Source organism: Jeotgalibacillus sp. R-1-5s-1 (genome assembly GCF_004405105.1).
Taxonomy (GTDB): Bacteria; Bacillota; Bacilli; order Bacillales; family Jeotgalibacillaceae; genus Jeotgalibacillus.
Genome location: NZ_SORW01000002.1, coordinates 1 through 431,024, shown reverse-complemented (window position 1 = coordinate 431,024; position 431,024 = coordinate 1). Strand labels below are relative to the sequence as shown.

The following is a 431,024-nucleotide window of genomic DNA, read 5'->3' as shown; positions in this document are numbered from 1 at the left end:
CGAGGTCATAAGTCAAAGCTGAACGAGGGCGAAGGTCAGCCCTCTTTTCATCTTCGCCTTATGCTTGTCGGGGCTGGACGAGTCGCCTCCGCTTTTCTAGGGTCGCGCGGTGAGCCGGCTAGTGCTCCGCACCCTAGACAAAGGAAAGGGGAGAAGTTCCCCGATCCGGATTTTTAATAAAAACAAAAAAGAAGCTGATATCAGCTTCTTTTTTTATCGTTTATTTTACTTCTTGATATGAGTAATAAGAAGTAGCTTAGTAAACCGAATAATAGGGAAATAATTAATGCGTGGGTCAGGGCCAGGAGCAGGTTCAGTTTTGTTACAACGACCAATGCGCCTGTGATCACCTGTGCGGTTACAAGACCGAAAGCGATCATCCATCCGTAATACATAACCTTCTGGTGCTTATAGTTTTTATAAACGATATAGGCAACGTAAGCAATCCAGACAAAAATCAGTGCCGCAGCCATTCGGTGCCCCATCTGGATCCACTGAAGATAGTTCAGTGAAACAGAGGACCAGCTGTCGTTAACGCAGAATGGCCAGTCAGGACAGGCGAGGCTTGCTTCGGTGTGGCGGACGAATGCGCCTGAATAGACTACAGCGAAAATGTAAATCATTAAGCCGACTGTGTGATAGCGAATTCGTTTATCAATCACGACGGTTGAAGCATCGAATTTTTTATCGACTTCAAAGATTAATAGTGTCAGCAGTAATACAGCTGCAAAAGAAATTAATGAAATACCAAAGTGGGCAGCAAGGATTATATCAGAGTGTCCCCAGACAACCGCTCCTGCACCAAGCAGTGCCTGAAGCATCAGAAAGAAGAAAGCCAGGATTGCCAAAAAGTTCGTTTCCCTGATATGGCCGATTGCGCGCCATGACCAGATTGACAGAGCAAGAACGAGGAATCCTGCACCAGCAGACACAACACGGTGAGCGAGTTCAATGATGGTTTCTAGGGGCAGTTCGTCAGGAATGATCTGCCCGTGACAGAGCGGGAAGGACTGGCCACACCCCTGTCCAGAATCAGTTTTTGTTACAAGTGCTCCGCCTAACAGTACCAGCAGCATGACAACTGTGGTTGTTACGGCTAAAAGCTTCAGCCATTTAGATTGCAAATTTAGTCACCTTCTTACTTATAGTAAAGTCCGTAATGGACCGTCCGTTTCATTGCATTAGTTCTATTATGTTACAGAATGGACGTCACGTGTACCTTTTTTCATAAATAGACACAGATTATTCATTCCGTCATGACATATAAATTTCACATTGATGATTATTGTACAAAAATAATTCATCTTCTCTTTTTTTAAAAAGATGTGAAAGAATTGTTACATTTAAGTACAGGCTGTAAATGGGAAGTTGTCTGAATTTCATTTTAAATATAGAAATCATGTTTGCTATCCTTTATAGTAGATGTAGTATAATGTATTAGCAAGTTTGGAGAGGAGGGGAAAATGTGTCAAATAGTCGAGTTGTGTCGGCTGTAAAAGGGGCAGATTTTTCTGAAACAACTGCTTGGAAAGATTTCCTCGCTCTTATCAAGATTGGGATTGTTAATTCCAATTTTATTACCACATTTACAGGCCTATGGCTGGCATTGTATTTTACTGAAACTGCATTTGTCAGTTCTATAGATGTCATGCTACTCACACTGATCGGTTCTTCTCTGATTGTTGCCGGTTCATGCAGCATTAACAACTACATAGACCGGGATATTGATCCTCTAATGGAACGGACAAAAAACCGTCCGACGGTAACGGGCCGTGTTGCACCTTCACGAGCGCTTGGACTTGGAATCGCATTCATCATACTTGGTGAAATCATGCTGTTTATGACAACAGCCATGGCAGGTCTGATCGGTCTTGCTGGTGTGTTCGCCTATGTTGTGCTGTATACAATGTGGACAAAACGTAAATATGTGAGTAATACGATTGTAGGCAGTGTATCTGGTGCTGTGCCACCGTTAATCGGATGGGCAGCAGTTGACCCGGGACTCGGGGCAATGCCGCTAGCACTGTTTTTAATTATGTTTGTATGGCAGCCGCCTCACTTTTATGCCATTGCTATGAGAAGAGTGGAGGAATACAGAGCGGCTGGAATTCCTATGCTTCCAGTTGTGAAAGGGTTTTCGAGAACAAAGAAATCGATGCTTTTATGGGTCATTGCACTGTTCCCGCTGCCGTTTCTATTGCCTTCGCTTGGCACCATTTTTATCGTGCTTGCAACGGTATTGAATATTGGCTGGCTTGCTCTGGCGTTAGCCGGAAATAAGATGAAAAATGATCATAAGTGGGCAACATTGATGTTTGTTTACTCACTGAATTATTTAACCATTCTGTTTACCGGTATGGTCCTGATCACTTTCATTTAATAAACACCGGGAATTCTTTCTTAATAAGAAATCCATATAGAACAATCTCCATCACTAGAAATATTCAAATGAAAGAGGGGTTTAATTAAGCTATGAAAAATGGACTGAAGAAATGGCGTTTCCTACCGCTTGTAGCGGCGTTAGCGTTTATCTTGTCCGGCTGTGGAGAGCCGTTCCTGTCAACACTTCAGCCTGCTGGTGAAGTGGCTCAGAAACAATTTAATCTGATGATGCTTAGTGTAGCAATCATGGTTCTTGTAATCATTGTTGTCGCAATTGTATATGTAATTGCCATTACTAAGTTCCGTCGCTCTAAGCTGGGCGAGGATTTTATTCCAAAACAGGTTGAAGGAAGTCACCGTCTGGAAGTGATCTGGACAGTTATTCCGATTATCCTTCTGCTGATCCTTGCTGTACCGACTGTTGCTCTTACTTTTGAGCTTGGTGATACACAAGGTATGGAAGCGGTTGATGAAGAAGGCAACCGTGAAGCACTTGTTGTTGACGTGCGTGCGAACCTTTACTGGTGGGAATTCTCTTACCCGGATCAGGGAATCGTAACAGGTCAGGAGCTAGTTGTACCTACAGATGAGAACGTTTATTTTAACGTGATCGCATCTGATGTAAAGCACTCATTCTGGATTCCGGCTGTCGGAGGAAAGATTGATACAAACGTTGATAATATGAACACGTTTTACTTAAGCTTTGATGGAGAAAAAGCACAGGATGCAGATAACCTGTTTTATGGTAAATGTGCTGAGCTTTGTGGTCCATCACACGCTTTGATGGACTTCAAGGTAAAAACGTTAAGTCCTGACGAGTTTGACCAGTGGGTTGCGTCGATGCAGGAAGCTGGAGAGCAGGAAGAGCCTACTTTTGATGATGAAACTGTAGCAAGAGGATACGAAGTGTATCAGGAACAAAGCTGTATCGGTTGTCACGCTGTAAGTCCTACACAGCAGATTGGTACTTCACAAGGGCCAAACATGACAACTTTCGGCGAGCGTTCTTACACTGCAGGTATTCTTGATAACCGTGAGTCAGAAGAAGTGATGGCTGAAAACATTAAAAACTGGATCCGTAACTCTGCTGAACTGAAGCCGGGTAACGAAATGCCGGTTTATAATGAAGATACGCTTTCAGATGAAGATCTGGATGCCTTAACAGAGTACTTAATGAGCTTAAAAGTTTACAGTGAATAATTGATATCATAAGGGAGGTATAACGTGTGAGTACCGTTGCACAAAAAAGAGGTTTTTTAGCAGTCCTATGGGACTACCTCACAACGGTCGACCATAAGAAAATCGCTATTCTTTATCTGATTTCCGGCGGATTTTTCTTTCTGGTTGGCGGATTAGAAGCCATGTTTATCCGTATTCAGCTTGCTGTCCCTGACAATGATTTTGTCAGCGCGGGGCTGTATAACGAATTACTTACGATGCATGGAACCACGATGATTTTCCTGGCAGCCATGCCGCTGCTATTTGCATTTATGAATGCTGTTGTACCACTTCAGATTGGAGCACGTGACGTTGCATTTCCATTTCTGAACTCACTTGGTTTCTGGCTGTTCTTCTTCGGAGGAGTATTCCTTAACCTGTCATGGTTTATGGGTGGAGCACCTGATGCAGGGTGGACATCTTATGCATCTCTATCTATTGCATCACCTGGACACGGGATTGACTTTTACGTGCTGGGGCTGCAGATTTCAGGTGCCGGTACGCTGATTGCCGGGATTAACTTCCTTGTAACCATCATCAACATGCGTGCACCTGGTATGACGTATATGCGTATGCCGCTGTTCACATGGTCAACTTTCGTAGCATCTGCACTTATTCTTTTTGCATTCCCTCCACTGACGGTTGGACTGTTCCTGATGCTGTTTGACCGTATGTTCGGAGCAAACTTCTTTAATGTTTCAATGGGTGGTAACACGATTATCTGGGAGCACTTATTCTGGATTTTTGGTCACCCGGAAGTATACATTCTGATTTTACCGGCTTTCGGTATCTTTTCTGATATTATCTCTACATTCTCTAAAAAGCGCCTGTTCGGATACGCTGCGATGGTATTTGCAACGGTTCTGATCGGTTTCCTTGGATTCATGGTGTGGGCTCACCACATGTTCACAACTGGTCTTGGGCCAACTGCTAACGCAATTTTCGCTGTTGCGACAATGGCCATTGCCGTACCGACAGGGGTTAAGATCTTTAACTGGCTGTTAACGATGTGGGGAGGAAGCATCCGCTTCACGACGCCAATGCTATATGCAGTTGCGTTTATTCCTTCATTCGTAGCCGGTGGGGTTACAGGGGTTATGCTTGCATCAGCTGCAGCTGACTACCAGTACCATGATTCTTACTTTGTTGTTGCTCACTTCCACTATGTAATCATTGGTGGGGTTGTACTTGGACTTCTTGCCGGTACACATTTCTACTGGCCGAAAATGTTCGGTACAATGTTAAATGAAACGCTAGGTAAAGTTACATTCTGGCTATTCCTAATCGGTTTCCACGGTACGTTCTTTGTACAGCACTTCCTTGGTCTGATGGGGATGCCACGCCGTATCTGGAAGTACCTGCCTGGACAAGGTCTTGACCTGTTTAACATGATTTCAACAATTGGTGCTTTCTTTATGGCAATCGCGGTTCTTGTACTTCTTTACAACATCGTGATTACACAGGTGAAAAATGTACGTGTTGGAAACGATCCTTGGGGAGATGGGCGTACACTTGAGTGGGCAATTCCATCACCACCGCCTTATTACAACTTTAAGCAGCTTCCACTTGTCCGTGGACTTGATCCATTATGGATTGAAAAAATGGAAGGCCGTACTGAAATGACACCGGCTGAGCCGCTTGGTGATATTCATATGCCGAATAACTCGTTTATTCCATTCGTGATGTCACTTGGTCTGTTCATTGCTGCATTCGGAGCGATGTATCAGATTGACTGGCGTGAATCAGGCGGGGAAGAATTTGTATGGTCACTGCCTGTATTAATTATTGGTATGCTGATTACACTTGGATCAATGGCTGTGCGTTCATTGAAAGATGATCACGGTTACCATATCCATAAAGAAGAGTTAATGGATGACACGGATAAAGGGGGTAAGGAGTAATGGATGATATGAATCAGAAATTCACGTCCAGAACGTGGCCGGAATCTCCTGAAAAAACAACCCTTGAAGGTAAAAATAAATTTCTAGGCTTCTGGCTCTTCCTTGGCGGAGAGACTGTCCTGTTCGCATCACTATTTGCAACATATTTAGCGCTGAAAGACAGTGTGCCGAGCTCGGATCACTATCTGGCAGCAGATATGTTTGCACTGCCGCTTGTTTTTATCATGACAATGTTGCTTTTAACCTCGTCATTGACAAGCGTTTACGCTATGTACCATATGAAAAATCATAACTACCAAAAAATGCAAACGTGGTTATTGCTAACCGTTCTACTTGGAGCAGCATTTCTTGGCTTTGAAATTTATGAATTTTATCATTATGTACATGATTACAATCACACATTTACCAGTAGTGCTTTCGGATCAGCATTCTACACACTTGTAGGATTCCACGGTGCTCACGTTGTTGTGGGTCTCGGCTGGTTCATTCTGTTACTGGTACGTAATGCCAAGCGTGGTTTGAATCTTTACAATGCGCCAAAGTTCTTTGTAGCTTCACTCTACTGGCACTTTATCGACGTTGTTTGGGTATTCATCTTCACGGTTGTATACTTAATGGGAATGGTGGGATAAACTGATGGCGACACACGAATCAACTTCAGCGAACCCTAAAGTAAACTACGAGTATAGAAGACGTAAAGCGCGCGATGAGATGCGTATGCAGGTGACTTCGTTCGCAACAATGATCTTTATGACGTTTATTGCGTTTATTGTAGTCATCGCGGATTTTGACAAATATTATGCGTTTCCTGTATTGCTTCTGCTGGCAGGAGCGCAGGTTGTTCTTCAGCTTTATTACTTTATGCATATGAGTCATAAAGGGCATGGAACAGCTGCATTGTTCTTATATTCCGGCGCGTTGATCGCCTTTATTACTGTTTTGACTTTCCTTACGATTGTCTGGTGGTAATGTTTAAAAAACCGGCCTTTTTTAGGCCGGTTTTTTGATTTTAAAGGAGCCGGTGCGGATTCACCCTTCGCTTTCCATGGCAGGGCGGTGAACCCGCCTGTGCTTCGCACAGTCGGTTTCACCTGACCCTTTCCGCCACAGGAGTCTACGGGTGAATCCGCCCCTGAGAGAATCATGTCATTTTTATATTAAACTTACGAATCTCCAGGTACTACTGTATTGTTTAAGACAATAACATGCGCTGTGATTTATAAGACCGTTCATGTGGCTAGATCACAGGAGTTTTTTAAAGGAACAAGACTTCAGCTAAATCGGTTTATTTGTATGAACAGAGTCGTACATGGGACTTACTTTGTTTTTTTGACAGTGAAGTGCGGTATATTGATCATTCGGAGTGTGCCGTAATGGGCTTTTGTTCAATAAACCGTCATCTGGTCGCGTTGAAGTTGTTTGCGGGGAGACTTATAATAGGGAAAGAGAGAGTTTACCCGGAAAGGAAGGTGCCTGATGTCGATTAGCATATTTGGGTTCCAGGCGTTATGGAGTCCTTACTTTTTCATCGCATTAACTTTGTTAACAGTGCTGTTCTTTTTAGCTGCAACGAAGTGGCGTCACAAATTCAAAGATTCGCGTCCATTAACAAAAAAGGAAACGATTTTGTTTCTGACTGCTATGATAACGATTTATATCATTAAAGGATCTCCGGTGGATGTCTGGGGACATATTCTGTTTTCTGTTCATATGGTTCAGATGGGTATTTTTTATTTACTCGTACCGCCATTATTAATTGCGGCTATTCCGAATTATATGTGGAAAACGTTTTTAAATATTCCGGTTCTTAAACAGGTATTTAATTTCCTGACAAAACCGCTAGTTGCATTAATTGTTTTTAATGGAGCATTTTCTTTTTATCATATTCCATTAATTTTTGATACGATCAAAGTGGATATGGTTCTTCATTCGGTTGTGACAGGATCTATTTTTATTCTTGCATTTTGTATGTGGTGGCCATTGGTTAACACGCTTGAAGGAGAATATAAGCTGAGCGGACTGAAAAAGGTTGGTTATATATTTGCAGACGGTATTCTTTTGACACCGGCGTGTGCGCTCATCATTTTTGCCAGCAGTCCGATGTATGAAACCTTTTTTAACGGTGGTGCGTGGCTTGAGGCAATGGCACTCTGTGTACCGGCTGGAACTTTGCAGGGGCTTCAGTCAATCGGTGTAACCGGACCTGAACTGTTCAGTAATATGCCACCTCTTGAGGATCAGCAGGTTGGCGGAGTGATCATGAAGATCATTCAGGAGATTATCTATGGTTATATCCTTGCTCAGGTATTCTTTGAATGGTATCGAAAAGAAAAATCAGAAGAGGATGCGCTCAATGCGTCTCTTTATGAGGCTCGAGAGCTGCAAAGCGAATAATACGAAGAGAAAGAGGATTTAGACGATGACGTTACCTATTTTACCAACGTTGAGTACAATCTTTATTGTTTTGAGCGCAGTATTAGTGGCAATCGGCTGGGTGCTGGTTCGAAAACGCAAAATCGAAGCACATAAAAAGACGATGTTTGCTTCGGCGATTGCGGCATTAACTTTTTTTATCATTTACATGAGCAGAACCGTGTTTGTAGGTAATACAGCTTTCGGCGGACCTGATGATATTAAAATTTATTACACAGTGTTTTTAATTTTCCATATCATTCTCGCTACAACGGGTGCGGTGTTCGGCCTTGTGACGATCTGGCTTGGATATAAAGATCGCATTAAAAAGCATCGCAAAATCGGACCGATTACTTCAATTATCTGGTTTTTCACCGCATCTACGGGAGTAATGGTGTATCTGTTATTGTACGTATTCTACAGCGGTGGGGAAACAACTTCAGTTATTAAAGCCATTATTGGTGGATAAGAAAAGTCCGGATTCATTCCGGGCTTTTCTTTTTTAGTTTATACACTGTGTCTGGGCATTCCATCGCTCTCAACAATCAGTGTCAGCAGATTTTTTCCTACAGAGGAGTGCCCCACACTCATGGGTTTCTGTTAAAAATAAATATTTGTTTAAAGTAAATTTAATTAAAAAAAATTGAGTATGATAAAAAAGCATACAAAAAACCGTTCATCTGAAATGAACGGCTTGACGATCAGTTATATTTTAAAGTCCAGCTTGATAATACCTGCTTCTTTCGCAGAGTTGAAAATGATGAGCAGTAGAGGGCCGATAATAAAGCCTAGTATACCAAACAGCTTCAAGCCGATGAACATGGCGATCAGTGTCGCAAGTGGGGAGAGTCCAATGTGACTTCCCATTACTTTTGGTTCAACGGTTCTTCGGATGACAAGTAGTACAACAGCAAGGATGGCGAGCTGGGTACCCTGTTCCACATCTCCTGTGATCAGCTGGAAAGCAGCCCATGGTGCGAGAATGACAATGGATCCGATGATCGGAATGAGATCAATGATCCAGATTATGATTGCCATGACGATCGCGACTTCGGGAGCGATAATAAACAGGCCGATTAAAGCTCCGGCAAGAATTAATAAGCTGACAAGGAATTGAGCTTTGGCAAATCCGAAGATGACCTTAGACAGTCTTGCTGTCATAAACCGGACTTTTTCAGCTGTCTGCTCTTTCAAATGACTATATACGGAATGCTGGATTCTTGGCAGATCGATCATAATTAAAAATAATGCGATCAGAAACACTAAGAAACTGACGAGATAATCAGGGATATTTGTGACGAGTCCTGTGACAGACTCGGCATTGATTGAATTTGTGATACTCGTTCTGAAGTCGTTCAGGAAATTGCTGATTTCATTGTTCGTCTGATCGATCACGTCATCAGGAACCTGAGCAAAACGGTCACTCATATTTTGCTGAACGCCACTCCACCATTCAGTTAATTCATTGATATAATCAGGTGTGTTTTCAACGAAGCTGATCGCCTGACCAACGAGTCTGGTAACTGAAAAGTAAAGGATCATTCCCAGGATACCTAAAAACAGTACAAAAACAATACCAACCGACGCCTGCCTGTTTCCTTTCAGCCGTTTTTCAAGCAGCTTGACTAGAGGTTCCAGAACAAGGGCTGTCACGAGTGCCAAAATTAATGGAACAGATACTGGCAGGATGAAGTACATCAGAATAAGTACAACGAGAATAGCGAAAATGGTCATCAAGTTTTTTTTCGTAAAAAACTTATTCAATTCAGGGCTCCTCTCAAATCTTTTTATGTCCGGAGCCGATTCCGGATGTCATTGGGGATGGATCTTGAATGAAGGTATAAAAAAGAGCCACGGCAACATGGCTCCTCTTAATCTTTACAGTGCTACCTGTGAAAGCTCTGCCTGAAGAGCAACGAGAATCTTTTCACAAGTCTGAACGAGGTGTTCAGGAAACTCCTCGCCTTCGCCATATTCAACACCGTGTGGATAATAGTGCTTACCCAGAAGAGGTGTCATTAATTTAATGTCTGCATCGTGAGCACCTACGTCACCTGTTTCAGTGAAACCGAAAATGCGCAGGTAAAAAGTACCCTCACGAATTTCAAACTTACGGTCATATGTAACTCGTTCCCAATCCCATTGTCCGGCACGGATCATGCCATGTTCTTTCATAATATCGTCTAAACGGTCCAGTTCAACGACTAACGTTTCTAATCCAGTATTTTCAAAACGCATAAGAAAATTCCCTCCTGTCAATGCTTAAGTAAATAAATCATCTCATGCTTAATAATAGTCGAAAAAAAAAGAAGTTGCAATTGTGTCGCGACGTAATTTAAAGTTTTTTGTGGCAAAACCATGACATTGCTTCCGGTACTTTGCGCTATTCATATGGAGAACGGCTATGTATAATAAAGATAATAACGATTTGGGGGGAGAAGTATGAAAGCTGTGATCAGAATAGGAGTAGTCATACTCGTTATCCTCCTCATTGGCTTTTATAGTGGCCCTTCATTTCAGGAGAACGATATTCTTGAAAATGAATCCTTTACAACAGAGACAGGCCGGAACAGTCAGGACGACAATATTCCTGCCTATACAGACAGTCTGACCAGGCCGAAGTCAGGTGTATCCGTCTACGTGGGGCGCTCTGCAGACGAGTTCAAACAGGAGTGGGGCGAACCCGACAGAATTGATCCGGGCAAGTTTGGTCAAAGCTGGATGGTGTACAAGGATGAGGATTATTACCTTCTGGCTGCCATAAAAGATCAAAAAATTTCGGCTATTTTCGCTATGGGTGCTGGAGTAGACAGCTCACCGTATTACTCAGGACAACCCGTGGATGAGATTTACCGGTTTACGATGATTACAACCGAGATATTTGTTGAGGACGGAGATGAATCCTATCAGTTCGAACTGAGTGAACAGGATCTTCATTCCAGGCTCCTTGTACCTTATGACGATTTATATGCACAGCTGTTGATTGATTCGGCTACAAATCGATTAATGGGCGTCTATTATATGGATAAAGAAACCCTTATCAGTCAAAGACCTTATGATGAGGCAGCTGATGATCAGAGTGCATCTGAACCGGAGCCGGATCTGCCTCAAAACCTTGATGAGGTAAACAGGGCAAGTGAAGAGCAGCTTTTTGATATGGTTAACTTTATCAGAAATGAAAATGGGCTTGAGGAGCTTGAACGGAACGAAGAAGCCTCTAACGCTGCACGTGAATACAGCATTTCAATGGATCTGGAAAAGACCAATGCAGAAGCTGAAATCGAAACGGAAGAAAGCAGCTCGCTTGAACAAAGGCTTGCAGAGGTAAACAAGACTTATGAATCGGCAGCTGAAAACACGGCTTATCAGTTTGACATTGCGCCTTCAGTTGTTCACGCATGGATGAATTCTCCTGAGCACCGCAATACGATTCTTGATGAAAAGTATACACACACCGGTTTAGGGGTTTACGGACTTTACTACACGCAAAACTTTCTCGAAATTAAGCCATCTGAAAATGAAGCTGCCTTTGAACCAGATCAGGAAAAAGCCGACTAGGATCGTAAAATCCGGTCGGCTTTTTCGTATGAAATGAAAGATGAAGAACATACTCATGTAAAGTTATACATCATTTTTTGGGTATCAAAAAAAACGAAGCTGTTGCGTGTGCCATTCTTTTCTGGTCTGATCCGGTCAGCCAGCCTTCAAGTACCATCGTTTTTGATCCGCGGTGAATGATACGGGCATGTGCAGTTACTTCCGTTCCGGACACGGGTGCTGTGTAATGAATGGTCAGCTGACTTGTGACGGCACCGAAACCTTCAGGAACAGTTCGGTTTGCAAGCGTACCCATGGCTGTATCGATAGCGGTTGCTGTAACACCACCATGGACAATGCCGAGCGAATTATAAAGCATAGGTGTAACGGGCATATGCAGCGTCAGCAGCTCTTCCCCGTTGTCCGCTTCGAGATTAAATAGCGCACTGACATTGGAAGTAAACCGGCCTTCACGTTTATCTGCAAGGCCTTTCACAACCTGTTCTATAATCTGACGTTCTTCTTCAGATGCGTGTTCGTAAAAAGAAGTAACGGATTTATTATCTGTATGATTCATGTTTATCCTCCTGTCACAAGTACCAATCCTATATTTTCATCATATCATAATTTCATCAAGCTCTGACGGAGGGGATCACAATGAGTCCATTAAGTGCTGAGAAAGCTGCATTTAAAAAATACCTTACCGAAAACCCGCATTTAATTGAAAAGGGTAGAAGACGGGAGGTTTCCTGGCAGGAGTTATATGAAGAGTGGCTTCTCTTTGAAGATCAGAAGCAGGACGCCTCAGAGACATTTTTAAATACATTGAAAAAAAAATTTAAAGAGCTGGATCGTGAACAGATAGAGACTTACACGAGTCAGGTTCAGGATGTGATAGACCTGTTGAACGACGTACTTGGGCATATTCAGCATAATCAGCAATCGAAAAATCAATCATTTATGAGTCAGTGGAGAGAAGAATGATCAATTTCCTGAAAGCTCATTCCATGTTATGATGGAGGTGCTGAGATGCTGGCAACCATGGAAAGTATTCAACTGCTTGATGTATCCGATGAACTGGCTGAAATGATTTTAAAGTCTGAAGAGGCTGCACATTATTTTCATTGCTATCAGGCATTAAAATCATCCCGTGAATCAATGGATAAAATATATAAATTTAATTCTTTAAAAGAGCTGTACGAAGAGGTGCAGCGATTCGGAAGATATCATCCTGATTACTCCAGGGTGATGAAAGAGATCAGGGAGACGAAACGTGATATGGATATGGATGACCATGTGGCGACCTTCAGAGTGGCTGAAAATCAGCTTCAGCAGCTGCTTGATGAAGTAAGCACGATTATCGGGAAATCTGTATCCGAGAGTGTTAAAATTCCGACGGGTAATGCCTTTTTTGATTCCGGCTGCAGTGGTGGCTGCGGTACAGGCGGAGGGTGTTCTTGTTCGGCATAAGCGAGGGTTATATGAATGTCGCTCTAAGGCCCGGACTCATCCGTAGACTCCTGCAACAGAGAAGCGACAGGTGAGACAGTTTATTGCGCAGCAATAGCTGGCTCACCGCGCGGCCTTCAGAAAAGTGGAGGCGACTCGTCCAGCCCCGACAAGCATAAGACGAAGGTGAAAAGAGGGCTGACCTTCGCCCTCGTTCAGCTTTGACTTATGACCTCGAGGGGCTAGTCGCCGGAGCTAGACAAAGGAAAGCGAAGGATGAGTCCGGTCCGGCTCTTAAAGGCATTACATAATTCCTCCTAAATACGAAATAAAAAGGGACAGCTCGAGAGCTGTCCCTTTTTTATGATTGATCAGTCGTTTGATAAAAGTTGCATGGCGATGTCCGGGCGGTCTGTGATGATGCCGTCTGCGCCGTAGCGGATGAGGCGATCCATGGTTTCAACGTCATTGACTGTCCAGTAGTCAATATGGATGTTAAGTGACGTCAAGAATTCAATGAATCCCTGAGAGTCAAGTGGAACGACACCGTACTTTACAGGAATCTGGAGTGCATCAGCTCTTGGGTGATACAGGTGTCCAAAACCGCTTTTATAAAGTGAGAAGGCTTTACGGGCTTCGTTTTCACCTGCCCCGATGGCTACTCTTTCCTGAGCATAAAGAGAGAAGCGGTCGATCTGTTCGTCGTAAAAGCTTGTGACGAGAACGCGATCTTCAACGCCTGATTTTTCGATCAGTCTCCATAATTTTGATGGCATAAGGCTGCCTTCATACGTATCCGGGTCTTCCTTCATATCAATGTTGAACAGGTGATTCGGGAAGGCTTCAAAAAGCTCCTTCAGACTCAGGATTTTTTCTCCTTTGTCGCGGAAGGACTGACTGCCGGACAGGTCTCTGAAGTGGTAGCCAAGATCAAATTCCTTCAATTCTTCAAGCGTATAGTCTGCTACTCTTCCTGCGCCGTTTGTTGTGCGGTCAATAAACTGGTCGTGAAAAACGATCAGCTCCTCATCCTTTGTCATCCGGATATCAATTTCAAACCCGTGCACACCGAGGTCTGCCGCAGCTTGAAATGCTGCCAAAGAACTTTCCGGTGCAAGATCGCTGCCTCCGCGATGGGCAAAGACTCTTGGTTTTTCGCCTTCAAAGAAAGGTTTTGCCGGACGTTTTACCGGTTTTGAAACGGCTTTTGTTCCAGCCCACAGAGCAGCTCCTGAAGCTGCAAGTGCAAGTCCGATCGTTAACTTTTTACCCATATTAAGTCCTCCATTTCGATATGTAATTGCCGGTCATTCTCTAATTAATGGTAGCATGACCGGGCGTTTCTATACAAACGTAAAGCTATTTGAAGCGTATACAGTCTGAGCAGAGGTTTCCACAGCAAAACATTTTTTCAAGCGGAACGTAAAAACGGTGTCTGTATACGTAATTCCCGGAATGACTTCTGACAAAGACAGTTTCTGCATTCAGTCTTTTTCCTCTCATTGCTCTGACAGCACATTTTTTTATGACATACTCAAGTTCTTCCTGTTTTAAAAATGAAGTTGAAAGATAAAGGAAAGGGATTCCTGCTTTTTTTTGCCATTCTGCTTGCTCGATCCGTTCGTTCTTTAACAGTTCCGAAGTAAAGATTGACCAGATTTCATTTAAGTCCATGCCGACTCCTCCACCATTGCCGATTCCTGTTTTATTGTGCTACAATTTACAATAAGAAAAATAGGTGAGGTACTTATTTATGCTAACTGAACGTCAAGGATTAATTGTCTGGCTGCACAGCTTAAAGCATGCAAAAACATTGCGCCGTTTTGGTAATGTTCACTACGTTTCAAGAAAAATGAAATATGTTTTATTATACTGCAATCAAAGTGAAATTGAAAAACTGACAGAAAAACTGTCGAACTATTCTTATGTAAAATCGGTTGAAGTATCTCTCCGGCCATTTATTAAAACAGAATATGAAAATGCAAAGCCGGATAAAGCGAAAGAGTATGATTACAAAATGGGTCTTTGACAATTAAAAAGCGGGAGCTTCCTTTAAGAAGCTGCCCGCTTTTTAGTTTCCCGGTTATGTCAGGGGTGATAGGTAACGGTTCATCCTGAGGATGCCTGTCAGGTATTGATAATATAATTCTTTTTCTGCGAACCGGTCTGATGGTTGAACGGTAAGTGTAATAACAGGAATCCCGTGACTTTCAGCTGCTTCTTCAGTCAGCCTCAGCCTTTCTGATTTCTTTCCATCAAGAATAGGGATTCCTTCCCGGCATAAGTAGATCGCCTGGAAGTTTCCTTCGTCCGTTTTTTTCAGTACGAGAGCAAGTGAAAGCTTTTTCCCTTTTTTACTCTCCGTCTCCAATACGAGCAGTCTTTCTGCCCGGTGACGGTTCGCTTTCATTAATTCTATCAGTTCATAAATATCTGAATACCCTTCTCCGAGTTCTATAAATCGCTGGATCATATTTTGACATCCTTTCAATGCATTCATAAGAAATTAAATCCCATGGGTGAGGTGACTGGAATGTTTATTTTATCATTTATTGTTGTTGCGATTCTACTTGTGCTTTATTTTATTCCCACAAAGGAAACGGAACCTGTATGCGTTGATGACAAATGGCTTGTTCCGGCCATCATATCAGCCTTAGTAGCTTACGGGATTATTGAGGCGGTAAAGGAGGAAGAGTGGGAAGGGATTTCTCTTGAAAACCTGGAGTACGAGCTTGGCCTTCTCGGATATTCTGCACCGTTACATGAGTTGTTGGATCAATATGAAAACACTTATCCTGTTAAATTTGATTTATTTGGTAGTCAATTTGACGGGTGAATGATTAAAATATAGACCTTTAATCCTATCTGTCGTATAATAAAGAAAAAATGGGATGTGATGGGATGAAGTGGTTGCTGTCGTTATTTGTCTTTTTACTTTTGCTGTCGGCAGGAGGGTTAACCTACTGGCAATGGAAAGGTTATCAGGAAGTTCACGCCTCTGAGGGAATAACATCTCTTTCACAATCCATCGATCTGATTAAAAAACCGGATTCACTCATTGTTGAACAGACTTTTCACCGTGTTCCTGATCAATTGTTTACGATCAACTGGCCTGAGACATCCACAGGCAGGACATGTCCGATGGAAAATTGTGAGCGGATCAGTGAAGATCTGTTGCTTTTGTCTGAAGGGAATGCCGGTGATATTACTCTTTCTTACACAATTCCTGTTAATACTGGACAGCCTATTATCCTCGATGACTGGGTGGTTACACTGGAATCAGCAGATATCCATTTCACTACTGTATCCATTACGGATCAGCTGCTGTCAGGGGGACAATGGATATCGAGTCTTCCTTACAAAGGTGCTGAAACACTGGAACTGATTCAGTATACCGCTTTTGAAGGGAGAGGGAATGCAGGTGAATTAGTATGGCTGCAAACTCCTTTACCAATTTACCAGACCCGGAACATGAATATTTATTCCGCACAGGAACCGGAAGTGGAGGAGCGAAGTGATCAGCTGAAGGATGTGTATGTGACCGTTGTTCATTCCAGTGAACTGTCCGGCGCGAAGTTAGACGAAATACTGGTTCTCCAGGATGGTTATGATCCATCATCTGTCACACGATTTCTTTACGAAAAATATGTAATGGATCGCTACAACGTGACACAGGATCAGTCATTTCTTATCGATATGATGATCAGTGGAATATTTGGAGTGGATCCACTTTCTGATAAGGGAGTACAGGCGATTGAAGTAATTCAAGGCGAGTTGTCAGGGGAAGAACAGCTTGAATGGGAAAGCTGGCTGTTGACGATTGAAGAAACGCTGATAGAACCGGCAATATTTGATCAGAAATTTTCAGCGCTTACAGGTGAAGGCACAACATTTTTTACAGACAACAGCTCTTCAGCTGAATTTACTCCTTATTACAGCATAGACAGCCGCGTTATTGAAGTGAATGAAGAACCGGTTGATGGAGCGGTTATGATATACCGGGACGGAACCACCTATTATTTACTGACTCCTTTATTAAATGCGTTAGGGTATGAAACAGAAGTCAATGGGGACTCCGCTGTAAGTGTCATCAAAGATCAGAATACTTACATGTTTTACATGGATCAGCCTTCTTTTACTTATAATAACGAACAGTTAACCCTGAATTCATCCCCGGTTATATCAGTTAAGGGTGATCCTTACATTCAGGAGCGATGGGTGCAGAGGCTGTTTTTAACATCGATTGATAAAAATGAAACGATTTTAATCAGTCAGGATTGAACCAGAGTATCATAAATCAAATCGGATTTTATGAATCTGATTAGAGCGTCATAAGATATTGGATTTTTTGTCAGGCAGACTATACTGTTTAAGCAGAATAGGTGTGCCGGATTAAATTCAGATCTATGACGCTTTTTATCTGGCTCAGTTTGTTGCTCAATACGGACAAGCGCTATGTTGGGACTAGTGTGCCAGAAGTAAATATGGTAGGATTAGGGGCGAAATGATGAATTGTGGTGATATAGATGAGAATTATTTCCGGAAAAAATAAAGGTGTTCATTTAAAGGCTGTGCCCGGAACAGGAACACGTCCAACAACTGATAAAGTAAAAGAAGCCATTTTCAATATGATCGGCCCCTATTTTGAGGGAGGGAAAGCCCTTGATTTATTTGCCGGCAGTGGTGGACTCGGTCTCGAAGGGTTAAGCAGGGGACTAGATTCAGTTATCTTTGTTGACAAAGATAGAATGGCTGTTCAGACCATTAAGCATAATATTGAAAAATGCGGATACCAGGACCGTTCCGAAGTGTACCGTAATGATGCAGAACGGGCATTGAAAGCGGTATCAAAACGCGATATTGCTTTTGAGTGTATCTTCCTTGATCCGCCCTATAAAAAACAGCAGCTTGAAAAACTCCTCGAATGGATCATCCGGGATGATCTGTTAGCTGATTCCGGGGTCGTGATGTGTGAGCATGATGAAAAAGTAATGCTGCCTGAAGAAATTGGCAATCTGATCCTTACAAGGCAGGAGCAGTATGGCGGAACCGTCATATCAATTTTTAAGAAAAAATCGAACAGTGGAGAGGGAGAGCACGATGAAACGTAAGGCAGTATGTCCAGGGAGCTTTGATCCCATCACGCTCGGACATTTAGACATTATTACAAGAGGTGCGAAAAATTTTGATGAGCTGCATGTCGTCGTGTTGAACAACTCCTCAAAAAAACCGGCATTTTCAGTGGAAGAGCGAATGGAACTGATTCGTCAGGTAACAAAGGGAATCCCAAATATTAAAGTGGATTCCTATCAGGGACTTCTCGTTGATTATGCAAGAGAAATTGAAGCAAATGTAATTATCCGGGGACTTCGTGCCGTATCTGATTTCGAATACGAAATGCAGATTACTTCGATGAACCGGGTTTTACATAACGAACTGGAAACGTTTTTTATCATGACGAATAATCAGTATTCCTTCCTGAGCTCAAGCATTGTTAAAGAGGTAGCCAGGTATGGAGGGGATATTTCAGAGCTTGTACCTAAAGAGGTTGAACAGGCATTAAAGGAGAAATACTTAGTAACAAAACGTGAGAATTAGATCATAATAAAAAGGGAGCCAGGATTAGTTTACCGGGCTCCCTTTTATTATGTTTTCTCGCCTGCTTTATGGAGCTGAAGAAGACAATAAACACCCATGCATAAGCCGGTTAAGGTGATCAGAATTGCTGTCGTTGTAAGTAAATCGATCTGCTGCATGTCAGGAAAAAATGCAGGAGTAGCGGATGGTTTTGAAGCAATTGAAGTATAAATGAGATATAGAGCGGGAGATAGAAAAAGATGTGCGATTCTCGACAGGAGATAAACCTTATAGCTGATTGGTGTATGCAGGATAAAGCTCATCACCTGAAAATGTACACATAACCCGCCAAATGAGACAATCGCAAGAATAAGAAGAACGCGATCATCAAATGATAAATGAAGCTCCGACACTAAATCAGCTCCATTTGACATTTCAATTAGACCCGTTACAAAAGCCGAGACGATCTCTTCGGAATAATATGAATCCGGTTTGATCCAGGTGAGGATGCTGTTTAAAGTGTGAAAGAAAAAAGATTGCTCAAGAATGGAGGCAGCTACTGAAAAAAAGATGATTAGTCCCCCGATCATAATCAACTGCTGGACCGAGTTTGAGACAGCTTTTTGAAATTCAGGAATTAAAGGCACTTTTACAGACTGGCGGGACGCCGGTGGTGATAATTGTTCACCCTTAATCAGTCTGCCAGCGGCCATTCCGATTAAAAGATTTCCGGTTATATGACAAATGAAAATCGTTATGCCAGCGGCAGGACTGTGAAGAAAACCGCCTGCAACGGCTCCGATTAGAAACATAGGGCTTGCTCCATTTGTAAAACAGATCAGCTTATTGGCATCGGCTAAGGAAATCTGATTGTTACGGTAAAGCTCTGCCGTCATTTTTGCACCGACCGGGAAACCCGAAAAAACCCCCATTAATAAAACAATAGACCCTTTTCTTGATACATTAAAAACCGGCTTCATGAGAAATGTGAACATTTTGGAAACGTAATCTGTCCAGTGGATATGCGGGATTAAAGCAGATAAGACGAAAAACGGAAAAAGGGCCGGGAATACGACTTCCGCCCATAATTTCATGCCTTCTGCAGAAGCTTTAAGCGTAATATCGGGATGAAGTAATATAAATAGTAAAAAGAAGAAAAAAAGAGCAGACAGTATATGTTCCTTGACCTTCATAACATCCCCCGCGACTCATCATTTCTTTTTAAATTCAGACAATGATAAAATATAAGATAAGTTCCATTTATCGTATGATTCTTTCGGGATCATAGAACGTCAGCCTCTTTGGAAGGGAGAACTGTATGAAACCTAAAATTGGTCTGGCACTCGGATCCGGAGGGTCAAGAGGGTTCGCCCATCTTGGTGTTTTAAAAGTATTGGAACGGGAAGGAATACAGGTTGATTATCTTGCAGGGAGCAGCATGGGCTCTCTCGTTGGGGCGCTTTATTCAGCAGGCCATGATATTGATGACCTTTACCGGCTGGCGGGCACCTTCAGAAACAAATATTTTATGGATCTGACCGTTCCTAGAATGGGGTTTATCCAGGGTGAGAAATTTAAGCAGTTTGTCCGGCTGTTTACTCACAGCAAAAATATAGAAGATTTAAACATTCCACTCTCCATTGTGGCGACGGATATTATTAAAGCCGAAAGAGTTATTTTTACAAAAGGTCCAATCGATACAGCTGTCCGGGCAAGCACTTCCATTCCGGGTATTTTTGTACCTGAAAAGTCTGAGGGAAGGCTGCTCGTTGATGGAGGCGTAATTGATCGGGTACCATCAGCAGTTTGCAGGGATATGGGTGCTGATATCGTAATAGGTGTTGACGTTTCACAGGTGAAAAAGAATGCGGAAATTAATACCATATACGATGTCATTATGCAGAGTATTGATATTCTGCAGACAGAGATTGTCCATTTAAAATCATCCAGCGCAAATATTCTGATCTCACCAAAGGTTGAACAATTCAGTGGAAAAACGTTTCAATACGCAAAAGAAATTATAAAACTCGGTGAAGAATCTGCAGAAGCATCACTGCAGGACATCATAACGGAAATCGAACGTTGGAAGGAGTATCAGGCAGTCAATGAATAATAGAAAATTTACGATCATTATGTTAATACTGCTATTAATCACAGCCTTCGGAAGTTTTTACAGCCTTCCATATTACATTCAGAAGCCGGGAAGTGCATTTGCACTTGATGACATTGTGAATGTTGACAACAAGACAGAAAGTGAAGGTGATTTCTCGCTAATGACCGTTTCACAGGCAGAAGCCAGTATTTTCGGTTATATTTGGGCTCAGTTTAATGATTACCAGGAGATTTTTCCGGTGGAAGAAGTGAGATCGCCGCATGAAAGTGAAGATGAATACAGTGTAAGGCAGCTGTATTTGATGGACAATTCCGCTTCACAGGCAATTGAGGTCGCGTTCAATGAGGCAGATGCACAATATTCCTACGAGTATTTTGGTGTATATATATTAAATGTTTTTCCTGAAATGCCCGCAGATGGAGTGTTAAGAGCGGGAGACCGGATTACGAAGGTGGATGACGTACAGTTTGAATCATCCGAGGAATTTATTGATTATGTTTCGGCTAAAGAGGCAGGAGAAAGTGTTGATATCACTTATGTAAGAGATGAAAATGAAGAAACCGCAACACTTGAGTTGAAAGCCTTTCCTGATAATGAAAATCAGGTCGGGCTTGGCATTTCACTTGTAGATGACCGGGAAATCACAACAGATCCTGACGTGTCCATTAATTCAGATGGAATTGGCGGACCTTCTGCAGGTTTAATGTATGCACTTGAAATTTACGATCAGCTGATTGATGAAGATTTAACTTCCGGGAAGATGATCGCTGGAACCGGAACCATAAACAGCGATGGAGAAGTTGGAAGGATTGGCGGCATTGCTCAAAAAGTAGTAGCGGCTGACAGACAGGATATTGAGGTGTTTTTCGCTCCTGATGATGAGGTGCCGGCAGAAATCCTTGAGCAAAATCCGGGCGTAAAATCGAATTATGAGGAAGCGCTGGAAACGGCCAGGGATATCGGGACTGACATGGAAATTGTGCCGGTGAAGACGTTTGATGATGCGATCAGTTATCTGGATGGTATTTGAATTTTGTAGGGTTGTTAAAAGGGAGAGCATATTTGATATGTTCTCCCTTTCTAGTTTATATGATTGATAAAAGCCGGGGCGTACTCATCCTTCGCTTTCCGTGGCCGGGCGGTGAACCCGCCTGCGCTTCGCACAGTCGGTTTCACCTGACCCTTTCCGCCACAGGAGTCTTCGGATGAGTACGCCCCTTAGTCTTTGTCAAAATCCCTTTGTTTAGGTTGGATAAAGCATTTTTAAAAACCGTTTTTCTGTAGGTCGGGCGGTGAACCCTCTGTGCTACGCACATCGGTTTCACCTGACCCTTTCCACTACAGAAGTCTACGGATGAGTACGCCACTTTCTATTTTCAAAATCTATTTGTGTTGGCAGGACAATGAATTTTAAAAAACTGAATTAACCCTAATGGTTGCCGTTTGTTTTTTTATGGTAAACCGGTGGGCGCAGGAAATCGGATTGGATCAGTTTACTTTTTTCGTTTGTATTTGTATAGCCGGATGCATAGGCACGGCTTGCTTTCAGGTCGGTTGAGAGCATTGGGGCTATTGACTGGTTGACGTTAGCTATAATTGGTATTTCACATGTTTTTTTCAGTGATCGAAGGTGCTCGCGGCCTTTTTCCGTCATGCCGAGCAGTCTCAGGTATGAGGGATCCCGCTGTGAGCGCATTTCTTCTTTCGATGTGTTGGTGATCAGGTGGGTGAGAATACGCTGAATACGTGTCCAGGTATAGCGTTTTGTCTTCACTTTTTCCATAAAATCAGAAAAACTTTCTGCTTCAATCGCTGCATGCATCAGGCGGTGTTCGATTCCTTCTTCCATTTCATAGAGTTGCTGCAGTTCCTCAGCAGATGCTGTCAGTAACCGGTGTTGAAGAACTGGCCAGTAGGCTGCCCAATTCATCAGCTCTCCACCGTTATTGACAAATTGTTTCAGTAAGCTGAAGGTGGATGGCGGAACATGTTCCTCAATGGAATGTATTGACCCGCTGAAAATTTGTTTACGTATACTTGTGGCACTTGAAATTTTACTGGCATGCAGATCAGGGTCGTGATAATCCGACTGTGTCCGTTCAATGGTCAATGGTTGAATGTCTGGTGCGAATTCATGGATGGCTTTTATGTATTGATACCCGAGCATGTTATTAGGTCTGGATAAATCCATTGAAGAGCTTTCTGTAAGCTGATTGTAGCTTTCTGCTGCTGCAGCAGGATAGCTATAGCCTTCTTTCATAAGCTCTTTTATTTTCAGGTTCAAGTCCTTATTATTTGTCTGTTCGAGTTGAAGAAGGTCTGTAAAAGATCGTATATTTCCATCTTCACTCCCGAAACACACATTGTTACACCCGGCGTGCTTGAGGAGGCGGATTGCACCCTCAGCGAATATAGATGCATGCTGTGTAGCAAAAGCATATGGTAATTCAAAAACAAGATCCACACCCGAAGACAGAGCCATTTCTGCACGCAAATGTTTTGGAACAATGGCCGGTTCACCTCTTTGCAGAAATGAACCGCTCATGACTGCAATCAGCAGATCTCCTTCACTTTTTTTCAATGACTCCGAAGCATGAAACAGATGACCATTATGAAACGGGTTATATTCCACTACAATTCCTACTGGATTCAAACAGGATTTCTCCTTTCTGTTACATTTATCTTTAAAGTATAGGTTGTTTAGGTTATAATAGCATTTAGACGTGGCCGGTAAAAGAACCGGTCATTTATTGTGTAAGGCAATATTGATGCGGGATGAATCATTTTTCCGATGTAAAGAAAAAATCTTGACATTCCTTATACTAGGGAATATAATCTACTTTGTGCCTTGAGGTGATGACAGATGAAATGGTCTATCATTCAGCTGCAAAAATTTCGTAATGAAGCTCTGACAATTGATGAAACACGTGAGATGAATGAGCTCGTTGACCGGCACCGTGATATTCGTCATGTTGATCCGGTTCATGTAACCGGTCGTGCTGATATCAGCTCATCCAAAATTACGTTTCACCTTCAGATTGAGACTGTGCTGACTCTCCCATGTGCGAGGACGCTGGTTGATGTCAGGTATCCCGTTTCTCTCGAGACGACTGAAACCTTTATCCTTAACGCTTCTTATGTGAATGAGGAGTTGGAAGAGGAAGTTCACCAGCCGGAAGGCGAAGTGATTAACCTTCAGCCGGTTATTGAGGAAATTTTACTGCTTCAGGTTCCACTTCAGGTTTTCAGTGATAAAGCACTGGAGGATGAAGGAATGGTAAGTGGCAGTGGCTGGGACGTCCTGTCTGAAGAAGAGCTCGAGAAAGCAAGACAAGAACAGGCTGATGAAGAACCCCAGGCTGATCCAAGACTTGCCGATCTTGCGAAGTTTTTTGATGAAAACAAAAAATCGTAAAACATGAACCTCGTGTTCATTTTACAATCACTCTCTTTAAGGAGGTGGGAAACATGGCAGTACCATTTAGAAGAACATCCAAAACAGCAAAAAGAAAGCGTCGTACGCATTTCAAGTTATCTGTACCAGGTATGGTAGAGTGCTCTAACTGTGGAGAAATGAAGCTTTCTCACCGCGTGTGTAAAGCGTGCGGAACTTATAAAGGAAAAGAAGTTGTAGGTAAATAATACAACTGCTGCAGATAACCTGCCCGAGGGACCATGGCCCTTTGGCGGGTTTTTTGTTTGTCCTGATTTAGAGCATATTTCATGAACTTTTGGAAAAAACGGCGTATTCCATCTATTGGGTGCATGATACAATAGAGATCAGGTATTCATATGGGGAGTGGTTAGATGGGATTTATCATAACGAAACTGGATCAGGTACTCGTGTTTAAAATCAGCAGACCTGATAAAAGAAATGCAGTTAACTATGAAGTGATGGATGGTCTTGCAGAAGCGATCCAACTGGCTGAACAGGATGATCATATTAAAGCACTGCTCATAACAGGTGAGGGCGAAAAGGCATTTTGTGCAGGTGGGGACCTGCAATCCTTTCATGCTTTGAAAACACAATCGGAAGCTTACGAGATGCTTTCAAAGATGGGTGATATCCTGTATCGTCTGGCTGTACTGCCAAAGCTGACCGTTGCTTTTATCAACGGAACTGCAATAGGTGGAGGCTGTGAAATCGCAGCGGCTTGTGACTACCGTGTAGCAAAAAAAGGGGCAAAACTGGGTTTCGTTCAGGGAGACCTGGCTATTACAACCGGCTGGGGCGGTGGGACGCTGCTTTATGAACGGCTTGTGCCGAGTCAGGCTTTTCGACTATTAACAGAAGCAAACATTCATACAGCCGAACAGCTTTTTGAAGCAGGATTTATCGATGCTACACTGCAGGATGAAACGCTCGAAGCCGTCATTGCAAGTATAAAACGAAGAATCGATAAATCGCCAGGCGTCCTGTCAGCCTATAAAAATATGCTGATTGAAAAATGGAAGCGTGGAGACCTCGAACAACGCATGAAAAACGAGGTTCATCAGTGCTCCGTCCTATGGGAAAGTGAAGAGCACCACAAAGCAGTCGAACAATTCCTGCAATCAAAATAAAAAGTACATGATTAAGGTTTTCAATAAAAATACTGCGTTGCAAACAATCTATAAAAGTGGAACAACTCTCACAAAAGAGAATTGTTCCACTTTTTTTAGTCTATTTTTCAAAACTCCCGCATAAACTATCAGTAGATTAACAGAAATAGATAGGAGGAAACAATATGAAGCAGCGTCAGGACGGATGGACCGGTAGAGAGGATCAGCTATTAAAGGAAAAAGTATTGCATCACATCAGGAACGGAAGCACACAGCTGAATGCATTTGAAGAGGTGGGGGATCTCGTAAACAGAACAGCCGCTGCATGTGGTTTCAGGTGGAACTCCTGCCTTCGAAAAGAAAATCAGGCGCTTATTTCAGCAGCTAAAAAAGAGAGATACAGTAAGAGAAAAGAAGAAGAACAAAAAAAATCAGTCAGCCAAAAGCCGGCATCGAACTACCCACAGGAAGAGCTCATCAAAAGAATGGAACAATGGATATTGGCGCTATCTAAAAAAACTGAGCTGACAGATCTGGAGAAAAGGTGTGAAGCGGCAGAGCAGCTGGCAATCAGACTAGAAAAAGAAAATGAGCAATTGAACGGTCAGCTGAAAGAGCTTGAAGAAGATTACAGAGTCCTTTTGTTTTTAATAGAGAAAGCCAGAAAACTCGGTACGGATGAACAGGATCAGAATGCTACGGTCTTTAAAATGGAGACGAACGGAAATTTATATAGAATGGACAGAAAAACAGATGAAAATGCAGTAGAATTATAGAAAAAAAGCTTTCTGAGTCCGGGCTCAGAAAGCTTTTTTCTATTTAATGCACCTGTTCGGTTACGCCGGCAGGATACCATACGAGCGGGTTTTCCCCACGGTCACGTTCCATATCATACGTTACCTTTTCGAAGCCCATTTTCATCCAGAATTCATGTGACTGAACCCTCGGGTTTGTCTTGATTGGCAGACCGAAGCTTTTTGCGAACTCGACCATAATGGCGCCGTAGCCTTTTTTCTGATAATCAGGCAGTACTTCAAGCTTCCACAGTTCCAGATAATCCTGTGGCGGCTCAAAATACATATCGAACCGTGCGTCGCGGCGGTACAGACTCATTCTCGCGATCAGTTTATTACCAAGGTAGATGCCGTAAAAAGGAGATTCGCTGTCATTTTCAATCATATTTGTTTCCAGCTCTTCCTTCATTGAAAGCTCCTGAATCCCCACTTCACGGAACTTATTAAATTCTTCAAGTGTTTTGTAATTAATTTTAAGGTTTTCCACTTTAAAAGACATGACTGACACTCCCTGATCAAAATTCCGGCAAGACGGCTTTTATGTAACCGCTTAAAGCCGTTTATGTAAATATTATAACCTAACAAAACAAAAAATTCTGCACATTTGCATAGAAAGCGTTTACAATAGAGTAGGAGATGGGGAAATTTGTTTTGAAAGGGGCATCTTTGTGAAAACGATTTTAATTGCGAACAGAGGAGAAATTGCGTTGCGGGTGATCCGTACGTGTCAGAAATTGAATATCAGGACGGTTGCCATTTATTCAGAAGCCGATGCTGAGCTTCCTTATGTGAAAGCAGCAGATTCGGCACACCTGATTGGTCCGCCTCCGGTTTCTCAGTCATATTTAAATATCGCTAAAATTATTGAGATTGCCAAAAGTGAAAAGGTTGATGCGATTCACCCGGGTTACGGGCTTTTATCTGAAAACAGCAGCTTTGTAAAAGCTGTTGAGGATGCGGGAATCGCTTTTATCGGGCCTGATGCTGACATCATCAGACGAATGGGTGACAAGATTGAAGCGAGAAAAACAATGATTGAAGCGGGTGTTCCAGTTGTACCCGGTCAGGAAAGTGAGGCTGCGGATATCGAAGCTGCCAAAATGTTTGCAAAACAGGCGGGTTATCCTGTGATGTTGAAGGCAAGCAGCGGCGGCGGTGGAGTTGGGATGGTGATGTGTGAAGATGAGCAAGCGCTCACTCAGCATTTTGATTCAACGAAGAAACGTTCAGAAGCTTACTTTGGATCAGGTGAATTATTTATTGAAAAATACATAGCAAACGCACGTCATATTGAGGTACAGATCTTCGGTGATAAAGATGGCACGGTGTATCACCTGTTTGAGCGGAACTGCTCGATGCAACGCAGAAATCAGAAGGTAGTGGAAGAATCACCTTCCCCTGCTTTATCTGAGGAAGCGAGAGAACGTCTGATTTCGATTGCGGTAAAAGCAGCTCAGGCTGTCGGTTATAAAAATGCAGGAACCATCGAGTTGATCGTGGATGAACAGGAGCAGGCTTATTTCCTGGAAATGAATACACGACTTCAGGTAGAGCATCCTGCCACTGAAATGATTACCGGTGTGGATCTCGTGGAGTGGCAGATTAAAACGGCTTTCGGTGAGCCGTTGCCAATTAACGGACAGGCTGATATTAAGAGCAGCGGGCATGCAATAGAATACAGAATTTATGCAGAAGATCCAAAAACTTTTTATCCGGCACCGGGGCTCATTAACAGTCTGGTGTTGCCTGAGGGTGAAGGCATCCGGGTGGATTATGGATATGAAGCTGGAAATAAAGTGACGCCTTTTTACGATCCAATGGTGGCGAAGCTGATTATCCATGCAGATGATAGGCAGGCATGTATTAAAAAGTCACTTCAGGCTTTCGAATCATTCACGATTGAAGGGCTGAAGAGCAATATTCCGCTATTTAAACAAATACTGCATTTTGAAGACTTTGCAGAAGGACATTACCATACCCAATCATTAACAATGATGAATAAAGGAGAAATCAAATCATGAAAAACATTCAATCTACAATGGCAGGAACAGTACTACAAGTATTAGTAAAAGCAGGGGATCAGGTAGAGGCAGGACAAGCTGTCATGATGCTTGAGTCTATGAAGATGGAGATCCCGGTTGAGGCTGAAACATCAGGTACAGTTAATGTAATTAAAGTGAACGCAGGAGATTTTGTAAATGAAGGCGACGACCTTCTGACACTGGAATAAATCTTACAGGAAGGAGTGCGAAACATGACACAGACAACGAATCAAAGCCGTTTTCAAGAAGCGGTAGAATCGATTAAAAAAGGCGGTCAGCAGAAGTATCACGATAAATCGGCTGAGCAGGGTAAAATGTTTGCCCGTACAAGAATCGAGCGGCTTACTGACGAAGGCTCATTTAAAGAGGATGCACTTTTTGCCAACTATTTGGCCGGAGACCTCCCTGCAGATGGCGTCATAACAGGAACCGCTCTCGTGCAGGGACGGCCTGTATGTATTATGGCAAATGATTCGACAATCAAGGCTGGATCATGGGGTGCAAGAACCGTTGAGAAAATTATCAGAATCCAGGAAACGGCTGAAAAACTGAGAGTGCCAATGCTTTATCTGGTGGATTCAGCAGGAGCGCGTATAACGGATCAGCTTGATATGTTTCCAAATCGCAGAGGAGCAGGGCGGATTTTTCACAACCAGGTAAGACTTTCCGGTTTTATTCCACAGGTCTGTCTGCTATTCGGACCTTCAGCCGCGGGTGGTGCCTATATTCCAGCATTTTGCGATATCGTGATTATGGTTGACGGAAACGCCTCTATGTATCTCGGTTCACCACGTATGGCTGAAAAAGTTATTGGTGAAAAAGTGACTCTTGAAGAAATGGGTGGCGCACGCATGCACTGTTCGGTAAGTGGCTGCGGTGACCTTCTTGCGGCTAATGAAGAGGAAGCCATCGATAAAGCAATCGATTATTTAAGCTACTTCCCTTCTAATTTTACTGAAGCAGTTCCGGTGAAAGAAGCGGTAGAGGCTGTCAGTGGGAATGCGATGTCTGAGCTGATTCCTGCCAATCAGAATGCACCGTTTAATATGTATGACGCCATTGATACGTTAATAGACAAAGGAAGTTTCTTTGAGATTAAAAAGCTGTTTGCGCCCGAGCTGATTACCGGACTTGCGAGACTCAACGGGAAACCGGTTGGTATTATTGCCAATCAGCCGAAGGTAAAAGGTGGCGTGCTGTTCGTAGATTCTGCTGATAAAGGCGCGAAATTCATTCAGCTGTGTGATGCATTTGGTATACCGTTACTGTTCCTTGCTGATGTGCCTGGCTTTATGATTGGAACAAAAGTGGAGCGGGCTGGCATTATCAGGCACGGTGCCAAACTGATTTCAGCCATGAGTTCTGCCACGGTTCCAAAAATATCCGTCATCGTCAGAAAAGCTTATGGTGCGGGGTTATACGCCATGGCAGGTCCAGCTTTTGAGCCGGATTGCTGTATTGCGCTTCCTTCAGCACAAATTGCCGTAATGGGTCCGGAGGCTGCAGTTAATGCTGTTTACTCCAACAAAATCCAGGCGATAGAGGATCCGAAGGAGAAAATAGCCTTCGTTCAGCAGAAGCACAAGGAGTATCAGGAGGAAATTGACCTGTACAGACTGGCTTCGGAATTGATTATAGATGATATAGTCGATCCTGATGATCTAAGAAGCACACTGATTCAAAGATTTGACTATTATTCAACGAAACACATCCCTTTGCCACCTAAAAAGCATTCGGTTTATCCGGTATAACATATTCAATCTTTTGTTTGAGACAGCAGGACAGCCCGGGACAATGGGTTGTCCTGTTTTTTTGAAGCATTCGTCGTAATTTGTATTGATAAAAAACGCCTGCGATTCGGAAATTTTGATAAAATGGGTAGAAAGAAGGTGATTATGATGAACTTGGTGATTATTGGCGGGGGAGCAATCGGCTTATTGATTGCAGCAAACCTGGCAAAGGGTGCGAATCAAAATGTAACGGTCATTACGAGAACGGAAGAGCAGGCAGCTGCACTTTCTGAATCGGGTATAGGGGTTTATTCACAGGGTAGAGTGAAAATTGCTTCTTCTACGGCACACCGCTTTGATTTCAATCAGGCTGACGCAGTGATCATAACGGTTAAGCAGTATCATTTGCCTGAGATTGCCTCATTGATCAGGAAAATTAATCTTACCTGCCCTTTGTTTTTTATCCAAAATGGAATGTCTCATTTATCTTTTTTGAGCGGGCTTGATCATCATCATATTTTTGTCGGAACGATTGAGCATGGCGTAAAAAAAATGAAGATAACTGATATACAGCATAATGGTGTTGGTTCATGGAAGATAGCGGCTTACAGAGGGGACCTTACAAAAGCTGCTTTCCTTTCAAAATGGGATTCAGCTGTTTTTCCGATAGAGTTTGCAGAAGATTATAAGTCACTGTTAACAGTAAAACTCATAAAAAATCTTATGATCAATCCCTTTACGACCCTTTATAACGTCCGGAATGGTGAGCTGATTTCGAATCCGTTTCTGCTATTGAATATGCATGCTCTTTATGAAGAACTGGAGATGATTTTCGCAGAAGACATACAGGGGTGTTCATTTGAGGATATCAAAGATCTCTGTAACAAAACGGCGGATAATCAATCTTCGATGCTTTCAGATGTATTGAACGGCAGAAAAACAGAAGTTGAAGCTTTAACCGGCTATGCGATGAAACAGGCAGAGTTGAAAAACGTGAAGGCACCTGTTCTGACATTATTACATAACAGCATCCTGGCCATTCAATATAAGGCGGGGTATCAATGATGACCACGGTAATAAGTGTCCTGCTGAGTATCTTTTTATTTATTCCGGTTCTGGTCTACCTTACAGTATTTATCATCGTGAAAAAATGGAGGAAAGATCACAGAAAAGCTGTAGCATCAGGAATCCACTGGTCCGTTCCTTTTTTTGCCGGAGCGGTCTGCTTAACAGTCGAAACCATATGGTCTTTTTCAGCGCTGTGGGTGGTTCTCCTGTTGTTCGCCGGGATCGGGATTTTGTCCGCCATTTATATCAGAAGTGTACAGACTGAATTCACCTATGCTGAAGTTTTAAAAGGCATGTGGCGCCTGTCTTTTTTGATCTTATTCTTCGTTCATACAGTTCTGATTACGCTTGGAGTAAGTCTGTCTGTTTTTCAGGCGGTAAATTAGCAGGCATTTTCCTTTCGAAAATCGAAAAGCAGGTGGTATACTCAACATGGACTAATGCGGACTAAAGGAGTTTTCAACTATGTTTGTAAAACAAATCAACCTCCCTGCTATTCAGCCGTTTGCTTCTGAATACATAAAAGGAAATCAAACAGCTTTACAGCATTTTCATACAGACTTTCAACATCAGGACGACTTCAGATCTCGTGCGGAAAAAATAAAATCTCACACATATGACCGCAAGGAACTCGTGCGATGTATACGAAAATATATGGAGCGGTTCCCGTCAGGTTCGAAAACGGAGGAATCACTCTCCAGGCTCGAAAAAGATGCGCTCGTTGTCATTGGCGGCCAGCAGGCAGGTTTGCTCACCGGGCCGCTGTATTCTATTCATAAATTGATTTCAATCATTATTCTTGCAAGGCAGCAGGAAGCTAAGCTTGGTGTACCCGTTGTACCCGTATTCTGGATTGCCGGAGAGGATCATGACTTTTTAGAAATCAATCATGTTTACACCGAAAAAGATGGTCAGTTACAAAAAACAGGCTATCCGGACCGTTCGGATAAAAAGATGGCTTCCTCTATTACATTCGATCGGCCAGAAATGAAAAGCTGGATCAAAAAAGTGTTTTCAGGATTCGGAGAAACGAAGCATACATCTGCGCTCATAAAAAGACTTGAACAGACGGTGGACGATTGTGTCTCAATTACTGATTTGTTTGCCTACATGGTGATGGACCTGTTTAAAGAAGAGGGGCTGCTTGTCATTGATGCAGCAGATGAAGGCATGCGGTCTTTAGAGTCAGCATTTTTTCAACAACTCATCAGAAACAGTGAAACCGTCACAGAATCAGTCATTAATCAGCAGGAGCTTTTATCTGATCAGGGCTTTAAGCCGTTGATTGAGCTGGATCCACAAGCGGCTAATCTATTCTTCACGATCAACGATGAAAGACATCTATTATTCAAAAGTGACGGCTTGTTCAGAGATAAAAACAACCAGATTTCTCTCACAGAAGACGAGCTGCTTGAGATTGCGGAAACAGAGCCTGAAAGACTGAGTAACAATGTCGTGACACGTCCGCTTATGCAGGAGCATCTGTTTCCAACACTTGCTTTTATAGCAGGTCCCGGTGAGATTGCTTATTGGGCAGAGCTGAAAAGTGCATTTGAGATAATGGGGATGGAGATGCCGATCGTCATGCCGCGTCTGACGATTACGCTGATGGAACGCAATATCAGTCAGCTGTTGGATGAATTTGAGATTTCTCATGAAGAGGCTGTGAAAACCGGTGCAGTTAAACAAAAAGAAACGTACTGGAATCGGGTGAAAAATGAATCACTCGATCGTGAAGTGCAGGATACGAAAAGGCTTTTAGAGGATCAATACAAAAAAATAACCGGTGCGAGTAAAGAAATGGATCCGAATTTTCATTTGATTATCGAGAAGAATCTTTCCTACCATTTAAAGCAGCTTGATTATCTGAAGCGGAAATCGGATGATTCAATCCGTTTAAGACATAACATCGAATTGAATAAATTTACACGGATTGAGCAGTCGCTCCGGCCATTCGGTGGACCTCAGGAAAGAATATGGAATCTGTATTATTATTTGAATGAATATGGACCGGATTTAATTAAGGAGCTGATGACAGCGGAATATGAATTTAACCACCGTCATCACGTGCTTTATATTTGAATTTAATCATAGCAAACAGTAGAAGAAATGAAGGATTAATCATACAGAAAAGGCTAATCTCTAAAAAAGAGTTTAGCCTTTTCTTTTTTTATTTCAAAAATAAATAATTAGAAAATTCATAATTCAGTATTTGCATTTGTTACAGTTGTGTTATCATACAAGAAAGAAGTGGTTTGAAGTGGGGGATTGTGGTACATTTAGGTGGAGAGGTGGTAAGAGCAATGTTCATGGGGGAATATCAGCACTCGATTGATACAAAAGGGCGAATTATTATTCCCGCTAAATACCGTGAACATGTGCAGGACCTCTTCGTCGTGACACGTGGTCTGGATCAGTGTCTTTTCGGTTATCCGCTTGAAGAGTGGAAGCGGCTTGAAGAGAAGGTGAGATCTCTGCCAGTGACAAAAAAGGATGCCCGAGCCTTTGCCCGCTTCTTCTTTTCAGGAGCTGTTGAATGCGAGATTGACAAGCAGGGAAGAATAAACCTGCCAAAGAATTTACTTGATTACGCTAAAATAGAAAAAGAATGTATGATCATAGGGGTCTCAAGCAGAATTGAGATTTGGGGTAAACCAGTATGGGAAGATTATCTGGAAGAATCTGAAGATTCATTTGCAGAAATCGCTGAAAATTTAATTGACTTTGATTTGTAGAAAGCGTTGAGGTGTATGGAATGTTTGATCACACAACTGTCCTTTTAAAAGAAACGGTTGACGGGTTGGCTGTTAAACCCGATGGCATTTATGTTGACTGCACGCTTGGTGGAGCAGGACACAGTGAATATCTTTTGTCTCAATTATCAAAAGAAGGACACTTATACTGTTTTGATCAGGATCAGACGGCGATCGATTTTGCCAGAGAAAAATTAAAGAACTATGAAGGACAGGTAACCTTTATCCGCTCGAACTTCAGATTTCTGAAGGAAGAACTGAATGCCCGCGGGATTGAACAGGTCGATGGCATTTTATATGACCTTGGTGTTTCATCTCCGCAGCTTGATACACCGGAAAGAGGGTTCAGTTATCACCATGACGCACCACTTGATATGAGAATGGATCAGTCAGCCGGTTTGACAGCGAAAGAAGTCGTGAACGAATGGTCGTTTGAAGATCTTGTCCGCATTTTTTACCGTTACGGGGAAGAAAAGTTTTCAAAACAGATCGCCCGTAAAATCGAGGCGGCTAGAGAGAAAAAAACCATTGAAACAACAGGGGAATTAGTCGAACTAATTAAAGAAGGTATTCCTGCCCCGGCAAGACGAAAGGGCGGACATCCGGCAAAACGGATATTTCAGGCGATCAGAATTGCAGTAAATGATGAGCTTGGCGTAGTAGAGGACTCACTTGAACAGGCTATCGAACTCATAAAGCCGGGTGGGAGAATCAGCGTCATTACCTTCCATTCACTTGAAGACCGCATTTGCAAAACGATCTTTAAGTCTGCTGCGCAAGGTCCGGAATTGCCACACGGATTACCTGTTGTCCCGGATGAATACAAGCCGGTTCTATCTTTAATTACAAGAAAGCCGATCGTTGCAGGAGAAGAGGAGCTCGAAAAAAATAATCGCTCCCGCTCTGCAAAACTACGGATCGTACAAAAGAATTAGTATAAGCTGAATGGGGGAAACGTGAATGGTGAATACTGCAAGGCAGTCTGAGCAAAAGCATCAGACAGGCCAGGTAAAAAAAGTCAAGATCACCAGGAAAAGAAGCTCTGCCTTTACACTGGGTGAAAAAATGATTGCCGTTGTTTTTGCAGCTTTTGTGTGTATTGCCAGCCTGCAAATCATCACGGCTCAAGCTGAAATTTACAGCACCAATAAAGACATTCAGGATCTTGAATCAACCATAGTTGCGCAGGAAAATGTCAACAACGATCTGACGATTCAGGTCAGCCAGATGAGTACATATGAACGTGTCTGGGAAAAGGCCAAGGAACTAGGCTTAACATTAAATGAATCAAATGTGAAGGTTGTCCAGCAGCCATGAGCCGTTATGACAAGTTAAAACAAAATTGGGGAGCGTACCTGCTATTTTTAGTATTTGGTGCTCTCTTTTTTGTTCTTATGACACGGTTTCTGACGCTGCAGATTACGGGTGAAGCAGAAGGCAGGGATCTTGCTGCACAGGCACAGGCCCAGTATGCACGGGAACAGATCCTTGAGGCGGAAAGAGGGAGAATTCTTGATCGTAATGGAGAGGTCATTGCCGCAGATACACAGACATATAAGATTGTGGCGGTGCTCGATGAAGAGCTCACGACGAATGAAGAAAACCCGCGTCATGTTCAGGACCCTGAAAAGACAGCTCAGGTTCTTTCTCAATACCTGGACATGGAGCAGTCGGAGATTCTCGAAATCCTGAAACTGGAGCGTAAACAGGTTGAATTTGGGCCGGAAGGTAAGGATATTCCACTTGAAGTCAAACAGCAAATTGAAAACGAAGAGCTGCCGGGGATTATTTTTCTTCAGGATTTGAAGAGGTTTTATCCTAACGGTATCTTTTCCTCTCATCTGATCGGATTTGCCCAACCTGAAACAACTGAGGATGGTATGGTAAAAACAACCGGACAAATGGGTATCGAACGAAATCTGAATGATTACCTTGAAGGTAAAAACGGCAGTCTGGAATTTGAAATTGACGGCCGGGGTTACCTGCTACCTGACAGTGATGAAGCAATCAAAAAAGCGGAAAACGGTCACGACGTATATTTGACGCTTGATAAAAAAATTCAGACATTCCTGGAAGATGCGATGACAACCGTTGAGCAGGAGCATGCACCTTCAAATATGTTCGGTATAGTAGCGGATGCCAAAACAGGAGAAATTCTTGCGATGGCTCAGCGCCCTACCTTTAATCCGGACACGCGGGAAGGCTTAAGTGACAATTGGTATAACCAGATTGTTGAAAGTACGTATGAGCCTGGCTCTACCTTTAAAACATTTACTTTGGCAGCAGCGATTGAAGAAGGCGTTTTTAATCCTAATGAAACGTATCCATCGGGTACCTATGATATAAATGGCGTTTCGATCCGTGACCATAATGGCGGTCAGGGGTGGGGGACGATCAGCTATCTTGAAGGCTTTGAACGTTCCTCTAACACCGCGGTTGCCTACCTCCTTGAAAAAATGGGACCGGAAGCGTTCAGAAAACATATAGAAAACTTCGGATTTGGTCAGGAGACAGGCATTGATTTGCCAAACGAAGCGCCGGGTAACATTCTTTATAACTACCCGATTGAAAAGGTAACAACCTCTTATGGTCAGGGTACAACTGTTACGCCGCTTCAGATGATTCAGGCTGAAACTGCCATTGCCGGAGACGGTACAATGAAGAGACCTTATGTACTTGATAAAGTGGTAAATCCTGAAACAGGAGAAGCGGTCTATGAAGGTAAGCCTGAGGAAACCGGAAAGCCTGTTTCAGCAGAGACAGCTGAAAAAGTACGGGGATACCTTCAGTCTACTGTTACGAGTGAAACCGGAACGGGTCAGCCGTTCGCTCTTCCTGGATATGAAGTAGCAGGGAAATCCGGAACAGCCCAGATCCCTGACGCATCAAACGGCGGATACATGACCGGACGTGAAAACTATATGTTTTCATTTATCGGTATGGCACCGGCTGATGATCCTGAGCTGATCGTTTATGTAGGCGTGCAGCAGCCAACCATGGCAGAAACTGAAACTGGATCCATGATCGTATCCAAGGTCTGGAATCCTGTCATGCTGAACAGCTTAAAGTATATGAATATTCAGCCAGCTGAAGGTGAGGCGGCGGCTACAATTGAGATTGAAGATTACAGAGGTCAATCAGTTGAATCAGCCAAGAGTGAGCTCGAACAGCAGGGGCTTCGTGTAACCGTGATCGGAAACGGTTCAACCGTTGAAAATCAGTCCATCACAAAAGGTCAGCTTATGGCAGGTGAAAGAATCACGCTGCTTGCGGATGGTGACATGACGGTACCGGACTTTACAGGCTGGTCAGTCCGTGATGTTGTTGAAGCAGCAGCGATCGCAGGCTTAAAGCTGGATATGACGGGTTCGGGTTATGCGGTGCAGCAGAACCTGACACCTGGTTCAGCAATCAACGGACAGGAACCTTTATCCATTCAATTCGAAACACCTTCAGAAACAAGAACCAGAACCCAGCAGGAAACAGAATCCGCTGACAGCGAAACCGAAGACGTGCAGGATTAAAACTGTTAAATTAAATTCAACATGTTACACAAAGAGAAACCTCCAATAGGGGGTTTTTCTTTTTGCGGTTTTCACGATCGATTCATCAACCGGGAGAGTGAAAACCTTCCATATAATTAAAAACTTTTTAGCAGCGGAGAAATCCCCCGCTGCGATTGAAAAACCTCTTCTCCTCAGTTGTCATTTATAGGTACTAAAGTCTTCACCTACAGGACTCGACGTAGATAAAGGAAACACAGAAAAAGGGAAATCCTTCCTGATTTTATATTATTACAGCCAACCCCTTGAAAGATTCCTGTATGTTCCCCACTTTCAAAACATACAATGAATGCATCATGATTTACAGGAGGGATCAGGTGAAATCCCCGGTCAGAACGATCAAAAAACGTTTGGTGATCAGTTTGCTGCTCATTAGTATTGCAGTGCTGGTCATGTGTATCAGGCTATTTTATGTACAAGTATTCATGCATGATGAACTTTATGAAAAAGCGATTGAGAGCTGGAGCAGGGAGCTGCCGATGGAGCCGGAGAGGGGCAGGATCTTTGACCGTCATGGTGAGGAGATCGTGATTAATCAGCTTGCACCAAGTTTATTTATTATTCCGAGACAAATCGAGGATCGGGAAAAAACAGCTCTTTTACTAAGCGACGTGCTCGATATTTCCAAAGATAAGGCGGTTGAGTTTGTCAACCGGAAAAGTTCTATTGAAAAGCTGCACCCGGAAGGCAGAAAACTCAGCTTCCAGCAGGTCAGGGAAATTGAAGAGGCCTCTTTACCAGGGGTCTATATAGCGGACGATTATAAGCGTTTCTATCCGCAGGGGAGGGCGCTTTCACATGTACTCGGGTTTATCGGAGTGGATAACAGAGGATTGTCCGGGCTAGAGCTCATACATGATGAAAAGCTTTACGGTGAGCAGGGAGCGATTGAGTTGTTTACTGATGCAAAAGGTAAAGAAATGAGTGACATGCCCTCGACTTTTCAAAAAGCGTCCCCAGGGAATGATTTACATTTAACCATTGATCTTAGAGTGCAAAAAATTGTGGAGAGAGAATTGAATAATGCGCAGGAAAAATATGATCCGGATCAGATTATTGCCATTGCCATGAGTCCTAAAACCGGAGAGATTCTTGCGATTGCTGGACGTCCTGATTTTCATCCGAATGAATATCAGAAGGTTAAGCCAGAGGTATATAACCGCGTTCTGCCGATCTGGAGTACATATGAGCCGGGTTCAACGTTTAAAATCATTACACTCGCAGCGGCACTGGAAGAAGACAAAGTGGATCTCCTCGATGAACACTTTTTTGACAGCGGGCATGTGGAAATAGGCGGCGTGCATCTTCATTGCTGGCAGAGAGAAGGACACGGTCAGCAGTCGTTCTTAGAAGTAGTTCAGAATTCATGTAACCCCGGGTTTATTGAGCTGGGGAACCGTCTTGGAAAAGATGTGCTTTTTGATTATATTAGAAAATTCGGTTTTGGTAGTAAGACGGGGGTGGATCTGACGGGAGAATCAGATGGAATCCTGTTTAAAGAAGAGAATGTAGGTCCTGTTGAGCTCGCGACAACAGCCTTTGGACAGGGTGTCGCGGTAACGCCGATTCAGCAAATCACAGCTGTTTCAGCTGCTATTAATGGTGGGATTGTACCTGTACCGGGCGTTACAAAAAAATGGACGGATGACGGTGGGGAAACGGTTGAAGAAGTACCGGTCAAAATGAAGCATCGGGTGATCTCGGAGGAAACGTCAAAAAAAGTCAGGGAAGCGCTTGAAACGGTTGTCGCCCAAGGGACTGGGCGTGGTGCATTCGTTGATTCCTATAGAGTGGGTGGTAAAACAGGTACCGCGCAAAAGGTGAAGGATGGAAAGTATCTAAAGGATAATTATATTGTATCTTTTATCGGGTTTGCGCCAGCTGATGATCCTGAAATTATCGTTTATCTTGCTGTGGATCACCCTAAAAACACTGTACAGTTTGGAGGAGTGGTCGCTGCTCCTGTAGTAGGAACGATCCTTGAGGAGTCACTGTCGGTTTTGAATGTTGAACCGAGAAAAGTGCAGGTTGAAAAAGAAATCAGATGGCTCGACCCTGTTACGTATAAAGTGCCGGATCTGAAAGGGAAAACGAAAAAAGAACTAAACAGCATGCTGATGCCATTGAAGGTTGAAATCAGTGGTCAGGGTGATAAGGTGATTGAACAAAGCCCTCAGCCGGGGGTAACATTGCCGGAAGGGTCTATTTTAAGAGTTTATCTTGATTGATAAGATAGCGCTTATGCTTTGTTTCGTGTAAAATATCAGTAATATCGATGGATAAAGGAGCTGAAGAAATGAGACTTTCAGAGCTGGCGGGGTGTTTGCCGTTTTATGAGCGTAAAGGCCCGGTTTCTGATCCGGTCATTGCCTCGATCTGTCATCATCATCGGGAAGTGACAGAAGGTGCTCTGTTTATTGCTCTTAAGGGAGAAAATAAGAACGGCAATGAATTCGCGGAACAGGCTGTTAAGAATGGTGCAGTAGCTGTTTTGACAGATACGGATCTCGGTCTCGAAATCCCTCAGATCATAGTCAGATTTCCAAAACATGCAGCTGCCCAGGTGGCAAATGCCTATTACGGATATCCGAGTTTTTATATGAATATGATTGGCGTGACGGGAACAAACGGTAAAACAACCGTTTCACATATGCTCCAGTCTGTTTTTGATCAGATTAATCAGAAAACGGGTATTATTGGTACCTTGTATATGAAGCAGGGCGATATAGAGAAAACGTCAGTGAATACAACGCCTGATAGTTTACTTTTACAAAAAACGCTCTATGATTTCAGGATGGATGGTGTAAAGACAGTTGTAGTGGAAGCTTCATCACACGGTCTGGTTCAGGGCAGGTTATACGGGTGTGATTTCGATATAGGCGTATTTACAAACCTTACCCAGGATCATCTGGATTACCATAAAACGATGGAACATTATAAATGGTCAAAGACGTTATTGTTTTCCCAACTTGGCCAACAGCATGTGAAGGGGCTGCCCAAATTTGCCGTGATCAATGCGGATGATCCTTACGCAATGGACATGATACAGGCTACTTCTGCCCATATTATTACTTACGGTATGTCTGCTGATGCTGATGTCTATGCTACAGATGTTGTAACGGGGCATAATGAAACATCATTTACCATTCACACCCCTTACGAATCATTTCCCGTCACAATCAAATTCGCAGGTGTGTTTAACGTCTACAATGCACTTGCAGCCGCAGCCGCAGGCTTTGCCAAAAGAGTACCTGGCGCTTTGATCAGGCAGGGGCTTGAGGAGTTAAATGGCGTACCGGGTCGATTTGAACTTGTTCAGGGACGACACCCATTTACCGTGATTATTGATTATGCGCATACACCTGACAGTCTTGAAAATGTCCTTCGTGCGATTATTAAAATGAAGCCGAAAAAAATCTTTACGGTAGTCGGTTGCGGTGGGGACAGGGACCGTGGGAAAAGACCGCTGATGGCCAAAGTGGCATGCGGATATTCTAATGAAGTAATCTTTACTTCTGATAACCCGAGAACCGAAAAAGCGGAAAATATCATCAGGGATATGGAAAAAGGGGTTCCAGGAGAGCGGTATACCTCGATTATTGACCGGAAAATTGCCATTGAACATGCTCTGAGTCTTGCCAATGAAGGTGACGTTGTGCTGATTGCCGGAAAAGGTCATGAGAAGGTGCAAATTATCGGAACTGAAAAAAAGGAATTCGATGATAAAGCGATTGCTGAGGAGATCTTACAGACTATGGTATAGGACGTTGCCACGATGCAGATAAAAAAGCACTTTGCCTTCCTTCTTCAAATAGAAGCAGGCAGGGTGTTTTTTTATGAGCAAATGCATTCTTCGGGTGAGCGCAACAGACAGAGAAGAAAAAACTGTCACTTGTCAGCAAATTGTAAAGAAAAAACCCTTTACCGAAACGGGATGGGCTACTATGATAAGATGGGGGAATCTTGAGCGTATTATTCAGCTATTATTACTGAATACATAAAGTTATGTATATTTAGGAGGAACAGTCATGTCAATATGGGCAGTTATTTTCGCAGCAGTAGCGGCATTTGGATTATCAGCCGTTTCAGCCCCGTTTTTCATTCCTTATTTAAGAAAGCTTAAATTTGGACAAAGTATCCGGGAGGAAGGACCGCAGTCCCACCAGAAAAAATCCGGTACACCAACAATGGGCGGGTTGATCATTTTAACCGCTATGCTAGTTGCGACAGTTGTGATCAGTGCGATTTTTGATGCGCTGACCGTCACAACATTTTTGTTGCTTTTTGTGACGATTACATTTGGTATTTTAGGATTTCTGGATGATTTTATAAAAGTCGTGATGAAGCGAAATCTGGGATTGACGTCATTGCAAAAACTGATCGGCCAGATCGTCATTGCACTTATTTTCTATTTTATCTTCAGGGCAAATGACTTTTCATCGGTGATTACGATTCCATTTACGGAATTCGAACTGAACCTTGGCATTGTGTATGCTGGCTTTGTCATTTTCTGGCTCGTTGGTTTTTCAAATGCAGTCAATCTGACAGATGGTCTCGATGGTCTTGTATCTGGAACGGCTGTCATTGCGTTTAGTGCTTTCACTTTAATTGCATGGCAGCAGGAGCAACTGTCGCTGGCTATTTTCTGTATGGCTGCGGTTGGCGCACTGCTCGGATTTTTACTTTTCAATGCGCATCCTGCAAAAGTATTTATGGGAGACACAGGATCACTTGCCCTGGGGGGAGCAATCGCTACTGTCAGTCTGATTGCAAAACAGGAAGTGCTTCTTCTTCTGATCGGAATCGTATTTGTATTAGAAACATTGTCGGTTATGATTCAGGTAACATCTTTTAAACTGACAGGGAAACGCGTCTTTAAGATGAGCCCTCTTCACCATCACTTCGAGCTTTCAGGATGGTCAGAGTGGAAAGTGGTGACCGTTTTCTGGTCAGTGGGACTGATCGCAGGAATCGCCGGCACCCTGATTGGAGTGTTTGGATAATGAAAACATACAGAGCTTATGAAAACAAAAAAGTACTCGTAGTCGGACTGGCAAAAAGCGGAGTGGCAGCTTCATTGCTGCTGCATAGGCTTGGAGCCTTTGTGACGGTGAATGACTGGAAGCCTTTGAGTGAAAACAAGGATGCGCAGTCCCTATTAGATCAGGGGATCAAAGTAATTTGTGGCAGTCATCCGGTCGAATTGCTCGATGAAGGATTTGAACTGATTGTCAAAAATCCGGGTATTCCTTACACAAACCCGCTCATTCAGGGAGCGATTGAAAAAGGGCTGCCTGTGATTACAGAAGTAGAGCTTGCCTATCATATTAACGAATCGACACTGATCGGTATTACGGGTACAAATGGTAAAACAACGACAACCACACTCGTTCAGAAAATGATCGAACAGGATGGTAAAACGTCCTACGCAGCAGGAAACATCGGAACAGTGGCATGTGAGGTTGCACAGGTCGCAAAGCCGGAAGATTATATGGTTGTTGAATTATCGTCTTTCCAGCTCATGGGTATCCAATCCTTCGCACCTCATATTGCGATCATCACAAATATTTATGAGGCGCACCTTGATTATCACCGTTCTCTTCATGAATACGTATCGGCTAAAGCAGCCATTACGAAAAATCAGACAGAAGCTGACTATCTGATCGTTAATCAGGACCAGCCTGAGCTGATGGAAGCGATCAGGGATACGAAGGCAACCGTTATTCCGTTTTCTGTGACGGAGCCATTGGAGAATGGACTGTCTATTCATCAGGGTGCGATCTGCTATAACCTTGATCCTATTGCAAAGTTAAGTGACATTGTTCTGCCTGGCAGTCACAACCTCGAGAATATTCTTGCAGCTGCAGGTGCATCACTGCTATCAGGGGTTTCAAAAGAAAGTATTCAGCGTGTACTTGCGGAATTTGGAGGCGTTCGCCACCGCACTCAGTTTGTCAGAGAAAACGGCGGAGTGAAATATTACAATGATTCCAAGGCAACGAATACACTTGCCACTAAAAGTGCACTAAGTGCCTTTGCAGCCCCTACCATTTTATTGTGTGGAGGGTTGGACAGAGGAAACGGCTTCGACGATCTCATCCCATACATGAAGAACGTAAAAGCGGCGATTGTATTTGGCGAGACAGCGGATAAAATGAGCGACATGGCGAAAAGGGCCGGAGTTTCGATTATCAGAAATGTGACAGATGTAAAAGAAGCAGCGATTGAGGCTGCTGAGATCGCGCAACAAGGAGATGTCGTTCTTCTTTCGCCGGCATGTGCCAGCTGGGACCAGTATCCAACGTTTGAGGTTCGCGGTGACATATTTATCGAGACAGTGAATACGCTGTAAGGAGAGATAAATAAACCTGAGAGGACCTGAAAATGGATCGTTGGCTGTTGCTGTTGATCGTTATCTGTACGGTTTTTGGTATAGGCTTAATCGATAGTGCAAGTAGTGTGTGGGCATTGGACCGTTTTGGCGATGCCCACTTTTTTTCAAAGAGACAGGGTGTTTTTGCATTTGCAGGATTGTTTTTAATGGTGATGGTTTCCAGAATTGACTACTTTGTATGGCGGAAATACGCGAAATGGATTTATCTGGTTTCTTTTTTGCTGCTCATTCTCGTACTAATCCCTGGTGTAGGCCTTGTCAGGAATGGATCTCAGAGCTGGATTGGTGCAGGACCTTTGTCAATCCAGCCGGCAGAGGTTGCCAAGCTTGGTGTGCTTTTTTTAACTGCGGGACTCATTTCACGCAGCTCGAAAAAGATCACATCTGTCAGGCTGCTTCAGCTGATGGGTGTAATTATCCTTCCTTTCGGAGCTGTTATGCTTCAGCCGGATCTAGGTTCTGGAACCGTCATATTAGGTACCGGGTTTGCCTTGTTGTTTCTCGCAGGTGTTTCCTACAGATTCTTTTTGTTGCTGTTTGCCGCGGGTGCAGCAGGGTTTGCCGCATTAATTATTTCAGCGCCATACCGACTTCAGCGCATTACCTCATTTCTTGACCCCTGGGAGGATCCACTTGGAGCGGGATTTCAAATGATCCAGTCACTTTACGCATCCGGACCTGCAGGTTTGTTTGGATTTGGACTTTCGAACAGCCGTCAGAAGCATTTCTACCTTCCGGAACCTCAAAATGACTTTATCTTTGCAATCGCTGCGGAGGAGTTCGGATTTGCCGGAGGAACGCTCATCATGCTCCTATTTCTTCTGATCATCTGGCGGGGTGTTTTGATTGCCTTACATGCCCCGGATCCTTTCGCCATGTTATGTGCGGGAGGTATCGTGATGATGATTGGGATACAGGTATTTATCAATATATCGGTTGTGATCGGATTAATTCCGGTGACGGGCATTACACTCCCATTCTTCAGTTACGGGGGGTCCTCACTGCTCGTTATATTATTTTCATGCGGTATCCTGCTGAATATCAGCCGGAGCCGTTCGGTATAATCTTTACTAAAACTGTTCTGAGACCTTCTCAAGGGCAGTTTTTTTATTTTAATTTTTTATACAATCTGACTTTAAGTTTAGGAAAGTATTCCGAAATAAAGAGTAGGTACATAAGTCATCATTTATCTGTTGTGCGTCAGTGTATTTAAAAATAATTCATCTATTTTACATTTTGATGACGTTAGGAAAGTATATATATGCTGTTTAAGCACTTTAGTGTAGTATTAAGGGTGAGAAACGTGGGGGAACCTGCGCTCATTTTGACAGGAGTGTGAGTCTGATGGACAGAAAGCCGGTCGTCTCTCTTGAAGACCGCGTCCCGCAATTAAGACAGCGGAGAAGAAAAAGAGCGAATAGGAGAATGTCCGCAGTCGTTCTTGTTTTCGTCCTGATCATCCTGGTTGTATTATATTTTCAGTCTCCTTACAGTAAAATTCAGACCATACAGGTTTCAGGTAATGATATTTTAACTGAACAGCAGATACTGGAGGCAGGAGGATTCGCAGCAGGGGATTCTTTTTGGACAACAGATGAAGAGAGCATTAAAGAAAATCTTCAGGAAAATGAATTGATTAAACTTGCCGAGGTTAAAAAAGATTTTCCAACAACGATGACGATTAACATTGAAGAATTTGAGCAAACGGCATACTTGAGACAGGAACAGGCTTATACCCCGGTTTATGAAAATGGCTTTTTGGGAACACCAGGCCCTTCAGAATTGATCAGAGGATCTGCCCCACTCTTAGTAGGATTTGACGATACCAGTCTTGTTGAAAAGCTGGCAGCGTCCTTATCCGAACTTCCTGATGAGGTGTTAAACTCAATCTCGGAAATTCACCATTCCCCAACAGATGTGGATGATGAACGGATACAGATTTTTATGAATGACGGCTTTGAGGTATCGGCCATTATCCCGACTTTTGCTGATAAAATGGTTCACTACGGCTCCATTGTCAGCCAGCTCGATCCAAACGTTAAAGGCGTCATAGATCTCGAAGTAGGATCTTACTTCAGGGCTTATGAACAGCCGGAAGATACTGAACAAGCAGATGAAACAGAAACGTCAGAAGAGCCTGAAGAAACCGAACCTCAGGGTTGAAATGTCATTTAATACTGAAAAATGAAATTAAATCGGATGTATAGGTCGATTTTGGCTTTTCTGGTGAAGATTATTGATGTAGACTATAATCATTGTCAACGATCTATTAATTAGTTAAACTGACAGTTCCCGGGGCTCCCTGGCAGGAAAGATATAATTGAAAAGAATTAAAGGATTTTTTACATGAAAAATAGAAATGAAATGAAGAACATGAAACGGTCCATTTTTTGATAAGGTCGTGAAGGAGGTGCCACAGGTGAGTAATAATGAGTATTATGTCAGTTTAGACATTGGGACATCAGCTGTTAAGGTAGTCATTGCTGAACTTGTGCATGACTCTATTAACATAATTGGTGTAGGAAATGTTAAATCTGAAGGAATCAGAAAAGGTTCAATTGTAGATATAGATGAGACAGTCAGATCCATTCAAAAAGCAGTAGATCAGGCTGAGAGGATGACAGGGCTATCTATACATAATGTTATAGTTGGAATACCTGCAAATCATATTGCCCTTCAACCATGTCATGGTGTTGTGGCAGTTTCAACAGAGGATAAGGAAATCAGGGATGAAGACATTGCAAGAGTCATTGATGCGGCTCAGGTCATGCCTGTATCACCTGAAAGAGAGATCATTAATATTATACCGAGACAGTTCATCGTAGACGGCCTGGATGAAATTAAAGATCCGCGTGGCATGATTGGTGTCAGACTTGAACTCGAAGGTACGGTTGTAACCGGCTCTAAAACGATGCTGCACAACATTTTACGCTGTGTTGAAAAAGCTGGTCTCGAGGTAGCGGATATTTTCCTTCAGCCACTCGCAGCAGGAACCGTTGCGCTTTCAAAGGACGAGCAGGATCTCGGAACCGCAATCGTGGATATCGGCGGCGGATCAACGAGTATTGCCGTATTTGAACAGGGTCACCTGATTGCTGCCTCAAGTATCCCGGCTGGCGGAGACCATATCACAAAAGATTTATCAATCGGGCTCCGGACTACAACTGATGATGCGGAAACCATTAAGAAAAAGCATGGACATGCATTTTATGATTATGCATCTGAGGATGAAGTGTTCAGTGTACCAATCATCGGCAGTGATCAGCATCAGCAATTTAATCAGCTAGAAATATCTGATATCATCGAGGTTCGGATGGAAGAACTGTTTGATCTCGTTTTACATGAATTGAAGAGATTGAACATTCACGACCTGCCAGGCGGTTTCGTCCTGTCAGGAGGATCAGCCAGTATGCCGGGGGTTCTGGACCTTGCGCAGGCAGTTCTGCAGAACCAGGTCAGAGTGGCAGTGCCAGATTATATCGGGGTCAGAGAGCCTCAATATACAACAGCTGTCGGATTGATCAAATACGCTTATAAACATGCGAAACTGCAAGGTAAGTATGAAAAACAGCCTTCAGCAACCGAGTACGACAACTCGCATGATTATCCTGTTAAAAAACAGAAAAGTCCGGACGCGGGACCAAAGCAGCAAAAGCCGAAGCAAAAGAACGAAGAGGGAAGATTTAAAAAATTATTTGGTTACTTCTTTGAGTAAGAACAGAATCGGGAAGTAATTTGGATGAAATAGGAGGATTTGCGATGTTGGATTTTGATACAAATGTTGATTCCCTGGCAACGATAAAAGTAATCGGTGTAGGCGGCGGCGGGAACAATGCTGTTAACCGGATGATCGAGCACGGCGTACAGGGTGTGGAATTTATCGCTGTGAATACTGATGCTCAGGCATTAAACCTTTCAAAAGCAGAAATTAAAATGCAGATCGGTGGAAAACTGACCAGAGGTCTTGGTGCAGGTGCAAATCCTGAAGTAGGAAAAAAAGCGGCAGAAGAAAGCCGTGAGCAGATTGAAGAAGCGATTAAAGGTGCAGATATGGTATTCGTAACTGCTGGAATGGGTGGCGGTACCGGAACAGGTGCAGCTCCCGTGATTGCCCAAATCGCCAGAGAGCTTGGAAGTTTAACAGTTGGTGTTGTTACGCGTCCATTTATGTTTGAGGGCCGCAAGCGTGCAACGCAGGCTGCAGGCGGAATTTCTGCGATGAAAGAAGCAGTCGACACATTAATTGTCATTCCAAATGACCGTCTGCTTGAAATTGTAGATAAGAGCACACCAATGCTTGAAGCATTCCGTGAAGCGGATAACGTTCTTCGTCAGGGTGTTCAGGGTATTTCCGACCTTATTGCAACGCCTGGTCTAATCAACCTTGACTTTGCCGATGTGAAGACGATTATGTCCAACAAAGGCTCTGCTCTAATGGGAATTGGAGTATCTTCAGGTGAAAATCGTGCTGCAGAAGCTGCCAAAAAGGCGATCTCAAGTCCGCTACTTGAAGCTTCTATTGACGGGGCTCAGGGTGTCCTGATGAACATTACAGGCGGAACGAACCTCAGCCTTTATGAAGTACAGGAAGCTGCTGATATTGTAGCCAGCGCATCTGATCAGGAAGTTAACATGATCTTCGGATCCGTTATTGACGAAGACCTTAAGGATGAAATTCTTGTAACGGTTATTGCGACAGGTTTCAGTGAAGCCGTACAGCAAAAAGCATCACGCCCTCAGCTTGGCGGTCAGATCAGACAACAGCCGCAGCCTCAAAAGCGTGAACGCGAAATGCCACCAAGAGAACGCGAACGTGAAAGAGAAGAAGCACCTCATGTTGAACAGGTTAACCGTGGTTCACAGCAGAATGGAGAAGATACACTCGATATCCCTACATTCCTGCGTAACCGTAACCGCAGAAGAGGCTAATCACATTACAATCAAAAGACCGGATCCCACCGTGGATCCGGTCTTTTTTAAGTATTTTAGTTCACATTATCCCTATTAACATTGGTTTCGTATACATCCCACATTTGAGCTTCATGTTGTAATTATTCGGTATCATCCCTTTGAAACAAAATCTCATAGTAACTCACAGTAAAAGTACCGTCTCAGTCCTCAAGATACGCTACGGTTTTGTTAAAAAATGATAGTTTCCTAAAAATAAAGAGCCGTATTCCTCCCGAAGACTCCTACGGCAGAGAAGTGTCAGGTGAAAACATTGTGCGTAGCACAAGGGGTTCACCGCCCGGCCGTGGAAAGCGTAGGGAGGAATACGGCCCAGCTTATCATATTACATCAAAAAAAGACTGAACCCTCAGCGGATTCAGTCTTTTTTTGATGTAATTTTTCCTGTAAAAAAACAACATTGTGACAAGATTCGTTTGGTCCCTCCCTTATACTGTTCATGAATGGAGGGATCAGCCTGACACTTCACTTTGAATCACTGCTATTGCTGAATCTTATCACAAGTTACATGGTCATCATCACCGCCAGCTTGATTCACAGGCAAAAGATTCACTGGAAAATGTGGACATGGTTCAGCATTGTCGTCACCATTCTCCAGGCAGTTCTGATTTCATTTGACTTCAGCGAACGGATTTTCGTTTTAAGCGGAATCGTCATGTCCATCACCATCATTTCACTTTTCAGCAGAAAAAAGAGCCGTATTTTATTTAAAGCTGCAACATTACTCTTTTGTACACTCGTCTGCGGATCGCTATCCATTTATTTCTCCAACCTGTTTTATGAGGTTACAAATTATTCATTTTTTCTGCACCCGTTAAATTATTTATTCGTTATCACGATTATTTTCCTCTTAGTATATTGCTCCGTGAGGTATGCAAGCTCACATATTACACATCATTCAGTCAGTCACACTTATACCTATAAAGTTTGTATTAAACATAACAACTTTGAATGGCACGGTTCCGGCTATCTGGACTCCGGTAACTGCCTGTCAGCACCCTTTTCCATGAAGCCGGTGATATTTGCAGCCGGTCCGGTTGCCAGACAGCTGTTTTCACAAGAAAGTGCTTCATTTCTTTTAAACGAAACAAAAACATGTCCGAACGATTTAATGAATAGAATACAGTATATTCCATCGAAATCAGTACACCAGGCCAGTCAAATCTTAACTGGCGTTTCATGTGAGACGATCGAAGTTTTTTCTCCAAAAGGAAACTTTATTTTGCACGATTGTCCGGTTGTTTTTCTAAAAGAGAATTATTTTGTACACGATTCGTGTCATTGTTTGTTAAATCCAATGCAGCTGATGAGCTGTTATCAATCCTAAGGAGTGGGTTATATGAATATGGTTCAGGCAACAAAAAAAATTCAGCACTGGTTCGTTCAGTTATCAGGAAAACTTGGTGTAAAGCCAAAAGAAATACATTACATAGGAGGCAGTGAAGCGCTGCCTTCGCCTCTTGAAAGGCCTGAAGAATCAAAAGTGCTTGCACGTCTGGCACAGGGAGATGAGGAAGCGAGATCCATATTAATTGAGAGAAACCTGAGACTCGTTGTATATATATCAAGAAAGTTTGAAAATACCGGTATTAATCTCGAAGACCTCATTAGCATTGGCACAATCGGACTGATCAAGGCGATCAATACATTTAACATTGAAAAAAACATTAAGCTGGCAACCTATGCATCGCGCTGTATTGAAAATGAAATTCTTATGTATTTAAGAAGGACGAGTAAATTACGTTCTGAAGTTTCTTTTGACGAGCCGCTGAATACGGACTGGGATGGTAACGAACTTTTGCTGTCTGATGTTATGGGGACGGAAAATGATCTCATTGCCAAAGACATTGAAGCGAAAATGGATCGCGTTCTGCTTTATCAGGCACTGACTATTCTCAATGACAAGGAAACCTTTATTATTGAATCTAGATTTGGCCTGAATGGCAGAAAAGAGCATACACAAAAAGATGTGGCTGATATGATGGGCATTTCGCAATCTTATATATCGCGTCTTGAAAAGAGAATCATCCGCAGGCTTCAAAAAGAAGTTGGCAGAATGGTGTGAACTGGCAATAAGCACACCGCATATTTTTTCAGTCGGAGGAAATACTGAACGAGAACACACTCCCGACTGGAGGAATAGAAATGGCACGGAAAGTTGAAATCTGCGGTGTGGATACGTCCACTCTGCCCATTTACAAAAATGAAGAAATGAGGCAATACTTTTCTGCTTTTCAAAACGGGGATGCTGATGCGAGAGAAAAACTTGTGTATGGCAATCTTCGGCTCGTGCTGAGCGTGATCCAGCGGTTCAGTCATCGAAATGAGAACCCGGATGATTTATTTCAGGTAGGCTGTATCGGTCTTTTGAAATCAATCGATAACTTTGATTTAGGTCAAAATGTACGTTTTTCCACTTATGCAGTGCCCATGATTATTGGCGAAATCAGGCGTCATCTCAGGGATAATAATCCGATAAGGGTATCACGCTCACTGCGGGATACAGCTTATAAATCTCTTCAGGCAAAAGAAGCACTGCTTGCTGAAACCTCAAAGGAACCGTCTATAGAGGATGTTGCTAAACGGACGGGTATACCGGTAGAGGACATTGTCTTTGCGCTTGATGCGATACAGGATCCAGTTTCACTGTTTGAACCGGTCTATCAGGATGGTGGAGATGCTGTGTTTGTGATGGATCAGATTAAAGATAACAGAGTCAGTGACGAAAAATGGATTGAAGACCTCTCAATTAAAAATGGAATGGATGAGCTTGATGAAAGGGAACGGCTCATTCTGCAAAACCGCTTTTTTAATGGGAAAACCCAGATGGAAGTAGCAGAAGAAATCGGAATTTCACAGGCTCAGGTTTCCAGGCTTGAAAAAGGAGCCATCAGGCAGCTGAATAAGTTTTTTTATTAATTATGAAAGACCGGTTGTCTTTTTGAAGGGGTTAGCAGAAGGTGTATTTTATCTTGTTCCTTATTAGTGATTGAATTCAAAAATTCAACAACTTGACTGGCAGTACTCTGATCAGAGTACTGTCAGTCTTTTTTTCGTTGAATGAACCTAATGAATCGTAAAGGTAAAATGCTCACTTTCTGCATAGGATACAGAAAAGGGGGAGACCGATGAGAATCTCAGAATTACAGACGAAGGATGTCGTGTCCGTTACGGATGGTAAAAAACTTGGTCCGATCTCAGATATTGAACTGAATGTCCAGACAGGAAAAATTGCGGCACTGATTATACAGTCATCAGCCAGCTGGAAAGGGTGGTTCAGTAAAGGTGGGGAATTGCTGATCCCGTGGAAGGATATTGTGAAAATCGGTAATGATGTGATCCTTGTCAGAAGTAAATTGGAGGAGCATCAGTGGGAGGACCACAATTCTTAGTTCTCAAAAGAGTTTTGCGCGCATTTATGATACACTCTCTAAAGAAGAATCATATTGAAATGCCTGCAATGACAGGAAACGGAAGAGAGGTCTGATTGAAGTGGGGATGATTCAGACAGTATCAGAGCGATTTGTAGAGCTCGAGGAATGGAAAAGCTTATTTCCTTCTCTGACAGCTCTTTTTTCCACAAAAAATGGCGGAACAGGCAAAGGTGCTTATCAATCATTAAATACAGGATTGCATGTTCATGATGACGTGCAGACTGTGATTCAAAACCGGAGGCTTCTTGCGGAGGCTGAAGGGACGGATCTGAATTCGTGGATTTTTGCTGATCAGGTTCATGGTAAACGGGTGGTGCGTGTTAACCGCCATCATGCCGGAATGGGAGCAGAATCATATGATAAATCAGTAAGAGCTGCAGATGGACTGTGGACGTTTGATACGGAGATCCGTCTAAGCTTAGGCTTTGCAGACTGTGTACCTATTTATTTCGTTGAACAGGATACAGGTTTTATTGGGCTTGCGCATGCAGGCTGGAAGGGATCTGTGGCAAATATCGGGGCTGAAATGATCAGTCAGGCTCGCGATGCAGGTGTGCGCCCGGAGAAAATCAGCGTATTGATTGGCCCATCCATTGGTGTTTGCTGTTATATTGTGGATGATTATGTCATCAATCATATCACGCAGCCGGGGATGGACCATGTTTACCAAGAGGTATCAGATGGGCAATATAAACTTGACCTTCCTTTGTACAATAAACAGCTGCTTGTTCAGGCAGGAGTAAAGGAAGAGAATATCATTCTCTCTGACCTGTGTACGTCCTGTGAGGATACCATGTTCTTTTCGCACAGACGGGATCAGGGTAAAACAGGAAGAATGTCTGCGGTGATTGGCTGGAAGGAGAGGTAATTGTGTCAGTTGATAAGAATCTTGAACAGGTGATGGATCGGGTCAATAAAGCTTCCGAGACGGTGGGGCGGGACCCGAAAGAGGTTACGATTGTTGCAGTGACAAAATATGTGTCAAATGAACGCGCTGAAGAGGCTGTCAAAGCAGGTCTTTTACATTTAGGAGAAAACCGCCCGGAGGGACTTGAAGAGAAAAAAAAGGCACTTCACGCTGAACAGATAAAGTGGCATTTTATTGGGACACTTCAATCAAGAAAAGTTAAAAAGGTCATTAATGATGTTGATTTTTTGCATTCTCTGGATCGTCTGTCGCTTGCTGAAGAAATTCAGAAGCGTGCGGAGCACCCTATTAAATGTTTTTTACAGGTGAATGTGTCCGGTGAAGAACAAAAACATGGTCTTTCACCAGAAAATGCATCAGAATTTGTCGAACAGCTAGAAAGTTATGATAAGATAGAGGTAATCGGTTTGATGACGATGGCTCCAAACACACAGGATGAGGCCGTTCTCAGGAACTGTTTCAGGAATCTCAGGGAACTGAGAGACCGGATTCAGGAGAAAAAGCTTGCGAATGTTCCTTGCACAGAGCTTTCCATGGGGATGTCCAATGACTTTGAAATTGCCATACAAGAAGGAGCAACCTACATACGAATCGGCTCTTCGCTCGTCGGAGAATAAAGGAGGGAAACCGTGAGATGGGGATGAAAACAAAATTCAAGGATTTTTTCTTCGGTGAAGAAGAAGAATACATGGAAGAAGTAGTGGAGGATCGTCCGGAAGAATCAAATACGCGGTCTTTATCACCTTCAAAAAAATCAAATCAAAAGCAGAATGTGGTCAGCCTTCAGAGCATCCAGCAGTCCTCTAAAATGGTATTAATGGAGCCAAGAATGTATGCTGAAGCTCAGGAGATTGCCGATCATTTGAAAAATCACCGTGCTGTTGTGGTCAATCTTCAGCGCATCAGCAAGGATCAGGCCAAGCGCATTGTTGATTTTCTGAGTGGAACCGTTTATGCAATCGGCGGCGATATTCAGCGTGTTGGAACAGATATTTTTCTTTGTACACCGGATAATATTGAAGTGAGCGGTAATATAACCGATTTAATTCAGGAAGATTAAAGATGGGTGGGTTGTAGCTGAATGGGTACAATTTTTAGTTTGTTAATTACGTTATTACAATTTTACAGCTATGCGCTGATTATTTATATTCTGCTATCCTGGTTCCCTAATGCCAGGGAGAGTTCATTTGGTCAAATTCTCGGCAGAATATGCGAGCCTTATTTAGAGCCTTTCCGTAAGATCATCCCGCCACTCGGCATGATTGATATTTCACCGATTGTGGCGATCATAGCGCTGAACTTTGCGGGAATGGGATTGCAGCAGCTTTATCTATTTATAAGATAAAAGTGTTAGCCTGGTGCCACCTTTTGGGCGGTACCGGGCTTTATTTGTTACAAGGAGTGGAGTGTATGTCTGTCTATCAGCATTTTCGAAAAGAGGAAAAAGATTTTATCGATCAGGTTCTCGACTGGAAAGCAGATACGGAAATGAAGTATGCGCCGAGGCTGACAGATTTTCTGGATCCAAGACAGCAGTTTATTGTGCAGTCACTTGCCGGCCAGCAGGGAGAAGTTCAGGTTGCTTTTGAAGGTGGCGTTGATTCGGAGAGGAAAAGAGCTTTGTTCTATCCTTCATATTTCGAGCCGCAATTTGAAGATTTTGAACTGTCTTTATTGCAGGTCCGCTATCCTGAAAAATTTGTCACAGTTGAACATAGTGATGTACTCGGTTCACTGATGGGGCTTGGCATAAAAAGAGAAAAGCTCGGTGATATTATTTTCCCTGAGCATGGCGTACAGATTATCACGACAAAGGAAATGTCTTCATTTTTATCGATGAATGTCACGCAGATCGGAAAGGCGACTGTCAAAACCGAAGCCATCTCCTGGGACGAAAAAGGGACCCCTTTGGAAAAATGGGTGGAAAAGCAGGCTTTCGTTTCTTCAATGAGACTTGATACAATTACAGCATCTGCGCTGTCGATTTCAAGACAAAAAGCACAGCAGCTTATTCAAAGCGGAAGAGTAAAGGTGAATTTCAGAGTGGAAGAGCGGATTGCCTTTGAGTGTGACCAGGGAGATATGGTGTCTGTCAGGAAGTTTGGACGCTTCCGGATTGGTGAACATCTCGGAACAACTAAAAAAGACAGGATCCGGACAAGCTTTTTCTATTTGGAGTAGGTCCTTTAAAAAGTTCTGATAAAAAGAGGAAATGTCACACAATTCGTCGAATGATCAGTATAATGGAAAGACAACATGAATAATTTTGGAGGTGCAATGATGCCGTTATCGCCATTGGATATACATAATAAAGATTTCAGCAGAGGTTTCAGAGGATATGATGAAGATGAAGTGAACGAATTTCTTGATCACGTGATGAGAGACTTTGAGCTTGTTCTCCGTGAGAAAAAAGAGCTTGAGGAAAAGCTTTCCATGCATACAGAGCGTCTTGGGCATTTCACAACGATTGAGGAAACGCTGAACAAATCCATCGTCGTGGCACAGGAAGCAGCTGAGGAAGTAAAACGTAACGCCAATAAGGAAGCAAAACTTATCGTGAAGGAAGCAGAAAAAAATGCAGACCGGATCGTCAATGAGTCTCTGTCAAAAGCGCGTAAGATCGCAATTGAGATTGAAGAGCTGAAAAAACAGTCCAAAGTATTCCGTACCCGTTTTAAAATGCTGATTGAAGCACAGCTTGAACTGATCAATAACGGAGACTGGGATGAACTGATGGAATACGACCTAGATACGACTGAACTGAAAAGACTTGAGCCGGAACCGCATGAATAATTGAATGATTGACGGATCGTCCGCAGTTTGACTATAATAGGATTGTTGAAAAATGATTAAACTGATGAATACGATATACGTTGATAGGAAGAGTAATCTGATTTGAGCCGACATAAAGCGAACCGGGGAAGGTGAGAGCCCGGTGCGGACAGACAGACGAAGATCATCCTGGAGTTTCAGAGCTGAAAGTAAGTAAGCTCTGACGTGTGGCGGCGTTAACAGCTTCTTGAGTGGAAAAACAGCACTTTGTTTTTCTATAAGGGTGGTACCGCGTGACAGCATAAGGCTCTCTCGTCCCTTTTTGGGATGGGGAGTCTTTTTTGTTTTTTAAAGAAAGAGGACTGAAGGAGGAAATACAATGGAGTACAAAGATACATTACTCATGCCTAAAACAGCTTTTCCAATGAGAGGGAACCTGCCTAACCGCGAGCCTGAAATTCAGGAAAAATGGGCAGAGATGGACATTTATAGCAAGGTGCAGGAAAGAACGGCAGGCAGACCGTTATTTGTGCTGCATGACGGACCTCCGTATGCAAACGGGGACCTTCATATGGGGCACGCGCTGAATAAGGTACTGAAAGACTTTATTGTACGTTATAAATCAATGAGCGGTTTTAACGCACCTTATGTGCCAGGCTGGGATACACACGGTCTGCCGATTGAACAGGCTCTTACAAACAAAGGTGTAAAGCGTAAGGAAATGACGGTTGCTGAATTCCGTGAAAAATGTGCGGAATATGCACTCCAGCAGATTGATAACCAGCGATCACAGTTTAAGCGCATCGGTGTTCGTGGTGATTGGGAAAACCCTTATATTACATTAAACCCTGAGTATGAAGCACAACAGATCCGTGTATTCGGCGATATGGCGAAAAAGGGCTATATCTACAAAGGGAAAAAGCCTGTTTACTGGTCTCCTTCAAGTGAGTCAGCGCTTGCTGAAGCAGAGATTGAATATCAGGATAAGCGTTCACCTTCTATTTATGTTGCATTTGACGTGAAGGATGGAAAGGGTGTATTGGATGCAGGTGTGAAATTTATCATCTGGACAACGACACCTTGGACGATTCCGGCTAACCTTGCGATTGCTCTTCACCCTGAGCTTGAGTATGTGCTCGTAAAAGAAAACGGTGATCAGTATGTTGTAGCCAAAGAGTTACTTGAAGAAGTAACTGAAAAGCTTGAGTGGGTATCACCTCAGATTGTCAGCACTCATAAAGGAGCTGAGCTTGAGCATATTACAGCGCAGCATCCGCTTTATGACCGCGAGAGTCTTGTTATTCTTGGTGAGCACGTCACAACTGATGCAGGTACAGGCTGTGTTCATACTGCTCCTGGCCACGGTGAAGACGACTTTATTGTCGGTAAAAAATATGGACTGGATGTATTGTGTCCGGTTGATGATAAAGGTGTATTTACTTCAGAGGCACCTGGTTTTGAAGGACTGTTTTATGATACGGCGAATAAGCCGATTTCAGAAAAACTTGAAGAAGCCGGCGCTTTGTTAAAGCTGGAATTTTTTACGCACAGCTATCCGCACGACTGGAGAACGAAAAAACCGGTTATTTTCCGTGCCACAGCACAATGGTTTGCTTCGATTGATAATTTCCGTGAAGAGCTGCTTCAGGCAGTCAAGGATACGAAGTGGATTCCTGCATGGGGTGAAACACGTCTCTTCAATATGGTTCGCGACCGGGGTGACTGGTGTATTTCCCGTCAACGTGCATGGGGTGTACCGATTCCTGTTTTTTATGCTGAAAATGGAGATGCGATCATAACGGAAGAAACGATCAGCCATGTGTCAGCGCTATTTGCTGAGCATGGGTCAAATATCTGGTTTGAAAAAGAGGCGAAGGATCTTCTGCCGGAAGGATTTACACATGAGGGCAGTCCGAACGGCCGCTTCACGAAAGAAACAGACATTATGGATGTGTGGTTTGACAGCGGATCATCCCACCAGTCTGTACTTGAGGCAAGAGCAGAGCTTCAAAGACCGGCTGATCTGTATCTTGAAGGCAGTGACCAGTACCGCGGATGGTTTAACTCTTCGCTTACAACCGGTGTTGCTGTAACAGGTAAAGCACCATATAAAGGTGTACTAAGCCACGGCTTTGCACTTGATGGAAATGGCCGCAAAATGAGTAAATCACTTGGAAATGTTGTGCTTCCGTCTAAGGTAATGAATCAGCTCGGTGCTGATATTCTGAGACTATGGGTTGCTTCTGTAGATTATCAGGCTGATGTACGTGTATCTGATCCGATCTTGAAGCAGGTTGCAGAAGTATATAGAAAGATCCGTAATACACTGCGTTTTCTACTGGCAAACCTGGACGATTTCGAACCTGCAAAAAATGCTGTTTCGTTCAATGAGCTAAGAGAAGTGGATCAGTTCATGATGGTCCGTCTGAATCAGGTTGTTAAATCAGTGAACGCTTCTTATGAAAATTATGAGTTTGCGTCCATCTATCACACGATTAATAATTTCTGCACGACAGACCTGAGCTCGTTCTATCTTGATTTTGCGAAGGATATTTTATATATCGAAGCAGCAGATCACAAGGATCGCCGTGCTATGCAGACGGTAATGTACGAGTCACTTGTATCTCTTGTGAAGCTGTTGTCTCCAATTCTTTCTCATACTGCGGATGAGGTATGGGCTTTCATTCCGGGTGTGGAAGAGGAGAGTGTTCAGCTGACGGATATGCCTGTAGCTGAGACGTTTGAAAATGAAAAAGCACTGCTTGATAAGTGGAACACGTTCCTGGATGTGCGTGATGATGTACTGAAGGCACTTGAAGAAGCGAGAAATGCGAAGCTGATCGGTAAATCACTGTCAGCGAAAGTGACGCTGTATGCTGATGATAAGACGCATGCATTGTTGTCATCTGTAAGTGAAGATTTAAAACAGCTGTTTATTGTGTCTGATTTTGAATTGAAGGGTGCTGAAGGTGCTCCTTCAGAAGCGCTTCAATTTGAGGGACATAAAGTGTCTGTTGAGAAGGCGGAAGGAGAAACGTGTGACCGCTGCTGGACGGTTTCAACTGAGGTTGGACAGGACAGCGACCACCCGACACTTTGCCCGCGCTGTGCAGGTGTTGTGAAGGAGCATTATGCTCACTTGACTGCAGAATAATGAACCTGTGAAAAAGCTGCCTGTTGGATCAGGCAGCTTTTTCTTTGCGTGGTTTACAGGACCGTTTTAGGAGAAGGGATGTTTTCTGATCCGATTTTGACTGATCCGGGTCAAACGGACGTTTGACCCGCTTTTCAGGCAGAGCCTGAAAAGTCCCCAAAGTGAAGGGCAGGCGGGAGGGAAGCTAGCTTCCCCTCCGCCTGCCCTTCACTTTGGGGAGATCAGTCAAAATCTTTGTCAGAGTTAGAAATCTTTCTCACGTGGTTATGCCTGCGGCGTTGAATTGTGCTACAATACGTTAAGGGTTTGCAACGAGAATACGGAGGTAAACAAGTGATCTATTATTTGCTGGCTTTATTCATTATCGCAGTGGATCAGCTGACGAAGTATCTGGTGGTCCGCAATATGGAGGTTGGTGAGTCCATTAATGTGGTGGATGGATTCTTTTATTTGACTTCTCACCGTAACACAGGCGCTGCCTGGGGGATGCTTGAGGGACAGATGTGGTTATTTTATATTGTCACCTTAATCGTGATCGGTGGTATTCTTTATTATTTTCACAAGCATGCTAAAGGAAACGTACTGTTCAGTGTCAGTTTAATGATTTTACTTGGTGGAGCAATCGGGAATTTTATTGACCGGATCTTCAGACAGGAAGTTGTCGATTTTCTTCAGCTTACGATCTTTAATTTTATTTTCAACATTGCAGATGCCGCTCTAACAATTGGAGTAGTATTGCTCTTCGTCCAGATGATTATCGAAGAAGTGCAGGAAAAGAGGAAGAAAAATGGAAAGCATTCAACACTTAATACAGGAAAATGAAAAAGGTAAACGTCTTGATGCCGTTCTTGCAGGCCTTGAAGGAGACTGGTCAAGAACGCAGGTTCAGCAATGGATCAAAGAAGGTAACGTAACCGTAAACGGTAATAAAACGAAACCAAATTATAAGGCCGTTCAGGGTGACGAAATTTCAATCAAGATTCCTGATCCGGAACCTTTGGACATTGAAGCGGAAGAAATAAACCTTGATATTTATTATGAGGACAAAGATGTTCTTGTCGTGAATAAGCCGAAAGGGATGGTTGTTCATCCTGCACCTGGTCATCTTTCCGGCACGCTTGTCAATGGACTGATGGCTCACTGTAAAGACCTTTCAGGCATTAATGGCGTTTTGCGTCCGGGGATTGTCCACCGGATTGATAAGGATACTTCAGGTCTTCTAATGGTTGCCAAAAACGATGCCGCTCATGAAAAGCTTGTTCAGCAGCTCGTCGATAAAACCGTTACAAGAAAATATCAGGCAGTCGTGCATGGTTTGATACCACACGAATACGGAACGATTGATGCTCCGATTGGCCGTGATACGAAGGATCGCCAAAGCATGGCAGTTGTGGATCAGGGCAAAAAAGCAGTGACACATTTCAGAGTGCTGGACCGTTTTAAAGAGTTCACACACGTTGAATGTGAGCTTGAAACAGGCAGAACGCATCAGATCCGCGTTCACTTGAAGTATATCGGTTTTCCTCTAGCTGGAGATCCGAAATACGGGCCGAGAAAAACGCCTGATCTGAATGGACAGGCTTTACATGCAGGCGTACTTGGATTTATTCACCCTGCGACGGATGAATACATGGAATTCTCATGCCCGCCTCCGGAAAGCTTCAGTACATTTGTCGACATGCTTAAAAATGATCGTTGACTTTTGCAGGTGATCCCGATACAATGAGAACAACTTAATGAGCGAAACCTTTAATCCGGTCCAGAGAGGCAGGGAAGGACATATTTGACGGCTATGTAAATATCCGTCTACCCTTCCGTGTACTTTGGCGGAAGGGTTTTTTTGTGAAAGGAATGATCAGATGCCGGAAACAGTTGTCATGGACGAGCAGATGATGAAGCGGGCCCTTACGAGAATCGCCCACGAAATCATTGAGCGGAATAAAGGGGTGGAAAACTGCGTGCTGATCGGCATAAAAACGCGTGGCATTCACCTTGCTGAACGACTGAGGGAACGGATCGAAGCGATAGAAAGTGTAACGGTGCCAGTCGGTGAGCTGGACATTACGATGTATCGTGACGATCTTGAAAAGAAGCATGGATCGGGTGAACCGGTTGTTCACAACAAAGATCTGTCACTGCAGGTGACTGACAAAAAAGTCATTGTCGTTGATGATGTGCTTTACACCGGCAGAACAGTAAGGGCAGCAATGGATGCCATTATGGATAACGGCCGTCCGACTCAGATACAGCTGGCGGTACTGATCGACAGAGGTCATCGGGAGCTGCCGATCAGAGCGGATTTTGTCGGAAAGAATATTCCCACATCAAGTGAGGAAAAAATCCGGGTAGAGCTTGCAGAAACCGATGATAATGAACAGGTTACTATTTATAAGTAACATCCTTTAATGCAGTCCAGAGAGGCTGGCAAAGGAGAATACACGAGGACAAGTATGTCTTCCTGTGCCTCTTTGCCATGCCTGGCAAAGAGGTTTTTTAATAGGAGGAATGAATCGTGGAAAACACTGAAAGAGTTAAACCGGTACTTGATGTTGAGGAAAAACCGAAATGGGATCAATGGCTGACATTAAGCCTTCAGCACTTATTCGCTATGTTTGGCGCAACGGTCCTTGTACCGATGCTTGTGGGACTCAGCCCGGCTGTAGCGCTGATCTCAAGCGGACTGGGAACACTTGCTTATCTTCTGATTACAAAAGGACAGATTCCTGCTTATCTTGGATCATCCTTCGCCTTTATTGTACCGATTATTACGGCTACACAGCTTGGAGGTCCCGGAGCGGCGATGCTTGGTGCGTTTTTCGCAGGGCTTGCCTACGGACTTGTCGCACTCTTAATTTATAAATTCGGCGTCAGCTGGTTAATGAGAATCCTTCCGCCGGTTGTGGTAGGTCCGGTCATTATCGTCATCGGGCTCGGACTTGCAGGTACCGCTGTGAATATGGCGATGTATGAAAATCCACTAGCTGAGAATCCAGCTGAGTTCATTTACAGCGGAACGCATATTGCGGTAGCGCTGATTACACTTGCGATAACAGTGATCGCTTCGATTTACTTTAAAAAGATTTTTGGTCTGATTCCGATTCTGATCGGTATAGCAGGTGGATATATCGCAGCACTTTTTGCAGGGCTTGTGGACTTTCAGCAGGTGCTCGACGCGCCATGGTTCGCAGTACCGGATTTATTCATCCCGTTTGTTGATTATACGCCTGCATTTTCATGGACAGGCATCATTATCATGGTACCAATCGCCATCGTGACATTATCCGAGCATACAGGTCATCAGATGGTGGTTAGTAAGGTGGTTGGAAGAAACTTTTTAGAAAAGCCGGGTCTTCACCGTTCGATTCTTGGTGACGGAGTGGCAACAATGATTGCAGCGATGATTGGCGGTCCGCCAAATACGACGTACGGGGAAAATATCGGCGTGCTTGCAATCACGAGAATCTTTAGTGTGTTTGTCATTGGAGGAGCAGCTGTGCTTGCGATCCTGTTCGGTTTTGTCGGTAAAATCTCTGCACTGATCAGCTCCATTCCGACTCCGGTTATGGGCGGGGTATCGATCCTGCTGTTCGGGATCATTGCATCAAGCGGTCTCCGCATGCTGATCGAAGCAAAAGTGGATTTCTCTCATAAAAGAAATCTGATTATCGCATCTGTGATCATGATTATCGGAGTAGGCGGTGCATACGTACAGTTTACAGAAACATTCGTCCTTCCTGGCATGGCGCTTGCTGCCATCATCGGGATCGCGCTTAATCTCATTCTGCCGGGCAGAAGAAAAGAAGAAGAAACATTATTTAACGAAAAGAATAAAGCTGCTTAAATCCTTTTAAATGAAGTCCAGAGAGGCTTTCAAAGGGGTTTTGACGGGATCCGTCTGTCTAAAACCGCCTTCTGGAAGCATAGAAGGCGGTTTTTTCATACTCAAATCAAGAAGGAGAGGATCAGAATGCATTTTTTAACCATGGACGAGCTATCAGTTGAAGATATTTTTGAGGTGATCCAGCAGGCACAGGTGCTGAAACATCAGAAGCCGATTCCAATGCCTGAAAAATATGCAGTGAACCTGTTTTTTGAAAACAGTACGCGAACAAAGTGCAGCTTTGAAATGGCACAAAAAAAGCTTGGAATGAATGTTCTTTCCTTTGACCCGGGGACTGCCTCGGTTCATAAAGGTGAATCCCTCTACGATACAGTCAAAACGCTTGAAGCAATCGGGGTGGATGTAGCGGTCATCCGTCATAGTGAGGAACGGTATTTTGATGCGCTGAAAGATCATGTCTCCATTTCTTTAATCAATGGTGGAGACGGTATGGGGCATCATCCTTCGCAGTGTATGCTAGATCTCCTGACGATCTACCAGGAGTTCGGAACTTTTGAAGGCGTGAAAGTGACCATTGCAGGTGATATCCGGCACAGCCGTGTGGCGAGGTCAAACACTTTTGCTTTAAAAAGGCTTGGAGCTGATGTTAATTTTACAGGACCTGAACAGTGGAGAGATCCTGAGATGCCGGATGTTCCATTTATCCCGATGGATGAAGCCGTAAAAACGAGTGATGCGCTTATGCTGCTCCGGGTTCAGCATGAACGGCATACATTTGGTGAGTCGTTTACAAAAGAGAAGTATCATCAGGAATTCGGTCTGACGGTGGAGCGCGAAAAGAGAATGAAGCATAAAAGCATTATTCTCCATCCGGCACCGGTGAACCGGGGTGTGGAGATTGCTGATGAGCTCGTGGAATGCTCACGCTCCCGTATATTCAAACAGATGGAAAATGGCGTGCCAACGAGAATGGCGATGCTGCAGTACGTAATATTAAAACGGGAGGAATTAAAACATGAGCTTATTAATTAAAGGGGCAAACGTATTTAAAAAAGGCATAACAGATGTCAGGGTCTCAGATGGAACAATTACAGAAACCGGTTCGTTAGCGCCATTACATAATGAACAGGTCATCGACGCAGATGAATTGTATCTTGCACCGGGATTTGTAGATGTTCACGTACATCTCAGAGAGCCTGGTGGGGAGAAAAAAGAAACAATCAAAACAGGGACGCTGGCTGCGGCAAAAGGCGGTTATACAACAGTCTGTGCCATGCCAAATACGCGGCCGGTCCCGGATGACCTTGAAACACTTCAAAACATACAGGAAAAAATCAAGCAAAATGCATGTATCTCGGTGCTGCCTTATGCGGCAATTACGACCAATCAGGCAGGTAAAGAGCTGACGGATATGGAGGCTCTGGCACAAGCGGGCGCCTTTGCTTTCACAGACGACGGGGTAGGGGTACAGAGTGCCGATCAGATGTTAAAGGCGATGCAAAAAGCCGCTTCACTGAATAAAGCAATTGTTGCGCACTGTGAAGATAATACGCTGATTCACGGTGGCTGCATGCATGATGGAGAGAAATCAAAAGAGCTTGGGCTGCCAGGTATCCCATCCGTTTGTGAGTCCGTTCAGATTGCGCGGGATGTGCTGCTGGCTGAAGCAACAGGTTGTCACTACCACGTCTGCCACGTTTCCACAAAGGAATCAGTGCGCGTCATCCGCGATGCCAAGAAGGCAGGCATTCACGTGACGGCAGAAGTCACGCCGCACCACCTTTTATTAAACGAACATGATATCCCGGGTGATCATGCAGACTTTAAGATGAACCCGCCGCTCAGGTCTAAGGAGGACCAGGCAGCGTTAATAGAGGGACTCGAAGATGGAACAATTGATTTTATTGCCACAGATCATGCCCCTCACACAGAAGAAGAGAAGAAAGAAGGTATGCTTCGGGCACCGTTTGGTATTTCAGGAATTGAGACTGCGTTTTCGCTCCTCTATACGGAATTCGTTCAAACGGGAAAATGGACGCTGGAGCAGCTGATTGAGTGGCTCGCAGTAAAGCCTTCTGAAGTGTTCAGCCTCGAGACCGGGCGAATTCAACAGAACAGTGTGGCTGATCTGGTGCTGCTTGATTGCCAGGAAGAGCATGTGATTGAACGCAGCGAATTTCTGTCAAAAGGAAAAAACACACCATTTCATGGAGAAAAGGTAACAGGAAAACCGGTGATGACGATCAAAAGCGGAATAATTGTCTTTCAGGAGGTTAAATAAATGAAAAAGCTGCTTGTACTTGAAGATGGTTCAGTATTTAACGGTAAAGGATTTGGAGCAACAGAAGAAACATCAGGTGAAGTCGTATTTAATACTGGGATGACTGGCTATCAGGAAATTCTATCTGATCCATCGTACTGCGGACAGATGGTGGTGCTTACGTATCCGTTGATTGGCAACTACGGCATCAACCGGGATGACTTTGAATCCATTCATCCATTTATTAAAGCGCTGATCGTAAGAGAGGAATGTGATCTTCCTTCGAATTTCCGCAGTGAAGCAAGCATTGACGAGCTGTTAAAGGAAAAAAAGATTCCCGGACTTTCAGGTGTTGACACGAGAAGGCTGACACGTCTTCTGCGCAGTCACGGAACGATGAAAGGAAAGATCTGTCCGGCTGAAACGGATGTTGAAAAGGTTGTGCAGGAGTTAAAAGCAACATCATTTCCGGTGAATCAGGTGGAACAAGTATCAACGAAGTCACCTTATCCGAGTCCTGGAAGAGGAAACCGCGTCGTGGTGATTGATTATGGAATGAAGCACGGTATTCTTCGTGAACTTAATAAACGTCAATGTGACGTCATTGTCGTTCCTTACCAGACGACGGCAAAAGAGATTTTACACCTTAATCCGGACGGTGTGGTCCTGTCGAATGGACCGGGGGATCCAAAGTCGGTACCTGAATCAACAGAAACGGTGAAAAATCTTATTGGAAAAGTGCCGATATTCGGCATCTGTCTCGGCCATCAGCTGTTAGCACTCGCTGGGGGTGCGGACACATTTAAACTGACATTCGGTCACCGCGGATCCAACCATCCAGTCAAGGAGCTCTCTACAGGGAAAGTCGCCATTACGGCACAGAATCACGGCTATGCAGTTGATGAAAAATCTCTTGAAGGAACCGCATTACAGGTAACACATAAAGCATTAAACGACGGTACTGTTGAAGGGATTGCACACGAAAATGGACTCGCTTTTTCCGTCCAGTATCATCCGGAAGCAGCACCGGGTCCTGAAGATGCGAACGAATTATTTGACCGGTTTCTTAAACTGATGAGTGAAACAGCTAAGGGGGATATGCAGCATGCCTAAACGTACAGATATTAATTCCATTCTTGTGATCGGTTCAGGTCCGATTGTCATTGGTCAGGCAGCAGAATTTGATTACGCAGGGACACAGGCTTGCCTTGCTCTGAAAGAAGAAGGCTACCGGGTAGTTCTTGTTAACTCAAACCCCGCCACCATTATGACCGATACGGAAATCGCGGATAAAGTATACATGGAGCCATTAACGGTTGAGTTTATTTCAAGAATTATCCGCATGGAGCGCCCGGATGCGCTTCTTCCAACGCTTGGAGGACAAACCGCACTTAATCTGGCTGTAGAGCTGTCAGAAAGCGGTATTCTTGAAGAGTGTAATGTTGAAATCCTCGGTACAAAGCTGTCAGCCATTCAGCAGGCTGAAGATCGCGATCTGTTCCGCAATCTCATGAATGAACTGAATGAGCCGGTTCCTCAAAGTGAGATCATTCATAACCTCGAAGAAGCGTTTGCTTTTGTTAATGAGATCGGCTACCCGGTCATCGTCCGTCCTGCTTTTACACTCGGGGGGACAGGAGGCGGAATTTGTCATGATGAAAAAGAACTCATTGAAATCGTTTCATCAGGCCTGAAATACAGCCCGGTTACCCAATGTCTCCTTGAGAAAAGTATCGCAGGCTTCAAGGAAATCGAATATGAAGTGATGCGTGATAAAGATGACCATGCAATCGTTGTCTGTAATATGGAAAACATTGATCCGGTCGGCATTCATACGGGAGATTCAATCGTGGTCGCACCTTCCCAGACACTGAGTGACCGGGAATATCAGATGCTTCGTGACTGCTCACTGAAAATCATCCGCGCACTTGGTATTGAAGGCGGCTGTAACGTTCAGCTTGCACTCGACCCTGACAGTTTTCAATACTACATTATTGAAGTCAATCCGCGTGTCAGCCGCTCATCAGCGCTTGCTTCAAAAGCAACCGGCTATCCGATTGCCAAGCTTGCAGCCAAAATTGCGGTCGGTCTGACGCTTGATGAAATGATTAACCCGGTGACAGGCAGCTCGTACGCATGCTTTGAACCTGCACTTGATTACGTCGTCACTAAAATTCCGAGATGGCCTTTTGATAAATTCGAATCAGCTAAGCGTAATCTTGGCACTCAGATGAAAGCGACTGGTGAAGTGATGGCCATTGGCCGCAGCATTGAGGAATCTCTTTTAAAAGCAGTGCGCTCCCTTGAAAACGATGTATATCATCTTGAAATCGGTACACACGAACCTGCGTGGATTGAAAGACGAATCAGGAAGGCTGGAGATGAACGCCTGTTTTATATTGGTGAAGCACTGAGAATGGGTGTGACCGTGGAAGAGATCCATGACTGGAGCAAAATTGATCTTTTCTTTCTTAATAAAATGAATAAAATCGTTCAATTTGAAAAAGAACTGGCTGCCGGTCAGTCTGATGAAACACTTTATGAAGCAAAGAGAATGGGCTTCAGTGATAAAACGATCGCATCACTCTGGAACACGACAGAGCTTGCCATTTATGAAAGACGCAAGCAGGCGGACATCATCCCTGTTTATAAAATGGTGGACACGTGCGCTGCAGAATTTGAATCTTCCACACCGTATTTTTACGGAACGTATGAGGAGGAAAATGAATCAGTTGTCAGCAACCGCAAAAAGGTGATCGTGCTTGGATCCGGTCCGATCCGTATCGGTCAGGGCGTGGAGTTTGATTATGCAACGGTACACTCAGTGTGGGCGATTAAGGAAGCCGGATATGAAGCAATAGTCATCAATAGTAACCCTGAGACGGTTTCAACTGACTTCTCTATTTCAGACAAGCTGTATTTTGAACCGCTGACGCTTGAGGATGTTATGCATATTATTGACCTTGAAAAGCCAGAAGGGGTTGTCGTTCAGTTCGGAGGACAAACAGCCATTAATCTAGCTGACGGCCTTGCTGAAAGAGGTGTTAAAATCCTCGGAACTTCACTTGAAGATCTTGATCGCGCAGAAAACCGTGATCAGTTTGAAAAGACGCTTAAGAAGCTTGGCATCCCGCAACCGGAAGGACAGACGGCCGTGTCAGAGGAAGAGGCCGTATCGATCGCCAACCGAATCGGTTATCCGGTGCTCGTTCGTCCATCATACGTGCTTGGTGGCAGAGCGATGGAAATCGTCTATCAGGAGCAGGAGCTGCGTCAGTATATGACGAGTGCGGTAAAGGCAAGCCCTGAGCATCCTGTGTTAATTGACCGTTACCTGACAGGAAAAGAAATTGAAGTGGACGCAATCTGTGATGGAGAAAACGTGCTGATCCCGGGTATTATGGAACACATTGAACGTGCCGGTGTTCACTCAGGGGACTCCATTGCCGTGTATCCGCCTCAGACGTTGACAACTGAACACATTTCAACGCTTGAGGATTATACAGTCCGCCTGGCAAAAGGACTCAATATTAAAGGTCTGATCAACATTCAGTACGTTATTTCAAAAGGTGAAGTGTATGTGCTCGAAGTCAATCCAAGATCGAGCCGCACCGTGCCGTTTATGAGTAAAATCACAGGTGTACCGATGGCGAACATTGCGACGAAAGCCATTCTTGGTGAATCAGTCACATCATTCGGGTTTGGAACAGGGCTGCTCGATCCGGTCAATGGAGTTTATGTAAAAGTACCTGTCTTCTCTTTTGCTAAGCTGAAGCGTGTCGATATTACGCTCGGACCTGAAATGAAATCAACCGGAGAAGTCATCGGTAAAGACGAGACGCTTGAAAAAGCACTCTATAAAGGGCTGACGGCAGCGGGCATGAACATCCGTCATTACGGCTCCGTTCTCATGACCGTTGCCAACAAAGATAAAGAAGCTGCGGCAACACTTGGACAACGGTTCCATCAGCTCGGTTATCACATTCTGGCCACAGAAGGAACGGCTGCTGTATTAAATGAGGCAGGTATTCCGAATGAGACGATCAGTAAAATTGGAGAAAGCGGAAAGACACTGATCGACGGCATCCAGTCAGGTGAAATTCAGCTTGTCGTTAACACATTAACGAAAGGCAAGCAGCCGGCACGTGACGGCTTCAGAATTCGCCGTGAATCGGTAGAAAATGGAATTCCCTGCCTGACTTCACTCGATACGGCGGAAGCCATGCTGAGCGTGCTTGAGTCTATGAATTTTACGATGAAGCCAATGAATAAATCAGGGAAAAAGGCGGCATTCGTATGATCAGAGAGCAGATGAAAGTGCTCGGTAATAAAAAGCTCGCTCACCAGATTTATGAAATGACTTTATCGGGGGAGCTGGTGAGCCTGATCCGGACGCCTGGTCAGTTCGTTCACATCAGGACCTCATCAGGTAACGACCCGCTTTTACGTAGGCCGATCAGTATTTCCTCGTACAATCAGGAAGAAAATACGATGACAGTGATTTACCGCGCATCAGGGCTTGGAACAAAACAGATGGCTGAAAGTCCTTATGACACGATTGATGTACTCGGTCCACTCGGATCCGGATACCAGGTAAATGAGGATGTAAAAGGAAAATCGATGCTCCTGATTGGAGGCGGCATCGGGGTTCCGCCACTGTATGAATTGTCTAAGCAGCTCGTTGAAAAAGGAGCCTCAGTTACGCACGTATTGGGCTTTGAATCGGCGCGGGTCGTTTTTTACGAAAAGGAATTCAGTGAGCTTGGTCAAACACTGATCGCCACCGCTGACGGCTCACATGGCTGTAAAGGGTTTGTCACCAATGTCATTGAACAGCAGGGATTGATCCATGCTGATGCCTTTTATGCATGCGGACCGGTGCCAATGCTTGCTGCTGTTGAAGAACAGCTTGCCCATATTCCGGGCTTTGTGTCGATGGAGCAGCGTATGGGATGCGGCGTTGGTGCCTGCCTTGCCTGCGTGTGCGAAGTGAAGGATCCAGATGTTCCGTATAAAAAAGTATGTACAGACGGACCTGTTTTCAGGAAGGGAGAGCTGATTTATGGATAGATTATCCGTATCACTGCCGGGATTATCTTTGAAAAACCCGATCATGCCGGCATCAGGATGCTTTGGGTTTGGTCGGGAATACAGTCAGTTTTATGATCTAAGTGAATTAGGTTCCATCATGATTAAAGCGACGACTCCTCATCCGAGAGCAGGAAATCCGGTGCCGCGCGTAGCTGAGACTTCCTCAGGAATGCTAAATGCCATCGGACTGCAAAATCCCGGGCTTGAAAAAGTCATAGAGACGGAATTACCATGGCTTGAACAGTTTGACCTTCCGATCATTGCGAATATCGCTGGATCTGAAGCAGAGGATTATATTAAAGTGGCTGAAAAAATTTCCGCAGCCAAAAACGTGGCAGCACTTGAATTAAATATTTCCTGTCCGAATGTCAAAGAAGGGGGCATTGCATTTGGAACAGATCCTGAGACTGCCAGGAATCTGACCGCAAAGGTTAAAGAAGTTTCCCAGGTTCCGGTATATGTAAAGCTTTCTCCTAATGTAACGAGTATCACAGAAATGGCCAAAGCATGTGAAGAAGGCGGAGCGGATGGTTTAACGATGATCAATACGCTAGTCGGCATGAGGCTCGATCATAAAACGGGAAAGCCTGTCATTGCCAACAAAACAGGTGGACTGTCAGGACCGGCAATTAAGCCGGTTGCGCTCCGGATGGTTTATGAGGTGAGTCAGCAGACAACCCTTCCGATCATCGCAATGGGCGGTATCAGCTCAGCGTGGGACGTGATTGATTTTATCTCTGCCGGAGCGAGTGCAGCGGCAGTGGGTACGGCTAACTTTGTCAATCCGTTCGTCTGTCAGGAGATTATACAAGAGCTGCCTTCTATCCTGGATGAACTCGGCGCAGACCATATACTTGATTTACGAGGAAGGAGCTGGATGAGACATGGAGAAGCAGCCGGTCATCGCGCTTGATTTTGCTGAATTTCAGGAAGCAGAGCATTTTTTAAACCAATTTGCAGAGCCGTTATATGTAAAAGTTGGAATGGAGCTGTTTTATCAAAACGGCCCTTCCATGCTGTATCAGCTGAAGGAAAAAGGACACCGCATTTTTCTTGATCTTAAGCTCCACGATATCCCGACAACTGTCCGCAAAGCGATGAAAGGGCTTGCTTCTCTTGAAGTGGATCTCGTCAATGTTCATGCTGCAGGGGGTCAGGCAATGATGGAAGCGGCTCGAGAGGGGCTGGCCCAGGGAGCCTCCGGTGTAAAACGGCCTTCGATCATTGCGGTGACACAGCTGACATCAACATCAGAGCACCAGATGAGAAGTGAACAAAACATCCAAACCACGCTGATTGATTCGGTTGTTCATTATGCTTCACTCGCGAAAAAATCGGGAATGGATGGTGTCGTATGTTCACCTAAGGAGTGTAAAGCCATTGAATCAGCGATTGGAGAACCTTTTATCAGGTTAACCCCGGGTATCCGTCCAGCCGGAGGAGATCTTCATGATCAGGTACGAATAGCATCACCAAAAGAAGCGCAACAGTTGGGATCTACAGCCATCGTTGTAGGAAGAGCCATCACACAAAGTGAAGATCCGGTACAAGCGTATTACGACATAAAAAAAGAATGGAGCGGGTTGGAATGAATCAAAAGCTTGCACAAATGTTACTTGAAATCAAAGCAGTAGAGCTTCGCCCAAACGATCCATTTACTTGGGCATCAGGCATCAAATCCCCCATTTACTGCGACAATCGCCTGACCATGTCCTACCCTGAAGTGAGATCTTATGCTGCTGAACTGTTCAAAGAACTGATTGAACAAAAATTTCCTGATGCAGGTGTCATCGCAGGTACCGCAACAGCAGGAATCCCTCATGCAGCCTGGGTCAGTGAAAAAATGGGCCTCCCGATGAACTATATCCGCTCATCTGCCAAAAAACACGGCAAAGGAAATCAGATTGAAGGCAAAGTGCTGACAGCTGAAAAAGCCGTCGTCATTGAAGACCTGATCTCAACAGGTGGAAGCAGCCTCGAAGCTGTGCAGGCACTGAAAGAAGCAGGAGTGGAAGTAGCCGGTGTTGTGAGTCTGTTTACATATGGCTTCAAAAAAGCAAAAGATAACTTTGACACAGCAGGCGTCCCGTATTACTCACTGACGGACTTTGACACACTGATTGAAGAAGCGGTTGAAGGCGGGTACATAGAGAAAAACAGCGCTGAATATTTGAGGGAATGGAAAGATCAGTTTTAGAGGATCGGGTGGTTAGTTGAATACAATGAATCAACCAGTGATCTTAAACAGGATTTGAGTTCGTGGAATTTATTTAATTGCATCGAAATAACTAAGATTACCTTTGATGATAATTCAAAAGGTTATGAAAGTAGCTCCTTCTCTCCTGGTATTAATCGAAAGTGTCAGAACGTTATTATTCCAAATCGCAGATTCATTTCATCGAATGGAAGGAAAAAACTGAATGCATAGGGAACTTATTAATGTACCAGGTGAGATAAGGGAGAGGAAACGATGAGTAAATCATTTATTGATCAAGTGCATTATATTAGAATTCCTGTAAAAGATTTAGAGTGGTCTGCTCAATGGTATGAAGATATACTTGGTTTTCAATTGCTGAATATTACCGGAGAGCGCGCCGTTTTAAAAGTAAATGAAGGACCGTTTTTAGTTATTTTAATTCCATCAGGTGATGAAACATTTGCTCATTTTACAATAGACAATAGACAGGAATTTATCATTGGTTTTACAAGTCCGGAATTATTTCAATTTCATCAACATTTACTTGATCATCAAGTTAAGACTGATGATATAAAAGAAGATCATGGCCATTCTTTTTTCCATTTTTACGACCCTAATGGTAATAAACTGCAAGTACACTGGTGAGTTGAAATACCGCTCTTATGGAGTTAACAGGTGTATTACAGAAATAAGAAAGGGAACGTCTATATCGGACGTTCCCTTTTTTGTCAGGAAAAGTATTACCATTTTAATGATTCGCTGTAAAAAATGGTGCATACTTAGGGTAAGAACAGGATTTCTTCCTGTTTTTACTTTTTCTTTAAACGCCTGATCAGTTCATCTTCAGGCGTTACATAAACGGTTTCCTGCTGCTCATAAATCACATATCCAGGCTTTGACCCGTTCGGTTTTTTTACATGGCGGATTTTCGTGAAATCAACTGGCACGGAGCTTGAGGCGCGTGCTTTGCTGAAGTAAGCTGCGATCGCTGCAGCTTCCAGAATGGTTTTTTCTTCCGGCTCTTTATCGCGGATAACCACATGGGAGCCCGGTATATCTTTTGTATGCAGCCAGATTTCATCTCTGCCTGCCACTTTATTCGTGAGGTAATCATTTTGTTTATTATTTTTTCCGACCAGAATGAGCGTGCCGTCTGAAGACATGTATTCTTCAAGAACCGGTTTAACCGGCTTTTGTTTTTTCTTGTTATTTTTTTTAGCTTTCAGATAGCCTTCTTCTGCAAGTTCTTCGCGCATCTCTTCAAGGTCTGAAGGTGATGCGGAGTCGAGCTGCTGAATGAGCTGGTCAAAGTAAACTATCTCTTTTTCTGCAAGACTGATCTGCTCCTTGACAATATCCACTGAATTTTTAGCCTTCTGGTATTTCGTAAAGTACCGCTGGGCATTTTCAGATGGTGATTTTCGCGGATCGAGTGGAATGGTAATCTGAGGAGCAGCCTCTTCATAATAATTCAGAACCTCTATTTCTTTCATTCCCTTTTTAATCCCGTAAATGTTTGCTGTGACGAGTTCACCAAGCAGCTTGTATTTTTCAGCTTCTGCAGCCTGATCAAGTGTTTTAGCGAGCTTTTTTATTTTCAGCTCATTTTTTTCTTTTTCGTTTTTAATAAACCGCTCAAGGTCATGCCCCTGCTGTCTGACACGGTCGCGTTCAGCTTTGCCGAAATAATACCGGTCGAGGAGCTGACCGAGTGTGTCAAACGAGTCAGATGATTTGTCCTTCAAATGGTTAAGTGGTATCAGATAGAAATAATCTTTTCCATCAGCATGCATGAAAGCAGGATGATATTGATGTGAGCGAAATGCTTCAATGACTTCGCTGAATGCTTTATATAATCCTTCACGTGTCGCAAGACCTGCGCGATGTGTCACTTCTTTTGCAAGTATAGGGGAGAAGCCTGAGAACTGCTGAACAATCTGTTGATCTAGGCGTCCTGAGTTCCAGTCAAGTGCCCGTAGGAACTGATCCTCCGTTACGTCAAACGGATTCAGCTTTCCCTGCCCAGGTGGCCATTGGAGAGGAGATCCTGGCATGATCGTTCTCGCGCGGTTAACGGATGGGTTTAAATGCTTAATGCTGTCTAGAATCATGTTCCGTTCCTTATCAACGAGAATAATGTTGGAGTGACGTCCCATGATCTCGACAATCAGTTGTTTATAGGAGACATCCCCGATTTCGTTCCGTCCTTTTACTTCTATTAGAATAATTCGCTCCATTTCTTTTTGTTCAATCGATTCAATAATCGATCCCTCAAGGTGCTTCCGTAGCAGCATGCAAAACATTGGAGGTGTCGCAGGGTTGTCGTATTGCTCTTCTGTCAGCTGAATACGTGAATAAGAAGGGTGAGCGGATAATAATAATTTATGATTTTTTCCTTTAGCACGAATGACAAATATCAGTTCGTTTTCATACGGCTGATGGATCCGGCTGATTCTTCCTCCATCTAGCTTTTCTTTTAATTCGTGAGCAGTTGCCCTCGTAAACATTCCGTCAAAAGACATTGTAATCCCTCTTTTCACTTTCTCGTGTTTCCGTTTCATCTTATCATCTTTTTCCTGCTGCTGTATGCTATAATGAATAACATCTATTTCGAATAAGCAGGTGAACGGCATTATGGTAACAAGTATGACCGGATTTGGACGCGGAACAGCCGGGCATGACAGCCTGGAAGTAACAGTTGAAATTAAATCAGTCAATCACCGCTTTCAGGAATGTTCTGTAAAGATCCCGCGACTGTATTCGGGAATTGAGGATCGGATTAAAAAAATGATTGGCTCCACCATCAAACGCGGAAAAGTGGACGTCTATGTCTCTTTCGAAGGGTTAAGAAGCGGTAGCCACGAATTGTCGGTAGACTGGGCGCTGTTGGATTCTTTTGCAGCTTTTGCAGAAGAGGCGAAAAAAAGGTACAATCTTCAGGATGAACTTAAGCTCGAGCATTTATTTCAGCAATCGGAGCTGTTTTCAGTTACCGAAAAAAAAGAATCGGTGAATGAAACGGAAGACATTATTCTGCAGGCAGCTGCACAAGCATCTGCAAAGCTTTCTGTGATGAGACAAAATGAGGGAAAAGAACTTGAAAAGGATTTGCGTTTTCAAGTACAATCATTAAGGCAAATTGCAGATGAAGCAAAAAATAAATGTCCTGCTGTTTCCCGGAAGTATAAGGATCGCCTTGAGAAAAAAATGCGTGAATATACGAACGGTGAAATAGACGAAAGTAAGCTGCTTACAGAAGTAGCTGTTTTTTCTGAGAAGGCGGATATGACAGAGGAGTTCACCAGGCTGATCAGTCATCTATCTCAGTTTGAGCAGGCGCTTGAAAAACATGAACCGATTGGCAGACGGCTGGATTTTCTGACCCAGGAAATGAACCGTGAAATCAATACGATCGGATCAAAAGCGAATGATGAAACCATTGCCTCTGCAGTGATAGAAATGAAATCAACGCTTGAGAAAATCCGTGAACAGGTACAAAATATCGAATAACTTTGGATGAAGGCAGAGGGGTGTCATGGATGTCAATTAAACTAATTAATATCGGGTTTGGAAACATCGTATCAGCAAATCGCATCATCACCATTATCAGTCCGGAATCTGCTCCGGTTAAAAGGCTGATTCAGGATGCCCGCGAACGCGGTACGCTGATCGATGCTACGTATGGCAGACGGACAAGAGCGGTTATGATTATGGATAGTGACCACGTGATCCTTGTTGCGGTTCAGCCTGAAACAGTGGCATCCCGGTTTACAGATAAAGATGATAGTCAGGAAGAAGGGTAATACATGATTAGAGAAAAGGGACTCCTGATCGTTTTGTCAGGTCCATCTGGTGTTGGGAAAGGAACGGTTCGCAAAGAATTGTTTTCACAGGAAAATACGGCATATGAATATTCGGTTTCCATGACGACTAGACTTCCAAGAGAAGGCGAAGTCGATGGAAAGGACTACTTCTTTAAATCAAGAGAAGAATTCGAGTTACTTATTGAACAGGATAAGCTCCTCGAATATGCAGAATACGTAGGCAACTACTACGGTACACCGGTTGATTATGTGCGTGAAACGATCAACAATGGTAAAGATGTATTTCTTGAAATTGAAGTGGAAGGTGCAAAGCAGATCCGGGATAAGTTTCCGGAAGGGCTTTTTATCTTTTTAGCTCCGCCAAGTCTTTCAGAATTACAAAATCGTCTTGTTACGAGAGGAACGGAAACGGATGATGTCATTCAAAACCGTGTGGCAGCTGCTAAAAGAGAGCTTGAAATGATGAATCTATATGATTACGTTGTTGAGAATGACAAGGTTGAACTTGCCTGCGAGCGTATTGATGCGATTGTGATGGCAGAGCACCTGAAAAGAGAACGGGTAGAAGCCCGCTATAAAAAAATGCTGGAGGTAGAATAATATGTTGTATCCATCATCTGATGCGTTAAGAAAAAACATTGATTCAAAGTATTCATTAGTAAGTGTGGCGGCAAAACGCGCACGTAACATGCAGGAAAAAGGAGATCAGGGTACGCTTGATTCTTATCATTCTGTAAAGTTTGTCGGTCAGGCACTTGAGGAAATTGCTGCAGGTCATCTTGTCATGAAGACGCCGCAGGAAGGAATTGAATACGAGGACGAAAAATAAAAACAACCACTCCGGTTGTTTTTTTGTTGGACCGGGCAATTTTGAATAAGGAGATGTCACAGCGTGTATTCTTCTGTTGAAAGTTGTCCGTATGAAGTGAAATCTTTTACTGTTTCCTTCATAATGGGTGTATCAGAAAAAATAGGGAGATGGGCACGTTGAATTCGAAAAATATTCTTCTCTGTGTAACAGGTGGAATTGCAGTATATAAAGCAGTAGCGCTGACAAGCAAGTTAAGTCAGGCGGGGTTTAATGTGAAAGTGATCATGACTGATAGTGCCATGGAGTTTGTCACGCCGCTCACGTTTCAGGCCATGTCCCGCAATGATGTGTTTTATGACACCTTCGATGAAAAAGACTCTTCTAAAATCGCCCATATCGACCTTGCAGATTGGGCTGACCTTGTCCTTATTGCACCGGCAACAGCAAATGTCCTTGGAAAGCTTGCAAACGGAATTGCTGATGATATGGTAACGACCACGCTGCTTGCAACTACAGCTGAAGTATGGGCTGCGCCTGCGATGAATGTACATATGTATGATCATCCTGCAGTGAAAAAGAATATCCAGACACTTCATGAGATGGGCGTCCGGTTTATTGAACCGTCAGAAGGCTTTTTAGCATGCGGATACGTTGGAAAAGGGAGACTTGAGGAGCCTGAAAAAATCACCGACTTAGTGATCAGCCGTTTTTCTAAAAGTCAATCCGGGCCGCTTGCAGGGAAAAAAGTAGTCATTACGGCAGGACCAACGAGGGAACAGCTTGACCCCGTCCGGTTTTTTACCAACCATTCATCCGGTAAAATGGGATATGCCATCGCAGCGAAAGCCGCTGAAGCGGGAGCGGATGTTACGCTCGTATCCGGTCCGGTAAACCTGACACCTCCCGCAGGAGTAACAGTTGTGAATGTCATAACAGCACAGGAAATGTATGAAGCGGTTGTCAGCCGTTTTGATGACAGTCATATTGTCATCAAAAGTGCAGCTGTAGCGGATTACCGTCCTGTTTTCACCAGCGACAGGAAAATGAAAAAACAGGATGGAACGCTGACGGTTGAGTTTGAGCGCACAAAAGACATCCTGAAAACACTCGGTGAACGGAAAAAAGATCAGATTTTAATCGGCTTTGCAGCAGAAACGGACAACCTTGAGGAATATGCAAAAAAGAAGCTGACAGTAAAAAATGCTGACCTGATAGTCGGAAACGATATTACAGCAGAAGGTGCAGGCTTCGGGACGGAAACGAATATCGTAACGATCTTTCATCGGAACGGTGAGATGCAGCCACTGCCCCTACAGTCCAAGTCCGATGTTGCAGATGCATTGATCGCAGAAATCACCAGATTGATAAAGGAACATCAGGAATGATCGCATCTGTCATCGTTGATGTACCTGCAAAGCAGACGGACCGCGCGTTTGACTATTTAATTCCTGAACATCTGGAATCTGTTGTCCAAAAAGGAATGCGCGTTGTTGTGCCTTTTGGTCCGAGGAAAATTCAGGGGTTTGTACTGGATGTGAAGGAGAGATCATCGTTCGACCAGTTAAAAAAGATCGAAGAGGCTGTTGACATTATTCCGGTATTAAACGATGAACTGCTTTCTCTATCTGACTGGATGACAAAAGAGACGATGTGCTATAGAATCTCCGCACTTCAGGTTATGCTGCCGGCTGCCATGAAGGCAAAATATGATAAGGTATTTGTCCCGCTGACCGACTTGAATAGTCTTCCGGAGGCATTGCAGTCACACTTCCATAGGGAAAACCCTTTGCCGTGGAAAACGGCTTTAACAAATGGATTATTAAAAGATCTGCAAAAGCTTGTCAGTGAAGGAAAGTCTGAGTTGAAATACCTTGTTAAAAGAAAAGGTACCATTAAAAAAGAACGTATTTTTAAGCTGGCACAAAATAGTGAAGCCATCATTGCAGCTCTTTCCAAAAATGCTGAACGGCAGAGAAAAGTGATTGAATCGCTGCGTGCTGAAGGTGGCACAATGACCTCTGCAGCGCTCCAGGAAGCGTCCGGAGCAACAGCCGCTACGTTAAAATCGCTGGTTGATAAGGGATACCTCCTGGAGGAACACGTGGAAGCCTATCGTGATCCGTTTGAGCACAGGGAATTTGAACGGACCGGTCATTTTCAGCTGACAGATGATCAAAAGCAGGCGATCAAACCGATTCTAGAAACGGTTAACAGCTACCAGCAGCGAACGTTTCTGTTACATGGTGTGACAGGGAGCGGGAAAACTGAAATTTATCTTCAGACGATTGACCAGGTGTTAAAGCAGGGGAGGCAGGCCATTATGCTCGTGCCTGAAATCTCTCTGACACCTCAGATGGTTCAGCGCTTCAAAGGAAGGTTTGGGGACCAGGTTGCCGTGATGCACAGCGGCCTCTCACAAGGTGAAAAGTACGATGAGTGGAGAAAAATACATCGTGGTGAAGTGAACGTGGTCGTAGGTGCTCGGTCTGCTATTTTTGCACCTTTTGAAAAAATCGGTGTCATCATTATTGATGAAGAGCATGAAACGAGCTATAAACAGGAGGATGCGCCGAGATATCATGCAAGGGATGTGGCGATTGAGCGGAGTATACGTCATGATTGCCCGGTTATTTTAGGCAGTGCAACACCTTCTCTTGAAAGCTTTGCCAGAGCACAAAAAGGGAACTATGAGCTGTTAAAGCTTCAATACCGGATGAATAAACAGGAGATGCCTGAGGTACAGGTTGTGGATATGCGTGAAGAGTTGCGTGATGGGAACCGTTCCATGTTTTCAAGAGAGCTCCTCGCTAAAATAGAGGAGAGACTTGAAAAAAAAGAGCAGGTTGTCCTCTTTTTGAACCGCAGAGGACACTCTTCATTTATTATGTGCAGAGATTGCGGAACTGTTATGCAATGTCCGCATTGCGAGGTATCACTGACCTATCACCGGTTTAAGGAATCAATGAAATGTCATTACTGTGGACATGAAGAACATGTGCCGGAGATTTGTCCGGAGTGTACGAGTGAGCATATCCGTTATTTCGGAACAGGTACTCAAAAAGTGGAAGAGGAGCTTGTTAAGCTGCTGCCACAGGCCAGAACGATCCGGATGGACGTGGACACAACCTCACGGAAAGGTTCCCATGAAAAACTGCTTGATGCATTCGGACGCGGAGAGGCGGATATTCTGCTCGGAACCCAAATGATTGCGAAAGGGCTTGATTTTCCAAACATCACGCTTGTTGGCGTTCTCAGCGCGGACACGATGCTTCATTTACCGGATTTCAGAGCTTCCGAAAAAACGTTTCAGCTGCTGACTCAGGTAAGCGGTCGTGCAGGAAGACATGAAAAGCCTGGTGAGGTTGTGATTCAGACGTATACACCTGAGCATTTTTCCATAGAACTTGCCAAATCACAGAATTTTGAATGGTTTTATCAAAAAGAGATGGTGATGCGTAAAATTGCGCAATACCCGCCTTTTTATTACTTATCACTGATTACACTGAGCCATGAAAATGTCAATAAAGTGGCCGCTGTCTGCAGTGAGATTGCGGGAATCTTAGAAAGAAACCTGTCTAACCAGGCAATTGTGCTTGGCCCTGTTGCCTCACCTATTGCCCGGATACAAAACAAATACCGTTATCAATGTATTGTGAAATATAAAAATGAACCGGAGCTGAAACCGCTTTTGAAAAAAATCATGGATCAGTACGCATCATCAGGGAAAGATGCTGTGACGATTCAGATTGATGTTCAGCCATACATGATGATGTAAATGATGGAGGATTTTACTTTGACTGAATTAAAGATTGTTACATCTCCTGATGAGAGACTGGAAACGAAATGTGAAGAAGTAACGGAGTTTAACCAGGAGCTACATGATTTTCTGGATGACCTTTTTGATTTGATGATGGAGCATGACGGGATCGGTATTGCTGCTCCTCAGGCAGGCGTGCTGAAGCAGGCTGCGATCGTCTATCTCGATGATGAATCAGGCATTATTGAAATGATGAATCCGAAAATTGACGTGCTTTCCGGGGAGGAAACGGAAGTTGAGGGATGCTTAAGCTTCCCGGGCATTTTCGGTGAAGTGAAAAGACCGGATAAAATCAGACTGACTGCACAGGACCGTCACGGCAAAGAGTTCACGCTTGAAGCAGATGGCTATTTGTCTCGTGCGATTCAGCACGAAGCAGATCATCTTGAAGGTGTATTATTCACTTCAAAAGTCATTAAATATGTAAAAGAAGAAGAACTGGAAGGATATGAGGAAGAATGACATCAGTTATTTTTATGGGAACGCCTGAATTTTCCGTTCCGGTTTTAGAACAGATTATAAAAGATGGATACCATGTAAAAGCGGTTGTAACACAGCCGGACCGCCCTGTAGGACGCAAAAGAATACTGACTCCACCACCTGTGAAGAAGGCAGCGCTGGAGCACGATATCCCTGTTATTCAGCCTGAAAAGCTGAAGGGATCACAGGAGCTGGCAGATATTATTGCCTTACAGCCGGATTTGATTATAACAGCTGCTTTTGGTCAACTGCTGCCGAATGAACTTCTTGAAGCACCTCCTCTCGGCTGCATCAATGTACATGCATCTCTCTTACCTGATCTCAGAGGTGGTGCGCCGATTCATCATGCGATTATCAGAGGATATAAAGAGACTGGTATTACGATTATGCATATGGCAGAAAAGCTGGATGCGGGAGATATGATCAGTCAGAAGAAAGTTGAAATCACAGACGCAGATCATGTTGGCACGCTGCATGACAAACTGAGTGCGGCGGGCGCGGCGCTTCTTTCGGAAACACTGCCTCTGATCGTGGAAGGAAAAGCGGAAAGAGTGCCACAGGATCATGAAAAAGCAACTTTTGCGTGGAATATTAAAAGAGAAGAAGAACTGATTGACTGGAATCGATCAGGACGTGAAATTTTTAATCAGATTCGCGGACTTTACCCATGGCCTGTTGCCTATACTGTATTTAGAGATAAAACAATGAAAGTGTTGAGTGCAGAGCTTGTTAAAGGAAATGGGAAGCCGGGTGAAGTCATTGCGGTTTCAGCCGAAGGCATCACTTTTGCTTCAGCTAATGAAGAAGCCATTCTGGTCACAGAGCTGCAGCCGTCCGGTAAGAAAAAAATGAGCGCAGCGGATTTTCTGAGAGGATCTGAAGTCAAAATTGGGGAGAAGGCTGGTAAAGATGAGTAAACACGCAACGAGAGAAGCCGCTCTTCATATCCTCGATCAGATTGATAAAAATCAGTCCTACAGTAACCTTCTGCTAAACCACGCGATAAAAAAGTTCGCCATTAATCCGAAAGATACAGGACTGTTAACAGAAGTTACGTACGGTACGATCCAGCGGAAAATGACGCTTGACTATTACCTGGAACCATTTCTTAAGAAGAAAGTGGAGGGGTGGGTACGCAATCTTCTTCGTCTCAGCCTGTATCAGATGCTGTACCTCGACAGGGTGCCTGAGCGGGCGGCCATTCATGAAGCAGTGGAAATCGCTAAGAAAAAAGGACACAAAGGTATTTCCGGAATGGTAAATGGTGTGCTCAGGTCCATTCAGCGTGAAGGGGTCAGAAGCATTGAAGACATTCAAGATCCCCTAGAACGGTTAGCCATTGAAACGAGTCACCCGATATGGCTTGTTGCGCGCTGGACAGAGCAGTTCGGGCATGAAAAAACACGTGCCATGTGTGAAAAAAATCTTCTGGCACCTGTTCAGACTGCGAGAGTAAATTTGACCAGACTGACCCGGGAAGAGGCAATCGAAAACCTCGCAAAAGAAGGAATTGAAGCGGAAAAGAGCGAAATAGCACTTGCAGGCATTCAGGTAAAACGGGGGAATATTGCACATACTGACTCATATAAACGTGGGGAGCTATCCGTTCAGGATGAAAGTTCTATGCTTGTAGCAGAAGCATTGGATCCTGTATCAGGTGAGATAATTCTTGATATGTGTGCTGCTCCCGGCGGGAAATCTGCCCATATTGCTGAAAAGATGAATAATCAGGGTCGTCTCATTTCACTGGACCTTCATGAACATAAAGTCAAACTGATTAATGAGGCGGCTGCAAGATTGGGTCTTTCTATCATTGAAACCCATGCACTTGACGGGCGAAAGCTTCAGGAGAAATTTCCTGATCTTACATTTGACCGGATCCTTGTAGATGCTCCGTGCAGCGGGCTCGGTGTGATGAGAAAGAAACCGGATATCAAATACGCCAAATCAGAACAGGATCTCAATGCGCTTTCAAAAATCCAGCTTGAACTGCTTGATGCTGCTGTCAATAGCCTGAAAAAAGGTGGCACACTTGTCTACAGTACTTGTACGGTTGATCGCTCGGAGAATGAAGGGACTGTTTTGGCGTTTTTGACAAAACATCCTGAAATGGAGCTTGTCATGCCGGAATCTCTGCCGGAAGCAGTACGGAGTCTCGTGACAGATGAAATGCTGCAGATCTTCCCTCAGGACTTTGGAGGAGACGGTTTTTTTATCGCGAAATTCAGGAAAAAAGCAGCGGTTACTGACTGAGTCACTGACTGATGATACGATAATATTAACAATTTAATTGTTTTGGAACCTTGCTATATAGAGACAATGCGGTCGCTGAATCCAAGGCCGTGTAAGATCAGGGACGGGGTGGAAAATGGAAGCGATTTTTAAAAGCGACAGAGGTAAAGTACGACAGTTGAATGAAGACTCCGGTGGCATTTACCGTAAATCAGACGGGGCTTTACTGGCAGTAGTAGCTGATGGAATGGGCGGGCATCGTGCCGGTGATGTGGCCAGTAAAATGACGGTCGAAATCATATCCCGGAAGTGGCGGGCAGCTCCCTCCATACGTCGCGCGGTGGAAGCCGAAGAATGGCTGAAGCAGACCATTGAAGAAATTAACAGCAGTCTCTCAGCGTATTCCGATCTGAATGAGGAATGCAGAGGGATGGGGACAACAATTGTTGCTGCCTTGTGCACGGATGAATTTGTCACGGTAGCAAACGTAGGGGACAGCAGAGGATATCTCATTACAGAAGAGCGGGTATCCCAAATTACTGAGGATGATTCCTTTGTCAATGCGTTAGTGCAATCAGGCGAAATTTCAAAGCAGGATGCTGAACATCATCCAAAAAGAAACGTCCTGTTAAAGGCTCTTGGATCAAAGGGTTTCATCAATCCGGCTTTAAAGACTGTATCTGCAGAGGAAGGCTATACGATTCTGCTCTGCTCTGACGGTCTGTCAAATAAGGTATCGGATCAGGAAATGCTGTATTCCATTAAACAGTCCACATCCCTTGCCAAAACGGCTGAGCAGCTTATTGACCTGGCGAATGACAAGGGCGGGGAAGATAACATTACGCTGGCTGTCATTGCCTATCCGGAAGATGAAGGTGGGGATCTTGTATGATCGGAAAACGGTTAAACGATCGCTATAAAATCATCCGGACTATTGGAAGCGGCGGGATGGCAAATGTCTATCTGGCTCACGATATGATTTTAAACCGTGATGTAGCGGTCAAGATGCTGAGGCTGGATTATGTTGGCGACGGCGATATGCTGAAACGGTTTCAGCGTGAGGCCCAGTCAGCAACAAGTCTGGCGCACCCGAACATTGTCAGTATGTACGATGTCGGGGATGAAGATGACTACTATTATCTCGTCATGGAATATGTTGAAGGCATGACGCTGAAAGAATACATTAAAGAATTTTCTCCGGTTTCTTTAGAGGATGCAGTGAAGATCATGTCGCAGCTCACATCAGCGATCTCACACGCACATCACAATGGTATTATTCACCGTGATATAAAACCGCAGAACATATTGATTGACCGTGACGGTACTGTAAAAATTACGGATTTCGGTATTGCGATGGCGCTGAGCGCAACTGCGATGACTCAGACGAATTCAGTCATGGGAACGGTCCACTACCTTTCTCCGGAACAGGCAAGAGGTGGCACAGCATCGAAAAAGTCAGATATTTATTCACTCGGTATCGTTATGTACGAACTGATTACCGGCCGCCTTCCATTTGAAGGTGAGTCTGCGATTTCAATTGCGCTGAAGCATTTGCAGTCTGAGCTGCCACATCCGTCATCCTATATTACAGATCTTCCTCAGAGTGTGGAGAATGTCATACTGAAATCAACTGCTAAGGATGAATTTTACCGATACCGCAGTGCTGATGAAATGTACGATGATTTGAAAACCGTGCTTGATATCAGCAGGGAAAATGAGCCGATGTTTACGGTAGAGCCCGACCTTGACGCGACAATGGCAATCCCTGCAATTAAAAACAGGCTTCCGCTAGAAGAAATACAGCATACAAAACCGGTAGAAGCCCAGAAAACGGTCGTAAGTCCACCTGTTAAAGATAAAGAAAAGAAGAAACGCAGAAAATGGCCGTGGATCACGGCACTTGTCATCCTGTTTTTACTCGGGACAGCAGGTGTCATGGCCGCGATGGGTATGTTTGGTCCTGAAAGAATTCAGGTACCGGATGTAGTAGGTGAGGCACTGGAAGATGCAGAAACAATTATTGAAGAAAGCGGTCTGACAGTTGGTGAAATCACCTATGAATCAAATGATGAAGTACCTGAGGAAACCGTTTTAAGGAGTTCGCCAAAAGCGACCCGGACACTCGAGTCAGGTGAACCGGTTAATCTTGTAGTGAGCAGCGGAAAAGAATCCGTTGAAGTGGACGGTTATATTGGCAGGAACTTCGATAATACCGAACAACTGATCCGTGATGCAGGCTTTGAAAATATTGTTGAGGAAGAAGAGTATAATGATGCGCCTGCAGGAACGATCATTGATCAGGATCCTGAGGAAGGCGATATGGTTATACCGAGTGAAACAGAGTTTACTGTGACGATCAGCATGGGACCACAAATGTCCGGAGTACCCGACCTGACCGGTTTAACGGAAGAAGAGCTGCAGGCATTTGAAGAAGAAAGCGGTTTAACGGTCTCGGTAACAAGGGAAGAGTACTCTGATGAGATTGCAGCAGGAGGCGTCATTTCACAAAATCCTGAACCGGGAACAGAGCTTGCCGTCGGCGGTCAGGTGACCGTTGTCGTATCACGGGGGGCTGAACCTGCACTTGTAAATAATGTCGTTGTGCCTGTTGTGATCGAGTATGCGCAGCCAGAGGAACCGGCAGAGGGAGAAGATCCTCCAGAGGTGCCTGGTGATCCTGAGCCGCAAACGATTACAATCTACATTGCAGACAGAGATCGTACGATGGACGAGCCTTCAGAAGAGTTTACCATCACAGAGACGGTTGAAAGGTCTTTAAGGCTTGTCATAGAGCAGGGACAGACCGGATCTTACCGGATTGAACGTAATGGTGAAGTGATTTTGGAAGATTCAATTTCCTATGAAGAAAACCAGTAAAAAGGAGCGTGTGTATGCCAGAAGGTAAAATCATGAAAGCGCTGAGCGGCTTTTATTATGTTAAGGATGAAGAAAGGGTCATTCAGTGTAGAGGACGAGGCGTTTTTCGTAAGCAGAAACTGACACCGCTTGTAGGTGATTATGTTGAATATCAGGCTGAAAATGACCAGGAAGGCTATATCCTTGATCTGAAATCGAGAAAAAATGAACTCGTCCGGCCGCCTATTGCAAACATTGATCAGGCAGTTCTCGTATTTTCAGCTATTGAACCTGATTTCAGCACTTCACTGCTTGACCGGTTCCTTGTGCTCGTTGAAAGTCATGACATTGATCCGGTGATTTGTATCTCGAAGATGGATCTGTTAAACGACGAACAGACAGAAAGAATTAACCGGTTTGCAGAGGATTACCGAAAGATCGGCTATCCGGTCATTTTATCCTCAGCTAAATGGGAGGATGGAATGGATCAGTTGAAGCCCTGGCTTGAGGATCAGGTAACGGTTTTTGCGGGTCAGTCAGGTGTCGGAAAATCATCCATTTTGAATGCGCTGAACCCTGCTCTTGAGCTGAAGACAGATGCCATCTCAAATTCTCTTGGAAGAGGAAAACATACGACTAGACACGTAGAATTAATCGGAATCGGAAGCGGGTTTGTAGCGGATACGCCGGGTTTTAGTGCACTTGAATTTACTGAACTCGAAGTAGACCAGCTGCCGCTTTGTTTCCCCGAAATGGTGAAAGCTTCTGATGACTGCAAGTTCAGAGGGTGTCTGCATCTGAATGAACCAAAGTGTGCAGTAAAGGAATACGTGGATAAAGGTGAAATAAAGGAATATCGATATCAGCATTACCAGCAGTTTCATGAGGAAATTAAATCAAGAAAGCCGAGGTACTGAAATTATGGTGAAGATTGCACCTTCCATTCTATCAGCTGATTTTTCAAGACTGGGAGAGGAAGTAAAAGCAGTAGAAAAAGCAGGAGCTGACTACATTCATATTGATGTAATGGATGGCATGTTTGTTCCGAACATTTCCTTTGGATCACTGATCGTAGAGGCTGTCCGTCCGGTTACAGCTATGACACTGGACGTTCATCTGATGATTGAACAGCCAGAACGTTATGTGGAGGAATTTGCACGGGCTGGAGCAGATATTATTTCTGTTCATGTTGAAGCAACAAAACATTTGCATCGCACGCTTCAAATGATTAAAAACGCGGGTGTAAAACCTGGCGTTGTGATTAACCCGCATACGCCGGTTGAATCCATCAGGCATATCCTTGCTGAAGTCGACCTTGTACTTGTCATGACTGTCAATCCCGGCTTTGGTGGACAGGCATTTATACCCGAAGCATTGTCGAAGGTCAGAGAATTAAAGACACTGAGGGAAAACCATCAATTCACATATGAAATTGAAGTAGATGGTGGAATTAACGATCAGACTATCCAGTCAGCCGTTGAAGCAGGTGTGGATGTGGCAGTAGCCGGTTCATACATTTACGGAAGTGAAAACAAAGAAGAGGCCATCAATAAGTTAAAAAGATCAGCAAAATAAATGAAAAGCCGCCTAAGGGCGGCTTTTCGCATAATAGCGAATAACAATATTATTATTATGTTAACCGAGGTGAATCAGATGATCGTTTTAACAGGAGGGTCAGAAATATCCAAAGAGCTTATCCACTCCTTTAGCCATCCAAGGACAAGGTGGGCTGGTATTGATCGGGGCACAGTCAATCTGCTAAATGAAGGAATCACACCGGAAGCAGCATTTGGTGATTTTGACTCTGTCACCCAACAAGAGTGGAACCTGATTGAAAAAACAGTCAATCGGATTGACAGAGCTAATCCTGAGAAAAATATGACGGATATGGAAATGGCCCTGGAATGGGCGCTGGATCAACAGGAGGATATCGTGATGATTGGCGTAACAGGTGGAAGGCTTGATCATTTTTTTGGAAACATTCAGCTCCTTCTTCACGACAAAGTCAGGAAATATCAAAAGTCAGTAAAAATAATGGATGATCAAAATCTGATTTCAATCCATGATCCGGGGGAAATCCTGATTGACAATGACCATGCTTACCGCTACATATCCGTTATTCCATTCAGCGCTTCAATCGAAGGTCTGACATTAATAGGCGTTAAATATCCACTCAAAGACCATAGAGCCGTTTACGGAAGCACCTTAACAATCAGCAACGAAATAATTGAAGATCACGCGTCTATTTCTTTTCAAAGCGGCATATTAATGATCGTAAGAAGTAAAGATCAATGAAGCGGAGGGATCTGCATGCGGTTCTACTCAATTAAGCTGCCACGGATGCTCGGAGGAATGGTAAGAGGTTTCTTAAGCCTCATTAAAAAACAGGCTTAATTTTTTTGAATGATTCAACAGGTTTGAAAAATGTTTGTGCCATCCTTAGGCTGCCTTTTTACAGACAAATGCAAAATGTAGGGTAGCAAAGTCTTAGCAATATAAAAGTGGCGGTCATCGAATAAACATAGGGCCTGATTTTCCCCGAAGACTCCGATGGCGGAAAAGGACAGTTGAACCCGCTGTGCGAAGCACAGCGGGTTCAACGCCCGGCCATAAAAAAGCGGTGACGACTCGTTCAGCTTCGCCTTATGACCTCGAGGGGCTAGTCGTCGTAGCTTGACAATGGAAAGCGAAGGGGGAAATTCCGGCCCGGTTTATAGATAAAACAACTCAAAAAAGACGAGGAGCATCTCCTCGTCTTTTTCATTCCATTTATTAAACGCGTTCTACTTTACCAGACTTCAGCGCGCGAGCTGAAACCCAAACACGCTTAGGCTTACCATCAACAAGAATACGAACCTTCTGAAGGTTTGCGCCCCATGTACGCTTGTTAGCGTTCATCGCGTGGGAACGAGCGTTACCAGTACGTGTTTTACGACCTGTTACAACACATTGTTTTGCCATTCTATTCCCCTCCTCACAAATGAAGCTGAAAACATATTCGTTTCAATCTTTCACTTAGTCAATCACACTTTATCTAATTTATCACATGTGTTTTTATTATGCAATAAAAATTAAATGATCTATCAAGTTTTTTTGCTTTACAGACAAGTAATTGCTTTTTGCTTAAATTGAGTGCCGGGGCATTCCGTAGACTCCTGCGGCAGAGGAGCGACAGGTGAGACAGCGTAATGCGGAGCATTAGCTGGCTCACCGCGCGGCCTTGGAAAAGCGGAGGCGACTCGTCCAGCCCCGACAAGCATAAGGCGAAGATGAAAAGAGGGTCGCCCTATACCCTCGTTCAGCTTTGACTTATGACCTCGAGGGGCTAGTCGCCACAGCTAGACAAAGGAAAGCGAAGGAATGCCCCGGCACGGCTCTTTGATACATATACACATTATTTACTTAGATTCTAATAAAGGGATAAAAAATGAATGAATTTCTTAATAAATGCCTGTAATCGCTGTTTATCTTTTAATCACAGCTATAGTATAGTAAAATATCTGTAGCCAAAACAGTATTTAAAGGGGGAGCAAGGTATGTCGATTGAATTAACGACTAAATATGGACAGATCGATATTTCGAATGAAGTGATCGCAATGGTTGCCGGTGGAGCGGCAATTGAATGTTATGGCATCGTCGGCATGGCGTCCAAACACCAGATCAGGGACGGGCTCACCGATATATTAAGACGTGAAAATTTTACCCGCGGCGTCATTGTGCGTCAGGATGGCGATAAAGTTTCGATTGATATGTATATTATTGTAAGCTATGGAACGAAAATTTCGGAAGTTGCTCACAACGTACAGTCATCTGTAAAATACACACTTGATAAAACTGTTGGGCTTTCAGTTGAAGCAGTCAATATTTTTGTTCAGGGAGTCAGGGTGACGAACCTGTAGAGGAGGAACGTTTTGTGAACATGAAAGAATTGGACGGTAAAAAGTTTGCAGGTATGATTTTTCAGGGGGCTGCAAATTTATCTAATAACGCAGATAAAGTCGACGCGTTAAATGTATTTCCTGTACCGGACGGTGATACAGGAACAAATATGAACTTATCCATGACCTCCGGATCCAAAGAGGTTAAAAACAATGTGGATGAACACATCGGGAAAGTAGCGGGGGCTCTTTCAAAAGGATTGCTGATGGGAGCACGCGGAAATTCAGGCGTAATTCTTTCACAGCTGTTCCGGGGATTTGGAAAATCGATTGAAAATAAAGCAACCCTTAATACAAAAGAATTTGCTGCAGCTCTGGATGCAGGTGTGGTTTCTGCTTATAAAGCGGTGATGAAGCCGGTTGAAGGAACGATCCTGACTGTTGCAAAGGATGCTGCGAAGCAGGCAGTGGAAACAGCTGAAACTGAAGAGGACTTAATCGGGCTGATGGAAGCTGTCGTAAAAGAAGCGAAAGCCTCTTTAAAACGCACACCGGATCTGCTCCCTGTTCTGAAAGAAGTTGGTGTTGTTGACAGTGGCGGCCAGGGACTTGTTCATGTATATGAAGGATTTCTTGCCGAGCTGAAGGGTGAAGAAATTCCAGACGCTCCAGTTGCACCGTCAATGGACGAGCTTGTGAGCGCAGAGCATCATATCGGGGTTCAGGGCTTTATGAACACAGAAGATATTGAATTTGGATATTGTACTGAGTTTATGGTGAAGCTTGAAGAAGATAAGGCTTCTTTTGATGAATTAACTTTCCGTGAAGAGCTAAGCGAGCTTGGTGATTCACTGCTTGTAATTTCTGATGATGAAATGGCGAAAGTACATATTCACACGGAACAGCCTGGGAAAGCACTTTCGCAGGGTCAGTTGTATGGAAGCCTGATTAAGATCAAGATTGAAAATATGCGTGAACAGCATACTGAAATCGTTGGTTCAGATCATCGGGTTGAAAAGAAAAAGCCGGCTGAAAAACAACCGTATGCGATTATTACTGTTTCCATGGGTGAAGGCATTGCCGAGTTATTCAGAAGTATCGGAGCGACAAGCGTTATTGAAGGCGGTCAGACAATGAATCCGAGTACTGAGGATATCGTGAAGGCAATTGAAGAAGCACATGCTGAAAAGGTCATTATCCTGCCTAATAACAAAAATATTATTATGGCGGCGGAACAGGCAGCTGAGGTTGTTGAAATGGATGCTGTTGTCGTGCCGTCAAAATCAGTTCCACAGGGAATGGCTGCAATTCTTGCCTTCAATCCTGCCGGTGAACTGACTGATAATAAAGAGACTATGACCGATGCGCTCGGAACCGTAAAAACCGGACAGGTTACTTTTGCGGTGAGAGACACATCCATTGATGGGATTACAATTAAAAAAGACGATCATATGGGTATTGCAGAAGGTAAAATTGTGACGTCAGGAAGCAGCCGTTTTGATACGGTGAAGGAGCTGCTCGCTCACATGATGGATGAGGACGCTGAAATTGTGACACTTCTTTACGGTGAAGATTCACCGGAGGAAGAAGTAAATGAAGTGACAGCTTACCTTGAAGAGCAATATCCTGATGCTGAAGTAGAAGTACACAATGGAAAGCAGCCGCTTTATTCATACATTGTTTCAATAGAATAGTATTCTGTTATATGCAAAACCAGTTACCGGACATGCTACAAAAGGTGAGTGGTGCATGGCGGCATCCCGCTAATCCTGACGCAGCTGAATTCTCTGTCAGGTGAGGCAGTAAGCTTGCAAGGCGCGGAGCTCACCGGGTTAAAAAAGAGGCTGGAATAACTCCATTCAGAGTGATCCCAGCCTCATTTTTTTGAAAATACCGAGGTCAGATCAGGGAGCGAAATGAGATGAAATATAAAAGCGTTTTTGATATTATCGGTCCAGTTATGATTGGTCCATCATCATCACACACAGCCGGTGCAGCAAGGATCGGGAAAATGGCACGTGAGCTTTTCGGCCGGGAACCTGAGTGGGCAACGATTTCTTTTTACGGTTCATTTGCAAAGACTTATAAAGGTCACGGGACAGATGTGGCGATTATTGGTGGAATCATGGATTTTGAGACAGATGATGAGCGGATTATTCAGGCCAGGGAAATTGCACGTGAAAAGAGAATAAGAATTAAGATACGTGAAGAAGAAGCGCTTACCGATCACCCGAACACTGCCAGAATCAGACTTGGTGATCAGAATGGTGAAATGGAGCTGGTTGGCATATCGATCGGTGGCGGTAAGATTGAAATTACCGAACTGAATGGGTTTGCACTCAGGTTAACTGGACATCATCCGGCAATTCTTGTTGTACATGAGGACCGTTTTGGTGCAGTAGCAGCCGTTTCAAAAGTGCTGGCAGAAAATAAAATTAATATCGGTTCTATGGACGTTTCAAGACAGGATGTTGGTAAAATGGCGCTGATGACGATCGAAGTCGATGAGCCGGTTGAAGACATCGTCCTTGAAAAGCTGAAAATGCTTCCAGAAGTCACGCAGGTAACGAAAATCGCTGATTAAAAAAGTGATAGCGCTTACATAAAAGGAGGGGCAACGATGTTTCGTAATGTAGCAGAATTAGTTGAACTGGCTGAGAGTCAGAATAAAAAAATATCAGATATTATGATCGAACAGGAAGTAAAAGTGACAAACCGGACTAAAGAAGAAGTTCTGGCCCAGATGGAACGCAACCTGAAGGTCATGGAAGAAGCGGTGGAGAGAGGCCTGGCGGGTGTGAAATCCCACTCCGGACTGACAGGAGGAGACGCAGTGCTTCTTCAGAAATATATTGCAACTGGTAAATCATTATCAGGCGATCTATTACTTGATGCTGTCAGTAAAGCAGTGGCAACGAATGAAGTGAATGCTGCCATGGGTACAATTTGTGCGACACCAACGGCAGGATCAGCTGGGGTAGTGCCCGGAACACTGTTTGCTGTTCAGAATAAATTAAACCCTTCACGTGAGGAGAAAATCAGATTTCTGTTTACCTCCGGCGCATTCGGTTTTGTTGTAGCAAACAATGCCTCTATTTCGGGAGCAGCAGGGGGTTGTCAGGCTGAAGTAGGATCAGCATCAGGAATGGCTGCAGCAGCCATTGTGGAAATGGCTGGAGGTACGCCGTCGCAGTGTGCTGAAGCCATGGCGATCACGCTGAAAAACATGCTTGGGCTTGTATGTGACCCTGTAGCAGGTCTGGTGGAAGTTCCGTGCGTAAAAAGAAATGCAATGGGTGCAGCCAATGCAATGGTGGCAGCAGATATGGCCCTTGCGGGGATTACGAGCAGAATTCCTTGTGATGAAGTCATTGATGCGATGTATAAAATAGGACAAACAATGCCGGTAGCTTTACGTGAAACCGCAATGGGAGGACTGGCTGCAACACCAACCGGCAGAGAGCTGGAGGCGAAGATTTTTGGATTCTCTCTTGATAAAAAATCCTGATCATCCACTTCTCCAGCCGGTAACGGTGATAAAAGGGGTCGGAGAGGAAACGGCTTTACAACTTGCCGCACTTGGGATTTTCACGATTGCGGATTTAATGAACTATCTTCCTTTCCGCTATGATGATTTCCGGTTGAAGGATTTGTCAGAAGCAGCACATGAAGAAAGAGTTACGGTAGAGGGGCGGGTTCATAGTGAACCGGCTCTTCAGTTTTACGGAAGAAAAAAATCAAGGCTGACAATGAGACTTTTAACAGGTCCACACAGTGTAAAAGTGACGTTTTTTAATCAGCCATACTTAAAAAAGAAGGTCGGTTTAAATGACCAGATTACCGTAACGGGAAAGTGGGATAGGCAGCGCCAGATGATTACGGCCCAGACTTTTCAGCTTGGACCGGGGGAGCAGCGCGAGCTCTTTGCCCCTGTCTATCCGCTTAAAGGTGATATTACAAATCAGTCACTTCGTAAGTTCATAAAGGCCGCTATTTCCAAGTATGGAGATTTGATGGAGGAGACCCTTCCTTTAGCATATTTAACGAAATATAAGCTGATGGATCGTGCAGCTGCATTAAAAGCCATGCATTTCCCTGAAGACCCTGAAGAAATGAAGCAGGCAAGGCGCCGTTTTGTTTTTGAAGAATTTTTTTATTTCCAGCTGAAAATGCAGGCGCTGAGAAAATATGAGCGTGAGCATGCGGAGGGGATTTCTGTTCATTACGACACGGGTAGCATTAAAACCTTTACAGAAGAACTTCCTTTCCCGCTGACGGGTGCGCAAAAAAGGGTGCTGCGTGAAGTGTTTAATGATTTGAAGTCTCCGTACAGGATGAATCGCCTCCTGCAGGGGGACGTTGGATCAGGTAAAACGGTTGTTGCAGCTATTGCCCTCTATGCTGCCATTACAGACGGCTATCAGGGAGCGCTTATGGTTCCGACAGAGATTCTGGCAGAACAGCATGCTGAATCACTCATCAAGTTGTTTGAGAAAACAGATGTCTCCATTGCACTTTTAACGAGTTCCGTAAAGGGAAAAAAACGCAGACTGCTGCTTGAACAATTAAAAGCCGGTGAAATTGATCTGCTGATTGGCACACACGCCCTTATTCAGGATGAAGTAGACTTTCACCGCCTCGGACTGGTGATTACGGATGAACAGCATCGCTTCGGCGTTAACCAGCGCAGAGTTCTCAGAGAAAAAGGGGAGAATCCGGATGTTCTGTTCATGACGGCTACCCCGATCCCTAGGACGCTTGCGATTACGGTTTTCGGAGAAATGGACGTGTCCATTATTGATGAAATGCCGGCTGGGAGAAAGCCGATTGAAACCTACTGGGTAAAGGACAATATGCTTGGCAGGATCCTGTCTTTTATTGAAAAGGAATTGGCAGCCGGCCGCCAGGCATACGTGATTTGTCCGCTGATTGAGGAGTCAGATAAGCTGGATGTGCAAAATGCGATCGATGTTCATTCTCAGCTTGAACAGTATTTTCATGGGCGTTTTCAGGTTGGTCTTATGCACGGAAGACTGCACTCAGAGGAAAAAGAAGAGGCGATGAAAAAATTTGCCGATAATGACACTCACATCCTCGTGTCAACGACCGTTGTAGAGGTCGGAGTTAACGTACCTAACGCTTCTGTCATGGTCATTTATGATGCAGAACGTTTCGGACTGTCCCAGCTTCATCAGCTGCGAGGACGCGTAGGGCGCGGGCAGGATCAGTCCTACTGTATTCTTCTGGCTGACCCGAAAAATGAGGTCGGTAAAGAGCGGATGAAAATCATGACTGAAACAAATGACGGTTTTGTATTGAGTGAAAAGGACCTGGAACTGAGGGGACCTGGAGACTTTTTCGGAAGAAAACAAAGCGGTCTGCCGGAATTCCGCGTTGCTGACATGGTGCATGATTACCGTGCGCTCGAAACAGCACGTGCCGATGCTCATGACCTTGTGGAACGGGAAGACTTCTGGACTGCAGAAGAATATCGTTTTCTCCGTGACTACCTCGACAGTGAAGGAGTGACCAGCGGAGGTAAGCTTGATTAATCAGACACCTTGTTTGAGCCTTATAAAAGAGGCTTGGACAGGGTGTTTTTCAGTTTTAGACCCAGGGCTGTGCCGTGATTTTCTTTAAAATGACCAGGTGATCAGGTAGTGTATCCAAGTTCAGCATAAATGTGACCGAGTTTACTCTGGAAGTGTCTAAGCCCAACGCCCGTTAATCACCTTTCTTTGTCCAGTTCCGGCGGGCAGGGACTAGCAAATTTCCCGTCCTCTCGTTCGACAAGTCAACATCAGCTCACTGAGGCTCAACGTGTTTCCTTTATCTTAATCGCTTCAGTCCACCGCATACGCCGCTAAACGCGAACCTCCACCTTTCCCAGTTGCATCTATACCTCAATATTTATATACTACTATTAGTACCTAGTGTTAGTATCGGATGGTGAAGGGATGAAACGAACGAAAAGAGAGCGGCAGGCTCTGTTGAAAAATACAATTGCGGATAACCCGTTTATCACGGATGATGAATTGGCGAAGACGTTTGATGTGAGTGTTCAGACAATCCGGCTCGATCGTATGGAGCTTGCCATTCCTGAGCTCAGGGAGCGGATTAAGCATGTGGCTGAGCAGACGTTTGAAGATGAAGTGCGTTCACTTCCAATTGATGAGATTATTGGTGAGATTATCGATGTGGAGCTCGATGAAAGTGCGATTTCCATTTTCGATGTCCGGGAAGAGCATGTGTTTCAGCGTAACCGGATTGCCAGAGGGCATCATTTGTTTGCGCAGGCGAATTCACTAGCTGTTGCATTGATTAATGATGATTTAGCCCTTACCGCACATGCAAACATTCAATTTTGCAGACAGGTCAAAGAGGGTGACCGGGTCGTTGCGAAAGCAAAAGTAAAAAAGAGAGATAACAGGCGGACGTTTGTTGAAGTCAGGTCGTATGTTGAGCAGACGCTCGTGTTCGAAGGGGAATTCGAGATGTACCGCTCTTCAGAAGAAGGAGGACAAGAAGTATGATTATTGCTGTTGACGCAATGGGGGGAGACCATGCCCCAAAAGAAATTGTTCATGGTGTCATGAAAGCTGTGCAGGAGGATGTTACGCTGACGATCAAGCTCTATGGAGATGAAAAACAGATTAACGAGCATTTAACACCTTCTTCACAGATTGAAGTCATTCATACAGAAGAAAAGATTCTGAGCACCGATGAACCGGTTCGTGCGGTGAGACGTAAGAAAAATGCTTCCATGGTGCTGATGGCTCAGGCTGTGAAGGATGGAGAAGCGGACGCATGTGTGTCAGCCGGTAACACAGGTGCACTCATGGCCTCCGGATTATTCGTCGTTGGGCGGATTAAAGGTATTGACCGACCTGCGCTGTCGCCTACACTGCCAACACTTGACGGTCAGGGCTTTGTCATGCTTGACCTCGGTGCCAATGCTGATGCCAAGCCTGAACATCTGCTTCAGTACGCCGTGATGGGCAGCATTTACGCTGAGCAGGTGAGAAACATTTCCAAACCAACCGTTGGCCTGTTAAATATCGGGACTGAAGAGGGTAAAGGGAATGAACTGACTAAGCAGGCCTATGATCTGCTTCAGCAGTCCGGTCTGAACTTTATCGGCAATGTCGAATCACGTGATCTGTTAAACGGAGTGGCTGACGTTGTTGTGACAGACGGTTTCACAGGAAATATGGTGCTAAAAACCATTGAGGGAACGGCACAGGCGCTGTTTGGCATGATCAAGGACACCTTTACTTCATCAGTCAAAAATAAACTGGCTGCAGGCCTCGTGAAAAATGATATGAGACAGCTGAAAAATAAAATGGATTATACAGAATACGGTGGTGCCGGTTTGTTTGGTCTTAATGCGCCAGTTGTGAAAGCGCACGGATCGTCCAATGCCAATGCGCTTTATAACGCCATTAAGCAGGCAAATACGATGGCGAAGCATGATGTCTGCGGGAAAATTTCCGACTCCATCAGTCGTGCGGATCAGGCGAATCAGTAATGGAGCAAAATTGCCGATATTATTTTTAAAAAGGAGTTAGTGATCATGGCTAAAATAGCATTTTTATTCCCGGGACAGGGTTCCCAGACGGTAGGAATGGCAGGTGAAATTGCCGGTACATATGAATCAGCAGCCCGAATTTTCAATCAGGCTGAGTCGATTCTCGGAGAGTCTTTTACAACACTGATGAAAAATGGCCCTCAGGAAGAATTAACAAAAACGTATAATGCTCAGCCGGCTCTTTTAACAAGCAGCGTCGCTATTTTGGAGGCGTTGAAGGAAAAAGGCGTGCATATGGACTATGCAGCGGGACACAGTCTTGGGGAATATTCAGCGCTCGTTGCAGCCAATGCTTTATCTTTTGAAGATGCGCTGAAAGCCGTGCGAAAACGAGGTGAACTAATGGAAGAGGCCGTTCCTGACGGTCAGGGCAGTATGGCGGCAGTACTCGGAATGGAGCGTTCAGCATTAAAGGATGTTACAGATGAAATTACGGATCAGGGCGATGAAGTTCAGCTTGCGAATTTAAATTGCCCGGGACAAATTGTCATCTCAGGATCTGCAGCAGGTGTGGAAAAAGCCTCGTCACTTGCAAAGGAGCGGGGGGCAAAACGTGTGCTTCCGTTGAATGTAAGCGGTCCGTTTCACTCCAGCCTGATGAAGCCTGCTGCAGAAAAGTTCCAGCATGAGCTTGCCAATATCAGTATTTCCAATGCGCAGGTTCCAGTTGTGGCGAATGTCACGGCAGATGCTGTATTTGAAGCTGGAAAAATTGAAAAACTGCTCGTTGCACAGCTCTATTCTCCAGTTTTATGGGAGGATTCAATCGAACAGCTGATCAGCCTTGGGGTGGATACGTTCGTAGAAGCGGGACCGGGGAAAGTGTTATCCGGCCTGGTGAAAAAAATCAACAGAAAAGCAACAGTGTACCCGGTGTATGATCAGGAAACGCTCGAAGCTGCTGTTGCGGCATTGAAAGGGGAATAATCATGAATTTAGATGGAAAAGCAGTATTGGTAACAGGTGCTTCAAGAGGGATAGGCCGTGCCATCGCCATTCATTTGGCAAATCAGGGTGCAGACATTGCAGTTAACTTCAGTGGAAGTGAAGCAAAAGCGAATGAAGTGGCGGAAGAAATCCGTTCCCTGGGCAGAAAAGCGATCGTGATAAAAGCCAATGTATCAGATGCCGAAGAAGTGCAGGCGATGGTGAAAGAAACCGTGAATGAATTCGGGAAAATTGACGTATTAGTTAATAATGCAGGTATCACAAAAGATAATCTCCTGATGAGAATGAAGGAAGAGGAATGGGATCAGGTAATGGATGTGAACCTGAAAGGCGTTTTCTTAACAACAAAAGCGGTGACCCGTCCGATGATGAAACAGCGCGCCGGAAGAATTATTAATGTTTCCTCTATCGTTGGTGTGATGGGGAATCCGGGCCAGGCGAACTACGTTGCATCAAAAGCAGGCGTCATTGGTTTAACGAAAACGGCTGCTAAAGAGCTTGCTTCAAGAGGCATCACTGTTAACGCCATTGCACCAGGTTTTATCGAAACAGATATGACAGGCGAGCTGCCTGAGGATGTTCAGGCAGCCATGAAAAACATGATCCCGCTTGACCGTTTCGGACAGCCTGAAGATATAGCCAAAGCCGTTGCGTTTTTTGCGTCAGAAGATTCGTCTTATATTACAGGACAGACTCTGCATGTAGATGGCGGAATGGTGATGTAACGGTTCGCATTCAAAACCGTTCAATATTGAAAAAACGAAATATAAATGTAATGAGAAAATCCGTGAATCCCTTTAAATCGGGCTTCATTTACTCTATAATACTTGAAGGGAGGTGACGAACATGGCAGAAGTATTAGACCGCGTAACAAAAATCATCGTTGACCGACTAGGAGTCGATGAATCTGAAGTTAAGCTTGAAGCTTCTTTCAAGGAAGATCTTGGTGCTGATTCACTTGATGTAGTAGAATTAGTTATGGAGCTTGAAGATGAATTTGATATGGAAATTTCTGATGAAGATGCAGAAAAGATTGGTACCGTTGGAGATGCAGTTAGTTACATAGAAAGCAAAATGTAATGCAGTCGGCCGAGACGAACCTTTCTATCCGCTTGGCATGAACCTTCATGCCAAGCTTTTATTTTAATTGGCGTTACAGACTGGAGCGCAGTCTCCGGAGCGGTGTCAACAGGTAAGAAATAGATTAATGAATGGCAAGGTGAAGTCCCAGTGGGTAAATATAAAAATGATCAGTTTTCTGCTAAAAGCATGGAACAGAAATTTAAGGAATTCCAGGAAAAGCATGAAATCCAGTTTAATAATAAAAAGCTTTTGATTAAAGCATTTACACATTCATCTTATGTGAATGAGCATCGGAGAAAGCCTTACGAGGATAATGAACGCCTTGAATTTTTAGGTGACGCTGTTCTTGAACTGTCTGTCTCACATTATTTATTCGGGACATATCCTCAAATGAGTGAAGGAGAGATGACAAAACTCAGAGCAGCCATTGTTTGTGAGCCTTCTCTCGTTGTTTTCGCGAATGAAATGAATTTCGGTGACATGATCCTGCTTGGTAAGGGTGAGGAACAGACAGGTGGAAGGATGCGTCCGGCACTTCTTGCGGATGTGTTTGAAGCGTTTGTCGGCGCACTGTATCTCGATCAGGGAATGGATTCTGTAAAGAAAATCCTTGAAAAAGTCGTCTTCCCGAAAATTGAAACCGGTGCTTTTTCGCATGTGATGGATTACAAGAGTCAGCTGCAGGAGTTTATTCAGCGGAACCACTCCGGTACGCTTCAGTATGAAATTTTAAAAGAGAAGGGCCCGGCGCATAATCGTGAATTTATCTCAAGAGTGCTGCTTGGTGAAGAGGAGCTTGGTACAGGAACCGGGCGTTCGAAAAAGGAAGCAGAACAGCATGCAGCGGAAAAGGCACTCATTTATTTAAAGAAAAAGCCTGAACAGCAGGAGAAGGAATAATGTATTTAAAACAACTTGAAGTCGCGGGCTTTAAATCATTTGCAGAAAGAATTCATGTGGATTTTGTGCCCGGTGTGACAGCTGTAGTCGGACCGAACGGCAGCGGAAAAAGTAATATTACAGAAGCCATCCGGTGGGTGCTTGGAGAGCAGTCTGCCAAGTCACTGCGCGGTGGGAAAATGGAGGACGTCATTTTCTCCGGAAGTGACTCAAGGAAACCGCTTAATTTTGCAGAGGTGACGCTTATTCTCGATAACGGGGATGGAGCGTTGCCTCTTGACTATGCAGAAGTAAGTGTGACAAGAAGGGTGTACCGGACAGGTGACAGTGAGTATCTGCTGAATGGCCAGAGCTGCCGTCTGAAGGATATCGTAGAACTATTTATTGATACAGGGTTGGGCAAAGAGGCCTTCTCCATCATCGGGCAGGGACGAGTAGATCAGATTTTAAACAGTAAACCCGAAGACAGAAGAGTAATTCTCGAGGAAGCGGCGGGTGTACTGAAATATAAAAACCGCCGTAAAAAAGCGGATCAGAAATTAACTGAAACACAGGAAAATCTTTATCGGGTACAGGATATTCTGCATGAGCTTGAGGGCCAGGTTGAGCCTTTGAAAATTCAGGCTTCTTTAGCAAGAGAGTATTTAGCCTATAAAGAAGATCTGAAGCATACAGAAGCAGCCCTTTTAGGTTATGAGATCGGATCCATGACGGCTGATTGGGAAAATAAAAAACAGCAGCTGGCTGATATGTCCACGAAAGAAAAGGAAATGAAGCTGGAGCTTGACCGGACAGACAGTATTCTCAATGAAAAGCAGACGATGCGTATCCAATGTGAAAAACAAATTGAAACATCCCAGGCGATTTTACTTAAGCTGACAGAAGAAACGGAGCAGCTTGAAGGCCGCCGTCAGGTACTCGTTGAGCGCAGAAAAAATGCCGATCAAAATGAAGATCAGCTGAATCAAAAGTTGAAGGAAATTGATCAGCAGCTTGTCCGTGTTAACCATAAGATCAAAGAAAACAAAGAAAAAGCAGCTGATTATAAATCAGATACTGCCTTTCTGAAGAAACAGCTTGCAGAGCTGGACCAATTTCTGAATACATCTGTTAATCAGATTGAGGAACAGCTCGAACAGGCAAAAAATGATTATTTTGAATGCTTAAACGACCAGACAGCATTGAAAAATGAGTTGACCTATCTTGAACAGCAGCAAAAGCAGGATTCCGTACGCGCTGATAAACTCACCGGTCAAAACGTGACGTTTATTCAGGAACGTGAGAAGCATCAGCAAAGATATACGGAATTGCAGGGCGTCATACAGAAAAAAACGGAAGAACTTGAAAGGATGTCCGCTGAGTATCGTGAGCTCCAGGAAAGAAGAAGCCAACTCCTCCAGGAGGCAGAGCAGTTTGAAGCAAAACTCTACAAGGCTTATCAGTACGTGAGTGAAGCCAAGTCGAGAAAATCAATGCTCGAATCCATGGAAGAGGAGTTTTCAGGATTTTATCAGGGCGTAAAGGAAATACTGAAAGCCCGGGGTAATGCTCTTTCAGGAATTGAAGGAGCGGTTGCGGAGCTGATTGATGTTGAAAAGGAAACGGAAACAGCGATTGAAACAGCGCTCGGCGGATCGATGCAGAGCATTGTAACCGTTTCGGAAAAAGAAGCGAGAGATGCCATTCAGTTTTTAAAGAAAAACCGGATGGGTCGAGCTACTTTCCTGCCAATGACCGTAATCAAGTCAAGGCTTGTTCCATCATCCGTTCTTCATCAGATCAATGGACACCAGGCATTTATCAATACGGCCTCAGCGCTTGTTTCTTTTGATGAAAAATATCGAAATGTGATTGAAAACCTCCTCGGTAACGTCATTGTTGCGCGGGATTTGAAAGGCGCCAACGAACTGGCAAAACAGCTCGGATACAGATACCGGATTGTGACGCTTGACGGGGACCTGGTGAATCCGGGAGGTTCTATGACGGGAGGAGCTCAGGCGAAAAAAAGCAGCTCGATCTTTTCCCGTAAAAACGAGCTTGATCAGCTGACCGCACAAATACCTGACTTTGAACAGACTGCAGTTAAACTTGAAAAGAAAGTGCAGGAACTTAAAAAACAGGCTGCCGCTGCAGATCATGAGATGGAAACACTCAGAACTGCCGGCGAGCAGATGCGTATCCAGGAGTCTGAAATGAAGGCAGAACTCCGCGAAGCAGAAGCTGCATTAAAGAAAACGGATGAACAGCTTGCCTTGTATGACCTCGAAATTGCTGAATATCAGGATGCAAGTAAATCTGTGACAGCGAGGACTGCTGACATTAAGCAAAAACTTGAAAAGTCCGGTGTTGAGCTTGAACAGCTTGATCTCGCCATTAAAGAGCTGACGAAGCAGAAAAACGTTCAAAGCTCATCAAGAGATGAGAAAATTCAGGTGAAATCTGAGCTTCAATCGAAGCTTGCCGTTTCAGAAGAAAAGCTTTCGCAAAGTAAAAGAGAGGAACGGGAGCTGCAGGAAACCTTATTGGAGCTTGAACAAAACAAAAAAAACACAGCAGAAGATCTCACCTGGCTGTCAAAAGAAATGACATCAGGAGAAGATCAGACAGTGGTTCTTCAAAGACAAATTGCTGATAAACAGGCTGAACGCCAATCATTGATGAACGGGCTCGGTGCGAAAAAAGAAGAGCGTGAAGAGCTTGAGGAAACAATTCAAAAGCTGACTGCCTCCTATAAAGAACTCAGCAGGCTGCATCAGGGTCTGTCTGAAGGTATTAACGACCTCAGAGTGAAAAACGGACGTTTAGAGTCAGATATTGATTACAGACTGAATAAACTGCAGGAAGAGTACGAGCTATCCTACGAGGCTGCCATTGAAGAGTTTCCGCTTGTGGTGGATCCTGAAGAAGCGAAAGTAAAGGTTAAGCTGATCAAGCTTTCCATTTCAGAGCTTGGTTCAGTCAATCTCGGAGCCATTGAGGAATACGACAGAGTATCGGAACGTTATGAGTTTCTCATTGAACAGCAGACTGATCTCAACGAAGCCAAAAGCAATCTGATGCAGGTCATCAGTGAAATGGATGATGAAATGTCGAGACGCTTTAAAGAGACATTCGACCAGGTAAAGGTTCATTTTGCATCTGTATTTGTGGAGCTTTTTGGTGGCGGGCGCGCAGAGCTTAAGCTGACTGATCCTCAGGATATGCTTCATACGGGCATAGATATCGTGGCACAGCCACCAGGTAAAAAGCTTCAAAATCTGAGTCTTCTTTCGGGAGGAGAACGTGCACTGACTGCGATTGCGCTATTGTTTGCCATTTTGCATGTCAGACCGGTTCCTTTCTGCATTCTCGATGAGGTGGAAGCAGCGCTTGATGAAGCGAATGTACAGCGCTTCAGTCAGTACCTGAACCGATTCAGTGAGCAATCACAGTTTATTGTGATTACCCACCGCAAAGGAACGATGGAGGGTGCTGATGTCCTTTACGGTGTAACGATGCAGGAGTCAGGTGTTTCGAAGCTTGTCTCGGTAAAATTTGAAGAAGAACAAAATATGCTGACCTAAAACAGGGGGATACTGATGAGTTTCTTTAAAAAGTTAAAAGAAAAATTCACACAAACTGAAGAGCCGTCAACGGATAAATACCGTGAAGGCCTGACGAAGACAAGAAACAGCTTTACTTCAAGAATGAATGATCTTGTAGCCCGCTACCGGACCGTAGATGAGGATTTCTTTGAAGAACTTGAAGAGGTGCTGATTCAGGCCGATGTCGGCTTTGATACGGTCATGGAGCTCGTGGAAGAACTGAAGATGGAAGTTAAGCGCCAGAATATTAAAGACACGGAAGAGATCCGCAGTGTCATTTCCCAGAAGCTTGTAGACATCTACTATGATGGAGAAGAGCCTGATGAAGCGTTAAACATTCAGGAAAACGAACTGACGGTGATTTTATTTGTCGGTGTAAACGGTGTAGGAAAAACGACGACAATCGGAAAACTCGCACATCAGTTTAAGCAGGAAGGAAAATCCGTACTGCTGGCAGCTGGTGATACGTTCCGTGCAGGTGCCATCGAACAGCTTGAGGTATGGGGTGAGAGAGTCGGTGTTGACGTGATTAAACAGAGCGAAGGGTCTGATCCTGCCGCTGTAATGTATGATGCAGTGCAATCTGCCAAAGCCAGAAAAGCCGATATTCTGATTTGTGATACCGCAGGGCGTCTGCAAAATAAAGTGAACCTCATGAAGGAGCTGGAAAAAGTTAAGCGCGTCATTGAGCGAGAAGTACCGGGTGCTCCTCATGAAGTTCTGATGGCACTCGATGCGACAACGGGTCAGAATGCCATGACCCAGGCCAAAATTTTCAAAGAAGCAACAGACGTCTCCGGGATTGTGCTAACGAAACTTGATGGAACGGCCAAGGGAGGAATCGTCATTGCGATTAAAAAAGAACTCGGTATTCCTGTTAAATTTGTAGGTCTCGGGGAGAAGATGGACGATCTTCAGCCGTTTGATGCGGAACGGTATGTGTATGGTCTGTTTGCAGATCTGGTTGATAAAGAAGAGATCATTGCTGAAGAAGAATAAACCACTTCACACATGCCTAGCCTTTTGAATTGAGGAGATATCTGAATTGAGCCTTTATATTGACATCATACCGGGATCAAGGTATGATTTCACTGTAAAGGCTTTTCACTTAACAAAGGGGGGCGTGTCATGCTCGAGAAAACGACCAGAGTGAATTTTCTCTATGATTTTTATCAGATGCTGTTAACACCAAAACAGCGGAGCTACATGTCTCTATATTATCTGGATGATTATTCTTTAGGGGAAATTGCAGAAGAGTATGATGTCAGCCGTCAGGCAGTGTATGACAATATTAAGAGAACAGAAGCAATGCTTGAGGAATATGAATCAAAATTATTGTTATTTCAAAAATTCCAGGAGCGTGCTGGTATGATTGGCAGACTGAGAGAGGCTGCAGCTGCAGAACCTCCTTCGAAAGAAGTGCTGCTGCCGATTATTGATGCGCTTGAGGAATTAGAGTAGGAGGCTTCACGATATGGCATTTGAAGGATTAGCCGACCGTCTGCAGGGATCCATTCAGAAGATCCGCGGAAAAGGAAAGGTTAGCGAAGCTGACGTAAAAGAAATGATGAGGGAAGTCCGCCTCGCTTTACTGGAAGCGGATGTTAACTTCAAGGTTGTCAAAAGCTTTGTCAAACGCGTAAGTGAAAGAGCTGTCGGACAGGAAGTCATGAAATCCCTGACACCCGGCCAGCAGGTCATTAAGGTTGTAAAGGAAGAACTCACCGAATTAATGGGTGGGGAACAGAGTCAGATCGCAGTGGCGAAGAAAGCACCTACTGTCATTATGATGGTAGGACTTCAGGGTGCCGGTAAAACAACTACAGCAGGTAAACTTGCCGGTCTGCTGCGTAAAAAGCATAACCGCAAGCCGCTTCTTGTTGCTGCTGATATTTACCGTCCTGCTGCGATCAAGCAGCTAGAAACACTCGGTAAACAGCTCAGTCTGCCTGTTTTTTCAATGGGAGATCAGGTAAGCCCTGTTGAAATCGCAAAAGCGGGGATTGAAAAAGCGAAGGAAGAACATCATGATTATGTGCTGATCGATACAGCCGGCCGTCTACACGTTGATGAAGAGCTGATGGATGAGCTTAAGCAAATTAAAGAGCTTACTTCTCCTGATGAAATCTTCCTTGTTGTGGACTCTATGACTGGTCAGGATGCAGTGAATGTGGCACAAAACTTTGACGACGCACTTGGCGTCTCAGGTGTCATTCTGACAAAGCTTGACGGGGACACGCGTGGTGGTGCCGCACTCTCGATCCGTTCTGTAACCGGAAAGCCGGTGAAATTTGTCGGGATGGGTGAAAAAATGGATGCGCTTGAACCGTTTCACCCTGAACGAATGGCTTCCCGCATTCTCGGAATGGGTGATATGCTCTCGCTTATCGAGAAGGCTCAGACGAATGTCGACGAAGCGAAAGCAAAGGAAATGGAACAAAAGCTTCGTACGGCTTCATTTACACTTGACGATTTCCTTGATCAGCTTGGTCAGGTGAAGCAGATGGGGCCACTGGATGAATTGTTAAAAATGATTCCCGGTGCAAACAAAATGAAGGGCCTTGATAATATCGAGGTTGACGGTAAGCAGCTTGGACATGTTGAAGCGATCATCCAGTCGATGACGCCTCAGGAGAAGGAGCAGCCGGAAATTATTAATGCAAGCCGCAGAAAAAGAATTTCCCGCGGAAGCGGTCGTCCAATTCAGGAAATCAACCGTCTGTTAAAGCAGTTTGATGAAATGAAAAAGATGATGAAGCAAATGACAAATGCCCAGGCCAAAGGAAAAAAACGCGGAGGATTTAACTTCCCGTTCATGCAGTAAAACGGCATTTTTATAAAAAAATCAGTGTGTTAAGAAAAAAGACTTTACAAAGGGTCAAACCCTTGCTATTATACTATCTTGTGTGAAACTATTCGGAGGTGCAATAAAAATGGCAGTAAAAATTCGTTTAAAGCGTATGGGAGCTAAAAAATCCCCATTCTATCGTATTGTAGTAGCAGATTCTCGTTCACCACGTGATGGACGTTTCATCGAAACAGTTGGAACTTACAACCCGGTTGCAAACCCAGCTGTAGTAGATATCAACGAAGAAGCGGTTCTTAAGTGGATGAGCAATGGCGCGAAGCCTTCTGACACTGTACGTAACCTTCTTTCTAACGAAGGCATTATGGAGAAATTCCATAACGCAAAGCACGGTAAATAAGAGACGTATATGAGAGAGCTTATCGAAACGATTGTCAAGCCTCTTGTAGATCACCCGGATGCAGTGAGCGTCAACGTTCATGAAGATGAACAGACGATCGCTTACCGCCTCTCAGTCCACCCGGACGATATGGGTAAAGTCATTGGCAAACAAGGCAGAGTTGCGAAAGCTATACGTACTGTAACTTTTGCTGCTGAAAGCAGTCAGAAGAAAAAAACCGTACTTGAAATAATTGATCAGTAAAAGGGAGGCAGATGTCCTCCCTTTTGCTGTATAATAAAGTGGATTTCAAAAAAGGAGTTGCTCAACATGCAGGTTACTCAAAAGGTCGTCATTAAAGAAATAATGACAAACTCTTCGAAGAAACGTCTGAAGGATTCCCTTGCCCAGAAAAACGATCGGGCACAAAAGGAAATCGAACAGCTGATCTTTCAGCAGAAAAAGCTTGAAAAGCAATTCGAACAGTCAAATGACGCGGTGAAAAACCGTATAAATCAGGAAATTAATAAAAGACGTCAGCTGATCGCGCAGGTGAATGCACAGGAAAAGACGATTGAAGATATGCCGATGGGAACGGAGTACACGCTTCGTGAAACAGATATGCTTGTTGATCTTTCAGAAGGCAGCATCTGGCATCCGGATCAGAAGCCGGTCATCGTTCTTGAAGATGGCATGGTGAAGGAAATCCGTCAGGGGTGGTAATGATGGAATGGTTCGATGTAGGTAAGATTGTTAATACACATGGCATCAAAGGGGAAGTCCGTGTCATCTCAAGTACGGATTTTCCTGAGGAACGCTATGCAAAAGGCAGTACACTCTTTCTTTTTACGAAACAGAACAGTGACCCGCGTGAACTGACTGTCAAGCATCACCGCAAGCATAAAAACTTTGACCTTCTTACATTTGAAGGCTTAGATAATGTAAATGAAGTAGAGCCTTTTAAAGAAGGTGTTCTGCGGATTACAGATGAACAGCTGACGGACCTTGATGATCACGAATACTATTATCATGAAATCATTGGCTGTGAGGTTGTAACAGATGCAGGTGAATCAATCGGCACCATTAAAGAAATTCTTTCACCGGGCGCCAATGATGTATGGGTCGTGCAGACCGCTGTGAAAAAAGAAGTCATGATTCCGTTTATTGCGGATGTTGTTCTAAGTGTTGATCCTGAAAACAAAAAAGTTGTGATCCACCCGATGGAGGGTCTGCTGGAATGAAAATTGACGTTCTCTCTCTCTTTCCATCCATGTTTGATGGCGTCTTCGGAGAATCCATTTTAAAGAAGGCGAAAGAAAAAGGAGCAGTTGACTACAAAGTAACCGACTTCCGTCAGTTCTCAGGCAACAAGCACAACTCTGTTGACGATTACCCATACGGAGGCGGAGCGGGAATGGTGTTAAAACCTGAACCGATTTTCGAAGCCGTTAACCAGCTGACTGAAGGAACCGAAAAAGCGCCAAGGATTATCCTCATGTGTCCTCAGGGTGAACGGTACACGCAAAAAAAAGCAGAAGAGCTGTCTAAAGAAGATCATCTAGTCTTTATTTGCGGACATTATGAAGGATACGATGAGAGAATCCGTGAGCATCTTGTGACAGATGAAATCTCCATTGGTGATTTCGTTCTGACAGGCGGTGAACTCGGAGCGATGACGGTCATCGACAGTGTGGTAAGGCTCCTGCCTGGTGTGCTTGGAAACGATGAATCTGCCGTTAAGGATTCGCATTCGAGCGGGCTTCTGGAGCACCCTCACTATACGCGTCCTGCAGAATTCAGAGGTCATAAAGTTCCTGACGTCCTTATGTCCGGAAATCACAGTAAAATTGATGAGTGGAGAATGAAGGAGTCATTAAGAAGAACGTGGACGAGGCGCCCGGATCTTCTCGATGTTTTTCCACTTACGGACCAGCAGAAAAAATGGATTGAAGAATTCAAAAAAGAACATTGAAACAGATCGGCAGCTGTGGTATTATGAATCTTGTGCTTAGTTCACATCAGTGAATAAGCCTTGAAAACGGTGTTCCGCTGCATAAATGGTCACAGAACCGCAAGAACATCTGTTGGAAGGAGTTGAAATCGATGCATAATTTAATTCAAGAAATTACAAAAGAACAGCTTCGTTCTGATCTTCCTGTATTCAAGCCGGGTGATACTGTAAAGGTTCACGTTAAGGTTGTTGAGGGAACTCGTGAGCGTATCCAGGTGTTCGAAGGTGTTGTTATTAAACGCCGTGGCGGTGGAGTAAGTGAAACATTTACTGTACGTAAGATCTCTTACGGAGTAGGTGTTGAGCGTACATTCCCTGTACACACACCAAAAATTGCGAAGCTTGAAGTTGTGCGTCGCGGTAAAGTTCGTCGTGCGAAACTTTACTACCTGCGTAACCTGCGCGGTAAAGCGGCCCGTATTAAAGAAATTCGCTAATAACGAAAAAAGAGCTTGCTTGCAAGCTCTTTTTTTAATGTGAAAATACATGTAACCTATAAAATTTAAATTCAGTTCCTGCATTGTTCTCTTTCGTTCAAATACGCGTTATTGTATCACCTGCTATGCTAAAATAGAGAAAGCAGATTACATGGGGGCGTTTAAATGAGAACGGCTAAAAATGAATGGTGGGAATGGTCCAAAATCCTGTTGATTGCCATTGTTTGTGCCGCGGGTATCCGCTACTTTATATTTTCTCCAGTCGTTGTAGATGGAAGTTCCATGGATCCGGCGCTTAAAGACGGTGACAGATTAATTGTGAATAAGCTGAATTATCTTCTTGAAGAGCCTGAACGGTTTGATATGGTGGTTTTTCATGCGTCAGAAAGTGATGATTATATTAAACGGGTAATCGGTCTTCCCGGTGAAACTGTTGCATTTAAAGAGGGTAAGCTATACATAAATGATCAGTTGACGGAAGAACAGTTTTTAGATGAAGAAGCGGTAACCGCTGATTTTACACTGGAGGAATTAACAGGTGAAGAAACGGTTCCTGAGGGTCATTTGTTTGTCATGGGTGACAATCGGTCTAAAAGCCGTGACAGCCGACATATCGGTCCTGTATCGGTGGAATCAGTCGTCGGTGTTATGTCGATTGTGTTCTGGCCACCTGAAGACTTTAAAGTTGTAAGTAAGGAGTGAACGATAGATGAGTATTCAATGGTTTCCTGGACATATGGCGAAAGCCAGAAGACAGGTCACAGAAAAACTTAAATTAGTGGATATCGTATTTGAGCTTGTAGACGCACGTATTCCTGTATCCTCAAGAAATCCAATGATCGAAGAAATCATTGGTCAAAAACCAAGGCTGATTCTGATCAATAAAGCAGATATGGCAGATCCGGTAAAAACAAAAGAATGGATTCAATATTTTGCTGATCAGGGACTGCCTGCCGTAGCCATAAATTCCGATAAAGGGACAGGTCTCCAGCAAATCCAAAAGGAATCAATGAAGATCTTAAAGGATAAATGGGACAGAATGAAATCAAGAGGAATCCGGCCGCGTGCCATGCGTGCCATGATCGTCGGCATTCCAAACGTCGGGAAATCAACACTCATTAACCGCCTGGCTAAAAAAAATATTGCCCAGACAGGAAACCGTCCGGGTGTAACAAAAGCCCAGCAGTGGATTAAAGCCGGTAAGGAAATGGAGCTTCTCGATACGCCGGGTATTTTATGGCCGAAATTCGAAGACCAGCAGGTAGGTTACAAGCTTGCGCTTACAGGTGCCATCAAAGATACTATCCTGAATCTTCAGGATATCGCCCTATACGCGCTTAGATTCCTTGAAACCTACTATCCGGAAAGACTGAAAGAACGCTACCAGATGGACGTCATCCACGAGGATGCAGCAGAGCTGTTTAACCATATCGGAAAAAAACGCGGCTGTCTGATGGCCGGTGGTGAAGTCGACTATGACAAAACAGCCGACCTCATCGTCCGAGATATCAGAAATACCCAATTCGGCCCCATCACATTCGACCTTGAAGCACTGGATGAAGTAGAAGAAGATTAATCGTTAAAACCGTGCTGAATAATTCCTGGCATAGTTGTTAAAAAATGATTTTTTAATTAGTCGTAAATCAGTTGGAAATATTTATTTGAGAATATTTAAGATAGACTTTACTCTTTTTTAGTAAAAAATACGATTCTCGACTATCGGTTAAATTCCTTATTTTAAGTACTCAACAGATAATGCACATTATAAGTGCCGGGTCATTCCTTAGACTCCTGCGGCAGAGAAGCGACAGGTGAGACAGCGTAGTGCGGAGCACTAGCTGGCTCACCGCGCGGCCTTGGAAAAGCGGAGACGGGTGTTTAGGGACGTACAAACTGGACTGGCCCCAACGGAGATAAAGGAAACACAGCGAACGCAGTGAGCTGATGTTGACTTATCGGACGAGGGGACGGGAAGTTTGCTAGTCCCTGCCCGCCACAGCTAGACAAAGGAAAGCGAAGGAATGACCCGGCACGGTTGATACTTGCAATACCCTTTAAAGGCTCCCTCTAAAAAGGGAGTCTTTATTTTAAATGAAACGAGCCGATATAAGAAGAAAGGTGACAACGATGACATCAATAAAAGAATGGCGGAAAATCCTCGATTCACTTAATGAGGATCAGCCAATTCCCGCCGAACTGTTACAGGATACACGAAAAGGTGCAATTGCCCTTGTTGAAAGACACACAAAAAAGCAGCACAGAGCTCAGGAGTTAAAGGAACAGTACGAACAGATGCTGCGCTATGAAAATGATGCGAAATCCAATGGCAAAAGGCTGATAGCTGGTGTGGACGAAGCAGGCCGAGGTCCTCTTGCCGGACCAGTAGTAGCTGCAGCCGCCATCCTTCCTGAAGACTTTTATCTCCCGGGTCTTAATGATTCCAAAAAGATCGGGCGTGTACAAAGAGAGATGTTTTTTTTAGAAATTATGAATCATGCAGACGTAGGGATTGGGATCATAGAGGCTGAGGAAATCGATCAAATCAATATTTTAAATGCCTCAAAAAAAGCGATGGAAATGGCATTGACGCAATTAAAAAGCCAGCCTGACCATGCTTTAATTGATGCTGTTGAGCTCCAGATTCCAATTTCACAGGAATCTATCATAAAAGGCGATGCAAAAAGTGTCAGTATCGCTGCGGCTTCAATTGTTGCCAAGGTAACCAGAGACAGGCTGATGGAACATGCTGCCGAACGGTTCCCTGAATTTGGCTTTGACAAACACGCAGGATACGGTACGAAACAGCATGTAGAAGCTTTACATAAGTACGGACCAACTGACATTCACAGATTATCGTTTGAGCCTGTAAAATCTATAGCTGCCAAGAGGAGATGATGACACATGCCCTCATCACATATAACCGGCCAGACACGTGCGCAAGTTCCTGCGCCTCAGTCGGAACGAAATCAGACGCTGAAAGACGGTCAGATTGTTTATGGAAAAATCAGCCGGCTGATGCCTAATCAGACAGCTGAAGTACAGATCGGTAACCGGACTCATTTAGTGAAGCTGGACGCTGTTTTTTCTGAAGGAGAAGCAAGGTGGCTCCAGGTTACAAATGACGGGCGGGAAATCAGTGTTAAACCTGTCGGTAACCAGACACCAGGGGAAAGTACGCGCCAGACTGTAACCGCTCTGCTTCAGTCTCTTCAGTTGAATGATAATAAGGAGCTGAGACAGCTTCTAACGAGTATGTTTGAAAATAAATGGCCGGTGACCGCGGAAAAAGTAACGGCTGCAGCTTCTTTTTTAGCAGCAGCAGGAAATAAAACAGAGGCTCTGTCTGTTTTAAAATGGATGGCATCAAAAGATCTTCCTTTTAAAGCACCTGTCTTTCAGGCAGCATCCAGTGCAAATGAAGCTGCGAGATCTCCTGTTACTGCGCTTGTTAATCAGCTGGCTGAAGCCTTGCAAAGCAGTGACAGACCCGCTCTGAGCCGCACGCTTCAGACAATTGACGCTCCCTATCAGAAGGCGGTATCTGAGCAATTTGTACAACGATTGCTTGAAAGAGCTTTAGATAGCCAGCACCCGCAGAGAAATCAGGCAGTTGAAGTACTTAAAAATCTTGGTGTACTGATTGAAAAAGGAGCCGGTACACCTGTTTTAAGCGGGCTTACACTGCCTTCACATGGTACAGGGAATGCACAAAGTCCCAATGTACAGGCCAACCGGTTATGGCAGGGTTTAATGGCTTTACAAAGGGAATTTCAGTCATTACCCGTTTCAAAACCTGAACAGTTGCAGCAGATTCAGCAGGCAGTCTCACTCGTTTCAGGAACATCCGTTTCATCAGCAGGAATTCAGCAGGCTGCACAGCTTTTTATTCAGGCACAGTCTGCGCTGCAGCAAATCAAACCAGGTGCGCCTTTGTTAACCGTGCAGCACCTCATACCCCAAATGCCTGATTCAATCATGCCGCTGGTCAGACAATTGTTACCGGAGGGGGCTCATACTGCCGGACAGCCGCCTGTAGTCACAGCTGCCCTTGCTGAAACGCAGTCACTGCTCGGTACTCAGGGAAGCAGTCACTCCTTTATGCACGTATTAAAGCAGCTGATTCAGGCAACCGGGATTGATTATGAAGCGAGGCTTTTGAATCAGACACTGCCACCTGAAAAAGCGGCAGAAGCATTAAAGCCTCAACTTTTATCACTGATTGCGGATACCGCACAACCGGCTTCTGTCAGGGAAAGTGCTGAAACACTGGTCAGCCGCTTAAACGGCATGCAGCTTTTTTCCACTGATAATGGTCCGATGCAGCAGCTGCTGATGCAGTTTCCAATGCACCTTGGGAACCAGCAGTCTGATGTGATCATGCAGTGGAGTGGCAGAAAGAAGGCATCAGGGCAGCTGGATCCGGATTTCGCAAGGGTGCTGTTTTACATTACGCTGAAAGAGTTAAAGGAAAGTGTCATTGATATGAATGTTCAAAACCGTGTCATCACGCTTGATATTTATAATGAACATACGGGACTTGATGAACTTGCTGAGCCACTCGTACCAGTCTTAAAAGAGGCACTGAATCAAATGGGTTATCAGCTGTCCACAGTCAAATTCCACGTAGCAGGTGAAGTGGATCCGCCAATCATCAGTCCTGCAGAAGATGTACTGCTTACCGGCTATCATAAGGTGGATTACAAAGCATGAATGAAAAAAATAAACGATTGCAGGCAGTCGCACTTACGTATAAATCTGATCAGCAGCTGGCGCCGGTCGTAACAGCAAAAGGAAAGGGGAAGCTTGCAGAGGCAATTATTGAGAAAGCAAATGAGCATCAGGTTCCTGTACAGCAGGATGAATCACTTGTTGAGCTTCTCGGCCAGCTGGAGCTGAATGAAGCGATCCCGGATGATCTATATCAGGCAGTTGCAGAAGTGTTTGCGTTCATCTACAGACTTGATCAGCAGAAAAAACAATAAGTGAATAAAAACAGGGTCCGGTCATAGACAATAATGTATGATCGGACCTTGTTTTTTTCTGACTTTTCAGTTATTTGTGTCTTTTTTCACAAGATCGCCTTAAATAGTAGACATGACCTCTGTCATTCTATACAATGAAAGCGCAGTCTATTTTCAAAAGAGTTTGATAGGAGGATGGAACATGAATATCCACGAGTATCAGGGAAAGGAACTCCTCAGAAAATATGGGGTATCCGTTCCAAGAGGTTACGTAGCATTCACGCCTAAAGAGGCTGTTGAAGCAGCAAAAGAGCTTGGTTCATCAGTAACGGTTGTAAAAGCTCAGATCCATGCAGGCGGCCGCGGTAAAGCTGGCGGTGTAAAAATCGCAAAAAGTCTGGATGAGGTTCGTACATATGCAAAAGAACTTTTAGGAAAAACGCTGGTGACGCACCAGACGGGTCCTGAAGGAAAAGAAATTAAGCGCTTACTTATCGAAGAAGGATGCGACATCAAAAAAGAATACTACATCGGTTTAGTATTAGACCGTGCAACATCACGTATTACTTTGATGGCATCAGAAGAGGGCGGCACGGAAATTGAAGAAGTGGCAGAAGCGACTCCTGAAAAAATCTTCCGTGAAACGATTGATCCGGTTGTTGGTCTTACAGCATTCCAGGCGCGTCGTGTAGCGTTTAATATCAACATTCCTAAAGAGCTTGTAAATAAAGCGGTTAAGTTCATGCTTGGACTTTACAAAATGTTTATCGAAAAGGATTGTTCAATCGCGGAAATTAATCCGCTTGTTACAACTGGAGACGGTAACGTAATGGCACTTGATGCGAAGCTTAACTTCGATGCAAACGCGCTTTACCGTCAGAAAGATGTCATGGAATTCCGTGATCTTGATGAAGAGGATGCAAAGGAAATCGAAGCATCTAAATATGACTTAAGCTACATTTCACTTGATGGGAATATCGGCTGTATGGTTAATGGTGCCGGACTTGCGATGGCAACGATGGACATTATCAAACATTACGGTGGAGACCCGGCCAACTTCCTTGATGTTGGGGGCGGTGCAACAGCAGAGAAGGTTACCGAAGCGTTCAAAATCATCCTTTCAGATGAAAATGTAAAAGGAATTTTCGTTAACATTTTCGGTGGAATTATGAAGTGTGACATTATTGCAGAAGGTGTTGTTGAGGCAGCGAAACAGGTAGGCCTTAAAGTACCTCTTGTTGTTCGTCTTGAAGGAACAAACGTTGAACTTGGTAAGAAAATTCTAAATGAGTCAGATCTTGATATCGTTGCTGCAGGAACAATGGCAGACGGCGCTCAAAAGATCGTGGAACTTGTAGGCTGAGAAAGGCAGGGAGCATAAATGAGTGTTTTTATTGATAAGAATACAAAAGTTCTAGTTCAGGGAATCACGGGCTCTACAGCCTTATTCCATACGAAGCAGATGCTTGAGTACGGCACGCAGATCGTAGCAGGTGTAACACCTGGTAAAGGTGGCACTGAAGCGGAAGGCGTACCGGTATTTAATACTGTGGAAGAAGCGGTTAAAGCAACAGGAGCAAACGTATCCGTTATTTACGTTCCGGCACCATTTGCAGCAGACGCTATTTTAGAGTGTGTAGATGCAGAGCTTGATATGGCGATCTGTATTACAGAGCACATTCCGGTAAATGACATGATTAAAGTAAAGCGTTTCATGGAAGGCAAAAAGACACGTCTGGTTGGTCCTAACTGTCCTGGTGTCATCACACCGGATGAGTGTAAAATCGGTATTATGCCAGGCTACATTCATACAAAAGGCCATGTAGGTGTCGTTTCCCGTTCAGGAACACTTACGTATGAGGCGGTTCACCAGCTTTCACAGGAAGGAATCGGTCAATCTACAGCAGTGGGTATTGGTGGAGATCCTGTAAACGGAACGAACTTTATCGACGTACTTGAGGCGTTTAACAACGACCCTGAAACAGAAGCTGTTATCATGATCGGTGAAATCGGCGGAACAGCTGAAGAAGAAGCGGCTGAGTGGGTAAAAGCAAATATGACAAAACCGGTTGTTGGCTTCATCGGTGGTGCAACTGCGCCTCCAGGAAAGCGTATGGGTCACGCTGGTGCGATTATTTCAGGCGGTAAAGGTACTGCTGAAGAAAAAATCCGCGTCATGAACGAATGCGGAATTGCCGTTGCTGAAACGCCTTCAGTAATGGGTGAAACACTCATTAAAGTATTAAAAGAAAAAGGTCTTTACGATAAATGTAAGACTCATTAATAAGGTAAATAGAGCTGGCACGGTCAGCTCTATTTATTTATTTTGAATACGGAAGGAGAAGCGTATGTATCCGAAATCCTTTTATGAAAATGTAGTGTACATTCACTACAGTCAAATTTTCAGTAATCAGCAGCTCTTAAAATGGCTCCGTTCAGACCCCCTTTTTGATCACCCGTTACGTCCCCCGGCTGAGATTCAATTTACGGCTCAGCAGATTGAAAATCTGCATCAATACACTCAAAAGCATTCACCACAAGATATCCTCAACCATTTATCCTCCTGCCATGCCTCCTTTATCACCATCTATGATGAGATTTACCCAAATCAGCTGAGAGAAATCTATGATGCACCTGCGTTACTTTACGTAAAAGGGGATTCCGGACATTTGTCATCGCCGGCTATGCTCGGCGTTGTAGGAGCAAGAAAAGCCGACGAATACTCCGCCAGAGCGTTGCGGCAAATCATTCCGGAACTGCTGTCTAAGGGGATCTGTATTGTAAGCGGTTTGGCCGCAGGGGCAGATGGAGCGGCTCATGTGGCAGCGTTAAGCGGAAAAACAATCGGCGTAATGGGAAGCGGGTTTTCACATCAATATCCGTCTTCAAACGAAGCGCTTTATAAAAAAATGGAGCAGGATCAGCTGATTTTATCAGAGTACCCGCCTTACCAGAAGCCTGCACGACACCACTTCCCAATGAGAAACCGGATTATTGCAGGTTTATCAAAAGGCATATTTGTGACGCAGGCAGCGCTGAAGAGCGGATCCATGATTACGGTTGATCGGGCGTTGGAGGAGGGAAGAGACATTTTTGCACTACCGGGTTCTGTCTTTCATCCCCTTTCAGCAGGCACGAATTTCCTCATAAAATCCGGTGCTAAACCGGTCGTATCTGCCGCTGATATCTTTGAAGAATGGTTTTAATTTTCCATTAATATGATAAAAAGAGTTGCATTTTAAAAAAATATAGTTTACATTGTGTCTCAGACCGGAAAAATCACATAAGAAGGAATTCGACTCATAAAAATGATGTGTAACCGCTAACAAAACCGGTCATTTAAGGATTATTGGGCATTTTAAAGTAAAAAACATTGACAAAGTGAAAAACGAACTCATATAGTACACATAACAAATTCGTTACGTGAACCTCCAGGGAGGATTATTAATGGCAGATTTTTTAGTAATTGTAGAATCACCCGCCAAAGCTAAAACAATTGAGCGGTATTTAGGTAAGAAATATAAAGTTAAAGCATCAATGGGACATGTACGGGACCTTCCGAAAAGTCAGATGGGTGTGGATGTTACACATGAGTATGAACCGAAGTATATTACCATTCGTGGTAAAGGTCCTGTTTTAAAAGAATTAAAGACAGCAGCCAAAAAAGCGAAACGCGTCTTTCTCGCGGCCGACCCCGATAGAGAAGGGGAAGCAATTGCGTGGCATCTCGCACACAGCCTCGATCTTGATCTTGATTCAGAATGCCGTGTCGTGTTTAACGAAATTACAAAAGAAGCAATAAAGGAATCATTTAAACATCCGAGAAAGATCGATATGGACCGTGTTGATGCACAGCAGGCTCGACGGATCCTCGACCGCCTTGTAGGGTATAACATCAGTCCGATTCTTTGGAAAAAAGTTAAAAAAGGACTGAGCGCCGGACGCGTTCAATCGGTAGCTGTGCGCCTTATTATCGACCGTGAAAACGAAATTAAAAACTTCCAGCCTGAAGAATACTGGACGATTGATGGTCAGCTTAAAAAAGGCACAAAGGATTTTCAGGCTTCTTTTTACGGCTTGAACGGTAAAAAAGAAAAGCTCTCCAGTGAAGAGGATGTAAAAGCGGTTCTCGCTAAAATGAAGGGTAAAAAGTTTACCGTTAACAGCGTGACGAAAAAAGAGCGTAAACGAAATCCTGCACCATCATTTATTACATCGTCACTTCAGCAGGAAGCTGCAAGAAAGTTGAACTTCAGGGCGAGAAAAACAATGATGCTTGCCCAGCAGTTGTATGAAGGGATTGAACTGAGCAAGAAAGAAGGTACGGTTGGTCTGATCACTTATATGAGAACAGACTCCACCCGTATTTCTGAAGTCGCTAAACAGGAAGCATCAGGTATTATTGAAGAACAATACGGAAAAGAGTTTCTCGCTTCAGAACAGCCGAAGACGGCAAAAAAGAAAAACAATGCTCAGGATGCCCACGAAGCGATCCGACCAACGAGTGCACTGAGAACACCTGGTGATGTGAAACAATACTTGTCGCGGGACCAGTATCGTCTTTATAAACTGATTTATGAGCGTTTTGTCGCCAGCCAGATGGCACCTGCCGTAATGGACACCATGAGTGTAGACCTGCTGAATGGTGATGTTCAATTCAGAGCCAGCGGATCAAAAGTAAAATTCCCGGGTTTTATGAAGGTATATATAGAAGGAAGCGATGATCAGGCTGAGGAAAAAGAAAATTTCCTTCCTGATCTGAAGGAAGGCGAAACGGTTTTATCTGATGAGATTGAACCGAAGCAGCACTTTACTCAGCCACCTCCACGTTATACCGAGGCCCGTTTAGTTAAAACACTTGAAGAGCTTGGAATAGGACGTCCTTCAACCTATGCGCCAACGCTTGACACTATTCAAAAAAGAGGATATGTTTCATTGGACAACAAACGTTTTGTCCCGACAGAACTGGGTGAGATAGTATTGGATCTCATCGTGGAATTCTTCCCGGAAATCATTGATGTGGAATTCACTGCAAAAATGGAGAAAGACCTTGATGATGTGGAAGAAGGTCAGATACAATGGATTAAGATCATCGATGAATTTTATAAGGACTTTGAGGTTCACCTTGAAAAAGCCGAGCAGGAAATGGAAAAAGTTGAAATCAAGGATGAATATGCAGGAGAAGACTGTGAGGAATGCGGCAACCCGATGGTCATCAAAATGGGCCGTTACGGAAGGTTTATGGCTTGCAGTAACTTCCCTGACTGCCGGAATACAAAGCCGATTGTAAAAGAAATAGGTGTAAAGTGTCCAAAATGTAAAGAAGGTAACGTCATTGAACGTAAGAGTAAGAAAAACCGTATCTTCTTTGGCTGTGACCGCTACCCTGAGTGTGAATATCTATCGTGGGATAAGCCTGTGGACAGACAATGTCCAAAATGTAATGAAACTCTTATAGAGAAGAAATTGAAAAAGGGCAATCAGATTCAATGTCCAAATTGTGACTATAAAGAAGAACAGCAGGTATAAAAAAGTGTCCTGACGGTTTCTCCGTCAGGCTCTTTCTTGTTTACCCGGCTGTTTCCAAATAGGAGGAAATAAACATGACAGAGCAAACGGTAACAGTAGTAGGAGCAGGACTCGCGGGAAGTGAAGCGGCATGGCAGCTGGCTGAACGCGGTATTAAAGTGAACCTGTATGAGATGAGACCGGTCAGACAGACGCCGGCCCATCATACAGATAAATTTGCTGAGCTTGTTTGCAGTAACTCACTGCGGGCAAACACGCTGACAAATGCTGTAGGTGTATTGAAAGAAGAAATGCGTCACCTGAATTCCATTATCATCTCAGCAGCTGATGCAAGTTCAGTGCCGGCAGGAGGAGCGCTGGCTGTTGATCGTCATGAATTTGCCGGTCATGTAACGGAAAAAGTAAAAAATCACCCGAACGTAACGGTTTACTCTGAAGAGATCACAGAGATTCCGGAAGGTCCGACTATTATCGCAACAGGACCGCTTACGACAGAGGGACTTGCAGCCAGCCTGAAGGAACTGACAGGGGAAGAATATTTATATTTTTATGATGCAGCAGCTCCAATCATTGAAAAAGACAGCATTGATATGGACAAAGTTTACTTGAAATCAAGATATGATAAAGGTGAAGCGGCTTATTTAAATTGCCCGATGACAGAGGAGGAATTCAACCGTTTCTACGATGCACTCATTGAAGCAGAGGTTGTACCTTTAAAAGAATTCGAAAAGGAAATATACTTCGAAGGCTGTATGCCGGTCGAAGTTATGGCAGAACGCGGGCGTAAAACGCTATTATTCGGGCCGATGAAACCGGTTGGCTTGGAAGATCCAAAGACAGGGAAGCGTCCACATGCTGTTGTCCAGTTACGTCAGGATGACGCAGCAGGAACGCTATACAATATTGTCGGTTTCCAGACACATTTAAAATGGGGACCTCAAAAAGAAGTGATCAGACTGATCCCGGGTCTTGAGAATGCTGAAATCGTACGTTACGGAGTCATGCACCGTAATACATTCATCAATTCACCGAGTGTCCTGAAATCAACTTATCAGTTAAAAGAGCGTGAGGATCTGTTCTTTGCAGGGCAGATGACAGGTGTCGAAGGATATGTTGAATCTGCAGCAAGCGGACTGGTGGCAGGGATCAATGCGGCCCGTCTTGTAAAGGGAGAGGAACCGTTATTGTTCCCGTCTGAAACAGCGATCGGAAGCATGGCCCGTTATATCACACAGGCTGACACGAAAAACTTCCAGCCGATGAATGCCAATTTCGGCCTGTTTCCAGACCTTGGTGAAAAAATCAAGAACAAAAAAGAACGCGCGGAAAAGCATGCTGAACGTGCAATCGGAACAATTCAGAACTTTGTGAAAAAAGTGTAAAATTAATTGCAAAAGCCTCTAAATCATGATAAGATTTAGAGGCTTTTGTGAGGTGATATGATGATTCCAAGGTTTGACGATGCAAAGCATTCTTTTATTGACTATTTACAGACAGAGAAAAACTATTCATCGTTAACGATTGAACATTATGTTCATGATCTGGATCATTTTTTTCAGTTTCTTCAGTCAGAAGGAACATACTTAATAGAAGAGATTGATGATCTGTTGACCCGTGGATATCTGGTCAGCCTGCACAACGCCGGCTATGCCAGGTCTACTGTATCCAGAAAAATCTCAAGCTTGAAAAGTTTTTTTCAATATTTAAAACGTGAAAGTATATTTCAGGTTAATCCCATGACATACGTTCTTCATCCGAAAAAGGAAGGCAGGCTGCCTCATTTTTTTTATGAAAATGAAATGGAGCAGCTTTTTTCTGTGTGTAACGGTGAAGACGCCTTATCCATCCGAAATAAGGCATTACTTGAGCTGTTGTATGCGACAGGGATCCGGGTCAGTGAATGTACTGCCATTCAATTGAAAGATCTGGACTTGTCGATGGGAACACTTTTAGTAAAAGGAAAGGGCCGTAAAGAACGCTATGTGCCATTTGGACAATTTGCTGAAGAGGCGATCAGAACCTATCTGGATATGGCCAGGGGGAAATTGTTGAAAACGGAAGAGCATCCCTTTTTATTTGTTAACCAGAAGGGCAGTCCACTCACCGCAAGAGGTGTGAGATACATTTTGACAAAGCTCGTTGACCAGACATCGATGACAAGTTCAATTCACCCTCATATGATCCGGCATACATTTGCCACTCATATGCTGAACAGCGGTGCTGATTTGCGAACGGTACAGGAATTGCTTGGTCACGCGCATTTATCTTCTACACAGTTATACACACATGTGACGAAAGAACATTTAAGAAAGACTTATCAATCTTTTCATCCACGAGCATGAAAATGAAGGGGGAAAAGGAAATGGATCAGTTCCACGCGACTACTATTTTCGGGATCCATCACAATGGCCGATCTGCCATGGCGGGTGACGGACAGGTAACCATGGGAAATGCAGTGGTTATGAAACATACTGCACGGAAGGTTAGAAAGCTGTTTAACGGTCAGGTCATTGCCGGATTTGCAGGGTCAGTGGCAGATGCTTTTACACTTTTTGAAATGTTTGAAGGTAAGCTTCAGGAGTATAACGGAAACCTCCAGCGCGCAGCTGTAGAAGTTGCCAAGCAGTGGCGGAGTGATAAAGTGCTTCGGAGACTTGAGGCGATGCTGATTGTGATGGATAAAGACGGACTGCTGCTCGTTTCAGGAACCGGTGAAGTGATTGAACCGGATGATGGGATTCTTGCGATCGGTTCAGGTGGGAACTATGCCATGTCAGCAGGACGTGCATTGAAAAAACATGCAGGTGACCATATGAGCGCTAAAGAGATTGCAGACGCTTCTTTACATATCGCAGCGGATATTTGCGTCTATACAAATAACAATATCATTGTTGAAGAACTGTAAGGGGGAGAGGCAGTGAGTACAGTAGAACTGACACCAAAACAAATTGTCGAAAAGCTGGATCAATACATTGTTGGACAGCGGGATGCCAAGCGGGCTGTTGCTGTAGCGCTCCGAAACCGTTACCGTCGAAATCTGCTCGATGAGTCACTGAGAAATGAAGTCATCCCCAAAAATATTTTAATGATGGGACCAACCGGCGTAGGTAAAACGGAAATCGCCAGGAGGATTGCAAAACTTGTCGGGGCTCCTTTCGTAAAAGTCGAGGCTACCAAGTTTACAGAAGTCGGTTACGTCGGCCGGGATGTTGAATCCATGGTCAGAGACCTGATGGAAACCTCTGTACGCATCGTGAAAGAAGAAAAAATGCAATCCGTTCAGGAAAAAGCAGAAGAAAACGCAAACAAGCGGATTGTCAAATTGCTCGTTCCTTCTGCCAAAAAGACTCAGAACTTTAAAAATCCATTTGAAATGATGTTTGGAAATTCAGATCAGAATCAGAATGACGCACAGGATCAGCAGGACGATGAGTCTGCACTAAAGGATAAGCGCCGTGAAATAGCTGATAAGCTTAAAAACGGACAGCTTGAAGAACGCATTATCACAGTTGAAGTGGATGAACAGCAATCTGCTTCCATGTATGATATGCTGCAGGGGTCCGGTATGGAGCAGATGGGCATGAATTTTCAGGATGCCTTAAGCAATCTGATGCCTAAGAAAAAGAAAAAGCGCAAGCTGACTGTAAAAGAGGCAAGGAAAGTCCTGACGCATGATGAAGCAGTTAAACTAATTGATATGGATGAAGTAGCGCAGGCTGCTCTTTATCGTGCAGAACAGATGGGGATTATTTTTATTGATGAAATCGATAAGATCGCATCTAAATCAAGCGGTTCCGGTTCAGCGGATGTATCCAGAGAAGGGGTGCAGCGGGATATTCTTCCGATTGTTGAGGGATCTACCGTTAACACGAAGTACGGCCCTGTAAAAACAGATCACGTTCTTTTTGTTGCGGCCGGAGCCTTTCACATGTCGAAGCCTTCGGATCTCATTCCTGAGCTTCAGGGGCGTTTTCCGATCCGTGTTGAACTTCAGAAACTGACGGTTGAGGATTTTGTCCGAATAATGGTTGAACCTGATCATGCGCTTATTAAGCAGTATAAAGCACTTTTGGAAACAGAAGGCATTCAGGTTGACTTTACAGAGGATGCAATCAGAAGACTTGCTGAAATTGCCTATACAGTTAACCAGGAAACAGATAATATCGGTGCAAGAAGGCTACACACGATTATGGAAAAGCTGCTTGAGGATCTTTCTTTTGAAGCCTCTGACATTCAGCTTGGAACAATCTCCATTACGCCTGCTTATGTGGATGAAAAACTCGGTGCGATTGCGAAAAATCGTGACTTAAGTGAGTTTATTTTATAGAGGTTTTGGGAAATCAGCTTTAGGGAAAGATAATATAAATGAGATATGATCGTAGGAGGAATTCAGGAATGAATTTACTAGGGAAAACAAGACAAATTAACTCAATGCTTCAACAGTCAGCCGGAAAACCGGTTAATTTTAAGGAAATGGCTGAAACACTAAGCGGAGTCATTGAATCAAATGTATTTATCGTAAGCAGAAGAGGAAAGCTGCTCGGCTTTGCTGTAAACCAGCAGATCGAAAATGAGCGTATGAAACAGATGCTCGAAGATCGCCAGTTCCCGGAGCAGTATACTAAAAATCTGTTCAACATTACAGAAACGTCACCAAACCTTGGTATTGACAGTGAATATACGGCTTTCCCGGTTGAAAACCGTGATCTTTTCCAAAATGGTCTGACAACAATGGTTCCGATCATCGGAGGCGGAGACCGTCTTGGAACGTTAATCCTTGCACGTGTAGAGCAGGCGTTTGAAGATGATGATCTGATTCTTGGTGAATATGGTGCAACGGTTGTAGGAATGGAAATTCTTCGTGAGAAGGCTGACGAAATCGAAGAGGAAGCAAGAAGCAAAGCAGTTGTTCAGATGGCGATCAGTTCACTGTCATACAGTGAGCTTGAGGCAATCGAGCATATTTTTGAAGAACTTGATGGGAATGAAGGGTTACTCGTCGCTTCAAAAATCGCTGACCGTGTGGGAATTACCCGTTCAGTCATCGTAAATGCACTCCGTAAGCTGGAGAGTGCCGGTGTGATTGAATCACGTTCCCTCGGAATGAAAGGTACGTATATCAAAGTCCTGAACAATAAATTCCTTCTTGAACTGGAAAACCTTAAGAAAAACTAAATATTCAACAAAAAAAGCCAAAGGCGAAATGCGCCTTTGGCTTTTTTTTGCGTAAATTTTTATAAAATTTTTGTGTCTAAGGTAGATTAAAGTCCTAATTCATGGTAAGGTCATTTCTGGAAAAAAGATTACGCAGACGTTTCAATTATGTCGAAAAGTCATTGTAAAACGTCGAAAAAACAATGAAATGCAGATAGAATTAGAGAAAGAAATGTGATATTAGAAAAAATAGTAATAAAGTAGTTGTTTTATAAAACAATACTTTATGACTATAAAACTTTTGGAAGAATCTATAGACTATAACTGGTCATACCATTAAAATGATGTATAAGTGATTTTTTATATAGTCTGATAATTCGACAAAACATTGATATTAAGAGAAATGAGGTGTTTGTGTGAATTTATTTGCTGGAACAATTCAACAGTTAGAACAGGGTCTTCAATATTCAGCAGTTAAGCAAAAAGTCATTGCGAATAATGTCGCGAACGTTGATACACCAGGTTATAAGTCGAAAGATGTAAGTTTTCAGAAAATGTTACAAAGTGAAATACAAATGTCATCTGAGACAATACATAAGACGGATCCAAGGCATTTTGATTTATCTGTCGGAGGGCAATCAGTCTCGGTTAGTCAAAGACCATACAGTGTAAGGGAAAATGGGAATGGTGTAGATATGGATAAAGAAATGGCGGATCTAGCCACAAATCAGATATATTACAACTCACTGATCGAGCGGATTGGCGGAAAGTTTGGATCTCTGAACAGTGTAATTAAAGGAGGAGCGCAATAATGTCGATGTTTCACTCCATGAATACGACAGCTTCTGCATTAACAACCCAACGACTTAGGATGGATGTCATTTCATCCAACATGGCGAATGTCGATACGACCCGGGCTACTTTTGAAAACGGTGAGTGGCAGCCGTATAAAAGAAAATCTGTTGTATTAAAGCCTCAGGGTGAACAGTTTTCATCCTTTTTAAACGTTGCAATGAATCGAAAAGCGAATCCGGGAGAAGGTGTGACCGTTTCCAGAATTATTGAGGATAATGAAACGCCAGGTGAATTACTTTATGATCCGGAACACCCGGATGCAAATGATGAAGGTTACGTTGAACTGCCAAATGTCGATCCTCTACGTGAAATGGTGGATTTAATGTCGGCAACACGTTCATACGAAGGAAATGTAACAGTGTTTAATGCGAATAAATCAATGATGATGCAGGCACTCCAAATCGGCAGATCATAATTTTTAGAGAAGGGAACTGAAAAATGTCCATACAAAATATACATTCGATGGGATTGGAAGGTTTAAGTCCGTCCTCATCTCAACTTTCAACAAAAACTTCTCCATATAATGCACAGCAGAATTTCGCTCAAATGCTGAAAGATTCAATTAACAGTGTTAATGATGCACAGCTGCAAAGTGACAAGATGACGCAACGAATGATTAATGGGGAAAATGTTGAATTGCATGATGTCATGATCGCCTCCCAGAAAGCTTCTGTTTCTCTTAATCTGACAATGGAAATGCGGAATAAGGCAGTAGAAGCGTATCAGGAAATAATGAGAATGCCAGTTTAACGGCGTTGTATTTAATAGATAGACCGGAGGATTGTCATGAACGAGAGATTTCAGCAATATAGTGCAAAAATTAAAACATTCGCAAGCAACCGGTCAAAAAATCAATGGCTTTTGATCGGTGGTATTGCGGGGCTGCTCATCATTCTGCTTATTGCAGTAGCATTTTTTTCAACTAGAACAACCATGGTTCCTTTATACAGCAATTTAACGCCGTCAGAAACAGGTGTGATAAAAGAAACGCTTGATGGACGTGGCATTCAGTCGGAAATCGTTGAAGGTGGAACCGGGATTCTGGTTCCTGAAGCGATGGCTGAAACGTTAATGGTAGAACTGGCTGCCGAGGGGATCCCTGATTCCGGTCAGATCGATTATTCATTTTTCAGTGATAATGCCGGATTCGGTATGACAGACAATGAATTCAGTGTGATGCATATTGATGCTATGCAGACTGAAATTGCCAACCTCCTTAAGGGGATTGATGGTGTTCAGGGAGCGGAAGTCATGCTTTCAATTCCCGAACAGGGCGTGTTTTTAAATGACAGTCAGGAGCAGGCTTCTGCTTCCGTTGTATTGAATACACAGCCTGGATATCAATTTAATGAAACACAAGTTGATGCTTTGTACCGCCTTGTTTCAAAAAGCGTGCAAAACCTTCCTGTTGAAAATATCGTCATTACGAATCAGTTTTTTGAGTATTTTGATCTTCAGGCTCAAGGTAATATGGCCGGAGTCAATATGACGAATCAGATGGAGATTAAGAAAACGATTGAACGCGACCTGCAGAGGGAAGTTCAGCGTATGCTTGGAACACTGATGGGTCAGGACAAAGTGGTTGTATCTGTCACGACGGATGTCGATTTTGACCAGGAGACCCGCGAAGTGAATGAAGTGCTTCCGGTTGATGAAGAAACAATGTCAGGAATTGAAATCAGCTCACAGCGGATTTCAGAAACTTTCGAAGGAACAAACCCTGTTGGTGGTGTTCCGGAAGGAGAAGATCCTGCTGACAATCTGACCGGTTTTGTCGAAAATGGACAGGGACAGGGAGATTACGAGCGTGAAGAAGAAACAATCAATAACGAAGTAAACCGGATTCGCCGTAATATTGTCGAAAGCCCATACAGAATACGTGATATTGGATTACAGGTTCTCGTTGAGCCGCCAAATCCTGAAGATCCAGCTTCATTGCCTCAGGAAAGTATCAATGATATTGAAACCATGCTGCAAACGATTATCCGCACATCGATTGATAATGATTTCGCAGCTGAATTGACTGAAGCAGAGCTTGATGAAAAAGTACTTGTATCAGCACAGACATTTAACGGCCGGGCTGACTTCGAAGGTCAGCAGCCTGGATCAGTTATCCCATGGTGGGTATATGTCGCAGGGTGCGTACTATTACTCATTATTATCGGTTTAATATTCTTCATTGTACGTTCAAGAAGAAGAGCTCAGGAAGAGGAAGAAATCTTTATAGAGCAGGAAGAGACGTTTGATGTTCCAGATGTTAATGATGAGAAGGAAACAGAAGGGACACTTAAACGTAAGCAGCTGGAAAAAATGGCAAAAGAGAAACCTGAAGACTTTGCAAAGCTGTTAAGGTCCTGGATTGCAGATGAATAGGAGTGGGAACATTGGCTAAAAAAGAAAAAGAATTAACAGGGAAACAAAAAGCAGCAATATTGCTGATCTCCCTTGGCCCGGATGTTGCCTCTTCTGTTTATAAGCACCTGGATGAAGAGGAAATTGAGAGACTGACACTTGAAATTTCCGGTGTCAAAAAAGTGGATTCAGATGTGAAGGATGAAGTGCTTGAGGAGTTTCATAATATCGCACTTGCTCAGGATTATATCTCGCAGGGAGGAATCGGGTATGCGAAGTCCGTGCTTGAAAAAGCCCTCGGTGCTGATCAGGCAAATGCCGTCATTAACCGGCTAACTTCCTCTTTGCAGGTAAGACCTTTTGATTTTGCAAAGAGAGCAGACCCGCTGCAGATCTTTAACTTTATTCAAAATGAGCATCCGCAAACGATTGCTCTAATCCTTTCGTACCTGAACCCTCAGCAGGCTGGTCAGATCCTTTCCAGTATGCCGCAGGATGTGCAGGCTGATATTGCGAAACGTATAGCGGTGATGGACAGCACAAGTCCTGAGGTCATCAGTGAAATTGAATCAGTGCTTGAACGCAAGCTGTCATCCACGGTTCAGCAGGACCACACTGAAACGGGTGGAATTGAATCCGTTGTCGAAGTGCTTAACGGGGTTGATCGTGCAACTGAGAAAACAATTCTTGATTCTCTTGAAATTCAGGATCCTGAACTGGCAGAGGAAATTAAGAAACGTATGTTTGTTTTCGAGGATATTGTTACGCTTGATGGAAGATCCATACAGCGTGTAATTCGTGATTGCGAAAATGAGGATCTGCTTCTTTCCATGAAGGTTTCCACTGATGATGTAAAGGAAATCTTATTTAAAAATATGTCCCAGCGTATGGCTGAGAATTTTAAAGAAGAAATGGATTATATGGGACCTGTGCGTTTGCGTGATGTGGAAGAGGCACAGTCGAGAATTGTTGCTGTAATCAGACGACTGGAGGAAGCCGGCGAGATTATTGTTGCTCGTGGTGGAGGAGATGATGTCATTGTCTAGAGTGATAAAATCCGGGTTTGTTGGCAGTAACCATTCAGAAGGGGTTGCAATACCATTCAAATCAATCACACAGCCTGAGGAACATTCAGATCAGACCCTTTCCTGGACTGTCGAACAGGCAAAGAGGGAATCAAGACAATTGCTGCATGATGCCAAAATGAAAGCCCAGGAAGCTCTTGAAGAGGCACAACTGACATATCAGCAGACGATGGACCAGATCGAACAGCATAAAAACAATTGGGAAGAAGAAAAACAGCAGCTTCAGAAGAACGCATATGAAGAGGCATTCGCTCAGGGGTATGAAGAAGGCCGGAATAAAGGGTACGACGATTTGACGCACCTTTTGGAAGAAGCCAAGGAAATTGTTTCTTCTTCAAAGGATACTCTTCATAAACAGCTCGAGGAAAATGAATTCGTTATTCTGGAACTTGCCATCAAAGCATCTGAAAAGATCATGTCAGTGAAGCTGGAAGATGACCCGGCAGCTTTTCTTCCAATCGTAAAAAAGGGGATTAAAGAAGCGCGTGAGATGAGAGAAATCAAAATCTACACGGCAATTCAGCAATTTACCTTTTTACAGCAGGAAAGAGAAGAGCTACTTTCCATCTTTCCGGTGGACGTCAAACTTTACATTTATCCGGAAGAAGAACTCGAGCCTTTTCAATGTTTTATAGAAAGCAGTCAGGGCAGAATCGATATCAGTATTGATACACAGCTCACTGAATTGAAAGCGGGATTAGCCGAAGTACTTGGGAGTGGAAAATGAAAGCAGCAGAATTGATTCAATACATTCCATCCATTAAAACAGTCAGACATTATGGAAAAGTGAAACGGGTAGTCGGACTGATGATTGAGTCACAGGGGCCGGAAAGCTCTATAGGCGAGGTATGTTACATACACGTTCACTCCAGTTCGAAAAAACGAACGATCCAGATTAAAGCAGAGGTAGTCGGATTTAAAGATGAAATGGTTGTATTAATGCCTTTTACTCACGTCCAGGATATTGCACCTGGAAGTATCGTGGAGGCGAGCGGCCGTCCGTTAGAGATTAAAGTTGGTGAAGCACTGATCGGCAAGATTGTAGATTCCCTAGGTCATCCAATTGATAACAGCACGCTCCCTGCCGGAATGAAAGCAGTACCGACTGAACAGGATCCCCCCAATCCACTGACAAGACCGCCAATTGATGAAGTGATGGAGGTTGGGGTCAGGGCAATTGATGGAATGCTTACCGTCGGAAAAGGCCAGAGAATCGGCATTTTTGCAGGAAGCGGTGTTGGAAAAAGTACGCTTCTTGGGATGATTGCGAGAAATACGGAAGCAGATCTAAATGTGATTGCCTTAATCGGTGAGCGCGGAAGAGAGGTCAGGGAATTTATTGAACGTGACCTCGGTCCGGAAGGCGCAAAACGCAGTATTATCATTGCTGCCACATCAGACCAGCCTGCATTAATGAGAATTAAAGGTGCTTTCACTGCAACGGCGATTGCTGAATATTTCAGGGATAAGGGCCTCAATGTCATGTTAATGATGGATTCTGTTACCCGTGTTGCGATGGCGCAAAGAGAAATAGGACTTGCTGTTGGGGAACCACCGGCAACAAAAGGCTATACGCCTTCCGTTTTTGCTCTTCTGCCAAAACTTTTGGAAAGAACCGGAACCAACATGAATGGCAGCATTACCGCATTTTATACCGTGCTTGTGGATGGTGATGACATGAATGAGCCAATTGCGGATACGGTACGGGGAATTCTTGACGGACACATTGTGCTCGATCGTTCCATTGCAAATAAGGGGCACTATCCCGCGATTAACGTGCTCAAAAGCGTCAGCCGTCTTATGAATCACCTGGCTGAACCGGAGCACAGGCGCTCAGCTGAAAAACTCAGAGAGCTGATGAGCACATATGAACAGGCGGAGGATTTAATCAACATAGGTGCTTACAAAAAAGGATCTTCAAAGGACATTGATCAGGCGATCCAATATCAGCCCCAGATTAAAAGACTGTTAAAACAAGCATTTGACGAAAAGATTCCTCTTTCAGATAGTGTCAGACAGCTTGTTCATCTCTCGGAAAAAGGTGAGTGGTAACAATGGCTTATCAATATCGTTTCGAACGTGTTCTGACCGTTAAGGAAAGAGAACAGAAAGAAGCGGAAGACCGGTACCGGGATGCCGTCGCTTCATTTGAGAAAATTGCACAGAAGCTGTATGACCTGTTAAGAAAAAAAGAGCTGATGGAAGCTGCACAGGCTGATGAAATGAAAAGTGGGATATCTGTCATATCATTACGCCACGGTCAGCATTTCTTATCAAATATCGAGAAAAGCATCTCGTATCAGCAAAAACTTGTCATTGAAGCGAGAAGCAATATGCAGCGGCATGAACACAGGCTGATGGAACGGAATATAGAGGTTCGTAAATATGAAAAAATTAAAGAGCGGGATTTAAAACAACATATACAACTCGCTGAATCAGCTGAACGTGAACAGATGAATGAGCTGTCGATCGTTCAATTTATGAACCGCAGAAACAGGTGAAGCAAATGAATAAACAGCAGTCGATAAAGGAAGAGGCAGAAGAGACCAGATCACCCGGGAAGTTGCAGGTATTTTTCCTGTTGATTTTTGTCCCGATCCTGTTTTTAACTTTTGCCGCACTCATTGTATTAACTATTTTAGATATTAATGTTTTTGAGAAGATAGAAGAAGCTGGGATCGACATACCTTTCACCGGTGAAAGCGAAGATCCCGCTGAGATTACCGGACCTGAAAACCAGGCACAGCAGATTGTCAGTCTTGAAGCGCAACTCGAAGAAAAGGATGTCGAACTGGCAAGATTCGAACAGGAAATAATCTCACTCGAAGATGAAAACGACCTATTAATCGAAGAACAGGAGCGCTTGCTTGCAGAAATCGAGTCTATGGAGAGTGCAGGTGAGTCTGCAAGAAAAGAGTTTTCTGAAGTCGTTGCTGTCTATGACGAAATGGATGGCAAGGAAGCAGCGCCGGTCATTATGAATCTGAATGATGAAAATGCCATTCGTATTTTATCGGGACTGTCATCTGAAAAGCTGGCAGAAATCTTTGCCGAAATGCCATCCGAGGAAGCGGCAAGATATACAGAATTAATTGCCAATCGGACACCGTGAAGGGAGGTGAAACAAACGTGATCGGACAAATTGCCATACAACCAGTTCAGCAAGTGAACAAACTTGGATCTGTAAATGATAAACAGCAGTCCGGAAGCAGTTTTGGTGCACTCCTTTCTTCAGCTGGACAGCAATCCGGTAGTCTCCTTACAGGTGTTGTAGAGAATGATGGAAACCAGGTGCTGCAGGAGCTTGCCGGGATTCTTGATACAGATGATTTGAAGGATTTTATGAAAAGTGTTGAAGAAATCGACCCGATGATACAGCAGCTTTTTTCCGAATTTTCTAAAGAAGAGCTTGCTGAGATGAATATTGAAGAATTGTTTATGGCAGCAAGTGTGGATCTTGGATTACTGGACAGTCTGTCTGAAACCATAAATATGTCAGAACTTGAAGGATTAACTCCTGCTGACATCATGGCCGTCGTCCTTTCCAAGGTATTAGCCGGTGAGGAAGAATCCAATCCTGAAAAGCGATCAATAAATGTGATGGAATTGGCTCTTTTGGAACTAAAGAGTCATGCATCTTTAAATCCAGCCCAGGATCTGGCGAAAACCTCAACGAAGGGTCAAAACGATTTGTTGAAAATGGTTTTGATGATGAAAGGTCTCCTGCTCAGCGACTCTAAAGCAATGCGAATTGATAACAAAACATTGTCTGTACAAAATGTTGAAAATGTACTCGAACAGGTTCAAACGATCTTAAAAACTGCATTAACTACAGAAAAATCAGCATTCAAGCCGATGATTTTTTCTGAAAGCATTGAAAGAGCTGCTTTACAAAATGGGTCAACTGAGATGGTGAAGACAGAAGCTACAGCGATCAGTATTCAATCACTGCAACTTCAGTCAGGACCTGTAAAATGGAGCCTGCCTATACAGCAAAGGCAGCCGGATCAGGCTCAACAACTCATGCAGCAATTCCAGAACATTATGAAACGGTCTCAATTCGGCAAAATAAACGGTACAGAAAAACTGATGATCAGATTACAGCCTGAACATCTCGGTACTTTGAAAATCGAATTGATTCAGCGAAACGGGATAATGACTGCAAGAATTATGGCGTCAACGGCTGTTGCGAAGGAAATGATTGATTCCCAGCTGTCACAGCTAAAACAGTCCTTTGTAAATCAAAACCTTCAGGTTGAGAAAATTGAGATTCAGCAGATGCCAACAGGTGAAATGAAGCAGGAAAAACAGCCTTCAGACCAGTCTGGACAATCTCAAAAACAGCACGATGAACAGCAGCAGGAAGCAAATGAAACAGAGGAAGGTCAGTCCTTCCATGACATATTCTTAAATATTGAGGTGTAATGAGTGAATCCATCGAGTATAAATGAAAGTCTGTTTCTCTCTTCACTGGAAAAAAGAAAGCTTGAATCAAAAGATCAATCTGCGATGGGAAAGGATCAGTTCTTAAAACTTCTGATCGCACAGCTTCAAAATCAGGATCCTACGAAGCCAATGGAGGACAAAGAATTCATATCACAAATGGCCAACTTTTCAAGCCTTGAACAGATGACAAACATGGCAAACTCTTTTGAAAAATTCGCATCTATGCAGGAGCAGACGTCTCTCATTCAGTACAACGAATTTGTTGGTAAAGAAGTAAAGTGGGATAAGCTTGAAAACGTTGACGGCAAAGAAGTTGCGATCAATGGTAAAGGTATTATAGATGTAGTGAAATTCACAGGTGGATCCGTTGAATTTACACTTCTGGATGGAACCAAGCTTAATCCTGGGAATGTTTCCGAAGTACTTCAGTCCGGTAACCGTGACTCGCTCCAGCAGGCAAGCATGCTGATCGGAAAGCAGATCACTTGGATGGATAACGATGTGGAAAAAGAAAGTAAGGTTGTTTCTGTATCCAAAAAAGACGGTGCAATCTGGCTCCTCACTGAAGACGAACAGAAGATTTCCGTAGATGAGCTGATCAAAATAGCCCAGTAAAGGATTGAATAAGATGGAGCATATTCGATTTAAGCCGCTCCCATCGCCCGTTTTACCGGCTAAAAAACAGCCACCTGTTAAAAGTAACGGTTTTGCTGAAGCTTTTAAACAGGAAATCAGTCGTAATGAATTGAAAATCAGCAAACATGCTGCTGAACGTATGACGTCAAGGTCAATTAATCTCACTCAGGAACAATGGAACCGGGTGAACGAAAAAGTACATGAAGCAGGCGAAAAAGGCATAAAGGACTCACTCGTTCTGCTGAGTGATGCAGCGCTGATTGTCAGTATTAAGAACCGAACCGTTGTAACGGCGATGGGAAAGCACGACATACATGACCAAATATTCACGGACATTGATGGAACAATAATCTTAGAATAGGCGGACCTTTTAAAGGGGCCTATTGGCTGCCGACCGATTGACGCAGCCTCCATAAGAAGGGAGAACAATTAAATGATTCGTTCAATGTATTCAGGTATCGCAGGTCTTAAAAACTTCCAGACAAAGCTGGACGTAATTGGTAACAATATAGCAAACGTTAATACTTTCGGGTTCAAAAAAGGCCGTGTGACATTCCAGGAAGCGATGAACCAGACAATCCAGGGTGCCAGTGCTGCTGTTGAGGGCCGAGGAGGTAAAAACCCGCTTCAGGTTGGACTTGGTTCTGTAACAGCAACGATTGACAGTGTTCAGACACAAGCATCGCTTCAAAATACAGGTCGTTCACTGGATTTAGCGATCAATGGTGACGGATTCTTCGTGGTTCAGGGTCCTGGTGGACAAAACCTTTATACGAGAGGCGGGAACTTCTACCTTGATCAGACTGGTATGGTTGTAACAGGTGATGGATATCGTGTTCAGCAGTTTACTGGTACAGGAGAACTTGATGACATATTTGTTAATAGTTCAGCTGTTTTAGCTGCTCAAACAACAACACAGGTTACGCTGCAAGGAAACCTGCCTAGTAACCTGGCTGATCCGAATTTTGAGTTTAGTACTCAGATGAAAGTAACGGATACAGTTGGAACTGAGCACGTAATCAGAGTTGATATCACACCACAAACAGTTGCCGGACCTCCGGTTTCTGTATCTCCAAACCAATGGAATGTCAATTTCACCAACGGTGGCAATACAACGACTATGCCACTTACGTTTGATGCAGCGGGCGTTCCGACCTTTACGCCAGGTGCAACTATACCGATTGGCGGTGGTACGTTAGCGCTTCCTGCTGCAGCATATAATTTTGCCAACTTGACAAACGATCCGAATGATGTGACTTTCCAAGTGAATGCTAATGGTAATCAACAGGGTGTTCTTGAAAGCTTTTCGGTAAGTGCATCGGGTGTCGTTAATGGTGTTTATTCAAACGGTCTTGTAGAGGAAATTGCAACACTAAGTTTGGCTATTTTCAACAATCCATCTGGTCTCGTGAAAGTAGGTAATAACCTCTTCCAGGAGTCTGTTAACTCAGGAGTAGCTAACCTTGGTACGTCAGAAGATGCTGGTGGAACGATTTCTTCCGGTACGCTCGAAATGTCCAACGTCGATCTTTCAGAAGAATTTACCGAAATGATTACGGCTCAGCGTGGATTCCAGGCAAATACACGTATTATTACAACGTCTGATCAGATTTTAGAAGAATTGGTGAACTTGAAGCGATAATCAGGTGAGGGAGGTGACGGTGCCTTCTTAATCAGAGGGCACCGGCTGCTATGATTCAAGTAAGAAGATTAAATGGAAAAGAGTTTATGATAAACGCCATTTATGTTGAAACAGTAGAGGCTTTTCCTGACACCACGATTACGCTGACAAATGGGAAAAAATATATAGTGAGAAACTCCATGGAAGAAGTACAGGAGCAGATCCGATCGTTTTACCGGTCAATCCATGTACTAAATTTGAGTCAGCTGAAAGGAGATGATGACGATGAAGAATAAGTTGCTGATGATTATGCTCATCATTCTTGTATCGATCACACTCATAGGTGTTATAGCAGTCGTTGTGTTTAATCAGCTGGCCTCCGGTGATGAAGAAGGCGAAGAAGAAGCAGTTGAACTGTCTGTAGAAGAAATAGCAGAAGCGACTGTAAGTATTCCGGAAGTGACCACAAACATTAATGGTAATAACTTTGCAAGAGTGACGGTTTCGATTCAGACAGACAGCAAAGAAGCAGCAGAAGAACTGACGCAGCTCGAGTTTATGGTGAAGGATATCCTGATTGGTGAACTTTCAGAGATGTCTAAAACTGATCTTGAAGGAAGTGCGGGTAAAGACGCTTTTAAAGAAATTATCAAAAACAGAGTGAATGAATTTATGCATGAAGGCGAAGTTCTTCAGGTATATACGACAGATATTGTCGTTCAATAATGAATGCAGCAGGTGGACGGAGGTGAATGGAAGTGGCTGGAGATATACTCTCTCAAAATGAAATTGATGCATTATTATCAGCTATCTCTACCGGGGAGATGTCTGCAGAAGAAATTAAAAAAGAAGAGCAGGAAAAGAAGGTTAAGGTCTATGACTTTAAAAGGGCGCTTCGTTTTTCGAAAGATCAGATCCGGAGTATCTCCCGGATCCATGAAAACTTTGCCCGACTGCTCACTACATATTTCTCTGCACAGCTCCGGACATTTGTTCAAATAAATGTGGCTTCGGTGGACCAGATTCCTTATGAAGAATTTATCAGATCAGTGCCTAAAATGACGATCTTAAATGTTTATGAGATTCCGCCGCTCGATGGAAAGATTCTGATGGAAATTAATCCGAACATAGCTTATGCCATGATGGATCGGGTGCTTGGCGGTCATGGTTCGAGTGTAAGTAAGGTTGATAACCTGACAGAGATTGAAACAAAAATCATGTCGACCATGTTTGAAAGGGCATTTGATAACTTAAGGGAAGCGTGGGGATCGGTAGCGGAAATTGATCCGATCCTGACCGATTTCGAGGTAAATCCCCAATTTTTACAGGTTATATCGCCTAATGAAACGGTTGTCGTGATTTCACTCAACACAGTTGTTGGTGAATCAACGGGTATGATTAATATTTGTCTCCCGCATGTGGTGCTTGAGCCGATCATGCCTAACCTGTCCATTAAGTACTGGATGCAATCAGAAAAAAAGGCAATCAAACCGGAAGAACAGCTTCAACTTGAGCGCCGTGTGAAAAAAGCAGATCTTGTTATTTCAGCAGAACTTGGAACATCAGTGATGGAAATAGAAGATTTTCTGATGCTTGAAGTTGGGGATGTGCTTGAGCTGAATCACCGGTTTGATGAGCCGGTTACGCTGAAAATTGGCGATGTTCCAAAATTTACAGCTCAGCCGGGACAGCTTGGTAAGAAAATTGGTGTTCAGATTATTGAAGAATTGAAAGGAGGAGAGGACGATGATGAGTGATGACATGCTCTCCCAGGATGAAATTGATGCTTTGTTAAAAGGAACAGCTGATGAGGAAGATGAAACAGAAAAAAAACCGGCAGATAATGAACCGAATCTGTCCGACTATTTGGACGATATGGCGATTGATGCTTTAGGTGAAATTGGTAATATCTCGTTTGGAAGCTCAGCTACCGCTCTTTCCACACTTTTAAATCAGAAGGTGGACATTACTACACCAGAAGTAACGATTGTAAAAACAGAAACAGTATCCAAATCATTTCCACACCCTTCTGCTGCCATTAACGTGCATTACACAGAAGGTTTAAAAGGAAATAACCTGCTTGTTATTAAACAGCAGGACGCAGCCGTTATTGCAGACTTAATGCTTGGAGGAGATGGTACGAGTCCATCCGGTGACCTTGGGGAAATTCAGCTGAGTGCCGTCCAGGAAGCCATGAATCAGATGATGGGGTCTGCCGCTACATCAATGTCAACGATCTTTGGTGCAAAGGTGGATATTTCGCCGCCGAGCATTGATCTTGTAAATCTTGATCAGTCTGAAGGGATGCATAACCTGCCAGATTCAGAGTTTGTTATTCAAATATCTTTCAATTTGAAGATTGGTACACTGATTGACTCAAATATTATGCAGCTGATTCCGCTTGAATTCGGTCAGATGATTGTTGATCAGCTTACTGGTGCGAATCAATCTCAGCCTGATCATGAAGCTGCCGCCTCATCTGCCGTGGCAGAACGGCCTGCGCCTGCAGTAGTGCAAGAGCAGCTGGTGCAAAAACAGCAGCCCGAGCCATCAAGGTTTGCTGAAGAACCTGTCGATGACGATAGAATTCAGCTTAATCGTGAGCGGCCTGCTAGCACGGTTGATGTCCAGCCGGCACAGTTTTCACAGTTTGACTCGCCGGGGTTAAGTGCCGGAGAGTCCAGAAACCTTAATCTTCTTCTTGATATCCCTCTTTCAGTCACGGTTGAGTTAGGAAGAACGAAACGATCGGTTCAGGAAATTCTTGAATTGACATCTGGTTCCATTATTGAACTTGATAAGTTGGCGGGCGAACCCGTAGATATTCTTGTTAATAACCGGTTAATCGCTAAAGGTGAGGTAGTCGTTATCGAAGAAAACTTCGGTGTCCGCCTGACTGATATTGTAAGTAAAACAGACCGCTTAAATAAATTACGCTAATTATAGCTTGGGGGTATTTTGAAATGGCAAAGAAGATATTAATCGTTGATGATGCAGCGTTTATGCGAATGATGATCAAAGATATTCTGACTAAAAACGGATTTGAAGTAGTCGGTGAGGCTGCTGACGGTCAGCAGGCTGTTGAAAAATATAAAGAAACATCGCCTGACCTCGTTACGATGGACATCACGATGCCTGAAATGGACGGAATTACTGCGCTGAAGGAAATCAAAAAGATGGACAGTTCAGCAAAAATCATTATGTGTTCAGCAATGGGACAGCAATCAATGGTAATTGATGCTATTCAGGCTGGAGCTAAAGACTTTATCGTTAAACCTTTTCAAGCTGACCGGGTTGTTGAGGCGATTAGTAAAGCGATAGGTTGATCAATATGAAAAAATGGTTTTGCATTTTTCTCCTCCTTGGCATCGTGATGCTAGGAGGAGAAAAATTTAGTTATGCCTCACCGGGAAATGTTTCTGATTGTATGGGTGAAAATCCTTCAGCGGAATGTACTGACCAGGAAATTCCTTCAGTTGGTTCGTCTGAGGACTCCGGAACTGAGATTAATTTTATGACATTTGTCAGATTGATTGGAGCTCTTGCGCTTGTCATCGTACTTTTGTATGGATTGTTAAAGTTTGTTAACAGTAAAACAAGAAATTTTCAACAGTCTAAAATGATCCGGAATCTTGGCGGTACAACACTCGGAGGAAATCGTTCCATACAGATCGTTAAAGTGGCAGGAAGCTACTATATTCTCGGGGTAGGTGAAGACGTTCAGCTCATAAAGGAAGTTACCGGTGAAGAAGAGATTAAAGAACTGGAAGCATTTTATGATGAAAAAAATCATCAGTCCGTTCAAACGAGCCCACTTTCCAACCTGTTATCAGTTAAGAAAAAGATAGCAGGCAGCCAGTCAGTAAAAGCATCAAACGAATTATCGTTCACAAAGCTTTTCGAGAGCCAGCTTAAACAGCAAAAGGAAGATCGAAAGCGGATTTTTGAAAAAGCCAAGAGCAAGGAGCGTAACGAAGATGGATGAGTTTATACAGTTTTTTAATGATAGTCCTCCAGATGACGTCGCAACCTCTGTGCGGCTTTTGCTGCTATTAACGGTCCTTTCACTGGCACCTGGCATTCTCATTTTGATGACATCATTTACACGGATTGTGATCGTTTTGTCCTTTGTCAGGACGTCACTCGCCACACAGCAGATGCCGCCGAACCAGGTGATCGTTGGACTTGCGCTGTTTCTTACTTTTTTTGTCATGGCGCCTGTGCTCAGCGAGGTGAATGAACGTGCATTGACCCCTTTGTTTAATGAAGAAATTGATCTGGAAACAGCCTATGAAGAAGCCTCCATTCCTTTCAAGGAATTTATGAGTGAGCATACACGTCAAAAGGACCTTGAGCTGTTTTTAAGTTACACAGAGGCAGAAAGGCCTGAAACGATTCAGGACATTCCGCTGACAGTCATGGTACCGGCATTTGCGCTAAGTGAAATTAAAACAGCGTTTCAAATGGGATTTATGATTTTTATTCCGTTTCTCGTCATTGATATGGTTGTTGCTTCGATTCTCATGTCCATGGGGATGATGATGCTCCCGCCAGTGATGATTTCGCTGCCATTTAAAATTTTGTTATTTATATTAGTAGATGGCTGGTATCTTGTTATGCAGTCGTTACTTCAGAGCTTTTAGGGCAGGTGAATCAGATTGAATGGAGAAATGGTTATTTCCATCGCAGAACGCGGTGTTTATATTACACTGGCGATCAGTCTTCCACTGATGCTGGTTGCGCTGATTGTAGGTCTGCTGGTCAGTATTTTTCAGGCAACTACTCAAATTCAGGAGCAGACGCTCGCCTTTATTCCAAAGATTATTGCCGTCATGGTGGCACTGATTTTCTTTGGACCGTGGATGTTAACGCAGCTTGTTGCCTATGCTGAAGATATTTTTACAAATTTAACACGGTACATAGGTTAAACAGATGGAAGAATTGTATCCAAGACTTACTATTTTGTTGCTTATCGTAGCAAGGGTTTCAGCATTTTTTGTGACGATTCCATTGTTTTCACACAGAACAATTCCCGCTACACACCGGATAGGAATGGCGCTATTGTTATCGTGGATGATGTATTACACCATCGACGCGGAACCATTTGATATTAACGGAGAATATATTCTTCTAATTATTAAAGAAGCAGCTGTCGGTTTATTTATCGGCTTAATTGCCTACATTGTTTTGTCTGCTATACAAATTGCCGGAAATTTTATTGATTTTCAGATGGGCTTTGCCATTGCAAATATCATTGACCCTCAAACTGGTGCGCAAAGTCCGCTAACAGGTCAGTACTTATATACACTGTCTTTATTATTGCTGCTTGCTTTAAACGGCCATCATTTAATCATGGATGGAATCTTTTTCAGCTATCAGTTTATCCCGCTGGATCAGGCCACACTTAATTTTGGGAACCCGATGACAGCGGAACTGGTCATTAAAGCATTTGCTGCAACCTTTATGATTGCTTTTCAAATGGCTGCCCCTGTTATTGCCACCCTGTTTCTTGTGGACGTGGCGCTTGGAATCGTGGCCAGAACGTCACCTCAGTTTAATATTTTTGTTATTGGTTTTCCGATAAAAATTACCGTTGCCTTTGTTGTCCTGATTATATTGATGGGGGTAACATTTCAGGTTATTCAGTCTCTGTTTGACCTCATGTTTGTTGTGATGAGAGATCTGATGAGTGTTTTAGGGGATGGTGGATCATGAAGCTACAGTTGAATCTTCAGTTTTTTGCAGGTGAGAAAACGGAAAAAGCCACTCCTAAAAAACGTCTGGACTCGCGTAAGAAAGGTCAGGTTGCAAAGAGTCAGGATGTAAATACTGCGATCATTTTGTTTGCTGTATTTCTGTTTTTGTTTTTTGCTGGTGGCTGGTTTAGAGAGCGGATGCTGAACATGGTGGCTGTGCCGCTCATGGATTATATCAAACGTCCCGTGACACTTGATTCAACGATGATCGTGTATGGTGAAATGCTCACGCAGGTTGCCTGGCTTGTGCTTCCTATTATGGGGGTTGCTGCAATCGGTGGCATTGTTGGTAACTATCTGCAGGTGGGATTTCTTGTTTCAACAGATCCACTGAAGCCAAAGCTCTCAAAGCTTGATCCAATAAAAGGTTTTAAAAGGATATTTTCTGCACGAGCGTTAGTTGAACTTTTAAAGTCAGTCCTTAAAATATCACTTGTTGGTTTAACAACTTTTCTGGTTATCTGGTTCAGTATTGAAGAAGTGCTCCAGCTGTCTCTAAAGCCTGTTGCACAAACCCTTATCACGACAGGTTCACTGACAGTTCAGATGGGCTTGTTCGCATCAGCCCTGTTGATTCTTTTGTCGGTTCTTGACTATCTGTACCAGAAATACGATTTTGAAAAAAATATACGGATGTCTAAACAGGACATTAAAGACGAATATAAAAACACGGAAGGGGATCCGCTGATCAAATCAAAGATTAAGCAGCGGCAAAGGGAAATGGCGATGAAACGGATGATGTCAGAGATTCCGGACGCAGACGTTGTCATCACCAACCCGACCCACTATGCCATTGTTTTGAAATATAAAGATGGGGAATTTGAAGCCCCTGTAGTCGTTGCAAAAGGAGTCGATTTTATTGCACAGAAAATAAAATTGATTGCTAAAGAAAATGATGTCATTGCTGTTGAGAACAGGCCGCTTGCAAGAGCGCTTTATGATCAGGCAGAAATTGGTGACCCGATTCCTGAAGAGTTCTTTAAAGCAGTGGCTGAAATTCTTGCTTATGTATACCGGATAAAAAACAAAGTGTAATACTTTGAAAGGGGACCAGCATGAAAGGAAAAGATTTAGCCATACTCGGAAGCGTCATCCTGATCATCGCAATGTTGGTCATTCCGCTGCCTTCCTGGATGCTTAGCGTATTTATAATCATTAATATAACATTGGGGCTCATTGTACTTCTTGTCTCGATGAATATGAGAGAGCCGCTTGAATTTGCGATTTTCCCGGCACTGATCCTTTTGCTCACTCTGTTCAGACTTGGTCTGAACGTATCGACAACCCGAGCTATTTTAAGTCGGGGGGAAGCTGGTGGTGTTGTTGAGACTTTCGGTACGTTTGTTACCGGGGGAAATATTTTAGTCGGGATCGTTGTCTTTATCATCCTGATTATTATTCAGTTTATCGTTATCACTAAGGGGGCGGAACGTGTATCTGAAGTCGCTGCCCGATTCACACTCGATGCGATGCCAGGTAAGCAGATGAGTATAGATGCTGATTTAAATGCAGGCATGATTAACGAAACAGAAGCACGTGAACGTCGTGAAAAGGTCGGCAGGGAAGCTGACTTTTACGGAGCGATGGATGGTGCAACCAAATTCGTTAAAGGAGATGCGATTGCCGGTATTATTATTGTCATGATCAACCTGATTTTTGGTATGGTGATCGGGATTGTTCAAATGGGTATGCCGCTTGCAGACGCTGCAAACCAGTTTTCTTTGCTGACTGTCGGAGATGGCATTGTCTCGCAGATCCCTGCTCTGCTGATTTCGACGGCTACAGGTATCGTTGTAACGCGTGCCGCTTCTGATGGAAACCTCGGACAGGACATTACGTCTCAAATGTTTTCTTTTGCGCCGATTATGTATGTTGCTGCCGTAACCATTGCCCTGCTCGGAATCTTTACACCAATCAGTAATCTGCTGACGCTTCCAATCGCGCTGATTTTAGCAATAGGTGGATACATGCTGTCTCAGTCCAAGAAAAACGAGATGGAAGATCCGCTTGAAGTCGAAGAGGAGACCGCAACGGATGAAATGAAGAGTCCTGAAAGTGTAGTCAGCCTGTTAAATGTCGATCAGATTGAATTTGAATTTGGTTATGGTTTGATTCCGCTTGCTGATGCCAATCAGGGAGGGGACCTGTTGGATAGAATTGTGATGATCCGCCGTCAGCTGGCGCTCGAACTCGGCCTGGTTATACCTGTTGTAAGAATTCGGGATAACATTCAGCTTCAGCCAAACGAATACAGACTGAAAATTAAAGGAAATGAAGTCGCAAAAGGAGAACTTCTCCTTGACCATTATCTGGCTATGAGTCCAGGGGATGATGATTCAATTGACGGTATTGATACGATTGAACCTTCATTTGGGCTGCCGGCCAAATGGATAGATGAATCGGTGAAGGATCAGGCTGAGATGCTTGGATACACGGTTGTCGATCCACCGTCTGTAGTGTCAACACATATTACTGAAATGATCAAAGGTCATGCAGATAACCTGCTCGGACGTCAGGAAACGAAGCAGCTGATCGATCATCTGCAGCAGTCCTATCCAATATTAGTCGAGGAAGTAACGCCATCGCCTTTATCAATTGGAGATGTTCAGAAGGTTTTATCGAAGCTGCTTAAAGAAAATGTGTCTATACGGAATCTGCCGGTAATTTTCGAAACGCTTGCTGATTATGCGAAAATGACGTCAGATACTGATGTGCTGGCTGAATATGTAAGACAATCTTTAGCCAAACAAATAACAAGTCAATTTGCTCAGCCTGGTGACACGTTAAAAGTGATTACATTGTCAGGCAAAGTTGAAAAAATGACAGCAGATAATGTTCAGCAGACGGAGCATGGAAATTATCTTTCGCTGGATCCAAATGATTCACAAAGAATTCTTGAGGCAATGGCTCAACAGATTGAACAGCTTTCACTGACAGAACAGACACCGATCATTCTGTGTTCACCCGCAGTCCGGATGTATATTCGTCAGCTGACAGAGAGGTATTTCCCGCAAATTCCGATTCTGTCCTATAATGAACTCGAAGCAAATGTTGAAGTACAGAGTGTAGGGGTGGTGACGGTCGATTGAAGATGAAAAAAGTTACAGCGCCATCAATGCCTGAGGCGATGAAAAAAGTGCGTGCAGAATTAGGCAGTGACGCTGTTATTTTAAATTCAAAAGTCATTTATACCGGTGGATTTTTCGGTTTATTTAAAACGAAACAGATTGAGGTAGTGGCAGGTATCGATCAAACAGAGCCCGCTGCTGCCAAGGAAAGTCCTGGTTTGTTTCAAAATCCGGGTCATGAAAAGCTGGAAGAGGAAATCAGGGAACTGAAAAAATTAATGGTGAATATGTCTGCCAGCCAGAACAACAGGTTTCAGCATTTACCGTCACCTGTAGTGAATGTATTAAGTGATTACCAGAATCAGGATCTGCAAGATGAGTGGCTGCTCGAGCTCGGGGCATACCTTCATGAAAAGTGGAGGCAGGAATCTGATGACGAAAAACTGTATGATTGGGCTCTTTCTTATTTTCTGCAGCCTGTTGATCAGCTCGCGCATGGCGGTGTTCAGGCTGATAAGAAATATATCAGTCTGATAGGCCCGACAGGCGTGGGAAAAACGACCACTATTGCAAAAATGGCAGCAAAGCTCGTGGTTGAATCAAAGAAGAAAATTGCCTTCATCACAACAGATACTTACCGTATTGGTGCAATTGAACAGCTGAAGACGTATGCCCAGCTCTTAAATGTACCAATTGAAGTCGTTTATAAGCGTCAGGATTTTGATGAAGCAGCAGAGAAGTTCAGCGATTACGATCATATTTTTATTGATACTGCCGGGAGAAACTATAAAGAAATTCAGTATGTTGAAGATTTGATGAATACAATCAATTTCAATGAAGACATGCAGACATTTCTTGTTCTTTCCATGACGTCTAAACTGCAGGATATGCAGGCTGTATTCAGTCAGTTCGGCGATGTTGAGCTTGATGGGCTCATCTTTACAAAATGGGATGAGAGTGCAAGTGTCGGACCTGCCTATCACCTGATGACGAACAGTGGACTTGGAGCTGCTTATTTAACAACCGGTCAGGCAGTTCCTGAAGATATTAAAGAAGCAAATCCTGCCACGATTAGAGAATTTTTGAAAAAAGGTGTGAACCCGTATGGATCAAGCTGAAACGCTGAGAAGACAGATGATGAAGATGAGTGAAAAAACGGGAAAAGCAATTGCTGTTGTAAGTGGAAAAGGAGGGGTTGGAAAATCCAATTTCTCTATTAATTTCTCATCTGAGCTGGCGAATCTTGGGCATAAAGTGCTGCTGATGGATATGGATATAGGAATGGGAAATGTCCATATCCTGTTAGGGCAGCAGTCCGGTAAAACGATTCTTCATTTTCTTGAAGGGGATGGATCGATTGAAGAGGTCACCTATCAGGTCGATCAAAATTTTTCCTATATTGCTGGCGGTTCAGGTTTGAATAAGATGATAGAGTGGAAAGATATTGAAATAACCAGATTACTTGATGGATTTAATGAGCTCATTCATCAATACGATTATCTGATTTTTGATATGGGTGCAGGAGCATCTGCCAACGGGCTTGAATTAATTATGGCGGCTGATGAAGTATTCGTAATTACAACGGGGGAACCAACCTCCATCATGGACGCTTATTCTATGATGAAATTTATACATATGAAAGATGAATCCAAAGATTTTTCACTCTTATGCAATCGGGTGATGGATCGCGCGGAAGGTAAATTAGCACTCGAAAGGCTCGAGACGGCTGCTGAAAGATTTCTGGGCAAAAAAGTCCGACTGCTTGGCAGTCTCCCTGAAGATCCTTCTGTGAGAAAAGCTGTTAACAGTCAGGTGCCTTTTACAAAAATGTATCCGGCATCTCCAGCTGCAAAAACGCTAAGGAAACTTACCACAGCTTATATTGAAAATCAACAATCCGACATTCATTCTGTGAAGCCGCGATTTACTGAGAGGCTTAGTGCATTTTTCAGAAAAAAGTGAGGTGCTGAGATGGTAAGGGAAGAAATAATAAAAGTGCTCGTTGTAGACGATTCAGCTTTTATGCGCAAACTGATTCAGGAGTTTCTGTCAGAGGTTCCTTCAATTGCGGTTGTCGGAACAGCTAGAAATGGTCAGGATGCCATCGCGAAAATCCGCCTTTTAAAACCACATGTCGTCACGATGGATGTTGAGATGCCGGTTATGAGCGGACTTGAAGCTTTAAAAATCATTATGAAAGATCATCCACTGCCGGTAATAATGCTTTCAAGCACGACAGTTCAAGGTGCTGAGAACGCATTTTTAGCCATGGATTACGGGGCAGTGGATTTTATTGCAAAACCTTCTGGTACTATATCACTAGATTTACATAAGGTGAAAAAAGAACTCGTGGAAAAAGTGATACATGCTTCCAGTGCGAAAATTTCAACAATGAACCATGTTATAAAGAAAACGCCTGAAAATAAAATATATACTGAAAAAGTCACGGTTAATGCCGATAGTAAATATGTAGGTGCACGCACTCCTAAAAACTCCCTTGTTCTAATCGGGACATCCACTGGAGGACCAAGGGCGCTTCAGGAAGTCCTGTCAGCTCTTCCTAAACAGTTAAAGGCACCTGTTGTCGTTGTACAGCACATGCCGCCGGGATTTACAAAATCTCTGGCCGCAAGGCTGAATCAGTTATCTGAGCTGACCATCAAGGAAGCTGAGCAGGGTGACGTATTAAAAAACGGTCATGTGTATATTGCTCCCGGCGATTATCATATGACACTGACTCAGTCTTCAGCTGAAATTACCATCAGGCTGGATCAGAGTCCTCCAAGGAACGGACACCGTCCATCTGTTGATGTAATGTTTGAATCTGCTGCGCAGTTAAAAATAAAAAAAATTGCCGTGATTATGACTGGAATGGGTGCAGATGGGTCTAAAGGTCTGGTACACTTACATCATCATCATGATGTGACCTCAATAGCAGAGTCAAAAGAAACATGTGTTGTTTATGGAATGCCTAAGGCAGCTGCAACAACCGGCTTAATCAGCTATGTGGATCCATTGCCACAAATTGCAGGAAGAATCGCAAAACTTGCGGAAGGGTGAGTTCTTATGGAAATGAATCAGTATCTGGAAGTATTCATTGAAGAAAGTAAAGATCATTTGCAGAACTGTAATACACAATTGCTTGAACTTGAAAAAAATCCGGAGGACCTTAAGATTGTTAACGAGATTTTCAGATCTGCCCACACGTTAAAAGGGATGTCTGCAACAATGGGGTATGAGGATCTCGCCAACCTGACACATAACCTTGAAAACGTGCTGGATGGGATCCGCAATGAGAAACTGACTGTCAGTACAGACATGATGGATGTTCTTTTTGCAGCGGTCGATGATCTTGAAGAAATGATTACATCCATCGCTGGTGGCGGGGATGGCAAAAAAAATGTGGAATCAACGATCAGCAGACTCGCAGCCATTGAAAAGGGTGAAGTATTAACTGAGGAGAACTCCTCGAATGCTTTACAGGTAAAGACTGAAGTATCATACGACCAGTTTGAGCAGACCGTTCTTCATCAGTCTCTTGAGCAGGGCTATCATGCATACGAACTGACAGTTGCATTAAGAGATGACTGTCTGCTGAAAGCTGCACGTGTATATATGGTATTTGAAGTGCTTGAAAAAGTCGCTGAGGTTGTAAAATCTTCTCCAACTGTCGATCAGCTTGAAGAGGAGAATTTTGATCAGCATTTTACCGTTACGATCGTAACAAAAGAAGATGCTTCTTTTGTGGAAAAGAGCGTAATGAAAGTGTCAGAAGTTGAACAGGCTGTTGCTAAAAAGCTTGATATTGCCGGGTTCCAGGCAGAAGCAGAAGCGGCTGTTACGATTTTGGAAGCGGATGTTCCGACAGCAGGGGCTGAAGTTGAGCAGTCGAACCATCCAACGGTTGAAAAGGAAATTCCAAAAAATCAGGTAGCTAACAAGACGATTCGTGTAAATATTGACAGACTCGATGTTCTGATGAATCTGTTCGAGGAACTTGTTATTGACAGAGGCAGATTAGAGCAGATATCAAAAGAATTGAATCACGGTGAGCTGAACGAAACGGTGGAAAGAATGTCAAGAATCTCCGGTGACCTTCAGTCTATTATTCTGACGATGAGAATGGTACCGGTTGAAACAGTATTTAACCGCTTCCCGAGAATGATCCGTCAGCTGGCGCGGGATTTGAATAAACAGATTAATCTCGAGATCAGTGGTCAGGATACAGAGCTTGACCGGACTGTTATTGATGAAATAGGCGATCCTCTCGTACATCTGCTTAGAAATGCAATTGATCATGGTATTGAAAGCCCTGCAGAACGTGCAGCAAAAGGTAAGCCTGAAACAGGTACGATTGATCTTCGTGCTTATCATAGTGGAAACCATGTCTTTATTGAAATTCAGGATGATGGTGCAGGAATCAGCAAGGAAAAAGTTCTTGATAAAGCGCTGTCAAAGGGAATTGTTACTGAAGAACAGGTTCAGACCATGACAGACAGCCAGATTTATGAGCTGATTATGGCATCAGGATTCTCAACAGCTGAGACGATTTCTGATATTTCCGGAAGAGGCGTTGGACTTGATGTTGTGAAGACAACAATTGAATCTCTTGGCGGAACCATTACGATTCATTCCACACCGGGAGAAGGGTCCATTTTCTCCGTTCAGCTTCCGTTGACGCTATCCATTATCTCAGTCATGCTGACAGAGATTGAAAATGAGAAGTTTGCGATCCCGTTATCCTCTATCATTGAGACAGCAATCGTTAAAAACGAAGAAATCCTTCACGCTCATAACCAGCGTGTGATTGATTTCCGCGGCAAAGTTGTTCCGCTTGTTTTCCTGAATGAAGTGTTTGACGTCAACAAGGAAGCGGAAGAAGACATTCATTCTGTTATTATTGTCAGAAAAGGTGAAAAACTTGCTGGGCTCGTTGTAGATTCATTTATTGGGCAGCAGGAAGTCGTGCTGAAAACGCTGGGTGACTACCTTGGTGATATATTTGCTATCTCCGGAGCTACTATACTTGGTGACGGTCAGGTCGCATTAATCGTAGATTGCAACGCATTAATTCAATAAAGAAAAGAGGTGTCAGCAGATGACTGTTTTGGTAAACGATTTAAAGGTGATTGTTTTTCAACTTCTGAATAAAGAATATGCCGTTCCGGTTCAAAATGTACAGTCTATTGAAAAAGTCATGCACATTACCCGGGTACCAGGCGTTCCCTCTCACGTTAAAGGCGTTGTAAATCTGAGAGGAGTCGTTACTCCGATTATTGATCTCAGAACGAGATTTGGCATCGAAGCCGGATCTTTTGATGAGCATACACGAATCATTATTGTCACACTTGATGGACGGGAAGTAGGCTTAATCGTTGATTCAGCCAATGATGTACTTGATATCCCTGAAACGTCCATCGAACCGCAGCCAAATGTAGTGGGAAGTATTGAAGCTGATTTTATCAGCGGTGTTGCTAAAATTGAACGCAGGCTGTTAATTCTTCTTCAGCTCGATAAAGTACTGGAGAATGTCTCATGAGTTATGAGGACACCATCACAAGTTATCATCTAGATATATTAAGAGAGATCGGAAATATTGGTGCAGGTCATGCTGCCACGGCTCTTTCCACTTTGCTTGGCAATAAAGTGGATATGTCTGTGCCCCATGTAAAGGTCGTTTCTTTTGATGAGATGATGGAGATGGCAGGCGGACCTGAAAACGTTGTAGTCAGCGTCTTTCTCCGGATTGAAGGGGAAATGACCGGGAGTATGTTCTTCATTTTATCTATTGAACAGGCTTCAGGGTTTATACGCACCATGATAAAGGATGACAGCTTCAATTTTGAACAGATTGCTGAATCGGAAATGGGGCTTTCAGCTCTTCAGGAGATGGGGAATATTCTTTCAGGCTCTTATTTATCCTCCTTGTCTGACTTTACGAATCTTAATTTGTATCCAACGGTTCCTGCCATCGCAGTTGATATGGCAGGTGCCATTATCAGCTATGGTCTCGTAGAAGTTTCACAGGCAGGTGATAAGGCCATCGTGATTGATACTGAACTTGCGAACGAGGGGAAAAAGACTGAAGGTGCAAACGGCCAGTTCTTTTTGCTGCCTGATCCGGATTCGTTCCGGACCCTTTTTCATGCATTAGGAGTCGAATAAAATGCTTAAGGTTGGAACCGTAATAAAAATTGGGATTGCAGATTCAGGTGTAGCAGAGCCGCCGGATAAAATACGGACATCCGGACTCGGCTCATGTGTGGGCGTGATTCTTTACGATGAACGTTCAAAAAAAGCCGGGTTGCTTCATGTCATGCTTCCCGATTCTGCTTTGGCAAGATCCGGAGAGATTAATCCTGCAAAGTTTGCAGACACCGGAGTCACCCATCTGATCAGCCAAATGGGACTTCCGGCAACCCGCCTGAAGGCAAAAATTGCCGGAGGTGCACAGATGTTTCAGTTTTCCACTCAGAAAGATACGATGAGGATTGGGCCCAGGAATGTAGAAGCTGTAAAAGCTGAATTGAAAAAATTAAATATTCCCATCATCAGTGAAGATACAGGGGGTAGCAGTGGACGTACAATCGAGTTTGATCCAGTCACTTACCAGCTGTCTGTTCGAACTGTCAATGTAGGGGAAAAAATGATCTGATGGTGCTTTTGTTATGAATCATCAGCGCCATCATTTGAAAAGCAGACTCAATATGGGTCTGTTTTTTTATATCATCCGTAAAACGCTTCAGGGAAGCTGGTGAAACGGTCTCGATAAATGGTTATTTGAGGTCTTTAGAACCAGTCTCTTTTTTTAAATGCCTGAACACAAGTCATACTCCTTTTGATATAATGGAAAGTATATATTATCAGTCTAAAGGAGGATCCCCATGAGTCAGGCAGCGACAGATCTTGAAAAACATTATTGGCAGATGTGGACAGCCTCCAGAGATGCATATGCTGGTGATATGCTCGTTCAGCGATACATGCCATTGGTGCAATATCATGTACAGCGTATCAGTGCCGGTCTTCCGAAAAATGTTTCACGTGATGATATCAAAAGTCTGGGCTTGATGGGACTGCTGGATGCACTACAAAAATTTGATCCGGCCAGGGATCTGAAATTTGATACGTATGCTTCCTTCAGAATCCGCGGTGCCATCATTGACGGATTGCGAAAAGAAGACTGGATGCCAAGGTCGGCACGGGAAAAAGCTAAAAAAGTTGAATCAGTGATTGAAGAGCTGGAGCAGAAATCACTTCGTCATGTGGAACCGGATGAAGTAGCTGCTGCACTGGACGTTCCGGTTGAAGAGGTTTATCAGATCACACAGGAGCATTTGTTTGCCAACGTTCTCTCGATGGACGAGCATGCCACGGAAGAAGACGGTGAAACAGCTGCTTTTACAATTAAAGACCGTAATTCAGTGCTGCCGGAAGATCAGCTCGTGAAAAATGAACTGATTGAAGATCTGGCACAAAAGATTGGTCAATTGAATGAAAAGGAACAGCTGGTCATCAGCCTTTTCTACACAGAAGAGCTTACCCTCACTGAAATTGGAGAGGTCATGAATTTATCAACATCACGAATTTCCCAGATTCATTCAAAATGTCTGTTTAAACTGAGAAAGCTCCTCGCTGCCGAATACCAATCCTGAGGAGGAGCGTTTTGAAAGGGAGCGTGCTGTATGGCATTTAAAGTCATCAGTTTACAAATGTCCATTCCAAAAACAATTGAAGCCGGGCGATCCGCAGATCAGCAGCAACAGCAGAATGCAGTCACACAGAGCCAGCTCGCAGCACTTGCTGAAAAGGATCTTTTACGAAAGCGGGCATCCGTAAACCGCTATGGGGAAAGTGAGAAAGCAAAACTTAAAAAGCAGAGCGCAGAAGAATTTTCTGATCAGTCTCAGGAAACTGAAAGGCCGGAAGTGAAGGAAAAACATGAGTCGCAAAAAGATCACCATCCTTTTAAAGGAAGAAGAATCGATTTTTCGGGCTGATGATAAGGAGACATTATGATTTTATTTTTACTCATTTTATCGTTACTATTTAACATTGCTGCATTTTTATCCATCTACCTGCTGTTTATGAGGCAGAACCGGCTCATAGACAAGGAAGTACAGCACGAACGGGCATTAAATGAAATCGAACAGACCTTTACTGCCTATCTGCTCGAAATAAAAGAAGAAAACGAGGTATTCCTCAAACAGTTTGAAACATTGCAATCAAAGCAGGCTGTAACGGGAGCTGTTCAACCTGCCAAAGCTGTGAAGCAGACGGAGCAGGAAGTATCAGGGTCACTCATTAGTAAAACGGCTAAAAAAATGGCAGTGTCCTCTTATCAATCATCCCTGCCACAGGAAACAGCACCGGCTGAAAAAACACCTGCTGAACAGGCCGTTTTACTTAAACAGCAGGGTCTGAGCATCGCTGACATTGCCAAAAAGCTGAATAAAGGAAAAACGGAAGTGGAACTGATGATTAAGTTCAGTCAAAACGCAAAATAACTGCTTGCTGATGACTCTGCTGTGTGGTATAGTAATTAACGGTGTTAATACACACGCTTCGTGATTTGGCGAATTGGTGCTGCCGTAATGGCAGTTTTCGACTTAAACATGACCGGAGCGGAGGAGAAAACCATAAGGAGGAACTAACACTATGTCAGTTATTTCAATGAAACAATTGCTTGAAGCAGGTGTTCACTTTGGACACCAGACACGTCGCTGGAACCCGAAAATGAAGAAGTATATCTTCACAGAGCGTAACGGAATCTACATTATTGACCTTCAAAAGACGGTTAAGAAAGTAGAAGAAGCTTACAAGTTCGTGAAAGAAGTATCTGCTAACGGCGGAGAAGTTCTTTTCGTAGGAACGAAGAAGCAGGCTCAGGAGTCAGTGAAAGAAGAAGCAGAACGTGCAGGACAGCACTTCATCAACCAGCGCTGGTTAGGTGGAACGCTGACTAACTTCGACACAATCCAGCTTCGTATTAACCGTCTTAAGAAAATCGAAAAGATGGAAGAAGATGGTACATTCGATGTACTTCCAAAGAAAGAAGTCGTTCAGCTTAAGAAAGAATATGAGCGTCTTGTGAAATTCCTTGGCGGTATCAGAGATATGAAGAAGCTTCCTGATGCACTATTCATCATCGACCCACGCAAAGAGCGTATCGCGGTTGCGGAAGCACGTAAACTGAACATTCCAATCGTAGGTATTGTTGATACAAACTGTGATCCGGATGAAATCGACTACGTAATCCCTGCAAACGATGATGCAATCCGCGCAGTAAAACTTCTTACTTCTAAAATGGCTGATGCGATTCTTGAATCAAAGCAGGTTGAAGAAGAGGAAGAAGAAGCAGTAGCTGCTGAGTAATGTATAGCTGAAAAGGTGATAAGCGGGAACTTCCCTTATCACCTTTTTTAAAGGAATAAAATGAATTTATATAATCCAAGGAGGAACAATTCATGGCTATTACAGCACAAATGGTTAAAGAACTTCGTGAAAAAACAGGCGCAGGTATGATGGACTGCAAAAAAGCACTTCAGGAAACAAATGGTGACATGGACCAGGCGGTAGACTTCCTGCGTGAAAAAGGAATCGCTAAAGCTGCTAAAAAAGCAGACCGTATCGCTGCTGAAGGACTTACTTTTATCAAGAGTAACGGTAATGACGCAGTAATTCTTGAGCTAAACTCTGAAACAGACTTCGTTGCGAAAAATGAAGGATTCCAGTCTCTTGGAAACGAGATCGCTGACCACCTTTTAGCTACAAAGCCTGAAACTGCAGAAGCAGCTCTTGAAACAACAATGTCAAATGGATCAACTGTAGCTGATTACATTACTGCTGCTGTTGGTAAAATTGGTGAAAAGATCAGCCTTCGCCGCTTTGCAATCCGCACTAAAGGCGAGAATGCTGTATTCGGTGAATACCTGCACATGGGTGGACGTATCGGCGTTCTATCTGTTGTTGAAGGTACAACTGAAGAGCAGGTGGCAAAAGATGTAGCGATGCACGCTGCTGCCCTTAATCCAAAATACGTTTCACGTGACCAGGTTTCTCAGGAAGAGGCTGATAAAGAGCGTGAAATCCTTACAAAACAGGCACTTGAAGAAGGCAAGCCGGAAAATATCGTTGCTAAAATGGTTGAAGGCCGCTTGAACAAGTACTTCGAAGAAATTTGTATCGTTGATCAGCCATTCGTTAAGAATCCTGACCAGAAGGTACGTGATTTCCTTGCTTCAAACAGCGCACAGCTTACAGATTTCGTACGCTATGAAGTTGGAGAAGGAATTGAAAAGCGCCAGGACAACTTCGCTGACGAAGTAATGAGCCAGGTTAAAAAGTAATAGCTGTTACACAGCATGATTAATGAGCGGGGACACTTTGTGTTCCCTCTTTTTTGGAAAAAACGAACCATACGGGAGGATTCTATGAGTAATTCAAGATACAATCGAGTGGTGTTAAAGCTTAGTGGAGAAGCACTGGCAGGTGAAGCGGGATTTGGCATTCACCCACCCATTATTAAATCAGTCGCTGAACAGATTAAAGAACTATCTGACCTTGGAGTAGAAGTAGCGGTTGTAGTAGGTGGAGGAAATATCTGGCGTGGTAAGATTGGCAGTGAAATGGGCATGGACCGTGCATCTGCTGATTATATGGGTATGCTTGCGACGGTGATGAATTCATTGGCCCTGCAGGATAGCCTTGAAAACCTTGGCGTTCAGACACGCGTTCAGACATCAATTGAAATGCGTCAGGTTGCAGAACCTTATATTCGCAGAAAAGCCATTCGACATCTTGAGAAAAAGCGTGTTGTGATCTTCGCGGCAGGCACGGGGAATCCTTATTTCTCAACTGATACAACGGCGGCCCTCAGAGCAGCTGAAATTGAAGCAGAAGTCATTCTGATGGCAAAGAACAATGTTGACGGTGTTTATTCCGCTGACCCGAAAGTGGAGCCGGCAGCAGTTAAATATGATGAACTGTCATTTTTAGATGTATTAAAAGACGGTTTAGCGGTGATGGATTCAACCGCTTCGTCATTATGTATGGACAACGACATTCCACTCATAGTATTCTCGATTATGGAGAATGGAAATATTAAACGTGCTGCTCTTGGAGAATCCATCGGCACAATTGTTAGGGGGAAATAATAATGGCACAGGAAACAATTAATCAGACAAAAGAGAAAATGACAAAAGCAATTCAGGCTTTTTCACGTGAATTGGCTTCGATTCGTGCAGGCCGCGCGAGCGCTTCACTTTTAGACAAGATTACGGTTGATTATTATGGAGCACCTACACCGATTAACCAGATGGCTTCGATTTCTGTACCAGAAGCCCGACTTCTTCAAATCACACCTTATGATAAGACTTCATTAGGCGATATCGAAAAAGCGATTCAGAAGTCAGATCTTGGACTGAACCCGGCCAATGATGGTACTTTAATCCGTATTATGATTCCTGCTCTGACTGAAGAGCGCCGTAAAGAACTTGCAAAAACGGTTAAAAAAGAAGCAGAGGATGCGAAAGTGGCGGTGCGTAATATCCGTCGTGACGCAAATGACGACCTTAAAAAGCAGGAAAAAGCGGGAGACATCACAGAAGATGATCTGCGCGGATACAGCGATGATGTTCAGAAAATGACTGATGAGCATATCGTGAAAATCGATGACCTGGCGAAAGCAAAAGAACAGGAAATCATGGAGGTTTAATCATTCCTTTTTAAGGGATAGCTTGACATCCATTTTGTCATCAAATAGGATAAGAAAAGCCCTCTACGATGTAGGGGGCTTTATTAATGTTCTGAGTATCATTTATTTACCCCCATGAAGCACCCGGAAATCTGTCAGTTTTCACGGGATGGATAACACGTGGCAGGAAATATTTGATATGATAAGAAAAGCATGAATTATGCCATTACAGTATGGGGGATGTACAATGCTCGATAAAATGAAAATATGGAAGTCCACGAAAGAGCCGGACACCCTTGATGAAAGAATAGAAGAGTGTAAATCCTATAAAATACCTGATCATATTGCAATCATTATGGATGGGAACGGGAGATGGGCGAACAAAAGGGCTCTTCCCCGCATTGCAGGCCATCATGAGGGAATGAAAACAGTGAGGCCGATTACCCGTCTGGCAAATCGGCTTGGCGTAAAAGCATTGACTTTATATGCTTTTTCGACTGAAAACTGGATCCGCCCCAAAATGGAGGTGGATTATCTGATGAAGTTACCGGAAGAATTTCTCGGCACTTTTTTACCGGAGCTAGTGGAAGAAAACGTTCAGGTTCAAATGATGGGTGAACGTTCACAGATTCCTGAGCACACATTAAAAGCGGTCGATAAGGCAATTGAAGCGACTAAAAACAATACAGGCCTTGTGTTGAATTTCGCGCTTAACTATGGAAGCCGTTCTGAAATCCTCCAGGCAGCAAAGTCTTTTGCTGAGAAGGTGCAAAACGGCGAATGCTCCATTGATGAACTCGACGATGAGCAGTTCTCTTCATTAATGATGACACATCACCTCGGTGATCCGGATCTGATGATTCGAACGAGTGGTGAAATTCGTCTGAGTAATTTTATGCTTTGGCAGCTGGCATACGCTGAGTTCTGGTTCACTGATGTACTTTGGCCGGATTTCAGCGAAGAACATTTAATTGAAGCCATTGAATCTTACCAGAAGCGTTCCAGAAGATTTGGCGGACTGAAAAGTGAGGAATCTCAATGAAACAGAGAATTATTACAGGTTTTATTGCCGCTGGATTATTTGTACCGGTTGTCTTAATCGGGGGCATTTTATTTGAAATCGGCGTTTACTTAATTGCGACGATTGCACTTTATGAAGTGCTCAGAATGAGATCGATTCAGTTCCGCTCAATTCCAGGTGCAATCTCTATGATTACGCTCTGGACTTTTCTTCTGCCGGATGAATATTATGAAGTATTGAATATGCTGAACTATTCAAAAATTGAAATGGCGCTGTTATCAGTGCTGCTTCTTCTAGTGTATACCGTTTTAAAGAAAAACCGCTTCACTTTTGATGATGCAGCATTTGCTGTTTTCGCCATGCTGTATGTTGGCATCGGTTTTTACTATTTTATAGAAACGAGAAGTGCCGATCTTTTATGGATTGTCTTTGCACTGCTGATTATCTGGACAACGGATTCAGGTGCATATTTTATCGGTAAATCAATGGGTAAAAAGAAATTGTGGCCGGATATCAGTCCGAACAAAACGGTTGAAGGTTTTGTAGGTGGCATTATCAGTGCAGTGGTCGTGATTCTGATCTTTTCACTGGTTGCGCCCCTGGGAACGCCGATTTGGTATCTACTGCTTGCAACCGTTGTATTATCTGCATTTGGCCAAATTGGTGACCTTGTTGAGTCAGCGTTAAAACGTCATTACGGGGTAAAGGACTCAGGGAACATTCTTCCAGGTCATGGTGGGTTGCTGGACCGTTTTGACAGTCTGTTATTTGTTCTGCCGCTTATGCATATCCTGCAACTTATCTAACAGGAGGTTAAGATGAAAACAATTTCTTTAATGGGAGCATCCGGTTCAATCGGACTTCAGACGCTGGATGTAATCAGGGAGCATCGGGATTCTTTCTCCCTGACTTCTTTTTCAGTTGGAAAGAACATAAACGAAGCAAGAAAAATAATTGAAGAGTTTAACCCATTCTTCGTCTCTGTACAGACAGAGGAGGATGCAGAAAAACTCAAAAGCGAATACATAGGAAAAATAGATGTGTACTTCGGTACTGAGGGGCTTGAAGCAACCGCTGTTGATCCAAGAGCGGATATCCTTGTTAACGCAGTTATGGGAAGTGTAGGGCTCGGACCAACGATGAAAGCCATTGAGGCTGGCAAAACGATTGCCATTGCCAATAAGGAAACACTTGTGACAGCAGGACATCTTGTGATGAAAGCTGCAAAAGAGCATGAGGTTACACTGCTACCTGTTGACAGCGAGCACTCAGCTATTTTCCAGGCTCTGCAGGGAGAAAACAGCAAAAATATTGAGCGGCTTGTTGTTACCGCATCCGGAGGCAGCTTTCGTGACCTGGACCGTGAAGAATTAAAGCATGTGACGGTTAAAGATGCGCTGAATCACCCAAACTGGAGTATGGGATCAAAAATTACGATCGATTCAGCGAGCATGATGAATAAAGGGCTTGAAGTCATTGAAGCGCATTGGCTTTTTGATCTTCCATACGATCAGATTGATGTCCTTCTGCACAGAGAAAGCATTATCCATTCCATGGTGGAATTTCATGACAGTTCCGTTATCGCTCAGCTTGGAACCCCTGATATGAGAGTGCCGATCCAATATGCGCTAAGTTATCCTGACAGGCTGCCGCATCCTAAAGGAAAGCGCCTGAGACTTGAGGACATTGGAAAGCTTCACTTTGAAACGATGGATTTGGAGCGTTACCGCTGTCTTGCTTTTGCTTATGAAGCGGGAAGGGCAGGAGGGTCAATGCCTGCTGTGATGAATGCGGCGAATGAAGCAGCAGTTGCACTGTTTCTGAATGAAAAAATTTCATTTCTTGATATTGAAAACCTGATTGAGGAGTCTATGGGGGCTCATCAGGTCATTCAAAACCCGGATTTAGAGACGATTTTTGAGCTGGACAAGGAAACGCGTTCAAGAATTCTTTCGAAATTTAAGAGCTGAAAGATTCCCCCACTTTTTTAGAACGTGCTACAATGATGTAAAGTCCTTTATGTAAAAGGTGCATTTAACAAATAAAAAGGTGGTTATGACGATGAATACAGTCATCGCGTTTATCATAATTTTCGGGGCACTTGTGTTTTTCCATGAGCTTGGTCACTTTGTGTTTGCCAAGCGGGCCGGCATTCTCTGCCGTGAGTTCGCCATTGGAATGGGGCCGAAAGTTTTAGCTTTCCAAAGGGGAGAGACAAAATACACCCTGCGGCTGCTGCCGATCGGCGGTTATGTCAGAATGGCCGGGGAAGACCCGGAGATGACGGAGCTGAAACCCGGATTTCGTGTAGGTCTTGTTTTGAACCGTGACGAAACCGTTGAGAAAATGGTATTGAATAATAAAGACCGTTATCCTGACCTACGCATAATAGAGGTTGCAGAGGCGGATCTGGAACGTGAACTGTTTATCAAAGGGTACGAAGAAGGAGAAGAAGAACTACAGACCTTCTCCGTTTCGGACAAAGCTGTATTTGTCGAAGATGGAGTGGAAGCACAAATTGCTCCATGGAATCGCCAGTTCAATTCAAAAAAGCTGAGCCAGCGTTTTATCACCATTTTTGCAGGTCCTGCAATGAACTTTATTCTTGCGTTTCTTATTTTCACGCTGATCGGGCTGTTGCAGGGGATTCCATCTGACGAACCGGTGCTTGGTGATATTGTAAAAGGCGGGGCTGCCGCTGAGGCTGGTCTCCTTGAAGGCGACCGTATCGTTGAAATCGAAGGGCAGTCGATCAGTCAGTGGACTGACCTTACACAGACCGTTCAGCAGTATCCGGGAGAAGAAATCACGATCGTTTATGAACGTGATGGAGCAGCTTCAGAAGTTCTGGTAACGCCGGAAGCCATTGTATCCGGTGACATGGAAATGGGCAGAATCGGTGTTTACAATCCTGTTGAAAAAGCGCCGTTAAAGGCAGTGGCTGTTGGGGCAGAGGAAACATATGCGACAACTGTATTGATCTTTAACGCTTTAGGTGACCTGATTACTGGACAGTTTTCCATTGATGATTTAGCAGGACCGGTTGGTATTTATGAAGTAACTGAACAGCGTGCAGCATTCGGTGTTTACAGTCTGATGCACTGGGCAGGTCTTTTAAGTATTAACCTTGGTATTATGAACCTTCTTCCGTTACCTGCACTCGACGGCGGACGTCTAATGTTTTTCGGACTTGAGGCTTTGAGAGGAAAACCGGTAGACCGCCAGAAGGAAGGTATGGTGCACTTTGTTGGTTTTGCACTCCTCATGCTTCTGATGATCGTTGTAACATGGAATGATATCCAACGATTCTTTTTATAAGAAATAACGCAAGTAAAAATTAACTGCAGATAAAAATAGAGGTGCTTATTGATGAAACAAAGCCAGACGTTAATTCCAACTTTAAAGGAAATCCCTTCAGAAGCTGATGTCAAAAGTCATCAGCTCCTTTTACGGGCAGGATATATCAGACAGAATGCCAGCGGAATTTATTCTTTTTTACCGCTTGGAAAAAAAGTTCTTCAGAAGGTAGAAGCGATCGTGCGTGAAGAAATGGATGCAGCAGGTGCTGTTGAAATGCTGATGCCTGCTCTTCAGCCTGCTGAATTATGGGAAGAGTCCGGCAGATGGGCGACATATGGTCCTGAATTAATGCGGTTGAATGACAGACATGACAGGCAGTTCGCGCTCGGTGCAACGCATGAAGAAATGATTACCAGCCTTTTAAGAGACGAGATCAAGTCATATAAACGTCTGCCACTCACTCTTTACCAGATTCAGACTAAATACCGCGATGAGAAACGGCCGAGATTTGGTCTGCTTCGCGGCCGTGAGTTTTTAATGAAGGATGCGTATTCCTTTCATACTTCTCAGGAAAGCCTGGATGAAATGTATGATCGCCTGTTTCAGGCATACCAGAATATTTTCCGCCGCTGCGGGCTGAATTTCAGAGCTGTTCTGGCTGATTCAGGAGCAATCGGAGGAAAGGATAACCACGAATTTATGGTGCTTTCAGAAATCGGTGAAGACACGATTGCCTATTCCGATTCATCTGATTATGCTGCCAACCTAGAAATGGCTGCTGTGAACACACAGTATGATAAGCGTACACACAGCGGGAAGGACGCTGAAAAAGTGGCTACCCCTGATCAGAAAACCATTGCGCAGGTAGCGGATTTCTTCGGGATCTCAGCAGAAGAAACGGTTAAATCCATGCTGTTTATGGTGGATGAAAAGCCGGTGCTTGTTCTTGTAAGAGGCGATCATGAAGTAAATGATGTGAAGGTTAAAAATGCAGTGGACGGTAAAGTGGCAGAGCTTGCAACGGAAGAGGAAACCGTCCGTTATATGGGCGTACAGCCCGGTTTTGTCGGCCCGGTAAAAGTTTCTGACGATGTGACAATTATTGCTGATCATGCTGTTGAATCAATGGGTGATATTACAGCTGGAGCGAATGAAGACGGTTATCATTATACTCAGCTTCAGGCTGGCCGTGACTTTTCGGTTACACAATACGCTGACCTGCGCTTTGTGGTAGAAGGGGATCCATCTCCTGATGGAAACGGTGTGATCCGATTCGCCAAAGGAATTGAAGTTGGACATGTCTTTAAACTTGGCACGGTTTACAGTGAACCGATGGGAGCAACGGTCCTCGATGAAAATGGCCGTGCCAAACCAATGATCATGGGCTGTTACGGTATCGGTGTTTCCCGTACGCTTGCAGCAATGGCTGAACAATTTAATGATGAAAATGGCTTAATCTGGCCGGTTAATATCGCACCATATGATGTTCATCTGATTGCTGTTAATATGAAGGACGAAAATCAGGCTCAAATGACGGAAGAGCTTTATAAATTATTGTCGGACTACCGTTACCAGATCCTGATGGATGACCGCGCAGAGCGTGCAGGTGTTAAATTTGCCGACTCGGACCTTATTGGTCTGCCGGTTCGAATTACAGTTGGTAAACGCGCTGCTGAAGGTATTGTGGAAGTGAAAATCCGTCACTCAGGTGAAACCCATGAAGTACAGAAAGAGGAATTAACGGACAAACTTCAGGAGATTTTCCGTCAGCTTTCAAATGAATCATAATGATGAGATATCATAGAAAGGATACGCTTATCCTTTACATGTAACTGTTAAACTTTTAAAAACGAAGGCTGGTGCGACCCGTACCAGCCTTCAGTGTCTGAAAGGGATGAAAACCATGAGTGCAGATCTCTCAAAAAAGGATAAATTCCGACTGCTGCTGACTCAGCTCAACCTTACCGGTGATATGCATATGAAGCATTTTGAAGGGGCGGAAATTGAAAAGCTTTCTGTACATAAAAAGGAGAAAAAGTGGCATTTTACTTTCCGCTTTGACCAGGTCATTCCTTGTACATTAATGAAAGAGTTCTCTTCCCGCCTTATTTCCTCATTCAGTCATATCGCAAGTGTTACTTTCTCCGTGAACCTTGATCAGGCCGAATGGACAGATGAACAAATCCTTGATTACTGGGAAGTTTGTCTCGAAGAGCTTCAGGGCATTGCACCACCACTGCTTAAGCTTTTGACCGCGCAAAAGCCGGTGATTAACGGGAACAGGCTGACGATCCATGTTTCAAATGAAACAGAAGGCATGCAAATAAAAAATAAATATGCAGACATTCTTTGTGACGCTTATGCCAAATGGGGGTTTGGCCAGTTCCAGCTGCAAACAGAAGTAGCTGCCGGCCAATCTGATGAAGAATACCAGGCATTTGTAGAATCGAAGAAAAAAGAAGAAGAAGAATGGGCCAAACAGGCACTTGTTGAAATGCAGAAGGTGGAGGATCAGAAAAATGCAGCAGAATCTCATTCAGGTCCTGTTGCAATCGGATATTCCATCAAGCCGGATGAGCCGGTCGCAATTAAAACCATTCAGGAAGAAGAACGCAAAATTGCCATTCAGGGTCTCGTTTTTGATGCAGAAGTGAAAGAGCTCAGAAGTGGCCGATCCCTGTTGACATTTAAAGTTACGGACTATACTGATTCAATTCTCGTTAAAATGTTCTCTCGGGACAAGGAAGACGCAGCGATCATGAATCAGCTGAAAAAAGGGATGTGGGTCCGTGCGAAAGGGTCTATTCAAAACGATACTTTCGTGAGAGATCTCGTGATGATCGCACAGGATGTGATGGAGATTCAGCCGGAGCTGAGACAGGATACTGCGCCTGAAGGGGAAAAAAGGGTCGAGCTCCATCTTCACACACCGATGAGTCAGATGGATGCTGTATCATCCGTTTCATCACTCGTTTCCCAGGCGAAAAAGTGGGGGCATAAAGCAATTGCCATCACGGATCATGCGGTTGCTCAATCTTTCCCTGAGGCTGCAGCTGCCGGAAGTAAAAATGATATTAAAATCTTATACGGCGTGGAAGCGAATCTCGTAGATGACGGCGTACCGATTGCTTATAATGATGCAGACCGTGATCTTGAAACAGAAACGTATATCGTATTTGACGTGGAGACAACGGGTCTGTCAGCAGTGTACGATAAAATTATAGAACTTGCAGCGGTGAAGATGAAAGAAGGCGAGATTATTGACCGTTTTGAACGCTTTGCCAATCCGCATCATGCACTATCAGCTACAACGATTAATCTGACAGGTATCACTGATGATATGGTTCGTCATGCACCTGAGATTGAAGAAGTGCTCGCTGATTTTAAAGTGTGGTGTGGAGACCATACTTTGGTTGCGCACAATGCATCGTTTGATATGGGCTTTTTAAACGTAGGTTATAAACGTGCAGGAATGGAGCAGGCTAAAAACCCGGTCATTGATACGCTTGAGCTTGCCAGACTGCTACACCCTGAAATGAAAAACCACCGTCTGAACACACTCGCCAAAAAGTTCGATGTGGAACTGACCCAGCATCACCGCGCGATCTATGACGCTGAAGCAACGGGGTATATTTTAGCGAAGCTTTTAAAGAAAGCGAAAGAAAAAGAGATTACCAATCACAATCAGCTGAATGATTATATGGGTCAGGGTGATGCTTTTAAACGGGCACGTCCAAGTCATATCACGCTGCTTGCGCAGAATCAGGAAGGCTTAAAAAACCTGTTTAAACTCGTTTCGATTTCACACATTGATTATTTCTTCAGGGTACCGAGAATCCCAAGATCGCTTCTGCAAAAACACCGCAAAGGTCTGCTCATCGGTTCCGCCTGTGATAAAGGAGAAATATTCGAAGGCATGATGCAAAAATCGCCTGAAGAGGTTGAAGAGATTGCCGGTTTCTACGATTACATTGAAGTCCAGCCTCCAGCCGCCTACAGTCACCTGATTGAGCTTGAGCTGGTGCGGGATGAGCATAATTTGAAGGAAATCATAAAAAAAGTTGTTGAACTGGCAGATAAACTGGAACTGCCTGCAGTTGCAACGGGGAACGTTCATTATTTAAATGAAAACGATAAGATCTACAGGGAAATTCTGATTTCCTCACAGGGTGGAGCAAACCCGCTGAACCGTCATAACCTGCCTGACGTGCATTTCAGAACGACCAACGAAATGCTTGATGCTTTTTCTTTTCTCGGGGATGAGAAAGCAAAAGAGATTGTCGTGACGAATACGAATAAGGTTGCCGACATGGTTGGAGATGTGACGCCGATCAAGGATGAGCTATTTACACCTAAAATTGAAGGCGCGGATGAAGAAATGCGTAAGATGAGCTATGATATGGCGCGCAGCATCTATGGGGATGATCTTCCGGAAATTGTTGAAGCACGGCTGGAAAAAGAATTGAAAAGTATCATCGGTCACGGATTTGCCGTTATCTACCTGATTTCTCACAAGCTTGTTAAAAAGTCACTCGTTGATGGGTATCTTGTTGGATCGCGGGGATCGGTCGGATCGTCGTTTGTCGCAACGATGACAGAAATTACAGAGGTAAACCCTCTTCCGCCGCACTACGTGTGTCCTAAGTGTAAAAAATCAGAGTTTTTTAATGATGGTTCTGTCGGATCAGGATTTGACCTAGAGGACAAAAACTGTCCTGACTGCGACATTCCTTATGTCAAGGACGGTCAGGATATTCCATTTGAAACGTTCCTCGGGTTTAAAGGAGATAAAGTGCCGGATATTGACCTCAACTTCAGTGGTGAATACCAGCCAGTTGCCCATAACTACACGAAGGTTCTTTTTGGTGAGGAATACGTGTATCGCGCCGGAACGATTGGAACGGTAGCGGATAAGACGGCATTCGGTTATGTAAAAGGATATGCAGGTGATCGCAATCTTCATTTCAGAGGAGCGGAAGTGGAGCGGCTCGCGAGCGGCTGTACCGGTGTTAAAAGGACAACGGGTCAGCACCCGGGTGGGATTATCGTTGTGCCGGATTATATGGATATTTACGATTTCTCCCCGATCCAGTTTCCGGCGAACGCGAGTGAATCCGAATGGAAAACGACCCATTTCGACTTCCACTCCATCCACGATAATTTATTGAAGCTTGATATTCTAGGTCACGATGATCCGACTGTGATCCGTATGCTGCAGGATTTATCAGGTATAGATCCAAAGACGATTCCGACTGATGACCCTGAAGTCATGAAGATTTTCAGCGGAACGGAATCGCTCGGAGTCACACCTGATCAGATTATGTGTAAAACAGGAACGCTTGGAATACCGGAGTTTGGAACACGGTTTGTTCGTCAGATGCTTGAGGATACAAAACCGACAACGTTCTCTGAACTCGTACAGATCTCAGGGCTGTCGCACGGAACGGACGTATGGCTAGGCAATGCCCAGGAACTGATTCATAACGGGATTTGTGAGCTGTCGGATGTAATCGGATGCCGGGATGACATTATGGTTTATCTCATTTACCAGGGACTTGAGCCTTCTCTTGCGTTTAAAATTATGGAGTTTGTGCGTAAAGGTAAAGGATTAAATCCTGAGTGGGAAGAAGACATGAAAAATAACGGGGTTCCCGACTGGTATATTGATTCCTGTAAAAAGATCAAATACATGTTCCCGAAAGCCCACGCTGCAGCATACGTACTGATGGCGGTTAGAATTGCCTACTTTAAGGTTCATCATCCGATTCTCTATTACGCGGCGTACTTTACCGTGCGTGCGGAGGATTTTGATCTTGAAGCGATGGCTGCCGGTTCGCAGGCGATTAAGGCAAAAATAGAGCTGATTAATTCAAAAGGTCTCGATGCTTCTCCGAAAGAGAAAAATCTGCTTACAGTCCTTGAGCTTTGCCTTGAGATGTGTGAACGCGGGTATTCCTTTAAACAGGTCGATCTGTACAAATCAGATGCAAAAGAGTTCAAAATCGAAGGGAATTCACTGATCCCGCCGTTTAATGCAATCCCGGGCCTTGGTACGAATGCCGCGATCAACATCGTGGAAGCACGCAAAGGCGGAGAGTTTCTGTCGAAGGAGGATCTTCAGAAGCGTGGGAAAGTGTCGAAAACGATTCTTGAATACCTCGACTCTCAAGGATGCCTTGAAGGGCTGCCGGATCAGAACCAGCTTTCTCTGTTTTAGAGCATTTGCACGGGTTCGCAATATATGGTATTATAATTTCGGAAATGTTTTAGATAACTCTGACGTCAAAAGAGTGGGTGCCGCCCGCTCTTTTGTGTTGTTTCAGGCATTTTTCAGAGATGATGGAGGAAACAGATGAGTAAAATTACTGAGCTAACAGAGCAGCTGGCAGAGCCTATTCTGAAAGATATGAACCTTGAACTCGTAGATGTTGAATTTGTGAAAGAAGGCTCAAGCTGGTTCTTACGTGTATTTATTGACAAGGAAACAGGTGTGGATATTGAAGAATGCGGCCAGGTGAGTGAGCGGTTAAGTGAAAAGCTTGACGAGCTCGATCCGATTCAGCAAAATTACTTTCTGGAAGTTTCATCTCCGGGTGCCGAGCGGCCTCTGAAAAAGGAAAAAGACTTTCAAAATGCTGTTGGAAAACAAGTCTTTGTGAAGACTTATGAACCTGTTGAAGGCTTTAAAGAGATCGAAGGTGTGCTCGATGCATATGATGGACAGAGCCTGACCGTAACCATGACCATTAAAACGAGAAAGAAACAAATAACGGTTCCAACAGAAAAAGTGGCAAAAGCCCGTCTTGCGGTTACCTTTTCTTAAGGACCAAATGAAAGGAGAGTCATAGATGAGTACAGAATTATTTGATGCGCTGACGTATCTGGAAAAGGAAAAAGGAATTGACAGAAATGTGCTGATTGAAGCAATTGAAGCAGCTTTAGTATCTGCTTACAAACGCAACTTCAACCAGGCGCAGAATGTCCGCGTGGATCTTAATCTTGATAACGGGTCAATGCGTGTTTTTGCAAGAAAAGAAGTGGTGGATGAGGTATTTGATTCACGACTCGAAATCGCTGTTGCTGATGCGCAGGAAATTGCTCCTTCCTATGAGGTAGGAGATATCGTTGAGCTGGAAGTAACGCCTCGTGACTTCGGGCGTATTGCTGCCCAGACAGCCAAGCAGGTCGTAACACAGCGTGTCCGTGAAGCAGAGAGAGGTATTATTTATACTGAATTTGTTGATCGTGAAGACGATATTATGACGGGCATTGTGCAGCGTCAGGATCACCGCTTTATTTACGTGGCGCTTGGGAAAATTGAAGCATTACTGCCGTTGAATGAGCAGATGCCGAATGAATCCTACAAACCGCACGACCGTATAAAAGTGTACATTACAAAGGTTGAGCGTACGACGAAAGGCCCTCAGATCTTTGTATCGAGAACACATCCGGGTCTTTTGAAGCGTCTGTTTGAAATCGAAGTGCCTGAGATTTTTGACGGGACCGTTGAGATCAAATCTGTTTCCCGTGAAGCCGGAGACCGCTCGAAGATTTCCGTTCACTCAGATAACGAAGAAGTTGACGCAGTCGGCGCTTGCGTAGGTTCAAAAGGTGGACGTGTTCAGGCGATTGTCAATGAGCTTAAAGGCGAAAAAATTGATATCGTTGAATGGTCCGAGGATCCTGTTGTATTCGTAGCGAATGCACTCAGTCCGTCAAAAGTAGTTGATGTTCAGGTGAACGAAGATGAAAAAGCTACTACAGTCATCGTACCTGATTATCAATTATCACTAGCGATTGGTAAGCGCGGTCAAAATGCACGTCTTGCTGCGAAGCTGACCGGCTGGAAGATTGATATTAAGAGTGAAACAGATGCCCGCGAGATGGGCATTTATCCACGGGATGACCAGCCTCTTTTCTCAGAGGATGAAATGGACAATTCTTTTCATTATTCAGATGACGACATCGAATAAGGGAGAGCGGATACGGTGACTAAAAAGCGTAAAGTTCCATTAAGAAAATGTGTAGCAACGAATGAAATGAAAGATAAAAAAGAGATGATCCGTATCGTCCGTTCAAAAGAGGGCGAGGTATCCATTGATCTGACCGGGAAAAAATCCGGCAGAGGAGCGTATGTTTCGAAAGATAAGGAAGCAATTTTAAAGGCTAAGAAGAAAAATATTCTTGGCACCCACCTTGAAGCAGAAGTCAGTCCTGAACTCTATGAGGAACTGCTGATGCTGGTGGACGCAGGAGACCCGAAATGAGCCAGTCCAAATGGATGTCTCTTCTGGGCCTTGCAACTCGGGCAGGAAAAGTGATTTCCGGTGAAGAATTAGTGGTAAAAGAAATCAGGAGCAATAAAGCAAAGCTTGTTCTTCTTTCAGAAGATGCTTCTTTGAACACTACAAAAAAAGTAACAGATAAGGCAGCTTACTATCGTGTTCCTGTGAGAAAGGTAGCTGACCGCTACCTTCTTGGACAACTGATTGGAAAAGATGCCAGAGTTACGGTGGCAGTTCTTGATAAAGGATTCGCCGAAAAGCTGATAACACTGCTCGATGAATCTTAACGGGGGTGAACGAATGAGTAAAGTACGTGTTCATGAATATGCAAAAAAACAAAATGTTTCCAGCAAAGATGTGATTGATAAGCTGAAGACAATGAATATTGAAGTAAAAAATCACATGGCAACATTGGAAAATGATGTGATTACAAAGCTTGACCAGTCGTACAACGGAAAGACTGCAGAAAGCAAGCCAAAACCTGCAGGTAATCAGACTCAAAGTCGTCCACAGGGACAACAGAATCGTCCGGCTGGACAGCAAAACCGCAGTGGCGGACAGCAGAATAACCGTGGCCGCGGCGGACAAGGCCAGGGGCAAGGGCAGGCAAATAATAAAGGCCGTGGCGGTCAGCGTCCGGGGAACCAGCAGAACCGTGGCGGTAAAAATAACCGTGGCCAGAAAAACAAACCTGCTTTCCAACCAGCGCCTCCTAAGCAGAAGGAACTGCCGGAAAAAATCACTTTTGTTGAATCATTAACTGTTGCTGAACTTGCGAAGAAGTTGCACCGTGAGCCTTCTGAAATCGTGAAGAAGCTGTTCATGCTTGGTGTCATGGCTACCGTGAACCAGGAGCTTGATAAGGATTCAATCGAACTGATCTGTGCAGACTATGGAGTAGAGGTTGAAGAAGAAATTTTAATTGACTCTACAGACCTTGAAACGTATTTCGATGAGGAAGTCAATGAAGACGACCTGGTTGAACGTCCATCAGTCGTAACAATTATGGGTCACGTTGACCATGGTAAAACAACTTTACTTGACTCAATCCGTAAAACAAAGGTTACAGAAGGCGAAGCAGGTGGAATCACTCAGCATATCGGCGCCTACCAGGTTGTCAATGAAGGCAAGAAAATTACGTTCCTTGATACACCGGGACACGCTGCTTTTACAACGATGCGTGCACGTGGAGCGAAGGTAACGGACATTACGATTCTTGTTGTCGCTGCAGATGACGGTGTTATGCCTCAGACGGTTGAAGCGATTAATCACGCCAAGGCTGCTGAAGTGCCAATTATTATTGCTGTGAATAAAATGGATAAACCATCTGCAAACCCTGACCGCGTGATGCAGGAGCTGACGGAACATGGCCTCGTACCTGAAGCGTGGGGTGGAGATACGATCTTCGTACCGGTTTCGGCATTAAATGGTGAAGGAATTGACAGCCTGCTTGAAATGATTCTGCTCGTTACAGAAGTGGAAGAATTAAAGGCCAATCCTAAACGCCGTGCAATGGGAACAGTCATTGAAGCAGAGCTTGATAAAGGCCGTGGATCTGTTGCCACACTGCTCGTTCAGGATGGAACACTTCGCGTTGGAGATCCAATCGTAGTAGGAAATACCTTCGGCCGCGTTCGTGCCATGGTTAATGACCTTGGTCGCCGCGTGAAAGAAGCGGGACCTTCTACTCCGGTAGAAATTACGGGTCTGAATGATGTACCTCAGGCCGGTGACCGTTTTGTCGTATTCGAAGACGAAAAGACTGCCCGTTCAATCGGTGAATCACGTGCCCAGCAGGCGCTTCAGGCTCAGCGTGGTGAAAAATCACGCGTTTCCCTTGATAATCTGTTTGAACAGATGAAACAGGGCGAAATGAAGGAACTGAATGTGATTGTAAAAGGTGACGTTCAGGGTTCTGTTGAAGCCGTTGCAGCATCCCTTCTAAAGATTGATGTAGAAGGTGTTAACGTTAAGATTATCCACACGGCTGTAGGTGCCATTACAGAATCGGATATTACCTTAGCTGCTGCATCAAATGCGATTGTCATCGGGTTTAACGTAAGACCGGATGCAAATGCCAAGCGTGCTGCTGATGCTGAGCAGGTGGATGTACGTCTTCACAGAATCATTTACAAAGTTATCGAAGAGATTGAGTCTGCGATGACAGGCCTTCTTGATCCTGAATACGAAGAAAAAGTAATCGGTCAGGCTGAAGTTCGTCAGACGTTCAAAGTTTCTAAAGTCGGTACGATTGCAGGAAGCTATGTGACGGAAGGAAAGATCACCCGTGACAGCGGCGTACGTCTGATCCGCGACGGCATCGTTGTATTTGAAGGAGAGCTTGATACGCTCAAGCGTTTTAAAGACGATGCAAAAGAAGTTGCTAAAGGCTATGAGTGTGGTATCACGCTTAAAAATTACAATGATGTAAAAGAAGGGGACATTTTTGAAGCGTTTATCATGGAAGAAATTAAACGCTGATGATTGTCAGGGCAGAATGTGAATTTCATGTGCCTGATTCCCATTCCCTTAAAGAAAAGAGATCTGTGTTAAAAAGGGTCCTTACAAGGGTAAAACAAAGATATAATATTTCCGCTGCAGAAATTGATCATCAGGACACATGGCAAAGATCATTGATTGAACTCGTTTCAGCAGCAGCTGATTATACTGCTGCTGAAAAAGAAGTTCAGCGGGCCATTTCCTATTTGGAGTCATTTCCTGAGTGGGAGCCCGTGTCGTGTTATGTAGAGCGTCTGTAGAGGAAATAAATTTCCTTACGTAAAGAGGTGGAGTGTTATGTCATTACGCTCAAATCGTGTCGGGGAACAAATGAAAAAAGAACTCGGCGATATCATCGGACGCAAAATAAAAGATCCAAGAATCGGATTTGTTACTGTAACGGATGTAGAAGTTACAGGTGACCTTCAGCAGGCAACGGTTTATATTACGGTGCTTGGCGATGAAGAACAGCGTGAAAATACGCTGCGCGGTCTGGCTAAAGCAAAAGGTTTTATCCGTTCAGAAATCGGGCAGCGAATCAGACTTCGTAAAACGCCTGAGCTGCTGTTTGAATTCGATGAGTCAATCGAAACAGGGAACCGGATTGAATCACTGATCCGCGACCTGAAAGAGCGAGAATAATGTTAAAGCAGGCAGAATTTTTCTGCCTGCTTTTCAAATTGTTTATTAACTTACATAATCAACTATATATGCGGCTGGAGGGATTAAAGATGAACGGAATTCTTCCTTTATGGAAAGAGGCGGGGATGACGTCTCATGATTGTGTGTTTAAGGTGAGAAAAATGTTACGGACAAAAAAAGTGGGTCATACAGGCACCCTTGACCCGGATGTGGACGGTGTGCTGCCGCTTTGTATCGGCAGAGCAACGAAAATTGCAGAATATGTGACGGATGCCGGTAAATCCTACAGAGCTGATATCGTCATTGGGGAGTCAACTGAGACAGAAGATGCATCAGGTGAATTAGTTGAAAAAACAGCTGTTGATGAGGCAATCGCTCTGTCGGCTATTTTAGATGTGGCTGAGTCATTGACAGGTGAGATTGAACAGGTTCCACCAATGTATTCTGCAGTTAAGGTAAACGGGAAGAGGCTGTATGAGTATGCGCGGGCAGGCCAGGTGATCGAACGGCCATCCAGAAAAGTCACAATCCATTCAATTGTCATTGACGAGGAGACACTTGAGTGGGATGAAGAGAAGAAAACATTTTCTTTTTCAGCTGATATCGTGTGCGGTAAAGGCACCTATATCCGGACACTTGCGGTGATGTTTGGGGAGCGGCTCGGTTTTCCTGCACATATGAGCCGTTTAACAAGGACATCCTCTGCATCATTTAAGAAAGAGCATTGCCTGACACTTGAAGAACTCGCACAAAAACTGACTGAACAGTCAGCCGATGACCTTCTGCTGCCCCTTGAAATGGGGCTCTCCGGATTGAAGATGCTGGTCGTTAATGATAAAGTTGCAAGTAAAGTGAAACACGGAGCGGTTCTTCCGGTGCCTTCCGGCTGGACGGGAGAAGAGGGAGAACCTGTTGCGGTTTATCACAACAATGAAGCATTAGCTATTTATCAACTTCATCCTACAAAGTCAGGGCTGATTAAACCTGTAAAAGTCATCTTCACAGGGTGAGAAAGGATTAATTTATGAAAGTATATACTCTTCATCATCCACATGAGCTCGTAAAGGAAGAACTGCCGAAGCTGTCGATTGCACTCGGCTTTTTTGACGGCGTACATAGAGGGCACCAAAAAGTCATTCAGACCGCTGTCGATTACGCAGCACAGCACGGATTGAAAAGTGCAGTCATGACATTTGAACCTCACCCCTCCATTGTACTCAGTTCCAAAAAGGATCCGGTCAGGCTGTTATCAACACTTTCTCAAAAACTTGAAAAGATCAGGCATCTTGGAGTGGATTATGTTTTTGTTGTCAGGTTCACATCCGCTTTTGCAGGCCTTGAACCCCAGCAATTTGTCGACCAGTACCTGATTAATCTGAATGTCGTCCATGTGACGGCAGGGTTTGATTTTTCCTACGGTAAAATGGGGAGAGGTAAGATGGATACACTTCCTTTTCACTCCAGAAATGCCTTTACCTCATCGATTGTTGAAAAGCAGGAGCTCAGTGACGAAAAGATCAGTTCAACCCGTATCCGTCAGTTAATCGGTGATGGTGAAGTGCAGGCTGCAGCAGAATTGCTCGGAGAGGAATATGTGACTGAAGGAAGTGTGATACACGGAGAGAAGCGGGGCCGGAAAATCGGTTTCCCCACTGCAAATATCTCATATGACCCGGTTGGTATGATCCCATCACCAGGTGTTTACGCTGTTCAACTGTACGTATTAGGTCACTGGCATGACGGAGTATGTAATATTGGTTATAAACCGACTTTTAATGATCCGGGCTCAGCAGCATTGTCTGTTGAAGTTCATCTATTTGATTTCTCAGAGAGTATTTACGGGGAAGAAGTAATAGTAAAATGGATCAAAAGAATCCGCAGTGAGCAAAAATTCGACGGGATTGATTCACTTGTCCGTCAGATTTCACTTGATAAGGAATCTGCGATCGAACTGTTCAGGGAACGGAAAAGAAGTTCTGATCAGACTTGATAAAGGTTGAATCAGTTTGCGCGTCCGAATCAGCTGATTTTATGCGGACTATTGCAGACCGTGACTGTCTATGATAGTATATTCATGTATGACATGAACCTTTGCTTGGCATTCCGGTGACTCCGCCGTATGCTCGGTAACAGGGGATTTAAAAATATTTTTAGGAGGGCTATACAAATGGCTATTACACAAGAACGCAAGAACGAAATCATTCAGGAATTCCGTACACACGAAGGAGATACAGGATCTGTAGAAGTACAGGTTGCGATTCTTACTGAAGACATCAACAACCTGAACCAGCACCTTCGTACACACAAGAAGGACCACCATTCACGCCGCGGACTGTTCAAAATGGTTGGACGCCGCCGTAACCTGTTGTCTTACCTTCGTAACAACGACGTAGCTCGTTACCGCGAACTGATCAACAAACTTGGCCTTCGTCGATAAGAATGAATGCAGAGATGAAAAGCGGGACTTGTCCCGCTTTTTTATTAGGATAAAATTTTTATGTAAATACATAGCGAAACCATTGCACAAGCTAGTAAGAAGTAATTCTTTCCTATGTTCAGAGCAGAAAGGGGTTTATTTATGGATCAGACAAAACAGGTTTTTTCCACAGACTGGGCAGGCCGTAAACTGACGGTTGAAGTCGGACAGCTTGCAAAACAGGCAAGCGGAGCTGCGCTTATCCGCTACGGTGATACCGTGGTATTAAGTACGGCTGTAGGATCAAAAGAGCCAAAACCGCTGGATTTCTTCCCGCTTACCGTTAACTATGAAGAACGTATGTATTCTGTCGGAAAAATTCCGGGAGGATTTATCAAAAGAGAAGGACGTCCAAGTGAGCGTGCTGTATTAACAAGTCGTCTTATTGACCGTCCGATCCGCCCGCTTTTCCCGGACGGATTCCGTAACGATGTTCAGATTATGAGCATGGTCATGAGTGTGGACCAGGACTGCTCATCTGAAATGGCTGCTATGCTCGGATCATCATTATCACTTTGTGTATCCGATATTCCATTCGGTGGTCCGATCGCAGGTGTTATGGTCGGTCTGATTGATGGTGAATTCATCATTAACCCGTCAATTGAACAGCAGAACAAAAGTGAAATGGAACTGATTGTTGCCGGAACAAAGGATGCCATCAACATGGTAGAAGCCGGAGCTTTTGAAGTACCGGAAGAAAAAATGCTTGAGGCGATCATGTTCGGTCATGAAGAGATTAAAAAGCTGATTGCTTTCCAGGAAGAAATTGTCGCTGCATGCGGAAAAGAAAAGCGTGAAATTACGCTTGCTGAGCTGGATGCTGACGTTGTAAGCCGTGTCCATGAAATGGCAGGAGACAAAATGGTTTCCGCTGTTCAAACACAGGAAAAGCATGCACGTGAAGAAGCCATTTCAGCAGTAAAAGAAGAAGTGCTGGCTGTCTTTGAAGCGGAAGAAGCAGAAGAAGCTGTGATCAAGGATGCTAAAAAAGCACTTGATAAGATGGTCAAGGAGGAAGTTCGCCGCCAGATCACCCAGGATAAAATCCGACCTGATGGCAGACGTCCTGATGAGATCCGTCCACTTGCTTCTGAAGTGGGTATGCTTCCTCGTACACACGGTTCAGGCCTTTTCACCCGCGGACAGACTCAGGCAATGAGCATCGCCACGCTTGGTGCTTTAGGCGATGTTCAGATTATTGACGGACTTGGCGTGGAAGAGTCAAAACGCTTTATGCATCATTATAATTTCCCGCTGTTCAGTGTTGGTGAAACAGGTCCGATCAGAGGACCGGGCCGCCGCGAAATCGGTCACGGTGCACTAGGTGAGCGTGCGCTTGAAAAAGTACTGCCAAGTGAAAAGGATTTCCCATATACGATCCGTCTTGTATCAGAAGTACTTGAATCAAACGGTTCAACTTCACAGGCGAGTATATGTGCAAGTACACTAGCCATGATGGACGCAGGGGTTCCTCTTAAAGCGCCGGTTGCCGGAATTGCGATGGGTCTTGTTAAATCAGGTGAGGACTACACCATTCTGACTGATATTCAGGGAATGGAAGACTTCCTTGGAGACATGGACTTTAAAGTAGCTGGAACGGCTAAGGGTGTTACTGCTCTTCAAATGGATATTAAGATTGACGGACTTACAAAGAACATTCTTGAAGAGGCACTGACTCAGGCAAAAGAAGGAAGACTTCACATTCTGAATTCCATGCTTGAAACAATCAGCGAGCCTAGAAAAGAGCTGTCAGAGTATGCACCGAAAATCATCCAGCTTTCTATTAATCCTGATAAGATCCGTGACGTTATCGGACCAAGCGGTAAAACGATCAATAAAATTATCGAGGAAACAGGCGTGAAGATTGATATTGAGCAGGACGGAACAGTCTTCATTGCATCTGCAGATTCAGCGATGAATGAAAAAGCAAAACAGATCATTGAAGACATGGTACGTGAAGCGAAAGTCGGTCAGAACTACCTTGGTAAAGTTAAGCGGATTGAGAAATTCGGTGCTTTCGTTGAAATCTTCAGCGGCAAGGATGGACTCGTTCACATCTCCGAGCTTCAGGAAGAACGTACAAACAAGGTGGAAGACGTATTATCCCTTGGTGACCAGATTGAAGTAAAAGTAACTGAAATCGATAACCAGGGACGTGTAAACCTTTCCCGTAAAGCTGTTTTGAAAGAGCAGAAGGAAAGAGAAGAACAGGCTAAGTCTTAAATCATCTGTTTAGGCAGATGCCATCAGCGGAGAGCATCTGCTTTCCGCTCGGCTTATCAATTTAGAATAAGAGAGCGGGACATAACTCCATCTGAGTTTTGTCCCGCCTTTTTTATGTGCATAATCTGCTAACAAAAAGACTAAATGAGTGAAAAAATCATTCAAAAGTAGTAAAATGCTAACGGAAGTCCATCGTTTAGCCGAATGGCTTAAAACAGGCAGTAAATGATAGTAGGAGATGTTAAATATGATTACTCGTCACACGTGTAAAAACGGTTTGCGTGTGGTTTTTGAACAGATCCCGACCGTCCGCTCTGCAGCGGTAGGCGTCTGGATCGGTACAGGATCGCGTCATGAAAATGAACACAATAATGGGGTGTCCCATTTCCTTGAGCATATGCTTTTTAAAGGAACAAAAGAAAGATCTGCAAGAAAGATCGCAGAAGAATTCGACCGTATTGGCGGGCACGTAAATGCCTTCACTTCTAAAGAATATACATGCTACTATGCCAAAGTGCTCGACAATCATGCAGAGCACGCGCTGGAAGTGCTCGGGGATATGTTTTTTAATTCAGTCTTCGACCCGGCTGAACTTGAAAAAGAAAAAAATGTTGTACTTGAAGAAATCAAAATGTATGAAGATACGCCTGATGATATCGTCCACGACCTTCTTGGTGAAGCCGTATACGGAAACCATCCGCTTGGCTACCCTATTTTAGGAACGGAACAGACGATCCGTTCATTCAGTCAGGACAGCCTGAAGCAATACGTGTACGAAATGTACCGTCCGGAGGATGTTGTCATTTCTGTTGCAGGAAATGTAGATCCTTCATTTATCCAGAAAGTCGAGGCTTTGTTTGGTGATTACCAGTCAAAAGGACAAAATAGAACGGAACCGGCAAAACCTTCCTTTCATTACGAACAGCTGTCAAAGAAAAAAGAAACAGAACAGGCGCACCTTTGCTTCGGCTTTGAAGGACTCCCAATTGGACATGAGGATACGTACAGCCTGATCATCATGAATAATGTGCTAGGTGGCAGCATGTCTTCCCGTCTTTTTCAGGACGTCAGAGAGGATAAAGGACTTGCTTATTCTGTATTCTCATACCACTCTGCCCACAAAGATAACGGCCTTTTAACCGTCTATGCAGGCACGGGTGCAGATCAGCTGGATGAGTTATTTTCAACAGTAAAAACGACACTCGATTCATTCAAAAAGAATGGCATGACAGAGCAGGAGCTTTCTTTTTCAAAAGAACAGCTGAAAGGAAACCTGATGCTCGGGCTTGAGAGCACAAATGCCCGAATGAGCAGAAACGGTAAAAACGAACTCATGCTCGGTCGTCACCGTTCAATGGACGAGTTAATTACCAGAATCGATGAAGTCACACTCGATTCCGTTAACCGCGTCACGCAGCAGGTACTAACAGATCGCCATGCAACATCTATCATTTCACCAAAAGAAATAAAACCATACCAGCACGCTTAACAACATGATACATTTATAAAAAGTAAATGTTGATTTTTAACCTTAGGGTCTGTGGCACCCGAAGACTCCTGTGGCGGTGAACCCCTTGTGCGGAGCACAAGGGGTTCACCGCCCGGCCACGGAAAGCGAAGGGTGCCACAGACCCGCATTATTTACAAAAACCCTTTAGTGACAGACTCCGTTCAGAGTCTGTCACTTTTTATTTCGGGAAATTTTAATTCACGATATTATTATTATGTAAACAAAAGACATGAAATCATCCACAAAACCATAAACTCCACTATACACAAAAGGAGGTTTTCATATGAGACTAAGTGAGCTGTACAGAAAAGAAATTATTCATATCAACCGGGCAGAAAGAATGGGTGTGCTTGGGAATGCCGACCTGGAATTTAACCAGACAACCGGACAAATCGAAAAGATGCTGATTCCTGCAGCAAAAATGAACCCGTTTTCAAGAGTAAAGGAAGAGTATTTCATTCCGTGGAACGATATCACCTCTGTCGGAAAGGAAATGATCTTAATTCAGGAACATGAATCACAGTTAAAAGAGAACATACATAAAATACCTGAGAAAGAAGAATAGTGAAATGAGTGAGCTGGAATGGCAGATGAAAAAAAGGGGTCAGGAATAAACATCGCCGTTATCGGTGGAGATGCAAGACAGAAGATTATTGCGCAGACATTGTGCCAGAAAGGTTTTCATTTATATTTAGCTGGCTTTGATTTACTGGCACTGTCTGAACCGGGATATACAAAATGCACGCTTGATGAACTTCCTTTTCACATGCTGGATGCGATGATCTTTCCAGTAAGCGGGGTCATGTCAAACGGTGAAGTCCGGTCATCCTTTTCAAAGCATAATATTATCCTGGCTGATGAAGACATGGAGAGAGTAAAAAAAGACTGTCTCCTGTTTTCGGGCATCCGGACAGAGTGGCTCGAAAAGCAGCAGCATGAGACAGTCTATATGATGGAGGAAGACGAAGTAGCCATCTTGAACTCCATCCCCACAGCTGAAGGGGTGTTGTGGTTGCTGATCCAGCACACTGAAAAAACCATCCATCAGTCACGGGTACTCATTTCAGGGTTTGGCAGAACAGGAATGACGATCGCAAGGATGCTGAAGGCACTCGGGGCACACGTCTGTGGTACATCTATTTCAAAAGCAGAAAATGCCAGAATGGTTGAGATGGGCATTGAGGTGATTCCGTTTCCTTTATACCGGAATCATTTACCCCATATAGAGACGTGGATCAATACGATACCTACAGACGACATACTTACGATGGATACATTATCCTGCCTTGAGCCAAAATCAACGATCATTGAATTGGCTTCAAATCCATGTCATGAGCAGAAAAAGAATGCTGAGATGCTCGGATTAAATTATATTGAAGCACCGAGTCTGCCGGGAATGGTAGCGCCGAAAACCGCAGGCACCATTCTTGCGGATGCAATCACTGGCAAATTAAAGACGGATGGAGTGTGAAGTATGCTACACGGTAAACGAATCGGCTTTGGTCTCACAGGTTCCCATTGCACGTATCATGCGGTATTGCCTGAAATAAAGAAGTTAAGGGCTCTCGGTGCTGAGGTATACCCGGTTGTCAGTTATACGGTTCAAAAAACCGATACGCGATTTGGAGAAGGTGAGTCGTGGCTGAAGGATATTGAAGAAGCTGCGGGTAGAAAATGCGTCTGTACGATTCCGGAGGCTGAACCGTTCGGGCCGGTTACGCCGCTTGACTGTATGGTCATTGCCCCACTGACTGGGAATTCACTGTCCAAACTTGCCAATGCATTGACCGACTCACCTGTATTAATGGCTGCTAAAGCAACGATGCGTAATACAAAACCGGTTGTCGTTGCCATCTCAACAAATGACGGTCTTGGATTAAACGGTGTAAATATTATGAAGCTCATGGCCGCTAAAAATGTATATTTTGTTCCATTCAGTCAGGATGATCCTATCTCAAAACCAAATTCACTAGTTGCGCATATGAGTGACATTCAATCAACGGTGGAGGCAGCGATTCTTGGAAAACAAATCCAGCCTGTATTAACAATGGCGAATTTAAATAAAAGAGATTGAGAATTGAAAGCGAAAAATGATACAATGTCATGTATGAAAACACATTAGTGCTTTATCTGTCTAACGCATCACAGGATAATAGCAGGAAGGAGCTTTTTCGTGAAAGGTAACGGTTATCATGTAGCAGTAGTCGGAGCAACTGGTGCAGTAGGTACTCAGATGCTATCTATATTAGAGCAACGTCAATTTCCGGTGGAGAAATTAACTTTGCTATCCTCAGCAAGATCTGCTGGTCAAAAGCTTCTTTTTAACGGAGCAGAAGTCACAGTTGAAGAAGCAGCACCCGAGAAGTTTGAAGGGGTGGATATTGCATTATTCTCAGCAGGTGGAAGTGTTTCGAAGGCGTTGGCACCTGAAGCAGCAAAACGCGGTGCCATTGTGATTGACAATACAAGTGCATTCCGAATGGATCCGGAAGTGCCGCTCGTTGTTCCGGAAGTCAATGAATCAGATTTGCATCAGCATAAGGGTATTATTGCTAACCCGAACTGTTCTACAATTCAGATGGTTGTAGCACTTGAGCCGATCAGACAGGCGTATGGACTGAGTAAAGTGTTGGTTTCAACTTATCAGGCCGTTTCAGGTGCAGGAGTGCAGGCGATTACCGAAATGAACGAACAGTCACAGGCAATTCTTAACGGTGAAGAAGTAAAGGCTTCTGTGCTTCCTGTTAAAGGAGCGGATCATCATTATCAGATCGCATTTAATGCGGTACCTCAAATTGATGTATTCGATACGAACGGATACACCTATGAAGAGATGAAAATGATCAACGAAACAAAGAAAATTATGCATATGCCGGAACTTAAAGTTTCAGCTACCTGCGTCAGACTTCCTGTAGAAAATGGTCATTCAGAGTCCGTCTATATAGAAGTAAATGAAAGCGGCAAAAATGTTGCAGATCTGCACGGGCTATTGGAAACAGCACCTGGTGTTGTTCTTCAGGATCGACCTGATGAACAGCTTTACCCGATGCCAAGCACAGCTGCAGGAAAGCTTGACGTATTCGTAGGTCGCGTACGTAAGGATCCTGATGAGGATAACGGTTTCCATATGTGGATTGTCTCTGACAATCTTTTAAAGGGAGCGGCGTGGAATTCTGTACAAATTGCTGAAAGCTTAATCAAACTAAAACTCGTCTAAGTCCCACGCTGCAGAGAGGGGCAGCAGCTTGACCATCATTGTACAGAAATTCGGCGGTACCTCACTCACGACAGCGGAAAAAAGAAATTTAGCCGCTATACAGGTTGAAAAGGCAGTAAAGAGTGGAAAGAAAGTAGTAGCGGTAGTCTCTGCAATGGGAAGACATGGCGATCCATACGCAACAGATTCACTGCTTTCCCTTATTGACAGTCCCGATAGTATGCCTGATCAGCACCAGGCACTCCTGCTTTCATGCGGAGAGACGATCTCAGCGGCTGTTTTTTCCTCAGTGCTGCATGAGATTGGTTTAAAGGCGTCTGTTATTACGGGCAGAGAAGCGGGGATTCATACTGACCGGGTGCTGAATGCCTCGATTACGAAAGTAAATCCTGAACCGATTTTAAAGGAATTTGCATCTTCTCAAGTAGTGGTATTAACCGGTTTTCAAGGTATGTCACCATTTGGCGAGGTTTCAACCCTTGGAAGAGGGGGCAGTGATGCGACAGCATGTGCGATCGCAGCAGCCCTTGATGCAGAGGCGTGCCAGTTGTTTACAGATGTTGAAGGGATCATGAGCGGTGATCCTTCGGTCATCTATAATACATCCATTGTTGACAGGATTTCTTATGATGAAGCCTGTCATATTGCTTACCAGGGAGCTAAAGTGATTCATCCGAAGGCAATCGAATGGGCCAGATCGAACAAGGTTCCATTATGGACAGGGGCATTGGATGGTGAGAGCGGAACCTGGATTACAGAACGCCATCAAAATGGTGGTCCGATTCAATCCGTGACAGCTGTCAATCACCTTGTACAGGTCATCGTTAATTCACAGGATTGTGATCGTGTGTTTACGAGGGTTGCCCAGGCTGAGATCAGTATCGATTTAATTTCCATACAGCCTAACGAAGTCAAGTTTACCGTGGATAAAGCTGATGCATTTAAATTAAAAGAGATTCTGCTGCGTGCAGGTTTTCCATACACGTTTAAAGAAAATGTATCAAAAATTGCGCTGATAGGTGAAAGGATGGCCGGTAAACCCGGGATTACGTCATCCATCGTCAGCCTATTAACGAAGCATGATATTAAGATATGGCAGACAGCAGACAGTCATATGACGTTTTGGATTTTGACTGATCAGCATTCTTCTGCCGCAGCACAGCAGCTATTGCATTATTTTTTTATTGAATCAGGTGCAGAAGATTTATCTAATGCATAAAACGTCAGGCTGGTTGCCTTACAGGTCTGTCCTGATAGTAAGGAATGAAAAACAGGAGTGAATACAATGAATTTTGGGCGAGTCTCAACTGCAATGACTACACCTTTTGATGAGCATAACAAGGTCGATTACGGCCGTGTGGAGCAGCTTGTCAATTATTTAATTGATCACGGGTCAGACTCGTTGGTTGTGGCCGGAACAACAGGTGAATCTCCAACGCTGACCTTCGATGAAAAAGTGGAACTGTTCAAGTTCGTCGTAAAAACAGCTGATAAAAGGGTGCCTGTTATCGCAGGGACAGGAAGTAATACGACTGAAGGAACCATTGCCCTGTCAAAAGCAGCAAGGGATGCAGGAGCAGATGCGTTGATGCTGGTGGCACCTTATTATAATAAACCAAGTCAGGAAGGGCTTTACCGTCACTTTGAAGCCGTCACTAAAGAAGTAAGTCTACCGGTTATGATCTATAACATCCCGGGACGTTCGGCTGTAAATATTGAGGCGGATACGATTATTCGCCTTTCTAAATTGCCGACTATTGTTGCGGTAAAAGAAGCAAGCGGTGATCTGGATCAGATGACGGAAATCATTGCCGGTACAGATGATGATTTTCTTGTTTACAGTGGTGATGATGGACTGACACTTCCGCTTTTATCCGTTGGCGGTTACGGCGTTGTATCCGTAACCTCACACGTTGCAGGGGTGGAAATGCAGGAGATGATCGCTGATTTTCTAAAGGGTGACCTGAAAAAGGCGGCTGTCATGCACCAGCGTCTGCTTCCTTTAACAAGAGCTCTGTTTGCCCAGCCGAGTCCTGCTCCGGTCAAAGAAGCTTTAAACCGCCAGGGAATTCTTTGTGGTGGCGTTCGCCTCCCGCTTGTTGTCTTAAATGACAGCGAGAAAGATTTCCTCTATGAAGCGCTCGATCAGTTCAGTAGATAAGCATGAGAATGCCTTTTTATGAAAAAAGTCTTCTTCGTTTATGAAGGAGGCTTTTTTCTCTTTGCATAATGATCGGTTATGTTGTTAAAATCTTCTCTGAACAATCAGAATATGTATAGCATTTTATATAAAATATGCTTATTCCATCCAGTATATTCGTGATAAATACATGTACAGGCTGACTATTCTCAAGTATAATGAATTCAGCTGCTTAAATGGGAACGGAATTATATATATAGGAGGAAACAGGTTTGTCTAAAGTAACCAATGAAAAAATAAAGATCATTCCACTCGGAGGGGTTGGAGAGATCGGTAAAAACATGTACGTGATTGAAGTGGATGACGACATGTTTATTATTGATTCAGGGCTGATGTTCCCTGAGGATGAAATGTTCGGGATTGATATCGTCATTCCAGATTTTAATTATATTGAAGCAAATAAAGAGCGGGTAAAGGCCATCTTTTTAACGCATGGTCATGATGATTCAATCGGATCGCTACCGTATCTTCTTGAAAAAATAAAAGTGCCTGTATATGGCTCAAAGCTGACAGTAGCACTTGCTAAAGCCGGCTTAAAAGAATACGGCTTTAAAGAACGTGTTAAATTTTATACCGTCCATGAAAAGAGCAATATGAAATTCGATTCTGTGAATGTAACGTTTTTCCAGACGACTCACAGTATCCCTGATTCCCTTGGTATTGCGATACATACGTCTGAAGGGGCGATTGTTCATACTGGTGAATTTAAGTTTGATCAGTCTGCCAGAGGCGGATATGCATCAAATATCGGGAAAATGGCAAAGCTTGGTGAAAAGGGTGTATTTGCGCTCCTATCCGACAGTACTGAAGCGGAGCGTCCTGGTCATACAACGTCAGAATCAGTCGTTGAAAATCAGATTCAGACAAGCTTCAGAAAAGCAAAAGGCCGAGTGATTGTGACGTGTTACGCATCCAATCTGATCCGGATCCAGCAGGTCTTTGATGTGGCAAGCCGCACAGGACGTAAAGTAGCTGTGATCGGAGAAGCGGTCGAAAGAGTTGTGAACGTGGCATCAAGACTTGAGTATCTGACTTATGAGGAAGATACACGTATTCAGCCGGATGAAATCAGCCAGTATCAGGATGATGAGATCGTGATTATCCTTTCCGGAACCCATGATGAGCCATTTAAAGTCATGCAGAGCATGGCGAATCAGACACATGACTTTGTCAATATCCAGGAGGGCGATACCGTTCTTATTACGTTTACACCTTCACCTGGTATGGAGGTATATTTATACCGCTCGGTTAATGAGATGACCAAAGCGGGTGCCACCGTTTTGACGGCAAGTAAAAATGTGCATGTATCAGGACATGGCAGCCAGGAAGATCTGAAGATGATGATCAATCTGATGAAGCCGCGCTATTTCATTCCGATTCAGGGTGAATACCGCCATCTGATTACACACGCAAGACTTGCAGAGGAGATGGGGATTCCACGCTCCAACATCTTTATTGCTGATAAGGGTGATATCGTTGAATACGCTGCAGGTAAAATGAAAATGAGCGGCCGCGTGCAGACAGGAAATATCCTCATTGATGGAAAAGGTGTAGGTGACGTTGGTAACATCGTACTTCGTGACCGCAGACTGCTTTCCCAGGATGGCGTCCTGCTCGTTGTTGTCACATTAAATCGTAAAAATAAATCCATTGCAGCTGGTCCTGAAGTCATTTCCCGTGGATTTGTATACGTGCGGGAGTCTGAAAAGCTTATGGAGGAGTCAGTATCCGTTGTTCGGAATATTGTAGAGAAAAATGTTGAGAACAGAACATTTGACTGGTCAGGCATTAAACAGGAAATCCGTGATTCGCTTAATCACCTGCTCTACACAAAAACAAAAAGACGACCAATGATTTTACCAATTATCATGGAAGTATAATAAACAGCTTTTGCAAGCCGGATGTCAGCAGTCAAAATGCGGTCCGGCTTGTATTGATTTTTTACAGCGTTATGTTTGCTTTGAAATAAGTAAACACGTAAGCAACGCATAAACCGTCTTGTTGCGGTCCGCGCGATGATAAAAAGAGTCTGGAACACCTCCAATTTAGAGTGTTGTCCCAGCCTCTTTATTTGTTCAATCTGAAAGAAGGTGAATCGTATGCCGGCAGCTAAAAAAAGAACAGCCGCAAAAAAAACGACAAGAAAAAAGAAAAAGGCCGGACAAAAATTCACGGCACCCCTGACATATGAATTAACAGGAATTGTCCTGATCACGTTATCCATTATGTCGATTTTTCAATATGGCATGGTGGGAAACTGGCTGACGATTGCTTTCACTTACCTGCTCGGTAATTTTCAGCTGATCATTCCGGTTTCAATCATCATTTTAGGTGTTTATCTGATGATCTACCGCAAAACCCCGCCAGTTTTACATAAGAGGCTGACAGGTGCGCTATTGATCCTGTTAAGTATCTTCCTGTTCAGTCATGTTCTGATGTTTGATCAGCGGGCTGCAGACGGTCTCTTAACGAGCAGAAGTGCACTCATTCAAACACATGAAGTGTTAACGAGTGATTTTACAATGAATCCGGGTGCAGGTATGTTTGGCGCCCTGCTATACTCTGTTTTCCACCTGTTATTTGCATCAGCCGGTTCCAAGGTAGCAGCGATCGCCATGTTTATGATTGGTGCGATTATGCTATCTGGAAAATCAGTTGGTGAAGTGGTGAAAATGGCCATGCGATGGGTATATGACCAAATCAATGAAATGAAGAACCAGGCTGGTGAGCAGTGGAAGGAAAGAAAAGAAGAAAAGAAAAAACAGCGTAAGGAAGAACAAATTGCGCGGAGAAGCGGGAAAAAACCGGATGAACCGCCTAAAGTTGAGGATCCCCTTGATCAGCAGGATGAAGAGAGATCATTTGAGCCGCTTATTTCAAGTTTTGCTGAGAAAGCTTCGATACGGGCAGTGCCTGAAAAGAAACCGGAACCGGTTAAAAAGCCTGAGCCGAAGGCAGAAGCTGTGGATGAACTGGAAGAACAGGACTTCGACGTTGTGTCCGGAGGTGTGGCAGCTGTTGAAAATAAGGAATACGTTCTCCCTTCCATTGATCTGTTGTCACTGCCCCCGCATGCGGACCAGAGCAGCGAATATAAAGCGATACAGAAAAATGCCTCCAAGCTTGAAAAAACGTTCCAAAGCTTTGGCGTGAGAGCAAAGGTAACGCAGGTGCATTTAGGCCCGGCAGTAACGAAATATGAAGTTCACCCTGATACAGGCGTGAAGGTCAGCAAAATTGTAAACCTGAGTGACGATCTTGCACTTGCCCTCGCTGCAAAGGATATACGGATTGAAGCACCAATTCCAGGAAAGTCAGCGATCGGAATTGAAGTGCCGAATTCAGAGGTAGCGATGGTTTCGCTCAGAGAAGTACTGGAAGCGCAAAAAAAGGAAAAAGAAAATGCCAAGCTGCTGATCGGCCTCGGAAGAGACATCACCGGGGAGGCGGTGGCGGCTGAATTAAATAAAATGCCCCACCTTCTCGTGGCGGGGGCAACAGGCAGCGGGAAGAGTGTATGTATTAACGGAATTATCGTATCCATTCTTATGCGAACGAAACCTCATGAAGTTAAACTCATGATGATCGATCCGAAAATGGTGGAGCTGAATGTCTATAACGGCGTACCTCATTTGCTCGCACCTGTTGTCACGGATGCGAGGAAAGCTTCCCAGGCCTTAAAGAAAGTAGTCAGTGAAATGGAACGCAGATATGATCTGTTTTCCCATACAGGGACAAGGAATATTGAAGGATACAATGAACACATAAGGAAACATAATGACTCACAGGACGCAAAACAGCCTCAGCTGCCATACATCGTGGTGATCGTAGACGAGCTTGCCGACTTAATGATGGTCGCATCCAATGATGTGGAGGATTCCATAACAAGACTTGCTCAAATGGCCCGTGCAGCAGGTATTCATTTGATTATTGCCACTCAAAGACCATCAGTAGATGTTATCACGGGCGTTATTAAAGCCAATATTCCATCAAGAATTGCTTTTGCTGTTTCATCACAGATTGATTCGAGAACCATCCTTGATACCGGTGGAGCAGAAAAATTACTGGGACGCGGTGACATGCTTTTCATGCCAATCGGAGCCAATAAACCGGTCAGGGTGCAGGGTGCCTTTCTTAGTGATGAAGAAGTAGAAACCGTCGTAAATGCTGTGATTGAACAGCAAAAGGCGCAATATCAGGAAGAAATGATTCCGGATGAAGTGGAGGAAACCTCAACAGCTGATATAGAAGATGATCTGTTCGATGAAGCAGTTGATCTCGTCGTCGAAATGCAGACAGCGTCAGTATCCATGCTTCAAAGGAGATTCAGAGTAGGCTATACGAGAGCAGCCAGACTCATTGACGCCATGGAGCAAAGGGGAATCGTTGGACCTTATGAGGGCAGTAAACCCCGAACAGTATTAAAGTCCAAACAGGCTGAAGAACATCATTAAATCAATATATTGAAAAGAGGACAACTCAATTCAGAGTTGTCCTCTTTTTAGTGATAAAAGAACCATGCAACACGAAGTAAAACGATGTCAAATACATACATAATCCAACAAGAAAAAATAATTTTAGTCATTTGATGTCTGACCTATATACAAGTTATCAACAATTACGTTATACTATTGATATCGCTTACAACCTTCAGACTTATGAAAATTTTGCTTGATTATTGTTAAAATTTGTATTATGTAAAGGGATTCATTCACACTAAAGAGGAACTTCTGTAATATTAGTCATTTAATTGTAAATAGATTGAAAGAATTTTAGAGAAAACTCAATAATAGTATTCCTTTTCAAAAAGAAAAGTGTTATAGTATTTTCGATTAGTAGGAATGAAATACATCAGAGGTCTGATGTCGAAAGAGTTGGTGGTGTACCGTATGACTATTAAATCAGATAATCGTCATCTTTACCTTCAGGTGATAGACCGCCTGAAAAAAGATATCGATAAAGGCGTATATAAAGAGAAAGAACGCCTTCCTTCAGAGTTTGAACTTTCAAGGCAGCTTGGCATCAGCAGAGCTACCTTAAGAGAGGCTCTGAGAATTCTGGAAGAGGAAAATCGAATTGTACGGCGCCATGGAGTAGGTACTTTTGTTAATTCCAAGCCACTGTTTTCATCCGGTATCGAGCAGCTATACAGTGTAACGGATATGATTAAACAGGCAGGAATGGAACCGGGCACGGTTTTTCTCAGTTCTACATCACAGGGTCCGACCGACGAAGATCTTCTTCGTTTCTCCTGTACACCTGATGACGAAATGACAGTCATCGAGCGTGTGCGGACGGCTAACGGGGATCCAGTTGTGTATTGTGTGGACAAAGTACCATCTAATCTGATGCCAGCTTCATTCACACATGAGGACCGGTCCATGTTTTCATTGCTAGAGGAGAACGGCGGATTATACATATCTTATGCGGTAACGCATATTGAACCCGCCGGATACAACGACAAAGTGTCGCCGATACTAGGGTGTGAGCCCGAAACTGCACTGCTGGTTTTAAAGCAGCTGCACTATGACGATAAGGATCAGCCGATTTTATATTCACTGAATTATTTCAAGGCTGACCGATTTAGCTTTCATGTAGTTCGTAAGCGTGTTTAATGCATTTTTTGCATTCCTACTAATACACGAAAAAACCTTAGGGGGTAATTGAAAGTGAAAAAACGTAAATTTGGTATGGCTCTGTCTATGTTCCTGGCAGCAGGTACAGTATTGGCGGCTTGTGGAAGCGATGAAGCTGAAACAGGCAACGAAGGCGGTAACGGCAGCGGCGGAGAAGCAGAAACAAGCGAATTCTCTGTTGCAATGGTAACAGATACTGGCGGTGTTGATGACAAATCATTTAACCAGTCAGCATGGGAAGGTCTTCAGGCTTTCGGTGCAGACAACGGTCTTGAAGAAGGTACGGGTGGTTACACTTACTTCCAGTCAAACAATGACGCTGACTATGTAACAAACATGAATACAGCTGTACGTAATGACTTTGATCTTGTATTCGGTGTAGGGTTCCTTCTAACTGAAGCGATTCAGCAGGTTGCGGCTCAGCAGACTGATACAAACTTTGCGATTATTGACTCAGTGGCTGAAGGCGACAATGTTGCTTCAATCACGTTCAAAGAGCATGAAGGTTCATTCCTTGTAGGTGTTGCAGCGGGTCTTACAACTGAATCAAACAAAATCGGATTTGTAGGCGGAGTTGAATCTGACCTGATCAACAAATTCGCAGCTGGTTTTAAAGCTGGTGTTGAAGCAGTTAACCCTGATGCTGAAGTAACAATTGAATTTGCAGGAGACTTTAACAATGCATCACGCGGTCAGCAGATGGCTGCAGCAATGTACGGTTCCGGCGTTGACGTTATTTATCACGCAGCAGGCGGAACAGGAAACGGTGTATTCACAGAAGCGAAAAACCTGAAAGAGCAGGATCCTGATCGTGCTGTTTGGGTAATCGGAGTTGACCGTGACCAGTATGAAGAAGGTCAGGTCGGTGATAACAACGTAACACTTACTTCAATGGTTAAGCGTGTAGACGTAGCTGTTCAGGACGTTTCAAAGCGTGCGATGGATGGTGACTTCCCAGGAGGAGAAATCATTGAGTACGGTATTCAGGAAGAAGGAATTGCAATTGCTGAATCTCAGGACAACTTGACTCAGGAAATCCTTGACACAATTGCTGATTACCAGCAGCAGATCGTTGATGGTGAAATCGAAGTACCTTCAACACTTGAGTAAGACAAAAGCATAGGGGAATGGAGGGCTGCCTGAGTGCGGCCTGAAATTCCCCTTTTTTTATGCAAGAATGTTAACTGAATAAGGAGAATTTTCCCTTTATTCATTTAGCATTTTTCCAAATGTTCGGAGAGGTCGGACCTCATTCAACCTACCTCCCTTGATAAAGAAGGAGTGATAACGGATGGATTACGTAGTTGAAATGTTGAACATCCGCAAAGAGTTCCCTGGCATTGTAGCAAACGATAACATCACGCTGCAGTTGAAAAAAGGCGAAATTCATGCGCTGCTGGGAGAAAACGGAGCAGGAAAATCTACACTGATGAACGTTCTTTTTGGACTCTACCAGCCCGAAAAAGGGGAAATTAAAGTAAAAGGCAAGACGGTTAAAATCACGAGCCCGAATATTGCCAATGACCTTGGAATCGGAATGGTGCACCAGCACTTTATGCTTGTGGATACTTTTACGGTTACAGAAAATATTGTACTGGGACTCGAGCCGAAAAAAGGTTTAAACATTGATATGAAAAAAGCGGAAAAGGATGTACAGGAGATTTCTGACCGATATGGCCTGAAGGTGGATCCAAAAGCTAAGATTGCTGATATTTCAGTCGGAATGCAGCAGCGTGTAGAGATCCTGAAAACACTATACCGCGGAGCAGAAATGCTGATTTTTGATGAGCCTACGGCGGTTTTAACACCTCAGGAAATCAAAGAACTGACTCAGATTTTCCGTACACTGATCAAGGAAGGTAAATCAATTATCCTGATCACCCACAAACTGAAAGAAATCATAGAAGTTTGTGACCGTGTAACGGTGATCCGTAAAGGTGTCGGAATCGAGACGCTTGATGTGGAAGGAACGACACCTACGCAGCTTGCAAGTCTGATGGTTGGACGTGAAGTACTGTTTAAAACAGACAAAAAGCCTGCTGTGCCAAAAGATACAGTGCTTGAAATTTCAAAGCTGAATGTTAAGGATTCAAGAGGGGTGGATGCAGTCCGCAACCTTGATTTAACAGTGCGCAGCGGTGAGATTGTTGGAATTGCCGGTGTTGATGGCAATGGTCAGTCTGAACTGATTGAAGCCATTACGGGACTGAAAAAGATCCAATCCGGGTCAGTAAAGCTGAACGGCAAGGAAATCTCAAAATATAAGACACGTAAAATCACAGAAGCAGGGGTTGGACATATACCGCAGGACCGCCATAAGCATGGTCTCGTTCTGGACTTCCCGATCGGAGATAATATGGTTCTCCAAACCTATTATTCTAAGCCATACTCTAAATATAGTGTGTTAAATAATAAGGAAATTAACAAACAGGCTAAAAAGCTGATACAGGAGTTTGACGTAAGAACGCCTTCTGAAACAACGCCAGCGAGAGCATTGTCAGGCGGAAATCAGCAAAAAGCAATTATCGGGCGTGAAGTCGACCGTGATCCGGATCTGCTGATTGCAGCCCAGCCGACACGGGGGCTTGATGTTGGGGCGATTGAGTTTATTCATAAGCGTCTTATTGAACAGCGGGATAACGGTAAAGCCGTTCTGCTCATTTCTTTTGAGCTTGAGGAGATCCTGAATGTAAGTGACCGCATTGCAGTTATTTATGAAGGAAATATTATTGCGATCGTTGATCCAAAAGAAACAACAGAGCAGGAACTCGGACTGCTGATGGCCGGCTCTAAAAAGAAAGTAGGTGCAGAATAGCATGTTCGAACGTTTCAGTCGCTTTCAGAAAATATTAATCCCACTGATTTCAGTCGTTCTCGGATTAATAGTGGGTGCCATTATCATGCTTGTATCCGGTTTTAATCCGATTCAGGGTTATGCTGCACTGTTGAAAGGCTCTCTTGGTGAGAGTTTCTACATTGGAGAAACCATCCGTCAAATAACCCCTTATATTTTTGCCGGACTTGCGGTTGCTTTTGCATTCCGTACCGGACTGTTCAATATCGGGGTTGAAGGCCAGCTTCTTGTAGGATGGGTGGCTTCTGTCTGGGTAGGTCTGGCATTTGATCTTCCTAAGATAATCCACCTCCCGATGGCGATTTTAGCAGGTGCATTAGCAGGTGCGCTGTGGGCATTTATCCCGGGTATTTTAAAAGCGAGATTACGTGTTCACGAAGTAATTGTGACGATTATGATGAACTATATCGCGCTTCACTTCTGTAATTACCTGATCCGTTTTGTTATTTCTGATGAACAGAATACGACTGATCGTGTACCGGAATCTGCTTCACTTAAATCACCGTTTTTTGAGACTTTAACGGAATTTTCCACTATGCATTATGGAATTTTTCTGGCACTTGCTGCCGTTATTATTTATTACATCATTCTTGAAAGAACAACGACAGGATTCGAACTGCGCTCTGTAGGCTTTAACCAGAATGCATCGGAATATGCCGGAATGAATGTAAATAGAAATATCGTTCTTTCCATGCTGATCTCGGGTGCTTTTGCAGGTCTTGGAGGAGCAATGGAGGGACTTGGAACGTTCGGTTACGGTTTTATCCACGGCGCTTTCTCAGGTGTTGGATTTGACGGAATCGCAGTAGCGCTTCTTGGTGGAAACGTAGCCTTAGGTATCGTTTTCGCAGCTGCACTATTTGGCATTTTGAAGCAGGGGGCGCTTATTATGCCGCTTGAATCAGGTGTTCCGACAGAGCTTGTTGAGATTGTCATTGCGATTATTATTTTCTTCGTTGCTTCAAGCTACATTATTGCTTATTTACTCCAGCGCTTAAAAAAGGGGGCGAAATAAATGAGTTTCTTAACAGCACTTGATATTTTAGTTCAATCAATGCTGCTTGCATCTGCCCCGTTAATTTTTACAGCGCTTGGCGGAGTGTTTTCAGAACGTTCCGGAGTTGTTAATATCGGGTTGGAAGGGTTAATGGTGATCGGTGCTTTTTCAGCCGTTGTCTTTAACATTACATTTGCAAGTTCATTAGGCGACGCAACACCATGGGTTTCCCTGCTTGTAGCGATGGCTGTCGGCGGAGTCTTCTCACTTATTCATGCCGTTGCTTCGATCTCATTCAGAGCGGACCACGTAGTAAGTGGTGTAGCGATTAACTTTTTGGCATTGGGCCTTGGTGTTTATTTAGTTAAGGATTGGTATGGCGCAGGACAGACGCCTCAGATTCCGGAGTCTTTCAGCTATTACAGAATTCCGTTCCTTTATGATATTCCGGTTATCGGACCTATTTTCTTTGATAACTTTATTACATCTTATATTGCGATCTTTGTGGCGATTATTGCCTGGTATGTGTTGTTTAAAACACCATTTGGTTTAAGGCTGCGTTCAGTAGGTGAGCATCCGCTTGCTGCTGATACGATGGGGATTAACGTTTACAAAATGAGATATACAGCCGTTATCATTTCAGGGGTTCTTGGTGGACTTGGTGGTGGTGTATATGCGCTGACGATTTCACAAATATTCAGCGCCGGAACGATTACCGGTCAGGGCTTTATTGCCTTAGCGGCGGTTATTTTCGGTAAGTGGCATCCGCTTGGTGCAATGGGAGCAGCAATGTTCTTTGGACTTGCACAGAGTCTTGCGATTATCGGTTCAAGCTTCCCGCTTCTTGCCGATGTCCCTAACTGGGTCCTTCTTGCTGCACCTTACGCACTGACAATTCTTGCGCTTGCAGGGTTTATCGGGCGCGCAGATGCACCAAAAGCAATTGGAACACCTTATATTAAAGGTAAACGATAAGAAAAAAGGCAGGGTGAGCATTATGATCATCCTGCTTTTTTCTATATTCATTCCTTCATGCTTGTTGCATGGAGCCGGATGAATGTATAGTGGGGTTAGAGAATATGAATACTGAAAAAGAATCATGACATTTGCCGGGAGGAATTGAGATGAAGATTAACCAGACGGTAAGCAGACAGCAGGGGTTAAGCTTGAGAATTGTTCAGACGAAAAAATTCAAAACAAACCAGTTTGTTTTCAAATTCAGGTCACGTTTAAATGAAAATGACGTAACCGCGAGAGCGCTAATACCGTATATTTTGCAGAGCAGTACAAAAAAATGGCCGACGACTGCTGACTTCAGGTCGCACCTTGATGAACTTTATGGCGCTGGTGCCTCTGTAGACGTTAACAAAAAGGGAGAATACCACATTCTTTCGTTTGCGGTGGATATTCCGAATGAACGATATTTGAAAGATCCGACTCCTCTGGCAAAAGAAGCGCTGAATGTGCTAAAGGAAATGCTTTTTAACCCTTTACTTGAAGGGGATTCATTCAGTCCAAAAGTCATTGAGCAGGAAAAACGGACGCTTAAGCAAAAACTGCAGGCGTTGAAGGATGACAAAATGCGGTATGCTTCACAGCGTCTTGTTGAGGAAATGTGCAAAGGGGAAGCGTATGCCCTTCACCCGAACGGCAGTGAAGAAAAGTTAAATCAGGTAACAGCAGAGGAACTGTATAAGGCGTACAGAAACATGATTGAAAAAGATACAGTCGACCTATATGTAGTAGGTGACGTTGACTCAGAAGCGATTACATCGTATTGCCAAAAAGAATTCCATTTTCCAGAGCGGGAACCTGTCACAAAGCCTGACGTAAAAAGCATAAATACAACAGACGCAAAAGAAGTGGTGGAGTCTCAAAAAATCAAACAGGGTAAGTTAAATATTGGTTACAGAACAAATATCGTGTACGGGGATGACGATTACATACCGCTCACTGTCATGAATGGACTGTTCGGAGGATTTCCGCATTCCAAGCTGTTCTTAAACGTGCGGGAAAAAGAAAGTCTTGCCTATTACGCAGCGAGCAGAGTTGAAAGTCACAAAGGCCTCGTCGTGGTGATGTCAGGAGTTGAACCCGCCAAGGTGGAGCGGGCTGCGCTTATTATTGAAGAGCAGCTGCAGGCAATCCAAAATGGTGAGGTCTCAGAAAACGAACTGAACCAGACGAAGGCGGTTCTTAAAAACCAGATGCTTGAAACGCTTGATGCTTCACGGGGAATTGTTGAGGTTTTATATCAGGGTGAAGTGGCTGATGCACCGGTAGACATTGACCGCTGGTTTGAAAAAGTGGATGCCGTAACAGCAGATCATGTGATTGCGGCGGCAAAAAAGCTGAAGAAGGATACAACCTATATTTTGACGTCAGGAGAGGAATGAGCCATGCAAAAGCAGACATTTAAACAGCTTGAAGAGGAAATCTACTTCGAAACGCTTGAAAACGGGTTAACCGTTTATATTTTACCGAAGCCCGATTTTAATAAAACATTTGCTACTTTTACGACGAAATACGGATCGATTGACGATCATTTCAAGCCGCTCGGTGAGGATGAATTCACGCGCGTGCCTGACGGGATTGCCCATTTTCTTGAGCATAAGATGTTTGAGAAAGAAGATGGTGATGTTTTTCAAAAGTTCAGTATGCAGGGGGCTTCTGCAAACGCATTTACCTCTTTTACCCGAACGGCGTATCTGTTTTCAAGCACGGATCAGGTCACGAAAAACCTCGAAACCCTGATTGATTTTGTTCAGGCTCCTTATTTTACAGAGGAAACGGTGGAAAAAGAGAAGGGTATTATCGGACAGGAAATTACGATGTATGACGATAACGCTGACTGGAGGCTTTATTTCGGCGCGATTCAAAACATGTTCCACCACCATCCTGTCAGAGTCGATATTGCCGGTACAGTGGAATCCATTTCCCATATTACAAAAGATCATCTTTACCAGTGTTATCATACCTTTTATCATCCGTCCAATATGTCTGTCTTTATTGTTGGACCGGTTGATCCAGAAGAGTACATGGAATTTGTCCGTGCCAATCAGGCGTCTAAAACGTTTGATCCTCCACAGCAGATAGAACGGAAATTCGATAATGAACCGGAACATGTTAAGGTCGCGCATAACGAACTTAATATGGAAGTTCAGGTTTCAAAATGTATGGTTGGCATTAAATCCATTGAAAAAAATATCAGTGGAGATGAGCTGCTCAGAAAAGAGCTGTCGATCAATACGGCATTTGAAGTGCTGTTCGGTAAAACGTCCGATTATTACACGGACCTTTATGACCGTGGGTTAATCGATGATCATTTCTCGTTTGATTTTACCCAGGAACAAAATTTTGGTTTTGGTCTGCTTGGCGGCAACACACCGGATCCGGTGAAGCTGGCAGCTGAAATCAAGGAAATTCTGCTGAAGGAAGCGCAAAACCCTACGATCACAGAGAAAAAGATTGATGGTGTGAAAAAGAAAAACATCGGTGGATTCCTGCGATCATTGAATTCTCCTGAATTTATCGCCAATCAGTTTACCCGTTATGCTTTTAATGACATGGATTTATTTAATGCTGTTCCAACATTGGAAACACTGACTGTAGAGGATATTCATACAGCATTGAAGGATTTTATTAAAGAAGATCGCATCACGAGCTTTTTTATCGTCCCAAAAAGTGGCGGAGAAAATGAGTAAAACATATCTTTTGCTCGGTGCAAGCGGCGGGATCGGGCAGGCTGTTGCAAAAAAACTTGTTGATCAGGGACATACAGTGATTGCCCAGTATTTTCACAATCCTGATCCCGTTTTAAAGCTGAGAGATTCCATACCTGTCCCGGAGAAAATCATACCGTCAAAAATCGATTTGACATCGGATCACAGTGTCGATGAATTTCTTAAGACCTCTATGCCTGTTGATGGGATCGTCCATACAGCAGGCACTCACTATGAAGGAATGCTTGAAGACACGACTGATACGGTCATTGATGAGCTCTGGAATGTGCATCTCAAACAGCCGGTCAGAATCATCCGCCATATGCTGCCTGCGCTCAGACAGCGTATGAAAGCATCTATTGTGATTGTTTCCTCAATCTGGGGAGAGACCGGTGCATCCTATGAAGTCATGTATTCTGCCGTCAAAGGTGCACAAATCGCTTTTGTAAAAGCACTTGGAAAAGAGCTTGCACCTTCAGGAATCCGGGTGAATGCTGTGTCCCCGGGTGCTGTGGCAACAAAAATGACAATCCATTACTCTGAAGAAGAACGCCAGGGGATAAATGGTGAAATTCCGCTTGGCCGGATGGGTAAACCTGAAGAGATTGCAGATGCGGTTTTATTTTTGCTCAGCTCATCATCCTCCTATATTACCTCACAGGTGCTCTCTGTAAATGGCGGATGGCATACGTGAAGAATATTTTTATTACTGCATGCTCATACTAGGAAAAAGGGCATCAACCCCCTTTAAAATGTGTATGGGAGGCAACAAATATGTCGATTCTTGAAAACTGGCAACAGTGGAAATCATTTCTTGGTGATAAGGTCATTCATGCTCAAAATGACGGAATGGAAGAAAGTAAAATGTCAGAGATCGCATTTCAAATTGGAGATTACCTTGCGAAAAATGTGGATCCGAAAAATGAGCAGGAGCGGGTGCTGGCAGATCTATGGTCCGTTGCGGATAAAAAAGAACAGCATACAATTGCAAACTTAATGATTAAGCTTGTCGGTGAATCATCAGCTCATTAATACCAGCAGGTGATTTTGACCGCTGCGTCAAGTGATATTGTCAAAAGAGGTAAAAAGGAGGAAAATCCTCCTTTTTTATTTTGATTTCAGACTTTTCCTTTTCTATTAGTGCGAAATGATTTATTATTATCAATATAGAAATTCCTCGAAAATCGTCACATTAAGGAGCTGTTTTCATGGAGCGGAAAGAATGGTATTTGGAATATGAAATTCAGAAAAACCGTCCTGGACTGCTCGGTGACATTTCATCCTTACTTGGCATGCTGGAAATTAATATTGTAACCATCAACGGTGTAGATGAGGGACGAAGAGGAATGTTACTTTTAGCAAAAAGTGACGAGCAGATCTTACGACTTGAAACCATCCTTCAGACAATGGATACCATTCAGATGACAAAGCTGAGAGAACCGAAGCTGCGGGATAGAATGGCTGTCCGGCACGGGCGCTACATTCAAAGAGACGCAGATGACCGGAAAACATTCCGCTTTATACGCGATGAACTTGGTCTGCTCGTAGACTTTATGGCTGAGCTGTACAAGCAGGACGGTCATAAACTGATTGGAATCAGAGGGATGCCAAGGGTAGGTAAAACAGAGTCAATCGTTGCTGCGAGTGTATGTGCGAACAAAAAGTGGTTATTTGTTTCGTCAACACTGCTTAAGCAGACAATCAGGGATAAGCTCATTGAAGATGAATATAATGAAAATAATCTTTTTATTCTCGACGGGGTTGTATCGACGAGAAGGGCAAGTGAAAAGCATTGGCAGCTCGTCAGGGAAGTCATGCGAATGCCTTCTGTCAAAGTGATTGAGCATCCTGATGTGTTCGTTGAAAACACAGAGTATTCAATAGAAGATTTTGATTATATCATTGAGCTCAGACATGATCCCGATGAAGAGATTACATATGAAATGGTGCCAAAAAACAATATGTTCAGCGGATCGGATTTTGGAGAATTTGACTTTTAAAATATTGGCAGGTGTGGAAAATTGACTGAACTAGGCAATCGTCTAAAGGAAGCAAGAGAGGCAAAAGGATATACGCTTGACGAGCTTCAGAAAGTAACAAAAATTCAAAAAAGATACCTTCAGGGAATTGAAGAAGGTGACTATTCCTCCATGCCGGGTTCATTTTATGTCCGGGCATTTATCAAACAGTATGCGGAAGCAGTTCAGTTAAATCCGGAGGAATTATTCGAGACTTATTCATCAGACATTCCAAAAAACAATGATGAATCAATCCCGGTCAATTTATCCAGAGTAAAATCAAAAGGGTCGTCGAGGAGAACGTCTCCTGTAATGAACTTCCTTCCGACCGTTCTTGGTGTAGGGCTTTTAATTGGTGTCATCTTTGTCATCTGGATTGTGGTACAGCAGTTGTCTGATCCGGGTAACCAGGCTGAAAACAATGCTGACCCTGAGACTGAACAATCTGTAAATATTGAACAGCCTGAAGGAACAGAAGAGCCTGCTGAAGAGGCACCTGAAGAATCTGCAGATGCGAATGACGAACCTGCAGAGGAAGAGCCTGTTGAAGAAGAGCCTCCTGCTGAAGAGCTATCGATTGAAAGTACCGGCGTTCAGGGTGAAGACAATAACTTCACAGTCACAAACAGTCAGGAAGAGCTGACACTTCAGATTGCTTCCGATAACTCGTGGATCACAATACGTGACCGCGAAGGAAATATTCTGTATGATGCAGCGGTTGAAAGCGGAAATGACTTGAATTTTGATGCATCAGGCCTTGACTGGGTAAGAGTCCGCGTTGGAAATTCATCGGTTACATCTGTTCAGCTAAACGGTGAACCTGTTGAATTCGGCGGTTCCGGTGTTACGCAGAATATGATTTTTGAAATCGAATCAGCATCCTAAGAAAGATAGTCATCAGGAATGATGACTATTTTTTTGCCACTACATTGTATTGAGGAGAGATTTTATGAATATACCAAATAAAATTACGATTTCACGGATTTTTCTTATTCCTTTGTTTATGATTTTTATGCTGGTTGACTTTGGCTGGGGGGAGCTCACACTTCTTGGTGCAGACATTCCCGTACATCACTTTATTGCTGCCATGATTTTTATCTTTGCCGCTACGACTGATTGGGTGGATGGCTATTATGCAAGAAAATATGATCTCGTTACAAACCTTGGGAAGTTCCTTGATCCATTAGCGGATAAACTGCTTGTGTCTGCAGCGCTTATTATTCTGGTTGAGCTTCAAATGGCTCCGTCCTGGCTCGTTATTATTATCATTTCAAGAGAATTTGCGATCACCGGACTGAGGCTCGTCCTGGCAGGCTCAGGTGAAGTTCATGCTGCTGCCATGCTTGGTAAAATTAAAATGTGGGTGCAGATTGTCGCGATTTCTTCACTTCTTTTGCACAATATCTTTTTCGCAATGTTTTCAATTCCATTTGACCTGATCGCACTATATGTTGCGGCATTTTTCACTGTATGGTCGGGAGTTGATTATTTCGTCAAGAACTGGGGAGCATTTCGAGATTCGAAATAAGGAGCTGTCTGTATGAATGCTGAAATTATTGCTGTAGGCTCAGAGCTTTTGCTTGGCCAGATTGCCAATACAAACGCTCAGTTCATCTCGGCCAGATTTGCTGAGGCAGGGATAGGTGTATTCCGGCACAGTGTGATTGGAGACAACACTGAACGGCTGACAGATGAGCTGAACGCCGCAAGAAGCCGTTCTGATCTCATTATCATGACCGGTGGACTCGGACCGACGAAAGATGACCTTACGAAGGAAACAGCTGCCTCTATTCTGGACAGAAAGCTTGTCTATGATCAGTCCTCTCTTGATTACATTGAACAATATTTCAGATCAGCCGGTCGGGCAATGACGGATAATAACCGTAAACAGGCACTTGTGATTGAAGGAAGTAAAGTATTGTTTAACCATCACGGCATGGCCCCCGGAATGGTTATTGAAGATGGGCAGTCAACCATTGTCCTTCTTCCGGGACCGCCGAGAGAAATGAAACCGATGCTGACAGATCAGCTGTTGCCTTATTTGTTAAAAAAGAGATCAGGCAGCACAACCATCCATTCGAAAGTTCTGCGCTTTTTCGGAATAGGGGAAGCAGAGCTCGAGACCATGGTTGAAGATCTGATGAATGGGACAAACCCAACTGTAGCACCTCTTGCATCAGACGGTGAGGTTACGCTCCGTCTGACAGCTGCTGAAGAAACCCTGGAAAAAGCTGTGACCCTTGTGGATCAGGTTGAAGAAACCATCCGTAACAGGCCATGCGGTGATTATATATATGGTTACGATGATGAATCGCTGACAGTCAAAGCTGCAGCGCTGTTAAAACAAAAAAAACTGTCCATTTCATCGGCAGAGAGTCTGACTGCGGGCTTGTTTGCTTCTGAATTAGCCACTGTTGCAGGGATCAGCAGCTCACTACAAGGGTCTGCTGTTGTTTATAGCCCAGACGCCAAACAGTCTGTTCTGAACGTCTCTAGTGAAACGATTTCAGTCCATGGCACCGTCAGTCAGCAATGTGCTGAGGAAATGGCTGCCAATGTCATGCGCCTTTATAACACCGATATTGGAATCAGCTTCACCGGCGTGGCAGGGCCCGGACCTTTTGAAGGGAAAGAGGAAGGGACCGTCTGGCTCAGTATTGCGAGTCGTGACGGCAGTCTTTATTCCAAGCAGCTGAAGCTTCAGGGTGAACGGAACTTTAAAAGAATCAGGGCGGTTAAGCACGGATTGTTTGAGCTGATCCGGTTTATTCACGCATAAAAGATGCCGTATGGAAATCAGTAATCTACTGGTTTTCATGCGGCATTGATGTTTGTAACTTGAAAAATCGATATGGGAAAAAAGAAAATGCTGAAAATAAAAAAAGCGAATAAATGTTCGCTTTTTGCTTGTTATTCTTCCAAATAAAGAGTATAGTATAGTTAGGTTATGAGACACCGGTTACGGTGTTTATATTAAAGGAGGAATTAATGTGAGTGATCGTCAGGCAGCACTTGATATGGCTCTTAAACAAATAGAAAAGCAATTCGGTAAAGGTTCAATTATGAAACTCGGGGAGCAGACAGACCGCAAAATTTCCACGGTTTCCAGCGGCTCTATCGCCCTTGATGCAGCGCTTGGGGTTGGCGGATATCCACGCGGCCGCGTGATTGAAATTTACGGTCCTGAAAGCTCCGGTAAAACGACGGTTGCTCTTCATGCGATTGCTGAAGTCCAGGCAAATGGCGGACAGGCAGCATTCATTGATGCTGAGCACGCACTTGATCCTGTCTACGCTTCAAAGCTTGGTGTTAACATAGATGAACTGCTTCTGTCACAGCCTGATACAGGTGAACAGGCGCTTGAAATTGCTGAAGCACTTGTTCGAAGCGGAGCGGTTGAAATTATAATTATTGACTCAGTTGCAGCACTTGTTCCTAAAGCGGAAATCGAGGGAGAAATGGGAGACTCTCATGTCGGTCTTCAGGCACGACTCATGTCACAGGCGCTCAGAAAACTGTCCGGGGCAATCAGCAAATCCAACACGATTGCTATTTTCATCAACCAGATTCGTGAAAAAGTCGGCGTCATGTTTGGCAGCCCTGAAACGACTCCTGGTGGACGTGCCCTTAAGTTCTATTCATCTGTAAGACTGGATGTTCGCCGTGCGGAAACATTGAAGCAGGGTAATGATATGGTAGGAAATAAAACGCGGATTAAAGTCGTGAAAAATAAGGTAGCACCACCATTCCGTTTAGCTGAAGTAGACATTATGTATGGTGAAGGGATTTCAAAAGAGGGAGAAATTATTGACCTTGGTGCCGAGGCAGATATTATTCAAAAGAGTGGTTCATGGTATTCCTATAATGGGGATCGCCTAGGTCAGGGACGCGAGAATTCGAAGCAGTTCCTTAAGGAAAACCCTGAGCTTCGCCAGGAAATCATGCTGAAAATCCGTGAGCACCACGGCATGGATGAAGCAAAAACAGCTCCTCCTGAAACCGAAGAAGATAATTTAAACCTGCTTGAGGATTAACAGGTGAAAACAACCAAAAAAGCAAAGAAAAGCTCTTTGCTTTTTTGGTATATACATAATTATAGAAGGGAAGTTTCTGCCAGCCTACTTGACAATGTATTTTCACAGACTTAAAATTAACATTGTATATTTTTCAATTTTTTTAATTGATAAGTAAGTTGCCCCGGACTGATACGAAAGCTTATTATTAGCCCAAAAAGGCAAGATTGAAACATTTTAATAGCAAGAGGAGGTGAATACGATGGAACAATTCGAAATCACCTTCATTTTGGCTGGCATTATCGTCGGTGTGATTGTTGGGTATTTGATTCACAAATTCATGATGGATGCTAAAGTTGGCGGTGCAAAAGGCACTGTGGAACAAATTCTCGAAAACGGAAAAAGGGAAGCAGAGGCACTTAAGAAAGAAGCACTGCTGGAAGCGAAAGATGAAAATCATAAGCTTCGATCAGAAATGGAAGCGGAACTTCGTGAACGAAGAAATGAGCTTCAAAAACAGGAAAACCGCCTGTTACAGCGGGAAGAAAATCTTGACCGTAAAGACGACTCTCTAAACAAACGTGAATCAATGCAGGAGCGTAAAGAGCAGTCTTTACATGAACGACAACAACATATTGAAGAGATGGAAAGCAAAGTGGAGGAGATGGTTCGTCAACAGGATCTCGAGCTTGAGCGTGTTTCCGGATTAACCCGGGAAGAAGCAAAAGCAATTATCCTTGATCAGGTGGAAAAAGAACTTTCACAGGACATTGCAATCATGGTTAAGGAGCAGGAAAATCGTGCGAAGGAAGAGTCTGAAAAGAAAGCGCGCGAACTGCTGTCACTCGCTATCCAGCGTTGTGCAGCCGACCATGTTGCCGAAACAACAGTTTCTGTCGTAAACCTGCCTAATGATGAGATGAAAGGTCGCATCATAGGTCGGGAAGGAAGAAATATCAGAACGCTTGAAACCCTGACTGGAATTGATTTAATTATCGATGATACGCCGGAAGCAGTTATCCTTTCCGGATTTGATCCAATCAGACGTGAAACAGCAAGAATTGCGCTTGAAAAGCTTGTGCAGGACGGAAGAATCCACCCTGCAAGAATTGAAGAAATGGTAGACAAGGCACGCCGTGAAGTAGATGAGCATATCAGGGAAATCGGTGAACAGACAACGTTTGACGTTGGAGCGCATGGGTTACATCCTGATCTCATCAAAATTCTTGGCCGCCTGAAGTACCGTACAAGCTACGGACAGAATGTACTGAAGCATTCAACAGAAGTAGCGTATCTGTCAGGCCTTCTTGCAGCTGAACTTGGTGAAGACGAGGCGCTGGCAAGACGTGCAGGACTTCTGCATGATATCGGAAAAGCGATTGACCACGAAGTGGAAGGTAGTCACGTAGAAATTGGTGTCGAACTTGCCACGAAGTATAAAGAGCATCCGGTGGTCATCAACAGTATTGCCTCTCACCACGGTGACTATGAGGCAACGTCAATTATTGCGGTACTGGTTGCAGCAGCTGATGCATTATCTGCAGCGCGTCCTGGTGCCCGCAGTGAAACGCTTGAAAACTACATTCGCCGACTTGAAAGACTCGAGGAGATTTCTGAATCATATGATGGTGTTGAAAAATCATTTGCGATCCAGGCCGGCCGAGAAATCAGAATTATGGTTCGACCGGAACAGATTGATGATATGACGGCTCATCGTCTTGCGAGAGATATCCGCAAGCAGATCGAGGAAGAATTAAACTATCCGGGTCATATTAAAGTCACGGTTATCCGTGAAACGAGAGCGGTAGAATACGCAAAATAACAAAATCCGTCCTGACACTGTCAGGACGGATTTTTTATGTCTTAAAGAAAAAACAAAAACGTCAGCTTGAACGCATCAGGCGTTCATGCTAAAGTTTATCTGATAATGGGCAGATAAAGCCCCTGAGATCATGAAAAGAGGGTAATGATGAAGATATTATTTATTGGAGACGTTGTAGGTTCACCGGGCAGGGAAATGATCGATGAGTTTCTGCCTCAGCTGAAACAAAAACATCAGCCGGACCTTGTGATTGTCAATGGTGAAAATGCAGCCTCCGGAAGAGGAATTACAAAAAAAATCTATGATCAGCTGTTGTCTGCAGGTGCAGATGTGATCACGATGGGAAACCACACGTGGGACAATCGGGATCTGTTTAATTTTATTGATCACGCAAATCAACTCGTAAGACCTATTAACTATCCGAAAGCGACTCCAGGTAAAGGGATCCGCTTTATTCAGGCTGGCAGCGCGGAAGTAGCAGTGGTTAATGCACTTGGAAGAACGTTTATGAATCCTGTGGATGATCCGTTTCCGCTTCTAAAGCAGGCAATAAATGAAGCAAGACGGCAGACGCCATTTGTTTTTGTGGATTTTCATGCTGAGGCAACGAGTGAGAAACAGGCGGCAGGCTGGTATCTTGATGGCAAGGCATCCGCGGTTGTCGGTACTCATACGCACGTACAAACTTCAGATAACAGAATCCTTCCAAAGGGCACGGCTTATTTATCGGATGTTGGGATGACGGGTCCTTACGATGCGATTTTAGGAATGGAAAAAGAAGCAGTACTGAAACGTTTTACAACCGCTTTGCCTGCAAGGTTTGAAGTACCAAAGGATGGACGTAAAATTTTGAGCGCATGTCTGATCGAACTGGATCGTAAATCTGGTATGGCAAAATCAATTGACAGAATTTTAATTAATGAGGACCATCCCTTCGAAGTTTAATTGCTGCCCCTCCGCATAAACCTCACTTCCTGAGAATATAGTGAAATGACAGCAAAGTGATGGATCAGTGTGGGAGAGAAGGGGGTAAGCAGGTGAATGTGTTAAAGGTATCTTCGCGATCGAATCCTAACTCGGTTGCCGGGGCTCTTGCGGGCGTGTTGCGGGAGAGAGGCACGGTTGAAGTACAGGCAATTGGAGCTGGCGCGTTAAATCAGGCTGTGAAAGCAGTGGCCATATCCCGTGGGTTTGTGGCTCCATCCGGCATTGATTTAATCTGCATCCCGGCTTTTACAGATATCCAGATAGAGGGCGAAGAAAGAACCGCCATTAAGCTCATTGTGGAACCAAGATAATAGGACTGTATTCTGGTGCTTACACTGTAAGCACCTTTTTTTTGCCTTGAAATAAATTAACTATAATATAATTATGTAAACTTAAAATCATTCTTAGGACTGAATTTGATGAATCAGATTGTAAAAGGATGTTGATACATGGTAAACGTGATAAAATGAACACTGATGTAAAAGGGCGTTATTGAAGGAGAGGGTAAGGATGATGAAACAGCTTTCCTGGAAAGTTGGAGGACAACAGGGAGAAGGAATTGAAAGTACCGGTGAAATCTTTTCCATGGCAATGAACCGCCTTGGTTATTTCCTTTACGGGTACAGACACTTTTCTTCCCGTATTAAAGGTGGACATACAAATAATAAAATCCGTGTAAGTACGACTCAGGTTCGTGCTGTTGAGGATTCTTTGGATATACTCGTTGCATTTGATCAGGAAACGATTGATGTTAATTATCATGAGTTACATAATTCAGGCATCATTGTAGCTGATGCAAAATTTAAACCGGTAAACCCGGACGACTCAAATGCTGAACTGATCATCGTTCCATTTACGGAAATTGCATCAGAGCTTGGCACCTCACTGATGAAAAACATGGTTGCGATCGGATCAACCTGTGCCATTATGGATCTTCCGCTCGATGTGTTCAGAGATGTTGTGCAGGAGATATTCGGCCGCAAAGGTGAAGTAGTCGTCCAGAAAAATATGGAGGCAATTGAAGAGGGCTTTAAAGCTGCCAAAGAATTGCTTGGTGAAAAGAGCGGCAGCCTTGCTCTTGAAAAAGCAGATGGCAAACAGCGTATGTTTATGATCGGGAACGATGCAATCGCTCTTGGTGCCATTGCTGGGGGCGCCCGTTTTATGGCAGCCTATCCTATTACGCCGGCCTCTGAAATTATGGAGTATCTCATTAAAAAGCTTCCTGCCTTAGGGGGAGCTGTTATTCAGACTGAGGATGAGATCGCTGCAGCAACGATGGCGATCGGTGCAAATTACGCCGGGGTGCGTTCCTTAACAGCATCAGCGGGACCTGGTCTTTCATTAATGATGGAATCCATCGGTTTATCTGGTATGACAGAACAGCCGCTAGTCATCGTGGATACTCAGCGCGGGGGACCATCAACAGGCCTGCCGACAAAGCAGGAGCAGTCAGATCTAATGCAAATGATTTACGGAACACACGGTGAAATTCCTAAAATTGTGATTGCGCCAAGCACGGCAGAGGAAGCGTTTTATGACACGATTGATGCGTTTAACCTTGCTGAGCAGTTCCAATGTCCGGTTATTTTACTGTCAGATCTGCAGCTGTCACTCGGGAAACAGACAGTAGAACCTCTCAATTACGAAAAAGTAAAGATTAACAGAGGGAAACTGGTAGCGTCAGAAGATTTGCTGGAAGAGCTTGAGCCGAAGCAATATTTCAAACGCTATGAAGTAACAGAGGACGGCGTTTCCAAAAGGGTACTGCCAGGTATGAAAAACGGTATTCATCATGTAACAGGAGTGGAACACGATGAATCAGGAAAACCGTCTGAGTCATCCTTTAACCGTCAGATCCAGATGGATAAGAGGATGAAAAAGCTTGAATCTGTTACGCTCCATAAAGCAGTTGATCAAGATGGTGCGAAACACGATGATGCAGACATTTTATTCGTCGGATTTAACTCCACAAGGGGTGCAATCGAGGAAGCAGCAGCCAAACTTGAAGCAGGCGGTATCAAGGTGAATCATGCCCACATCAGACTGCTTCATCCGTTTCCGGCAGAGGAATTTGCCCCTCTTGCCGAGAAAGCAAAAAAGGTCATTGTTGTAGAGCACAATGCGACGGGTCAGCTGGCCTCCATTATTAAAATGAACGTCGGAATGGCTCACAAAATCAAAAGCCTGAAGAAATATGACGGGAATCCATTCCTGCCAAATGAACTGGAACTTTTAAGCAAGGAGCTGGTCTAAATGGTGACATTTAAGGACTTTCGCAACAATGTAAAACCTAACTGGTGCCCGGGCTGCGGTGACTTTTCTGTACAGGCAGCCATTCAGCGCGCTTCAGCGAATGCAGGGCTGACACCAGAAAATCTGGCGGTCATCTCCGGAATCGGCTGTTCAGGAAGAATCTCAGGTTATATTAACTCTTACGGATTTCACAGTATTCACGGACGTGCCCTGCCGCTTGCACAGGGTGTGAAAATGGCAAACCGGGACTTAACCGTTATTGCATCCGGCGGTGATGGCGATGGATTCGCCATTGGACTCGGTCACACGATTCACGCGATCAGACGTAACCTTGATATCACGTATATTGTCATGGACAATCAGATCTACGGACTGACAAAAGGTCAGACATCGCCAAGGTCATCTGCAGGATTTAAGACAAAATCTACCCCTAAAGGATCCATTGAACCTTCACTGAACCCGATGGAAATGGCGTTGACTTCAGGGGCAACCTTTGTAGCTCAAGGGTTCTCAACGGACCTGAAAGAGTTAACGAGCCTCATTGAACAGGGATTGAATCATAAAGGTTTTTCGCTGATCAATGTATTCAGTCCATGCGTAACGTATAACAAAGTTAATACGTACGACTGGTTCAAGGAAAATCTGACGAAGCTTTCAGACATTGAGGCGTATGATCCTCATAATAAGGAAGCTGCGATGCAGACGCTGATGAAGCATGACGGTCTTGTGACCGGACTCATCTATCAGGATAAAGAGCAGCCATCGTATCAGGAAATGATTGACGGATATCACGAAGAGCCTTTAAGCAAACAGGATTTAGGGATGGACGAAGATGATTTCAACAAACTTGTGAAAGAATTTATGTAAAACAGGAGGCTGCCGGACAGAGGCAGCCTTTTACCTGTGCGATTGACCCTTTTCTGTAAGTTAAGGCAATTTCACGACAGTAGGCTTGAGAATGTTGTAACAATGGTCATAACCATTTATACTAAAAGAATGTGCCATAAGCATGATCAGAACGGATCAGCTCTGATCGATGAAAGAAAGGGGAATGTCAGATGAATGAAGAACAGCGCCTGGCAGCACAAGACGCGGTTCAGACATCGAACAGCAAGAAGCAGGAAAAAGACTACAGTAAATATTTTCAGACCGTTTACAGTCCTCCTTCCCTGAAAGATGCAAAAAAAAGAGGTAAGGAAGACGTAAATTATCATAAAGACTTCTCCATCGATCCTGCTTTTGAAGGAATGGGGAAAGGAAGAAAGTTTTACATCAGAACTTACGGATGTCAGATGAACGAGCATGACACAGAAGTGATGGCAGGGATCTTTCTTCAGCTTGGCTATGAACCGACCGATACAACAGAAGATGCAGATGTGATTTTACTGAATACATGTGCAATCCGTGAAAATGCGGAAAATAAAGTGTTTGGTGAAATCGGACACCTGAAACCGCTGAAGCTTGAAAAGCCGGATCTTCTGATTGGTGTTTGCGGATGTATGTCACAGGAGGAATCTGTTGTTAATAAGATTCTTAAGACGCATCAGCACATTGATATGATATTTGGAACGCATAATATTCACAGATTGCCAAACATTTTAAACGAGGCTTACCTGAGCAAGGAAATGGTCGTTGAAGTATGGTCTAAAGAGGGCGATGTCATTGAAAACCTTCCGAAGGTCCGTAAAGGCGCCATTAAAGGCTGGGTTAACATCATGTACGGCTGCGATAAATTCTGTACGTATTGTATCGTTCCATACACACGTGGTAAGGAGCGGAGCAGGCACCCTGAGGATATTATCCAGGAAGTCCGTCACCTGGCAGCCCAGGGTTATCAGGAAATTACCCTGTTAGGTCAGAATGTAAATGCTTACGGCAAAGATCTTCAAGGGATGGATTACGGACTCGGTCAGCTGATGGATGAGCTGCGCAAAATTGATATCCCGAGAATCCGCTTTACGACGAGTCATCCGCGTGACTTTGATGATTACCTGATTGAGGTACTCTCAAAAGGTGGAAACCTTGTGGAACATATTCATCTGCCTGTTCAGCACGGTTCATCAGAAATCCTCAAGCTGATGGCGAGAAAGTACAGCCGGGAGCAGTTTTTAACCCTTGTTAACAAGATTAAAAAAGCGATTCCGAATGCTGTTCTGACAACAGATATTATTGTAGGATTCCCGAATGAAACAGAAGAGCAGTTCGAAGAAACGTTATCTCTATACCGTGAAGTCGGATTTGAGACAGCCTTTACGTATATATACTCACCACGTGAAGGAACGCCGGCTGCTAAGATGAAAGATAACGTGCCGATGGAAGTCAAAAAAGAACGTTTACAGCGCCTGAATAATCTTGTCAACGAAATGTCGCTTCAAGCTATGAAGAAGCTTGAAGGACAGACAATGGAAGTACTGGTTGAAGGGGAGAGCAGGAAAAACCCTGAAGTACTATCCGGTTATACAAGAACGAGCAAGCTGGTGAACTTTAAAGCACCGAAATCAGTGATTGGTCAACGGGTTATGGTTAAAATAACGGAAGCTAAAACGTGGAGCCTGAATGGAGAGCTCGTGGAAGCTAAAGAACCGGCAGAGGTGAATGGATAATGGAGAAAAAATATACGAAAAAAGATATTATTGAGCGTGCAAAAGAGCTTGCTCAGATGATTACTGAAACTGAAGAAGTGGATTTCTTTAAACGTGCTGAGGCGCAGATTCAGGAAAACCAGAAAATCCGCGAAAAAATTGCCAGTCTGAGAAGCCTTCAGAAGCAGGCTGTTAATTTTCAGCATTACGGCAAGCATGAAGCACTGAAAATGATCGAGGCAAAAATTGAAAAAGTTGAAAAGGAAATCGATGAGATTCCGATTGTTCAGGAATTTAAACAGTCACAAACTGAAGTGAATGCACTTCTGCAAATCGTGGCGAATACTGTTTCCAACACTGTAACGGATGAAATTATCCGTCAGACCGGCGGAGATATTCTAAAAGGTGAAACAGGGGCACAGGTTAAAAACAGCCCTTACAATAGCTGCTCATGATCAAAAAGCTCTTCCAATGCGGAAGAGCTTTTTTAATATACTTAACCATATTACGTTTGAAATCCGATTCTTTTCTAAAGGCCGTTCATTTATGTTTTTTTAAGGATAAATAGTTTCGTTTAATTATAATGAAATTTGATTAGAGGATAGAGGATCTGCAGCACCCGAAGACTCCGGTGGCGGAAAGGATAGGTGCTGCAGATCCGGATTATTAATGATTATAAAAAATATATAAACATATTATTCGGAAAATTGACAATGATCCGAAATTTTAGGTAAAATGAAGAAGACTCTACAGGAGTTTTATTTAAAACAGAAAAATGAAAGCGATTACATAAGAGGGGAGGATTAGTTAAGTTAACCATCAGACCAATAAACAGGGGGAAAAGATCATGACATATGCTAATCCTAATACTGAAGGTGCTAAAGTTCATTTCAAGGAGCGTTACGATAATTACATAGGTGGGGAGTGGGTAGCTCCGGTTAAGGGACAGTATTTTGATAATCCTTCACCGGTTAATGGGAAAACATTCTGTCAGGTTGCTCGTTCAACGGAAGAAGATATTGAAAAGGCTCTTGATGCTGCACATGCTGCAAAGGATGCCTGGGGCAAAACGTCCGTTACAGAGCGGTCTGTTATTTTAAATAAAATTGCAGATAGAATGGAAGAAAATCTTGAAATGCTCGCCGTAGCAGAAACATGGGAAAACGGAAAGGCGGTTCGTGAAACATTAAATGCCGATCTGCCGCTGGCAATTGATCATTTCCGTTATTTTGCCGGCGTGATCCGGGCACAGGAAGGCTCAGCGGGAGAAATTGATCAAGATACCGTTGCCTATCATTTTCATGAGCCGCTTGGGGTCGTTGGTCAGATTATTCCTTGGAACTTCCCGCTTCTAATGGCAGTGTGGAAGCTTGCTCCGGCACTTGCTGCAGGAAACTGTGTCGTGTTGAAACCGGCAGAACAGACACCATCCTCCATCCTTGTCCTGATGGAACTGATTGAAGATCTGCTGCCGAAGGGTGTTGTTAATATCGTGAATGGTTTTGGACTTGAAGCCGGTAAACCGCTTGCTTCAAGTGATCGTATTGCAAAAATTGCATTCACAGGTGAAACAACAACAGGTCGTCTGATTATGCAATATGCTTCTCAAAACCTGATTCCGGTTACACTGGAACTCGGAGGTAAGTCTCCAAATATTTTCTTTAAGGATATTATGGATCAGGACGATGATTTCGTAGATAAAGCAGTGGAAGGATTATTAATGTTCGCGCTTAATCAGGGTGAAGTTTGTACATGTCCTTCACGTGCACTGATTCATGAGGATATATATGATGCATTTATGGATCGGGTACTAAAAAGAGTAAAGGAAATCAATACAGGAAATCCACTGGATCCAGCGACGATGATGGGTGCACAGGCCTCTACAGAGCAGATGGAGAAGATTCAATCCTACCTTCAGATCGGGAAAGAGGAAGGGGCAGAAGTTCTGACAGGCGGCTCGCTGAATAAAAAAGAAGGCGATTTTGCTGACGGATATTACATTCAGCCAACGATCTTTAAAGGAACAAATGATATGAGAATTTTCCAGGAGGAAATTTTCGGACCGGTTTTATCTGTAACCACATTCAAAACAGATGAAGAAGCACTTGAAATCGCCAATGATACACTCTACGGATTGGGTGCAGGTATCTGGACGAGAAATATTAATACAGCCTATCGATTTGGACGTAACATCCAGGCTGGACGTGTTTGGACAAACTGTTATCATCAGTATCCGGCCCACGCAGCATTTGGCGGATACAAAATGTCCGGAATTGGCCGGGAAAACCATAAGATGATGCTGAACCATTACCAGCAGACGAAAAACCTGCTCGTAAGCTACAGTCCTTCAAAGCTTGGATTCTTCTAAACCGATAAAATAAAGGTGGTGAAGAGATTGGTTGAGCGAGTGACCGCAACAGACGAAGCTGTTAAGCTGATCAGACTCCTGAAGGAAAAGCATGGCCCGATCATGTTCCATCAATCCGGCGGCTGCTGTGACGGAAGTTCACCGATGTGTTATCCGGAAGGTGATCTTTTGATCGGCAGCCAGGATATCGAACTCGGCAAAATTGACGGCAGTTCATTTTACATGAATAAAAAACAGTATGATTACTGGAAACACACTCAGATTATTATTGATGTCGTGGATGGAAGAGGCGGCATGTTTTCACTTGAGGGTGTTGAGGGTAAACGATTCCTTTCAAGATCCAGGGCGTTTACGAAAGAAGAAAGAGAAGAATTGATGACGCAGTCTTAATCAAAAACCTGTACCTTACATGTAAGGTGCAGGTTTTTTAATGCTCATTGTAAACGTTTAGTATATTTGGTAAAGGGTATCATGAATAACAACAGAGGAGAGTGATAGGATGGAACATCATATTCAAGCCTACTTTAGAAATGAGAGCGATGCTGAAACGGCACTGGCAAAGCTTCAAAAATGTCCGATCAGGGATGCTAGAATAGATTCAATTCCTGATGGCAATACAAATCCTTTTGTACTGCCTGCATTAAACTTTACGTCGAGCTCTTCACCAAATGCAGGGGTCATCACTGACGGTGATGCAATTAACACGAAAGGTTCTTCAGAAAGATTCGATTATATACTCGAATTTTATGTTGAAGAACAAAACAGACGTGAAGCAGTTAACATTCTTGGGCAGACAGAAGCCCACCTGGATAAAGAAGCCTACGAAAAAATAAATAAATAACATAAAATCTCCGGTCTTATTTTAGACCGGAGATTTTATGTTATAAATGCTTAAACCATGGGACTATTCTGTAACAGTTCTTAGTGGAGTGAAAGCTTGCCACCTCACACTATCGCCAAAATAACAACGTTGTTATTTTGGCGATAGTGTCGTCAGGTTCTGGATGGTTGGTTCAACCGATATGGTTTCTTTTCGTTTTGGATAACCGGCTTCGATGAGTAAGTGATTAACGAGTGTCAGCGAGAGCTTTTTATTATCCACTCCAATCCAGGTAAAGGGGAGTGGTTCTGACTGCGCTCCTCTGAAATGGTAATGAATGATGGAGGCATCTTCAGGAACTGAAATCCCTTCATTTTTACAGGCGAAAAATACCCCGCTGCAAACCTCGTAGGAAGAACAGACAACTGCATCAATTTCATTACTGTTAAACATTCTGATTGCTTCTGTATAAGCTTCTTCAGAAGATTCTTCTTCAAGAAACACATTTTTAATAACGTTATTATTTGTTGGTAATGTCACTTTTTGATCGCGTTCAGCTAAACAGAGAATATTCTTGTGTCCGGTCTGGATCAGGAACTCAACGGCTTTTTTCATTCCTTCTGATTTGAAATCAATGAGAGAGTTGATACGATCGTGATAGTGTGAGTCAAATGCGTAAACAGCGTGTTCACCCCATGTTTCATCAGGGTCGTGATCAAATACAAGGATGGCTTCGGTGGAGAGTCTTGAAAACAGCTTTTTTGCCTGCTTTACAGTACCGGATGAAATGGCTGTTGTGAGCCCGTCTTCTTCAAAATAAATGGTAATGTACCTGATTATATCCGCATAAAATGGATTGGTGATTTGTGAACAATAAATCCCGATGATGCCGGATTTACCGGAAACAAGGTTTTTAGCAGCGAGATTTGCTTCGTACCCCATTTCCTTTGCAAGGGCAAGAATCTTCGCTTTTGTCGGCTCTTTTACAAGAGGGCTGTCATTCAGCGCTTTGGAAACAGTAGAAAAACTGACGCCTGCCTTATTTGCGATATCTTTAATGGTTACAGCCATTGTTAACACCTCTTTTACAACGTTGTTACCATTATAACTTACGAAATTCCTGTTGTCATTCATAGGTTAATTTTTAGAAAACAAAAATAACAACGTTGTTATTTTTGTTTTCTTCTTTTCGGAACATCCTGTAGGCGTATTGCATAGGATATGGAGAAATGAAAGGAGGCCGCATGTATGACCGAATATCGTGAAATTATTACGAAGTCTGTTGTGGCTAAAGGGAGAAAATATGTACAGTCCAACCATACGATTCATCCGCCGCATAAACCATCTAGTATTCTGGGGTGCTGGATTATCAATCACAAATATTCAGCGAAGAAATCCGGTAAGTCAGTAGAGGTTTCAGGGTCCTTTGATGTCAATCTCTGGTACTCCCATCACCATAACACGAAAACCTCCGTTCTGTTGGAAAGCGTGTCTTATAACGATGTGATCAAGTTGAAATACAGAGACGATGACTACCATAATGATTCGGAGATTTTTGCGCGCGTTATACAGCAGCCGAATTGTATTGAGGCAAGTATTCCGGATGATTCCCACCACATCGTCGTCCAGGTAGAAAGAGAGACGCTTGCCGAATGTGTAGGGGAAACGAAAGTGTGTGTCGTATTTCATAAAGACGGGCTAGAGGATGACTGGGGAGAACTGGATGATGAGCTTGAAGAGATCAATACACACGTGTTTGACAATAAATATGCAAGAGACTGACCGGACTGAGTCCGGTTTTTTTTATGAAAAAATCTTTTTATCCATTCTGACCTGTCGCTGATGTCGCGATTATGACAGTTTTAAAAAACCGGACAGACCCTTTATCCAATCGTTCTCGCTGCATGATTTAATCCGGTTATTTCTGTTATACTGAACAGAGTAATTTTTAAAGATGAACGGGGAGAATACGATTGATTAAAAAATATACACCAATGATCCAGCAATATTTAAAAATAAAAGCTGAGGTGCCGGATGCCTTTCTGTTTTTCAGACTGGGCGATTTTTATGAAATGTTTTTTGACGACGCGCTGGCTGCAGCAAGAGAACTTGAAATTACACTAACCGCACGTGATGGGGGTGTCGAGGAAAAAATCCCGATGTGTGGTGTTCCTTATCACTCTGCTTCAGGTTACATAGAAAAACTCATTGAAAAAGGCTTTAAAGTGGCGATTTGTGAACAGACTGAGGACCCTAAACAGGCTAAAGGGGTGGTCAAGCGCGAGATCGTCCAGATGATTACCCCAGGTACGGTCATGGATGCCAAAAGTCTGAATGAAAAAGAAAATCACTATCTGGCAGCGGCCGCTCTGCTTCATGATGGTCGATACAGCATTGCGCATCTGGACCTTTCCACCGGAGAATCAAAGGCAGCGGTTGTCGCCAATGAAGAGGAAATGATTCATGAATTGGCGATGTTGAAAGTAAAAGAAGCCGTTATTCTTGAACAGTGTGGTGAAGCGGTTTCGAAGAAGTTAAAAGACCGAGGTGTCATCTCGGTAACACTCATCAACGCTGATTTAATCAGACATTATTATTCAGAACTTCTGGATGATCTTCCGAATGCAGATATGCAGTTTTCAGCAAGACTTCTCATGCACTATACGGCTGAAACGCAAAAGCGTTCATTAGATCACCTGCAAAAGACAGTACCATACGAAGTTGATGCATTTTTAAGGATTGATCCAAACTCCAAACGGAATCTTGAGCTGACTGAAAATATTCGGAACGGTTCAAGGAAAGGCTCTCTCGTCTGGCTGCTTGATGAAACTGTTACGGCGATGGGTGCCAGACAGTTGAAGCGGTGGGTGGACAGGCCTTTAATAAACGGAGAAGCCATTGAAGAGCGTCTGCGGATTGTTGAACAATTGAAAAATCATTATTTCGAGCGTGAAGCGTTAAGAGAGTCACTGAAGCAGGTGTATGACCTTGAACGCCTGGCTGGACGGGTAGCCTTTGGTTCAGTGAACCCGAGAGATCTTGTACAGCTGAAAAAATCTCTTCAGCAAATCCCCGCTATTAAGCAGCATCTGAAGGATACAGAAACGGCTGAATTGACTCAGCTGTCAGATGAAATGGATGAATGTCCGGATATTGCAGGTCAGCTTGAGGAAGCCATCATTGATCAGCCGCCGCTTGCGATCAAAGAAGGAAATTTTATAAAAGACGGATTTAATGAAAAGCTCGATCAGTACCGCTATGCCAGCCGCAACGGGAAAAAGTGGATCGCAGAGCTTGAACAGCAGGAGCGGGAGAGAACAGGGATACGTTCACTTAAAATCGGGTATAATCGGATTTTTGGCTATTATATCGAGGTGACAAAAGCTAACCTCGTTCATTTAAAAGATGACCGTTACGAACGCAGGCAGACACTTGCGAATGCTGAACGCTTTATTACACCTGAGCTGAAGGAAAAAGAAGTCCTTATTTTAGAGGCGGACGACCGGTCCATCGAACTTGAACAGGAATTATTTCAGACTCTGAGAGAAAAAGTGAAAAACGAAATTCCGCGTATTCAAAAGATTGCCGCTCAAATCAGTACGGTCGATGTTATGCAGTGTTTTGCCCACGTGAGTGAAAAAAGACATTATGTAAAACCGGTCTTCAGCAATACAGGCAGCCTGTCGATTAAAAATGGGCGTCATCCTGTAGTAGAAAAGGTAATGGATGCGGTTCAGTATGTGCCGAATGATTGCATGCTTGATTCAAATCGCTCCATGCTTCTGATCACCGGTCCTAATATGTCTGGTAAGAGTACGTATATGAGACAGACAGCTCTCATATCCATCATGGCTCAGATCGGCTGTTTTGTTCCTGCTGATGAAGCGGAACTGCCGATTTTTGACCGCATTTTTACAAGGATTGGTGCAGCGGATGACCTCGTATCCGGACAGAGTACCTTCATGGTGGAAATGCTTGAAGCAAAACATGCCCTTGATCATGCGACAGATAACAGTCTGATTTTATTTGATGAAATCGGGCGCGGGACGTCGACTTATGATGGAATGTCCCTTGCTCAATCCATTATTGAGTATGTTCATCATGAGATTGGTGCAAAAACGCTTTTTTCAACGCACTATCACGAACTGGTCACGCTGTCTGATGAGCTTGAAAAACTGTTCAATGTTCATGTTTCAGCCGTAGAGCAAAATGGAACGGTTGTCTTTCTTCATAAAATTAAAGAAGGACCTGCAGATAAAAGCTACGGAATCCATGTAGCGGAGCTTGCGGAACTTCCTGAAACACTGATCACTCGGGCGAATGAACTGCTTGCGCAATTTGAATCCGGTGCAGCAAAACAGAACACCGGTAATGCAGTGGTAAAAGAAGATGGGCAGCTGTCATTATTTGATATTCCTGAAAAAACAGTGAAAAAGTCTAAACAGCCTGATGGAAAGCTGGTTAAAGAGCTTCAGGGGTTAAATGTACTTGAGCTGACACCGATGGAAGCGATGAATGAGCTGTACCGTCTATATAAACTGTCAAAAGATATTTAAAAAAGGTGTGAGAAGATGGGACATATTATTCAGCTGGATGAATTGCTTGCCAATAAAATTGCAGCCGGGGAAGTGGTGGAAAGACCCGCCTCGGTTGTGAAAGAGCTGACTGAAAACGCAGTGGATGCAGGTGCTAATATTATCGAGATTGATCTCGAAGAAGCCGGCCTGGCAAGTATTAAGATCACTGATAACGGGAGCGGAATTTTGGAGGATGATCTGTTAACCGCCTTCTCAAGACACGCCACAAGCAAAATCAAAAATGAACATGATCTTTTTCGTATTAAAACGCTCGGATTCAGAGGAGAAGCCCTACCTAGTATCGCTTCTGTTTCGAAAATAAAGATAACAACTTCAACCGGAGATGCTGGATCAAGCGCTGAATTTCACGGTGGGAAGTGCATCAGCAGAACTGCGGCTCCTGCAAGGAAAGGGACTGACATTGAAGTAACAGACCTTTTCTATAACACGCCAGCCCGGCTGAAATATATGAAAACGGTCAATACAGAACTCGGTAACGTGACAGATATCGTAAACCGGATCGCCCTGTCACATCCTGAAATATCCTTCAGGCTCCGCCATAACGGTAAAACACTCCTTCATACGAATGGACAAGGTGATGTAAGGCAGGTGCTTGCTGCCATTTACGGGTTTCAGACCGTCAAAAAAATGCTGCCTTTTAAAGGAGAGTCGCTTGACTTTACTATAACAGGGTATGCCGGACTGCCCGAAGTGACACGCGCATCAAGAAATTATCTCTCTGTTCTTGTAAATGGCAGGTATATTAAAAATTACGCGATAACAAGAGCCATTACAGAAGGGTATCATACGCTGCTGCCAATTGGCAGATTTCCTGTTGTCCTTCTCTCGATCGAAATGGACCCGATTCTGGTGGATGTTAATGTGCATCCTTCTAAGCAGGAGGTACGTTTTAGTAAAGAAAAAGAATTAACCTCGCTTATTTCAGAAACAATAAAGGCTTTATTTCATAAGGAGACACTGATCCCGAGTGGTTTAAAAGAGTCCCGGGCGGTTCAGAAACCTTCTGAACAAATTTCGTTCAACTGGGACGAATCGGTTAAAAAGCCATTTTTAGAGAGCTCTAAAACAAAAGAGGATGAAGATGTTTTTCTCCCTAAGCAGGTGATGGAGAAACAAGCTGATTTTCGTGAGGATGCTAAACGGTTAACTGATAAAACAACGACGCAACATCTTATTAAGCAACATGAGGAACAGGTTGAAGAATTTGACGATGAACCCGTGCCGGCTAGGCGGATGCCTGATCTCAGCGTAATTGGTCAGGCTCACGGCACTTATATCATTTGTCAGGGAACAGATGGTATATATATGATAGACCAGCATGCTGCACAGGAGAGGATTAAGTATGAGTACTACCGTGACAAGCTTGCTGCTCCTGCGAGGGAAACGCAGGATTTACTTATTCCACTGACGCTGGATTATTCAACAGATGATTTTATCAGGATCAGCGAAAACAGAAGTTTGCTTGAACAGGTAGGTGTATTTCTGGAGGATTTCGGGACATCTGGGTTTATTGTACGGTCTTACCCTGTCTGGTTTCCGAAAGGGGAAGAGCAGGAAACGGTAGAAGAGATGATAGAACAGATGTTAACGATGAAAAAGATAAATATAGGAAAATTGAGAGAAGAGGCAGCCATTATGATGAGCTGCAAAAAATCAATTAAAGCCAATCATCATTTACAAAAATCAGATATGGAGCACCTTGTGAATGAACTTGGAGGCTGTTATGATCCGTTTACCTGTCCTCATGGTCGTCCGGTGATCATTCAATTTTCGATTTATGAAATGGAAAAAATGTTTAAGAGAGTGATGTAAATAGTTGTTACTGAAGTGTTTAACTTTTACTGTTCAGGGAACGTGTGAACTATACATGCAACTGAGCTGATGGGGTGAAACATTACAGGAGGACATCTATGAATAAAAATGCTGAAAGTATCGCTCATTTTCAACCCGTCATGACAGCAGAAGGAAGAGAATTCAAAGTAGAACTCGCTGAGCATAGAGATTATTTTATTCTTTCAGCAAATGTGGACGGACAAATCATTACAGTGCCGGGTTTTGACCTGCGTAATATGCAGGAGCAGCTTAGAAATTCTATCCGCCATGCGTTGGCAGAAGACGAATAATATTGCCGGCCTGATCAGTATGAAAACAACTGTTCGGGCTGGTTTTTTACTGATCAGAAGTGTAGCCTTTTTAGAGGAATGGAGGACAATTATGGAATTAGAGGATCAAAAAATCCTTCCTGCCGTGCATTCGATGAAGGATTTTGACAAAATGCTGAAGCACTCCTATGAATACGGGGTCTTTCTTGATATGCACGTAGGGATGATTAAAAGTGTGTTTGACTATGCAAGGTCAAAAGATAAAAAAATGTTTCTTCATATGGATTTGATTCAGGGTCTGTCAAATGACGAATATGCTGCTGAATATGTTTGTCAGTCCATTAAGCCATACGGCATTATTTCCACCAGAAGAAACGTGATTAAACGGGCGAGAGAGCTTAATATAAAAGCGATTCAGCGGACGTTCGTCATTGATTCAAGTGCGTACCGGAGAAGTGTGGAGCAAATCCGGCAATCAGATCCTGATTTCATTGAACTTCTTCCGGGAGTTGTGCCAAAAATGATAACCAGAATGAAAGAAGAAACAGGAAAACAGATTATTGCAGGCGGACTAATCGACCGTCCCGAAGAAGTCGAGGAAGCCCTGAACGCCGGTGCCAGTGCTATTACGACCTCTTCAAAAAAACTTTGGGAGCATTTCGGGAAATGAGTTGACAGCGTTTTCAGAGGCTGATAGAATAACCTCAAGTTAATAAACCGTGAAGAGACGAAGAGACTCACAGACGATACACCTTTAGGTACAAGTCTGTGGGTCTCTTTATATTTTGCGGAAAAAAATATGGAGGTGTTCAGAATGAATGAATATGTTGCTGAGATCATTGGAACCGCGATTCTGATTCTTTTCGGTGGCGGAGTAGTTGCGAACGTCAGTCTGAAAAAATCCCTAGCAGAAGGTGCGGGATGGATTGTCATTGCATTGGGGTGGGGTCTCGGGGTTGCCATGGCGGTATATGCCGTTGGCCAGTTCAGCGGAGCTCACTTAAATCCGGCAGTTACACTCGGTCTAGCATTTAATAACGATTTCGAATGGGTGAAGGTACCAGGTTATATTGTGGCGCAGATTGTAGGCGCTTTCATTGGAGCTACTCTTGTATGGCTTCATTTCCTTCCGCACTGGAAGGTTACACCTGATCAGGGGGCAAAGCTTGGTGTGTTTTCAACCGGACCGGCTATTCCTCATTATTTCTCAAATCTGATGAGTGAAATTATCGGAACTTTTATTTTAGTGGTAGGAATTTTGTTTATTGGGGCGAATGAATTTACAGAAGGATTAAATCCTTTTATTGTCGGAATGCTAATTGTGGCAATTGGGCTTTCGCTTGGGGGTACGACTGGATATGCTATTAACCCTGCACGTGATTTGGGTCCGAGAATTGCACACTTTGTTTTACCAATCAGCGGTAAGGGTAATTCTAACTGGGGATACAGCTGGATCCCGATTTTAGGACCTGTTCTTGGAGGATCCTTCGGCGGGCTTTTCTACCGCTATATTTTCGCAGGAGAATATGATGTGTTATTCTGGGTTGCGCTGGCGGCTATTGTCATCTGTCTGTTTGGTGCCTACTCAATAGATAAAAAGAATACAAGTAAACAAAAACATTTAGCAGCATAAGGAGGAATGAAAAATGGAGAAGTACATTTTATCATTAGATCAGGGGACAACAAGTTCAAGAGCCATTCTCTTTAATACGAAAGGTGAAATCGTTAAGATTGCACAAAAAGAATTCGAGCAGATTTTTCCTAAGCCGGGCTGGGTAGAGCATAATGCAAATGAAATCTGGGGCTCAATTCTATCTGTTATCGCATCTGTACTTTCTGAATCTGGTGTCAAACCTGATCAGATTGCTGGAATCGGGATTACAAACCAGCGTGAAACGGCGGTTGTCTGGGATAAAGAAACAGGAATGCCGGTTTACAATGCAATAGTCTGGCAATCAAGACAAACGGCGGATATTTGCAATGAATTAAAGGAAAAAGGTCTGAATGATTTATTCAGAGAAAAAACCGGATTGCTGATCGATGCTTATTTCTCAGGTACAAAAGTTAAATGGATCCTTGACAATGTAGATGGTGCACGGGAAAAAGCTGAGGCGGGTAAGCTTTTATTCGGTACAATCGACACATGGCTGATCTGGAAGCTGACAGGCGGAGAAGCGCACGTTACGGATTACTCAAACGCTTCAAGAACATTAATGTATAACATTTATGATCTGAAGTGGGACAAAGAGCTTCTTGAGCATTTGACGGTTCCTGAATCGATGCTTCCTGAAGTAAAACCTTCCTCTGAAATTTACGGAAAAACCGTGTCGCATCATTTCTTCGGGAAGGAGATTCCGATTGCAGGTGCAGCTGGTGACCAGCAGGCAGCATTATTCGGACAGGCGTGTTATAAAGAGGGAATGGCGAAAAACACATATGGAACCGGCTGCTTTATGCTGATGAATACCGGGGAAAAGGCTGTTAAATCAGACAGTGGATTACTTACAACGCTTGCCTGGGGTATTGACGGGAAAGTGGAATACGCACTTGAAGGAAGTATTTTTGTAGCAGGGAGTGCGATTCAGTGGCTGCGTGACGGCTTAAGAATGCTGAAAACAGCATCAGTCAGTGAGGAATATGCTTCTCGGGTTGAGTCTACGGATGGTGTTTATGTGGTGCCAGCTTTCGTTGGTCTTGGAACGCCATACTGGGACAGTGATGTAAGAGGTGCGGTATTCGGCCTAACGCGCGGAACATCCAAAGAGCACTTTGTCCGTGCCGTACTTGAAAGTCTCGCGTATCAGACAAAGGACGTCCTTGATGCGATGGAAAAGGATTCAGGCATTGAACTCAAAAAGCTCCGTGTAGACGGTGGTGCCGTGCAGAATAACTTCCTGATGCAATTCCAGAGTGACCTGTTACATGTACCGGTTGAACGTCCGGTGATCAGTGAAACAACAGCGCTTGGTGCTGCATACCTTGCAGGACTTGCAGTCGGATTCTGGGAAAGCAAGGAAGAGATTGCTGATATGTGGAAAGTAGATAAAGACTTTGATCCTGAGATGAAAGAAGAGAAGAGTGCTGAACTTTATAAAGGATGGCAAAAAGCAGTAAAGGCAGCTCAGGCTTTCAAATAAGTCTTTACTATGATATAGTATAGACAAGTTAATAATTAGGTAGAGAGCAGAGAGGCCTGGATTCATTATGAGTTTATTCATAGATGAATTCGGCCTCTTTTTCTTTCATTACCAAAATAAGGAGGATTTACCATGAGTTTTTCAAGTGTAAACCGAAATGAAAAATTAAAGCAGATGTCGAGTGAGATATATGATCTGGTTGTGATCGGAGGCGGGATCACCGGAGCGGGTATCGCCCTTGATGCCGTAACGAGAGGCATGAAAGTGGCGGTAGTTGAGATGCAGGATTTTGCTGGAGGCACTTCAAGCCGTTCAACAAAGCTTGTGCACGGCGGTCTGCGTTATCTGAAGCAGTTTGAAGTGAAGATGGTAGCGGAAGTAGGAAAGGAACGTGCGATCGTTTATGAAAATGCACCTCACGTGACAACTCCGGAATGGATGATGCTTCCGATTCACAAGGGCGGAACATTTGGTAAGTTTTCGACGTCCGTCGGTTTAAGAGTATATGACTATCTTGCGGGTGTAAAACGTCAGGAAAGAAGAAAGATGCTGAGTGTAGCTGAAGCAACGAAACGTGAACCGCTTGTCAAAAAAGATGGCTTAAAAGGTGCAGGCTACTATGTAGAGTACCGTACGGATGATGCACGCCTGACGCTTGAAATTATTAAAAAGGCAGTTGAAAAAGGAGCGGACTTCATCAATTACGTGAAAGCTGACCGCTTTACCTATGATAAGAAGAAAGTGTCCGGGATCGAAGCAGTCGATCAGATCTCCGGTGAATCCTATACTATTTTAGGCCGTAAAGTGATCAACGCTGCTGGACCGTGGGTAGATCAGGTTCGGAATAAGGATTACTCCAAAAATAATAAACAGCTTCAGCTGACAAAAGGGGTACATCTTGTCATTGATCAGTCTGTATTCCCGTTAAAGCAGGCGTTGTATTTTGACACGCCGGACGGCCGTATGATGTTTGCGATTCCGCGTGACGGTAAAGCGTATGTAGGAACGACAGATACGTTTTACGGCAATGAAAAAGATACAGCCAACCCGAAAATGACGGAAGAGGATCGTCAGTATATTCTTGACTCCATCCGTTATATGTTCCCTGATGTGAAAGTAACGGAAAAAGAAGTGGAATCAAGCTGGGCAGGTGTTCGTCCGCTTATCTTTGAAGAAGGAAAAGATCCTTCTGAAATTTCCCGTAAAGATGAAATCTGGGAGCATGACAGCGGCATTATCACCATTGCAGGTGGTAAGCTGACAGGCTACCGCAAAATGGCTGAACATGTTGTAGATCTTGCTGCCAAGCGCTTAAAAGAGGAAACAAAGCAGTCCTTTGATAGCTGTAAAACAGTAAAGCTTACGCTGTCAGGAGCTGATTTTGGAGGCTCAGCCAACTTCAAAACGTTCATTGAACAAAAAGGAAGAGAAGCTGTTCAATTCGGATTAACGGAAACGGAAGGTAAAAAGCTTGCTGCATTTTACGGATCAAACGCAGATAAACTGTTTACCCTTGCTCATGCTGCTAAAGGAATGGATCTTGAAGCACCGATGAATCCTGTACTGTATGCAGAGGTTGTATATGCAATACAGGAAGAAATGACGGTGAAACCGGTTGACTTCTTTATCCGCAGAACAGGAAGACTGTTCTTTGATATCCATTCTGTCCAGCGTGAAAAAGAAGCCGTTTTGAAACTGATGAAAAAACTGTTAAACTGGGATGAAGAAACGTATCGTGCTTATCAGGAAGAACTGGAGAATGAAATTCACGACGCTGTGATTCCGGTAAGCTGATCTTTCAACGCCTTAAAGGGGAGATTCGTTTGAAAACCTGGTTTACAGAAGTCAGTGACGGATACAGGCTCCACACCGTATTATGGGAATCAAATGCAACTGAAATAAAAGGATCAATACAGCTCTGTCATGGGATGGCAGAGCATATTGGTCGTTATCAGGAATTAGCTGAAGCGCTGAACAAAGATGGCTATCATGTGTTTGGGTACGATAACCGCGGCCATGGAAAAACGGCTACAGCCAATGGCAGACATGGTGACTTCGATGATGATATGACGTTTGACCGTCTTGCGCTTGATTGCGTGGAACTTAGAGAATCGCTTTTGAGAGAAGTTGAAGGTCCTCTTTTTATGATAGGGCACAGCATGGGTTCATTTATTACAAGAAGGATGCTCCAGCTGAACGCTTCCGGATTAAAAGGTGTGGTGCTCTCGGGGACAAGTGGACCGCTTGGACTTACCGGTCCTGCTGCGGTCGCCCTTGCTTCTGTTATTTCTGCCTATAAGCCTGATGAAAAGGCGGAATTGCTGGATCATCTTTCTTTTGGCGGGTATAATAAGGCATTTGACAACCCGAAAACGCCGTTTGACTGGCTTTCAAGGGATGAGCAATCTGTCCGTTTATATGTGGATGATCCTGAATGCGGATTTGTCTGCACGAACCGTTTTTATAAAGTTCTTTTCGAGGGAATGCAGATGATCAGTCAAAAGAAGGAAGTGTCGAAAGTGCCTGAACATATCCCCATCCTTTTAGTCAGTGGGACGAAGGATCCTGTCGGGAATTTCACGAAAGGCATTTATAAAACGGCTGCTTCCTATCAAAAGGCAGGAATCCGTTCTGTTGAAGTTCTGCTGTATGAAGATGGAAGGCACGAAATGCTGAATGAGCTGAACAGAAAAGAAGTCATCAGTGATATGTTAAAGAGAATTAATCAATGGAATCGTTAGACAGGGGTTATATGGATGAAAAAAGACGTAATTGTGATCGCAGGACCAACTGCTGTCGGGAAAACAGATCTGAGCATCAGCGTGTCAAAAGCGGTTGGTGGTGAAGTGATCAATGGAGATGCAATGCAGGTGTACAAAGGTCTGGATATTGGCACTGCAAAAATATCCAAATCTGAAATGAGGGGGGTTCCACACCACTTATTTGATATACGCGAGCCGCATGAACCTTTTTCTGCTGCTGAATACCAGCAGGAGGTCCGGGGGAAAATAGAAGAGATTCAGAGCAGAGGATCCGTACCTGTCCTGACAGGTGGAACCGGTCTGTATATACAGTCGGTTCTTTTTGACTACCAGTTTTCTGAAGAGGGTAAAAACGAAGAAATTCGTTCACAGCTGGAACGTGAGCTGCTTGAGTATGGGCGGGACTACCTTTTCGGCAAGCTGCAGCAATCCGATCCGCACGCTGCGTCCTCTATTCATCCGAATAATACGCGCAGGGTCATAAGAGCACTTGAAGCTTACATGACGACAGGGATCACAAGTGATGCAAGAATGAACAGGCAGGAAATCGCACCGCTTTATCAGCACCGTCTCATCGGGTTGACGATGGAGCGGGACATCCTCTACAAGAGAATTGATCTGCGTGTTGATATGATGATGGAGCATGGACTTGAAGATGAGGTCAGAAGTTTGTACGATCTGGGTATTAGAAACGTTCAGTCCATTCAGGCGATCGGCTATAAAGAAATGTATGATTATTTTGATGGAATGGTAACCATGGATGAAGCAGTTGCTGCGATTAAGCAAAACTCAAGAAGGTACGCTAAGCGTCAAATGACCTGGTTCCGCAATAAAATGAACATGGAATGGTTTGACGTTACTAATGACAGGGAAAAAAAGATTGAGGAAATAGTGCAATCTTTAGCAGGAAATTACACTTAAATGTAGAATTTTTGTAGAGAGCAGTCATTTTAAGGAGGCGTATAGATGAAACAAGCCGTAAATATCCAGGATCAGATGCTGAACCAGTTACGAAAAGAAAGTACATTTGTAACCGTATTTTTATTAAATGGCTTTCAGATAAGAGGGCAGATCAAAGCATTTGATAATTTTACTGTGTTGCTTGAATCCGAAGGAAAGCAGCAGCTTGTTTATAAGCACGCAATTTCAACATTTGTTCCTTCAAAAAACGTTAAGATACAGACAGAGCAGGAGTGAAAAAGTGTTCCCATCGTGGAACGCTTTTTTTATTGGGTAAAGTTGATCTCATGAACTGTTGTTTTACTCATATACTGATTTATCATGAATAAATGGGGTGGCAATATGACCCGGCAAGTGCAGCAGGTAAAGTTTATCATCGGACAAAGAGAGGAATTAATTCCTGATCAGGAGTCATCCGGAAACTTTGAAATGGTCGATGATACATTTAAAGATATGATCGGACTTGACCAGGTGAAAAGTATGCTGAAAGCCATTATTGCCCGTCATATCATCAATGAAAAAAGATTGGAGAAAGGTCTTGCTTTTGAGACGCAGTCTCTCCATATGCTTTTTTACGGAAATCCGGGTACCGGTAAAACGACCGCTGCAAGATTGATCGCAGCGCTTTTTAAAAAACTGAATCTGATTGATAAAGGACATCTTATCGAGGTGGAAAGAGCGGATCTTGTAGGTGAATATATCGGTCATACAGCCGTTAAAACAAGAGATTTAATCAAAAAAGCAGAAGGCGGCATTCTTTTTATTGATGAGGCATACTCTCTCGGGAGAGGCGGTGAAAAGGACTTTGGCAGGGAAGCGGTTGATACCCTTGTCAAACATATGGAAGATCAGAGTCATCCGTTTATTCTCATTCTTGCGGGCTACGAGAAAGAAATGTCATCCTTTCTGAAATTAAATTCAGGCTTAAAAAGCCGATTCTCACACGTCATCCAGTTTTCAGACTATAAAAAAGATGAACTCATGAAAATTGCCGAAATGATCTTTTCGAAAAAGGATTACAAGCTGAGTCAGGGAGCCAGGGAACGGTTCAGCCGATACCTTCATATACAGGAAGCCGTATCAGACAATGGAAGGTTTATCAGAAACCTCGTTGAAGCTGTGACAAGGGCACAGGCGCTGAGGCTGATGAAGGGCAGTGCCTTCAGTAAAACGGACTTGATTATGCTGACAGAGGCGGATGTTGCATCCGGAGCGGCTGACTTTGACAGGCAAAATGGAAAAGAAATGGAGCGTTTCCATCCATTTATGTAAAAAAAGCTGCGGGATCACAGCTTTTTGTTCTTGATAAATTTCAATGTTAATCAATCATGAATCAAGCATGTAGTGGTTGTTAAACTTACTATTAGTAGCGGGGGATTCCGAAGACTCCTGCGGCAGAGAAGCGACAGGTGAGACAGCGTAGTGCGAAGCGCTAGATGGCTCACCGCGCGGCCCTAGAAAAGCGGAGGCGGGCGTTTAGGGACGTACAAACTGGACCGGCCTCGACGAAGATAAAGGAAACACAGCGAACGGAGTGAGCTGATGTTGACTTATCGAACGAGAGGCCGGGAAGTTTGCTAGTCCCTGCGCGCCGGAGCTAGACAATGGAAAGCGAAGGAATTCCCCGCTACGGTTATATAAAGTTATCCGGTGCTGTTCCCGGTCTGAAGACTCTTGAATGGTAGTCTCCATTTATAGATATAAGAAAGAACGCGCAGTCCTGTGGTAAGGACGAACAGGCAATACAGCTGCCATGGCTCTGAGGCGATGCCGAATCCTACTGCTGCTCCGGCAAGAATCGCCCAGGCAGCATAAATTTCCGATCTGAGTACAAGCGGTTTGCGTCCTGCGAGAAGATCTCTGATGATACCTCCCCCGCTTCCAGTCAACACTGCGGCAACAATAACAGCGCTCATCGGGTGTCCCATGTTGGCGGCGTACAGTGCACCCTGTATCGCGAAGGCTGCAAGCCCCATGGCGTCAAAAAAGTTACCCCATCTGCGCCAGTGCTTGAGTAAATTATGAGGAAATAAAAAAACGGCGGTGATGGACAGCAATGCGACCTGGAAAAACATTCCCTGTTCCCAGAGGGCTGATACCGGCACGCCGATCAGCAAATTCCGGATGGCTCCTCCGCCAAATGCCGTCACAATCCCCAATATATAAACCCCTAAAATATCATATTCCTCTTCCATTGCAATAATAGCGCCTGATACGGCAAATGCCACCGTACCGATAATGCTTAAAACCTCCCAGGTCAAATGCGTTCACCCTGCTTTCCCACTTGAATTGAACCAAACTAGATTGTATCATGAATCGAACGCTTTTCCACCAGTTTTTACATTCGGACAAACGAATTATTCAAAGGGATAAAAACAGATTTATTTGAAAGAGGGGAAGCCATTGGCTGAAACAGGGAAGATCATTGAAAAAGCAATTCTCGTTGGGGTAAATACGGGCCAGACGGAGCAGGAGTTTTATGAATCAATGGAAGAACTGAAGGCACTGACTGAAACAGCAGGTGCCGACATTGTCCTTCTGATGACTCAAAACGCAGATAAAGTTCACTCTGCAACATATATAGGTAAAGGAAAGCTTGAAGAATTAGCTGCAGCAGCAGAAGAGGCGGAAGCGGACCTCATCATTTTTAACAGTGAGCTCACACCGAGTCAAAATAGAAACCTGTCAGAGGTTCTTGATGCTAGAATTATCGATCGGACCCAGTTGATTCTCGATATTTTCGCGCAGCGTGCAAGGTCCAAGGAAGGTAAGCTTCAGGTTCAGCTTGCCCAGCTTGAATATATGCTGCCGCGTCTTGGCGGCCAGGGTATTTCACTATCCAGACTCGGAGGCGGGATCGGAACAAGAGGACCGGGTGAAACCAAGCTTGAAACGGATCGACGCCATATCCGCCGGGAGATTGGTGAGGTGAAAAGAAAGCTTGAGCAGGTCGTCCGTCACCGGGCCACATACAGAGAGAGAAGAAAGCACAATCGTATTTTCCAGATTGCCCTTGTTGGTTATACGAATGCCGGGAAATCCACGTTATTTAACAGGCTGACAAATTCAGATTCCTATGAAGAAAATCAGCTGTTTGCGACGCTTGATCCGTTAACGAGAAAAAGTTCCCTGCCAAGTGGATATGAGGCGGTCATGACGGATACGGTAGGATTTATTAAGGATCTTCCGACCACGCTAGTGGCATCATTCCGCTCCACGCTTGAAGAAGTGTTGCAGGCTGACTTGATTCTCCATGTCGTGGATGCATCCCACGATAACCATGAAGAACATGAAAAGACCGTGAAAAAATTACTCTCAGATCTTGAAATGGATACGATTCCAAGGCTGACTGTATACAATAAAAAAGATCTGATTCATGATGATTTTGTTCCGGATCCGAACGACCCGTTTATTCTGATCAGTGCATTCTCAGAACAGGATCGTAAAAAGCTGCTAGAAAAAATGGAGATACAGATGAAAGAACAGCTGTCCTCCTATTCAGTCAGAATTGCATCAGACCGCGGCAGAATTTTGTCTATCCTGAAAACGGAAAGTCTGATTGAAGAATTAACCTTTAATGAACAGGATGAAACATACCGTGTAAAGGGATATATTACACCTGAACATCCTGTTCTTTCTGAAATTAAAAATAGGAGTTTAGATGATGTTTAAAACAGATTTTGCACCACAACTTGAAAAGTGGATCAGAAACGCTGAGGAAAAAATCAGCCCGGTCCATCTCGCAATTGAAAAACGTGCTGAACACAATCAGGAAAAAGTACTGAATGCTTTTTTGAAAAATAAAATCAGCGACAGTCATTTTATACCGACTACCGGATATGGATATGATGATCAGGGGAGAGATGCATTGGAAGCAGTATACGCTGATGTGTTCGGTGCAGAAGCTGCTCTTGTCCGTCCTCAGATTATCTCGGGAACTCACGCGATCAGCATCGCGCTGTTTGGTGTGTTGCGGCCTGGTGATGAACTGCTTTATATCACGGGGAAACCGTATGATACTCTGGAAGAAATTATTGGCATCAGGGGAACGGATAATGGTTCTCTAAAAGATTTTGGCATTCATTATAACCAGGTAGACTTGACGTCTGATGGGAATATTGACCTGAAAAAAGTGATGACAAGCATCCGTCCTGAAACGAAAATGATCGGGATCCAGCGATCAAAAGGTTATGCGGTAAGGCCGTCATTTACAATAAAGAATATAAGAGAAGCGGTCAGTCAGATTAAAGAGGCATACCCGGATGTAGTGATATTTGTAGATAATTGTTACGGAGAATTTGTGGAAACAGAGGAGCCGTGCGCTGCCGGTGCAGATCTGATTGCAGGTTCATTGATTAAAAACCCGGGAGGCGGACTTGCAAAAACAGGCGGTTACCTTGCCGGCACAAATGAGCTGATTAAGCAATGTTCTTACCGCATGACTTCTCCGGGGATCGGGGCTGAAGCAGGTGCGAGTCTTTACTCGCTTCAGGAAATGTATCAGGGGTTTTTCCTTGCGCCGCACGTTGTCAGCCAGGCACTCAAAGGAGCTGTTTTTACATCTGCGCTGTTAGAGGAAGCAGGTATGACAACAACACCATCGTGGAATGAATACAGAACGGATTTAATTCAGGCAGTTGAGTTTGGGGACCGAGGCAGAATGATTGCGTTTTGTCAGGCAATCCAGGCGGCATCCCCGGTGAATGCTCAATTTGCCCCTCAGGCGGATTATATGCCGGGATATGAGGATGATGTGATCATGGCAGCGGGAACCTTTATTCAGGGATCTTCAATTGAACTGTCAGCTGACGGGCCGCTGCGTCCGCCTTATGCAGCATATGTACAGGGAGGCCTAACATATGAGCATGTGAAAATTGCTGTCAGCCGTGCCCTTCAATCCCTGATTGCGCAGGATCTAATTAAATAATTTAACGATAGACACCCGTTTTCCACTGCGGGTGTTTTTTTCTTTATGGGCTGATGGTGTAATAATAAAAATGAATAAAATTAAAAAAAGATGAATAAAAAATCAAAGTTAGGGAAAAGAGAGAAATGTGTGAAAAAACAAAATAATTTACATGTAAGAAAACCTAACGTGATGTTGACAGTTGAAATAACATGTAATATAATCAAATTGTCGACAGGGACGAAAGGGGATTTTCAGATGGGCAGTGAGATTCGACGTAACATGCCGCTGTTTCCGATCGGCACAGTTATGCAGCTGGCTGACTTAACAGCCCGTCAGATTCGTTATTATGAAGAGCATAAACTGATCTCTCCGGCGAGGACAGAAGGCAATCGCAGACTGTTTTCGTTAAATGACATTGATCGACTGCTCGAGATTAAAGATCTCCTGGAGCAGGGAGTGAATATGGCCGGTATAAAACGAATTCTTGGGGGACAAGAAGAAGATCAGCATGAGAATCCTGCTTCTGCAAAAAAGCCGGAACTCTCTGATGAAGATTTAAGAAGCATTTTGAAAAAAGAAATGATCAGTTCAGGTAAACTGAACCGTTCAAGTTTAAGAGCTGGAGACCTTTCGAGGTTTTTCCGCTAAAACTACATAAAAACAGGAGGAATCACAATTATGAGTAAGTATTCACGCGAAGATATCATGCGCATGGCAAAGGAACAGAAAGTTAACTTCATCCGCCTTCAGTTCACAGACATTCTTGGTACGATTAAAAACGTAGAAATCCCTGTCAGCCAGCTTGAGAAAGCTTTAGATAACAAAATGATGTTCGACGGATCTTCAATTGAAGGTTTCGTGCGTATCGAGGAATCTGATATGTATCTTTTCCCGGATCTTGATACTTGGGTTGTATTCCCTTGGACGGCTGGAGACGGTAAAGTTGCCCGCCTGATCTGTGATATTTATAATCCGGACGGAACTCCGTTTGATGGAGATCCGCGTAATAACTTAAAGCGCGTACTGAAAGAAATGGAAGAGTTAGGTTTCACAGACTTTAACCTTGGGCCTGAGCCGGAGTTTTTCCTTTTCAAGCTTGATGAAAAAGGGGAGCCTACTCTTGAGTTAAACGATAAAGGTGGATATTTTGACCTTGCACCAACAGATCTTGGTGAAAACTGCCGTCGTGACATCGTAATTGAACTTGAAGCAATGGGCTATGAAATTGAAGCTTCTCACCATGAGGTAGCGCCAGGTCAGCACGAAATTGACTTCAAATATGCTGACGCAATCTCAGCATGTGATGATATCCAGACTTTCAAGCTTGTTGTTAAGACGATTGCACGTAAGCACGGTCTACACGCAACGTTCATGCCAAAACCGCTATTCGGTGTTAACGGATCAGGTATGCACTGTAACATGTCTCTATTTAAAGACGGCGTTAACTCATTCTTCGACGAAAATGCAGAAAACCAGCTGAGCGAAACTATGCTTCAATTCATGGGTGGAATCCTGAATCACGCATCAGGCTTCACTGCAGTAACGAACCCGACTGTAAACTCTTATAAGCGTCTAGTACCAGGCTATGAAGCACCTTGTTACATCGCATGGTCAGCTAGAAACCGAAGCCCGTTGGTTCGTATCCCGGCTTCACGTGGACTAAGCACACGTATTGAGGTACGTTCTGTAGACCCTGCAGCTAACCCATACCTTGCAATGGCTGTTCTGCTGCGTGCCGGTCTTGATGGAATCAAAAACAAAGTTACACCACCAAAAGCCATTGACCGCAACATCTATGTAATGGACAAAGATGAGCGCGAAAAAGCAGGTATCAAGGACCTTCCTGCGACACTATTTGCTGCACTTGAAGAGCTGAAGAAAGATGACGTAATCATCGGTGCCCTTGGAGAGCACATCTTCGAACACTTCGTTGAAGCAAAAGAAATTGAATGGGATATGTTCCGTACGCAAGTGCACCCATGGGAGCGCGAGCAGTACCTGGAAATGTATTAAACCGATCGACAAAACCTTAAGAGCTGATTCAGCTCTTAAGGTTTTTTTATTCTTCATCAATCGGCACAGTTTATATTCATGACGCCTTCTGATTCACTATTGTGAATTAATATCTCTCATGAGTTTTTTCTTTCTAATTGAAGTCTTTCATGAAGTAAAACGGGGTAATGAGAAAGAGAAGGTTCGTAAATGAGGAGGGGACATGATGGCTGACACATACAAAGGGTTTAAATCAAAAGAGGCATTCATGAAGTATACAGAAATTTATGGCCGTGTTATGAATCACTGGACCGTTAAAACAGAATCCTCCAACATCGTGACATCATTTGGTGATGTTCATGTAATCAATGCCGGACACCATGACGGCAGGCCGCTTGTCTTTTTTCATGCGTTTGGCTTCAGTGCAGCCATGTGGTATGGCGTGGCAGACTATTTAAAAGATCACTACAGGTTGTATTTCATTGACGTGCTTGGCGAATTTAATATGAGTAATACAAAAGATCATCTGAATGAGCGTGAAGACTATATAGAATGGATCACAGAGGTACTGGATGCGCTCGGCATTGATCAGGCGGATATGATAGGCCATTCAAATGGCGGATGGCATGTGCTGAATTATGCCCTTTTAAAACCGGAAAGGGTAAATGAAATATTGTTGCTCGCGCCTGCTGCTTCAATGAAGCGGATGAACCTGTCTTTTTATATGAGACTCGCTTTAACCAATCTGTTTCCGAACAGACAAAACATAGTCAGTTCTTTCTGCAGGTGGCTCACTCATGAGCGCAAACCCGAACAGGAAGATTTGTTTGAGCTTTATTACATTGGACAGACCCGAGTAGTATGGGAGTATGTTATGACTCCGCCAAAAATGTTTAAAAATGAGGAGCTGAGTCAACTGTCTGTTCCTGTCACAGTTGCTGTGGGGGAAAACGAGGTCATATATAAACCGTCAAAACTAAAAAAAGCAGCGCAGGAAAAATTACCTCAATGCAGCGTAAGTATGATCAATAAAGCAGCGCATATGATTCCGATTGAAGCGCCTGAGGAAATTGCCAATCTCATTCAGTCAATTTTCAGTCATAATGACAGGGAAAAATCCGTATAGTTAAAAAAGCTGTTCGATAAGACAGCGTTCAGATACTCTGAAGCGCCATTTATCGAACAGCTTTTTTTAATGCACCTGACGGTATACGCCAACCACTTTTCCTAAGATGGAAACCGAATTCAGAATAATGGGTGACATTGAAGAGTTTTCCGGCTGCAGGCGGACATGATCTTTTTCTTTAAAGAAACGCTTGACCGTTGCTTCTTCTTCTTCAGTCATTGCTACCACAATATCTCCATTATTAGCGGAGCTCTGCTGCTTCACGATTACATAGTCACCATTTAAAATACCTGCTTCGATCATGGAGTCCCCGACGATCTCAAGCATGAATACTGTATCATCTGCCGACGCAAGGCGTTCCGGCAGAGGGAAATATTCCTCCACATTTTCAATAGCGGTTATCGGTGAACCTGCCGTTACTTTACCGACGAGCGGCACGTTGACAACACGCTGAGTCGGAATCGAATCTTCTTCTAAGCTGATCACTTCGATCGCACGCGGCTTAGTAGGGTCTCTTCTGATAAGTCCCTTGCTTTCAAGTCTGGCTAAATGGCCATGGACAGTTGAACTTGATGCGAGTCCTACGGCAAGGCCAATCTCACGCACGGAAGGCGGATAACCTTTGTCCTGAACTTCCCTCTTTATGAAATCGAGTATATCGAGCTGACGCTTAGATAATTTTTTCATGTTTGCACCTCTCTTTGGAATCCAAATCTTTCCTTGATTATATCATGCGAAAAATAAAAACACAAACATAAGTTCGAGTTTTTGTATTGACGGAAACAAATGTTCGTATTATACTTTTGGTAACAAAAGCGAACAAACATTCGATGGAGGGATCTTCATGACGACATTGTGGAAAAAGTATTCATTTGTTATTCTGTTTTTTATTGTGACGCTGTTCTTCAGTTTATTTCTGGTATTTACAACATCTGCCGAAGAGCAGTCTTCTTATAAAGTGGTTCAAATACAGGAAGGCGATTCATTATGGAAAATTGCAGAGGAGTATGCTGAAGGGGCGTCCATGTCTGAGCGGGAATTTATCGATTGGGTATCAGGAAGTAACAAGCTGAACTCTTCTGATATTTATCCTGGGGATGAACTCGTGATTCCATTAAAAAAGGAGTGGAGTGAGTCAGAATTTGACAGTATACAGCTCGCTTCAAACACTAAGTAAGGAGCAGAATATCGATGAAGGTCATCATTTATTGCCGGGTAAGCACAGAAAAAGATACACAGGAAACATCTTTGACCCGTCAGGCTGAAGAGCTGACGGAACTGGCAAGGAGAAATGGGGACGAGGTTGTAAGGATAATCTCTGAAAAAGCAAGCGGCTTCGACCTTGACAGGGAAGGCGTATTTGAACTGCTTGAAACCATCAGAAACGAACAGGCGGAAGGTGTATTGATTCAGGATGAAACCCGGATAGGACGGGGGAATGCGAAGATCGCTCTCTTGCATACATTAAAAAAGGAGAAAGTAAGGATTTTCTCTATTGCCCATGACGGTGAGCTTCAGCTTTCGGAGTCAGATACAATGATTCTTCAGATTGTCAGTATGGTGGAGGAGCATCAGAGGAAGCTGCATAATTTAAAAATTAAGCGCGGAATGAAACGTGCGGTTGAAAATGGTTTTAAACCGGAAAAGAATCTGAAGAACAGAGGAAATAAAGAAGGACGCGAAAAAATTGAAGTTCCGGTTGAAGAGATTGTAAGGCTTCGTCAAAACGGCTTGACTTTTCATGAAATCGCTGCAACATTAAGAGGTCTCGGCCATTCAATTTCAAAAGCCACGGTTCATAGAAGGTATATTGAATTTCAGGCAGAGCAGGAAAAACTGAACAGATAACTTGTCATTTCACGCTCTTTCTTTTAAGATACATAGAAGCTGAAGTATCGGGAAAGGGTGTATGAAATGCTACCAGAAGCTAAAATTAAACGAATAAATGAACTTTCGGCAAAGGCAAAAGCAGACGGGTTGTCAAGTGCCGAAAAAGAAGAGCAAACGAAATTACGGACCGAATATATAAAAGCATTCAGAGGATCCATGAAGCAGACAATTGAGAATGTAAAAGTAGTAGATCCGGAGGGGAAGGACGTTACCCCTCAAAAGTTAAAAGATGCAAAACAGCGCAACAAAATGAACTGATTTCTTAACATCTGATCATCAATGGTCAGGTGTTTTTTTATATTTATCCACTGTTTACATTGTCATACAGGAATAGTGTGGAACAGATGGAAGTGTCAGGATTACAAATGAACTTTTTTAAAAACGATACAGTGAGATGTTTGTACATCTGTGTAATTTTGCGTACAATAGACACATATTGAGTTAGAGAGAGGATGTAGTGGATGTTTACACAAACAGATCAATTGGCAATTAACACAATCCGGACATTATCGATCGATGCGATCGACAAAGCAAATTCGGGTCACCCGGGACTACCTATGGGGGCTGCTCCATTTGCATACACGCTATGGACACAGTTTATGAACCATAACCCGAAAAATCCGGACTGGTTCAACCGTGACCGCTTTGTGCTATCAGCAGGACATGGCTCCATGCTTTTATATAGCCTTCTGCATCTATCAGGCTATGATCTTCCAATGGAAGAAATTAAGAATTTCCGTCAATGGGGTTCTAAAACACCTGGACACCCGGAATTCAGACATACAAAAGGTGTAGAAGCTACAACGGGTCCACTTGGACAGGGGATCGGTATGTCTGTAGGGATGGCGATGGCTGAGCGTCATTTAGCGGCGAAATATAACAAAGAAGGTCATCAGATTGTTGACCATTATACTTACACATTATGTGGAGATGGCGATTTGATGGAAGGGGTTTCATCAGAAGCAGCTTCACTGGCTGGACACCTTGGATTGGACAAACTGATCGTATTGTATGATTCAAACGATATTTCACTTGACGGAGATCTGGATCGCTCGTTCTCTGAAAGCGTTAAGAAACGTTTTGAATCTTACAACTGGCAGTATATCCGCGTAGAGGACGGAAACGATCTTGATGAAGTTGCTGCAGCGATCAAAGAAGCAAAAGCGGATACAAGCCGTCCAACAATGATTGAAATTAAAACGGTCATCGGCTTCGGATCTCCTAACCGTGCAGGTACATCAAAAGTTCACGGCGCTCCGCTTGGTAATGAAGAGTCTGCATTAACAAAAGAAGCGTACAAGTGGGAACACGAACCATTCCACGTTCCTTCAGAGGTATATAACCGTTTTGAGGAGCTTGTAGTTGAAAACGGTCAGAAAAACGAAGCCGTATGGAACGAAGCATTTGCATCTTATAAAAATGCTTACCCGGAGCTTGCTGAAGAGCTTGAAAATGCTATTAACGGCACTCTTTCTGCAGATTGGGATAAAGAAATCCCGGTTTACGAAGAAGGGAAATCACTTGCAAGCCGTGCCTCTTCAGGTGAAGTGTTAAATGCGATTGCCAAAACAGTACCTTCACTTTTCGGGGGATCTGCAGACCTAGCAGGATCTAACAACACAATGATGAAGGAAGAAGATGACTTCACAGCTGAAACACCTGCAGGCCGAAACATCTGGTTTGGCGTACGTGAGTTTGCTATGGGCGCAGCACTGAACGGAATGGCACTTCATGGTGGACTTCACGTATACGGTGGAACATTCTTTGTATTCAGTGACTATGTACGTCCGGCAGTTCGTCTGTCAGCGCTAATGGGTGTTCCTGTCACATATGTATTTACTCACGACAGTATTGCAGTTGGTGAAGACGGTCCGACTCACGAGCCGATCGAACAGCTGCCATCACTTCGTGCAATGCCAAATCTTTCTGTTGTGCGTCCAGCTGATGGAAACGAAGTGGCTGCAGCGTGGAAGCTTTCGATTGAAGCGAAGGATCATCCTACTGCGCTTGTGTTGACAAGACAAGGATTGCCAACACTTCCTAACACTGCAGAAACAGCATACGAAGGTGTTAAAAAAGGTGCTTACATCGTCTCACCTGCACAGAAAGAAGAAGCAGATGCTTTAATCCTTGCAACAGGATCTGAAGTCGGTCTCGCTTTTGAAGCCCAGCAGGCATTAAAAAAAGAAAACATTGATGTAGCAGTTGTTTCCATGCCATCCTGGGACCGCTTTGAAAAGCAGTCAGATGAGTATAAACAGTCTATTCTTCCAAAATCAGTGAAAAAACGTCTTGCAGTAGAAATGGCAACGCCACTAGGTTGGGAGCGTTATACTGGTGACGAAGGAGATATCCTTGGTATCACAACATTTGGTGCATCTGCTCCAGGCGGAACGGTACTGAAAGAATACGGATTTACAGTGGATAACGTTGTGAATCGCGTGAAAAACCTGCTCAATAAATAATTCACAGAAGCAAATATTGCTGTAATCTTTCGTGCCACGGGTAGCCGAGCTTACCCGTGGCACAACTTTTTTGTGTAAATTGCTATACTTCGATATCAAAATGTAATAAATCATTGTATATTTTAATCGGTTCTTGTACACTTTTAATGAAAGTATGAATTAGGAGGCAATATAAGATGGAATTATGGCTTGCAATTGTATTAATTGTTGTAGCTTTGCTTGCCGGAGTCGCACTTGGATTCTTCATCGCACGTAAATACATGATGACGTATCTCAAAAAGAACCCGCCAATCAATGAGCAAATGCTTCGCATGATGATGATGCAGATGGGAATGAAACCGTCGCAGAAAAAAATCAATCAGATGATGAGTGCTATGAATAAGCAACAGCAAAAATAAAAAAATGAACAGCACTTTCTGCTAAAAGAAAGTGCTTTTATTTTACATAGCCGTGGAAGGTTAATCATTTTCCAAGAATACAAAACCGCCTGGGTGGCAAGCTCGCTTGCCCCCAGGCGGTTTTGTATTCTTGGAACCTTGCAGGCTCTGCCTGCAAGGCGTGTCAAACAGAGTTTGACACGAATGATTAACCTTCCAATGCGGACTCCCAAAAAACCCTTCTCTCACTCCGTTTTATTTGGTACGATATGTAAGGCTAACAAAACTACATAAGAAAAGTCTGGTGAAAATATGGTTGTTTTTTACTATCTAAAATGGTTTTTTATTCAGGAAAAGAAAGCGTATTTAACAGGTATCACACTATTGCTGTTTGTCGCAGCACTCCAGCTTGTTCCTCCACGGGTCATCGGAATCATCGTCGATCTGATTCAAAATCAGACATTGACCGGACAGACACTCGCTTTATGGATGGGGCTTCTGCTGGCATCCGGTCTCGGTATGTATGTCCTCAGATACTACTGGAGAATTATGATCTTCGGTTCAGCTGTCAAACTTGCAAAGCAGATGAGAGAAAAACTGTTCACACACTTCACACAAATGTCCAGACAATTTTACCAGAACAGAAGAACCGGAGATTTAATGGCGCATGCAACAAACGACCTGTCAGCCATCCAGCAGACAGCCGGGGCAGGCGTACTGACACTTGTGGACTCCCTTGCAACAGGATTGTTTGTGATCGGGGCAATGGCGATCCTCATCGATTGGAAACTAACATTGATTGCCCTCATTCCGATGCCATTTATGGCGCTGTCTACTAGTCTGTACGGGAGAATGCTGCACAAAAGATTTAAATATGCGCAGGAAGCTTTCTCTGACCTAAACGACAAAACGCAGGAAAGCATCAGTGGCATAAAAGTAATCAAAACATTCGGACAGGAAAAAGAGGATGTCGAATCCTTCAGGCAGCTCTCAAAAAGCGTAGTCGATAAAAATATCGCTGTCGCAAGAGTTGACTCTCTTTTTGATCCAACGATCACATTCATCGTCGGTGTTTCCTACTTCCTTTCCATCTATTTTGGTGCCCAAATGGTCGTGGCAGAAGAAATGACACTTGGTGAACTCGTCTCATTTACAACCTATCTCGGACTTTTAGTCTGGCCAATGCTTGCGTTTGGCTGGCTGTTTAACATCGTGGAAAGAGGGAGAGCATCCTACGAGCGTGTCAACATTCTGCTGAGTCACCCTCAGGAAATCAAAAATGAAGATGGGAGTACATCAAATCCGCCTCAAGGTGATATTCAGCTTGCGCTGGATTCATTTACGTATGGTGGAACAGATAAAGCGACCTTAAAAACTATTCAGTTTGAATTGAAACGTGGTCAGACACTCGGAATTGTCGGTAAAACCGGGGCTGGTAAAACGACGCTGCTAAAGCTTCTCATGCGTGAAGAAGATCAGTACACAGGGTTTATCGGGATGGGCGGTAAAGACATCAAAAAATATGACCTTCATGCGCTCAGAAAATCGATTGGTTATGTGCCGCAGGATCACTTTTTATTTTCAATGTCTGTAAAAGAAAATATCCGATTTGCTGCACCGGATGTGACTGAAGAGCTTCTTGAAGAGGCAGCGCGTATTGCGAGGGTTCATGAGGATATAACCGGTTTTACAAACGGGTATGAAACGGTTGTAGGTGAAAGAGGGGTTTCTCTGTCAGGTGGTCAAAAGCAGCGGATATCCATCGCCAGGGCTCTTGTTACAAACCCTGAGGTACTTATCCTTGATGACTCACTGTCTGCAGTTGACGCGAAAACGGAAGAGGACATTTTGACCGGTCTGAAAGAAAAACGAAAAGGAAAAACAACCATCATCACTGCGCACCGCCTCAGTGCCGTAGAACACGCTGACCTGATTCTCGTGCTGGATCAGGGAGAATTAGTGGAATCAGGTACTCATATGGAATTGATGGGGAAAAGCGGTTTGTATTATACGATGTATATGAGGCAGCAGCTTGAAGATCTTGTGGAAAAAGGAGGGGAACGATAATGGAACAGCAGCAGACTTTGACAGGCAAAGATCAGTGGAAGGTTTTAAAACGCCTTCTTTCCTACACAGTACCTTTTAAAAAGCCGATTGCTCTGGCCTTTGTTCTTCTCCTTCTGATGATAGGCGGGGAAGTGGCGGGACCTTTTCTAATCAAGATTTTTATTGATGATTATCTCACGCCAGGTATTTTTCCGTTTCAGGAAATCGCAGCACTTGCATCAGCATTTATTGTCATTCAGTTCGGAAACGTCTTTATTACGTATTTTCAGTTGTTAAAATTTCAGCAGATTGCGCTGAATATTATTCAGCAGCTTCGTATTGATGTGTTTAAGCATGTTCAGGACCTTGGCGCAAGCTATTTTGATAAAACACCTGCCGGCTCAATCGTTTCAAGGGTAACGAATGATACAGAAGCTATTAAGGAAATGTTTGTCAGCGTGCTCGTTGGATTTATACAAAGCGCATTTCTGCTGGTCGGAATTTTTATCGCCATGTTCATTTTAAATGTCAGACTGGCATTCTTTTGCCTGCTGATACTGCCAGTTCTATTTGTGATCATCCGGACATACCGTAAGTACAGCTCGGTCTTTTATCAGGATCTCAGAGAGCGGTTAAGTCAGTTAAATGCAAAGCTTGCTGAATCCATTTCCGGAATGGGCATTATTCAGGTATTCAGGCAGGAACAGAGAGTGTCTGATGAATTCGGTGACATTAACCAGCAGCATTACCGTGCAGGTATGAAAAATATTAAAATTGATGGCCTACTGCTGCGTCCAGCTATTGATTTAGTCTATATACTGGCACTCATGCTTGTGCTCAGCTATTTCGGCTTTACCTCACTTGATATTGCAGGAGGTATTGAAGTTGGAGTGCTTTATGCATTCGTTCAATATCTGGACCGCTTCTTTGAACCGATTAATCAGGTGATGCAACGATTATCCATTTTTCAGCAAGCCATTGTCGCCGCCTCACGAGTGTTCAAACTGATGGATCATCAGGAGCTTTCACCCGCACATCCTGAAAAGTCAGTTCATCACAATCCTGAAGCGAAAATCGAATTCAAGAATGTCACCTTTTCCTACGATGGACAAAAGGATGTATTAAAAAATATTTCTTTTACGGCAAATCCGGGGGAAACCATTGCGCTTGTAGGACATACAGGCAGTGGAAAAAGCTCCATTATCAATTTATTTATGCGTTTTTATGAGTTTGAAAAAGGGGAAATCCTAATTGATGGACATTCCATTAAGTCGTATGCAATTGAGGATTTACGGAAAAAAACCGGCCTCGTTCTGCAGGATCCGTTTTTGTTTTACGGGAGCATCAGCAGTAACATCAGGCTCTTTAATGCGGATATAACCGACCAGGAAATACGTGCAGCAAGTGAATTTGTCCAGGCTCATCACTTTATTGACCAGCTCGAGGACGGGTATGAACATAAAGTGGTGGAAAGAGGTGCTGCATTCTCAAGTGGTCAGAGGCAGCTGATCGCGTTTGCCAGAACAATCGCCTCAAATCCGGATATATTAATCCTTGATGAAGCTACTGCCAACATTGACACGGAAACTGAAGAAGCAATTCAGCTTGCTTTAAAGAAGATGCGTGAAGGCAGAACGACGATTGCGATTGCACACAGACTGTCGACGATTCAGGATGCAGATCAGATTCTTGTACTGCATCAGGGTGAGATCGTAGAGCGTGGAAATCACCAGGAGCTCCTAAAGCTCGGTGGACTGTATCACAAAATGTATTTACTACAAAACAACAAAGCTGAAGCGATGGAAGAAACATTATAGATTTGACATCATAAAAAAGACTTCCTTTTGTAAGGAAGTCTTTTTTAATCTTATTATGTTCTTTTTCAGCCTGGGTTCGCAGCGATTTTTATATCAGTGGACCGAGGGGGCTGAGGCCTCTCTGAATGTTCTTTTTCAAATTGGTTAAGCAGTTCATCAAGCTCCTGAGAGTATTTCACTGCGCGCGGAGAAGAAAGGCCTTCCTTTGCAGCAGTATAAATGAGAATCTGCCTTTTCTTTTCGATTTCTTCAAGGAGTTTGCTTTGATCAGCCATAAAGCCTATCCTTTCATTGGGTAGTCAACCTGACCCATACAGTATTTGTCATTCCTGTAACTTACCGTATAGTATACCGAAAATTCTTCAGGATGAAAAGTAAAAAATCTTTTAAACCTGGTATTTTTATTAAAATTTTTGTGAACAGCCTGCGGAACCGTTTGCGTCACAAAACGTTAAACTTCGTATCATCTGACAAGTGTGATGCTCTGTTAAAATGAACATACGCACCATTACTTAAGGGGGTTTCTATGACTGACTTAAACATATTTTTTGCATTCGCAGCAGGTGTGCTGAGTTTTGTTTCACCCTGCGTATTACCGCTTTATCCGGCATTCTTATCCTATATTACCGGCATGTCAGTTGAAAGTCTGACAAAAGAAAAAGCCATGTTCAGAAAGTCTAGCATGCTCCATACACTATTCTTTCTGCTTGGTTTTCTCGTTATTTTTATTGCACTGGCTTTCACCACAAGTCTGCTCGGACAAATTATGTTCAGATATGATGATTTGATCAGGCAGCTTGGTGCCATTTTAATTGTTGTATTTGGCCTTATAACGGTTGGAATTTTTTCACCTGAATTTTTAATGAAAGAAAGAAAAGTTCATTTTAAAAACAGACCGGCAGGCTACATCGGTACATTTTTCATCGGGCTGGCATTTGCAGCAGGCTGGACGCCATGTATTGGACCGATTCTCAGTGCAGTCTTTGTTATGGCCTCCGTCAACCCGGGAGCATCATTTGGCTACATGATGGCTTATTTCGCAGGATTTGCCTTGCCATTTTTTGTACTGTCTTTTTTCCTGAACAAGCTCGGCTGGATCCGCAAGAGAAGCGGTCAGATTATGAAAATTGGCGGCTGGGCCATGATTGGCATGGGAATCGTTCTGTTTTTTGATGGATTAACCTGGATTATCGAGTTATTGCTTCCTATTTTCGGCAATTTCACAGGATTTTGACCCATATTACTTGAAGGACTTTAGGATTAATTGTATAGTTATAATAGACTATATAGTTAAGGGTGAGACAAATGACAAAAGTGCTTGTGGTCGATGATGCTAAATTTATGAGAATGACACTTAAAAACATGCTTTCAAACTCTGATTTTGAAGTAATCGGTGAAGCTGAAAACGGACAGGACGCTATCGAACAATACAAAGCGCTCAGCCCGGATCTTGTAACAATGGATATTACCATGCCTGTGCTTGACGGAATCAGTGCGGCAAAAGAAATTCTGAGAGAAGATCCTTCAGCCAAAATCATTATGTGTTCTGCAATGGGTCAGCAGAAAATGGTGATCGAAGCGATCGAAGCCGGAGCAAAAGACTTCATCGTCAAACCGTTCGACAGCCTCCGCGTCATTGAATCCATGAGCCGCGTAATCAAACAATAACCAAAAAAACCGTATTCCTTACCAGAATACGGTTTTTTTAATTGAATAACGAAGAGCACCGGGCCTGGACCATCCTGCGCTTTCCGTGGCCGGGCGGTGAACCCCTTGTGCTTTGCACAATGGTTTCACCTGTCCCTTTCCGCCACAGGAGTCTCCGGATGGTCCAGGCCCTCTGATAATATATGTACATTAAAAAAAACTCAATCACTGAGAAACCACACAATCTTTTGATTGTATAAGGAACTCGATAAACAATATCATTTCTTTAGATCTTTAATTCTAAAGGGTTTTTTATACTCCAAATAATAAACAATTAAGTGGGAAGTTACACTTGAAGTGCCGGGGCATTCCGGAGACTCCTGCGGCAGAGAAGCGCTAGCTGGCTCACCGCGAGGCCATAGAAAAGCGGAGGCGGGCGTTTAGGGACGTACAAACTGGACTGGCCTCGACGAAGATAAAGGAAACACAGCGAACGGAGTGAGCTGATGTTGACTTATCGAACGAGAGGACGGGAAGTTTGCTAGTCCCTGCGCGCCGGAGCTAGACAGCGGAAAGCGAAGGAATGCTCCGGCACGGTTTATTAAACTGATAACAACCTCAGAATCACTTTTACAAATCACCGATTCTTTATTATACTAAACAAGCATAGTGAAACGATTACACAGATAGGTGGCTAACAAATGTATGTGATCCTTTCAACCATAGCAGCTGTCATTATGGGATCAGCCGTTCTCGCAATTCGAATGAAAGCCTCGAAAAAGCCTGTTACCGCAAAAAAGATTATTCTGCCTCCGTTATTTATGAGTACCGGAGCACTCATGTTTATCTTTCCGTATTTCCGCGTAACACCTGTTGAGGCTGCAGAGGCCCTTGCAGTCGGACTTTTATTTTCGATCGTTCTGATTAAGACGTCAAAGTTTGAACATAAGGATGACGGAATTTACTTACGGGCATCAAAAGCTTTTCCTTTCATTTTGATTGGTTTGCTTGTCATTCGGATTGTCATGAAAATTGTGCTCAGCTCAAGCATTGAGGTCGGTACGCTTGCCGGGATGTTCTGGATTCTGGCGTTTGGTATGCTTGTTCCATGGCGGATTGCCATGTACCTTCAGTTCAAAAAGCTGGAGAAAGACTCGGTGGACCAGCCTTCACAGTTTGCATAATAAAAAACATCGCAATATGCGATGTTTTTTATTATGCAAACAGATCCTCATACGGCTGCAGGTCTATTTGGAGATCTTTCATTTTTTTACGCAGAAATTTATGGTCGCGTTTTGGTGTTGCGAGAATATATCCTCTGATGATCAGATCAAGGGTAATGCTGCCGGCTTTCTCTTTAATCGCAAGTTCACCGATTTTGCCGGCGATTTTCTGCCTGGCTACATCTCTGAAAAGCTCCGGTACAGGACTTACAAGATCCTCGAGAAGCATACGTTCTTTTTCACCCCATAAATGTCTGGTTCGATCGACAAAATGCTCTTCCCAATCCAAATCTGATTTACCATCTTCTTTTGGCATTCTCTTTAAAAATTTGCGGAACATGAAAAATCCGCCGATCGCAAAAAGAGAAATCAGGACGACCACCCAAAAGAGGATAAACCATAAAAACCAACCTTCAAGCACATTCGTCACTCCGTTCCATTATGTTGACAGTTTCATTATAGTGCAGATTGAACGTGTCATCAAGGGAGTGACCGTAAAATGAAAAATGACCTGACTCAACAGGTCATGAACTATTGGATTTGACGGTAGCCAAGGGAGACAAGCTGATGAAGGTTTTCACGGCGGACTTCATAAATCTTTTTGTTATCGGCAGTTACGCGGATGTACTCATCTGATTCCAGTTCCGGTTTTTCGATATAATCATTTTCAATTTTTCGCATTCAGTGCCCCTCCTTTCATTTGTATATACAATATTATCTGAAAATTCAAACAAAACAATCCGTCAAAAGTATGAATTTTTATACTTAATTTTTCATAATCATTAATTCCAACCATATAAAGACTGTACGTAACGCGAATCTGAACAGTTTTTCTCCTGCCTTATATGTATTCTTTTGTATCTCTATTCAGAACTGTAAAGATTAACCTGACAATAAAACAGCCGGCATTTTTAGGTTTTATTTAGGGAGGAAAGCATAATTAGATCAATGGTATAATGGCTTCACTACATAAAAAAGGGTGTCGAAAAATGAAATTTTTACATACAGCGGACTGGCATTTGGGCAAGCTCGTGCATGGAGTTTATATGACCGAGGATCAGGCATCTGTGCTGGCGCATTTTATACAGATTGCAGAAGAAGAAAATCCGGATGCGATTGTGATCGCGGGGGATTTGTATGACCGGTCTGTACCACCGGCTGAGGCAGTTAATCTCCTGGATCGAACGCTTTACACCTTAAATGTGCAGATGGGTATTCCGGTCATCGCGATATCCGGAAATCATGACAGTGCTGACCGTTTGGCCTTCGGTTCAGCCTGGTATAGACAGTCGGGAATGCACATGACTGGTAAATGGACGCCGGAGCTTGATCCGGTCACGATTAAAGGCGTGACGTTTCACTCTGTACCTTATGCAGAGCCTGCTTTAATAAGATCAGTTCTGGATGATGAGACAATCATGACACACCATGATGCTTCAAAAAAGATTATCGAACAGATCAGTGAATCAATTAAACCTGATACTGCACACGTTTTTGTTGGCCATTCCTTCGTTGCGGGCGGCCAGACATCTGATTCAGAGAGAACGCTCTCTGTCGGGGGAGCGGGAACGGTAGGCAAGGATTTGTTCTCTCCTTTTGTTTACACCGCCCTTGGACACCTGCACAGTCCGGATGCAATAAAAGATGAAAAAGTGCATTATTCCGGTTCATTGTTGAAGTACTCTTTTTCAGAGGCAAATCAGCGGAAAATAGTAAAATCGGTGACCATTGAAAACGGTCAGGCAACTGTAAAGGAAATTCCGCTTAAACCAAAAAGGGATATGAGAATCATTGAAGGACACCTGGCAGACCTGTTATCCGAATCATTTTACCAGCATCAGAAAACGGATGATTATCTGAAAGTGGTGCTGCTTGATGAAGGTTCACTCATTGATCCGATGAACCGCTTAAGATCGATTTATCCGAATGTACTCCATTTGGAAAGAAAAACGGTTCAGCGGGATAAAAAAATGCAGGATGGATTAAAGCCGGGTTTGTCAGCAGATGTTTCTGATGTGGCGCTGTTTAAGAAATTTTATCAGCATGTGACAACGGCAGAATGGACCGATTTGATTGAAAAAGAAGCAGAGCGGCAATTCAATGCGACAGGGAGAGATCAGGATCAATGAAGCCGATTAAATTGAAGATGCAGGCATTTGGGCCCTATGCAAATATTGAAACGATTGATTTTACCGAACTGGATGGCAGGACAATGTTCGTCATTTCCGGAAAAACAGGTGCTGGTAAAACTACGGTATTTGATGCTATTTCGTTTGCCTTGTATGGAAAAACGAGTGGGGAGGAACGTTCTCCTCAGGAGCTGAGAAGTCATTTTGCGGATGAAGATCTGATGACAGAAGTGGATTTCACTTTTGAGCTGAAAAAAAAGGTGTACCGGATTGTCAGGTCACCGATGCAGGAAAGGAAGAAGAGTCGTGGAGAAGGAACACGGCTCGTTAATTCCGATGCCGAAATGTACGTTTTTGAGGAAGGAAAGGAAGTGCTGACAGCAGCATCTTTACGAGAGACGGATGAAAAAATCCAGCAGATTATGCAGCTGGATTTTAATCAGTTCAGGCAGATCCTCATGATTCCCCAAGGAGAGTTCAGAAAGCTTTTAACATCTGACAGTACAGATAAGGAACTGATTCTTCAAAAGCTGTTCCACACAAAATTCTACCGCAACTTTCAGGATCAGCTCAAAAATGAAGCGAAAGAGCTGAAACAGCGCGCAGAGCAGTATCAGAGTGAAAGAATGAAAATGATCGGGTCGATTGATGCGTTAGACGATGAAGAATTGCAAGGGGAGCTTTTAACAGAACCGGTCAACGAAGAAAAGGCCTTATCACTAGCAAAAAACTTAGTAGCAACTCAGAATGAAAACAAAAACAAAATCCATCTGTTAATAAAACAGACACGTGAAAAAATGGACCACACAATCAAGGAAATTGAACGTGCTAACTTTGTAAAAAAGTCTTTTGATGAGCTTGATCAACTGAAAACTAAATTTACCAGCCTTGAACAGCAGAAAGACCAAATATCACAAAAGGAACAAAAAATCGAAAAGGCCGTACAAGCGCAAAAACTGATTCCATTTATTCAGGATCTGGAGTTGAAAAAGAAGGAAGTGGACTTGAGAAGGTCCGCAAAGGAATCTGCTGAAAGGGAATTGACTTTTATTCAGGGGCAGCTCGTCTCGCTGCAATCTGACCTTGATCATCTGCTCAGTCTTGAATCTGAAATCGATCAAAAACAGAAGAAGCTTGGAGAATTAGAGAAGCTTGAGCAGAAGCTGAACAGGCTGACTGAATTGAATGAAAGGCTTCTAAGGATTGAATCAAGTGGAAAAAAAGGCAAAACCGAGCTTACCCGCATTCAGGAGACCTTAATAAATCTGGAAAACCAAAAACTGATGCTTGAGGACAAGCACCGGATTTATTTAGAGGAAAAATCAAATTATGCATCAATAAAGCATGAATTGTATATGGCAAGCGAAAAAGCGGGTAAAGAAAAGGAATTAAGTGAGCTGCGGCAGCTATTTGATCAACATCGTCTTTCAACTGATAAGCTGCGTACAGACCTTGATTCCATTGAACATAAGGTTGCGCAGGCAGAGAAGAAAAAAGGGGAAGAAGAAAAGAAGCAATCCAGCTTTTATGCAGCTTCTCTCGCCAGTGAACTGAGAGATGGTGAGCCGTGCAAGGTATGCGGATCCATACATCACCCAAAACCTGCTGCAGCGTCCAATGACCATTACGACATTGAAAAGGCACAGGAAGAAATTTCATCGTTAAAAGAGGCTCGTGCACGTATGGATGCTGAATATAAGCATGCCAAAGGAAAAATGCTGGAGCTCGAACAACGGATAAAAGAGCTGCAGGCTGAATTTAGTGATGAAAAAGAGCCTGTAATTCAGCTTCTTAACAATCTGAAAGTAAAAGAACAAAAGCTTTTGGCGTCTATCAGGCAATCAGAAGGTATAAAAGATCAGCTGCAGGACGTTTTGCAGCAGCTTTCACGAAATAAAGATATTGAGAACAGACTTTCAATTGAAGTACAGCAGCAGCGAGAACAATATGTCAGCACAAAAGCTACCATTACGTCTTTGTCTGAAGAAATTCCGGATGCCTACATTGGGAATGATTCATACGTCAAGGAAATCAAACAATTAAAGCAGGAAATCACAACTTATCAGTCCAGACGGAAGGAAAAAGAAACTGCTCTTAATGAAGCGGGAAATAAAATGGCCAGTCTTACTGAACGTGTAAAAACAAGTCAGCAGGAAGCAGAAAGTGCGTCACGCAAGGAAAAAGAATCGGCTGACAGCTTTGATGCCGAACTTCAGCGATCTGTATTCAAGTCAAAGGAGGAGGCCGTTTCCGCAAATATGCATCCAAATGATCAATCGGAACTTGAACGTGAAATTCGTGACTATCATCAGCAGCTTTTTCTTATTAAAGAAAAAAAATTATCAGCAGAAAAAGCGCTTGAAGGCGTTGTCATGCCTGATGCAGAAGCATTAAAAACCAGGCAGGACGGCTATGAGTCAGAAATGAGAGAGCTCGAGGAAATGTTTGCTCAGGCGGCTGCCTACGTGCAGCGCCATGAGGAATTAATACGTAAAATTGAAGAGAGCATCACGTTATCCTCTGATTTAGAGGAGCGTTACAGGCTGATCGGATGGATTTCAGATACGGCAAATGGTCAGAATGAGCGGAAACTGACTTTTGAAAGATTTGTACTTTCCTATTACCTGGATGATATTTTACTCACGGCGAACGAACGACTGCTTAAAATGTCATCCGGCAGATATGAACTTGCCAGGAAAGAGGACCGGTCAAAAGGAAATAAGCAGAGTGGTCTTGAACTTCTCGTTTGGGATCATTATACCGGGCAGACAAGGCATGTTAAAACGCTGTCAGGTGGTGAAGCGTTCAAAGCGTCACTATCACTTGCCCTTGGCCTGGCAGATGTTGTCCAGTCTTATGCCGGCGGTGTCTCACTTGAAACGATGTTTATTGATGAAGGGTTCGGGACGCTTGATCCGGAATCGCTTGACCAGGCCATTGAATCACTGATGGAAATACAGGCTGGGGGAAGGCTAGTCGGTGTCATTTCGCACGTTCCTGAATTAAAGGAACGAATTGATGCAAGGCTTGAAGTTACGAGTACAAATACAGGAAGTTCAACCCGCTTTCTGTTTGAATCACTCTAACTGTCACAATATGTACATGATAAGACGGTAAGAGACGTTGTATATAACTCTTCATTTTTGTACGATTAACTTCGAATAATGTGTTCGGAAAGGAAGAGTTACGTGAAAAAATCAGCAGGTATTGGCATTTTGTTAACTATTTTTCTATTATCCGGCTGCATGCAAAGCTTTCAGCCGAATATGGATCATGATCTTGAAAGCTTTTCTTATACAAATCAGAACGGGGAAACCGTTTCAAATGAGGATCTGGCAGGAACCCCTGTCATCGCAAATTTTATCTTTACAAATTGTGATACGGTCTGCCCGCCGATGACCTACAATATGGCTGGTGTTCAGGAAGCAATTGAAAAAGAGGGAATTGAGGATTACCGCATCGTATCATTCAGCGTCGATCCTGAACGGGATGATCAGGAAACGCTTAAAGCATTTATTTCCAGATATGAAATGAATGAGGAAAAGTGGGATTTCTTAACCGGATATGAGTTTGAAGAAATCAGTGATCTTGCACTGGAATCGTTTCAGGGACTGGTGATTGATGATCCAAATTCAGATCAGATGTCCCATCCGACGAGCTTTTACTTAATTGATGCAGAAGGTAAAGTCGTAAAAAGTTATGACGGAGTGAGTGATGTGCCTGAAGATGAAATCGTGTCAGATTTAAAAGCTGTATCATCCAATTAATTTCCGGAAAGCAGGGCTCACAATGAAAAAGAAAAAAAACTGGTGGAAAAAGAAGCGTTGGATCGCGATAGGTGCGCTGCTCATTATTTATATCAGTGTTCTATTATATCATCAGTATAAGCCGCTCCCAGATGGGATTTCTTATGAGAGCTCAGAGTACCAGATGGAAAGTGTACAGTTTTTTCGTGATCTGACCTATGAACAAAACGGTGAAAGAGTGCTGGATCACGAAATTTTTAACCGTGTCGAACAGGTGATTGAGGAAGCGGAAGAGTTTATTGTTATTGATATCTTTATGATTGATGGAAGGGTTAACGAGGATAAAGGGTATCCTGATCTTGCAGGTAACCTGAGAGATCAGCTTCTCATGAAGAAAGAGGAGAATCCGGACCTTCCCATAACTGTGATTACAGACCCTGTGAACACGGGGTATGGTTCATATGAGGCTGAATGGCTGGTACCTTTAGAAGAATCCGGTATCAACGTTGTCATCACAAACCTCGATCCTCTAAGAGATTCAACGCCACTTTATTCAACCTTCTGGCGTTTGGGACCAGGTTGGTTTGGTCAGGGCGGAGAAGGCTGGATTGCAAACCCGTTTGTCAGCGGCGGACCGGAAATGACGCTAAGATCTTACTTAATGCTCGGTAATGTAAAAGCGAATCATCGTAAAGCGGTCATTACTGAAAAGAGCGGTATGGTCTTATCTGCAAACGCGCATAACGAATCGGGTTTTCACAACAATGTTGCCTATGAAGTCAGCGGACCGATCATTCAGGAGATGCTCAATGCCGAACAGGCAGTTGTCAATTTATCAGATCCTGAGATTCAGCTACCTCAGTATGAAGGAAGTCAGGAGAGTGAAGGTGCGTTAACAGTTAAATACGTGACAGAAGGGAAAACCTATGAAGCAATTCTCTCTGCCATCGAGCAGACAGAGCCTGGTGATGAAATCTGGATGGCAATGTTTTATCTTGCTGAACCTGAGATCGTTAATGCGCTTGAACAGGCTGCACTTAGGGATGTTGAGGTTTCACTTATTTTAGATCCGAATGAAACCGCGTTTGGAAACAAAAAAACGGGACTGCCAAACCGGCCTGTCATCCATGAAATGCTGGAAAACACTGATGACCGTTTAAAAATCAGGTGGTATAATGTGGATATCGAACAGTTTCATCCTAAAATGATTTACCTGAAGTCCAATAATGAGTCCACGATCATTTCGGGATCAGCCAATTTCACTGCCAGAAATTTAACAGATTATAATCTTGAGAATAACCTGATCATCAAAGGCCCGTCATCAAGTGATGTTATGACCGCTACAGAAACTTACTTCAATCAGCTATGGCAAAATGAAGGGGCTGAATATACGGTTCCCGAAGAGGAATTCCAGGGTGTGCTTTCCTTTTGGCAACGTGGTGTCTACGCTGTTCAAAAAGCGCTCGGACTGACTACTTATTAATCTTTCGCAAGGAGTGGCACGATGATAAAAAAGGAATGGATATTACTGTCTTTCATGTCAACAGCCCTCATTGCGAGCGTGTTAAGTCTATCCCTTGTTTTATGGGCCGGACAGGATGATACGAATCAGCCTGAAAAAGCAGAGCAGGAGCCGGCAGAGGCTGCAGAAATTGATGAAAATCAGGAAACTGAACAGCCTGTGGAAGAATCCGTCAGCCAGGATCAGCAGGCTCCCGTTAACACAGACGAAAAATCGGAGCAAACTGACACAAAGTCAGATATGCCGGTACGTCAAAATGTGGATGAAGAGACGAGAGTGAATGAGGTATACGAAAGTCAGGAAAAAGATGAGTCCGTTACTCAACCACTGCAGCCTCAGCTCCCGAAGCAACCAGCTGTAAATATACAGACATCCGATGAAGAAGTTGACAATGAATAGAATAACGATGGTTTACATGAGATGAGATGAGATCTGATTCAATTATCAGATCTCTTTTTTGTTCCATATATAAGATTAATTACCTATATAAGGTTACATATATTACTTGCATTCGGTGAAAACCGTGTGTTACCGTAATAAACGTGTTTTTTTACCGGGGATTTGGGTATACATCTATAGTCCTTCATACAAAATAAGAAAGGAGATTGAAAATGAAAAAAATATCCAGTGTATTTTGGATTACACTTGCGATCGTATTGGCTGCAGTTATTTATGCCATTGCTGCACCTGGAAGCTTTGAAGAAGCAACCGCCAATGCGCAGGCCTTTGTTTCATCAACATTTGGCTGGTATTACTTAATTATCGTAACCGTAATGGTTATTTTCTGTATTGTTTTAGCACTTACTCCGATCGGACAAATTCGACTTGGAAAACCGGATGAACGTCCGGAATATTCTACCAGAACATGGTTTGCTATGCTGTTCAGCGCCGGAATGGGAATTGGACTTGTATTCTGGGGGGCAGCAGAGCCAATGCTTCATTTTGCGAGTGATCCTCCACTTGCAGAGGCAGGCAGTGACCAGGCGCTCCGCGATTCTATGCAATATACTTTCTTCCATTGGGGTCTTCATGCATGGGCCATTTATGCGGTTGTTGCGTTAGCCCTTGCGTATTTTAAATTCCGCAAAAATGAACCCGGCTTAATTTCAGCTACATTAGTTCCGCTTTTCGGTGAAAGAATGCGGGGAGGATGGGGAGTTGTTGTTGATGTCCTCGCTGTATTTGCTACAGTTGTGGGTGTTGCAACAACACTTGGTTTCGGTGCAATCCAGATCAACGGTGGTCTGTCCTATCTTACCGGCATCGATATCAGCTTTACGGTTCAATTATTCATTATTGCAGTCGTAACGGTGTTATTTATGATTTCGGCCTGGACCGGCTTAAGTAAGGGAATCCGTTATCTGTCTAATACAAACATGATTTTGGCAGTTGCACTTTTAGTGGTTATGCTTATTATTGGACCAACATTGCTTATTCTGAACCTATTTACTAATTCGCTTGGTCTTTATGCTCAGAACCTCTTAGAGATGAGCTTCAGATCAGCTCCGCTTGATGGTGGAAATCGTGACTGGATTAATGCATGGACCATCTTTTACTGGGCATGGTGGATTTCCTGGTCACCGTTTGTCGGCATCTTTATTGCCCGTGTTTCACGAGGCAGAACGATCCGTGAATTTATGGCAGGTGTACTTGTACTGCCGTCATTAGTCAGCTTTTTATGGTTTGCGGTATTCGGAACGAGTGCCATTAATGTTCAGCAGAATGGTACAGACTTAACAGGATTGTTAACAGAGGAAGTGCTGTTTGCAGTATTTAATGAATATCAATTCGGAGCCATTCTTTCGGTTATTGCCGTGTTACTGATCAGTACATTCTTTATCACATCTGCGGACTCAGCTACATTTGTGCTCGGAATGCAAACAACTTATGGGTCACTTAATCCACCAAACACAGTAAAGCTGACATGGGGACTCGCACAGTCTTCAGTTGCGGTTATTCTACTATTCTCAGGTGGATTGCAGGCGCTGCAAAATGCGCTGATTGTGGCGGCATTACCTTTCTCATTTGTCATGATACTCATGATGATTTCAACCTATAAAGCGTTGAATAAAGAAAGAAAAGAGCTTGGTTTAATGATTAAACCGAATGTCAACAAAACTGCTTCAAAGAAACCTGAAACAGAATCTGTCTCAAAATAAAAGAATTTAAAAAGCCTCTATCGCGCTGTCTGTGTGATAGAGGCTTTTTAAATCGTATAAATGACAAATTTCAATAAGTGGAAAGGAAGCACATTTTGGGGGATCGATCAGAATATTGTTTGATTAGAAAAGGATTTGTCGATATAGTTAAGTTAAGTAAACTTAACTATTAGTAAAAGAGGTAGCTATTATAATGAAAACCCTTGAAACATCAGTCAAAGAGCTGCTCGCATCCTTTGACGAAATGAGTCACCTTTTAAAAGATGATTTAAAAACGTTAAATCAATTTGACCTTACACCTCAGTCAGAGGCTTACTTATTGTTTTGTATTGAAAAGGGTCCCGTCACTGCAATGGAGATCGCAAGGGAATTCTGCGTCTCAAAAAGCGCAGTCAGCCAGGCTGTTGCCAGACTTGAAAAGGAAAGATTTATAGAGAGGGAACAGAATCCTGATAATAAAAGGGAGACGATTATTTATCTTGGCCCTAAAGGGAGAATGTTTGCCCGGAGAATAAAAGACTTCCATGAGAAGATGGTGAATGATTACTATATACATATTTCACAGCAGGAAATCGAACAGATGGTACGTTCTTTAAAGAAACTGAATGGGATCATTCGTGAAAAAAAGAATCCGTCGAGACAGGCAATTCCTGTTCAGCCGTCTAAGGATTCGTTACAATAGATAAAGTAAGTTTATGAGATTTAAGAAAGCAGAGGTTGTCAGAATGGCTAAGACATCTAAGAAGAAAAAGACCAGAAGGCGTAAAATAGCACTGACATTCCTTTCAGGATCCGTCGTGATCTTTTTTACAGCGGTCTTTATGATTTTCAGTAACGATGAATATAAAGGTAAAACACTTGATATGCTTGAGCAAAGCGGGGCTCCTGTGGAACTGAAAATACCAGAAGAAAACATACCGGTATATAAAAGAGCAGAAGAGACCTATGGAGTGGACTGGAGACTCCTTGCTGCACACCATCGTGTCGAAACACGCTTTTCGTCCATGGATACACTCGTGTCCCCGGTTGGCGCAGAGGGACATATGCAATTTATGCCGTGTACATTTATCGGGTGGACTCATCCCAGCTGTGAAGGACTCGGGGAAGGAGATATTCCTGTTGAAGAACTGACAGATCCTGAAGCGATCGGTTATTACGGCGGCTACGGTGTGGATGCGGATGGAGATGGTGTTGCAGACCCATATAATCTTGAAGATGCTGTATTCAGCGCTGCAAATTATTTGTCACAAAACGGCGCAGCTGACGGCGATCTGGAAAGAGCAATCTTTTTGTATAACAGGAGTGACCAGTATGTAAAAGATGTCCTCGGGTTTTATGAGGATTACAAATTAAAACATCCATAAAAGGGAGAATCGATGAAAAAGTGTTGGATATTGATGGCTGTGGTGTTTTTATCAGCCTGCAGTGAAGAATCGTTATCAGGAGAAGTGACATATGTCGTGGATGGGGACACCCTCGATGTGCAGTTCGATGACGGATCTGAAGAGAGAATCCGCCTACTGCTGATTGATACACCTGAAACAAAACATCCCTCACTGGGTGTTCAGCCATATGGACCTGAAGCATCTGAATTTACTTCGCGACTTGAAGGTGAGCGGGTTGAGCTGGAACTTGATGTGTCTGAAAGAGACCGTTATGGACGTCTGCTGGCTTATGTATGGCACAATGATGAAATGTTTAATGAAAAGCTTCTGGAACAAGGGCTTGCCAGAATAGCAGTTTATCCTCCGAACACCAGATATGTGGATGAATTCAGGGCAATCGAAGAAAAAGCTAGGTCTGAGGGCGTTGGCATATGGTCTATAGAAGACTATCAAAGTGCAGAAGACAGTCCGCTTGAACATAATGGTTGTGAAATCAAAGGGAATATTAATTCGCGGGGAGATCAAATTTATCACACGCCTGAATCTGCTTACTATGAGCAGACCATACCTGAAGTTTGGTTCTGTTCAGAAAAAGAAGCAGAACAAGCAGGTTTTAGAGCGCCAAAATAGGAGGCTGAATTAAATGAAGCCGGAAGAATTTAAGAACTTTGATGCAACTGGGTTAGCCGCACTTGTAAAGGGAAATCAGGTATCACCAAGAGAATTAACAGAAACAGCGTACGAAGTCATCCTGAAAGAAAACCCTCTTGTAAATGCAGTCACCCACCTCAGGTTAGAGGAGGCAAGGATCGAAGCGGAAAACGCTGATGTGACCGCTCCATTTGGCGGGGTGCCTATCCTGTTAAAGGATATGTCTCAATATGTAAAAGGGTCACCAGCCACAGCCGGATCGAAACTGCTTGCTCAGAATAAAGCAGCGCATACAAGTCACTTTGTAAGAAGGCTGAAAAATGCCGGGTTCATCATTCTCGGGCACACAAATGCACCTGAATTCGGTTTGAAAAATATTACGGAGCCGGTATTACACGGAGCATCGAAAAATCCGCTGAACCATCAATACTCTCCTGGTGGATCCAGCGGTGGAGCAGCAGCTGCTCTTGCCAGTGGAATGGTGCCGGTTGCCGGAGCAAGTGATGGTGGAGGCTCAATCAGAATTCCAGCTTCTTTTACTGGCCTGATAGGTCTGAAACCTTCAAGAGGCAGGGTTCCTGTTGGACCGGGGACCGGCAGACAATGGCAGGGGGCAGCCATTGATTTCTTTTTGACTAAATCAATCAGAGACACCGCTCAGCTGCTTGACAGTATGCAGGTTTTTCAAAAGGAAGCCGCATTTCATATTCCTCTTTATGAGGCCGGATATTTAAATACCAGGAATGTGAATAGAAAATACAGAGTAGCATTCTCAACGGATTCTCCTGTTGGAACGCCAGTGAGTGAAGAAGCAAGAATAGCCGTTTATAAAGCGGTTAAGCTGCTAGAAGAAGCGGGATTCGATTGCAAGGAAGCTGTGCCTGCCATTGACGGGAAACAGCTGATTGAACAGTACTATTTAATGAATTCCGGAGAAATGGCCTCACTTATACATAATTTAGAGCAGGCTTTAGGAAGAATCCTAACACATGAAGATATGGAAATTGAATCATGGGCACTGTCACAGGCTGGGTTAAAGCTTTCAGCAGGTGAGTTCAGCCGGAGTCTGGCTGCGTGGGATCAGGCTTCAGCAGTCATGCACCAATTTCATGAAACTTATGATTTGTATATTACACCTGCAGCTGCACATATTGCCCCTAAACTTGGAGAGCTGAACCATTCAGAGAATATGACAGAGCGGCTAAAACAAATCAGTTCATTACCCTCAGCAGCACAGCAGCACCTGATCTATGAAATGTTTGAGCCGAGCTTAACGTATACCCCTTATACTCAGCTGGCAAATTTAACGGGGCAGCCCGCAATCAGTCTTCCAATCCACCAGGCGTCTAATGGAATGCCAATAGGGGTTCAGATCATAGCGCCAAAAGGTAATGAACATTGGCTTATTCAAACCGGCCATCTATTAATGAATGCAGTAAAGGGTTAATGTTATATCAATAAAGCACTCATTTCGGAAACAAGAGAGTCCTCCGAAAATTAAAAAGTTGTCTGAATAGTCTTTTTGAGCGTCATGTTTTGGTATTTTCATTTTACGATAACTTATTCTTATCAAATAACATAACTTTATTGATATTTACTTATGAACTTAGTTATATTAAGATTGAATAGTGCGAAAAAAGTTACATAACGTCGCTTGATAATTTATTTTAGAGGGGGAAAAGCAGATGGCAAACCAGGATTTATTTCAGGCTAAGAAATCTTTTGAGCTTGAAGGTAAACGCTATCATTATTATGAATTAAAAGCACTGGAAGAAAAAGGACTAACGAAAATCGCTAAGCTTCCTTATTCAATCCGTGTACTTCTTGAATCTGTATTACGTCAATATGATGGAAGAGTTATCAAAGAAGATCACATCCGTGACCTTGCAAACTGGGGATCAAAAGATGTGTCTGAATCAGAAGTTCCATTTAAACCATCACGTGTTATTCTTCAGGACTTTACAGGCGTACCGGCTGTTGTAGACCTTGCTTCACTGCGAGATGCGATGTCAAAAATGGGCGGCTCACCTGACAAAATCAACCCTGAGATCCCGGTTGACCTAGTTATTGACCATTCTGTTCAGGTCGACAAGTACGGAACACCTGACGCTCTTCAGGTTAATATGGACCTTGAATTCGAACGTAATGCTGAGCGTTACCAGTTCCTTTCATGGGCACAAAAGGCATTCGATAACTATCGTGCCGTTCCACCTGCAACAGGAATTGTTCACCAGGTAAACCTTGAGTATCTGGCAAATGTCGTTCATGCAATTGAAAACGCTGAAGGTGAAACAATTGCATTCCCTGATACGCTTGTAGGAACAGACTCCCATACAACAATGATCAACGGAATCGGCGTTCTTGGATGGGGTGTAGGTGGTATTGAAGCTGAAGCAGGTATGCTTGGACAGCCATCGTATTTCCCAATTCCTGAAGTAATCGGTGTACGTCTGACGAACCGCCTTCCACAAGGTGCAACAGCAACAGACCTTGCACTGAAAGTCACTCAGGTTCTTCGTCAAAAGGGTGTTGTAGGTAAGTTTGTTGAATTTTTCGGCGAAGGCGTTTCAAACCTTCCACTTGCTGACCGTGCAACGATTGCTAACATGGCACCGGAATACGGAGCAACTTGCGGATTCTTCCCGGTAGATGAAGAGTCACTTGATTACATGCGCTTAACTGGCCGTGACGATAAAGATATCAGCGTAGTAAAGGAATACTTAACACGCAACGATATGTTCTTTACTGCTGATAAAGAAGACCCGACATACACAGACGTAGTTGAGCTTGATCTTTCTGCAGTTGAACCAAACCTGTCAGGTCCAAAACGTCCACAGGATTTGATTCCACTTTCTCACATGCAGAAAGAATTCCATAAAGCACTTACTGCTAAAGAAGGCGTTCAGGGCTTCGGTCTTGAAAAAGAAGAGATCAACAAAGAAGCAGTTGTTGAATTCAACAATGGTGACGTTGCACCTATGAAGACAGGTGCGATTGCGATTGCTGCAATTACAAGCTGTACGAACACATCAAACCCTTACGTTATGCTTGGTGCCGGACTTGTCGCTAAAAAAGCGGTTGAGCTTGGCATGGAAGTACCAAAGTACGTAAAAACTTCTTTAGCTCCTGGATCAAAGGTCGTTTCAGGCTACCTGCGCGACTCTGATCTGCTTGAGCCAATGGCGAAATTAGGATTTGATCTTGTAGGTTACGGTTGTACAACTTGTATCGGAAACTCAGGTCCATTACTTCCTGAAATTGAAAAAACAATTTCAGATAGTGATCTTCTTGTATCTTCTGTTCTTTCCGGTAACCGTAACTTTGAAGGACGTATCCACCCGCTTGTGCGTGCAAACTACCTGGCATCTCCGCCGCTTGTCGTAGCTTATGCACTTGCCGGTACGGTTGATATTGACCTTCAGAACGATCCGATTGGAAAAGGAAAAGACGGTCAGGACATCTTCCTGAAAGACATCTGGCCAACAACAGAAGAAGTGAATGCAATTGTGAAAGCAACTGTAACACCTGAACTGTTCCGTGAAGAATATGAGCGTGTATTTGACAATAACGAAAGATGGAACGAAATTGAAACGAACGATGATGCACTTTATGCATTCTCTAACGATTCAACGTACATCCAGAACCCGCCATTCTTTGAAGGCCTAACAGAACACCCATCAGACATTGAAGAGCTTAAAGATCTTCGCGTTGTCGGTAAATTCGGTGACTCTGTTACAACTGACCACATTTCTCCAGCCGGAGCGATTGGTAAAGACACGCCTGCAGGAAAGTACCTGCGCGCAAATGGCGTGGAAATCCGCGACTTTAACTCTTACGGATCACGACGTGGTAACCACGAAGTCATGATGCGTGGTACATTTGCTAATATCCGTATCCGTAATCAGATCGCACCTGGAACTGAAGGCGGATTTACAACACACTGGCCAACCGGTGAAGTTATGCCAATTTATGATGCTTGCATGAAGTATCAGGAAGAAGGCACAGGTCTTGTTGTACTTGCTGGAAAAGATTACGGAATGGGATCATCCCGTGACTGGGCAGCAAAAGGTACAAACCTGCTTGGTATTAAAACGGTTATCGCAGAAAGCTATGAAAGAATTCACCGTTCAAACCTTGTATTCATGGGCGTACTTCCTCTTCAATTCAAAAAGGGAGAAAGCGCTGAAACACTTGGTTTAACAGGAAAAGAATCCATCGCTGTCAACATCACAAACGATGTGAAACCGCGTGATATCCTGACTGTAACAGCAACATCTGAAGACGGTACAGTTAAACAATTCGAAGTTCTGGCACGTTTCGATTCTGAAGTGGAAGTAGATTACTACAGACACGGCGGCATCCTGCGCATGGTCCTTCGCGACAAACTGACTGTTTAATCATTAAACCAAAAAATGCCTGCACTGATCCACCAGTGCAGGTGTTTTTTTGATTTTCCTACATACCAGACAAGGGGGCAGGTACCACCTGTAGACTCCTGTGAGACTTAACAACGATGTCCGAAAACACACATATTTAATGTAACAGAGGGCCTGCCTCATCCGAAGACTCCTGCGGCAGAGAAGCGACAGGTGAGATAACGTAGTGCGGAGCACTAGTTGGCTCACCGCGCGGCCTTAGAAAAGCGGAGGTGACTTGTCCAGCCCCGACAAGCATAAGGCGAAGATGAAAAGAGGGCTGATTTTTGCCCTCGTTCAGCTTTGACTTATGACCTCGAGGGGCTAGTCGCCGCAGCTAGACACAAACAAAAGCGAAGGATGAGGCAGGCCCGGCTGTATGTAACCAACGATACTTTAAGAAAATCGAATCTATACATAAAACAGAAAAATTTTACAAAAAATTAAAATTTTCAATCAATTTATGTTTATTTCACCTCCATCAGTGTCATACTGTAAGGAGGAGGTGCACTTCATGCGCAATAAAGGAAAAACATTTCAGGAACTGATGGCAGAGAATCGGTCTGACATTCAAAAAGATCCCGTCAAAATGGATCTGATAGAAGAAAAACTTGAAAAAAGATGGCTGGCATTCGGTCAAAAAAACTAATGCAGATCGCATTCTGTCCAGGTGGATAGGGTGCTTTTATTTTGCCTGGGGACATCGTACGTTATAATAAAAGCTATAGAAATTCGAAAGGGTGTATACATACAATGCTAACAGCTGAAAAAACCATAGAAGTCCGGTATGCTGAAACCGATCAGATGGGCGTCGTTTATCATGCCAACTACTTAATCTGGATGGAAATCGGAAGGACGTCACTAATAGAGGAAATGGGCTTCAGATATGCAGAAATGGAAGACGCGGGAATTCTTGCCCCTGTCATGGATGTAAATATATCATATAAAACACCTGTGAGATATGGACAAACAGCAGTGATTCGTACCTGGATGGATCACTACGACGGTCTCAGAACCCATTATGCCTATGAAATTGTAACAGAGGATGGACAGGTTGCTGCCACGGGATTAACGAAACATGTTTGTGTAAAGAAGGAAAATTTCCGTCCTATCTCAGTAAAAAAATATTTTCCTGAATGGCATGAGGCATGTGAACAACACAAAAAAACAGTAGGCAGTAGTTCGATTTCAAAATAGGTAAGAAGGTGAAACAGCATGGCTTTTGGCATTAAACGTGTGGAAATTGCAGAATGGAAGAGGAAAATTGATCAGGGAGAAATCGCATTTCTTACCCACTACTGGCTTGATGACCGTTTTCAGCATATGAAAACCGTCACAAAAGCAGGAGGCAAAAATCTGGAGGATCTTGCTGAATGGGGAAGAAAGTATAACCTGAAGAAAGAATGGATTCACCAAAGAAAAGATGGCTATTCACATTTTGACCTGATCGGCGACATTCAGTACGAGATTCTAAAAAAAGAAGGGCTTGAACAGCATATTAACCGGTTCAATTTGAAACGCCGCTAGATTCACTTTCTTGATACGACAGAATGGAAATCAGCAGAACAGAGACAGGGTCATTCCCTCAGGCTGACCCTGTCTAGTTAAACTATTGTATGACCTGATAATTCCGCGCTGAAGTGTTTCTTTTTACGATTTGGAATAATCGTATTCAGGACCATCCGATTTGCTGCTGTAGCTTACGTTTAAGTCGTGACCATCAAAATACCAGATATCCTTTTCCTCAATAAAGAAGTGAATACCTGATTTTTCGGTTTCTGCTGCCGGTTCTACAGGCTCATCTTTACTGACACCGAGCGAGAAACCTTCCTGAACCTTACTGGAGCCTCCATACCGTGCGAAAAATCGAACGTGCTCACCTTCATCAATTTGCATTTCCTTTTTGAACCATTCAATTACATCATCAGATAGCGAGATATTCATATGATTAAGCTCCTTCCTTTAAAACCTGAGTTTGGTTCATTATAATGTAATCATGACTGACATACAAAGAAAGGGTGTTTTGATGGAAAGAAAATTATTTTTATGGATCGGCCTGTTTATCTTTCCCGGGATGGCATTACAAACGTTGCTCCAGGTTGAGTCTTCTTACTGGATAGAAGCGTTTATAGCAATTGCTGGCGCAGCTGTCATTTATACTGTCCTGATCATGTTAAGTGATAAAAACCGTACAGCATGGCTGGCGAGTCTCACACTGCTTGGAGCAACTGCTGTCTTGTTTATTTTTATCGGGGAATCGGTTTTCCCTCATCATTAAAACGAAAAATGGATGTAGGGATAGCAACTCCCTACATCCATTTTATTTTCGGTTCAGTTCCGTTTTTGATCCTTATTATATTATCTTTATGTCTGATAATGACAAACCCGGCCATGATCGCCACGATAATAAACAAAACAAGATCTTTCGGAAAGATCAGGCAGTAAATAATGGCAAACAGCCCCGCAATCATTGATGACAGTGAAACGTATTTACTGATTTTAAGAGCAATCAGAAAACAGATGACGACCAGTACAAATAACAGCGGTTCATACCCGAGCAGGACACCGGAAGACGTTGCGACTGCTTTGCCGCCTCTAAACCCGGCAAAAATCGGGAAAATGTGACCAATGACTGAAACCGCACCGGCGTACAGCATCAGCTCAGGACGGTCAAAAGCCAGCGGTAATAAGGTAGCGGCGGTTCCTTTAAGAATATCCATGACCGTTACAATAGCACCTGCTTTTTTGCCGAGGACTCTGAAAGTATTGGTTGCCCCAAGATTTCCACTGCCGAAATTTCGAATATCCTTCTTGAAAAATGCTTTTCCTATCCAAAGACCTGACGGGATCGATCCGATTATGTATGCTGCAAGAAACAAAACAACAAGTTCCATTTAATAATCCCCTTATCTTACCGTGAAATTCATATAAATTCACTTATTAATCCATTTTATGTATGAGAACCACTAAGTAAAACCGTCTTATTCAAGTGAAGTTTATATGGTCTATATTATCATGAAAAGCCTGGTTCTAACGATAAAAATTTATTCAAGTTTCGTTTCTCAAAAAAATAATACAAACACCGACAAAAATCGATAAAAAATGTTTATGACGATTTTACTAGGGAATTAAGAAAAAAAGAATGAAAATGGGGGTAGATCTATGATTGTGTTTAAAAATGTCTCAAAAACCTTTGAAGATGGCACAGAAGCCATTAAAAACATGAATTTACATATTAGAGAAGGTAAGCTTGTAGCGCTGATTGGACCAAGCGGCTGCGGCAAAACGACTACGATGAAGATGATTAACCGGCTGATCAGTATTACGTCAGGAACCATTGAAATCGACGGGAAGGATACGAACCAGGTCAGTGAGGTAGAATTAAGAAGGAATATCGGCTATGTCATTCAGCGAATCGGGCTGTTTCCTCATATGACAATTGAGGAAAATGTAGGGTTGATTCCGAAGCTGAAAGGTAAAAAGAAAAATGAGTATATCGAACGCGTTGATGAACTTCTGAAACTTGTCGGCCTTGAGCCGGACATTTATAAGAAGCGTTACCCACTTGAGCTTAGCGGTGGACAGCAGCAGCGTGTCGGGGTAGTCAGAGCGCTCGCGGGTGAACCGCCTATCATTTTAATGGATGAACCATTCAGCGCACTGGATCCGATCAGCCGGGAACAGCTGCAGGATGAATTAAAGCTGCTGCAGTCATCCATTAAGAAGACGATTGTTTTTGTCACGCACGACATGGATGAAGCATTGAAAATTGCAGATGAAATTGTCGTAATGAAAGACGGGGTAATTGAGCAGATTGCTACACCTCAGGAGCTTGTAGAGCATCCTGCAAATGATTTTGTCCGTTCTTTTATCGGAGAAGAACGGATTCAAACACACATGTCTAATCCCTCACAACAGAGTATTGCCTCATTTGTTGAATCATCAATGATATCAGACATAACAAACCAGCACTCATTGGATAAAACAGAATCACTGCAATCAGCAGTGCGTTTTATGCTTAAACACGGACTTGACCATTTATCTGTCACTGATCATGGTGACCCTGTTGGCATAGTAGAAAAAAACACTCTCCTTGCAGTGCTTGCAGGCATTGATCGTGAGGAGGTGAAACAATGATACAGACATTTTTCGATACCGTTATTCAGAGACAGGACTTAATAATTGAGAGTACACTTGAACATTTGTATTTATCCTTTACTGCCATTTTTATTGCCATCCTGATCAGCCTTCCTCTTGGCATATTTATATCACGTAATCAAAAGGTTGCTGAGTTTTATATTGGCATCACTGCCGTTTTTCAGACTATTCCGAGTCTGGCTCTTTTCGGTTTTCTCGTTCCGATTTTAGGAATCGGCTTTGAAACAGCATTAATCGCCTTAATTATTTATGCACTTCTTCCAATTTTAAGAAATACCTATACCGGCATAACTGGAGTGGATGAAGGCGTCATTGAAGCAGGAAAAGGAATGGGTATGACAGGCAGTCAGATTCTTTTTAAAATTGAACTGCCGCTTTCGCTGCCATTTCTGATGGCTGGAATCAGGACTGCAACCGTCCTTACAGTAGGTGTGGCGACACTCGCAACGTTTGTCGGTGCAGGAGGTCTTGGTGACGTAATCTGGAGAGGGCTGCAATCTTATAACAACAACCTTGTGCTGGCTGGTGCGATTCCGGTTGCCCTGCTTGCGCTGTTATTTGATTTTATTTTAAAAATTCTTGAGAAAAAGACAACGCCAAAAGGGTTGAAATCAAAATAAGGGGTGACGGAATGAAAAAATGGTCGAAAGCAGCATCCGGAATAGTCATGGTATCATCAGCAGTTGTCCTGGGGGCATGCGGTAACACATCTGGGAGTGCGGATGAACCGATTATTGTGGCAGGAAAACCATGGACAGAGCAATACATACTTCCACATATTCTTGAGCTCTACATTGAAGGAAATTCTGAGTATGAAGTCGAACTTGAAGAAGGACTTGGAGAAGTGGCGATTTTGACCCCTTCAATTGAGAATGGTGATATTGATATGTACGTAGAATACAGCGGCACAGGGCTTGAAGCGGTGCTGAATGAAAAAGCAGATCAGGGCGAATCAAGCGAGTCCATTCTGGAGAGAGTAAGGGAAGGTTACGAGGAGCGCTATGAAGTGGCGTGGCTCGAGCCACTGGGATTTGAAAACAGTTATACAATGGCTTATGCAGCAGATTCCGGCATTACGGCGACCACCTACACAGAGCTTGCCGGCGTCAGTAACGAGCTTGTCTTCGGTGCACCACACTCTTTTTATGAGCGTGAAGGAGACGGTTATGATGCGCTTGTTGAGGCTTACGGCTATGAGTTTACATCTGCGGAAAGCTTTGATGCCAGTATCATGTATGATGCGGTGAGAACCGGTCAGGTCGACGTTATCCCGGCATTTACAACAGATGGTCGAATCGAGCGCTTTAATCTCGTTACGACTGAGGATGATCTGGGGTTTTTCCCGAAATATGATGCTGTTCCGATTGTCAGAATGGACATCCTTGAAGATTATCCGGAACTTGAAGAAGTCATGAATGGGCTTGCCGGACAGATATCAGATGAAGAAATGCAGGAGATGAATGCACGGGTTGATATTGACGGAGATGATTACCGTACCGTTGCACAGGAATTTTTACAATCAAAAGGACTAATTGAGGAATAGGACGTGAACATATGAAAAAAACAGCTGTATTAATCACAATCTCATCAACATTAATTTTAGGAGCATGCGGATCAGATTCCGGAAGTGGATCAGACCTTGATCCGATTGTTGTATCCGGTAAACCGTGGACGGAACAATATATTCTGCCGCATATTCTGGAAATGTATATTGAGCATCATTCTGATTACGAAGTGGATCTGCAGGAAGGACTTGGAGAAGTGGCCATTCTTCAGCCTGCGCTTGAAAATGGTGATATTGATATGTATGTGGAATACACAGGTACAGGACTTGAAGCCGTATTGGGTGAACAGGCAGACGAAGGAGAATCAAGTGAGAGTATTCTTGAACGGGTCCGTACCGGATATGAGGAAGCGTATGAAATTACCTGGCTTGAGCCTTTAGGGTTTGCCAATGATTATACGCTGGCTTTTGCTGAAGATGCTGATTTTTCAGCAGAAACATATTCGGACCTTGCAGAGATTTCGAGTGATCTGACCTTCGGTGCACCTCACGCTTTTTACGAGAGACAGGGTGACGGATACGATGCACTGGTTGAAGCCTACGGCTATGAGTTTGCTGCTACAGAAAGCTTTGATGCAAACATCATGTATGAAGCTGTCCAAAATGGTGAAGTAGATGTGATCCCTGCTTTTACAACAGATGGTCGTATCGAGCGCTTTAACCTACAGACGACTGAAGATGACCTGGGGTTTTTCCCTAAATATGATGCAGTGCCTGTAGTCAGACAGGAAGTGCTTGAAACGTATCCTGAACTTGAAGAAGTACTGAGTGGCCTCTCAGGTCAAATTACGGAAGAAGATATGCAAGCCATGAACGCCCGTGTTGATATTGACGGAGATGATTATGCAACCGTTGCAGAGGAGTTTTTAATGGAGAAAGGCTTAATTGAATAGGAGGATCAAGATGATCAATAATCCCTCAAGAGAACAGATCAAGGAAATTCTGGACACGTCAAAAAGAATTGCGGTGATAGGTTTAAGTGATGATCCTTCAAGAACATCATACGGAGTATCTGAAGCGATGCAGGCATCGGGATACGAAATTATTCCTGTCAATCCAATGATTAAAGAAGCTTTAGGTGTTAAGGCTGTGAAGAGCCTGTCAGAGATTGAAGGTAAAATTGATATTGTGAATGTTTTCAGACGATCAGTATTTCTACCGGAACTTGCAGAGGATTTCCTAAAGTCTGATGCACCCGTTTTCTGGACGCAGCTTGGCGTGATGGATGAGGAAGTATTCCGTAAAATTGAATCAGCAGGCCGCACCGTTATTATGGACCGGTGTATCAAGGTTGAACACAGTCTGACCAGATCCTGAAGAGATGGAACCAGCGCATTTGCGCTGGTTCCTTTTCTATGATTACCAATCGTATCATTAGCAAAAATAATGATAGAAAACAGCTAAAATGAAAGCTGCAACGAAAGAAAATTTTCAAGATGCATTTGAAATCATTCATAGAAAAAGGATAGAATATGATGGGAACCAGGTGAAATATGCTATAATAAAGAAAAACGAACACCTGTTTGTACGGTTGGAAGGGGAATTATTTGTGGCTAAAAAAGCAATGATGGAATATAACGATGATGCTATCCAGGTGCTCGAGGGACTTGAAGCAGTCCGCAAGCGTCCGGGGATGTACATCGGTTCAACTGATGCCAGAGGACTTCACCATCTGGTTTATGAGATTGTAGATAATTCCGTCGATGAAGCACTCGGCGGATATGGCGAACGAATTGATGTGAAAATCCATGAGGATGACAGTATTTCTGTTAGGGATTTCGGACGTGGAATGCCGACAGGGATCCACCGCTCAGGTAAGCCGACGCCCGAAGTCATTTTTACCGTTCTTCATGCTGGAGGAAAATTCGGACAGGGTGGATACAAAACGAGCGGAGGCCTGCACGGTGTTGGCGCCTCAGTTGTTAATGCACTATCAGAATGGCTAGAGGTAACGATCTACCGTGACGGCTTTATTTATAAGCAGCGGTTTGAATCAGGAGGTAAGCCGGTTACGACGCTTGAGAAAACCGGTAAAACAAAAGAATCCGGAACTTATATTCACTTTAAACCGGACCCATCGATTTTCAGCGTTACTCATTTTAATTACGAAACGTTAAGTGAACGCTTGAGAGAAAGTGCTTTTTTACTTAAGGGTTTTACAATTGATATTGAGGATAAACGTGACGGCAACAAAGAAACGTTTAAATTTGATACAGGGATTGAAGCATTTGTTTCATACCTTAACGAAGAGAAAGATACGCTCCACCCGGTTGTGTCATTTGAAGGCTCACAGAACGGCATCGAAGCGGAATTTGCTTTTCAGTTTAATGACGGATTTTCTGAAACCGTTCTGTCCTTTGTCAATAATGTAAGAACAAAAGACGGCGGAACTCATGAAGCGGGTGCAAAAACAGCAGTCACCCGCGTATTCAATGAATACGCGAGAAAAGTAAACCTTTTGAAGGAAAAAGATAAAAACCTTGAAGGATCAGATATCAGGGAAGGTTTTGCAAGCGTCATTTCTGTCAGGGTTCCGGAAGAAATTCTGCAATTTGAAGGACAGACCAAAAGTAAACTTGGGACAACAGAGGCAAGGTCTGCCGTTGATGGCATTATTGCAGGGGAACTGCTTTATTTCCTTGAGGAGAATCCTGAGATCAGTACGCTGCTAATCAAGAAAGCAATTCGCGCACAGCAGGCGAGGGAGGCAGCAAGAAGAGCCAGGGAAGATGCACGTAACGGAAAGAAAAGAAAAAAGTCAGATACGATTCTTTCCGGAAAGCTGACACCTGCGCAGTCAAGAAATGCGGCTAAAAACGAATTGTATCTCGTCGAGGGTGATTCTGCCGGTGGAAGTGCAAAGCAGGGACGTGACCGGAAGTTTCAGGCTGTCCTGCCGCTCCGCGGAAAAGTAATCAATACGGAAAAAGCCAAGCTTGCAGATATTTTTAAAAATGAAGAGATTAATACGATTATCCATGCAATCGGTGCAGGTGTAGGGGCTGATTTCAATCTGGACGATGTTCAGTACGATAAAATTGTTATCATGACCGATGCCGATACGGATGGTGCACATATTCAGGTCTTACTTCTGACGTTCTTCTACCGTTATATGAAACCGCTTGTGGAGGCCGGAAGAGTATATATTGCCCTGCCACCACTGTATAAGGTAAGTAAGGGAAGCGGAAAGAAAGAAGTAATTGAGTATGCATGGACAGATGATGAACTCGGTTCGGTTACGAAAAAGGTCGGTAAAGGCTATATGCTTCAGCGTTACAAAGGACTTGGTGAGATGAATGCTTCTCAGCTCTGGGAAACAACCATGGATCCCGCTACGAGAACGCTGATACGCGTCAGAATCGATGATGGTGCAAGAGCGGAACGCAGAGTAACCACATTGATGGGGGATAAAGTAGAGCCGCGCAGAAGGTGGATTGAATCCCACGTCGCTTTTGGACTTGAAGATAATCAGAATATTTTAGAGAATGAGTCAATCATGGTTTCGGAGGAGGAATAAGCTTTTATGACAGCAACAGAACGCTTTCAGGATCTTCCTCTCGAAGAAGTTTTAGGGGACAGATTTGGACGATACAGTAAATACATTATTCAGGAGCGGGCTCTTCCTGACGCAAGGGATGGACTGAAGCCTGTTCAAAGACGAATTCTTTATGCCATGCATATGGAAGGAAACACGCATGAAAAAGGCTTTCGTAAATCCGCTAAAACCGTCGGGAATGTAATAGGTAATTATCATCCTCACGGAGATTCGTCTGTGTATGATGCGATGGTTCGGATGAGCCAGTCATGGAAAGTGCGTAACCGTCTTGTGGAGATGCACGGTAATAACGGAAGTATTGATGGTGATCCTGCGGCAGCAATGCGATATACAGAGGCAAGGCTGTCAGCGATCTCAGGGGAACTGCTCCGCGATATAGATGCTGAGACCGTTGATCATATTCCAAACTTCGATGATACTTCTGAAGAGCCTGTTGTTCTGCCGGCACGTTATCCAAACCTGCTGGTGAATGGGTCTACAGGAATTTCAGCCGGGTATGCCACTGAAATTCCGCCACATCATTTAGGTGAGGTCATTGATGCTGCCGTCATGCGCATCGAAGATCCGTCTTGTACAGTGGATGATCTGATGAAAGTCATCAAAGGTCCGGATTTTCCTACAGGCGGTATTATTCAGGGTGTTGAAGGGATCAGAAACGCCTATGAAACAGGAAAAGGTAAAATTGTCATTCGCGGAAAAGTTGATATTGAAGATATCCGCGGCGGTAAACAGCAGCTGGTCATTACAGAAATTCCTTACGAGGTCAACAAAGCCGTTCTCGTTAAAAAAATGGATGAGTTCCGTGCAGATCGTAAAGTTGAAGGAATTGCAGAAGTCCGGGATGAAACAGACAGAACCGGATTGCGGATTGTTATCGAGCTGAAAAAAGAGGCAGATGCAACAGGCGTACTCAACTTCCTATATAAAAATTCAGATCTGCAGGTACATTACAACTTTAATATGGTTGCTATTTATAATAAACGCCCTATGCTGATGGGGCTGAACAGCCTTCTTGATGCTTATATCGAGCACCAGAAGGAAGTTGTTACCAGAAGAACGAAATTCGACTATGATAAAGCACAGAAAAGAAAACATATCGTTGAAGGTCTGATAAAAGCTTTATCCGTTCTTGACGAAGTAATTGAGGCCATCAGAGCTTCCAAGGACAAAAAAGATGCGAAGGAGAACATCAAGCGGCTGTTTGATTTCACAGAAGCACAGGCAGAGGCCATTGTGTCCTTACAGCTTTACCGCTTAACAAACACAGATGTGACGGCGCTTCAAAAAGAAGCTGAAGAACTGGATGCGAAAGTGGAACAGCTGCAGGCTATTTTAAATAATGAAACAAAGCTGCTGTCAGTCATTAAGAAAGAATTAAGAGGCATACAGAAGCAGTACAAAAATGACCGGTTATCTGTGATTGAAGATGTCATCGAAGATATTAAGATTAATATGGAAGTGCTCATAGCCAGTGAAGATGTCATTGCATCGGTTACGGCTGACGGCTATATTAAACGGACATCACTGCGATCTTATTCTGCATCTAACGGTAAGGATTTTGCCATGAAGGAATCAGACAGAATGCTTGGGCTGTTTAACATCAATACGACTGAATCCATTTTGCTGTTCACAAATAAAGGTAACTATATTCACTATCCGGTCCATCTGCTGCCGGAAATCCGCTGGAAGGATCTCGGTCAACACGTATCATCACTCGTGACGCTTGAAAAGGATGAGCAGCTTGTGCGCGTAATTCCGGTAAATGATTTCAGCGGTGAAAAGTATCTGACGTTCATTACACGAAATGGCATGCTGAAAAAATCAGAACTCTCACTTTATAACGCTCAGCGAACAGCGAGAGCACTCGTTGCTTTAAATGTTAAAAAAGGTGATGAGCTTCTTGATGTTTTCGTAACTGACGGAACAAAAGAAATACTTCTTGCCACGTCACTTGGTTACGGTCTGCGATTCCATGAATCTGAAGCTGCACCAATTGGTCAGCGTGCAGCCGGTGTGAAAGGAATCAACCTGAAGGATGGCGACGAAGTCATCGGAGGACAGATTGTATCAGAGGAATCTCAGCTGATTGTGATGACACAGCGCGGATCTGTAAAGAAAATGTCAGTGTCAGAATTCGAGCTGAGCGGCAGGGCGAAAAGAGGACTGGTCATGCTGAGGGAACTGAAAAGTAATCCTCACCGGATCGTCGGTATCCTTGCCGTTGAGAACAAATCAGATATTGCTGTTTCAGCAGAAACAGAAAAGTTAGAGCGGTTTGCAATTAATCCTGCCTCACTCAGAGTAAATGACCGATATTCAAACGGCTCCTTTGTCATTGATGAACAGAAGAGCGGTAAGGTCACGAGGATCTGGTTTGAATTGAATACGGAAGAGGTTTAATAAAATCATCATACAGGGAATGGAAGAGGGTACCGCTTTCTTCCATTCTATTTATTTTTTAAAGGGGGTCATTAAAATGTTGGAAACATTATTATTTGTGAATGCGATTGACAGTTTTGCCACGACTGTAAATGGCTTTTTATGGGACTACATATTAATCGTCGTACTGATCGGCTGCGGGTTGTTCTTTACGATTAAGAGCGGCTTTCTACAGTTTACTTCACTCGGAGACATGCTGAAGCTTTTGACTGAAAAGTCCACGATTTCATCAGAAGGAAGACGGGGAATTTCATCCTTTAAAGCTTTTACGATCTCTACAGCTTCACGTGTAGGAACAGGAAACCTTGCAGGGGTAGCCACTGCTATCGCACTTGGCGGACCAGGGGCGGTTTTCTGGATGTGGGTCATTGCCCTTGTCGGTGCTGCTTCTGCTTTTGTGGAGTCAACACTGGCCCAGGTTTATAAAGTGAAAGATAAGGAAGGTTTCCGTGGAGGACCTGCCTATTATATGGAAAAAGGATTAAATGCGAGATGGTTGGGTATCATTTTTGCCATTATTATTTCAATTACATTTGGTCTCGTTTTTAATTCAGTTCAGTCCAATACAATTTCACTTGCGCTTGAGGGATCATTCGGCTGGAACCGTTCCATTGTAGGGCTTGTACTAGTTGTGCTCACAGCAGCTGTTATTTTCGGAGGGGTTAAACGGGTTGCGGCGGTGACGAGCATCGTTGTTCCGGTTATGGCCATCTTGTATATTCTACTTGCACTTTTTATTCTTTTTACCAATCTTGATAAAGTATTTCCGATGTTCCAGATCATTTTCAGTAACGCTTTTGGTTTCACCGAAGTCGTTTCCGGCGGAATCGGTGCAGCCATTCTGAACGGGGTAAAGCGCGGTTTGTTCTCAAATGAAGCCGGTATGGGTAGTGCTCCTAATGCTGCTGCAACCGCTTCTGTTACACACCCTGCCAAACAGGGTCTGATCCAGTCACTTGGTGTGTTTGTTGATACGCTCGTTATTTGTACCGCAACTGCTCTGATTATCATTATGTCAGGAGAATACTTAAACGGCAGTGACGGCATTCAGCTCACTCAGGATGCCCTTGCATTCCATGTAGGCAGCTGGGCAGGAACATTTGTCAGTATCGCAATTTTCCTTTTTGCCTTCAGTTCGATTGTAGGTAACTATTATTACGGTGAAACAAATATTGAGTTTATTAAGTACAGCCCGGTTTATAAGAACCTTTACCGGATCATCGTAGTTGCGATGGTTTATTTCGGGGCTGTTCAGGAGTTTGGAGTTGTCTGGAATCTTGCAGACGTTTCAATGGGAACGATGGCACTGATCAACCTTATTGCGATATCATTGCTCTCACCTTTAGCCTTTAAAGTACTAAATGATTATAAGAAGCAGAAACGTCAGGGAATTGATCCTGTGTTTTATAAAAATAGAATAGAAGGTCTGAAAAATACCGAGTGCTGGGATGACGGGCCGCTTGAAAAGTAATAAAAAAGAGATGCCGATTTTCTTGTGGCATCTCTTTTTTATTATGTCATCATTCTGCTGTATCCAAGCAGATTATCCGGGTCTTTGAATGAATGTCCGATTCCATCTTCTGCAGTGCCTTCAAGTTCCATCTCTTCAGGCTCTTCGGCTTCATCAGGGCTGGTTTGCATCTGCATTTGCGGATTTTGCTCCAGTAATTCCTGAATAAATGGAGAGAGACCAGGGTTTGGTGGAATATCATTAATGGATGCCTCTAAAAATGGAGCGGCAACGTCAAAAAATGAGTTGGCGATTGAAACATATCCTTCCTGATTCGGGTGAACGTCTGTCGGATTTGGCAAATAAGCTGTTCCTGCAGCATTAAATTCTTCTGCTACTGGAACAAAGGTTAGCCCTCTTGATTCAGCTTCGTTCTGGATAATGGTATTCACGGTTTCAAGGACTTTTCTTACGCCTTCCTGCTGTTTTTCCTTTACATGCGGATAAGGGAAGTAGTATCCAATTGCATAAATATCGGCATCAGGATTCAATTCCTGAATGGTATCAAGAATCTCACCATATTCTATTCTCATATTATTGAGCGCAAAGTTGGCAGTCAGCTGATTGTAGCTTACGGTCTGACCGAGATCATCTTGCTGAACTAGACCAAGGACGTTATTGGCTCCTGCTGACAGCGTAATCATCGTAGCCTGTGAAACGCTATTACGGACCTCCTCATTATCAAAAAGTTCCAGCACATTAGACGTCGTAAACCCTGGAACGGCAAAGTCCTTTGAGAATGCAGCAAGAAGACCGGACTGCCCGAGCTCTGCCGCGATGATATCTGTATACCCTGAGTCGACCGATTCGTTTGGTGTGACTCCTGCCGCAACCGAGTCTCCAAGCGCTATATATACCTCAGGAGAAGTAATTTCTGCTTTTGTCTGAACCGGATATGCGTATAGAGAAGCAGTTAACACGATGCAGGCTGCTAATATCTTTGTTTTTTTCATAAAGATACACTCCGTTCAATCTTGCAATTTATAACCTTATTTACTATCGTAGAATCAACGATCCGTTTGGGTGCCACGATCAGTCAGTTGCTGCTCATCATTAATGATCCTTTCAATAACGACAAGATCATCACGGCTGACAACTGGATCAGAGCGATGCCAATCTACATAACGGACAAAATATTTATTTCTTATTCTTGAGAGAAACACAGTAGAGTGGGGGATTTCTTCAAAATAAGCCCGAATCCGGCCCCGCCCTGCGTAGCTCCATCTTGTTAGATTCATCATATCACCATCTTTACTTTAACACGAACATGCGTGCGCGGCCAATGATAGTTAATATAACAGGAGGATGATCAGATTGAGTAAGCTTTTTTTCGTATATGGAACTTTAAGAAAACATGGTACCGCTCACAATTTAATAATCAATGAAACTTTACTGGCTTCACAGGCGAAAACGTCAGGAAAGCTTTATCTAGGTGATCACCTGGATCCGGTGCTGGTTCCTTCAGAGAATCAGACCTCATACGGGGAACTATATGAAGTGATGGATAAGAAAGCTGATCACATAATAAAATGGATGAACAGAACAGGAAAAGTTGAAAAGATCAAAGTAATGACTGATCATTTAGGAGAAGTGGATGCTTTTACCCAGGTGGATGACGGTTCACATCAGAAGGCGGAAGAAGTCAGGTTTAATGACTGGCTTGTACACCTTGAACTCGACCGCCCTGTTCATTATTACTATGCGTATGGTTCCTGTATGGATAATGAACGTTTTAAACTGGCCTCAGTTGATCATCTGTTTATAAATAAAATTGGCGGTGGTGTGACAGACAGGCTTGAAATGAATTACAGTTTAACCGTTCACGACGGAGGGCGTGCGAATATAGTAGAAACCGGTCAGCCTGGTGAGGGTGTGTTATATAAAGTGAATCAGGAAGCCCTTGCTTATTTATTTGAGCGGGAGGGGGTTCACACGGGTATGTATCGCCCGGTGATGATTGATGTCCGAGTTGGTGATCGAACTTATGAGAAAAGCATCTCCTTTATTGTCATTAATCCGTCTGAAGAGCTTGCCCCACCACTTCATTACGCGACAGAAATTATCAGAGGATCAAAAAATGTCGTCAGCGATGAATATCATAAAAAGCTCGTTCAGGATTTAAAAGAAAAATTTAATGTAACGATTGAATAAACAGCTATGAGTTTGCGGATCCCTGTTATACAGGGGTCCGCTTTTATCATGTTCCTAAAATGTAAATACCTCAAATTTTACGATCTGGACATCTAAAACCGCAAATTCACTCATTATTAAAAAATACAGCCCTCTGATAACGCTTTCACTCCCGTTAACTGACTGTAACTCACTACTTCCCCGATTACTCTTGATGAAAAATCCCTACGTGTTACGATAATACTCGTGATTAAAACAGAGCGAACAAAACAGCGAACACAAAATGACTAATGAATGAATTGAAGGAGATGGGACGTTTATGTCATCAGATATCAGAGTAGCCTTTATAGGGGCAGGAAACATGGCAGAAGCAATGATTTCAGGGATCGTGCAGACAGGCACGCTTGAGCCTCACCAGGTAACGGCTACAAACAGAAGTAATGAAGACCGTCTATTTGAGCTTCACAACCGATACGGCATTCAGGGCATCGTGAGGGATAAAGTACAGCTTTCAGCCTATGATGTCATCATTTTAGCGATGAAGCCAAAAGATGCTGAACAATCATTGTTATCCATTAAAGATTCTATTCAACCAAATCAGGTTGTAATGAGCGTACTTGCAGGGATTTCAACGGAATTTATGGAACAGCATCTAAATGAAGGACAGCAGGTCATCAGAGTGATGCCGAATACGTCGAGTATGCTGAGAGAATCAGCCACTGCCATCTCACCAGGAGAAAACGTGACGATGAAAAACGTCAAGCTTGCCAAAAGCCTGCTGGCATCAATCGGTGAGGTATATGTGATTGATGAAGATCAAATGGATCTGTTTACAGGCATTGCGGGAAGTGGACCTGCTTATTTCTATTATTTGATGGAACACATTGAAAAAACGGCACATGAAAACGGGATGGATGTAAAACAGGCCCGTGAAATTGGTGCCCAGACGATTTTAGGCGCTGCAAAAATGATGATTGAGCGTGATGAAACACCTACTGAGCTCAGACAAAATGTAACGTCGCCAAATGGTACAACCGCAGCGGGACTGAATGCACTGGAAGAAAGCGGTGGAGGAAACGCCATTAAAGCAGCGATTGAAGGTGCTATGAACAGGTCTAAGGAAATTACAGAACAAATGGCTAAAGCAACGGTGCAGTAATCACCGTTCATAGATAGAGAAATACTAATCAGGAGTGATAGCATGACATCGGACAGTCAAAAAAGAGTTGTAATTAAAATCGGAAGCAGTTCTTTAACAAGTTCATCAGGAGATATCAGCAGAAGAAAAATTCAGCGGATTACAGATCAGGTTGCAGAATTAAAGGATGACGGGCACGAAGTCGTTCTCGTTTCATCCGGAGCGGTTGCAGCCGGCTACCGTACACTCGGTTTCGTTAACCGTCCATCATCCCTGCCTGAAAAGCAGGCGGCAGCTGCGATTGGACAGGGAAGATTAATCGAAACCTACTCTGAATTATTCTCATCTCATGGATACGCTGCTTCACAAATTTTAATTACGCGCAGTGATTTCTCCGATGAGACGCGCTATAACAATGTTAGAAACACAATTAATGTGTTACTGGAACGTGGAATCGTACCAATCGTTAACGAGAACGACACGGTCACAACGGATCGGCTCCGTTTTGGAGATAATGATACGCTTTCTGCCAAAGTAGCAGGTCTTGTGGATTCAGATCAGTTAATTATTCTGTCTGACATTGATGGTCTGTATAATGATGACCCACGTAAGAACCCGGAGGCAGAGTTATTACCGGAAGTAACAGAAATCACACAGGATATTGAGGATATGGCTGGAGAACCCGGTTCCGCAGTCGGGACAGGAGGTATGCGCTCTAAAATTGATGCCTTTAAAATCTCAATGGCATCTGGTATACCTTCTTTCCTAGGTAAAGCAGGTGTCCCGAATATTCTGGTGGACGCTGTATATGAAACGGCACGCGGAACTTACTTTGGTGTAACTGAACTGGACATTAACCTTGATCACAAGCGTCAATGGATTGCCTTCAATTCAGGTCCTGAGGGAGAAATCCTGATTGAAGAAGATGCTAAAGAAACCATCGTTAATGAAAAAGGCAACTTACTTCCAAGCCAGATTTATCAGATCAACGGCTACTTTAAGAAAGGTAGCGTGGTCCGGATTCTGGATACGAAAAAAAATAAGCTTGGATTAGGGATTGTAAATTATTCATCTGCGGATCTTGAAAACTTTCAGATGAATGAAACTGAGGAAGCGGAAGCAGCGGTTCACAATGATTCCTTTGTTTGCGAACTTGAAGTGGCGATCCCGATCGGCGTATAAACAACAATAACAATCATGATAAAACCCCAAAAATTAAAAGGAGTGGTTTGGTGACTACAGTCATCGAAAAGACAAATGTTAAAGAACAGGCAAAGCTTGCACAAAAAGCGTCAAAGGAACTTGGTCTTTTAACTACAGAAGAAAAAAATGCTGCATTAAATGTGATCGCTGATCATCTGGAAGCACGCAGCCATGATATTTTAACTGCTAACGAAGCAGATCTGAAAAATGGCCGTGAAGCAGGCTACGATTCTGCTTATATGGATCGTCTGGCACTGGATCAGGATCGTGTAAAAGACTTTGCTGACGGACTGAGACAAGTGGCAAAGCTTGAGGATCCTGCTGGTGAGGTGACGGATGAGTGGACACTTGATAACGGATTAAATGTCCAGACCGTCCGTGTGCCATTAGGTGTAATCGGTATGATTTATGAAGCGCGTCCAAACGTAACAGCCGATGCAACCGGTCTCGCTTTAAAATCAGGAAATGCGATCGTTTTAAAAGGCGGTTCATCAGCGATTAATTCTAATCGTAAAATTGTAGAAGTTATCAAAGATGCACTCAGAAATACAGTGATTTCTGCTGATGCCGTCCAATTTATCGACAGCACAGATCGTTCAGCTACTCAGGAACTCTTTACAATGAAAGAGCATATTGATGTTCTGATCCCTCGTGGTGGGGGTAAACTGATCCAGGCAGTTGTTAACAATGCGACCGTTCCGGTACTTGAGACAGGCGTAGGTAACTGTCACATTTATATTGATGAGCATGCCGATGCCAAAAAAGCATTTGCAATTCTTGTCAATGCCAAAACAGATCGTCCTGCAGTGTGTAATGCAGCGGAAACAGTGATTATTCACGAAGCGTTTCTTGCAAAGCATAAGGATGAGCTGATTGATGTATTAAATGAAAATAACATTTCGGTTTATGGTGATCAACAAGCAGTTGAATTGATTCCTGATGCACATGCTGCAGAAGAAGATCACTGGGCCAATGAGTTTTTAAGTCTTGATATTGCCATGAAGGTAGTTTCTGATGTGGATGAAGCGATTGCTCATATCGATGAGTATGGAACGAAGCATTCAGAGGCGATTGTGACTGAAGATGAAAAAACGGCAAAGCGCTTTAAAGGAATGGTTGATGCAGCAGCGATTTACCAGAATGCCTCTACACGTTTCACAGACGGCAGTGCCTTAGGCTTTGGTGCAGAGATTGGAATCTCTACGCAGAAGCTGCATGCAAGAGGACCTATGGGGTTACCTGCGTTAACGACAATCAAATATGTGATGACCGGTGATGGTCAAGTAAGATAAAAAAAGCAGCCATTTGGCTGCTTTTTTTGCGGGAACCGGACGTGTGACCCGTCCGGTTTTTTGACTAATTTAATCCCGGATCTTTTTCCGTGTTCTGATGTCCGGAAGAGGTTGCACGGAATTTTAGTTCGAAAAACTTTTTTGTCAGCTTTGGCAGTGGTCCGTCAAATAGTTTTTCTCTCCAGTACAGGTCTGCTGCTTTTTGAAGTGCGCCTGCCTTGATCGGATAGGAGTAGACCATCCGTGATAGGCTGCCGACTTTCTTTTTGTTTTTCATGGCAAATACAGCAAGCTGCATCCATTCTCCAGCTTCTGTTCCGGCGGCATGCGCACCGATAATGTAGCCTTTTTTGTCTGTTATCAGCTTAACAAATCCTCTTGATTCGTGTGCGGTAACAAAACGGTCTACTTCGTCAAGGTGAGCTCTGTAGACTTTGTATTCGATTCCGGCTTCTTCAGCCTCCTGCTCAGTTTTTCCGAGGTGGAAGACTTCAGGAGTCGTAAAGGTTACCCATGGTGTCGTTGAATGATCAAGTGAATTCCTCAAGCCGAAGAGAACATTTGAAACAACGGTTTTCGCTTCTTCACCCGCCGCATGTGTAAACGGCAGCGTATTGATCGTATCACCAACCGCAAAAATATGGGATCTTGAAGTCCGGAAGGAAGAATCCGTTTTTATAAACCCTTTTACTGCCTCAACGCCTGCTTTAGATAACGCAAGAGCGTCTATGGCCGGCTTTCTTCCCGCTGCTACAAGCAGGGTATCAACTTTTACTGTCTCAGTACCGGAACCTTTTGCCACTGTAAGTTCAAACTCATTATTTTTATAGCTTACCTGTTTAACAGTTGTATTTAGCTCAATTGTAAACTCGTTTTTTAATTCATTTTGCATAAAACGAGTAATATCGCGGTCTTCTTTTATGAAGATTTGACCGGCTCCTTCGAAAACCGTCACGTCTGATCCAAGGCGGGAGAACGCCTGAGCCATTTCCAGACCAATTGTTCCTCCTCCGATTACCCCGAGCCGCTTTGGCAGGGAGGGGAGGTCGAAAATGGTTTCATTCGTCACAAACGGGCTTTCTTTAAGTCCTTCAATGGGCGGAATGACTGGCTGGGATCCTGTTGCAATGACAATCTTTTCTCCATAGATTGTTTCACCGTTGCCGATTTTAATTTCATGGCTCGATTCAAATGATGCGCCGCCGAAGTAAATATCAACACCCATATCTGTGAATCGTTTTGTGTTGTCGTGTTCCTGTATTGTATTTCTTGCGCTGTTCACTCTGTTTTTTACCTGTTCAAAATTCAGATCACCATTCACGGTGAATCCAAGCTCTTCAGCTGTTGTGAACATTCCGCTTACCATATTGGCCGTTTTAATTAACGCTTTTGACGGCACGCATCCGAAATGGAGACAATCACCACCGAGTGAATCTTTTTTTTCAATCAGCGCTGTTTTTGCTCCGAGTGATGCAACGCCTGACGCAACAGTCATACCTGCTGCACCGCCACCAATTACAACAACCTGATACCGTTCCATTAAATCTCCTCCATATACAATTCAGTGATTTTCTGCATCCGTTTTTTATTAACTCCCATATCCGAATAGCCGGTTCTTGAGGCTGAACGGAAATGAACAACCTGGTTTTCATCATCAAATAAGAAATCAATATCGTCCTTGAATCTGAAAAAAGATGATGTTTCGATCGCATAAATCATATTTTCAGATTCATTTTTGATCGTTATCTTTTCGTTCGCATGCAGGATTTTTTTCAATCTTGCTTTTGAATCTTCCTTACTACCTCTGTAAGGCAGCGGCTCCATTTTTTTATCTGACTGATCTGTTTGGGTTGATACGTTGTTCGGTTTACTTGAGATCGGCAGCAGCCGTCCGTTTTCGAGTCTGTTTTTCATTTATTTCACTCCTGTATCTGGTCTGTTTGGAGGGAAAATGTACCCTCTCTGCTGAACGACGGGTAAATCAAATAGTGAATAAGCTGCACCTGACAGATTTTTTGGAACAATGTAGGTTATTTCCTCTGTCCGGTCCCCGATCCGGATTGTAAAAGTGTAACTCATGTCTTCAATAAATCCGTTTTTCGGTATATGTTCGATTTCAACCACATATTGCGGTTTTAATTCTCCGAGGCTTCGTCTCTCCTCAGCTTCTGACAGCGTCCGGTTATAGGCTTTTATGGAGCCTTTAGCTGTATATTCAATCCCGGTAATAATCTCATCAGACTGATTAATAAAACAAACGCTGTAGCGGTAATGTTCATACTCATAAGCCCGTGTGTCCAATATAGCTAAAAACCATGGTTCATTCATCATGTTATATGCTCCTTGTCCCGTCTCTGCATCTTCATTGTTTACCCGATATAAATACCACGCTAAACGGGTGCAAACAAAAAAACCGATCCATGCCGGTTTTTAAGTGAAGAAGTAATCCCGATAGAGCACAATAACTGCGGCCAGAGATACTGCTGTATAGACGATACTTGTCCATTCAATGGTTTTTGGATAGAACACTTTCTTTTGTTCTTTCAGCTGTACCGTCATCAATCCTGTTTCAACAGGCGCACGGTTAGCCTTTGCGTAATTACCCGGTGATGTAAAAAACCGGACAACGACAATTCCAATGATTCCTGCGAGCAGGGAAATTTCTATAAATCCTGTATTCAACAACAGCATTAACAAGATATTTAACAAGCCGATTCCAGCTGCAGTTGCTACGATATTCATTATTTTGACCAAAATGTTCACTCCTATGTATTAATGTAATTATCATCTCATAACGGAATATGAGTTTCCAGTATGATCATGGACCGTGAATGTAACCGTTTACTTGTAATTATTCAGAAAAAATCAGGGAATTGGGTTGTCACTAGTCTGCTGCAACGCTATAATTGTCCGTATATCAAAAACAAATGTCTTTTTAAAAAGAACAGAGACGTGTGAAAGCAGGTGCAGGATTATGACAAAAGAGATTAACATCGGAATGCTTGGGTTTGGAACTGTAGGCAGTGGGGTTGCCACAATGATCCGGGAAAATGAGCAGCAGCTGTCACAAAAGCTCGGAGCAAAAGTGAAAATTAAAAAAATTGCGGTGAGAGACCTGGATAAGCACCGGGCCGCCGATTTAAATGGAAGTATTTTAACAACAGATATTAATGAAGTATTGGAAGATTCGAATATTGATGTCATTGTGGAGGTTATGGGTGGTATTGAAGGTGCACATGAAGCAATTGAACAGGCGTTGAAGTCTAAAAAAGCAGTTGTCACAGCGAATAAAGATTTGATGGCTCTTCACGGGCATAAGCTGCTGAAGCTTGCAGGTGACAATGCAACGGATCTTTATTATGAAGCGAGTGTGGCGGGCGGAATCCCGATTATCAGAACATTAGAAGATGGCCTTGCTTCTGACAGAATATCCACGATCATGGGTATCGTAAACGGAACGACAAATTACATTTTGACAAAGATGAAAGAAGAAAATTGGTCATATGATGAAGCATTGAAGAAGGCACAGGAACTAGGCTTTGCAGAAAGTGATCCAACCTCTGATGTAGAAGGTCTTGATGCGGCAAGAAAAATGGCGATACTCGCAACGCTCGCATTTTCAATGGAAGTCTTCCTCGATGATGTGGAAGTACGAGGGATGACGTCTATTACAACAGAGGATATGGAACTTGCAGAACAGTTCGGATATCACGTGAAGATGCTTGGATATGCTGAGCGGGATGAGGATGGTGTAGAAGTAGGGGTAGAGCCTGTATTTTTAAAGTCATCCCATCCGATGGCGTCTGTAAGAAATGAATATAATGCGGTTTATGTCTATGGCGATGCTGTGGGAGAAACGATGTTTTACGGACCTGGAGCAGGATCGATGCCAACTGCAACCTCTGTTGTATCAGACGTGATCGCTGCCTGCAGAAATTTACTGCTCGGTGTAGCCGGGAGCAGAAACATTGACTATGTAAACGAAAGAAAGCTGAAATCTCAGGACCAACAGAAAGCACAGTTTTTCCATAGACTGCTCGTGAAAGATGAAGTTGGTGTATTTTCAGAGCTTACGTCTATTTACGGACGATACGGAGCGAGTCTCGGATCCATCATCCAGCGTCCCGGAGAAAAAACAGGTGAAGCTGAAGTCATTCTGATCACGCACCCTGTATCCAGGAAAAATCATAATGGTATTATTGATGAATTAAACCAATCGTCATTTGTCCAAAAAATCATCAGCCAGTACCGTGTAGAAGGAGGAGAACCGAGATGAGATGGAAAGGCTTAATCAGCACATATAAAGAATGGCTTCCAGTTACGGATCAAACACCGGAATTAAGCCTGAACGAAGGCAATACACCTCTTGTACATCTCGAAAATCTTTCAGCAGAATGGGGAATCAACCTTTACGTAAAGTTAGAAGGGGCAAACCCGACCGGATCTTTCAAAGACAGAGGAATGGTGATGGCAGTTGCTAAAGCGAAGGAGGCTGGCAGTAAAGCCATTATCTGCGCATCCACAGGTAACACTTCTGCGGCAGCAGCAGCTTATGGCGCCAGAGCCGGCCTCAGATCCATCGTGGTGATCCCAGAAGGTAAAATTGCCCTCGGGAAGCTAGCACAGGCACGTATGTATGGAGCGGAAATTATTGAAATAGAAGGGAACTTTGATGAGGCACTGAAAATCGTAAAACAAATCAGCGAGACAGAGGATATCACATTAGTGAATTCCGTTAACCCTTACCGCCTGGATGGACAGAAAACAGCAGCATTTGAAATTATTGACCAGCTGGAAGGTGTACCGGATATCTTAGCGCTGCCTGTCGGAAATGCGGGTAACATTTCTGCCTACTGGAAAGGCTTTACTGAATATCAGCAGAAAAACGGTGGCGAGCGGCCATCACTTCTGGGTGCACAGGCTTCAGGTGCCGCGCCAATCGTCCATAACCGTATTTTTGAAAAGCCGGAAACGATTGCGACAGCCATCAGGATTGGTCACCCGGCCAGCTGGGATCTTGCTCTGAAAGCTCTCAAAGAGTCAAATGGACACATTTTAGAGGTGACAGATGAAGAAATTCTGGAAGCTTACCAGCTTATCGCAAAGAGAGAAGGTATCTTCGCAGAGCCAGCATCTTGTGCATCGATCGCCGGTGTCATTAAACGGTTAAAGCAGGGAGAAATAGAGAAAGGTTCGACGATCGCAGCTGTCTTAACCGGTAATGGATTGAAAGATCCGGAGACGGCGATCAAGGTTTCTGACCTCGAACCGAAGAAGATGAAAGCTGATTTTGAAGCGATTCGTGATGAGTTAAAGGGAGGGGTAAAATTGTGAGCTTTAAGCCCTTTTCAGTCGTTGCACCCGCTTCAACAGCCAACCTCGGACCCGGATATGATTCACTGGGGCTCGCTCTGCCCATTTACCAGACAGTAAAAATCGAGCCTTCAGACAGCTGGAGAGTGGAATATGTTCAGCCAGAGCATCAGACATTGCCGGGAGATGAAAAAAATCTGATTATAAAAACGGTCAGGCACGTTGAGAAAAAATTCAACAAAACCTGTCCCCCTGCAAAGTTAATGGTTGAGTCCGATATTCCACTATCAAGAGGACTGGGGAGCAGCGCGGCTGCGATCAGCTCCGGGATTTCCATTGCCGATCAGCTGCTGAATCTGTCATTGTCCCAGGAGGAAAAAATTTATCTCGCATGTGAGATGGAAGGACACCCTGATAACGTTTCGGCAAGTATAGCAGGAGGCTTTACCGTTTCCCGATACGCAAATGGAAATCTGGACACTATTTCGGTACCGGTAAACGGATTCTCAGTCATTGTACTCGTTCCACTTACAACGCTCGAGACGAAAGAATCAAGAGAAGTGATTCCAAAAATATTGGATCACCGTGACGCAGCGATGAGCAGCGCAGCCGGAAACGTCCTGGTTGCTTCTCTTCTGACAGGGGACTTTGATAAAGCTGGGAGGGCTATGATGGTTGATAAATTTCATGAACCGCACAGAAGCAGGTTTTTCCCGGATCTTCCTGACATTAAAAAAACAGCACTGGCAGAAGGTGCGTTTGCTGTAACAATCAGCGGTGCAGGCCCTTCCATTGCTGTATATGCTGAAAATGTGAGTGCCGGACATGTTGCGTCTGAGCTTGAAAATAAATTTAAGTCTTATACAATACACAACCTTTTACCAAGTGATAAAGGGACTGTATTATACGAAAAAAATGAGAACCACCTGTTTGCATAACAGGTGGTTTTTTGTCGGGTTAAACAGGGAAGAGGCTTAATAATTGTTACATAAAGAAGGAGAGGTGTCCTGATGTTTTCGGGGAAATTGAATATAAGGAAGTCCCTGCAGGTTACGATCCCGATTGCCATTATACTTGCCGGAATCTGGATCTTTATTGAGTTATCGGAGGAGCTGCTTGAAAATGAGCTGGCCGGATTTGATAACAGTATTATTAATGTGGTACAGGCACCTATAAGCCCGGGGCTCACAACTGTCGCCACGTGGGTCACGCACGGTGCTGATGTGATAACGATTAGCGTGATCAGTATCATAACGATCATCATACTGTCATTAAAAAGGCAGTTTGATCTCGCTGTTTTTGTGGCCGTTGTTAATGCACTTGGTGGTGCGTTTAACTGGCTGTTAAAAAATGCATTTACACGTGAAAGGCCGACGCTTGAAGTTTTAATTGAGCAGGGTGGTTACAGCTATCCGAGCGGTCACGCGATGGGTGCGATGATTTTATACGGATCTCTTGCAGCGGTTTTAATCATTGTGTTGAACAACCCTGCAAAAGGGCTGATCATTGTCTCTACAGCTGTCATTGTACTACTTGTGGGTACGAGCCGCGTTTACCTCGGCGTCCATTTTCCATCAGACGTGCTTGCCGGGTTTGCAGCAGGTGCATCATGGCTTTTTGTCTGTATAAGTCTCTTATTTCTTTACAAGCTAAGGAAAAAGAAACAAAGGAGTGATTGATATGGATTTTTCAACGATACAAAAAGGTGGCCAGCCTGCACAGCATCAAAAAAAGCAGCCTGGAGAAACGGGACTGATGAATCCGAAACCGGTGTATAATAATGATCACTATAAAGGAAGCGGAAAGCTAACGGGAAAAACCGCTCTTATTACCGGAGGGGACAGTGGGATTGGAAAAGCTGTAGCCATTGCTTTTGCAAAAGAAGGAGCTAACCTTTCGATTGTCTATCTGGATGAACATGAAGACGCAAAAGAGACCAAAATGGAAGTGGAAGCATACGGTGTGAAGTGCCTGTTATTGAGTGGCGATTGCGGAAATGAGGAGTTTTGCAAGCTTTCTGTATCCAACACTGTTAAAGAATTTGGCGGAATCGATGTTCTTGTTAATAACGCAGCCGAACAGCACCCTCAACAGTCGATTTTGGATATCACTACTGCACAGCTTGAAAAAACGTTTAAAACGAATGTATTCTCCATGTTTCATTATGTGAAAGCGGCTATCCCACACATGAAAAGAGGAAGCTCAATCATCAATACAAGTTCAGTTACTGCTTATAAAGGGAATGAACTATTGATTGATTACTCTTCAACGAAAGGCGCAATTACAGCTTTTACACGTTCCCTGGCAATGTCCCTTATCAAGGATGGAATCAGAGTGAACGCAGTTGCACCGGGACCAATCTGGACACCTCTCATCCCATCTACGTTTGAAGCAGATAAGGTTGGAGAATTCGGGGCAGACACCCCAATGGGAAGACCGGGTCAGCCAGCAGAACTTGCACCTTCATATGTCCTGCTGGCATCAGAGGACAGCAGTTACATGACCGGTGAGACAATTCATATTAATGGCGGCGTATTCAGGTCAAGTTAATGGTTTAATTGCTTTCATGTTCTGAAAACATTTATTAACATGTAAAAGCCCCCTTGCATTGCAAGGGGGCTTTTACTTTTAATAGTCGTCGTCAACAAATTCCCAACCGTCTTCACGGTATTCAGCAAGCTCCTGAACTTCATCTTCCTTAAGTCCGGTTGTGAGCAACTGACCGGTTCTGACTTTTGTTTCCTCCCGATTGACCTCTCTGGCTTGTTCATCTCGGTTTCGTTTCATCACATCCACCTCCATGAAACTGTCCTCCAAAGAAAGAGGAGCAGAATTTGTTTTTTCACGACAAGTATATCACATTTTTAATGTTTTATGCATGGTTACTCTGTGTCAAGGAGACCGTCAGAAGACTGTGCTTTCTGGGATTTCTTTTTGTTTTTCTCACTTTTTTTATCTGATTTTAAATCTTCCATCGGAACAGGATCTGTATGCTGTTCGTCCTGATGACGGTCAAGAATATTTTTCTTTGAACTGTTCAGCTGATCAGGCTGATCATGATGCTTTTTATCTGAATTATCCATAGCATCCACCTCCTGCCATTACATTTCCCAGAATATGATATTTGAAACATACTTAGTAGCAACTCCGAAATATGATGTTTAAAGAATGACATTTAAGGTAATAAACATACTATGAAAATATAGGAGGTCATCATATGGGATTAAAAAGATATGCTTTACTAGGACTTGGCGCAGCAGGGTACGCTTATTTTAAAAAGAAAGAAAACCGCGAGAAGGCGAAGCTAGCATTTGATGATTCAAAAGTTAAAGTAAGCCAGGCGATCGATCAGGCGAAACAGTCATATTACGATTACAAAAATAAAGATCAGGAAACGCATCAGCATGAAGATGAAAAAATGATGTCAGAAGGTGCTCAGACATCTGTACAGTATTATAATGAACAGCAGGAGCAACTTGACGAGATAGAAAAGGGCTCCACTGAAAACAAAACTCAATTATAATGCTTTTGTGATCATATTAACAAGCGTTTAAGCATATAAATAATAAGACGATGAAGGCAATTCTGCAAAATTGCCTTTTTTCGTGTATAATAAAGATAGTCATGTACGATAATGATTGGTAGAAAAACATTACAAGATCCCTTTTTATCCATACCGTGATAAAACCGATCCTGTAAATGAAAGGGGACAAACCGTGATGTTTCAACGAAAACCTGCTGAAGAAGTACAAAAGGAAGCTACAGACGTTTGGGAATGCTCTTCGGATAGCTGTAACGTCTGGATGAGGGATAATTTCTCTGCCAGAGGAGAAGAAACTTATCAATGCCCTGTGTGCGGCAGCAAGATGGAAAAAGGGAGCCGCGATCTTGAAATCGTGCCAAACCCACAGAATTTCTAATATCTGATAAGAGAAGAAGCCTTTCTGCTTGCAGGAGGGCTTTATTTTCTTTTCAAAGGTACGTACATGTGATACGATAATGTTACTAAAAGAATAGAAAGAGGTTCGCGACCATCCCTCTATAAAAAACTAGGACATATGCAGGAACACACCTGCTTTTTTTAGTGATTTCGTGAACACTCTTACTTCTTTTCAGGCGTAAGCCTTACAAAGGAGAGGAGCTTTTTTTATGGATAAAAATAATAAAGCGATTGTCGTTTTCAGTGGTGGACAGGACAGTACAACGTGTCTTTTCTGGGCACTCGAAAAGTTCGATGAAGTAGAAGCCGTGACGTTTAAATATGGTCAGCGACATGAAAATGAAATTGTGTGCGCTGAAAAAATTGCTGAGGAGCTTGGCGTAAAGCATCATGTCTTGGATATGAGCCTTTTAAATCAGCTGGCGCCATCAGCATTGACCAGGGACGAGGAGATTGTAGAAAAAGAAGGGGAGCTTCCTTCAACCTTTGTCCCCGGCCGAAATCTTCTGTTCCTATCATTTGCAGCTGTTCTGGCAAAACAGCGTCATGCAAGACACCTTGTTACAGGCGTCTGTGAAACGGATTTCAGTGGTTATCCGGACTGCCGTGACATTTTTATAAAGTCATTAAATGTTACAGTAAACCTGTCCATGGAAGAAAATTTTGTGATTCACACACCTCTGATGTGGCTTGATAAAAAGGAAACGTGGGCGCTTGCTGATCAGCTCGGACGGTTTGACTATATCCGAACAAAAACGCTGACGTGCTATAACGGAGTCCAGGGTGATGGGTGCGGCGATTGTCCTGCCTGCAGATTACGTTTAAATGGTATGACTGAATATTTACATGAGAAGGAGGGGCAAAAATGATTCAGCAAATTTATCCCGCTCCCCATCATGAATACAGTTACGAATTAAACAAGGATTTTCATTTTTCTGCCGCTCATTCTATTCCTTCTGAAGAAGCAGGAAAATGCCAATATGTACATGGTCATACGTATTTTGTGAATATTACGATAGCTGGAGATGAACTTGATCACACAGGATTTCTGATAAATTTTAAAACGATTAAACAGCTTGTTCATGACCGGTTTGATCACAAAATTCTCAATGAAGACCCTGCATTCTCTGAAACGGACAGCGATCGTTTTCCTACTACAGAGGCTGCAGCAAGAATTATCTGGGAATCAATAGAAGCCTATTTACAGACAACTGAAAACAAACCGACATGTCTTCAGGTATTTTTGCGTGAAACACCTACTAGCTATGTCGTTTACCGTCCAAAAAAGAAGGGGATTACGTCATGACACAGAGAGAAAGAAAGTTCCCTGTTTTAGAAATTTTCGGTCCGACTGTTCAGGGTGAAGGAATGGTCATCGGACAAAAAACGATGTTTGTCCGTACAGCAGGCTGTGATTACAGCTGCTCCTGGTGTGATTCCGCATTTACGTGGGATGGAAGCGCAAAGGACGAAATCAGACAGTTAACCGCACTTGATATTTTTAATGAACTGAAAAAAACCGGTGGAGATCATTTTAATCACGTAACGATCTCAGGTGGGAACCCTGCATTGCTGAAGCACCTGTCAGAACTTGTTCAATTGCTTCATGAGAATAACATGCAGGTAGCGCTCGAAACACAGGGGTCTATCTGGCAGGATTGGTTTTTATCGATTGATGACCTTACGTTGTCTCCGAAGCCACCGAGCTCAGGTATGAAGCCGAACCTGCCCATTCTGGATGATATTGTGTCAAAACTGATTGCAGGAAAGAGTGATTTTTCCTTGAAAGTCGTCATTTTTGATGATGAAGATCTTGCATTTGCTGAAATGCTGCACCAAAGATATCCTGATGTACCTTTTTATCTGCAGACAGGAAATGATCAGGTTCATGAGCAAAAGGACGAAAAGCTCATTCCAAACCTGATTGCGCGTTATGAATGGCTGATTGATAAGGTAATGGTTAACAGTAAATTGAATCAGGTAAGAGTGCTTCCTCAGCTTCATACGTATGTATGGGGCAATAAGAGAGGAGTGTAAGGTGTTTTTCGGCATTATACTTCTTGTGATCTGTATCCTGACGTTTCTGTTTCAGCTGAGAATTGAGCATGAAAAGAGGAATGTCATTATTCTGTTTCTCAGTCTAGCCGGCGGTATGGTTGGTTTGTGGTTTGTATTCGACTGGCTGATGTTCAGTTTATAATTTAAAAAAGTTCAACCGTCTAAAAAACGGTTGAACTTTTTTGTTATTTGGAGGTTTTGCTCCAGTGTTCCTGTATAAATTCATCACGACCGGATTTTTCACGGTCTTCTTTGTATTCTTCAGGATTTTTCTTGTAAAAGTCCTGGTGATAATCTTCTGCCGAATAAAATTCAGCAGCCGGTACGATCGGCGTAATGACCGGCTTTTTATACCGTCCGCTATTGGCAAGCGCCTGTTTCGAGGCTTCTGCTTTTACCCGCTGATCTTCGTTATGATAAAAGATACTTGCGCGGTAGGAAGGACCGCGGTCCTGAAACTGACCTTCATCATCTGTAGGGTCTACCTGCTGCCAGTAGATTTCAAGCAGCTGATCATAAGGAAAAACATCAGGATCGAATGTGATCTCAACAGCTTCCTGATGGCCGGATTCACCGGTTTTAACATCCTTATAGGTTGGATTTTTAACATGTCCGCCAGTATAACCCGAAATGACTTTCTCAATCCCGTCGTACTGGTCAAACGGTTTTACCATACACCAGAAGCATCCTCCGGCAAATGTTGCTTTTTCTAATGCCATTCTGATCAACCTTTCCTTTATAATGTTCCTCTCATTCTATCATCACCACAATCCCGTTTCATAATGAAAATGATTGATTTATTTAAAAAAGAAGAGTAAAGTGTAACGAATGATAGATGATAAACGACAAATCTATCAGAAACTACTTTTATTTTTCCAGGAGGCATTATGGAAACAAGAGTAAAAAGACGAAAACGAAAATTAAAAAAAGGCAGAGTTTTGATGGCCTTTATTCTTTTATTTATATTAGTGTCCGGCGGTTTTGCGGGCACTCAATACTGGTTGGGTCTACAGGCTTCAAAAGGGGCACAGCCTTTTGAAACGGACTATTCAGATTCTTTTAACGGTCAAAAGACGGCTGACGGTAAAACGAACATCCTGCTTATTGGTGTTGACAGCAGAGGGGAAGAGCAGTCCCGTTCTGATACGATGATGATTGCCCAGTGGGATGGAGAGACAGATACCATTAAGCTCGTTTCTCTAATGAGAGATATTTACACGGAGATCCCGGAATATGGAGGATATAAGCTTAATACAGCTTATTACCTTGGGGGTCCTGAGCTTCTGAGACAAACGGTTAAAGAGAACTTTGACATTGACGTGGAACATTATATGCTCGTTGATTTTAAAGCCTTTGAAAGCGTCGTGGATGCCATGGCACCGGATGGTATCGAAATTGATGTTGAAAAGGATATGTCAGAAAAAATTGGCGTCAGCCTGACTGAAGGCGTTCATAAGCTGAACGGACAGGAGCTTCTCGGCTACGCCAGATTCCGTGCTGACAGTGAAGGAGACTTTGGCCGCGTAAGAAGACAGCAGCAGGTTATTGAAGCTGTAAAAGACCACGCAGTCAGTGTCAGTGGAGTCATGAAAGCGCCAAAAATGATGGGTACAGCACAGCCTTATATTCAGACCAGCATGTCGAGTGCAAAAGGGATTGAATTGCTGTCACGTATTTTAATCAGTGGCGGTGGAGAAATTGAAAGGAAAACGATCCCTGTGGAAGGCTCCTACACAACACCAACGTATGAAGGGGCAGGTTCAGTACTTGAACTTGACTGGGAGACAAACAGGCAGGAATTAAAGGATTTTCTTGGTGAATAACAAATAAGAGACCCCATCCGGCAGTTACACCGGATGGGGTCTTTCTTTAAAGTTTTCGTCTACCTGTAATCAGATTATAAATAATCAGGATAATCGCGATAATGATTAGGATATGAATAATACCGCCAGCAAAATCCAAAAGTAAACCGACCAGCCATACAACGATTAGGATCACAATAATCCACCATAAAATTCTCATCATTGAAATCTCCTCCTTTCAAAAATTGTCATATCAATCTATCTTTACCCCTGTAAGAAAATTCATAACCCTGATCATGGAATAATTCCTTAAAAGCAGGCGAATTTCGTGGCTATTCGATCATATGTTCGCTATAATAAGGAAGGACAAATTAAAGACAAAGGATGAAGAATATGAAAGGTGCATCACATGCTGTTACTGGAACAGCAATAGGTCTGGGAACGGCGGTCCTGTATGACGCTGCACCTGCTGCCACCGGTCTTTTGATCCTGCTAGGCAGTGTATCAGCGCTGGCGCCTGATCTGGATACAAACGGCAGGCTATCTAACAGAATATCACTGCACAGAAAATGGTTATGGTATACATTGGCTTCTATCGGTGTTCTGCTTGGTACATACAGTCTCGTCATGCTGCAAGGAGTTTGGATGGTTGCAGGTATTGCAGTTGCATTATCCTTAATTATTGCTCCGCGTTTCCTGATTAAACAGCGTTTTATGGTCATGCTGTCAGGTGGAGTTCTTACGGGAATCGGCTGGTTTTACAGTGAAGACTGGCTTCTGTATTTTGGGCTTTTCACGATAATCTGCTCATTTCTTCCTCACAGGGGACTTACCCATACTTGGATTGGTCTTGCTGTATTTGCATTTATAGCATGGGAGTTAGAAAAAAGCCTGATGATTAATGGAATATTAACGGTATGTACACTGGGCTACTTAAGCCATATACTTCTGGACATGAAAATGCTTCCGTTTAACAAAAAAGGGGTAAAGCTTCTGCAGCCACTGATGAATAAGGAGTTCTGACTGTTACAATGGTCAGAGCGATAAACGATTCATGCATCGCAAGTAAAAGAATGGTATGATAAGACTCATATTCGTTTAGACTTAAGTCATCCGGGTATGAATACAAAATAAAGCGATGTATGAATTAAAGGAGTTATGGGAATGAAACTTACACAGGAAAAACGTATACAGCTTCATGAATTTAACAATTTAACCAAGTCGCTGAGTTTTAATATGTACGATGTCTGTTATACAAAGTCAAAAAAAGAGCGTGAAGCATATATTGAATACATTGATGAACAGTATAATGCCGATCGTCTGACTAAAATTCTGACACACGTTGCAGATATTATCGGTGCGCATGTATTAAATGTGTCAAAGCAGGATTACATCCCACAGGGTGCGAGTGTGACGATTCTTGTATCTGAAGGTCCGATTGTTGAGGTGCCGAATGAATCCTTTGAGGAATCACCGGGACCGCTGCCATCAACAGCAGCCCTTCATTTAGATAAAAGTCATATTACGGTACACACATATCCTGAATACCATCCGCATGAAGGGATCAGTACGTTCAGAGCAGATATTGATGTGTCAACCTGCGGTGAGATTTCTCCGCTAAAAGCCCTAAACTATCTGATTCATTCGTTTGATACGGATATTATGACAATGGATTACCGTGTACGTGGTTTTACGCGTGATGTAGATGGCCATAAGCTGTTTATTGATCACGATATTAATTCGATCCAGAACTTTATTCCGGAAGAAATTAAAGACGAATACGATATGATTGATGTAAACGTATATCCGCAAAATATTTTCCACACGAAGTGTAAATTGAAAGAATTTGACTTGAATAACTATTTATTTGGTTACCGCAAGGATTCGCTGGATCGAGATGAAATCGAGGAAATCACAGAAAAACTGAAAATAGAGATGGATGAAATCTTTTACGGCAAGAATATGAGAGCTCATCCTCGTGAAAAAAAATAAACCGTCATCATTGGCGGTTTATTTTTTGAAGATAGAAGAGAAGTAAAGTGTGTAATACCGGTTTGTTGTCTTTTGTTTTTAGTTTACATAATATATATTATAGGAAGTCAATAAAGTAATCCTGATTGTGTCTCATTTCAAAAGTATACTAAAAATAGTGAGACAAAATAAAAAATGAGCCAATTCCGGCCCATTTTTTATTTTGATCCCTGATCATGCATTCTGGCGATTCTGTATCGTTTAACAGCAATAAATCCATTAATCAATCCGATGATTCCAAGCATTGCTGCCATGGTTAAATCATTTTCTGAATATCTTTGTATACTCCAAATGATGAATGCGACAGCAAAAATAATGTTAATGGCAATCATCGCCGGCTGAATTCTGATCAATGAACAGCCTCCTCTATTTTATGGTAAGAGCTGATAATCCTTTTTCTTCAAGTAATGCATGAAAATGATCTTCAAGTTCGATCAGTCTGTTAACAGCAGCTTCTTCTGTGACCTCTCCGCTCTGTACCTCTTTTTCCCAGGCGTTTCTGGCAAGTACTGCAGCAATCTGGTCAGTTAAAATAGCCTGTTCATAGTCTCTTAAGTATGTCATTTGCTCAGATTCAAGCGTCAGTGTCGGTAAAAACACGCCTGATTCTTCATCTTTCTCAATGCGTTCTGTCTCATCGAATAGATCATGCTGTGAATACAATGCCTGTTCAGCTTCAATAAACGATTCAGAATGATCTTCAGGACTGTTTTTCATGGAATGTCTGACCAGGTCAGAAAGAAACATTGCCCCAACAAGCTCACGATACTGTTCTTTTGTCAGATCCAGTTTCATTTCTCCCGCTCCCTTCTATTCCTTGACGAGATGAGTTTCCCCGTCTTTCTGGATGATTTTACGTTCTTTATATAAACGGCCGAGTGCACGTTTGAAAGAAGCTTTACTCATATTAAAAATCAGCTTGATTTCCTCCGGGTTACTCTTGTCACCAAACGGCATGGAACCACCACGGCTCAGAAGATAATCAAGGATCATTTCCGCATCGTCGTCCATTTTTTCCTGCTTACGCGGCAGCAATGAACCGTTCAGTGTTCCGTCGTCTTTCACTCCGATTACGCGGACAGTGAGATCCTGTCCAAGGCGGGGTTCTTCACTGCGCTCGGACTCATGGATAAAGCAGCGGTATCCTTCTTCTGTTAATACAAATGTACCAACTTTAAGAAGACGGTATGGGCGTCCTTTCAGTTCCTTGTTATGAACGTCCTCATCAGCACGTCCTGAAAGCACCTGAACCACTTCCTCTGTTGCCAGTCGGCCAAACATTTGTCCAGCGCGGTCTGTGCGGAGTGTGATATACAAATAATCTCCCGCTTCCGGCCATACGTGTTTTGCTGCAGGCAGGTCTTCGGGCAGAACGGTTACTTCACGGGAAATACCGATATCAAGTGCCGCTCCGTCACGCTCGTTTACTTTTATGACTTTAGCCCAGCCATATACGCCTTTTCTGATTTTCGGAATCAGCGTGGATGCTGTAATCCGTCCTCTTCGGTCAGGATAGAGGAAAAATTCTCTCGTATCTCCGACTGTTACTTCTTCATGAATTTCTGATGCATTTAAAGGATATTCTTCCGTTCCTCTTGTTAAATAAAAGCCAAACGGTGCTTCAGACGCGACTGTGAGTGTCTGAACCGTTCCGCCAATTGATTCCTGTTCATTCATTTTTTAAGTTCCTCCTGTTTTCGATAACTGATTAAATTTATCATGAACCTGTTGTTCTGTACAGGTTATCCCGTGAATAAGGTGGCCATTCATTTTCTATTGTCTCACTTTTTGGTACAATGTTGAAGATTAAAGCATGAAAGTGAGGAATCAGGAGATGAAAATTTCTCTCGCAAATCGTATGAAAGGCTTTCAACCGCTGATTTTCAGTGAATTGTCTGCCTATAAAGCGCAAAAGATCGCACAAGGCTGCAGCATGATCGATTTAAGTATAGGCAGTCCGGATCTGTCGCCTCCTGATTTTATTAAAGATGCCTTATCAAAAGCGGTTCGTGATGACGAGGCTTACGGTTATACACTGACCGGCATCAAAGAATTTAATCAGGCCGTTACAACCTATTACAAACAAAACTATCAAATCAGTCTGAATGCTGATACAGAAGTTCTTTTATCTATGGGATCACAGGATGCACTGGTACATATTCCAATGGTGTTTTCAAACCCCGGAGATTACGTGCTTGTTCCGGATCCGGGTTATACGGCTTATGATGCAGGTATTGCGATGGCCGAATCCGTACCTTACTATATGCCGCTCAAGACAGAGAACGGCTTTCTTCCTGATTTAAAAGCCATTCCTGAAGAAGTTGCTGAAAAAACGTCTATGATGATTTTGAATTTCCCCGGTAATCCTGTCCCGGTTCAGGCGACAGAAGCATTTTATCAGCAGGCAATCGCTTTTGCTAAACGATATAACATCCTGATTATTCATGATTTCGCCTATGGAGAGTTATACTTCGATGGGAAAAAGCCGATTTCCTTTTTACAGATGGAAGGCGCAATGGATGTCGGTGTTGAAACAAATTCCTTATCAAAAAGCTTCAACCTTGCCGGAGGACGTATTGGCTATCTTGCAGGAAACGCAGAGATTATCAGGCAGTTTAACCGTATGAAATCAAACCTTGACTACGGTGTTTTTCGTCCGATGCAGGAGGCAGGCATTTTAGCGCTGCTGGAGGGTCAGGCTTTTTGCTCTCAGTCACGTGAAATTTATCAGAAGCGTCGTGATGCATTTGTACAAACCGCAGCACAATATGGCTGGGATATTCCTTCACCTGAAGGCGGGATGTTCATGTGGGCGCCGGTTCCTGCTGATATGACTTCAATGGATTTTGCGATCTCCGTCATGGATGAGTGTCATGTCGTGATTACACCTGGGCATGCGTTTGGCCCTTCAGGAGAAGGGTATGTCCGGATTGCTTTAGTTCAAAATGAAGGAAAGCTCACTGAGGCTGCAAAAAAGATCGGTGAGACATTCTTTTCTAAACAAACTTTAAATCACATTTAAAAAACGGGTCCCACATACAGGGGCCCGTTTTTACTTAAATACTGTCTGTAATATGTTTTCAATAATCCGTTTCTGTTCTTCAAAAAGTGGCAGAAACTGCTTTTTCATCAGAGAGAACTCCTCTTTCCCCTGATCCGTTAAACGATACCAGTATACCTTCTGTCGCCTTTTCTCATGTGACTTATAATCATCGGTACGGTGAAGAAGCCCCTCTTCTGTCATATCATGAAGCGCATCAAGAAGCGTACTTGGCGCAGGCTCCCAATTGCCGCCAATCTTTCTGAATTCAGCTTTAAAATGCTCGCTGATCATGCCGGAGTGACGAATGGACAGCAGATGAAGGATATAAAACTTCGTAAACTGCGATGCACTCATGTTCAGTGCGAATTTCTTCGGATTATGTTTACTCATGCCAAAACCTCCCTATACGATCATACGTTTGGTTATGATTATACAGGAAAAGCCTGCGTAATGCAGGCTTTATTTTGCAATGCTGTCTGAGATCTCCTGCATCGACCACTCGCCGGTCATCAGGTTACTTAACAGTTTTTATCCGTTTGAGTCATACCACTTTTTCGCATCGATTACTTCCTCTTCAGTTAACTGATGCCCTCTCTGATACCACTTAACCTCCACATTTGCTCCCGCTTCTGAAAGCAGTGCATCAAGATCTGTTGTTTCTTCCGGAGGACAGATTGGATCATTTTTACCCGCTCCGATAAAAACAGGTACGTCTGTCAACTGAGGCAGTTTATGGTCTCGCAGCGGAACCATTGGATGATGAAGGATAGCACCCTTAAGTGAGTCGCTGTAATGGAACAGCAGGCTGCCGGCAATGTTGGCACCGTTTGAATAGCCGATCGCCAGTACATTATTTCTGTCAAATCCGTATTTCTCTGCTGCCTCACCAATAAATTCATGTAACTCTACCGTTCTTGCTTTCAAATCTTCAATATCAAAGACCCCTTCGCGGATTCTTCTAAAGAATCTCGGCATCCCGTTTTCCGATACATTTCCTCTAACACTCAGAACGGAAGCTTCAGGATCAATCATCTGTGCGATCGGTAGGAGATCCTGTTCTGTACCGCCTGTTCCGTGCAATAACAGCAGGACCGGTTTATTTGAAGCCCCTTCTTTATAAATATGATGCATGCTTTATTCCACCTTTCCATTCATTTGCGTATCTTTCATCATCTTACCGTAAATTATCTCGAATTAAAAATATTTAAAATCGGTTAGTGTCGGAAATCATTTTCCACTTCTCTTTAATAAGTGCTATAATGTATTGATATGTTTTGCATGGAGGGATAAAGCAATGATACAAGTATCAGATGTCAGTCTCCGCTTTGGAGACCGCAAGCTGTTTGAAGATGTTAATATTAAATTTACACCAGGGAACTGTTACGGATTAATTGGAGCCAACGGTGCCGGAAAATCCACTTTCCTGAAGATTTTATCAGGTGAAATTGAATCTCAGACGGGTAACGTTTCTATGGGGCCGAATGAACGATTGGCTGTCCTGAAACAGAACCATTTCGAATACGAAGAAGAAGAAGTCCTGAATGTTGTGTTGATGGGTCACGCACGCCTGTATGAAGTCATGCAGGAGAAAAATGCGATCTATATGAAAGAGGATTTCACAGATGAGGATGGCATTAAAGCTGCTGAACTCGAAGGTGAATTCGCAGAGTTAAACGGTTGGGAAGCAGAGTCTGAAGCGGCCATTCTTCTTCAGGGTCTTGGAATCGGGGAAGAAAGCTTTAATAAAAAGATGGTTGAGCTGACCGGATCTGAAAAGGTTAAAGTTCTTTTGGCACAGGCGCTATTCGGTAAGCCTGACGTACTTCTGCTGGATGAGCCGACAAACGGTCTTGATATCCAGGCTATTCAATGGCTTGAAGATTTCCTGATCAATTTTGAAAACACCGTTATTGTTGTTTCTCACGACCGTCACTTCCTGAATACGGTTTGTACCCATATTGCGGATCTTGATTTCAGTAAAATTCAGATCTATGTCGGTAACTATGACTTCTGGTATGAATCAAGCCAGCTTGCTCAGAGAATGATGTCTGACCAAAACCGAAAAAAAGAAGAAAAAATTAAAGAACTACAGGCGTTTATCGCACGATTCAGTGCCAATGCTTCTAAATCTAAGCAGGCAACATCACGTAAGAAAATGCTTGATAAAATCAGCCTGGATGATATTAAACCATCTTCCCGTAAATATCCGTTCGTGAATTTTGAATTGGAACGTGAGATTGGTAATGATGTGTTACAGGTAAAAGATATCAGTAAAACGATCGATGGCGTAAAGGTGCTTGATAATGTCAGCTTTACGATGAATAAAGATGATAAAATTGCACTTGTCGGAACAGATGAAATTGCTAAGACGACACTGATGCGTATTCTGATGGGTGAAATTGAACCTGACAGCGGAAGCTTTAAATGGGGTGTAACGACCTCACAATCCTACTTCCCTCATGATAATTCAGAGTATTTCCAGGGTCAGGAGTCTGATCTTGTGGACTGGTTACGTCAGTACAGTCCTGATGATGAAAGTGAAACATTCCTTCGTGGATTCCTCGGGAGAATGCTGTTTTCGGGTGAAGAAGTGCGCAAAAAGCCTTCAGTCCTTTCCGGAGGAGAAAAAGTACGCTGCATGCTTTCACGTATGATGCTGAAAAAAGCGAACGTTCTCCTGCTTGATGAACCGACTAACCACCTTGACCTTGAATCCATTACGGCATTAAACAATGGATTAATCAATTTCAAAGGTGCGATGATCTTTACATCTCATGACCATCAGTTCGTTCAGACGATTGCTAACCGGATTATCGATATCACGGATGGCAAAATCATCGATAAGCAATTAACGTACGATGAGTTTCTTGAATGGAATAAAGAACGAGTAGCACAGTAACAAAAAGACTGCCTTTAAGGGCAGTCTTTTTTCATGATTATTTCTGAAATTTTTTTAACAGACCTGGCAGTGTTCCCTTTTTCAGTACTTTATCAGAAAGTGCTGAGAGCCTATTAATGATAGCGAGTCCGTCTTCATCTCCGGCCCAGTGATCACGAATGATATCCGGAGACAGATTATTAACGATAGTCTGAAGAACAAATGATGCCACAACCAGATCATCAATAAAACCACCCGGACCAATTAACCCTTCAGGAATAAGATCTACAGGCAATATAAAATAACTGATGGCACCTGCCACCATGGCTTTGTCTTTGCCTGAAACACGCGGGTCTCTTACTACCTGAATAAGCAGATAAAAAATATCCGGTGCAAACAGCAGGTATTTTGCATATTTGTGATTGCGTCCTGTTTTGGATTGCAGAAACTGATCCATCTTATGACGAAGAGTAAAGTAGAAATTTTCCTGCTCTTTTTTCGTTTCATTCATGTTGATTTCACTCCTTTTGTATACACCTCCCTTTTCCCTGAATAAATTAAATTTAATCATAAAAAAACCTGCTCAAAGAATAGCAGGTTTGATGGTTTACCACCAGAATGGTTTTTTATTTTCAGGTATCTCTTCTATTTTTTCAGCTTCTGCCTTTTGTTTTCTGAAATCCCAAAAGGAATCAAACGGATGTGTTCTTTCCTTTGACTCTTCCTTTTTCTCGACCTTTGCTTTTTTATCCATACACCTCTGCCCCCTTTCGAATAGTGTATTCAACTGGTGAAAGCGTGTATGGGCAGTGTGAATGTTTAAATTGAGCGTAAAAAAAACCGCACTGCCGAAGCAGAGCGGTTTTTATATCAACAATTACAGTTTTACAACGTTAGCAGCTTGTGGTCCGCGGTTGCCTTCAACCACTTCGAATTCTACCTGCTGGCCTTCGTCAAGAGACTTGAAGCCTTCGCCAGTGATTGCTGAGAAGTGTACGAATACGTCGTTTTCTCCTTCAACTTCGATGAATCCAAAACCTTTTTCTGCGTTAAACCATTTTACTGTACCAGTTTTCATTATGAAAAACCTCCAAAAAATAAATTGACAATATGCAAACTTACCACAAAAGAAAAATTCACATATTACAAAAAGTACCGTGCTTTCCGATCACTCTTTGTAATATGTGAATCTTATCATGCAGGTATCATTGCTATTGACTTGTTATCCTTATTATACATCCTTCGAATTAAATGTCAAACACATTCAGAGGATTAAATTCCTTTTTTTTCTGATTGACCTTTATTTAAGCAGCCTGTGTCGCACTGCAAGCTCCTCCGGGGCCATTTTGACGGTTAACTGGAGCAAAAATGTCACGATTGCCAAATCGTCTGTTAAACCAATTATGCCAAGATAATCAGGTAACAGATCAATCGGAAGTAAAAGATATGCGACAGCCAGTCCAGCCGGAATGATTTTCTTCATTGGATGAACGTGTCGTGAAGTAAAATAGTCTTTTAAAAACGGAAATGATTTTTTCAGTGTGAATAGAAACCGTACTCTTGATAAAAATTTTGGCATTGTTCATCCCTCCTTGTTAATTTACGAGAAAAGACGATGAAAGTTTCATATTTTATTCGCATCATTCTTTTTCCTGATGTATGATAATGACAATCATACATAGACGGAGGGAAACAGTTTGAATGAATTGGCGAAATCAAAATGGTTCAGGTTCGGATTTGGTTTAATTACGATCCTGGTGATCATTTATCTTGCAAACCTTGTAGACTTTATCTTCACACCTATTGTGGTGATCGTCACTACATTGTTTGCACCTATTGCAATTGCAGGGGTACTGTACTATCTTTTAAGACCTGTCGTTGCGCTCGTGGCAAAATATATTCCAAGAGGAATAGCCATCCTGCTGATCTATCTTGCAGGAATTGGGCTGATTGTCGGAGTTGTCTTTATTGTGGGGCCTCCACTTTCAAGACAGTTTAATTCACTGGTGGATAATATCCCAACTATCTTTAATGAGCTTTCTGCAGTTGTGATGAACTTAGTTCAGTCCGACTGGTTTAAAAGTATCCAGGAACAGCAGGACTTTTCGATTCAGGATATTACAGAGCAGATTGCAGGTTACCTGCAGGGCTCACTGGATTCGATCGGTTCAAACCTGATGTCCATCATCGGAGTCATTACCAATATTGCGATTGTAATTGTGACGATTCCTTTTGTTCTGTTTTATATGCTGAAGGATGGACAGAAACTTCCGGAGCAGTTTCTGCGTTTTACTCCTGAAGAGTTCCGTCCGGAAGGCAGAAAGGTTCTTCAGGATATGGATATTGCTTTAAGTTCTTATATTCAGGGACAGCTGATTGTCAGTTTCTGTGTAGGTGTACTGCTCTATATCGGATATTTGATCATTGGGCTGGAATACACCATCGTTTTAGCACTCGTAGCAATGCTGACAAACGTAATCCCGTTTGTAGGACCATTTATTGGAACCATCCCGGCAGTAATTGTAGGTTTTATTCAATCTCCACTGACCGCTTTACTCGTCATTATCGTGGTAATTGCTGCCCAGCAGATTGAAAGTAACCTGATCTCTCCTCAGGTAATGGGGAAAAAGCTTCAGGTTCACCCGCTAACCATTATTTTTCTGCTGCTTGTCGCTGGAAGCTTTGGTGGTCTGCTTGGTCTGATTATGGCTGTTCCGACATATGCAGTAGGTAAAGCCATTGTTGTTAACGCATACAGGTTTGTTACGATCCGAAGACAATACGATGAGAAAAAAATAAAGAAAAGTAAAATGGTATAAGGAAAAACCGGAAAGCAAATTTGCTTTCCGGTTTTTTTAATCAATCAGTTTTTCAAAAAAAGATTTTTCATCATCATTCATCTGATTTGTTGTGTATGGCTTATCATTGTGCAGAATAAGCAGACCGTAGTAAATCTGCAAATCATCATCACAATCTTCACAAAAGAAGAAATCGTCATCATTCCAGTAGGCGAACTGGGTCCCTCTCTTCACACGCACATGTTTGCATGCCTGCCTGAGTTCAATTGTCCGATCACGGAAAAGGTCGAATGCCTCTGATTTTTCAATTGTGTTCCACTCCTGTGTAATATCCTGCTCCCAGCCCTCCAGGAACCACCAGGGCTCTGCATCACTCTTTAACTGGATAATACGCCACATAGCCAGCACCGCCTTTCTGTATAAGTGCTAACTTAAGTGTACAGAAGGATCGGTGAAAAAGGAATGGATATGCTCATGTTTGATTATGCCATCACTTGATCAAGTTCACCGTTTTTTACAGGTTCAATGATCTTTAGAACGAGTGGGTAAAATTGGGCGGTGTGATCAAGCCGGTAGAGAATTCTCTTCCCCTGCCTCTGTTCTTTGATCAGATTCGCATCTTTTAATTTTTTGATGTGCTGGCTGACTAAAGGTTGGCTGATTCCGAAAAGATGAACGAAATCAGATACAGTCCAGTCATCCTGTGCCATTTTTTTCGCCATAATAAGGCGTGTGCGATCGCCGAACAGGCGATATATATCAGCAACCTCATCAGCAAAGAAGTAAAATTGACTCATGCAGTGACCCTCGCTTCCTGAAAATATAAAACTTATGACTTATATTATTACCTATTTACTATTATTATATACATAGAAATGAAAAAAAACTATCGAAGTTGGTATTTTTTTCGTTTTTAATAGTCTTTAAGTCTGTTTTGGTGTTTTGATAGCCCCTGCTTGAATGAAATCACCGAATAGTAGACAATGTAATAAGAGGAAGTGTACATGGATGAAACTTATTCTGCCGCTGTACGTATAACGACATAAGAAGTCTTTTTAAGGAGAAGATGGAGATGAAACCATTTTTATATTTAGCTGCCCGCCTTGGGATATCGCTTCCTTCAGCGAGCCTGACCTGGCTGACATCTTTATTTGTGTTTAATGCTGAGTTTTGGGAGGCATCCTTACTTGGACTTGGCGGAGGTATCATTCCGTTTTATACGATGAAGTTTTTCCAAAACAGGTCATTGCTGCGATCTTACGGACTCACCCGTCAGGAATATAAATATATTCATGAAAACCTGAAAGAAGCTCAAAAGAAAATTTCCAGACTTCAGGGTAAGCAGTTTCAGATTCGTTCGTTATCTGCGATGAGACAGTTGAATGATATGATTAAGTTTTCAAGACGGATTTTTTCGATCGTTAAAAAAGATCCTAAACGTTTTTATGCCTCCGAGCAGTTTTTCTTTTACCATCTTGACTCTGCGGTTGAATTAACCGACAAATATACAATGCTTGTTACTCAACCAGTAAAAAACAAGGAAGTACTGTCATCACTAGAGGAGACAAGAAAAACGTTACATGAATTAAACTCTTCTCTTGAAGAAGATTTAATGAAAGTGCTGTCGAACGATATTGATACGCTTCGCATCGAGCTTGATATGGCCAAAAAATCAATAGAACAGAAATCATAAGACTTTTATACAGGGAGGAACGATTATGTCGGATCAAAATCAGTACACTACGGATTTAAAAGAAAAAAACACAATGATGGATGACCTGCTGTCAAACCCTTTTGGCGACCAGGAGCTTGTCAATGTGAATGAAACAAAGACATCCCCGGCACCGAAAAGAATGGCTGATATGCTGTCTGAACAGGACCGGAGACAGGCAGAACAAATCTCACAGCAAATTGACCCGGGTGATCACCAATCCATTCTTCAATACGGGACAGCTGCTCAATCCAAACTCTCGAACTTCTCACACTCTATGCTCGACCATGTTCAGAGAAAAGATGTTGGGCCTATTGGCGATATTCTGAAGGAATTAATGGACCGGCTGGAACAGATCAATCCGGACGAGCTGTCCAACGAGAAAAAAAATGTTTTTTCAAAGCTGTTTAACAGGGTCAGCAGCTCGGTAAATGAAATTTTATCGAAGTATCAGAAGGTTGGGGCTCAAGTAGACCGGATCAGTGTCAAACTGGACCATTCAAAGAAATCACTGATGGATGATATTCAGATGCTTGACCAGCTGTATGATCAGAACAAAGCCTACTTTCAGGCACTTAATATATACATTGCCGCAGCCGAACTGAAACGGGACGAGCTTGAACAGTCAGTCATTCCTGCTCTGCGTAAAAAAGCTGAACAAAGCAATGATCAGATGGCTTATCAGGAAGTAAACGATATGATGCAGTTTATGGACCGGCTCGATAAAAGAATTCACGACCTGCAGTTAAGCCGACAGATTACGATCCAGAGTGCGCCACAGATCAGGATGATACAAAATATTAATCAGGCACTGGCTGAAAAAATTCAGGCTTCCATCTTAACAGCAATCCCTCTATGGAAAAACCAAATCGCCATTGCACTTACTCTTTTCAGGCAGCAGCGTGCGGTTGAGGCTCAGAAACAGGTAACGAAGACGACGAATGAGCTTCTGTTGAAAAATTCAGAGATGCTGAAAACAAACAGTATTGAAACAGCAAAAGAAAATGAACGTGGCATTGTTGATATCGAAACTTTAAAAACAACACAGGCAAATCTTGTACAAACACTTGAAGAAACGCTCCGTATCCAGCAGGAGGGCCGTGAGAAACGCCGATTGGCTGAAACAGAAATACAGTCTATGGAGGCTGAATTAAAACAGCAGCTTCTGCAATTGAAAAATAATAACCGATAAAAAAACAGCCCGGCATTTTTTGCCGGGCTGTTTTTATGACTGCTTTTTCGATTTTGGAAATCTTCGTCGTACTGTTTTCCAGTGCTCCTGATTCAGCTGCTCGTTAAACCGGATCATATCTTCAAGAAGTGCCTGGTGAAATGGATACATGTTAAAGTCTCCTTTTATCAGGCATTATGACCTTATTTAAAAACTGATATTCTTTCCGGTCTTAAATACTCTTAATAAGCAACCTTTTCAGCAGTGGGAAAAGTACATCCGGAAGCTCCTGTACATCCTGGACAAATAAGCTGTACTTCCCATATATATTCTGGATAATCTGCTTTTGGGATTCAGGGATCTCAGATGTTGACAGGAAAACGTTCATAACCTGAATGCCCTGCTTGCGTGCGGATAATACGGCTTCATGCGTATCAAGGATCCCGTTCTGGCTGTAGTCAGCCGCTGCCGGTTCACCATCTGAAAATACGAGCAGAAACTTCTGTTTTTCAGTCCTTCTGACAAGCCTTTCTGTCATTAGACGGATCGCATATCCATCACGATTATCTTCCTCCGGCTGAAGCTGCATGATTGCCGCTCCATTTTGAGAATAAATAGATTGCTCATAAGGGATCACTGTTTTCAAATGAGATGGGAATTTACTGCTACCTGCTTTTGCAGCGTCCTCCCAGAATCCTGTAATCTCATGAGGAACCTGAATTGACTTTAATGCTTCATGGAAGAGTACGAGTCCTTTTTTTGTTTCGTCCATTTTGTCATACATTGAAGCGGAGCAATCGAGCAGCAATGTGAAAGTCGCATCTATTTTTGGTGACTCTTCATTTTTCTTATAAAAAACACGAGGCTGTTCATCTGTAAAAAACGGGGTCAGCTTTTTGCTCAGCCTTCCTTTGACAAGGTGCGTTCTTGGCAGTGTTTTTTTATGATCAAGCGTTTTTTCAATCATTTTCTGAAGTTTTTTCTGATAATGGGTGATGTCTTTACGATAAGTCTGATAATGAACCTGATCATCTGCTGATGATGGTCCCGCTTCTTCAAAAATGGCATAAGCCTGTTCATTATCTTTACCGTATTGACCTGATCCTCCATCATTTTTTTCCTCCAGTTTACGTTCCACTTCCTGCTGATCAAACTGATTTTTAGAGGATTTCTTCGTACTGCCCTGAACGGAACCTAACGCCTGCTCCTGGTCATCACCTTCACGTGCTGCGTCTGCCTGGATAGAGGTTTTTGTTCCGGCCTCAAGATCAAACTGGAGGAACGACTCTCCTTTTTCCTCTGTTTCCCTATGCCAGCTTTTAAATTCTTCCTCTACGGCTTCCTCTTCCCCGTCAGGTTTTTCTTTTTCGGTATCATCATTTACAAGGGGATCTTTTCTTTTAAGATCATCAAAGGTCAGACCCTCTTCCCAATCCTTCATGGTTTTCTCCGGAAGATGAAAGTACTCATTAAGCATATCTTTACGTAACAGCTCATCAAGTACCTCACATACATTGCGACAGATTGACGACACACCTGCTGTTGTCTTTACCTCATGTGACCGTTCGATCTGCTGTGTCAGATACGGTTTTGCCCGATTAACATCCGGATGAATATCAGGCCAGTCAGCAACGGGTGTTTCTGCAAATATATGAAGGTACAGCAGATTAAATAACGCATCTGTTGTGACACCTTTTACTAAGTGTACATTCAACTGTGATTCAAAGTACTTCCGATAAAGCCTTCTTCTCGTTGAAAAAGCTTTCTTTGTTCCCCCTCTTTTCAGTTTTACAATTTCTTCGACTCTCAAGTCCTCAATCACCATAAAAAGCTGCTTAGCAAAAGATGATATGGACAGTGTTTTTGTAAACGCGATAAAGCGGTTTATCTCTTTAACATCTGAATGATTTAATGTACCTTCTCCACGCAGATAAACGTCAGAGATCAGGCCATGCCATTCTTCTTCAGCTGAACGATGGTCCCAGAAATGGCTTACAAATATCGTATTTTCAGGCACATCTAAATAGTTACTCGGGCTGTACTCAACAGTCATTTCTTTTTCTTTCGTTAACGTTTTGGCGAGGTCAATCAGCTGCATGAGCTGAAACGAATTAATGTTTTCATCATTAAACTGAATAAAACGCTGCATACCAACACCTCATCCAAAAATGGTTTCTGCAATATTTCTGACTGCTGCCTGTTCGCGTTCATCCTCAAGTTTATCAGTGATCCCCCGTTGTACCGCTCTCATTGGCGGCAGGTAAAGAGCCAGGTCACATGTATCAAGCAGCGCACGAATCGAAGCGGCTTCTTCAGATACCTGTCCATTTTGCACCTGGGTTAATAAGTCTCCTGACAGCTGAATAAATTGATCAATTAATAAGTCGTTTCTCAATTGACTTTCATTCTTAATAACTGTTTTAAGTGTTTCTCCTGAAATGTATGGCACATCAATGACGACAAAGCGGTTTTTTAGCGCTTCATTTAAAGGCACGGTTCCTACATATCCTTCATTAATGGCCGCTACGACTTTAAACCCATCCGCTGCCTGAATCACTTCATTTGTAAAAGGGTTCGTAATCGTTCTGCGATAATCAAGTACCCCATTGAGTATTGGCAGTGTTTCCGGCTTAGCCATATTGATTTCATCAATATAAAGGATCTGCCCTTTTTTCATCGCCTGAATAACAGGACCCTCAACGAAGGTAATGACAGATTTCCCATCGACCTGTTCAATGGTTTTAAAGCCGAGCATGGCTTCTGCATCAAGGTCAACAGAACAGTTAATGCTGTACATCGGCTGATTGAAAATGGAGCTGATGGTCTCGGCCAGCTTTGTCTTACCCGACCCTGTAGGCCCCTTTAATAAAATATTTTTTTTCAAAGCCATACTGACTACCGCATCTTCTAAAATGGCGGGATCATCTGAGGTATACCCGCCGTTGCCTATTCTTCCTTTATCCTCTTCAGGAAATTCAGGTGTTTTTTTAATCATATTTATAATCTCTTCAGGTAACTGATCTAAAATATTCGTCATGTACATCATCCTTTTTAAGTAATTACTCAATGATTCATTCTATCGTTGTTTACACGGTATTTTCAACTTTTGTGTGACCTTCATGGTTTTACGTAGACAGTCTATGAACTCATGCGTAAAATGAGGGCGAAAGGAGTTTTAAATAGATGAATCAATTTCGGGAATTCTGCAGAAATTTAGCAGACAGCAAGCCGTTTACAGGAATTATTATCAGCTTAATATTGTTGAATGCGGTGATTATAGGACTTGAAACGTATCCCTCCATTTACATATCAAATCAGAATCTTTTTATTCTGGCTGACAGGGTGCTTCTTTGGATCTTTACAGTAGAAATCCTGATCAGGCTGATAGGAAGCAAGTCAATCAGCTCATTTTTCAAAGAACCATGGAATGTGTTTGACTTTATTATTGTCGCAAGCGGTCATCTCGTTACGGGGGGACATTATGTCACAGTCCTGCGTATTCTGCGTGTGTTACGGGTGCTGAGAGCGATCTCTGTCATTCCTTCTCTCCGGAAAATGGTGAACGCGCTTTTAATGACGATTCCATCAATGGGTACGATTCTTTTGCTTTTGGGCATTTTCTTTTATATCTATGGTGTAATTGGAACGATGCTGTTTCAGGATGTCGCTCCTGAGTATTTTGGTTCCCTTCATGCTTCGTTGTTAAGCCTGTTTCAGGTTGTCACGCTCGAGTCGTGGGCAAGCGGTGTTATGAGGCCGATACTTGAGGAAGATCCATCTGCATGGTGGTTTTTTGTAACATTTATCTTAATCGGCACGTTTGTTATTTTTAACTTATTTGTTGGGGTAGTTGTCAACAATGTAGAAGAAGCTTCTCAGGAAGAGAATCCTTCACCTGCCGATTTAAAGCTCATTGAAGTTCAAAAAGAATTAGCTGAGATTAAACAACTGCTAAAGGATAATCGGCGTACTTAAAAAGAGGCATGGACGGGATCATCGTCCATGCCTTTTTGTTAAAAATCAGTTTTGAGGCTCATAAATGTAAAGACCGCGATCAAGTTTTCTCACATTCGCGTCTTTTTTCTGTATCGTTTTCATAAAGGTTGTAATATTGGCAACTTTATATCCTGTTTCTTTTTCGATAAAGTCCTGAATATCTGTCCCTTTAATCGGCTCAAGAGTGCTTTTCAGGATGGTAAATGCTGCTTCATGCATCCTTTTGGATTTTCCAATATCCTTAACTTTACGAGGTTTTTCAGTAGCCGGCATTGGATGGTTCTCTTCTGTTGTCATTTGTGAGGAAACAGCAAGGCCTTCTTCTTTATCCAGCTCACGCAGCCTTGTAAGAATGGCTTCTCTTTCTTTTCTGAACTCGTTTAGGATCCGCTCTTCAGAATCAATCATTTGCTCGAGCCTGATTTTCAAAGCCGTTCTTTCATCAAACATTCGGTTCTCTCCTCAATAAATCAAATTAGTATATATTCATTATAATTTGAAAGAAAATGAATGAAAAGAAATATTTTTGACCAATGTGGTCATAAACTCCTGGTATATCAGTCTTTCTAAGTTTTTGACATTTTATGTAAAATAATATATACGGGCATGTTTATCAGTATATTGATAGATATTAAAATATAAAAGAGGCCGCATCCAGGGCCTCTTCTGTTCATGATTCAGCTTTTTATACAGCTTCAAAATAGTCTTTGTAAAAACCGCCGATCTTACCGCTATTATCAATAATAAAGATAAATTCCTCGGTTTCATTTTTTACGTCATATGTTTTTCCTACCGTCAGTACATTATTAACAACGTACTTTGCAGCGTTATCGTGTATACACTTAACCTGCTTAATAGTTTCACGCTTTTCCCAGTCCAGATGAATCATTTATTCAGACCCCTTTCATTTCTTTGTATGATCAGTATATCGTTTAACCATTCGCTCATCAAGAAGATGATGAAGGTTGATTAACGTGACTGAACGCTTCTGCAGAATCAATTTTGCCGAAAACTTTTGTTACAGGAAAACGCTCTCCCTGTAGCCACTTTCCAAAATCGATTTCCAGGGGAACTGCATTCTGTCCGGCCCCAAAAAACATTTTTAAAGTTGAAGGCTGATAAACCGCTGTATGAATCGTACCTGCCCAGCTTCCATAGTTCTTTTTAAAAATCCCATATGCAGGATCATTGAACTTTTTAAATGCCTCCAATGGGGCATGTGTTGTTTGACCCTGCTGATGGATCGTATGAAGTCTGCTGATGGATTCCTTCAGCTGATAACGATTTTCCGATGATTTTATGGAGGTTTCAAAATGATTTGTGCAGGCTGTATCCATTTCCTCATTACGGACGGCGACCCCGAGTGCGGAAGCTTCCACAACAGCATGTTTCCCGTGCGCATCATAAAGCGTGTAATTAAATGCGTGCCGATGAGGAATTTCCTTTAGCATCGCTATGGCTTCATCTGTGGTTGAACAGCTGTCGAGCAGAAAGCGTGCGATAATAGAGCACGTAAAGCCTTTACCGGGGTTTTTCCTGTTAACAAAATGAAAGCCTACACAAAGTCCTTTTTCATTCATTCCATCAATTCTTCCTATCATCCTTCCTGCAATCCCAACGGAGGCATAACCTGTTTCAGGTTGCCAGATCATCAGCCTGCCCTCATATGTTTTAGGGTGATAATCATAATTACGGGCAAAATAGCCATCCTTCATGAGTACTGAACAGCCTGATTTTTTCCAGTCCTGCTGCCAGCCGGAATATTCGTGAATCACTTCAGAAGTATCCCATTCCATGACTGAACTGAGTCCTTCAAGTTCATTCCACAGCCCGGGTGAAAATTGATCAAAGTAAGACTTCGCTATTTTTTCATCCGTGCGATACGCTTTTTTTGAGCGGTCACGCCGTTTTAAGTGAAAATGGTACAGAGGGGTCCGTTGAAATAATCTACCTGCCTGTTCCCCTAGTTCAAAGTAGGTACCCCTTCCTTTAATCACATCTATGTGAAACTGCTGCATAAGATCATGTCCTTTTTAATCTAATTATGTCGTACCGGCGTTTTCGTTTCCACTATGAATGCAGACAAAAACATACTGATTTGATGGGCCTTCGACACAATTAACAAAAATAAAACGTAAATAATACAATTCAGTAACAATCGTGGAATGCTGTTGATGACACATTAAGATGAGCGTATAATATGGTTAATGGAATTATTAGAATATTCCATTAAAATAATCACTAAGGAGGTTTCATCCATTGAAAATTTTGAGTAACGAACAGCTTTTATCCGCTTACCGTGACGCTGAGAAACATGGAGAACACGATACTCAGGTGATTTTACGCAAGGAAATTCAAAAAAGAGGCATTAACGCCGGACGAAACAGAAAATAATGGTTACATACACGCAGACATAGTGCTGCGTGTTTTTAATTGGTCAAAAAAGGTGGAGCCTGACTCTTCAGGCTCCACCTTTAATCATTAACCTTCAAGAAGAAGATCTTCAGGATTCTCCAGCAGTTCTTTGACCATTTTAAGGAATCCAACTGCCTCTTTTCCATCAATAATACGGTGATCATATGAAAGCGCTACGTACATCATTGGACGGTTGTGTGTGCGCTCTGCATCAATGGCAACAGGACGTAACTGGATGGTGTGCATGCCCAGTATACCAACCTGAGGACCATTTAAGATTGGTGTTGACAATAGTGAACCAAACACACCACCATTTGTGATGGTGAACGATCCTCCCTGCAAATCACTTAATTGAAGCTTTTTGCTCTTCGCTTTTTCAGCAAGGTTTACAATTTCCTGCTCAATCTCTGCGAAGTTTTTGCGGTCACAGTCTCTGACGATTGGGACAACCAGACCGTCCTCAGTAGAAACCGCTACACCTACATCGTAATATTTCTTCAGGACGATTTCATCGCCATCAATTTCAGCATTTACGTAAGGGTATTTCTTAAGTGCTGCAACAACTGCTTTCGTGAAGAAAGACATAAATCCAAGACGGACGTCATGCGTTTCGAAGAAGCGGTCTTTTTTACGTTTGCGCAGATCCATCACATAAGTCATGTCAATTTCATTAAATGTAGTCAGCATGGCTGCAGTCTGCTGTACTTCTACAAGACGATTTGCAATAGTCTGGCGACGGCGTGACATTTTTTCGCGTACAACCGGTTTAGTATCTTCTTTCTTCGGCGCAGTCTCCTGCTTCGCTTTTGGTGCTTCCTTTTTAGGCTCTGAAGCAGCAGGCTTTGATCCGTGATTCTCAACATCCTGTTTTCTCACGCGGCCCATCGGATCAACCGTTGATACTTCAGACAGGTCGATTCCTTTTTCTCTTGCCAGCTTACGTGCTGCAGGAGATGCAATCGTACGGCCTTTCTTTTCTTCTGTCACTTCAGCTGTTTTTTCCTTACTTTCCTGAGCCGGACTTTCCTTTGGTGCCTCTTCAACAGTTTCAGGAGCTGATGCTGTACTTCCGCCTTCACCAGCTTCAACGATTGCAATCACCTGTCCTACTTCAACAGTGTCGCCTTCATCGGCTTTCAGTTCCTTGATAACGCCTGCCTCTTCTGAAATCACTTCAACGTTTACTTTATCTGTCTCAAGCTCAACGATATATTCGCCTTTTTCAACCTGGTCACCAGGCTGTTTAAGCCATTGTGCAATTGTACCCTCTGTAATTGATTCAGCTAATTCTGGAACTTTAATTTCTGCCACTGCGACTTCCTCCTCTATTCTTTCCCTTTGACTACGGATTGTTCTAAGATTCTTTCCTGCTCTTTTTTATGAACGGTAGGGTCTCCCTCAGCTGGACTGCTTCGGCGTCTCCTTCCAATATAATCGACTTTGACGCCTTCCGGTGCGAGCTCTAAAAGTCTTGGTTCTACAAATGTCCATGCACCCATGTTTTTAGGCTCTTCCTGTACCCAGACAACTTCCTTCAGGTTAGGATAGCGACTGAAGATCTCTCTTACTTCCTGCATAGGGAAAGGATAAATCTCTTCTATACGGACTAGGTGCAGCCAGTCATTGTTATCTTCTTTTTCAGCACGCTCTAGCAGATCGATGCCAACTTTACCAGATGATAGAACAATACGCTCTACCTTATCAGTCTCTTTACCGAGCTCTGGATGCTCAATCAGCGGTCTGAAGCCGCCTTCAGTAAACTCCTCAACACCTCTCGAAACGAGCGGATGTCTTAAGAGACTTTTCGGTGTCATAATAATGAGCGGTCTGACTTCCTCTTTTTTCAGGATCGCGGCCTGTCTTCTTAAAATGTGGAAGTACTGTGCAGAACTTGTCAGATTTGCGACAGTCCAGTTGTTTTCAGCAGCAAGCGTAAGGAATCGCTCCATTCGGGCTGATGAATGCTCCGGACCCTGTCCTTCATAACCATGTGGAAGAAGCATTACAAGTCCTGACTTCTGTCCCCATTTCGCACGGCTGGAAGAAACAAACTGATCGAACATCACCTGGGCCATATTGGCAAAATCACCATATTGGGCTTCCCAGAGCACAAGTGTCTCTTTTGAAAAGACATTGTAACCATATTCAAATCCAACTACTGCAGCCTCTGTCAGAGGACTGTTATAAACGCAGAAGGATGCATTTGCACCTTTGATATGATGAAGCGGCGTGTACTCTTCACCCGTTTTCTCATCATGAAGGACAAGGTGACGGTGAGCGAAAGTTCCGCGCTGGGAATCCTGTCCACTGAGTCTGATTGGTGTACCATCCTGCAGGATTGCACCAAAGGCGAGTGTCTCAGCGTGAGCCCAGTCAACTTTTCCGTCTTTTTCAAATGGGTCCTGACGTCGCTGAAGGATTTTTTCAAGCTTCTTAAATACATTAAAACCTTCAGGGAATGAGAGTAAGTCCTGGTTCATGGCAGTCAGGCGGTCAAGCTTAACGCCTGTTGAAAAATCATGAAGCGAACCTGTCACATCTTCCGGCGGTTCCATTGAAATATCACGCTCTTTGTCAGATTTCGGCACCGAATCATACGCTTTCTGAAGGTGAGCCATGTGGTCTTCCCTCATTTTCTGTGCCTCTTCAGCTGAAAGCGTTTTATTTCCTACAAGCTTATCTTCATAAAGCTTACGTACGTTGTCGTGGTTTTTGATATACGTATACATATCAGGGTTCGTTACCATCGGCTCATCCATTTCGTTGTGGCCGAATCGGCGGTAACCGATCAGATCAATGACAAAATCTTTGCTGAACGTCGCACGGTATTCGCTCGCCATGATGGCTGCTGCCAGACAGGCTTCCGGATCATCTGCGTTGACGTGAAGAATTGGCACTTCAAATCCTTTTGCCGTGTCAGAAGCATACTGTGTCGAACGTGAGTCAAATGATTCTGTTGTAAATCCGATCATATTGTTGGCAATCACGTGGATAGATCCGCCTGTATGATAGCCGCGCAGCTGGCTCATGTTAAGGGTTTCTGCTACAACTCCCTGACCCGGGAAAGCTGCATCGCCGTGAATCATAATCGCCAGTGAAGATTCTGTTTTAATATCAGGAATCCCTGCTTCTGAACGATTTTCCTGAGCAGCTCTTGTATAACCGGCTACGATCGGGCTGATAACCTCAAGGTGACTCGGGTTATTTGCAAGTGTAATGCGTGTTTTAGCTTCGTTTTTAGCCAGGTTCCGGTCTGCACCTAAGTGATATTTCACATCACCGGTCCAGCCATATGTAATCCCGATTGATCCTTCAGACGGGATCAGATCTTTACTTGGCGAGTGCTGAAATTCTGCAAAAATCATTTCATACGGTTTTTCAAGCACGTGTGCCAGCACGTTCAAGCGTCCACGGTGAGCCATTCCGATGTTGATAGAGCGCGCCCCTTTTTCTACAGTCGATTGAATAATTTCATCAAGTAAAGGCACCATCGTATCAAGACCTTCAATAGAGAAACGTTTCTGTCCTACAAACGTTTTATGAACAAAATTTTCAAATCCTTCAACCTGCACGAGGCGGTTTAAGGTCTCTTTCTTTTTGTCATCTGAGATTGAAGCATCCAGTGAACCGGATTCAATATAATTCTTCAGCCACTTCTTCTCTTCGCGGTCATGAACATGAGCATATTCAAACGCAATGGTACGCGTGTACATTTTCTTTAAATACTCAATGGCCTCGTACCCATTTGTCACTTCATCAGTCGAATTTTCGATTAAAATATCGACAGGGATTTTTTCAAGATCTTCCTTTGTCAGTCCGTAAGTTTCAAGTTCAATTCTTTCTGTGTCCTTTTTCTTATCATGGAGCGGATTAATATCTGCTGCAAGGTGTCCGTATGCACGAATGCTGTCGGCAAGTTGAACCGCTGCAATCACCTTACTGTAATCAGTTCCTTCGATGTTGACTTCTGCTTTCTGATTCCCGGACTTATAAGGGGAACCGTTTTCTTTAAAATATTGCTGCAGTTCTTCATCGACTGATGACGGATCTTCAAGATAAAGATCATACATCTCCATCATATAGCCAAGGTTTGGCCCCGAAAAACTTAATAAAGATGAGTCCTGCTCCGCCTGTTTTCTCATTTTGAAAACCTCCAACGTCTTGGACATTTCTGAAATATCTAAATTTACAGAAATGCTATGTAAATATAGTTTTATAAATCACTAAAACGCTTACAGAGCCATTTTATCACTGTAAAGGACTGAGATAAAGCGTTTCGATGAATTTTTTTAAAAATTGTGAGTGTAAAAAAGTGAATAGTAATTCACTCTTTTACACGCTAGTCCTTTGAATAGATTGGAAATTCCATCCTGACTTTTGTTCCATCTGATGAACTGGTTATGGCTACACCGACCTTATACATGTCTAAAAGGCGCTTGGCAATAGACAACCCAAGACCGTTACCACCGGCTTCACGGCTTCTTGATTTATCGACACGGTAAAATCTGTCGAATATGTGTGGAAGATGTTCTTCAGATATTCCCTCACCTTCATCAATGATCGTAAGCCTATACATATCACCGGCTTTTTCTCCTGTTAATGTAACAGGTGTCCCGTCTGGAGAATATTTCAGTGCGTTATCAATAAATATAATGAGCACCTGTTCAAGGTGTTCTTTTTCAATGCCGATCTGTGCGGTTTCCGCCTGACACTTGATATCACGATCCTTATAGATCGATTTCATCTTTCTGCATACATCATGGATTGTGTCTACTGGATTAAGAGGTGTGAGATTTTCTCTGATCATATCCCGGTCTGCCTTTGAAAGGAGCAGCAGGTCATTCACAAGCTTTTTAATTCTTTCGAGCTCCTGAAGAGAAATAGACAGTGATTCTTCAAGTATCTCTGGGTCTTTCTTTCCCCATCGCTGAATCAGGGCAAGATGACCTTCTATAATTTGCAGCGGGGTTCTCATTTCATGTGAGGCATCCTCCGCAAATTGACGCTGCTTCAGGAAGTTTTTCTCAAGCTCTTTCATCATATCGTTAAAAATGTCAATCAAACCACCGACCTCATCCTGCACTTCGGGTACCATCAGTTGATTTTGAAAGCCTTCCTGTTGTGTTTTTTTCATCGTCTTTCCGAGTGCTGTAACAGGCTGAATAAATTTCCCCGCTAAAAAGTAAGCAGCCACTGCACTGAACAATAATGCACCAAGCCCTAAAATAATCGACAAAAAGATCATATAATTAACCATCGACTGATACGAGTCGAGAGGATGAATGACATATATATAACCATTAAACCCCTGGGATTCGATCGGAAAAGCAGCAAGCAGTAAATTACGGCCATCAATTCGCTCTTCTGATAGCACTGTATCTTCCACAGGGACAAACGGGACTGAAATGTCAGCTTCCCCTCTTCTTTGCAGGGTGAACAATTCGTACCCGTCTTCATTGTAGAATGTAATAATCTGGCCCTGATCATAAATCTGCTGGGCCAGTTCCCTGCTGTCTTCAATATCGTTCATCGTGATCATCGGACTTCTGCTCTGATAAAACTGTTCAAGATCAGATACGACTGAACGGACTGAATTCTCTTCCTCCTGAAGCATCCACTGGCTCATTGCAAAAATTAAAATGACACTGAAAATAGAAAATGATAAAAAAATTGAAGCTCCCGCTGAAAAAGTCCATTTCCACCTGATTGATAATTGCAGCCACTTTTCCTTGAGTTTTTTCATGATCGGATCACATACCCTGTCCCGCGAACCGTTTCGATGTAGGAAGATGATTGTTCGGGATCGAGCTTATTTCTAAGATGGCGAATATAAACGTCCACAACATTCGTTTCAACTTCTGCGTCATAGCCCCATACCTTTTCGAGAATCCGGTCCCGTGTTAAAACAATATCTTTATTTTCGAGAAGCATTTTTAAAAGATCGAATTCCCGTTTTGTTAATGTCAGCTCTTCGTTCCCTTTAATGACTTTATAGGATTTCAGATTAACTGATAAATCCTTATGTGAAAGGGCGTCCTCTGCTACAGGTGACAGCCTTCTCAGCAGCGCGCGCATTCTGGCGAGGAGTTCTTCAATTGCGAATGGTTTAACGATATAATCATCAGCCCCGCTGTCAAGGCCAGAGACCCTGTCCATGACACCATCTTTTGCTGTAATCATAATAATTGGAAGATCTTTTGCCTGACGGATTCTTCTGCAGATTTCCATTCCGCTTAAGGAAGGGAGCATTAAATCAAGGAGAATCAAATCGAATTCTTCTGTCAGGGCAAGGTTTAATCCGTCCCGACCGTCATATTCCACAGATACCTCGTACCCTTCGTATTTAAGTTCGAGCTCGATGAAACGGGCCAGGTTTTTTTCGTCTTCAATCAGCAGGATTCTCGTCAATGCCAGTCACCTCTGTCATACTCTTTTTATTTATTTTACCTGATTTACAAAAGTAAAACCGGTTTCCATTATAGAAACCGGTTTTTCAGGTTGTAAAATATTAAAACCGGGCTGAGGGGCATCCTCCGCTTTCCATTGTCTAGCTGCGACGGGCAGGGACTAGCAAACTTCCCGTCCCCTCGTCCGATAAGTCAACATCAGCTCACTCCGTTCACTGTGTTTCCTTTATCTCCGTCGGGGCCAGTCCAGTTTGTACGTCCCTAAACGCCCGTCTCCGCTTTTCTGAGGCCGGGCGGTGAACCCGCTGCGCTTCGCGCATCGGTTTCACCTGTCCCTTTCAGCCATAGGAGTCTGCGGATGCCCCTCAGCCCTTTGTATATGCAAAAAGCTGATTATTTTAATGTAAAAACATTGGACCATTGAGTCAACTTGTACATTTATGACGCATGAGTCTGTGGATGTCTCTGGGACTGATTGTATGACTTGCAATTGTTTATATTTAACAAACCTAAGGGATGTTCATCACCTTTATCACATCGGGTTTACAAACCTTAAATCACAGACGGTTGTGTTGCTGCGTGGATGAGTTCGCGTATTTTAGATTGTTCTCCTTTGTGCTGGAGGTCGACGATTTTACTTCCGACGATGACGCCGTCACCAAGTGAAGCAACTTGTGCCACCTGTTCAGGAGAGGAGATTCCGAAACCAGCTAATACCGGAACCGGGCTGTGTTTTTTGAGCTTTTGGATAAACCCTTCAAGCTGATCACTGATCGTCGCACGTTCTCCGGTGATGCCTGTAACAGAAACGGCATACACGAAGCCCTCAGACAGCTTGGCCAGTTTTTCAATTCGCTGATCCGGGCTCATTAACGTCACCAGCTGAATGAGTGCAAGGTCTGTTTTTTTAATGTGCGTTTCAATGAGCGAGTATTGTTCTAAAGGTAAATCCGGAATAATTAGACCCGAAACACCTGCCGCTTCAATGTCTTCGAATACCTTGCCAAGACCATATTTAAATAAAGGATTAATATACGTCATCAGTACGATTGGAACGGTTATATCATCTTTTATTTCTTTCAGAACGCTCAGGATTTTAGGGAGAGTGGTCCCGCTTTTTAATGCGCGCTTTCCGGCCTCCTGAATCGTAGGTCCATCGGCCACGGGATCTGAAAATGGAATGCCCAGTTCAACCACAGTCGCATTGGATTCCTGTAAATAAAGCAGCTGATCTTTCAGCTCACTTAATGATGGATCTCCAGCCATAATATACGGAACAAACGCTTTTGCCCCACGTGCATTTACCTGTTCAATTGCTTCCTGAATCGCGATTTTCCCCATTATTCTCTCTCCTCCAATGCAGCCTTCACTGTATTGACGTCTTTATCTCCACGACCTGAAAGACAAACAACAATAATGTCCTCAGGGTTACCCGCTTTTGCAGACTCCACAGCGTAGTGAATCGCGTGGGCCGTTTCGAGTGCAGGAATAATTCCTTCTGTGCGGCTCATCAGCTGCAGTGCATCAAGCGCTTCATTATCTGTTACCGATGTATAGTGAACGCGCTTCGTTTCATGCAGGTAGCTGTGCTCCGGCCCGACACCCGGATAATCCAGGCCGGCTGAAATAGAGTGTGCCTCCTGAATCTGCCCATCGTCATTTTGTAGCAGGTACATGAGAGAACCGTGTAAAACACCGACATCTCCTGCAGTAAGAGTTGCTGCGTGCTTGCCGGAATGAATACCCGATCCAGCCGCTTCTACACCGGTTAATTTTACTTCTGTATCATTAATAAATGGGTGGAAAATTCCCATCGCATTACTTCCACCACCGATACAGGCAATGATTTCATCCGGGAGACGCCCTTCTTTTTCCAGGATCTGCTTCTTCGTTTCTTTTCCGATCACACTCTGGAAATCACGTACCATCTGAGGGAACGGATGTGGTCCGAGTACTGAACCAATAATATAGTGAGTGTCTTCAACATTGGTTACCCAGTATCTCATTGCTTCATTAACAGCATCCTTTAACGTACCGCTTCCCTGAGAGACACTTTCAACGCGCGCGCCGAGTAGTTCCATTCTAAAAACATTCAGCTGTTGTCTTCTGATGTCCTCTTCACCCATATAAATCACACAATCCAGGTTCAGCAGTGCACAAACTGTGGCTGTTGCAACACCGTGCTGACCGGCACCTGTTTCAGCTACAATTTTCTTTTTCCCCATTCTAATTGCAAGCAGTGCCTGACCAATCGTATTGTTGATTTTATGAGCACCTGTATGGTTCAAATCTTCCCGCTTAAAATAAATTTTGGATCCGCCTATTTTTTTTGTTAAATTTTCAGCGTAATAAAGTGGATTTTCACGTCCGATATAGTCCTTTAAATAATGTTCAAGAAGTTTGTGAAATTCAGGATCGTTTTGCGCTTCTTTGTATGCTTCTTCAAGTTCCAGAACGGCTCTCATAAGTGTTTCAGGAACAAATCTTCCTCCGAATTGACCGAACTGACCGTTAATATCAGGCTGTGCATAAGTTGTCATATCATTTCACTCCCGGTTTGTTTTGCGTTTTTTACAAACTGCTTCATTTTCTGATGATCTTTTTTACCGTTTGTCTCTACACCGCTGGATACGTCCACACCGGCAGGCTTCACTTCATTGATTGCCTGCTGAATGTTTTCAGGTGTCAGTCCACCTGCAAGGATCAGCTGTTCATGATGGTCGTTATGACTCAAGTAGTTCCAGTCAAAGGAATGGCCGCTTCCTCCGCGGTATGCTGTTCCCGGTGCGTCAGCTAAAACATGATGAACATCGTATTTCTCAAACTTTAAAACATCCTCTTCTGAGTGGATGCTGACAGCCTTTATAACAGGTTTCTTCATTTCGCGGCAAAATTCAGGTGATTCATCACCATGAAGTTGAATAAGATCAATGCCGGCAATACGGATAGCTTCTTCAATCTCAGACATTTCTGGATTGACGAATACCCCAACCTTTTTTACATGTAAGGGCACGTCCTCGCTCATTTTTCCGGCTTGTTCATACGTAATCCTTCTTTTACTTTTGGCGAACACAAAGCCAAGATAATCTGCCCCTGCTTCAACCGCCGCTGTAACATCTTCTTTGTTCATGAGTCCGCATATTTTTACGATCATGTCTGATCCCCGTTTAAGGGAACCTGTAAAGATGATAAGAGACTGCCGGTGTCGGCTGCTTTCATCAGAGACTCCCCGACCAGGACGGCATTGGCTCCAGCACGAGCTGCGCGCCTTGCATCCTCTTCAGTGAAAATACCGCTTTCGCTTATAAAAGAAACATTTTGATCCTTCATGATGGCCCCGAGACGTTCACTGATTCCAAGATCTACTTCAAACGTCTTTAAATTCCGGTTGTTGACTCCGATAAATTCAGCCCCTGCACCAATTGCACGGTCGAGTTCCTCCTCATCATGAACTTCCACCAGTACGTTCAGATTCAGCGATTTCGCATACGCATGAAGTCTCGACAAATGTTCATCGGTCAGTGCAGCAACAATCAGCAGGATGATGGATGCACCTGCCTCAGCAGCGCGTAAGATCTGGCGTTCATCAATTATAAAGTCTTTGCAAAGAACAGGAATCGAAACGGCTGCCGAAACGGCCCTTAGATCCTCGATGGACCCTTTGAAAAACGCTTCGTCGGTCAGAACCGATATGGCACTTGCTCCGAACTGCTCGTAAATTTTAGCCTGTTTAACCGGATCAATGTCAGGATTAATTAATCCTTTAGATGGAGATGCCCGTTTGATTTCAGCAATGACGCCGAGATGACGTCCTTTTAAAAACGTCAGTGGGAGCGGCTTTTTGATGACACCTGTAAAATCATGATCTGTCAGTGCTGCCACTTCTTCTTTTTTCTTCTCAATAATCTGATCTAATATGGTCATCTGACTGTCTCCTTTTGACGGCTGTACTCAACGAGGGCCTTCAGCTTTTTTAGTGCTTCTTTAGAGTCAATACTTTTACGCGCCAGTTTTATTCCTTCGATCACACTTGAAGCTTTACCTGAGGCAAAAATCGCAATACCGGCATTGAGAACCACCGTTTCTTTAAATGATGATTCTTCTCCGTTTAAAACAGACAGCAAAATCTCAGCATTATCTTTCGCATCTCCGCCTTTGATTTTCTCATTCGGCACAACTTCCATGCCAATCTCTTCAGGGTGAAGTGTGAAAGAAGTGATTTTTCCATCCTCCAGCAGCGTCAGATAGTTCCTACCGGCAAGAGAGGCTTCATCTAGATGTCCGGCACCATTTAAAACAACTCCACGTCTGCGTCCGGACTGTTTCATCGCCTCAGCCATCGTATGAAGCATATCTCTCCTGTATATGCCAATCAGCTGGGTATCCAGTTCAACCGGGTTTGTTAACGGTCCGATCAGGTTGAAAATGGTTGGAACACCAAGCTCTTTTCTCGCTTTCATGACGTTCTTTATGCCAGCGTGAACAAATGGTGCAAAAAGAAAAGTAATTTGCTGTTCTTCGAGCAATGTTTTCGTATCCTCTTTTGTAAGATCAAGTCGTACACCAAGGTGCTCTAAAACATCAGCACTGCCTGTTTTACTTGAGATACTGCGATTACCATGTTTGGCCACCGGGATTCCTGCACCTGCGATGACAAATGCTGCACAAGTACTGATATTAAAGCTTTGAGAGCCATCGCCACCCGTTCCGCAATTGTCCATAATATGCTGAGCGGATGTATCATAACGTCCGGCGATTTCCCTGACGACAGATACGAGTCCGGTAATTTCATCTGCCGTTTCACCTTTACGTTTTAATTCAAGAAGAAATTGCTTGATTTCTTCCTGCGATGTGTCCTGATTAAATAGTTTTTCACTTGCACGTCTCATCTGTTCAACTGTTAAATGCTGATCTCTCTCAACTAAACTAATAAACTCTCTCATCTCAACTCTCTCCTTTAAATAGCGTTTAACAAGGCCAGGCAATTTTTCAGCATCTGCTTCCCGGTCAGTGTTCCAATTGATTCCGGGTGAAATTGCAGCCCGATAATTGGATGCTCGCGGTGTTTGACCGCCATAATTTCCTCATCTCCACTGGAAACTGCTTTGATCTCAAGCTCCTCAGGTAACGAGTTCTTATCAATCACAAGCGAATGATATCTCATGACTGAGAGGCCTTCTTCCTCACCAAACAGGTTTGGATCATCGTGAATAAGGACGGATTCCTTACCGTGCAAAATATGTTCAGCACGGATGATTTCTGCGCCAAATGCTGCACCTATTGCCTGATGTCCAAGGCAAATACCGATGATCGGGATGTCTTTTTTAAAGCTTTGAATCACCTCTATACATTTCCCCGCGTCAGCCGGATGTCCCGGCCCTGGTGATAACACAATGGCATCTGGTTGTTCCTGTCTCAGCTCTTCTATGGTAAATTGATCGTTTCTGACGACCTTCACCGTGTCAAACTCACTTAAATATTGGTAGAGATTATACGTAAATGAATCATAATTATCAATTAAATAGATCATGCGCCTACCTCCAGCAGAGATTTTGCTTTATTGATCGTTTCCTGATACTCACTTTCAGGATCCGAATCATACACAATTCCCGCACCTGCCTGCACATAGGCTTTTTGATCTTTAATGACCATCGTTCTGATGGCTAAAGCAAAATCCAAATTTCCGTCGAAGCCAATATAGCCTGCTGCGCCTGCATATACGCCACGCTTCACCGTCTCCATCTCATTGATCAGCTGCATGGCTCTGATCTTTGGTGCACCTGATACCGTTCCTGCAGGCAGCGTGGCAATCAATGCTTCGAGTGGGGAAATTCCTTTCAGAAGCGTTCCTTTCACTTCTGATACGATATGCATCACGAATTGATATTTCTCAATGACCATATATTTAGGAAGAGTAATTGATCCAATCTCACAAACACGTCCAAGATCATTTCTTCCAAGGTCAACAAGCATTTTGTGTTCAGCCTGTTCCTTGATGTCATTCAGCAGTTCTTCTGCAAATGCCTGATCTTCTTCAGGTGTTTTACCGCGCTTCCTTGTTCCGGCGATCGGGTTGGTCGTTACATCATTTCCTTTTACTTTAATCAGACTTTCCGGAGAAGCCCCGAGAATCAGGTATTCTTCAAAATCAATATAAAACATGTAAGGAGAAGGATTTTCTTTTCTCAAGTGTCTGTAAAATGTTAACGGCGAACCGGTAAACGGGGCTGTTAGCCTTTGAGAAAGAACGATTTGAAAAATATCACCGTTTCGGATATATTCCTTTGCCTTTTCAACATTTTCCTTAAACGCTTCTTTTTCTATATTTGATTCGTACTGCAATACGCCGGTTAAATCTGACTGAGGCGTTATGGCACCGTAGTCAAACAACTGCTTTTCCAGCTCATCGAGTCTCAGGTTCAGTTCTTCAGACGAAGCCTTCTGCGCCGGGTCAAAAGTAAACAGCGTCACTTCATGGCGTTTATGATCGTACATCACTATCGTCTCGTAAAACATTAAATGAATATCAGGCATTTTCAGTTCATCTTCCGGTGTGAAACCGATTTCCTCATAAGCGGTAATCGTATCATAGCCGATGTAACCGATTCCGCCACCCGGCAGTAAAAACGTATCCGGAACAAGCTCTTTATAAGAATTTATGACTTCTTTTAACTTTTCAAGCGGTTTAACCTTTTCAATTTTTACTTCATTTGATTGATAATCCTTCACTTCAGTCTCGCTGCCTGACCCTTTTAATTCCATAAAGGGGTTTGCAGCAATAAATGAATATCTTCCTGACTCTTCATATTTTAATGAACTTTCCAGGAGACATTTCTTATTGCCTTTGATCGTCTGAAAGATGGAAATAGGTGTCAGGGAATCCCCGTCTATTTTCCTTAGTCCGATCGCTTTTTGCTCTACTCTGCTCATCTCAAACACCTCGTTTTCAAATAATAAAAAACTCCGTACAGAACTAGAAGTCTGTACGGAGGACGGACATACATCCGCGGTGCCACCTCTGATTGAAACAGCCTGTGCTGCTTCCTCTTATACATGCGCTAACGGGCATAAACCGGATCATCCTACTACATGTTCAGATGTCGACTCACAGGTCCATTCAACAGCGCCACAGTCCTGCTTTCACCAGCCGCAGGCTCTCTAAACTGTGCTTACTATTTACTACTCCTGATCAATGTCCAACTATTTGAAGGTACAAAAAAGGGCCTTCCTGTCCTGTAAAAAAAGGACGGGAGACCCGTGGTACCACCTTTGTTGATTTCAAAAGAAATCCGCTCATTGCGGAACAATTCTGTTTCCGCCACCCTGTATCGCGGGTGAAACGCCGGCTCCTACTTTGATTTCAGACCGATGCTCAGGAGTCCATTCACACTTTTGCTTTACCGGTTCACACCATCCACCGGCTCTCTATAAAAGCAATCAAGTATTACTACTCTCCTTCAGTGCATTAAATGATTAATGTTGCTTTTCATAATAGTATGATTTTATTTACTTGTCAACCGCTATTGAATTAATTTCCTGCCTGAAATAGAGTGAAAGCAGTGATATCCACTGACCGAGACCCCGATGGTTCCACCACCCGGAAAAATTGAATCTCCACATAACCATAGGTTTTTTACTGGCGTCCTGTGGGAAAGACTCAGAAAAAGAGAATGTGACCGAGTTTGCGGGAAACCGCCAACCATTCCAAAAGGTCTGAATGTGAATCGTTCCCATGCACGTGGTGCGCCAGGGTACAATTCTATCAACGCTTCCCGAATCCACGGGTAATAGTATTGAATGAGTGACATCATCTTATCTGAATACAATTCTTTGTTTATGTCATACTGCTCCTTCGTTTCCCATTGCTTCAAATCGATATGAGTACTCACCGTCATAGTACGGCTTCCTTCAGGTGCACGAAGCATATCACCTGTCTGAGAGATGGATAAAAACAAATGACTGCCTTCGTCATGACTCACGGAACCTGGTTCAGAGAGCTGTTGAAATAACGGGAAATCATCAGGAATCTGATCATCCTTCAATGACAAATAGAGCGTCATGGTACCCCATGTTTTCTCGCCAGACTTTCGTTTTACCGGTAAGGAAAGCTGATTATAGATTTCATCTTCCAATATTGAAGGCAGCGACTGGACCGGTGTATTACAGATTACGTGGTCTGCAATTCTGACTTTCCCACGGTGGTCTGTCACTTCAAGCTTTCCGTTTTGTTTCTTAACATTCAGTACTCGTCTGCCCAATACCATTTCCGCACCGTTTTTTTGAGCTGCTTTTACTAGAAGATTGGCAAACTGGTAAAGACCACCTTTTACATAGTAAGCTCCCTCATGATAAATATCGAGTGCGAGCGCACCCATCAATAGTGCGCAATCCTTACTTGTCGTCTGCATACTGTCGATGAGCTGGCCATCTATAAAGCTGATAAACCCTTTACATGTTTGAAGAGAATGCCTGCGTAATAAAGAATGAACTGTTTTTAAAAACCCTGGTGTCAGCTTTACGTGTTCCGCCTTTAATGCGCCTAAAAGTTCAATGGTTTCCCTGATTGATCTGAGCGGTAAAGCAGGAAGCTTTTTCATGAGCAGTCTAATACGTGCCGCTATATCATATATGTCCTGATAAAAAGATTTAATCTGTTTTGCATAATCCGGAAACTGCTTTTGCAGTTCATTAACGTGTTTCGTGCGATCGGCATGGAAAGTAAGTGTCCGGTCACCGTTTCTGATTTTCATGACTTCGTCAAGCTTCACGGCTTCAGCCTTCAGTCCGAGGTGACGGAAGATCCGTTCATGAATGCCTCCCCGCTCGAGTCCCATACCGAGAGTGGCGCCTGAAGCAAACAAGTAATCCCCGCGTTCAAACTTACCGGCACATCCTCCCCACTCTCTGGAGGCTTCTAGAACCGTCACCCTGTACCCGTCCTGCGCAAGAAGCGCACCAGCCGTCAGACCACCGATACCTCCACCAATCACAATGATTTTTTCCTTAGCCAAATACGCTCCCCCTCCCTTACTAAATCGTAAGGCGAAACAGCCTCTGATTCAATTTTGAGTATTCACCTGTCTCTCAAAGATATCATCTTTGATCCAATAAACCAGGTCAGGGTGAACAGTAAAACAGCAAGAAGCTCAAGAGAAATGATGTAAAATACCCCATCACCTAAAAATGACAGAGCGGTATCAGACACTGGCGGACCCTGTAAAAAGAAATAGTTTCCGCCTGTTAGACGGTTGACCAGTGCAATGCAGGCAGCTGTTATATTCAGGAGGATAAACGCAATCCAGATGGACCTTTTAGGAAGCTCATATTGATCTCTCGCTAACAGGAAAACAGCAGATAATGGAATGGCAATATGCTGAATAAAAAACTTAAAGAAAAAATAGTGAGGAAATGAATAAATCAGATCCGGTGTGATCAGTGCAAACAATGGTGGAAAGAACGCAATATAGAAGTAAAAGTAAAAAAGTGAGGTGTTTCTTTTAAGCAGCAGGAAAATGCCGAAAAAAGTACTGAAGGAGCAAAGCTGAAACGGCAAATAATTTGAAGCTCTCCAGATACCTGCAGAAATAGCCCATATTTGATAGGAAAGCTCAGACACAATAAAAATAATAATAAAAACATTTGTAAAAATTTTTTTGGATCTATCAGAAAAAGGCCTCAGAAATATTTTGAGGCCTGATATAAATGCAATAAGAAAAAGGGCAAGCACGATCATGTGTTCAAATGAGAAAAGGATAAATCTTTCATCAGGTACAGCCTGAAACATGATCATACCCCCTCTTCTTTTTTGAACACTTATAAAATGATTTACGCCATTCTTACATTTTTAATTTTAATTCCGGCAGTTTCTTTAATACAGACGATCGTGATGCTTCAGCCATCTCAGCATATTTTCCGTTTTCATCCGTTTCAGTAATACTGATTACCTTCACTTCACCATTTTCCTGTAGTTCCACTTCTGCGATGTGACTGAACGTGGCATTCCCAATCAGGTTAATATGGGTGTACTGATCTTCCTGTCTGTTCACGATACAGCGCACCTGACCGCCATCGTTGTATATGGTAACGGGCTCACCAGGCTGACATTCACCAAGCAGAACCTGCACGAGGCTTGAAGAGGACATCGCTGTTCCGCAGGCATTTGTAAATCCTACTCCACGCTCATATGTCCGGACGAAAAATTCTCCATCGCCCATTTTCACAACGAAGCTTACATTCACTCCGTCAGTAAACCATGGGTTATCCTGATTAAATGCAGAAGCAAGCTTTTCCTGTAAACCGCCGTTGATCATTTCGGTATCTGTAACGGTAATTAAATGAGGGTTCGGGACTGCAACGGCAGTAAAAGACAGTTCGGTTCCCCATTCCGCAACCTTCTCATTGATCAGGACATCCTGATCAAGCTCCAGCGGTAAAGATTCCAGATTAAAAAGGACTGGTGAAATCTCAACTGAATAGGTAGGTACATCGTGCGAAAGAGGCTTTTCTTTTTGTACATGCAGTGTCGCTTTCATCGTTTCCACATCAAATGAATCAATTCCATCTCTCTCCGCAATATAACGCGCAGCACATCGCAAGCCGTTTCCACACATAGATGCTTCTGAACCATCACTATTGAATACTCTCATTTTCGTGTGTGCACGTTGACTATCAGACATATATAGAATTCCATCAGCACCGATTGATTGCTTTCTATCGCATAATGTAACGGCCCATGATTCTCTGAGATCATCAGTTAACGGGATTGATAACGTTTTTTCGTCTATAATAATAAAATCATTTAATGATCCATGGGATTTCACAAGTTTCATCAGCATATTGATACTCCTTTATTACTTTCGTTATGCTATTAACAATGCCATATTTTAAAGGAAGCCGCAATCTTCTATCAGTGGTATTTGTCGTCAGATTAAAGGTATTTTGTTATGGAGGTGGGTGAAAATGGATCAGGAGCAAGCAAGATTTCGATTTACCGTCTGTAAAGTAGTTAAAAACGGAGAGGATGGCTATGCCATAACTGTACATGTAAAAATAACAGATCCATCAAAAAAGATTCATTTTGACGGACCTGTTATAGTTGAAATGAACACAATCGGCATTTTCCCGAGACCTTCAGATATTGCTAAAGCGACACCTTACAAAGGAATCAGAGGGAAACTTGGAGCTGAAATAAAACGCTATATCAAAATTCAGAAAAAATTTATTCCAGAGCTGGCTGAAGACGATTATTCGCTTTGATACTCTTCCTGATACAGCAGGCTTTCACTCATCAGCTGGTTTGTCCAGGCACAGGCTTCTTCATAAAATAAACCGATCAGACTTTCCTCAAGGTTAAGTTTATTACTGTAAAAAAGAGCTTCATTCCATTTTCCACGCTCTAAGGCCTTAACGAGATTTAAAGTGCTGTTAAATTCATTTTCCATTCCGTTCAGTGCCTCAACGATCTCATCAAGGAGCGGCAAATCTTTTAAAATTTTATTCATCGGAAGATTTAAGATGGCATCCATTAATGAAAATAATCCTGTTAAAAAGAAAGCGGATGATCTGTGAGACCCATGTATTCGACTTCCTATGAGCTCACAAAGTTTCGCTCTCGTTAATGAAAGCTTCACTGTCTCATTAGACAGGGGATTATTTTCTCCAACCTGCTCACGAAGTGCCAAAACGTAAATCCATCTTTGAATCTCAAGCAACCCCAGAAGTACAATCGCCTGTCTGACTGAATAAATTTTGTTAGCGGGTCTGAAAGCAGGTGAATTGATCAACTTCAAAAGCTTGTAGGATAATGAAAGATCCTGTTCAATAATATGGGAAATTTTTTCAATATTCGGTTCAGTATGTGCAAGATCCTTTAGAAGACTGTAATAAGATAATAGAGATGGCGGTACGTCGTAGGAAGACAGCGTCACGGGACGACTGAAGAAATATCCCTGAAACAGTGTATAACCTGCTTCCCTTGCCTCTTCGTATTCTTCGCGTGTCTCGATTTTTTCAGCAAGCAACTGCTTGTTGAGATGTTCTGCCATCACCTCTATACGATAACGCTCCGGACGTGTTGTAGACAGAAAATCAACCTTGATAAAGTCACATAAATAAAGAAGTTCTTTTGCATGAACGTTATTATTATCCAGCACAAAATCATCCAGGGCGATTTTATAACCCTGTAACTTTAATGCTCTGCATATGTTTGTTATTTCTTTACTTGGTGTTACAGTTTCAAGAACTTCTACTATGATGTCTCTCGGATGAAAATACTCCGGAAGTTTTTGCATTAAAAGATTTTCTGTAAAATTAATAAAGCACGGTTTCCCCCCTGTTAAAGAATCCATGCCAATATTCATTAAACTGTTAATGATCACTTCAGCAGTCGCCTGATCCCCATTAATATTTGGATAAGTTCCGCTCTTGCTGTTGCGATACAGAAGCTCATATCCGTATACTTCCTCGGTGTCAGTAAAAATTGGCTGTCTGGCTACGAAAACTTCCATCCGCTCACCCTCAATACTTTTAAGTTGTTATATTCCTTATAATACCAAGATTTGAGTCTAAAGTATATGTTTTTTGATCGTAAAAGTATGATAAAAATCACATTTGATATTTCTGAAATAAAAAAAGCCTGTCCACAGATTTGGCATCAGCCAAACCTTTGGACAGGCGATTCATCAAAGAAAAGGAATAAAATGAATTATAAAGTATAGTAAGAACAGAATTGAGATAATAAGCAGCGGCATGCTGACTTCTCTCCATCTGCCCGTCATGAATTTCAGGAACGGATACATAATAAAACCAATTGCAATCCCATCTGCAATGCTGTACGTAAATGGAATCATCACGATCAGTAGAATAGCAGGTACTGATTCAGTAAAATCATCCAACTTCATATGACGCATCTGCTGGATCATCAAAATTCCGATAATAATTAAAATCGGTGCGATCGCATGGTCCGGAATATATCCCATATACGGAATAAATGCTGCAGATACGATAAAAAGAACACCAGTTGTCAGCGCTGTCAGCCCTGTTCTTCCCCCCGCAGCCATAGCAGCCGTGGATTCAACCGTTGAAACCGTCGGGCTGGATCCGATCAGACCGGAGCTGAATGCTGAAATGGCATTTGCCCTCAGTGCACCCTCATATTTTTCCGGTTTTTTGATAAACGATACGTGTCCGTGAACGAGACCGATGTTTTCAAAAACCAACACCATTGTTAACGAGAAAACGCCGATCCAAAACGGAATTTCAATCCAGCTGTCAAATGACATCTGGAACCATACGATGGAATCCGCTGTCAAGGTTTGGTTGGAAGCATTTTCCGGCACGATGGAAAATACAAAAGAAAGAATGGTTCCTGTTAAAATGGTCCATAAAAAGTGACCAGGTACATTTTTTACAAACAGGATCAAAGCAACCAGTAGTGTAATAATCGTTGCCAGCGCTTCAGGTTCATTAAAATGTCCAATGGCTAATAATGCGTTATCCCCCTGTGTAATGAGTGATCCTTTCTCAAGACCGATCATTAATAGGAAAAAGCCCAGCCCTACTGTAATTGCATCCTTCAGAATCTGAGGAATAGCAGTGTTTAATACATCAGACAGCTTTGTAAAGGCCACAATGATAAACAGCAGTCCGGATACCGTTACGATGGCTAATGCTTCCTGCCAGGTAAAGCCCATAGCGTTCACGAGGGTATACGTGAACATAGCGTTGATTCCCATACCCGGAACAAGAATGATTGGCGCATTGCCAATAAAGGCCATTAAAATACAGCCAAGCGCACTTACTGCAATCGTTGCAATTACTGCACCTTCAAATGGCATTCCTGATTCGGATAAAATGAGTGCGTTAACGGCTACAATATAAACAATTGTAAAGAAGCCGACAACGCCAGCAGATACCTCCTTTTTCACAGTCGTATCATGCTGGTCTAACTTAAAAATTCCTCCTGTACTTTTCATATATAAGCCTGCCTTTGCAAGCGCCCTCTCCCTACCCGCTAATACCGGAATCCGGCGAGCCACAAGAGTTAAGTATACGAAAAACAATAGGACTTGTCATTAGTTTTGATGTATTTACCGCAAAAATAGCGCGGGAATCATCCTTAAGTGCAAAGATGATTCCCGCGCAAATATTATTTTTAATAATTTTATTTGTTATACATCCATTCTTTTAAACAGACTTGCCATTTCAATAGCGGCTGTCGCTGCTTCCCAGCCTTTGTTTCCTGCTTTTGTACCTGCACGTTCAATTGCCTGCTCAATGGTATCTGTTGTTAATACACCGAAAATGACTGGCATGCTTTCGTCAAGCGCAATTTTGGCAACGCCTTTTGATACTTCATTACTTACATATTCAAAGTGAGGTGTTGCGCCTCTGATCACTGTTCCAAGTGTAATAACAGCGTCGTATTTACCTGAACGGGCAAGGCGCTGGGCTACAACAGGAATTTCAAAAACACCCGGTACCCATGCTACTGAAACATCCGCTTCTTCTACACCGTGTCTTTTCAGCGCATCTTCTGCACCGCTCAACAATTTTCCTGTGATAAATTCATTAAATCGGCTGACAACAATCGCAACCTTTAATCCTGATCCTGATAAATGTCCTTCGAATACTTTTTTCATCCTGTGTTCCTCCTATAAGTTCAGCATATGTCCAAGCTTTGTTTTTTTTGTTTCAAGATATTTAGCGTTTTGCTCTTTTGTTGGCATTTGAATGGCAACTCTTTCCGTCACTTCAAGGCCGTAGCCTTTGACACCGGCAATTTTCCGCGGATTATTCGTTAAGAGGCGCATTTTTGTCACACCTAAATCCTTCAGAATCTGTGCACCGATTCCATAATCACGCAGGTCAGCTGCGAATCCAAGACGGTGGTTGGCTTCTACCGTATCAAGTCCTTCTTCCTGAAGCTTGTATGCTTTCAGTTTGTTCACAAGACCGATTCCGCGCCCCTCCTGTCTCATATACAGTAAAATCCCGTTACCTTCGCGTTCTATCTGAGATAGAGCAGCATACAGCTGGGGACCACAGTCACAGCGGTTTGATCCGAAAACGTCACCTGTCAGGCATTCAGAATGAACGCGGACAAGTACCGGTTTGTCAGGTGAGATCTCACCTTTTACTAAAGCGACATGCTCCTGTCCGGTTAAGATTTCAGTATAAGCCACTGCTTTGAATTCCCCGAATTCTGTTGGCATGGACGTTTCTACTTCTTTTTTCACGAGCTGCTCTTTATTTCTCCGGTATGATATCAGGTCTTCGATCGTGATCATTTTTAAATCGAATTTTTCGGCGATTTTTTTCAGCTCAGGTACACGGGCCATAGTCCCGTCTTCATTAATGATCTCACAAATGACGCCGGATGGTTTAGCACCGGAAAGGACAGCCAGATCAACTGCAGCCTCTGTATGCCCTGCGCGTTTTAACACGCCACCTTTTTTGGCTACTAGCGGAAAAATGTGACCCGGACGCTTAAAATCGGCCGGATTTGCAGCTGGATTAATCAGCTCCCGGACAGTCAAAGCTCTTTCCGGCGCACTGATTCCTGTTGTTGTCTCTTTGTGATCTACACTGACTGTGAAGGCAGTACCATGGGCATCGGTATTCGTGTCGGTCATTGGCTTGAGCTGTAATTCATTTGCACGCTCTTCTGTCACCGGAACACATACCAGACCTCTGCCTTCCGTAATCATAAAGTTTATCATTTCAGGCGTTGCCATTTCTGACAGACCGATAAAGTCTCCTTCATTTTCACGGTCTTCATCGTCCACGACAATGACAGGTTTTCCTTTTTTCAAATCCTCAATTGCTTCTTCAATCGTATTAAACATTTAGCTGCCCCCTCACATATACCCGTTATTTCTTAAAAACGCCTCGTCAATTCCTTTTTTCTGTGGCGTTTCAGCAGGGTTCATTAAATTCTGAATATATTTGGCAATCATATCACATTCAATATTCACAAGATCGCCAGGCTTTTTTGATGCGATGATCGACTCTTCAGCTGTCTGTGGAATAAGTGAAATCATGAAGTCTGATTCCTTTACATCAAAAATCGTTAACGATGTTCCGTCAACCGAAACAGAGCCTTTCATCATAAAGTATTTCATCATATGCTCAGGTGCCTGAATGTAAATATAGAGCGCATTATCAACTTTTTCTATACTCGAAATCGTCCCGGTTCCATCAATATGACCTGATACAAAGTGACCGCCGAAACGGCCGTTTGCTGCCATTGCCCGTTCAAGATTTACTCTTGAACCGGTTTTCAGCTGGTGCAGTGTGGTCGATTTCATTGTCTCGGGCATCACATCAGCCGTAAAATAGTGATCAGAAAAACTCGTGACAGTCAGGCAGACGCCATTGATCGAAATACTGTCACCAAGCTTTACATCCTCAAGTACCTTTGAACAATTAATGGTTAAAACCATTGATTTTGCACCTTTTTTTATGTTCTTAATCGTTCCAATCTCTTCTATCAGACCTGTAAACATCTTATTCGGTCTCCTTTAATACTGCTGTAATTTTAAGGCCAGGGCCGAGTTTTATCACATTTTCAAACTCCAGCTCATAAGCCTGATTCATATGTTCAATGCCAGCACCTGCAAATGTTGTCAATGCTTCTTCGCCTGTAATGATTTTAGGTGCAATGTACGTGATCACACGATCTGCGAAGCCGGATTCTAGAAATGATGTGTGAACATTTGCTCCACCTTCAACATAAACTGAATGAATCTGACTGGCGTGAAGAACCTCCATGACTCTGCTGATCGAAATCGAGGGTTCATTTAAGCGTACGACACTCACATGAGAAAAAGCTGTTAACTGCTTTTCCTTCTCAACAGGCGCTTGTGAACTGCAGATGATCAGCGTGTCGGCACTACTTTCCTGAATGATCTTTGCATGTTCCGGCGTAGTTAAATGATGATCGAGCACCACCCTGACAGGGGATACACCTCCACCGGTTAATCTGACAGTAAGCGATGGGTCATCTTTTTTTACGGTATTCACCCCGACTAAAATGGCATCATGCAGATGGCGGTCCTTATGCACATCCTCTCTGGCCAATGAACCGGTAATCCACTTGCTGTGCCCGGTTTTAGTCGCCGTTTTGCCATCGAGAGAGACAGCTGTTTTCAGCGTGACAAAGGGTCTTCTATTTTGCATTGAGTAAAAGAAAAATTCATTCAGTTTATCAGTTTCATCCTCACATATCCCTGTGATAACTTCTATTCCAGCTTCCTTAAGCTTCTTGATCCCTCTTCCACTTACCTGAGGATTCGGGTCTTTACTTCCTATAACGACCGTCCTGAGTTTTTTCTCAATGATCAGCTCTGCGCATGGTGGGGTCTTACCGTAATGTGAGCAAGGCTCAAGTGTGACGTAAATGGTCGCACCTTCTGCCTGATCACCTGCCTGCCTGATCGCGTTCACTTCCGCATGCCCTTCACCTGCTTTCAAATGAGCCCCCATCCCGATGACTCTACCATTCTTAACGACAACACTTCCTACTGTAGGGTTGGGAGATGTCTGTCCCTGAAGCGCTTCCGCCATACTGATCGCCATTTTCATCCACTTTTCATGCATAACCGTACACCTCCCGAACAAAGGTCTTTTAAATAATAAAAAAGACCCCCTTTTTAAAAAATGGGAGTCTTGAGCATACTCAAATAAGCGTTTCAGGATCTTAGTTCTGAAAAACGCATGTTCCTTTCTCCCATCCAGACTTTAACTGTCGGCTTTGGAATTTCACCAAATCCACCGGTAGCACCGGGTCACGGACTGAGGGCAATAATCGCCCATCACCGCCGGTAGGGAATTTCACCCTGCCCCGAAAGGTTCGATATTGAACTGTTTCTTTATTATGTCTGATTAATGAGCATTTTGTAAAGGAATGAGATTTATTTCAGTTATTTTATTTCTTTACTGACTTTTCGCGGCCTTGTCTTTCAAGTAAACTATTCTAAAAGACGTGCGGAGGGTATATATATGAAACTGCTGTTGAAAGATGCTTTAGTTTACCCGATTACATCACCTATGATTCAATATGGAGATGTCTTAATTGAAGATGGTATCATAACGAAGATGGCTGAAGAAATTCAAAAAGAAGATGATTTTACAGTTTATGATTGTTCAGGATATCATCTGACACCGGGATTAATTGACGTTCACACGCATCTTGGATTATATGATGAAGGAACCGGCTGGGCCGGTAATGACGCAAATGAATCCATTGAACCAATGACTCCTCATATCAGAGCGATTGATGGCGTCTATCCACTGGATGAAGGTTTTTTCAATGCAAGATCCCATGGCGTAACAACAGTGAATGTGCTGCCTGGTAGTGCCAATGTGATCGGCGGCGTAACTGCCATTATTAAAACAAGTGGCAAAACTGTACAGTCCCTGATCGTTAATGATACATCGGGATTAAAAATGGCGCTCGGGGAAAATCCTAAAAGGATGCATTCTAACGGGTCAAATGACTCCATTACAAGAATGGGGATCATGGGAATGCTTAGAGAACAGTTTTATCACGCGAAGCATTTTGATCAGACAAATGACCTCAGGCTGACTTCTCTGCAAAAAGCATTAAAACGTGAAATTCCGGTGAGAATCCATGCTCACCGTGCAGATGACATTGTCTCAGCGATCCGGCTGGCTGAAGAGTTCAATTTAGACCTAAGAATCGAACATTGTACGGAAGGCCATTTAATTACTGAGGAGGTTAAGAGATCAGGCGCTCAGGTCTGTATCGGCCCTACCTTTACAAGAAAATCAAAAGTTGAGCTGAAAAATAAGTCCTGGAAAACGTATCAGATCCTTGCAGATGCCGGAATAGATATTTCTATCACAACGGATCACCCTTATACACCGATCCAATATTTAAATGTTTGTGCTGCCATTGCAGTGAGAGAAGGTTTGTCAATTGAAGCTGCGCTTAAAGCAGTGACGCTTGGACCTGCGAAAAATCTCGGTATTGATCATCTTGTGGGAAGTATTGAGACCGGGAAAGAAGCTGACCTTGTCCTGTGGAGCCAGCACCCACTTCATTTTATGGCAAAACCTGTTTTCACGATGATAAAAGGAAAAATGGTTTATCAGGCAGAATAAAACAGCCGCTGAATTCCGGTTCCGTAATAATGGAAAAAGCATTTTAGAAGGATAGTATTTTTTCGGCAAAAAATTTACGAAAAAAAGACAAAAATCGTGCAAAAAAACTATAGTCAAAAAGAAAAAAATTTTGTATGATTTATATGCAAATATGTAGAACGAACTGAACAAGTTTACAATACAATGATGCCATGAGACTGAGAAGAGAGTCTTTAATGGAGGGAAGGCAAATGGTGCGCCACCAGCTATTTAACTGGTCCTAGTGGGTTCGATTCCCACCCCGAAATTTTTTATGTACGTTATGAAAAATTTCGAGGGTGGTGTTCGCAGATCCTGACTGGATACTGCCCTTTTGAGGAGGGGTAAAACCATGATTAAAAAGCGGGAAGTTCATGAAAGCCAAGCGCTTTTTGAACTGATGTCGCATCCTGAAGTCTTCCCTTTTGTGCGTCAGAAGGCGTATTCTTCAGATGAGTTAATGTTTATGACAAAGCAGACAATTGAGTCTGAAGATAGAGGAGAATTGATTTCCCGTACGATTACAGATGAATGGGGAGCCCCGATTGGCACGATTAATCTGTATGACATTCAGGAAAACAGTGGTTTTCTTGGGACATGGATCGGAAAACCTTACCACGGAAAAGGCTATAATCAGCCGGCAAAGGATGCATTCTTTCAGGAGCTTTTCTATGAGCTTGGAATCGAAAAGATCTTTATGCGAATCCGCAAGGTAAATATCCGGTCACAAAAAGCGGCAGAAAAACTGCCTTATGTCACGCTCGCCAATGAAACGAATCCTTCTCTTTATTATCAGTTAAATAAAGATGAAGATATTTATAATCTATATGAAATTAATAAGGATATGTACACATTGCATCTTCTTCGCCAACAGGCAGAATTTCAGGAAGATGCTTTGGAGGCATAATAAAAAAGACGTGTTTAAAACACGTCTTTTTTATTATGCCCGGTTAATGGCAGTCATCATATCTGTTTCGTCGTTTAAAATTTCTATAATTCTGTTGTTTAAATTTGAGTGCTCCAGTGATGCTACAAGGACATCTGCTACGTCTTCCCTTGTAATTTCTCCCTGCCGGTCTGATAATTTCTCAGCAGCTCTGATTTTCCCGGTTCCTTTTTCATTTGTTAGAAGGCCGGGTCTGATAATGGTGTAGTTTAGTCCACTGTTTATTAAATACTGATCAGCATTCTTTTTTGCTTCGTAATAAATTTGCATATTCTCATCGAGATCCAATACAGACGGTTCATCAGCTGCAATCGCACTTAACATAACAAATTTTGAAATACCTTTCTCTACTGCAATGTCAATGGCTTTCATTGCCCCTTTTTCATCGACAGACTTCGTTTTATCAGGTCCGGTATGTCCACCTGATCCGGCTGCAAAAATCACAGCATCAACTTCATCATAGGCATCTGAAAACTCTCCCTCCAGATCCCCGATGACAGGAAGTCCTCCAAGCTGTTCAATTCCCTGAGTCTGATCCTCGCTTCGAACCATCCCTCTTGCGTAGTAACGGTTGCGTTTAGCGAGTTTATCAATCACAAGCTTTCCGGTTGTTCCATTTGCTCCAATGACTAATATATCCATATCATTCACCTTCCTCTTCAGTCTCTACAACGTACCTTCCCTCTCATCTCTATTTTAAACGGATCATGATGTTGAAAAGGTGACACCTGCTGTTATTGATAAATTCAAAATACCCAGCCGGATTTGTCCGGCTGGGTACCAAGATAGATAAACAATCAGTGGATTTAAGAATTCACTGTTGCTAACTCCATAATTTCATCAATCATTTGTTCAATCGTATAAGATTCAGGCGCCTGTTCCATTTTTTCAATCATGGTCCACTGCTGATCTCTCAGCTGCCTGATCGCAGTCATAAATGTTTCAGATGTAAGGTCTTCCTCCTCAAGCTTCATCGCATAGCCCTGACTGACAAACGTATTGGCATTCAGGATCTGATCGCCTCTACTGGCTTCCCTTGATAAAGGAACAAGAAGCATCGGTTTTTTCAGAGCCAGGAATTCAAAGATCGAATTTGAGCCTGCTCTTGAAACAACGAGGTCAGTTACCGCAAGCAGATCAGGAAGCTCTTTATTCACAAATTCATATTGAATGTAATCGGAGTTAGTGATTTGAGCGATATTTCCCTTCCCGCACAGGTGAATGACTGAGTAGTGTTCAGTCAGTGTTGACAGGTTTTCACGGACCGCATCATTGATTCCTTTCGCTCCCAGACTTCCACCCATCACAAGCATGACAGGTTTTGAAGAAGTAAGTCCCGTCAGCTCAAGTCCCTTTTCACGTGTGCCATCAAATAATTCCTTTCGGATAATCGCACCTGCACATGTTGATTTATCTGAGGGAACATGCTGCAGCGTTTCTCTGAACGTCGTATAAATTTTTGTAGCAAACGGAATCGCCAGCTTATTGGCCAGTCCTGGTGTTACATCAGATTCGTGAATCGCAACAGGTACACCGGCCATTTTAGCAGCAAGCAGCACCGGCACAGAAACAAACCCGCCTTTTGAAAAAATAACATCAGGTTTGAATTTCTTAATACGCTTGTATGCCTGCATCGTGCCTGCCAGCACACGAAATGGATCTGTGAAGTTTTTCATGGAAAAATATCTTCTCAGTTTCCCGCTTGAAATGCCCTGATAATGAAGATCAGGAAAGTTTTTAGTAATAATGTCTTTTTCAATGCCATCGTAGGAGCCGATATATTCAACTTCCCAACCTCTTTTTAAGAATCCTGGTATAAGTGCGTTGTTGACAGAGACATGTCCTGCCGAACCGCCACCAGTGAATAAAATTCGCTTATTCATGTTCTTACTCCAATCTCAAAATTACTTACTTTGATTATTATACATAAGCAAGTAACATTATACGGGAAGTTGAGCTACTTTTTCACGTTTTTCTTTAAAATCATGTTCGATACATTGATTCCACTCAATACAACCATTGGCGATCCGCCTCCCGGATGAGTCGTTCCGCCAGTATAATAGAGGTTCTCAATGTCCCTGCTTTTATTACGCGGGCGAAGAAATGAATCTTTCATGGAATGCGAAGAGATCCCATAGATTGATCCTTTATATGCGTAAAATTTATCAGCCAGGTCATCAGGGGTAAAGATTTTTTCAACCTCAAGCTGTTCTCTGATCGGAACCCCTTTACGTTCGAGCATGTCGTAAATTTTGTTTTTATACTGTTCCGGATTCTTCACCTTTGTTGCCGGGGCATTCACCAGAATAAATAAATTACTCCCTTTTGATACATCGGAATCAGTTGCAGCACTGTGACTGATATAAATCGTTGGATCTTCAGGAAGCTTATTTTCCTTAAATATATCATGAAATTCCTTTTCATAATCCTCAGGAAAAAACACATGGTGATGGTGAATGGATTCATTACGTTCTTTTAATCCCGCTAAAATAACAAACGCCGAAATCGAAGGTTCGTATCCGTCCAATGTTGAATCAGGTAATGACCGCCTGTATTTCTGCGGAATCAGCTTTTTGGTCGCTGTGACAAAGTCACCGTTAATAATCACCTCATCAGCTTTCAGCAGATGTCCGGAATGAAGTTTGACAGAACCGGCTTTGTTACCGTTCATCAGGATTTCTTCTGCCTCTGTATTCAGAAGAATTGTCCCACCTGTTTTCCTGAATACATCTGCATACGCTTCTGCTATTTTGGGATTTCCGCCTTTCACTGTAAAAACGCCTGTACTCATTTCAAGGTGACCAATCATCCCAAACGTTGCAGGACTTTTAAAAGGTGAGGATCCAATATAAGTTGCATAACGGTTAAATACTTTCAGGACATCCGGATTTGAAAAATACCTGCGATGAAAATGGTCCAATTTTTCAAATGGCCGGACTGATAAAAATGCAGAAGTCAGTCCAGGGGATAGATAGTCCCGCCAGGAAGAGAACGTTCTATTGAAGAAGCCGTTCTCGGACTGCTTATACAGCCTGCTTACTTCTTTTAAATAATCCCAGTATTTCTGTGCTGCAGGAGGATCCAGCTTCTTAAACTGATTAATCATTTCGTCGGGATGAACTGACTGAAGCAGCTGAGATCCGTCCGGAAAGACATTCAATGTATGTCTTTCAAGTTTTATGAAATTCAAATAATCTGACAGATCAAATTCAGTAGGATCAAGGACTGATTCAAATACCCAGGGCATCGTGATCGTATTAGGACCAAAATCAAAAGAATAGTCACCGATCTTAACCGGCATCATTTTTCCTCCAACATGATCGTTTTTCTCAACGATCGTGACATCGTATCCGGCATTCTGGAGACGAACCCCTGCTGCTAAGCCTCCGAGCCCTGCCCCAACAATGACTGCTTTCATGATTTATACACTCTTCCTTTCCATGTGTACCCTTTATTAAGAATACTTTTCATCATTGAAGCACTGAGCAGCGCGATCAATGCAAGAGCTGAAAATGGCATCAGAATAAAATGAAACGGGCTTTGTTTTGTTGCAATGTCGATCAAAAACGTCTGTGCCCAGACCACTAAAAGCGGTATTATCCAGATATAATCACCCGCCAAACCATATATCGCGAAAGGCAGGGGTAGAAAATAAAAGGCAAAATAAAACAGCATGACACCTGCAGCACCAGCTTTTGATTTTCCAATCCCATTAAAGACATTCTTCAGAAACCCTTCCCATACATCCTTGTTAGCGTCATACATTTTGCACGTAACACTATTTGTCACGTTTGCCAGGATGCAGCGGTAGCCTTTTTTCTTCAAGACCCTCGTTAAATGAACGTCTTCCACCAGAGAACCTGAAACCGAGCTGTGTCCACCTGAAGAGAAATAGGCATCCCTTTCAAAGAACATAAAAGCTCCGTGTGCAGCTGTGAAAGCCGGCTTTAACGTTGAGTTGGCTATCAGATTAGGCAGGTGGAAAAAGATAAAAAAGTGCTGTAACGGAACCAGGAGTTTGCCGAGCAGCGGCCTGACCGGAAAGCGTGGAAATCCGGTAATCAATCCGGCATCATATTTTTTTTGCAGCCATAATGCCTGACTGATTGCCTCAGGTGCGACTCTGACATCCGCATCAATAAACAGAAGGTACTCCCCTTTTGCCTGTTTGCTGAGCTGATGACAGGCGAATACTTTTCCTACCCATGAATCAGGAAGCTTCGATCCTTCAATGACTGTAATTTTGTGTTGGTACTTTTTTAAAATTTCAGCTGTTCCGTCAGTAGAATGATCATTTAAAACAACAATGTCCAGATTTTGATGGCTGCTATGTAGGACTGATTGAATAACCGCTTCAGCATTTTTTTCTTCATTTCTCATTGGAATTAATACACTTACATGGTCATTCCCATTACTTTTTCTGTTCATTGAAGGCATAGTAAGAACATTAACGGCAGATAAGATCAGAAAAACAATTAGAATAAGCACATAAATAGTCATGACTTCTCCTTTTTGTCAGGTGACAGCCGCTTGAAGAACTGCAGCCATTCACTTGCCGTTGGAAATCCTTTAAGAAAAGGGCTGTAGCCTGTTATTTGTTCTTCAATTAAATCCGTTTTTATCTGATCCAGTTGTCTCTCACACGAAGTTTTGAGTGATTCATTGATCTGTGCCCTGCTCATCCCGTCAAAAGCCGTACTGCTGATCTCTTTACCAATCCAAATAAACAATTCCGGCCGCTGATCATGTCGGAAGGTATAGTACGCTGAAACCGGAATAATATCGTGTTTATCAGCCTGCTCTACTAAATAAGCCGGTCCACTCATAAAGGTCATGGGCCGCTTTTCAATATGTTCTTCTTTTCCTTGAGGGAAAATCCAGATGCTTTTTTGATCATCCAGTAAATCTTTTGCTAATTTGAGCTGTCTGATCAGGCTTTTAGGAGATGACGGATCAACTGCAAAAGCACCAATTTTCGAAAAGAAAGGAAATTCTTCTACTCCCTTCCGGCTCATCATCGCATATGAGTCCTCTTTAACGACCTTTTGGTTTAAATAAAAGACGAGCAGACCGTCCCACCAGCTGGAATGATTGATCAGATATTGTTTACCACCCGACGCTGATTTCGTGCGTTGATCCTGAATGTAAACGCGATAAAAATGTTTTTTGAATTGATAAGTCAGAAACGACGATAATAAGCGTTCAGTCCTTTTTGATTTTTCAGGCTTCATGAGAGCTTCCTCCTCACAAAGTAAATCAGGAGACAGACAATCAATAAACTGCTAAGTGTAACGATGACCGCTAAGTACAGCTGATAAGCAAGCGATGTAACCACAAACATCCCAATCATCATGAAGTAAAGTGCCCTGATCCTTGAAGTCCAATCCGCTGGTGGTGTGTGTCTTCCAATCAGGAAATAAAGGATAAACTGAATCCCGAACGACACATAAAACCATCCTGCAAAGTTCTGATTTGGTACACCATAATAGGGACCTGTATCATCCCAAACCCAATACTGCTTTGCAGCAACAGCTACAGGATCAATAATGAGATCCATCGTAACAGCCAGCAATGATGTGATAAATGCATAAAGCAGCGCTTTTAACAGCGTTTTTTGTTCATTAAATATGTTAATTACAATGCTCATTGATGTAAAAATCACCATTACCCAGGCGAATCCAATTGTAATCGGCACGCCGAAAATCTGAATACCGAAATCCTGTTCATAATGATACGAGCCGAAAATCCAGCCGTATTTGACACCAAGAGATTCTGCCCACATCGTAAAAGCCATAATGAACAGGCTTATCAGAAACCCTTTTATTTTCCCAAGTACTGTCATGGAATAGTAGATTGCCAGAATCCCTGACAAATATAAAAACACCGCATTTGCCCACTCCAACCATGGTGGGAGCAGGTCAAAAGAAACCAATACGACACCTACTGCATACCAGACTAAAAATACTTTCCATACAATATTCATATCTTCACCATCCAATCAACGATTCCAACTACATCTGAATTCTTTCTATGTTATAATTCATTTGTTTTCATTTAAATTAAAGGAGCTGATCTGAATTGGAACAAACGTTCACATTACATCAAAAAATAAAGCAGTTCTCCATTATACTTGTTCCGATCCTGGTCACTCAGCTTGGTCTTTTTGCCATGAATTTTTTTGACACAATTATGTCAGGACAATATTCAACAGTTGATCTTGCCGGAGTGGCGATAGGCTCGTCCTTATGGATGCCGGTTTTTACAGGGCTGTCAGGTATATTATTATCCGTTACCCCTATTGTTGCCCAGCTTATGGGTGGAAAAAAAGAGAACCAGGTTCAGCATACTGTTATTCAGGGTATTTATGTGGCCCTCTTTATGGCGCTGATCATTTTAATTTTGGGCCTTTTTTTAGTAGAACCGATCCTAGCATTTATGAACATTGAAGACGAGGTAAGAAGAGTTGCCGGACTTTATCTTCTTGCTTTATCAGCCGGGATTTTCCCACTGTTCGTTTATAATGTTCTGCGCTCTTTTATAGATGCACTTGGATTCACAAGAGTCACGATGTATGTCACATTAATGTCTCTGCCGATTAATGTCCTGTTTAATTATTTGCTGATTTTTGGAAAGCTCGGTTTACCTGCACTCGGAGGAGTTGGCGCAGGCGTTGCATCCGCTATAACCTACTGGCTGATCGCCGCCATTTCCATATATATCGTACAAACAAAACGGCCATTTAATCTGTATCGGATTTTTAATAAAGCTGTTCCGTTTGATTTTTCTAAATGGAAAGAAATTCTCATAATCGGGATCCCAATCGGATTCTCAATATTTTTTGAAACAAGTATTTTTTCTGCCGTCACACTGTTCATGAGTGCGTATTCCACGGAAGTCGTTGCGGCTCATCAGGCAGCTCTGAACTTTTCATCATTTTTATATATGATTCCGTTAAGTATATCTATGGCATTAACCATTGTTGTCGGCTTTGAAGCTGGTGCGAAAAGATTCAGGGATGCCAGAACATACAGCTATCTGGGCCTGACAGTCGCTGTGACAATTGCAGCAGGCGCAGGTATTCTAACTTATCTCTTCAGGGATCAGGTTGCATCTATTTATGTAACGGATCAACAGGTGATTGGACTTACTGCACAGTTTTTATTTTTTGCTGTTCTCTTTCAGCTGTCCGATGCAGTGCAGGCCCCTGTCCAGGGTATTTTGAGAGGTTATAAAGATGTTAACATTACATTAATTATGACGATGATCTCCTATTGGGTGATCGGATTACCAAGCGGCTATCTATTGGCTAACTATACAGACTTCAGTTACTTTGGTTACTGGATCGGTCTGATTGCCGGCTTAACAGCAGGCGCAATTACACTGACAATCCGAATGACCATTATTCAGAAAAAAAAGATGAAAATCGAAGGTGGGACAAAACTCTGATCAGAGTTGTCCCACCTTTTTTACATATTCAAATCTGATGAAGATTATCGTACAGTGTCCCGAAAAACCTTCCCAAGAACATCCTTTCCTCCTGTTACAGGGATAACTGCGCCTGTAACAAAGTCAGAATGATCATCACAAAGGAATGAAATCATTCTGGCCAGATCCTCCCCGGTTCCGGGACGACCAACAGGATTTTGATGATCATCTGATTCCTGAGCGCTTTCAATCACTTTTTCTTTCCATTCCCCTGTAATATCTCCAGGACATACCATATTAGCGGTAATCCCGTTTTCAGCCTCTTCCATTGAGATGGTCTTTGTAAGTGAAACAAGACCGCTTTTTGCCGCAGCAAATGCAGACCTGTACATCCATCCTGGTGCGGTTTCGGCACGGTCAAACCCGTATGTAATGATACGTCCCCATTTCTGCTCTCTCATATGAGGAATAAAAGCTTTAGATAAATGAAAAACCGCATTAAGATTTCCATTAATCATGGTGCTCCATTCATTAAAAGAATACTCAGTCATTTTTTTCCGGTCACTGATATAAGGTCCGGCGTTGTGAATTAAAATATCAATATGAAGTTGGTGTTCTTTTATTTTTGAAACTAAAGATTCGCAACCTTTTTCAGTTGATATATCTGCTTTAATTATTTTGCATTCTTTCCCGCTTACGAGGGACAGCTTGCTGGCGAACTGTTCTGCCTGTTTTTCATCAGAACGGTAGTTCACCACAATCTGATATTTTTTTTCAGCAAATTGTAGTGCTGTAACCTTCCCGATTCCCTTTGTTCCACCAGTAATTAGAACGGTTTTTGTCATTGACGTTCACTCCATCAGCTATTGATACTTCAAGTATGAATGAAAATGTCTGAAATGCAACTTTTAACCTTCGTGATGTTGATCAGTCAATAATTCCCGTACCAATCATCTTGACAGATACTTTTGAAGTAATCTCCATATCCCTGTATATGTCATGCCATCTTTCTTCATCCCAATATGCAGGCTTAAATGCGGCCGTTCTCTTTCCGATTCCCAAAACGTCGGATTCAACTTCCTGTGTTATTTCCAATATCTCATCAATATCCTTTTTTAATTCTTTTTCCCAAAAGGCTTTAAATTCATTCAATTTCTTTTCACTTTGTAAATGGTCAGGACCATATTCCGAAATGGTAATATCTGCCTTCAGCGTAATTTCTGCCCTAAAAGGGTTCTCTTTTATTTTTATATCTGTTTTTGATTTTTCAATATTTACAGAAACCCAATTGGACACTTCCGGTTCTTTCCCGTCTGTAATTCTTTTTGTTAACGTTACAATCGTACTGGTCTCATTATTAAGAATATTAAAGATGACGCTTTGATCCTCATTCAAATAAACGTCTGTATATTTCTGTTTGCTAAATAGTCCGATTCCGGAAACTTTCGCCCTTAACATATCTTTTTCATAAGTAATATAAGGCAAGTATAAATCTGTGCCGGGATCAAATAAAATGGTGCAGGCGCGTTGTAAAGATATATTCGGGACTACACTTGTTAACTCAGAGCTTTCAAGTAAACCCGAAAAGTATTCTGATTGATTTCTCTGTGAGTCAATTTTGGATGACAGTAATTCAGCTGCACTGGTGTTCGTCATGGCAATTCTGGCATTTAAATGATTCTTAGGATTACGATAAAGCACGTCTAAAAAAGGATACAGCTTGTCTCTCGCCATATCAATTCCAACGATTCCTGCTTGAAGCTTAGCAAAATCAATATGTTCTGCAACATATACATCCATGTTATAACGCGCGTCTCTCAATGTATTACCCTCTATTGTCAATCTATTTACATGCTCTACAGTCTGATCAATCGGAGGAGCCAAAGCAGTGGAAGTAACCGATCCATCCTCATTCTGATCCCAGCCAACGGTATAGACTAACTGAACATCCTTCAACAGATTTTGGTCCCAGCAACCGGATAGTAAAATTATAGCCGGTAATAAATACAAATATTTTTTCATTTCTCGATCCTTCTCCTTAACCTGAATAATATAAAAGTAATAAAAGGGAGAAAAATTGTGAAAACCACTGAAAGATATAGTAGAACATTTGTCCATTCTTTTACATCTGTTTTTGTTGTTGGAATACTCGATATGAACAGGACAAGCAAAGCAATGATCACAACAGCATTGGAGTGATCTTTCAGTAGAAAGACATCCCTGACAGCCTGGGAACTGATAAATAAATAGTTCATTAACGAAGTTGCAGCGATGACCATCCAAAAAGTTAAAAACAGCAGATCGACCCGATCAACAATAACAAAGCTTAATGCCTTCATGATGTAGAGTACCGGATAAGGAATGATTTTAATCTCATCAACATAAAAAAACACCTGTGTAGTGATGATAAGGAACAAATAAAAAATGAAAACAAATAAGGTTGCATATGTTGCTTTTTTTAATTCTTTTTTCCGATCCTTCTTAACATATGAACTGAAATAAAGAAATGCTTCAAACCCCAGTAAAGCAAATAGTGCAGGCCTTAATCCCTTCAAAATGTTTTCTATTCCCTCTCCTCCGACAGGGAGTAAATATAAAAACTCCGGCTGGGTATATACGAATAAAAGGATGAAAACCAAAATAGGCAGAAAAAACGAAACAAGCATTGAAAATCTGGCAATGGTTGATACATGTCCACGAACAAGATAAACAGCCGGTAAGAGGAACAATATCATTAGTACCCATCTTGGCGTGTCCATATAAATCCATTCTGAGATGACTTTGATAAAACTGATGTTGGAAACAATAACAACATATATAAAATAAATACTATAAAGTGCAATCAAACATCTACCCGCAATTTTCCCAAAAGCTTTTTTGGTAATGTCGAAATAACTCATATCCCCTGCGGTCGTCATCATCCAGAAATAAAAAAGTATTAGAATCTGCATCAGAACCCCTGCAATAACGAGAGAAATCCATGCGTCGTGGCCCGATTCAATTGAAATATCAGCAGGCATTGAAAGTGCTCCTACTCCAATTTGTGTTTGGACAATTAAAAAAAAGAGCTGCCATCCTGAGATTTCATTTTTTTCGTTCATGCTTCCACCACCTGTTCTTCCCATGACGCTTTTTATTAATCGGCATAGCATCAGCGGGTCTCTGGGTCTGATTCCAAGCTGGAAACCTCAAAAACATATCTTTAACGGCAGTCAGGTGAAATGGTGCAAAAGGAGATAAATAAGGCGTGCACATGGACTCCAATCTGATCAGATGTATAGTCAGAATGATTAATCCGATCGCGACACCGAAGAATCCAAATAATGAAGCCAAAATCATAAATGGAAACCTTAAAATTCTGACTGTGGTATTCATTTCAACGGACGGCACAACAAAGGAGGAAATAGCTGTTAAAGCAACAACTATGATCATGATGTTCGAGATGAATCCTGCATTAACCACTGCATCTCCGATTACAAGACCCCCAACGATCCCGATTGTCTGTCCGATCGGGTTTGGAAGTCTTATCCCTGCTTCCCGGATTAATTCAATCGTTAATTCCAGCAAAAGTGCTTCAAATAATGGAGGATACGGTATATCTTCGATCGCCCTTTTAGTTGGCAGGGTAATATCCTGAGGGATAATTTCAAAATGAAAACTGATAATTGCAATATAAATAGCAGGAAGTAAAAGAGCGATTAAGAAACTTGCAATCCGCAATAGCCTATAAAATGTTCCAACCATAAAACGGCCATTATAATCATCCGGTGACTGATAAAATGCAAAGAAGTTAACAGGTGCAATTAATGAAGTAGGTGAACCATCGAGCAACAGGGCAAATCTCCCTTCTGCCAGATTTCCTACAACCCGGTCCGGTCTTTCGGTATTTAATAACTGAGGAAAAGGAGAAAAATTATCATCTTCAATATATTCTTCAATTGTTCCAATACTAAAAGAAACGTCAGTATTTATTGACTGAAGCCTCATCGTGATTTCTTCAATGATCATTGGATTAGCAACATGATCAAGATACAATAATGCACATTTTGTTTGTGACAACTCACCAATTGTGAAATATCTGATGACCAGATGCGGGCTTTTCAATCTCGAGCGGACCTGGTAAAGATTAGTAATGATATTTTCATTAAATCCCGCATGTGCACCCCGTACTATCTGCTCGTTTTTGGGCTCCTGAATGGCTCTTTGAAGTACAAGCGGACTGCCAATTTTGTATGTAATCCATGAGCCTTGTTCCATAGAAAACAAGTAGGTGTCCCCGAGAAGTATTTTTTTTGCTGTATCATCCAGGGTTTGACCCCTTTCAACCTGAGCTATTCTTAACGTTTCTGTTGGTTCATCTGAAGCCCAATACACATTCGTAAGCCATTCAAATGTCTTCTCAAGCTGGTTTGTGTCTGTTGTAGATTCCAGATAAATAATAACGGATTCTTTATCTGCAAACTGCACCTTTACTGTGACGAGATCCTGTGTATTTCCCATATGAAAGGACAGTTGTTCAATCAGCTCGTCCAGCGACTGACATTCACGAATGTACTGCATTTTTCTAAACGATTTACCGGATTTTTCGTTCATATGACCACTTCCTTACCTTCAGTATGGGAAAAGATACCGTGTTTTATTCATTTCCGGATATAACAGAAAAAGCCCCCCATAAGGAGGCTTTTTGCATATTATTTTCCAATAAACATTTGTGTCCAGTAGTTGCCGTTCTCAGCGTGCCCTACACCAATATGCGTATAAGAAGAACTAAGAATGTTCTGTCTGTGGCCAGGACTGTTCATCCATGCCTTCACGACTTCTTCAGGTGTTCTTTGACCCATCGCAATATTTTCACCTGCACTGCGGTACTGGACGCCGAATTGCTTCATCATATCGAATGGTGAACCGTATGTTGGACTCGTATGTGAGAAGTAATTATTTCTTTGCATGTCCAGTGATTTTTCTTTTGCTGTTTTAGCTAATGTCTGATCTACTGATAGAGGTGCAAGCCCTGCTTTTTCACGTTCCTGATTTGTCAGGTTGACAACCTGCTGCTCAAAGGATGAAATGGCAGGCTCTGACTGTTGCGCCTTTTGCTCTTCCACTTCTTGTGCAGGCTGCTGAACTGCTGGTGCTTCATTTTGGGCTTGAGCCGGTTCAGACTGCTCAACTTCCGGTGCCTCATTTTGAGCTGGAGTTCGTTCTGGTACTGCTACAGCTTGCTCTTCAGCAGGCTGCTCAGCCACTGGTGCCGGTGCTGCTACTGGCTCTGCAGCAGGAGCGTCTGATTTCTCAGCAGGCACAGGCTTTTCCTGAAATGCTTTTTTATTTTGGAGATACATAGATTTATGATTTTGCAGAAGAAGATTAATTTTCTCCTGTAATTCATTAATATTTAATGAGTTGACCTGCATGTAGTAGATATAAGGCTTCTGCTGGTCTTTGCTGTGGGCATCTGCAGACTGACCGGTAAAAGATAACATAAGCGCTGAGACGGTAGTGGCAACAATTAAATTCTTTAACATTATATTTCCTCCCTTAACTTTGTGTCTGTTGACACTCTTATCCTACCATCGGATTTTCTGTCATATTTAAGGAAGGATTATACAAACAAAAAAGGTGCTAAAAACAGGAATGATATTTCCTGTTTTTAGCACCTGAATAGAGTTTAATGCTTTAAAATAATGGATCAGGATGGTTATGGATTGAATGACAATTTTTCCTGATTAACCGAACATCTGCGTAACATGGTATCAATTACCGCAATTTTATGATTGACAAAGTTTCAGATTTTAATATTTTTTACAATTATGACTGCTGTATTTCAATCATTAAAATAAGTTTGACGATATAAATCTGATAAAAAGAGTACCAGCTTTCTCTGCTCTAATTTTGTCAGTGAGGAACCTGTAATCCTTTCAATACTGATGATAAATTTTTCATCAGGGGTTTTTCTTAATCTTGGATGCGTATTCTGATCGAGCCATTCCTGGTGAACCGAATCAATCATTTCCTCTAAAGAACGCCACTCTCTGTTTTGCCAAAGGCTGCTGTACAAAGTCAGTATTTCATCCTGATTCATGTTTATGCTCCAATTCCAAAAGTGAATCAGTCACTTTCTTTTTATCCAGACCGCTCCCGATGACCACCAGGTTCGTCGGCATGTTCATATCCTGCATGAAATAAAGCGGCATGCCGTATGAATACTGAAATAAAACGGGGTGCTTTTCATCTTCAAATGGCACAAAGCCTTTTATACGGTAAATATGATCAGGCTGAGCCTTCAGCCAATTTTCAAAAACGTGTCTCTTAATACGGTGATTAAACGTGTAAACAACTGTTTTTAAATTCAAATCCTTATCAGCACGAACCGGTACTGCATCCTTTCTATTATAACCGAGTGCGTGAAGAACTGTTGGATTCACACTTGAATAGGTGGTCATGATGATTTGTGCATCAGGATTAATTTCCTGAAGCTCCCCGACAATCGAAGCAGCCTGCATGTCATTGATCAGATCTGTTTTATTTAACAGGATAACACCTGCATGGCGAACCTGCTCCCGCATCAGCTGGAGCACCTGAACAGGAAATGCGCTTCTATTGCTCCACTGATGTACATCGACGATTGTCACGATCCCTTTAAAATCAAAATGGTGGGCGAATAATGGAGACATTACTGAATCAACGACCTCTACAGGGTGAGCAGCACCGGTTGTCTCAATAATCAGGCTGTCAAACTCTTCTTTTATCAAGAGTGATTGAAGCTGACTCTCAAGCTTCTCCTGAATGGTACAGCAAATGCAGCCATCCAGCAGTTCAGCAAGTGGAATACCCTCATCAACTTCGGAAGAATCAATTGATACACTTCCAGCTTCATTCATTAGAACTGCCGGTTTGCGGGATTGATCTTTTTCGAATGTGATCAGCTGTTTAAGAAGTGTCGTTTTCCCGCTTCCGAGAAATCCCGATAATATGTAGACAGGTTTTTTTGTTGTCATTGCTTTCACCTCTGTTTATAAATCATTTTATTAAAAAAAAAGGTCTGGCAGCTGCTTATTCAGCTTCAACCAGACCTTTTTTCCAGCAATTTAAGCTGCTGAATCCTCTTCTGAATTCTCTTCTTCCGCCGGAGCATTACCAGCTTCCTGAATCAAATACTCAACAGCCGCATTTTGCTGTGGATCATCGTTTTGTAATTGTTCTCTCAGGCTCAGCATAATGGCTGATGCCGTTTCAGGTGTCACGGTACCTGTCACTTCAAGCTCGCTATCAGCCTGATAAGATTCAACTGCGGAAACAGTGTTTTCATCAAATAAACCATCTGCTTCCCCTGTCTCATAGCCAAGAGCTGAAAGCATCTGTTCAAGCGTCTGAATTTCGTCAGATACCATGGACTCTTTCAGTTCAACATCAATATTTAAGAATGGCAGTGTCGCATACTCTGGAAGATCCACCTCAGTCGTTGGACTGATTCCGTCTTCATGAACCCAATTATCTTCAGGTGTCAGCCAGCGGGCTGTTGTAATCTTAATATTTGAGGAATCACTGAAATCTTCAGCAGTCTGAACCGTTCCTTTACCGAAAGTCGTCTTACCGAACAGTGGAATATCTGCCGTTTCATTTACTGCTGCAGCTACGATTTCTGATGCACTTGCGCTTCCTTCATCGATGAGAACGGCTGTTGGAACAGTAACCTTGTCACCTTCCTGAGCTGAAATAATTTGTTTCTCACCATTTTTCTCTTCAATCTGGACGATGGTTTCACCTTCTGGAACAAAGAGATTGGCAATTGAGATCGCCTGTGGAAGCAGCCCGCCCGGATTTTGACGTAGATCCAGTACAAGACCTTCCATACCCTGTGATTCCAGGTCTGCAAGCGCTTCTGTCAGCTCATCAAAAGTAGTCTCGGAAAAGCTCGTTAATTGTACCGTGGCTATCTTGTTATCATCATCAATCTCATAATAAACCGTATCAAGTGGGATATCATCTCGGGTAATCGTCACTTCGATCGGTTCATCAGATCCCTGTCGCTGGATGGAAAGTGTAACATCAGTTCCTTTTTCACCACGGATCAGCATGACAGCTTCTGTAGCACTCATACCACGGATACTTTCTCCGTCTACACTGAGAATCTGATCATTAGGCAGAATTCCTGCTCTTTCAGCCGGAGAACCTTTGATCGGAGAGACAACGGTAATGTAACCATTTATAGATTGAATCTCTGCACCGATCCCCTGAAAACTCGAGGTGATATTCTCGTTAAATTGAGCAGCCTCGTCCTGATTCATATAATCAGAATATGGATCACCGAGTGCATCAATCATCCCGTTGACAGCACCATTAATCAATTCTTCATTATCAATTTCAAGAATATAGTCTTCCTGAATTTTGTCATAAACATTATACAGCTTGTTGAATTCTGTTCTTTCAGGAACCCCAACCGTAACCGCTTTTTCCTCACCAAATGAAAGAGCGAAAATGGAAACGCCGGCGGTTAAGATGACGGTAAAAAACAGAATCATCACCAAATGAAATTTCTTAATCGTAACAAACCTGGAGACCGTTTCTTTTGTCTCCTCGACTTCCTGCTCAGGTCCATTATTGTCCTGAACATTTGGGTCCTTATCCATCTTTTCACCACTTTCCTTTTCGGGCACTGTCCTGTCTCCTAAATGAAGATAATCTATTACATCTTAACAGCTTTAACCTCAGGATGAAAGACAAAACAGAGAGATCGTATGACTCTTTTAGCACACTTTAATCTTTGTCACTTTCATGACTCCATTATAAAAGGACTGACTTTAAAGTAAGCCAGTCCTTCCAGTTAATTACTCTGCAATTGCCGCATCAAGTGCAACAACGATCATGTCATTGAATGTAACCTGACGTTCTTCTGATGAAGTAGCTTCCCCAGTAAGAATGTGATCACTCACAGTAAGAACAGAAAGGGCGTTTCGGCCGTACTTAGCTGCCAGTGTATAAAGTGCTGACGTTTCCATTTCAACAGCTAAAATTCCGTGTTGAGCCCAAAGCTCGTGCTCTGCATTATCATCATAGAAAATGTCGGCAGTAAATACGTTACCAACCTGAAGCTTCAAGCCTTTTTCAACACCAGCTTCATAAGCATTCTTAAGGAGGTTAAAGTTTGCTGTTGGAGCAAAGTCCACCCCTTTGAATGTACGCTGGTTCATGTTGTTATCAGTTGAAGCCGTCATGGCAAGAATAACGTCACGTACTTTTACGTCCTTCTGAATTGCTCCGCATGTTCCTACACGGATAAGGTTTTTAACTCCATATTCCTGCATAAGCTCAGTTGCATAAATAGAGATAGATGGTACACCCATTCCTGTTCCCTGAACGGAAATTTTCTTTCCTTTATATGTTCCAGTGTATCCAAACATGTTACGAACTTCATTGTAGCATGTTACATCCTCAAGAAATGTTTCAGCAATATACTTTGCACGCAGCGGATCTCCAGGAAGCAGAACCGTTTCAGCGATATCTCCTTTTTTAGCACCAATATGTATACTCAAAGTAATTCCTCCTTTATCGTTTAAGCTTTATTATTGTAGCTTTTTTTATTGCATATTTCAACTTTAATTATAAACTCATTCGGAGTTGCTACTAAGTTTATTACTACTAACTCTTATTGTTTGTTGTATACTCTTCCCAAACTTCATCAAATGTGGAAGCAAGCGAAGAATAAAGGTCCGTCGTTTCTATATATTGACTCACGTCATTATAGCTTATAAGATTTTTTGGAAAATCCAGATCATCGTATATTCTGTTTGCCAGCAGCTCTTTATTGTTCCTTGGCTTTGGTTCCCTGTATTTCATGACAAAGTGGTAAAAGGACTTACTCATTATCGTTCTCCCCCTTTTTCGGATGGTAAAAAAAGCTGTTTCAGGAGAAATCTCTCCTGAAACAGCTTTGTGATCTGATTATTTTGCTGTGATTTCCATCACTGCATCTGTACCTGCTGTTACCTGATCAGCCGCTTTTTTATTGATGCTTTCCAAATCGTCACCGTTCGTAACGATTACCGGAGTAATAATGCTTTTCGCTTTTTCTTTTACCAGCGCTAGATCGAATGTTACAAGAGGATCTCCCACACTGACTTTTGATCCTTCTGAAACGTGAGCTTCAAAACCTTCACCGTTCATCGATACTGTTTCCAGACCAATGTGGACAAGGATTTCAGCTCCATTTTTTGCTTTTAATCCGATCGCGTGTTTTGTTGGGAAAACCTGAACAACCTCACCATCAACCGGAGATACAACTTTTCCATCAGAAGGTTCAACTGCGATTCCGTCTCCCATCATCTTTTGGGAGAAAACCGGATCCGGTACTTCGTCAAGTGACAAAAGCTTTCCAGTAAGTGGTGAATGTACTGTAATATTCTTCGGTGCTTCTTCTTTTTTTCCAAATAATTTCTTTAACATGATATCACGCTCCTGATTACTGTATAGACCATTCTTATCCTGAATAAACATCAGCAAATCGAAGTTTATCAAATTGTTCATTCATTCACAAGGATTATCTATCAAATAATGCTTTATATCCCGCGTATCCTTCTTCATCAAGCTTTTCATATGGAATGAATCTCATTGCTGCCGAATTAATGCAGTATCTTAATCCAGTCGGCCCTGGGCCATCATTGAAAACGTGACCGAGATGTGAATCTGCCTCGTGGGACCTGACTTCGGTACGGATCATGAAATGACTGCGGTCCGTTTTTTCAACGATTTCTTCTTCATCGATCGGCTTTGTAAAGCTTGGCCAGCCGCATCCTGCATCATACTTATCAGTGGAACTGAATAGCGGTTTCCCTGATACGATATCAACATATATTCCGTCCGAGAATTCATCCCAGTATTCATTTCGAAATGGTGGTTCAGTTCCATTATTCTGCGTTACTTCGCGCTGCATTGGTGTCAACTTCGTTTTATCAAAGCGTTCCATCTCATTCACTCCTTGTTCGAATACTGCTCAATCCATCTTTTTCTTCCAGACCCTCTGAAGTAAGCATTGTAACGGACCGGATGTTTTTTATAATAATCCTGATGTTCCTGTTCTGCAGGGTAAAAAGTTGAAGCCTGAAAAATATCCGTTACGATCGGGGCTCTGAACTTATTACTTTCCTCGAGTTTTCTTCTCGATTCAAGTGCCGTTTCTTTCTGTTCTTCATTATGATAATAAATCGCTGTTTTATACGATTCTCCACGGTCAAAAAACTGTCCGCCGGCGTCTGTTGGATCAATTTGAGTCCAAAACAGCTCAACGAGTTTTTCATACGGATAAATATCCGGATCAAACTCAATTTGCACCGCTTCCCTATGACCGGTAGTCTCACTGCATACTTCTCTGTAGGTCGGGTTTTCTGTATGCCCGCCTGTATACCCTGAGACGATGCTCAGAATACCGGGCTGTTCATCAAAAGGCTTAACCATACACCAGAAGCATCCTCCGGCAAATGTTGCTTTTTCAACTCGTGACATTGTTCATCACTCCTTCATTATCTGGGAACATAAATGGAGAAAGAAATATCGTTCTCTTCAAGGTCAAAACGGTTTGTTTTAACATTCAGCCCCTGCGCTACATCTATTTCTGTTACCTGCACGATGATTTGCTGTTCATTCGGCTGCATCACGACCCACTCAGGAAACTCATAGGAATCCTGAATGAATTTCAGCACGTTCGCTACGGGCAGATCAATCGCACCTAATGACAGGCTTTCCTGTGTTAAAAGAAGATTTCCATTCTCCAGTGCATTTGCTTCAAAGGTCATTTGGAAATCAATATTCGTATTAAAAATGGGTATGGCTCCATTTAATGTAACGTTATCTTCAAAAACGACCGAATAATCAATCGCACCTCCCAGTTCTTCTTCAATAAACCGGTTTGCAACAATCGTCAGGTCCTCCCGGGTTGTTGTCACCTGAAATTCAGCCTGTGATTCCGGAGGTACCGTTTCATTAGCAAGAACCGGTTCATCTGCCACCGGTCTGTACAGGAGAAACAAAATGGAGCCCACCGTCAGGATACAAAGCATCAGTAACCCTAGAAATAACCATTTCCATTTATTCTTCACTCGTCTCAACTCCTTCGTCCGCACCGTTCTCATATACATTCAGTACTCCTTCTTCTATTCGTTCAGCTATCAGTGAATATCCCTGATCGTTCGGATGGAAATAATCTGAATGTAAAAGATTATTATCATTCTGCCTGAATAAATCAGCAACCTCGACATAGGATGTGTTTTCCCAATCAGACGCAATCGTTTCAGCTGACTCATTCCACGCTTCCACAATCAGTCTCATTTCTTCAATATCGGCAGAAAAAATATAAAAAGGATTATAAATACCCATTAATACGATCGAGATATCCGGATTCAGTTCCCTTATTTCACTGAACAGCTGTGTTAAATTTTCTTCATATATTAATCTTGCTCCTTCAAAATCCTCATACGTCATGGAAGGAAAAGTGGAGCGGATCACTTTCATTACATCATTTCCACCAATTGTAATCACCGCAATATCTGATTCAGAGATCGATGAGCGTATTTCCTGTTCTTCTTTAACCCTCTTTAAAAGCTGATCAGAGCGGTTCCCTCTTTTTCCGAAATTGTCTATAGATACCTCGCCTATTTCACTTCTCTCCTGAAGTTTTTGTTCCAATAATGGAACATATCCTCCAGCACCGGAACTGTCTCCAACTCCCTGAGTGAGGGAATCACCGAGTGATACAAGCGATAACGGATCCGGGTAAAAATCTTCGTCCGGGAACTGCTTTTCAAAAACAACGGTTTCCCGGTCTGTCTGAACACTTTCCGGGTGGGAACATGCAGCTAAAAGCATCACAACACATATTCCTGAAACGGCTGATAAACGCTTCATATTTCCACCTTCTTTCAACTGCTATTGTTAGTATATCACCGCAATTACATAATAAAACATTATCAGGCTCAGCGAATATTTCAACTCATATAAAAAACACCGGCTGACCATCCTCAAAATGAGAATAACGGGCCGGTGCTTTGTCATTATTCAGCGTAGTACATAAAACCGATTGCACCAGCACCTGTGTGAGTGGAGATTACAGGTGTGGTTTCGTCAATCCGCACGGTTGCCGGAAGCTTCTCATCAAGCATATTGGCAAGCTTCAGTCCATCTGCGTGAACGATGTCCACTGCTCTGATTGATTTATCCGTTGTATCATTTTCAAATTGACCGGATAAGTACTTTACAACCTGGTTATGGCTTCTGGCTTTAGAGACAGGTGTATATTCTCCTCCTGCTAAAGAAGCAATCGGTTTAATATTTAACAGGGAACCAATCATGGCACGGCCCTTTCCGATTCTCCCGCCCTTTACGAGATTTTCAAGTGTATCAACTACGACAAACAGGTGAGAATGATCCTTTACATGCTGGACACGCTTCAGGATTTCATCTTTTTCAACCCCATTTTGAGCCATCTTAGCTGCTTCGATGACCTGATATGCAAGTGCTCTTGAAATAAAGCCTGAATCAATTACAGTTACGTCTGCATTAGTTAACTCGGAGGCACTTTCTGCTGATCTGACAGTTCCGCTCATTTTCCCTGTCATATGGATAGAAATAATGTCAGAACCATCTGCACTCAATTCGTCATATACTTCTTTAAAGGCACCAGCAGAAGGCTGAGAGCTTTTCGGAAGATCTTTTGCAGCTGCCATCTTCTTCATAAACTCTGAAGGAGAAAGGTCAATCCGGTCAAGGTAAGATTCGCCGTCAATTGTCAGTGTTAATGGTACCACTGTGATTCCATACTGCTCAATTTCCTGTACAGATAAATCTGCCGTTGAATCAGTTACGATCTTAATCATTTTGAAAACCCCTTATCATCCATATTTATCTTGTACTCATTATACTAATGAAAGCAGGCGCTGCCCATTGAAAACCCGGCGAATTTAAAATTAATGACAAGTGTCATATAAAGGCTGCACCCGTTGTTATGTAAGCGTTTGTAATTCACAAGTCTGATTTTTCTTTAAATTAATGTTTGCTCAATATAATATTTACCAGTAAAATAAACATTAAATGAAGGATTTTGAGGTGACTGAATGGATACATTTGATTATAAAGATAACCGCGAGGAATTTTGGAACGCACTTACTCACGGCATTGGTTTTTTACTGAGTATTCCCGCACTCGTCATGCTGATCCTGGCTGCAGTTGAACGCGGAACAGCCTGGCACGTTGTCAGCTTTACTATTTTCGGTACAACAATGATGATACTCTACCTATGTTCAACCCTGCTTCACAGTGTAAGAAAGATGCAGTTAAAAAAGCTTTTTGCGATTATGGATCACTCAGCGATTTACCTTTTGATCGCCGGAACCTATACGCCATTCGTTCTCGTCACGATACGTGACCCGCTAGGCTGGACAATTTTCGGGCTCGTTTGGGGACTTGCCGCTGCAGGCATCGTATTCAAGTGCTTTTTTGTTGATCGTTATCAAATTATAGCAACATTATTTTATGTCCTTATGGGCTGGCTGATCATTATTGCTGTTGTGCCTCTATATCAGGAATTAACAGCTTCAGGTTTTGCTCTGCTTCTGACCGGGGGAATTTTTTATTCAGTAGGTGCTATATTTTATGTATGGAGAAAGCTTCCTTATAACCATGCGATCTGGCATTTATTTGTGATCGCAGGTAGTGCGTTTATGTACTTTTGTGTTTACTTTTATGCTTAATTATTTTGAAACGTACCGGAGGATCCCGCCGCTCTTCTTGTCTAGCTCCGGCAACTAGCCCCTCGAGGTCATAAGTCAAAGGTGAACGAGGGCAAAGGTCAGCCCTCTTTTCATCTTCGCCTTATGCTTGTCGGGGCTTGTCGAGTCGCCTCCGCTTTTCTGTGGCCGCTCGGCGAGTCATTTATACCCAAAAAAACAACTATATGTCATATTTCATTTGACATTCCTTTACCGTTTGTTCACCTCAGTGAATAAGCGGTTTTTTTATCATGCACACTTCAGGTTCGCTTTAGGTTATGTCATTCTATTATGATAGTGACAAGTTAAGATTCCTGGAATGAAAGGTGGAATGGTATGATATTTTTTATTATCTGGCTTGTGTTGCTGGCTTATTCAGTCTTTTTAGCCCCTGGTTCGAGTAACCCGGATCCCGTTCTGGAGCTTGTATTTGCAGGTGAATGGGCAATGATTGATCCACTGGTGCTGGCTGTATTTAACTCACTCGGTATTTTCCCAATGGTTTTCTTCACGATCCTTCTGAGAAATGACCGGCAGAAGTGGCCTGCGTGGCCTTTTTCACTGGCTTCTTTTGCTGGTGGAGCATTTGCACTGTTACCCTATTTTGCATTCGGAGATAAGCAGGCAGAACGATCTTTAAGAACACCAGGATGGCTTGTTTCCTTTCTTCAATCAAAAATTTGGCTTTTGATCCTGATCATTATTTTTACAGGAAACATGTTGACTCTGTTTCAGGGCTTTTCGTTCGCCGCATACGCTGAGGCTTTCCGTCAATCACAGCTTGTTTCCGTCATGACAATAGACTGGTTTGTGTTATGGTGGTTATCTATTTTTGCTATTAACAGGTATTATCCTGAGGCAGAATTAAAACGGCTATCATGGATTCCTATTATAGGACCGGTTTTGGTTCTCTGGAAAAATGCACAATAAAAGTGCCAGGTCATTCCATTGCTGTCCACGGCCTCGCGGTGAAACTGATGTGTGGAGCACATCGGGTTCACCTGTCGCTTCTTTACCGACGGAGTCTATGGAATGACCCGGCACTTTTGGTTTTATTTTTGAAATAATTGATTACAAACAGAATAATTTCCTATTCAGTTATACTCAGCTCGAAGTTAACATTCGTTTACTTTCGGTCAAAAATGATAAATTCATAATCGTATGGATTTTTTTCGTTTTTAATGCCTTTTTCTCTCGATATTTCTGTCCACTCATCCGTACTATATTCAGGAAAGTAAGCATCTCCGTCGAATGTTTCATGAATCAGCGTAATATACAGACGGTCAGCGTGTTTAAGCGCAGCCTTATAAATCTCTCCTCCACCTATCACAAAACCCTCATCTTCTTCATTAAGTTTCGCCAGACCGTCTTCAAGACTGCAAACGACCTCTGCGCCTTCATGGGACCAGTCTTGATTTGAAGTTAATACAATATTTCTTCGATTTTTCAAAGGACCGTTCATCGCCTCAAACGTTTTACGTCCCATTAAAAGTGTTTTACCTGTGGTTGTATTTTTAAAATACTTCAGGTCCTCCGGCAGATGCCATGGCATTTCTCCGTCTTTACCGATCACTCTATTTGATCCGTGTGCAGCAATCATTGAAATCATACTTTTCCTCCTAAACGGCTACCGGTGCTTTAATAGCAGGGTGCGGATGATAGTTTTGAATCACAATATCCTCAACATCAAGTTCAAACAGTGACTTGTCCGATTGAATACTGATGGACGGCAGCTCCCTGAAATCCCTTGACAGCTGCAGCTTCACCTGATCAATATGATTGGAATAAATATGTGCATCACCGATCGTATGGACAAACTCACCCGGCTCAAGACCACATTCTCTTGCAATCAAATGTGTTAAAAGCGCATAACTGGCAATATTAAATGGAATGCCAAGGAACAAATCACCACTGCGCTGATACAATTGACAGGAAAGTTTACCGTCAGCAACATAAAACTGAAAAAGTGTATGACACGGTGGCAGAGCCATAACAGGTATGTCTTCAGGATTCCAGGCACTGACAATGTGTCTTCTTGAGTCCGGGTTATGTTTGATCGAATGAATAACATCCTTTAGCTGATCAATCGTTTCCCCTCTTGATGTTTTCCAATTCCTCCACTGCTCACCATAAACTGACCCGAGGGAACCGTACTTTGCAGCGAATTCATCATCATTTAAAATCCGCTCCCTGAAATCATTTATTTCCTTTTCATAAAGCAGGTTAAATTTCTCATCCTGCTGACTCCTAAGTCCAAAATCCTTCATATCCGGACCCTTATATTCAGCTGATTCAACCCACTTTTTAAACGCCCATTCATCCCAGATGTGATTGTTATGCTCAAGAAGATAACGAATATTCGTGTCTCCCCTGATAAACCAGATCAGCTCACTCACGATCAGTTTAAACGGAACACGTTTTGTTGTCATAAGAGGAAAACTTTCATGAAGATTAAATCTCATCTGGTGACCAAAGGAACTGATGGTCCCGGTGCCCGTCCGGTCTTCTTTCGTCACACCGTTATTTAGAACATGTGATAATAAATCGTGATAAACCTTCATGAACCTACTTCCTTTCGTATCGAATAATATGTACGAGTTTATCTTAACAGAATGATCCCCATTCCTCCAGAAACAGAAAAACCACCGAATTGCATCAGTGGTTTTTCATGATCTGGTATGTAAAAACCGGGCTGGTCTCACCCTCCGCTTTCCGCGGCCGCGCGGTGAGCCAGCTAGTGCTTCGCACTACGCTGTCTCACCTGTCGCTTCACTGCCGCAGGAGTCTACGGGTGAGACCAGCCCTCTTGATAAAATATTCCATTTTCTTGAGGTTGTTGATGAAACCAGCACACCAAGGTTCCTGCAAATGAATTATTTAATATTTAATGTAAATTCGAACTTGTAGAACCGAATTTTGCAGGGGTGTCTTTTCCCCAGTATACGTCAGCAATTTCATGATGCGTTTCAAAGCCGTCTTCTGCTGTATGGTAATGGAAATTAAATGTGTAGCCTTCCAGCGGCGGGCGGTCTTTTCTTACGTGAAAGCACAGGACATCATCATTTGTTTTCGCATCAATAATATGAAAAATCCTTTCCCCCTCACCTTTACCGATTGCAGGTGAAATCATCAGTTCAGAGTATTCATCATCCGAATATGTATAAATTAATTCCGTAATCATTTCTTCCATTTTCGGCAATACTTCAGACTGAATGTCAGACTCGATTCTCGGCATAATCCGTTCGCCGAGTTTAGCCGTTGTGATTTCTCTTGCCTGGGAGATCAAAAGTTCTGCAGAAGTCTCTTTATCGAGTAGAGGAAGGTCACTGCCAGTCTGTTTGTCATTCTCAGAAATAGATGTGCCCTGCTGAGAATCACCTGTTTCATTAGCAAATAGATCCTGTGGTGAAACCATTCCGAATGTGATGATCGAGATAAAAACGACAAATGATTTTTTTAACCAGTTTGGCATAAACCGCAAATCCCTTCTTGTATGATTAAGGTATGTTCTATTATACTAGAATACGAACAGATTTGCTTTTGGTTTCATAAAATTGCAACTATTTATCTAAAGTCCGTTCACCGGGAGGGATTCAAATGGAAGATACGTTAATCAGCATTGGGTTTTTGATGCTACTAGGTTATATGGTATACCTTCAGTTTGCAGAGTAAGAAAAAAACCGGGCGAACCGGTTTTTTTGTTTTTATTATTAAGAACCGTGACGGGGACATCCTGCGCTTTCCGTGGCCGGGCGGTGAACCCACCTGCGCTTCGCCCAGCTGGTTTCACCTGACCTTTCCGCCACAGGAGTCTCCGGATGTCCCCGTCACTTAAAAAGAATCACCTTCAAGAAAATCATTACATTTAAGTATAGATAGAATTCTTAAAGCTTAAGAACAAAACCACTCAATTTATTGAGTTACCCTTCATTTGATCATACAAATGACATGATAACCTTATGTCATATTACGATCGACCCGGATCACTCCATAGTGCTGTTTGGTGGAGGGTCTTTTTAGTTGGGTGAATCCATAGAGATGAAATCTTTCTGATCTGAAGTGATCTTTCAGGACGATGCATTTTCTTGCGACTCTTTCCGCCTCTCTGATAGCTTCGCCAAGCCTATCATCATGCTCATCAGCAAGGTGTCTTAATCGTGAAATCCCTTCTGATTGCACCTCTTCTGTAAACATCGGATCAAAATAGATGATATCAAACTCATTGTCCATGCAGCTCTTCAGGAAGTCAGCATAATGAGTGTTAATGATTTCTACATTATCCATTGCTTTTTTCAAATCTGAATCTTCTGTTTCCCATTGCTTCAGTCCATCGGAGATGATAAATGCTGTAATCGGATTAATTTCTAGTGCTGTTACTTTGTTTTCGGTCAAACAGGCGGCTGTGATCGCATCTGAACATAGACCGGCTGTACAATCCAAAAATGCATCACCTTTTTTTAGTCCGCATGCTTCTATTAGCGGGTCGGGCATTCCTTTTCTCATCCGTTTGATCCGGAAAGCGCTGGAATTAGGGTGGAAAAAGAATGGGGAGGAAGAGTCTGCTGAATAATATTCATATCTGCCCGTTCCGGCTACCAGAACAGGTTCTTTATACAGTTCAATCAGTTGTTTAACAGAGCGTTTCTTCCGCTGAATAATGGATCCTCCTAAAGCCGACCGAGCTCTCTCGGCATTTTCAAAGCACTTTTTTTCTGGACGTCCTGACGTTGTAATAATCAACTTTTGCACCTTCTCTCATATAAAAAAGCGCCATATTGGCGCTTTTAGCAATGCAGATCCATTGCACCTTTAATATTTTCAACGATCTCTTCCACGCTGTGATCCTCGATCTCTTCACGTGGAATAAAATGAGCGACCCTGCCTTCCTTTAATAACACAATAGAAGGCGATGACGGCTCATAATCAGGGAAATGGTTACGCATTTTTGCAGTCGCTTCTCTGTCCTGACCGGCAAAAACCGTCACCAGGTGATCCGGCTCTTTATCATGTGTGATTAGTGCCTGGGTAACAGCAGGTCTTGCCAGGCCAGCTGCACATCCGCAGACAGAATTGATCACAACTAGTGTCGTACCTTCTGCTTCTTCTAAAAATGATTCAACTTCCTCTTCCGTTCGAAGCTCCTGAAACCCTGCCTGCGTCAGTTCTTCTCTCATCGGTTTTACGAGCTGCTTCATATATTCTTCGTATGCCATTGACATTAGGATTCCTCCATTCCTGCTTTTCTTGCTTCCGTCATTTGTTTCCAAACCGATCCTTTTGCTTCTTCTCCGCCTTCGATCCGTTCAATTGCCATCAATACCTGGAGCTTCACTTCAAATTCCGGGTCTTCCTGTGCAGCTTTCAAAGCATCCAGTGCTTTTTCAGTTCCTGCTTCATACAAAAACATAGCGGCTCTCCATCTCACCAGCTTATTTTTATCCGTAAGAGCCTTGGCCATTTCATCCTCTGCTTCAGGAAAACCGAGATCTGATAAGCAGTCTCCCGCCGTTCTTCTGACTGAAGCGTTTTTATCATTCAGCCCTTTGTATAAATATGGAAGTACAGATAGATCCTCGATCATACCGAGGTAAACGACAGCCAGTCTTCGAACTGACACTTTTTCATCTTCCAGAGCAACATTCAGCATGTCAAAGTCACTTGTATCCGGCTCAGGAATCTGCTCGAGCAGCTGGTAACGTTCCTGCCAGCTGTCTGCATTCTTTAGCTCTTCGGCACTGACTTTTCTGAGTTCTCTTTTAGGTGCTTCTGTACCAGCTTCTCTGGATGCTTCCACGATTGCCTGAACTCTGCTGGCCGGGTAGGATGCAAGTATTTCCTCAGTTACTTCTGCTGCAATTTTATCCAGATCTCCGTATCTGACACCGAAATCTTTCCATTTTCTCTGCAGGACAACATTGTCGCCTTCTAATTGTGCTTCACCCATTGCCTGTGCGAAATAATCCGGAAGTCCGTAACGTTTTTCAGTTTCCCCATTCAGCAGTTTCACCTGTAAAGGAATCCCTTTGAATTGCAAAACCTGAACATTCACCTCACCGTAATGTTCATCCGGCTTATGGTCGGATTTTTCCGCTTCTGTTTCCTCTCCAAACACTTCTCGGACTGCCGGGAGGATCTGTTGCCAGTCTGCTTTCGGATGACGTTCTACAGCAAGGAAATCAGCAACATGATAGATTCCCTTTACTCCGTCAATTTCAAGGAGAGACTTAATTTTCAATGGCGCATCTGCTGCGTCCTCTTTTTTGTAGTTGTTACTTTTCCCGCCCTGCAGCGCTTCATCGACGATGACCTTCATCGTATTCGGGCTTGGTGTTGGTTCGATAGATAATATTTTCAAGTGTTCACCCTCCGATCAAACATTGTATCTGCATTGTAACATAGTCCGTTAAAGGCATGAATTAATCGGCCTGTTCAGCAATCTCAGATAAATAACTCCAGCGCTCGATCAGTTGTTCAAGCTCATCATTCGTTTTTTCAAGCTCTGACATGATTTCATCCGCTCTTGTAAAGTCGCTGCCTGTTTGATTCAGCTCTTGTTCAAGCGATTCTATTTTCGCCTCTGCCGCTGCGATTTTATCATCAATTTCTTCCCATTCTTTTTTTTCATGGAAAGAGAGCCGCTTTTTTTCTCTCTGCTTAGGTTTTTCTTTTTTTGTTTCCTTAACCGTCTGCTCCGTTTTTTCGTCTGACTTTGCAGCTAAATAATCACTGTAGCGATCAAAAACAACCTCAGCTTCCTGATCGTAATCAAGAATGATCAGCTTTTCTGCTGATTTATCGAGGAAATAGCGATCGTGGGAAACCGTAATGACGACTCCTTCAAATGAATCAATAAAGTTTTCAAGTACCGTCAGTGTCTGGGTATCTAGATCATTGGTCGGTTCATCCAAAAGAAGAACGTTCGGCTGCTGCATGAGAAGGCGCAATAAATAGAGGCGTTTCTTTTCTCCACCTGACAATTTATAAATCGGTGTACCGTGAGCAGAAGGCGGGAACAGGAACTGTTCAAGCATTTGTGAAACAGACACTTTTCCTTCCCTGGTCACAGCCTCTTCTGCTTCTTCGCGCAAATACTCAATCATGCGGAGTTGTTCATTCATCCCTTTGATTTCCTGAGAAAAATAGGCGAATTTTACAGTCTGTCCTATGATGACCGATCCTGAATCAGGCTCCATTCTCCCGCTGATCAGATCCATAAGCGTTGATTTCCCGCTTCCGTTTGGACCTGCAATACCAATGCGGTCACCAGGAAGGAGCATAAAATCAAAGCCGGTAATAATTCTTTTTCCATTAAACGCTTTTGAAACATTTTTTAGTTCCACCACCTGTTTTCCTAATCGGCTTCCGACTGTACTGATAGTCAGATCCTCCTGATTGACAGGACCTGTTTTTTTGTCGAGCTCTTCAAAACGTTTAATCCTGGCTTTTTGTTTAGTCGTTCTGGCTTTTGCCCCTTTTCTCATCCAGGCAAGCTCAGAGCGGTATAACCTATTGTGCTTATGCTGTTCCACCTGTTCCTGTTCTTCTCTTAATGCTTTCGCTTCAATAAATGATTCATAATTACCTTTATATTGATAGGCCTTACCATTTTCGAGTTCAACCATGACAGTCGATACTTCATCAAGAAAGTAACGGTCATGGGAGACAACCATTAACGCGCCTTTATATTTTTTCAAATAACCGGCCAGCCAGTCGATGGCTTGATAGTCGAGATGGTTCGTCGGCTCATCCAGCAAAAGTAAATCAGGTGTTTCAAGCATTACCTGGGCAAGTGCAACCCTTTTTTTCTGCCCACCCGATAATTCGTTTATTTGACGATTGGTATCATTGATCCCGAGTTTGGAGAGGATTGTCTTTGCCTGTGAAGTTGCGTCCCAGGCCTTTTCCTCTTCCATCTTCTGCTGAATGGACATAAATTGCTCTTGAATTTCCGCGGATTCAGGATTCTTTTCATAAGCCGCAAGAGCCGTTTCAAACTGATTCATCAATTGAACAACTTTTGCATCCGTTTTAAAAACGGTTTCCATAATGGATAGTCCCCCATCAAGGTCCGGATCCTGATCCAATAATCTCACTGTAAAATCCTTTGGCTGATCAACGGTACCTGAATCAGGCAGCTCCCTGCCGGAAATCAGGGACAGAAGGGTCGACTTCCCTGTTCCATTAACCCCAATCAGCCCAATCTTCTCACCCTCAGTGATGGTTAAATTAAGGTCATTAAACAGGGTTTTATCTCCGTAGGTTTTTGTTAAGTCGATTAATCTGCACTGCTTCATTTCTTACCATTCCATTCTTTGATAAATTGCCCGATGAACTGCTCCATAAAACGGTGACGTTCATGGGCAATTTTAATCGCTGTTTTTGTATTCATTCTATCTCTAAGAGTTAAAAGTTTATCATAGAAATGCTGAATCACCGTATCTTCAGGTTGGTGTTCTGAATAAAACGCATTTCTTTTGACAGCTCCATATGTAAAGGCACGCGCAATCCCGACCGCTCCGATTGCATCAAGCCGGTCAGCATCCTGAACAATTCTTCCTTCAACGGTTTCAGGTGTCTTCGCTTTAGAAAATCCTATTGCACCGGACTCACTTAAAAGTAATTGCGTTTCAGATTCATTAAACCCTGCCTTTCTAATGATATTCATCAGAAATTCATCAGCTGCTTGTTGATCATTATGTAGTTTGGCATCTCCTGCGTCATGGAGATACACGAGTAGTCTGATTAAAGATTCGTTACCTTCGTTTTCAATTCCGGCAATTTTCAATGCCAGTCTTTCCACTCTCACTATATGGTCCCAGCCGTGCCCGGTATGATCTTCATCATAAAAGGTTTTGACAGATTGATAAATGGAGGATAGACGGTCATCACTTATCATTTTCATCTTCTGTTTCATCCAGTAAATCAATGGTTTTAATCACAAAATAAACCATGTCTTCTATGTCTCTAAGCATATCTTCCGTAATCGTGCGGTCAAATTTCACTACTGCTTCACAGTAAGGACTGTTTTTAGTCGAGGTTACTGTTCTTAACTCATAACATCTTTCCCTGCCCCACTGAGTAGACAATATTTCTTTTTCAGCCTCTGTCCAGCCCTCTCCATCTTTTCTGAAAATAATGGACACAAGAGCGCCTGCTTTCTGATCCACCAATTGATCAGGAAGCAGTTCTGCTGCCAGCTTTTTCAGATCTGCATACAATTTCATATCCGCTTCATATGTATGAGGGACACTTGAAAAAGTGATCGTAAACTCCCGGCACAGTGTAGCGATATCAATTGTGTCACTGCGGTGACTGATTTTTACCGTTTCATCCAGGTCACGGTCATATACCGTTCCTTCCAGAACCGTTTTCAGATTGTCAAATGCTGTAGGATCAAACACCTTCATCGCCCCTATCTTTTTTGTTATCATATCATACCGGGAGAAGTTGAATCGAACCTCTCTATGTTCATCACACATAAAAAAGGCTGGATCAAAACCCTCAATACGGATTTATCCAGCCTGACATCATCTAAAGCTGCACCAATTTCATATAACGAAATCAGAATAAACCAATTGCTTTCCCATCATTCGTGACGTCCATATTTTGAGCAGCCGGCTTTTTCGGAAGTCCCGGCATAGTCATCACGTCACCGGTTAACGCAACGATAAAACCTGCTCCGAGCTTTGGAATTAACTCACGGATCGTGATCGTAAATTGTTCAGGGCGTCCGAGAAGCTTCGGATCATCTGATAATGAATATTGTGTCTTTGCCATACATACAGGTAATTTACCCCAACCGTACTTTTCAAAATCAGCCATCTGATTTTCAGCTTTTTTTGAAAATACAACGGCATCCGCTCCATAAACTTTCCCGGCGATGGCATTAATTTTTTCATGGATAGATTGGTCAAGTTCGTACAGATAAGAGAAATCCGCTGGTCCATCAAGCAGCTCCAAAACCTGACGGGCAAGGTCAACGCCTCCATCTCCGCCTTTTTCCCACACCTCTGTCAGTGCATAATGTACACCATTGCTTTGACAGAACTTCTCAAGCACTGCAAGTTCTGATGAGTGGTCCGTATGGAAGCGGTTAATGGCGACCACAGCAGGAAGTCCGAACGATCGGATCGTTTCAAGATGTTTTTCCAGATTGGCCAATCCTTTTTGTAACGCCTGAATATTTTCTTCTTTCAGCTCATTTTTTTCCTGGCCCCCGTGCATTTTCAGTGCCCTTACTGTTGCAACGATTACAACCGCATCCGGATGTTTTCCTGTTGCTCTCGTCTTAATATTCAGGAACTTTTCCGCTCCAAGGTCAGCGCCAAATCCTGATTCAGTCACAACGTAATCAGCCAGCTTTAACGCTGTTTTTGTGGCTAACACAGAGTTACATCCATGCGCAATGTTCGCAAATGGACCGCCGTGAATTAAAGCAGGGGTGTGCTCAAGTGTCTGGACCAGATTCGGCTTTAAAGCATCCTTTAACAGCAGTGCCAGCGCACCTTCCGCCTGAAGATCACCGACTGTTACAGGTTCTTTTTGATATGTGTAAGCCACAACCATATTGGCTAATCTTCGTTTAAGATCCTCAATGCTCACTGATAGACAAAGAACGGCCATAATTTCAGAAGCAACCGTAATATCAAAACCGTCTTCTCTTGGAACTCCTTTAGCTGGTCCTCCAAGTCCCACGATTACCTGACGCAGAGCGCGATCATTCATATCCAGTACACGTTTCCAGATAATCCGTCTCGGATCAATCTGTTTTTCATTCCCCTGATGAATATGATTATCGATAAAAGCAGAAAGAGCATTATTCGCTGTCGTGATCGCATGAATATCTCCGGTAAAATGAAGGTTAATATCCTCCATCGGCAATACTTGTGCATAACCCCCGCCGGTTGCGCCGCCTTTAACTCCCATAACAGGTCCAAGTGAAGGCTCTCTTAAAACAACCATTGAGTTTTTCCCTGTTTTTCTTAAGGCATCAGCAAGTCCTACCGTAACAGTTGACTTACCTTCCCCGGCAGGAGTCGGATTAATCGACGTTACGAGGATCAGCTTTCCATCCCTTGCAGTCTGAAGGCGGTTAATCGCTTCAAAACTGATCTTCGCTTTATATTTTCCATACAGTTCAAGGTCTTCTTCTGACAACCCTGCTCCTGCAGCAATTTCTGTGATCGGTGACATTTCAGCAGACTGGGCAATCTCAATATCAGTCGGAACGGTTTTTTCAGTAGTCATGACAGTCCTCCAGCGTATGTATTTTCCTCTATCATATCATAATTTTTTCAGCTGCAAACCAGTGCTATGTTTTGCTCTCCAACCAATTTACCGCATAAAAAAACCGCTTACAGCGGAATTTTAATTTCATTTTAAAAACCGTACCGGGGAAATTCCCCGGTACTTTTATATGTTTGATATCGCAACGAAAGAATCAAAACTTATACAATAAAATAATGAAGGCAAACTGCTTTTCAAAACATTGATCACTTTTTACTTATAACCTTTAATCCTCCTGCTCTTCTTTTTCCTGCAGCTGTCTTAATTCATTGACAAGCTCAGGGTTGTTTTCGAAGAGCTGGACGAGATCACCGATCCGGTCAATGGAATTCCAGCTTAAGTGGTGCTCGATTCCTTCAACATCATTATAAATGTTTTCTTCTTTCACACCGATGATAGACAGGAATTGTTCAAGAAGCTCGTGCCGGAACACGAGTCTTTTCCCGATTTTATTTCCTTTTTTCGTTAATACCAGTCCCCGGTATTTTTCATAGATTAAGTATTCATCTTTATCAAGCTTCTGAACCATCTTTGTAACGGAAGACGGATGGACAGAAAGTGCTTCTGCAATATCTGATACCCTTGCATATCCTTTGTTGTCAATCAGGATATAGATTTGTTCTATATAATCCTCCATGCTGGGTGTTGGCATGTGGGGACCCCTCCTCGTAAAAAACCATTATTTCGTTTCCTGTAAAGTTTACTATAACGGTGTCTCTGAAACAACAAGTTATCCATTGTGGGTTAGTCAGAACCATTGTTTGGGGAAAGTTTTTCATTATTAGACTCCGTTTAATTATTTTTTGAAAATTCCCTCATATCATTGACGGACTTTTTGTTCATGTGTATAGTTAATTTATCATCTTGACCGATCCAGATGAAAATCCATGTTTAAGCACAATTGTGCTTGTCATAACGGGAGGCTGTCAACATGCATAATGGTAAGGTAAAATGGTTCAACAATGAAAAAGGCTATGGGTTTTTGGAGGTAGAAGGTGGCGATGATGTTTTTGTACATTTTACCGCCGTGCAGGGTGATGGTTATAAGTCGCTTGAGGAAGGCCAGGAAGTGACCTTTGATATTGTAGAAGGAAACCGTGGACCTCAGGCTGCCAATGTTATTAAAAAATAAGTTAAAGACCGCTCACATTGTGAACGGTCTTTTTTCAGCTCAATTGCCTGCCGCATTCCTGGAGTCTTTTTCCAACTGAGCATTCTGATATACAGAATTTATGTGCCTTTGATTTTCCACGTTCGTATCTCAGCTGTTTTTTCACAGGGCAATCCTGACAGTAGGTCTGAAGCAGTTCGTCCACCTCATTGATAATCAGCTGTTTTTCCACATTATTCAACTCCTGATTAATCGTTACGCTGCTTTTTGCTTTTAATTTTCTCATCCTGCAGAGCCTGATTTGACAGCTTATCCGCTTTTTTATTTCCTTTCCTGCTTATGTGCTTGTAAGCTGCTTTATAACCCCGGTCATTCAGTAGCGATTCGATTTTTTCTATCCAGTATACCAGATTCTGATCGTAACATGGCCATTCCCCGCTCATTTGATTAATCACTACGAGTGAGTCACCTGATACTTCAAGAAGCTGTTGATTTCCTTCACTGAGCTCAATTGCGTGTTTCAGCGCGTAATAGAGTGAAGCGTATTCTGCTTCATTATTGGATGCTAAACCGCTGATTACTTTATTTTCTCTTTCAGTATATGTTTCCTTGCCCTTCTCATATTCAATGATCCAGCCAAGTCCTGATTCCCTGGAATGCTTATTATAACTGGCATCAAATAACACACTGATATTTTTTACCTGACCTTCTGTTTTATGCATAAGCTTTTTAAATTCTTTCACGGTCCATTGCTGACCGAGATCATCTTCAATGATAATACTGTCAAATCGTCCGGTTTTCTCAAAATCCTGAATATAGTCCAGAGCCAGTGATTCATCAAGAAATGATGTGGTGATCTCAATTTTTTGGTGCTTTGGATGTTTATAACTCGCCATAAATCTAACGTTCAACCGCTTCACTCCATTCTTAGATATCCTCATTATTATTCTCCATTGTATAACAGATCGACTGTTGGTACACTCAGGATTAAGGGGGGATCACATGATTGAATTATATATAGATGGAGCAAGTGCCGGAAATCCGGGCCTAAGCGGTGCGGGTGTTTTTATTAAAAATGGAAAAGACTCCAGACAGCTGTCTGTGCCACTCCCAATCATGGAGAACCATGAAGCGGAATTCAATGCACTTATTATCGGACTGGAAAAATGTCTTCCCTATAAAGATCATATCATTTCCTGCAGAACTGATTCTCAAATCGTTTTTCATGCGGTTGAAAACAGGAGAGTGAAAAACAGCACTTATGCCGCCTATTTAACGAATGCACTTGAAATGATTGATCAGTTCCCACTATTTTTCATAAAATGGATTCCAAGTAAAGAAAATTCAGTTGCTGACCGTCTGGCCAGGCAGGCGATCAGATCACAGCAGGCTTAATTGAAGCCTTACCTTATCTTGGATGGTTATATACAAAAACGTTTTGCAGGTAAAATGTAAGGGACCCCAACTAAAATAAATGGAGTCCCTTTTTTCAGGCTTATTTCACCTGAACTTATAAGATCATACCTTTCGCTTTAAGGTGGTTGATCATGTCTTTTCTTGAAGGCTGATTTAATTTGACCAGCTCCTCCAGTACAGACATATAAAAGCTGGAATCGAACCGTTTCTGAATTTTCAACGTTGCTTCAATCGCTGTTTTGACGATTTGATCGCTGGCGCCTGTGTATTTCCTGCCAAAATAAATAAATCCGATCGCTTCGTCATCAAGCTTAAATCCTCTTGAATCCAGATCTGCCATAAAATCATCCAGCGTTTTCATCATAGACCGGCATTCTCCAAAAATCTCTTAACTGTTTTTAATCCGTATTCGTCTGACACCTGGATTGCCCTGTCTGATACACCATTCCAGTCTTTAGCAAATGGCTTTTCCAGTGGTACCTCACAATGAATTTCAGCAAGCTGCCGGGACAAATGTAGCATTTTTTCATCTTCACTGATTTTCTTTTTCTGGCCCGGGGTCAGCTTTTCTTTATTTTGCAAAAGGTTATCGATTGATCCAAACTCTTTGATGAGCTTATAAGCTGTTTTTTCTCCAATGCCTTTAACTCCGGGATAACCGTCACTTGGATCTCCCATCAAACCTTTTACGTCAATAAACTGCTCCGGCGTGATTTCGTATTCCTCAATAAAACGACCCAGCGTATAACGGTTATAATTCCCATAACCTTTTTGGACCAGCCAGATTTCAATGTTTGGCTCAAGTAGCTGTAACAGGTCCTTATCACCGCTTACTACACTGATGCGTGCATGCTTTGCTTCTTTTTTTGCGATGGTCCCGATACAATCGTCTGCTTCGTAACCGTGAACACCAATATTATGAAATGAAAATTTCTCTGCAACTTCCTTTACAAGATCAAACTGAGGAATCAGTTCTTCCGGTGGAGCGTTGCGGTTTGCCTTATAATCTGCAAAAGTTTCATTCCGGAAGGTTTCTTTACCCATGTCCCAGCACACAGCTACGTGTGTTGGTTTAATTAGATCAATGGCAGTCAGCGAGTGTCTAAGAAACCCTTGAACACCATTGGTCGGGGTTCCATTATCGTTTCGCATGAACTGATTCGTAATGGCTGTTGCAAAAAAAGACCGGAACAACAGAGCCATGCCGTCAATTAATAAAATGTGTTTCATACTGTCATGCTCCTTTACGAATTCGAGAGATGAGTGGAATCTCCAATTTCAATTTCATTTTCATCATACGACACCCAGTCACTGTAACTGCCCGGATATAGCCTTACGTTCGTAAAGCCTGCCTGTTTCAGCGCGATGATATTTGGACAAGCAGTGACACCACTGCCGCAGTAAACAACGATCGGCTGGTCCTTCTCCCATTCAGAAAATCGTTTCGCCTGCTCTTCATCTGTTAAAAAAGAGCCGTCTTTTAGACTGTCCGTCCATTCTCTGTTAACAGCTCCTGGAATGTGCCCTGGCACACGGTCAATCGGTTCATGATCACCGATGTAGCGGTCATACGATCTTGAATCCACTAATAGTCCGGTACGTTTACCCCTGCTGATCTCCCTGACTTCCTCCATATGTGCGACTGAATTTTTCTTCTCATCCAGCTTAAAGGAGCCTTTTAACTGATCTGACACTTCTGACGTAACCGGGAAACCACGGCTTATCCAACCTTCATATCCTTCATTCAAAATATATATTTTTTCATGTCCAAAATAATGAAACAGCCACCAGCATCGTGAAGCAAATGCGCCATCACCTCCGTCATAAATAATGACGGTGGAATCATTGGAGATGCCTGCAGCCTCAACTTTCGATTTGAATGCCTCCGGGTGTGGCAGAGGGTGCCTCCCCCCGTGCACTTGTGCCCGATCTGATAAATCCTCGTTCAGGTGAAAGTAAGTGGCTCCAGGTATATGGGAATCTGAATATTGCTCATATCCGGCATCAGAATTCTGAAGAGAAAAACGGCAGTCGATGATTCTTATATCAGATTGGTCCAAATGATCAATTAACCATTGGGAAGATACTGTCACTTTCATATTAAATCCCTTCTTCCATACGTTTTTTTATATCCGGTCTGGGCTGCCAGCAGTTGAATTTATAGTCAGGTTTTGTTTCAAATCCAAGCCTTTTGCAGCGGTAAAGCATCTTTCTTTTCTTAATTCTCACAGCCTGAAAATGTATACATGTTGCACAGGCATGGTAATCCTTATTCAAGCTGGTCACCTTCAGTGGTTAACAATCGATACACCCTTTTCAGCTCTGCAGTCATCTCAGTTGAATCCAGCGTGGATATTTCAGCTGTAATCTGTTCAGTCATCTCTTCTTTCCACTGTGTAAAATAGGCTTTTCCTTTCAACTGGATCTCTGTCTGCACCCATTCTTGAATTCTTACCTGCTCTTCAGCTATTTCCTGATCAGCCATCTGTTTGAGCCTTTCTTCAAGGGCATCTTTCATAAACTTCTTTTCATTTTTTTCGAAAAATGATCTATTGTTTTTATAATACGATTTTTCCTTTGCAAATGCAGTATGATCATATCCTGAAAGCAGCTGCGGGAACGTCAGCATATCAGAGGACGATTGGCGGATAACCGGCTTCATTCCATTTAAGAAATCTTCTCTGATCATATCCCACAATATTTCAAGATCACGCATAAGTGATTTCTCTATAAATAAGTCCATGCGGTGATTCACTACTTTTAATTCCTGCATAAAATCAAACCCAAGAACGCCAATCAGCTCATTGATGGATTTTTCAAGTGCAGGCTTTGGCTGCATCTGACTGAACCTTGATGGGTTAAATGATTCTTTAAAGAAGTCAGGATAACGATAGAATACGCGCTGCTTCACATAATAAATCAGTTCATTCAGTTCCTGATCAGCCTGATTCTTTAATGCCGCAAATGATAAATCAGACAAAGCTTTTTCAATTTTTTGGCGATGTTCCATTAATTGATTCCGGTAATGCTCTTTTTCTTCGGCACTGTTTTCCGACCGGTCAATCAACACCTTCATCCTGTGTATCGTCTGGTCAAGATAGTCATATGCGTTTTGAAGGGCAATGGCATGTAGATCTCCTTCAATAAACGAATGAAACTGCGCGTTAAATGCGTCAATTCCAGATTGCTGTCTAGTCTTTTCCTGCAACGCCTGAAGACTCGATACACCAAAAATTTTGGGCTGTCTGATACCGAATTTCATCAGCTGAGTCTGCACATATTGAATCACATCATCTTTCTCCTGATCATTTGAGGCAAGATCTACAGCATTAACAAGGAAAAACATTTTATCTAACTCAAAGCTTTCTTTTAAACGACCCATCTGTATTAAAAACTCACGGTCCGCTCTTGCAAATGCATGATTGTAGTACGTCACGAATAAAACCGCATCAGAATTTCTTATATAATCAAAGGAGACATCTGTATGTCTGGCATTCACAGAATCAGCGCCAGGTGTGTCCACAAGCGTGATCCCGGACTCTGCGAGCGGTGAATCAATATAAAGATCAATGGATTCAACAAAACAGGACTGATGTTCATTGGATACATACCCTGCAAATTCTTCAAATGAGACTTTCACTGATTTCCCAAGCTCTGATCCATATGATGAATTTCCTTTTAGAAAAGCGCGGATAAAGCTTTTTTTTGATTCAGGAAGATCTTTGCGATCACGCACAACTGCTGATAATATTTCACCTGCTGATTCAATGGATTCAATTGGACTTTCACTGACTGATCTTAGATCCTCAATCAGCTCCCGTTCTTTTTTAAAATGAATGACCGCTGTTTTATCAGGAAATTCCTCATTTGGCGGGTTGATTCTGTTAATGGAAGCAGTCGTCGGATTTGGTGAAACCGGCAGTACTTTCCTGCCCATAATGGCGTTGGCAAAAGAGGATTTCCCTGCGCTGAATGCACCAAAAAGTGAAACAGTAAATCTTTTATTTTCAAGACGTTCAGCCTGTCCCTTTAATGTTTTCGACTGATGGGTGAATCCCGATATTTCTTTTAGCAGGTCAGCTGCAGCATAGCTCTTTTTAATGATATATTCCTCATCAAGAGATTCAGAAGCCTTTTTTGTCTGTTCATCAGTATGTTGATCATGATCCAACTGCTCCTCAGTATCAGACAATAATTCCGAGATTGATGATACTGAGTAAATGTCACCATTCTCTTTCGACCAATCCTGAACAAAAACAGCCTGTAGATCATCCCCGATTGATTCAGATTGTTCTGCTCTGGTGAGCGCAGATTCAATTTTTTCGATCTGCCTGATGATATTGGCCTTCTGACGGACTCTGTTATTCCCGGCTTCCTTCTTCACGGATGATTCTTCAATATGGTCTTCAAGATCTGTTACGATCTCTGATTTCAGTTGCTCTAACTGAACCTTAACTGTTCTCCGGACAGCTGCGGCAAGGTCATCACAATAATGGAGCAGTGCATTGCCTGTATAACCTGCCCCCGGTTTCACACTGGAATGGATCAGGGAATCAAGCTCAGAAACCTCTATTCCTTCTACCTTTTGAGCCCATTCAGTTCTTGAGGCACCACCTTTTTCAATATAGCGGTAGACAAATGATTTTGCGTGCCAGATCAGCTGGTTTTCAACTGTATCATGTAAAGCCTGAACAAAAGCCTCTTTACGTCTGATTTTTTCCGTTTCAGTCTTTTTAGCAGCAAAAAAGACACCTGTTTTGAAAGAATTCTGGGTGGATTCAAGGAATTGCTCTGCTTTTAACCTGACGTCTGCCGGCATTAAGTAAGCGTCTTTTAGTAGTTTTTCCTTCTCAATATCATAGCTTTCAGACCAGCTTTTAAATGAAGAGATGGATGTTTCCTGTTCAAGCTTCTCTTCCTCTTCAAAAATGGCTGCCCGATTTTCAAGATCCTGATCCGTCACGATTTCTTCGTACGCCAATCTGATTTCTTCCATTTCATCTTCAAGGTATTCTTTATGTTCGGTTTGAAGAAGGGACAATCCACTTTCCACAGCCGAGAGCATAAGTTCATACTTCCGGCTGACGATCTGATGAAGCATCTCCTTCAATTGTTGGAGCTGATTGTGCGGATGAACGCTGTCTTTGAGCGATGTATAATAAAATGCTTCAGGTTCAGCCCCCCATTGGGTGAAGGCCTCCTGTACGGATTGCCTGTATACATCAAATGGAATTTCTTCTTCTCTGTGCTTATCGATCTGATTAATGACTGCAGAAATCTTTCTGTTATGCTGAACCATCTTTTTTATGTATTCAAAATTCATTTCTGATTGTACATGGTTATAATCCATTACGTAAAACAGTTGATCCGCGAGATGAATGGCAGACTCGGTTGACCGTTTATGGGCATCATCAACTGAATCAATCCCTGGTGTATCAAGTACCGTTATTCCTTCAGGAAGCTCTGAGGATGATCGCCATACATCAATTTTTTTAATTTTGAGCCCTTCCTTGCCGAGCGCACTGATTGATGTTTCCCCAAGTGGAGGAAGAAGATCATATTGTGTATCATCAGACAGCGTCACTCTGATATGTTTTTTATTCCCGGTATGCAGTGCAATTAAATTGGCACTTGTCGGAATCGGACTCGAAGGCAGGATACTTTCGCCCGTCAATTCATTAATCATGGCAGATTTCCCTGCAGAAAAATGACCGCAGAAGCCGATCACAAATTCTTCATTTAAAAGCTTTTTAGCAAGTAGTGTTACCTTTTTTTCTCTTTCATGATCTCCGCTGCTTTTAATGATTGACTGAAAATCAGCCAGCTTCTTCAACAGCTTCTCTTTTTCTATTCTAAACTGAGTTTTATCCATATCCCGATACAGCCCCTTATCTATTCCTTTCTCTATTGTAACGGATTCAATCATGCCGTTACACAGGATATACAAAAAAGAAACATATAAAACTATCTTATAAGCCATAAGTAATGGTATAATAGTTTCATTAAAGAACGCAGGAGGCTCTTATGACTATTACTAAAGTAATGAACGAGATGTTAGAGGGCATGGTCCATTCGATAAAAAGTGTGATTCCGGCAGAAATCAGCTGTTCTACACCTGAAATGGTTGATCAGCCATACCAGCAGGAAACTATTGGGGTTTTAATCGGTATTACCGGAGATATTAGAGGAAATATTCTTCTCGATGCTAAGGAATCCCACTTCAGCAGTCTTGGAAATACGATGTTTGGTATGCAGCTTGAAGATGAAATGCTGATATCCTTTATTGGGGAAGTTGGAAATATGATTGCAGGCGCATTTTCAACATTTGTATCCGGAACCGGCGTTGAAATGGACATCACGCCTCCATCTGTCATGTCAGGGACAACCAAGCTTTACGGTTTCAATGATGCCATTCATCTTCCTTTTTCAGCAGAAGGGATTGGAGACTTTTCCATTCTCGTGTCTGTTACACAGAGCTGAAATATTGAAAACCTGCCCGGCAACCCGATTCTCCTTTCCGGGCATTACAGAGAACCGATACTCATTATTATTCACATCATAAAAAGACCGGAACAGAAATTTGTCCCAGTCTTTTTTCATTTGTAAGTTATTAATTACCGTGTTTTTTAAAATCCGTTGATGGTCATTCCGCCGTCTACAAACAGTGTCTGACCGGTTATATAGCTACCGGCATCTGATAACAGTAATAGAGCAGGGCCGATCAGTTCTTCCACCTTACCTACTCTCTTTAACGGGGTTACAGATAGGATGTCATTTAAATAATTTTCATCCGCCAGTAATTCTTTAGTTAACGGTGTTTCAAAATACCACGGACCAATCGCATTGACACGAATATTATGACTGCCCCATTCAAAAGCCAACACCTTCGTCATCTGAATAATTGCAGCTTTTGACGCAGCATAAACGACCCCCGTTCGGAGTGCAGTCTGTCCGGCCACAGAAGACACGGACAGAATACTCCCACCTGATTCCTGGGTTTTCATAATATCACCAACGGCCTGTGACATTATAAATGCCGATTTCAGGTTGGTGTCCATAATTTTAGACCATTCTTCCTCTGTCACATCAGAGGCTTTAGAGCGGATATTCATACCGGCATTATTGATTAATAAATCAATACGTCCGAATTCTTCAGCTGTTCGTCTGATCGCATCTTTAATCAGTCTGCTTTCCGTCAGATCCAGCTGAAGTATACTCGCACTGCCTCCCCGTTCTTCGATTTCATGCTTCGCATTTTGGAGGTCCTCCATTGTACGTGCGCAAAGAATTACATGTGCGCCTGCCTCAGCGATTCCAAGGGATAACGCTCTGCCGATGCCTCTGCCGGCACCTGTGACAATTGCCACTTTCCCGTCCAGTCTGAATGAAGGAAGATTCAATAACCTCACACCCTTATTAATTCGTCAACTCATAAAGTGAACGATATTTTTGCTGTAAATAATCAACCAGGTACTCGGAGTTTAACCCTTCACCTGTTGAATCATGCAGTATTTCAAGCGGCTTCTTCGTTTTTCCGAAACGATGAACGTTTGCTGTCATCCAGTTTTTAATAGGTGTAATGTCGCCTTTTGCGATTAACTGGTCGTAATCAGGAAGGTCTTTCAGCATAGCCTGTTTAAACTGGGCAGCATACATATAACCAAGCGCATACGATGGGAAGTATCCAAATGCACCGCCCGACCAGTGAACGTCCTGAAGAAGTCCCTCTGCATCCGTCGATGGTGTAACACCAAGATATTCCTCGTACTTCTCATTCCAGATCCGTGGCAGGTCACTTACATTAAATTCATTATTGAAAAGCCCTTTTTCAATTTCATAACGAACAATAATATGAAGGACATAAGTAAGTTCATCTGCCTCAACACGAATTAATGAAGGCTTTGACTCATTGACAGCAGAAATAAAACCATCTACAGAAACCTGGTCGAACTGGCCTGGACTGAATTTCTTAAGCTCTGGCAGATGTCTCTTCCAGAATTCAGGATGTCTTCCTACGAAATTCTCAAAAAACAGTGACTGTGACTCATGAATTCCCATCGATGTTCCACCACTTAAAGGAGTTCCGTTCAATTCCGGATCAATGTTCTGCTCATATAGCGCATGTCCACATTCGTGAATTGTTCCAAAAATCGCACCTCGAAAATCCTTTTCATCATAGCGAGTTGTAATCCTTACATCCCCTGTATTTAATCCGGTTGCAAAAGGATGAACTGTCTCATCCAGTCTGCCGGCTTCAAAATCATAACCAAGCTCCCTCAGGACATAAAGACTGAATTCTTTTTGGGCTTCTTTTGGAAAATGAGAATAAATAAATGCAGTGTCAGGCTTTACATCGGATTCCTGAATTCCTTTAACAAGTGGAACTATGGCGTCTCTTACCTCAGTGAAAACCCGGTCAAGAATTTCAACGGTGATGCCCGGCTCGTACATATCAAGTAATGTATTATACGGGTTACCTTCAAAACCCCAATAATTGATAAATTTTTTGTTCATTTCAACGATTTCTTCAAGGTATGGCTGAAACATTGAGAAGTCTGATTTGGCTCTCGCTTCCTCCCACACATTTTCAGACTTTGATTTTAAAATAACGTATTTTCGATATTCTTCCTCAGGAATCTTATTATTGCGGTCATAATTCTTTTTACATTCTTCGAGAATTTTAAGAGTCAGATCATCCAGCTCATCTTTTTGATCTGATAATTTTTCTATGTATCCTGCCATTTCACTTGACGTAGACATATTGAAAATATCACCTGACAGAGCACCGATAACTTCAGAGCGCTGATCTATTGCCTTTTTCGGCGCGCCTGTTCTGAGGTCCCAATAAATTAAGCCAAGTGCTTCTTCATATGCTGACATTTTCTTAACATGATTAAGAAAATCGTGTTTAACAGTTTCTAACGACATCCTTTTTCCCCCTTTTATCTAATCTGTAATATCTTATCATACTTTTCTGAAAATGTCCGTCAGGTATTTCGGTTATAAAAGTATATTTGATAAATAAAAAAAGATTCAGTCATAAAGACTAAATCTTTTTAATCGTTTTTCAATTTTAAAACCGTGCCGGGTCATTCCTTCGCTTCCACGGCCACGCGGTGAGCCAGCTGTCGCTCCTCTGCCGTAGGAGTCTTCGGAATGACCCGGCACTTATTGTGTAGAGAATATAAAATTATGTTTTCAAACACAATAGATAGAGTTAGAGAATACAACTCGTATTATTTTTTAATTTCAGGTTTTACCGGGAGTACTTTGATCATTTGATCGAGCCATTTTTCTTCTTCAGGCTTCATAAAGATCGAGATATGTCCGTGATCGGATGAAGAGCGGATTAAACGGCCGACGCCCTGTTGTAACCTCAATAGCATGTATGGTAAATCCACTTCCATTTCCGGATCTTTGGCGTGTTTTCTTTTCGCTTCGAATACGGGATCATCCGGAGGGAATGGAAGTGCATCGATCATAACTTCACCGAGACTTCCTCCCGGAACGTCGAGTCCCTCCCATAAATTAATGGAAGCGAGAACGGATGAGGTTTCTTTTTGGAATTTCTCAACGAGCGTGCTGATTTCTTCGTCGCCTTCGTAAAAAACAGGTCTGCTTGCTGATACGGCTTCGCCAGTTGTGAATCTGAAAAATTCTTTACTATCCTGAGAATTAAATAATGCGAGAACGCCATGATCCGTGTCGTTGATGATCGCTTCCTGCAATTGCATGCGATCCATTTCATCAGTGATATGAATCGTAATCTTCATCACTTCATCGTAATCATATGGTGACGCGACGGTAAATGAATCGTACTCATCAATTCCAAGACTTGTGGCAAGATAATTAAAGTTCTCATCAACTGATAAGGTGGCAGAGGAGAAAATAAAAGGAACTTCTTTTGAAAAGACTTCCTCACGTAAAATTTCTTCAACCATTCTCGGCATAATCACAAGCCGTTCATCATCGAAATTCTCTTCAAGCCAGATGATCGCGTTATCGTCTTCAGTGAGCAGTTTGAGTGAAAACAATACCTGCTCGAGATATTCTTCAGCGATCTTGAGATCATACTCATCTATTACATACATTTCAGATTCAAAAACGAGCTCTTCAAGCAGCCTGTCGATGGTGCTTTTGAGTTTTTTCGTCTGGGCAATCAGTTCTTCTGAGCGTGTAATTCTCATTCTTTCTGAAGAATGATCGGCATTTCGGCTGATCATGGCAAACCAGTCATCATGTATTTCTACAATGTTATCGATCAGCAGCAGTGTTTTTTCTCTAATATCGTTACCTGACAATTTTTCAAGCACTTTCTCCATTGACTGGAGAGAAGTCTTGTACGTGAGAGCTTTCTGAGCAGCATATTCGAGTAAGTGTCCCTCATCAAAAACAACGGAGCTTGCTTCAGGTAAAAGCGGAAGCTGTCCCTCTCTTTTTCTGGCATCTTTTGTCCAGATATGCTCCATGTAAAAGTCATGTGAACAGATGATCAGATCTCTCGCTTTACGATAATGTTCTCTGTTAAGCGTCTGACCGCAGCGGTGTCTCAGATCACATGACAAACAATCCTGAAGAGAGTCATAGTTAACCTGCTGCCACTGTTCATCATCGAGATACGGATATTCTTTCCGGTCACCGTAAGGATAAAAAGAAGACATGGAGCCGGCACCGTACACGAACTCTGGCAGCTGCTGATATACCTGCTCAAGCTCTTCATCTTCAGAACGGTTATCTGCATCATCCAGCTTCTTAAGGCATAAATACTGTTCTCTTGACTTCGCCAGGCGGACGTCAATAGCCAGATCCAGCATGTCCTCAAGCTTTTTTATATCCCCCGTTGGTTTTACAAGCTGTTCAATCAGCGTTTCATCGGCACAGGCAATAATGGCCGGTTTACCTGTATATCTTGCATAGCAGATTGCATACAGCAGGTAGGCAAGTGTTTTTCCGGTTCCCACTCCTGCCTCGGCAAACATGACGGATTTCTTTTTATACGCCTGCTCGAGCTGAAAGGCCATAAAAATCTGTTCGTCTCTCAGTTCAAGTCCTTTTTCTGGTAAAATATCGTAAAATACATCCCCGATCCAGTCTCCAAGCGCCTCATAAAAAGATTGATCACCTGTCAATGGAAATGGCAGTGAATTTGATTGCATCTAATCAGTCCTTTTTTTGATTTTCTGTACGTTTAGGACGTATGCCAAAATACTGATAGTAATCTGTCCGGATAAATCCGTTAAACAGTTTACGTTTTTTTGTTGCTTTTTTTCCATAGAGATCTTCGAATTCCGGGTGGGAAGTAATGATGTATTTTGACCAGGTCGGGTATTGTTCGAATACTTTCCCCATATCCATATACATCCGCTCTACTTCTTCCTCTTCCCCGATTCTTTCACCATATGGAGGATTTCCAACAATAACACCGTAATCAGCTGAGGCTGTAAAATCTTTAACCTGCATCTGCTTAAACTGAATTAAATCACCAAGTCCCGCTTCAATCGCGTTTTCCTTAGCAATTTCGATTATTTTATGATCAACGTCAGTCCCAGTGATATCGAGCGGCTGATCATAATTAGCCGCTTTTTCAGCGTCTTCCCTGACTGTATCCCAGATCTTTTGAGGAATGGCAGGCCATCCTTCTGAAATGAATTCCCTGTTAAAACCTGGTGCGATATTCTGTCCAATTAATGCTGCTTCAATCGCAATGGTTCCTGAACCGCAAAAAGGATCATGAAATGGTCGGTCCGGTCTCCAGTTTGTCAGTTGGATCAGTGCAGCTGCCATCGTTTCTTTCATAGGGGCTTCCCCTTGGCCGGTCCTGTATCCTCTTTTGTGTAATCCGGCTCCGCTTGTGTCTACAGTCAGCGTAACCTTGTCATTGCGGATGGCCACTTCAATTTTGTAGGTCGGCCCGCTCTCATCAAGAAAGCTCATTCTTTTATAGGCAGACTTCAGCCGCTCAACAATTGCTTTTTTCACGATTGACTGACAATCCGGTACACTGTAAAGTTTGGACTTAACAGATTTACCCGAGACCGGGAACGCAGCGTCTACAGGAAGAAGCTTCTCCCATGCGATTGCCTTAGTCGATTCAAACAGCTGGTCAAATGAATAAGCATTAAATTCTCCCATCACAATCTTTACGCGATCAGCTGTTCTGAGCCACATGTTGGCTTTTGCAATCGCCCACTCGTCACCTTCAAAAAAGACCTTTCCGTTTTCCACCTGCGTTTCGTATCCGAGATCCTTCACTTCTCTGGCAACCAGCGATTCAATACCCATCGCAGCAGTGGCAATCAGTTTATAATTGGCCATATTTTCACCCTTCTCTTTGCAGATTTTTATTAAGTACTTTTACCGTCAATTTAACAAGAAAAAAAGGCTGACCTGTTGCATTCGGTCATGCCTTAGAAGTATTACACATAATCAATTTGGACAACCGGCTGTGTTGGCCTGTAAGCCATGTTTTGTTCCTGCGTACTGCAAACGCTTATAAGCTCGTACCTCAGGCGGCAATCATCTATCTACCGGATAACCGGTCCCTTCCTTTGTTCATTTCCTCCGGAAAAGTGCCTCTACCATTGTTTGAGTTGCTCACTCGTGGGGTTTACCTCGTTCCACTTCCGACATTTCTGTCAGAACTACGTCACTGTGGCACTTTCAAGAGATTCATACCATATTCAAAAGAACTTAGGTATCCTCTCTGCCGTCAGCCTACATTTGTAAGCTGCCACCGCTTATTTTTTCGCGGAGCACGAACACTACGAGCATCTCAGCATCGTGTGAGCATGGACTTTCCTCTGCATGATGCAGCAATTGCCCGGCCTTCACAACCAGTATAGCCAAAGATAAATTATACAGCCGTGCAGGTACTTAAGCAAGCACTATTTTAACGGTCTTCGTATAATTTCCTTCCAAAAACCTCTTTTTCAAGATTGGAGAGACGTTTTAAAATATCAAAGTTTGTTGTCCCGCTGGCCGTCGTTTGAGGCTGTGTATGCTGAGAAGATCTTCTCGGTGAATCAGAAGCAGTCTGCTGGAGACGTTTCACTTCCAGCTCCAGCGTCTGGATCCGATCATTAAAAGCTTCGTAATCTTTAATTATCTGATCTAAAAAGGCATCTACCTCTTCAGGTTTATAGCCTCTCATTGCTGTTTTGAATTCGCGTTCAAGTATTTCTTTTGCGGTTAATTGTGCCACGTCATTGTTCATTATCTTCACCTCGGTATATGTAGTCCGGTTAGTTTATTTTTTCAAAAAGCCGTCACATTGTCAATCTGCATCGTGAATGTTCTGATCAAGTGCTGCCTCTTCAGCAATCCACTGCAAATCCTGAAACGTAATCTGAATCAACTCTAATTGACCATTCGCAGCAGCTGATTCTGCCATTTCTTTTATATATTTTGGTGATCCTTCATTCTCCGGATCATAGACGAGAAGAAGTCCATCTGACTTTTGTAATAAAAATAAATCCCTGTTACGAAATTGGGACGGGTTTTCATACGGTTTTCTTGAAACGGAATCATAAAAATCAGCGTGACTGATAATGGTATGGAACAACTCTTGATTTGCCTCGTTCCATTTACTTTCCATTTCCTGAAAAGCTGTAATAACAGCCAGTTTTAAGTCGGGGTAGTCCTTCTGTAATTCGATGACTACTTCCCCGGCCCATAATTCAACCCCGAGCTGTCCTGAAATTAATACCCATTCAAGACCCTCATCGAGCTTCTGTAAGATGGATTGACTGATTGCCTTTTTAATAATTTGAACAGCAGGATCTTTTTGAGTAAATATACCAAGTTCCTGTGCACGGTAGCCGGTGACCGTCAATATCTTCATTTATCATTCTCCTTTCACAGTCATTACACTTTTGAACGGAGACTCTAATCTTCTTTTATTTTACATCATTTCGACCGTTATTTCCCGGATGTTTCTTAAAAAGAGAAAACGACTGGATATCCAGCCGTTTTGGTCTTATGGTCTTCTGCACATATAATGCTGATGAAAATCGTGACAGCTGTTTTGTTGCATCATTTCAACCTGGTGATAATGATGGAACATCCGATTCGTCACATTGGACACTTCAACAGGATGAATATGAGGCACCTGATAATGTTCGGTATGGCAGTGCCTTTTGCAAATCGTTGGATGAATGATAGGAGCAAGTACTCGCCGCATTCCATTTATCTCCTTTCTGTATGGCATATGTCATTATATGCTTCACAGAAAAAATAAAATTGTGCGGATCATTCATTTATTAAAGTGATGACAGCTGATCACCTAATGCTGAGAATACATATGCTGTTGCTCCGATGACAAAAAAGAACAAAAAAAGAATTAATCTTCTCATACTTTCAACCCCATATTTCAATCGATACTTTAATAGTACAATTGTTTAAGGGACTTCTCAATATCCAGCTGTCTACGTAATTCCGAACAATTTGTGACAATTTTCAAGTACATTCGTCACCGGTCGACTAACCGTGAAAAAAAGCGCTGTTTTTGCGCTTGCCCGGGAAATATTTTCACGGGAAATGATGCAACTATAAATTTCCCTGCTTCTTTTCAAGACGCTTGATCCGATGTTTCAGATCAGATGCTTTTTTCGTTTCCAATTCTGAATCTATCAGCACCAGAGCTTTTTTGGCCATTGTTATTGCATAAGCATGATTTTTGAATTGATGTTCATAGATTTTTGCAAGTTCAACGGCTGCTTCTACCATTTCTTTTTTTGAGCCATTGGAACTGACCTTTAACCAGAGTTTCTCTGCCTGATCATACTGTTTATTTTTTTTATGAAGGTAAGCAAGGTTGTGTGCAGCTGATATATGTCCGTCCATTTTATAGGCGTCTTCAAGCAGCCCCGAGCCTATTTCGCGTTCCCCTTCATGGCTGTACCATTTCCCCAGTTCGTATTTTTCAGCGCTGGTTTGATCGATTTCCTGATCAAGCAACAGTTCGCTCAGATGGATGTATAGCGTAATGAGAGACAAAATGTCTTTCTCATTATGGTCAAGCACCTTGATCATACCTTCCGGATGTTTTCGTTCAATAAAATCAAAATAAATCGCCGGTGCAAGATATCCGGGCAGATCATCCTTCCTTTCAAATCCTAGTTTCTGTTCCTCTACATGCTTGAGCTTGACAGAGGCCATCGAACCTTTCCATAAGCGCCGCGATGCATGGTAAAGATCAAAATGTCCGGTCTGAGGAAGCTTCGGAACATGTTCCCTGATGAGTGTGTGACGCGATTTCACCTGGGGCCAATCGAACGATTTACCGTTATAAGTGACGAGCGTTTTATAGTTCACCTGCTTTAAAAAACTGATATACAAAGGAATTTCCTGTCCAGGGCCGGGCAGGATATGCTGCTTCAGTATCACCTTGTCTCCGGCAAATCTGGCATGTCCGAGAACGAAAATCGTACTGCCTGTTCCTCTGAGTCCAGTCGTTTCTGTATCGAAAAAAAATAAATCTTCAGGATGATAGCCTGCTGAAGAAAGGGAATGAGAAGCATTTGCCTTTTGCCATCCCTCCATAATTTTATGGTAATCTGACAGCCGGTAGCGTCCGTGCTGATAGTTAAGGGGAAAATGAACTTCCCTGATCAGGCAAAAATCATTCTCATGCCAAAATAAATCGGTGTGATGTTGTTTCCAAAGGTCAAGATGCGGAATCTCAGCCATCGATTCAGACCTTGCTGCACCTGAAGAATTTGACTTTAGATGAGGTTTCATCCGGTCTAATTTCTTTTTGAGACTCAATTGACTTCACTTCCCAAAGCATAATAAAACATCTCTAGTATTTTTTCAGTATCCTTTTTGGCATCGCCTGCAGGTAATCCGCTGCCGATACAGGATGGACAACCATTCGTACATACACAGCTTTGTATCAGTTCCAGTGCATCCCGAATCACTGTTTGTCCATTTTCATGAACCTTTTCACTTAATCCGATTCCTCCTGGATAGCGGTCATATATAAACAAGGTCGGCAGCTGATTATGAACAGCCTTTACCTGGGGTGTAACCTGTATATCCTGAGGATCACACATGACGTGAACCGGAATAATCGCTTTCAGTGCATGAGAAGCACCAATCAACCCCTGTTCGACGTGCTCGTCCGTCATGTGTCCGATTCCTTCTTTTAACGAAAACCAGGCTGCACTTGTATGAAGCTCTTCTTCAGGCAGACTGATCGGACCTGACCCGATATTTTCATGTGTATCAAATTTAATTTTCTTGAATAAGGTAGCCATCGCGCGGACTGAGACATCACCGTAACATGCAGCTGCTTCCTCCGTCTCTTTGCGCTTGTCCTCCTCAAGTACACTCAATTGTACTGCCAGGTTAGCGTCAGTAAAATAATCAACTTCCACTTCCCGCACGTATGCTTTCTTTTCGTCCCAATCAAGATACTCAACCTGATACTGTGCTCCCTGATGAAGATAGATAGCTTCATCGTGCAGCAGTGTCATAGCGCTGAAACGGTCCATCTCACCGATGACCCTGTGGTTAGCACGTTCGGACTGGTCAATAATCACCACATTCTCCTGCGAAGCTGACCGGAGGCTGATATCGTGAGCGGGAAAAGCATCGTTCATCCAATACCATTTATCTTTTGTAAAATGCAGGACTCTTTCTTCTGCAAGGTACTCCAGTAAATCTTCAATCTCCGTTTCACCAAATAATTCCCCCTTTTCAAATGGCAGTTCAAATGCTGCACACTTTAAGTGATCAAGGAGAATAACGATATTTTCAGCATTAATGCGTGCTGTCTCAGGGCTTGATTTCAGAAAGTACTCAGGGTGTAAAACAACATACTGATCGAGTGGACTCGAGCTCGCCACCATAAGAATCAGCGCCTCCCCCTGCCTTCTTCCTGCACGTCCTGCCTGCTGCCAGGCACTGGCAATTGTCCCTGGATAACCGGTCATAATGCAGGCCTGCAGCTGTCCGATATCTACGCCGAGTTCCAGTGCATTTGTACTGACCACACCATAAACGTCCCCATCACGAAGCCCCTGTTCTATTTCCCTTCTCTGCGTTGGCAGGTAGCCGCCACGGTAACCGCGGATCGATTTAGGCCCGAGTTCATTTTTGACTAGTTCCTGAAGGTAAGACAGAATAATCTCCACTCTCACTCTGCTTTTAGCAAATACAATTGTCTGTATTTTTTCTTTTAAAAGCAGTGAGGCAAGTCTTCGGACTTCCAGCGTGGCACTGCGTCTGATATTAAGCTGCTGATTGACTACCGGAGGATTATAAAAGACAAAATGTTTTCTTGCTGAAGGTGCACCATTCCGGTCAATCAGATGCATATTCTTACCCGTAAGTGACTCGGCAAGCTCTTTTGGGTTTGCAATGGTAGCAGACGTACAGATAAAGATCGGGTCACTTCCATAAAACTTGCAAATTCTCTTCAGTCTTTTAATGACGTTTGCGACGTGGCTTCCAAATACACCTCTATAAATATGAAGCTCATCTATCACGATATACTTCAGATTCTCAAAAAGTGAAACCCATTTCGTATGATGCGGAAGAATCGCAGAATGAAGCATATCAGGGTTCGTAATCACAATCTGACCGGCCTTCCTGACCTTCTGTCTGATAGAAGCAGGCGTGTCCCCGTCATACGTATAAGAAGTAATGTTCGAATCTGCCAGATCCAGCAGTTCATTCAATTCAGTTTTCTGATCCTGAGATAGCGCTTTTGTCGGGAACAAATATAGAGCCCGATTAGATGGATTTTCAACAATGGATTGAACGACCGGAAGATTGTAGCAAAGCGTTTTTCCTGAAGCTGTTGGTGTAACAGCTGTGATAGATTTTCCGCTCATCACTGAGTTAAATGCTTCCGCCTGATGGGAATAAAGCTTTCCGATCCCTCTCCGTTCCAGTGCTTTTCTCAGGCTTGGAGCCAGTACCTCCGGAAGCGGTTCATAAACCGCCTCCATAGGTTCGATTGTATGCCATTTAACGACCTGGCTTTTGAATTGATCATCATCCCTGAAATGACTGATAAATTCCTTCAGTGTCTTCTTTCTCATTCGATCACCTCATTCCATACCATTATACCGAACATATATTCCTGTAATCAATTCCCGCTATTTAAATGATCCCGTAAAGGCACGGATGAATTGGTTCATCTGACTGACCGTGCTCATGACCTGATTACAGGTTGACATAATATTATTAAAGTCTACTTTTTTTACAGCGTTTTCTTCTGTCTGCTGCTGAGTCGGATCTAACCCAATGGTCTGTTGGACTGCATGATCAGAATAATAAGTCATAATCGGTTTCTTACAATATGGACAAATGGGCAAAGTGTGCGTCTGTCGCATACGGAACATATATTTCTCCCCTTTTTCCATACAATATTCATTCACCACTGCCGGTGTGTCGGGATAAAGCCATTTCAACCTGCCCAAGTACATACCTGCTGGACTGCACATAACTTTTGAATCTTTTATAGCTCGTTTCCGGAAAAAAACATTGCACCGTTACAAGCTCCAAATTATCAGCCGTGGCAAAAATCTGATTATGATGGATGTTCTTTTGCGGGTTTTTTATTAGCTGAGCGGACGTCTTTTCTTTCCATTCCGAGATCAATGCATGAGCCCGGTCTGCAAAAGGCTTTACCTCATCATGAAAGTCCCCTTTTTCTTTTGTTTCTCTTCTTTTATTGTACTCTTCATCGGCCTGCTCAAGGATCTCGGCCAATTGATTTGTTAATTCAAGAATTTCATTCGTTTTCATCACTTTCACCTCTTTTTAGGGCTTACGCTATTTTAACAGAAGCCATAAAAGTTGTAACTATTTCACCTTTTTAACGTCGGATTCTATAAGGGGTTTATGTAACATGGTTTGTACCTTACGTGCATGTGGTATGATGTTCAGGTGAGGTGTATGTATGGAATTCCATTATCCGAACGGAAAACCGTTTAAAAAACCAGCAGAAAAGAAAATATCAGGCAAGGAAAAATCTTATTCGCACGGCAAGCGCGGGATGACACTCGAAGAGGATTTAAATGAAACAAACGATTACTATGTAGCAAGCGGACAGGCTGTCATTCATAAAAAGCCTGTACCTGTGCAGATCGTAACAGTCGATTATCCTAAAAGAAGTGCCGCAGTAATTAAAGAAGCGTATTTCAAACAGGCTTCTACTACCGACTATAACGGTGTTTATAAAGGATACTATATCGATTTTGAAGCAAAGGAAACGAGAAACAAAACCTCCTTCCCTCTTCAGAATTTTCATCAACATCAGCTTGACCATATGGAGCAGGTAACAAAACAGAAAGGGATCGCCTTTGTCATTATCAGATTTTCTTCCACTGAAGATATTTTTTTAATGCCTTTTGAACATTTGAGTTTTTATTGGAATCGCATGCAAAAAGGCGGCAGAAAATCCATGACGAAGGAAGAAGTGGAAGAAACCTCCTACGCGATACCACTGGGCTTGCATCCGCGAATTGATTACCTTAAAATTATAGATCATTTGATCAAATCAAATGATGAGCAGGACTGAAAGTGAGGAAAAGAAATGGCTGACTATAAATCAAGGGAAGAAAAAAGAAATGCCCAAAAGTCTTCGGTAAAGAAAAAAGGAAAGAAAAAGAAATCTAAAGGCTCGATCTTCAAACGGATCTTCATTTCCGTCATCGTTCTGGGGCTTGCCGGGCTATTATTCGGAGGCGGGTTATTTGCTTACTATGCATCCCAGGCACCTGAACTGAATGAAGAGGATTTTATTGATCCGATCACAACGGAGATTGCCGATGTAAATGGTGATGTATTCGCCCGCATTGGAGCTGAAAACCGGGATATGGTCACCTATGATGAAATTCCGGCAACCGTTGAAAATGCAGTGCTGGCAATAGAAGATAACCGATTTTACGAGCACCAGGGTGTAGACTTTTTCCGACTTATGGGTGCTGTGCTGGCAAACCTCCGCGAAGGCTTTGGTGCAGAGGGTGCGAGTACGTTAACTCAGCAGGTCATTAAACAGTCTGTTTTAACCCCTGAAAAATCACTTGAGCGTAAAGCCCAGGAAGCATGGCTCGCTTACCAGCTCGAGCAGGAATATGACAAAGAACAAATTTTCGAAATGTATGTGAATAAAATCTATTATTCTGATGGCATTTACGGCATTAGAACGGCGTCACAATATTATTACGGCGTGGACCTGAATGAACTTGAAGTTCACCAGGCAGCCCTTCTGGCAGGGTTACCTCAGCGTCCAAATGCTTATAATCCTTATGAAAATCCTGAGCTTGCTAAAGAACGCCGGGATATTGTGTTAAGACAAATGAACAATCATGGCAAAATTGATGAAGAAACCATGAATCAGGCAATTGAAACGGATATCATGGACGGCATCGTAGAACGCGGTGAAGGTTTGGAGAATGCAAGAGGCCAGCTATCAGCAGAAGAATCCAAATATGATGCGTTCGTTGATATTGTTTTAGATGAAATTGAAAAGCTTGAAGATGTAAATCCATATGAAGATGGACTGAAAATTTATACAACCCTTGATCCGAAAGCCCAGGAATCAGTCGAAAGTGCATTAAATGATGGTAGTATACAATTCCCGGCTGATATGAATGGGTCAAGAGCACAGGCCGGCGTGACATTATTAGATACACAAAGTGGTGCCATTCGTGCAATTGGTGGCGGCCGCGGATATGGTGAAGAGGTCGACCGCGGTTACAATTTCGCAAAAGATCAGACGTCCCAGCCTGGTTCAGCGATTAAACCACTTTTAGACTATGCACCTGCTATTGACTTCCTGGACTGGTCAACGGCGCAAACAATTGTAGATGAACCTTATACTTTTTCAGATGGATTTGAACCTGGAAACTATGATGGTCAGTTTAAAGGACCTATGACGATGCGTGATGCTTTAGCAGATTCAAGAAATATTACTGCGATTAAAGCGTATTTAGAAGTTGGTCAGGAGCAGGGTACTGAGTTTCTTCAGCAGATGTGGGATTTTGACCCTAATAACTATGGTTGTGGCGATGTATTATGTGAAAGTGCTGCAATTGGAGGCTCCCCGGAAGTCAATACGATTGATATGGCTGCTGCCTATGCTTCCTTTGGTAATAAAGGGGTATACAATGAACCTTATTCAATCACTTCCATTGAATTCAGAGATGGATCTTCAATTGACACTGAACCTGAAAATGAAGTAGTGATGAAAGATTCAACGGCTTATATGATGACAGACATGATGAAGGATGTTCTTGAACCTGGTTCAACAGGTGAGCTTGCACAGGTAAATGGCCTGCCTCTTGCCGGGAAGTCAGGAACGACTAACTACCCTGCCGATATTAGAGCAGCAAACGGAATTCCGAATAACGGTGCACCGGATTCATGGTTTGCAGGTTATTCAACGCAATATACAGCTGCGGTGTGGCTTGGATATGACCAGAACAAAAATACAGAAAACTATTTAACACCTCAGGACCGTTACGTTTCTCAATATTTATTCAGAGACATTATGGCAGCTGTTCATGAGGGTGTTGAAACGCCGGACTTCGAACGTCCTGAAAGTGTTGTTGAGGTTGAAATCGAAAAAGGCACCTCTCCTGTTCAGCTGGCTAGTGAATTCACACCGGATAATCAGAAATCAACTGAACTGTTTGTAAGAGGAACAGAACCAACTACTGTATCTGAAGAATTCGTTATAGATGATCTAGCTGCTCCTTCAAATCTGCAGGCTGAATACAACGAGGAAAATGGAAATATTCAGCTGACATGGGATCATCAGCAGGAAGAGAATGATGACCGCAATGTAGAATTCGAAGTGACGGTAAGTGTTGATGGTGGTGAACCTCAGGAGCTTGCCGTAACTGAGCAGAATGGCTTAAACGTTGAACAGGCACAGGCCGGATCAGCCTATACCTTTACTGTTACTGCTATCGCAGGTGACGAACGAAGTGAATCAGCAAGCGTCAACATTGAAATCACCGACTCTCAAAATGAAGAAGATGAGCAGGAAAATGATGAGAACAACGGTGAAAATGGTGAAGGTCAAGGTAACGGAAACAACGGTAATGGTAATAATAACGGAAATGGAAACGGAAACGGAAATGGCAATGGCAACGGTAATGGCAATGGTGGTGAATCAGGTGACGGTGGTTCAGAAGACGGAGAGTCCGGAGATGGATCAGCGGATGAAAACACTGAAACACCGCCTGAAGAAAACCCTGAAGGTGACGGCACTTCCGACAGTACTTCAGAAGAAGAAAGCGGACAATAAAGTCCACAAAAAAAGAGCCCTAGCGGCTCTTTTTTTTCATGGCAACTTTTTTAGCCGCCATCTTATGCATCTCAGTCATCATCTCATCCAGCTGAATAAAAGAAAAATAAACAGCCGGTCTCTTTAAAACAAAATGAATTCTTTCTTTCGGATTTACAATTTTAACTTCGAGATGATCCAGTTCAGATTCCCAATCATATACATTCACATATTTTTCGTTTGTCCAGAAAAGAAGCGTGAAAAACAGTGATAACCCTTTTACCATAGGATCATGCGTATCCTTTGGTCGATCCTCAAAAAGTGGTCTCATCTCATCTGCCAGACGCTCCCATTCCCCGATGATAACCGGAATCCACTTTTCAATTTCTTCCCATGGTGCCCCCTTTTCAGCCCGGGCAATTATATCCTCTATAAAATATGGTTCAAAATCAGATTGTCTAACGGCTGTCTGGTCTTTTTCGCTATAGAACAGAGGATGCCTGTAAGGCTGAGGTAATGAGTATTCACTCATGACATGCTCACCTTCTTTAAGCGCTTTTTACCTTCACGGCATAAATGAGCGAGCGGACACTGACTGCAATTTGGATTTTGTGCTTTACAGTGATAGCGGCCGAAAAAAATCATTCTATGGTGCGTAACTGACCATTCATCTTTTGGCACTTTTCTCATCAGTTTTTTTTCAACTTCAAGAACAGAATCCTTCCATCTGCATATACCAAGTCTCTTTGATATCCGCTCCACATGAGTATCAACAGCAATTGCCGGCCAGTCGAAAGCGACTGACATGACGACATTAGCTGTTTTTCTTCCAACACCAGGAAGTGTCTGTAATTCAGCATGATCCCTCGGAATTTCACCGTTATAATGCTCGATCAGTCTTTCACACAGATTTCGTATATGTTTCGCTTTATTGCGGTAAAGGCCAATCGAACGGATATCCTGCTGGAGTTCCTCTAAAGTTACATTCAGATAATCTTCAGGTGTTTTATATTTCTTAAAAAGATCAGCCGTTACTTTATTTACGAGCGCATCTGTACATTGTGCGGAAAGAAGCACCGCTATCGTTAATTCAAATGCATTATCATGATTCAGTTCGCAGTGTGCATCAGGAAACATGACAGCCATTTCATCAAGGCATTCCCTGATTTGAACTTTGGTCAACATCTGATTCCCCCCTTGTTGTATTTAATTTTCAAGCCAATTGTAAAACGGGGCAGGTCCCTCAGATGATTCTTCGGGTTTTTTTGCAGGCTTTCTGAAGTTTTCGCTGTGTTTTCTTATTTCCTCAACTGATTTAATACCTTTTTTCTTCCATTCAAACAATATGCGGTCTATATAGCGGAAGTTCAGTTTATTAGAAATAACAGCTTCTCTTAACGCTGCCTTTATGACAAGGGTGGAGTGCTCATCCTGATCAATCCACATCGCAAGCGTTTCACATTCCAGAGGTGATAACGGACGTCCAAACTCCTGTTCAAAAAGGGAATACAGGTCTGTCTGATTTTCCATCGTTTCCGCTACTTTGATTCTGTAATGATCTTCTGCCACCTTCATTAAAATACATTCCCACAACGGTTCCAGTGAATAGGACTCCGTTTGAATTCCGTCAATATCCTGTTTTTCAATCTTAAGATGGGTTTTTTTAATCAGTTTTTGAATGATTTTCAGACATTCAGATTCGGTGAGTGCCATTCTCTCCGAAAGCTTGTCCGGAGTAGGAAAAGACTCACCCTTTTCCACAAAAGAATGGATCTGGATAATCAGCATACATTCTGTTTCTGACAGATGCAGCTTCCGGTAATGTTCTAGCAGCATGACCGGAATGGATGTATACCCCGCCCTTATCCATTCTTTCCAGGGTATTTGATGTGACAATGTGTAACCTCCTTATGTTGAAAAAAGCCGGTATCTTTGGTTTGAAAAAGACCGAACTGCTTTTAAGCATATCCGGTCTTTTCAACTGATTCTGATTATGGATACAGTCTGTTAAGCAAGCGTGGGAATGGAATGGATTCTCTGACGTGTTCAACGCCGCTGATCCACGCAACCGTCCGCTCAAGACCAAGACCGAATCCTGAATGTGGTACTGAACCATATTTGCGTAATTCGGTATACCATTTGTAAGCCTCAGGCTCAAGCTTATGCTCCTGAATTCTCTGTTCGAGAAGATCTAGATCATGAATACGTTCAGAGCCTCCGATGATTTCCCCGTAACCTTCCGGTGCAATCAGGTCTGCACAAAGCACAACTTCCCCGCGCTCGGCATCAGGCTGCATATAAAACGGCTTCAGGCTAGTCGGATAGTGTGTGATAAATACCGGTTTGTCATATGCTTCCGCAATAGCAGTCTCATGCGGAGCACCGAAATCATCACCCCATTTAATATCGTCAAAGCCTTTCTCATGCAGGAATTCAAGCGCTGCATCGTAAGTAATACGAGGGAATGGCGCCTTGATTTTTTCAAGGACAGATGTATCCCTACCGAGTCTTGTCAGTTCAAGCTGACAGTTCTTCAATACAGATTGAACGATAAAAGACACATATTCTTCCTGAACCTTCAGGTTATCCTCGAATTCATAAAAAGCCATCTCAGGCTCAATCATCCAGAATTCGATCAGGTGACGGCGTGTTTTTGATTTTTCCGCACGGAATGTAGGCCCGAACGAGAACACTTTACCAAGCGCCATTGCAGCAGCTTCCATATAAAGCTGTCCGCTTTGGGAAAGGTAGGCATCCTCATCAAAATATTTCGTATGGAAAAGCTCAGATGTTCCTTCAGGTGCACTGCCAGTAAGGATTGGTGGATCCACTTTTACGAAGCCTTCCTGGTTGAAAAACTCATAAGTAGCGCGGATAATTTCATTTCTGATTTTCATCACGGCATGCTGTCGGTTTGAACGAAGCCATAGATGACGGTGGTCCATCAGAAACTCAGTTCCGTGTTCCTTCGGTGTAATAGGGTAATCAACAGCCTGATGAATCACTTCAACGTCCTTGACTTCAAGCTCATATCCAAAAGGAGATCTTGTGTCCTCTTTTACTACACCCGTTACATAAAGTGAAGATTCCTGAGTCAGCCCTTTTGCTTTTTGAAAAATATCTTCTCCAACATCGCTTTTTACAACAACGCCCTGGATAAATCCGGAGCCATCACGCAGCTGTAAGAATGCGATTTTACCGCTTGAACGTTTATTTCCAAGCCATGCGCCAATTTTCACTTCCTGGCCGACATAGCTTCCTGCCTGAGCAATTGATATCTTCACAGTGTTTCCCTCCAACGACTTATGACGGTTAAATCCGCCTGTTATTTTCCTTTACGTATTATACAGTTGTTCTACGCGTGATTCAATGTGCTGCCACGTTAATTCTTTTGATTCGCCTCTACGTATTGTCTGATGCGTTTTAATGCTTCCTCAAACGAGTTCAGATCAGTCGCATAGGAAAGACGGATGTTTTCCGGCGCACCAAATCCTGATCCGGGGATCACAGCTACATTTGCTTTTTCTAGAAGATCTTTAGCGAAATCATCTACAGATTCAAACCTGCAGGCTTTTGCTGCATCCATGACATTAGGGAATAAATAGAATGCTCCCTGAGGTCTTTTACATCTGAATCCCGGAATGGCTGTTACCTGTTCAAACACTTTTTCAAGTCTTGTTTCAAACGACTGACGCATGATTTCTACAGGCTCCTGTGTACCTGTATAAGCAGCAAGTGCACCGAACTGCGCCGTTGTCGTAGGGTTTGAAGTTGAATGGCTCGCAAGATTAGTCATCGCTTTAATAATGGCTTTGTCTCCCGCTGCATACCCGATTCTCCACCCTGTCATCGAATGAGATTTTGATACACCATTTACAAGGATTGTTTGATTTTTAAGTTCAGGCAGCAGCTCAGCGATAGAAAAATGCTTCGTCCCGCCGTATAAAAGCTTTTCATAAATTTCATCAGACACAATCAGCAGGTTAAGCTCGACACAGGCTTTGCCAATGTCCTCAAGCTCCTGTTTTGTGTATACCATTCCGGTTGGATTGCTCGGGGAATTAATGATGACAGCTTTTGTTCTGTCAGTGACAGCAGCTTTAATCTGATCTGCCGTTACTTTATAATCATTCTCTTCCAATCCTTCAACAAATACAGGATTGCCTCCTGCAAGCTTTACCTGTTCAGGATAGCTGACCCAGTAAGGCGTAGGGATCAGCACTTCATCCCCCTCATTCAGCACTGCCTGAAACAGGTTATACAGTACATGTTTTGCACCGCTGCCTACAAAGATTTCAGCAGGCTCATAGCTTAAGTGCTGATCTTTTTGGAACTTATCAATAATCGCTTTTTTCAATTCGGCAGTTCCTGCGGCAGGTGTATATTTTGTCTGACCTGCTTTCATTGATTCGTAAGCCGCTTCAATGATGTGATCAGGGGTATTGAAATCCGGCTCCCCGGCACCAAGACCGATGACGTCTTTTCCTTCAGCACGCAACTCTTTTGCTTTTGCTGTAATGGCAAGGGTCGTCGAAGGTGTTAACACTTTTACTCTGTCAGCTAAAAACTCATTCATCAAAGCGGTTCAACTCCTTATAAATTACGAATGGTTCTCCACCATTCTCCATCGTCAAATTTAACATAATAATAGTTCAGCGTATCTTCCTGATCTTTGTAGACAATTTCCCAGACAGGGCCAACGGATTCAAATCCGATTTTGGAAGATAAGATTTTTGCAGGTTCATCTTCAGCATTCAGCATGGATAGAACCTCATCCTCTTCGATTCCCTCATTCAGCTGTCTCGTTTCGATTTCAAGCTCATCGTTTTCCGGAATAAAAACAAGCAGCTGTTCTCCCTCCGGATCAGTTCCTTTTACAATGGAGTATACTTCACTTCCGTTAAAATGATAGCTTTCCTCCACAGTCACGCCAAACTCGGAACTTGCGATTTCTTCAGCACGATTGAGCTGATCGGAAAGAGGTTGTCTCGCCACGAAAAAAACAATGACCAGACTGGCAAGGATAACAGTGAGACATGAACCTAAAATGATCATCCATTTTTTCATGCGCTCTCACCTATGTCCGGTAAATCGTAAATACGGCTTTTTTGTTGTCTTCTCTGTCAAGCGCAAGCCCAAACATTAGATCCTGGTGCTTTAAGGTTCTGTTCAGGGCGTCTACAATTTTGTAAAGATCGGGCGTGTGCTGAACAGTGACTGTTGACATTACTTCAATTTTTTCACCCATAATTTCACTACTTTCCACTTTCATATTCACTCATACAGTATAACAGGTTTCAAGCATGTGTTTACAGCCAATGTTCAATTTCATCAATGATTGAATCCAGATTCCGTTCCTCAACCTTTATTGCAGGAATGGAGTCTGTAAATGCACGCCCATAGGAAGCCGTGGTGATCCTTCTATCAAAAACGATAAAAACACCCCGGTCCTGTTCGTGCCTGATTAATCGTCCAAACCCCTGCCGGAATCGCAATACAGCCTTCGGAAGAGATATCTCGTTAAATGGATTTCTGTTATTTGCCTTTGCAATTTCCCATTGTGTACGAATTAACGGCTCATCAGGTGGAGAAAACGGCAATCTGACCATAATTAGACACGACAGGTTTTCCCCCGGAATATCGAGTCCTTCCCAGAAGCTCGAAGTACCAAAGAGGACTGCCTTGTCAAATTTCTGAAAGTTTTTTGAAAGCTTTGCCCTGCTGCCTGCTGTGATCCCCTGTGCGATCAGAACAAAGTCCTCCATCAGATTACTTTCTTTTATGAGTTCATAAGTGTTTCGCAGCATTTCATGAGATGTGAATAACACGAGCATTCTGCCGGCTGTTGCTTCAGCAATAACAGAAAGATGACTCGTAATCCATTCAACGTATTCCTCAGGGGAAACCGCTTTGATATCAGGTAAATCCCCCGGAACCATCAGTCTGACCTGTTTCTGGTAATCAAAAGGTGAAGTAAGCGTTAAACAGTCAGCAGAAGAATGCGTCAGTCCGGTTGCATGCATAAAATACTGAAAGCTGTTATTGACTGTTATCGTCGCACTGACTGCTGCAGCAGGTATTTCGTCTTTGAAAAAGGCGGATTTTATTTTCCTGCTGATGTCAATTTCCCGCGCTGACATGGTCAGGCTGCCTGGAATGGATCGCATATCCCCTTCTGCCCAAATCACAAGGTGATCTGACGAGCGGATAAACAAATTGCGGATCATCTCTATCATCTCATGCCATTCCTGTAAAAACGCATAGGCTTCTTCAACATCCGCCTTATGTTTATCGGTTAATTTCGAACGGTTCTTACGCAGTTGGTCGAGCATCGTCTCAAGCGTGTTTCTCCAATTCTTCATTTCGGCGAGAAAGCGTTCAAAAGCATATGCTATCTTCAGCCAATCCCTGGATTCTTTTACATCCGGATCAAGCGCAAGCATATGCTTCTGGACGCCCGGCTTACGCTTAACGTTTGCCTTAAACCAGGTCCCAAGCTGATGAAAGGAAGCATCTGCTTCCTCATTCAGCCTGTCAAATTCCACTTCGGCTTTTGCAATTGACACGCCTGCCTTTCTTGCCGCTGCCTGCAATCTCGTGTAAATGCTGTCTCCGGATGATGGTGACAGCTGGCCGATCGCAAATTTAATTTTCATGAAGTCCAGCTGAACACCCCATTGCTTTCTGCTGACTTCCTCCAGATGATGAGCCTCATCAATCATCAGGTAGTGATAGTCAGGCAGCAGCTTCTGATCCTTCAACTGGTCAGATGCAAGCAGAGAATGATTCGTAATGATCACATCTGCCTCTTTTGCAAGAGACACAGACCAGGCGAAATAATCATATTTTTCCCAAGGGTCTTCCTCCCGGTTCAAAAACCAGCCATTATGGGAAATGCGGTTCCAAAACAGTAAACCTCCCCCGGTCAGGTTTAATTCATCCCCGTCTCCGGTTTCGGTCTCAGTGAGCCATGTCAGAATCTGCATTTTGGTCAGGACGATGTCATATTGAGAATCATCTTCCTGCAATGACTGATCATATTTCATCATATGTATATAGTTGCTCTTGCCTTTTAACACAGCAAATCGAACAGATCCGTCCAGTAAATGCTGAATGTCTCTGATTGCATTGTCCTGCATCTGTGCCTGCTGATGAAGCGTATGGGTCGTGATCACTGTTTTGTGACCCTCTCTGGCTTTTATCACCGCAGGAATTAACAGACCGTGCGTCTTTCCGATCCCTGTTCCTGCCTCTATGACAGCATGCTTTTTTTGCTCAAATGAATGGAGAATATGATGAATCATCTTTAATTGGGCATCGCGTTTTACATACCCTGGAAGCAGCTGTTTCAGGAAAGACTCCGCATCAAGTGGACCGTATTGATCCGTTTTGCGGTCTGGTCTGACTTTTTTTCGGATCGCAATCCCTCTGTACACTTCCAAATGCCCGGGCAGATCCTCAAGCTTTTGTTTTTTCGCGGTAATCAGGTGATTAAACAACACTTGTATGTCACTTTTTAAATAAACGGACTCCTTTGCCAGCCGCTCCAGTGTGACTAGTGGCATTGTAAAAGCTTTTGATACCAGAGATAAAAACAGCTGTGCGGTAGCAAGAGCGTCGCTGTCAGCCTGATGGGGCCGGTCATGATCCAGCTCGAAATCAGCTGTTAGGTCCGTCAGCTTAAAACTCCCGACGGTAGGTAACAGCACTCTTGAAAGCTCAACAGTATCCAGTACGAGACCCGACCAGCTGTTAAATCCTGCAAGATGCAGTTCCCCATTTAAAAACGGGAGATCGAAATGAATATTATGGGCAACAAAAACAGCTCCCTCCAGTTTTGATAAAACCTCGGGAGCAATTTGTTCAAATGAAGGAGCTGTTGTAACATCCTGATTTGTAATCCCCGTCAGCTCCGTGATAAACACCGGAACAGGCTGCATCGGATTGACGAAGGATGACCAGGTTTCCACTATCTGATTATTTTCAATCAGGACGATTGCAATCTGGATAATGCGGTCTCCTTTTTTAACCGAATTGCCGGTCGTTTCGATATCAACCACCGCTATTTTTTTTGATTCCATCACCTTCACAGCCTTTTTCATAACGTCAACTTAATTCATTACGGTTGCCTGAGGCTCGTAATCGATCATTTCAGTAATTTCGTTTTTCTCATTCATAATGGCGACTTTCGGTTTATGAAGCTTTGCCGCCTCGTCCTGAATCATCATATAAGAGATGACGATAATGACGTCTCCTTCCTGAACGAGTCTTGCTGCAGCACCATTTACACACATGACACCGCTGCCTCTTTCACCTTTAATAATATACGTTTCAAATCTTGCACCATTATTATTATTGACGATTTGAACTTTTTCATTAGGATACATGCCAACAGCATCCAGAATATCCTCATCGATCGTAATGCTGCCAACATAGTTTAGATTCGCCTCTGTAACACGCGCTCTGTGGATTTTCCCGCTCATCATTGTCCGAAACATGATGACTCCTCCTCTACTGTAAATATGATGTTATCAATCAACCGTGCTCTCTCAAACTTTACAGCTGCTGCAATGATGATCTGACCGGTCTTTTCCACCGGCTGCTGCAGATCCGGATAAGACCAGATTTCCGCATAATCAATCAAACCTGATGTTTTGCTGATTTCATTGTTGATCATTTGTAAAGCTTCGTCTATGCCATGCTCGAGATACGCTGTTTTCGCTTTAGTGAGCGCTTTATAAATAATCGGCGCTTCGTTTCTTTCATGCGCTGATAAATAAACGTTACGTGAACTTTTTGCAAGTCCGTCTGATTCTCTTACCGTTTCAACCGGTACAATGTCCACCGGGATCCGAAAGCTTGATACAAGCCCCTGAACGACGGCTACCTGCTGGGCATCCTTTTGTCCGAAAAAGCTTTTATCCGGCATTACAAGGTTAAAGAGAATCGTAAGGACCGTGACTACCCCGTCAAAGTGACCCGGCCGGGATGCACCGCACAGGACATTAACGCGTGTTGCTGCTTTAAGCTGCACCGATAATTCCCCCGGGTACAGTTCTTCTACCTCAGGATAAAACAAGTAATCAACACCATGTTTTTCTGCGAGTTCTGAGTCGCGTTTGAAATCCCTTGGGTATCGTTCAAAGTCTTCACCCGGTCCGAACTGAAGCGGGTTCACGAAAATACTCATCACTGTCACGTCACATGACAAAACGGACTTTTGCACTAATTGCAAGTGACCTTCATGAAGAAAACCCATTGTCGGAACGAAGCCGATTGTTTTCCCTTCGCTCTTTATTGAACGTGAGAGCTGTTGCATGTCGTCTGCTGATCGAATGATTTTCACTTTCCATTTCCTCCATACAGGGCGATCCGCTGCTCTTCGTTCAGGTTAAAGGAATGATCGGCTGAAGGAAATGCCTCCTGTTTTACATCCTCATGATAGTGACGTAACGCATCTACAATCTGAGGATACACATCTCCGTATTTTTTAACGAATTTAGGGAGCCTGTGATCTCCGTAACCGACGAGGTCATGGAAAACAAGGACCTGACCATCTGACTGAACACCTGCACCGATGCCGATTGTCGGCACCTGCAGTTCTTTTGAAACCTGCTCCGTAATCTGCTGGGGGATACACTCCAGGACAACTGAAAAGGCTCCGGCATTTTGACAGTCAACAGCATCTTTAATCAGCTGTCTTCCCTGTTCTGCTGTTTTTGCCTGAACCTTAAAGCCGCCAAGTACTCCGGCACTCTGAGGGGTTAATCCAAGGTGTGCCATCACAGGGATTCCTGCATCAGTCAATGCCTCAATCATTGGTACAACACCTTTAGCACCTTCAACTTTTACCGCATGGGCTCCTGTTTCCTGAAGAAGCCTTGCTCCGGCTTTGAGCGTTTCTTCTTTTGATAGGTGGTAAGTCATAAATGGCATATCCACCACAATAAATGTATCCGGTGCACCGCGTTTCACCGCTTTTGTATGATGAATCATGTCTTCTATCGTAACGGGAACGGTTGAATCATAACCGAGAACAACCATGCCCAATGAATCCCCGACCAGAATCATGTCGATTCCGGCAGCCTCAGCCGCTTTTGCCGCGGGAAAATCATAGGCTGTTACCATTGAGATCTTTTCATTATTCTGCTTCATTTTTAAAAAATCAGTCGTACTGTTCACCGTTTCTCCTCCTTAACATTCAGAGGGGTGCAAAATGAACACATAAATAAATCCTTCCGTTGTAGACAGAAGGATACCGTGTTTTCATTTCGATCCTCTGTCCCTGTCACAATGGATCAAGGCAGATTTTTTTGTTTTCAGCTATAGGCAAAGGTGCAGTTCACAATGATACTGCCCACCGTTAGTATAACAGATCATGCACAATTCCTGCCAAAATAAAATTTTATTCGATATCTGCAGAGTAAATTTTATGCGTTTTACCTGATTGATCGACTAATAGCAGGATGCCTTCGTCCGTAATACCAGAAGCAAAACCTGTAATCTCGTCGTTTAGTGTCCGGGCGGTGATGGTTCTTCCAATCGTTACAGCATAAGATTCCCATTTAGCCTTAATTGGCAGAAAACCTTCTTCCATGTAAATAGCATAATGCGTTTCAAGTTTCTTCATAATGGCCTGAATGAGTGAAGAACGAGAAAACTGCCTGTTGCCTTCAATGGCGAGTGAAGTTGCAATCGAACTCAGTTCAGACGTGAAATCTTCCCGGGACTGATTCACGTTAATACCCATTCCAATGATCAGAGAGTGAATCTGTTCACTGTCCGCCTGAAGTTCTGTCAGGATCCCGGTTACTTTTCTTCCTTCAATTAATAGATCGTTCGGCCATTTAATATCCACCTTCAGATCGCAAACTTCTTTAATAGCTTCCACGATCGCTACAGCAGCAATCAGCGTGAATTGAGGTGCTTTCTGAGGAGGAAGGAGCGGTCTCAATAACAGGCTCATCCAGATTCCCGTACCTTTCGGAGAATGCCATTGTCTGGCCATTCTTCCCCGGCCTGTAACCTGTTCTTCAGCAATCACAAGTGTACCTTCAGGAGCTCTTTCCTGTGCCAGCTGGTGCGCAATTTTCTGAGTTGATTCAACCGATTCAAAATAATGAACCGTTCTGCCCAGTGTCTGAGTCTTTAAACCAAGCAATAAATCACTTTCCTTTATCGAATCACCTTTACTCACGAGACGGTAACCCTTTTTTCTTTTAGATTCGATGACAAAGCCCGCTTGTCTCAAATCCTCAATATGTTTCCAGATCGCTGTCCTTGAACAGCCGGCTTTTTCAGCAAGCTCCTGACCCGACAGAAACTGGTCACTACCTGAGGATAGTGCTGTTAAAATTGATCGTCTGATTTCAGAAACCATGTTTTCACCCATTCCTTAATCTCTGCTTCATTATTCTCTAATCGCTCATATAAAATGTTCATCTCTATCTGGCTTAACGCCTCTTTTACCCATGGGCCGCCTTTTTGGCCTGTCCAGCTGATCAGGTCTGTCCCGGTTGCTTTTATATCCTTTTTAGATCTGATTGGCATTTTCTCATGATCCTTGCGTATTCTTTCCAGATCAGGCGAAATATGATGTAAAACCGCGTATATTCTTTCAGCCGAGATGAGATGATCCAGGTCATACTGATAGCGGATTTCAATTGGATAATATCCTTTTTTTCTGACTGACAAAAGGTCATAAATGGAATGAAGTTTTTGAATAAAACGATTTGAATATCTCCATGCCTTCAGCTGCCTTTTCACATGATCCTCATTAGCCAGAGCGTATATAAGGACCAGGCGTTCTTCACCGTTTAACACAGTCCAGTCAACTTTTGTTAAACGATCAATCGTATCCTGTCCTTCCAAAAGCCGGGGAAGATAAGGTAAGAGCCCGGTTTCCATCATGACATTCAACCCGGCAATCATATGTGCTCCTGCAAGCAGCTTATCGAGTTCCATGCGTTTGCGTTCAACTGCGACATGCTCAAGCAGATAAGCCAGTTGTGTCATAGCCTGCAGGGTGTCATTATCCAGTGAAAACCCGAGCTGGGCTGCAAACCTTGCTCCTCTTATCATTCTTAAGGCATCCTCTGAAAATCTTTCATCAGCAGAGCCAACTGTTCGAATGACTTGTCTCTCTAAATCTGTCATCCCTTGAAATAAATCAATTATCTTGTAATCAGCAGTCATCGCCATCGCATTAATGGTAAAATCCCTTCTTTTGAGATCTTCGTCCAGTGATCTGACAAAGGATACATGATCTGGCCGTCTAAAATCTGTGTAAGCTGACTCAGTCCTGAAAGTAGTGATTTCATATTGACCGTGATCGGTCAATACGAGGACTGTTCCATGATTGATCCCTACATCAACCGTTCTTTCAAACACACTCTTTACTTCTTCCGGTGTCGCAGAAGTAGCAATATCTATATCGTGGATTGCCCTGTCAAGTAAATAATCCCTTACACATCCTCCAACGAAATAGGCTTCAAAGCCGGATGATTCAAGGCTTTTCAAAACAGGTTTTGCCTGTTCGAATAATTGATTCACGGGAGACTACCCTCTTCCAAAAGACTCAGGTACAGTTTCTCATACTGCTTGACGATGGTACTGGAGTGAAAATCGTTTTGGACGGTGACAACTGCCTGCCTTGAAAATGAGGTATGAAGTGTTTCATCATCGAGCAGACGGATTGCTTTTTCACTTAATGTGTCAATATCCCCTACTTCGGCTGTATAACCGTTGATTCCGTCCCATATGACCTCAGGAATGCCTCCTGCAGTTGTTCCAACGCATGGGACACCGCAAGCCATTGCTTCAAGTGCAACAAGCCCAAAGCTTTCTTTTTCTGATAATAGCAGCATGAGGTCACTGATTGAATACAGTTCCTCAAGGTTATCCTGCTTTCCGAGAAATAAAACGGATTCTTTCAGCTTCAATTCATCGACTTTTTTTAAGACTGCTGACATTTCCGGACCATCACCGGCTAGAATTAATTTCGCCGGCATCTCAGACCTGATCCTGGCAAATACGTCGATGACATCCGTGACACGCTTCACCTTTCGGAAATTGGATACATGGATGATCACTTTCTCATTTTGCTGAATCCCGTAATCCTTTTTCAAATAGTCAGATTGAACTTTCCGGTAGATCCGTTCATCCACGAAATTATATAACACATGAATAGTCTTATCCGGCGCAATCAGACTGCTTGTCTGTTCAACAAGCGCGTGGGACACTGCTGTTACCTCATCAGAACCCTCTATCCCAAAGCGAATGGCTTTTGTTAGCGTATCATCGACACCGAGCACTGTAATGTCCGTACCGTGAAGTGTCGTCACAATTTTAACGTTCGACTTAGCCATCTGCTTTCCTAAAATGGCACATACCGCATGAGGGATTGCATAATGAACGTGCAATATATCAAGGTCTTCCCTTTCAATCACGTCCGCCATTTTATTTGCCAGTGCAATATCATAGGGAGGATACTGGAAGACAGAATAATGGTTCACCTCAACCTGGTGAAAGTAAATATTTGAATACATTTTATTCAGTCGGAATGGAATACTTGATGTGATGAAATGAATTTCATGTCCCTTTTCAGCAAGAAGTTTTCCAAGCTCTGTTGCAATAACGCCGGACCCTCCAACTGTCGGGTAACAGGTTATGCCGATTTTTAATTTCATAATCAGTCTCCTAGCATTTCACGATTCAATATGAGAGGAAAAGGGCTGATAAAACCTTCTGCGTAACTCACGCCTGCTTCTTTTCCAAACACTTTGTCCCTTGCGATCACACTTTCTATATATTGATCGGTGAGTGGAGTTTCTACACCGTCTAAAGGAGTGAATTGACTTTTATAAGCCATCAGTACTTCCTGTTTACGCACGATCTGACTGGATATATTAATGACAAAATCCGGTTTATGTACACCATTGATCATATAATAATAAAGCTTCGCCTTATGAGGTGCATCCTCCGGTAAAATTTTTCGTATCCCTGCTGAAAAAACAGCTTCTTTTATAAGCTTCGAGGCGTTTCCATGATCAGGATGACGATCAATATAATAAGGAGCAAACACTGCCTTAGGCTTCACCTTACGAATCACGCTTACGAGCGCGTTTACATTTTCTTCATTCAGCTGAATATTCCGGTCCGGCATTCCGAGATTAATTCTTTTATCGGCACTTAAAAGAGCCGCTGCTTTTTCAGCTTCAAGCAGCCGATTTTCAGGTGTGCCATTAGAGGAGCGTTCCGCACGGGTCAGATCACAGAGAACAATGGTTTTCCCCTGTCCAGACCAGTTCAGGAGCGAACCGGCCATCCCGATTTCAATATCATCGGAATGTGCGCCGACTGCTAAAATATCAGCCATGTTCAATCTCACCTCTGATAATTCCCTGAATCAGTATTTTTGCCGTGCCAATGTTGGTAGCCATCGGAATTTTATATACGTCACCGAGTCTGACGAGTGCTGATACATCAGGTTCATGAGGCTGTGCCGTCAGTGGATCACGGAAAAAGAAAACAGCATCCAGTTCCTGATTGGCGATCCTCGCACCAATCTCCTGGTCTCCACCAAGAGGACCTGACTTAAATCGGTGTACCGGAAGACCGGTCAATTCTGTAATTCGTTTTCCTGTCGTGCCTGTAGCGAATAATTCGTGCAGCCCAAACTCTTCCTTATGAAGGTCAACAAATGTCAAAAGCTCTTCTTTCTTTTCATCGTGTGCAATCAGTGCAATTCTCATATCAAAACAACCCCTTAATCCAGAATATTTTCGACGCCGTATACAAGTTCTTCAAGGTTCATTACCGTTTCGATACAAAGCTTAACACCCGACATAAATGATTTTCTGTCATGAGAATCGTGACGGATTGTTAACAGTTGACCCTCTCCTCCAAACATAACCTGCTGATGAGCGACGAGACCCGGAAGTCTGACACTGTGAACCCTCATGCCATCTATTTCTGCCCCTCTTGCGCCAGGGACCGTTTCTTTTTCATCAGGATGTCCCTGCTGTTTGGAGGAACGCTGTTCACGAATCATTTCCGCTGTTTTTAAGGCCGTGCCGGATGGTGCATCCAGTTTCTGATCATGATGCATTTCAATGATTTCAATGTCACTGAAGTACTTTGCAGCCATCTGTGAAAATTTCATCATCAGTATGGCACCTACAGCAAAGTTCGGAGCAATAATGGTGCCAAGCTTTTTTTCTTTCGAAAGCTCCTTCAACTCATCAAGTTCATCTTTAGTAAAACCTGTCGTTCCGATCACCGGGCGAACGCCGTGCTGCAGAGCTGTTCTGGCATGGAGATAACCTGTTTCAGGTGTGGTCAGATCGACCAGTACATCCGGTATCGTTTCATCAAAACAGACAGCAGGATCCGTATATATTTTTACATCGGAACTGAATCCGTCCAGTTCACTTAAAAGCTGCTGATCATATTTACGGTCAATCACACCTGCAAGCGTAAGGTGCTCAGACTGTTCGACAAGACGAACTGCTTCCCTTCCCATTTTCCCTCTCGGTCCTGCAATCACAACTGATATTTTTTCCATTAGGCTTCCTCCTTTTTGGTCCAGCGATCTTTATCACGCGTAGTAAATTTTTTCATGACACGATTATGGGCATTTTCAAGACTGATCCCCTGTTCGTTTGCAAAACATGTAAGGACAAAAAGCAGATCTCCCAACTCTTCTTCAATAGTGCTTTCATCTTCGGTTTTCTTTTTCGGCTTTTCTCCATAATGATGATTAATCTCACGTGCCAGCTCTCCAAGTTCTTCTGACATCCGTGCAAGCATGGCAAGAGGACTGAAATAACCTTCTTTAAACTGGCCTATGTAATCGTCTACTTCCTTTTGCATGTCCACGATTGTTTTTTCACTTTTCATTTTCATCTCTCCCTGCATTGCTATTATGTATATACCTCGTCTATAATTATTTGTGGTTTAACAAAGGTTCAGTGTATCCGTTTATCCAAAATATTTCATGTAAAAGAAAGGGGGAAACTTTTTTGTTTGGCTTAAAATTTAAAAATATTTTATTTATTTTATTCGGATCCGCTGTATTCAGCTTTGGCATTGTTCATTTTAACATTCAGAACAACTTAGCTGAAGGAGGTTTCACGGGAATTACGCTTTTATTATACTTTATTTTCGACTGGAAACCTTCCATAACGAACTTATTACTGAATATTCCTGTATTTTTAATCGGCTGGAAGCTTTTAGGGAGAAAATCGTTTCTGTATACACTAATTGGTACAGTCGGAGTATCAATCTTTTTGGAGATATTTTATATTTATCAGTTCAGCATTCCGTTATCAAATGATTTGTTTCTGGCAGCACTGTTTGCCGGTGCATTTATCGGAATCGGACTAGGCATTATTTTCAGATACGGAGGGACAACAGGTGGGGTGGATATTATCGCCCGTCTTGGCAAAAAATATTTCGGCTGGAGTATGGGTCGAACCATGTTCGTTTTTGATGCAGGTGTCATCCTTCTCTCACTTCTAACTTATCTGAACTATAGGGAAGGGATGTATACGCTTGTAGCTGTTTTTGTCGGGGCTAGAGTCATTGACTTCATGCAGGAAGGCGCATACACAGCAAGAGGTGCCATGATCATTTCACCTTTGCAAAAACAGATTGCTGACAAAATCGCTTCTGAAATGGATCGTGGTGTAACAGTACTAACCGGGTATGGCCATTATTCTAAAGAACAGCGGGAAATACTGTATTGCGTAGTCGGTAGAAATGAACTTGTCCGTCTTAAAAATATCATTACATCTGTTGATCCTCACGCCTTTGTATCTGTCACAGACGTTCACGATGTACTCGGCGAAGGCTTCACACTAGACGAGAACAAAAAACCAATTGACATATAAAAACGCTTTAAAAAGCTCTAATGCATACAAAAAAAGTAAAAAAAGACTGCAGCAGCAGTCTTTTTTTATTAATCGTCTCCGTTCATTCCAACAAACATCAGGATGAAGCGAAGCAGTTCAAGCAATGCAACAAGCGCTGCTGCTACGTAAGTTAAAGCTGCAGCATTCAAAACCTTTTTCGCATGAGGCTCTTCTTCATTACGGATCAACCCTGAGCTGACCATTTCATTCATAGCCCGATTGGAAGCATCAAACTCTACCGGCAGCGTTACAAACTGGAACAATACTGCTGCTGCAAAGAAAACAATTCCACCTAACATGAATTCTGCTGAGCTCAATAAAATCCCCGCAAGAATAAGGATAAATGAAAAGTTTGAGCCCAGATTTGCAACAGGAACCAGCTTATGTCTGAATCTCAGGAAAGCATAGTCCTGTGCATCCTGAATAGCGTGTCCTACCTCATGGGCTGCTACTGCAGCACCTGCAACTGACATGCCATGATAGTTCTCTGGCGATAATACAATTTCCTTCGTACGCGGATTATAATGATCACTTAGAAACCCCTTACCAGGTTTTACAGTCACATCATAGATCCCGTTATCATGAAGGATTCGTTCTGCTACCTCGGCACCTGTCATATTTGCCGTCGTCTGAACTTTTGAATACTTTTTGTACGTCTTTTTCACACGGCTGCTTGCCCACAATGGCAAAATCAGGATCAGTGCGAAATAAATCAAAATTTCCATTCAGACCCTCCATTACATTTGTTTGATTAAATTTTACCTTTGCTGAACATTTAGTGTCAATTGTTATGATCACGAATATTCTTTCTATTTCTTTCTCCGACATATTTTCGCCATGAAACATAGCTCAACGTTGATATGACCGAAGTTGAGATAAATAACCCCAGAAACAGCAGCGGGTGCATGCTTTCTGAAACATTAATGATGAAGCGGATCAGATCCTGAAGAGTGTGAATAATGAATGATCCCGATAATAAAACCGTTAAATTGTACATAGACTCCCCTCCATAATCTAAATTATGCAGAGGATGTTTCATTAAGTCGTCAACTGTAAAGATCTTTCATAACGATTATTTCTAAGGACGAGTAACCATGCAATAAAGATTGAAGTAACACTGAGCCAGAAAGTAAAATAACCGATACCCATGATCATCTCTTCCAGACGCGAGTAAACCGGGTATTGCATAAATACATAATCAATGACGTCATTATGCAGTGTCCAGATACCGGCTGCGATCAGATGCCAGACTTTAAAAGTATAGTAAGGTGCATAAAGAAGACCCTGCAAAGCCATTGCCGAATGTGAGAATATTAACATCCACATGTCCGGGGTTAAATTACCCGTTACCTGCCAGGTTAAGAAGTTCATAACGACAGCCCAGATCCCGTATTTAAACAGCGTGATGATCGCGAGCGCTTCCATCAGCCTCCACCTCTTACCAATCAAATAAAAGAAAATAACGATCGTAAAAAAGAGACTTGCTGTTGGACTATCCGGTACGAATATGTAAAAGACCGGTTCCGTTTCGGCTAATTGCGGTTCATACCAGATATAACCGTAAATCGTGCCGCCCAGATTGACTAAAAACAATAGCCATAAGAAAATCCGGTTTTCCAGCCAGGAATAAATAAACTCTCTCATTTATTTCTCTCCTCGTAAAAAAAAGAGCCGGTTTCCCGACTCTTTTTTTATTATTCAGCAGCTGGGTCAGAAAGGAAGTTTGCAAGCTCCTGCAATTCTTCATCCGTACCCTGGAATAGTCCAGCAGGCATTGAACCCTGACCATTCACAGCAATTTCTGCAATCTCTTCAGGTGACAGTCCCGTTTCTCCAAGAGCAGGTCCTGCCCCACCTTCAAGGTTGGCGCCGTGACAGTTAATACAACCCTGTTCTTCATAGATTGCATAACCCGCTGCTTCCGTATTCACTTCTACTTCAGCAACAATCTCACCCTGGGAACGCTGAGTTTCCCAATCGTGATAAGCAACTGATTCCCAAGTAAGGAAAATCGTTGCTGCAACACCAAGAAGCATAAATCCTGTTGCAAGTGGACGCTTACCCGGTCTTCTTGCCGGTCCGCGATCAAGGAACGGAGCAAGTAACAACGCTCCAAATGCAATACCAGGAATAACAAATGCACCAATTACGTTATATGGTCCAGATGCGAAATCATATTTTAAAAGCTGGTATAAGAATAAGAAATACCAGTCAGGAAGAGGAATATATCCTGCATCCGTTGGATCCGCTACACGCTCAAGCGGCGGTTCGTGGGCTACACAAAGCGATAGAAAACCAATTAAGAAAACTGAGCCCACCAGCCATTCTTTTAATAGAAAGTTTGGCCAGAATGCTTCCGTTTTACCCGGAAACTCCGAATAGTCTTTAGGAATATTCGGTTTGCGGTTCGCAGGGACACGCGAATCGCCTACAAATTTCATCCCTTTTCCGCGATGCATAGTTTTCCCTCCTTTTTATTGTCCAAGTGGTTCGGTCTTTTTACAGCGGGCCTGAAATACCCTGCTTACGAATCATGATAAAGTGGGCTGCCATCAGACCAAGTAATGCACCTGGCAGGAAGAAAACATGAATCGCGAAGAAACGAGTCAGTGTCTGAGCACCAAGAATAGTCGTATCTCCTGCAAGAAGAACCCTGATCTGCTCACCGATAAACGGTGTTGCAGCAGCAATTTCAATTCCTACTTTCGTAGCAAACAGTGCTTTCATATCCCATGGAAGAAGGTAACCGGTAAAGCCTAGTCCAAGCATTACAAAAAAGATAAGTACACCTACAACCCAGTTAAGCTCACGTGGTTTTTTATAAGCACCTGTGAAGAATACACGAAGTGTATGAAGGAACATCATCACGATTACGAGACTGGCTCCCCAATGGTGCATACCGCGTACGATGACGCCGAATGCCACTTCGTTCTGTAAGTAATAAACAGAGCGCCATGCATTTTCAATGTCCGGTACATAATACATGGTCAAGAACATTCCGGAAAGAATTTGGATTACGGTTACGAAAAAGGTAAGTCCTCCGAAGCAATAAACAAAAGCTGAGAAGTGATGCGCCGGGTTTACGTGTTCCGGCACTTCGTGGTCAGCGATATCTCGCCACATCGGGGTAATGTCTAACCGTTCATCGACCCAATCATAAATCTTGTTTAGCACCCATTACGCCTCCTTTACTATGCAATTGTGTTTGGTACAGTTTGTCCAAGCTGCAGAATCCCGTCATCGCCTACTCTTGCTTCAAGCATATCGAGAGGAGCAGTTGGTGGCGTACCTGGAACGTTTTTACCTGATTTCTCATAAAGTCCATTGTGACATGGGCAGAAGAAACGGTTTGGTTCACTTTCTGTTCCTTCCCAGTTCACTGTACATCCTAAATGTTTACAAGTCGGATTTAGTGCAACAACATTCTGCTGTTCATCAAGATACACCCATGCTGTCTGCGTTACCTCAGATGTATACCATGCATCTTTCTGTTCGTATGAAAAGTCAATACGAGTTGGTACATCAGACAGTTCTTCTAATGTTGTTCCTGTTGAGACAAAGTCTCCGCCAGCCTCAGCTGTCAATACAGGATCAATCGCAAAACGAACCATTGGCATCAGCATTCCTGCTGCCATGAAACCGCCTACACCCGTCAGTGTATAATTCAAAAATTGACGGCGTGAAACACGCTGGTTACTCATTTGTTTCCCCCCTCTATCTTCAGGTCAGTCCATCGGACATTTTTCGCACAAATATATAACTAGGACATATCCATGATATATCAATATATTAACAAGGTCAATAATCGGTTAAGCCTTTTCATTTCAACAATGTGAAGTTTTTTTGAACGTTAGTTCGCCTGCCATTTCTGGACGATTAGTTTGACCAGCTGACTGACCTGATCATCGACAATTTTCTGCTTATATTTCGCATCCATATGCTCCATCGGAATAGACGGCATCCAGATAATCTCCGCGTCAAATTCCTGCTCATGCCCCCGCCAGAATGGATCAGCAGTGACAAAAATAATATTTTTGAACTCTTCTTTTTTAAATTGCAGAACCCAATCATTAAGCCGCTGTTTTTTCTGCTCATCTGATTCTGTTGAAAAATAAGTGAATGGAGGAAGTAAAAGCATCCGCCCTTTAAATTGCCGCTCGAGTAAAGAAGTGAGTAATGGTATAAACTCCCCCTGTTCGGCTTCCTGTCTTGACGATTCACCAAAACTGACCGGCAAAAGCGGCACTGTTACCGTATCAATATATTTTTTCTCCTGAAAATACAGGGTAATTTCCTTTCCACTCCAAATCATATCGTTGCCTCTCTTTCATACGCTTTATCTCATACATAGTTTATCATTTGTGTCTCAGTTATGCAGGATTTGGTCAAAATCCATAAGCTTTTCTGAAAATCCACACAAAAAAACAATTCCAAAACTGTCAGCCTGGTGTGACAGCTTCAGAACTGTTAAATAATCAGTGTTTCGTGTTAAAAACTTTTTTTCAATTCAGAAGTAAGCTCCTGAAATCGTTCGTAATCCTGATTATCAAGTGCACGATCGATTTCCTTCATCAGATGCTCTTTTTTAAAGGAGGACAGACTTTCCTTTAGAAACTGTTCTGCCAGAATTCTGTCTTTATCCGTTATTTTCACGTATTTTGGCATGAAAGGATTCTCTTCAAGAACAGCTGCATACTGGTGAGTGGAAAGTGACGCTTGAAAATTCAATTGAATATAAATATCATCATCACGGTGAAGACGAATATCATGAAACGATTTTTCCGCGTCTGTTGTCATCACATTCCCTTTGTAAAAACGGAAGGGGACATCATCGGTACAATTCGTCGACATGACGATACCTCTCGGGCAATATTGGGCTTCTTCAACAAAATGCAGATGTTCCATCAGCTGATCGTGGCTCATCAGATAGTTCAGGATCCAAACGGATTCACGCTTCTTAAGCTGATAATGGGCAAGAAACCAGCGGATAAAATCCTTTTTCTCATTTATTGAAACAGATGCAGCCATGATATTCCCTCCTCTGCACTTAAAATTGACTCAGACTGTCCAACGTCATTTGCCATTCTTCGTTAGACGGATCATGTTTAATCAGTTTTTCGAAAATAACGCGCGCTTCCTCTCTTCTTCCTTCTTCAAGGAGGAAAGAGCCGTAATCAGCAAGGAAGTCGGTATGATCATTATATACCACGTACGCCTTTTTATATTCCTCAAGTGCTTGATCATATTGTTCCTGCCATTCATATGCTTTAGCAGCATCCCAGTTAAATTGCGGATCATCTTCACCTGAGTTTCGGACTATTTCTATTACTTCAAGTACTTCATCAGCTCTCTCCTGATGAATGAGAATCCGGTTTAAAACGAGTGCCGCCTCAAGGTAGTCAGGATCAAGTGCAATCGCCTGACGCATGAATTCCTCAGCTTTCTGTTCAAGTCCAAGTTTTAATGAAAGTTTCCCTGCCGTTAAAAATAGTTCCTTGTGAAAAGGGTCGGATTTGACACCTGCTTCAGCCGCATCAAGTGCTTTTTCGAGCTCTTCATCATGCTCATATGCGCGGGCTAGAAGCAGATAGGCTGCGTGATATTCCGGATCCATTTCAAGTAGTTCTTCAAACACAGAACTTGCTGTCTGATAATGAGACGCCTGGTAGGCAGTAAAGGCATATTCAAACAACGTCTGTACATCCCGTTCATCTTCAAGCGCTGATTCATAATAAGGCAGCGCGTCTTCAAATGAACCGCCTGCACTGTAACATTCACCGAGTCTGCGGTTAATGTTGACACCTGCCATCTCAGGAAGGTTAATTTGTTTATAGTGTCTGATCGCTTCTAAAAAGCGTCCCTGTTCATTATACAATTCTCCAAGCGCAAACTGGATAACAGGTTCGTCCGGTAACTGTTTCTTCGCTTGTAATAGCTTTTGTTCACTGACTTCATACAGCCCCTGCATCTGATAAATATCCGCTGACAGCAGCATCGCACGGGGGAAAAATTCATTGTCAGCTGTGATTCTTTCCAGTAATACAAGTGATTCTTCTGTCTGATCCATTTCTGTATATACTTCAGCGAGCAGGATAACCAGCTCTTTTTCATCAGGATAAGCATCCATTAACTGTTCATACAACTGCCTGGATTCATCGAGAAATCCAAGAGCAAAAAGCTCCTCTGCTGCATCGAATTTTTCGTCATCCGTCCCTGTGTTTTTCAGCTGACTGAAATCCTCCATCGCTGTTTCTAGGTGACCCTGTTCAAGATTTCGGATTAACCGGTCTAGTGCACTCAACATTATCCCTCTTTCTATTCATTCTGTAAAAAGAATAAGAGAACTTTATCAGTTATTCAACTAAAAACCCTGTTCTTTTATATTCTCCATTTATGATCAAAAAACCTTTATTCGTTTTCAAATCATTTACAAGTAAAAAAGAGCGGTATGGACCGCTCTTTTACCATGCTGTTGAATGTTCAAACTCAACAGTTCATATTAAAGATGTCACAAAGCAGTATTGATAATTATTTTTTAATGACGGATTGCAGATCATCAAAAAATGACGGATAGGACACGCTGATACAGTCTATATCTTTAATTGAAACAGGGTTTTCTGTCAATAAAGATGCAACAGCCAGCATCATTCCGATCCGGTGGTCTCCACGCGAATCAGCCTCTCCACCCTGGAGTTTTACAGGACCGTTAATAATCATTCCGTCATTGGTCGCTTTGATATCTGCTCCAAGCTTCGACAGTTCTTCAACGACTGCGTCAATTCTATTTGATTCTTTGACTTTCAGCTCTTCAGCATCTTTGATAATGGTAGTACCTGAGGCCTGCGTTGCCATTAAAGCGATAATTGGGATCTCATCAATAAGTCTTGGAATGAGTGCTCCACTGATTTCCGAGCCCTTAAGAGATGAATATTTGATCGTTACAGTTCCGGCCGGCTCTGCATCCTCTGTTACTTCGCTCAGTTGGATGTCAGCTCCCATCTGGTTTAACACATCAATAATTCCGGTGCGCGTTTCATTTAATCCTACATTTTTCAATTCTATTGAGCTGCCTGGTGTTATAGCTCCTGCTACGAGGAAGAAAGCAGCTGAGGATATGTCACCAGGTACGTGAATATCTCTTCCCTTGAAGGATTGTCCACCGGAGATAATGATTGTATCATCCTCTCTTTTAATGTCGCCGCCAAACAGTCGGATCATCCGTTCAGTATGATCTCTTGTTTTCTCAGGTTCCGTGATTTTTGTTTCATGTTCTGACTGCAAGCCTGCAAATATCAGGGCAGACTTCAGCTGCGCGCTCGCAACAGGCAAAGTAAAATCAAACGGCTGTAAGTCTCCACCTCTGACGGATAGTGGTGTGTACTCGCCGTCCTCTCTCCCATCAATGGACGCGCCCATTTTACGCAATGGATCGGTAACCCTTTTCATCGGCCTTTTGGCAATGGATTCATCCCCCTGGATGACAGAATGAAACGGGCGGCCTGCAAGAATTCCAAGCAGCAGCCTAGTGGTCGTTCCCGAATTTCCTGTATCAAGTACCTCTGAAGGTTCTTTCAGTCCATCGAAACCTGTTCCATGAATAATTATCTTGTCATCATTTTCCTCAATCCGCACCCCCATCTTGCGGAAGCAGTCAATCGTGCTCAGGCAGTCATCCCCTTTAAGAAATCCTGTTACAGTTGTCGTTCCTTCAGCGATGGCACCGAACATGATTGAACGGTGTGAAATGGACTTGTCACCCGGAACCTGAATTTCTCCGTTTAACACTGAGTCTTTAAAATGCAATGATTTCATAGTGGCACTCCTTTATACGGTAAACACATCATATTTTGTGTGTGCAGTAATACATTCGGCTCCACGCTTTCGGTCTTCCTCGGTTTGAAAGCTGATCGACATGACGCCGTATATGTCTTCGCGTGTCTCCATGATCCTTAGATTAACGATACTTATATGTTCCGAAGCCAGCAGTCCGGTTATTTCAGAAATGACACCGGGGTAATCCGGCACGTCAATGAAGAGGTCATAAAACGAAGGGATTGCGCCTTTTTGAAGAATTGGCATATTATCACGAAATTCCTTCGCCTCTTCAAAGTAGGAAAAGATTGAGGCAGGTTCGGCTTTTTCAAGCAGATCCAGAACGTCATCCATTTCTTCTTTCCAGCCATTCAGCAGCATACGGAGTATGTCAATATTATGAATGGTAATATCAGTCCACATCGTCGGGTTAGATGAGGCAATTCTTGATATATCTCTGAATCCACCCGCTGCCATTCTGGAAATGAGCGGCTGTTTTTCATAATGCTTTTTCACCTGATGGACAAGCGAAGAGGCAATAATGTGCGGAAAGTGGCTGACGATTCCGGTTATATAATCGTGCTCTTTAGGCTCAACAACAAGAAACTTTGCGCCCGTGCCATGTAGCCACTCTTTAAGTTTATTTACACTGCCGTTTGCTCCTTTTGAAGGAGTAAGCAGATAAAAAGCATTTTCAAAAAGAAATGTTTTAGCTGCAGAAACACCACTCTTATGCGAACCGGCCATCGGATGTCCACCGATAAATGTAATTCCCTTGTCAGAAAGGATGTGGCTGTTTTCCATGATCAACGCTTTCGTACTACCTACGTCTGTTACAATCACATCTTTTTTCAGGTTCCAATCGGAAAGCATTCCCATCATCCGGACGGTCTGATCAACCGGCGTGCAAATCATGATAAGATCTGCCTTTTCAGCTTCTTTCTGCAGGTTACACGCTTCCTCAGTAATCATGTTCATTGCCTTAGCTAGCTTCATTTCTTTCTCACGGATATCGTATCCGCTAACCCTTGCATCCGGATGTTCCTTAAGAATCGAAAGTGCAAGAGATCCGCCTATCAGTCCGAGGCCAACGATTAATACATTTCCTTTCATACTTTCACAACCTTTAAGAATTAATGGTCTCAGTCAAAACGGAAATAATTTTGCTATTCTGTTCCTCTGAACCGACTGTGATGCGAAGGCTTGTAGGGAAGCCCAAAGCGTTCCCGCTTCTCACAATTAATCCGTTTTGCAGTAAAATGTTAAATAATTCATCGGCATCACGCTTAAAATCAATCAGAATAAAATTTCCCTGTGACGGATAGTAGCTTAATCCGAATGCTTGACAAAAATCTTCAAACTGACGGAGTCCTTTTGTGTTCTCAAGCTTACATTTTTCAATAAAATCCTGATCAGACAGCGCTTTTGCAGCAGCAAACTGCGCCAGTGTACTTGTATTAAATGGTTCGCGCACCGGTTCAAGCGCCTGGATGACGGAAGGACTTGAAATTCCATACCCGACGCGGAAGCCGGCAAGTCCATATGCTTTTGAAAAGGTTCTTGTCACGATCAGGTTGGGATATTCAGCCGCTAATTGAATGCCGTTGTAATAATCCTCATCTGTAACGTACTCATGATAAGCTTCATCCAGCACAACGAGTACTTTTTCAGGGATTTTGTCCAAAAACGCCTTGAGTTTTCCGGTTTCTGCAAGAACCCCCGTCGGATTATTCGGGCTGCATACCCAGACGACTGCGGTTTGACTGTCTACCGCTTCAGCCATGGCATCAAGATCATGAGCACCGTTCACAAGCGGAATCTCTCTTACTTCTGCTCCTTCAACTACTGCATTGTGTTTATATTGCGGGAAGGAAGGCGCAGGCATGACAGTATTTTTACCCGGTTCAAGTAAGGCCCTTGAAATAATCTGAATGACTTCATCCGATCCGTTTCCAAGAATAAACTGCTCAGGCTGAAGGCCATAGTGGTCAACGAGCGCAGTTCTCAGAATAGAGCCTGCACCGTCAGGATAAAGAGCAAAATTAAATTCTCCAGAACGGATTCCTTCCGTCACTTTTTCCGAACATCCAAAAGGATTCTCATTTGATGCGAGCTTAATAATTTCAGTCAAACCGAATTCTCTTTTCACTTCATCTGATGTTTTACCTGGTTTGTAAGGTGAAAGTTTTCTGACCTGCTGTTTAATATCCACCGTATTTCCTGCCTTTCAACTTCAAAGTTTAGAATTGTTTACTAGATCAGGGCGAAGTGTTACTGCATCCCTCTGATAGATATGAATGATATCCGACTGCTTCACTTCAGTGTTAACATGCAGCATTACCCTGATGCACCTTGGTAATGATCCCTCAACCGGAATTTCCTGCATACACATAACGGGAACATAATCCCAACCGTGAATTTTTCTTAAAGCTTTTGCAGGAAAAGCCGAAACGAGGTCGGGTGTTACTGAAATAAATACAGAGGCTGTCTGGTCAGGGTTTACATGATTTTGATTAATCATCTCTAACAGAAGTGATTCTGTAGAGAGAATCACTTCCTGCTCTGAATCATTTGCTACAGTTGTTGCTCCTCTAATCCCGCGTATCATTAAATCTTCCTTTCTTATATAAATTCAGGTAACTGACATTGAGCACTTAACGGTCTGTTATCCTAAAAGACGAAACGTTTCCTCGAGTTCCTCCCCGGAAACAGGCACAAGTTCAGGGTTTCCAACTTCAGAAAGGAGAACAAAACGCACTTTTTTACCGATCGTTTTTTTATCCTTCTTCATCAGGGTTAGCATTTCATTAAACGGCGCACTTTTGAATACATCAGCGTACCCCAGCTGTTTAATCCATAACCTGAACGAATCAATATCAAAAGAAAGGTTCCTTTTATTTCTGCTTACGTATAAGGCAAATACCATTCCGATCATCACACACTCGCCGTGTGTTTTATTTCCGTATCCTGACCAGGCTTCAACAGCATGGCCGTAGGTATGGCCAAAATTAAGAAATGCTCTGACACCAAGCTCTTTCTCATCAAGTTCAACAATATCTCTTTTGATTTCGATTCCACGCTTCAAACAATAAAGGAGAAACGCTGGATCCATTTTTTCAAAGGATCGAAGACTTTTCATTAATTCCTTCAAAAACAGCTCATCAGCTATGAGCGCATGTTTGATCACTTCAGCAAAACCTGAACGAAGTTCATTTAGAGGAAGTGTATCAAGAAAACGGCTGTCATAAATCACAGCTGATGGCTGATGAAAGCTCCCGGTCATGTTTTTACCAAGCGGGTGATTGATGGCTGTTTTACCGCCTACTGCACTGTCATGGGCAAGGACTGTCGTCGGAATTTGAATGAAGCGGATGCCTCTCATATAAGTAGCCGCTACGAACCCCGCAAGATCTCCGGTTGCGCCGCCTCCGAGTGCTAGTATGACGGAATGCCGGTCCAGTCCTGCTTCCAGTGCCGCGCCGATCGCTTTTTCGTAGCAACGAAACGATTTCGCCTGTTCACCTGAGGGAACGAGATGCACAACTGCGTCCAGCTGATCCAAATAGGAGTCAACATACTTTTTGTGCAGTGAATATACAGTCTCATCGGCAATCAGCAAAAACGAGGTACAAGCGGGATTCAGGCTTTGGGTCACTTCATTTAACGAGTCAAGTGCCCCGTCCCCCAACATAACCGGATAGGTCCCCTGTGACGACTGAATGTGAATGGTTTCCATTTTAAAATTCCTTTGTATAAGACCGGTACTCATCAATAGATGCCTTCAGACGGTCAAAACGGTCACTTTCAAACTGCTCACAAAGTGCTTTCGCCACTTCCCATGCTACAACCGCTTCAGCCACTACCGCTGCAGCCGGAACTGCACAGCTGTCCGATCGCTCAATACTTGCAGTAAACGCTTCTTTTGTATCAATATCAACACTTTCAAGCGGTTTATATAAAGTAGGGATCGGTTTCATAACCCCTTTTACAACAATCGGCATACCAGTGGTCATACCGCCTTCAAAACCGCCAAGACGGTTGGATTTTCTATAATATCCGCTCTCTTCATTCCACGCGATTTCATCATGAACCTGACTCCCGAACATTTCTGCAGCTTTGAACCCGAGTCCGAATTCAACACCTTTAAAGGCATTAACACTCATAACGGCACCGGCAATTTTCGCATCCAGCTTACGATCGTAATGAACGTAACTGCCAACTCCTGCCGGAACACCTTCAATAATGACTTCAACGATTCCACCAATTGAATCACCATTCTTTTTGGCCTGATCGATCGCTTCTTTCATTTTTTCTGAAGTATCGGGATCAATGCATCTTACTTCACTTTCTTCTGAAAGACTGCGGATTTCTGCTGCCGATAATTCTCTTTCCTGTTCTAATTTAACTCCGCCGATTTCTTTGACATGACAGGCAACAGAAATGCCGAGTTCATTTAATAGTTTCTGCGCCACTGCTCCGGCTGCGACCCTAACAGTCGTTTCACGTGCAGAAGAACGTTCAAGAACATTTCGCATATCACGATGACCGTATTTGATGCCGCCGTTTAAGTCAGCGTGTCCGGGACGCGGACGAGAAATCTTTCTTTTAACTTCGCTTTCTTCTTCCTCTGTTAAAGGGTCCGCTCCCATGATTTTAGTCCAGTGTGTCCAGTCTTTATTTTCCACGACCAGCGCCACGGGAGATCCGAGTGTTTTTCCGTGCCTGATCCCGCTGAGCAACTGTGCCTGATCTTTCTCAATCTGCATTCTGCGCCCACGGCCATATCCTTTTTGTCTTCTGGCCAGGTGTTCGTTAATATCTTCCGCCACAAGTGCAAGACCAGCCGGAAGACCCTCGATAATGGTAGTCAGCTGAGGTCCGTGTGACTCACCTGCTGTTAAGTATCTCATCATAACACTTTCCCCCTTCAACTCGTTAAAGCATTTTTTCTATTGATACAGTCTATCATACTTTTTCTGAACTATGTAGTCTAAATAGCGCTTTTACAAACTATACTTTCCGGTAAAAAAACGTATCTGCGGTTTCAAAACCGTATCTCGACGGATTAAAAATCTGCTCGGTTGACCCGACAAACAAAATCCCACCAGGCTTTAAAGCCTGACTGAATTTATGATAAAGCGCATCTTTTGCCTCTTCAGTAAAATAAATCATGACATTTCTGCACACAATCAGGTCATAACCTGATTCAAAACGGTCATTTAAAAGGTTTTGCTGCTTAAAGCTCACTACCCGCTTAATTTCATCAGAGACCTTATAAAAGGCCCCCTGCTGGAGAAAGTACTTTCGCTTGATGTCAGACGATACTTCAGCCAGGGCGCGTTCAGCGTAAAGTCCTACCTTGGCTTTTTCAAGTGCAATTTTATCAAGATCGGATGCAGTAATTGAAATTTGGTTTAACGGCTGATGTGTTGACATCACCATAGCCAGCGAATATGGTTCTTCCCCTGTCGAACAGGCAGCGCTCCATACTTTTAATTTACTGTTGTGCTTCAGCAGTTCAGGCAGGATCCTGTTTTGAAGAACCTCCCACCTCTTTGCATTCCGGTAAAACTCCGACACATTGATCGTCATACGGTCAAGAAATTCATCAAGTAAGCCTTGATCCGCATTCAGCTTGTCTGAAAAATCCCTGAATGAGCCGTATCCCTTTTTTTCATATAGAGAAGTAAGGCGTCTTTTCATTTGGGCTTCTTTATATAAAGAAAGATCGATTCCTGTTTTTTTGTTGATAAAGGTTACAAATTCAGTGTAGTCCTGTGTCATAGCCGCACCTCGTTTAGTTTAGTAAAAATGGATTAGTTAAAGTATAAGAAAAGGATGGATTAAATGCTATTATAATTCACTGTTTAGTGATTTTTTTCTGAAATTTTGTAAAAAAACCGGGCAGGAGGTCCATCCTACGCTCGTATAGTATAGATAACCAGATTTTTCTCTGGTTCCTCTGTTATACATGTTTTATTTGTATAATGAAGGTGGATCAG

General features: G+C 43.1%; 438 protein-coding genes, 1 other RNA gene, 2 riboswitches and 3 other annotated features. Of the genes, 288 read left to right on the top strand and 151 right to left on the bottom strand.

What is annotated here, in order from left to right:
- Window positions 1–200: 200 nt before the first annotated feature.
- Entirely contained in the window at window positions 201–1,124 is a 924-nt protein-coding gene (locus tag E2491_RS02180) for a COX15/CtaA family protein (RefSeq protein ID WP_371414442.1), read from the bottom strand.
- Between the two features lie 341 nt (window positions 1,125–1,465).
- Between E2491_RS02180 and cyoE the strand changes: the two genes are divergently transcribed.
- The 7 genes from cyoE to E2491_RS02145 all read left to right on the top strand — a co-directional run bounded on the left by cyoE (window position 1,466) and on the right by E2491_RS02145 (window position 8,382).
- Complete coding sequence (gene cyoE / locus E2491_RS02175) at window positions 1,466–2,380, top strand: heme o synthase (protein ID WP_134372069.1); 915 nt, start codon at window positions 1,466–1,468, stop codon at window positions 2,378–2,380.
- A 92-nt stretch (window positions 2,381–2,472) separates the two neighbouring features.
- Window positions 2,473–3,582, top strand: a complete 1,110-nt coding sequence (gene coxB, locus E2491_RS02170) for a cytochrome c oxidase subunit II (RefSeq protein ID WP_134372067.1) — start codon at window positions 2,473–2,475, stop codon at window positions 3,580–3,582.
- Between the two features lie 26 nt (window positions 3,583–3,608).
- Window positions 3,609–5,501 carry a cytochrome c oxidase subunit I gene (ctaD, locus tag E2491_RS02165; protein ID WP_134372065.1) on the top strand — a complete coding sequence of 631 codons (1,893 nt, stop codon included), beginning with the start codon at window positions 3,609–3,611 and terminating at the stop codon, window positions 5,499–5,501.
- An 8-nt stretch (window positions 5,502–5,509) separates the two neighbouring features.
- Window positions 5,510–6,133 carry a cytochrome (ubi)quinol oxidase subunit III gene (locus E2491_RS02160; protein ID WP_134372063.1) on the top strand — a complete coding sequence of 208 codons (624 nt, stop codon included), beginning with the start codon at window positions 5,510–5,512 and terminating at the stop codon, window positions 6,131–6,133.
- Window positions 6,134–6,137: 4 nt separating this feature from the next.
- Complete coding sequence (ctaF, locus tag E2491_RS02155; RefSeq protein WP_134372061.1) at window positions 6,138–6,470, top strand: cytochrome c oxidase subunit IVB; 333 nt, start codon at window positions 6,138–6,140, stop codon at window positions 6,468–6,470.
- Window positions 6,471–6,977: 507 nt separating this feature from the next.
- The gene (gene ctaG, locus E2491_RS02150; protein WP_134372059.1) at window positions 6,978–7,895 is read left to right on the top strand and encodes a cytochrome c oxidase assembly factor CtaG; all 918 of its coding nucleotides are present in this window, start codon (window positions 6,978–6,980) and stop codon (window positions 7,893–7,895) included.
- A gap of 25 nt (window positions 7,896–7,920) precedes the next feature.
- Complete coding sequence (locus tag E2491_RS02145) at window positions 7,921–8,382, top strand: DUF420 domain-containing protein (protein WP_134372057.1); 462 nt, start codon at window positions 7,921–7,923, stop codon at window positions 8,380–8,382.
- A gap of 236 nt (window positions 8,383–8,618) precedes the next feature.
- Here the strand turns inward: E2491_RS02145 and ytvI are convergent, their stop codons facing one another.
- Together ytvI and E2491_RS02135 are read right to left on the bottom strand one after the other, a co-directional pair.
- Entirely contained in the window at window positions 8,619–9,677 is a 1,059-nt protein-coding gene (gene ytvI / locus E2491_RS02140; protein WP_134372055.1) for a sporulation integral membrane protein YtvI, read from the bottom strand.
- A 114-nt stretch (window positions 9,678–9,791) separates the two neighbouring features.
- Window positions 9,792–10,151 carry a YugN family protein gene (locus E2491_RS02135; RefSeq protein WP_134372053.1) on the bottom strand — a complete coding sequence of 120 codons (360 nt, stop codon included), beginning with the start codon at window positions 10,149–10,151 and terminating at the stop codon, window positions 9,792–9,794.
- Window positions 10,152–10,355: 204 nt separating this feature from the next.
- Here E2491_RS02135 and E2491_RS02130 point away from each other — a divergent pair, with 204 nt between their 5' ends.
- Window positions 10,356–11,471, top strand: a complete 1,116-nt coding sequence (locus E2491_RS02130; protein WP_134372051.1) for a CAP domain-containing protein — start codon at window positions 10,356–10,358, stop codon at window positions 11,469–11,471.
- Window positions 11,472–11,541: 70 nt separating this feature from the next.
- Here the strand turns inward: E2491_RS02130 and E2491_RS02125 are convergent, their stop codons facing one another.
- A complete protein-coding gene (locus E2491_RS02125; protein WP_134372049.1) occupies window positions 11,542–12,027 on the bottom strand; it encodes a PaaI family thioesterase in 486 nt (161 codons plus the stop codon).
- A gap of 80 nt (window positions 12,028–12,107) precedes the next feature.
- Here E2491_RS02125 and ylbD point away from each other — a divergent pair, with 80 nt between their 5' ends.
- Together ylbD and E2491_RS02115 are read left to right on the top strand one after the other, a co-directional pair.
- The gene (gene ylbD, locus E2491_RS02120) at window positions 12,108–12,434 is read left to right on the top strand and encodes a spore coat protein YlbD (RefSeq protein ID WP_134372047.1); all 327 of its coding nucleotides are present in this window, start codon (window positions 12,108–12,110) and stop codon (window positions 12,432–12,434) included.
- A 45-nt stretch (window positions 12,435–12,479) separates the two neighbouring features.
- Window positions 12,480–12,920, top strand: a complete 441-nt coding sequence (locus E2491_RS02115; RefSeq protein ID WP_134372045.1) for a YlbF/YmcA family competence regulator — start codon at window positions 12,480–12,482, stop codon at window positions 12,918–12,920.
- A 350-nt stretch (window positions 12,921–13,270) separates the two neighbouring features.
- Here E2491_RS02115 and E2491_RS02110 read toward each other — a convergent pair whose 3' ends face one another.
- Window positions 13,271–14,173: a glycerophosphodiester phosphodiesterase family protein gene (locus E2491_RS02110; protein WP_134372043.1), complete on the bottom strand. Its 903-nt coding sequence runs from the start codon at window positions 14,171–14,173 to the stop codon at window positions 13,271–13,273.
- Window positions 14,174–14,258: 85 nt separating this feature from the next.
- Window positions 14,259–14,573 (bottom strand): hypothetical protein, encoded by a 315-nt coding sequence (locus tag E2491_RS02105; protein ID WP_134372041.1) that lies wholly within the window; start codon window positions 14,571–14,573, stop codon window positions 14,259–14,261.
- Window positions 14,574–14,652: 79 nt separating this feature from the next.
- Between E2491_RS02105 and E2491_RS02100 the strand changes: the two genes are divergently transcribed.
- Window positions 14,653–14,928, top strand: coding sequence for a YlbG family protein (locus E2491_RS02100; protein ID WP_134372039.1), 276 nt, complete (start codon window positions 14,653–14,655; stop codon window positions 14,926–14,928).
- A 54-nt stretch (window positions 14,929–14,982) separates the two neighbouring features.
- Here E2491_RS02100 and E2491_RS02095 read toward each other — a convergent pair whose 3' ends face one another.
- Window positions 14,983–15,372, bottom strand: a complete 390-nt coding sequence (locus E2491_RS02095; protein ID WP_134372037.1) for a DUF7147 family protein — start codon at window positions 15,370–15,372, stop codon at window positions 14,983–14,985.
- A gap of 60 nt (window positions 15,373–15,432) precedes the next feature.
- On the opposite strand from E2491_RS02095, the gene E2491_RS02090 reads away from it, so the two are divergent.
- The 4 genes from E2491_RS02090 to coaD all read left to right on the top strand — a co-directional run bounded on the left by E2491_RS02090 (window position 15,433) and on the right by coaD (window position 18,497).
- Window positions 15,433–15,735: a hypothetical protein gene (locus tag E2491_RS02090; RefSeq protein ID WP_134372035.1), complete on the top strand. Its 303-nt coding sequence runs from the start codon at window positions 15,433–15,435 to the stop codon at window positions 15,733–15,735.
- A 65-nt stretch (window positions 15,736–15,800) separates the two neighbouring features.
- On the top strand, window positions 15,801–17,180 hold the full coding sequence (locus E2491_RS02085; RefSeq protein WP_166805765.1) for a stalk domain-containing protein: 1,380 nt from the start codon (window positions 15,801–15,803) through the stop codon (window positions 17,178–17,180).
- Window positions 17,181–17,425: 245 nt separating this feature from the next.
- Window positions 17,426–18,010 carry a 16S rRNA (guanine(966)-N(2))-methyltransferase RsmD gene (gene rsmD, locus E2491_RS02080; RefSeq protein ID WP_134372031.1) on the top strand — a complete coding sequence of 195 codons (585 nt, stop codon included), beginning with the start codon at window positions 17,426–17,428 and terminating at the stop codon, window positions 18,008–18,010.
- A complete protein-coding gene (gene coaD, locus E2491_RS02075) occupies window positions 18,000–18,497 on the top strand; it encodes a pantetheine-phosphate adenylyltransferase (RefSeq protein WP_134372029.1) in 498 nt (165 codons plus the stop codon). The genes rsmD and coaD overlap by 11 nt, the downstream gene beginning before the upstream one ends.
- Window positions 18,498–18,544: 47 nt before the next feature.
- On the opposite strand, the gene E2491_RS02070 is transcribed toward coaD, so the two are convergent.
- Window positions 18,545–19,669 carry a nucleoside recognition domain-containing protein gene (locus E2491_RS02070; protein WP_134372027.1) on the bottom strand — a complete coding sequence of 375 codons (1,125 nt, stop codon included), beginning with the start codon at window positions 19,667–19,669 and terminating at the stop codon, window positions 18,545–18,547.
- Between the two features lie 125 nt (window positions 19,670–19,794).
- Here E2491_RS02070 and E2491_RS02065 point away from each other — a divergent pair, with 125 nt between their 5' ends.
- Together E2491_RS02065 and E2491_RS02060 are read left to right on the top strand one after the other, a co-directional pair.
- Window positions 19,795–20,589: a patatin-like phospholipase family protein gene (locus E2491_RS02065; protein ID WP_134372025.1), complete on the top strand. Its 795-nt coding sequence runs from the start codon at window positions 19,795–19,797 to the stop codon at window positions 20,587–20,589.
- Window positions 20,582–21,619, top strand: a complete 1,038-nt coding sequence (locus tag E2491_RS02060; RefSeq protein ID WP_134372023.1) for a SepM family pheromone-processing serine protease — start codon at window positions 20,582–20,584, stop codon at window positions 21,617–21,619. The genes E2491_RS02065 and E2491_RS02060 overlap by 8 nt, the downstream gene beginning before the upstream one ends.
- A 399-nt stretch (window positions 21,620–22,018) precedes the next feature.
- Here the strand turns inward: E2491_RS02060 and E2491_RS02055 are convergent, their stop codons facing one another.
- Window positions 22,019–23,242 carry a nucleotidyltransferase gene (locus E2491_RS02055; RefSeq protein ID WP_134372021.1) on the bottom strand — a complete coding sequence of 408 codons (1,224 nt, stop codon included), beginning with the start codon at window positions 23,240–23,242 and terminating at the stop codon, window positions 22,019–22,021.
- Window positions 23,243–23,452: 210 nt separating this feature from the next.
- Between E2491_RS02055 and E2491_RS02050 the strand changes: the two genes are divergently transcribed.
- From E2491_RS02050 to E2491_RS02035, 4 genes are all read left to right on the top strand, one after another.
- Window positions 23,453–24,004: a YceD family protein gene (locus tag E2491_RS02050; RefSeq protein WP_134372019.1), complete on the top strand. Its 552-nt coding sequence runs from the start codon at window positions 23,453–23,455 to the stop codon at window positions 24,002–24,004.
- A gap of 53 nt (window positions 24,005–24,057) precedes the next feature.
- Window positions 24,058–24,231 carry a 50S ribosomal protein L32 gene (gene rpmF / locus E2491_RS02045; protein ID WP_039808711.1) on the top strand — a complete coding sequence of 58 codons (174 nt, stop codon included), beginning with the start codon at window positions 24,058–24,060 and terminating at the stop codon, window positions 24,229–24,231.
- A gap of 165 nt (window positions 24,232–24,396) precedes the next feature.
- The gene (locus tag E2491_RS02040; protein ID WP_134372017.1) at window positions 24,397–25,152 is read left to right on the top strand and encodes an enoyl-CoA hydratase/isomerase family protein; all 756 of its coding nucleotides are present in this window, start codon (window positions 24,397–24,399) and stop codon (window positions 25,150–25,152) included.
- Between the two features lie 164 nt (window positions 25,153–25,316).
- On the top strand, window positions 25,317–25,907 hold the full coding sequence (locus E2491_RS02035; RefSeq protein WP_134372015.1) for an RsfA family transcriptional regulator: 591 nt from the start codon (window positions 25,317–25,319) through the stop codon (window positions 25,905–25,907).
- A 43-nt stretch (window positions 25,908–25,950) separates the two neighbouring features.
- On the opposite strand, the gene E2491_RS02030 is transcribed toward E2491_RS02035, so the two are convergent.
- Complete coding sequence (locus tag E2491_RS02030) at window positions 25,951–26,424, bottom strand: N-acetyltransferase (RefSeq protein ID WP_134372013.1); 474 nt, start codon at window positions 26,422–26,424, stop codon at window positions 25,951–25,953.
- Window positions 26,425–26,593: 169 nt separating this feature from the next.
- Between E2491_RS02030 and E2491_RS02025 the strand changes: the two genes are divergently transcribed.
- The 42 genes from E2491_RS02025 to E2491_RS01820 all read left to right on the top strand — a co-directional run bounded on the left by E2491_RS02025 (window position 26,594) and on the right by E2491_RS01820 (window position 72,765).
- The gene (locus tag E2491_RS02025; RefSeq protein WP_134372011.1) at window positions 26,594–27,946 is read left to right on the top strand and encodes an acetyl-CoA carboxylase biotin carboxylase subunit; all 1,353 of its coding nucleotides are present in this window, start codon (window positions 26,594–26,596) and stop codon (window positions 27,944–27,946) included.
- Window positions 27,943–28,155, top strand: coding sequence for an acetyl-CoA carboxylase biotin carboxyl carrier protein subunit (locus E2491_RS02020; protein WP_134372009.1), 213 nt, complete (start codon window positions 27,943–27,945; stop codon window positions 28,153–28,155). Before E2491_RS02025 ends, E2491_RS02020 begins: the two co-directional genes overlap by 4 nt.
- Before the next feature lie 24 nt (window positions 28,156–28,179).
- Entirely contained in the window at window positions 28,180–29,718 is a 1,539-nt protein-coding gene (locus E2491_RS02015) for an acyl-CoA carboxylase subunit beta (protein ID WP_134372007.1), read from the top strand.
- A gap of 144 nt (window positions 29,719–29,862) precedes the next feature.
- Window positions 29,863–30,762, top strand: a complete 900-nt coding sequence (locus tag E2491_RS02010) for a 2-dehydropantoate 2-reductase (protein ID WP_166805764.1) — start codon at window positions 29,863–29,865, stop codon at window positions 30,760–30,762.
- Entirely contained in the window at window positions 30,759–31,151 is a 393-nt protein-coding gene (locus tag E2491_RS02005) for a DUF3397 domain-containing protein (protein WP_134372003.1), read from the top strand. Before E2491_RS02010 ends, E2491_RS02005 begins: the two co-directional genes overlap by 4 nt.
- Window positions 31,152–31,230: 79 nt before the next feature.
- Window positions 31,231–32,847 (top strand): bacillithiol biosynthesis cysteine-adding enzyme BshC, encoded by a 1,617-nt coding sequence (gene bshC, locus E2491_RS02000; protein WP_134372001.1) that lies wholly within the window; start codon window positions 31,231–31,233, stop codon window positions 32,845–32,847.
- 221 nt (window positions 32,848–33,068) lie between these two features.
- A complete protein-coding gene (gene mraZ / locus E2491_RS01995; RefSeq protein ID WP_134371999.1) occupies window positions 33,069–33,500 on the top strand; it encodes a division/cell wall cluster transcriptional repressor MraZ in 432 nt (143 codons plus the stop codon).
- A 20-nt stretch (window positions 33,501–33,520) separates the two neighbouring features.
- Window positions 33,521–34,453 carry a 16S rRNA (cytosine(1402)-N(4))-methyltransferase RsmH gene (gene rsmH / locus E2491_RS01990; RefSeq protein WP_134371997.1) on the top strand — a complete coding sequence of 311 codons (933 nt, stop codon included), beginning with the start codon at window positions 33,521–33,523 and terminating at the stop codon, window positions 34,451–34,453.
- A gap of 25 nt (window positions 34,454–34,478) precedes the next feature.
- The gene (gene ftsL, locus E2491_RS01985) at window positions 34,479–34,835 is read left to right on the top strand and encodes a cell division protein FtsL (protein ID WP_134371995.1); all 357 of its coding nucleotides are present in this window, start codon (window positions 34,479–34,481) and stop codon (window positions 34,833–34,835) included.
- On the top strand, window positions 34,832–37,042 hold the full coding sequence (locus E2491_RS01980; protein ID WP_134371993.1) for a penicillin-binding protein: 2,211 nt from the start codon (window positions 34,832–34,834) through the stop codon (window positions 37,040–37,042). The genes ftsL and E2491_RS01980 overlap by 4 nt, the downstream gene beginning before the upstream one ends.
- Before the next feature lie 356 nt (window positions 37,043–37,398).
- A complete protein-coding gene (locus E2491_RS01975) occupies window positions 37,399–39,309 on the top strand; it encodes a stage V sporulation protein D (RefSeq protein ID WP_256369337.1) in 1,911 nt (636 codons plus the stop codon).
- Window positions 39,310–39,377: 68 nt separating this feature from the next.
- Window positions 39,378–40,844 (top strand): UDP-N-acetylmuramoyl-L-alanyl-D-glutamate--2,6-diaminopimelate ligase, encoded by a 1,467-nt coding sequence (locus tag E2491_RS01970; RefSeq protein WP_134371989.1) that lies wholly within the window; start codon window positions 39,378–39,380, stop codon window positions 40,842–40,844.
- 265 nt (window positions 40,845–41,109) lie between these two features.
- The gene (gene mraY, locus E2491_RS01965; protein ID WP_134371987.1) at window positions 41,110–42,084 is read left to right on the top strand and encodes a phospho-N-acetylmuramoyl-pentapeptide-transferase; all 975 of its coding nucleotides are present in this window, start codon (window positions 41,110–41,112) and stop codon (window positions 42,082–42,084) included.
- Complete coding sequence (murD, locus tag E2491_RS01960) at window positions 42,084–43,433, top strand: UDP-N-acetylmuramoyl-L-alanine--D-glutamate ligase (protein ID WP_134371985.1); 1,350 nt, start codon at window positions 42,084–42,086, stop codon at window positions 43,431–43,433. Before mraY ends, murD begins: the two co-directional genes overlap by 1 nt.
- Window positions 43,434–43,465: 32 nt before the next feature.
- Window positions 43,466–44,539 carry a putative lipid II flippase FtsW gene (gene ftsW, locus E2491_RS01955; RefSeq protein ID WP_134371983.1) on the top strand — a complete coding sequence of 358 codons (1,074 nt, stop codon included), beginning with the start codon at window positions 43,466–43,468 and terminating at the stop codon, window positions 44,537–44,539.
- Between the two features lie 280 nt (window positions 44,540–44,819).
- Entirely contained in the window at window positions 44,820–45,638 is an 819-nt protein-coding gene (locus E2491_RS01950) for a cell division protein FtsQ/DivIB (protein ID WP_134371981.1), read from the top strand.
- Window positions 45,639–45,894: 256 nt separating this feature from the next.
- Entirely contained in the window at window positions 45,895–47,190 is a 1,296-nt protein-coding gene (ftsA, locus tag E2491_RS01945) for a cell division protein FtsA (protein WP_134371979.1), read from the top strand.
- A 44-nt stretch (window positions 47,191–47,234) separates the two neighbouring features.
- Window positions 47,235–48,404 (top strand): cell division protein FtsZ, encoded by a 1,170-nt coding sequence (gene ftsZ, locus E2491_RS01940; RefSeq protein WP_134371977.1) that lies wholly within the window; start codon window positions 47,235–47,237, stop codon window positions 48,402–48,404.
- A gap of 478 nt (window positions 48,405–48,882) precedes the next feature.
- Window positions 48,883–49,770, top strand: a complete 888-nt coding sequence (locus E2491_RS01935) for a sigma-E processing peptidase SpoIIGA (protein WP_134371975.1) — start codon at window positions 48,883–48,885, stop codon at window positions 49,768–49,770.
- Window positions 49,771–49,788: 18 nt separating this feature from the next.
- Entirely contained in the window at window positions 49,789–50,508 is a 720-nt protein-coding gene (sigE, locus tag E2491_RS01930) for an RNA polymerase sporulation sigma factor SigE (RefSeq protein ID WP_134372280.1), read from the top strand.
- An 80-nt stretch (window positions 50,509–50,588) separates the two neighbouring features.
- Window positions 50,589–51,362: an RNA polymerase sporulation sigma factor SigG gene (sigG, locus tag E2491_RS01925; RefSeq protein WP_134371973.1), complete on the top strand. Its 774-nt coding sequence runs from the start codon at window positions 50,589–50,591 to the stop codon at window positions 51,360–51,362.
- Between the two features lie 209 nt (window positions 51,363–51,571).
- On the top strand, window positions 51,572–51,835 hold the full coding sequence (locus tag E2491_RS01920) for a YlmC/YmxH family sporulation protein (RefSeq protein ID WP_134371971.1): 264 nt from the start codon (window positions 51,572–51,574) through the stop codon (window positions 51,833–51,835).
- A gap of 106 nt (window positions 51,836–51,941) precedes the next feature.
- Window positions 51,942–52,745 carry a peptidoglycan editing factor PgeF gene (gene pgeF / locus E2491_RS01915; protein ID WP_134372278.1) on the top strand — a complete coding sequence of 268 codons (804 nt, stop codon included), beginning with the start codon at window positions 51,942–51,944 and terminating at the stop codon, window positions 52,743–52,745.
- 2 nt (window positions 52,746–52,747) lie between these two features.
- Window positions 52,748–53,422, top strand: coding sequence for a YggS family pyridoxal phosphate-dependent enzyme (locus E2491_RS01910; RefSeq protein WP_134371969.1), 675 nt, complete (start codon window positions 52,748–52,750; stop codon window positions 53,420–53,422).
- Window positions 53,423–53,439: 17 nt separating this feature from the next.
- On the top strand, window positions 53,440–53,865 hold the full coding sequence (locus E2491_RS01905; protein ID WP_134371967.1) for a cell division protein SepF: 426 nt from the start codon (window positions 53,440–53,442) through the stop codon (window positions 53,863–53,865).
- A 21-nt stretch (window positions 53,866–53,886) separates the two neighbouring features.
- On the top strand, window positions 53,887–54,150 hold the full coding sequence (locus E2491_RS01900) for a YggT family protein (RefSeq protein ID WP_134371965.1): 264 nt from the start codon (window positions 53,887–53,889) through the stop codon (window positions 54,148–54,150).
- 65 nt (window positions 54,151–54,215) lie between these two features.
- Entirely contained in the window at window positions 54,216–54,986 is a 771-nt protein-coding gene (locus E2491_RS01895) for a YlmH family RNA-binding protein (RefSeq protein WP_134371963.1), read from the top strand.
- A gap of 99 nt (window positions 54,987–55,085) precedes the next feature.
- On the top strand, window positions 55,086–55,598 hold the full coding sequence (locus E2491_RS01890) for a DivIVA domain-containing protein (protein WP_134372276.1): 513 nt from the start codon (window positions 55,086–55,088) through the stop codon (window positions 55,596–55,598).
- Window positions 55,599–55,669: 71 nt separating this feature from the next.
- Window positions 55,670–55,900 (top strand) — a binding site (T-box leader).
- A 56-nt stretch (window positions 55,901–55,956) separates the two neighbouring features.
- Entirely contained in the window at window positions 55,957–58,731 is a 2,775-nt protein-coding gene (gene ileS, locus E2491_RS01885; protein ID WP_134371961.1) for an isoleucine--tRNA ligase, read from the top strand.
- A 333-nt stretch (window positions 58,732–59,064) separates the two neighbouring features.
- A complete protein-coding gene (lspA, locus tag E2491_RS01880) occupies window positions 59,065–59,553 on the top strand; it encodes a signal peptidase II (protein WP_134371959.1) in 489 nt (162 codons plus the stop codon).
- Window positions 59,519–60,430, top strand: coding sequence for an RluA family pseudouridine synthase (locus tag E2491_RS01875; RefSeq protein ID WP_134371957.1), 912 nt, complete (start codon window positions 59,519–59,521; stop codon window positions 60,428–60,430). Before lspA ends, E2491_RS01875 begins: the two co-directional genes overlap by 35 nt.
- 160 nt (window positions 60,431–60,590) lie before the next feature.
- Window positions 60,591–61,127, top strand: coding sequence for a bifunctional pyr operon transcriptional regulator/uracil phosphoribosyltransferase PyrR (pyrR, locus tag E2491_RS01870; protein ID WP_134371955.1), 537 nt, complete (start codon window positions 60,591–60,593; stop codon window positions 61,125–61,127).
- A 116-nt stretch (window positions 61,128–61,243) separates the two neighbouring features.
- Window positions 61,244–62,572 carry a solute carrier family 23 protein gene (locus E2491_RS01865; protein WP_371414441.1) on the top strand — a complete coding sequence of 443 codons (1,329 nt, stop codon included), beginning with the start codon at window positions 61,244–61,246 and terminating at the stop codon, window positions 62,570–62,572.
- Window positions 62,573–62,698: 126 nt separating this feature from the next.
- Window positions 62,699–63,604, top strand: coding sequence for an aspartate carbamoyltransferase catalytic subunit (locus E2491_RS01860; RefSeq protein WP_134371953.1), 906 nt, complete (start codon window positions 62,699–62,701; stop codon window positions 63,602–63,604).
- Entirely contained in the window at window positions 63,588–64,853 is a 1,266-nt protein-coding gene (locus E2491_RS01855; protein ID WP_134371951.1) for a dihydroorotase, read from the top strand. The genes E2491_RS01860 and E2491_RS01855 overlap by 17 nt, the downstream gene beginning before the upstream one ends.
- Entirely contained in the window at window positions 64,854–65,945 is a 1,092-nt protein-coding gene (locus tag E2491_RS01850; protein ID WP_134371949.1) for a carbamoyl phosphate synthase small subunit, read from the top strand.
- Complete coding sequence (gene carB / locus E2491_RS01845) at window positions 65,938–69,132, top strand: carbamoyl-phosphate synthase large subunit (RefSeq protein WP_134371947.1); 3,195 nt, start codon at window positions 65,938–65,940, stop codon at window positions 69,130–69,132. The genes E2491_RS01850 and carB overlap by 8 nt, the downstream gene beginning before the upstream one ends.
- On the top strand, window positions 69,129–69,902 hold the full coding sequence (locus tag E2491_RS01840; RefSeq protein ID WP_134371945.1) for a dihydroorotate dehydrogenase electron transfer subunit: 774 nt from the start codon (window positions 69,129–69,131) through the stop codon (window positions 69,900–69,902). The genes carB and E2491_RS01840 overlap by 4 nt, the downstream gene beginning before the upstream one ends.
- Complete coding sequence (locus E2491_RS01835; protein ID WP_134371943.1) at window positions 69,895–70,836, top strand: dihydroorotate dehydrogenase; 942 nt, start codon at window positions 69,895–69,897, stop codon at window positions 70,834–70,836. The genes E2491_RS01840 and E2491_RS01835 overlap by 8 nt, the downstream gene beginning before the upstream one ends.
- A complete protein-coding gene (pyrF, locus tag E2491_RS01830; RefSeq protein WP_134371941.1) occupies window positions 70,808–71,515 on the top strand; it encodes an orotidine-5'-phosphate decarboxylase in 708 nt (235 codons plus the stop codon). The genes E2491_RS01835 and pyrF overlap by 29 nt, the downstream gene beginning before the upstream one ends.
- Window positions 71,512–72,120 (top strand): orotate phosphoribosyltransferase, encoded by a 609-nt coding sequence (gene pyrE, locus E2491_RS01825; RefSeq protein ID WP_134371939.1) that lies wholly within the window; start codon window positions 71,512–71,514, stop codon window positions 72,118–72,120. The genes pyrF and pyrE overlap by 4 nt, the downstream gene beginning before the upstream one ends.
- Before the next feature lie 273 nt (window positions 72,121–72,393).
- Window positions 72,394–72,765 carry a VOC family protein gene (locus E2491_RS01820; protein ID WP_134371937.1) on the top strand — a complete coding sequence of 124 codons (372 nt, stop codon included), beginning with the start codon at window positions 72,394–72,396 and terminating at the stop codon, window positions 72,763–72,765.
- 164 nt (window positions 72,766–72,929) lie between these two features.
- On the opposite strand, the gene E2491_RS01815 is transcribed toward E2491_RS01820, so the two are convergent.
- Entirely contained in the window at window positions 72,930–74,642 is a 1,713-nt protein-coding gene (locus E2491_RS01815; protein WP_134371935.1) for an Rqc2 family fibronectin-binding protein, read from the bottom strand.
- 112 nt (window positions 74,643–74,754) lie between these two features.
- On the opposite strand from E2491_RS01815, the gene E2491_RS01810 reads away from it, so the two are divergent.
- The 15 genes from E2491_RS01810 (at window position 74,755) to spoVM (ending at window position 88,534) form a co-directional block, all read left to right on the top strand.
- Entirely contained in the window at window positions 74,755–75,630 is an 876-nt protein-coding gene (locus E2491_RS01810) for a YicC/YloC family endoribonuclease (RefSeq protein ID WP_134371933.1), read from the top strand.
- 29 nt (window positions 75,631–75,659) lie between these two features.
- Complete coding sequence (gene remA, locus E2491_RS01805; RefSeq protein ID WP_134371931.1) at window positions 75,660–75,923, top strand: extracellular matrix/biofilm regulator RemA; 264 nt, start codon at window positions 75,660–75,662, stop codon at window positions 75,921–75,923.
- A 6-nt stretch (window positions 75,924–75,929) separates the two neighbouring features.
- Window positions 75,930–76,544 carry a guanylate kinase gene (gmk, locus tag E2491_RS01800; RefSeq protein ID WP_134372272.1) on the top strand — a complete coding sequence of 205 codons (615 nt, stop codon included), beginning with the start codon at window positions 75,930–75,932 and terminating at the stop codon, window positions 76,542–76,544.
- Between the two features lies 1 nt (window position 76,545).
- The gene (gene rpoZ / locus E2491_RS01795; RefSeq protein ID WP_134371929.1) at window positions 76,546–76,773 is read left to right on the top strand and encodes a DNA-directed RNA polymerase subunit omega; all 228 of its coding nucleotides are present in this window, start codon (window positions 76,546–76,548) and stop codon (window positions 76,771–76,773) included.
- 158 nt (window positions 76,774–76,931) lie between these two features.
- Window positions 76,932–78,140, top strand: coding sequence for a bifunctional phosphopantothenoylcysteine decarboxylase/phosphopantothenate--cysteine ligase CoaBC (gene coaBC / locus E2491_RS01790; RefSeq protein WP_244093841.1), 1,209 nt, complete (start codon window positions 76,932–76,934; stop codon window positions 78,138–78,140).
- Complete coding sequence (gene priA / locus E2491_RS01785; protein ID WP_134371925.1) at window positions 78,137–80,530, top strand: primosomal protein N'; 2,394 nt, start codon at window positions 78,137–78,139, stop codon at window positions 80,528–80,530. The genes coaBC and priA overlap by 4 nt, the downstream gene beginning before the upstream one ends.
- Window positions 80,531–80,533: 3 nt before the next feature.
- Window positions 80,534–81,034 carry a peptide deformylase gene (def, locus tag E2491_RS01780; protein WP_371414445.1) on the top strand — a complete coding sequence of 167 codons (501 nt, stop codon included), beginning with the start codon at window positions 80,534–80,536 and terminating at the stop codon, window positions 81,032–81,034.
- Window positions 81,031–81,969: a methionyl-tRNA formyltransferase gene (fmt, locus tag E2491_RS01775; protein ID WP_134371921.1), complete on the top strand. Its 939-nt coding sequence runs from the start codon at window positions 81,031–81,033 to the stop codon at window positions 81,967–81,969. Before def ends, fmt begins: the two co-directional genes overlap by 4 nt.
- Window positions 81,962–83,305: a 16S rRNA (cytosine(967)-C(5))-methyltransferase RsmB gene (gene rsmB / locus E2491_RS01770; RefSeq protein WP_134371919.1), complete on the top strand. Its 1,344-nt coding sequence runs from the start codon at window positions 81,962–81,964 to the stop codon at window positions 83,303–83,305. The genes fmt and rsmB overlap by 8 nt, the downstream gene beginning before the upstream one ends.
- A 115-nt stretch (window positions 83,306–83,420) precedes the next feature.
- On the top strand, window positions 83,421–84,176 hold the full coding sequence (locus E2491_RS01765; protein WP_134371917.1) for a Stp1/IreP family PP2C-type Ser/Thr phosphatase: 756 nt from the start codon (window positions 83,421–83,423) through the stop codon (window positions 84,174–84,176).
- Window positions 84,173–86,161 (top strand): Stk1 family PASTA domain-containing Ser/Thr kinase, encoded by a 1,989-nt coding sequence (pknB, locus tag E2491_RS01760; protein ID WP_134371915.1) that lies wholly within the window; start codon window positions 84,173–84,175, stop codon window positions 86,159–86,161. The genes E2491_RS01765 and pknB overlap by 4 nt, the downstream gene beginning before the upstream one ends.
- A gap of 14 nt (window positions 86,162–86,175) precedes the next feature.
- Complete coding sequence (gene rsgA, locus E2491_RS01755) at window positions 86,176–87,057, top strand: ribosome small subunit-dependent GTPase A (protein ID WP_134371913.1); 882 nt, start codon at window positions 86,176–86,178, stop codon at window positions 87,055–87,057.
- Window positions 87,058–87,061: 4 nt separating this feature from the next.
- Window positions 87,062–87,715 carry a ribulose-phosphate 3-epimerase gene (rpe, locus tag E2491_RS01750; protein WP_208528023.1) on the top strand — a complete coding sequence of 218 codons (654 nt, stop codon included), beginning with the start codon at window positions 87,062–87,064 and terminating at the stop codon, window positions 87,713–87,715.
- A gap of 78 nt (window positions 87,716–87,793) precedes the next feature.
- Window positions 87,794–88,435 carry a thiamine diphosphokinase gene (locus E2491_RS01745; protein ID WP_134371911.1) on the top strand — a complete coding sequence of 214 codons (642 nt, stop codon included), beginning with the start codon at window positions 87,794–87,796 and terminating at the stop codon, window positions 88,433–88,435.
- Between the two features lie 15 nt (window positions 88,436–88,450).
- The gene (gene spoVM / locus E2491_RS17810) at window positions 88,451–88,534 is read left to right on the top strand and encodes a stage V sporulation protein SpoVM (protein WP_134372268.1); all 84 of its coding nucleotides are present in this window, start codon (window positions 88,451–88,453) and stop codon (window positions 88,532–88,534) included.
- A gap of 378 nt (window positions 88,535–88,912) precedes the next feature.
- Here the strand turns inward: spoVM and rpmB are convergent, their stop codons facing one another.
- Complete coding sequence (gene rpmB, locus E2491_RS01735; RefSeq protein WP_134371909.1) at window positions 88,913–89,101, bottom strand: 50S ribosomal protein L28; 189 nt, start codon at window positions 89,099–89,101, stop codon at window positions 88,913–88,915.
- Window positions 89,102–89,676: 575 nt separating this feature from the next.
- Between rpmB and E2491_RS01730 the strand changes: the two genes are divergently transcribed.
- From E2491_RS01730 to E2491_RS01120, 123 genes are all read left to right on the top strand, one after another.
- On the top strand, window positions 89,677–90,039 hold the full coding sequence (locus E2491_RS01730) for an Asp23/Gls24 family envelope stress response protein (RefSeq protein ID WP_134371907.1): 363 nt from the start codon (window positions 89,677–89,679) through the stop codon (window positions 90,037–90,039).
- A gap of 20 nt (window positions 90,040–90,059) precedes the next feature.
- Complete coding sequence (locus E2491_RS01725; RefSeq protein WP_134372266.1) at window positions 90,060–91,712, top strand: DAK2 domain-containing protein; 1,653 nt, start codon at window positions 90,060–90,062, stop codon at window positions 91,710–91,712.
- A 227-nt stretch (window positions 91,713–91,939) separates the two neighbouring features.
- Complete coding sequence (gene sdaAB / locus E2491_RS01720) at window positions 91,940–92,602, top strand: L-serine ammonia-lyase, iron-sulfur-dependent subunit beta (RefSeq protein ID WP_134371905.1); 663 nt, start codon at window positions 91,940–91,942, stop codon at window positions 92,600–92,602.
- A gap of 36 nt (window positions 92,603–92,638) precedes the next feature.
- On the top strand, window positions 92,639–93,526 hold the full coding sequence (gene sdaAA, locus E2491_RS01715; protein WP_134371903.1) for an L-serine ammonia-lyase, iron-sulfur-dependent, subunit alpha: 888 nt from the start codon (window positions 92,639–92,641) through the stop codon (window positions 93,524–93,526).
- A complete protein-coding gene (gene recG / locus E2491_RS01710) occupies window positions 93,498–95,570 on the top strand; it encodes an ATP-dependent DNA helicase RecG (protein ID WP_244093840.1) in 2,073 nt (690 codons plus the stop codon). Before sdaAA ends, recG begins: the two co-directional genes overlap by 29 nt.
- Before the next feature lie 405 nt (window positions 95,571–95,975).
- On the top strand, window positions 95,976–96,551 hold the full coding sequence (gene fapR / locus E2491_RS01705; RefSeq protein WP_134371901.1) for a transcription factor FapR: 576 nt from the start codon (window positions 95,976–95,978) through the stop codon (window positions 96,549–96,551).
- Entirely contained in the window at window positions 96,548–97,546 is a 999-nt protein-coding gene (gene plsX, locus E2491_RS01700) for a phosphate acyltransferase PlsX (RefSeq protein ID WP_134371899.1), read from the top strand. The genes fapR and plsX overlap by 4 nt, the downstream gene beginning before the upstream one ends.
- Before the next feature lie 45 nt (window positions 97,547–97,591).
- Entirely contained in the window at window positions 97,592–98,533 is a 942-nt protein-coding gene (gene fabD / locus E2491_RS01695; protein WP_134371897.1) for an ACP S-malonyltransferase, read from the top strand.
- Window positions 98,534–98,535: 2 nt separating this feature from the next.
- Window positions 98,536–99,279 (top strand): 3-oxoacyl-[acyl-carrier-protein] reductase, encoded by a 744-nt coding sequence (gene fabG / locus E2491_RS01690; protein ID WP_134371895.1) that lies wholly within the window; start codon window positions 98,536–98,538, stop codon window positions 99,277–99,279.
- Between the two features lie 121 nt (window positions 99,280–99,400).
- The gene (gene acpP / locus E2491_RS01685) at window positions 99,401–99,634 is read left to right on the top strand and encodes an acyl carrier protein (protein ID WP_039808828.1); all 234 of its coding nucleotides are present in this window, start codon (window positions 99,401–99,403) and stop codon (window positions 99,632–99,634) included.
- Window positions 99,635–99,823: 189 nt separating this feature from the next.
- Window positions 99,824–100,537: a ribonuclease III gene (rnc, locus tag E2491_RS01680; RefSeq protein WP_134372262.1), complete on the top strand. Its 714-nt coding sequence runs from the start codon at window positions 99,824–99,826 to the stop codon at window positions 100,535–100,537.
- Entirely contained in the window at window positions 100,537–104,100 is a 3,564-nt protein-coding gene (gene smc, locus E2491_RS01675) for a chromosome segregation protein SMC (RefSeq protein WP_134371893.1), read from the top strand. The genes rnc and smc overlap by 1 nt, the downstream gene beginning before the upstream one ends.
- 15 nt (window positions 104,101–104,115) lie before the next feature.
- A complete protein-coding gene (ftsY, locus tag E2491_RS01670) occupies window positions 104,116–105,120 on the top strand; it encodes a signal recognition particle-docking protein FtsY (protein WP_134371891.1) in 1,005 nt (334 codons plus the stop codon).
- Window positions 105,121–105,249: 129 nt separating this feature from the next.
- Window positions 105,250–105,582 (top strand): putative DNA-binding protein, encoded by a 333-nt coding sequence (locus tag E2491_RS01665; RefSeq protein ID WP_134371889.1) that lies wholly within the window; start codon window positions 105,250–105,252, stop codon window positions 105,580–105,582.
- Window positions 105,583–105,595: 13 nt separating this feature from the next.
- A complete protein-coding gene (ffh, locus tag E2491_RS01660; RefSeq protein WP_134371887.1) occupies window positions 105,596–106,945 on the top strand; it encodes a signal recognition particle protein in 1,350 nt (449 codons plus the stop codon).
- A 109-nt stretch (window positions 106,946–107,054) separates the two neighbouring features.
- Window positions 107,055–107,327 carry a 30S ribosomal protein S16 gene (gene rpsP, locus E2491_RS01655; protein ID WP_134371885.1) on the top strand — a complete coding sequence of 91 codons (273 nt, stop codon included), beginning with the start codon at window positions 107,055–107,057 and terminating at the stop codon, window positions 107,325–107,327.
- A 9-nt stretch (window positions 107,328–107,336) separates the two neighbouring features.
- Window positions 107,337–107,570, top strand: coding sequence for a KH domain-containing protein (locus E2491_RS01650; protein WP_134371883.1), 234 nt, complete (start codon window positions 107,337–107,339; stop codon window positions 107,568–107,570).
- Between the two features lie 66 nt (window positions 107,571–107,636).
- A complete protein-coding gene (locus E2491_RS01645) occupies window positions 107,637–108,029 on the top strand; it encodes a YlqD family protein (RefSeq protein WP_134371881.1) in 393 nt (130 codons plus the stop codon).
- Entirely contained in the window at window positions 108,029–108,547 is a 519-nt protein-coding gene (gene rimM, locus E2491_RS01640) for a ribosome maturation factor RimM (protein ID WP_134371879.1), read from the top strand. The genes E2491_RS01645 and rimM overlap by 1 nt, the downstream gene beginning before the upstream one ends.
- Complete coding sequence (gene trmD / locus E2491_RS01635; protein ID WP_134371877.1) at window positions 108,544–109,278, top strand: tRNA (guanosine(37)-N1)-methyltransferase TrmD; 735 nt, start codon at window positions 108,544–108,546, stop codon at window positions 109,276–109,278. Before rimM ends, trmD begins: the two co-directional genes overlap by 4 nt.
- Before the next feature lie 131 nt (window positions 109,279–109,409).
- A complete protein-coding gene (gene rplS / locus E2491_RS01630) occupies window positions 109,410–109,754 on the top strand; it encodes a 50S ribosomal protein L19 (protein WP_134371875.1) in 345 nt (114 codons plus the stop codon).
- Between the two features lie 165 nt (window positions 109,755–109,919).
- The gene (gene lepB, locus E2491_RS01625) at window positions 109,920–110,456 is read left to right on the top strand and encodes a signal peptidase I (RefSeq protein WP_134371873.1); all 537 of its coding nucleotides are present in this window, start codon (window positions 109,920–109,922) and stop codon (window positions 110,454–110,456) included.
- Between the two features lie 7 nt (window positions 110,457–110,463).
- Window positions 110,464–111,330, top strand: a complete 867-nt coding sequence (ylqF, locus tag E2491_RS01620) for a ribosome biogenesis GTPase YlqF (protein ID WP_134371871.1) — start codon at window positions 110,464–110,466, stop codon at window positions 111,328–111,330.
- Window positions 111,331–111,845: 515 nt separating this feature from the next.
- The gene (locus tag E2491_RS01615; RefSeq protein ID WP_134371869.1) at window positions 111,846–112,649 is read left to right on the top strand and encodes a ribonuclease HII; all 804 of its coding nucleotides are present in this window, start codon (window positions 111,846–111,848) and stop codon (window positions 112,647–112,649) included.
- 6 nt (window positions 112,650–112,655) lie between these two features.
- Window positions 112,656–114,464 carry a hypothetical protein gene (locus tag E2491_RS01610; protein ID WP_134371867.1) on the top strand — a complete coding sequence of 603 codons (1,809 nt, stop codon included), beginning with the start codon at window positions 112,656–112,658 and terminating at the stop codon, window positions 114,462–114,464.
- The gene (locus E2491_RS01605) at window positions 114,461–114,736 is read left to right on the top strand and encodes an EscU/YscU/HrcU family type III secretion system export apparatus switch protein (protein ID WP_134371865.1); all 276 of its coding nucleotides are present in this window, start codon (window positions 114,461–114,463) and stop codon (window positions 114,734–114,736) included. The genes E2491_RS01610 and E2491_RS01605 overlap by 4 nt, the downstream gene beginning before the upstream one ends.
- Window positions 114,737–114,917: 181 nt before the next feature.
- Window positions 114,918–116,078, top strand: coding sequence for an ADP-forming succinate--CoA ligase subunit beta (sucC, locus tag E2491_RS01600; protein WP_134371863.1), 1,161 nt, complete (start codon window positions 114,918–114,920; stop codon window positions 116,076–116,078).
- 18 nt (window positions 116,079–116,096) lie between these two features.
- On the top strand, window positions 116,097–116,999 hold the full coding sequence (sucD, locus tag E2491_RS01595; RefSeq protein WP_134371861.1) for a succinate--CoA ligase subunit alpha: 903 nt from the start codon (window positions 116,097–116,099) through the stop codon (window positions 116,997–116,999).
- Window positions 117,000–117,063: 64 nt separating this feature from the next.
- Entirely contained in the window at window positions 117,064–117,921 is an 858-nt protein-coding gene (dprA, locus tag E2491_RS01590; RefSeq protein ID WP_134371859.1) for a DNA-processing protein DprA, read from the top strand.
- Window positions 117,922–118,162: 241 nt separating this feature from the next.
- Window positions 118,163–120,244, top strand: a complete 2,082-nt coding sequence (gene topA, locus E2491_RS01585; RefSeq protein WP_134371857.1) for a type I DNA topoisomerase — start codon at window positions 118,163–118,165, stop codon at window positions 120,242–120,244.
- Between the two features lie 74 nt (window positions 120,245–120,318).
- The gene (trmFO, locus tag E2491_RS01580; RefSeq protein ID WP_134371855.1) at window positions 120,319–121,626 is read left to right on the top strand and encodes an FADH(2)-oxidizing methylenetetrahydrofolate--tRNA-(uracil(54)-C(5))-methyltransferase TrmFO; all 1,308 of its coding nucleotides are present in this window, start codon (window positions 120,319–120,321) and stop codon (window positions 121,624–121,626) included.
- Between the two features lie 60 nt (window positions 121,627–121,686).
- Window positions 121,687–122,586 (top strand): tyrosine recombinase XerC, encoded by a 900-nt coding sequence (xerC, locus tag E2491_RS01575; RefSeq protein WP_134372260.1) that lies wholly within the window; start codon window positions 121,687–121,689, stop codon window positions 122,584–122,586.
- Window positions 122,587–122,606: 20 nt separating this feature from the next.
- Complete coding sequence (hslV, locus tag E2491_RS01570) at window positions 122,607–123,149, top strand: ATP-dependent protease subunit HslV (RefSeq protein WP_134371853.1); 543 nt, start codon at window positions 122,607–122,609, stop codon at window positions 123,147–123,149.
- Window positions 123,150–123,161: 12 nt separating this feature from the next.
- Window positions 123,162–124,571 carry an ATP-dependent protease ATPase subunit HslU gene (hslU, locus tag E2491_RS01565; protein ID WP_134371851.1) on the top strand — a complete coding sequence of 470 codons (1,410 nt, stop codon included), beginning with the start codon at window positions 123,162–123,164 and terminating at the stop codon, window positions 124,569–124,571.
- A gap of 68 nt (window positions 124,572–124,639) precedes the next feature.
- A complete protein-coding gene (gene codY, locus E2491_RS01560) occupies window positions 124,640–125,419 on the top strand; it encodes a GTP-sensing pleiotropic transcriptional regulator CodY (RefSeq protein WP_134371849.1) in 780 nt (259 codons plus the stop codon).
- A 395-nt stretch (window positions 125,420–125,814) separates the two neighbouring features.
- On the top strand, window positions 125,815–126,210 hold the full coding sequence (gene flgB, locus E2491_RS01555) for a flagellar basal body rod protein FlgB (RefSeq protein ID WP_134371847.1): 396 nt from the start codon (window positions 125,815–125,817) through the stop codon (window positions 126,208–126,210).
- Window positions 126,210–126,668: a flagellar basal body rod protein FlgC gene (flgC, locus tag E2491_RS01550; RefSeq protein ID WP_134371845.1), complete on the top strand. Its 459-nt coding sequence runs from the start codon at window positions 126,210–126,212 to the stop codon at window positions 126,666–126,668. Before flgB ends, flgC begins: the two co-directional genes overlap by 1 nt.
- A 47-nt stretch (window positions 126,669–126,715) precedes the next feature.
- The gene (fliE, locus tag E2491_RS01545; protein WP_371414444.1) at window positions 126,716–127,003 is read left to right on the top strand and encodes a flagellar hook-basal body complex protein FliE; all 288 of its coding nucleotides are present in this window, start codon (window positions 126,716–126,718) and stop codon (window positions 127,001–127,003) included.
- Between the two features lie 36 nt (window positions 127,004–127,039).
- Complete coding sequence (gene fliF, locus E2491_RS01540; RefSeq protein WP_134371841.1) at window positions 127,040–128,626, top strand: flagellar basal-body MS-ring/collar protein FliF; 1,587 nt, start codon at window positions 127,040–127,042, stop codon at window positions 128,624–128,626.
- An 11-nt stretch (window positions 128,627–128,637) separates the two neighbouring features.
- Window positions 128,638–129,651 carry a flagellar motor switch protein FliG gene (gene fliG, locus E2491_RS01535; protein ID WP_134371839.1) on the top strand — a complete coding sequence of 338 codons (1,014 nt, stop codon included), beginning with the start codon at window positions 128,638–128,640 and terminating at the stop codon, window positions 129,649–129,651.
- Window position 129,652: 1 nt separating this feature from the next.
- The gene (fliH, locus tag E2491_RS01530; RefSeq protein ID WP_244093855.1) at window positions 129,653–130,417 is read left to right on the top strand and encodes a flagellar assembly protein FliH; all 765 of its coding nucleotides are present in this window, start codon (window positions 129,653–129,655) and stop codon (window positions 130,415–130,417) included.
- On the top strand, window positions 130,414–131,742 hold the full coding sequence (gene fliI / locus E2491_RS01525; protein ID WP_134371836.1) for a flagellar protein export ATPase FliI: 1,329 nt from the start codon (window positions 130,414–130,416) through the stop codon (window positions 131,740–131,742). The genes fliH and fliI overlap by 4 nt, the downstream gene beginning before the upstream one ends.
- A gap of 2 nt (window positions 131,743–131,744) precedes the next feature.
- Window positions 131,745–132,191 carry a flagellar export protein FliJ gene (gene fliJ, locus E2491_RS01520; RefSeq protein WP_134371834.1) on the top strand — a complete coding sequence of 149 codons (447 nt, stop codon included), beginning with the start codon at window positions 131,745–131,747 and terminating at the stop codon, window positions 132,189–132,191.
- A 5-nt stretch (window positions 132,192–132,196) separates the two neighbouring features.
- Window positions 132,197–132,802 carry a MotE family protein gene (locus tag E2491_RS01515; RefSeq protein ID WP_134371832.1) on the top strand — a complete coding sequence of 202 codons (606 nt, stop codon included), beginning with the start codon at window positions 132,197–132,199 and terminating at the stop codon, window positions 132,800–132,802.
- A gap of 17 nt (window positions 132,803–132,819) precedes the next feature.
- On the top strand, window positions 132,820–134,115 hold the full coding sequence (locus E2491_RS01510) for a flagellar hook-length control protein FliK (protein WP_134371830.1): 1,296 nt from the start codon (window positions 132,820–132,822) through the stop codon (window positions 134,113–134,115).
- A gap of 3 nt (window positions 134,116–134,118) precedes the next feature.
- Entirely contained in the window at window positions 134,119–134,751 is a 633-nt protein-coding gene (gene flgD / locus E2491_RS01505) for a flagellar hook assembly protein FlgD (protein ID WP_134371828.1), read from the top strand.
- A 13-nt stretch (window positions 134,752–134,764) separates the two neighbouring features.
- Window positions 134,765–135,133, top strand: coding sequence for a TIGR02530 family flagellar biosynthesis protein (locus tag E2491_RS01500; RefSeq protein WP_134371826.1), 369 nt, complete (start codon window positions 134,765–134,767; stop codon window positions 135,131–135,133).
- 72 nt (window positions 135,134–135,205) lie between these two features.
- Entirely contained in the window at window positions 135,206–136,414 is a 1,209-nt protein-coding gene (locus E2491_RS01495; RefSeq protein WP_134371824.1) for a flagellar hook protein FlgE, read from the top strand.
- A gap of 50 nt (window positions 136,415–136,464) precedes the next feature.
- A complete protein-coding gene (locus tag E2491_RS01490; RefSeq protein ID WP_134371822.1) occupies window positions 136,465–136,689 on the top strand; it encodes a flagellar FlbD family protein in 225 nt (74 codons plus the stop codon).
- On the top strand, window positions 136,679–137,119 hold the full coding sequence (gene fliL, locus E2491_RS01485) for a flagellar basal body-associated protein FliL (protein WP_134371820.1): 441 nt from the start codon (window positions 136,679–136,681) through the stop codon (window positions 137,117–137,119). The genes E2491_RS01490 and fliL overlap by 11 nt, the downstream gene beginning before the upstream one ends.
- Before the next feature lie 32 nt (window positions 137,120–137,151).
- Window positions 137,152–138,150, top strand: a complete 999-nt coding sequence (gene fliM, locus E2491_RS01480) for a flagellar motor switch protein FliM (protein WP_134372256.1) — start codon at window positions 137,152–137,154, stop codon at window positions 138,148–138,150.
- Complete coding sequence (gene fliY / locus E2491_RS01475; RefSeq protein ID WP_166805761.1) at window positions 138,140–139,333, top strand: flagellar motor switch phosphatase FliY; 1,194 nt, start codon at window positions 138,140–138,142, stop codon at window positions 139,331–139,333. Before fliM ends, fliY begins: the two co-directional genes overlap by 11 nt.
- A gap of 23 nt (window positions 139,334–139,356) precedes the next feature.
- A complete protein-coding gene (locus E2491_RS01470) occupies window positions 139,357–139,719 on the top strand; it encodes a chemotaxis protein CheY (RefSeq protein WP_134371818.1) in 363 nt (120 codons plus the stop codon).
- 5 nt (window positions 139,720–139,724) lie between these two features.
- Entirely contained in the window at window positions 139,725–140,378 is a 654-nt protein-coding gene (locus tag E2491_RS01465) for a flagellar biosynthetic protein FliO (RefSeq protein WP_134371816.1), read from the top strand.
- Window positions 140,371–141,036: a flagellar type III secretion system pore protein FliP gene (gene fliP / locus E2491_RS01460; RefSeq protein WP_134371814.1), complete on the top strand. Its 666-nt coding sequence runs from the start codon at window positions 140,371–140,373 to the stop codon at window positions 141,034–141,036. The genes E2491_RS01465 and fliP overlap by 8 nt, the downstream gene beginning before the upstream one ends.
- Window positions 141,037–141,051: 15 nt before the next feature.
- On the top strand, window positions 141,052–141,321 hold the full coding sequence (gene fliQ, locus E2491_RS01455; RefSeq protein WP_134371812.1) for a flagellar biosynthesis protein FliQ: 270 nt from the start codon (window positions 141,052–141,054) through the stop codon (window positions 141,319–141,321).
- 4 nt (window positions 141,322–141,325) lie between these two features.
- On the top strand, window positions 141,326–142,108 hold the full coding sequence (fliR, locus tag E2491_RS01450; protein ID WP_134371810.1) for a flagellar biosynthetic protein FliR: 783 nt from the start codon (window positions 141,326–141,328) through the stop codon (window positions 142,106–142,108).
- Window positions 142,105–143,184: a flagellar biosynthesis protein FlhB gene (flhB, locus tag E2491_RS01445; protein WP_134371808.1), complete on the top strand. Its 1,080-nt coding sequence runs from the start codon at window positions 142,105–142,107 to the stop codon at window positions 143,182–143,184. The genes fliR and flhB overlap by 4 nt, the downstream gene beginning before the upstream one ends.
- A 20-nt stretch (window positions 143,185–143,204) precedes the next feature.
- Window positions 143,205–145,238, top strand: a complete 2,034-nt coding sequence (flhA, locus tag E2491_RS01440) for a flagellar biosynthesis protein FlhA (RefSeq protein WP_134371806.1) — start codon at window positions 143,205–143,207, stop codon at window positions 145,236–145,238.
- Between the two features lie 2 nt (window positions 145,239–145,240).
- Complete coding sequence (locus E2491_RS01435; RefSeq protein WP_371414443.1) at window positions 145,241–146,335, top strand: flagellar biosynthesis protein FlhF; 1,095 nt, start codon at window positions 145,241–145,243, stop codon at window positions 146,333–146,335.
- Window positions 146,322–147,179 (top strand): MinD/ParA family protein, encoded by an 858-nt coding sequence (locus E2491_RS01430; protein ID WP_134371802.1) that lies wholly within the window; start codon window positions 146,322–146,324, stop codon window positions 147,177–147,179. Before E2491_RS01435 ends, E2491_RS01430 begins: the two co-directional genes overlap by 14 nt.
- Before the next feature lie 9 nt (window positions 147,180–147,188).
- Window positions 147,189–148,277 (top strand): protein-glutamate methylesterase/protein-glutamine glutaminase, encoded by a 1,089-nt coding sequence (locus E2491_RS01425; protein WP_134371800.1) that lies wholly within the window; start codon window positions 147,189–147,191, stop codon window positions 148,275–148,277.
- 6 nt (window positions 148,278–148,283) lie between these two features.
- A complete protein-coding gene (locus E2491_RS01420; RefSeq protein WP_134371798.1) occupies window positions 148,284–150,296 on the top strand; it encodes a chemotaxis protein CheA in 2,013 nt (670 codons plus the stop codon).
- Window positions 150,297–150,315: 19 nt separating this feature from the next.
- On the top strand, window positions 150,316–150,756 hold the full coding sequence (locus E2491_RS01415; RefSeq protein ID WP_134371796.1) for a chemotaxis protein CheW: 441 nt from the start codon (window positions 150,316–150,318) through the stop codon (window positions 150,754–150,756).
- Window positions 150,753–151,382, top strand: a complete 630-nt coding sequence (locus E2491_RS01410; RefSeq protein WP_134371794.1) for a chemotaxis protein CheC — start codon at window positions 150,753–150,755, stop codon at window positions 151,380–151,382. Before E2491_RS01415 ends, E2491_RS01410 begins: the two co-directional genes overlap by 4 nt.
- Before the next feature lies 1 nt (window position 151,383).
- Complete coding sequence (locus E2491_RS01405) at window positions 151,384–151,872, top strand: chemotaxis protein CheD (RefSeq protein WP_134371792.1); 489 nt, start codon at window positions 151,384–151,386, stop codon at window positions 151,870–151,872.
- 229 nt (window positions 151,873–152,101) lie between these two features.
- Window positions 152,102–152,869: a FliA/WhiG family RNA polymerase sigma factor gene (locus tag E2491_RS01400; RefSeq protein ID WP_134371790.1), complete on the top strand. Its 768-nt coding sequence runs from the start codon at window positions 152,102–152,104 to the stop codon at window positions 152,867–152,869.
- A gap of 30 nt (window positions 152,870–152,899) precedes the next feature.
- A complete protein-coding gene (locus tag E2491_RS01395; RefSeq protein WP_134371788.1) occupies window positions 152,900–153,214 on the top strand; it encodes an RNA polymerase subunit sigma in 315 nt (104 codons plus the stop codon).
- Between the two features lie 15 nt (window positions 153,215–153,229).
- A complete protein-coding gene (locus E2491_RS01390) occupies window positions 153,230–153,721 on the top strand; it encodes a DUF6115 domain-containing protein (RefSeq protein ID WP_134371786.1) in 492 nt (163 codons plus the stop codon).
- Between the two features lie 151 nt (window positions 153,722–153,872).
- On the top strand, window positions 153,873–154,589 hold the full coding sequence (gene rpsB / locus E2491_RS01385) for a 30S ribosomal protein S2 (protein ID WP_134371784.1): 717 nt from the start codon (window positions 153,873–153,875) through the stop codon (window positions 154,587–154,589).
- 92 nt (window positions 154,590–154,681) lie between these two features.
- The gene (gene tsf / locus E2491_RS01380; RefSeq protein WP_134371782.1) at window positions 154,682–155,563 is read left to right on the top strand and encodes a translation elongation factor Ts; all 882 of its coding nucleotides are present in this window, start codon (window positions 154,682–154,684) and stop codon (window positions 155,561–155,563) included.
- An 84-nt stretch (window positions 155,564–155,647) separates the two neighbouring features.
- Entirely contained in the window at window positions 155,648–156,370 is a 723-nt protein-coding gene (pyrH, locus tag E2491_RS01375; RefSeq protein WP_134371780.1) for a UMP kinase, read from the top strand.
- A gap of 2 nt (window positions 156,371–156,372) precedes the next feature.
- The gene (gene frr, locus E2491_RS01370; RefSeq protein ID WP_134371778.1) at window positions 156,373–156,930 is read left to right on the top strand and encodes a ribosome recycling factor; all 558 of its coding nucleotides are present in this window, start codon (window positions 156,373–156,375) and stop codon (window positions 156,928–156,930) included.
- Between the two features lie 226 nt (window positions 156,931–157,156).
- Entirely contained in the window at window positions 157,157–157,951 is a 795-nt protein-coding gene (locus E2491_RS01365) for an undecaprenyl pyrophosphate synthase (RefSeq protein ID WP_134371776.1), read from the top strand.
- Entirely contained in the window at window positions 157,948–158,736 is a 789-nt protein-coding gene (locus E2491_RS01360; RefSeq protein ID WP_134371774.1) for a phosphatidate cytidylyltransferase, read from the top strand. Before E2491_RS01365 ends, E2491_RS01360 begins: the two co-directional genes overlap by 4 nt.
- A gap of 12 nt (window positions 158,737–158,748) precedes the next feature.
- On the top strand, window positions 158,749–159,900 hold the full coding sequence (dxr, locus tag E2491_RS01355) for a 1-deoxy-D-xylulose-5-phosphate reductoisomerase (RefSeq protein WP_134371772.1): 1,152 nt from the start codon (window positions 158,749–158,751) through the stop codon (window positions 159,898–159,900).
- A gap of 91 nt (window positions 159,901–159,991) precedes the next feature.
- A complete protein-coding gene (gene rseP / locus E2491_RS01350; RefSeq protein WP_134371770.1) occupies window positions 159,992–161,248 on the top strand; it encodes an RIP metalloprotease RseP in 1,257 nt (418 codons plus the stop codon).
- Between the two features lie 51 nt (window positions 161,249–161,299).
- A complete protein-coding gene (locus tag E2491_RS01345) occupies window positions 161,300–163,018 on the top strand; it encodes a proline--tRNA ligase (protein WP_134371768.1) in 1,719 nt (572 codons plus the stop codon).
- Window positions 163,019–163,133: 115 nt separating this feature from the next.
- The gene (locus E2491_RS01340; RefSeq protein WP_134371766.1) at window positions 163,134–167,447 is read left to right on the top strand and encodes a PolC-type DNA polymerase III; all 4,314 of its coding nucleotides are present in this window, start codon (window positions 163,134–163,136) and stop codon (window positions 167,445–167,447) included.
- A gap of 135 nt (window positions 167,448–167,582) precedes the next feature.
- Window positions 167,583–168,053: a ribosome maturation factor RimP gene (gene rimP, locus E2491_RS01335; protein WP_134371764.1), complete on the top strand. Its 471-nt coding sequence runs from the start codon at window positions 167,583–167,585 to the stop codon at window positions 168,051–168,053.
- Window positions 168,054–168,078: 25 nt separating this feature from the next.
- On the top strand, window positions 168,079–169,203 hold the full coding sequence (nusA, locus tag E2491_RS01330; protein WP_134371762.1) for a transcription termination factor NusA: 1,125 nt from the start codon (window positions 168,079–168,081) through the stop codon (window positions 169,201–169,203).
- A gap of 15 nt (window positions 169,204–169,218) precedes the next feature.
- On the top strand, window positions 169,219–169,497 hold the full coding sequence (gene rnpM / locus E2491_RS01325) for an RNase P modulator RnpM (RefSeq protein ID WP_134371760.1): 279 nt from the start codon (window positions 169,219–169,221) through the stop codon (window positions 169,495–169,497).
- Window positions 169,494–169,802, top strand: coding sequence for a YlxQ family RNA-binding protein (locus E2491_RS01320; RefSeq protein WP_134371758.1), 309 nt, complete (start codon window positions 169,494–169,496; stop codon window positions 169,800–169,802). Before rnpM ends, E2491_RS01320 begins: the two co-directional genes overlap by 4 nt.
- 13 nt (window positions 169,803–169,815) lie before the next feature.
- Window positions 169,816–171,996 (top strand): translation initiation factor IF-2, encoded by a 2,181-nt coding sequence (infB, locus tag E2491_RS01315; RefSeq protein ID WP_134371756.1) that lies wholly within the window; start codon window positions 169,816–169,818, stop codon window positions 171,994–171,996.
- Window positions 171,996–172,274, top strand: a complete 279-nt coding sequence (locus tag E2491_RS01310) for a DUF503 domain-containing protein (RefSeq protein WP_134371754.1) — start codon at window positions 171,996–171,998, stop codon at window positions 172,272–172,274. Before infB ends, E2491_RS01310 begins: the two co-directional genes overlap by 1 nt.
- A 37-nt stretch (window positions 172,275–172,311) precedes the next feature.
- Window positions 172,312–172,656 carry a 30S ribosome-binding factor RbfA gene (rbfA, locus tag E2491_RS01305; RefSeq protein ID WP_041122438.1) on the top strand — a complete coding sequence of 115 codons (345 nt, stop codon included), beginning with the start codon at window positions 172,312–172,314 and terminating at the stop codon, window positions 172,654–172,656.
- An 89-nt stretch (window positions 172,657–172,745) separates the two neighbouring features.
- Window positions 172,746–173,666 carry a tRNA pseudouridine(55) synthase TruB gene (truB, locus tag E2491_RS01300; RefSeq protein ID WP_134371752.1) on the top strand — a complete coding sequence of 307 codons (921 nt, stop codon included), beginning with the start codon at window positions 172,746–172,748 and terminating at the stop codon, window positions 173,664–173,666.
- Window positions 173,667–173,680: 14 nt separating this feature from the next.
- Window positions 173,681–174,646, top strand: coding sequence for a bifunctional riboflavin kinase/FAD synthetase (locus E2491_RS01295; protein ID WP_134371750.1), 966 nt, complete (start codon window positions 173,681–173,683; stop codon window positions 174,644–174,646).
- Between the two features lie 177 nt (window positions 174,647–174,823).
- On the top strand, window positions 174,824–175,093 hold the full coding sequence (rpsO, locus tag E2491_RS01290) for a 30S ribosomal protein S15 (RefSeq protein ID WP_134371748.1): 270 nt from the start codon (window positions 174,824–174,826) through the stop codon (window positions 175,091–175,093).
- A gap of 141 nt (window positions 175,094–175,234) precedes the next feature.
- Window positions 175,235–177,355: a polyribonucleotide nucleotidyltransferase gene (gene pnp / locus E2491_RS01285; protein ID WP_134371746.1), complete on the top strand. Its 2,121-nt coding sequence runs from the start codon at window positions 175,235–175,237 to the stop codon at window positions 177,353–177,355.
- A 247-nt stretch (window positions 177,356–177,602) separates the two neighbouring features.
- Window positions 177,603–178,844 (top strand): M16 family metallopeptidase, encoded by a 1,242-nt coding sequence (locus E2491_RS01280; RefSeq protein WP_134371744.1) that lies wholly within the window; start codon window positions 177,603–177,605, stop codon window positions 178,842–178,844.
- A 304-nt stretch (window positions 178,845–179,148) separates the two neighbouring features.
- Entirely contained in the window at window positions 179,149–179,430 is a 282-nt protein-coding gene (locus E2491_RS01275; protein ID WP_134371742.1) for a YlmC/YmxH family sporulation protein, read from the top strand.
- An 18-nt stretch (window positions 179,431–179,448) separates the two neighbouring features.
- Window positions 179,449–180,336 carry a dipicolinate synthase subunit DpsA gene (gene dpsA, locus E2491_RS01270; protein WP_134371740.1) on the top strand — a complete coding sequence of 296 codons (888 nt, stop codon included), beginning with the start codon at window positions 179,449–179,451 and terminating at the stop codon, window positions 180,334–180,336.
- 3 nt (window positions 180,337–180,339) lie between these two features.
- Window positions 180,340–180,939, top strand: coding sequence for a dipicolinate synthase subunit B (locus E2491_RS01265; RefSeq protein WP_134371738.1), 600 nt, complete (start codon window positions 180,340–180,342; stop codon window positions 180,937–180,939).
- Window positions 180,940–181,038: 99 nt separating this feature from the next.
- Window positions 181,039–182,082: an aspartate-semialdehyde dehydrogenase gene (locus E2491_RS01260; RefSeq protein WP_134371736.1), complete on the top strand. Its 1,044-nt coding sequence runs from the start codon at window positions 181,039–181,041 to the stop codon at window positions 182,080–182,082.
- 28 nt (window positions 182,083–182,110) lie between these two features.
- Window positions 182,111–183,301 (top strand): aspartate kinase, encoded by a 1,191-nt coding sequence (locus tag E2491_RS01255; protein ID WP_134371734.1) that lies wholly within the window; start codon window positions 182,111–182,113, stop codon window positions 183,299–183,301.
- A gap of 66 nt (window positions 183,302–183,367) precedes the next feature.
- Window positions 183,368–184,243, top strand: coding sequence for a 4-hydroxy-tetrahydrodipicolinate synthase (gene dapA, locus E2491_RS01250; protein ID WP_134371732.1), 876 nt, complete (start codon window positions 183,368–183,370; stop codon window positions 184,241–184,243).
- A 251-nt stretch (window positions 184,244–184,494) separates the two neighbouring features.
- The gene (locus tag E2491_RS01245; protein WP_134371730.1) at window positions 184,495–186,162 is read left to right on the top strand and encodes a ribonuclease J; all 1,668 of its coding nucleotides are present in this window, start codon (window positions 184,495–184,497) and stop codon (window positions 186,160–186,162) included.
- A 219-nt stretch (window positions 186,163–186,381) separates the two neighbouring features.
- Window positions 186,382–188,736: an FtsK/SpoIIIE family DNA translocase gene (locus tag E2491_RS01240; RefSeq protein WP_134371728.1), complete on the top strand. Its 2,355-nt coding sequence runs from the start codon at window positions 186,382–186,384 to the stop codon at window positions 188,734–188,736.
- Window positions 188,737–189,171: 435 nt separating this feature from the next.
- Window positions 189,172–189,897, top strand: coding sequence for a GntR family transcriptional regulator (locus tag E2491_RS01235; protein WP_134371726.1), 726 nt, complete (start codon window positions 189,172–189,174; stop codon window positions 189,895–189,897).
- Window positions 189,898–189,951: 54 nt separating this feature from the next.
- Window positions 189,952–191,028 (top strand): BMP family lipoprotein, encoded by a 1,077-nt coding sequence (locus E2491_RS01230; RefSeq protein WP_134371724.1) that lies wholly within the window; start codon window positions 189,952–189,954, stop codon window positions 191,026–191,028.
- Window positions 191,029–191,209: 181 nt separating this feature from the next.
- Window positions 191,210–192,733, top strand: a complete 1,524-nt coding sequence (locus E2491_RS01225; protein ID WP_134371722.1) for an ABC transporter ATP-binding protein — start codon at window positions 191,210–191,212, stop codon at window positions 192,731–192,733.
- A 1-nt stretch (window position 192,734) separates the two neighbouring features.
- Window positions 192,735–193,787 carry an ABC transporter permease gene (locus E2491_RS01220; protein WP_134371720.1) on the top strand — a complete coding sequence of 351 codons (1,053 nt, stop codon included), beginning with the start codon at window positions 192,735–192,737 and terminating at the stop codon, window positions 193,785–193,787.
- Window positions 193,788–194,744, top strand: coding sequence for an ABC transporter permease (locus E2491_RS01215; RefSeq protein WP_134371718.1), 957 nt, complete (start codon window positions 193,788–193,790; stop codon window positions 194,742–194,744). It abuts the gene before it with no gap.
- A gap of 149 nt (window positions 194,745–194,893) precedes the next feature.
- Window positions 194,894–196,165 (top strand): EF-P 5-aminopentanol modification-associated protein YfmF, encoded by a 1,272-nt coding sequence (gene yfmF / locus E2491_RS01210; protein ID WP_134371716.1) that lies wholly within the window; start codon window positions 194,894–194,896, stop codon window positions 196,163–196,165.
- Window positions 196,166–196,168: 3 nt separating this feature from the next.
- The gene (gene yfmH, locus E2491_RS01205) at window positions 196,169–197,473 is read left to right on the top strand and encodes an EF-P 5-aminopentanol modification-associated protein YfmH (protein ID WP_134371714.1); all 1,305 of its coding nucleotides are present in this window, start codon (window positions 196,169–196,171) and stop codon (window positions 197,471–197,473) included.
- Window positions 197,466–198,185 carry an elongation factor P 5-aminopentanone reductase gene (gene ymfI / locus E2491_RS01200; protein WP_134371712.1) on the top strand — a complete coding sequence of 240 codons (720 nt, stop codon included), beginning with the start codon at window positions 197,466–197,468 and terminating at the stop codon, window positions 198,183–198,185. The genes yfmH and ymfI overlap by 8 nt, the downstream gene beginning before the upstream one ends.
- An 80-nt stretch (window positions 198,186–198,265) precedes the next feature.
- The gene (locus tag E2491_RS01195) at window positions 198,266–198,523 is read left to right on the top strand and encodes a DUF3243 domain-containing protein (protein ID WP_134371710.1); all 258 of its coding nucleotides are present in this window, start codon (window positions 198,266–198,268) and stop codon (window positions 198,521–198,523) included.
- Between the two features lie 176 nt (window positions 198,524–198,699).
- Window positions 198,700–199,491 (top strand): DUF3388 domain-containing protein, encoded by a 792-nt coding sequence (locus E2491_RS01190; protein ID WP_134371708.1) that lies wholly within the window; start codon window positions 198,700–198,702, stop codon window positions 199,489–199,491.
- Window positions 199,492–199,512: 21 nt separating this feature from the next.
- Window positions 199,513–200,394 carry a helix-turn-helix domain-containing protein gene (locus tag E2491_RS01185; RefSeq protein WP_134371706.1) on the top strand — a complete coding sequence of 294 codons (882 nt, stop codon included), beginning with the start codon at window positions 199,513–199,515 and terminating at the stop codon, window positions 200,392–200,394.
- A 64-nt stretch (window positions 200,395–200,458) separates the two neighbouring features.
- The gene (gene pgsA, locus E2491_RS01180) at window positions 200,459–201,037 is read left to right on the top strand and encodes a CDP-diacylglycerol--glycerol-3-phosphate 3-phosphatidyltransferase (protein WP_134371704.1); all 579 of its coding nucleotides are present in this window, start codon (window positions 200,459–200,461) and stop codon (window positions 201,035–201,037) included.
- Between the two features lie 12 nt (window positions 201,038–201,049).
- A complete protein-coding gene (locus E2491_RS01175; RefSeq protein WP_134371702.1) occupies window positions 201,050–202,288 on the top strand; it encodes a competence/damage-inducible protein A in 1,239 nt (412 codons plus the stop codon).
- A 211-nt stretch (window positions 202,289–202,499) separates the two neighbouring features.
- On the top strand, window positions 202,500–203,543 hold the full coding sequence (recA, locus tag E2491_RS01170; RefSeq protein ID WP_134371700.1) for a recombinase RecA: 1,044 nt from the start codon (window positions 202,500–202,502) through the stop codon (window positions 203,541–203,543).
- Between the two features lie 241 nt (window positions 203,544–203,784).
- On the top strand, window positions 203,785–205,344 hold the full coding sequence (gene rny / locus E2491_RS01165; protein ID WP_134371698.1) for a ribonuclease Y: 1,560 nt from the start codon (window positions 203,785–203,787) through the stop codon (window positions 205,342–205,344).
- A gap of 147 nt (window positions 205,345–205,491) precedes the next feature.
- Entirely contained in the window at window positions 205,492–206,289 is a 798-nt protein-coding gene (locus E2491_RS01160; RefSeq protein WP_134371696.1) for a TIGR00282 family metallophosphoesterase, read from the top strand.
- Between the two features lie 92 nt (window positions 206,290–206,381).
- The gene (locus E2491_RS01155; protein WP_134371694.1) at window positions 206,382–206,642 is read left to right on the top strand and encodes a stage V sporulation protein S; all 261 of its coding nucleotides are present in this window, start codon (window positions 206,382–206,384) and stop codon (window positions 206,640–206,642) included.
- A gap of 199 nt (window positions 206,643–206,841) precedes the next feature.
- Entirely contained in the window at window positions 206,842–208,587 is a 1,746-nt protein-coding gene (locus E2491_RS01150; protein WP_134371692.1) for a 2-oxoacid:acceptor oxidoreductase subunit alpha, read from the top strand.
- Window positions 208,588–209,454, top strand: a complete 867-nt coding sequence (locus E2491_RS01145; RefSeq protein WP_134371690.1) for a 2-oxoacid:ferredoxin oxidoreductase subunit beta — start codon at window positions 208,588–208,590, stop codon at window positions 209,452–209,454. It begins immediately after the preceding gene.
- A gap of 191 nt (window positions 209,455–209,645) precedes the next feature.
- The gene (miaB, locus tag E2491_RS01140; protein ID WP_134371688.1) at window positions 209,646–211,190 is read left to right on the top strand and encodes a tRNA (N6-isopentenyl adenosine(37)-C2)-methylthiotransferase MiaB; all 1,545 of its coding nucleotides are present in this window, start codon (window positions 209,646–209,648) and stop codon (window positions 211,188–211,190) included.
- Complete coding sequence (locus E2491_RS01135; protein ID WP_134371686.1) at window positions 211,190–211,624, top strand: YlbF/YmcA family competence regulator; 435 nt, start codon at window positions 211,190–211,192, stop codon at window positions 211,622–211,624. The genes miaB and E2491_RS01135 overlap by 1 nt, the downstream gene beginning before the upstream one ends.
- Before the next feature lie 392 nt (window positions 211,625–212,016).
- Window positions 212,017–213,537 carry an aldehyde dehydrogenase gene (adh, locus tag E2491_RS01130; protein WP_134371683.1) on the top strand — a complete coding sequence of 507 codons (1,521 nt, stop codon included), beginning with the start codon at window positions 212,017–212,019 and terminating at the stop codon, window positions 213,535–213,537.
- A 27-nt stretch (window positions 213,538–213,564) separates the two neighbouring features.
- On the top strand, window positions 213,565–213,927 hold the full coding sequence (locus E2491_RS01125; protein ID WP_134371681.1) for a DUF779 domain-containing protein: 363 nt from the start codon (window positions 213,565–213,567) through the stop codon (window positions 213,925–213,927).
- Between the two features lie 109 nt (window positions 213,928–214,036).
- Complete coding sequence (locus E2491_RS01120) at window positions 214,037–214,378, top strand: hypothetical protein (RefSeq protein WP_134371679.1); 342 nt, start codon at window positions 214,037–214,039, stop codon at window positions 214,376–214,378.
- 132 nt (window positions 214,379–214,510) lie between these two features.
- Here E2491_RS01120 and E2491_RS01115 read toward each other — a convergent pair whose 3' ends face one another.
- Window positions 214,511–215,428, bottom strand: coding sequence for a LacI family DNA-binding transcriptional regulator (locus E2491_RS01115; protein WP_166805760.1), 918 nt, complete (start codon window positions 215,426–215,428; stop codon window positions 214,511–214,513).
- Between the two features lie 177 nt (window positions 215,429–215,605).
- On the opposite strand from E2491_RS01115, the gene cotE reads away from it, so the two are divergent.
- The 12 genes from cotE (at window position 215,606) to E2491_RS01055 (ending at window position 229,188) form a co-directional block, all read left to right on the top strand.
- Window positions 215,606–216,139 (top strand): outer spore coat protein CotE, encoded by a 534-nt coding sequence (cotE, locus tag E2491_RS01110; protein ID WP_134371675.1) that lies wholly within the window; start codon window positions 215,606–215,608, stop codon window positions 216,137–216,139.
- 194 nt (window positions 216,140–216,333) lie between these two features.
- Window positions 216,334–218,913: a DNA mismatch repair protein MutS gene (gene mutS, locus E2491_RS01105; RefSeq protein ID WP_244093851.1), complete on the top strand. Its 2,580-nt coding sequence runs from the start codon at window positions 216,334–216,336 to the stop codon at window positions 218,911–218,913.
- Between the two features lie 15 nt (window positions 218,914–218,928).
- The gene (mutL, locus tag E2491_RS01100) at window positions 218,929–220,767 is read left to right on the top strand and encodes a DNA mismatch repair endonuclease MutL (RefSeq protein ID WP_134371671.1); all 1,839 of its coding nucleotides are present in this window, start codon (window positions 218,929–218,931) and stop codon (window positions 220,765–220,767) included.
- Window positions 220,768–220,865: 98 nt separating this feature from the next.
- A complete protein-coding gene (locus E2491_RS01095) occupies window positions 220,866–221,078 on the top strand; it encodes a hypothetical protein (RefSeq protein WP_134371669.1) in 213 nt (70 codons plus the stop codon).
- 91 nt (window positions 221,079–221,169) lie between these two features.
- Window positions 221,170–221,727, top strand: a complete 558-nt coding sequence (locus E2491_RS01090; RefSeq protein ID WP_134371667.1) for a glycerol-3-phosphate responsive antiterminator — start codon at window positions 221,170–221,172, stop codon at window positions 221,725–221,727.
- Between the two features lie 144 nt (window positions 221,728–221,871).
- Window positions 221,872–222,690, top strand: coding sequence for an MIP/aquaporin family protein (locus E2491_RS01085; RefSeq protein WP_134371665.1), 819 nt, complete (start codon window positions 221,872–221,874; stop codon window positions 222,688–222,690).
- 13 nt (window positions 222,691–222,703) lie between these two features.
- The gene (gene glpK / locus E2491_RS01080; RefSeq protein WP_134371663.1) at window positions 222,704–224,194 is read left to right on the top strand and encodes a glycerol kinase GlpK; all 1,491 of its coding nucleotides are present in this window, start codon (window positions 222,704–222,706) and stop codon (window positions 224,192–224,194) included.
- Window positions 224,195–224,326: 132 nt separating this feature from the next.
- Entirely contained in the window at window positions 224,327–225,988 is a 1,662-nt protein-coding gene (locus tag E2491_RS01075; RefSeq protein WP_134371661.1) for a glycerol-3-phosphate dehydrogenase/oxidase, read from the top strand.
- A 29-nt stretch (window positions 225,989–226,017) separates the two neighbouring features.
- Entirely contained in the window at window positions 226,018–226,935 is a 918-nt protein-coding gene (locus E2491_RS01070) for an alpha/beta hydrolase (RefSeq protein WP_134371659.1), read from the top strand.
- 15 nt (window positions 226,936–226,950) lie between these two features.
- Window positions 226,951–227,877, top strand: a complete 927-nt coding sequence (miaA, locus tag E2491_RS01065; RefSeq protein WP_134371656.1) for a tRNA (adenosine(37)-N6)-dimethylallyltransferase MiaA — start codon at window positions 226,951–226,953, stop codon at window positions 227,875–227,877.
- A gap of 45 nt (window positions 227,878–227,922) precedes the next feature.
- On the top strand, window positions 227,923–228,153 hold the full coding sequence (hfq, locus tag E2491_RS01060) for an RNA chaperone Hfq (protein WP_134371654.1): 231 nt from the start codon (window positions 227,923–227,925) through the stop codon (window positions 228,151–228,153).
- A 105-nt stretch (window positions 228,154–228,258) separates the two neighbouring features.
- A complete protein-coding gene (locus E2491_RS01055) occupies window positions 228,259–229,188 on the top strand; it encodes an AAA family ATPase (RefSeq protein ID WP_244093839.1) in 930 nt (309 codons plus the stop codon).
- Window positions 229,189–229,559: 371 nt separating this feature from the next.
- Here the strand turns inward: E2491_RS01055 and E2491_RS01050 are convergent, their stop codons facing one another.
- Entirely contained in the window at window positions 229,560–230,177 is a 618-nt protein-coding gene (locus E2491_RS01050) for a trimeric intracellular cation channel family protein (RefSeq protein WP_134371650.1), read from the bottom strand.
- Window positions 230,178–230,319: 142 nt separating this feature from the next.
- Here E2491_RS01050 and hflX point away from each other — a divergent pair, with 142 nt between their 5' ends.
- The 5 genes from hflX to E2491_RS01025 all read left to right on the top strand — a co-directional run bounded on the left by hflX (window position 230,320) and on the right by E2491_RS01025 (window position 235,943).
- Window positions 230,320–231,588, top strand: coding sequence for a GTPase HflX (hflX, locus tag E2491_RS01045; protein WP_371414440.1), 1,269 nt, complete (start codon window positions 230,320–230,322; stop codon window positions 231,586–231,588).
- Window positions 231,578–232,843 (top strand): methionine gamma-lyase family protein, encoded by a 1,266-nt coding sequence (locus E2491_RS01040; RefSeq protein ID WP_134371648.1) that lies wholly within the window; start codon window positions 231,578–231,580, stop codon window positions 232,841–232,843. Before hflX ends, E2491_RS01040 begins: the two co-directional genes overlap by 11 nt.
- 237 nt (window positions 232,844–233,080) lie before the next feature.
- Complete coding sequence (locus E2491_RS01035; RefSeq protein ID WP_134371646.1) at window positions 233,081–233,473, top strand: MerR family transcriptional regulator; 393 nt, start codon at window positions 233,081–233,083, stop codon at window positions 233,471–233,473.
- 30 nt (window positions 233,474–233,503) lie between these two features.
- Window positions 233,504–234,838: a type I glutamate--ammonia ligase gene (glnA, locus tag E2491_RS01030; protein ID WP_134371644.1), complete on the top strand. Its 1,335-nt coding sequence runs from the start codon at window positions 233,504–233,506 to the stop codon at window positions 234,836–234,838.
- A gap of 202 nt (window positions 234,839–235,040) precedes the next feature.
- Window positions 235,041–235,943 (top strand): alpha/beta fold hydrolase, encoded by a 903-nt coding sequence (locus tag E2491_RS01025; protein WP_134371642.1) that lies wholly within the window; start codon window positions 235,041–235,043, stop codon window positions 235,941–235,943.
- Between the two features lie 66 nt (window positions 235,944–236,009).
- Here the strand turns inward: E2491_RS01025 and lexA are convergent, their stop codons facing one another.
- The gene (gene lexA, locus E2491_RS01020; RefSeq protein ID WP_134371640.1) at window positions 236,010–236,630 is read right to left on the bottom strand and encodes a transcriptional repressor LexA; all 621 of its coding nucleotides are present in this window, start codon (window positions 236,628–236,630) and stop codon (window positions 236,010–236,012) included.
- A gap of 157 nt (window positions 236,631–236,787) precedes the next feature.
- Here lexA and yneA point away from each other — a divergent pair, with 157 nt between their 5' ends.
- From yneA to E2491_RS00985, 7 genes are all read left to right on the top strand, one after another.
- Window positions 236,788–237,120 carry a cell division suppressor protein YneA gene (yneA, locus tag E2491_RS01015; protein WP_134371638.1) on the top strand — a complete coding sequence of 111 codons (333 nt, stop codon included), beginning with the start codon at window positions 236,788–236,790 and terminating at the stop codon, window positions 237,118–237,120.
- 14 nt (window positions 237,121–237,134) lie between these two features.
- Window positions 237,135–237,791 (top strand): YneB family resolvase-like protein, encoded by a 657-nt coding sequence (locus E2491_RS01010; RefSeq protein WP_134371636.1) that lies wholly within the window; start codon window positions 237,135–237,137, stop codon window positions 237,789–237,791.
- Between the two features lie 66 nt (window positions 237,792–237,857).
- On the top strand, window positions 237,858–238,091 hold the full coding sequence (locus tag E2491_RS01005; RefSeq protein WP_134371634.1) for a DUF896 domain-containing protein: 234 nt from the start codon (window positions 237,858–237,860) through the stop codon (window positions 238,089–238,091).
- Window positions 238,092–238,294: 203 nt separating this feature from the next.
- A complete protein-coding gene (gene tkt / locus E2491_RS01000; protein ID WP_134371632.1) occupies window positions 238,295–240,298 on the top strand; it encodes a transketolase in 2,004 nt (667 codons plus the stop codon).
- 176 nt (window positions 240,299–240,474) lie between these two features.
- Window positions 240,475–240,696 carry a YneF family protein gene (locus tag E2491_RS00995; RefSeq protein WP_134371630.1) on the top strand — a complete coding sequence of 74 codons (222 nt, stop codon included), beginning with the start codon at window positions 240,475–240,477 and terminating at the stop codon, window positions 240,694–240,696.
- Window positions 240,697–240,987: 291 nt separating this feature from the next.
- Window positions 240,988–242,742, top strand: a complete 1,755-nt coding sequence (locus E2491_RS00990) for an ABC transporter ATP-binding protein (RefSeq protein WP_134371628.1) — start codon at window positions 240,988–240,990, stop codon at window positions 242,740–242,742.
- Window positions 242,742–244,538, top strand: a complete 1,797-nt coding sequence (locus E2491_RS00985) for an ABC transporter ATP-binding protein (protein WP_134371626.1) — start codon at window positions 242,742–242,744, stop codon at window positions 244,536–244,538. Before E2491_RS00990 ends, E2491_RS00985 begins: the two co-directional genes overlap by 1 nt.
- 65 nt (window positions 244,539–244,603) lie before the next feature.
- Here the strand turns inward: E2491_RS00985 and E2491_RS00980 are convergent, their stop codons facing one another.
- Window positions 244,604–244,813, bottom strand: a complete 210-nt coding sequence (locus E2491_RS00980; protein ID WP_134371624.1) for an aspartyl-phosphate phosphatase Spo0E family protein — start codon at window positions 244,811–244,813, stop codon at window positions 244,604–244,606.
- Window positions 244,814–245,064: 251 nt separating this feature from the next.
- On the opposite strand from E2491_RS00980, the gene E2491_RS00975 reads away from it, so the two are divergent.
- The 3 genes from E2491_RS00975 to E2491_RS00965 all read left to right on the top strand — a co-directional run bounded on the left by E2491_RS00975 (window position 245,065) and on the right by E2491_RS00965 (window position 247,369).
- Window positions 245,065–245,772 carry a cytochrome c biogenesis CcdA family protein gene (locus tag E2491_RS00975; RefSeq protein ID WP_134371622.1) on the top strand — a complete coding sequence of 236 codons (708 nt, stop codon included), beginning with the start codon at window positions 245,065–245,067 and terminating at the stop codon, window positions 245,770–245,772.
- 71 nt (window positions 245,773–245,843) lie between these two features.
- Window positions 245,844–246,206, top strand: coding sequence for a response regulator (locus E2491_RS00970; RefSeq protein ID WP_134371620.1), 363 nt, complete (start codon window positions 245,844–245,846; stop codon window positions 246,204–246,206).
- 680 nt (window positions 246,207–246,886) lie between these two features.
- On the top strand, window positions 246,887–247,369 hold the full coding sequence (locus E2491_RS00965) for a CcdC family protein (protein WP_134371618.1): 483 nt from the start codon (window positions 246,887–246,889) through the stop codon (window positions 247,367–247,369).
- Between the two features lie 31 nt (window positions 247,370–247,400).
- On the opposite strand, the gene E2491_RS00960 is transcribed toward E2491_RS00965, so the two are convergent.
- Complete coding sequence (locus tag E2491_RS00960) at window positions 247,401–247,829, bottom strand: DUF2621 domain-containing protein (RefSeq protein ID WP_134371616.1); 429 nt, start codon at window positions 247,827–247,829, stop codon at window positions 247,401–247,403.
- Between the two features lie 110 nt (window positions 247,830–247,939).
- Window positions 247,940–248,089 carry a hypothetical protein gene (locus E2491_RS17415; protein WP_166805759.1) on the bottom strand — a complete coding sequence of 50 codons (150 nt, stop codon included), beginning with the start codon at window positions 248,087–248,089 and terminating at the stop codon, window positions 247,940–247,942.
- Window positions 248,090–248,397: 308 nt separating this feature from the next.
- Here E2491_RS17415 and E2491_RS00955 point away from each other — a divergent pair, with 308 nt between their 5' ends.
- The 14 genes from E2491_RS00955 (at window position 248,398) to E2491_RS00890 (ending at window position 264,942) form a co-directional block, all read left to right on the top strand.
- Window positions 248,398–249,537: an exonuclease SbcCD subunit D gene (locus tag E2491_RS00955; protein ID WP_134371614.1), complete on the top strand. Its 1,140-nt coding sequence runs from the start codon at window positions 248,398–248,400 to the stop codon at window positions 249,535–249,537.
- Window positions 249,534–252,623, top strand: coding sequence for an AAA family ATPase (locus E2491_RS00950; protein ID WP_134371612.1), 3,090 nt, complete (start codon window positions 249,534–249,536; stop codon window positions 252,621–252,623). The genes E2491_RS00955 and E2491_RS00950 overlap by 4 nt, the downstream gene beginning before the upstream one ends.
- Window positions 252,624–252,725: 102 nt before the next feature.
- A complete protein-coding gene (locus E2491_RS00945) occupies window positions 252,726–253,304 on the top strand; it encodes an SCO family protein (protein ID WP_244093838.1) in 579 nt (192 codons plus the stop codon).
- A 22-nt stretch (window positions 253,305–253,326) separates the two neighbouring features.
- Complete coding sequence (locus tag E2491_RS00940; protein ID WP_134371608.1) at window positions 253,327–254,766, top strand: phospholipase D-like domain-containing protein; 1,440 nt, start codon at window positions 253,327–253,329, stop codon at window positions 254,764–254,766.
- 21 nt (window positions 254,767–254,787) lie between these two features.
- The gene (locus tag E2491_RS00935) at window positions 254,788–255,204 is read left to right on the top strand and encodes a hypothetical protein (RefSeq protein ID WP_134371606.1); all 417 of its coding nucleotides are present in this window, start codon (window positions 254,788–254,790) and stop codon (window positions 255,202–255,204) included.
- Between the two features lie 212 nt (window positions 255,205–255,416).
- Window positions 255,417–256,964, top strand: coding sequence for a glycine betaine uptake BCCT transporter (locus E2491_RS00930; RefSeq protein WP_134371604.1), 1,548 nt, complete (start codon window positions 255,417–255,419; stop codon window positions 256,962–256,964).
- Between the two features lie 193 nt (window positions 256,965–257,157).
- Window positions 257,158–257,646, top strand: a complete 489-nt coding sequence (locus tag E2491_RS00925; RefSeq protein ID WP_134371602.1) for a MarR family winged helix-turn-helix transcriptional regulator — start codon at window positions 257,158–257,160, stop codon at window positions 257,644–257,646.
- Window positions 257,647–257,689: 43 nt separating this feature from the next.
- Window positions 257,690–258,328 carry a lytic transglycosylase domain-containing protein gene (locus E2491_RS00920; protein ID WP_134371600.1) on the top strand — a complete coding sequence of 213 codons (639 nt, stop codon included), beginning with the start codon at window positions 257,690–257,692 and terminating at the stop codon, window positions 258,326–258,328.
- A 12-nt stretch (window positions 258,329–258,340) separates the two neighbouring features.
- A complete protein-coding gene (locus E2491_RS00915) occupies window positions 258,341–258,979 on the top strand; it encodes a thermonuclease family protein (RefSeq protein ID WP_134371598.1) in 639 nt (212 codons plus the stop codon).
- 13 nt (window positions 258,980–258,992) lie between these two features.
- Entirely contained in the window at window positions 258,993–260,447 is a 1,455-nt protein-coding gene (locus E2491_RS00910) for an amidase (RefSeq protein ID WP_134371596.1), read from the top strand.
- A 238-nt stretch (window positions 260,448–260,685) separates the two neighbouring features.
- Complete coding sequence (gene acnA / locus E2491_RS00905) at window positions 260,686–263,397, top strand: aconitate hydratase AcnA (protein WP_134371594.1); 2,712 nt, start codon at window positions 260,686–260,688, stop codon at window positions 263,395–263,397.
- Window positions 263,398–263,929: 532 nt separating this feature from the next.
- Window positions 263,930–264,064: an FbpB family small basic protein gene (locus tag E2491_RS00900; RefSeq protein WP_166805758.1), complete on the top strand. Its 135-nt coding sequence runs from the start codon at window positions 263,930–263,932 to the stop codon at window positions 264,062–264,064.
- A gap of 104 nt (window positions 264,065–264,168) precedes the next feature.
- On the top strand, window positions 264,169–264,612 hold the full coding sequence (locus E2491_RS00895; protein ID WP_134371590.1) for an acyl-CoA thioesterase: 444 nt from the start codon (window positions 264,169–264,171) through the stop codon (window positions 264,610–264,612).
- Between the two features lie 18 nt (window positions 264,613–264,630).
- Window positions 264,631–264,942: a hypothetical protein gene (locus E2491_RS00890; protein ID WP_134371588.1), complete on the top strand. Its 312-nt coding sequence runs from the start codon at window positions 264,631–264,633 to the stop codon at window positions 264,940–264,942.
- A 123-nt stretch (window positions 264,943–265,065) separates the two neighbouring features.
- Here the strand turns inward: E2491_RS00890 and E2491_RS00885 are convergent, their stop codons facing one another.
- Window positions 265,066–265,359, bottom strand: coding sequence for a HesB/YadR/YfhF family protein (locus E2491_RS00885; protein WP_134371586.1), 294 nt, complete (start codon window positions 265,357–265,359; stop codon window positions 265,066–265,068).
- An 82-nt stretch (window positions 265,360–265,441) separates the two neighbouring features.
- Between E2491_RS00885 and E2491_RS00880 the strand changes: the two genes are divergently transcribed.
- Window positions 265,442–265,693 (top strand): hypothetical protein, encoded by a 252-nt coding sequence (locus E2491_RS00880; RefSeq protein ID WP_134371584.1) that lies wholly within the window; start codon window positions 265,442–265,444, stop codon window positions 265,691–265,693.
- Between the two features lie 31 nt (window positions 265,694–265,724).
- On the opposite strand, the gene plsY is transcribed toward E2491_RS00880, so the two are convergent.
- Entirely contained in the window at window positions 265,725–266,309 is a 585-nt protein-coding gene (gene plsY / locus E2491_RS00875; protein WP_134371582.1) for a glycerol-3-phosphate 1-O-acyltransferase PlsY, read from the bottom strand.
- A 268-nt stretch (window positions 266,310–266,577) separates the two neighbouring features.
- On the opposite strand from plsY, the gene E2491_RS00870 reads away from it, so the two are divergent.
- The 8 genes from E2491_RS00870 to E2491_RS00835 all read left to right on the top strand — a co-directional run bounded on the left by E2491_RS00870 (window position 266,578) and on the right by E2491_RS00835 (window position 276,603).
- Complete coding sequence (locus E2491_RS00870; RefSeq protein WP_134371580.1) at window positions 266,578–267,552, top strand: ABC transporter ATP-binding protein; 975 nt, start codon at window positions 266,578–266,580, stop codon at window positions 267,550–267,552.
- On the top strand, window positions 267,552–268,193 hold the full coding sequence (locus E2491_RS00865) for an ABC transporter permease (protein ID WP_134372252.1): 642 nt from the start codon (window positions 267,552–267,554) through the stop codon (window positions 268,191–268,193). The genes E2491_RS00870 and E2491_RS00865 overlap by 1 nt, the downstream gene beginning before the upstream one ends.
- A gap of 11 nt (window positions 268,194–268,204) precedes the next feature.
- Window positions 268,205–269,116 carry an ABC transporter substrate-binding protein gene (locus tag E2491_RS00860; RefSeq protein WP_134371578.1) on the top strand — a complete coding sequence of 304 codons (912 nt, stop codon included), beginning with the start codon at window positions 268,205–268,207 and terminating at the stop codon, window positions 269,114–269,116.
- An 11-nt stretch (window positions 269,117–269,127) separates the two neighbouring features.
- Window positions 269,128–270,030 (top strand): ABC transporter substrate-binding protein, encoded by a 903-nt coding sequence (locus E2491_RS00855; protein ID WP_134371576.1) that lies wholly within the window; start codon window positions 269,128–269,130, stop codon window positions 270,028–270,030.
- 13 nt (window positions 270,031–270,043) lie between these two features.
- Window positions 270,044–270,454: a CoA-binding protein gene (locus E2491_RS00850; RefSeq protein ID WP_244093849.1), complete on the top strand. Its 411-nt coding sequence runs from the start codon at window positions 270,044–270,046 to the stop codon at window positions 270,452–270,454.
- 247 nt (window positions 270,455–270,701) lie between these two features.
- Entirely contained in the window at window positions 270,702–272,654 is a 1,953-nt protein-coding gene (gene parE, locus E2491_RS00845; protein WP_134372250.1) for a DNA topoisomerase IV subunit B, read from the top strand.
- Between the two features lie 6 nt (window positions 272,655–272,660).
- Window positions 272,661–275,093, top strand: a complete 2,433-nt coding sequence (gene parC / locus E2491_RS00840; RefSeq protein ID WP_134371572.1) for a DNA topoisomerase IV subunit A — start codon at window positions 272,661–272,663, stop codon at window positions 275,091–275,093.
- A gap of 97 nt (window positions 275,094–275,190) precedes the next feature.
- Complete coding sequence (locus E2491_RS00835) at window positions 275,191–276,603, top strand: alanine/glycine:cation symporter family protein (RefSeq protein WP_134372248.1); 1,413 nt, start codon at window positions 275,191–275,193, stop codon at window positions 276,601–276,603.
- Between the two features lie 41 nt (window positions 276,604–276,644).
- Here the strand turns inward: E2491_RS00835 and E2491_RS00830 are convergent, their stop codons facing one another.
- Together E2491_RS00830 and E2491_RS00825 are read right to left on the bottom strand one after the other, a co-directional pair.
- Complete coding sequence (locus E2491_RS00830) at window positions 276,645–277,595, bottom strand: GDSL-type esterase/lipase family protein (protein WP_134371570.1); 951 nt, start codon at window positions 277,593–277,595, stop codon at window positions 276,645–276,647.
- Between the two features lie 54 nt (window positions 277,596–277,649).
- Window positions 277,650–277,883 (bottom strand): hypothetical protein, encoded by a 234-nt coding sequence (locus tag E2491_RS00825; RefSeq protein WP_134371568.1) that lies wholly within the window; start codon window positions 277,881–277,883, stop codon window positions 277,650–277,652.
- Window positions 277,884–277,956: 73 nt separating this feature from the next.
- On the opposite strand from E2491_RS00825, the gene E2491_RS00820 reads away from it, so the two are divergent.
- The 4 genes from E2491_RS00820 (at window position 277,957) to E2491_RS00805 (ending at window position 282,405) form a co-directional block, all read left to right on the top strand.
- A complete protein-coding gene (locus tag E2491_RS00820; protein ID WP_166805756.1) occupies window positions 277,957–278,793 on the top strand; it encodes a gamma-glutamylcyclotransferase in 837 nt (278 codons plus the stop codon).
- A gap of 298 nt (window positions 278,794–279,091) precedes the next feature.
- Window positions 279,092–279,931, top strand: a complete 840-nt coding sequence (gene proC, locus E2491_RS00815) for a pyrroline-5-carboxylate reductase (RefSeq protein ID WP_134371564.1) — start codon at window positions 279,092–279,094, stop codon at window positions 279,929–279,931.
- Between the two features lie 42 nt (window positions 279,932–279,973).
- Window positions 279,974–281,092: a glutamate 5-kinase gene (gene proB / locus E2491_RS00810; RefSeq protein WP_134371562.1), complete on the top strand. Its 1,119-nt coding sequence runs from the start codon at window positions 279,974–279,976 to the stop codon at window positions 281,090–281,092.
- Window positions 281,093–281,142: 50 nt separating this feature from the next.
- Complete coding sequence (locus tag E2491_RS00805) at window positions 281,143–282,405, top strand: glutamate-5-semialdehyde dehydrogenase (RefSeq protein ID WP_134371560.1); 1,263 nt, start codon at window positions 281,143–281,145, stop codon at window positions 282,403–282,405.
- Between the two features lie 64 nt (window positions 282,406–282,469).
- Here the strand turns inward: E2491_RS00805 and E2491_RS00800 are convergent, their stop codons facing one another.
- The 4 genes from E2491_RS00800 to E2491_RS00785 all read right to left on the bottom strand — a co-directional run bounded on the left by E2491_RS00800 (window position 282,470) and on the right by E2491_RS00785 (window position 285,159).
- The gene (locus tag E2491_RS00800; RefSeq protein ID WP_134371558.1) at window positions 282,470–283,945 is read right to left on the bottom strand and encodes a dihydrolipoyl dehydrogenase family protein; all 1,476 of its coding nucleotides are present in this window, start codon (window positions 283,943–283,945) and stop codon (window positions 282,470–282,472) included.
- Window positions 283,945–284,319, bottom strand: coding sequence for a DUF1499 domain-containing protein (locus E2491_RS00795; RefSeq protein WP_134371556.1), 375 nt, complete (start codon window positions 284,317–284,319; stop codon window positions 283,945–283,947). Before E2491_RS00795 ends, E2491_RS00800 begins: the two co-directional genes overlap by 1 nt.
- Complete coding sequence (locus E2491_RS00790) at window positions 284,320–284,736, bottom strand: hypothetical protein (protein WP_134371554.1); 417 nt, start codon at window positions 284,734–284,736, stop codon at window positions 284,320–284,322.
- A 99-nt stretch (window positions 284,737–284,835) separates the two neighbouring features.
- Window positions 284,836–285,159 (bottom strand): hypothetical protein, encoded by a 324-nt coding sequence (locus E2491_RS00785; RefSeq protein ID WP_134371552.1) that lies wholly within the window; start codon window positions 285,157–285,159, stop codon window positions 284,836–284,838.
- A 220-nt stretch (window positions 285,160–285,379) separates the two neighbouring features.
- On the opposite strand from E2491_RS00785, the gene E2491_RS00780 reads away from it, so the two are divergent.
- The 5 genes from E2491_RS00780 to E2491_RS00760 all read left to right on the top strand — a co-directional run bounded on the left by E2491_RS00780 (window position 285,380) and on the right by E2491_RS00760 (window position 290,268).
- Window positions 285,380–286,681, top strand: a complete 1,302-nt coding sequence (locus tag E2491_RS00780) for a homoserine dehydrogenase (protein ID WP_134371550.1) — start codon at window positions 285,380–285,382, stop codon at window positions 286,679–286,681.
- Entirely contained in the window at window positions 286,678–287,739 is a 1,062-nt protein-coding gene (thrC, locus tag E2491_RS00775) for a threonine synthase (RefSeq protein WP_134371548.1), read from the top strand. Before E2491_RS00780 ends, thrC begins: the two co-directional genes overlap by 4 nt.
- On the top strand, window positions 287,736–288,656 hold the full coding sequence (gene thrB, locus E2491_RS00770; RefSeq protein WP_166805755.1) for a homoserine kinase: 921 nt from the start codon (window positions 287,736–287,738) through the stop codon (window positions 288,654–288,656). Before thrC ends, thrB begins: the two co-directional genes overlap by 4 nt.
- A gap of 72 nt (window positions 288,657–288,728) precedes the next feature.
- Window positions 288,729–289,397, top strand: coding sequence for a phosphatase PAP2 family protein (locus E2491_RS00765; RefSeq protein WP_134371544.1), 669 nt, complete (start codon window positions 288,729–288,731; stop codon window positions 289,395–289,397).
- 1 nt (window position 289,398) lies between these two features.
- On the top strand, window positions 289,399–290,268 hold the full coding sequence (locus tag E2491_RS00760; protein WP_134371542.1) for an SDR family oxidoreductase: 870 nt from the start codon (window positions 289,399–289,401) through the stop codon (window positions 290,266–290,268).
- A gap of 78 nt (window positions 290,269–290,346) precedes the next feature.
- Here the strand turns inward: E2491_RS00760 and E2491_RS17410 are convergent, their stop codons facing one another.
- Window positions 290,347–290,505 carry a hypothetical protein gene (locus tag E2491_RS17410; RefSeq protein ID WP_166805754.1) on the bottom strand — a complete coding sequence of 53 codons (159 nt, stop codon included), beginning with the start codon at window positions 290,503–290,505 and terminating at the stop codon, window positions 290,347–290,349.
- 95 nt (window positions 290,506–290,600) lie between these two features.
- Complete coding sequence (locus E2491_RS00755) at window positions 290,601–290,801, bottom strand: hypothetical protein (RefSeq protein ID WP_134371540.1); 201 nt, start codon at window positions 290,799–290,801, stop codon at window positions 290,601–290,603.
- Window positions 290,802–290,935: 134 nt separating this feature from the next.
- Here E2491_RS00755 and E2491_RS00750 point away from each other — a divergent pair, with 134 nt between their 5' ends.
- From E2491_RS00750 to E2491_RS17405, 6 genes are all read left to right on the top strand, one after another.
- Window positions 290,936–291,241 (top strand): hypothetical protein, encoded by a 306-nt coding sequence (locus tag E2491_RS00750; protein ID WP_134371538.1) that lies wholly within the window; start codon window positions 290,936–290,938, stop codon window positions 291,239–291,241.
- A gap of 196 nt (window positions 291,242–291,437) precedes the next feature.
- On the top strand, window positions 291,438–291,638 hold the full coding sequence (locus E2491_RS00745; RefSeq protein WP_227395406.1) for a cold-inducible protein YdjO-related protein: 201 nt from the start codon (window positions 291,438–291,440) through the stop codon (window positions 291,636–291,638).
- A gap of 94 nt (window positions 291,639–291,732) precedes the next feature.
- A riboswitch (PreQ1 riboswitch) is annotated at window positions 291,733–291,777 on the top strand.
- A gap of 90 nt (window positions 291,778–291,867) precedes the next feature.
- On the top strand, window positions 291,868–292,527 hold the full coding sequence (gene queC / locus E2491_RS00740; protein WP_134371534.1) for a 7-cyano-7-deazaguanine synthase QueC: 660 nt from the start codon (window positions 291,868–291,870) through the stop codon (window positions 292,525–292,527).
- Window positions 292,524–292,964 (top strand): 6-carboxytetrahydropterin synthase QueD, encoded by a 441-nt coding sequence (gene queD, locus E2491_RS00735; protein WP_134371532.1) that lies wholly within the window; start codon window positions 292,524–292,526, stop codon window positions 292,962–292,964. The genes queC and queD overlap by 4 nt, the downstream gene beginning before the upstream one ends.
- The gene (queE, locus tag E2491_RS00730) at window positions 292,961–293,695 is read left to right on the top strand and encodes a 7-carboxy-7-deazaguanine synthase QueE (protein ID WP_134371530.1); all 735 of its coding nucleotides are present in this window, start codon (window positions 292,961–292,963) and stop codon (window positions 293,693–293,695) included. Before queD ends, queE begins: the two co-directional genes overlap by 4 nt.
- Before the next feature lies 1 nt (window position 293,696).
- A complete protein-coding gene (locus E2491_RS17405) occupies window positions 293,697–293,858 on the top strand; it encodes a hypothetical protein (protein ID WP_166805753.1) in 162 nt (53 codons plus the stop codon).
- Window positions 293,859–293,901: 43 nt separating this feature from the next.
- Here the strand turns inward: E2491_RS17405 and msrA (E2491_RS00725) are convergent, their stop codons facing one another.
- Window positions 293,902–294,435: a peptide-methionine (S)-S-oxide reductase MsrA gene (gene msrA, locus E2491_RS00725; RefSeq protein WP_134371528.1), complete on the bottom strand. Its 534-nt coding sequence runs from the start codon at window positions 294,433–294,435 to the stop codon at window positions 293,902–293,904.
- 168 nt (window positions 294,436–294,603) lie between these two features.
- On the opposite strand from msrA (E2491_RS00725), the gene E2491_RS00720 reads away from it, so the two are divergent.
- On the top strand, window positions 294,604–295,539 hold the full coding sequence (locus E2491_RS00720; protein ID WP_134371526.1) for an LCP family protein: 936 nt from the start codon (window positions 294,604–294,606) through the stop codon (window positions 295,537–295,539).
- Window positions 295,540–295,585: 46 nt separating this feature from the next.
- Here the strand turns inward: E2491_RS00720 and E2491_RS00715 are convergent, their stop codons facing one another.
- Window positions 295,586–295,741, bottom strand: coding sequence for a lmo0937 family membrane protein (locus tag E2491_RS00715; RefSeq protein WP_134371524.1), 156 nt, complete (start codon window positions 295,739–295,741; stop codon window positions 295,586–295,588).
- Between the two features lie 170 nt (window positions 295,742–295,911).
- On the opposite strand from E2491_RS00715, the gene E2491_RS00710 reads away from it, so the two are divergent.
- Both E2491_RS00710 and speD read left to right on the top strand, forming a co-directional pair.
- Window positions 295,912–296,541, top strand: coding sequence for a metal-dependent hydrolase (locus E2491_RS00710; protein ID WP_166805752.1), 630 nt, complete (start codon window positions 295,912–295,914; stop codon window positions 296,539–296,541).
- Between the two features lie 141 nt (window positions 296,542–296,682).
- Window positions 296,683–297,510, top strand: coding sequence for an adenosylmethionine decarboxylase (gene speD / locus E2491_RS00705; protein WP_134371520.1), 828 nt, complete (start codon window positions 296,683–296,685; stop codon window positions 297,508–297,510).
- A 197-nt stretch (window positions 297,511–297,707) separates the two neighbouring features.
- Here speD and E2491_RS00700 read toward each other — a convergent pair whose 3' ends face one another.
- Genes E2491_RS00700 through E2491_RS00690 form a run of 3 tightly spaced genes read right to left on the bottom strand, consistent with a single transcriptional unit; the run spans window position 297,708 to window position 299,226 of the window.
- A complete protein-coding gene (locus tag E2491_RS00700; protein ID WP_134371518.1) occupies window positions 297,708–297,902 on the bottom strand; it encodes a hypothetical protein in 195 nt (64 codons plus the stop codon).
- A 13-nt stretch (window positions 297,903–297,915) separates the two neighbouring features.
- A complete protein-coding gene (locus tag E2491_RS00695; protein WP_134371516.1) occupies window positions 297,916–298,344 on the bottom strand; it encodes a hypothetical protein in 429 nt (142 codons plus the stop codon).
- A gap of 15 nt (window positions 298,345–298,359) precedes the next feature.
- Window positions 298,360–299,226 carry a CvfB family protein gene (locus tag E2491_RS00690; protein ID WP_134371514.1) on the bottom strand — a complete coding sequence of 289 codons (867 nt, stop codon included), beginning with the start codon at window positions 299,224–299,226 and terminating at the stop codon, window positions 298,360–298,362.
- Between the two features lie 157 nt (window positions 299,227–299,383).
- Between E2491_RS00690 and E2491_RS00685 the strand changes: the two genes are divergently transcribed.
- Window positions 299,384–300,571 carry an LL-diaminopimelate aminotransferase gene (locus tag E2491_RS00685; protein WP_134371512.1) on the top strand — a complete coding sequence of 396 codons (1,188 nt, stop codon included), beginning with the start codon at window positions 299,384–299,386 and terminating at the stop codon, window positions 300,569–300,571.
- A 30-nt stretch (window positions 300,572–300,601) separates the two neighbouring features.
- Here E2491_RS00685 and E2491_RS00680 read toward each other — a convergent pair whose 3' ends face one another.
- Both E2491_RS00680 and E2491_RS00675 read right to left on the bottom strand, forming a co-directional pair.
- Window positions 300,602–300,982, bottom strand: a complete 381-nt coding sequence (locus E2491_RS00680) for a PadR family transcriptional regulator (protein WP_134371510.1) — start codon at window positions 300,980–300,982, stop codon at window positions 300,602–300,604.
- A gap of 138 nt (window positions 300,983–301,120) precedes the next feature.
- Window positions 301,121–301,723: an alpha/beta hydrolase gene (locus E2491_RS00675; protein WP_134371508.1), complete on the bottom strand. Its 603-nt coding sequence runs from the start codon at window positions 301,721–301,723 to the stop codon at window positions 301,121–301,123.
- A 163-nt stretch (window positions 301,724–301,886) separates the two neighbouring features.
- On the opposite strand from E2491_RS00675, the gene E2491_RS00670 reads away from it, so the two are divergent.
- Window positions 301,887–303,491, top strand: a complete 1,605-nt coding sequence (locus E2491_RS00670) for an ABC-F family ATP-binding cassette domain-containing protein (protein ID WP_134371506.1) — start codon at window positions 301,887–301,889, stop codon at window positions 303,489–303,491.
- A 37-nt stretch (window positions 303,492–303,528) separates the two neighbouring features.
- Here the strand turns inward: E2491_RS00670 and E2491_RS00665 are convergent, their stop codons facing one another.
- From E2491_RS00665 to E2491_RS00655, 4 genes are all read right to left on the bottom strand, one after another.
- Window positions 303,529–303,981, bottom strand: a complete 453-nt coding sequence (locus tag E2491_RS00665) for a YkvA family protein (RefSeq protein ID WP_134371504.1) — start codon at window positions 303,979–303,981, stop codon at window positions 303,529–303,531.
- A 96-nt stretch (window positions 303,982–304,077) separates the two neighbouring features.
- Complete coding sequence (locus E2491_RS17400; protein WP_166805751.1) at window positions 304,078–304,224, bottom strand: hypothetical protein; 147 nt, start codon at window positions 304,222–304,224, stop codon at window positions 304,078–304,080.
- Window positions 304,225–304,347: 123 nt separating this feature from the next.
- Window positions 304,348–304,548: a cold-shock protein gene (locus tag E2491_RS00660; protein ID WP_039809180.1), complete on the bottom strand. Its 201-nt coding sequence runs from the start codon at window positions 304,546–304,548 to the stop codon at window positions 304,348–304,350.
- A gap of 222 nt (window positions 304,549–304,770) precedes the next feature.
- Window positions 304,771–305,049: a DUF1232 domain-containing protein gene (locus tag E2491_RS00655; protein ID WP_134371502.1), complete on the bottom strand. Its 279-nt coding sequence runs from the start codon at window positions 305,047–305,049 to the stop codon at window positions 304,771–304,773.
- 118 nt (window positions 305,050–305,167) lie between these two features.
- Between E2491_RS00655 and E2491_RS00650 the strand changes: the two genes are divergently transcribed.
- Entirely contained in the window at window positions 305,168–306,289 is a 1,122-nt protein-coding gene (locus E2491_RS00650) for an AI-2E family transporter (protein WP_371414439.1), read from the top strand.
- A gap of 36 nt (window positions 306,290–306,325) precedes the next feature.
- Here the strand turns inward: E2491_RS00650 and E2491_RS00645 are convergent, their stop codons facing one another.
- Both E2491_RS00645 and E2491_RS00640 read right to left on the bottom strand, forming a co-directional pair.
- Window positions 306,326–306,667: a DUF1033 family protein gene (locus tag E2491_RS00645; RefSeq protein WP_134371500.1), complete on the bottom strand. Its 342-nt coding sequence runs from the start codon at window positions 306,665–306,667 to the stop codon at window positions 306,326–306,328.
- 83 nt (window positions 306,668–306,750) lie between these two features.
- Window positions 306,751–307,065 (bottom strand): ArsR/SmtB family transcription factor, encoded by a 315-nt coding sequence (locus E2491_RS00640; RefSeq protein ID WP_134371498.1) that lies wholly within the window; start codon window positions 307,063–307,065, stop codon window positions 306,751–306,753.
- A gap of 275 nt (window positions 307,066–307,340) precedes the next feature.
- Between E2491_RS00640 and E2491_RS00635 the strand changes: the two genes are divergently transcribed.
- The gene (locus tag E2491_RS00635) at window positions 307,341–307,961 is read left to right on the top strand and encodes a 5-bromo-4-chloroindolyl phosphate hydrolysis family protein (protein ID WP_166805750.1); all 621 of its coding nucleotides are present in this window, start codon (window positions 307,341–307,343) and stop codon (window positions 307,959–307,961) included.
- Between the two features lie 25 nt (window positions 307,962–307,986).
- Entirely contained in the window at window positions 307,987–309,171 is a 1,185-nt protein-coding gene (locus tag E2491_RS00630; RefSeq protein WP_134371494.1) for a toxic anion resistance protein, read from the top strand.
- Between the two features lie 211 nt (window positions 309,172–309,382).
- Here E2491_RS00630 and E2491_RS00625 read toward each other — a convergent pair whose 3' ends face one another.
- Together E2491_RS00625 and E2491_RS00620 are read right to left on the bottom strand one after the other, a co-directional pair.
- A complete protein-coding gene (locus tag E2491_RS00625) occupies window positions 309,383–311,299 on the bottom strand; it encodes a vWA domain-containing protein (RefSeq protein WP_134371492.1) in 1,917 nt (638 codons plus the stop codon).
- A gap of 9 nt (window positions 311,300–311,308) precedes the next feature.
- Window positions 311,309–312,187: an ATP-binding protein gene (locus E2491_RS00620; RefSeq protein ID WP_134371490.1), complete on the bottom strand. Its 879-nt coding sequence runs from the start codon at window positions 312,185–312,187 to the stop codon at window positions 311,309–311,311.
- A 146-nt stretch (window positions 312,188–312,333) separates the two neighbouring features.
- Between E2491_RS00620 and E2491_RS00615 the strand changes: the two genes are divergently transcribed.
- A complete protein-coding gene (locus E2491_RS00615) occupies window positions 312,334–313,125 on the top strand; it encodes an ion transporter (RefSeq protein WP_134371488.1) in 792 nt (263 codons plus the stop codon).
- Between the two features lie 45 nt (window positions 313,126–313,170).
- On the opposite strand, the gene E2491_RS00610 is transcribed toward E2491_RS00615, so the two are convergent.
- The 3 genes from E2491_RS00610 to E2491_RS00600 form a co-directional block, all read right to left on the bottom strand.
- Window positions 313,171–313,596 carry a Rok-like winged helix domain-containing protein gene (locus E2491_RS00610; RefSeq protein WP_134371486.1) on the bottom strand — a complete coding sequence of 142 codons (426 nt, stop codon included), beginning with the start codon at window positions 313,594–313,596 and terminating at the stop codon, window positions 313,171–313,173.
- Window positions 313,597–313,831: 235 nt separating this feature from the next.
- Window positions 313,832–314,035: a DUF6501 family protein gene (locus E2491_RS00605; RefSeq protein ID WP_134371484.1), complete on the bottom strand. Its 204-nt coding sequence runs from the start codon at window positions 314,033–314,035 to the stop codon at window positions 313,832–313,834.
- 58 nt (window positions 314,036–314,093) lie between these two features.
- Window positions 314,094–315,164, bottom strand: a complete 1,071-nt coding sequence (locus E2491_RS00600; protein ID WP_134371482.1) for a C45 family autoproteolytic acyltransferase/hydrolase — start codon at window positions 315,162–315,164, stop codon at window positions 314,094–314,096.
- A 241-nt stretch (window positions 315,165–315,405) separates the two neighbouring features.
- Between E2491_RS00600 and E2491_RS00595 the strand changes: the two genes are divergently transcribed.
- Window positions 315,406–315,540 (top strand): sporulation histidine kinase inhibitor Sda, encoded by a 135-nt coding sequence (locus E2491_RS00595; RefSeq protein WP_134371480.1) that lies wholly within the window; start codon window positions 315,406–315,408, stop codon window positions 315,538–315,540.
- An 87-nt stretch (window positions 315,541–315,627) separates the two neighbouring features.
- Here E2491_RS00595 and odhB read toward each other — a convergent pair whose 3' ends face one another.
- The 14 genes from odhB to dapF all read right to left on the bottom strand — a co-directional run bounded on the left by odhB (window position 315,628) and on the right by dapF (window position 332,803).
- Complete coding sequence (gene odhB / locus E2491_RS00590; protein ID WP_134371478.1) at window positions 315,628–316,872, bottom strand: 2-oxoglutarate dehydrogenase complex dihydrolipoyllysine-residue succinyltransferase; 1,245 nt, start codon at window positions 316,870–316,872, stop codon at window positions 315,628–315,630.
- Between the two features lie 14 nt (window positions 316,873–316,886).
- Window positions 316,887–319,703 (bottom strand): 2-oxoglutarate dehydrogenase E1 component, encoded by a 2,817-nt coding sequence (locus E2491_RS00585; protein WP_134371476.1) that lies wholly within the window; start codon window positions 319,701–319,703, stop codon window positions 316,887–316,889.
- Window positions 319,704–319,900: 197 nt separating this feature from the next.
- A complete protein-coding gene (locus tag E2491_RS00580) occupies window positions 319,901–321,304 on the bottom strand; it encodes a sensor histidine kinase (protein WP_134371474.1) in 1,404 nt (467 codons plus the stop codon).
- Window positions 321,301–321,969 carry a response regulator transcription factor gene (locus E2491_RS00575; protein WP_134371472.1) on the bottom strand — a complete coding sequence of 223 codons (669 nt, stop codon included), beginning with the start codon at window positions 321,967–321,969 and terminating at the stop codon, window positions 321,301–321,303. The genes E2491_RS00580 and E2491_RS00575 overlap by 4 nt, the downstream gene beginning before the upstream one ends.
- Before the next feature lie 551 nt (window positions 321,970–322,520).
- Window positions 322,521–323,309, bottom strand: coding sequence for a tryptophan synthase subunit alpha (gene trpA, locus E2491_RS00570; RefSeq protein ID WP_134371470.1), 789 nt, complete (start codon window positions 323,307–323,309; stop codon window positions 322,521–322,523).
- A complete protein-coding gene (gene trpB / locus E2491_RS00565; protein WP_134371468.1) occupies window positions 323,309–324,508 on the bottom strand; it encodes a tryptophan synthase subunit beta in 1,200 nt (399 codons plus the stop codon). Before trpB ends, trpA begins: the two co-directional genes overlap by 1 nt.
- The gene (locus E2491_RS00560; RefSeq protein ID WP_134371466.1) at window positions 324,505–325,122 is read right to left on the bottom strand and encodes a phosphoribosylanthranilate isomerase; all 618 of its coding nucleotides are present in this window, start codon (window positions 325,120–325,122) and stop codon (window positions 324,505–324,507) included. Before E2491_RS00560 ends, trpB begins: the two co-directional genes overlap by 4 nt.
- Complete coding sequence (trpC, locus tag E2491_RS00555; protein ID WP_134371464.1) at window positions 325,119–325,892, bottom strand: indole-3-glycerol phosphate synthase TrpC; 774 nt, start codon at window positions 325,890–325,892, stop codon at window positions 325,119–325,121. Before trpC ends, E2491_RS00560 begins: the two co-directional genes overlap by 4 nt.
- The gene (trpD, locus tag E2491_RS00550; RefSeq protein WP_134371462.1) at window positions 325,889–326,911 is read right to left on the bottom strand and encodes an anthranilate phosphoribosyltransferase; all 1,023 of its coding nucleotides are present in this window, start codon (window positions 326,909–326,911) and stop codon (window positions 325,889–325,891) included. Before trpD ends, trpC begins: the two co-directional genes overlap by 4 nt.
- 14 nt (window positions 326,912–326,925) lie before the next feature.
- Complete coding sequence (locus tag E2491_RS00545; RefSeq protein ID WP_134371460.1) at window positions 326,926–327,498, bottom strand: anthranilate synthase component II; 573 nt, start codon at window positions 327,496–327,498, stop codon at window positions 326,926–326,928.
- On the bottom strand, window positions 327,495–328,898 hold the full coding sequence (gene trpE, locus E2491_RS00540; RefSeq protein ID WP_134371458.1) for an anthranilate synthase component I: 1,404 nt from the start codon (window positions 328,896–328,898) through the stop codon (window positions 327,495–327,497). The genes E2491_RS00545 and trpE overlap by 4 nt, the downstream gene beginning before the upstream one ends.
- Before the next feature lie 55 nt (window positions 328,899–328,953).
- Window positions 328,954–329,170: a binding site (T-box leader), on the bottom strand.
- 37 nt (window positions 329,171–329,207) lie between these two features.
- Window positions 329,208–329,438: a binding site (T-box leader), on the bottom strand.
- Between the two features lie 50 nt (window positions 329,439–329,488).
- Window positions 329,489–330,979, bottom strand: a complete 1,491-nt coding sequence (locus E2491_RS00535; protein WP_134371456.1) for an FAD-dependent oxidoreductase — start codon at window positions 330,977–330,979, stop codon at window positions 329,489–329,491.
- Window positions 330,980–331,041: 62 nt separating this feature from the next.
- Window positions 331,042–331,752, bottom strand: coding sequence for a YwaF family protein (locus tag E2491_RS00530; RefSeq protein WP_166805749.1), 711 nt, complete (start codon window positions 331,750–331,752; stop codon window positions 331,042–331,044).
- Window positions 331,753–331,804: 52 nt separating this feature from the next.
- On the bottom strand, window positions 331,805–332,803 hold the full coding sequence (dapF, locus tag E2491_RS00525; protein WP_134371452.1) for a diaminopimelate epimerase: 999 nt from the start codon (window positions 332,801–332,803) through the stop codon (window positions 331,805–331,807).
- Window positions 332,804–332,927: 124 nt separating this feature from the next.
- Between dapF and E2491_RS00520 the strand changes: the two genes are divergently transcribed.
- Window positions 332,928–333,224, top strand: coding sequence for a hypothetical protein (locus E2491_RS00520; protein WP_134371450.1), 297 nt, complete (start codon window positions 332,928–332,930; stop codon window positions 333,222–333,224).
- On the opposite strand, the gene E2491_RS00515 is transcribed toward E2491_RS00520, so the two are convergent.
- The 6 genes from E2491_RS00515 to ribD all read right to left on the bottom strand — a co-directional run bounded on the left by E2491_RS00515 (window position 333,212) and on the right by ribD (window position 339,566).
- The gene (locus E2491_RS00515) at window positions 333,212–334,474 is read right to left on the bottom strand and encodes an EAL and HDOD domain-containing protein (protein ID WP_134371448.1); all 1,263 of its coding nucleotides are present in this window, start codon (window positions 334,472–334,474) and stop codon (window positions 333,212–333,214) included. The genes E2491_RS00520 and E2491_RS00515 overlap by 13 nt on opposite strands.
- Before the next feature lie 174 nt (window positions 334,475–334,648).
- Window positions 334,649–335,941 (bottom strand): NCS2 family permease, encoded by a 1,293-nt coding sequence (locus tag E2491_RS00510; protein WP_134371446.1) that lies wholly within the window; start codon window positions 335,939–335,941, stop codon window positions 334,649–334,651.
- A 195-nt stretch (window positions 335,942–336,136) separates the two neighbouring features.
- On the bottom strand, window positions 336,137–336,607 hold the full coding sequence (gene ribH, locus E2491_RS00505) for a 6,7-dimethyl-8-ribityllumazine synthase (protein WP_134371444.1): 471 nt from the start codon (window positions 336,605–336,607) through the stop codon (window positions 336,137–336,139).
- A gap of 12 nt (window positions 336,608–336,619) precedes the next feature.
- Window positions 336,620–337,813, bottom strand: coding sequence for a bifunctional 3,4-dihydroxy-2-butanone-4-phosphate synthase/GTP cyclohydrolase II (locus E2491_RS00500; RefSeq protein WP_134371442.1), 1,194 nt, complete (start codon window positions 337,811–337,813; stop codon window positions 336,620–336,622).
- Window positions 337,814–337,825: 12 nt separating this feature from the next.
- Window positions 337,826–338,473 carry a riboflavin synthase gene (gene ribE / locus E2491_RS00495; protein ID WP_134371440.1) on the bottom strand — a complete coding sequence of 216 codons (648 nt, stop codon included), beginning with the start codon at window positions 338,471–338,473 and terminating at the stop codon, window positions 337,826–337,828.
- 1 nt (window position 338,474) lies between these two features.
- Entirely contained in the window at window positions 338,475–339,566 is a 1,092-nt protein-coding gene (gene ribD / locus E2491_RS00490) for a bifunctional diaminohydroxyphosphoribosylaminopyrimidine deaminase/5-amino-6-(5-phosphoribosylamino)uracil reductase RibD (protein WP_134371438.1), read from the bottom strand.
- A 118-nt stretch (window positions 339,567–339,684) separates the two neighbouring features.
- Window positions 339,685–339,822, bottom strand: a riboswitch (FMN riboswitch).
- Window positions 339,823–339,968: 146 nt separating this feature from the next.
- On the opposite strand from ribD, the gene E2491_RS00485 reads away from it, so the two are divergent.
- Together E2491_RS00485 and E2491_RS00480 are read left to right on the top strand one after the other, a co-directional pair.
- Entirely contained in the window at window positions 339,969–341,093 is a 1,125-nt protein-coding gene (locus E2491_RS00485; RefSeq protein ID WP_134371436.1) for an amidohydrolase, read from the top strand.
- A gap of 370 nt (window positions 341,094–341,463) precedes the next feature.
- Window positions 341,464–342,018, top strand: coding sequence for a GNAT family N-acetyltransferase (locus E2491_RS00480; protein ID WP_134371434.1), 555 nt, complete (start codon window positions 341,464–341,466; stop codon window positions 342,016–342,018).
- 33 nt (window positions 342,019–342,051) lie between these two features.
- Here the strand turns inward: E2491_RS00480 and E2491_RS00475 are convergent, their stop codons facing one another.
- From E2491_RS00475 to E2491_RS00450, 6 genes are all read right to left on the bottom strand, one after another.
- Window positions 342,052–342,699, bottom strand: a complete 648-nt coding sequence (locus E2491_RS00475; RefSeq protein WP_134371432.1) for an SDR family oxidoreductase — start codon at window positions 342,697–342,699, stop codon at window positions 342,052–342,054.
- Window positions 342,700–342,863: 164 nt separating this feature from the next.
- A complete protein-coding gene (locus tag E2491_RS00470; RefSeq protein ID WP_134371430.1) occupies window positions 342,864–343,940 on the bottom strand; it encodes an undecaprenyldiphospho-muramoylpentapeptide beta-N-acetylglucosaminyltransferase in 1,077 nt (358 codons plus the stop codon).
- A gap of 74 nt (window positions 343,941–344,014) precedes the next feature.
- The gene (locus E2491_RS00465; RefSeq protein WP_166805748.1) at window positions 344,015–345,475 is read right to left on the bottom strand and encodes a phytoene desaturase family protein; all 1,461 of its coding nucleotides are present in this window, start codon (window positions 345,473–345,475) and stop codon (window positions 344,015–344,017) included.
- Window positions 345,472–346,557, bottom strand: a complete 1,086-nt coding sequence (locus E2491_RS00460; protein ID WP_134371426.1) for a glycosyltransferase family 2 protein — start codon at window positions 346,555–346,557, stop codon at window positions 345,472–345,474. Before E2491_RS00460 ends, E2491_RS00465 begins: the two co-directional genes overlap by 4 nt.
- Window positions 346,554–347,288, bottom strand: coding sequence for a lysophospholipid acyltransferase family protein (locus tag E2491_RS00455; protein ID WP_134371424.1), 735 nt, complete (start codon window positions 347,286–347,288; stop codon window positions 346,554–346,556). Before E2491_RS00455 ends, E2491_RS00460 begins: the two co-directional genes overlap by 4 nt.
- Complete coding sequence (locus tag E2491_RS00450) at window positions 347,285–348,040, bottom strand: carotenoid biosynthesis protein (protein WP_134371423.1); 756 nt, start codon at window positions 348,038–348,040, stop codon at window positions 347,285–347,287. Before E2491_RS00450 ends, E2491_RS00455 begins: the two co-directional genes overlap by 4 nt.
- 95 nt (window positions 348,041–348,135) lie before the next feature.
- On the opposite strand from E2491_RS00450, the gene E2491_RS00445 reads away from it, so the two are divergent.
- Window positions 348,136–349,503 (top strand): MATE family efflux transporter, encoded by a 1,368-nt coding sequence (locus tag E2491_RS00445; protein WP_134371422.1) that lies wholly within the window; start codon window positions 348,136–348,138, stop codon window positions 349,501–349,503.
- A gap of 44 nt (window positions 349,504–349,547) precedes the next feature.
- Here E2491_RS00445 and E2491_RS00440 read toward each other — a convergent pair whose 3' ends face one another.
- The 16 genes from E2491_RS00440 to E2491_RS00365 form a co-directional block, all read right to left on the bottom strand.
- Complete coding sequence (locus tag E2491_RS00440) at window positions 349,548–350,327, bottom strand: SDR family oxidoreductase (RefSeq protein ID WP_134371421.1); 780 nt, start codon at window positions 350,325–350,327, stop codon at window positions 349,548–349,550.
- 82 nt (window positions 350,328–350,409) lie between these two features.
- Window positions 350,410–351,504, bottom strand: coding sequence for a Ger(x)C family spore germination protein (locus E2491_RS00435; protein ID WP_166805747.1), 1,095 nt, complete (start codon window positions 351,502–351,504; stop codon window positions 350,410–350,412).
- Window positions 351,501–352,583: a GerAB/ArcD/ProY family transporter gene (locus E2491_RS00430; RefSeq protein WP_166805746.1), complete on the bottom strand. Its 1,083-nt coding sequence runs from the start codon at window positions 352,581–352,583 to the stop codon at window positions 351,501–351,503. The genes E2491_RS00435 and E2491_RS00430 overlap by 4 nt, the downstream gene beginning before the upstream one ends.
- Complete coding sequence (locus tag E2491_RS00425; RefSeq protein WP_134371418.1) at window positions 352,567–354,075, bottom strand: spore germination protein; 1,509 nt, start codon at window positions 354,073–354,075, stop codon at window positions 352,567–352,569. The genes E2491_RS00430 and E2491_RS00425 overlap by 17 nt, the downstream gene beginning before the upstream one ends.
- Window positions 354,076–354,173: 98 nt before the next feature.
- Entirely contained in the window at window positions 354,174–355,007 is an 834-nt protein-coding gene (locus E2491_RS00420; RefSeq protein WP_134371417.1) for a CAP domain-containing protein, read from the bottom strand.
- A gap of 299 nt (window positions 355,008–355,306) precedes the next feature.
- The gene (locus E2491_RS00415; protein ID WP_134371416.1) at window positions 355,307–355,564 is read right to left on the bottom strand and encodes a hypothetical protein; all 258 of its coding nucleotides are present in this window, start codon (window positions 355,562–355,564) and stop codon (window positions 355,307–355,309) included.
- Entirely contained in the window at window positions 355,551–356,480 is a 930-nt protein-coding gene (locus E2491_RS00410) for a CobW family GTP-binding protein (RefSeq protein WP_134371415.1), read from the bottom strand. Before E2491_RS00410 ends, E2491_RS00415 begins: the two co-directional genes overlap by 14 nt.
- 90 nt (window positions 356,481–356,570) lie before the next feature.
- Entirely contained in the window at window positions 356,571–358,139 is a 1,569-nt protein-coding gene (locus E2491_RS00405) for a S41 family peptidase (RefSeq protein WP_371414438.1), read from the bottom strand.
- 171 nt (window positions 358,140–358,310) lie between these two features.
- Window positions 358,311–359,015, bottom strand: coding sequence for a purine-nucleoside phosphorylase (deoD, locus tag E2491_RS00400; protein ID WP_134371414.1), 705 nt, complete (start codon window positions 359,013–359,015; stop codon window positions 358,311–358,313).
- A gap of 106 nt (window positions 359,016–359,121) precedes the next feature.
- The gene (locus tag E2491_RS00395; protein WP_134371413.1) at window positions 359,122–359,346 is read right to left on the bottom strand and encodes a YozE family protein; all 225 of its coding nucleotides are present in this window, start codon (window positions 359,344–359,346) and stop codon (window positions 359,122–359,124) included.
- 78 nt (window positions 359,347–359,424) lie between these two features.
- Entirely contained in the window at window positions 359,425–359,925 is a 501-nt protein-coding gene (locus E2491_RS00390; RefSeq protein ID WP_134371412.1) for a PTS sugar transporter subunit IIA, read from the bottom strand.
- Between the two features lie 94 nt (window positions 359,926–360,019).
- On the bottom strand, window positions 360,020–360,445 hold the full coding sequence (gene msrB / locus E2491_RS00385) for a peptide-methionine (R)-S-oxide reductase MsrB (RefSeq protein WP_134371411.1): 426 nt from the start codon (window positions 360,443–360,445) through the stop codon (window positions 360,020–360,022).
- A 5-nt stretch (window positions 360,446–360,450) separates the two neighbouring features.
- Entirely contained in the window at window positions 360,451–360,981 is a 531-nt protein-coding gene (gene msrA, locus E2491_RS00380; RefSeq protein ID WP_134371410.1) for a peptide-methionine (S)-S-oxide reductase MsrA, read from the bottom strand.
- Window positions 360,982–360,998: 17 nt separating this feature from the next.
- The gene (locus tag E2491_RS00375; protein WP_166805745.1) at window positions 360,999–361,574 is read right to left on the bottom strand and encodes a YpmS family protein; all 576 of its coding nucleotides are present in this window, start codon (window positions 361,572–361,574) and stop codon (window positions 360,999–361,001) included.
- On the bottom strand, window positions 361,564–362,379 hold the full coding sequence (locus tag E2491_RS00370; protein WP_134371408.1) for an SGNH/GDSL hydrolase family protein: 816 nt from the start codon (window positions 362,377–362,379) through the stop codon (window positions 361,564–361,566). The genes E2491_RS00375 and E2491_RS00370 overlap by 11 nt, the downstream gene beginning before the upstream one ends.
- Window positions 362,380–362,525: 146 nt before the next feature.
- Complete coding sequence (locus tag E2491_RS00365) at window positions 362,526–363,347, bottom strand: DegV family protein (protein ID WP_134371407.1); 822 nt, start codon at window positions 363,345–363,347, stop codon at window positions 362,526–362,528.
- 237 nt (window positions 363,348–363,584) lie between these two features.
- Between E2491_RS00365 and trhA the strand changes: the two genes are divergently transcribed.
- Both trhA and E2491_RS00355 read left to right on the top strand, forming a co-directional pair.
- Window positions 363,585–364,220, top strand: coding sequence for a PAQR family membrane homeostasis protein TrhA (gene trhA, locus E2491_RS00360; protein WP_134371406.1), 636 nt, complete (start codon window positions 363,585–363,587; stop codon window positions 364,218–364,220).
- A gap of 354 nt (window positions 364,221–364,574) precedes the next feature.
- The gene (locus E2491_RS00355) at window positions 364,575–365,168 is read left to right on the top strand and encodes a hypothetical protein (protein WP_134371405.1); all 594 of its coding nucleotides are present in this window, start codon (window positions 364,575–364,577) and stop codon (window positions 365,166–365,168) included.
- A gap of 196 nt (window positions 365,169–365,364) precedes the next feature.
- On the opposite strand, the gene E2491_RS00350 is transcribed toward E2491_RS00355, so the two are convergent.
- The 11 genes from E2491_RS00350 to mntR all read right to left on the bottom strand — a co-directional run bounded on the left by E2491_RS00350 (window position 365,365) and on the right by mntR (window position 376,176).
- Entirely contained in the window at window positions 365,365–365,847 is a 483-nt protein-coding gene (locus E2491_RS00350) for a dihydrofolate reductase (protein ID WP_134371404.1), read from the bottom strand.
- Between the two features lie 10 nt (window positions 365,848–365,857).
- Window positions 365,858–366,799 carry a thymidylate synthase gene (locus E2491_RS00345; RefSeq protein ID WP_134371403.1) on the bottom strand — a complete coding sequence of 314 codons (942 nt, stop codon included), beginning with the start codon at window positions 366,797–366,799 and terminating at the stop codon, window positions 365,858–365,860.
- A 323-nt stretch (window positions 366,800–367,122) separates the two neighbouring features.
- Window positions 367,123–367,710 (bottom strand): YpjP family protein, encoded by a 588-nt coding sequence (locus E2491_RS00340; RefSeq protein ID WP_134371402.1) that lies wholly within the window; start codon window positions 367,708–367,710, stop codon window positions 367,123–367,125.
- A gap of 485 nt (window positions 367,711–368,195) precedes the next feature.
- Complete coding sequence (locus tag E2491_RS00335) at window positions 368,196–368,978, bottom strand: class I SAM-dependent methyltransferase (RefSeq protein WP_134371401.1); 783 nt, start codon at window positions 368,976–368,978, stop codon at window positions 368,196–368,198.
- 44 nt (window positions 368,979–369,022) lie between these two features.
- On the bottom strand, window positions 369,023–369,457 hold the full coding sequence (locus E2491_RS00330) for a BrxA/BrxB family bacilliredoxin (RefSeq protein ID WP_134371400.1): 435 nt from the start codon (window positions 369,455–369,457) through the stop codon (window positions 369,023–369,025).
- Window positions 369,457–370,593, bottom strand: a complete 1,137-nt coding sequence (locus E2491_RS00325; RefSeq protein ID WP_134371399.1) for a conserved virulence factor C family protein — start codon at window positions 370,591–370,593, stop codon at window positions 369,457–369,459. The genes E2491_RS00330 and E2491_RS00325 overlap by 1 nt, the downstream gene beginning before the upstream one ends.
- Before the next feature lie 61 nt (window positions 370,594–370,654).
- Window positions 370,655–372,532, bottom strand: coding sequence for an ABC-F family ATP-binding cassette domain-containing protein (locus E2491_RS00320; protein ID WP_134371398.1), 1,878 nt, complete (start codon window positions 372,530–372,532; stop codon window positions 370,655–370,657).
- Window positions 372,529–373,140: an HD domain-containing protein gene (locus E2491_RS00315; protein WP_166805744.1), complete on the bottom strand. Its 612-nt coding sequence runs from the start codon at window positions 373,138–373,140 to the stop codon at window positions 372,529–372,531. Before E2491_RS00315 ends, E2491_RS00320 begins: the two co-directional genes overlap by 4 nt.
- The gene (locus E2491_RS00310; RefSeq protein WP_134371396.1) at window positions 373,124–373,639 is read right to left on the bottom strand and encodes a hypothetical protein; all 516 of its coding nucleotides are present in this window, start codon (window positions 373,637–373,639) and stop codon (window positions 373,124–373,126) included. Before E2491_RS00310 ends, E2491_RS00315 begins: the two co-directional genes overlap by 17 nt.
- 160 nt (window positions 373,640–373,799) lie before the next feature.
- On the bottom strand, window positions 373,800–375,485 hold the full coding sequence (locus tag E2491_RS00305; RefSeq protein WP_134371395.1) for a formate--tetrahydrofolate ligase: 1,686 nt from the start codon (window positions 375,483–375,485) through the stop codon (window positions 373,800–373,802).
- Between the two features lie 265 nt (window positions 375,486–375,750).
- Window positions 375,751–376,176 carry a transcriptional regulator MntR gene (gene mntR, locus E2491_RS00300; protein ID WP_134371394.1) on the bottom strand — a complete coding sequence of 142 codons (426 nt, stop codon included), beginning with the start codon at window positions 376,174–376,176 and terminating at the stop codon, window positions 375,751–375,753.
- 279 nt (window positions 376,177–376,455) lie between these two features.
- On the opposite strand from mntR, the gene cspD reads away from it, so the two are divergent.
- Window positions 376,456–376,656 (top strand): cold-shock protein CspD, encoded by a 201-nt coding sequence (cspD, locus tag E2491_RS00295; RefSeq protein ID WP_134371393.1) that lies wholly within the window; start codon window positions 376,456–376,458, stop codon window positions 376,654–376,656.
- A gap of 34 nt (window positions 376,657–376,690) precedes the next feature.
- On the opposite strand, the gene E2491_RS00290 is transcribed toward cspD, so the two are convergent.
- Window positions 376,691–376,867 (bottom strand): zinc-finger domain-containing protein, encoded by a 177-nt coding sequence (locus E2491_RS00290; protein WP_134371392.1) that lies wholly within the window; start codon window positions 376,865–376,867, stop codon window positions 376,691–376,693.
- A gap of 16 nt (window positions 376,868–376,883) precedes the next feature.
- The gene (locus E2491_RS00285; RefSeq protein ID WP_166805743.1) at window positions 376,884–377,546 is read right to left on the bottom strand and encodes a reverse transcriptase-like protein; all 663 of its coding nucleotides are present in this window, start codon (window positions 377,544–377,546) and stop codon (window positions 376,884–376,886) included.
- 91 nt (window positions 377,547–377,637) lie between these two features.
- Here E2491_RS00285 and E2491_RS00280 point away from each other — a divergent pair, with 91 nt between their 5' ends.
- Window positions 377,638–378,030, top strand: a complete 393-nt coding sequence (locus E2491_RS00280; RefSeq protein ID WP_134371390.1) for a reverse transcriptase-like protein — start codon at window positions 377,638–377,640, stop codon at window positions 378,028–378,030.
- A gap of 115 nt (window positions 378,031–378,145) precedes the next feature.
- Here the strand turns inward: E2491_RS00280 and E2491_RS00275 are convergent, their stop codons facing one another.
- The 4 genes from E2491_RS00275 to E2491_RS00260 form a co-directional block, all read right to left on the bottom strand.
- Window positions 378,146–378,415: a DUF6123 family protein gene (locus tag E2491_RS00275; protein ID WP_244093837.1), complete on the bottom strand. Its 270-nt coding sequence runs from the start codon at window positions 378,413–378,415 to the stop codon at window positions 378,146–378,148.
- Window positions 378,412–379,281 (bottom strand): 5'-3' exonuclease, encoded by an 870-nt coding sequence (locus tag E2491_RS00270; RefSeq protein ID WP_134371389.1) that lies wholly within the window; start codon window positions 379,279–379,281, stop codon window positions 378,412–378,414. The genes E2491_RS00275 and E2491_RS00270 overlap by 4 nt, the downstream gene beginning before the upstream one ends.
- Window positions 379,282–379,295: 14 nt before the next feature.
- Window positions 379,296–380,150 (bottom strand): sulfurtransferase, encoded by an 855-nt coding sequence (locus E2491_RS00265; RefSeq protein ID WP_134371388.1) that lies wholly within the window; start codon window positions 380,148–380,150, stop codon window positions 379,296–379,298.
- A gap of 170 nt (window positions 380,151–380,320) precedes the next feature.
- Window positions 380,321–383,923: a dynamin family protein gene (locus E2491_RS00260; protein WP_166805742.1), complete on the bottom strand. Its 3,603-nt coding sequence runs from the start codon at window positions 383,921–383,923 to the stop codon at window positions 380,321–380,323.
- 152 nt (window positions 383,924–384,075) lie between these two features.
- On the opposite strand from E2491_RS00260, the gene E2491_RS00255 reads away from it, so the two are divergent.
- Window positions 384,076–384,531 (top strand): chemotaxis protein CheX, encoded by a 456-nt coding sequence (locus E2491_RS00255; RefSeq protein WP_134371386.1) that lies wholly within the window; start codon window positions 384,076–384,078, stop codon window positions 384,529–384,531.
- Between the two features lie 146 nt (window positions 384,532–384,677).
- Here E2491_RS00255 and E2491_RS00250 read toward each other — a convergent pair whose 3' ends face one another.
- From E2491_RS00250 to E2491_RS00195, 12 genes are all read right to left on the bottom strand, one after another.
- A complete protein-coding gene (locus E2491_RS00250; RefSeq protein ID WP_134371385.1) occupies window positions 384,678–385,451 on the bottom strand; it encodes an SDR family NAD(P)-dependent oxidoreductase in 774 nt (257 codons plus the stop codon).
- Window positions 385,452–385,467: 16 nt separating this feature from the next.
- Window positions 385,468–386,979, bottom strand: coding sequence for a carboxypeptidase M32 (locus E2491_RS00245; protein ID WP_134371384.1), 1,512 nt, complete (start codon window positions 386,977–386,979; stop codon window positions 385,468–385,470).
- Window positions 386,980–387,287: 308 nt separating this feature from the next.
- A complete protein-coding gene (locus tag E2491_RS00240; protein WP_134371383.1) occupies window positions 387,288–389,207 on the bottom strand; it encodes an ATP-dependent DNA helicase in 1,920 nt (639 codons plus the stop codon).
- A gap of 4 nt (window positions 389,208–389,211) precedes the next feature.
- Complete coding sequence (locus E2491_RS00235; protein ID WP_134371382.1) at window positions 389,212–390,366, bottom strand: THUMP domain-containing class I SAM-dependent RNA methyltransferase; 1,155 nt, start codon at window positions 390,364–390,366, stop codon at window positions 389,212–389,214.
- Between the two features lie 136 nt (window positions 390,367–390,502).
- Window positions 390,503–390,879, bottom strand: an RNA gene (rnpB, locus tag E2491_RS00230) — RNase P RNA component class B.
- A gap of 61 nt (window positions 390,880–390,940) precedes the next feature.
- Window positions 390,941–391,264 carry a cell division regulator GpsB gene (gpsB, locus tag E2491_RS00225; protein ID WP_134371381.1) on the bottom strand — a complete coding sequence of 108 codons (324 nt, stop codon included), beginning with the start codon at window positions 391,262–391,264 and terminating at the stop codon, window positions 390,941–390,943.
- 60 nt (window positions 391,265–391,324) lie between these two features.
- Window positions 391,325–391,891: an SLOG family protein gene (locus E2491_RS00220; protein ID WP_134371380.1), complete on the bottom strand. Its 567-nt coding sequence runs from the start codon at window positions 391,889–391,891 to the stop codon at window positions 391,325–391,327.
- A gap of 135 nt (window positions 391,892–392,026) precedes the next feature.
- Entirely contained in the window at window positions 392,027–392,230 is a 204-nt protein-coding gene (locus tag E2491_RS00215; protein WP_166805741.1) for a CotD family spore coat protein, read from the bottom strand.
- A gap of 365 nt (window positions 392,231–392,595) precedes the next feature.
- The gene (locus E2491_RS00210; protein WP_134371378.1) at window positions 392,596–393,789 is read right to left on the bottom strand and encodes a ribonuclease H-like domain-containing protein; all 1,194 of its coding nucleotides are present in this window, start codon (window positions 393,787–393,789) and stop codon (window positions 392,596–392,598) included.
- 23 nt (window positions 393,790–393,812) lie between these two features.
- Window positions 393,813–396,098 (bottom strand): DEAD/DEAH box helicase, encoded by a 2,286-nt coding sequence (locus tag E2491_RS00205; RefSeq protein ID WP_134371377.1) that lies wholly within the window; start codon window positions 396,096–396,098, stop codon window positions 393,813–393,815.
- A gap of 57 nt (window positions 396,099–396,155) precedes the next feature.
- Complete coding sequence (locus tag E2491_RS00200) at window positions 396,156–396,401, bottom strand: hypothetical protein (protein ID WP_134371376.1); 246 nt, start codon at window positions 396,399–396,401, stop codon at window positions 396,156–396,158.
- Window positions 396,402–396,429: 28 nt separating this feature from the next.
- Complete coding sequence (locus E2491_RS00195) at window positions 396,430–396,807, bottom strand: DUF1798 family protein (protein WP_134371375.1); 378 nt, start codon at window positions 396,805–396,807, stop codon at window positions 396,430–396,432.
- Window positions 396,808–396,961: 154 nt separating this feature from the next.
- Here E2491_RS00195 and recU point away from each other — a divergent pair, with 154 nt between their 5' ends.
- On the top strand, window positions 396,962–397,582 hold the full coding sequence (gene recU, locus E2491_RS00190; protein WP_134371374.1) for a Holliday junction resolvase RecU: 621 nt from the start codon (window positions 396,962–396,964) through the stop codon (window positions 397,580–397,582).
- Between the two features lie 15 nt (window positions 397,583–397,597).
- Window positions 397,598–400,318: a penicillin-binding protein 1A gene (locus tag E2491_RS00185; RefSeq protein ID WP_134371373.1), complete on the top strand. Its 2,721-nt coding sequence runs from the start codon at window positions 397,598–397,600 to the stop codon at window positions 400,316–400,318.
- 19 nt (window positions 400,319–400,337) lie between these two features.
- On the opposite strand, the gene E2491_RS00180 is transcribed toward E2491_RS00185, so the two are convergent.
- The 18 genes from E2491_RS00180 to E2491_RS00095 form a co-directional block, all read right to left on the bottom strand.
- On the bottom strand, window positions 400,338–400,829 hold the full coding sequence (locus E2491_RS00180) for a YpoC family protein (RefSeq protein WP_134371372.1): 492 nt from the start codon (window positions 400,827–400,829) through the stop codon (window positions 400,338–400,340).
- Window positions 400,826–401,482, bottom strand: a complete 657-nt coding sequence (gene nth, locus E2491_RS00175) for an endonuclease III (RefSeq protein WP_134371371.1) — start codon at window positions 401,480–401,482, stop codon at window positions 400,826–400,828. Before nth ends, E2491_RS00180 begins: the two co-directional genes overlap by 4 nt.
- A 21-nt stretch (window positions 401,483–401,503) precedes the next feature.
- Window positions 401,504–402,133, bottom strand: a complete 630-nt coding sequence (locus E2491_RS00170; RefSeq protein ID WP_134372240.1) for a DnaD domain-containing protein — start codon at window positions 402,131–402,133, stop codon at window positions 401,504–401,506.
- Between the two features lie 155 nt (window positions 402,134–402,288).
- Complete coding sequence (gene asnS, locus E2491_RS00165; protein ID WP_134371370.1) at window positions 402,289–403,581, bottom strand: asparagine--tRNA ligase; 1,293 nt, start codon at window positions 403,579–403,581, stop codon at window positions 402,289–402,291.
- Between the two features lie 98 nt (window positions 403,582–403,679).
- A complete protein-coding gene (locus E2491_RS00160; RefSeq protein ID WP_134371369.1) occupies window positions 403,680–404,873 on the bottom strand; it encodes a pyridoxal phosphate-dependent aminotransferase in 1,194 nt (397 codons plus the stop codon).
- A gap of 17 nt (window positions 404,874–404,890) precedes the next feature.
- Window positions 404,891–405,364, bottom strand: coding sequence for a cell wall elongation regulator TseB-like domain-containing protein (locus tag E2491_RS00155; protein WP_134371368.1), 474 nt, complete (start codon window positions 405,362–405,364; stop codon window positions 404,891–404,893).
- A gap of 10 nt (window positions 405,365–405,374) precedes the next feature.
- Entirely contained in the window at window positions 405,375–405,545 is a 171-nt protein-coding gene (locus E2491_RS00150) for a YpmA family protein (RefSeq protein WP_134372238.1), read from the bottom strand.
- 61 nt (window positions 405,546–405,606) lie between these two features.
- Window positions 405,607–408,378 carry an ATP-dependent DNA helicase DinG gene (gene dinG, locus E2491_RS00145; protein WP_166805740.1) on the bottom strand — a complete coding sequence of 924 codons (2,772 nt, stop codon included), beginning with the start codon at window positions 408,376–408,378 and terminating at the stop codon, window positions 405,607–405,609.
- Between the two features lie 30 nt (window positions 408,379–408,408).
- Window positions 408,409–408,795 carry an aspartate 1-decarboxylase gene (panD, locus tag E2491_RS00140; RefSeq protein WP_134371366.1) on the bottom strand — a complete coding sequence of 129 codons (387 nt, stop codon included), beginning with the start codon at window positions 408,793–408,795 and terminating at the stop codon, window positions 408,409–408,411.
- On the bottom strand, window positions 408,780–409,643 hold the full coding sequence (panC, locus tag E2491_RS00135) for a pantoate--beta-alanine ligase (protein ID WP_134371365.1): 864 nt from the start codon (window positions 409,641–409,643) through the stop codon (window positions 408,780–408,782). The genes panD and panC overlap by 16 nt, the downstream gene beginning before the upstream one ends.
- Window positions 409,640–410,479: a 3-methyl-2-oxobutanoate hydroxymethyltransferase gene (panB, locus tag E2491_RS00130; protein WP_134371364.1), complete on the bottom strand. Its 840-nt coding sequence runs from the start codon at window positions 410,477–410,479 to the stop codon at window positions 409,640–409,642. The genes panC and panB overlap by 4 nt, the downstream gene beginning before the upstream one ends.
- Window positions 410,480–410,702: 223 nt before the next feature.
- Window positions 410,703–411,677, bottom strand: coding sequence for a biotin--[acetyl-CoA-carboxylase] ligase (locus tag E2491_RS00125; protein WP_134372236.1), 975 nt, complete (start codon window positions 411,675–411,677; stop codon window positions 410,703–410,705).
- Window positions 411,647–412,849, bottom strand: a complete 1,203-nt coding sequence (locus E2491_RS00120; RefSeq protein WP_134371363.1) for a CCA tRNA nucleotidyltransferase — start codon at window positions 412,847–412,849, stop codon at window positions 411,647–411,649. Before E2491_RS00120 ends, E2491_RS00125 begins: the two co-directional genes overlap by 31 nt.
- Window positions 412,846–413,985 (bottom strand): N-acetyl-alpha-D-glucosaminyl L-malate synthase BshA, encoded by a 1,140-nt coding sequence (gene bshA / locus E2491_RS00115; RefSeq protein ID WP_208528021.1) that lies wholly within the window; start codon window positions 413,983–413,985, stop codon window positions 412,846–412,848. Before bshA ends, E2491_RS00120 begins: the two co-directional genes overlap by 4 nt.
- Window positions 413,986–413,987: 2 nt before the next feature.
- A complete protein-coding gene (gene bshB1, locus E2491_RS00110) occupies window positions 413,988–414,680 on the bottom strand; it encodes a bacillithiol biosynthesis deacetylase BshB1 (protein ID WP_134372234.1) in 693 nt (230 codons plus the stop codon).
- Window positions 414,667–415,050, bottom strand: a complete 384-nt coding sequence (locus E2491_RS00105; RefSeq protein ID WP_134371361.1) for a methylglyoxal synthase — start codon at window positions 415,048–415,050, stop codon at window positions 414,667–414,669. Before E2491_RS00105 ends, bshB1 begins: the two co-directional genes overlap by 14 nt.
- Window positions 415,051–415,064: 14 nt before the next feature.
- Window positions 415,065–415,862, bottom strand: a complete 798-nt coding sequence (gene dapB / locus E2491_RS00100; RefSeq protein ID WP_134371360.1) for a 4-hydroxy-tetrahydrodipicolinate reductase — start codon at window positions 415,860–415,862, stop codon at window positions 415,065–415,067.
- On the bottom strand, window positions 415,862–416,197 hold the full coding sequence (locus E2491_RS00095) for a nucleotide pyrophosphohydrolase (protein ID WP_134371359.1): 336 nt from the start codon (window positions 416,195–416,197) through the stop codon (window positions 415,862–415,864). Before E2491_RS00095 ends, dapB begins: the two co-directional genes overlap by 1 nt.
- 122 nt (window positions 416,198–416,319) lie before the next feature.
- Here E2491_RS00095 and E2491_RS00090 point away from each other — a divergent pair, with 122 nt between their 5' ends.
- On the top strand, window positions 416,320–417,189 hold the full coding sequence (locus tag E2491_RS00090) for a YitT family protein (RefSeq protein WP_134371358.1): 870 nt from the start codon (window positions 416,320–416,322) through the stop codon (window positions 417,187–417,189).
- A 68-nt stretch (window positions 417,190–417,257) separates the two neighbouring features.
- On the opposite strand, the gene E2491_RS00085 is transcribed toward E2491_RS00090, so the two are convergent.
- The 16 genes from E2491_RS00085 to E2491_RS00010 all read right to left on the bottom strand — a co-directional run bounded on the left by E2491_RS00085 (window position 417,258) and on the right by E2491_RS00010 (window position 430,806).
- Complete coding sequence (locus E2491_RS00085) at window positions 417,258–417,935, bottom strand: zinc metallopeptidase (protein ID WP_134371357.1); 678 nt, start codon at window positions 417,933–417,935, stop codon at window positions 417,258–417,260.
- Between the two features lie 56 nt (window positions 417,936–417,991).
- Window positions 417,992–418,207, bottom strand: a complete 216-nt coding sequence (locus E2491_RS00080; protein ID WP_166805739.1) for a sporulation protein YpjB — start codon at window positions 418,205–418,207, stop codon at window positions 417,992–417,994.
- Between the two features lie 41 nt (window positions 418,208–418,248).
- Window positions 418,249–418,854 (bottom strand): lipoprotein heptaprenylglyceryl N-acetyltransferase LhaT, encoded by a 606-nt coding sequence (lhaT, locus tag E2491_RS00075; protein WP_134371355.1) that lies wholly within the window; start codon window positions 418,852–418,854, stop codon window positions 418,249–418,251.
- Between the two features lie 50 nt (window positions 418,855–418,904).
- Complete coding sequence (locus E2491_RS00070) at window positions 418,905–419,669, bottom strand: menaquinol-cytochrome c reductase cytochrome b/c subunit (RefSeq protein WP_134371354.1); 765 nt, start codon at window positions 419,667–419,669, stop codon at window positions 418,905–418,907.
- A gap of 40 nt (window positions 419,670–419,709) precedes the next feature.
- Complete coding sequence (gene qcrB, locus E2491_RS00065) at window positions 419,710–420,384, bottom strand: menaquinol-cytochrome c reductase cytochrome b subunit (protein ID WP_134371353.1); 675 nt, start codon at window positions 420,382–420,384, stop codon at window positions 419,710–419,712.
- A 17-nt stretch (window positions 420,385–420,401) separates the two neighbouring features.
- Window positions 420,402–420,911 (bottom strand): Rieske (2Fe-2S) protein, encoded by a 510-nt coding sequence (locus E2491_RS00060; protein ID WP_134371352.1) that lies wholly within the window; start codon window positions 420,909–420,911, stop codon window positions 420,402–420,404.
- A 149-nt stretch (window positions 420,912–421,060) separates the two neighbouring features.
- Window positions 421,061–421,522 (bottom strand): YpiF family protein, encoded by a 462-nt coding sequence (locus tag E2491_RS00055; RefSeq protein WP_134371351.1) that lies wholly within the window; start codon window positions 421,520–421,522, stop codon window positions 421,061–421,063.
- Window positions 421,523–421,698: 176 nt separating this feature from the next.
- Window positions 421,699–422,238: a ReoY family proteolytic degradation factor gene (locus E2491_RS00050; protein WP_134371350.1), complete on the bottom strand. Its 540-nt coding sequence runs from the start codon at window positions 422,236–422,238 to the stop codon at window positions 421,699–421,701.
- A 19-nt stretch (window positions 422,239–422,257) separates the two neighbouring features.
- On the bottom strand, window positions 422,258–423,514 hold the full coding sequence (locus tag E2491_RS00045) for a tetratricopeptide repeat protein (protein ID WP_244093836.1): 1,257 nt from the start codon (window positions 423,512–423,514) through the stop codon (window positions 422,258–422,260).
- Window positions 423,515–423,738: 224 nt separating this feature from the next.
- Entirely contained in the window at window positions 423,739–425,022 is a 1,284-nt protein-coding gene (gene aroA / locus E2491_RS00040; RefSeq protein WP_134371349.1) for a 3-phosphoshikimate 1-carboxyvinyltransferase, read from the bottom strand.
- A gap of 12 nt (window positions 425,023–425,034) precedes the next feature.
- Entirely contained in the window at window positions 425,035–426,135 is a 1,101-nt protein-coding gene (locus E2491_RS00035) for a prephenate dehydrogenase (RefSeq protein WP_134371348.1), read from the bottom strand.
- A 13-nt stretch (window positions 426,136–426,148) separates the two neighbouring features.
- Entirely contained in the window at window positions 426,149–427,234 is a 1,086-nt protein-coding gene (gene hisC, locus E2491_RS00030) for a histidinol-phosphate transaminase (protein ID WP_134371347.1), read from the bottom strand.
- A gap of 21 nt (window positions 427,235–427,255) precedes the next feature.
- Window positions 427,256–427,630, bottom strand: coding sequence for a chorismate mutase (gene aroH, locus E2491_RS00025; protein ID WP_134371346.1), 375 nt, complete (start codon window positions 427,628–427,630; stop codon window positions 427,256–427,258).
- Window positions 427,631–427,687: 57 nt separating this feature from the next.
- The gene (gene aroB, locus E2491_RS00020) at window positions 427,688–428,758 is read right to left on the bottom strand and encodes a 3-dehydroquinate synthase (protein ID WP_134371345.1); all 1,071 of its coding nucleotides are present in this window, start codon (window positions 428,756–428,758) and stop codon (window positions 427,688–427,690) included.
- A gap of 1 nt (window position 428,759) precedes the next feature.
- Window positions 428,760–429,932 (bottom strand): chorismate synthase, encoded by a 1,173-nt coding sequence (gene aroC / locus E2491_RS00015; protein WP_134372230.1) that lies wholly within the window; start codon window positions 429,930–429,932, stop codon window positions 428,760–428,762.
- A 100-nt stretch (window positions 429,933–430,032) separates the two neighbouring features.
- Window positions 430,033–430,806: a CheR family methyltransferase gene (locus E2491_RS00010; protein ID WP_134371344.1), complete on the bottom strand. Its 774-nt coding sequence runs from the start codon at window positions 430,804–430,806 to the stop codon at window positions 430,033–430,035.
- Window positions 430,807–431,024: the final 218 nt, after the last annotated feature.

Coding starts and splice junctions, on each gene's coding strand:
- infB (WP_134371756.1), top strand. CDS start 169,816: ATGAGTAAAGTACGTGTTCATGAATATGCAAAAAAACAAAATGTTTCC.
- E2491_RS01490 (WP_134371822.1), top strand. CDS start 136,465: ATGATTCAAGTAAGAAGATTAAATGGAAAAGAGTTTATGATAAACGCC.
- ribD (WP_134371438.1), bottom strand. CDS start 339,566: ATGCATGAAAAGTGGATGAAAATGGCGATCAGTATGGCGGAAGCGCTT.
- E2491_RS01495 (WP_134371824.1), top strand. CDS start 135,206: ATGATTCGTTCAATGTATTCAGGTATCGCAGGTCTTAAAAACTTCCAG.
- yneA (WP_134371638.1), top strand. CDS start 236,788: ATGACGACATTGTGGAAAAAGTATTCATTTGTTATTCTGTTTTTTATT.
- E2491_RS00465 (WP_166805748.1), bottom strand. CDS start 345,475: ATGAAAGCAGTCATTGTTGGGGCAGGGCTCGGAGGCTTAGCAGCAGGG.
- E2491_RS02050 (WP_134372019.1), top strand. CDS start 23,453: ATGAAATGGTCTATCATTCAGCTGCAAAAATTTCGTAATGAAGCTCTG.
- E2491_RS01295 (WP_134371750.1), top strand. CDS start 173,681: ATGAAAGTATATACTCTTCATCATCCACATGAGCTCGTAAAGGAAGAA.
- ileS (WP_134371961.1), top strand. CDS start 55,957: ATGGAGTACAAAGATACATTACTCATGCCTAAAACAGCTTTTCCAATG.
- dpsA (WP_134371740.1), top strand. CDS start 179,449: ATGGCAGATGAAAAAAAGGGGTCAGGAATAAACATCGCCGTTATCGGT.
- E2491_RS00520 (WP_134371450.1), top strand. CDS start 332,928: ATGGATCAGGAGCAAGCAAGATTTCGATTTACCGTCTGTAAAGTAGTT.
- E2491_RS01400 (WP_134371790.1), top strand. CDS start 152,102: ATGAGTCAGGCAGCGACAGATCTTGAAAAACATTATTGGCAGATGTGG.
- E2491_RS00765 (WP_134371544.1), top strand. CDS start 288,729: ATGTTTTCGGGGAAATTGAATATAAGGAAGTCCCTGCAGGTTACGATC.
- E2491_RS17400 (WP_166805751.1), bottom strand. CDS start 304,224: ATGGATAAAAAAGCAAAGGTCGAGAAAAAGGAAGAGTCAAAGGAAAGA.
- E2491_RS00060 (WP_134371352.1), bottom strand. CDS start 420,911: ATGAGTAACCAGCGTGTTTCACGCCGTCAATTTTTGAATTATACACTG.
- E2491_RS01900 (WP_134371965.1), top strand. CDS start 53,887: ATGGGTACAATTTTTAGTTTGTTAATTACGTTATTACAATTTTACAGC.
- E2491_RS02145 (WP_134372057.1), top strand. CDS start 7,921: ATGACGTTACCTATTTTACCAACGTTGAGTACAATCTTTATTGTTTTG.
- fapR (WP_134371901.1), top strand. CDS start 95,976: ATGAAACGAACGAAAAGAGAGCGGCAGGCTCTGTTGAAAAATACAATT.
- lhaT (WP_134371355.1), bottom strand. CDS start 418,854: ATGAGAGAGTTTATTTATTCCTGGCTGGAAAACCGGATTTTCTTATGG.
- gpsB (WP_134371381.1), bottom strand. CDS start 391,264: ATGAACAATGACGTGGCACAATTAACCGCAAAAGAAATACTTGAACGC.
- rimM (WP_134371879.1), top strand. CDS start 108,029: ATGATGGAATGGTTCGATGTAGGTAAGATTGTTAATACACATGGCATC.
- E2491_RS00660 (WP_039809180.1), bottom strand. CDS start 304,548: ATGAAAACTGGTACAGTAAAATGGTTTAACGCAGAAAAAGGTTTTGGA.
- E2491_RS00095 (WP_134371359.1), bottom strand. CDS start 416,197: ATGAAAAGTGAAAAAACAATCGTGGACATGCAAAAGGAAGTAGACGAT.
- E2491_RS00790 (WP_134371554.1), bottom strand. CDS start 284,736: ATGATGAATGAACCATGGTTTTTAGCTATATTGGACACACGGGCTTAT.
- E2491_RS00920 (WP_134371600.1), top strand. CDS start 257,690: ATGGCTAAGACATCTAAGAAGAAAAAGACCAGAAGGCGTAAAATAGCA.
- tkt (WP_134371632.1), top strand. CDS start 238,295: ATGTTTACACAAACAGATCAATTGGCAATTAACACAATCCGGACATTA.
- E2491_RS00900 (WP_166805758.1), top strand. CDS start 263,930: ATGCGCAATAAAGGAAAAACATTTCAGGAACTGATGGCAGAGAATCGG.
- E2491_RS00070 (WP_134371354.1), bottom strand. CDS start 419,669: ATGCATCGCGGAAAAGGGATGAAATTTGTAGGCGATTCGCGTGTCCCT.
- rplS (WP_134371875.1), top strand. CDS start 109,410: ATGCATAATTTAATTCAAGAAATTACAAAAGAACAGCTTCGTTCTGAT.
- E2491_RS00870 (WP_134371580.1), top strand. CDS start 266,578: ATGATTGTGTTTAAAAATGTCTCAAAAACCTTTGAAGATGGCACAGAA.
- E2491_RS01615 (WP_134371869.1), top strand. CDS start 111,846: ATGAAACGAGCCGATATAAGAAGAAAGGTGACAACGATGACATCAATA.
- E2491_RS01280 (WP_134371744.1), top strand. CDS start 177,603: ATGATTACTCGTCACACGTGTAAAAACGGTTTGCGTGTGGTTTTTGAA.
- rimP (WP_134371764.1), top strand. CDS start 167,583: ATGAGTAAAATTACTGAGCTAACAGAGCAGCTGGCAGAGCCTATTCTG.
- msrA (WP_134371410.1), bottom strand. CDS start 360,981: ATGTCACGAGTTGAAAAAGCAACATTTGCCGGAGGATGCTTCTGGTGT.
- E2491_RS00010 (WP_134371344.1), bottom strand. CDS start 430,806: ATGACACAGGACTACACTGAATTTGTAACCTTTATCAACAAAAAAACA.
- rny (WP_134371698.1), top strand. CDS start 203,785: ATGGAACAATTCGAAATCACCTTCATTTTGGCTGGCATTATCGTCGGT.
- E2491_RS01470 (WP_134371818.1), top strand. CDS start 139,357: ATGGCAAAGAAGATATTAATCGTTGATGATGCAGCGTTTATGCGAATG.
- E2491_RS00255 (WP_134371386.1), top strand. CDS start 384,076: ATGACTATTACTAAAGTAATGAACGAGATGTTAGAGGGCATGGTCCAT.
- E2491_RS00055 (WP_134371351.1), bottom strand. CDS start 421,522: ATGATTTGGAGTGGAAAGGAAATTACCCTGTATTTTCAGGAGAAAAAA.
- tsf (WP_134371782.1), top strand. CDS start 154,682: ATGGCTATTACAGCACAAATGGTTAAAGAACTTCGTGAAAAAACAGGC.
- E2491_RS02160 (WP_134372063.1), top strand. CDS start 5,510: ATGAATCAGAAATTCACGTCCAGAACGTGGCCGGAATCTCCTGAAAAA.
- trhA (WP_134371406.1), top strand. CDS start 363,585: ATGGATACATTTGATTATAAAGATAACCGCGAGGAATTTTGGAACGCA.
- E2491_RS00615 (WP_134371488.1), top strand. CDS start 312,334: ATGAATCAATTTCGGGAATTCTGCAGAAATTTAGCAGACAGCAAGCCG.
- E2491_RS01115 (WP_166805760.1), bottom strand. CDS start 215,428: ATGGCTGTAACCATTAAAGATATCGCAAATAAGGCAGGCGTCAGTTTT.
- E2491_RS00080 (WP_166805739.1), bottom strand. CDS start 418,207: ATGTACAATTTAACGGTTTTATTATCGGGATCATTCATTATTCACACT.
- dapA (WP_134371732.1), top strand. CDS start 183,368: ATGAATTTTGGGCGAGTCTCAACTGCAATGACTACACCTTTTGATGAG.
- E2491_RS00170 (WP_134372240.1), bottom strand. CDS start 402,133: ATGCTGCTAGAACATTACCGGAAGCTGCATCTGTCAGAAACAGAATGT.
- E2491_RS00045 (WP_244093836.1), bottom strand. CDS start 423,514: ATGTTGAGTGCACTAGACCGGTTAATCCGAAATCTTGAACAGGGTCAC.
- E2491_RS01005 (WP_134371634.1), top strand. CDS start 237,858: ATGCTACCAGAAGCTAAAATTAAACGAATAAATGAACTTTCGGCAAAG.
- queD (WP_134371532.1), top strand. CDS start 292,524: ATGATTCAGCAAATTTATCCCGCTCCCCATCATGAATACAGTTACGAA.
- E2491_RS00755 (WP_134371540.1), bottom strand. CDS start 290,801: ATGGATAATTCAGATAAAAAGCATCATGATCAGCCTGATCAGCTGAAC.
- E2491_RS00220 (WP_134371380.1), bottom strand. CDS start 391,891: ATGAAGATATTGACGGTCACCGGCTACCGTGCACAGGAACTTGGTATA.
- E2491_RS02065 (WP_134372025.1), top strand. CDS start 19,795: ATGAAACCTAAAATTGGTCTGGCACTCGGATCCGGAGGGTCAAGAGGG.
- E2491_RS01135 (WP_134371686.1), top strand. CDS start 211,190: ATGGAGAAAAAATATACGAAAAAAGATATTATTGAGCGTGCAAAAGAG.
- E2491_RS00955 (WP_134371614.1), top strand. CDS start 248,398: ATGAAATTTTTACATACAGCGGACTGGCATTTGGGCAAGCTCGTGCAT.
- coaD (WP_134372029.1), top strand. CDS start 18,000: ATGAAACGTAAGGCAGTATGTCCAGGGAGCTTTGATCCCATCACGCTC.
- E2491_RS02035 (WP_134372015.1), top strand. CDS start 25,317: ATGAAGCAGCGTCAGGACGGATGGACCGGTAGAGAGGATCAGCTATTA.
- E2491_RS01225 (WP_134371722.1), top strand. CDS start 191,210: ATGGATTACGTAGTTGAAATGTTGAACATCCGCAAAGAGTTCCCTGGC.
- E2491_RS00420 (WP_134371417.1), bottom strand. CDS start 355,007: ATGTTAAAGAATTTAATTGTTGCCACTACCGTCTCAGCGCTTATGTTA.
- E2491_RS01890 (WP_134372276.1), top strand. CDS start 55,086: ATGCCGTTATCGCCATTGGATATACATAATAAAGATTTCAGCAGAGGT.
- E2491_RS01275 (WP_134371742.1), top strand. CDS start 179,149: ATGAGACTAAGTGAGCTGTACAGAAAAGAAATTATTCATATCAACCGG.
- E2491_RS00605 (WP_134371484.1), bottom strand. CDS start 314,035: ATGATTCATCTGGACTGGGAAAAGCGTGAAACTATTAAGCAGGTTAAG.
- E2491_RS01730 (WP_134371907.1), top strand. CDS start 89,677: ATGTCGATTGAATTAACGACTAAATATGGACAGATCGATATTTCGAAT.
- E2491_RS01850 (WP_134371949.1), top strand. CDS start 64,854: ATGAAAAAGCTGCTTGTACTTGAAGATGGTTCAGTATTTAACGGTAAA.
- E2491_RS02125 (WP_134372049.1), bottom strand. CDS start 12,027: ATGAATCATACAGATAATAAATCCGTTACTTCTTTTTACGAACACGCA.
- E2491_RS00455 (WP_134371424.1), bottom strand. CDS start 347,288: ATGAAGCCTGAAAAATCAAAAAGGACTGAACGCTTATTATCGTCGTTT.
- frr (WP_134371778.1), top strand. CDS start 156,373: ATGGCACAGGAAACAATTAATCAGACAAAAGAGAAAATGACAAAAGCA.
- E2491_RS01515 (WP_134371832.1), top strand. CDS start 132,197: ATGAATAAACAGCAGTCGATAAAGGAAGAGGCAGAAGAGACCAGATCA.
- ffh (WP_134371887.1), top strand. CDS start 105,596: ATGGCATTTGAAGGATTAGCCGACCGTCTGCAGGGATCCATTCAGAAG.
- truB (WP_134371752.1), top strand. CDS start 172,746: ATGAACGGAATTCTTCCTTTATGGAAAGAGGCGGGGATGACGTCTCAT.
- E2491_RS00655 (WP_134371502.1), bottom strand. CDS start 305,049: ATGCCAAAATTTTTATCAAGAGTACGGTTTCTATTCACACTGAAAAAA.
- E2491_RS01500 (WP_134371826.1), top strand. CDS start 134,765: ATGGAGCATATTCGATTTAAGCCGCTCCCATCGCCCGTTTTACCGGCT.
- E2491_RS01835 (WP_134371943.1), top strand. CDS start 69,895: ATGGATAGATTATCCGTATCACTGCCGGGATTATCTTTGAAAAACCCG.
- E2491_RS00450 (WP_134371423.1), bottom strand. CDS start 348,040: ATGAATATTGTATGGAAAGTATTTTTAGTCTGGTATGCAGTAGGTGTC.
- sdaAB (WP_134371905.1), top strand. CDS start 91,940: ATGAAATATAAAAGCGTTTTTGATATTATCGGTCCAGTTATGATTGGT.
- E2491_RS00180 (WP_134371372.1), bottom strand. CDS start 400,829: ATGAGTGAATACTCATTACCTCAGCCTTACAGGCATCCTCTGTTCTAT.
- ribE (WP_134371440.1), bottom strand. CDS start 338,473: ATGTTTACAGGTCTGATAGAAGAGATTGGAACGATTAAGAACATAAAA.
- E2491_RS17415 (WP_166805759.1), bottom strand. CDS start 248,089: ATGCGAAAAATTGAAAATGATTATATCGAAAAACCGGAACTGGAATCA.
- hfq (WP_134371654.1), top strand. CDS start 227,923: ATGAAACAAGCCGTAAATATCCAGGATCAGATGCTGAACCAGTTACGA.
- E2491_RS01610 (WP_134371867.1), top strand. CDS start 112,656: ATGCCCTCATCACATATAACCGGCCAGACACGTGCGCAAGTTCCTGCG.
- E2491_RS00720 (WP_134371526.1), top strand. CDS start 294,604: ATGGAAACAAGAGTAAAAAGACGAAAACGAAAATTAAAAAAAGGCAGA.
- lexA (WP_134371640.1), bottom strand. CDS start 236,630: ATGAAAAAATTATCTAAGCGTCAGCTCGATATACTCGATTTCATAAAG.
- fliE (WP_371414444.1), top strand. CDS start 126,716: ATGGGATTGGAAGGTTTAAGTCCGTCCTCATCTCAACTTTCAACAAAA.
- mntR (WP_134371394.1), bottom strand. CDS start 376,176: ATGCCAACACCCAGCATGGAGGATTATATAGAACAAATCTATATCCTG.
- E2491_RS01395 (WP_134371788.1), top strand. CDS start 152,900: ATGGCATTTAAAGTCATCAGTTTACAAATGTCCATTCCAAAAACAATT.
- trmD (WP_134371877.1), top strand. CDS start 108,544: ATGAAAATTGACGTTCTCTCTCTCTTTCCATCCATGTTTGATGGCGTC.
- trpB (WP_134371468.1), bottom strand. CDS start 324,508: ATGACAACTTATGCACAGCCTGATATTAACGGTCAGTTCGGTCAATTC.
- E2491_RS01905 (WP_134371967.1), top strand. CDS start 53,440: ATGGGGATGAAAACAAAATTCAAGGATTTTTTCTTCGGTGAAGAAGAA.
- E2491_RS00675 (WP_134371508.1), bottom strand. CDS start 301,723: ATGCATCATATTTATAAAGAAGGGGCTTCAAATAAACCGGTCCTGCTG.
- E2491_RS00780 (WP_134371550.1), top strand. CDS start 285,380: ATGACAAAAGAGATTAACATCGGAATGCTTGGGTTTGGAACTGTAGGC.
- E2491_RS00200 (WP_134371376.1), bottom strand. CDS start 396,401: ATGTTCCGTATGCGACAGACGCACACTTTGCCCATTTGTCCATATTGT.
- rnc (WP_134372262.1), top strand. CDS start 99,824: ATGGAACAGAAATTTAAGGAATTCCAGGAAAAGCATGAAATCCAGTTT.
- E2491_RS00890 (WP_134371588.1), top strand. CDS start 264,631: ATGGCTTTTGGCATTAAACGTGTGGAAATTGCAGAATGGAAGAGGAAA.
- flhA (WP_134371806.1), top strand. CDS start 143,205: ATGAAAGGAAAAGATTTAGCCATACTCGGAAGCGTCATCCTGATCATC.
- E2491_RS01650 (WP_134371883.1), top strand. CDS start 107,337: ATGAGAGAGCTTATCGAAACGATTGTCAAGCCTCTTGTAGATCACCCG.
- E2491_RS00365 (WP_134371407.1), bottom strand. CDS start 363,347: ATGATTAAGATCGTAACTGATTCAACGGCAGATTTATCTGTACAGGAA.
- E2491_RS01855 (WP_134371951.1), top strand. CDS start 63,588: ATGAGCTTATTAATTAAAGGGGCAAACGTATTTAAAAAAGGCATAACA.
- E2491_RS02040 (WP_134372017.1), top strand. CDS start 24,397: ATGGGATTTATCATAACGAAACTGGATCAGGTACTCGTGTTTAAAATC.
- rpsP (WP_134371885.1), top strand. CDS start 107,055: ATGGCAGTAAAAATTCGTTTAAAGCGTATGGGAGCTAAAAAATCCCCA.
- E2491_RS01095 (WP_134371669.1), top strand. CDS start 220,866: ATGAATAAAAATGCTGAAAGTATCGCTCATTTTCAACCCGTCATGACA.
- E2491_RS00935 (WP_134371606.1), top strand. CDS start 254,788: ATGATAAAAAAGGAATGGATATTACTGTCTTTCATGTCAACAGCCCTC.
- E2491_RS00435 (WP_166805747.1), bottom strand. CDS start 351,504: ATGAAAAAATATTTGTATTTATTACCGGCTATAATTTTACTATCCGGT.
- pyrH (WP_134371780.1), top strand. CDS start 155,648: ATGAGTAATTCAAGATACAATCGAGTGGTGTTAAAGCTTAGTGGAGAA.
- rsmH (WP_134371997.1), top strand. CDS start 33,521: ATGTTTGATCACACAACTGTCCTTTTAAAAGAAACGGTTGACGGGTTG.
- fliI (WP_134371836.1), top strand. CDS start 130,414: ATGAAAGCAGCAGAATTGATTCAATACATTCCATCCATTAAAACAGTC.
- E2491_RS00330 (WP_134371400.1), bottom strand. CDS start 369,457: ATGTCAATGGCATACGAAGAATATATGAAGCAGCTCGTAAAACCGATG.
- remA (WP_134371931.1), top strand. CDS start 75,660: ATGTCAATTAAACTAATTAATATCGGGTTTGGAAACATCGTATCAGCA.
- E2491_RS00480 (WP_134371434.1), top strand. CDS start 341,464: ATGATTAAAAAGCGGGAAGTTCATGAAAGCCAAGCGCTTTTTGAACTG.
- plsY (WP_134371582.1), bottom strand. CDS start 266,309: ATGGAACTTGTTGTTTTGTTTCTTGCAGCATACATAATCGGATCGATC.
- E2491_RS00855 (WP_134371576.1), top strand. CDS start 269,128: ATGAAAAAAACAGCTGTATTAATCACAATCTCATCAACATTAATTTTA.
- acpP (WP_039808828.1), top strand. CDS start 99,401: ATGGCAGAAGTATTAGACCGCGTAACAAAAATCATCGTTGACCGACTA.
- E2491_RS00105 (WP_134371361.1), bottom strand. CDS start 415,050: ATGAGAATTGCACTGATTGCACACGATGAAAAGAAAGAAGAGCTTTTG.
- E2491_RS02095 (WP_134372037.1), bottom strand. CDS start 15,372: ATGATCCAGCGATTTATAGAACTCGGAGAAGGGTATTCAGATATTTAT.
- rpmB (WP_134371909.1), bottom strand. CDS start 89,101: ATGGCAAAACAATGTGTTGTAACAGGTCGTAAAACACGTACTGGTAAC.
- dprA (WP_134371859.1), top strand. CDS start 117,064: ATGTATCCGAAATCCTTTTATGAAAATGTAGTGTACATTCACTACAGT.
- dinG (WP_166805740.1), bottom strand. CDS start 408,378: ATGGAATCAAAAAAAATAGCGGTGGTTGATATCGAAACGACCGGCAAT.
- parC (WP_134371572.1), top strand. CDS start 272,661: ATGACAGCAACAGAACGCTTTCAGGATCTTCCTCTCGAAGAAGTTTTA.
- fabD (WP_134371897.1), top strand. CDS start 97,592: ATGGCTAAAATAGCATTTTTATTCCCGGGACAGGGTTCCCAGACGGTA.
- E2491_RS00185 (WP_134371373.1), top strand. CDS start 397,598: ATGGCTGACTATAAATCAAGGGAAGAAAAAAGAAATGCCCAAAAGTCT.
- pnp (WP_134371746.1), top strand. CDS start 175,235: ATGGATCAGACAAAACAGGTTTTTTCCACAGACTGGGCAGGCCGTAAA.
- E2491_RS02015 (WP_134372007.1), top strand. CDS start 28,180: ATGACACAGACAACGAATCAAAGCCGTTTTCAAGAAGCGGTAGAATCG.
- trpD (WP_134371462.1), bottom strand. CDS start 326,911: ATGAGAGAGTTTATTAGTTTAGTTGAGAGAGATCAGCATTTAACAGTT.
- dapF (WP_134371452.1), bottom strand. CDS start 332,803: ATGCTGATGAAACTTGTGAAATCCCATGGATCATTAAATGATTTTATT.
- E2491_RS00370 (WP_134371408.1), bottom strand. CDS start 362,379: ATGAAGCGTTTATCAGCCGTTTCAGGAATATGTGTTGTGATGCTTTTA.
- glpK (WP_134371663.1), top strand. CDS start 222,704: ATGGAGAAGTACATTTTATCATTAGATCAGGGGACAACAAGTTCAAGA.
- E2491_RS00830 (WP_134371570.1), bottom strand. CDS start 277,595: ATGAAAAAAACAAAGATATTAGCAGCCTGCATCGTGTTAACTGCTTCT.
- E2491_RS00925 (WP_134371602.1), top strand. CDS start 257,158: ATGAAAACCCTTGAAACATCAGTCAAAGAGCTGCTCGCATCCTTTGAC.
- sigE (WP_134372280.1), top strand. CDS start 49,789: ATGGTTCAGGCAACAAAAAAAATTCAGCACTGGTTCGTTCAGTTATCA.
- E2491_RS00695 (WP_134371516.1), bottom strand. CDS start 298,344: ATGAAACTGGATCTGACAAAAGAACAGTATCGTGAGCTTGTTGGGGCA.
- E2491_RS00245 (WP_134371384.1), bottom strand. CDS start 386,979: ATGTCGTTAGAAACTGTTAAACACGATTTTCTTAATCATGTTAAGAAA.
- E2491_RS01980 (WP_134371993.1), top strand. CDS start 34,832: ATGAGCCGTTATGACAAGTTAAAACAAAATTGGGGAGCGTACCTGCTA.
- fliP (WP_134371814.1), top strand. CDS start 140,371: ATGGATGAGTTTATACAGTTTTTTAATGATAGTCCTCCAGATGACGTC.
- pgsA (WP_134371704.1), top strand. CDS start 200,459: ATGAATATACCAAATAAAATTACGATTTCACGGATTTTTCTTATTCCT.
- E2491_RS00710 (WP_166805752.1), top strand. CDS start 295,912: ATGAAAGGTGCATCACATGCTGTTACTGGAACAGCAATAGGTCTGGGA.
- rsgA (WP_134371913.1), top strand. CDS start 86,176: ATGCCAGAAGGTAAAATCATGAAAGCGCTGAGCGGCTTTTATTATGTT.
- E2491_RS00915 (WP_134371598.1), top strand. CDS start 258,341: ATGAAAAAGTGTTGGATATTGATGGCTGTGGTGTTTTTATCAGCCTGC.
- E2491_RS00500 (WP_134371442.1), bottom strand. CDS start 337,813: ATGTTTAATACGATTGAAGAAGCAATTGAGGATTTGAAAAAAGGAAAA.
- E2491_RS00340 (WP_134371402.1), bottom strand. CDS start 367,710: ATGCCAAACTGGTTAAAAAAATCATTTGTCGTTTTTATCTCGATCATC.
- pyrR (WP_134371955.1), top strand. CDS start 60,591: ATGCCGGAAACAGTTGTCATGGACGAGCAGATGATGAAGCGGGCCCTT.
- parE (WP_134372250.1), top strand. CDS start 270,702: ATGATGGAATATAACGATGATGCTATCCAGGTGCTCGAGGGACTTGAA.
- E2491_RS01725 (WP_134372266.1), top strand. CDS start 90,060: ATGAAAGAATTGGACGGTAAAAAGTTTGCAGGTATGATTTTTCAGGGG.
- E2491_RS01360 (WP_134371774.1), top strand. CDS start 157,948: ATGAAACAGAGAATTATTACAGGTTTTATTGCCGCTGGATTATTTGTA.
- E2491_RS02130 (WP_134372051.1), top strand. CDS start 10,356: ATGAAAGCTGTGATCAGAATAGGAGTAGTCATACTCGTTATCCTCCTC.
- E2491_RS00670 (WP_134371506.1), top strand. CDS start 301,887: ATGATACAAGTATCAGATGTCAGTCTCCGCTTTGGAGACCGCAAGCTG.
- E2491_RS01465 (WP_134371816.1), top strand. CDS start 139,725: ATGAAAAAATGGTTTTGCATTTTTCTCCTCCTTGGCATCGTGATGCTA.
- E2491_RS17410 (WP_166805754.1), bottom strand. CDS start 290,505: ATGAAACGAAACCGAGATGAACAAGCCAGAGAGGTCAATCGGGAGGAA.
- E2491_RS00990 (WP_134371628.1), top strand. CDS start 240,988: ATGGTTGTTTTTTACTATCTAAAATGGTTTTTTATTCAGGAAAAGAAA.
- rsmD (WP_134372031.1), top strand. CDS start 17,426: ATGAGAATTATTTCCGGAAAAAATAAAGGTGTTCATTTAAAGGCTGTG.
- aroB (WP_134371345.1), bottom strand. CDS start 428,758: ATGGAAACCATTCACATTCAGTCGTCACAGGGGACCTATCCGGTTATG.
- E2491_RS01235 (WP_134371726.1), top strand. CDS start 189,172: ATGACTATTAAATCAGATAATCGTCATCTTTACCTTCAGGTGATAGAC.
- rpmF (WP_039808711.1), top strand. CDS start 24,058: ATGGCAGTACCATTTAGAAGAACATCCAAAACAGCAAAAAGAAAGCGT.
- E2491_RS01160 (WP_134371696.1), top strand. CDS start 205,492: ATGAAGATATTATTTATTGGAGACGTTGTAGGTTCACCGGGCAGGGAA.
- mraZ (WP_134371999.1), top strand. CDS start 33,069: ATGTTCATGGGGGAATATCAGCACTCGATTGATACAAAAGGGCGAATT.
- E2491_RS00035 (WP_134371348.1), bottom strand. CDS start 426,135: ATGAAAGGAAATGTATTAATCGTTGGCCTCGGACTGATAGGCGGATCT.
- E2491_RS00910 (WP_134371596.1), top strand. CDS start 258,993: ATGAAGCCGGAAGAATTTAAGAACTTTGATGCAACTGGGTTAGCCGCA.
- def (WP_371414445.1), top strand. CDS start 80,534: ATGGAGGATTTTACTTTGACTGAATTAAAGATTGTTACATCTCCTGAT.
- E2491_RS02070 (WP_134372027.1), bottom strand. CDS start 19,669: ATGAAGGTCAAGGAACATATACTGTCTGCTCTTTTTTTCTTCTTTTTA.
- E2491_RS02005 (WP_134372003.1), top strand. CDS start 30,759: ATGATGACCACGGTAATAAGTGTCCTGCTGAGTATCTTTTTATTTATT.
- E2491_RS00415 (WP_134371416.1), bottom strand. CDS start 355,564: ATGAATCAGGATGAAATACTGACTTTGTACAGCAGCCTTTGGCAAAAC.
- E2491_RS00545 (WP_134371460.1), bottom strand. CDS start 327,498: ATGATCTATTTAATTGATAATTATGATTCATTTACGTATAATCTCTAC.
- E2491_RS01840 (WP_134371945.1), top strand. CDS start 69,129: ATGATCAGAGAGCAGATGAAAGTGCTCGGTAATAAAAAGCTCGCTCAC.
- hslV (WP_134371853.1), top strand. CDS start 122,607: ATGGATCAGTTCCACGCGACTACTATTTTCGGGATCCATCACAATGGC.
- E2491_RS00880 (WP_134371584.1), top strand. CDS start 265,442: ATGGAAAGAAAATTATTTTTATGGATCGGCCTGTTTATCTTTCCCGGG.
- E2491_RS01605 (WP_134371865.1), top strand. CDS start 114,461: ATGAATGAAAAAAATAAACGATTGCAGGCAGTCGCACTTACGTATAAA.
- proC (WP_134371564.1), top strand. CDS start 279,092: ATGTCATCAGATATCAGAGTAGCCTTTATAGGGGCAGGAAACATGGCA.
- trpA (WP_134371470.1), bottom strand. CDS start 323,309: ATGGGGAAAATCGCGATTCAGGAAGCAATTGAACAGGTAAATGCACGT.
- E2491_RS00345 (WP_134371403.1), bottom strand. CDS start 366,799: ATGAAGGTTTATCACGATTTATTATCACATGTTCTAAATAACGGTGTG.
- E2491_RS00625 (WP_134371492.1), bottom strand. CDS start 311,299: ATGCAGCGTTTTATTCAGTTTAATGATGAAAACATTAATTCGTTTCAG.
- smc (WP_134371893.1), top strand. CDS start 100,537: ATGTATTTAAAACAACTTGAAGTCGCGGGCTTTAAATCATTTGCAGAA.
- ctaG (WP_134372059.1), top strand. CDS start 6,978: ATGTCGATTAGCATATTTGGGTTCCAGGCGTTATGGAGTCCTTACTTT.
- E2491_RS01085 (WP_134371665.1), top strand. CDS start 221,872: ATGAATGAATATGTTGCTGAGATCATTGGAACCGCGATTCTGATTCTT.
- cotE (WP_134371675.1), top strand. CDS start 215,606: ATGACCGAATATCGTGAAATTATTACGAAGTCTGTTGTGGCTAAAGGG.
- E2491_RS01820 (WP_134371937.1), top strand. CDS start 72,394: ATGAGTAAATCATTTATTGATCAAGTGCATTATATTAGAATTCCTGTA.
- rpe (WP_208528023.1), top strand. CDS start 87,062: ATGGTGAAGATTGCACCTTCCATTCTATCAGCTGATTTTTCAAGACTG.
- E2491_RS00680 (WP_134371510.1), bottom strand. CDS start 300,982: ATGAGTAAACATAATCCGAAGAAATTCGCACTGAACATGAGTGCATCG.
- thrC (WP_134371548.1), top strand. CDS start 286,678: ATGAGATGGAAAGGCTTAATCAGCACATATAAAGAATGGCTTCCAGTT.
- trmFO (WP_134371855.1), top strand. CDS start 120,319: ATGACAGAGCAAACGGTAACAGTAGTAGGAGCAGGACTCGCGGGAAGT.
- rsmB (WP_134371919.1), top strand. CDS start 81,962: ATGAGTAAACACGCAACGAGAGAAGCCGCTCTTCATATCCTCGATCAG.
- pyrF (WP_134371941.1), top strand. CDS start 70,808: ATGGAGAAGCAGCCGGTCATCGCGCTTGATTTTGCTGAATTTCAGGAA.
- pknB (WP_134371915.1), top strand. CDS start 84,173: ATGATCGGAAAACGGTTAAACGATCGCTATAAAATCATCCGGACTATT.
- E2491_RS02010 (WP_166805764.1), top strand. CDS start 29,863: ATGATGAACTTGGTGATTATTGGCGGGGGAGCAATCGGCTTATTGATT.
- pyrE (WP_134371939.1), top strand. CDS start 71,512: ATGAATCAAAAGCTTGCACAAATGTTACTTGAAATCAAAGCAGTAGAG.
- sucD (WP_134371861.1), top strand. CDS start 116,097: ATGAGTGTTTTTATTGATAAGAATACAAAAGTTCTAGTTCAGGGAATC.
- E2491_RS00150 (WP_134372238.1), bottom strand. CDS start 405,545: ATGGGTGAAAAAATTGAAGTAATGTCAACAGTCACTGTTCAGCACACG.
- E2491_RS00690 (WP_134371514.1), bottom strand. CDS start 299,226: ATGAATGAACAGGAATCAATTGGCGGAACGGTTCAGACACTCACAGTC.
- trpE (WP_134371458.1), bottom strand. CDS start 328,898: ATGAGCAGAGTAGAGCAAAAAGCGATCGGACTAAGGAAAATAGACGGG.
- E2491_RS01415 (WP_134371796.1), top strand. CDS start 150,316: ATGACTGTTTTGGTAAACGATTTAAAGGTGATTGTTTTTCAACTTCTG.
- aroA (WP_134371349.1), bottom strand. CDS start 425,022: ATGAAATCATTGCATTTTAAAGACTCAGTGTTAAACGGAGAAATTCAG.
- rpsB (WP_134371784.1), top strand. CDS start 153,873: ATGTCAGTTATTTCAATGAAACAATTGCTTGAAGCAGGTGTTCACTTT.
- E2491_RS01430 (WP_134371802.1), top strand. CDS start 146,322: ATGGATCAAGCTGAAACGCTGAGAAGACAGATGATGAAGATGAGTGAA.
- E2491_RS00825 (WP_134371568.1), bottom strand. CDS start 277,883: ATGATGAATCTAACAAGATGGAGCTACGCAGGGCGGGGCCGGATTCGG.
- E2491_RS01950 (WP_134371981.1), top strand. CDS start 44,820: ATGGACAGAAAGCCGGTCGTCTCTCTTGAAGACCGCGTCCCGCAATTA.
- E2491_RS00895 (WP_134371590.1), top strand. CDS start 264,169: ATGCTAACAGCTGAAAAAACCATAGAAGTCCGGTATGCTGAAACCGAT.
- spoVM (WP_134372268.1), top strand. CDS start 88,451: ATGCGGTTCTACTCAATTAAGCTGCCACGGATGCTCGGAGGAATGGTA.
- E2491_RS00600 (WP_134371482.1), bottom strand. CDS start 315,164: ATGCAGCAGTTTCACATAGATGTGATTAAAGGAAGGGGTACCTACTTT.
- codY (WP_134371849.1), top strand. CDS start 124,640: ATGAATTTACTAGGGAAAACAAGACAAATTAACTCAATGCTTCAACAG.
- E2491_RS00970 (WP_134371620.1), top strand. CDS start 245,844: ATGACAAAAGTGCTTGTGGTCGATGATGCTAAATTTATGAGAATGACA.
- E2491_RS01190 (WP_134371708.1), top strand. CDS start 198,700: ATGGAGCGGAAAGAATGGTATTTGGAATATGAAATTCAGAAAAACCGT.
- E2491_RS00240 (WP_134371383.1), bottom strand. CDS start 389,207: ATGCAATCAAATTCACTGCCATTTCCATTGACAGGTGATCAATCTTTT.
- E2491_RS01665 (WP_134371889.1), top strand. CDS start 105,250: ATGCTCGAGAAAACGACCAGAGTGAATTTTCTCTATGATTTTTATCAG.
- E2491_RS01920 (WP_134371971.1), top strand. CDS start 51,572: ATGAGAATCTCAGAATTACAGACGAAGGATGTCGTGTCCGTTACGGAT.
- E2491_RS01365 (WP_134371776.1), top strand. CDS start 157,157: ATGCTCGATAAAATGAAAATATGGAAGTCCACGAAAGAGCCGGACACC.
- E2491_RS02030 (WP_134372013.1), bottom strand. CDS start 26,424: ATGTCTTTTAAAGTGGAAAACCTTAAAATTAATTACAAAACACTTGAA.
- fliL (WP_134371820.1), top strand. CDS start 136,679: ATGAAGAATAAGTTGCTGATGATTATGCTCATCATTCTTGTATCGATC.
- E2491_RS01025 (WP_134371642.1), top strand. CDS start 235,041: ATGATGGCTGACACATACAAAGGGTTTAAATCAAAAGAGGCATTCATG.
- E2491_RS02115 (WP_134372045.1), top strand. CDS start 12,480: ATGCTGGCAACCATGGAAAGTATTCAACTGCTTGATGTATCCGATGAA.
- E2491_RS01175 (WP_134371702.1), top strand. CDS start 201,050: ATGAATGCTGAAATTATTGCTGTAGGCTCAGAGCTTTTGCTTGGCCAG.
- ylqF (WP_134371871.1), top strand. CDS start 110,464: ATGAGTATTCAATGGTTTCCTGGACATATGGCGAAAGCCAGAAGACAG.
- E2491_RS01420 (WP_134371798.1), top strand. CDS start 148,284: ATGGAAATGAATCAGTATCTGGAAGTATTCATTGAAGAAAGTAAAGAT.
- flgC (WP_134371845.1), top strand. CDS start 126,210: ATGTCGATGTTTCACTCCATGAATACGACAGCTTCTGCATTAACAACC.
- E2491_RS00205 (WP_134371377.1), bottom strand. CDS start 396,098: ATGAGAAAGAAGACACTGAAGGAATTTATCAGTCATTTCAGGGATGAT.
- bshA (WP_208528021.1), bottom strand. CDS start 413,985: ATGAAATTAAAAATCGGCATAACCTGTTACCCGACAGTTGGAGGGTCC.
- E2491_RS01810 (WP_134371933.1), top strand. CDS start 74,755: ATGGTAACAAGTATGACCGGATTTGGACGCGGAACAGCCGGGCATGAC.
- E2491_RS01320 (WP_134371758.1), top strand. CDS start 169,494: ATGAGCCAGTCCAAATGGATGTCTCTTCTGGGCCTTGCAACTCGGGCA.
- miaB (WP_134371688.1), top strand. CDS start 209,646: ATGAATGAAGAACAGCGCCTGGCAGCACAAGACGCGGTTCAGACATCG.
- sdaAA (WP_134371903.1), top strand. CDS start 92,639: ATGTTTCGTAATGTAGCAGAATTAGTTGAACTGGCTGAGAGTCAGAAT.
- E2491_RS02110 (WP_134372043.1), bottom strand. CDS start 14,173: ATGGGTAAAAAGTTAACGATCGGACTTGCACTTGCAGCTTCAGGAGCT.
- plsX (WP_134371899.1), top strand. CDS start 96,548: ATGATTATTGCTGTTGACGCAATGGGGGGAGACCATGCCCCAAAAGAA.
- aroC (WP_134372230.1), bottom strand. CDS start 429,932: ATGAGATACTTAACAGCAGGTGAGTCACACGGACCTCAGCTGACTACC.
- E2491_RS00235 (WP_134371382.1), bottom strand. CDS start 390,366: ATGGCCAATTATAAACTGATTGCCACTGCTGCGATGGGTATTGAATCG.
- fmt (WP_134371921.1), top strand. CDS start 81,031: ATGACATCAGTTATTTTTATGGGAACGCCTGAATTTTCCGTTCCGGTT.
- E2491_RS00885 (WP_134371586.1), bottom strand. CDS start 265,359: ATGAATATCTCGCTATCTGATGATGTAATTGAATGGTTCAAAAAGGAA.
- adh (WP_134371683.1), top strand. CDS start 212,017: ATGACATATGCTAATCCTAATACTGAAGGTGCTAAAGTTCATTTCAAG.
- E2491_RS01075 (WP_134371661.1), top strand. CDS start 224,327: ATGAGTTTTTCAAGTGTAAACCGAAATGAAAAATTAAAGCAGATGTCG.
- E2491_RS02060 (WP_134372023.1), top strand. CDS start 20,582: ATGAATAATAGAAAATTTACGATCATTATGTTAATACTGCTATTAATC.
- E2491_RS00265 (WP_134371388.1), bottom strand. CDS start 380,150: ATGAAAGTGACAGTATCTTCCCAATGGTTAATTGATCATTTGGACCAA.
- E2491_RS00645 (WP_134371500.1), bottom strand. CDS start 306,667: ATGTGGCGTATTATCCAGTTAAAGAGTGATGCAGAGCCCTGGTGGTTC.
- miaA (WP_134371656.1), top strand. CDS start 226,951: ATGAAAAAAGACGTAATTGTGATCGCAGGACCAACTGCTGTCGGGAAA.
- E2491_RS00350 (WP_134371404.1), bottom strand. CDS start 365,847: ATGATTTCAATGATTGCTGCACACGGATCAAATAGAGTGATCGGTAAA.
- rpoZ (WP_134371929.1), top strand. CDS start 76,546: ATGTTGTATCCATCATCTGATGCGTTAAGAAAAAACATTGATTCAAAG.
- glnA (WP_134371644.1), top strand. CDS start 233,504: ATGAGTAAGTATTCACGCGAAGATATCATGCGCATGGCAAAGGAACAG.
- E2491_RS01220 (WP_134371720.1), top strand. CDS start 192,735: ATGTTCGAACGTTTCAGTCGCTTTCAGAAAATATTAATCCCACTGATT.
- speD (WP_134371520.1), top strand. CDS start 296,683: ATGAAACTTACACAGGAAAAACGTATACAGCTTCATGAATTTAACAAT.
- E2491_RS00930 (WP_134371604.1), top strand. CDS start 255,417: ATGAAAAAAATATCCAGTGTATTTTGGATTACACTTGCGATCGTATTG.
- E2491_RS01120 (WP_134371679.1), top strand. CDS start 214,037: ATGGAACATCATATTCAAGCCTACTTTAGAAATGAGAGCGATGCTGAA.
- E2491_RS01745 (WP_134371911.1), top strand. CDS start 87,794: ATGATCGTTTTAACAGGAGGGTCAGAAATATCCAAAGAGCTTATCCAC.
- queC (WP_134371534.1), top strand. CDS start 291,868: ATGGATAAAAATAATAAAGCGATTGTCGTTTTCAGTGGTGGACAGGAC.
- murD (WP_134371985.1), top strand. CDS start 42,084: ATGAAAACATACAGAGCTTATGAAAACAAAAAAGTACTCGTAGTCGGA.
- E2491_RS00305 (WP_134371395.1), bottom strand. CDS start 375,485: ATGACTACTGAAAAAACCGTTCCGACTGATATTGAGATTGCCCAGTCT.
- E2491_RS00470 (WP_134371430.1), bottom strand. CDS start 343,940: ATGAATAAGCGAATTTTATTCACTGGTGGCGGTTCGGCAGGACATGTC.
- flhB (WP_134371808.1), top strand. CDS start 142,105: ATGAAGCTACAGTTGAATCTTCAGTTTTTTGCAGGTGAGAAAACGGAA.
- E2491_RS01215 (WP_134371718.1), top strand. CDS start 193,788: ATGAGTTTCTTAACAGCACTTGATATTTTAGTTCAATCAATGCTGCTT.
- E2491_RS01240 (WP_134371728.1), top strand. CDS start 186,382: ATGCCGGCAGCTAAAAAAAGAACAGCCGCAAAAAAAACGACAAGAAAA.
- E2491_RS00280 (WP_134371390.1), top strand. CDS start 377,638: ATGATTGAATTATATATAGATGGAGCAAGTGCCGGAAATCCGGGCCTA.
- panD (WP_134371366.1), bottom strand. CDS start 408,795: ATGTTTCGGACAATGATGAGCGGGAAAATCCACAGAGCGCGTGTTACA.
- E2491_RS00860 (WP_134371578.1), top strand. CDS start 268,205: ATGAAAAAATGGTCGAAAGCAGCATCCGGAATAGTCATGGTATCATCA.
- E2491_RS00050 (WP_134371350.1), bottom strand. CDS start 422,238: ATGGCTGCATCTGTTTCAATAAATGAGAAAAAGGATTTTATCCGCTGG.
- E2491_RS00995 (WP_134371630.1), top strand. CDS start 240,475: ATGGAATTATGGCTTGCAATTGTATTAATTGTTGTAGCTTTGCTTGCC.
- E2491_RS00760 (WP_134371542.1), top strand. CDS start 289,399: ATGGATTTTTCAACGATACAAAAAGGTGGCCAGCCTGCACAGCATCAA.
- carB (WP_134371947.1), top strand. CDS start 65,938: ATGCCTAAACGTACAGATATTAATTCCATTCTTGTGATCGGTTCAGGT.
- ftsZ (WP_134371977.1), top strand. CDS start 47,235: ATGTTGGATTTTGATACAAATGTTGATTCCCTGGCAACGATAAAAGTA.
- E2491_RS00715 (WP_134371524.1), bottom strand. CDS start 295,741: ATGATGAGAATTTTATGGTGGATTATTGTGATCCTAATCGTTGTATGG.
- E2491_RS00390 (WP_134371412.1), bottom strand. CDS start 359,925: ATGTTAAAGAAATTATTTGGAAAAAAAGAAGAAGCACCGAAGAATATT.
- E2491_RS01895 (WP_134371963.1), top strand. CDS start 54,216: ATGTCTGTCTATCAGCATTTTCGAAAAGAGGAAAAAGATTTTATCGAT.
- msrA (WP_134371528.1), bottom strand. CDS start 294,435: ATGGCATTAGAAAAAGCAACATTTGCCGGAGGATGCTTCTGGTGTATG.
- coxB (WP_134372067.1), top strand. CDS start 2,473: ATGAAAAATGGACTGAAGAAATGGCGTTTCCTACCGCTTGTAGCGGCG.
- E2491_RS02105 (WP_134372041.1), bottom strand. CDS start 14,573: ATGGACTTAAATGAAATCTGGTCAATCTTTACTTCGGAACTGTTAAAG.
- dxr (WP_134371772.1), top strand. CDS start 158,749: ATGAAAACAATTTCTTTAATGGGAGCATCCGGTTCAATCGGACTTCAG.
- E2491_RS00665 (WP_134371504.1), bottom strand. CDS start 303,981: ATGAATGAAACGAAAAAAGAGCAGGAAAATTTCTACTTTACTCTTCGT.
- ribH (WP_134371444.1), bottom strand. CDS start 336,607: ATGAAAAAAGTATTCGAAGGACATTTATCAGGATCAGGATTAAAGGTT.
- E2491_RS01405 (WP_134371792.1), top strand. CDS start 151,384: ATGCTTAAGGTTGGAACCGTAATAAAAATTGGGATTGCAGATTCAGGT.
- E2491_RS00800 (WP_134371558.1), bottom strand. CDS start 283,945: ATGGAACGGTATCAGGTTGTTGTAATTGGTGGCGGTGCAGCAGGTATG.
- E2491_RS01055 (WP_244093839.1), top strand. CDS start 228,259: ATGACCCGGCAAGTGCAGCAGGTAAAGTTTATCATCGGACAAAGAGAG.
- E2491_RS00975 (WP_134371622.1), top strand. CDS start 245,065: ATGACTGACTTAAACATATTTTTTGCATTCGCAGCAGGTGTGCTGAGT.
- ylbD (WP_134372047.1), top strand. CDS start 12,108: ATGAGTCCATTAAGTGCTGAGAAAGCTGCATTTAAAAAATACCTTACC.
- E2491_RS02135 (WP_134372053.1), bottom strand. CDS start 10,151: ATGCGTTTTGAAAATACTGGATTAGAAACGTTAGTCGTTGAACTGGAC.
- recU (WP_134371374.1), top strand. CDS start 396,962: ATGGAATTCCATTATCCGAACGGAAAACCGTTTAAAAAACCAGCAGAA.
- E2491_RS00315 (WP_166805744.1), bottom strand. CDS start 373,140: ATGAAAATGATAAGTGATGACCGTCTATCCTCCATTTATCAATCTGTC.
- E2491_RS00270 (WP_134371389.1), bottom strand. CDS start 379,281: ATGAAACACATTTTATTAATTGACGGCATGGCTCTGTTGTTCCGGTCT.
- E2491_RS01935 (WP_134371975.1), top strand. CDS start 48,883: ATGAATGGAGGGATCAGCCTGACACTTCACTTTGAATCACTGCTATTG.
- acnA (WP_134371594.1), top strand. CDS start 260,686: ATGGCAAACCAGGATTTATTTCAGGCTAAGAAATCTTTTGAGCTTGAA.
- E2491_RS00160 (WP_134371369.1), bottom strand. CDS start 404,873: ATGAATGAGTTTTTAGCTGACAGAGTAAAAGTGTTAACACCTTCGACG.
- cspD (WP_134371393.1), top strand. CDS start 376,456: ATGCATAATGGTAAGGTAAAATGGTTCAACAATGAAAAAGGCTATGGG.
- E2491_RS00425 (WP_134371418.1), bottom strand. CDS start 354,075: ATGAACGAAAAATCCGGTAAATCGTTTAGAAAAATGCAGTACATTCGT.
- E2491_RS01340 (WP_134371766.1), top strand. CDS start 163,134: ATGAGTGCAGATCTCTCAAAAAAGGATAAATTCCGACTGCTGCTGACT.
- E2491_RS00440 (WP_134371421.1), bottom strand. CDS start 350,327: ATGACAAAAACCGTTCTAATTACTGGTGGAACAAAGGGAATCGGGAAG.
- E2491_RS01875 (WP_134371957.1), top strand. CDS start 59,519: ATGGAAAGCATTCAACACTTAATACAGGAAAATGAAAAAGGTAAACGT.
- E2491_RS00260 (WP_166805742.1), bottom strand. CDS start 383,923: ATGGATAAAACTCAGTTTAGAATAGAAAAAGAGAAGCTGTTGAAGAAG.
- E2491_RS01010 (WP_134371636.1), top strand. CDS start 237,135: ATGAAGGTCATCATTTATTGCCGGGTAAGCACAGAAAAAGATACACAG.
- E2491_RS00750 (WP_134371538.1), top strand. CDS start 290,936: ATGGGATTAAAAAGATATGCTTTACTAGGACTTGGCGCAGCAGGGTAC.
- rpsO (WP_134371748.1), top strand. CDS start 174,824: ATGGCTATTACACAAGAACGCAAGAACGAAATCATTCAGGAATTCCGT.
- E2491_RS00965 (WP_134371618.1), top strand. CDS start 246,887: ATGTATGTGATCCTTTCAACCATAGCAGCTGTCATTATGGGATCAGCC.
- E2491_RS01410 (WP_134371794.1), top strand. CDS start 150,753: ATGAGTTATGAGGACACCATCACAAGTTATCATCTAGATATATTAAGA.
- E2491_RS00195 (WP_134371375.1), bottom strand. CDS start 396,807: ATGAAAACGAATGAAATTCTTGAATTAACAAATCAATTGGCCGAGATC.
- E2491_RS00620 (WP_134371490.1), bottom strand. CDS start 312,187: ATGACGAATATTTTAGATCAGTTACCTGAAGAGATTATAAATATGATT.
- E2491_RS00395 (WP_134371413.1), bottom strand. CDS start 359,346: ATGAGTAAGTCCTTTTACCACTTTGTCATGAAATACAGGGAACCAAAG.
- E2491_RS00155 (WP_134371368.1), bottom strand. CDS start 405,364: ATGAAAAAATGGATGATCATTTTAGGTTCATGTCTCACTGTTATCCTT.
- trpC (WP_134371464.1), bottom strand. CDS start 325,892: ATGACCATATTAGATCAGATTATTGAGAAGAAAAAAGAAGAAGTGGCA.
- E2491_RS00940 (WP_134371608.1), top strand. CDS start 253,327: ATGAAAAAGAAAAAAAACTGGTGGAAAAAGAAGCGTTGGATCGCGATA.
- E2491_RS00795 (WP_134371556.1), bottom strand. CDS start 284,319: ATGAAAAACAGACTCGAAAACGGACGGCTGCTGCCGATCTCAAGTAAA.
- E2491_RS01435 (WP_371414443.1), top strand. CDS start 145,241: ATGAAAAAAGTTACAGCGCCATCAATGCCTGAGGCGATGAAAAAAGTG.
- E2491_RS00585 (WP_134371476.1), bottom strand. CDS start 319,703: ATGAGAAAACAGGCGGAGCAGGACTCATCTTTATTAAGTTTTTCGGGG.
- E2491_RS02100 (WP_134372039.1), top strand. CDS start 14,653: ATGCTAACTGAACGTCAAGGATTAATTGTCTGGCTGCACAGCTTAAAG.
- sigG (WP_134371973.1), top strand. CDS start 50,589: ATGGCACGGAAAGTTGAAATCTGCGGTGTGGATACGTCCACTCTGCCC.
- fabG (WP_134371895.1), top strand. CDS start 98,536: ATGAATTTAGATGGAAAAGCAGTATTGGTAACAGGTGCTTCAAGAGGG.
- E2491_RS01645 (WP_134371881.1), top strand. CDS start 107,637: ATGCAGGTTACTCAAAAGGTCGTCATTAAAGAAATAATGACAAACTCT.
- E2491_RS00635 (WP_166805750.1), top strand. CDS start 307,341: ATGAAACCATTTTTATATTTAGCTGCCCGCCTTGGGATATCGCTTCCT.
- E2491_RS00530 (WP_166805749.1), bottom strand. CDS start 331,752: ATGTTTCAGGCTGTACCTGATGAAAGATTTATCCTTTTCTCATTTGAA.
- E2491_RS00510 (WP_134371446.1), bottom strand. CDS start 335,941: ATGAAAAGTACAGGAGGAATTTTTAAGTTAGACCAGCATGATACGACT.
- E2491_RS00430 (WP_166805746.1), bottom strand. CDS start 352,583: ATGAACGAAAAAAATGAAATCTCAGGATGGCAGCTCTTTTTTTTAATT.
- E2491_RS01090 (WP_134371667.1), top strand. CDS start 221,170: ATGGAATTAGAGGATCAAAAAATCCTTCCTGCCGTGCATTCGATGAAG.
- E2491_RS01040 (WP_134371648.1), top strand. CDS start 231,578: ATGATGTTTAAAACAGATTTTGCACCACAACTTGAAAAGTGGATCAGA.
- topA (WP_134371857.1), top strand. CDS start 118,163: ATGGCAGATTTTTTAGTAATTGTAGAATCACCCGCCAAAGCTAAAACA.
- E2491_RS00580 (WP_134371474.1), bottom strand. CDS start 321,304: ATGAAAAAACTCAAGGAAAAGTGGCTGCAATTATCAATCAGGTGGAAA.
- E2491_RS00685 (WP_134371512.1), top strand. CDS start 299,384: ATGAAAATTTCTCTCGCAAATCGTATGAAAGGCTTTCAACCGCTGATT.
- ctaF (WP_134372061.1), top strand. CDS start 6,138: ATGGCGACACACGAATCAACTTCAGCGAACCCTAAAGTAAACTACGAG.
- nth (WP_134371371.1), bottom strand. CDS start 401,482: ATGTTGACCAAAGTTCAAATCAGGGAATGCCTTGATGAAATGGCTGTC.
- mutL (WP_134371671.1), top strand. CDS start 218,929: ATGGGACATATTATTCAGCTGGATGAATTGCTTGCCAATAAAATTGCA.
- E2491_RS00485 (WP_134371436.1), top strand. CDS start 339,969: ATGAAACTGCTGTTGAAAGATGCTTTAGTTTACCCGATTACATCACCT.
- E2491_RS00515 (WP_134371448.1), bottom strand. CDS start 334,474: ATGGAAGTTTTCGTAGCCAGACAGCCAATTTTTACTGACACCGAGGAA.
- E2491_RS02020 (WP_134372009.1), top strand. CDS start 27,943: ATGAAAAACATTCAATCTACAATGGCAGGAACAGTACTACAAGTATTA.
- pgeF (WP_134372278.1), top strand. CDS start 51,942: ATGATTCAGACAGTATCAGAGCGATTTGTAGAGCTCGAGGAATGGAAA.
- E2491_RS01970 (WP_134371989.1), top strand. CDS start 39,378: ATGAGACTTTCAGAGCTGGCGGGGTGTTTGCCGTTTTATGAGCGTAAA.
- E2491_RS01310 (WP_134371754.1), top strand. CDS start 171,996: ATGATTGTCAGGGCAGAATGTGAATTTCATGTGCCTGATTCCCATTCC.
- E2491_RS00215 (WP_166805741.1), bottom strand. CDS start 392,230: ATGCGGCGAGTACTTGCTCCTATCATTCATCCAACGATTTGCAAAAGG.
- lepB (WP_134371873.1), top strand. CDS start 109,920: ATGAGAACGGCTAAAAATGAATGGTGGGAATGGTCCAAAATCCTGTTG.
- E2491_RS00950 (WP_134371612.1), top strand. CDS start 249,534: ATGAAGCCGATTAAATTGAAGATGCAGGCATTTGGGCCCTATGCAAAT.
- E2491_RS01195 (WP_134371710.1), top strand. CDS start 198,266: ATGTCGATTCTTGAAAACTGGCAACAGTGGAAATCATTTCTTGGTGAT.
- mraY (WP_134371987.1), top strand. CDS start 41,110: ATGTCAATATGGGCAGTTATTTTCGCAGCAGTAGCGGCATTTGGATTA.
- fliF (WP_134371841.1), top strand. CDS start 127,040: ATGAACGAGAGATTTCAGCAATATAGTGCAAAAATTAAAACATTCGCA.
- msrB (WP_134371411.1), bottom strand. CDS start 360,445: ATGGAACGCTTTGATAAAACGAAGTTGACACCAATGCAGCGCGAAGTA.
- bshC (WP_134372001.1), top strand. CDS start 31,231: ATGTTTGTAAAACAAATCAACCTCCCTGCTATTCAGCCGTTTGCTTCT.
- E2491_RS01765 (WP_134371917.1), top strand. CDS start 83,421: ATGGAAGCGATTTTTAAAAGCGACAGAGGTAAAGTACGACAGTTGAAT.
- E2491_RS00475 (WP_134371432.1), bottom strand. CDS start 342,699: ATGGATATATTAGTCATTGGAGCAAATGGAACAACCGGAAAGCTTGTG.
- E2491_RS00980 (WP_134371624.1), bottom strand. CDS start 244,813: ATGGCTGATCAAAGCAAACTCCTTGAAGAAATCGAAAAGAAAAGGCAG.
- fliJ (WP_134371834.1), top strand. CDS start 131,745: ATGGCTTATCAATATCGTTTCGAACGTGTTCTGACCGTTAAGGAAAGA.
- fliY (WP_166805761.1), top strand. CDS start 138,140: ATGATGAGTGATGACATGCTCTCCCAGGATGAAATTGATGCTTTGTTA.
- E2491_RS01145 (WP_134371690.1), top strand. CDS start 208,588: ATGGTGACATTTAAGGACTTTCGCAACAATGTAAAACCTAACTGGTGC.
- E2491_RS01345 (WP_134371768.1), top strand. CDS start 161,300: ATGAAACAAAGCCAGACGTTAATTCCAACTTTAAAGGAAATCCCTTCA.
- E2491_RS01265 (WP_134371738.1), top strand. CDS start 180,340: ATGCTACACGGTAAACGAATCGGCTTTGGTCTCACAGGTTCCCATTGC.
- E2491_RS00985 (WP_134371626.1), top strand. CDS start 242,742: ATGGAACAGCAGCAGACTTTGACAGGCAAAGATCAGTGGAAGGTTTTA.
- E2491_RS01150 (WP_134371692.1), top strand. CDS start 206,842: ATGATGAAACAGCTTTCCTGGAAAGTTGGAGGACAACAGGGAGAAGGA.
- rseP (WP_134371770.1), top strand. CDS start 159,992: ATGAATACAGTCATCGCGTTTATCATAATTTTCGGGGCACTTGTGTTT.
- E2491_RS01035 (WP_134371646.1), top strand. CDS start 233,081: ATGGGCAGTGAGATTCGACGTAACATGCCGCTGTTTCCGATCGGCACA.
- aroH (WP_134371346.1), bottom strand. CDS start 427,630: ATGATACGCGGGATTAGAGGAGCAACAACTGTAGCAAATGATTCAGAG.
- E2491_RS00410 (WP_134371415.1), bottom strand. CDS start 356,480: ATGACAACAAAAAAACCTGTCTACATATTATCGGGATTTCTCGGAAGC.
- dapB (WP_134371360.1), bottom strand. CDS start 415,862: ATGGAAAAAATATCAGTTGTGATTGCAGGACCGAGAGGGAAAATGGGA.
- ymfI (WP_134371712.1), top strand. CDS start 197,466: ATGAGTAAAACATATCTTTTGCTCGGTGCAAGCGGCGGGATCGGGCAG.
- ftsL (WP_134371995.1), top strand. CDS start 34,479: ATGGTGAATACTGCAAGGCAGTCTGAGCAAAAGCATCAGACAGGCCAG.
- fliR (WP_134371810.1), top strand. CDS start 141,326: ATGGAAGAATTGTATCCAAGACTTACTATTTTGTTGCTTATCGTAGCA.
- E2491_RS02090 (WP_134372035.1), top strand. CDS start 15,433: ATGTTTATTTTATCATTTATTGTTGTTGCGATTCTACTTGTGCTTTAT.
- nusA (WP_134371762.1), top strand. CDS start 168,079: ATGAGTACAGAATTATTTGATGCGCTGACGTATCTGGAAAAGGAAAAA.
- yfmH (WP_134371714.1), top strand. CDS start 196,169: ATGCAAAAGCAGACATTTAAACAGCTTGAAGAGGAAATCTACTTCGAA.
- ftsW (WP_134371983.1), top strand. CDS start 43,466: ATGGATCGTTGGCTGTTGCTGTTGATCGTTATCTGTACGGTTTTTGGT.
- xerC (WP_134372260.1), top strand. CDS start 121,687: ATGATTCCAAGGTTTGACGATGCAAAGCATTCTTTTATTGACTATTTA.
- E2491_RS00610 (WP_134371486.1), bottom strand. CDS start 313,596: ATGTTTGATGAAAGAACGGCTTTGAAAATCAGGCTCGAGCAAATGATT.
- E2491_RS00560 (WP_134371466.1), bottom strand. CDS start 325,122: ATGATCGTAAAAATATGCGGACTCATGAACAAAGAAGATGTTACAGCG.
- priA (WP_134371925.1), top strand. CDS start 78,137: ATGATCGCATCTGTCATCGTTGATGTACCTGCAAAGCAGACGGACCGC.
- ftsY (WP_134371891.1), top strand. CDS start 104,116: ATGAGTTTCTTTAAAAAGTTAAAAGAAAAATTCACACAAACTGAAGAG.
- E2491_RS00460 (WP_134371426.1), bottom strand. CDS start 346,557: ATGACTATTTATGTGCTTATTCTAATTGTTTTTCTGATCTTATCTGCC.
- E2491_RS00355 (WP_134371405.1), top strand. CDS start 364,575: ATGATATTTTTTATTATCTGGCTTGTGTTGCTGGCTTATTCAGTCTTT.
- E2491_RS00210 (WP_134371378.1), bottom strand. CDS start 393,789: ATGAAACCTCATCTAAAGTCAAATTCTTCAGGTGCAGCAAGGTCTGAA.
- E2491_RS02085 (WP_166805765.1), top strand. CDS start 15,801: ATGAAGTGGTTGCTGTCGTTATTTGTCTTTTTACTTTTGCTGTCGGCA.
- E2491_RS01425 (WP_134371800.1), top strand. CDS start 147,189: ATGGTAAGGGAAGAAATAATAAAAGTGCTCGTTGTAGACGATTCAGCT.
- E2491_RS00085 (WP_134371357.1), bottom strand. CDS start 417,935: ATGGAAATTTTGATTTATTTCGCACTGATCCTGATTTTGCCATTGTGG.
- E2491_RS00640 (WP_134371498.1), bottom strand. CDS start 307,065: ATGAGTCAATTTTACTTCTTTGCTGATGAGGTTGCTGATATATATCGC.
- E2491_RS01860 (WP_134371953.1), top strand. CDS start 62,699: ATGCATTTTTTAACCATGGACGAGCTATCAGTTGAAGATATTTTTGAG.
- queE (WP_134371530.1), top strand. CDS start 292,961: ATGACACAGAGAGAAAGAAAGTTCCCTGTTTTAGAAATTTTCGGTCCG.
- E2491_RS00320 (WP_134371398.1), bottom strand. CDS start 372,532: ATGAAGCAGTGCAGATTAATCGACTTAACAAAAACCTACGGAGATAAA.
- E2491_RS00275 (WP_244093837.1), bottom strand. CDS start 378,415: ATGATGAAAACGCTGGATGATTTTATGGCAGATCTGGATTCAAGAGGA.
- E2491_RS00630 (WP_134371494.1), top strand. CDS start 307,987: ATGTCGGATCAAAATCAGTACACTACGGATTTAAAAGAAAAAAACACA.
- E2491_RS00125 (WP_134372236.1), bottom strand. CDS start 411,677: ATGGTTTCTGAAATCAGACGATCAATTTTAACAGCACTATCCTCAGGT.
- E2491_RS00745 (WP_227395406.1), top strand. CDS start 291,438: ATGTTTCAACGAAAACCTGCTGAAGAAGTACAAAAGGAAGCTACAGAC.
- sucC (WP_134371863.1), top strand. CDS start 114,918: ATGAATATCCACGAGTATCAGGGAAAGGAACTCCTCAGAAAATATGGG.
- proB (WP_134371562.1), top strand. CDS start 279,974: ATGACATCGGACAGTCAAAAAAGAGTTGTAATTAAAATCGGAAGCAGT.
- E2491_RS01815 (WP_134371935.1), bottom strand. CDS start 74,642: ATGTCTTTTGACGGAATGTTTACGAGGGCAACTGCTCACGAATTAAAA.
- yfmF (WP_134371716.1), top strand. CDS start 194,894: ATGAAGATTAACCAGACGGTAAGCAGACAGCAGGGGTTAAGCTTGAGA.
- rbfA (WP_041122438.1), top strand. CDS start 172,312: ATGTCATTACGCTCAAATCGTGTCGGGGAACAAATGAAAAAAGAACTC.
- E2491_RS01390 (WP_134371786.1), top strand. CDS start 153,230: ATGATTTTATTTTTACTCATTTTATCGTTACTATTTAACATTGCTGCA.